The sequence below is a fragment of the SAR324 cluster bacterium genome, from assembly GCA_015232315.1.
Lineage (GTDB): Bacteria > SAR324 > SAR324 > SAR324 > NAC60-12 > JADFZZ01.
In genome coordinates, this window is the sequence record JADFZZ010000002.1 from 1 (window position 1) to 361865 (window position 361865).

Annotated in this window: 293 protein-coding genes, 2 tRNA genes, 1 other RNA gene and 2 pseudogenes; 139 read left to right on the plus strand and 159 right to left on the minus strand. The window is 45.3% G+C overall.

What is annotated here, in order from left to right; genetic code table 11:
• Nucleotides 1-120: 120 nt before the first annotated feature.
• The 4 genes and pseudogenes from HQM11_01550 (at nt 121) to HQM11_01565 (ending at nt 3691) form a co-directional block, all read left to right on the plus strand.
• Nucleotides 121-342 (plus strand): annotated as a pseudogene (locus HQM11_01550) (hypothetical protein).
• A complete protein-coding gene (locus tag HQM11_01555; GenBank protein ID MBF0349683.1) occupies nt 314-682 on the plus strand; it encodes a transposase in 369 nt (122 codons plus the stop codon). Before HQM11_01550 ends, HQM11_01555 begins: the two are co-directional and overlap by 29 nt.
• A gap of 328 nt (nt 683-1010) precedes the next feature.
• Complete coding sequence (locus tag HQM11_01560; protein MBF0349684.1) at nt 1011-2675, plus strand: restriction endonuclease subunit S; 1665 nt, start codon at nt 1011-1013, stop codon at nt 2673-2675.
• Complete coding sequence (locus HQM11_01565; protein ID MBF0349685.1) at nt 2663-3691, plus strand: AAA family ATPase; 1029 nt, start codon at nt 2663-2665, stop codon at nt 3689-3691. The genes HQM11_01560 and HQM11_01565 overlap by 13 nt, the downstream gene beginning before the upstream one ends.
• Nucleotides 3692-3783: 92 nt before the next feature.
• Here the strand turns inward: HQM11_01565 and HQM11_01570 are convergent, their stop codons facing one another.
• A complete protein-coding gene (locus HQM11_01570) occupies nt 3784-5640 on the minus strand; it encodes an ABC transporter ATP-binding protein (protein ID MBF0349686.1) in 1857 nt (618 codons plus the stop codon).
• A 112-nt stretch (nt 5641-5752) separates the two neighbouring features.
• A complete protein-coding gene (locus tag HQM11_01575; GenBank protein ID MBF0349687.1) occupies nt 5753-6565 on the minus strand; it encodes a 1,4-dihydroxy-6-naphthoate synthase in 813 nt (270 codons plus the stop codon).
• 307 nt (nt 6566-6872) lie between these two features.
• Here HQM11_01575 and HQM11_01580 point away from each other — a divergent pair, with 307 nt between their 5' ends.
• Nucleotides 6873-7304 carry an ankyrin repeat domain-containing protein gene (locus tag HQM11_01580; protein MBF0349688.1) on the plus strand — a complete coding sequence of 144 codons (432 nt, stop codon included), beginning with the start codon at nt 6873-6875 and terminating at the stop codon, nt 7302-7304.
• On the opposite strand, the gene HQM11_01585 is transcribed toward HQM11_01580, so the two are convergent.
• From HQM11_01585 to HQM11_01595, 3 genes are all read right to left on the minus strand, one after another.
• Entirely contained in the window at nt 7301-8407 is a 1107-nt protein-coding gene (locus HQM11_01585) for an alpha/beta fold hydrolase (protein MBF0349689.1), read from the minus strand. The genes HQM11_01580 and HQM11_01585 overlap by 4 nt on opposite strands.
• A 368-nt stretch (nt 8408-8775) precedes the next feature.
• A complete protein-coding gene (locus HQM11_01590) occupies nt 8776-9102 on the minus strand; it encodes a PspC domain-containing protein (protein MBF0349690.1) in 327 nt (108 codons plus the stop codon).
• Entirely contained in the window at nt 9099-9287 is a 189-nt protein-coding gene (locus tag HQM11_01595; GenBank protein MBF0349691.1) for a hypothetical protein, read from the minus strand. The genes HQM11_01590 and HQM11_01595 overlap by 4 nt, the downstream gene beginning before the upstream one ends.
• 157 nt (nt 9288-9444) lie before the next feature.
• Between HQM11_01595 and HQM11_01600 the strand changes: the two genes are divergently transcribed.
• Both HQM11_01600 and HQM11_01605 read left to right on the plus strand, forming a co-directional pair.
• On the plus strand, nt 9445-11244 hold the full coding sequence (locus HQM11_01600; GenBank protein ID MBF0349692.1) for a GAF domain-containing protein: 1800 nt from the start codon (nt 9445-9447) through the stop codon (nt 11242-11244).
• A gap of 128 nt (nt 11245-11372) precedes the next feature.
• Nucleotides 11373-11915 (plus strand): YtfJ family protein, encoded by a 543-nt coding sequence (locus HQM11_01605; protein MBF0349693.1) that lies wholly within the window; start codon nt 11373-11375, stop codon nt 11913-11915.
• A 54-nt stretch (nt 11916-11969) separates the two neighbouring features.
• Here the strand turns inward: HQM11_01605 and HQM11_01610 are convergent, their stop codons facing one another.
• Nucleotides 11970-12977, minus strand: a complete 1008-nt coding sequence (locus tag HQM11_01610) for an aspartate-semialdehyde dehydrogenase (protein ID MBF0349694.1) — start codon at nt 12975-12977, stop codon at nt 11970-11972.
• A 95-nt stretch (nt 12978-13072) separates the two neighbouring features.
• Between HQM11_01610 and rlmB the strand changes: the two genes are divergently transcribed.
• Nucleotides 13073-13885 (plus strand): 23S rRNA (guanosine(2251)-2'-O)-methyltransferase RlmB, encoded by an 813-nt coding sequence (gene rlmB, locus HQM11_01615; protein MBF0349695.1) that lies wholly within the window; start codon nt 13073-13075, stop codon nt 13883-13885.
• On the opposite strand, the gene HQM11_01620 is transcribed toward rlmB, so the two are convergent.
• Together HQM11_01620 and HQM11_01625 are read right to left on the minus strand one after the other, a co-directional pair.
• Nucleotides 13842-15131, minus strand: coding sequence for a hypothetical protein (locus HQM11_01620; protein MBF0349696.1), 1290 nt, complete (start codon nt 15129-15131; stop codon nt 13842-13844). The two genes, rlmB and HQM11_01620, sit on opposite strands and share 44 nt — an antisense overlap.
• A gap of 80 nt (nt 15132-15211) precedes the next feature.
• Nucleotides 15212-16024: a glycosyltransferase family 2 protein gene (locus HQM11_01625; protein MBF0349697.1), complete on the minus strand. Its 813-nt coding sequence runs from the start codon at nt 16022-16024 to the stop codon at nt 15212-15214.
• A gap of 223 nt (nt 16025-16247) precedes the next feature.
• Between HQM11_01625 and proB the strand changes: the two genes are divergently transcribed.
• Both proB and HQM11_01635 read left to right on the plus strand, forming a co-directional pair.
• A complete protein-coding gene (gene proB / locus HQM11_01630) occupies nt 16248-17333 on the plus strand; it encodes a glutamate 5-kinase (protein MBF0349698.1) in 1086 nt (361 codons plus the stop codon).
• A 255-nt stretch (nt 17334-17588) separates the two neighbouring features.
• Nucleotides 17589-18107, plus strand: a complete 519-nt coding sequence (locus HQM11_01635) for a HEAT repeat domain-containing protein (GenBank protein ID MBF0349699.1) — start codon at nt 17589-17591, stop codon at nt 18105-18107.
• 77 nt (nt 18108-18184) lie between these two features.
• Here HQM11_01635 and HQM11_01640 read toward each other — a convergent pair whose 3' ends face one another.
• Complete coding sequence (locus HQM11_01640; protein MBF0349700.1) at nt 18185-20350, minus strand: Hpt domain-containing protein; 2166 nt, start codon at nt 20348-20350, stop codon at nt 18185-18187.
• Nucleotides 20351-20654: 304 nt separating this feature from the next.
• Between HQM11_01640 and HQM11_01645 the strand changes: the two genes are divergently transcribed.
• Together HQM11_01645 and HQM11_01650 are read left to right on the plus strand one after the other, a co-directional pair.
• Complete coding sequence (locus HQM11_01645; GenBank protein MBF0349701.1) at nt 20655-22544, plus strand: pyruvate kinase; 1890 nt, start codon at nt 20655-20657, stop codon at nt 22542-22544.
• A 358-nt stretch (nt 22545-22902) separates the two neighbouring features.
• Nucleotides 22903-24501, plus strand: a complete 1599-nt coding sequence (locus tag HQM11_01650) for a bifunctional GNAT family N-acetyltransferase/carbon-nitrogen hydrolase family protein (protein ID MBF0349702.1) — start codon at nt 22903-22905, stop codon at nt 24499-24501.
• 30 nt (nt 24502-24531) lie between these two features.
• Here the strand turns inward: HQM11_01650 and HQM11_01655 are convergent, their stop codons facing one another.
• From HQM11_01655 to HQM11_01680, 6 genes are all read right to left on the minus strand, one after another.
• A complete protein-coding gene (locus HQM11_01655) occupies nt 24532-25617 on the minus strand; it encodes a hypothetical protein (protein MBF0349703.1) in 1086 nt (361 codons plus the stop codon).
• A 116-nt stretch (nt 25618-25733) separates the two neighbouring features.
• A complete protein-coding gene (locus tag HQM11_01660; GenBank protein ID MBF0349704.1) occupies nt 25734-27611 on the minus strand; it encodes a lysophospholipid acyltransferase family protein in 1878 nt (625 codons plus the stop codon).
• A gap of 158 nt (nt 27612-27769) precedes the next feature.
• A complete protein-coding gene (locus HQM11_01665) occupies nt 27770-29266 on the minus strand; it encodes a hypothetical protein (protein MBF0349705.1) in 1497 nt (498 codons plus the stop codon).
• A gap of 41 nt (nt 29267-29307) precedes the next feature.
• On the minus strand, nt 29308-30168 hold the full coding sequence (locus tag HQM11_01670; protein ID MBF0349706.1) for an outer membrane lipoprotein-sorting protein: 861 nt from the start codon (nt 30166-30168) through the stop codon (nt 29308-29310).
• Between the two features lie 90 nt (nt 30169-30258).
• Nucleotides 30259-33852, minus strand: a complete 3594-nt coding sequence (locus HQM11_01675; protein ID MBF0349707.1) for an MMPL family transporter — start codon at nt 33850-33852, stop codon at nt 30259-30261.
• Nucleotides 33853-33943: 91 nt separating this feature from the next.
• On the minus strand, nt 33944-34507 hold the full coding sequence (locus tag HQM11_01680; protein ID MBF0349708.1) for a TetR/AcrR family transcriptional regulator: 564 nt from the start codon (nt 34505-34507) through the stop codon (nt 33944-33946).
• Between the two features lie 358 nt (nt 34508-34865).
• Between HQM11_01680 and HQM11_01685 the strand changes: the two genes are divergently transcribed.
• Together HQM11_01685 and HQM11_01690 are read left to right on the plus strand one after the other, a co-directional pair.
• A complete protein-coding gene (locus HQM11_01685; protein MBF0349709.1) occupies nt 34866-35900 on the plus strand; it encodes a zinc carboxypeptidase in 1035 nt (344 codons plus the stop codon).
• A gap of 283 nt (nt 35901-36183) precedes the next feature.
• Nucleotides 36184-36606 (plus strand): response regulator, encoded by a 423-nt coding sequence (locus HQM11_01690; GenBank protein MBF0349710.1) that lies wholly within the window; start codon nt 36184-36186, stop codon nt 36604-36606.
• 40 nt (nt 36607-36646) lie between these two features.
• Here the strand turns inward: HQM11_01690 and HQM11_01695 are convergent, their stop codons facing one another.
• The 3 genes from HQM11_01695 to HQM11_01705 all read right to left on the minus strand — a co-directional run bounded on the left by HQM11_01695 (nt 36647) and on the right by HQM11_01705 (nt 40248).
• Nucleotides 36647-37957, minus strand: a complete 1311-nt coding sequence (locus tag HQM11_01695) for a SpoIIE family protein phosphatase (GenBank protein MBF0349711.1) — start codon at nt 37955-37957, stop codon at nt 36647-36649.
• Nucleotides 37958-38121: 164 nt separating this feature from the next.
• Complete coding sequence (locus HQM11_01700; protein MBF0349712.1) at nt 38122-39822, minus strand: SpoIIE family protein phosphatase; 1701 nt, start codon at nt 39820-39822, stop codon at nt 38122-38124.
• Between the two features lie 102 nt (nt 39823-39924).
• On the minus strand, nt 39925-40248 hold the full coding sequence (locus tag HQM11_01705; protein MBF0349713.1) for an STAS domain-containing protein: 324 nt from the start codon (nt 40246-40248) through the stop codon (nt 39925-39927).
• Between the two features lie 518 nt (nt 40249-40766).
• On the opposite strand from HQM11_01705, the gene HQM11_01710 reads away from it, so the two are divergent.
• The 3 genes from HQM11_01710 to HQM11_01720 are packed head-to-tail and all read left to right on the plus strand — an operon-like array spanning nt 40767 to nt 46617.
• Complete coding sequence (locus tag HQM11_01710) at nt 40767-41699, plus strand: glycosyltransferase family 2 protein (GenBank protein ID MBF0349714.1); 933 nt, start codon at nt 40767-40769, stop codon at nt 41697-41699.
• A 15-nt stretch (nt 41700-41714) separates the two neighbouring features.
• Nucleotides 41715-42959, plus strand: a complete 1245-nt coding sequence (locus HQM11_01715; GenBank protein MBF0349715.1) for an exonuclease SbcCD subunit D C-terminal domain-containing protein — start codon at nt 41715-41717, stop codon at nt 42957-42959.
• Nucleotides 42934-46617 (plus strand): AAA family ATPase, encoded by a 3684-nt coding sequence (locus HQM11_01720; GenBank protein MBF0349716.1) that lies wholly within the window; start codon nt 42934-42936, stop codon nt 46615-46617. Before HQM11_01715 ends, HQM11_01720 begins: the two co-directional genes overlap by 26 nt.
• Nucleotides 46618-46662: 45 nt before the next feature.
• On the opposite strand, the gene HQM11_01725 is transcribed toward HQM11_01720, so the two are convergent.
• From HQM11_01725 to HQM11_01735, 3 genes are all read right to left on the minus strand, one after another.
• Nucleotides 46663-47082, minus strand: a complete 420-nt coding sequence (locus HQM11_01725; GenBank protein MBF0349717.1) for a hypothetical protein — start codon at nt 47080-47082, stop codon at nt 46663-46665.
• 130 nt (nt 47083-47212) lie between these two features.
• Complete coding sequence (locus tag HQM11_01730; GenBank protein MBF0349718.1) at nt 47213-47809, minus strand: hypothetical protein; 597 nt, start codon at nt 47807-47809, stop codon at nt 47213-47215.
• A 160-nt stretch (nt 47810-47969) separates the two neighbouring features.
• Complete coding sequence (locus tag HQM11_01735; GenBank protein ID MBF0349719.1) at nt 47970-48767, minus strand: crotonase/enoyl-CoA hydratase family protein; 798 nt, start codon at nt 48765-48767, stop codon at nt 47970-47972.
• A gap of 529 nt (nt 48768-49296) precedes the next feature.
• Between HQM11_01735 and HQM11_01740 the strand changes: the two genes are divergently transcribed.
• On the plus strand, nt 49297-49527 hold the full coding sequence (locus tag HQM11_01740; GenBank protein ID MBF0349720.1) for a hypothetical protein: 231 nt from the start codon (nt 49297-49299) through the stop codon (nt 49525-49527).
• A 186-nt stretch (nt 49528-49713) separates the two neighbouring features.
• Here HQM11_01740 and HQM11_01745 read toward each other — a convergent pair whose 3' ends face one another.
• The 6 genes from HQM11_01745 to ylqF form a co-directional block, all read right to left on the minus strand.
• Complete coding sequence (locus HQM11_01745; GenBank protein MBF0349721.1) at nt 49714-49941, minus strand: hypothetical protein; 228 nt, start codon at nt 49939-49941, stop codon at nt 49714-49716.
• A 224-nt stretch (nt 49942-50165) separates the two neighbouring features.
• Nucleotides 50166-50348 carry a hypothetical protein gene (locus HQM11_01750; protein MBF0349722.1) on the minus strand — a complete coding sequence of 61 codons (183 nt, stop codon included), beginning with the start codon at nt 50346-50348 and terminating at the stop codon, nt 50166-50168.
• 29 nt (nt 50349-50377) lie between these two features.
• Nucleotides 50378-51205 carry a response regulator gene (locus HQM11_01755; GenBank protein ID MBF0349723.1) on the minus strand — a complete coding sequence of 276 codons (828 nt, stop codon included), beginning with the start codon at nt 51203-51205 and terminating at the stop codon, nt 50378-50380.
• Complete coding sequence (locus tag HQM11_01760) at nt 51202-52362, minus strand: cyclic nucleotide-binding domain-containing protein (protein ID MBF0349724.1); 1161 nt, start codon at nt 52360-52362, stop codon at nt 51202-51204. The genes HQM11_01755 and HQM11_01760 overlap by 4 nt, the downstream gene beginning before the upstream one ends.
• A 13-nt stretch (nt 52363-52375) precedes the next feature.
• Nucleotides 52376-53395 (minus strand): NAD(P)-dependent glycerol-3-phosphate dehydrogenase, encoded by a 1020-nt coding sequence (locus HQM11_01765; GenBank protein ID MBF0349725.1) that lies wholly within the window; start codon nt 53393-53395, stop codon nt 52376-52378.
• A gap of 382 nt (nt 53396-53777) precedes the next feature.
• The gene (gene ylqF / locus HQM11_01770; GenBank protein MBF0349726.1) at nt 53778-54656 is read right to left on the minus strand and encodes a ribosome biogenesis GTPase YlqF; all 879 of its coding nucleotides are present in this window, start codon (nt 54654-54656) and stop codon (nt 53778-53780) included.
• Nucleotides 54657-54786: 130 nt separating this feature from the next.
• Here ylqF and HQM11_01775 point away from each other — a divergent pair, with 130 nt between their 5' ends.
• From HQM11_01775 to HQM11_01800, 6 genes are all read left to right on the plus strand, one after another.
• Entirely contained in the window at nt 54787-55410 is a 624-nt protein-coding gene (locus HQM11_01775) for a 3'-5' exonuclease domain-containing protein 2 (protein MBF0349727.1), read from the plus strand.
• A gap of 226 nt (nt 55411-55636) precedes the next feature.
• Complete coding sequence (gene trkA / locus HQM11_01780) at nt 55637-56977, plus strand: Trk system potassium transporter TrkA (protein MBF0349728.1); 1341 nt, start codon at nt 55637-55639, stop codon at nt 56975-56977.
• Nucleotides 56974-58413 carry a TrkH family potassium uptake protein gene (locus tag HQM11_01785; protein MBF0349729.1) on the plus strand — a complete coding sequence of 480 codons (1440 nt, stop codon included), beginning with the start codon at nt 56974-56976 and terminating at the stop codon, nt 58411-58413. Before trkA ends, HQM11_01785 begins: the two co-directional genes overlap by 4 nt.
• A 23-nt stretch (nt 58414-58436) precedes the next feature.
• Complete coding sequence (locus HQM11_01790) at nt 58437-59237, plus strand: response regulator (GenBank protein MBF0349730.1); 801 nt, start codon at nt 58437-58439, stop codon at nt 59235-59237.
• A 35-nt stretch (nt 59238-59272) separates the two neighbouring features.
• A complete protein-coding gene (locus HQM11_01795) occupies nt 59273-62449 on the plus strand; it encodes a hypothetical protein (GenBank protein MBF0349731.1) in 3177 nt (1058 codons plus the stop codon).
• Between the two features lie 32 nt (nt 62450-62481).
• On the plus strand, nt 62482-64635 hold the full coding sequence (locus HQM11_01800) for a mechanosensitive ion channel (GenBank protein ID MBF0349732.1): 2154 nt from the start codon (nt 62482-62484) through the stop codon (nt 64633-64635).
• Between the two features lie 22 nt (nt 64636-64657).
• Here HQM11_01800 and ssrS read toward each other — a convergent pair.
• Nucleotides 64658-64836: non-coding RNA, 6S RNA (ssrS, locus tag HQM11_01805), on the minus strand.
• 12 nt (nt 64837-64848) lie between these two features.
• Nucleotides 64849-65154: a cell division protein ZapA gene (locus HQM11_01810; protein ID MBF0349733.1), complete on the minus strand. Its 306-nt coding sequence runs from the start codon at nt 65152-65154 to the stop codon at nt 64849-64851.
• Between the two features lie 204 nt (nt 65155-65358).
• Between HQM11_01810 and HQM11_01815 the strand changes: the two genes are divergently transcribed.
• From HQM11_01815 to HQM11_01850, 8 genes are all read left to right on the plus strand, one after another.
• Nucleotides 65359-66135 (plus strand): hypothetical protein, encoded by a 777-nt coding sequence (locus tag HQM11_01815; GenBank protein MBF0349734.1) that lies wholly within the window; start codon nt 65359-65361, stop codon nt 66133-66135.
• A gap of 39 nt (nt 66136-66174) precedes the next feature.
• Entirely contained in the window at nt 66175-66411 is a 237-nt protein-coding gene (locus HQM11_01820; protein MBF0349735.1) for a PqqD family protein, read from the plus strand.
• A 2-nt stretch (nt 66412-66413) separates the two neighbouring features.
• Nucleotides 66414-67460, plus strand: a complete 1047-nt coding sequence (locus HQM11_01825) for an ATP-grasp domain-containing protein (protein ID MBF0349736.1) — start codon at nt 66414-66416, stop codon at nt 67458-67460.
• A 26-nt stretch (nt 67461-67486) separates the two neighbouring features.
• Complete coding sequence (locus HQM11_01830) at nt 67487-68839, plus strand: alanine racemase (protein MBF0349737.1); 1353 nt, start codon at nt 67487-67489, stop codon at nt 68837-68839.
• A gap of 39 nt (nt 68840-68878) precedes the next feature.
• Nucleotides 68879-70990 (plus strand): urea transporter, encoded by a 2112-nt coding sequence (locus tag HQM11_01835; protein ID MBF0349738.1) that lies wholly within the window; start codon nt 68879-68881, stop codon nt 70988-70990.
• 79 nt (nt 70991-71069) lie between these two features.
• The gene (locus HQM11_01840; GenBank protein MBF0349739.1) at nt 71070-71690 is read left to right on the plus strand and encodes a hypothetical protein; all 621 of its coding nucleotides are present in this window, start codon (nt 71070-71072) and stop codon (nt 71688-71690) included.
• 117 nt (nt 71691-71807) lie between these two features.
• Nucleotides 71808-72431 (plus strand): hemolysin III family protein, encoded by a 624-nt coding sequence (locus HQM11_01845; protein MBF0349740.1) that lies wholly within the window; start codon nt 71808-71810, stop codon nt 72429-72431.
• Between the two features lie 113 nt (nt 72432-72544).
• On the plus strand, nt 72545-73156 hold the full coding sequence (locus HQM11_01850; protein MBF0349741.1) for a superoxide dismutase: 612 nt from the start codon (nt 72545-72547) through the stop codon (nt 73154-73156).
• Nucleotides 73157-73215: 59 nt separating this feature from the next.
• On the opposite strand, the gene HQM11_01855 is transcribed toward HQM11_01850, so the two are convergent.
• Nucleotides 73216-73908 carry a hypothetical protein gene (locus HQM11_01855; protein MBF0349742.1) on the minus strand — a complete coding sequence of 231 codons (693 nt, stop codon included), beginning with the start codon at nt 73906-73908 and terminating at the stop codon, nt 73216-73218.
• 1144 nt (nt 73909-75052) lie between these two features.
• Between HQM11_01855 and HQM11_01860 the strand changes: the two genes are divergently transcribed.
• Nucleotides 75053-75433: a hypothetical protein gene (locus tag HQM11_01860; protein MBF0349743.1), complete on the plus strand. Its 381-nt coding sequence runs from the start codon at nt 75053-75055 to the stop codon at nt 75431-75433.
• A gap of 247 nt (nt 75434-75680) precedes the next feature.
• Here the strand turns inward: HQM11_01860 and HQM11_01865 are convergent, their stop codons facing one another.
• The 11 genes from HQM11_01865 to HQM11_01915 all read right to left on the minus strand — a co-directional run bounded on the left by HQM11_01865 (nt 75681) and on the right by HQM11_01915 (nt 85193).
• Entirely contained in the window at nt 75681-76547 is an 867-nt protein-coding gene (locus HQM11_01865; GenBank protein MBF0349744.1) for a hypothetical protein, read from the minus strand.
• Nucleotides 76548-76850: 303 nt separating this feature from the next.
• Nucleotides 76851-77858 (minus strand): hydrogenase expression/formation protein HypE, encoded by a 1008-nt coding sequence (hypE, locus tag HQM11_01870; GenBank protein MBF0349745.1) that lies wholly within the window; start codon nt 77856-77858, stop codon nt 76851-76853.
• A gap of 46 nt (nt 77859-77904) precedes the next feature.
• Nucleotides 77905-78756, minus strand: a complete 852-nt coding sequence (locus tag HQM11_01875; protein ID MBF0349746.1) for an enoyl-CoA hydratase/isomerase family protein — start codon at nt 78754-78756, stop codon at nt 77905-77907.
• Nucleotides 78710-78958, minus strand: a complete 249-nt coding sequence (locus tag HQM11_01880; protein ID MBF0349747.1) for a HypC/HybG/HupF family hydrogenase formation chaperone — start codon at nt 78956-78958, stop codon at nt 78710-78712. The genes HQM11_01875 and HQM11_01880 overlap by 47 nt, the downstream gene beginning before the upstream one ends.
• A complete protein-coding gene (gene hypB, locus HQM11_01885) occupies nt 78927-79727 on the minus strand; it encodes a hydrogenase nickel incorporation protein HypB (GenBank protein ID MBF0349748.1) in 801 nt (266 codons plus the stop codon). Before hypB ends, HQM11_01880 begins: the two co-directional genes overlap by 32 nt.
• Before the next feature lie 312 nt (nt 79728-80039).
• Nucleotides 80040-80909 (minus strand): 3-keto-5-aminohexanoate cleavage protein, encoded by an 870-nt coding sequence (locus HQM11_01890; protein ID MBF0349749.1) that lies wholly within the window; start codon nt 80907-80909, stop codon nt 80040-80042.
• A gap of 563 nt (nt 80910-81472) precedes the next feature.
• A tRNA-Met gene (locus HQM11_01895) sits at nt 81473-81549 on the minus strand.
• 29 nt (nt 81550-81578) lie between these two features.
• Nucleotides 81579-81655, minus strand: a tRNA-Gly gene (locus HQM11_01900).
• Between the two features lie 294 nt (nt 81656-81949).
• A complete protein-coding gene (locus tag HQM11_01905) occupies nt 81950-82498 on the minus strand; it encodes a DUF3334 family protein (GenBank protein MBF0349750.1) in 549 nt (182 codons plus the stop codon).
• Nucleotides 82499-82661: 163 nt separating this feature from the next.
• Nucleotides 82662-84260, minus strand: a complete 1599-nt coding sequence (locus HQM11_01910; protein ID MBF0349751.1) for a hypothetical protein — start codon at nt 84258-84260, stop codon at nt 82662-82664.
• 87 nt (nt 84261-84347) lie between these two features.
• The gene (locus HQM11_01915) at nt 84348-85193 is read right to left on the minus strand and encodes a hypothetical protein (GenBank protein ID MBF0349752.1); all 846 of its coding nucleotides are present in this window, start codon (nt 85191-85193) and stop codon (nt 84348-84350) included.
• A 406-nt stretch (nt 85194-85599) separates the two neighbouring features.
• On the opposite strand from HQM11_01915, the gene HQM11_01920 reads away from it, so the two are divergent.
• Both HQM11_01920 and HQM11_01925 read left to right on the plus strand, forming a co-directional pair.
• Complete coding sequence (locus HQM11_01920) at nt 85600-91431, plus strand: VWA domain-containing protein (GenBank protein MBF0349753.1); 5832 nt, start codon at nt 85600-85602, stop codon at nt 91429-91431.
• A 392-nt stretch (nt 91432-91823) separates the two neighbouring features.
• A complete protein-coding gene (locus HQM11_01925; protein MBF0349754.1) occupies nt 91824-92021 on the plus strand; it encodes a hypothetical protein in 198 nt (65 codons plus the stop codon).
• A 136-nt stretch (nt 92022-92157) separates the two neighbouring features.
• On the opposite strand, the gene HQM11_01930 is transcribed toward HQM11_01925, so the two are convergent.
• Nucleotides 92158-93594 carry an ATP-binding protein gene (locus tag HQM11_01930; protein ID MBF0349755.1) on the minus strand — a complete coding sequence of 479 codons (1437 nt, stop codon included), beginning with the start codon at nt 93592-93594 and terminating at the stop codon, nt 92158-92160.
• Between the two features lie 227 nt (nt 93595-93821).
• Between HQM11_01930 and HQM11_01935 the strand changes: the two genes are divergently transcribed.
• The 5 genes from HQM11_01935 (at nt 93822) to HQM11_01955 (ending at nt 101385) form a co-directional block, all read left to right on the plus strand.
• Nucleotides 93822-95537 (plus strand): hypothetical protein, encoded by a 1716-nt coding sequence (locus HQM11_01935; protein ID MBF0349756.1) that lies wholly within the window; start codon nt 93822-93824, stop codon nt 95535-95537.
• Between the two features lie 686 nt (nt 95538-96223).
• Nucleotides 96224-97441, plus strand: coding sequence for an ammonium transporter (gene amt, locus HQM11_01940; protein ID MBF0349757.1), 1218 nt, complete (start codon nt 96224-96226; stop codon nt 97439-97441).
• A 236-nt stretch (nt 97442-97677) separates the two neighbouring features.
• Nucleotides 97678-99720 carry a UvrD-helicase domain-containing protein gene (locus HQM11_01945; GenBank protein MBF0349758.1) on the plus strand — a complete coding sequence of 681 codons (2043 nt, stop codon included), beginning with the start codon at nt 97678-97680 and terminating at the stop codon, nt 99718-99720.
• On the plus strand, nt 99720-100343 hold the full coding sequence (locus tag HQM11_01950) for an arylesterase (GenBank protein MBF0349759.1): 624 nt from the start codon (nt 99720-99722) through the stop codon (nt 100341-100343). The genes HQM11_01945 and HQM11_01950 overlap by 1 nt, the downstream gene beginning before the upstream one ends.
• A 175-nt stretch (nt 100344-100518) precedes the next feature.
• Entirely contained in the window at nt 100519-101385 is an 867-nt protein-coding gene (locus tag HQM11_01955; GenBank protein ID MBF0349760.1) for a lytic murein transglycosylase, read from the plus strand.
• Here the strand turns inward: HQM11_01955 and HQM11_01960 are convergent.
• From HQM11_01960 to HQM11_01995, 8 genes are all read right to left on the minus strand, one after another.
• A complete protein-coding gene (locus HQM11_01960) occupies nt 101380-102090 on the minus strand; it encodes a TetR/AcrR family transcriptional regulator (GenBank protein ID MBF0349761.1) in 711 nt (236 codons plus the stop codon). The two genes, HQM11_01955 and HQM11_01960, sit on opposite strands and share 6 nt — an antisense overlap.
• Nucleotides 102087-103838 (minus strand): PQQ-dependent sugar dehydrogenase, encoded by a 1752-nt coding sequence (locus HQM11_01965; protein ID MBF0349762.1) that lies wholly within the window; start codon nt 103836-103838, stop codon nt 102087-102089. Before HQM11_01965 ends, HQM11_01960 begins: the two co-directional genes overlap by 4 nt.
• Nucleotides 103839-104130: 292 nt before the next feature.
• Nucleotides 104131-105378: a DUF445 family protein gene (locus tag HQM11_01970; protein ID MBF0349763.1), complete on the minus strand. Its 1248-nt coding sequence runs from the start codon at nt 105376-105378 to the stop codon at nt 104131-104133.
• A gap of 118 nt (nt 105379-105496) precedes the next feature.
• The gene (locus HQM11_01975; protein MBF0349764.1) at nt 105497-106168 is read right to left on the minus strand and encodes a cyclase family protein; all 672 of its coding nucleotides are present in this window, start codon (nt 106166-106168) and stop codon (nt 105497-105499) included.
• Nucleotides 106169-106281: 113 nt separating this feature from the next.
• A complete protein-coding gene (locus HQM11_01980; protein ID MBF0349765.1) occupies nt 106282-106629 on the minus strand; it encodes a hypothetical protein in 348 nt (115 codons plus the stop codon).
• A 243-nt stretch (nt 106630-106872) separates the two neighbouring features.
• Nucleotides 106873-107175: a hypothetical protein gene (locus HQM11_01985; protein MBF0349766.1), complete on the minus strand. Its 303-nt coding sequence runs from the start codon at nt 107173-107175 to the stop codon at nt 106873-106875.
• Nucleotides 107165-107422, minus strand: a complete 258-nt coding sequence (locus HQM11_01990; protein MBF0349767.1) for a hypothetical protein — start codon at nt 107420-107422, stop codon at nt 107165-107167. Before HQM11_01990 ends, HQM11_01985 begins: the two co-directional genes overlap by 11 nt.
• Nucleotides 107423-107526: 104 nt before the next feature.
• The gene (locus HQM11_01995) at nt 107527-110784 is read right to left on the minus strand and encodes a PDZ domain-containing protein (protein MBF0349768.1); all 3258 of its coding nucleotides are present in this window, start codon (nt 110782-110784) and stop codon (nt 107527-107529) included.
• Between the two features lie 25 nt (nt 110785-110809).
• On the opposite strand from HQM11_01995, the gene murJ reads away from it, so the two are divergent.
• Nucleotides 110810-112402, plus strand: a complete 1593-nt coding sequence (murJ, locus tag HQM11_02000; protein MBF0349769.1) for a murein biosynthesis integral membrane protein MurJ — start codon at nt 110810-110812, stop codon at nt 112400-112402.
• Between the two features lie 35 nt (nt 112403-112437).
• Here the strand turns inward: murJ and HQM11_02005 are convergent, their stop codons facing one another.
• The 4 genes from HQM11_02005 to HQM11_02020 form a co-directional block, all read right to left on the minus strand.
• A complete protein-coding gene (locus HQM11_02005; GenBank protein MBF0349770.1) occupies nt 112438-112818 on the minus strand; it encodes a response regulator in 381 nt (126 codons plus the stop codon).
• 90 nt (nt 112819-112908) lie between these two features.
• Nucleotides 112909-113502: a uridine kinase gene (locus HQM11_02010; GenBank protein ID MBF0349771.1), complete on the minus strand. Its 594-nt coding sequence runs from the start codon at nt 113500-113502 to the stop codon at nt 112909-112911.
• Nucleotides 113503-113515: 13 nt separating this feature from the next.
• Nucleotides 113516-114223 (minus strand): dethiobiotin synthase, encoded by a 708-nt coding sequence (gene bioD / locus HQM11_02015; protein MBF0349772.1) that lies wholly within the window; start codon nt 114221-114223, stop codon nt 113516-113518.
• Nucleotides 114220-114624, minus strand: coding sequence for a hypothetical protein (locus tag HQM11_02020; GenBank protein ID MBF0349773.1), 405 nt, complete (start codon nt 114622-114624; stop codon nt 114220-114222). Before HQM11_02020 ends, bioD begins: the two co-directional genes overlap by 4 nt.
• A 133-nt stretch (nt 114625-114757) precedes the next feature.
• On the opposite strand from HQM11_02020, the gene HQM11_02025 reads away from it, so the two are divergent.
• The 7 genes from HQM11_02025 (at nt 114758) to pelF (ending at nt 121274) form a co-directional block, all read left to right on the plus strand.
• Complete coding sequence (locus tag HQM11_02025; protein ID MBF0349774.1) at nt 114758-115363, plus strand: tetratricopeptide repeat protein; 606 nt, start codon at nt 114758-114760, stop codon at nt 115361-115363.
• A 105-nt stretch (nt 115364-115468) separates the two neighbouring features.
• Nucleotides 115469-116668: a phosphoribosylaminoimidazolecarboxamide formyltransferase gene (locus HQM11_02030; GenBank protein MBF0349775.1), complete on the plus strand. Its 1200-nt coding sequence runs from the start codon at nt 115469-115471 to the stop codon at nt 116666-116668.
• A gap of 235 nt (nt 116669-116903) precedes the next feature.
• Nucleotides 116904-117953: a hypothetical protein gene (locus HQM11_02035; protein ID MBF0349776.1), complete on the plus strand. Its 1050-nt coding sequence runs from the start codon at nt 116904-116906 to the stop codon at nt 117951-117953.
• Between the two features lie 17 nt (nt 117954-117970).
• The gene (locus HQM11_02040) at nt 117971-118195 is read left to right on the plus strand and encodes a hypothetical protein (GenBank protein MBF0349777.1); all 225 of its coding nucleotides are present in this window, start codon (nt 117971-117973) and stop codon (nt 118193-118195) included.
• Nucleotides 118196-118200: 5 nt separating this feature from the next.
• Nucleotides 118201-118611, plus strand: coding sequence for a putative toxin-antitoxin system toxin component, PIN family (locus HQM11_02045; protein MBF0349778.1), 411 nt, complete (start codon nt 118201-118203; stop codon nt 118609-118611).
• Nucleotides 118612-118696: 85 nt separating this feature from the next.
• Entirely contained in the window at nt 118697-119806 is a 1110-nt protein-coding gene (locus HQM11_02050) for a hypothetical protein (GenBank protein ID MBF0349779.1), read from the plus strand.
• Nucleotides 119769-121274 carry a GT4 family glycosyltransferase PelF gene (gene pelF / locus HQM11_02055; protein MBF0349780.1) on the plus strand — a complete coding sequence of 502 codons (1506 nt, stop codon included), beginning with the start codon at nt 119769-119771 and terminating at the stop codon, nt 121272-121274. Before HQM11_02050 ends, pelF begins: the two co-directional genes overlap by 38 nt.
• A gap of 33 nt (nt 121275-121307) precedes the next feature.
• Here the strand turns inward: pelF and HQM11_02060 are convergent, their stop codons facing one another.
• Nucleotides 121308-122786: a hypothetical protein gene (locus HQM11_02060; GenBank protein ID MBF0349781.1), complete on the minus strand. Its 1479-nt coding sequence runs from the start codon at nt 122784-122786 to the stop codon at nt 121308-121310.
• Nucleotides 122787-122920: 134 nt separating this feature from the next.
• Here HQM11_02060 and HQM11_02065 point away from each other — a divergent pair, with 134 nt between their 5' ends.
• Together HQM11_02065 and HQM11_02070 are read left to right on the plus strand one after the other, a co-directional pair.
• Nucleotides 122921-123451 (plus strand): DUF4956 domain-containing protein, encoded by a 531-nt coding sequence (locus HQM11_02065; GenBank protein MBF0349782.1) that lies wholly within the window; start codon nt 122921-122923, stop codon nt 123449-123451.
• On the plus strand, nt 123451-125109 hold the full coding sequence (locus tag HQM11_02070) for a CotH kinase family protein (GenBank protein MBF0349783.1): 1659 nt from the start codon (nt 123451-123453) through the stop codon (nt 125107-125109). The genes HQM11_02065 and HQM11_02070 overlap by 1 nt, the downstream gene beginning before the upstream one ends.
• Here HQM11_02070 and HQM11_02075 read toward each other — a convergent pair.
• Nucleotides 125098-126054 carry a hypothetical protein gene (locus tag HQM11_02075; protein ID MBF0349784.1) on the minus strand — a complete coding sequence of 319 codons (957 nt, stop codon included), beginning with the start codon at nt 126052-126054 and terminating at the stop codon, nt 125098-125100. The two genes, HQM11_02070 and HQM11_02075, sit on opposite strands and share 12 nt — an antisense overlap.
• A gap of 416 nt (nt 126055-126470) precedes the next feature.
• Here HQM11_02075 and HQM11_02080 point away from each other — a divergent pair, with 416 nt between their 5' ends.
• Entirely contained in the window at nt 126471-127625 is a 1155-nt protein-coding gene (locus HQM11_02080) for an alpha/beta hydrolase (GenBank protein ID MBF0349785.1), read from the plus strand.
• Between the two features lie 3 nt (nt 127626-127628).
• Here HQM11_02080 and HQM11_02085 read toward each other — a convergent pair whose 3' ends face one another.
• The 4 genes from HQM11_02085 to HQM11_02100 are packed head-to-tail and all read right to left on the minus strand — an operon-like array spanning nt 127629 to nt 137279.
• Nucleotides 127629-129119, minus strand: a complete 1491-nt coding sequence (locus HQM11_02085; protein ID MBF0349786.1) for a hypothetical protein — start codon at nt 129117-129119, stop codon at nt 127629-127631.
• Entirely contained in the window at nt 129116-133999 is a 4884-nt protein-coding gene (locus HQM11_02090) for a tetratricopeptide repeat protein (GenBank protein MBF0349787.1), read from the minus strand. The genes HQM11_02085 and HQM11_02090 overlap by 4 nt, the downstream gene beginning before the upstream one ends.
• Nucleotides 134000-134041: 42 nt before the next feature.
• On the minus strand, nt 134042-136390 hold the full coding sequence (locus HQM11_02095) for a hypothetical protein (protein ID MBF0349788.1): 2349 nt from the start codon (nt 136388-136390) through the stop codon (nt 134042-134044).
• A 49-nt stretch (nt 136391-136439) separates the two neighbouring features.
• Complete coding sequence (locus HQM11_02100) at nt 136440-137279, minus strand: endo alpha-1,4 polygalactosaminidase (protein ID MBF0349789.1); 840 nt, start codon at nt 137277-137279, stop codon at nt 136440-136442.
• A gap of 141 nt (nt 137280-137420) precedes the next feature.
• On the opposite strand from HQM11_02100, the gene pelG reads away from it, so the two are divergent.
• From pelG to HQM11_02115, 3 genes are all read left to right on the plus strand, one after another.
• Complete coding sequence (pelG, locus tag HQM11_02105) at nt 137421-138797, plus strand: exopolysaccharide Pel transporter PelG (GenBank protein ID MBF0349790.1); 1377 nt, start codon at nt 137421-137423, stop codon at nt 138795-138797.
• 6 nt (nt 138798-138803) lie between these two features.
• On the plus strand, nt 138804-139184 hold the full coding sequence (locus tag HQM11_02110) for a PilZ domain-containing protein (GenBank protein MBF0349791.1): 381 nt from the start codon (nt 138804-138806) through the stop codon (nt 139182-139184).
• 139 nt (nt 139185-139323) lie between these two features.
• On the plus strand, nt 139324-140487 hold the full coding sequence (locus HQM11_02115; GenBank protein ID MBF0349792.1) for a hypothetical protein: 1164 nt from the start codon (nt 139324-139326) through the stop codon (nt 140485-140487).
• A gap of 3 nt (nt 140488-140490) precedes the next feature.
• On the opposite strand, the gene HQM11_02120 is transcribed toward HQM11_02115, so the two are convergent.
• Nucleotides 140491-141144, minus strand: coding sequence for a hypothetical protein (locus HQM11_02120; GenBank protein MBF0349793.1), 654 nt, complete (start codon nt 141142-141144; stop codon nt 140491-140493).
• Nucleotides 141145-141377: 233 nt separating this feature from the next.
• Here HQM11_02120 and HQM11_02125 point away from each other — a divergent pair, with 233 nt between their 5' ends.
• The 7 genes from HQM11_02125 (at nt 141378) to HQM11_02155 (ending at nt 148651) form a co-directional block, all read left to right on the plus strand.
• On the plus strand, nt 141378-143717 hold the full coding sequence (locus HQM11_02125; protein ID MBF0349794.1) for an AAA family ATPase: 2340 nt from the start codon (nt 141378-141380) through the stop codon (nt 143715-143717).
• A 10-nt stretch (nt 143718-143727) separates the two neighbouring features.
• Complete coding sequence (locus HQM11_02130) at nt 143728-144027, plus strand: GTP cyclohydrolase (GenBank protein ID MBF0349795.1); 300 nt, start codon at nt 143728-143730, stop codon at nt 144025-144027.
• Nucleotides 144028-144057: 30 nt separating this feature from the next.
• Entirely contained in the window at nt 144058-145407 is a 1350-nt protein-coding gene (locus HQM11_02135) for a tetratricopeptide repeat protein (GenBank protein MBF0349796.1), read from the plus strand.
• Nucleotides 145408-145490: 83 nt separating this feature from the next.
• Nucleotides 145491-145904, plus strand: a complete 414-nt coding sequence (locus HQM11_02140) for a PilZ domain-containing protein (GenBank protein ID MBF0349797.1) — start codon at nt 145491-145493, stop codon at nt 145902-145904.
• 101 nt (nt 145905-146005) lie between these two features.
• Entirely contained in the window at nt 146006-146857 is an 852-nt protein-coding gene (locus HQM11_02145; GenBank protein MBF0349798.1) for an aspartate/glutamate racemase family protein, read from the plus strand.
• 51 nt (nt 146858-146908) lie between these two features.
• Nucleotides 146909-147715, plus strand: a complete 807-nt coding sequence (locus tag HQM11_02150; GenBank protein MBF0349799.1) for a hypothetical protein — start codon at nt 146909-146911, stop codon at nt 147713-147715.
• 6 nt (nt 147716-147721) lie between these two features.
• A complete protein-coding gene (locus HQM11_02155) occupies nt 147722-148651 on the plus strand; it encodes a peptidylprolyl isomerase (protein MBF0349800.1) in 930 nt (309 codons plus the stop codon).
• A 31-nt stretch (nt 148652-148682) separates the two neighbouring features.
• Here HQM11_02155 and tsaD read toward each other — a convergent pair whose 3' ends face one another.
• Both tsaD and HQM11_02165 read right to left on the minus strand, forming a co-directional pair.
• Nucleotides 148683-149675: a tRNA (adenosine(37)-N6)-threonylcarbamoyltransferase complex transferase subunit TsaD gene (gene tsaD, locus HQM11_02160; protein ID MBF0349801.1), complete on the minus strand. Its 993-nt coding sequence runs from the start codon at nt 149673-149675 to the stop codon at nt 148683-148685.
• Between the two features lie 48 nt (nt 149676-149723).
• Nucleotides 149724-150173: a hypothetical protein gene (locus tag HQM11_02165; GenBank protein MBF0349802.1), complete on the minus strand. Its 450-nt coding sequence runs from the start codon at nt 150171-150173 to the stop codon at nt 149724-149726.
• On the opposite strand from HQM11_02165, the gene HQM11_02170 reads away from it, so the two are divergent.
• Genes HQM11_02170 through HQM11_02180 form a run of 3 tightly spaced genes read left to right on the plus strand, consistent with a single transcriptional unit; the run spans nt 150142 to nt 152349 of the window.
• Entirely contained in the window at nt 150142-150690 is a 549-nt protein-coding gene (locus HQM11_02170) for a hypothetical protein (GenBank protein MBF0349803.1), read from the plus strand. The two genes, HQM11_02165 and HQM11_02170, sit on opposite strands and share 32 nt — an antisense overlap.
• A 56-nt stretch (nt 150691-150746) precedes the next feature.
• The gene (mnmA, locus tag HQM11_02175) at nt 150747-151838 is read left to right on the plus strand and encodes a tRNA 2-thiouridine(34) synthase MnmA (protein ID MBF0349804.1); all 1092 of its coding nucleotides are present in this window, start codon (nt 150747-150749) and stop codon (nt 151836-151838) included.
• 16 nt (nt 151839-151854) lie between these two features.
• Complete coding sequence (locus tag HQM11_02180) at nt 151855-152349, plus strand: shikimate kinase (GenBank protein ID MBF0349805.1); 495 nt, start codon at nt 151855-151857, stop codon at nt 152347-152349.
• A gap of 51 nt (nt 152350-152400) precedes the next feature.
• Here the strand turns inward: HQM11_02180 and HQM11_02185 are convergent, their stop codons facing one another.
• The 5 genes from HQM11_02185 to HQM11_02205 all read right to left on the minus strand — a co-directional run bounded on the left by HQM11_02185 (nt 152401) and on the right by HQM11_02205 (nt 158843).
• Nucleotides 152401-153159, minus strand: a complete 759-nt coding sequence (locus HQM11_02185; GenBank protein MBF0349806.1) for a hypothetical protein — start codon at nt 153157-153159, stop codon at nt 152401-152403.
• A gap of 94 nt (nt 153160-153253) precedes the next feature.
• A complete protein-coding gene (locus tag HQM11_02190; protein MBF0349807.1) occupies nt 153254-154714 on the minus strand; it encodes a TerB family tellurite resistance protein in 1461 nt (486 codons plus the stop codon).
• Nucleotides 154715-154727: 13 nt separating this feature from the next.
• The gene (locus HQM11_02195; protein ID MBF0349808.1) at nt 154728-157760 is read right to left on the minus strand and encodes an ATP-binding cassette domain-containing protein; all 3033 of its coding nucleotides are present in this window, start codon (nt 157758-157760) and stop codon (nt 154728-154730) included.
• A gap of 180 nt (nt 157761-157940) precedes the next feature.
• Nucleotides 157941-158078: a hypothetical protein gene (locus HQM11_02200; protein ID MBF0349809.1), complete on the minus strand. Its 138-nt coding sequence runs from the start codon at nt 158076-158078 to the stop codon at nt 157941-157943.
• Nucleotides 158079-158219: 141 nt separating this feature from the next.
• Nucleotides 158220-158843, minus strand: coding sequence for a hypothetical protein (locus tag HQM11_02205; GenBank protein MBF0349810.1), 624 nt, complete (start codon nt 158841-158843; stop codon nt 158220-158222).
• A 254-nt stretch (nt 158844-159097) separates the two neighbouring features.
• On the opposite strand from HQM11_02205, the gene HQM11_02210 reads away from it, so the two are divergent.
• Together HQM11_02210 and HQM11_02215 are read left to right on the plus strand one after the other, a co-directional pair.
• Nucleotides 159098-159718: a nitrile hydratase subunit alpha gene (locus tag HQM11_02210; protein ID MBF0349811.1), complete on the plus strand. Its 621-nt coding sequence runs from the start codon at nt 159098-159100 to the stop codon at nt 159716-159718.
• A 266-nt stretch (nt 159719-159984) separates the two neighbouring features.
• Complete coding sequence (locus tag HQM11_02215) at nt 159985-161805, plus strand: pentapeptide repeat-containing protein (GenBank protein MBF0349812.1); 1821 nt, start codon at nt 159985-159987, stop codon at nt 161803-161805.
• Here HQM11_02215 and rsmA read toward each other — a convergent pair.
• Both rsmA and mutY read right to left on the minus strand, forming a co-directional pair.
• The gene (gene rsmA, locus HQM11_02220; GenBank protein ID MBF0349813.1) at nt 161802-162578 is read right to left on the minus strand and encodes a ribosomal RNA small subunit methyltransferase A; all 777 of its coding nucleotides are present in this window, start codon (nt 162576-162578) and stop codon (nt 161802-161804) included. The two genes, HQM11_02215 and rsmA, sit on opposite strands and share 4 nt — an antisense overlap.
• The gene (gene mutY / locus HQM11_02225; protein MBF0349814.1) at nt 162575-163663 is read right to left on the minus strand and encodes an A/G-specific adenine glycosylase; all 1089 of its coding nucleotides are present in this window, start codon (nt 163661-163663) and stop codon (nt 162575-162577) included. Before mutY ends, rsmA begins: the two co-directional genes overlap by 4 nt.
• A 210-nt stretch (nt 163664-163873) precedes the next feature.
• Here mutY and HQM11_02230 point away from each other — a divergent pair, with 210 nt between their 5' ends.
• From HQM11_02230 to HQM11_02295, 14 genes are all read left to right on the plus strand, one after another.
• The gene (locus tag HQM11_02230) at nt 163874-165643 is read left to right on the plus strand and encodes a flagellin (protein MBF0349815.1); all 1770 of its coding nucleotides are present in this window, start codon (nt 163874-163876) and stop codon (nt 165641-165643) included.
• A 151-nt stretch (nt 165644-165794) separates the two neighbouring features.
• Nucleotides 165795-169013, plus strand: coding sequence for a flagellar filament capping protein FliD (gene fliD / locus HQM11_02235; protein MBF0349816.1), 3219 nt, complete (start codon nt 165795-165797; stop codon nt 169011-169013).
• Nucleotides 169014-169097: 84 nt separating this feature from the next.
• Nucleotides 169098-169547 (plus strand): flagellar export chaperone FliS, encoded by a 450-nt coding sequence (gene fliS, locus HQM11_02240; GenBank protein ID MBF0349817.1) that lies wholly within the window; start codon nt 169098-169100, stop codon nt 169545-169547.
• A gap of 31 nt (nt 169548-169578) precedes the next feature.
• Complete coding sequence (gene fliS, locus HQM11_02245; protein MBF0349818.1) at nt 169579-170007, plus strand: flagellar export chaperone FliS; 429 nt, start codon at nt 169579-169581, stop codon at nt 170005-170007.
• Nucleotides 170008-170432: 425 nt separating this feature from the next.
• Entirely contained in the window at nt 170433-171746 is a 1314-nt protein-coding gene (locus HQM11_02250) for a hypothetical protein (GenBank protein MBF0349819.1), read from the plus strand.
• 1116 nt (nt 171747-172862) lie between these two features.
• Nucleotides 172863-174308, plus strand: a complete 1446-nt coding sequence (locus tag HQM11_02255) for a flagellin (protein MBF0349820.1) — start codon at nt 172863-172865, stop codon at nt 174306-174308.
• A gap of 2628 nt (nt 174309-176936) precedes the next feature.
• Entirely contained in the window at nt 176937-178379 is a 1443-nt protein-coding gene (locus HQM11_02260) for a flagellin (GenBank protein MBF0349821.1), read from the plus strand.
• A 951-nt stretch (nt 178380-179330) separates the two neighbouring features.
• Complete coding sequence (locus tag HQM11_02265; GenBank protein ID MBF0349822.1) at nt 179331-179732, plus strand: DUF1232 domain-containing protein; 402 nt, start codon at nt 179331-179333, stop codon at nt 179730-179732.
• A gap of 1250 nt (nt 179733-180982) precedes the next feature.
• A complete protein-coding gene (locus HQM11_02270) occupies nt 180983-182440 on the plus strand; it encodes a flagellin (GenBank protein ID MBF0349823.1) in 1458 nt (485 codons plus the stop codon).
• Between the two features lie 118 nt (nt 182441-182558).
• Nucleotides 182559-183989: a flagellin gene (locus HQM11_02275; protein ID MBF0349824.1), complete on the plus strand. Its 1431-nt coding sequence runs from the start codon at nt 182559-182561 to the stop codon at nt 183987-183989.
• 181 nt (nt 183990-184170) lie between these two features.
• Nucleotides 184171-185550 carry a tRNA uridine-5-carboxymethylaminomethyl(34) synthesis GTPase MnmE gene (gene mnmE / locus HQM11_02280; GenBank protein ID MBF0349825.1) on the plus strand — a complete coding sequence of 460 codons (1380 nt, stop codon included), beginning with the start codon at nt 184171-184173 and terminating at the stop codon, nt 185548-185550.
• Nucleotides 185540-185944 (plus strand): hypothetical protein, encoded by a 405-nt coding sequence (locus HQM11_02285; protein ID MBF0349826.1) that lies wholly within the window; start codon nt 185540-185542, stop codon nt 185942-185944. Before mnmE ends, HQM11_02285 begins: the two co-directional genes overlap by 11 nt.
• A 25-nt stretch (nt 185945-185969) precedes the next feature.
• Nucleotides 185970-186347: a flagellar protein FlaG gene (locus tag HQM11_02290; GenBank protein MBF0349827.1), complete on the plus strand. Its 378-nt coding sequence runs from the start codon at nt 185970-185972 to the stop codon at nt 186345-186347.
• Between the two features lie 4 nt (nt 186348-186351).
• On the plus strand, nt 186352-187215 hold the full coding sequence (locus HQM11_02295; GenBank protein MBF0349828.1) for a hypothetical protein: 864 nt from the start codon (nt 186352-186354) through the stop codon (nt 187213-187215).
• A 324-nt stretch (nt 187216-187539) separates the two neighbouring features.
• Here HQM11_02295 and fliE read toward each other — a convergent pair whose 3' ends face one another.
• The 4 genes from fliE to flgB are packed head-to-tail and all read right to left on the minus strand — an operon-like array spanning nt 187540 to nt 189052.
• Complete coding sequence (fliE, locus tag HQM11_02300; protein MBF0349829.1) at nt 187540-187830, minus strand: flagellar hook-basal body complex protein FliE; 291 nt, start codon at nt 187828-187830, stop codon at nt 187540-187542.
• Between the two features lie 38 nt (nt 187831-187868).
• Nucleotides 187869-188177 (minus strand): hypothetical protein, encoded by a 309-nt coding sequence (locus HQM11_02305; protein MBF0349830.1) that lies wholly within the window; start codon nt 188175-188177, stop codon nt 187869-187871.
• 10 nt (nt 188178-188187) lie between these two features.
• Nucleotides 188188-188634, minus strand: coding sequence for a flagellar basal body rod protein FlgC (gene flgC, locus HQM11_02310; GenBank protein MBF0349831.1), 447 nt, complete (start codon nt 188632-188634; stop codon nt 188188-188190).
• Between the two features lies 1 nt (nt 188635).
• Nucleotides 188636-189052 (minus strand): flagellar basal body rod protein FlgB, encoded by a 417-nt coding sequence (gene flgB / locus HQM11_02315; GenBank protein ID MBF0349832.1) that lies wholly within the window; start codon nt 189050-189052, stop codon nt 188636-188638.
• Nucleotides 189053-189247: 195 nt separating this feature from the next.
• Between flgB and argH the strand changes: the two genes are divergently transcribed.
• Complete coding sequence (argH, locus tag HQM11_02320; GenBank protein MBF0349833.1) at nt 189248-190741, plus strand: argininosuccinate lyase; 1494 nt, start codon at nt 189248-189250, stop codon at nt 190739-190741.
• A 27-nt stretch (nt 190742-190768) separates the two neighbouring features.
• On the opposite strand, the gene HQM11_02325 is transcribed toward argH, so the two are convergent.
• The 4 genes from HQM11_02325 to HQM11_02340 all read right to left on the minus strand — a co-directional run bounded on the left by HQM11_02325 (nt 190769) and on the right by HQM11_02340 (nt 195536).
• Nucleotides 190769-191575, minus strand: coding sequence for a sulfite exporter TauE/SafE family protein (locus tag HQM11_02325; GenBank protein ID MBF0349834.1), 807 nt, complete (start codon nt 191573-191575; stop codon nt 190769-190771).
• Nucleotides 191576-191687: 112 nt separating this feature from the next.
• Entirely contained in the window at nt 191688-191972 is a 285-nt protein-coding gene (locus HQM11_02330; GenBank protein ID MBF0349835.1) for a hypothetical protein, read from the minus strand.
• A 335-nt stretch (nt 191973-192307) separates the two neighbouring features.
• Complete coding sequence (locus HQM11_02335; GenBank protein ID MBF0349836.1) at nt 192308-194071, minus strand: ABC transporter ATP-binding protein; 1764 nt, start codon at nt 194069-194071, stop codon at nt 192308-192310.
• A gap of 7 nt (nt 194072-194078) precedes the next feature.
• Nucleotides 194079-195536 carry a cysteine--tRNA ligase gene (locus HQM11_02340; protein MBF0349837.1) on the minus strand — a complete coding sequence of 486 codons (1458 nt, stop codon included), beginning with the start codon at nt 195534-195536 and terminating at the stop codon, nt 194079-194081.
• Between the two features lie 167 nt (nt 195537-195703).
• On the opposite strand from HQM11_02340, the gene HQM11_02345 reads away from it, so the two are divergent.
• Nucleotides 195704-196477, plus strand: a complete 774-nt coding sequence (locus HQM11_02345; GenBank protein ID MBF0349838.1) for a ParA family protein — start codon at nt 195704-195706, stop codon at nt 196475-196477.
• Here HQM11_02345 and HQM11_02350 read toward each other — a convergent pair.
• From HQM11_02350 to HQM11_02370, 5 genes are all read right to left on the minus strand, one after another.
• Nucleotides 196474-196938: an RNA pyrophosphohydrolase gene (locus HQM11_02350; protein MBF0349839.1), complete on the minus strand. Its 465-nt coding sequence runs from the start codon at nt 196936-196938 to the stop codon at nt 196474-196476. The two genes, HQM11_02345 and HQM11_02350, sit on opposite strands and share 4 nt — an antisense overlap.
• 445 nt (nt 196939-197383) lie before the next feature.
• Complete coding sequence (locus tag HQM11_02355) at nt 197384-200818, minus strand: PAS domain S-box protein (protein ID MBF0349840.1); 3435 nt, start codon at nt 200816-200818, stop codon at nt 197384-197386.
• A gap of 417 nt (nt 200819-201235) precedes the next feature.
• The gene (locus HQM11_02360) at nt 201236-202066 is read right to left on the minus strand and encodes a TerB family tellurite resistance protein (protein ID MBF0349841.1); all 831 of its coding nucleotides are present in this window, start codon (nt 202064-202066) and stop codon (nt 201236-201238) included.
• A 55-nt stretch (nt 202067-202121) separates the two neighbouring features.
• Nucleotides 202122-203510 (minus strand): NAD-dependent malic enzyme, encoded by a 1389-nt coding sequence (locus HQM11_02365; protein MBF0349842.1) that lies wholly within the window; start codon nt 203508-203510, stop codon nt 202122-202124.
• A gap of 169 nt (nt 203511-203679) precedes the next feature.
• Nucleotides 203680-205266, minus strand: coding sequence for a hypothetical protein (locus HQM11_02370; GenBank protein ID MBF0349843.1), 1587 nt, complete (start codon nt 205264-205266; stop codon nt 203680-203682).
• Between the two features lie 103 nt (nt 205267-205369).
• On the opposite strand from HQM11_02370, the gene HQM11_02375 reads away from it, so the two are divergent.
• Both HQM11_02375 and HQM11_02380 read left to right on the plus strand, forming a co-directional pair.
• Nucleotides 205370-206401, plus strand: a complete 1032-nt coding sequence (locus tag HQM11_02375) for an Mrp/NBP35 family ATP-binding protein (GenBank protein MBF0349844.1) — start codon at nt 205370-205372, stop codon at nt 206399-206401.
• A 64-nt stretch (nt 206402-206465) separates the two neighbouring features.
• Nucleotides 206466-207389: a response regulator gene (locus HQM11_02380; protein ID MBF0349845.1), complete on the plus strand. Its 924-nt coding sequence runs from the start codon at nt 206466-206468 to the stop codon at nt 207387-207389.
• 53 nt (nt 207390-207442) lie between these two features.
• On the opposite strand, the gene HQM11_02385 is transcribed toward HQM11_02380, so the two are convergent.
• A complete protein-coding gene (locus HQM11_02385) occupies nt 207443-207937 on the minus strand; it encodes a LytTR family transcriptional regulator (protein MBF0349846.1) in 495 nt (164 codons plus the stop codon).
• Between the two features lie 117 nt (nt 207938-208054).
• Here HQM11_02385 and recD point away from each other — a divergent pair, with 117 nt between their 5' ends.
• The 6 genes from recD (at nt 208055) to HQM11_02415 (ending at nt 214851) form a co-directional block, all read left to right on the plus strand.
• On the plus strand, nt 208055-210271 hold the full coding sequence (gene recD, locus HQM11_02390; protein ID MBF0349847.1) for an exodeoxyribonuclease V subunit alpha: 2217 nt from the start codon (nt 208055-208057) through the stop codon (nt 210269-210271).
• Nucleotides 210272-210290: 19 nt separating this feature from the next.
• The gene (locus HQM11_02395) at nt 210291-211034 is read left to right on the plus strand and encodes an ankyrin repeat domain-containing protein (GenBank protein ID MBF0349848.1); all 744 of its coding nucleotides are present in this window, start codon (nt 210291-210293) and stop codon (nt 211032-211034) included.
• A 149-nt stretch (nt 211035-211183) separates the two neighbouring features.
• Nucleotides 211184-212425, plus strand: coding sequence for a tryptophan synthase subunit beta (gene trpB / locus HQM11_02400; GenBank protein MBF0349849.1), 1242 nt, complete (start codon nt 211184-211186; stop codon nt 212423-212425).
• Complete coding sequence (locus HQM11_02405; GenBank protein ID MBF0349850.1) at nt 212416-213192, plus strand: tryptophan synthase subunit alpha; 777 nt, start codon at nt 212416-212418, stop codon at nt 213190-213192. The genes trpB and HQM11_02405 overlap by 10 nt, the downstream gene beginning before the upstream one ends.
• 125 nt (nt 213193-213317) lie before the next feature.
• The gene (locus HQM11_02410) at nt 213318-213740 is read left to right on the plus strand and encodes a hypothetical protein (GenBank protein MBF0349851.1); all 423 of its coding nucleotides are present in this window, start codon (nt 213318-213320) and stop codon (nt 213738-213740) included.
• A 97-nt stretch (nt 213741-213837) separates the two neighbouring features.
• Nucleotides 213838-214851, plus strand: a complete 1014-nt coding sequence (locus HQM11_02415; GenBank protein MBF0349852.1) for a DUF368 domain-containing protein — start codon at nt 213838-213840, stop codon at nt 214849-214851.
• Here the strand turns inward: HQM11_02415 and HQM11_02420 are convergent.
• The 3 genes from HQM11_02420 to HQM11_02430 all read right to left on the minus strand — a co-directional run bounded on the left by HQM11_02420 (nt 214846) and on the right by HQM11_02430 (nt 217461).
• A complete protein-coding gene (locus HQM11_02420; GenBank protein ID MBF0349853.1) occupies nt 214846-215616 on the minus strand; it encodes a hypothetical protein in 771 nt (256 codons plus the stop codon). The genes HQM11_02415 and HQM11_02420 overlap by 6 nt on opposite strands.
• A complete protein-coding gene (locus HQM11_02425; GenBank protein MBF0349854.1) occupies nt 215600-216394 on the minus strand; it encodes a ParA family protein in 795 nt (264 codons plus the stop codon). The genes HQM11_02420 and HQM11_02425 overlap by 17 nt, the downstream gene beginning before the upstream one ends.
• 137 nt (nt 216395-216531) lie before the next feature.
• Nucleotides 216532-217461: a tyrosine-type recombinase/integrase gene (locus tag HQM11_02430; protein MBF0349855.1), complete on the minus strand. Its 930-nt coding sequence runs from the start codon at nt 217459-217461 to the stop codon at nt 216532-216534.
• 366 nt (nt 217462-217827) lie between these two features.
• Here HQM11_02430 and HQM11_02435 point away from each other — a divergent pair, with 366 nt between their 5' ends.
• Nucleotides 217828-219618, plus strand: a complete 1791-nt coding sequence (locus tag HQM11_02435) for a penicillin-binding protein 2 (GenBank protein MBF0349856.1) — start codon at nt 217828-217830, stop codon at nt 219616-219618.
• On the opposite strand, the gene pdxA is transcribed toward HQM11_02435, so the two are convergent.
• The gene (gene pdxA / locus HQM11_02440; protein ID MBF0349857.1) at nt 219569-220567 is read right to left on the minus strand and encodes a 4-hydroxythreonine-4-phosphate dehydrogenase PdxA; all 999 of its coding nucleotides are present in this window, start codon (nt 220565-220567) and stop codon (nt 219569-219571) included. The two genes, HQM11_02435 and pdxA, sit on opposite strands and share 50 nt — an antisense overlap.
• A gap of 71 nt (nt 220568-220638) precedes the next feature.
• Here pdxA and HQM11_02445 point away from each other — a divergent pair, with 71 nt between their 5' ends.
• Complete coding sequence (locus HQM11_02445) at nt 220639-221367, plus strand: SDR family NAD(P)-dependent oxidoreductase (GenBank protein MBF0349858.1); 729 nt, start codon at nt 220639-220641, stop codon at nt 221365-221367.
• Between the two features lie 174 nt (nt 221368-221541).
• Here HQM11_02445 and HQM11_02450 read toward each other — a convergent pair whose 3' ends face one another.
• The 20 genes and pseudogenes from HQM11_02450 to HQM11_02545 all read right to left on the minus strand — a co-directional run bounded on the left by HQM11_02450 (nt 221542) and on the right by HQM11_02545 (nt 244600).
• The gene (locus HQM11_02450; GenBank protein MBF0349859.1) at nt 221542-223653 is read right to left on the minus strand and encodes an elongation factor G; all 2112 of its coding nucleotides are present in this window, start codon (nt 223651-223653) and stop codon (nt 221542-221544) included.
• Between the two features lie 142 nt (nt 223654-223795).
• Complete coding sequence (locus HQM11_02455; protein ID MBF0349860.1) at nt 223796-225403, minus strand: fumarate hydratase; 1608 nt, start codon at nt 225401-225403, stop codon at nt 223796-223798.
• Nucleotides 225404-225473: 70 nt separating this feature from the next.
• Complete coding sequence (locus HQM11_02460) at nt 225474-227552, minus strand: glycine--tRNA ligase subunit beta (GenBank protein ID MBF0349861.1); 2079 nt, start codon at nt 227550-227552, stop codon at nt 225474-225476.
• Nucleotides 227549-228478, minus strand: a complete 930-nt coding sequence (gene glyQ / locus HQM11_02465) for a glycine--tRNA ligase subunit alpha (GenBank protein ID MBF0349862.1) — start codon at nt 228476-228478, stop codon at nt 227549-227551. Before glyQ ends, HQM11_02460 begins: the two co-directional genes overlap by 4 nt.
• 158 nt (nt 228479-228636) lie before the next feature.
• On the minus strand, nt 228637-229284 hold the full coding sequence (locus HQM11_02470) for an MBL fold metallo-hydrolase (protein ID MBF0349863.1): 648 nt from the start codon (nt 229282-229284) through the stop codon (nt 228637-228639).
• A 27-nt stretch (nt 229285-229311) separates the two neighbouring features.
• The gene (locus HQM11_02475; protein ID MBF0349864.1) at nt 229312-229518 is read right to left on the minus strand and encodes a type II toxin-antitoxin system HicA family toxin; all 207 of its coding nucleotides are present in this window, start codon (nt 229516-229518) and stop codon (nt 229312-229314) included.
• Nucleotides 229515-229718: a type II toxin-antitoxin system HicB family antitoxin gene (locus tag HQM11_02480; protein MBF0349865.1), complete on the minus strand. Its 204-nt coding sequence runs from the start codon at nt 229716-229718 to the stop codon at nt 229515-229517. The genes HQM11_02475 and HQM11_02480 overlap by 4 nt, the downstream gene beginning before the upstream one ends.
• Nucleotides 229719-229752: 34 nt before the next feature.
• A complete protein-coding gene (gene lgt, locus HQM11_02485) occupies nt 229753-230631 on the minus strand; it encodes a prolipoprotein diacylglyceryl transferase (GenBank protein ID MBF0349866.1) in 879 nt (292 codons plus the stop codon).
• Between the two features lie 3 nt (nt 230632-230634).
• Entirely contained in the window at nt 230635-231399 is a 765-nt protein-coding gene (rph, locus tag HQM11_02490) for a ribonuclease PH (GenBank protein ID MBF0349867.1), read from the minus strand.
• Between the two features lie 109 nt (nt 231400-231508).
• Nucleotides 231509-233719, minus strand: coding sequence for a cation:proton antiporter (locus tag HQM11_02495; GenBank protein MBF0349868.1), 2211 nt, complete (start codon nt 233717-233719; stop codon nt 231509-231511).
• 20 nt (nt 233720-233739) lie between these two features.
• Nucleotides 233740-234399 (minus strand): outer membrane lipoprotein chaperone LolA, encoded by a 660-nt coding sequence (gene lolA / locus HQM11_02500; protein MBF0349869.1) that lies wholly within the window; start codon nt 234397-234399, stop codon nt 233740-233742.
• Between the two features lie 5 nt (nt 234400-234404).
• Nucleotides 234405-235508 (minus strand): LptF/LptG family permease, encoded by a 1104-nt coding sequence (locus HQM11_02505; GenBank protein ID MBF0349870.1) that lies wholly within the window; start codon nt 235506-235508, stop codon nt 234405-234407.
• Between the two features lie 15 nt (nt 235509-235523).
• Nucleotides 235524-236441 (minus strand): annotated as a pseudogene (locus HQM11_02510) (Gfo/Idh/MocA family oxidoreductase).
• Nucleotides 236442-236460: 19 nt separating this feature from the next.
• Complete coding sequence (gene acs / locus HQM11_02515; GenBank protein ID MBF0349871.1) at nt 236461-238407, minus strand: acetate--CoA ligase; 1947 nt, start codon at nt 238405-238407, stop codon at nt 236461-236463.
• A 74-nt stretch (nt 238408-238481) separates the two neighbouring features.
• Complete coding sequence (locus tag HQM11_02520) at nt 238482-238859, minus strand: type II toxin-antitoxin system VapC family toxin (GenBank protein ID MBF0349872.1); 378 nt, start codon at nt 238857-238859, stop codon at nt 238482-238484.
• Nucleotides 238856-239089 carry a hypothetical protein gene (locus HQM11_02525; protein ID MBF0349873.1) on the minus strand — a complete coding sequence of 78 codons (234 nt, stop codon included), beginning with the start codon at nt 239087-239089 and terminating at the stop codon, nt 238856-238858. The genes HQM11_02520 and HQM11_02525 overlap by 4 nt, the downstream gene beginning before the upstream one ends.
• A 68-nt stretch (nt 239090-239157) precedes the next feature.
• Nucleotides 239158-241833, minus strand: a complete 2676-nt coding sequence (locus tag HQM11_02530; protein ID MBF0349874.1) for a valine--tRNA ligase — start codon at nt 241831-241833, stop codon at nt 239158-239160.
• Nucleotides 241834-241910: 77 nt separating this feature from the next.
• A complete protein-coding gene (locus HQM11_02535; protein ID MBF0349875.1) occupies nt 241911-242639 on the minus strand; it encodes a 4-hydroxy-tetrahydrodipicolinate reductase in 729 nt (242 codons plus the stop codon).
• Nucleotides 242640-242734: 95 nt separating this feature from the next.
• Entirely contained in the window at nt 242735-243148 is a 414-nt protein-coding gene (locus HQM11_02540) for a YjbQ family protein (protein MBF0349876.1), read from the minus strand.
• 36 nt (nt 243149-243184) lie between these two features.
• Nucleotides 243185-244600 carry a DUF814 domain-containing protein gene (locus tag HQM11_02545; protein ID MBF0349877.1) on the minus strand — a complete coding sequence of 472 codons (1416 nt, stop codon included), beginning with the start codon at nt 244598-244600 and terminating at the stop codon, nt 243185-243187.
• A gap of 27 nt (nt 244601-244627) precedes the next feature.
• On the opposite strand from HQM11_02545, the gene HQM11_02550 reads away from it, so the two are divergent.
• Nucleotides 244628-245662: a leucine-rich repeat domain-containing protein gene (locus HQM11_02550; protein ID MBF0349878.1), complete on the plus strand. Its 1035-nt coding sequence runs from the start codon at nt 244628-244630 to the stop codon at nt 245660-245662.
• Between the two features lie 6 nt (nt 245663-245668).
• The gene (locus HQM11_02555) at nt 245669-246886 is read left to right on the plus strand and encodes a hypothetical protein (protein MBF0349879.1); all 1218 of its coding nucleotides are present in this window, start codon (nt 245669-245671) and stop codon (nt 246884-246886) included.
• A gap of 31 nt (nt 246887-246917) precedes the next feature.
• Here the strand turns inward: HQM11_02555 and HQM11_02560 are convergent, their stop codons facing one another.
• The 3 genes from HQM11_02560 to HQM11_02570 all read right to left on the minus strand — a co-directional run bounded on the left by HQM11_02560 (nt 246918) and on the right by HQM11_02570 (nt 249752).
• On the minus strand, nt 246918-247550 hold the full coding sequence (locus HQM11_02560; protein MBF0349880.1) for an NHLP leader peptide family RiPP precursor: 633 nt from the start codon (nt 247548-247550) through the stop codon (nt 246918-246920).
• A 25-nt stretch (nt 247551-247575) separates the two neighbouring features.
• On the minus strand, nt 247576-248175 hold the full coding sequence (locus tag HQM11_02565; protein MBF0349881.1) for an NHLP leader peptide family RiPP precursor: 600 nt from the start codon (nt 248173-248175) through the stop codon (nt 247576-247578).
• Between the two features lie 353 nt (nt 248176-248528).
• A complete protein-coding gene (locus HQM11_02570) occupies nt 248529-249752 on the minus strand; it encodes a hypothetical protein (GenBank protein MBF0349882.1) in 1224 nt (407 codons plus the stop codon).
• A 32-nt stretch (nt 249753-249784) separates the two neighbouring features.
• On the opposite strand from HQM11_02570, the gene HQM11_02575 reads away from it, so the two are divergent.
• Complete coding sequence (locus HQM11_02575) at nt 249785-250663, plus strand: 50S ribosomal protein L11 methyltransferase (GenBank protein ID MBF0349883.1); 879 nt, start codon at nt 249785-249787, stop codon at nt 250661-250663.
• A 5-nt stretch (nt 250664-250668) separates the two neighbouring features.
• On the opposite strand, the gene HQM11_02580 is transcribed toward HQM11_02575, so the two are convergent.
• Entirely contained in the window at nt 250669-251577 is a 909-nt protein-coding gene (locus HQM11_02580; GenBank protein ID MBF0349884.1) for a TonB family protein, read from the minus strand.
• Between the two features lie 238 nt (nt 251578-251815).
• Between HQM11_02580 and HQM11_02585 the strand changes: the two genes are divergently transcribed.
• Together HQM11_02585 and HQM11_02590 are read left to right on the plus strand one after the other, a co-directional pair.
• Nucleotides 251816-252991, plus strand: coding sequence for a hypothetical protein (locus tag HQM11_02585; GenBank protein MBF0349885.1), 1176 nt, complete (start codon nt 251816-251818; stop codon nt 252989-252991).
• A 7-nt stretch (nt 252992-252998) separates the two neighbouring features.
• Nucleotides 252999-254354 (plus strand): hypothetical protein, encoded by a 1356-nt coding sequence (locus tag HQM11_02590; protein MBF0349886.1) that lies wholly within the window; start codon nt 252999-253001, stop codon nt 254352-254354.
• Nucleotides 254355-254360: 6 nt separating this feature from the next.
• Here HQM11_02590 and carA read toward each other — a convergent pair whose 3' ends face one another.
• Genes carA through hisA form a run of 5 tightly spaced genes read right to left on the minus strand, consistent with a single transcriptional unit; the run spans nt 254361 to nt 259275 of the window.
• Nucleotides 254361-255446 carry a glutamine-hydrolyzing carbamoyl-phosphate synthase small subunit gene (gene carA, locus HQM11_02595; protein MBF0349887.1) on the minus strand — a complete coding sequence of 362 codons (1086 nt, stop codon included), beginning with the start codon at nt 255444-255446 and terminating at the stop codon, nt 254361-254363.
• Nucleotides 255447-255478: 32 nt separating this feature from the next.
• A complete protein-coding gene (locus HQM11_02600; GenBank protein ID MBF0349888.1) occupies nt 255479-255856 on the minus strand; it encodes a hypothetical protein in 378 nt (125 codons plus the stop codon).
• Between the two features lie 12 nt (nt 255857-255868).
• Nucleotides 255869-257770: a hypothetical protein gene (locus HQM11_02605; protein MBF0349889.1), complete on the minus strand. Its 1902-nt coding sequence runs from the start codon at nt 257768-257770 to the stop codon at nt 255869-255871.
• A 21-nt stretch (nt 257771-257791) separates the two neighbouring features.
• Complete coding sequence (gene hisF / locus HQM11_02610; protein MBF0349890.1) at nt 257792-258562, minus strand: imidazole glycerol phosphate synthase subunit HisF; 771 nt, start codon at nt 258560-258562, stop codon at nt 257792-257794.
• Entirely contained in the window at nt 258556-259275 is a 720-nt protein-coding gene (gene hisA, locus HQM11_02615; GenBank protein ID MBF0349891.1) for a 1-(5-phosphoribosyl)-5-[(5-phosphoribosylamino)methylideneamino]imidazole-4-carboxamide isomerase, read from the minus strand. Before hisA ends, hisF begins: the two co-directional genes overlap by 7 nt.
• Before the next feature lie 161 nt (nt 259276-259436).
• On the opposite strand from hisA, the gene HQM11_02620 reads away from it, so the two are divergent.
• Both HQM11_02620 and HQM11_02625 read left to right on the plus strand, forming a co-directional pair.
• Nucleotides 259437-261986: a PAS domain S-box protein gene (locus HQM11_02620; GenBank protein ID MBF0349892.1), complete on the plus strand. Its 2550-nt coding sequence runs from the start codon at nt 259437-259439 to the stop codon at nt 261984-261986.
• A 323-nt stretch (nt 261987-262309) separates the two neighbouring features.
• Nucleotides 262310-262807, plus strand: a complete 498-nt coding sequence (locus tag HQM11_02625; GenBank protein ID MBF0349893.1) for a hypothetical protein — start codon at nt 262310-262312, stop codon at nt 262805-262807.
• A gap of 62 nt (nt 262808-262869) precedes the next feature.
• Here HQM11_02625 and HQM11_02630 read toward each other — a convergent pair whose 3' ends face one another.
• Both HQM11_02630 and greA read right to left on the minus strand, forming a co-directional pair.
• A complete protein-coding gene (locus HQM11_02630; GenBank protein ID MBF0349894.1) occupies nt 262870-263988 on the minus strand; it encodes a hypothetical protein in 1119 nt (372 codons plus the stop codon).
• Between the two features lie 13 nt (nt 263989-264001).
• Nucleotides 264002-264478 carry a transcription elongation factor GreA gene (gene greA, locus HQM11_02635; GenBank protein ID MBF0349895.1) on the minus strand — a complete coding sequence of 159 codons (477 nt, stop codon included), beginning with the start codon at nt 264476-264478 and terminating at the stop codon, nt 264002-264004.
• Between the two features lie 238 nt (nt 264479-264716).
• Between greA and leuB the strand changes: the two genes are divergently transcribed.
• Both leuB and HQM11_02645 read left to right on the plus strand, forming a co-directional pair.
• On the plus strand, nt 264717-265814 hold the full coding sequence (leuB, locus tag HQM11_02640) for a 3-isopropylmalate dehydrogenase (GenBank protein ID MBF0349896.1): 1098 nt from the start codon (nt 264717-264719) through the stop codon (nt 265812-265814).
• Complete coding sequence (locus HQM11_02645; protein MBF0349897.1) at nt 265815-266483, plus strand: STAS domain-containing protein; 669 nt, start codon at nt 265815-265817, stop codon at nt 266481-266483.
• A gap of 20 nt (nt 266484-266503) precedes the next feature.
• Here HQM11_02645 and HQM11_02650 read toward each other — a convergent pair whose 3' ends face one another.
• From HQM11_02650 to gltB, 3 genes are all read right to left on the minus strand, one after another.
• A complete protein-coding gene (locus HQM11_02650) occupies nt 266504-266656 on the minus strand; it encodes a hypothetical protein (GenBank protein MBF0349898.1) in 153 nt (50 codons plus the stop codon).
• Between the two features lie 73 nt (nt 266657-266729).
• The gene (locus HQM11_02655) at nt 266730-267203 is read right to left on the minus strand and encodes a hypothetical protein (protein ID MBF0349899.1); all 474 of its coding nucleotides are present in this window, start codon (nt 267201-267203) and stop codon (nt 266730-266732) included.
• Nucleotides 267204-267212: 9 nt separating this feature from the next.
• Nucleotides 267213-271718 (minus strand): glutamate synthase large subunit, encoded by a 4506-nt coding sequence (gene gltB / locus HQM11_02660; GenBank protein ID MBF0349900.1) that lies wholly within the window; start codon nt 271716-271718, stop codon nt 267213-267215.
• Nucleotides 271719-272296: 578 nt separating this feature from the next.
• On the opposite strand from gltB, the gene HQM11_02665 reads away from it, so the two are divergent.
• Together HQM11_02665 and HQM11_02670 are read left to right on the plus strand one after the other, a co-directional pair.
• Nucleotides 272297-273811 (plus strand): glutamate synthase subunit beta, encoded by a 1515-nt coding sequence (locus HQM11_02665; GenBank protein MBF0349901.1) that lies wholly within the window; start codon nt 272297-272299, stop codon nt 273809-273811.
• A 30-nt stretch (nt 273812-273841) separates the two neighbouring features.
• Nucleotides 273842-274477: a Uma2 family endonuclease gene (locus HQM11_02670; GenBank protein ID MBF0349902.1), complete on the plus strand. Its 636-nt coding sequence runs from the start codon at nt 273842-273844 to the stop codon at nt 274475-274477.
• A gap of 38 nt (nt 274478-274515) precedes the next feature.
• Here the strand turns inward: HQM11_02670 and HQM11_02675 are convergent, their stop codons facing one another.
• The 5 genes from HQM11_02675 to HQM11_02695 form a co-directional block, all read right to left on the minus strand.
• Complete coding sequence (locus HQM11_02675) at nt 274516-274959, minus strand: hypothetical protein (GenBank protein ID MBF0349903.1); 444 nt, start codon at nt 274957-274959, stop codon at nt 274516-274518.
• A 308-nt stretch (nt 274960-275267) separates the two neighbouring features.
• Nucleotides 275268-275666 carry a YeeE/YedE family protein gene (locus tag HQM11_02680; protein MBF0349904.1) on the minus strand — a complete coding sequence of 133 codons (399 nt, stop codon included), beginning with the start codon at nt 275664-275666 and terminating at the stop codon, nt 275268-275270.
• Complete coding sequence (locus HQM11_02685) at nt 275663-276157, minus strand: YeeE/YedE family protein (protein MBF0349905.1); 495 nt, start codon at nt 276155-276157, stop codon at nt 275663-275665. Before HQM11_02685 ends, HQM11_02680 begins: the two co-directional genes overlap by 4 nt.
• A gap of 142 nt (nt 276158-276299) precedes the next feature.
• Nucleotides 276300-277412: a tRNA guanosine(34) transglycosylase Tgt gene (tgt, locus tag HQM11_02690; protein MBF0349906.1), complete on the minus strand. Its 1113-nt coding sequence runs from the start codon at nt 277410-277412 to the stop codon at nt 276300-276302.
• Nucleotides 277413-277592: 180 nt separating this feature from the next.
• Nucleotides 277593-279653, minus strand: a complete 2061-nt coding sequence (locus tag HQM11_02695; GenBank protein ID MBF0349907.1) for a YgiQ family radical SAM protein — start codon at nt 279651-279653, stop codon at nt 277593-277595.
• A gap of 238 nt (nt 279654-279891) precedes the next feature.
• Here HQM11_02695 and HQM11_02700 point away from each other — a divergent pair, with 238 nt between their 5' ends.
• The 6 genes from HQM11_02700 to HQM11_02725 all read left to right on the plus strand — a co-directional run bounded on the left by HQM11_02700 (nt 279892) and on the right by HQM11_02725 (nt 285303).
• Complete coding sequence (locus HQM11_02700) at nt 279892-281004, plus strand: alanine--glyoxylate aminotransferase family protein (protein ID MBF0349908.1); 1113 nt, start codon at nt 279892-279894, stop codon at nt 281002-281004.
• A gap of 42 nt (nt 281005-281046) precedes the next feature.
• Nucleotides 281047-281331 carry a hypothetical protein gene (locus HQM11_02705; protein ID MBF0349909.1) on the plus strand — a complete coding sequence of 95 codons (285 nt, stop codon included), beginning with the start codon at nt 281047-281049 and terminating at the stop codon, nt 281329-281331.
• 20 nt (nt 281332-281351) lie between these two features.
• Nucleotides 281352-282683 (plus strand): hypothetical protein, encoded by a 1332-nt coding sequence (locus tag HQM11_02710; protein ID MBF0349910.1) that lies wholly within the window; start codon nt 281352-281354, stop codon nt 282681-282683.
• 121 nt (nt 282684-282804) lie between these two features.
• On the plus strand, nt 282805-283062 hold the full coding sequence (locus tag HQM11_02715) for an AbrB/MazE/SpoVT family DNA-binding domain-containing protein (protein MBF0349911.1): 258 nt from the start codon (nt 282805-282807) through the stop codon (nt 283060-283062).
• Nucleotides 283056-283379, plus strand: a complete 324-nt coding sequence (locus HQM11_02720) for a type II toxin-antitoxin system PemK/MazF family toxin (protein ID MBF0349912.1) — start codon at nt 283056-283058, stop codon at nt 283377-283379. The genes HQM11_02715 and HQM11_02720 overlap by 7 nt, the downstream gene beginning before the upstream one ends.
• 76 nt (nt 283380-283455) lie before the next feature.
• Nucleotides 283456-285303, plus strand: coding sequence for a hypothetical protein (locus tag HQM11_02725; GenBank protein ID MBF0349913.1), 1848 nt, complete (start codon nt 283456-283458; stop codon nt 285301-285303).
• Nucleotides 285304-285306: 3 nt separating this feature from the next.
• Here the strand turns inward: HQM11_02725 and uvrB are convergent, their stop codons facing one another.
• From uvrB to HQM11_02765, 8 genes are all read right to left on the minus strand, one after another.
• On the minus strand, nt 285307-287283 hold the full coding sequence (gene uvrB / locus HQM11_02730) for an excinuclease ABC subunit UvrB (protein ID MBF0349914.1): 1977 nt from the start codon (nt 287281-287283) through the stop codon (nt 285307-285309).
• A 348-nt stretch (nt 287284-287631) separates the two neighbouring features.
• The gene (locus HQM11_02735) at nt 287632-288702 is read right to left on the minus strand and encodes a hypothetical protein (GenBank protein ID MBF0349915.1); all 1071 of its coding nucleotides are present in this window, start codon (nt 288700-288702) and stop codon (nt 287632-287634) included.
• 14 nt (nt 288703-288716) lie between these two features.
• Entirely contained in the window at nt 288717-290864 is a 2148-nt protein-coding gene (locus HQM11_02740) for a hypothetical protein (GenBank protein MBF0349916.1), read from the minus strand.
• Nucleotides 290865-290911: 47 nt separating this feature from the next.
• Entirely contained in the window at nt 290912-291706 is a 795-nt protein-coding gene (gene truA / locus HQM11_02745) for a tRNA pseudouridine(38-40) synthase TruA (protein ID MBF0349917.1), read from the minus strand.
• Between the two features lie 24 nt (nt 291707-291730).
• On the minus strand, nt 291731-292057 hold the full coding sequence (gene trxA, locus HQM11_02750) for a thioredoxin (GenBank protein ID MBF0349918.1): 327 nt from the start codon (nt 292055-292057) through the stop codon (nt 291731-291733).
• Between the two features lie 224 nt (nt 292058-292281).
• Entirely contained in the window at nt 292282-293124 is an 843-nt protein-coding gene (locus HQM11_02755) for a mechanosensitive ion channel (GenBank protein MBF0349919.1), read from the minus strand.
• A 14-nt stretch (nt 293125-293138) separates the two neighbouring features.
• Nucleotides 293139-295040, minus strand: coding sequence for a tetratricopeptide repeat protein (locus HQM11_02760; GenBank protein MBF0349920.1), 1902 nt, complete (start codon nt 295038-295040; stop codon nt 293139-293141).
• A gap of 33 nt (nt 295041-295073) precedes the next feature.
• The gene (locus HQM11_02765) at nt 295074-296147 is read right to left on the minus strand and encodes a hypothetical protein (GenBank protein ID MBF0349921.1); all 1074 of its coding nucleotides are present in this window, start codon (nt 296145-296147) and stop codon (nt 295074-295076) included.
• A 288-nt stretch (nt 296148-296435) separates the two neighbouring features.
• On the opposite strand from HQM11_02765, the gene HQM11_02770 reads away from it, so the two are divergent.
• Together HQM11_02770 and HQM11_02775 are read left to right on the plus strand one after the other, a co-directional pair.
• Nucleotides 296436-301232 carry an NAD-glutamate dehydrogenase gene (locus tag HQM11_02770; protein MBF0349922.1) on the plus strand — a complete coding sequence of 1599 codons (4797 nt, stop codon included), beginning with the start codon at nt 296436-296438 and terminating at the stop codon, nt 301230-301232.
• Nucleotides 301233-301242: 10 nt separating this feature from the next.
• Nucleotides 301243-302652: a mannose-1-phosphate guanylyltransferase/mannose-6-phosphate isomerase gene (locus HQM11_02775; GenBank protein ID MBF0349923.1), complete on the plus strand. Its 1410-nt coding sequence runs from the start codon at nt 301243-301245 to the stop codon at nt 302650-302652.
• 2 nt (nt 302653-302654) lie between these two features.
• Here the strand turns inward: HQM11_02775 and HQM11_02780 are convergent, their stop codons facing one another.
• Together HQM11_02780 and HQM11_02785 are read right to left on the minus strand one after the other, a co-directional pair.
• Complete coding sequence (locus tag HQM11_02780) at nt 302655-303410, minus strand: transporter substrate-binding domain-containing protein (GenBank protein ID MBF0349924.1); 756 nt, start codon at nt 303408-303410, stop codon at nt 302655-302657.
• Nucleotides 303411-303546: 136 nt separating this feature from the next.
• Nucleotides 303547-304956 carry a wax ester/triacylglycerol synthase family O-acyltransferase gene (locus HQM11_02785; protein ID MBF0349925.1) on the minus strand — a complete coding sequence of 470 codons (1410 nt, stop codon included), beginning with the start codon at nt 304954-304956 and terminating at the stop codon, nt 303547-303549.
• A 504-nt stretch (nt 304957-305460) separates the two neighbouring features.
• On the opposite strand from HQM11_02785, the gene HQM11_02790 reads away from it, so the two are divergent.
• From HQM11_02790 to HQM11_02800, 3 genes are all read left to right on the plus strand, one after another.
• The gene (locus HQM11_02790) at nt 305461-305718 is read left to right on the plus strand and encodes a hypothetical protein (GenBank protein MBF0349926.1); all 258 of its coding nucleotides are present in this window, start codon (nt 305461-305463) and stop codon (nt 305716-305718) included.
• Nucleotides 305719-305801: 83 nt separating this feature from the next.
• Nucleotides 305802-306785: a hypothetical protein gene (locus HQM11_02795; protein ID MBF0349927.1), complete on the plus strand. Its 984-nt coding sequence runs from the start codon at nt 305802-305804 to the stop codon at nt 306783-306785.
• Nucleotides 306786-306854: 69 nt separating this feature from the next.
• Nucleotides 306855-307973, plus strand: coding sequence for an alanine dehydrogenase (locus HQM11_02800; GenBank protein MBF0349928.1), 1119 nt, complete (start codon nt 306855-306857; stop codon nt 307971-307973).
• A gap of 3 nt (nt 307974-307976) precedes the next feature.
• On the opposite strand, the gene HQM11_02805 is transcribed toward HQM11_02800, so the two are convergent.
• Complete coding sequence (locus tag HQM11_02805) at nt 307977-309212, minus strand: hypothetical protein (protein MBF0349929.1); 1236 nt, start codon at nt 309210-309212, stop codon at nt 307977-307979.
• A gap of 152 nt (nt 309213-309364) precedes the next feature.
• Complete coding sequence (locus HQM11_02810) at nt 309365-310240, minus strand: WYL domain-containing protein (GenBank protein MBF0349930.1); 876 nt, start codon at nt 310238-310240, stop codon at nt 309365-309367.
• 191 nt (nt 310241-310431) lie between these two features.
• Here HQM11_02810 and HQM11_02815 point away from each other — a divergent pair, with 191 nt between their 5' ends.
• Nucleotides 310432-311409, plus strand: a complete 978-nt coding sequence (locus HQM11_02815) for an NAD(P)-dependent oxidoreductase (protein ID MBF0349931.1) — start codon at nt 310432-310434, stop codon at nt 311407-311409.
• A gap of 1 nt (nt 311410) precedes the next feature.
• Here the strand turns inward: HQM11_02815 and HQM11_02820 are convergent, their stop codons facing one another.
• The 3 genes from HQM11_02820 to HQM11_02830 form a co-directional block, all read right to left on the minus strand.
• Nucleotides 311411-312217 (minus strand): MBL fold metallo-hydrolase, encoded by an 807-nt coding sequence (locus tag HQM11_02820; GenBank protein MBF0349932.1) that lies wholly within the window; start codon nt 312215-312217, stop codon nt 311411-311413.
• A complete protein-coding gene (locus HQM11_02825; protein MBF0349933.1) occupies nt 312214-312990 on the minus strand; it encodes a hypothetical protein in 777 nt (258 codons plus the stop codon). Before HQM11_02825 ends, HQM11_02820 begins: the two co-directional genes overlap by 4 nt.
• 150 nt (nt 312991-313140) lie before the next feature.
• A complete protein-coding gene (locus HQM11_02830; GenBank protein ID MBF0349934.1) occupies nt 313141-313683 on the minus strand; it encodes a hypothetical protein in 543 nt (180 codons plus the stop codon).
• 216 nt (nt 313684-313899) lie between these two features.
• Between HQM11_02830 and HQM11_02835 the strand changes: the two genes are divergently transcribed.
• The gene (locus HQM11_02835; protein MBF0349935.1) at nt 313900-314169 is read left to right on the plus strand and encodes a hypothetical protein; all 270 of its coding nucleotides are present in this window, start codon (nt 313900-313902) and stop codon (nt 314167-314169) included.
• A gap of 5 nt (nt 314170-314174) precedes the next feature.
• Nucleotides 314175-315464: a hypothetical protein gene (locus tag HQM11_02840; protein MBF0349936.1), complete on the plus strand. Its 1290-nt coding sequence runs from the start codon at nt 314175-314177 to the stop codon at nt 315462-315464.
• 31 nt (nt 315465-315495) lie between these two features.
• On the opposite strand, the gene HQM11_02845 is transcribed toward HQM11_02840, so the two are convergent.
• A complete protein-coding gene (locus tag HQM11_02845; GenBank protein MBF0349937.1) occupies nt 315496-317277 on the minus strand; it encodes a phosphoenolpyruvate carboxykinase (GTP) in 1782 nt (593 codons plus the stop codon).
• Between the two features lie 299 nt (nt 317278-317576).
• On the opposite strand from HQM11_02845, the gene HQM11_02850 reads away from it, so the two are divergent.
• Both HQM11_02850 and HQM11_02855 read left to right on the plus strand, forming a co-directional pair.
• A complete protein-coding gene (locus tag HQM11_02850; GenBank protein ID MBF0349938.1) occupies nt 317577-320162 on the plus strand; it encodes a response regulator in 2586 nt (861 codons plus the stop codon).
• Nucleotides 320163-320205: 43 nt separating this feature from the next.
• Nucleotides 320206-320607 carry a response regulator gene (locus HQM11_02855; GenBank protein ID MBF0349939.1) on the plus strand — a complete coding sequence of 134 codons (402 nt, stop codon included), beginning with the start codon at nt 320206-320208 and terminating at the stop codon, nt 320605-320607.
• On the opposite strand, the gene HQM11_02860 is transcribed toward HQM11_02855, so the two are convergent.
• Nucleotides 320604-321248, minus strand: coding sequence for a hypothetical protein (locus HQM11_02860; GenBank protein MBF0349940.1), 645 nt, complete (start codon nt 321246-321248; stop codon nt 320604-320606). The genes HQM11_02855 and HQM11_02860 overlap by 4 nt on opposite strands.
• Entirely contained in the window at nt 321242-322348 is a 1107-nt protein-coding gene (locus HQM11_02865) for a DUF3187 family protein (protein ID MBF0349941.1), read from the minus strand. Before HQM11_02865 ends, HQM11_02860 begins: the two co-directional genes overlap by 7 nt.
• Before the next feature lie 228 nt (nt 322349-322576).
• On the opposite strand from HQM11_02865, the gene HQM11_02870 reads away from it, so the two are divergent.
• Nucleotides 322577-323557, plus strand: coding sequence for a hypothetical protein (locus HQM11_02870; protein ID MBF0349942.1), 981 nt, complete (start codon nt 322577-322579; stop codon nt 323555-323557).
• 108 nt (nt 323558-323665) lie between these two features.
• Here the strand turns inward: HQM11_02870 and HQM11_02875 are convergent, their stop codons facing one another.
• Nucleotides 323666-324286, minus strand: coding sequence for a hypothetical protein (locus HQM11_02875; GenBank protein ID MBF0349943.1), 621 nt, complete (start codon nt 324284-324286; stop codon nt 323666-323668).
• A 304-nt stretch (nt 324287-324590) separates the two neighbouring features.
• Here HQM11_02875 and HQM11_02880 point away from each other — a divergent pair, with 304 nt between their 5' ends.
• Nucleotides 324591-325196: a cob(I)yrinic acid a,c-diamide adenosyltransferase gene (locus HQM11_02880; GenBank protein ID MBF0349944.1), complete on the plus strand. Its 606-nt coding sequence runs from the start codon at nt 324591-324593 to the stop codon at nt 325194-325196.
• 10 nt (nt 325197-325206) lie between these two features.
• On the opposite strand, the gene HQM11_02885 is transcribed toward HQM11_02880, so the two are convergent.
• Entirely contained in the window at nt 325207-328149 is a 2943-nt protein-coding gene (locus tag HQM11_02885) for a hypothetical protein (protein ID MBF0349945.1), read from the minus strand.
• 111 nt (nt 328150-328260) lie between these two features.
• Between HQM11_02885 and tatC the strand changes: the two genes are divergently transcribed.
• Nucleotides 328261-329001, plus strand: a complete 741-nt coding sequence (gene tatC / locus HQM11_02890; GenBank protein ID MBF0349946.1) for a twin-arginine translocase subunit TatC — start codon at nt 328261-328263, stop codon at nt 328999-329001.
• An 11-nt stretch (nt 329002-329012) separates the two neighbouring features.
• Here the strand turns inward: tatC and HQM11_02895 are convergent, their stop codons facing one another.
• From HQM11_02895 to HQM11_02915, 5 genes are all read right to left on the minus strand, one after another.
• Nucleotides 329013-330146: a phosphatase PAP2 family protein gene (locus HQM11_02895; GenBank protein MBF0349947.1), complete on the minus strand. Its 1134-nt coding sequence runs from the start codon at nt 330144-330146 to the stop codon at nt 329013-329015.
• A 4-nt stretch (nt 330147-330150) separates the two neighbouring features.
• A complete protein-coding gene (locus HQM11_02900) occupies nt 330151-330546 on the minus strand; it encodes a hypothetical protein (GenBank protein ID MBF0349948.1) in 396 nt (131 codons plus the stop codon).
• Between the two features lie 19 nt (nt 330547-330565).
• Entirely contained in the window at nt 330566-331858 is a 1293-nt protein-coding gene (locus HQM11_02905) for a hypothetical protein (protein ID MBF0349949.1), read from the minus strand.
• 21 nt (nt 331859-331879) lie between these two features.
• Entirely contained in the window at nt 331880-332350 is a 471-nt protein-coding gene (locus HQM11_02910; protein ID MBF0349950.1) for a 23S rRNA (pseudouridine(1915)-N(3))-methyltransferase RlmH, read from the minus strand.
• Nucleotides 332351-332458: 108 nt separating this feature from the next.
• The gene (locus HQM11_02915; GenBank protein ID MBF0349951.1) at nt 332459-333094 is read right to left on the minus strand and encodes an ankyrin repeat domain-containing protein; all 636 of its coding nucleotides are present in this window, start codon (nt 333092-333094) and stop codon (nt 332459-332461) included.
• A gap of 107 nt (nt 333095-333201) precedes the next feature.
• Here HQM11_02915 and HQM11_02920 point away from each other — a divergent pair, with 107 nt between their 5' ends.
• The 3 genes from HQM11_02920 to HQM11_02930 are packed head-to-tail and all read left to right on the plus strand — an operon-like array spanning nt 333202 to nt 335947.
• Complete coding sequence (locus HQM11_02920) at nt 333202-333810, plus strand: NUDIX hydrolase (GenBank protein MBF0349952.1); 609 nt, start codon at nt 333202-333204, stop codon at nt 333808-333810.
• The gene (locus HQM11_02925) at nt 333807-334016 is read left to right on the plus strand and encodes a heavy-metal-associated domain-containing protein (GenBank protein MBF0349953.1); all 210 of its coding nucleotides are present in this window, start codon (nt 333807-333809) and stop codon (nt 334014-334016) included. The genes HQM11_02920 and HQM11_02925 overlap by 4 nt, the downstream gene beginning before the upstream one ends.
• Nucleotides 334016-335947 (plus strand): bifunctional (p)ppGpp synthetase/guanosine-3',5'-bis(diphosphate) 3'-pyrophosphohydrolase, encoded by a 1932-nt coding sequence (locus HQM11_02930; protein MBF0349954.1) that lies wholly within the window; start codon nt 334016-334018, stop codon nt 335945-335947. The genes HQM11_02925 and HQM11_02930 overlap by 1 nt, the downstream gene beginning before the upstream one ends.
• Here the strand turns inward: HQM11_02930 and HQM11_02935 are convergent.
• Complete coding sequence (locus HQM11_02935; protein MBF0349955.1) at nt 335892-337652, minus strand: M48 family metalloprotease; 1761 nt, start codon at nt 337650-337652, stop codon at nt 335892-335894. The genes HQM11_02930 and HQM11_02935 overlap by 56 nt on opposite strands.
• Nucleotides 337653-337683: 31 nt before the next feature.
• Here HQM11_02935 and HQM11_02940 point away from each other — a divergent pair, with 31 nt between their 5' ends.
• From HQM11_02940 to HQM11_02970, 7 genes are all read left to right on the plus strand, one after another.
• Nucleotides 337684-338847 (plus strand): TraB/GumN family protein, encoded by a 1164-nt coding sequence (locus HQM11_02940; GenBank protein ID MBF0349956.1) that lies wholly within the window; start codon nt 337684-337686, stop codon nt 338845-338847.
• Between the two features lie 991 nt (nt 338848-339838).
• Nucleotides 339839-340432, plus strand: coding sequence for an LPP20 family lipoprotein (locus HQM11_02945; protein MBF0349957.1), 594 nt, complete (start codon nt 339839-339841; stop codon nt 340430-340432).
• 11 nt (nt 340433-340443) lie between these two features.
• Entirely contained in the window at nt 340444-341016 is a 573-nt protein-coding gene (locus HQM11_02950; protein MBF0349958.1) for a TlpA family protein disulfide reductase, read from the plus strand.
• Nucleotides 341013-342638 carry a hypothetical protein gene (locus tag HQM11_02955; protein ID MBF0349959.1) on the plus strand — a complete coding sequence of 542 codons (1626 nt, stop codon included), beginning with the start codon at nt 341013-341015 and terminating at the stop codon, nt 342636-342638. Before HQM11_02950 ends, HQM11_02955 begins: the two co-directional genes overlap by 4 nt.
• The gene (locus HQM11_02960; protein ID MBF0349960.1) at nt 342635-344236 is read left to right on the plus strand and encodes a PEGA domain-containing protein; all 1602 of its coding nucleotides are present in this window, start codon (nt 342635-342637) and stop codon (nt 344234-344236) included. Before HQM11_02955 ends, HQM11_02960 begins: the two co-directional genes overlap by 4 nt.
• Before the next feature lie 21 nt (nt 344237-344257).
• Entirely contained in the window at nt 344258-346303 is a 2046-nt protein-coding gene (locus HQM11_02965; GenBank protein MBF0349961.1) for a DUF1566 domain-containing protein, read from the plus strand.
• Between the two features lie 242 nt (nt 346304-346545).
• A complete protein-coding gene (locus tag HQM11_02970; GenBank protein ID MBF0349962.1) occupies nt 346546-346773 on the plus strand; it encodes a hypothetical protein in 228 nt (75 codons plus the stop codon).
• A 437-nt stretch (nt 346774-347210) separates the two neighbouring features.
• Here the strand turns inward: HQM11_02970 and HQM11_02975 are convergent, their stop codons facing one another.
• From HQM11_02975 to HQM11_02990, 4 genes are all read right to left on the minus strand, one after another.
• Nucleotides 347211-348161, minus strand: coding sequence for a phosphatase PAP2 family protein (locus HQM11_02975; GenBank protein MBF0349963.1), 951 nt, complete (start codon nt 348159-348161; stop codon nt 347211-347213).
• 344 nt (nt 348162-348505) lie between these two features.
• On the minus strand, nt 348506-349297 hold the full coding sequence (locus HQM11_02980) for a histidinol-phosphatase (protein ID MBF0349964.1): 792 nt from the start codon (nt 349295-349297) through the stop codon (nt 348506-348508).
• A 7-nt stretch (nt 349298-349304) separates the two neighbouring features.
• The gene (locus tag HQM11_02985; GenBank protein ID MBF0349965.1) at nt 349305-349676 is read right to left on the minus strand and encodes a response regulator; all 372 of its coding nucleotides are present in this window, start codon (nt 349674-349676) and stop codon (nt 349305-349307) included.
• A gap of 82 nt (nt 349677-349758) precedes the next feature.
• A complete protein-coding gene (locus HQM11_02990) occupies nt 349759-350568 on the minus strand; it encodes an alpha/beta fold hydrolase (protein MBF0349966.1) in 810 nt (269 codons plus the stop codon).
• Nucleotides 350569-350704: 136 nt separating this feature from the next.
• On the opposite strand from HQM11_02990, the gene HQM11_02995 reads away from it, so the two are divergent.
• From HQM11_02995 to HQM11_03010, 4 genes are all read left to right on the plus strand, one after another.
• A complete protein-coding gene (locus HQM11_02995; GenBank protein MBF0349967.1) occupies nt 350705-352915 on the plus strand; it encodes a hypothetical protein in 2211 nt (736 codons plus the stop codon).
• 20 nt (nt 352916-352935) lie between these two features.
• Nucleotides 352936-354765, plus strand: coding sequence for a UbiD family decarboxylase (locus HQM11_03000; GenBank protein MBF0349968.1), 1830 nt, complete (start codon nt 352936-352938; stop codon nt 354763-354765).
• 98 nt (nt 354766-354863) lie between these two features.
• Entirely contained in the window at nt 354864-355172 is a 309-nt protein-coding gene (locus HQM11_03005; GenBank protein MBF0349969.1) for a hypothetical protein, read from the plus strand.
• A 123-nt stretch (nt 355173-355295) separates the two neighbouring features.
• Nucleotides 355296-356747 (plus strand): phosphoenolpyruvate kinase, encoded by a 1452-nt coding sequence (locus HQM11_03010; protein ID MBF0349970.1) that lies wholly within the window; start codon nt 355296-355298, stop codon nt 356745-356747.
• A gap of 37 nt (nt 356748-356784) precedes the next feature.
• On the opposite strand, the gene HQM11_03015 is transcribed toward HQM11_03010, so the two are convergent.
• Together HQM11_03015 and HQM11_03020 are read right to left on the minus strand one after the other, a co-directional pair.
• Complete coding sequence (locus HQM11_03015) at nt 356785-357213, minus strand: hypothetical protein (protein ID MBF0349971.1); 429 nt, start codon at nt 357211-357213, stop codon at nt 356785-356787.
• Nucleotides 357214-357232: 19 nt separating this feature from the next.
• The gene (locus HQM11_03020; protein MBF0349972.1) at nt 357233-357985 is read right to left on the minus strand and encodes a glutathione S-transferase; all 753 of its coding nucleotides are present in this window, start codon (nt 357983-357985) and stop codon (nt 357233-357235) included.
• A gap of 805 nt (nt 357986-358790) precedes the next feature.
• Here HQM11_03020 and HQM11_03025 point away from each other — a divergent pair.
• From HQM11_03025 to HQM11_03035, 3 genes are all read left to right on the plus strand, one after another.
• Complete coding sequence (locus HQM11_03025; protein ID MBF0349973.1) at nt 358791-360014, plus strand: ankyrin repeat domain-containing protein; 1224 nt, start codon at nt 358791-358793, stop codon at nt 360012-360014.
• 145 nt (nt 360015-360159) lie between these two features.
• Complete coding sequence (locus HQM11_03030; GenBank protein MBF0349974.1) at nt 360160-360588, plus strand: hypothetical protein; 429 nt, start codon at nt 360160-360162, stop codon at nt 360586-360588.
• 191 nt (nt 360589-360779) lie between these two features.
• Nucleotides 360780-361817 (plus strand): hypothetical protein, encoded by a 1038-nt coding sequence (locus HQM11_03035; protein MBF0349975.1) that lies wholly within the window; start codon nt 360780-360782, stop codon nt 361815-361817.
• Nucleotides 361818-361865 lie beyond the last annotated feature (48 nt).

Sequence of the window (361865 nt, forward strand, 5' to 3'; positions counted from 1 at the left end):
TTCTGTCCTTGGAAAATAGATAAAAAACCAATGCTTTTCACCGAAATTTTCCCACCTGTGCAGGTGTATTTTACGCAACCAGTTTAAACTCAAGGACATGATGCTTAAACCAGGTTGGATATTCCTGCCTATGAGATACGAAAACAGTTGGGACTACGGAATTCGAGTAATCGGGGAGAAAAGGCCAATGATCTGCTGGTTGCTGATCGACAAAAAAACAATGGCATGAGCTGGTCTAAGGCAGGGAGTGTGGCCTTGGCTTCGGTGACGGCCTTAAAAAAGAATCAGGAATATCCAACCTGGTTTAAGCATCATGTCCTTGAGTTTAAACTGGTTGCGTAAAATACACCTGCACAGGTGGAAACTTTTGTCTATCGGGGGAACGGCCAATCATCTTCATCTGCTACTCTCAATGTCATCGAGTCTCTCTGTTGCCAAGGCACTGCAACTGATCAAAGGGGGTTCATCCAAATGGATTCACGATACCTTTCCAGAACATCAATCGTTCGCGTGGCAGGAAGGGTATGCGGCCTTCAGTGTTGGCATCTCCCAAATGCCGGATACGCTTGCCTATATTCAGAGGCAAGAAGAGCATCATCATAAAAAGACTTTTGAGGAGGAGTTTGTTGCCTTTCTCAAGAAACACAATATGGAATATGATGAACGGTATCTATGGGGATGAATATTTTTCATTCGTCCCTACGGGACTAATCTTATTTGCGAAAATCCGAAATCCCCATGCTAAAGCACGGGGCTACTATCGCTTGTCCCTCACGGGACACATTCAAACCCGTTCCAATATTGATCCCGTGAGGGATTAACGAGAATAGCCCAGCGATTGATCGCTGGGGCACTCAACCACACCCGTTCCAAGTCCCGTAGGGACCGTCGATATTGATCCCGTGAGGGATTAACGAGAATAGCCCAGCGATTGATCGCTGGGGCACTCAACCACACCCGTTCCAAGTCCCGTAAGGACGGATGAAACATATTTTTGAAAAAAAACGCTTATGAGTATTGAACGATTACTGGAAAACTTTGATGGATTGCTAGACAGCCCCCAAAACGTGGAGGAACTCAAAAAACTCATTCTGGAGTTGGCGGTGCGGGGCAAACTCGTCCCGCAAGATCCCCACGATGAACCGGCCTCCGAACTCCTGAAACGCATTCAGGCTGAAAAACAGAAGCTGATTGCTGAAAAGAAACTTCCAAAAAGCAACCCCTTGCCTCCGATTACGGATGAGGAAATGCCTTATGAGTTGCCGAAGGGGTGGGAGTTGGTGAGATTGGGACAAATCATACATATTTCCTCAGGCAATGCATTGCCATCTCATAAAATGAATGAAGGCAATATTCCTGTTTATGGTGGTAATGGAATTACAGGTTATCATAATTCGACTAACGTAAATGAGGAAACAGTAGTAATTGGAAGAGTTGGTTTTTATTGTGGGAGTATTCACTTAACACCAAATCAAGCATGGGTAACGGACAATGCATTTATTACCATGTTTTCAAAATCGAATATTTATAAGGATTTTCTAGTATGGCTCTTAAAGGGAACTGATTTGCGTCAAGATGATAGTGGTACAGCACAACCTGTTATTTCTGGAAGAAAGCTATATCCAATTGTTGTATGTCTCCCCCCCCTCGCAGAACAAAAACGCATCGTAGCGAAAGTGGATGAGTTGATGAAGCAGTGTGAGGCACTGAAGCAGGATTTGGAGCAGCAGGAACAGAAACGGTTGGTGCTGAACAAAGCTACCCTGGCGAAGATCGAAGAGACTTCCACGCCCGAAGAATTCCACAAACGCTGGAACTTCCTCTTTCAGCAGTTTGACGCACTCTATACCGTCCCTGAAAACGTCAAAGCCCTCAAACAAATGATCCTCCAGATGGCGGTTCAAGGCAAACTCGTCCCCCAGGATCCAAACGATGAACCGGCCTCCGAACTCCTCCAACGCATCCATGCTGAAAAACAGAAGCTGATTGCTGAAAAGAAAATCAAAAAGACTGATCCCTTGCCTCCTATCACTGAAGCGGAAATGCCTTATGAGCTTCCTAAAAATTGGTGTTGGACTCAACTGAATGAAGCTGGAATTATCAATCCACGTAATGATGTGGACGATGAGTTAGAGACTTCATTTGTGCCAATGACATTGATTCAGGCTGAATACGGTCTAAAAATTAATTCTGAGAAACGCTCTTGGAAAGAGATTAAAGCTGGGTTTACACATTTTGCAGAAAATGATGTTACTCTAGCCAAGATAACGCCTTGCTTTCAAAATGGAAAATCTGCTGTAATGCGTAACCTCTTTAATGGAGTTGGGGCAGGAACAACAGAATTACATGTTTTTCGACCTATTTCAGGATTGGTGCTGTCTGACTATGTTTTAATCTATCTGAAATCTCCAAAGTTTATTAACGAAGGCATTCCAAAGATGACGGGAACTGCTGGTCAAAAACGTATTCCTAAAGATTATTTTGCTGGTAATGCTTTTCCCCTCCCCCCCCTCGCAGAGCAAAAACGCATCGTAGCGAAAGTCGATCAACTGCTGGCCTTGTGTGACGAACTGGCATCCCGACTGGCGCAATCCCGAATACAGAATGAGACCTTGATGCGGTCGGTGTTGCATCAGGTGTTTAATGGAAAAGAAGGTGAACCATGTCTGATTTAATTTTAAACTCATTAGTTATTGAGAACTTCAGAATCCTCAAGAAATTGGAGATCAACCCACTGAAACGGATCAACCTGCTGGTCGGGGAAAATAATTCAGGAAAAACCACCGTCCTGGAAGCCTTGAGATTTTATGCAACCCGAGCCGAGTTTATCTCGACGTGGCTGATGCTGAACTCCAGAGATGAAACCAGTGATGACAATTTTCTCCAGCAACAGTCCGCAACTCCGATCCGGAATATTCAATATTTATTTCATCGGGATCTCATCGAACATGGTGCCCCTCAAAAACACCTCTCCATTGGGAGCATTGACGGTCACAAACTGCAAATGACCCTGTCACAAAATATACTTGAATTTAAGTTTGATGGAATTGCCCATTCATTCAATCTCTATGATTTTTTTCTCACCGGAATCAACCAGCGCTATCAGTGGAACATTGAACAGATTCCTGTTCAGTTTATTCCGGCTCAAGGACTGTTTCGTCAAAATACAGAAACCCTGTGGGATAACATCGCCAGTACAGAGGGAGAGGATGACATCCTGAATTGCCTGAAAATTCTGCATCCTGACATCAAGCGGATCAATTTTGGAAAAGACGCGGAATACAACACCACTTCCCGTATCCCCATTGTGTTGCTGGAAGGGGAGTTGAAGCGTCGTCCGTTACGTAGCCTGGGAGAAGGATTAACCCGTTTGTTTGGCTTGGCCTTATCCATGGTGAACGCCAAAAACGGCTGGTTGCTGGTGGATGAAATTGAAAGCGGACTGCATTATTCCATGCAACCGTTGTTGTGGGAATATCTGCTCACCTTGTCCAGTCGGCTGAATGTCCAGATCTTTGCGACCACCCATAGTTGGGATGCAATCCAGGGGTTACAACAGGCAATCGAAAAACAACACCAGCCCGATGCCCAACTGATCCGCCTGCGCCGGATTCAAGGAGAAATTTGTGCGGAAACCTTCACCACCGAAGAACTCCGGATCATGACCCGTGATCATCTGGAGGTACGATAATGCGGCCCAATATCAAATTCATAGTGGAAGGCCTGGAATCAGATCCTTCGCTAACGCTCAGGATGACAGGTGTTGTAAGTTGCAAATGGGATTTATCGATACCCTTCAGCCTGTAGGAAAAAGAGGTGGGCGTAATGTCCATTTTGGGCCATCAGGGATTGATGGTCACCGGATTCCATGATTTTTCCGGCTTGGATGACCATGATGTGATCCGCCATGCGGACTGTGGAAAAGCGGTGAGAAATCAGGATGGCCATTTTATTGTGTGTCAAACTGCGGAAATGTTCAAAAATGGTGGCTTCCGCGCCGGCATCCATCGCCGCGGTCGGTTCATCCAGCACCAGAATATCCGCTTTGGTCCGCATGAAGGATCGGGAAAGGGCAATTTTCTGCCATTGTCCGCCTGAAAGTTCTCTGCCGTTTTTGAACCAGCGTCCAAGCTGGGTGTGATAGCCTTCAGGCAAATCCTTGATGAAGGGTGAAGCCAGCCCTTTTTCTGAAGCGGCCAGCCATTGTTCCTCATCCTGATAACGCTCAATGTCGCCCACTCCGATATTTTCCCCAACCAGAAACTGGTATCGTGAAAAATCCTGAAATATCACTCCGATTCTGGTCCGCAATGTTTCAGGGTTCCAATGACGTAAATCCAGTCCATCCAGAAGGATTCGGCCTTCGGTGGGGTCATACAAGCGGGTGAGCAATTTGATCAATGTCGTTTTTCCTGAGCCGTTTTCTCCCACCAGTGCGAGACTGGCCCCGGGTTTCAGATGAAATGAAATGTTCTGCAATGCTGGCGCTGATGAGCCGGGATAAGTGAAACTGACATTTTCAAAATGAACTCCGTCTCCGGGGTTAGGCCCCGCGGTTTCATGGCCTTCCTGCTCAGGAACTTCCTGCTCCAGATATTCATACAGATTGGAAAGGTAGAGATTGTCTTCATACATGCCGCCAATGGCAGACAGACTGGCTGAAACTGCCGCTTGTCCCTGTTTGAAAATCAGCAGATACATGGTCATTTGTCCCAAGGTGATGGTGCCGGTGATGGTGGCGTAAACAATCCAGGCGTAGGCACCATAAAAGGAGGCAGTGCCCAGAACACCAAGCCCCAGTCCCCAGATTCCACGTTTCAGGGTCAGATTACGGTCTTCCACATACAATTTGTCAAAAATATCCCGATAACGCCCCAACAGCATGGGGCCAAGTTGATACAGTTTGACTTCCTTGGCGGAATCTTCACGGGCAATGACCGTTTCGAGATACATCTGCATGCGTGTTTCAGGGGAACGCCAACGGAACAAACGAAAGGCATCTCCTGAAAATTTGGTTTCCGCGATGAATTCCGGAAGTCCGCCAACGATCAGGATCAGAACCGCCCACGGGGAAAACTGAATCAGCAACAGACAATAGCTGAGGAGTGAGATGGCGTTTTGAGTCAAGCCAAAGGTCCGGTTGACCAGACTCAAGGGACGACTGGAGGCTTCTCTGCGGGCGCGGGTCAGTTTGTCATAAAATTCGGAGTCCTCAAAATGCGCGATCTGGAGGGTCAAGGCCTTTTCCAGAATCATCACATTGACACGTTGCCCGAGCAAGGCCCGAAATAGCGACTGTATGATGGAAATTCCGCGTTGCGCGCCTGACAGGGAAATCACCACCAATGCTTCCAATGCCACAAAAAACAGGACATCCTGAATTTGGATTTCTTCCTGAAGTTCCGCCACTTTCATGGCATGAACGACTCCATCGACAATCAATTGTCCGACATAGGCCACACCAGCGGGAAGAATACCAGCGGTCAAAGTCAGCAGTGCGAGGGCAACCGTGAATTGCCGGTGTGTGGTCCACACCAGTTCAAGCGCTCTCTGGCTGTAACGGAAGACACCAAAAAACCGGGTGAATACACTGACATTTTCAGCGGCAGAGGGCGTGGTGATGTTTGCATGGGGGGTCATGGTGGCCTTTTTAGAAGCAATACAGAAAAATGCGAATCCTGAGAAACACTCAAAAAATAATGTAAGCGTTCAGCTTTTAGTATTCAGCGTTATAGGGTGCTGATTTGATGCTCTACGATGTCAGCCCTCCCGATTCATGGGCTTTTTTTTCCAGCAGGGACATGGCTTTCAAGCCTGTATCTCCAAGGTCATCGGTGTATTGATTCACATAAAGTTCAATGTGCTGTAACGCAATTTGCGGGTCTTTTTCATCAGCATGTTCCAGAATGTAATGGAGCACTTCATCGGTATGGTTTCTTGCATAATCAATACTCTGCCGGACGAGGTCCGACAATTGACGGGCCTCGGTAGCTGAAAACCGCTGGCGATTGAGGCAGATGCACCCCAGTGGCAGTGGCATTCCGGTTTGCTCCTGCCACCAGGCCCCCAGATCAACGTGCAGTCGAATCCCCTGATTTTCGTAGGTGAAGCGACTTTCATGAATGATCACTCCCGCATCCAGTTTGCCTGTTTTGAGCTGGGTCAGAATTTCACGGAAGGGTAAAAAAACGATTTCTGAAGGTTGGGAATTCCAGAGAGAAAACAACAGATGCGCTGTGGTGTGTTTTCCCGGCAGTCCCACTTTTTGAAATGGAGGTTTTCGGATCGCACCTGGCGGTGTAAGCACCACCGGACCATAACCCATTCCCAGTGCGGCACCTGATGTCAGCAAATGGTAATCTGCCTGGATTTGGAAATATTTCATGACTGAGACCTTGAGCATGTCTGTTTGCTGATTCACCACGAGATCGTTCAGGGTATGGATATCGCAATGTCTGACATCAAACAGGAAGGGGGAGGTGTCTATGTGGCCATGGGTCATGGCGTAAAAAATGAAAGTGTCGTTGGGGCACGGAGAATAGGCTAAAGAGATCGACCTGGACATGGTTCCTGCGTAAAAAATTATGAAATGACGTCAATGTGGGGACGTTTTAGCATGCCCGTTTTCATAAGACAAATACCAAAATACCGGATGTCGGGTATTTGGTGGTTACGAATCATGGGCTGGCGGGTCGCCCTTACGAATCTTTGGCTGTACGGACGAGCGGCGGGTCGCCCCTACGAATCTTGGCTGGCGGGTCGTCCTTACGAATCATGGGGAATTAACCTATTGCGTTTATCATACAGGAATGTTTATAACCCCAATTAGATGTTCCATATTTTTTGAAATCATTTCAATTCATGATTGCCTTATGCCCTTATTCAAATGGATAGTTGCGGGAATGGTATTTCTGGTGACCGGATGTCTGGGATATTCTCCAGATGCGGCGTTGCATAGTGCCGCGAATACAGGAAATCTTGGAACGGTGATCCAGACAATTTCGGAAGGTGCCAAAATCGATTCGGTCAACGAAAAGAGCCAGAGTGCGTTGATGCTGGCCGCACAGGGGGGATATACCGGTGTGGTGAAATATCTGGTGTCACGTGGAGCCAATATCAAACAGAAGGATGCTACCGGAAATACAGCATTGGATTTGGCGACTCAGGCAAGAAAGCGAGAAGTGGTTGATTTTCTGAGGAGCCACCTGGGCTTGCCGCCGTTGGATGATAAAGACTGGATGAATGAGATTGCCAAACCGGCTTCAGAAGACGAATCCTCCAAAGTTCGGCGCTTTTCTTATTAATTGGAGCGTCTTGCCAGCCATTCAGCACTGGCTCCCCACACATAATCCACCGCTTTTCTTCCAGCAAAGACTCCGGCATGTCCGCCAGGTACTACACGGAATTCTTTATCTTCCGCAGTGATCACATCCATGATTTTACGTGAACTTTTCAAGGAAACAATTTTGTCATCATTGCCGGCAAATGAAAGCAGACTGGCATGGATCTGCTTCAGATTCGCTTCTTTTTCGCCAACAGTCATTTTTCCTTGTGCCAACTGGTTTTCGATCCACATGTGAACCACAATGCTTTTCATGGTGGCCCCCGGGTAATCGACCATGTTATTAAACCAGTGACCCATGGAATCATGGGAAATCAGATAATCACGATCCCAGAGATGCAGGATAAAATCCCAGAAACTGGTAAAATTACCAATGGGGTTGGTGAGCCAGAAACCAATGGTTCCAAGTTTGCCGGAAATATGGAGATATTTGGGGTTCACATTGATGAGTTTGAAATTGAAAGCTCTCGCCAGTCGATGGGCTGGTTGATAGGTCATGGTAAAAACCTTGCCGGCCGCACCCATCTGATGCATGTCAATGGGACTGGCAACTGTCACAATATTACGGATTGCGGCATCTTCATGAACAGCGGTGTAAATGAGAGAAAACAATCCCCCCATGCAATAGCCAAACAGGGACAGTTCCTGTTTTCCAGAATATTCACGGATGTGCTGGATTGCTTTGGGCATCCAGTCAAGTAAATAGGTTTCAAAAGAGAGATGTGAATGATCCCGGTCAGGGTTTCCCCAGTTGATCAGGTAAACATCAAAACCCTGTGCCAGATAATAACTGACCAGACTTCGCTGGGGGTATAGATCAAAAATAAAAGCTCCCACGGCCAGTGGGGGAATCAAGACCAGCGGAACACGATGCACCTTGTTCAGCACAGGAATGGTCTGATTGGCGATGGTCACACTTTCTCTCGTGAGTGCCGGATAATGACGCACAGACAACAGGTCTTCTTCATGGATGATGTCAAAAGGGGTTTTGTCCACCCGTTTCATGGAGCCTGAGTCCAGCGAGCGTTCAATCAGATTCACCATGGAAAGCCATGCTTTTTCCATGACAACGTTTTTGTTCAGGACTGTGGCGGATGATGCCATTGGATCTCCATCAAGAGAAAATTAAATATTGTATATCATTGGCGATGGTTCTATCCATGTTACTAACAAAGACTTTTCAACAGGTCAATCACAGGATTGTTTCAATTAATTGGTGGTCTCTGCAAACTGGTGGAGGTACTAAAAATCTAGCTTGGAACGGGCATAAGCATGATTTCTTTCCAGGTTAATCGTTGTTGGGTCAGTCCCATTTTCATGGCCGGTGTTTTTAGTTGGTACCGTTTTTTAAATCGTTGGGAACGGGGTCTTCCCGGCAAGGCGCTTCTTAAGGATTTGTGAAAGCGACAGTAATTGTAGTCCACCAAGCCGAATTAATAATAAACGCTTTTCATTTTGGTCACTTCAGGAGGCGGGCGTGCAGCAACCGGCGGGGGTGGTGGACGGCGTTTCATGGCCCAGTAATACAGCAGATAAAACAGCAGACCCAGAATCAGCGGCGCATACAGCAAGGCATAGAGTCTGACAAGCCATAGCGGAATACCTACCCAGGCTGAAAAATCAGCGCATACTCCCAAAATCCATTTTCGGGAAACACGTCTGTGTTTTCTTCTGGAAAACAACAGACCAAACAGGGTCCACACGCCAAAAATGAGGGATAACGCTCCTAAAATTAAAAACAGGGCATTCACTGAAATCATACAATTCCTTCAACCAGTTGACGATAAGCTTTACTAAAACCTTGATGAAGTAACTTTCGGGGTGCTATGTGATATTGAAGTGCCAGTTGTTCAAGCAGATGGTTAAAATCACAACCATTATAGGAATGGGCATGGATTTGCATGAGTTGCCCCAAATCGGAGACTAATTTTTCATGGTTTTTCATGGAATCTGAAAAATTATGTGAGTCAGGTATTGTCAAAATCATTTCCACAGTTTATGAATAATAATATTCCCGTATATGCCTTGTTTCTGTTTGAGATACAAGCACAGACTCTGTCAAGAACCGTACATCATATTGTTTCTCATTGCCGGATCATACAATGAAACAAACATTTGAGACAATTGGAATTGCTCAAAACATCAATGAATTTATCCAGAAACTGCCGTTGCCGGTAGCTGTCATCAATCTTCAAAAGGAGATTGTCGCCTACAACCGTGCCTTTTTTCTGATGGCAGGCAGAGATGTTCGGCAGGGCACACATTATTGTCATGAGTTTTTGAATTTTCCCTTCTGCGAAGGTGCGTGTCTGGCCGATATGGCCATCAAAATGAATCGCACCATCAACTGGGATGAATCGCATGGCCGTCGTAAAAGCGGCGAAGAACTGATAGTCCGCCCCATGGTCACACCGCTCTATACGGAAGCGGGGGAACACGACGGATTTGTGCTGTTGTTTCAGGACACAACCGATGAAGTTCAGCTTTATCGCAATTTCAGAGCCAATCTGGATCACCTGGAGCGCAAAGTCGCTTTTCTGCAAACGCTCAATGATGCGGCTGAAGAATTCCGGAAAATCACCAGCATTGATCTGCTCATGCAAAAGATCACTGATTTTATCGTGGAACATCTTTCCATGGAGTTCTGCCAGGTCATCCAGCTCAAGGAAGAAAAATATGAATCTGTCAGTGCCTCACTTTCCAGCGATCCGGAAATCACGGAAGAGCAGAAGGTCAAATTGACAGAACTCGCGATCAGCGGCATTCCGCAGATCAATGATGAAAATATGCCTTATTGTGTGGTGCATATTGAAAAAGACACGGTGGACAGCATTGACGAGGGAGAAATTGTTTTGCTACCGATCCGCAGTGGAACCAAAAGCTATGGTTTTCTGGCAAACTATCAATTGTCTCAGGCTGGTATCCCACAGGAAAGTCTGGAATATCTGGATCTGTTCGCCAAATCCGCAGGCCCCTACATTGAAAACAGCCACATCATCACCAACTTGGAAGCGATTGTCAAGGAACGGACTCAGGCCTTGAACGCGGCACAGGCTCAACTGGTAGAAAGCACCAAACTCGCGTCTGTCGGTGAAATGGCCGGAATGGTCGCACATGAAGTCCTCAATCCGATGACTGCGGTTCTGGCAAGAATCAGAAAACTCTATGGAGAAGAAGGCGCGCTGGAAATGATCAAAGTTGTGGCTGAAGGCTGGGAAGGTGACTACAAGGAAGGTGGTTTTGAGGCTTTGCTGGAAACCCTCAAGGATACTCCTGAAGAAGGTGGAACCCCATTGATTGAAGAAGATCTGACGAACTTGAAAGAAAGTGTTTCTGGTGTCACCACAGATTTGAAATTCATGGAAGAACAACTCAACCGGATTGTGAGTATTGTGGATAGCCTGCGAGGCTTGTCACGTGGTCAGAAAACGACCGAACTCATTGATCTGGCAACGGTTCTGGATAAAGCCAATGACCTTCTGTCTGATGGTCTGGCCAAACGCCATATCAAACTTGAAACAAAGATTGGCCACAAATCGCAGGTCCTGTGTGATGCCAATGAAATGCTACAGGTGTTTCATAATATATTTAAAAATTCCATGCAGGCGATTGAAAAAGACGGTTTCATCCGGGTGGTTACCACTCAGAATGAGGATCGTGTGGAAATCCGCATTACCGACTCCGGTCCTGGTATTCCCCCTGAAATTGCCCCTAAAATTTTTGAAATGCGCTTCACCACCAAATCTGAAAAAGAAGGCACAGGCATTGGCCTGAATCTGAGCCGGCGGTTGATGCGGCAGGCCTTGGGCGATGTCGATCTGGAAAGCGGTGGCGGCAATGGCATTGGTGCCACTTTCATTTGCTGGATTCCTCTGCCTGAAAAACGAAAAGACGCAGAATGATGTTCATCAACAATAATTTTAATTGACAAACCTGATTCAAATTTTTTATTACCATTACAGCAGGGATGAACCCTGAAGCAAAGTCATATTAAAAAACTACAATCAATGGAGGAGAAATGTTAAAAAAAATATGGGGAGTCTTGCTTGTCATTACTTTGGTTCCAGCATGGTGTTTTGCCGCGAAAATTACGGTAGGAGAGCCTTTGCCGAAAGTTTCAGTCAGTGATGCCGGCAAACTGGTTTTGACAGGTGATAATATTGATTACGCCAAATGGTCCAGCGCGGAACTCTCAGGAAAAGTACGCACGGTGTATCACCTTGCGGGAAGCATGGGTGCGTCCAAAATCAATGAAGCCTATATTGAGGCTGTCAAGACTGCGGATTTATCACATGAAATTTATCAGACTGTGACCGTCTTGAATCTGGATGACGCTCTTTGGGGCACAACAGGAATTGTCAAAGGTAAAATCAATGACAAGAAAAAAGAGTTTCCTACCTCTGAATTTGTGCTCGATGCGGATGCCACGGTTCGCAAGGCCTGGGGACTGGAAAAAGACAGTTCTGCGGTGATTGTGCTCGACAAGGAAGGAAAAGTCCTGAAATTCAAGGACGGAAAACTTTCTGATGCGGAAATCAAGGACTTTGTGCAAACGATCAAAGACAACCTGTGATTCTACTCATCTGATTTGATGCGAAAAGAGGACTCTGACGAGTCCTCTTTTTTTTTATTTGCTTTTCTGATTCAACAATTCCGCGATCTGAATCGCATTGAGTGCGGCCCCTTTGTAGAGTTGATCCGCAACCACCCACAGTGCCAATCCGTTTGGAACAGAAATATCCTCCCGAATCCTGCCAACCCAGGTGTCGTAGCTTTCAGTCACTTCCCACGGTGTCGGGTACCCTCCCGGTCCCTGAATATCTTTGACCACGATTCCCGGTGATTTCTCCAGCAATTTACGTGCGTCTTCCGCGCTTAATTTTGTTTCTGTTTCGATATTGATGCTTTCAGAATGCGCTCTCAACACTGGCACACGGACACAAGTCGCTGAAATTCGCATGTTGGGCGCAGACATGATTTTTTGTGTTTCCAGCACCATTTTCATCTCTTCTTTGGTGTAGCCATTGTCCTGAAACACATCAATGTGAGGAAAAAGGTTAAAGGCGATCTGTACCGGAAATTTATTCACCTCCATGGGCTGACCATTGGCAAAGGCCTTGATTTGATCAATCAGTTCCTGCATGGTAGCGGCACCGCCCCCGGAAACAGCCTGATAGGTAGAAACCACTACCCGTTTGATGCCCACGGCCTTGTGAATGGGATTGAGCGCGACCACCATCTGAATGGTCGAACAATTAGGATTGGCGATGATTCCGTTGTGCTGAAATGCCGCCTCCGGATTCACTTCCGGAACCACCAGCGGAATTTCAGGCATCATCCTGAACGCACTGCTGTTATCAATCACAATCGCCCCGGCTTTGGCCGCATGAGGAGCGAATTCAAGACTTCGGGATGCGCCTGCGGAAAAGAATGCGACATCGACATCCTTGAAAGAATCGGTTTTCAATTCCTCAACGGGAAGTGCTTCGCCCTTAAACATAAGGGTCTTGCCAGCGGAACGGGATGAGGCCAGCAATTTTAAGTTTTTAATCGGATAATTCCGCGCCTCCAGTAACTTTAAAAATTCAGTACCAACCGCGCCTGTTGCTCCGGCGATCGCAACGTTTTGGCTCATAACTCCTCTGAAAAAGATGTGATTGAATTTTATAAAATGAAAAAATTGTTAGAATTTTTCGCAAAAAAACCATTTCATGTCCAGCTAATAAAACTATGAAAAAACATCACAATCCCAGACAATCCCGTCCTTCAAAGCCGTCCTTTTCTCAGGGTTCAACACCCCGTAATGGACTGGAAATGCTTTATGGAGTGATTCCGGTTTGTCAGGCGCTGAAAATAAAAAGACGAAAAATAGTACGTTTGATTGTCAAAACAGAGCAATCGCCTTCGCCCAGAATTCTGGAAATCATCCACTTGGCCAAAGAGCACTCTGTTCCTGTGGAATTTCTGGAAAAATCAGGCATCGACAGCTTGTGCCCTGAGGGGGTGCATCAAGGTATTTTACTGGAATGTGGCCCCTTGCCTTATGTTCCCTATGAAGCGCTCGCACCGGAAGACGGCTTGCCTAATCCGGTCATTGTCGCCCTGGATCAGGTCGAAGACCCGCACAATCTGGGTGCCATTATCCGCAGTTGCGGTTTTTTCAATGTCCTGTGTGTGGTTGTTCCTGCCTCTCATTCCTCAGGGATCACCGCTGTGGTTTCCAAAACATCGGCAGGCGTCGCGGAATCATTCCCCATCGTGCAGGTGCCGAATCTCAACCGCTTTCTGGAGATGCAAAAAACAAAAAATTTCTGGATCGCGGGACTCGATGGTGCTGCCGAACAGGATATCTCAACTCTGCCGGGCGATGTACCGCTGGTGCTTGTTCTGGGAAATGAAGGGCAGGGACTTCGTCAACTGGTGAAAAGCAAATGTGACTGGCTCGTTAAAATTCCGGGAAACCCGGATATTGCGGCCCTGAATGTGAGCAACGCGGCGGCTATCGCGCTGTATCAGTTGCGGCAGTTGAAGAAGAGATCGTGAAACTGCGTACATCAGAAAAGGATTGGCGGCCATCCGTTTTTCTGCCAATCACCCGCCAGTATAATGTGGATTTGTTGAACGTTTTGCTCAGACCCAAAGCCATTTGGGGCAATTCGCCTGAAAGCGGAACCATTTCCTTATCAGCGATCCAGCGGTCGCCCTGAGGCAAATCAAAAAATGTTCCGGGATCTTCAAACTTCTCATCAATTCCCACCTGGAGCTTGAATTCGCTGAAAACCAGGCTATCCCACTGAAACAAAAACAATCCTTTTTCCTCAAAGGTGAATTTGTCTGGAGGTAGCAGTTGCTTGATGTCACTCAGCCTGATCATGTCTGAAATAGCCTGATTGTTGTCTTCTTTCGCTTCGTTGATTTTATTGTTCGGATCAACCAACGCCACTAACTGATATTCTCCCAGCAATTGATCATCCGGCAGTGTGTATTCCAGTTCAAACGTAATGGTTTCCCCGGGAGCCATGATTTCAGCCTTGGGAACGGCAATAGCTGTTTTACGCAATGGTAACCGGACATTGTAATACTCAACCTGCGTTTCCACATTCCGGACAATGTCTCCGCCGACATTGACCAGATCAAGGCGTACTTTGAATTTTTCTCCTCTCAACACATGTTTGGGAACCACATACACAGTTTCCCAGCGGAGATCCGGCAAATCAAATTCCAGTTTTTTGGGATTATTGATGGCCTCTATTTTCTGCTGGGATTTTTCCATTTCTTCCTTGATGCGTTTGATTTCGACCGTACCCGGAACAAAGAAAAACCGTTCAACACCGGAATCAGCACGAGATAAAACTTTTTTATAAGAACTGTCCCAGACGACAGCACTCACCAGATATTTCCCACCATCTTCAGGAATGGTATAACTGTGCAATACACGGGTTTCGTCAAGAGGAGCGATCGTCCGTGCTTCTTTGGGAAAAGCGTTTTCAACCACTTCTCCATTTTTTTTCAGCACGACCTCCACCCCGACTTTCTGTTGATATTTGGAAAAATTAGCGATTGTCACCTGAATCAGTTGCGTATTTCCAGGATGTGGACATTCAGGATTTTCCAAAGATTGCAGGAGGGTTTCAGGACTGCTTGTGTCAGAACAATTTTTTGAAATCACAATTGCTGAAACCGTTATATCAGCAGCCTGGAGAGAAACTCCATTCAGGAGTCCGCCAAACAAGGCCGCAACCAGCAGAAGTTGTGTTCTTCCAATACGAAAAAGCCCGAAACAATTCATAGTTGTGTTCAATACGAAAAAAGATTGCTTGCAAAATGAGATGACAGAACAGACCTGTATGCATGATGCGTACAAAATATTCAGCGAAGTTTTTTATATTGTGCTGACAGGTTGCTGGGCTTCTTCAGGTCAAGCTTGCTCAGTTCAAACAACTTGGCTTCCTTGAGGAATGTGGAGTACGAAGAACTGACCGCAATGACAAATCCCTGAAAACCATCAAGAAAGCCGCGTTTAATCAGAAATATTTCCAGAAACTTGCTCACAGGCTTGAACAGGAGCTTGAAATAGGACGGCGATTTCCCTTTGTTGTACCTTGCCAGGGCGGCAATGCTGGAAAAATTATTGATGGTTTTCACCTGATCAGACAAATCCTTGAAACTCAAATGAATCAAATCTCCCCGCAGTTTCATCCCATTCCCGCGCAATTCAAGGGTGTCATGCGGATTTTCACCGGCCCATGTTCCCATGCCTTTGCGGATCAACCGATAGCGATAGTGAGGATACCATCCGCCATGTCGAATATCACGATTCATGTGGCGGGTAAGTCGTGGAACTTTGGCGCCAACGATTCCTTCAGGAGGGTTCTGTAACAGATCCAGGATCGATTCTTTCAGCAGGGGACTGACCCGTTCATCAGCATCTATGGATAAAATCCATTCCCCGGAACACATCGCCATTGCCCGGTTTTTTTGCTGGACATGCCCGTCAAACGGATGCTGGGAAAATTGAACTTTGGGGAATTTTGTACAAATCTGCGCGGTTCGATCAGAACTGAATGAATCCAGCACAATGATTTCATCAGCCCAATCCTTGACCGAATTAAGGCAATCTTGAATATTTTCTTCTTCATTGTATGTAATGATGGCCACTGATAACGTGGGGTGTGAAGTCATAGGGCTACGCTCCAGTAATTTTGTGTTACAACTCAGGCCAGAGGATGAAGATGCTATTCTGAGTTGTTATATTGTAACTCTCAAAAATTTCCTGCATCTTTTGATTCAATCCGGATTACCGCATTATCTGTCAGGCACGACATAGTTGTCAAAATGCCGCAAAACTACCAGAGAAAAGCGTGTCAACCGCATTGCTGAATTAACCTGTTTCCCGAATCATTCCATGAAACCGCAACGAATTGTGATAAAAGTAGGAACAAATGTACTTCAACGAGCAAACGGCAAATTGGACTATAACATCATCAATGATCTGGGAGAGCAGATTGCGGCCATTCATAAAATGGGCGTTGAAGTCCTGTTTGTCACATCCGGAGCCGTTGGCGCAGGCCGGGAGATTTGCGAATTTGAAGATCAAAAGCGAACCCTGATTCGCAAGCAGATTCTGGCATCTGTCGGACAGGTCCGGCTGATGCAGATATATTCCGATTTTTTTCTGGAACACCAGATCATTATCGCGCAAATTCTGCTGACCCGTTCGCATTTTGGCGATCGCTCCTCTTATCTGAACATACGCAACACTCTGGATGGACTGCTGGATGCGGGAATATTGCCCGTCATCAATGAAAATGATGTTGTCGCCACTGAAGAACTTGCACTTAATTTTGGTGACAATGATCAACTGGCCGTCTATGTGGCGGCACTGGCCGGGGCAGACCATCTGTTTTTTCTGACCACGGCTCCCGGATTATTGAAATTCAACGATGCGGGAGAAGGCGAACTGGTCCCTGAAGTTCAGGAATATTCTGACGCACTGCTCAAGTTATGCAAGCCCACTAAATCTTCTGGTGGAACCGGTGGCATGGACAGTAAAATCAAATCTGCGGGGTTAGGTGCCTCATTCGGTATTGAAACCCACATTGTTGATGGGAAAGCACCCAACGTGGTGTTGAAAATTCTGAAGGGGGAAAAACAGGGGACAAGATTTATTCCCAACGGCAAAAAAATCAAAAGCTATCAAAAATGGCTGGCGGCCGGAGCTATGAGCAAAGGCAAACTGGTCATTGATGCTGGTGCGGAACAGGCCTTACGCAATAATAAAAGTTTGCTGATTCGTGGTATCAGACAGATTGAGGGAAGTTTTGAACTCAAGGATCTGGTCACGATTTATAATCTTGACGGGAAAAAAATCGGAGTGGGACAAGCAAAAATGTCACACAAGGAACTGAAGGACTATTTGAACACAACCACAGCAGACAACACTTCAGCCGGTAAAATTGCCATTCACTGTGACCAACTGTTCCTGGAATAAAATTAAGGAACGTTCAAAAAATAAAATAGATAACTTTTCAAAGATACATTTCCTGCTGGGCACCGTAGAGACGCACTATAGCACGTCTCTACAGACTAGAGAAGGTGCGACTGGATGGGAAAATGTTTACAACTTATTATTTATCAATTCCTAAAATTTCGATGACAGGAAGATAGTTATTGAAAATACACGGTTGTATGGAGTAAAGATGATACAGAAACACACAAATGGATTAAAAACTATAGGGAGAAATTTATGAAAAACATCATACTGACGTTGAGTTGTCTCTTGCTGTGCGGAACCGTCCTTTGGGCCGCGCCAAATCGGGAGGATGTAAAAAAACTGCTTGAAGGTTATGAATGGCAAATTGATCCCGTTCAATTTGGGGAATTAGGCGCGGATACAGACCTGGTTCTGATGGAAATCATCACAGATCCTGCGCCGATGCTGAATTATTACCGTTTTCGGGCGCTTGAAGCACTGCGTTTGTTTCCCAATGACCGGGTCGCAACCTTTCTGGAAAAATATCTGGGGAATGAATCTGATACTTCACGTGTATACCGGGCCTTTGATTCATACACACGGAATTTTAGTAAATCACGACCTCAGGCAGTCCAAAAAATCGCTGAAAAACTACTGGTAAATTCCAAACCGGATTTACGCATCGCGGCAGTCGAGGCTCTCAAAAAAATCAAATCATCAGACGCGCTAAAACTGGTGGAGAAACAGCTCGAAAAAGAATCTGAAGAATGGATCCGGTCACGGATGCGTTAGATTAAATGTTGGGGCACGGCATGTGTCCCAACGAATAAAGCAGAAGGGCTTTCTTCGGAAGCCCTTCAAAGTTATATTCACACTGAAACCAACCGAACCGCATTGACACGTGGCAATATCAGAATCAGTTCAAAGGGAACAAATTCCGAATGTTCCACAGGTTCCAGCAACCGGATGGTCACATCGCCTTTTTCGCGCTGAAACAGATTTTTTACAGCGTCCATGCCAACGCCTCGTCCTGAGACTTCTGTCACTTGACTGGCGGTCGAAAGTCCTGAATGAAAAATAAGTTGGGCAATCTGCGTTGTTGAATACGTTTCGTTTTCCTGAAGAATGTTGGCCGCCAACGCTTTTTGATGGATTCTTTCCAGATTGAGCCCCCGGCCATCATCTCTGTAGGAAAACTCAAGATTGCTCTCATCCAGTTTAACATCGATCGATATATGCCCTTCTGGTGATTTTCCCTTCATGACACGTTCTTCTGGCGTTTCAATTCCGTGATCCATGGAGTTTCGCAAGACATGCCCGAAAGCGTTTCGAACCAGCCCCGCCACCTGATTTTTGATCAGGATTCCATGATCCCGGATGTGCACTTCAGGTTGTCGTTTATTCAGGTCACGAGACAGGGATTCCAGAGCTTCCATGTTTCCCTCCAATATTTCGGCAATGGAGGTACTGCCAATGGGTTTTATCAGGTTTTGGAGCTGGATGATGTCTCTGGTGGTTTGTTCAAGCGCGTTCAATAACGGTTCATGTTCCGGGTTGCTGGATTGAAGATAGGTGAAATATAGACCTAAATTTGCCGCGCATTTTTGCTCAAGCAACTGAAGCTGATGGGCAAGATCGTTGATTTTTTCTTTTTCAACCATAAAAAACCGATCCACATTTCCACGGCGTCCCGGACCTTTACGCATGAGTTTTTGTTCACTGATGTCCGCGTATTCCCTGATAATCTTCCAGGTCGCGTCAAGCTGACTCCTCAGTAAGGGCATATCCCATTCCAGGGACGCGGCCTTACGCATTCCGTCATAAGTATTCTCGGCTTCATGCACCTGATTGGTGATATACTGCAAACCATAGGTGCGGGCATTGCCCTTGATGGTATGCATGTTGCGGAAGAGGGTGTTGAGCACCTCCAGATCATGCGTCATGCCCTGCTCAAGAATGTCACGGTTCGCCTTGATCAGTTGCTCGGCGTTTTGCACAAATTCATAAAAATTTTCCTGGGAGGTTTTCAGGATTTGACCAATGATTTCGAGTTCCCGTTTCTGCTGACTGGATTCGGACTGCAACTCCCGTAATCGGGTGACATCCCGGACCACAACCAGAATTTTTTCTACTTCATCCAGATCATTCAGGATCGGATTCCAATCCAGTTCAATCACTTTTTGGGTATAATTCAGATTCAGACAGAACTCAGATAGCAGAACATGTCGGTTGCAGTCAAAAAACATTTGGTCCTGCCCTAAAATACAGCCCAATGCCACCTCAACCTGATTGAGTTGGTCACACCCCAGGTTGCTTTGCGCAAACAACACAGCCATCACAGATTGATCCGCGATGTCTGACATTTCCAGGATCTGCTCCAGATGTCGTGAATATTCCGGATGAATGATATTTCCTTCCAGAATCGTGAAGATTCCCTGCTGCATGTTCTGCAACATTGACTGAATGTCCCGATTTTTCTGGTCCAGTAATTTGTTTTTCCAGGCCAATACCTGATTGTGTTCTTCAACCAGTTTCATCTGATATTCATGAAACAGATCCAGCAGGGAATTAGCGGTCAAAAACCCGACATACTTGCCATATTGGGTAATCACGATGCCTTCGTCACAATTCCGGATGTATTCATCTTTAAGGATATCTCCGGTCGCGATGCCAATATCCGCGTTCATGCATGGTGACACAAACCGTTCCACATGTTTTTTCCGAATCGGGTTTTCCAGTACATTTCGGCCAAACTGGGAATAAACATATTCTTTCAGATGATATTCTCTCACCAGACCGACCGGTTCCTCACTGTCATTCACAATGGGAAAAAACGTATTGTCCTGGTTTTCATAAAACATATCCATAATCTGAAGCATGTCCACCGAGTCAGAAATCGCGGGAATATACACAATTTTCCGGGCGATATCCGGGTTCGAATGTGAATCCTGAACGATAGCCGACATGACGCCCGTTTGTATTTTGGGAAACTCGGAAATTTTACTCAGTACAAATTCAGAATTCAGATTTTCCATGCAGACCTCCTGGAATGTTGTGTTGACAAGCCGCATAATTATTGCGATTGCAGCAAGCCTACCCGAGGTTCATTAGGCGGGTATTACGAGATTGTTAAATATGGGGAGAGTATTTCAACATGACGGCTATCAGGAAATATTCATTATCATCCAAATAGGCCTTGAGCCATCTTGAAGACCCGTGATTGTTAGATTTTGGTTAGGCCAATTGCCTTCCATCAAAAAGGAGTGTAATTGGGAAGATAGCATCTTATTTTCAGTATTATTCTCATTAAAAGAGAAGATTCTTCAGCAGGAGGTATTTGTGTCTGATAATGTAGTACAGTCTCATTTTTTTCAAGAGCATGAACTTCAGGAATTACAGCAGTTGTATGACAAACTGACTGCAACATGGCAGCGTATGGAGGCTCTCGAAACGCGGTTTGAAACAGAAATTCAGGCAGTCAGCAAAAATTATGAAAAAAGCATCCGCAATCTTCTGCATTACATGGCGTTGAGACAGGAAGACATCCGCGAGTTTCAGAATCAATTGAGTTCCTATGGCTTGTCATCGCTCGGCAGAGTTGAATCTCATGTTCAACATTCCATGATCAAGGTCATGAATATGATTGACTATATTCTCGGAAGAATTCCGGAATTTGCCCGCAAAACGCCCCCGGTCGATTACAAGGGCGGAAAAGATTACCTGGAACTGCACACCCGAAATTTACTTGGAAAATCAGAGCATCGTCCCGTCTCAATCATGGTGACCATGCCCAGTCAAGCCGCTGATCATTATCAACTGGTGCGGGAACTGGTCGCCTCAGGCATGGATGTCATGCGGATTAACTGTGCCCATGATGATCCGGCTGTCTGGGAGAAAATGATTGAGAACCTGCGAAAAGCTGAACGGGAATTGAGCCGATCCTGCAAAGTATTTATGGATCTGGGTGGTCCCAAGATCCGCACTGGCGCCATCGGACCCGGACCGCAGGTGGTTAAAATCAGACCTGTCCGCGATGAAAAAGGAAAAACAATAACTCCCGCAACCGTATATCTGGTCGCTGATAAAACAGAAAATTTCATCACGGATATTTCAATTCCTCAACTTCCAGTCTCCAAAAAATTTTTGAAGAAACTCTCCACAGACGTTGTGTTGGAATGCAAGGATCTGCGTGGTAAAAAAAGAAAACTGAAAGTGGTCAAAGTGGAATACAATCATTGTTTGCTTGAAACCAGCCAGACCTGCTACGTTGGTCCGGGAACTGAACTGTTTTCCATTTCAAAAAAACATTCACAGCTTTCCGTTGATTCAGCAAAAATCAGAAATCTACCTGCCAAAGAACAGAGTTTGATGTTGAAAGACGGAGATACCTTGTTCCTGCTGGCTGAACCTGTTCCGGGCAAAAACGCGGAATATGATGACGCGGGAAAACTGATTGAGCCTGCTCAAATTTCCTGTACCATGCCAGAGGTGTTTCAGAACTTGAAAAAAGAGGAACGTGTGTATTTCGATGATGGAAAAATCGCCGGAGTTATTCAATCCATCAGCAAAAAACAGATCAAGGTAGAAATCACATCCGCAGAGGTGTCCAAGCTTTCAGCGGACAAAGGCATCAACTTTCCTGACAGCGAACTGAACATGCATTCTCTGACGGAAAAGGATCTTCAGGATCTGGACTTTGTGACTAAAAATGCCGATGTCATTGGCTATTCATTTGTTCAGCGGCCGGAAGATATTCTGAAATTGCATGAGGAATTGGCCAAACGCAACGCGGACAAAGTCGGCATCGTCCTTAAAATTGAAACACGGAAAGCCTTTGAAAATCTGCCCAGACTTCTGCTCACAGGAATGCGGCGTGCGCCGTTGGGTGTCATGATTGCCCGTGGAGATTTAGCCATTGAATGCGGCTTTGAACGAATGGCTGAAGTTCAGGAAGAAATCCTGTGGATTTGTGAAGCGGCTCATGTTCCGGTCATCTGGGCCACACAGGTGCTGGAAAATCTCGCGAAAACCGGAAAACCCTCCCGTGCTGAAATCACGGACGCGTCCATGAGCGTGCGTGCGGAATGTGTCATGCTCAATAAAGGGCCATACATTGTCAATGCTCTGGAAGCACTGGATAATATCCTGCGCAGGATGAGCGGTCATCAGAGCAAGAAGAAAAGCATGTTGCGCAAATTGCGGCTGTCACTCATGGAAGAAAGCAGATAGTTCCCCCTGATCCCAATGTCATCAACTTCAGCATTATGAATGGTGCTGAGTATTAATTCCCCCTTGGTTCAAGGGGGTTAGGGGGATGTAATTCTGAGCATTAAATTCCCCATGTACCCGACCATAATCTTTCTGGTTCCCTACCTCTGGTGGGGAACCCTCCTTATCCCACCTCCGGTGGCGTGCCAAGGAGCCGTGGAAGGGCACCAGAGGTGCCTTTTTGCCCTTCAATGTCATACCTGCCTGCGCGGGAACGACTATAATTTCTAAAATGCTCAACGCCAACTGATGGTCAAAAACCGATAACTTACAGATGTCTGGTAAAAGGAAGAAAGCTATGCCTAAAAAAACAAAACAAATGAAAAAATCCGCCAATAAAAAAATTAGTTCCAAAAAAGAACAAGTACCTGGCCATAAAAGCCACAAGCACCAAACTCGCCATAAACTCCTGTTGCGGAACATCCAGCATGGTGACTACAACGATCTTCGCGAAATCATGGAACGTGTTTATAGCCACATCACCACGCCATGGGAAAAAGAGCAGTATGAGGCACAACTGGCCAAATTTCCGGAAGGGCAGATCTGTATTGAAGACAACGGGAAAGTGGTTGCCGCGGCCTTGAGCCTGATTGTGGATTATGAACAGTTTGGTGACAAACATACCTATGTCCAGATCACCGGCAATGGCTACTTGACAACCCACAACCCCAAAGGTGATACCCTGTATGGAATGGACATCATGGTCCATCCCGGTTATCAGGGCTTGAGACTGGGACGACGCCTGTATGACGCCCGCAAGGAACTGTGTGAAAAACTCAATTTGCGTCGGATCATTGCCGGAGGCCGGATTCCGGGATACAAACGCCATGCGGAGGAAATGTCGCCTCAAACCTATATCCGTCAGGTGAAAAACAAGGAAATTTATGATCCTGTTTTGAGTTTTCAGTTATCCAACGAGTTTCATGTGCGCAAGTTGATGCAGAATTACTGGTTTGAAGATACAGATTCACACACCTATGCCACCTTGCTGGAATGGATCAATATCTATTATGAAAGTACCGCGCCATTATTTGGCGGACAAAAAACGGTGGTGCGTGTGGGAATTGTTCAGTGGCAGATGCGCACCGTCAACAGCGTGGAGGAACTGGTAAAGCAGATTGAGTTTTTTGTGGACACGCTCTCGGATTACCAGTGTGATTTTATCCTGTTTCCTGAATATATCAGCGCGCCCTTGATGTCACAGTTTGAATCAACTTCCGCGTCAGACGCCTTGCGTGCGCTGTCACAGTTCACGGACCGGATGAAGCTGGTATTCAGCGAATTCGCGGTTTCCTACAACGTCAATATTATCGCTGGAAGTATGCCGGAATATGATCAGCAGAAATTGCGAAATGTGGCGTTTCTGTTCAAACGGGATGGCAGTTCAGGATTTCAGCATAAAATCCATGTGACTCCGGATGAAGCCATGGATCTGGGAATGCGTGGCGGAGACGCACTGCATATTTTTGACACAGATGTCGGCAAAATTGGAATTCTGGTTTGTTACGATGTCGAATTTCCTGAATTGTCGCGGTTTCTGGCGGAACAGGGAATGAATATTTTGTTTGTGCCCACCTGGACCGACACTAAAAACGCCTATTTGCGTGTTCGTCGCTGTGCTCAGGCACGGGCAATTGAAAATGAATGTTACGTCGCGCTTGCTGGAAGTGTGGGGAATCTTCCCAATCTGGCCAATATGGATATCCAGTATTCCCAATCCGCTGTGTTCTGTCCGTCAGATTTTGCGTTTCCGCATGACGCGATTGTCGCGGAAGCCACGCCCAACACGGAGATGACCCTGATTGCCGATCTGGATCTGGAATTGCTCAAAGAGCTTCGTCTCAAAGGATCAGTGCAGAATTTTAAAGATCGAAGACTTGATCTCTATCGTTTGCAATGGATCAAAGCGCAGGAATGATTGCCCCGAAGTTCATGAGGCTCGCAAAAACTATGAAGCTTTCTGTTGGGACTCGAAAGGCAGGGAAACAAAGATGCCAGAATGATAGGCTTGTTTGATTTCATTCAAATACAAGAGCAACGGCGCATGGTTCCGTGCCAGGAAATATCCCAGAGACAACATCCGGTAAAGATGCTGGGGTTTTCGAGTCAAAGAACGGAGTTTGGTGGATTTTAACGGGGCAATGACAATCGCTTTTTCCGCCTGAACTTCATGACGAATCAAGGCCATGTTGCGGAAATACAACTGATTGTACTCTTCAAACAGGCGATGGTATCCCGGCGGAAACAAACCGGCTTCGTCAATACCGCGCCATTCTTTGGGAATCCATTGCATGGTTTTCGCGATTTTTTTATCAATGTTCGCAAATAACGGATACGTTTTGCTGGGCATACGATCCAGTGACTCCGTCAGTAGATAGATTTTCCGCACAGATTCTTCTGGTTCATGTCCTCTTTTCAAGCGAAGATCCAACGCTTCTGCGGACAAAGCAAACGGAGAGCCGAATTGTCCATCCGCAAACCGCTCCTTATCCGCCTCCAGTTTGAGTTTTACAGGGTTGGACAAAATGGGCGGAGACATGGCCGCCTGCATCGATTTCCACGGAAACTTCGCCGACTGGAACATATACGTTTCAGTCCGTTCATGCTCCTGATTGCTGATGATGTGCGTGTCGCCTGTCTGCGTGTTCACCACCGGATAATAAAACTCCGGTGTCCCGGTTTTCAGAGTATCCAGATCATGGCACAGAATCTTGTGCATCATTTTCACAATAGCCTTTGTGTTCAGATAGCCTTTGTGAGGACGATTCCTTTTCAGCTTGAGCACATGGGGATCTGTCAGAATATCAAATATGGTATGTGTCTGATCCATGTGATCAAACAGAAAGAACAATCCGACAGGAATTCCCGCTGAAGAAGCTCTGATCCGGCTCACAAACTCACGTGCCGGTAAATTACCCAGGTATTCACGGATAAACATCAACGCCCCGACCGAAAAGGCGACCTGATACGCGCCACCTTCCAAAACCAACTCTATTTTTGGCAGGGACTCCCTGCCTGAACTATATTTTTTCATAAGCACTTTCTGATCCCCATTCTCAGGTCTGTAGAGACGTGCGAATCATGCGTCTCTACGCGTGCCTGACAAAGAAGGTTTTTAAAAAATTTTACAGGTTATTCTTTTCACTTTCATTATCCGGCTTTTTCGTTGGAATCAGGATACATTCCATGTTGTGCGGCATAGTGATAGTAGCCCTCCGCACCCATGAATTTTCTGAGCAGAGCAAGATCCGCATTCAGCAGATCCACAACAATCAACCCATCAATGACATTCGAAAAATCCTTATCCACATTGAAACTGACAAAGCGGGCGTTGAATTTGAGATAGTGCCTGATCAACACCGGAATCCCCTTGCCGTCATTTTCCATTTCAGACACCAGCACAGACATGTCTTCCAGATCATTGGCGATATGTTTCATCACGGGCTTGTCCTTCATTCTGGCCAGTCCACCCATCCGGTAAGGATTGCGTGGTTTGACCCCCGAAGACAGACTGGAGTCCTTGAGATTTTTCTGGAAAAACCGCACCATCAAACGCTTGGAAATGGCATGGTAATTCTGACTGATGCTGACAGGCCCAAACAATTGGGTGTATTGCGGATGTCGGACAATGAATTCGCCAATCCCTTTCCAGAGCAGGGCCAGACTGTTGGGTTTGCGTTGATATTCTGAACGGATGAACGAACGGCCCAATTCGATGGAATTCTTCAATTGGCCAACAAACTGCGGTTTGAATCGGAACAGGGTGTTGGTGTACAATCCACGTATGCCGTATTGACGACAAATCGCGTCTGTCAAGCCAAGACGGTAGGCACCCACCAGCTCAGAAGTTTTATGATTCCACATGAACAGATGCATGTAATAGGCATCAAATTCATCCAGATCCAGTTTCCGGCCTGTGCCTTCACCCACTTCCCGAAACGTCACTTCCCGCAACCGGCCAATTTCTGTCAGGATGTCTTTGATCTGATAGGCCCAGGCATAATAAACCGTGAATTCTCCATGTTGCAGCAGTTTTTGTGTCACTGGCAGATGTTCCAGTTCCAACACCATCTTGTGGGTTTCAACCGCGGAAATTACAGATTCAGGCGTCAGCTCTTTTGCTTTGGGCATGGTAAAAAACGCTTTTTTTGCTGAAGGCTCCTGAATTCGGTTTTTCAGGAAGTAGGTTTTGGCTCGTAGATAAAGCGTCATTTCAGCATCATCCTTGTCCACCAGTTTTTTCCATGGAATAGGATGTCCGGCAAAAACAGGCAGGGTTTTTCCAGCTTTGTTCAGAAGTTCCCGGGGCAACAGCATGGTTCTCAGCCAGGGATGAATTTTTCCCAGAACTTGAAACAACAAACTGTTTTTTCCTGAAAAAAACACGGGCAGCACGGTTGCTTCCGAACGTCGAACCAGGGAGGCAATGTGTTGATGCCACTCCGCATCTTCCAGTTTGCCGGTATTCCATTGAAAATGAGATACTTCCCCGGCCGGGAACGTGATCAACGCACCACCCTGACGAAGCCATTTGATCGAATCTTTGAGACCCGCGATATTTTTAAAGGAGGTATTTTTTCCGCCAAAGGGGTTCACTGGAATAACTTGTGCGGAAAGTTCCGGAATGCCCTGAAGAATGGAATTGGCCAATATCTTCACATCGGGGCGGACCATCTGAAGAATTCTTCCCAGAATAATGCCATCCACTCCGCCAAACGGATGATTGGCCACAATCACCAGGGGACCACTGGCCGGAATTTTCTGCAGATCTTCTTTGGAAAAGGAATAATCAATCATGAGACGATCCAGGCAAACCTGAAAAAAGTTTTCCTGATTGATATGATGAAACACTTCCTGATAGGCTTGATTGACTCTGTCCAGTGACAACCATTTTTCCAGGCGTCCACTGAGCCAGGTCAGCCATGAGTTTTTTTGAAAAACAGGTTGCATCTCACCGAGATCAATCAATTTCGCAATTGATTTTTCCTGGTCAAGAACCTGGGTTAATTCGTATGCGGGGTAACTCATACACTCTCCAGATAAGGGGATCAAGCATCATGACAAACCGATGTATGTCCTGATCATAGGGTGAGAGTGTCATAGTTCTATGATGAGACTGTTAAACTTCTGTCAGAAAGAGAGGAGAGAAACGCGGGCAACCTGCCACAAGCCATGGCAGGTTGAAATCAAAAGGAAACTTTGAGTTCCATTTTTCCTGAAACAAACGTGGTTTCTTTCAGGGCAACATAGGTGGGACTGACGACCGATTCCAGGCCATCCGCGATTTTCCATTTGAGGACTGGCGCGAAAATTTGCCGGAGGGTTTCTCCGTCACTGTTCTGATAGGAGGCAAACAGGATGGTTGTCCCCAGAGCATCGCCGGGGAAAAAGGACGCGCTCACATGCCCGGACACAAAATTGGTCACTTCCTCAGACTGCCCCATCAACGCATTGGTTTGAAGAAAAAGAGGGGTTGAATCATTCCAGTCGCTCACCAGCAATTGGCCGACATACAGATTAACAATCGCGGAGGAAATATAAAATTCAGCGCCGGTCACAACCTTCTGCCAGTTGTTTTTGATGAACGGATCATCCCCGTTTTCGTCTTCTGTCTGATTGTTCACATACGCCAGTTTGAGCAACGCGCTGCCGCTATTGTACTGCACGTCCAATCCCGGACTTTTCAGAGAGTGCCAGGTTCGTTGACTGGCCTCATTGTCATCCACCATCACATCCGCAACAGGATCAAGCCCTTGAACATAGCTCAAGGCCATGTCCAGATTTCCCTGTGTGAATGAATAACGCAGGGCAACCTGCTGTCGATCGGAGTGAGCTTCGGGCAATTGATCGGGTAACAGATAGTAATAGTCCGCATAAGCCGGATCAATATTGACTTTGGCCATCGGAATGTAGAGGACGTCCAGAAAGCTGAAATCACCAACATACTGTTTTAGTAAAATACCGGTGCTCGCCATTTTGCTATCTTCAAATTCAGTGCTACTGAATGCCATGTTCCTGGAATTGATGCGGTCGGTGGGCACTTCAAGTCCTTCCATGAAGCCCCAGGTGATCAGTTGATTTCCGATTTTCCAGGTCCGACTGCCGTCAAACACTTCTATGAAGGCCTCAACCATCCGGATTGCTGTCCGGGATGCGTCATCATCGGTGACATCATTGTATTCCACATTGACTGCCGTAAACAAACGGGCGGTATCGCCCAGAAAACCTTCCAGCTTAAGCTGCATGCGGGCACCAACATCGGTGAACTGATTCTCATCCTGATGAGCCGGAGCATTCAGTCCCTGAACTTTCATGGCCTGAAACCTGGCCCAAAGATCATCCGCATAATGGGTGCTGTTCCAATACATCAAGGGTTTCAGATAGCCATTGACCATGAGAGAATGGTTATCCTCTTCCAGGGAGGCACCTGTCTCAGTGGCGGCCTCCGAACTCAGGGAATCACTTTGAGGCGCGGAACTGTCAGACAGGTCTTCCAGTCCTCCATTTTCTGGACTGTCGGCAAGCCCTGACAAATCGTCCAGTATCCCGGCCTCTGTTGTCGCGGATTGCACTGCGTCGTCACTGTTTTCTGCCAGACCGGATAACTCCTCAAGATCCGCGGCCAGTGGATGATAAATCCACACCACGAACAGGAATGCCACCATCATAATTTTGCGAATCATCGTTCCTCATGAATTGAGAGTGGGAAAGGAATCAGTGAAACTTACCACCATTTTCGGGTCAGATACTGAAGATTGAAAATGGACGGATCAACCTTGTCCGCTTCCTGTTCCACATCAAAGCGGTCAATTTCCATAACGGTTTTGGTGCCCTTGATCACGTTTTTCATTTCAAAGCCGCCCGGTACAAAAATTTTCTGGTCATCGCGGTTTTTCTTGACCAGGAATGACAGCAACTGCATCTGCTTGTATAATTGTCCTTGCAGATTATAGATTTCGCCCTTGAACACCAGTCCGGAGCGAGGATCCATCCAGATGATGGTTTTGCTGTAGCCGTAATCGTCCTTGTTCTGCTGACTTTTGAATTCGCTCTGGATTTTTTCAACTTGCAGGGATTTGCCTTTGAAATTCACAGTGTCGGTTCCAAGCCATGTATAGTTGTAATCATTGATATCCCGTGCGGCCATATCTCCATTGGAAAAATCAGAACCCATGAAGGAGGAGCTTTTGTCAGAACCAATGACCCGTTTGGGTTTGCGGAGTCCTTTGAGATAGATCCACTGATCATCGTCAGCACCTTCCTGTTCAATCATGAGTGCGCTGTTGCCCTGATCATCAGCCGGAAAATAGAAGTAACTGATAGCACGACTCAAGCGTTTTTGCGGGTCCTTATAATTTTCATGGAAATTGGCGGATCGGGCTTTTTTGGTGAAAATCAACTGTTCCTGGGAATCATAGATCTTGAACACATTTTCACTGAGTGTTTTTTCAAAAGCCGGAAGTTTGTCCACGGCTTCCATAATGGCCCGGCCTTTTTCTTCTGGTGTTTCTGCCCTCACAGGGTTCAGGCTGGTTCCCAAAAACAGAATACAGGCAATGCTTCCCAACAATAATTTTTGTTTCATGGTGTGCTCCTTGGATGATTGGTTGTTCCCGATTTGAATCACAGAAATGACGGTCAGGTATCGGGCCCGGTCCTGACCGGTCATGCCTCTTTAATGCTTTGTTTTGTTGTCAATCTGATTTTTTTCCATTTCAAAAAACCTGGGTTTTAACACCAGAATCAACGCTGGCAACAGCGTCATCGCCCCCAGAGAACTGTAAATCATGGTTCCAGCCATCAGGGCTCCCATGGCGATATTGGCCACAAACGCTGAAGCGATCAACACCAGAAACCCCACAGCCACAGACACCGCATTGATCAGAATCGCCTTGCCCGAAGAGTGAATGGTGTTGAAATAGGCGTGTTCCAGATCATCCCCCTGACGCAACTGGGTCTTGAATCGTTCCAGAAAATGGATGGTGTAATCCACACCAATCCCAATGGAGATGGAAGCCACCATCATGGTTCCCGTATTGATTTTCCAGCCCAGCAAATAAATCATGCCGAAATTCGCCAGAACTGTAAAAAAGAGGGGAATGATGGCAAATAGCCCACCGACCAGCGACCGGAAAATAAAAAATGTGACCGCGAAAACAAACACAAAAGACCATGCGATACTTTTTGCCTGGGAAGTGCTGATCACGTTGGTGACTTCGGTAATGGTTGGCGCATAGCCGGCCACACGGACATCGGCAATATAAGGATCATTGGCTGGAAACAGTTTTTTAAGACCTTCCCGGATCTGTGTTTCATAATCCATGATAAACGCGCTGCTGCCATCCCGTGTGAGAATCGACATCTGGAATTCTTTCAGATCCGGTGTGACCATGCCTTCAAACGTATCCCGATTGGCATTCAAGGCCTGATTCAGCAACACACCGGTAATTCCCCGATCGGTCAAGGTTGGATCCGCGATGTTGTCTGTTTCCACATTGGGCAGACGTTCATAAGTGGGGTCATCGTCATGGTAAAACACCCGATAGAATTTTCTGACCAGATCCACCGGACTCACCACAAAACCTGTGGGTTGCATGACGTGTCCCTCGATTGTGATGGAAGGAGAGGTCATGGCTTCAGCAAATTCCTGCATTTTCTGAATCTTATGCAGCACCTGAGTCTGGGTCAGATCCGCTACAAAAAAATCATGCAACTGATTGAACGCCCGTTGTAATTTGAGGGCTGATTCTTCCTGTTTGTGTTGTCGAAGCTGAATCACAGCGGAGGCGGTGCTTTCCCATGTTTCCTGAGTCAGCCCCAACTGTTGATGAATCTCCTTCAATCCGGCAAGCTGTTCCGACGAAAGATCTTCATAAGGTCCTTTTTCCACCGTTGCGCTTGTTTCAGTGGAATCAGCCAACCCCATCAGATCGTCCAGACCGCCGCCGCTGTTTGTAGCCGTATTTTCCTCAGAAGAAACGCCCATCAGTTCATCCAGTGCATTGGCTTCTTCCGAGGTCAGCTCCTTCTGCTGTTTTTCCTTGGTGGTTCCAGTTTCTTCAGGAGTGACCGCAACAGCATATTCTTCGTTAAGCACATGTCCGGTGACTTCCATAATCTGTTTGATCCCGGCCTGGTTTTTTACGGGGTCCTTCACCAGTTCAGTCAGCGAATGTATCTGGTCATTCAGCGGGGAATAATTGCTTTCAGGAGTTGCCTTCACAAAGGCGTCCCATGCGGAATTCAACCGCTGAACCGCGACCGTGAGTGACTCGATCGCCTCAGGATGATCAATGAGAACTTCCGGACGAAACCGGAACAGAAGATTGACCAGTCCGGTTCCACTCAATTTACGATTGATGAAGACATCACTTTGCTTGATGGGGTTGTCGTCCTTGAAATTGGACATCTGTCCGCCTTCATATTTCAGTTGGGGCATCACAAGTGCGGAGGCGATCATGAGCACTACGAAACCCGCAATGAACGCTTTGGGATGTTTGACGACCAGTGCCGCCCAGGCATGCATCAGCTTGTCAATGGCGTGGCCTTCCGCATGAACGTTGTCCCGTTTCAAGGCTTTTGTTTTCTGTGGGATTTTCCACCATGTCAAAATGGCGGGACTGAATGTGAGCGACAGGAATAGCGCACCCGCAACGCCCACCGCCGCAAAAATCCCGAACTGTTGAATAAGGGTCAGATCGGACGAAACAAGAGAGAGAAATCCGGCAACAGTGGTGGCTCCTGCCATAAGGATCGCAACACCCACATGCTCAACGGTGATCTGCAGAACTTTTTTACGGTCTTTGGAATAGTGAATATCTTCATAATAGCGGTTGAGCAGGTGAATCCCATAGGCGGTGCCCGTCGCCAGCAGCACAATGGGCAACATCGAAGATATGGCGGTGACTGGCACATGAGCCATCGCCATACAGCCCAAGGCCCAGATCATGGAAATGATCACCGTTATCATGGGAATGAATACCCCGACCGCTGTCCGGAAACTCAGCAGAAGAATGAAAAAGATGAGCACAATGGCCACGGGCATCAACATTCCCATATCCTTGCCGATCATGTGGGCAAAAATCGCGGTCACGACGGGTGCTCCGGCTATATGAAATTTTAGGCCCGGAACCGCATGTTTCCTGATAATTTCCTGTGTCTGTTCATAAATCAGATTCAGATCATAAATATCCTTGACGTTGTATAACTTGAACTCCAGATTTTCACGACTCAACGCGTCAATGTTTTCCAGTGAAAATTCATACAGATTGGTGGTGAAATTCTCCCAGGTATACATCTCAGGATGCAGGAAGAAATTCCGGCTTTCCACATAACTCATGAGGTCATCAAATTTTTCCAGAGTGAGTTCGCCGGATAACAGTTCCTGAAGACGTGGATGTTCCTCGAACGTGCTGGATAAATAGCCGGTCAGGTGCTTTTTCAGAATACGCCGCATGGTTTGTGTATGCTCTGAGATAAAAGCATCATCATAGGTGGTCAGGCCATATTTTTTACCATACACGTCAAAGGGAAACACACTGTCCCGGCCCATGTAGCGGTTTTTCAGTTTTTCCGCGTCAATGGCGGTTTCCAGTTCCAGCAGGGCAAAACGCCGTTTGTAATCCCACTTGCGCAGCATCTGGACCTGAATGGACGTGGCGGTCAGGTCTTCGGAAATCAAACTTCCCCGGGTGGTGCGGTCATTCAGCAAATGGGCCTGCAACCCGGGAATGATTTTTTTCAGATCCTCCTCCGACTCAGGCAACAGTTCTTCCGTTTGATCCGTAAAGGGAATGCCCAGTTCTTTTTTCAGTTTTGTGATCACACTGCCTGAAATGACAGAACCGGTTTCCTTGTCCAGAATGGCATCTTCAAGATTGGCGATGCTCCGGATATTTTCCTGATCAATTCCCATCGGCAGGGTGAGGGTTTCAGTTTTTCCGGTGAGCAGGCTCTGAATGGTTTTGGTGCCCTTGAGCCCCTTGATATCCTCAATAATTGCTTCCATCGCCCGTAGCACGTCAGGTTGCATGACGGTTCCACCAGGCATTTCAAGACCAATCATCAGGGCTTCCTGATAATTGAAATTCTTTTTGTAATAATCATTGGCTTTGGTCGTGGGCATGCTCTTGGGCAGGAATTTGGTCATATCCGCTTCCATATACAACCGGGTTTTGATCTGATACATCATGAACGCGGTGATGCCAATCACGACCACCACCACCAGGCCCGGAAACCTGGTACTGAAACGACCTAAATATTTCATCATAAGCTGTCCTTCCTTAAAACATGAATGACTGTCTGACTACTTTTGAATATGAGTCAGAGGTGGATAAAAAAAATCATGAATAGTTCATGATTTACTGGCGCAGCCCGCCGAAAATCAGTTCAAACAAATCCCTCACTTCCTGTTCAATTTCCGCAGAATCCATTTCCAGCCAGCGCAAAATAAACTGAAACTGAATTTTTTCAATCATCACAGCGTTTTTATGGTGATCTGCCTTACGAAAAAGCCCTTCAGTTTCCCCCTCCTCCAGCAGTTGTTGAATGTCATGGATCGCTTCCTGTTTTTTGTTTGAAAGTTTGACGTGGGTGTCAATCATTTCCTCAAAGACGACCCGGGACATGGAGTATTGCAGGATCAACCCCTTGATGTGTCCAAGTTTACAGAGCAAAAGCCGAATCAATTTCTGTTCAGCGTTTTTCTCAGCTTTCAGAACTTTTTTCAATTGTTCACGAATGCTTTGATAATCCTGTTCCGCACAGCGGATAAACAGAGCTTCCTTGTTATCAAAATAATTATAGACGGTGCCTTTACCAACGCCTGCGTCATGAGCGATTTCCTCAACATTGGCTTTTTTAAAACCATATCTGAAAAAATGCTCCCGCGCCGCATTCAGTATCTGTGTTTCTTTCGGTAACACCAGAAAAACTCCTTCAAAAACATGCACCAAAAACTGACTGAACTCCAGATACAGTCAGCTATACGTAATTGTCAACACCGAAAAACTGTTGCTGGAATTTATTTCTATTTTTGAATCTCAAGAACTTCGTCCCGGACCTGCGCAATCAAGGGCATTTCACAGGAGAGCACCTTACTGGTAAGTATTTGTGAGGAGGCAAACCGGACATGTCGGGAAAGATAAGCGTTCATCCCATTGCGTTTTTTTTCAGGAGGCCTTATCAAACTTTAACCATTCCGCATCATCTTCACCCGGACGCACCATGAACCGCGCATAATGATTCCGGGGTCAAACCGCATAAAGGCGTTGTATGCACACAATGAAAGCTAGATATTTTCAGTCCCTTCAAATTCCTGAATTGATTGAACTGGAAGACCTCATCCGCAATAACAGTGATTATCTGGAGGCGGATATTGTCACCAGAATCCGTATCTCCGAACAGATCATATTGCCTGTTTATTGTCTCCGGCTGGGATCAACCGCGGAGGATTGCCCGAAGATTGGATTTTTCGGGGGATTTCATGGCTTGGAACGCATCGGAATCCAGATTTTGCTGGTACTGATCAGCAGTCTGTTGGAACGAATGCGCTGGGATGTTTCGTTGAATGACCGGTTATCCCGCATACAACTGATTTTTATGCCGCTGGTCAATCCGGGAGGCCTATGGAATCACACTCGCAGCAATCCCAATGGCATTGATCTGATGCGGAATTCACCCGTCATCGCCCATGATAATGTGCCCTGGCTGGCTGGAGGACACCAGGTCAGTCGAAGGTTGCCCTGGTTTCGGGGAGAATCGTCCATGATGGAACCTGAAGCGCAGGCGGTTTGTGATGTGGTTGAAAAATATCTGTTTGCGGCGCCATTCAGTTTTTCCCTCGATTGCCATTCCGGTTTCGGTTTCCGGGATCGGGTATGGTTTCCCTATGCAAAAACCAAAGAACCATTTTATCATCTTCCCGAAATGCTGGCACTCAAGCAATTGTTCAACCGATCCTATCCCTACCATAAAAACTACCTGATGGAACCCCAATCCCGAAGTTACACCACGCATGGAGATATATGGGATCACCTGTATGACCAATCCCTCAAACAAGGAAACAGAACTTTTTTACCCCTCACCCTGGAAATGGGATCATGGGCCTGGATACGCAGCAATCCGTTGCAGTTATTCCGGTTGTCCGGACTGTTCAATCCCCTGCTAAACCACAGAAAAAACGCTACCTTGCGTCAACACCTCATTCTGATGGAATTCCTGATCAACGCTGCTTGTTCCTGGACCTACTGGATGCCGCACAGTGATGCCCGAGAAGCACTGGAGCGTGACGCTCTCAAATTGTGGTATTATCGTTAAACACTTGCCAAACCATAAACAGAACAACATATTTTTCTCACTAATTCTTAACAAAACTGTTCTAGGTTCTTTTTGAATCCATTGATTCAGATTGATGGCGTTGCTCATAAATTGGGTCCTGTATCAAAACCGGGGCGTTGATTTGTTTCCCGATTTTTGTTTTGTCCTGTAGGGTCAGCCCCTTGGGTCTGACTGTGAACCGGGCGAACACACGGGTTCGTCCCTACGGTTTGTGGCCGAAACTATGATCATGTCCAGATGTATTAACTTTAAAGGAGGCGTTATGAAATTGATGATTGTTGATGATGAGCCATCAATACAGGAGTTGTTTGCGGTTGTTCTGGGAGACGAACACAAACTGGTTTTTGCGGATGATGGCGAAAAGGCCTGGGAAATTTTTTTGGAGTCACCCTTCAGTTTTGACGGGATTATCACCGATGTGAATATGCCCAATATGGATGGATGCCAACTGGTCGAATGCATCAGGAAACATCGCTATGACATTCCAGTCGTGGCCATGAGTTCTGGCACAACACTGATCCAGCAGACCTTTCTTTCAGGCTGGGATGTTTTGAAGTTGTTGCCCAAACCGTTTCATTATGGAGATCTGGAGATTGCCCTGTCGCTGATTGCGGAAAAATCCAGCAGAGATTTGTGGAGAACCTGGGGCGTGATCGAAGGGGAATATGAGTATGAACAATCCTGAAACATCCCTGAACAAGGAAATTTGTGGTAAGGCTCAGGCCTCATCCACAAATTTCAACCCCGACCAGACACACATCATCATCGAACACACCTGATGAAAAAAAACTGATCTGCTCCATCAATGTTTTGAACAATTGTGGAATAGGCAAGGTTCCATGTTTTTCCAGTAAATTGATCAGACGATTCTTTCCAAATTGCTGTTCTTCATGATTGAAGACTTCAATCAGACCATCGGTAAACGCAATCAGCACATCCCCTTCAAACACAGGAAAACTCAGGTTTTCATACGCCGCGTCTTTGACAATCCCCACGGGTGGACCGGCTACTTGGCCAAAACGCAAGGTTTCTACCTTACAAGTGTGACGATTCATCATGACAGGCGGATGATGCCCGGCACAGGCGGCCCTGAGCTGATGCGATTCCACATCCACAATCATATACGCCGCAGTGGCAAACATCTGCTGTTTACTGCCCAACATGGCCAGCAAACGTTCATTGATATCTGTCAACAAATCAGAGGGTTCATGTTTTACTGTCCTGTAACGCTCAATCAGCGCACGGATCATGGAAGTCACCAGCGCGGCGCTCACACCATGCCCCATGACATCACAAATGAAGACACCAGCCTCGTGATCTGATAACTGGGAAACGTGAAAAAAATCACCACCCAGCAAATCCGCGCTCTGATAAAAATGACTGAATTTGAGCAGACTGTTTTCTGCCTGAACATCAGGAGGAAAACAGGGATAACTCTGTGGCATAATGGCCTGTTGCAGTTGATTGGCCAGACGGAGATTTTCTTCCATCTGCTTGTTCTTTTGATCAATTTCAGATCGTTGTTGTTCCAGTTGCGCAATATTTTTTATAAAAAAATGATTTTGTAATTGCACCAGTGTTTTCATATGAATCATACCCAGATAATTTCCCATGGGATCGACCAGGATCACGTCGTCATAAAAGCGTTCTTCAATACGGCTGGAAGCCCATCTCAACACTTCAGGCAGAGGATCAGAAGTTCGTACCGCAAGATGGGGCGTGACCATATAATCCCTGACCTGACGTTTGGAAAACAGTGATCGTCCATACAGGGAGCCTAATAACATGGCAATGCCGCTCCGGGAGCACATACCTATCAGTTTTCCCTCATCAATAACCGCGATAAACTCTACATTGTAGTCTTCTGAAAAATGCTGATACACATCACCCAGGATGCACGAGGCTTCTGTCCAGTGACTGTGCGCGATCAAATCATGCAGATAAAATTTGGAGACTTCCGTTTGTTCGGAAGAACCGTTCCAGGTGGGTTTCATAAAAACCTTGTTCTGGAGATAGTGCGTGGAAACAACAGTCATATCCCTCGCTATCTGGAAAGACGTTACAATCCACATCAGCCCCTTCGGACTATGAATGTGTGTTTGCGGATCAAAAGATGAGATGCTTCAACCATAGATCCAAAGTGTTAGGCAAATATTACGGAAATGTTATGAATGGTCCGTCCCTCACAGAGGTTCCATGCTCACTGGTTTTCTGTGATTGTGCCTAACAACTCAAACCCCATCAGTGTGAGATCATCCTGGTATCCCCGTTGTGCTGAATATTGCAGTCCATACTCATACAACTCCTGGATCAATTTCTCCATCGGAAGGTGATGATGCAATTCCAGTTGCGTCAGTATTCCATTCATTCCGGGCATATTGTTTTGAGGATCCTGCACTTCCACAATGGCATCCGTGTAGAACAATATTTTATCACCTGCCGTCAGTTCAATCGTTTCCTCCATATAATGCGCTTCACGAAAAATTCCAATAGGCAGTCCAAACTGGGTTAACTGCTGAATGGAGCCAGTTGATCCCTGAATTCGAATCACAGGATAATGTCCCCCATTGCTGTAAGTGAAGGTGTGATGAACGGCATCGTAAATGGCGTACACAACGGTTACAAATTTTCCTTCCTCCAGTTTATTCACGAGAAAATCATTCATCGTTTTCAGAACATGGCGGGTGTTGCCTGCCTCAACAGCATTGCGAAACACTGTTGAAACCATAAAGGCGATCAATGCGGCAGAGATGCCATGTCCGGTCACATCCGCGATGACGAATCCATATTTTCCTGATCCCAGATCGAGGATATTGTAATAATCACCGCCAATCTTGGAAAAGGGTACAAATCGACAGGCAACATTGACCTCTGGAATTTCAGGGAGTGTGGCTGGAAAAATACTTTTTTGAGTTTGCCGGGCTTGCTCCAGTTCCTCTGCAAAACGTTGTTCTTCAAGCTTACGGGCGGTGATATCCTCCACAGTGCCCTCATAATACAAAACCTGCCCCTGCAAATCATGGATCACGCGGGCGTTTTCCTTGATCCAAATGATGGAACCGTCCTTACGATAAATCCGGGATTCAAAATCTGTCAGTACATTATTTTTTTCCATTGCCTGGACAAACTGAGTACGACGCTGTGGCTCAACATACAGTTGCATTGAAATATCATTGAGAGAGGCCATCAATTCATGCTTGTCCTCATACCCATACATGGTGACCAGGGACTGATTGACATTCAGATATTTGCCTCCGGGACTGGTCTGGAAAATGCCTTCGATCGCATTATCAAAAATGCTTTTATACCGAATCTGGTGCCATTGCAGATCCTCTTCCAGATTTTTACATTTATGCACGTTGTCCATGAGCACATTGTTCAGATTTTCAATCTGCAAGGTGTTGATCATCATTTGAGCTTCAAGCCTGATTTTTTCTTCCACCACGGCAGACAAGGTCTCATCCTGCTCATTGAGTTTCTGCGCCAGAAACATAGTCCGCTTTGTGAGATTCTGCTGAAACTCATACTGATAACAGGCGGTTTCGATTTTGCTGAGCAACACATCCCAGGGAACAGGTTGTACCAGAACCTCATTGGCTCCGGCCTGATATTTTTGAAAAATACTGTCTGCCGGTGTCCCTTCCCGAAGCAACAGGAAAATGAAGAAATGTTGAGTTCTGTTGAGTTTACGTAATTCCGCAATCACTGAAAGCAGATCGTCATCACCATCACTTCCCTGCAACAGCAACAAAGCCAGGTTTGCTTCACAGGCGGTAATCTCAAGGAGATCGCGTGGAGACTTTGCTTCAAGCAATTCATGAGAACTGCTTTTGAGCGAAGAGCTCAGGAATTCGCGAAAACCTGATGATTTGGAATATAAAAGAATGGAACCTGTAGTCATAGAGATATCCGTTGTTTGATGTTTCAAGATCCAGAACCTGACTGAACACATTAACCGTTCAAAGTCTACAACACCAAACTGTCACTCGATCAGCGTCTATGCCTAACAGGCATGATCGAGTGAAGACAAAGTGGGAACACTCTTATCCATATCGAGCAAGGATATCAGCCAATTGAAGGCTGGATTCAAGTGATAAAAATAGAGTGCTTTTTCAGCATGATCACACTGATTGCATAATTGCGCCAACACCATTAAATCCGAGGATGAGATCTCAGGAATTTGTTCCATATTCAAGATCATGGAATTGATTTCAGGATGTTGGATCAACTCAGACCATTTTTTTTTATAAATGATAGGAGTGTGTGAATTGAGGTCAGCCAATTGAACAATGGCAACATTTTTTTGGATATAGTAAGAGAACCGCATAGACACTCCTTCTGAAAACTCCACGATTTCTCGTCTTTGATTTGAAATGACACACTTTGAGATTTGATCTAATGGCCCTCGTTATGATCAACCCCAAAGATACAACCGGAAGGTGTAATTTGTCACCCTCTGAGTCAGATCAGTGACCCCTCAGATGTTGGTCTCCCCCGCACCGTATATTTCACGGAACGTGCCTTCATTAAAATACTTTATATTTCAGCATGTTGATCAAACCAAAGTTCAATCTCGATAAAATAAATGAAACATTTTTATGCAGATTCTGAGAAGACTGGTGAATTTTTATGCAGGATTGTTGAGATTTTTTCAAAAGACTTTGTGATAAATTCGACTCAAATTAACGGCTAAATCAATATTGGAATATTCAAGAAAGTCCTTCACTCAACGTGTCTTTCATCTTGCGAAATCCCCTGTTCCTGAATAGGTTCTGGCCTTTATCAATCCATGTATGCCTGTTTTTACAGGCGGAATTTTTCAAAACAACCCTTTTCTGTGATCTCATGAAACTGGCTGTCATTATTCCCTGTTACCGGGTGAAAGCGCATATTCTGCAAGTTCTTCAATCTATTCCAGAGAATGTGGATCATATTTTTGTGGTGGATGACGCCTGCCCTGAACAATCGGGAAAACTGGCTGAAACCTACAATGATCCACGGGTAGAGGTCATTTTTCACTCGCAGAACCAGGGAGTGGGAGGTGCCATGATTACCGGCTATCGTCGCATGCTGGAAACAGAGTGTGACGTCGCGGTTAAAATGGATGGGGACGGTCAAATGGATGCCCGGTTTATTCCGCAACTCATTGACCCGATTGTGAAAGGACAGGCGGATTACACCAAAGGCAACCGGTTTTTCCATTTCCGGGAACTGCGGCAAATGCCCAGAATCAGGTTGTTTGGCAACAGTGCCCTGTCGTTTGTGCTCAAACTGGTTTCGGGCTACTGGAACATGATGGACCCCACCAACGGCTTCACCGCAATCCATAGGGAAACAATCCGTCAATTGGAACTGGACAAATTGGATCAGCGCTATTTTTTTGAATCAGACATGCTGGTTCAGTTGAACATCACCAATGCGGTGGTGCAGGATGTTCCCATGCCGGCCAAGTATGAGGATGAGAAAAGTTCCATGCAGATTTCCCGTATCCTTCTGCAATTTCCCGCCAAACTGCTCAGACGGTTTTGCAAGAGAATCTTTTTGAAATACTTTATTTATGATTTCAATATGGCCTCGGTCTATCTGCTGCTCGGAATACCATTGTTTGTATGGGGTACCGGATTTGGACTGATGGAATGGATGAGTTCCCATCTGGAAAACACACCCCGTTCTGCAGGAACTATCATGCTGTCGGCACTGCCGTTGATTGTTTCCTCGCAAATGTTGTTGCAGGCCATTCAGATTGACATCAATAACGTTCCCAAAAAGAAACCCTGAGCCTGGTGAATGCCCATGAAGATCCTGCACACTTCCGACTGGCATATTGGCCGAACCCTCTACGGCAGAAAACGTTATGAGGAGTTTGAAGCGTTTCTTTCATGGTTGACGGACACGATCAGCAACGAAGGCGTGGATGTGTTGCTGGTGGCAGGCGATGTGTTTGACAACACCACTCCGGGAACCCGTGCTCAGGAACTGTATTATCGTTTTTTGTGCGGTGTCGCGTCTTCATCGTGTCGGCATGTGGTGTTGATTGCCGGAAATCACGATTCGCCCGCCTTCCTCAACGCACCCCGTGAGTTGCTCCGATTTCTCAATGTTTATGTCGTTGGTTCTGCCACAGATTCTCCCACCGATGAAGTTCTGGTTCTGAAAAATCCGGAAGGTCTCGAAGAATTGATTGTTTGCGCTGTTCCCCATCTCAGGGATCGTGATATCCGTCAGGTGGAAGCCGGTGAAAGTCTGGAAGACAAGGAACGCAAACTGGTAGAAGGCATTCGTTCCCATTATGTGCAAGTGTGTGAGCTGGCCCGAAATCAACAGCAAAAATCAGGTCGTGCCATTCCGATTGTGGTCATGGGACATCTGTTCACAGCCGGTGGTCAGACGGTAGAAGGCGATGGTGTCAGAGAACTGTATGTCGGCTCACTGGCACATGTGACGTCAGGGATTTTTCCGGAATGGATTGATTATCTGGCCCTGGGGCATCTCCATGTGCCGCAGAAAGTCAATGGCAGTGAAATCATGCGCTACAGCGGTTCGCCGTTGCCCATGGGATTTGGTGAGGCAAAACAGGAAAAAAGTGTTTGTCTGGTTGAATTTTCAGAAGCTGTTCCGCAGGTAAAACTCCACAAAGTTCCAGTGTTTCAGGCTCTGGAACGCCTCAAGGGAACATGGGAGGAAATTACCGCAACAATCCAGATCCTGTCTGAAGCAAACAGTTCCGTATGGCTCGAAATTGTGTATGACGGCTCAGACATCATCGGTGATTTGAGGGAACGGCTTGATGCCGCAATTGAAGGAACCCGCATGGAAATTCTCAGGGTCCGCAACAACCGGGTCATGGCCAGAGCACTGAACCGCCAGCACACAGACGAAACCCTGGACCACCTGAATCCTGGTGATGTTTTTGAACGCTGTTTGCGGGCACACGAAGTCACGGAAGAGCAATGCCGGGAATTGCGGATTGCCTATGAGGAAACCCTTCTTTCACTTGAATCGGAAGACCACCATGAAGATTCTGCAAGTCCGCTTTAAAAATCTGAATTCCCTGCTGGGGGAATGGGAAATTGATCTCTCGCATCCAGCTTTTGTTTCAGAAGGAATTTTTGCGATTACCGGGCCGACCGGTGCAGGAAAAACCACGATCCTGGATGCCATCTGCCTGGCGTTGTACGGCAAAACTCCCCGCCTCAACAAAGTGACCCAGAATAGCAACGAAATCATGTCCCGTCGTGCCGGTGAATGTTTTGCGGAAGTGACTTTTGAAACAAAGCTGGGCCGGTTCCGCTGTCACTGGAGCCAGCATCGTTCCAGAAAAAAAGCGGGTGGATCGTTGCAAACACCCAAACATGAGATTGCAGACGCGGTTACAGGAAAAGTCGTTGAAGCAAAAATCAGGGGTGTCGCAGAACAGATCGAAAATACAACAGGAATGGATTTTGATCAATTTTCCCGATCCATGTTGCTGGCTCAGGGAAGTTTTGCCGCGTTTCTTCAGGCCTCCGCGGATGAACGATCCCCCATCCTGGAACAAATCACCGGCACTGAAATTTATAGCAAAATCTCGATCAGGGTTCATGAAAAACGCACCGAAGAACGCAAAAAACTGGAAGTGCTGATGGCAGAATTTTCCGGCATTCAGTTACTCGGCGATGAAGCCATGCTTGAACTGAAACAGACACTGGCTCAAAAAAATCTTCAGGAAACAGATCTGGAAAAACAAATTGTGCAATTGCAACAAACCATCAACTGGCTGGATGGACTGATACTGCTGGAAAAGGATCTGGCGCAGTTGGAAGAACAAAAACAAGACCTTGCAAAACGAAAAGAAGCCTTTGTTCCTGAACGCCAAAAACTGGAAAAGGCGGTGAAAGCGCTGGAATTGTCAGGAGAACATGCCCGGTTGGTTTCCATGAGAGAAGAACAGGAAACCGAACAAAAGACTCTTCGGGAGTCTCAACAAAAACTGCCAGCCCTTGAAACCAATATCAAACAGACAGATGAGGCTTTAAAACTCGCGGCAGATGCTCTGGCTATAAAAAAATCGGAACAAAAAAATCTGGTTGAATTGACCCGCAAAGTTCGGGAACTTGATTTTCAACTCAAGGAAAAAGACCAGACGATGAAGGCTGAAAGCAAGATCATTTCCACCTTGAAAACGGAAATGGCATCCCTTCGTGAGAAATATTCCAATGACCGCAATGTCCTGAAAAAGAATCGCGAACAACTGGAAGCTACCAATATGTTTCTCCATGAAAACCATACAGACGCGGCTTTGGCTGAACATCTTGCAGGGCTTCGTGAACGGTTTGCCTCTCTGCGAGAACTCGACGCGAGTAAGCAAGGTTTGACCACGCAACAAAAATCACAACAAAGCCAATTTGATCTTGCTGACCAGTTGCACAGCAGACAACTGGCACTTCAGGAAACAATCAATCAAAAAATATCCGACCAGAAAGCAGTTCTTTTAAAACAACAGCAGACACTAGAAAACACCTTGTCAGGACAGGAGATTGCTGTCTGGCGAAATGCGATTCTGCAACTCAAAGACCGGAAAAATCTGCTGGAACAAATGGTAGAAAACTCTTTGCGGGCGATTGACACTCAAAAGGGTATGGGTGAGTTGCAACTCAAAGAAACCAGCCTCTCCACAGAAAAAGACCTGCTGAACCGGAACCTTCCTGAACAGCAGGAAAAACAAGCGGGACTGGAACGGGAAGTCCTGTTGCTGGAAACCCAACTGTTGCTCCTTAAAAAAATTCAGGATTTTGACGAGGCCCGGCATCAGTTGCAGGATGGACAGCCATGCCCCCTGTGCGGTGCACTGGAACATCCCTTTGCGCAAGGCAATATTCCAAGGCCTGATGAAACCAGAGAAACATTGAACAGAGTGCGGGGAGACCTGAAAAAATCGGAGAAATTGATTTCCGGTCTAAAAATCAGGGAAGCCGCGATTCTCAAAGATCTGGAGATGATTGCGGTCCAGCGCAAAAAACTGTCAGAGCAACAGGACACTGACAATACCAGACTGGAAGAAGGTTGTTCCATACTGAAAATCACCCGGTCAGAAACAGACCCGCAGGTTTTAAGGCAATTGATAGCCGACACTGATAATTCATTACAAAAAACAGTGGTCGTTGTTGAAACCGTTGATCAGCTTGAAAAAGACATGCTCAAATCACGGAAAGCTCTGGAAAAATTCCAAGAGGAACTTTCACAATCCGAAAAGAAGTTACAGACCGTGGTTCTTGAAAAAGCCGCCGCCGGGCAGGACTTAAAACGGATCAGCCATCAACTTGTGACGCTTGAAGAACAGTTTAAAAAAGCGCAGGAAGAAACATTGCAGGAATTGACCTCCTATGGCATCGACCAACTGACTGTGGAAAAACTGGATCAAATCTTTAAAACGCTCACAAAACGCCGTGATCGGTGGCAGGAACAACAAATTCAGAAAAACGATCTTGAGAAAAAAATCGGGACGCTTGAACTGCAAAGCCAGCATCAGCAAGAACAAATTTCCAAACTGGAATCAGAACTGGCTGGCAAGCAGGAAACGTTGAACGCACTCGCCCAACAGCAGAATAATTTGCTAAGTGAACGTAAGCAATTGTTTGGTGATAAAAACCCTGACAGTGAAGAAGCCCGAGTGTCAGCAGAAGTGGATAATGCGGAGAATCTATTGGAACGCCGGCGTGAAGAACTCAACAGGTTCACTCAGGAACACAGCCAACTCAAAGCCAGAATTGAATCCGTTGAGAAGTCCTTTCTCACCCGGAATGATCTGCTGAAAACATCAACGGAGTCCTTTGCCTCAAATCTTGTCCGTCATGGTTTTCAGGATGAGCTGGATTACCAAAATGCCTGTCTGCCTGAAGAAAATCGAAAAAATATGCAAGAAATGGTGGAACGCCTCAACACCGAACAAACCATGCTGGAGGCACGGCAACGGGATAAAACCGGACAACTGGATGCTGAACGAAAAAAACAGATCACCGCAAAACCTCGGGAACAGATCCTTCAGGAAACAGGCGCACTTCAGGAAACACTCAAAACGTTACGGCAGGAAATCGGCGGGATTCAGCAAAAACTGAAAGATAATGAAGATTTGCGGATGAAACAGCAGGAGCGCATCACCATCATCAATGCTCAGCAACGGGAATGCGCTCGCTGGGACTTGCTACATGAACTGATTGGTTCCGCGGATGGCAAGAAATATCGTAACTTTGCCCAGGGACTGACGTTTGAGATGATGATTGGTCATGCAAACCAGCAACTACAAAAAATGACAGACCGCTACCTGTTGCTCAGAGATGACAAGCAACCGCTGGAATTGAATGTGATTGACAACTATCAGGCTGGCGAAATCCGTTCCACAAAAAATTTGTCTGGTGGAGAGAGTTTCATTGTCAGTTTGTCGCTGGCGTTGGGCCTGTCCCAAATGGCCAGCAGAAATGTCCGGGTGGATTCGCTGTTTCTGGATGAGGGGTTTGGAACACTGGATGAGGAAGCACTGGACACCGCCCTGGAAACGCTTGCGGGCTTACGGGCTGATGGCAAATTGATCGGCGTGATTTCACATGTTCCCGCCCTCAAGGAACGAATCAACACTCAAATCCAGGTGATTCCACAAACAGGAGGGCGAAGCATGATCATGGGGCCGGGGTGTGAAAAGATTCAAAACTCCAGCCTCTGACAGAAAAAGGATTTCCTGATTCTGCCAAGTTCAATGAAATAACGGTTACATCCCCTTGGAGTCACTTCCATGATCCATAGCACCCATCATTTCTGTTTTACAGACTGCTGGCAATCCCATGGTGTTGCTGACCCAGGTCAGGCTTTGTGGACCATTATATTCCCATGATTCCAACAGAGTGCCATCCGCCTGCTGAGTGAAGGAAAAACTCATCATATCCAGCGTGAACGCACCATTTTCCAGCGCATAGCTTTTGGAACTACAGGTGTCGCCATACAGGGAATAAATGCTCACCATCCCGGCGGAGGCTTCCAGAAAGACACCACTGCCTTCAATGTTGGTACTTCCGGCCCAACTGCCATTGATGTTTTTCCCTGCCATATCCATGGTGGGCTTGGTCTGTGAACATCCAGCAAAAATCAGCATGCTGGCAACTACCAAAATAAGAGAATTCAATCGGTTCATTGTGACTCCTTACAAAATTAAAAATAATGCGAACAGGTTCATGCATTCCGAACATATCCACAGGGGATTACGTAGAATGCGTGTTTTAACATACATGAACCGAATGTCCAGAATTTATTCGGAATGGGGACTAAAGGAGGGAAAAAGTTTTCATAATCTCAGCCAGTTTTGGGTCTGTTTTGGACAAAGATCGTAGCGTTTCAAGAAATTGATGCAGTTGTTGTCCATTGGCCGCAATATCCTGCTCCATCCTGGGAATTCTTTCCAATTGTTTTTCCATGGCGGCCACTTTGGTTTCAAAAGGTCGAATCATGGTGCGACGATCCCAAAGCGCAAAACTGATGGTGGCAATCATCATCGCGCTAAACGTCGCCAAAAGGCCGATGGTCAGATTGATGAGCTGATCAAACCGTTGGTCCACTGTTTCAAACCGCCGGTTCATGTCTTCAAACCGTTTATCCTGATTTTCAAACCGTTGGTCGACGGCTTCAAACCGCTGGTCAACGGCTTCAAACCGTTGGTCGACAGCTTTAAACCGCTGATCCATTTCACGGAGAATGAATTCCTGATGTTCCCGGAGTCCCTTCAATTCAGCTTTGATATCCGTCAACGCTTCAATGATTTCCCTGTCACTGATCCGGGGTGCCGTTTCCACAGCCATGACGGGTCCCCCCTGAAGCAGGCTCCAGAAGAGGGTCAGTCCAATGATTTGAGTTGTCACACGCATGTTTTCTCCTGAAAAAAATCATCATTTTAAAAAAAATATAGACGATCTCGCCACCACTGACAAGTCTCTGCCGTGTTTTTTTGCAGTAACCCTGTTTGTTTCTGTTTGGGATATGTTCTCCCTGAAAAGAGACAGGGAGACTCAGATAATGACGTTTTTTTCAGCGTTTGCGTTTCATGAAATTGAGTGGTTTTTCAGAAACATTCTTGCTGACAGCGGCCATTTGATTCCAGCGTCCCAGCAACTGTTTCTGCAGTTTTGTTTCCCAATCCAGTGCGGTTTTATCATCAGCGGTCCAGGTGTTCTGAAACAGTTTTTTGGCATTGGCCACCGAATCCGGAGAGCGCGTCGCGATTTCCCGGGCCAGTTTCATGGCATCCTCAAAGGGCGTTTCTGTGACATAGGACACCAGACCATATTCCTTGGCTTTGACCCCATCAAACACTCGTCCGGTCATGGTCAATTCCTTGGCCAGATCCATCGGAATCAATTCCCGGAGTGTGATGCTGCCGCTCATATCGGGGATCAATCCCCATTTGGCTTCCATGATGGAAAACTCGCAGTCCGGAGTGCTGAACCGGAAATCAGCGCCCAGGGCAATCTGAAATCCTCCGCCATAACAGCGGCCATGCACAACAGCCAGCACCGGTACTGAAAGTTGTCGCCACGCATAGCCCACATCCTGGGCAATGTTGGAAATCTTGGTTCCGGGTTTGATCAGTAATTTGCCAATGGCCAGTGGATTTTTAATGATTCGCATCACATCCAGTCCTGAGCTGAATACCTTTCCTTCGCCTTGGATGATGACGGCCCGGAGATCACGATTCTTGCCTATTTTTTTAGCGGTAGCAACCAACGCCTCAAACATGGGCATGTCCAAAGCATTGTATTTATCAGGGCGGTTCAGCGTGACAATGGCAATGTTATCTTCAATCCGCATTAAAACACGTTCTTCCATGTTCAACCTTCAATGAGAGTTAGAGAGACAGTGAGCATTATTTTTTAGTTACAGCGATGTTCCTTGTGATCCGCAAAAGGAGAAGCTCACCCAATTGGAACTGATGATGGGGAAATTTTCTGGTCAACGCAAGCCAGAGCTTGGCCGAAGAGGTTTTTTTCAGTAAAAATGTGTTTAAATTTCACAAATCGGATGTGATGCTCGCTGTTTGTCATTCCGTGTTTGACACGGAATCCAGGGGCACCGGGCGTTTGGTGGAATCTGGATACCGGATCAGGTCAAGTATGACACGGTGCCGAAAAAGAAAAGTGTACCATTTATTTCTTGGCGGACCCTAAGGGCTTCGGAAAAAATGAGGAACACTAAAGCGATCGCCGGAAATCAACATACCAGCATTGTCGCTGAAAAATATTATTCCGAAGATGGTAGCATCGGGTTACGTCCCGATGTAATTCCACGGTTTGTCGCCCTCCCCGAGACGTAACCCGGGGCTACCATTCTTTTTTCTTTCGTGTTTCTGATGTTTTTCGTGGTTAAAAAAGTACCTGCACAGGTAGAAAAGTTTGAATACCCCTTGTCTGTCACTCTGACTGGCATCCTGGAAGACATTGCTCAAACAGGAACTTCCACCCGTCTGGCGGATATCTCCAAAACGATCAGGGACCAACTGGATCAGCGCATCTCCAAACCTCTGGGACTGCGCAAATTGATCAGGGAGGAAGAAAAACAATACCGGATTGTTATCCCGCGACACGGATAGCTTTTCTCGTTCCACCGTTTCACGGTGGAACGCCGGATGAAACGCTTTGCGCCAAGGATAAAGGAAGGTCTTACGGGATTCAGGATTTGTGGGGAGGCGTTCCTGATTTATGGGTGGCCGCATCATAGGCGCAATAGAGTAAAGTCCCTAAAAACGCGACAATAGTGATGTAAGCGATTATTTCCATCAGAGCCTCCGGAGTTCATCAATTTTTTGTTCAATTTTGGAGTGAAGCAGAATGATCGAAACCAGCACCCCAAACAGGAAAATCACAGCTAAAATAAATTTAAAATCATTGACGTGATCAAGATGATTCACAATCCAGGTAATGTCTGCCATTCCAGAGGCAGCCAGGATGCCCATCCAAAATTTAGCGTATCCAATTTGTTCTTTTAACTGATCTGTTTCAGGCATAAACCTTTCTTGTCTGTTATTCATGTTTTTTATAGTGTTTTAAATATCAGTGGCTAGGGGAAAGGTCAACCCCGTTTGTCGTTGCCGATCTTCTCTTAACAGTGAGCATTATTTTTTAGTTACAGCGACGTTCCTTGTGATCCGCAAAAGGAGAAGCTCACCCACTTGGAACTGATGATGGGGAATTTTTCTGGTCAACGCAAGCTATAGAATATTCAGCCAAATCAAGATTTGATCAAATGTTTCAAAGCCCGATGCACCCGGATGCGGTCCCACAGTGGAAATTCCATATATTCTGGTTTTTCCACATGACATCCGAGGAACCCGCTACCCATCCAGATCTGCAAGCCCCCCTTGTGTTTGGCCCAGAAACGGTCTACGGCCCAGGCGTCTGGATTTCTTTGAATATCATGAATAAGGACATCAGTGCTTTTCTTCATACAGGCGCAAACCAATGCGGATTTTTTTCTCTCAGAGCCGCTAAAAAATTTCTTCCCACAGGAAGTATTTGCGGTGGATCCGTATGTTCCCTAAGCCATAATTCTGAATCACGGATATTTTTCTTTTTGATATACAGCCCTCGAGCGGGATGAATCACATAAGACCGATGAATCTGCAACAACACCTGTGGAACATACAATTGCTTGATCCACTGAAAACTGACCGTTTGTTCAACCACTGGATTCTGGGAGCGGTCCCAGTGGATTTCAATATGAGGCCCATTGGCCTTCACATACAGAAGGCGTTCCAGATCACTGGCGATGAGTTCAGCCGTCTGTTCCAATTGTTGTTTGAGGGCACCTGCGCCAAAGAGTTCAATTTTTTGAGACACCTGCGCCATCACATCCTCAACTATATCCGGTGGTTCACTGGTGGATGGTAGGACTTCGAGCTTTTGTGCCTTGAACAGTGAAATCTCAATCATGGTGTACACATCTTTTTCCTTGAAGGGCTTGACCAGATAGCCATAAGGTTCAGTCAACTTGGCTCGCTCCAGTGTTTTTTTATCGGTGTAGGCTGTCAGATAAATGACTGGAATCTGGTAATGCGTATTCAGATAGTGCGCCAGATCAATGCCATCCAGTTCTCCCTGAATCATGATATCCATCAGCACCAGATCCGGTCGATTCCGGCCAATGGATTGAATCGCTTTTTCTCCGGAAGCGGCAGTATCCGCAGAATAACCAGACATGGTCAGGATCATCTGGAGTTCTTTGGCGACTACAAATTCATCTTCAACAATCAGGATTCTGGGTTGAGTCATCGTGTTCCTGGTGATTCCGGAATAGTGATTAAAAACCGCGTGCCATGCTCACGCTGAAGTTCGATGGTTCCATTCAGTTGTTCTTCGACAATCCCTGTGACCAATTGAAGTCCCAGCGAAGAGGTCTTTCTAAAATCCAGATGCTCCGGAAAACCTGCGCCATCGTCCTGAATGATCAACAATCGACGCGGATGCTCCTCATTGAATTCAATTTGAATTGTTCCGCTCTTTTTACCGGGAAAAGCATGTTTGATGGCGTTGGACACCAGTTCATTGAGAATCAGACCAATCGGAATGGATTCGTCCAGATGCAGAGTGACATCATGGATTTTTATTTCAAACACAATTTTATTCGGATCCAGTTGGTAACCGGAGGACAAGCCATGGATCAGTTTTTGTACATAAGATTCCAGATCAATGGTGGAAAGGGATTCGGAACTGTAAAGCCGTTCATGAACCAGCGCCATGGCACTGATTCGGTCCTGACTGGCCTGAAGCACCTTGACGTAGTCCGGATCTTTCAGGGACATGGCTTGCAAACGAATGAGACTGGAAACCACCTGAAGATTGTTTTTCACACGATGATGCACTTCCTGCAACAACACTTCTTTTTCGCGCAGAGACACTGTCAATTGATGATTGATCTGTTCCAGTTCTGTTTTGGTGTGTTCCAACGTGCGGTTGGTTTCTTCGTATTGTTTGGCCTTGTCAGTGGTAAGGGTCAGTTTTTCTGTCAAAATCACAGAAAAGAGCCGATAAAAAAGCTGCTCCATGCTTTCTGTGTGTGATAACTGCAAATGGAGATCTTTGGCCGAGAGACTCAAAACCTCCACGGGTGTTTCGGTGACAACCGCCGCTGAGGTTGGATTGGAACTGATAACACTCATTTCGCCAAAGATATCCCCGGTGCGATGCAATTCCAGAATCCGTTCGCCATGGGTGTAAACACCGACTTTCCCATGAATAAGCAGAAATACACGGTCATTGAACTGACCTTCCTGCAGGATGGTTTCATCCTGATTGTATTCATGGACCGTTGTCAGTTGAAGCAATTGTTCCAGCGAAGAATCCGGCAGTGTTTTGAAAAACGGAGAAGCTTTCAAATATTGAATGATCTGCCGGTTTTCTTCAAAAATAGGTTGATTTCGGGTTGTCATGAGCAAGGGTCTGTCACGAATTTATCTGTTCAAATTCACGTGAAGGCAATTCACGTTCCAGCAGTCGTTGGAGCGCATGCCGGGGAGTGAGGCCTTCATACAAAATATCATACACGGCTGACGATATGGGCATATCCACCTGATATTTTTCAGCAAGCCCCTTGATGGATTTGGCATTCACCACCCCTTCGGCCACCGACCTTTTTTTTGACATATATTCTTCCAGCGATTGTCCACTGCCAAGAGCGTGGCCCAGCGAATAATTTCTGGAAAGGGTTCCGGTAGCGGTTAGCACCAGATCTCCCAGTCCGGACATGCCCGCAAAGGTTTCCAGCTTTCCACCAAGCACAAGTCCCAGACGATTCATTTCAGCCAAGCCACGACAGATCATGGCAGAACGGGCACTCAATCCGAGTCCCATGCCATCTGAAATTCCAGTAGCAATGGCAATCACGTTTTTAACGGTTCCGCCAATTTGAACGCCAGCCAGATCGTCGCTCAGATACACCCGGAAATGAGGTACTTTGAGGATCTGCTGGAGACTTTTGGCGATTTCCTCATTTTTACAGGCCAGCACCGCACCAGTCGGCATCCCCCTGGCGACATCCTCCGCAAAAGTCGGGCCTGACAACACTGAAACCGTGGGAATATGTTCCAACTCCTGAGCATACACATCACTCATCAACGACAGCGTTGAAAGTTCCACGCCTTTGCTGACAATGATGATGACATGATCCTTCCTGATTTGAGGACGCAACTGCCGGGCAATGGTCCGTGCCACATGGGAAGGTGGCGATGAAATAAGGAATTGATGATTTTTAACCACATGAGCCATGTCATTGGAGGCTTTGAGCGATTCCGGTAAAGGAATTCCCGGTAAAAAAACAGTATTTTCATGTTTCTGGTTGATGGCATCAACGGTTTCTTTTTCATAGGCCCACAAGGTGACATCATACCCTTTGTTTGCCATGAGAGAGGCCAGTGCGGTTCCCCATGCGCCACCGCCAATCACGCCTATTTTTTCAATATCCATATATTTCTCCTGTTTGAGATTCCGGAAACTTGTACTGTTTCATCACCTATACTCAAGAGTGATAAGTTTTCAGTTATCAGCCGTCAGCTTTTAGTAAGTCATTGAAATTAAAAGTTTCCTGAATATCAAATTTTCAAAGAAACTTTTAGGCTTATACAAAAATTATAATAATTTCAATCGGTTCAAAAAAAACTGAAAACTGAAAGCTGAGAACTTACCACTGTCGAGACCTATAGAGCATATTTCATGAATGATTTTCAAAAACAAGAGAGCATGACCGTTATAAGAGATTTCTTATTGAGTTAGAGCGACTCAGGAAGACGAATCATTTAATTTAGAAGTGGTGTCATCTCGACCAAATGGAGAAATATAGACAAATATTTCATGAAGGAAGATCAAAAGTAACACGTCCCAGGCGGCCTTCACGGAAATCTCTCAACAGTAATTGGCAGATCCTTTGGGTGTCCACGCCCCCTCCGGCAGTGAGGCATCCGCGTTTTTGCGCGATCATCAGCAAGGACTGTTCGAACGAGGTGCCTTTGAGTTTTTCGGGAAGTTCATAGGAGGTTTCCAGTCGTTCAGGCAGGTGCTCCAGATAATAATTGAGCAGATACCGGGTTATTTTCTCAATCCCCACCACGTCATCCTTGATGGAACCTGTGACTGCCAGCCTGAAGCCTTCTTCTTCCGTATCAAATTTGGGCCAGAGGATTCCGGGTGTATCAAGCAACTCAATGTTTTCATCGATTTTTACCCATTGCTGCTGTCTTGTCACACCGGGCATGGGGCCGGTGCCTGCCGCTTTTTTTCTGACCAGTTTATTGATCAGGCTCGATTTTCCTACATTTGGAATGCCAATCACCATCAACCGCATCATCGGCGGACGAATGCCCTTGCTCCGGTAACGATCCCATTTGGCCTTGACCAGTTGACGAGCGAGAGGAATTATTTTTTTGACATTGAGATTGTCTTTGACATCAATAAACAGGTGGAATACCTGTTCACTGTCAAATATCTGTTTCCATTGTTCTGTGACTTCAGGATCAGCCAGTCCGGTTTTATTAAACAGCACAATCCTGTTTTTCTGATGAAGGGCCTGGGCAAATTCGGGATTGACAGAGCATCTGGGAATTCTGGCATCGCGCACTTCCAGAACCACATCCACCAGTCGGATTTTTGCCATGAATTCTTTTTTGGCTTTGACCATGTGGCCTGGATACCATTGAATGTCATGCGATTGCTCAGGGGACGATGTTTGCATATTGTTCTCAAAATGAAGGTTCCGGGAATTCTTCCGAAAATGCGTATCCGCGTCATTTTCGGGAGCATTCCCTATAATCAGTCTGGATTAAAACCTCAAACCTCTTTTGAATCACTATCCGAGACAAGGAATGCCTGAAACCTATATTTCACGAATCCGCAAGGAAGATATTGAACAGTTTCCGTTAGCCGAGTATCAGGGCAACATTGAGTTGGTAGACTCGTATGAAAAACTTGAGGCAGCCCTTGAGGATTGCTTCAAAACACCAGTGCTGGGCTTTGACACTGAAACACGACCGGCCTTTCAGAAAGGGGTGCAATATCCTGTATCGCTCATCCAGTTGGCCACCGAAAACACGGTCTATTTGATCCGCCTCAATATGATTGAAATCACAGAAGCACTGAGTCAACTCCTGTCGGATGAAAATATTGTGAAAGCCGGCGTCGCTTTGCACCAGGACCTTCAGGGATTGAATGCCCTGAAACCGTTTCGCCCCGGAGGCTTCGCGGATCTAAGTCACATGGCTCGTGAGCGCCAGATTGAAACGTTGGGCTTGCGCAGTCTGGCGGCAATTGTATTGGGGGTCCGTATTTCCAAACGAGCCAAGCTTTCAAATTGGGCCAAACCGGAACTTACAGAGGAACAAATTGTTTATGCGGCGACCGATGCCTGGATCAGTCGTGAAATATATCTTGGTTTTATCGGAAATCCGGAGGATCCGGTTTCAGTCGCCAAAGAAACGTTGAAATCCTGAGTGAGCCTTAAATAACTCAGGAATTTTGCGGAAATTTTTTGTTTTCCTTCATATCTCGATGATTTATTCCATTTGTAATTATAGTCACTTGGGTTTCTTTCATCCCCGATTTCTCACAACGCGTCACGCTTGCGTTAAAATGATATTTGAAAAACACAGAGTCCATGTGTTATGGAACTAGCAGAATGATGTTTGATCCACTTGAATTTTTATCAGGAGAACTGTTGTGAACGTAATTTTGTGTGGGTGCGGCGCTGTCGGCATGTATCTTCTGTCCGAGTTGACCAAGATCAATGCGCAGATTCTGGTGATTGAATCCGATCCGGCTGTTGGTGAAGAGGTCCGGGACAATTTTGATGTCATGGTGATCAATGAATCCGCACTATCCTGTCATGCCTATGAAATGGCCAGCACCATTGCCAATGACCTGTTTATCGCGGTGCTCGGTAACGACGCGGAAAATCTGGTAGCCTGCATGATGGCAAAAAAATATGGCATCAAGCGGACCATTGCCCGGATCGGATCCAACAAATTTTTCAAAACCCAGGAAGGCTCCTACGATAATTTTCTGGGAGTCGATATGGTGATTTCTCCCGAAAGTCTCACCGCTCAGGAAATCAACCGGCTCATCCGCAGTTACGGTGCCCTTTCGGTCTATCAGTTTGCCGGTGGAAAAGTGGAAGCCGCACGCATGAAACTGTCGGCCGGGTCTTCATGGATCGGTTATGCCATTCAGGATATCAAACTGCCGAAAGACATCATGATCGGCGCCGTCATCGAAAAAGGCGCTTTTCAAATGGCACGGGGTGGAACCATGATCCGCCAGGACAGTGAGCTCATGCTGATTGGTTTGTCTGAAAGCATCCACAAGCATGTGATGGAACACGGTCATCTGGTCAAGGAACATCGGGACAAAATCTTTTTTGGCGGACTGAGCCCCAGTAGTCGGATGACCTTGGGACTCATGGAGAACCTGCATTCAAAAATTCAGATCATCGAGCAGTCACGATCTGTCTGTGAAAGCCTGGCTGAGGAATTCCCCCAGATTTCTGTCATCCAGGGAGACAGCACCAATTCCAGAAAACTTCAGGAGGAAAACATTGATCTATGCCGCACTTTTCTGGCGTGCAGTCCCGATGATTCGCTCAACCTGACCATGTCGCTGGTCGCCAAACAACAGCATATAGACCATATCATCGCGTTGGTGCGTGATGTGAACCGACTCTCAATTTTTGAACAACTGGAAATCAATCGTCTGATTTGTCCCAACAAGTTGACTGGTGATGAAATCATGCGTTTTGTTCAGGGAGAACTTTATAAGGGCTTACGGATTCTGGAGAATGGCGCCGCGGAATTATTTGAGGTCGTTTTGCCTGAAAACGCGCCTATTACCCAATCGCCTCTACGTGAAATCATCATGCCGGTAGGGGCCTTGATTGGCGGCGTGAAACGCGATGATCAGGTGTTCATGCCTCATGGTGACAATCAGTTACGCGCAGGCGATCATGTCGTGGTCATGGTCACGACCCGTGTTAAAAAAGCAATGCAACGATTATTGGGATTATGACATTTAAAGTATTTTTTAGTATTTGTGGCACATTACACTTGTTGCTGGCCCTTCTGTTATTACCGCCATTGATCTGGTGCTGGGATCAACAACTGGGCAAACACTTTATCTTTACCTCCATCGCAACAGCCTTGATTGGCATAGTTTTCCGCAGAATTGGCAAAGGCGCTCCCAAAATTCTGATGCCCCGAGACGCCCTGGCGATTGTCGCTTATTCGTGGTTTGCTCTTTCCATGGTTGGCGCCCTCCCTTATTGGGAAAGCCATGCCATCCCCAGTTTTGCTGATGCATGGTTCGAATCCGTGTCAGGCTTCACGACCACCGGTTCCACTATTTTGTCTGACATCGAAGGTCTACCGCAAGGATTGCATTTCTGGCGAACCTTGACTCACTGGATTGGCGGGTTGGGTGTTGTTGTGTTGTTCGTGAGCGTTTTTCCTGCCTTGGGCGTTGGTGGAAAAAACCTGTTCAAAATGGAAGTTCCGGGGCCAATCACTGAATCTGTAACCCCCAAAATCAAGGATACCTCACGTAATTTGTGGTACACGTATCTTTTGTTGACCGCTGTGGAAGCCCTTCTGTTGTGGTTCAGCGGCATGTCCTGGTTTGATGCGCTCACCCATAGTTTTGCGACCATGGCGACTGGAGGATTTTCCACAAAAAATGCCAGTATCGCCTATTTCAACTCTCCCACCATTGAATGGATTATTATTGTGTTCATGTTTCTGGCTGGAGCCAATTTCGGTTTATACTACATGCTCACAAAAAAGCAGTGGCGTAGTGTGTTGAAAGACGCTGAGCTTAGGTTTTACGCGATTCTGACACTGCTGTCCGCCGGGTTCATCGCGTTGATGCTGTTTCTGGAAAAAGGCTATGATGCCCATCGAGCCATTCGATCAGCTCTTTTTCAGGTCATCGCACTGATCACAACCACTGGGTTTGCCTCCGATGATTATGAGTTATACCCGATCGCGACTCATCTGGTGCTGTTTTTTCTGTTATTCACTGGAGGGTGTGCCGGTTCAACAGCAGGCGGCATCAAACTGTTCCGTATCGTTCTGATTGGAAAAACTCTGTTTCATGAACTGGAACTCAGTTTCCGCCCATCCCTGGTGAGCAAAATACGCGTGGGTAACACCATTATTTCCAATGACCTGATTCGTACTGTTCTGGCGTTTGTCGGTGTTTATTTCGCGTTTATCACGTTCGGAGCCTTATGCCTCGGGCTGGAAGGACACGACATGCTGACATCCATGACAGCCGCCATGACCGCAGTCGGTAATGTCGGGCCGGGATTTGGAACCATTGGTCCGACAGAAAATTTTGCCCATTTCAGTTCACCTGCCAAAATTTTACTTGCGTTTCTTATGCTACTGGGACGTCTTGAATTTTTTACTCTTCTGGGATTGCTCCACTGGAAGTTTTGGAAACGTTAATTCTTAAGCCTCAGTGAGGAATCATGGCCCTGAGTGCCGCCAATTTAATCAATAGCATTTATAACGACCGTGTGCTTCTGCTCGAAGGCAATGAAGTCATGCGACGTTTTTATGAAGAACATCTTGAATTTTCAGGCTTTGAGGTTCACTGCGCGACCACGCAAGAGGAGGCTTATAATATTCTGGAGTATGTGCCAGTCAACCTGATTGTATGCAACGAATATCTGGAATCACGCAATAACATTCCATTTATTGTCCGATTGAGAAAAAAACATAATTCCAGCAATATTCTGATTTTAACCAGCAATGAAGACCGTGTCTGGGAACTCCTTCCTGAGGACCCCTATATCCAGACGTTTCCTGTTCCGGAAAATATTGATGAATTTCTTAAAGGCGATATCAACCAGTTCGTGTCGCTGGTCGCCATGTCACTGGTGGAACGAACAGGTATTCTGCTGGTAAACGACAATAGCAATGAACGAATGGAAATAGAAAACATTCTGATCAGTAATAATTACAGGATTTGTAGTGTGAACAGTGGCCAGGAAGGCTTATCCATGATTCAGCGGGCTTTGCGGACGCGATATCAGATTCATCTGACGATTCTGGACATTTTTAATCGGTATTATCCCGGATTGAGGTTTCTGGAAGACCTTTCACGGGATTATCCTGAGTTGCCTATTATCCTGCTGACTTCTGTCGAAGTTTCACAAGAAAAACTGGACCGGATTCATCAGCATAACAATGTCAAAGTTCTTCTGAAAAAAGACATTTCAGCAATGTTGCTTCCGCATATCCGAACACTGCTGTCCGGGTCCGTATGACCCATAGATACCATTTCACAAGGGGAGAATAATCCATGAGTCCGGAATCATCCAATTCAGGATTCGATCCACAAGCTGATTTGATGCGAGAACTGCTGAGGGAAACCTCCGCTACGGACCAGGATCAGACACAATCTGATCTGATAAGCGATTTGCTGGCTGAAATGTCACCGGTCACAAATGAGGGCCTTCTCTCAGAGATCATGCAATCCGCAGGAAATGTTCCAGCTATGGCTTCAGCCGCGTCTGGACAAGCCCCCTCGAAACCGGTTCCCATCTATGTCCGTCCTGCTGAATTTGTAATGGCAGACTGGAACATGGACCGCATGTACCGTTCTTTTGAAACCGTTTTCAAAACGATACTGGAGGCCTCGCAACAGGCGGATCAGTGGATTGACCATACAAAAAAAGAATTATTGCGAATTATTGAGGAACTTCCGGATGTTTGGCCTCAACAGGACAGTCACAACATCACATCACGGTTACTGGGACATTTTTATGCCATCACCCAGCAAAATCCTGTAGCACAATACCTTGAATGTTTTGCGCCTATCCAGCAGTTACCCGGTTCGTTTCCTGTTCTGTTCGATTTAAAATCGCCTGAAGAAATCATCCGCCGTCATTTTGATCAGGCGCCCCGATTTGCCCATTTATGGATGTTCTGGAAAGGTGGTATGCCGGAACAATATCTGAAAAACCGGTTGGGGACTGGTTCATGGTGGCAAAAACGAATCTGGCAATGGTATCGGCACAATCAGGAGTTGCTCAGGAAAAATATCCGTCAATTGCGTAAAAATGTGAGATTCAGAGCCATTGGCATCTACTGGCTCCGCTATGAAAACGCCTTGCAAATGCAGGGAACACTTCGAGATGCCGGTGACTTCTATTTCATTTTTCTCAAATCCTTTCAGCGCCTTTTCAGTGTCCAACCGGGGGAGGATCTGACCTACATCCGTGAGGAAATGACTGGTGATGTCCAGGAACTTGCGGACCATTTGAAATCAGTGCACCGCGGGCATCTGCTGTATATTTATTCAGGGTTTGAGCAAGAGCTTCAAAAAGCGGTTTTGCCATGGACTTCTTCTCGAAGCATTAGAACCGTCAAACTTCTTAGGGGACTGGACAAACTCCTGAATGAAAATCAGGAAAGCCTGGAACAATATTCCAGAGCTCTTGAATACGCTCTCGAGGATTTTTATATCCGGTTACAATTTGTTCAGATTCAACGTGATGCCTATAAACTGATTGAAGACGATCTGGTTCTGGTTCAACGGCAATATGAACGCCTGATCAAACAACTGGATGATTCGAGCCTGAAAGTACAGAAATGCATTCCTGATCGTGAAACAGAATGGGAAAAGATGAACAAGCATATGTTCTCTTATTCCATGAACAAGGTTCAGACCACCTGTTATGCCTCAGTGGAACGTCTGCGCAATGTTTTTTCCCAGATAGACGCCAACACACGAACCAATAATCTGGTCGATCTGGTGCTGGGAAAATATGCCAAGATCTCACAGAAACTGCCGGAACACGCCAACATTGTCCATCTGGACAAACTTTGGTCCTGGACCAATAAAAAAATTGAAATTGATGAAGGTTTTCCGCTCCGATACACCGTTGAAAATTATCTTTACACCAATCTGTATGACTCGCTGAATCAGTTTCATCAGCGCTGGTTGGGATATATCAAGGCCTGGTCCAATCAGGCCGACCAGCAGGAACAATTCATTCAGTTCAGTTTTTATTCCTTGAGACATGAGCATTCTGATCCTGTTACAGACTGGCAAGAGTCAAACAGGAACAAACTGTATAAAGAATTGACGGATGTCATCACGCCAACCCTGGAACATTTTCAAAATATTCATCAGGAACTGGAAAAAGAATTTCCATTATTTCAAAAAAACACGCTTCGCTGTGTGCAGGAAAGCCTGATCAATCTGGAAAACGTCATTTTTGATCCTGGATTACGCGAAAAACTGACACGTATCGCCAACGAAGGCGAAGGCTTTCTGGCCAATGCTCTTAGAACCCTGATCAAACTGAAACAAGTCAACTTTTTATTGAAACTTCCGAGGATCCGACAATTTTCAAGTGTCCTGGAACAGGCAAAAACACATCTGGATGAGATATTCTTTTATTTCCGGAAAAAGGAAAAACCGCTGGAATCCGCCGCGCCAGTTTACTATTCACGCGTGTTTATGATTGAGCCTCTGGAAGTGCCCAGTTTGTTCATAGAGCGTGAGGAACTGCATCAACTCATGCGAATATGGCATGGTCAGAATAAAGCGGAACGCACTGTGACTGCGGTGGTAGGCCAACCGGGCTTTGGACGGCGCAGCATGATCCAGTACTTTCTCTATGAAAAAACAAACCGGTCTCACATCAGGGTACAACTCACCCTCACGGATGAAGGCATCATGGCCATGATGAACAACCAGTCTTTTTCCCTGGATAAAATGTTGCACAAAGTCCAGATTGACCGCTTTGAAATTGTTGTTCTGGAAGGTATTGAATCGTGTTACATCGAAAGCGCGGGTGGTGCGGAACATCTTAAACGGTTTTTTTCATGGCTTCAGCAGGTCACCGGAAAAATATTCTGGCTAGTTTCCATCAATGAACTCACATGGAAGACCATTTCTTTACTGGAACAGATCAGTGGCGCATTCACGCATGTGATCCGGCTCACGCCGATGGATCAGAAAAATATCCATGATATGCTGCAACGGCGTCATAATGTGGTAGGATTGCAACTCAAATACAAACCTCCGGAAACGATCCCCTATTATTGGTTCAATCGTCTGCGGCCCGTAGATTGTCAAAAATGGCTGATGTGGCGTTTTATCAATGAACTTGAACACCGATCAGGTGGAAATCCCGCATTGGCAATTCAGTTATGGATGCAACAGATTCGCATGGTTGATTCAGGAACCATGTTGCTCCTGCCATTTCAAAAACAGCTTGTGCTGCCCGAACTTGAAGAAGATGAACTGTTGATTTTAAGAATTATTTTAACCCAGGGACCTGTCGGAGCTTATCATCTGCGGCCTGCCGTAGTTTCATCCAAATATCTCAGAATATGTCTGGATAAACTTAAAATGATGGGTTTGATCATTATTCGTAAATACAATCATGTCACTGTGTTCAGCGCGAACCCCAATGCGTACCAGATGATTTATCAACTATTGCATGAGGCCATGCTGTTGACATGAATGAGCTTTCGTTTTCAACCAATGAACCATTTATGAATCAATTATCCGGAATTTTTGAAGAATTGTTTGACACAGCATGGTTCGACAATTTATTGCAAATGCTACTCATCTGTGGTGGCGTCGCGATTTTGGTGATTGTGGTCCGGTGGTGGCATCGACGACTGACCCTGTTTTTGCCGGGATATGCCCGCTGGTATCCTGATTATAGCCGTTTTCTGGAACGCAGTGGCATTCTTCTGGTGATTCTGACAGTCATCCTGGGCTTTCTTGAAACGCACTGGATCATGGTTTTTGTGTTTGGCGGAGCACTGCTGATCAGCCTTGGTCTCGCTTTTCATGAGATCCTGGTCAATATACTGTCCTATCCTTCGGTCCAGCGTTCCATGAAAGTAGAACTGGGAGATGATGTGGATGTTCTGGGGCAACAGGGCACCATCATAAAAAAAGGAATGACCCATCTGGTACTGCGCGGAATTCATGGTGAAAAAATTGTGATTCCCAACCGGAAAATATTCTCTGATGTGTTCGCGCATCATGAAAAAGACCATACACTGTATCACTTCATGATTGATTTTCCGGTTTTGACCAAACTCAATCTGGGTGCATTGCTGGATTACTGTCAGGAAATCGCACTGCTTTCCGCCTATCGCTCTCTTGAACACCCCCCCAAAGTCAGTGCTGATTTGAAAGAGGGGAAGGTTTGGATACGCTGTGATTGCTACACAACACGAAAACAGTATGTTGCCCCCTATCGCACCTTTATTCTCAAGGAATTATCAGAAAAAACCAGCCTCCTCAGCACGATCTCTCAACAACAAACAGAAGATCAGAACATTAGCTGGAAGCCCATAAAACTCAATCCATCGTGGGGACCTGACCAAGGTGGATTTTCAGAAAAAGCCCCGTCATTCCAGACCTCCGAAGGATACGATGAAGCAGAAATGACTCAACAAGAAGATCAGGAAGCCTCCACAATTGAGTTTTTTAACGATGACGAAGATCCCCCTGAAACCATAATGCTTAAACTACCAACACAGGAAGAAGTTGACGCGATGGATCTGGATCAACTCAACGAACTCTCCATGTCGGGAAATGAAACGATCATCAACCTGGTGATGGTCGCCTTGGAAAAAAGAAAGAACATGGTTAGTCCGCAGGCCTCTGACCGCCCACCTTCAACAAAAGAATCCCTGCCCACAGGAAAATTATCGCAGGAATTGATAGATGAGATGAATATTGACCAGTTGAATGAGTTGATCATGTCCGGTGATGAGCAGGTGCTTTCCATGGCAATGCTTGCTCTGGAAAAATTACAGACAAAAATGCTCAACCAGCCAAATGAAATACTTCCCTCAACAGAAACCACACTGGTTCCACACCAACCAGCTATGGATTCAGCAAAGAACGCGGACGATTTTTCCGTTCCTGAAGACTCATCATCCCGGGAACCCATCCCCGCCTCCCGGGAACAGCCCCATGAAGCAACGGATATTCAAGATCTCAGTGATGTTTTGTCAGACCCGGTTGATTCTACCGCACAGTTTGAGACATCCCGTATTCCCGTAGAGACTTATGACCAGCCCTTCGAATCTTTAGACACTCGAGAACAGCAACCTGAATCAGAGGACCTGAGTGAATTTCTGGAGGAGTCCGTTGCTGACGCAGAACAGCCACCAGAAGACATTCAAGAACAACAAACTGCGTTGGAAGATGCGCGACAACCTGAGTCTGAGAACGAGATTCTGGAGGAGAATGATGTTGATGAGAAAGAAAGTGGGCATTTGATTGATCAAGAGGCGAATCAGGAGGATGAGCTTCAAAACGATGAGAAGATTGCAAGAGATGCTCTTGAAGAAATGTCCCCGGTAGTAACAAATATCGACTCAATTTCTCCTGACAATGGTTCGTCCACAGAAAAATTGCTTCTTGATCCGGATGAGGATGACGATGAACTATGGTTTGGTGCCGCTAAAAAAACGGATACGGAGGACAACAATGCGGTGCTGGTTCGTAAACTGAAATATGCGCTGGCAAGGTTGGATCAAATGACAGATCGCCCATCGCCTGACTCTCAGGAAATTCTGGACCTCGCTCTTCTGGTTGAAGAAGCATCTTCCATCCTGGCGCCTAATGACGCTGTTCTGCTTGAGGCAACCGGCTTATTGTTTGAAAAGATTTATCATTAGAGGAGCTTTGGGAAAGGAGTAGGATATCCCCATAAAGCCGTGTGTATTGTTACTTTTGTACCTGGTTAAACCAGGTGGGGTAACGTGTAAAGACATTAGGCTTCCTTTTACGAGAAAGGCCTGCACACCGTCCTCAGGGACAAACCCCGAAGTAATAAAAAAGGTGCAAAAGTCAGTACCTCACGAGAATTACAGGGATAAACTGTTTGAAGCTTAGCGACTCAAAAGAGCTTTGTCAAGCCGCTCGCAAAGAGTTTGAACAGTTTCTAACCATTCGCCCTTAACATGATTTTTTTCGTTCTTCAGGGACAGCAATTCATCCGCCAAATTGAGTGAGACCAACAGCGCTAACGTGGTTGGCCCATAGGTTTCAGACTGGGAATTGATGTCTAACATTCTTTTGTTCAAAAAGGATTCTACAGAACGAATATGTTCCTCACCATAGGAACTGTTCACGGAAAAACGGTGCCCATTGATGTTGAGTGTGTATTGTTTAAGTCCAGAAGTTTCAGATGACATGAGATTATATATGGCTATTAGTAATACAGGCGGGATGTTGCCTCAAATCAACATCTGGGATTTTTAAATTTATTTTTTTTCAAATTGTAGATAACGTGCCGAAAATTATCAGCCTTTATTATACAAATCAATTTGTTTTACCAACACCTGATTCACGATAAGGAAAAAATGACGCAGACAAACAGATCTCCCCTGAATGATTCAATGAAACAACAGTTTGGAAGCTTGATTCTTCTGGACCGGATAATCAATGAAAAGGAAACGTTTCATCTTTCCCTGATGGAAAAAGATGACAAGATCCTTGAACCCTTTCTACAAACGATGGAAAAGGAAGGTTTGATCGAAATAGGCGCCAATGGAAATTATGTGGTAACCGAAAAAGGCAAAGAGACTTATCAGAGACTCATTCAACAACAACTGTCATACACTACCCATTTTGATATTTATTCTCATGTGGATCTGGGTGAAGGTTGTTTTGCGGATAAAGAAACCGATTTTCTTGATGACAATCGCTGGACGGATCTGCGTGTCGCAGTTGCGGAATTCAAAGGAATTGATCCTTATCGGATGGTATTTCTGGCCATGCTGAGCGATGAATCGTTTTTTGAAAATCCGGAATGGAAATTTGATCTGGCAATGGGGACTCTTTTTGAGGAAATGGAATCGATTGTGCATAATCAGGTCAGTCTTGAAGAACTGGGCTATGAAGATGATGATGGTTCTGTTTCAGGAAACGAGGTTCTGACAGATATCATTGAACAGGGTGCGGCCCTCAATCAGCAACGTCAGGAAGAACAACGACAACAGGAACAGGAGGCCGAAAGACTCAATCAGACGTCTCCCGATGACGAAATTATAACAACCACAACTTATTATCAGGGGGGATACGGTTATCCCATGTACGATCCCTGGGCCACCATGGGGGCCTATGCGGCCAGTGCCCTGTTTGTTGAAGCTCTCTGGTATGATCCATACTGGTGACATTTTCAGGTTTCTCACATTTTTCAGATGATCCCAATTATGCCCAAACTCAACCAACTTGCCATCAACGATGAAGGTTTTGTCTTTGATCCGATCACCGGCGAAAGCTATACCGTAAATTCATCAGGCCTCGTGATTTTGAATGGTCTCAAAGCCAGTTATCCACAGGAACAAATCATTGATCTGCTAATCAATGATTTTGAAGTGACCCATGAACACGCAGAAAGAGATATTCTTGATTTTATGGATCACTTGAAATCTTTTAAATTGGTTTGACCATGACAACAAAAAAAAAGTTGGTAGTGGGCATTTCCGGAATGAATGCTGTGGACAATCCTGGTCCAGGCGTTGGCGTGGCCCGCAGTCTCAAAGAAGATCCTGCTCTTGATGTCCGTGTCGTGGGGCTATGCTACGATGCCATGGAACCCGGAATTTATATGGACTGGTTGGTTGATCGCTCCTTCATGGTTCCCTATCCTTCCAATAATCCGGAGGCCCTGTTTGACCGTTTGGCCTATATCAAACATGCTTATGGACTGGATTTTTTACTGCCAACCCTGGATGTGGAACTTCCGGTTTACATCAAATATCAGGAACAGCTTGAAAAAATGGGCATTCACGTCTTTTTACCGTCTATGGATCAATTCAAGTTACGTGGCAAAGATCTGCTCCCTGAACTGGCCAAAAACATCGGCATCCATTGTCCCCGTACCGCAAGTGTCAATTCACTGGACGCCCTTGTTGAAGCTCTCGACACCATCCAGTTGCCTGTGATGATCAAGGGGGTCTATTACAAAGCCTATTATGCCTATACCACACAGGAAGCCATCGGTCACTATCATCATGTTGTCGCTGAATGGGGATATCCCGTCATCGTACAGGAGATCATTCAGGGGGATGAACTGAATCTGGTTGGCGTCGGCGATGGCGAAGGAAACTCGCTGGGATGCGTTCAGATTAAAAAAATGTGGATCACCGCCCTGGGAAAAATCTGGACCGGTGTTTCGATCAAAAATCAGGCGATGCAAGATGCTGCTGAAAATTTTTTAAAGCATTACAAATGGAAATCAGCCTTTGAACTCGAATGCATCGTTCGTGACAATGAATTATATTTGATTGAGATCAACCCCAGATTTCCCGCATGGTCTTACTTTGCCACAGGACTTGGCGTCAATTTACCCTCCAATCTTATCCATTCGGCCATGAACTGGCCTGTTCCACAAAACATGGCTTATGACGCGGGTAAATTATTTATCAGGTACACCTACGAACTTATTACAGACATGCTTCCCTTTCAAAAAATCACCACCACGGGTGAAGTCTGAACAGAAACGCTCAACAGAGATAACTTGTGAAAAAAACTTACGAAAAACCGTCTATTGTCAAACTCCAGAGCGGGTTGATGAACAAATTTGGCAGCAGTCCCGCCTATGCCAGAAAAATCAGAACCCACATTGACAATGTCTCCATAGAAGCATTGATTGCGACTCATGGTAGCCCGCTCTTTGTGTTCTCTGAAAAAAAACTCCGGGAACAATATAAATCCATCTATCAGGCTTTTTCCACACGCTATCCCAAGGTGACTCTGGGCTGGTCTTATAAAACCAATTATCTTCAGGCCATTTGTGCTGCCTTGCACCAGGAAGGTGCCATTGCGGAGGTGGTGTCAGCGTTTGAATATGAAAAAGCCAGAAAGCTTGGCGTCAAGGGAGATAAAATCATCTTCAATGGTCCGCATAAATCTTTCAAGGCTCTGCAAAAAGCAGTGGATGAACGCGCCATGATCCATATTGATCATCTGGATGAAATCTATGACCTGGAAAAAATTGCCCAGAGCACAGGACGTACCGTTCCAGTGGCGATCCGGTTGAATATGAACACCGGAATTTATCCGCAATGGTCCCGCTTTGGTTTCAATGTTGAGTCAGGACAAGCACTGGATGCCGTAAAAAGAATTGTTTCCGGAAAAAAACTCATCATCAATGGACTGCATTGTCATATCGGAACATTCATCATGGACCCCGAAGCCTATGCCAGGCAGATTCAAAAAATGGTAGAATTTGGCTATAAGCTTCAGGATGAATTTGGAATCCGGATCGAATATTTTGATATTGGCGGGGGGTTTCCTTCCAAAAACAGACTGAAAGGCACCTATCTTCCGCCAGAAGTATCGCTCTCCGCGGTTGATGTGTATGCGGAAAAAATCACCACAGCTCTGTATCATGCGCTGAAACCGGGAGACATGCCCCATTTATACCTTGAAACAGGACGGGCCATTGTGGATGAGGCCGGTTATCTGATCACCACCATCACTGCCGGAAAGCGTTTGCCCGATGGTAGAAAAGCCTATATCGCGGATGCGGGAGTGAATCTGCTGTTCACGGCGTTCTGGTATAAATTCAATATTGAAATTGACCGGGAAGTTCAGGGAATGAACGAAGCCGCTGTCATTTATGGCCCGCTCTGCATGAACATTGACGCCATTGATGAAGGAACGATGATTCCACCGCTTAACCGTGGAACCAGACTGATTATTTCACCGGTTGGCGCCTACAACCAGACACAATCCATGCAATTTATTGAATACCGTCCAGCGTCAGTCATGATCAGCGAATCCGGAGAAATGGAACTGATCCGTGAAGCAGAAGATCTGAGCGACATTGAACGCAGAGAAAAATTACCGGATCGTCTCAAAATTGTATAATTCACAACGAGCTGGAACACTGTTTCAAAGGGTTCATGAATGCCTTTTCAAAAAGTAATTTATCCTTTCATTCAAAAAACCCATATCAGGACTATTTTAAACAGTTATTCTGAAATTCTGTTTCTGAATAATCCCCGCGTCGGATTGTTGCTGTTTGCCGCGACAATCATTAGCCCCAACACGGCTGTTTCCGGATTGATTGCCGTATTATCCGCCTACTTGTTTGCCCGATTTATCGGCATTCACAATGTGTTTTTGAGTTCCGGTTTTTATACCTACAATGCCCTGCTGGTCGGACTTTCAATCGGTGCCCTGTTCAGGCTGGGACCACTCACTGTTTTTTTGTTGCTAAGTCTTGGTATTTTAACCTTCATTGTCACCAATGTGCTTTCCAACATTTTTTCGTATTACTTCAAACTTCCCATTTTGAGCCTGCCGTTTGTGATTGTGAGTTCCATCGCCTATCTTGCGGTCAGGCAGTATGCGGAACTGTTTGTAATCAGTTTGTACCCTCATGATTTCTCGTCATTCTCCATTCCTGTACCGTACTGGATCGAAGGGTATCTTCAGTCAATGGCAACCATTCTGTTTATGTCCTCCTCTCTGGCCGGACTCCTGTTCGCCGGATTGATTTTATTCACTTCGAGGATTCTGTTTTTTCTTTCGCTACTGGGATATTACGTTGGCACCGTCATCAAAGGACTCATGACAGGTTCCATGATTCTGGCATTTGCCAACCACAATCATTTTAACTTTATTTTAATCGCAATGGCACTGGGAGGCGTTTTTCTGATTCCATCCATGAAAAGTTATGTGCTGTGTATCATTGCTGTTGGAATTTCTACCATTTTTCTGGATGCGATGCAGATTTTCTGGGCCAATTTCGGAATTCCCGCATTCACCCTGCCATTCAATATCATCTCTCTTGGATTGATCTATGTTCTGGGCGTTCTCAACTTCCCGCTCATCAGTAGACAAATCAAGGCCACGCCTGAAGAAACCCTGGACCATTATCTTTCGCGCCAGTTAAGATTTCAAGGATACGGTTACACCTTGTCTCTGCCTTTTTCCGGAGAATGGACCGTCTGGCAGACGTTCAACACCAACTGGACTCATCAGGGGGCATGGCAGTATGCTTATGATTTTGTGATCACAGATGACAAAAATAATACACACAGCAAGGAAGGACAGGCTCTGGAAGACTATTTCGCCTACAAAAAACCTGTATTGTCTCCAGTCCGTGGCACCGTCACCCGGGTGGTAAACCATCTGCAGGACAACGCACCCGGGCAGACGGACTCCACCAACAACTGGGGCAATCTGGTTGTGATTCAGGACTACCGTGGATTTTTTGTAGAAATTTCACATTTTGCGTTCAACTCCATTCAGGTCAAACCGGGTTCATGGGTTGAATGTGGATCGTATATCGGACTCTGCGGCAATTCAGGATATTCACCTCAACCGCATATCCATGTTCAGGTTCAGGCGACTGAAGAAGTAGGCAGCACCACCCTTCCCTTCAGTTTTGTGAACTATATTCAGGACCATCAATATCATGCCAATCATCTCCCCTCAGAAAAAGCCCGCATAGCACCGCTACACAAAGATATGTCGCTTGAGACAAAAACCAGTTTTATCCTGGATCAGGAATATCAATATGAAGTATGGAAAGCCGACAAAAAAATTGATCACTTTTCATTGATTGTAAAAATGGCTCTGGATGGATCTTTTTATTTCCAGTCTGATAAAGCAAAGTTGTATTTCGGACAATATGAAGGCACATTCTACCTGTATCACATTGACGGCGATGATCCATATTTGAAGCTTCTCTTCATGGCTATACCCAGAATGCCGCTGAATTTTCAGGAAAAACTGGCATGGGAGGATTATATGAATGTCCGCACCATGTTCGGGAAAACAGCAACAGCCATGATTCTGCTGTTGAGTTCGTTTTCACACCGCTTGAGCCAGATTCATGCAACCTACCGATTTCTGGATAAAATAACCATTGAAGGCCTGGTGAAATCGACAATCTGGCGCAAACAATACCGAACACGTCTTGAATTGGATGAGGTCCGGGGATTCCATTATATTTGCGTCAATGACATTGAATTAAAAAAAATCAATCCTTCACTTGCAAAACAAAGCTAACTCGCACATATATTGCTAAAGAACCCAAGGCTGGAGTGTTACAAAACTAATTTTAACTTTTTTTGATGAGAGATACCTCATGAAACGATGTATATTTTCACTGTTGATCTGGATGATTGCATTGACTTCACTGGCGCAAGCTGAAAGCTGGATTCAGGAAGCCTATTATCGCTCCTACAGTTATGAAAAAATTCAGGATTATGACAATGCCCTTAAAACATTGATGCCGGTGTATCAGAAGTATCCTGAGGGATACAACGTGAATTTGAGATTTGGATGGATTTATTACTTGAAGGGCGCTTATGCCAACGCTCTCGAGCATTATCAGAAGTCGATAGCCGCCGCGCCTTATTCTGTGACCGCGAAACTCGGACACACACTGCCGTTGATGGCACAACAGAAATGGGAGCAGGTCACCCAGGAATTGTATGAGGTAATCAATACCGACTACTATAATTATTATGGAAATCTGCGGTTGATCTATGGACTCAGAATGCAGAAAAAATTTGATCTGGCAGAAAAAGTGATTTACAAAATGCTCCTCATATATCCGACTGATATCTCTCTGCTCACAGAACTCCTGCTGATCAGACTCACGAATGAGCAACAGAGTGAAGCAGAAAAAATCGCCACTGATCTTTTGATTCTTGACCCCGAAAATATCATCGCCAAGGGCTTTTTCCAGACTAACCCCAACTAATGATCCGCAGTCCGGAAGAACCCGTTCCGACCCTTCAAAATCCAAATCTCTTTGAGATTCATGATGCTCCATCCAATGTTTGAACTCAAAACCTGCCCAGTATCCGGGCAGTCTTTCATGGAAGAAATTATCAATGCTATCACCCATGGTTTAGGCCTGTTTTTGAGTATTGCCGGAATGGTGGTGCTGGTGACACTGGCCAGTCTGTATGGCGATGTGCGTCATATTGTAAGTTGCAGTATCTATGGCACTACCCTGATTTTATTATACATGGCCTCCACACTCTATCATTCAGCACGTCCCGCATCCCGAAAAAAAACTATATTCAAAATTTTGGACCATTCCTGTATTTTCTTGCTGATTGCCGGCACCTACACACCATTCACCATGGTTTCACTGCCAGTAGGATGGGGGTGGAGCATTTTCGGTGTTGTCTGGGGACTCGCCGTGCTTGGCATTTCTTATAAAATGTTTTTTATCAATCATGCGGAATGGTTTTCAACAACAGTTTACCTGGCGATGGGTTGGCTGATTATGATCGCTTATCAACCCTTGAAAGAAAATGTTCCAACAGGAGCGCTTGTTCTGTTGATCGCAGGGGGACTAGCTTACAGCGGCGGCGTTATTCCCTTTCTAATCAAAAAACTCCCCTTCAATCATGGAGTCTGGCATGTGTTTGTGCTGACCGGTAGCATCCTGCATTTTCTGGCTGTGACCTTGTATATAATTCCACTGTCCTGAAGTTTATTTCTTGATTTTTTTTTCTCCCGCTTTAACCTGTCCATTAGTAATGGTACTAATTCAGTACGATTTTAATCAAAATGATTTAATCAAATCCTGATACAAGGAGATTTATGGCATTTACATTACCCGCATTGCCTTATGCATACGATGGCTTGGAGCCTTATTATGACAAGCAGACAGTTGAAATCCATCACAGCAAACATCATCAAACTTACACCACCAAACTGAATGACGCAGTAAAAGCGGCAGGTGTTGAGGACAAAGCAATAGAAGAGATTTTGAAAAATCTTGATTCGATTGCTGAAGACAAGCGCGGTCCTGTGAGAAATCATGGGGGTGGTTACTGGAACCATACTTTTTTCTGGGAATCCATGTCACCTAACCCCAAAGGGGAAGCTCGACGGCCTACAGGAAAACTGGCAGAAGCGATTGATAAAAAATTTGGTTCTTTTGATAAATTCAAGGAAGCGTTTACGGCCAAGTCAGCCAATCATTTTGGATCCGGTTGGGCATGGCTGGTAGTAAACAAGAGTGGCGAACTGGAAATTACCGACACCCATGATCAGGTATGTCCGTTGAGTTTGGGACACAAGCCGTTACTGACCATTGATGTCTGGGAACACGCCTATTATCTGAAATTTAAAAATGTTCGACCAGACTGGATTACCGCGTGGTGGAATGTAGTAAACTGGGCCAAAGCGGCTGAACGGTTTGCGGCCTGATCATTTCTGTAAATCATGATTCTTCCGGGATGATTGTCACTCCCGGAAGATTCCCTTCGTCATTCCTCTTCACACAATCCCCGTTTCCGCAGATCGTTCAGCAATGACAGATGATTGCTTAAAAACGGAAGATTATCACGCACTGGCACATCCTCATTTTCGTCAATCACGGGGGCTGTTTCTTTTCGACAAAGCCGCTGTATCCTTTCCAGATATTGGTAGAATTGCCTGATTTTATCCGGTGTTCCCCAATACCCATATCCTGGAACAATCGCTTGCAATTCCATTTGTTGTAACTTCTCAAGAACGCCCAGCCACTCGTCAAGATTTCCTGAATCCTGTTGAAAAAAAGGGTGTTCTCCGGTCAGTACCAATGCGCCTGTATACAATAACTGATATTCTGAAAGATAAATCACACTATTTCCCTGAGACTGTGCGACAGGAAAAGGCTCGAAGGTGATCGTGTAACGCTCAAACACAAACTCAATTTTCTCGGCCACAGGATGAAACCGGTGATGTTCAATCGCTGGCCATAACTCAGTAAACTTCAATTGTTCCAGAGCGTCAGAGGCCAGAAAGACATCCAGGGATTCTTCAAAATCGCTGAGTCCACTGACACGTTCATAACTGGAGCTACTCAGAAAAACATGGGACACAGGCTGTGTGATCCCATATTTCCAGAGCGTTCTTTTCAGGACTCTGGAATAGAGTGGATCAATGATCAGCAACGATTGACTGCCTTTGAGAATCATGCCGTTGCCCCCCGGAGTGAGAAGGACATCAAGGTGGTCATTCCAGGAATGAATGACAGGTGCTGGCCCAAGCCAGTTGATATAAAAATTTCGGTTGACTGTTGAGGATTGACAGCCAGAAAGGCCATACAGGAATGAAAAAATCAGAAAGGGAGATAAGAAAAACAGGAATGACGTTCTGTTGAACATGGGTGAAGTATTGGATGTAAGGATTTATGTTTGAGTGGACCTTGGACGGAGGGTGGACGGATGCATTTTCTTATCCTGCCAACCGAAGTTTTTGTCTACGTTTTTGTTCCTCATATTTTTAACAGGGTACATGTGTCTCTCCCCTTCAAATCTCAGGGTAGCATCCACTTTCAAAAAGTCTAGGCGCATCTTTAGCGATTCAGCAGCAACACAATCGAGAGCAATAGTGTAATTCTGATAAAATAGGACAATCTTATTTTGCCTGTAAAAGACGCGATTGGAGAGAGGATTTGTAGTTCGGCCTTTAGGCGGCAAATCACCCTGAAAAAAGGCCTAAGTCGGAACAACAAACACAAAGAACTGCTACTGGAACTCCTCAAAAAAGCGGGCATTGATCCCAGTCTATCAATTCCCAAAAGCTGAGGAATTGCGATGATGATCGGCCTCTTTTGATCTCAACTTTCAAGCTCATTTCCTGGTTGCAACATCGCTTGCCGGGATTTCACAACTGGGCGAACTCACAGGTTCGCCCCTACGGATTGGCAAGGGTTGCAGTGATGGCTCTGGGCTGGAAATGGGCGGGCACTTTGAAGTCAAACAGGTCATCGTGAATCAGCGCCAGATACACGCCTTCCTGCGCGGCTCTTTTTTTGACATCCCGGGAAACATCGGCAGTGGTTCCGTTTGATGTAAAGTGTTTTTGTCTGGCCTTTTTCCAATTAATAAATCAGTAAGTTGCCTTTTTTCAGAGGAAGTTTATGCAATTTACTGAGCAGCAATGTCCCTATTGTGGGAGTCATGAAATCACCTTTAATCGAAATTATCAGACACAATTGGAAAAAACACGCTCCCCGCTGAATCTCTAGGTTGGACGTTGGTCCTGATGGAACGATCTTCGCGCTTTTTGTAGGCCCTGGAATGTGGCCGCAAAGATCGGAAACTATTCAAGAAAGCGATGAAAAAACTCAAACAAGTGATCCGAAAAACAGGAGATTTGTCCCTGTTAACGGACGGAGAGCGACGTTATGGCAATTTACTGTTTGAAATCTGTCGACAGCAACTTCATACCAGAAAACCGGGACGTCCGAAACAAACCTTACCTCCAGGTGTCAAGGTCCGTGTAAAAAACAAAGGATCCCAGTCCCATAAAAAAGGCAGAAAGCGCCCTAAATATCAGGCTCCACAACCAGAGCATCCTCAGACCCAACAGAACCTGGATTCTCAGCAAATTCATGCCAATCATGTCGAAGCGTTCAATGCTTCCCTCCGAAGACGCTGTGCCGGATATCGTCGACAAACAAACACCTATGCTAAAAAGACGTCCAGACTTCAATAACGATTGGATGTTTACTGGATTGTTCATAATTTTATGAGAAAACACTTCACCACGCGGCAAGTTCCTGCTGTTTCCTTGGGAATTCTGGACTATCCGCTGGATTATAAAATGCTTTTCTCCATCAAATATGCCTAATTCAATGATTTATATGACTTTACATCAAACGGAACCACTACCACCGAATAGCACTATCACAAGGATGAGCCTGGTTGGCGCATGGTGGTTCTGAAACCTGCGCCGGAGCGCCTCATTGAGCATTCTGACGCGGGACGGATTGCTTATGACTGATTTCAGGAAAAACTTCTCCCAATAGAGACGCAGACCGGATTTTGACTCCGCCGGGCAATGCCATGCGGGCAATCCAGACGCTGCCATCTCCGGTTGCGATACAAATTTCACCCCAGCGTTCCTCCAGAATGTTTCCGGGAGTTCCTGTCAACTCGCCTCTTCGGGCACCAAACAAATGGAACAATGTTTGATCAATCATGCCCAATGTTCCAGGTTGGCTGTCTCCGGCTCTTATGGCTCTCAATATGCGGTGGGTGTCTTCCTCCCAGGAAAATCGCAAATCGTCATGTCTGATCCGGCGTTTATAATTCATGGCTGGTTTCGGCAACGGGGTTGCGCCAGAATAAAATCGTTCAATGGCTTGCGGAATCAACTCCAGTGCCAGATCAGAAACCTGATTCCGATAAATGAAGGACACTGATTCTTCAGGCAGTTCCAATGATTTCGAGGCCCAGACCGAACCAGCGTCCCACTCCGCGTTGGCCTGCAAAATGGTCACACCCCAGGTGCTTCTACCTTCCAGCACGGCCCAGTTCAAGGAACTTGGTCCGCCATCATCCATTGGACCGGGATGGACGACCAGACAGGGATATTGCTGCCAGACAGCATCAGGGATGTATTCTTTCAGGAATGGACACAGGATCAGATCAGGATGATAGTGATGGATGGTTTGGGGATGAATCCCAAGCATCAATTGGGTTTCTTTGAAGGTATGTCTTAACGAACACCACAATTTCTGGGTCAATCCGTTAAAACTGGAGGCCAAAAACAGGACCTTCAATGGAAAGACTGTAAGTCTGGAGGACTCATTGAATTTATTGAGCATAGTATTCGTCCTCATCCCATTTCAAAGGATTATTCATGATATATTCTGATATTTCCCTGTAAGAATCCTCATCACGAATGATATGTTCATAAAAACGGGTCTGCCAGGCGAAACGAGGATTGAGTTTTCGTGATTGAATTGTGCAAATTCGTTTATATTGATTAATGATAACCCCCAAGTTCCCCGTTTTCCATGATTTCCATGGTACCTTGTCCTGTGTAGAGACGCCCCAATTGGTCGTCTCTACAACCATGTGTGTTTCATATGCCAAGACGCCCAAATTGGTCGTCTCTACAACATTTCTTAACAAATTCTGGGGATTTGCTGGTGCTGAGGCATATCGACTTTCCGGAAAGAACCATACAGGGTTTCAAAATACACCCGGCCTTTGTTTTTTTCGGTAATTTTTCCGATCACACTGGCCTGCTGGCCTACTTCATAAGAACGCATCCGCTCCACGATGGCGGCACTGTCTTCGGGGGGACAAACCAGAATCACTTTGCCTTCATTGGCCACATACAACGGATCAATTCCCAACAGGTCACACTGTTGACGGATTGCCGGATGAACCGGGATAAACTCTTCCTGAATCACGGCCCCAAACGCCATGCCCTCCACCAGTTCATTCAGCACTGCGGCCACGCCCCCGCGGGTGGGGTCACGCAGGAACGCGATGGACGGAAATTCTTTCAACAATGCGGGAATCATGGGAGTCAGCGGAGCACAATCGGACGCAAGGGAATCCAGCCCACCCAGATTTTCTCTGGCGGTGAGAATGGTGATGCCATGATCCGCAATGGTCCCGTTGATCAGAATATGATCGCCGGGGCGAACCTTGTTGCGCCCGAGTTGAACCGATTTTTCCACCACCCCGATTCCAGCGGTATTGATGACGAGTCCATCCATCTGATTTCTGGGCAACACTTTGGTATCGCCAGTTACAATTTGAACTCCGGCCTGTTTGGCAGAAGTCGCCATGAGTTCCACCAGTTCCTGCAACAACGTCAGGGAAAAGCCCTCTTCAATCACAAACGCGGCAGACAGATATTGCGGAATTCCACCCACCATGCAGAGGTCATTGACGGTTCCGTTGACGGCCAGCGACGCGATACTGCCTCCGGGGAATTTCAAGGGTATAACGGTGTAGGAATCAGTAGCGAACGCCAGGCGCTGTTCTCCAAAAGGAATCACCGCTCCATCCGCGTATTCCATGAGGTAGGGATTGGAGAAAGATTTGAGGAATACGTCTTGAATGAGTTGCTGGGAGGCACGCCCGCCCCCTCCATGCGCCAGAGAAATCACGTCTTTCATAAATGGATTCTATTCGAAGGACAGGGTGAGCAAAAAAAGACGACACTCAGTCGTCACATTCCATGGCCATTATCGGCAATGAAGAGGACCCGGTTTTCATCACGAAACCAGATCGGGATTGTTCAAATTCAGCATGATTGCAGCACTGTTTCATGGCTTCGAGTTCCAGGCGAACCTGTTCTTTCATGGCACTGAGTAAGGGGGCGTTGAGTACGGATTTCGCACAGAGACGCGCTTCAATATTTCCCCGGGCCAGATGTTCCGCACGTCGGGTCACTTCCTGACAAAATGCCGCGGGGTCCCGGTTCAAAGCCTCATGAATCAGTCCCCAGTCCACAGCCTGACGGCATGAAATCGGCGTGGCTTCATAGATCAATTGCTGGGTTCGGCCATAGCCCACCATGGAAGGCAACAGAATCGACCAGTATTCTGAACCGGACAACCCCATATTGACATAGGAGGGATTCAGAACGATTCCATCTCTGGCATAGCGTAAATCCGCCGCCAGGGCCAGCATGACACCACCAGCCGCGGCAGGTCCCTGTAATGCCGCCAGCACCAGTTTGTTACTGGTTTCCAGAATGGCCTGTACCACACGATTCATGGCTTTAAGATTTTTATAGGCTTGAATGGCAGGATTATAGCCATGATGTATGGAATTCAGATCAATGCCGTTGGAAAAAAAATCAGCGCCACCCCACAGGATCACGACTCTGGTTTCAGGATCCTTGACCGCGTTTTCATAAGCCGCTAACAACCGTTGGCAATGCAACAGATCCATGGATCCGTTGTAGACAGGAAAGCTGAGATGCCCGACCAGGTTTTTTGCGTCATATTGGATTTCAGAATTTTCAGGCAATTGTCGCATCCATTGCTGAAGCGTTCCGCACGTGGTCAATCAATTCCAAAACAGATTGGGCCTCTTCTTCCACCAGTTTTTCAATGGCAACCCCCGCATGTACAATCACATATTCCCCGACGGCCAGTTCCTCAATCAATCCTTTGAAACAGGACCGTTTGGTGCCATTGATGTCCACCCAGCACAAATCAGGGTCTGTTGCGTCCATTTCAATCACTTTCATGGGTATGCCCAGACACATGCGTCCTCCTCAACCAGTTGTAAAAATCATTGAATCCTTCGCCTGTTTTGGCAGAAACAGGAAAAATCATCATATCCGGATTCACTTTCCGGGAAAAAGAAATACAGGCTTGCAAATCAAAATCCAGATAGGGGAGCAAGTCAATTTTATTGATCAATAACACCTTGGCGGTCAGCAAAAGATCGGGGTATTTGACAGGTTTGTCTTCCCCTTCCGGACAACTGATCACCGCGATCTTCATGGCTTCACCCAAATCATAGGCGGTGGGACACACCATATTGCCCACGTTTTCAATCATCAACCACCTGATTGAAGGCTGTTGCAATTGATGCCATGCCTGATGAATCATTTCAGCATCCAGATGGCAGGCGGCCCCGGTATTGATTTGTACCACCGGAGCACCGGCATTACTGATCCGTTGCGCGTCGCGATCCGTTTGCTGATCGCCTTCAATCACGGCCATTGGAAACTCTGAGTTCAAATCCCGGATCATCTTTTCCAGAATGGAAGTTTTTCCAGATCCCGGCGCACTGATCCAGTTCAGACAAAAGACGCGTTGTGCAATAAAGTGTTCCCGATTGTGTGCGGCAATGTGGTTATTTTTCTGCAAAACCTCTTGTTTGATACTTATTTTTTTAGTGGTGTTCCCCTGGTCCGGTCTCAAATGTTCCTGATGAGTATGAACCATCGTTTTCTGAGAAATCACTCGAAATGGGGATTGCCCCACGGTGACATGTTCTGTTTCCAGACAACCGCAATCCTGGCACATTGTTGACTCCTGCATGAACTGAAATTTTTGTGATGTAGTCCTGCTACGACAGCGGCGTTGTAATGGACAACGGATTCTCTTGTCAAGGAAGTTTTAGGCGGAAACGGGAAAAGAATTCACCAGCACATGGATGCCGGATCAAGGTAAGCGTTCAGCCGTCAGCTATCAGTTTTCAGAAATTCTCAAAGACTGGAAGCATAACGATATTTTCTGATATTGAGTCATAATGCTTCTGAGGCGCATAAACACTGAAAGCTGAACGCTTACACCCATTCAAAGTATAACCAGAAAAACCGAATTACGAGACAGTGACTATTTAAGTCCGTAAATTTGCCGGGCTTCCTGAGTTGTCGCTATTTCTCGTCCTGTTTCATGAATGATTTTCACCAGTGCCTCAATCAATTGTCCGTTTGAGGATGTCTTCTGTCCATCTGGTAAATAAAAAGTATCTTCCACGCCTGTCCTGGCATTTCCGCCAAGTTCTACCGCACGACGTAACACAGGCCATACTTCAGTTCGACCAATCGCGATCACCTGCCAGGTGGTTCCCGGGTTGAGCTCGTCGACAAGCAATGGTATCCACTCAGGTTTTGCGGGCATTCCACTCGCCACGCCCATTACCAGAGAAACATCGACCGGCGATTTCAACAGTCCATTGGCTTCAAGCATCGGAATACTGCGGACAATCCCCGTATCAAAACATTCACATTCCGGAACAATGTTATTGTCATACATGACTTTTAAAAACTTCTCGATTTTTGAAACCGGATTATCAAAAATAAGTGGAGGCCAGGCCCATGTTCCATCTTTTTTGATCTTGAGATAATTCAGAGTACCCGCATTCATAGCAGCCATTTCAGGTTTAACCCGTTGCAGACAGGCAACCGGTTCGGAAATATCATCCCCCATAACGCCTGTGGACATGTTGATAATCATGTCAGGAACCCTGTCACGAATGGCACCGCATATTTCCGCGACAACATCGGGATCCCATGTGGGAAAACGCCCCATTCCGGGTCCCTGCTGACGAAAATGACAATGGACAATGCTCGCACCGGCATTATAAGCCTGCTCAGCGGCATCCGCCATTTCCCGGGGGGTTACAGGAACTGGATGCATATTGGGGTCTGTCAATACACCTGTCAGGGCACAGGTCACAATCACTTTGTCACTGGATTTCATAACCATCTCTCCACAAAATTCAACATGAACTGTTGATTTGATTAATCATAATAAATAAACCAAGCACTTGGTTGGTTGACTGTAACAGGCTCTAAATAGAGGTGCAAGTTCTGGTTTTAAAAATATTGTGAGAGACTACGACTTCCAGGCATGAGCCAACTGTTGTCATTGAGAGCGTTTCGGAGTCTACTGGATGTCACCTTACCAAAGCGGATTTCCATTGTTTTTCTGAAACAATATATCATGAAAGCGAGTGGGCATAAGACCTGAGTATGTTCCAGCGATACAATCTGGTTGATGAAAAAGACATTGCGGACATGAAATGGAAAAATGCTTCGTCTGTTAATTCTGAAGACATGAAAAAGAAATTGATTCAGGCAGGATTTGATCCGGAAGAAATGCTTTAAGCGTTGCTCCAAACATCATCTCTCCATAAAAAGCATTTTTGAAATTTTCGTGAGCGATGTCGGTTGGCTGGTGATTCGAATCCGCTACTGGACACCTATATGGACACCACTGAATCTTTTTAATGGGGACTTATTGATGTAAGTAAGTGATTTTATTGGTGGCGGGGGCCGGATTTGAACCGACGGCCTTCGGGTTATGAGCCCGACGAGCTACCAGACTGCTCCACCCCGCGATCCATAGGAGAGAATTAAACTATCAAAATGGAGCGGGAAACCGGGCTCGAACCGGCGACCCTCAGCTTGGAAGGCTGATGCTCTAGCCAACTGAGCTACTCCCGCTTCATTTGAAGAGGCCTAAGCTATTAGGTCTGTAAGGAATGTCAAGAGAGAAATCAAAAAAATCATGAGGCTATCAATACAGGCGCCATTGACTGGGGCTTGCTCATAATTTTCGGCTACAAAACGTAGGGGCGAACCTGTGTGTTCGTTCAGTTCAGGGCTGACACACAGGTTTGCCCCTACAGTACAAAACCCAAGGAGGGAAACACATCAAATCTCCGGTTTTGATATATGGCCGAAAATTTGATCGACCCCCAGCAAGCATATATATTCCCCTGAATCAAAGAATTTTTTTCAATTGCCTGAAAGGGTTGTGAACAATGTAGGTTCAGTGGTCAATTCCATATGAAAACGATGGTTTTGAGGTGTTCGGATGGACAGACGGACACAGGGATGTCCATCGGATGACGTTGTTGTTTTAAAATACAAACCGATTGGTGTGGTAATTGGTACCACTGCGGGGATTGTGGCATGCGCCACCAGTTCGAATTTATTTTGAATGTCAGTGCGAGCTTTTCCAATGATGTGATTTACCAGTTCTCCCAGTGCTCCACGGACATCATCTGACATATAGTGTGTCGGAATCTCATCTTCTGGCATTCCCATGTTACGCAGAGCTGCAGTGACCAGTTCCAGGGCAGCATCTCCTGAAAAATTTAATACCATCAAGCCCTTATAGTTTCCCCAGAAATTTACAAAGGCGCCAATGTCTTCTGAAAGCTGAATTCCAGGAATAAACTGGGCTGTTTTGGACACTGAAACTTTAAGCTGGCATGAACGTTCAATCACTTCTTTCAAAGCATCTTTGAAAATACTGGCAATCGTCAAAATAGATGTATTCATAAAATCCTTTCAGGTAATAAAAACTTAAAATGCTATAATTTCTGAAAAAAATTGACTTCCGTCTGATTATATCATCTCAACGAACTTTCATAGAATTCATAAAAAATAAAAAATCATAAGAAGACTTCAACGGAATTGATCTGCTGTGTGTAATGTGTACCCTTTAAAACTCATAAGCATAAGCAATCGATGCCTGGTTGGCCCCCATGGTTTCGCCAGTCATCAATTGTTCTTCCACCATCACCGCAGTCGCATTGAAGGTCCAGGTCGAAGGACCTTTGTCCGGATTCCAGATCCAGGCATTGCTACCGCCCATTTGAGCCACAGGTTGCGCGGCAAAGCCTACCAGAACAGTTTTGAGGGTTTCACCAAATTCGTACATCACCACCAGATTTTCCTGGATCTTATCCAGATCACGCCAGTACCCGAAAGGTGTTGCCTCGTTTTCGTAAAACAACAGATGCGTGTTTTCAGGCACATGACTCAGATAACGGTATGAAACCACCGGCATGATAAACAGATTGCCAAACTTGCCTTCCAGTCCCCAGGAAGTTGCCATGTGTGTCACTGGAACCGACATCATTTCTGTGGCGGTTCCATCGGTGTAGAGATGGTTGAAATTCTTTTCATCAAAATAAATTATTTCACCCTTCAGGACAAAACTCCCCATGGCCGCATCCAGTTCCATGAATCCGAAATTGGTTTCCCTGGTAATTTCCGTAAAATTATCCACGAGGGATCCTGACGAAAAAGTAGAACTGACATTAGCTTGAGGATCTGTCGAAAAACTGAAACGGGCGTCATTCTGGGGATCGGCCCAGTGAAAAAAACCAAATGCGATATCAAAGGAATCCAGTGAAAGGCCATAGCGAAGCCCCCCTTGGGCTTGCAAAAATGTCTGGTCTTCACCTTTGCCGTTTTCTTCTTCAGCCGTGTACTGATCCCGGTAACGGGTAAATGCGGTGCCCACACTTTCCAGCTTGAACGGTGCGAGATAAAGGGTCACGGACTGGACATCCCCCTGCCATTGCCAGGTGAATGCCGGAACAGGTTGTTTTTCTGATGAGGAGTTGAATAAATCGCCAGTTCCCCCTTCCGTTTTGTTCAGCACATCCAGCACTCCGTTAAAATTGACTTTGCCCAGTTTTATCACCTGAAAACCTCCACGGATGGTATTGCGTCCGTTCCGATAATTCACATACGCTTCATGGACATTGAAGCCATACGCCTCGGAATATTTGTCAGCATCCTGTGTCTGGGAAAAATAGATAGAATAGCGGTAATAATGATTCCAGTTAGCGGAAGTGTTGAGCTTGAGTTCACCAGTATAACGGTTGATGAGTTTGTAATCCTGTGAATCCTCAACCACGCCGGGCAGATTATAACCGCCCATTTTCGTGTATTGGGTAGACGGGGTGATGGACCAGGTTTGCTTGAAGCGGAAGGTAGGAGTGTAAACCGGATCTGAAGCAGGCATAGCGGCAGGTGTTTCTGTCATCGAAGGATAAGCGTCCAGCATGGTTGGTGCGGCCTCCAGCATCGCAGGAGAACCGCCGGCATCCAGCCCGGGTTCAGTCAGTGAGGGTTCGGTGATTCCCGGATCAGGCTGTGCGAATTCTGCATCCAGGGCAGGTTCTTCAATGGTTGCGGGTGTTGATCCTACATCTGCGGGTTCCTGCCCCATGGACACTGGAACCATCAGTCCTGCCATCCCTGCCATAATAAAAAATCTCAACAAATTTTTATATAAAGGACGCATCATCTCTCTCCTGAAAAATACTGATTTGCGGGAAAATCAAAACTCTCCCATGAACATGCATAGGGGCACGATCAATAAACATGATTCGGATCAATCCGTCAGAAACAACACACTGGATCCTGCCGTTTGAAGAACAGGATCCTGTTTCATATCCAGATAAACCTGATATTTCCCGGATGCGTCTTTAGTGATATCTATCTGGGTTTCAAAAACATAGTTTTCTTCATTACCCTGAGTGCTACGGACCCGCACCACCGTGGCCATCCATTCGCCTGAGATCTGATAGTAGAACTGTGGAAAAAACCGATACACTTTCCGCATCACATTGCTGATGTAGTAACTGATCAGGACCGGAACTTTTTTCTGTTTGTGATAATAGGCAATCACCAGCTCATACTGGGAATCTCCTGCTTTTTTACGGGTGGTGATCTTGACATATTCAGGCGCTTTTTCCTGTTCCTCGCACACCGATTCATAATTGGGATCATCCAGTAACTTGAAATCATCCGTGTCAATATTGGTTCCACGAATTGTGCTGGAACTTTGATTGGCTTGAAAACTGGTGCATTCCGTATTGGCCGCGATTTCACATTCCGCGCATAAGAAACTGCGTTCTCCCCGACTCACTACACATTGTGGTGCGGTTTTGCCCTGAACAAAATTCACTCTTTTATACCCACCGTCCTGAACAATATGGGCTCGCTCAATTTTGGAGGTACGGATAGCAAGATTGGCCGCCGCGCATTCCTGTCCTTCACAGGGACTCATCCGTAGATGAGCGCTCAATTTTTCACGCAGAAGAGGATTGGATTCTTTGGACTGTTTGACAAACGCCTGAATTTTTTCCTGAGTATCCAGATCCTTGCAACCAATCGCCCACACTGAAAATGGAATCAGGGATATCAGTAAGGTCAGAATCATTTTTTGAAACTTCATATCAACTCCATGATTGATTTGAAAAATAGGCTTTAATGTTAAGGGTTCTCCTGAAACCCTCTTACTACAAAAAAGGAATTTCTGACAAGGATTTATCGAATAAAATAAAAACGGAGACAACATTTTTAATATAATTCTGATCCTTCATATACAAAGATGATATCCTGGACAAGAGTTTACTGCTCAAAAATCACTTTGTTTATTAAAATCCATCTGATAAACGAGAAAAGCCGGAGGTGATAATTTTTATAGAAAATTATCGCATACTTAACCAATGATCCATGTCAAGATCGCTCGGACAGAATCTTAAAGATCTCTCCCATTGGTCGAGATGACACACGAATTCGGTGTCACTTTTTTGTCAGGGGACATTATTTTTTAATGAACAATTTAAACAGGAGGCACTATGCAACCCTTCAAATCGGGTATGAAATGGTTAATGACAGGATTATTCGTGATCATGCTGAGCATGGTTTCAGGAAGTTCTGTTTTCGCGCAAAGTGCTGAGATGGAGTGGGATGACATTCCATTATCTACCGGGGATGCAAAACTATATCTAAACAGTTCAGAGAACACTGCCGACAGAGTAAACATATTCTATATCGGACCTGAAGACATCAGCATTTCACAGTACCGGATGTTTCAGAAAGCCTATGACTACAATGGCAATCTGCAGGATTTTTCTGTCAGTCCACCCCAGGCCACCAGCCGTTTTTATTTCAAACTGGGCAATGCGGCAAAATATCAGGTTGCCATTGGCGCCTTTGACAGCGTTGGCAATCTGCTTCACATGAGTGTGGCACGACAGCTTGATTCCAGTCTGTTGAACCGTGATATGGCCACGAAGCAACAGGCGGAACAACTGCGGGTTTCCAGCCAAATCGTGGTGATCAACGGACACCCCATGGCGGTGGTTCTTGATCCGCAGGAAGGCAGTTTTCCCTCCATGACCCTGAAGGCCTCCATTGTTGGTACTCCTGAAACACTGAGCGGATGGAGCATCGAACACGCAAGCATTGAAGAGTCTGGTCAGGCACAACAGATCAAACAGGTGACACAGTACAACAATGCCAGTGTCTGCGATCAGCCATTGGATATCGCCGTGCTGGTGGATGATTCCGTCAGTATGAAATCATCCACCACCTGGCTGTTTCCCAATCTGGAAGAGTTGTTTGTCAGTTTGCGGAATTCCTGCATGAACTGGCGGGTGAGCCTCAACGCGGTCACTCCTCAACGCGGAGTTCCGGCTGATTTTCAGGACAAATCGAGTGTTCTGCTGAAACAACTGGCGCAGGATTTCCGGTTTGATTCCGTACAGACGCCCTCTGCCGCCGAACTTCAAAATCTGCTGGAGTCCATGAACTGGAGAGAGAATTCCCGCAAGGTGGTTCTGCTGTTTGTGGATGACACCCTCGCGGGCAACGCGGACGATTACAACCAGTTGAGCCAATTATTGAAAGCCCGACAGATTCAACTGCATGGTTTCATGCCGCAACCCGATGTGATGATCCAGAAACTTGCGGGAAATTCTCAGGGAAGCATCCTTGAGCTGTATGACTCACCCACAACACTGCTGACCCAGTGGGGCGCACCCCGAAGAGAAACTGGCATCGTCTGGGACGCCTCCAATCTGGATACCGGCAAACCGCATCAGGGAACCCTGATTCTGACTGTCAAATCCGAGACCGGAACATCAGACCTCAGGCTTCCGTTTCAATACACAGCACCGGCTCCGCTCAAACTGCAATTGCTTCCACGAACCCGTCTGGTGAATCAGTCTTCCTGGGAACGTGAAACCGATCTGCCGCTCACCGTCAAAGTCAGTCAGCGTGATCCGGATATGACGCCCCCAAGAATGACCCTGCATTATCGGGATTCCCGGCAGGAAAACTGGCAATCGGTGCCCATGAACGGAATTGGCAATGAAGAGTACACTGGCGTTATTCCGGCTTATGACATGAACGTGTATGGCATTCATTATTACATTTCCGCTGAACTGGAGGGCGCAATCTGGACCCTGCCTTCTCAGGAACCTGAGCGTCAGCCGTTCAGTGTCGCAGTGACCCCCAATATGCCGCCACAGTTCAGCCATAAACCACCCACCGCATTGACGGAAGGACTGGATTATACCGTGCATGTGGAGGCCAGTGACGAAACCACCTTCATTTCCGCCATCCGGTTGTATTACCGTGTTGCGGGAACAGAACAATATACCCTGAATGAGCAGATTTTTGGCCGTCCCATGGTTTCCTACGAGGGCGTGATTCCAGGAAGTGCGGTCACTGCGGATGGACTGGAATATTATGTGGTGATTGAAGACAACAAACGGACCTATGCCACGATTGGTTCCCAGGATCAACCTGTTCAGGTGTTTTCTGTTTCTTCCAAACTGGATAAAGTCGCGTTTGAGCCAAAACAGAATGAAAGAATAGTCAACATTCCTATATCATCATCGAACGCATTAATGGGAAACGGTTTTTTCGTTACCGCGGATTCCATAACGCCAGTGGCAGGAGGTCAGGAAGCCTCAGGGAATGTATATATCGGAACCTCAGGAACCCCGCAATTATTGAGTTTCAGCGGCAAGATTAAAGTCGATTCCAATTTACAGACCTGGCGTAGTGTCACCAGCGGAACGCTGATCGCCAAAAATATCAAACGTAACAGAAACAAAGGCCCGGAGGATTTCAGATTGTTCATGGGAGCGCTGACAGGTGACAAATCGGTGATAACACCGGCTACCAATGGAAAGTATTATAACATGGAACCGGCGATTCCCAGCAACATGTTTCAAACCATCACCATGAACGGCACAACCGTCACATTGCCGCTGACCATTCAGGTCACACTGCTTGATGATACCTACGATATCCCGCTGAGCACCTTTCAACTGGATCAGGCGGGGGTGAAGTCCGGAGGCAAAGTGACCATTCCCCTGCCGGAGATTCCCCTGAAAAAAGATCCTAACAATAAAGACCCGAAAACCAACAAACCCAAAGCGAAGGTCGCGATCTCCAACGCCAAGGTCACCATTGATCTGATCGCTCTGTTTTTTGATATTTCCGGCACGGTAGGGTTTACCGATGAATACAAGGCGGCGGCCCAGACTGTTGAAGCCGCGGATCTGGCTGTCGGGGTCAGTTGGGACCCCTGGTACCTGAAATCCGTGGGGGTGGTGCTGTATCCCAAGGCCGGAGTCATGCGGTTTCCTTCGGGTCCGGTCGGCATGGAGCCTTCCGAGTTTGGCGTGAATTTTACCAACAATAGAACCAGTCAGGAAATTGAATTATCAACCAAAGCGGTATTACGGGATACAACGGGCTATATGGAGCAAATATCTGACAGCCTTGGTAAGGAGTTGTTGCAATATAATGCCGCTGGAATCATCTATATTCCTCCCCAAAATAACGTGCTCATGAAATTCACCGGGAATGGAAGATTTCTGGATTGGTCAATGTCCAATGCGGAAGCCTACCTCAAGAATAACGGCGTAGACTTTAAAATGAAGACCAACATTTGGGGAGTATTCGAGAGCACATTCAATGGCGGGGTCGGATCAGGCACATCATCTAAAAGGTGGAAATTATTTGGTCAATGGATAACAGAAGAATCCATCAAAACCTCAGCGAATTTCAGTGGGAACATGAAAGTCAAAATTCCTCGAAGTATTCCCCTTGTCGGTGGTAAAACGATAGGAAGTATTGGCGGAAGTGGTTCTGTGGACAAAGGAAAAAGGCGCAATTATATGTTTGACAAATGGTGGGATTGGAAATCCATCAATGAAGGGGAAATCAGAATTGAGACCGATTTCGGGGTGGCACGACTCTGGATTGAAACCCGATTTCTTCCGTCCTTGAAGCTGGATGGCGGAGCAAAATGCGGTTCGTGGATTTCCTGGCTGGGATGCCGGGTGATGGCGGGTGATCAGGCAGTCATGATCATGAGCCTTGGAAAACCTGGACCCTCCCGGAGTCTGTCGCCTGAAAAATCAAAATATCTGTTCACCAATGGCCGACGCCTGAGCGAGGAATATGTGACGATCACCCGTAAGGCTCCTGATGCCCTGATTGTGGTGCAGGGAACCAACGCGGTCATCCCTGAATTTGACGTGACCATGCCCGATGGCACAACAGTGTACCTGATGAAAAATCATCTGTTACGCACGGAGTTGACTCATCGGCAAACTGGCACAGACAGTACGGTTCCAGACCAACTGTTCAAATCCAGCGCGGAACGTAATGAAACCGTCTTCGCGTTCAAAACGCCCGCACTCGGCGATTACAAGGTCAGCATCAACAATGCGGATGCTCTCGGGGGGTATGAACTTCAGGTGGTTATGGGAAATAACGTCCCCACCTTCCAGATGAAAACCCTGAATCTGGTCTCCTCAGACGCTGACAAGTACAGTTTTGACATCACCTACGATCTGGATGACGCGGACGAGGAAGACACTATGGAGGTGAATTTTTATCTCACACGGGATCTGGATTTAGGCTCAGACAAAATTCCTTTGGTGGCTGGATACAAGGACAATCTGACTGAGATAAATTTTAATGAAAATCTGGACTCTCTCGGCACTGAGATGGCAACCCCCGAGGAAGCGGAACAACAGACAGAGGCACTGGAAGACGCAGGGCTGAACAAGCGTGGAACCAATCTGGGAGTGCTTGCCGCGGTAGACCGCCAGATGCTGGATTCAGCATATTACGATGTGATCGCGGAAGTGCTGGATGGCAACTCGCAGACATTTTACAGTTGGAGAAAATCTCAGGGAGGCAGTTCCGGGAAACTGTCACGGCACTCCGCACTCCGACAACTGGACAGCGGCCAGATTGAGGTTCCTGAGCCTTCCCGTGTGACCGGTCAGCAGGACAGTAACGTGTTTGCGCTACAGCAGGCCAGTCCGCCGGCAAAAGTGACCGGTGTTTCCGCCACCGCGCAGGATACATCGGCCCTGATCCGCTGGACAGCACCCACAGAAACCAACCTGAGCAGTTTAACCATCACGGTGGAAGATCTGACCGATACCACGCTCCCCCAACTGCATTACGTGGCAAATCCCTCTGCCGCCTCTTATGAAGTGACGGGTCTGGTCAATGGACATAACTATGGAGTGACCACAATCGTGACCAATAGTGACGGCACCGGCAGTCTGCCCAGTGATTTTGTGCGGGTCACGCCCGGCGGTGCTGGCGAAAACGGAACACCGGATCTGGTCATGAATCTGAACGAATCCAGGCTGGTTGTCGCGTCCAACTTCAAAAGCGCGAAAATCACCATGAAAGTGACCAATATCGGAAACAGGACGGCAACCAGCGCGGGAATGCGGGTTTATTTTGTGGGTTTGACCAATGAGCATGTGGTCATGGAATCTGACACGGCCATCAACTCGTTGGAACCAGGCGCGTCTCAAACCATAGAAATGGAGGTCACACCGGGAATTCTCGCCAACTTCCTGTTGAAGAACAATCCCTTCAATCTGCCCAACCAGCCGGTTCAGTTCAAAATTTATAACACCGCGCCGCTGGAGATACGCACCGATAACAATGTCGGAATATTGACCCAAGCCCAGTTTGAGAATGAAGAGTCCATTCAGGTCAACCTCAGCGCTGGCTGGAACCTGATCGCTCCACCGGTCGCGACTTCCATCACCGCGACGGCCAATCCGTTGTTTCCGGCCAATAATTTTGATTCCCTGTTTGGTACGGAGGCTGAAATCTGGACCTTCCGCAACAAGGAATGGTATTCCTATAACAGCAATCTGGCATCGGGTTCGCTCCAGCAGATCATGCCGGGAGAATCGTTCTGGGTCTATGTGCCAACAAGTAAGACCGTGAGCTACACCGGCGTGCCGTATCCGTTCAATCCTGACTCAGTCGCGGCCAAAATCGCGTTCAAACTGCTGGCCACCGATTATGACAAACTGACCGATAAAGGGTTGACTCCGGAACAGATCAGTAAAATTGACGGATTGTTTGACAAGGATTATGGCTCCATTGAGGAATTCCTGATTGCGATAAAAGGAATGCTGGATGCTGATGAAGCTGAAACTTTTGGTCCCGCGATTGGAGAAGTCGCTCAAAAAGACAATTCCTGGCAGATGATTGGTGTGGGTCAACACATTGACAATCCGCATCAGGTGTATAATGGCACGGTTTGGGTGGCCCGCAATGGCCAATGGGTGAAAAACCCTGATTCTGTAGAACCCGGCGAAGGCCTGTGGTTGCACCTGAATTAAACGTTGAAAACAGGGTGGTTGGGGCATGTAGGGGCGACCCGCCGGTCGCCCTGTGCCAACAAAATGAACGAACCTGAAATTTGTTTTGGGTGGAATATCTGGGCGATCCGCCGACCCCCACCCTGACATGTGGGCATTGCGGTAGGGGCGACCCGCCGGTCGCCCTTTGGGAAATGCATTAACAACCCTGATTTGTTTTTTGGGGAGGATGAATAACAGGGCGACCGGCCGGTCGCCCCTACCGCAACGTATTTAACAATCCTGAAATTTGTTTTGGGTGGAATAACAGGGCGACCGGCCGGTCGCCCCTACCATGACATTGGCAATATTTGGGCGACCGGCGGGTCGCCCCTACGGCAACGCAATGAACGAACCTGAAATTTGGAGGAATTATGAAAAAATTGGTTTTGTATCTGAATGTTTTGTTGGTCCTGTTGATAACCTCAGGTTGTGGAGATTTATTCAGCAAAAAGAAAGGAAACACTGACAACGAACTGCCCCCCTGCATCCCCGGCATTGACACGGGCCTGCCGTGCAGTGGCGACGACACCCCTGCAACAGATGAAACCCCGACGGCCCGCAAGAAATAAGATCCCCACTTCCCACTCCAGACTCCGGTGAAGGCCGGAGTCTGCCGCTCACAATTCCAGATGTTTGAGTGACATTTTTTTATCCCGCGTCACGATAGCGATTCCCGTGATCTTTTCCGTTAATAACATAAGCATGTCACATTCCCCAAACCTGAATGGTCTTGCCTTCAAAGAATTCTGTTCTGTGCCAGATTTTGTCGTCCCATGATTTTTCGGGGTCTTTGTCAAACAGCACCAGATGACCGTCTTCGGTACCGGAGATGTCCATGTAGTTCCAGGTTTGCCGGAGTCCGTCAGCCAGCACTTTCTCCAGCGCTTGCCGATGTGGGACTTTCAGTTCGATCACGGTCTTCTGTGTGCCTCCGCTGAATGGCCAGATCACCAGCAGGTCGGTGCGTTTCAAGCCGAGTCCGTATTCCCGTTCAAGGCGTCCGCCACCATTGATAATACGCTGGAGAAATGCCTGCATCAGCAATTGCGGACCGGCTTCCTTGTATTGAAACCGTTCCAGCCACGACTGGGAATGCTCCCGAAAAAATTCCTGGAACGCGCCCAGCAGTTTGCCGGTGTCCAGGCGACCATCAGGCAAGACATACCAGGCGGTTTGCTGAACCATGGTCTCCTGGGTGGTCTGCGTCAGCGTTCTTGGAATGATTTCCTTGTAGATGGCATTAGCAATTCTCAATTGTGGTTTCCTCACAATCAATCCCAGGTCGGTCACGTACTGGATATCATCTTCAGGCAGGGATTGGGGATCAGCGCCGGTCAATATCAGGTTCATGATGTTCCTGACCCTGGGTTCCAGCAGTTTGTCCGCCAGTTGATCCAGATGGGTTTCCCGTCGCAGAATCAGGTTTTCCTTGGCCTGTAGAATATGTTCCCGGGTAAGGGCAATTGTGCGATCACGGTTTTCTTCAATTTCAAAGGTCACTTCATAGGCCAGGGCGTTGACCAGCCAGGGCTGGCCTTCAGTCAGATCCCATGCGGACTGAATCGCCTCAGGCGTGAAAACCTGTCCGGATTCATGAGAGTGTTCCATATATAAACGATGAATTTCCTCCTGAGAAAAATTACCCAGTGTCAGGGATTTTGCCTTGATATTGAAGGCACTTCCGCCGGTGATCACTGTTTTGCCCTCATCGGTGTGCATCCGGTAATCCCGCACGTCTCGCACTCCGCATAAAACAACTGTTTGGGGAAACGATTCCGGACGGTCGGTGTATCCTGCTCTCAATTGCCTCAACACAGAAATAAGGGTATCGCCCACCAGTGAATCGATTTCATCCAGCAACAGAACTGTTGGTTTCGGGGAACGTCGGCTCCATTGAGTGAGCAGTTCTTTCAAGGCTTCCTGGGGTTGCCATTGTTCCTGAATGGATTTGCGGATTTCAAGCAGTGATTCATCTTCCAGCCTGTTCCTTGCGGCGGAGGCGACCGCGTCCATGATGGAAAAAACACCGGCCCTGACATCTTCCCTGGCGGCCTGAGCGCCTTCCACATTGAGTGAAATATATCGTGGAATTTCCAGAATGCAAAAAGATCGCTCACATTTGGCAACTTTTATGCCGCCCATTCCTTCAAAGAGGTGATAATCTTCACTGTTATTTATCGTCGCTGTCCCAAAAGAGACATGTTACCGTCTTGACAACGGCTTCCTGTCTTTGTCAAGAATCCTCTGTGACCGGGGCAGAGATGTTTCATGTCATGTTCTAACAAAATCCGGATTCTGTGGAACCCAATGAAGGGCTGTGGCTGCACCTGAAGTAAATAATGATCTGGTGAATATGAAAGGAGAACATTATGAAAAATGTCATGTTAAAATCAATAGTTCTTGTGGTTGCATGGGCCTTCATCATGCCGGGATGTCAACCGGAAGAAGAGGAAAAAACAACCACTACCAGCACACAACAGAAACAGGTTCAGGAAACGTTCACGCAGAATACAAGCATTGTTTTGACTAATTCAATCATTGATCTTCCGGACAGTCTGACCGCCTCCTCATCTTCAAGTCGGGTTATCTTCGCAGAACGGCGCGAAGATGGCGGCATTGCGGGAATTTACTCTGGGATCACGCATTACGTGAGCATGGCGGAACAAATCAAAGACTTTGTCAAAGAGATCATGACCGGCATTGTGGCCCACGATGTTCTACAAAATGTGGCGCCCGGTGAATTGGTGGATGTCCCAAAGGATTCAAGTGATCCTGACGCGCCTACGCAGATCATGGTGGAGCAATTGACAGGAGAAACCTATGAATGGAAAGTCTCTTTGTATTTTAATGATGTGACCACTCAACCGGGAATGATTGCCCGTTTTACGATTATTGGCGAAAGCGCCAAAGGTCGTATTTTATGGACCAATACGGAAGAAAGCGAAGAACTGGTCAGTGCGGGAATCACTGGAGTTTCAATCACTCGAAGCATTGATGTGACGTTTGACGCGACAGCCGCCACAAAAACAATGGAAGTCAAACTGGTGCAGGATCTGACTCAGTTGAGAACCTATGCGGAAACGAACTGGGCATCCCTCAGTTCAACCCAGAAATCAGCAATGGATCTGGGGCAACCTGATAAAGTTTTCGTGATGGTGACCTATGACGGTACAGAGTTCGTCATCAATGGAACTTCCTGGCATCCCGGATGGGCAATAGAAGCATCTCTGAATAACGAAAACTCATTTTGGGGAGAAGGTCGAAGCATGTATGTGTTTAAGGCCAAGGCTATTGAAGCCACAACCGAAGGAGCCAAGCTGTATCTTGCGTTGCCCGTGGAAACCACCACCGATGTGAGCAATATATTCACAACCGATTCCGTGAGCGCTGTGTTTGGCAACCTGATGTTAAGTCAGGTGAATACTCAGATCGCAAAACGTCTGGATGAGGTGGATGATGCGGATATCAAGGGGACTGCCGCGGCAGAAAAACAGGAAGGTTTTTATATGTATTACTGGATGCTGGGAAGCGGATTGCCTGTGGATGCTCTGGCTGTGCATGGAAACACCTTCACTCAGGCTGAAGTCACAGCGGCGGCGGCATTCTGGAGTGGAAGTACCGGCATATCCGCCCTGTATTCAACGGATTACAATCGTGATGGTACGGTCGATTATCATGATTTCAACACTGTATTTGGTACTCTGGGAACTATCTTGAAAACCACCTATTATTATATGACCATGGCACCTGTGGCTGTCCGGAAATTCAATGCGGGAACCCAATTGACCCTTGCTGATCTCGAATCATTTATCAAGGCGGACGCGTCAGATGACAACAGCAAACAGAGTTTTCAGTCAGCGTACAATTCCATCAAATACATGATCAATCCTGCTTATTACAGGGATGGAACAGGATTTTTGGGTACCTATGACGAAACAAACAGCATTTTTTACAAGTATGTCAATAATACCTTATCTGCCAGTTCGGATGAATCCAGCATCAGTGATCTCAAATCTCTGGATTTAAGCTCCATCATCCCCTATGTTCCGGCGGATGTTGTCAGGGCGGCTATCAAAATAGAATAATACGCTTTATCACACCTGACGTAAGTTCTGGGCAATGATTTAATACTCAGGAGTAAAGTGTCCTTCCATTTAAGAAATTCTTCTCTAAAAAAATCCCCCTTTACAAAAAGGGGGGCATGGGATTTAACGCATAGAGTTACATCCCCCTAACCGATGATATCGAAAACCGCCAGACCAGAGCCTGTTTGGTTCAGACAGTTTTTTCCCCGGAGATTAGTCCCCTATTTTGCATATCCAGTCCTGAACATGAAATATCGAATGCCGAATGAGAAAAACAGTCATTTTCAGCACACCTCATGATTCGAAATTCCTTATCAATCACCTCAGACTCTGGTACATGCCAGAGTCTTCCGACATGATTCCACGTCAAAGCAAATATTTCTGCTGAGAATGCCTTAATTTTAGGCATGATCGAGAATGGTTGATTATTTTTTATCAACCTCACGCCAACGTCAACTCGCCTAAAAATGTTTTTAAATCAAATTATTCCAGTGTCTTACATTTTGTTAAAAAGAATGGCACACCTTCTGCTCAAAGGAATACAAGTTCATTTTAGAACTCTTAACAACTGATTCCCTGATCTGCCTCGAGCAACGGGTGAGGTAACACAAAGATTCAGGCTATTCATTAAGTAACGGGATCGGGGAATTGGTTTTTAATAACCTATTATTCAATTAAGGAGTCAGATGGAATTTTCAGCAGAAATGAAATATGTCCTGGATACAATCTGGTTGTTGATCAGCGGAAGTCTTGTCATGTGGATGGCCGCAGGTTTTGCCATGCTTGAGGCCGGATTGGTAAGAACCAAAAACGTCACAGCGATTTTGACAAAAAATGTGACCTTGTACGCGCTTGCGTGTATTGCGTATTATATCATCGGCTACAACCTGATGTATGGTTCAGGCAATGCCGTTTTGGGGATGGGTTTGTTCATGTCAGACATCACCAATGATAAACATAGTGTGATTGCGGACTTTTTCTTTCAGGTCGTGTTTGTGGCAACCGCCGCATCGGTTGTTTCAGGAGCTGTTGCTGAACGGATCAAATTCTGGCCATTCATGATTTTTACCCTGATTCTGACTTCAATCATTTATCCCATTCAGGGGCATTGGTCATGGGGTGGTAGCGCCTTGGGCGGATTGATGGATGGATTCAAGGATTTCGCAGGTTCAACCATCGTTCACTCTGTTGGTGGATGGGCGGCTCTGGCAGGTGTGTTACTGCTCGGACCTCGCAAAGGAAAATATGACGCACAGGGACGTGTCCATCCGATTCCAGGTTCCAATTTGGGAATGGCAACTCTCGGAGCCTTGATTCTGTGGCTTGGATGGTTTGGTTTCAATGGCGGATCACAATTGGCCATGGGATCAAAAGCAGATGTGGATGCAATTGCCAATGTGATTGCCAATACAAATATCGCGGCTTGTGCAGGAGCCGTAGTGGCAATGATTCTGACCCAGATTCTGTATAAAAAAGTGGATCTTACCATGGTGTTGAACGGTGCCTTGGCTGGATTGGTTGCAATCACTGCCGGCCCCGACTATCCAAACATGGGAATTTCCATTCTGATTGCTTCTATCGGTGCGGTTCTGGTGGTGTTTGCAGTTCCTTTCTTTGATAAAATGAAAATTGATGATCCAGTCGGAGCATTGTCTGTTCACCTCGTCAATGGAATCTGGGGAACTCTGGCGGTTGGAATCTTCAACCCTGACGCCTCTCTGTTCGCGCAAATCAAAGGGATTGTGATTGTCGGAATATTCACTTTTTCATGCAGCCTGGCAATCTGGTCATTGATCAAAATGACAGTCGGCATTCGGGTTCCTGAAGAAGAAGAATACGAAGGTTCAGATATCGCTGAATTCGGATTGGAAGCATATCCTGAATTTGTGGCTGGTAAAAACTGATTTCACACATTCTTCTTAAATCCTCCTCAGCGGGAGAGGCGTGGTCCTCTCCCGTTTTCATTTGCAGGAAACCAACTTTATCCTTTTCATTTCATTCCCTTCCGCTATCGCACTCCCAATAATCCACATTGATTGAGCATCTTCAAAATCCTGTACCTTGAATTTTCCCTTGTTTCCTCTTAGAGTCCGCCTTCGTTCATTTTTTAAATCCACTCGGATCATCAAAAGCAGGAGACATGCTAAATCTCAATTTATTAAATCCCCAACAACGCGAAGCTGTGGTGACCAGCAACGGCCCCATCCTGTTGCTGGCAGGTGCCGGAAGCGGAAAGACCCGGGTGATCACCAACCGCATTGCGTATCTTGTGCAAAACAAACAGATTCCACCGTCAAAAATTCTGGCAGTGACCTTCACCAACAAGGCGGCCAATGAGATGAAAGAACGGGTTAAGACACTGATTGGTCCTGATACCCGTTCCCCTTACATCAGCACCTTTCATTCCCTGTGTGTCGATATTTTACGCAAATCCATTGAACATCTCGGATTCCGCTCCAACTTCATCATTTATGACGAACACGATCAGCAGAAAGTAATCAAAGGCATACTCGAGGACTATGATCTGGAAGGATCTGATCTGAATGATGTCAAAATTGCGCATTGGGAAATTGGCCAAGCCAAAACACACGGCAAAACACCTCAGCATTTTCTGGAAATGCAGGGCTCACCCCGGGCCTTGATGCTGGGGCGGATTTTTCAGGAATACCAGCGGATTCTCAAAGGATGCAACGCCATTGACTTTGATGACATCCTGAACCTTGCACTCACTTTGTTTGAAGAACATTCCGGCGAAATGGAACCCATCCGGCAACGTTACCAGTATATCATGGTGGATGAATATCAGGACACCAACCGGATGCAATATCGCCTGTTGCTTCATTTATGCCGACATTCTCGGAATCTTTGTGTGGTGGGCGATGATGACCAGTCCATCTATGGCTGGCGCGGTGCGGATATCCGCAATATTCTGGATTTTAAAAAAGATTTTCCTGAAGTAAAAATCATCAAACTCGAACAAAATTACCGCTCAACCCAGATCATTCTGGATGCCGCGAATCAGGTGATTTCCAACAACACCGAACGCATGTCGAAAAAACTCTGGGCTCAGAGCGCCTCTGGAGCAAAACTGGAATGGATTGAGGCCACCGATGAATCGGATGAAATGCAGAAAGTGATTGATCGCATCAAAATCCAGCGGCTCAAACACCAGCGTAAATATATGGATTACGCGATTCTTTACCGCTCCAATTTCCAGTCCCGTGTCATTGAGGAAGCAATGCGCGAAAACAATATTCCATACCTGGTGGTTGGAGCCACCAGTTTTTATGACAGGAAGGAAGTCAAGGACGCACTCGCCTATTTACGGCTGATTTATAATCCACGGGATGAGGTCAGTCTGCACAGGGTGATCAATTACCCCAAACGCGGTATCGGGCAGTCATCGCTGATTCATGCCAACGAATGTTGCCGGGAATCGGGGAGGCCCCTGTTTGAGATCATGAGAAACGCAAGCAGACATGCGTCCATAGCCAAAGAAGCAGCGCATTCCATGGAGAATTTTGTCAGAATCATTGACGATTTCCGCCGTCAGTTTGAGGAACAGCCATTGAATGTTGTGTTTCGCAGAATTACCGACCAACTGGGCCTGGTTCGGGAACTGGAAAAACAATCCGGCGATGCCAAGGCCAGAGAACGAAAAATCGCCTGTCTGCATGAATTGTTACGGTCTATTGATTTATACACCAGCCAATATCCTGACCGCAAACTCAAGGACTATCTGGAGCGGATCATGCTTTTTTCCCGTGATGACGACAACAATGACAGTGAAAAAGACGCTGTGACACTCATGACTCTGCACAGTGCCAAAGGGTTGGAGTTTCCCAATGTTTTCATGGTCGGCATGGCTGAAGGCGTGTTTCCCAACAAACGAACCATTGATGAAGGCGGCGAACATGAAGAACGCCGGTTGTGTTATGTGGGAATTACCCGGGCTCGCAAGGAACTTACATTTTCCATGGCTCGTGAACGAAAACGCTATGGAGAGGTTATCCGCCAGGAACCATCCCGATTTTTGAAAGAAATTGACCCTGAACTGTTTCTGATTCCAATCGGCACAAAAATAAGCGGGGCTCAGAAAGAAGAAAAACGGATACAGGCACGTTCCGATTTCTTTGCGGCCATTCAATCCTTAAAATCACAACCAGGAACAGGAGGAAAATGATGAAACCATTGCATCTGATGATCATGATGACTCTGTGGGGCAGTCTGACAACCGGCTCACTCATGGCTGAAACCAAAGTATTGATCCTTGGGGATTCCCTGACGGAAGGCTTTGGCGTGGGAAAGGAAGAAGCGTTTCCGGCCCGTTTGCAAACTTCCTTGCAGGATCTGGGTCGAAAAGATGTGCTGATCGTCAATGCCGGCATCAGCGGTTCCACGAGTGCCAGTGCGTTATCCCGCTTGCGGTGGTACATGAAAAATAAACCGGATATCCTGTTGCTGGCTCTTGGCGGCAATGATGGTTTGCGAGGACTCGATGTGGAACAAATGCGAAAACATCTGGCCGGCACCATTGAATACGCCATGAAAAACAAGGTGAGGGTCCTTCTTGCGGGAATGAAAATGCCCTTCAATTACGGCGAGGCTTATACCCTGGCGTTCGAACAGGTATTTTTTGATCTGGGAAAACAATATGAGATTCCCCTGATTCCCTTTTTACTGGAAGGTGTGGGCGGACAACCTGAAATGAACTTGCCTGACGGCATCCATCCAACACCACAGGGACATGAAATCATTGCCGGAACCGTCATGAAATACCTGCTCCCCCTGCTGGATCAACCCTAGGAGTTTGTCTGACTTAAAAACTCGATTTGTGCAGGTACTTTTTTAACCACGAAAAACACGAAGGAAAAAAGGGCATATTTACAAGAAAACTTGAAAAATAGGGGTTCACTGAGGAATTCATTTGATAATGAAAAACAAGACAGAATAGTTTTCAATGATTTTCAGGAGAAGCGCAATGACAGTAAGAAGGATGATACTCTGCATGGTGCTGATCATAGCAATACCGCTATGGGCAGAAGCCGGGTTTTCAAGAACAGAAATTGAATTGATCGCGAACAAACTTGAAGGAGCCGATATACCCTCGGAATTTGTTTACAGAACTCTTGCAGACGAGCGTCTGGAAAAACTGGACATCGTGGTGTCCCGTAATGTTTTTAATCAGGAATCGCAACGGGACTATGAAAGTTTCACCAATGGATATTCCCTGCATGTTGCCCGACGATTTTACAAAAAATGGCATTCGAAATTAACACAGGCCAGTCAACGCTTTCAGGTGGATCCGCATGTGATTGTGGCCATTCTGCTGGTTGAAACCGCGTTTGGTCAATTTCCCGGCCAGTTTCCTGTCATCTCCGTGTATGCGTCCATGGTTCTGGCTTATGAGGAGTTGCGACTGGAACAACAGGAAATAGGGATTCCACCAGCCCTTTCAGAGCAGGATGCGTATTTTGAAAAACGTCTGAAAACCAAGGCAACCTGGGCATTGGAAGAACTCAGATCCATTCTCTTGATGGGTTCTCTCAAGAATATTGATATTCTCAATTTAAGAGGGAGTTACGCGGGAGCGTTCGGAGTGCCCCAGTTTATTCCGTCAAGCTATCTGAGTTGGGGTTATGATGGAAACCATGATGGTCATGTCGATCTGTTTCAGATTCCAGATGCTATTTATTCGGTCGCGAATTATCTGAGCGAACATGGTTGGAAAGGGACTGAGCTGACTCGTGCTGAAAATTATGAGGCTGTTTTGGGCTATAATTACAGCAGGATTTATGCGGATACGGTCATTCAGGTCGCAGGGAAGTTGAAGAAAAAAACATTATGAAACCGGTGGCCTGCCATCAGGCAGAATAACAGCCTGGATCCAGGCAATGAGTTCCACGTAATAATCATCGACACCAATGCCACGGCGTTTGTGTTTCCAGTGTTTCAGATACCAATCCTGTAACATGGCGATCAGAAAACTGACCGTGATGGAGGGATTCTGGATTTTGAAAATTTCCTGTGTCATGCCTTCCTTCAGGCATGTTAAAAAAATGTTCTCAATAAAAAATTCCCCGTCAATCAGTCGTTCCCGTCGAGCCTTGCTGAAATGCTGGCTTTCCATGTGAGTCACATAAAACCAGGGTTGAAGCAACTCTGTCAGATAGAGGTGCATGCGAATGTTCCATTGTAGTTTTTCCCAGGCGTTGACGTGAGATTCCCCGGAGTTCATAAAAATCTGTTCGACCATGGCCCTTCCCTGCTCCTGAATCATTTCCAGCAATTCTTCCTTGCTCTGAAAATAGGAATACAGCGATCCCAGACTCATGCCGGTGGCTTCACTGATATTGCGCATGGTCATGGCATGAAATCCCTTACGGATGCTTAACTTCAGCACTTCATCAAAAATGTGGATCAGATTTTTGATAGCAATGTCTTCATTCCGGATTTTGATTTTATCCCGGTTTTTCAGATACACTTCCCGGGCCAGTGTCTTTTTGAGCAACTCGGGACGTGAGGCAAACGCGTCATAGGTGAGCGGATTCATGCGGAATTCCGTTTGTTTTTGCGTCGACGCAGGCTGGCAACGATGCCCATCAAAAGAAGGGTTCCAAACACTCCAAGCAGAAAAGTAACTGTGGGCCGGGCATTATAATCCGTGTTCCACCACATGATGAATTTAAACAAGTATTCCTCCAGGGTGCTCTTCACAATGCTGTGTGTGGAAACCAGTGTCATCAGATAATCGGAGATCATACTGATTTCATGTGGAGGCAAATTGGGATGAGACGGGGGCGGTTTCGTTGTTTGAAATTGCGGATCGGTCAAATAAGTTTGAATCCAGAGTTTGACCGAAGCTTCAGCAGGTTGAGTCAGCAACTGCTGGCGTAAGGCCATGTATTTGGAATAAGGTTCCTGTTGAAGGCTTTGCATCTCTTCGAGTTGCTTGCGGTATGAGGTGGACTCAAGTCTTGTCTGGATGATGGAAACAAGTCCATCCAGCGCAAGGCCTTTGTTGTCACCAATACCATTCACACTGTGGCATTTGTAGCATTTGCGCGCCTGAAACAATTGAGAGCCGGCGAGTTTGCTTTCATCAGAAGGTTTTCCTTCCTGACGGACCAGTTTGAAAATCGTGGTTTCACCCGAAGGGTCAGGGAACATTCCTGCGAAATAGATCCCATCAGGCCCCTCTGCCGCGGGAACCAGTAATTGACGGTAATTCCCATGAAACCAGACCAGATGTTCCGGTTTTCCCTGCATGCCATAACCCTGTTTGACCGGATAGCTGGTCAGCATAACCTTACCGGCGTGAGATGGACCCATTTCAGAAGGGGTTCCTCCTTGTGTCACCACCAGGCGATTCTGCCAGTAAGGGAACCGGGTGTTTTTTCCCAGATACATCATGCCGGCCGGGCCGACGGAGCCGTACCAGATCCAGAAGCCATCGCCTTTCATGCTTTCATTGGTTCCATCCCACAGATAATTTTTTCCGGGCAAGGTCTCAATCAGCCGGTCACGGTTGGGGCCGTTGTCGGTGATGTAAAGGGTGTTGTTGTCATCCAGTGCCGGACCAAACGGATTGCGGAATCCATAAGCATAAATGTAGTTGGCGATAGAGTGCGGGTCCAACGGATTGTAAAACGGATTATCCTGAGGTGCTGAAAAATCCAGGTTCATTCGCAGCATCTTCCCATTGGGATTATCCAGTCCCTGCGCTTTGTGTGACGCATGCCCATCACCGACACCGACATAAAGCTTGCCATCGGTGCTGATCACACACTTGCCGATCTGATGCGAGATTCCAGATTCATCCTGATCGAAAATTCGGGTGAATTCTGTGAATTTTTTGGGTTTCAGACCAAACGCACGGGTTTCATGTTCAAAGCGCACAATTTTGTTATAGATCAGTCCGTTTCTGAAATAAATAGTGGTGGCAAAGATATAACCGGTTCCGGGATCAAGGCAGAGTCCGGCAAGGCCCAGTTCAGCGTTCATGTGAGGCAGTTCAGAGGGGGGGCGGTAAGCATTGACGTGTTCCTGATAGACATAAATGCTACGGTCATTGGTCACGACCTTGATGGTTCCCCGCAGTTCCGTGACATAATACAGCGGATCTTTGGGGTCCGGGCCCGGATTGGGCACAAACATGATTTCTACAGGAAAGGCCCAGCCTTGTGTATCAGCGACAATGGCATGATCCTTGACGGTGCCCCAGTCTTCCACGCCGTTACCCGTGCCTGCACACGGAAAAATAAACAGCAGGATTAAAACGAGTAGCCCTTGTTTCAACATAGGATTCATATAAAAAAAATTAAAAAATTTCATGAGAGCCACTCAAGATTTTTGAAAGGGTGTCGATAAGAAGTGTAATGAGAGCGATTACTTTCAGCATCAACCCGAAACCCTAACTCCAAGAGGCATTATGAAACGACTGAACAATTTCCCTGTAGAACGTCTTTGTATCCGAACACGTTGCGCGCATCGATTGAATGCGGAAGAAATGCTGATCCGCCGCGGAATGTGATTTGACCATATTTTTTACAAGCATCAAGCCAACGGATGACCTTCGCTGGCTTGAGGTGTTTTAAATCACTTCGCCAAACAGCGCAAACAGTTGAAACAACCCTGCGCAAGCCCCCAGAACAGCACCGACCGCAATCAAAATCCATTCATCCTGCTCAAATACCGGATGCAGAATCCGTTCAAATTCAAGAGGTGTCAAACTTTTCATGCGTTCACACAGCACCTGACTGACATTCATGGATTCCTCCATGTAGGGATGGAAGGCTCTGACCGTATCAGGAAGCGTCTGGACCACTTTATCACACGCCATGTTTTTCAAATCAATATATCCTTTGGTGGTTAAAACCAGTTGGAACAGAGGCTTGACCAGTCCAGCATAGTTATCGACCATGTGTTTGACATTGTGATGCACAATCTGCAGTACTTTGGCGGAATGGGTTCCATGAAGAATGGCATCCAGAATACGTTGCGGAGTCAACACCTTGCTCGATACCATCTTCCCATATTCCTCGGCCACTTCAGGTTGTCGTTTCAGAAACACGCCCTGAAAGGTAAAAGGTCCAACTTTTTTGGGTTCAATCGGTTTGAACACCATTTTTAAGGCGAGCCAGTTGGTGGCATATCCCACAAAGGCACCTGCCAGAGGTAGAATCCACCAGGCTTTGATAAAAAACCAGATACCCATCTGGAGCAGACCAAACAGAAATCCAAAATGAAATCCGGAATGTTCAATGAATTTGAATTCCCTGGATCCAACACGGAGAAACATTTCATTGCCCAACGCTTTGTCATCCATCAGGGTCCGGATGACCATCTGCTTGACATCAAACAAATCTTCAATGTTATTTTTCATTTCAGTCAGAACCTGCATGAACACCTCAGGCAGATCCCGTTGAATCCTGCGGAATACTTCATCCTTGACCATTTGCGGCACAGATTCCCAGAACGTGGGAGCGCTGTTTTCCATGATATCTTCAATCAGATATTCCGGCATGGTCTCCAGTTTATGGGCCATATGCTGTACTGCCAGGGAAGGATCAAAGTTTTCAAATAATTCCTTCACACTGATCAAGCGTGGAACCATGATGTCCACGGATAACGCCGCCATTTTTTCTGATTTTGCCGGAATGATCCCCTGCCAGCCGAGATATGGCGGATAACCGAAAAAATCGATAGGATAAAACATCATTTTAATGGCAACCACGTTGGTTCCCCAGCCCACAATAGCACTAATGAAGGGCATGCTGGCATACAGCCAGAAGTCTTGGGTTTGCAGAAGTTCAGTGAACTGCTGAAATAAAGTGATCATGAGTCAGTCCGGCAACAAGTCAGGATCATTGATAAGTACCCGAGCAAAAGTTTTTTAACAATAATAGGGAACCAGAAAAAAATGGTTAAAGATTTCTGGTCGGGTACTTAACCCGGTTTTATCCAAGATTTGCCCAGATGGTGCAGGGGGCACCATCCAGCTTGTCAATGAACAAGGGAGAAACCAGCATGTTATTGAGAATGGTCTCCTGTCCCACAGGTTCCAGATTCATGTCTTCCAGAACCATTACAGGAAATGAATGATTCAAAAAAGCTCGATGTGCGGCCCGTCCAATATCGCGATGAGCAAAACTGGAAAGAGAAATCACATCAAAGCCCAGAAATCTGATCTTTGGAAACTGATTACGCAGCCAGTCCGACATTTCCGGATGAAATCCGGGAGGACTTTTCCAATAGTTTTCTTCATGGCGTCGTGCATGCCATCCGGTTACGATCAGGACCGCTTTGGCATTGGGTTCCACAATTTCAGCAACGTTCAGCGCGAATTCGAGATGTTCCGGGGTGCAGACTTCAGCGTCTTTCAGGGGAATCCGTAAAACCTGAACAGGCGAACAGAACCAGAAATCATGAGCGTAATCTGTCAGCGTTTCACCATCCTGCCTGAAATGCGAGGGACAATCCACATGAGTGCCAAGATGGTTGGAAAAGGATAGTGTCGCGGTATTGCAACTGTCCCCATTACACATTTGTTTGTCGGGTGTGATCACGGCACCTGTCCCATTGCCATAAGCGGGCGTCCGGGCACCGAGGGGATAACTTAAACAGAGCATGCATACCTCACGATAGAGATTGAAAAGAAATTGTCTGTGTTTCAATTGAGTGGCACAGACAGCAGGTTATCGCAAGGCGGGATTCAGGGGAAGAAAAATGAGGACGGATACCATCAGAAATTTCTATTGCGTGGGGGGCGTCTCCGGCGTTTTCTGGAAGCGGAAATATTTCGAGGTGGAACATGATGAATGATGGTATCCTCTTCATCATCGTCCTCGTCCTCGTCCTCCTCCTCTTCTCGAATAACGTACTTGGAACTGGGCGAATGCTCGGTTGCCATGCCGCTAGTAAACAGTAAGAGGGGAAGGCCTACCGCAAATATGGCACCTGCGACAATACCCGTTCCAATTTCCATCCCCGGGATAAGAGCGTATAACAAATAACCAATTCCCACTCCAAATAAAATTAGAAGACTACTGACTATTGCTACAAAGACCAGAATCGGTATGATATATTGCATTTTAACCTCACAAACATTCAGGTTTTCAAAAAAGTAACGAATGACATTTTTCGGGATGTTCAATGAACTGATTTTACGAATCGTTCAAGCAAAATATTCTTAATAACCGCTTGCGTTTCGCCTATTCTCAAAACTTTCAGGGTCTTGTAGACGGCCCTTGGTTCTCCGTTTGGGATAAGGATCACCGGACGATGCATGTCATTCATCTGATTCAACAAATCGGAGACTTTTGCGTTGAATGTTTTAAAAGGGATTTTCTTGCTCAAGGGCAAGGATCGTTACCAGGATATCCGTTAAAGTGAACAAGACAAAATAACCTTCATTGGGTTCAAGTCCTGTTAATTCCATTCCGGATATCCTGACCGTGTATACAGGTGGATCCTGATGAATGGTTTGGACATCCGCCTGAGATTCCGCATCCACTTGTAATGCCAGGCATCGTGCCCGGATACGCTCAAGGTGTGAGGTTTTCCCCTGTTGTTTTAAATGAATCAAGGTTGCGATGGCCTGCTGATCATAAACCAGCCTTCTGATGTTATGACTCATACTGATTTAACAGTGCGTCGAGTTCTTCATCAGAAACAAGTCCATCCGTATTTCCCGCATGAATGACTTTAGCTCTGACAATCGCCTTTCGGTACTGTAAATCCTTCCATGCTCGATACATTTCCTGAAATAATTCATAAGGAACCAAACTTGAAATGGTTTTTCCATTTTTTGTCAGAAAAATCAGCTCATCAGTTGCCACAATTGCATTCAAATTTGCTTTTGCTTCTGAAACAGTTTTAAACATGATCACCTCATCAAGAAACAAGATTGTAACAGTTTTAATAAAGACTAAAATTTTGACTATTTTTTGTCAAGTTGGCGATGCTATGAACAAAATAAACAAAAAAATCATACAGGTTTTTTCTGGAGGCGGTTGTTGTGGACCGGTTTTTCCTTGAGCATCCTCAGCATTTCCGCAATGGAGCGTTCCAGTTGCGGATCTTTGCCTTTGGCGTAATCCTGAGGGAAGCATTCCACCTCAATGTCGGGTTCAACTCCCACATTTTCAATGCCCCAACCTGAGTTGTGAAACCACATGGAAAACTGGGGTTGGGTGGTCAGGGAACCATCCACCAGATGATACTGGTTATCAATGCCGACAACGCCGCCCCAGGTGCGTTTGCCAATCAGCGGACCTAATTGCAACGTTTTGAAACTGTAACAGAACATATCGCCGTCAGAACCGGAAAATTCATTGGCCAGTGCGATCAGATGCCCTTTCATGGTGTGATAGGGATAGGTTTCAGAGGCACCCCAACGTGGCACATCATAGCCCAGATGCCGGTGCGTCAGTTTTTCCAGAATCAATGGAGAAACAAATCCGCCTGAATTGTAGCGCACATCAATGATGAGTCCTTCCCGGTCTGTTTGCGCAAGATACGCCCGATGAAATTCAGCGATGCCTTCACTCTGCATGTCGGGCAGATGGATATAGCCGACTCGTCCCTCCGTCGCTTCCATGACTTTGCGATAGTTGTTTGTGACCCATTCCCGATAACGTGCCCGCTGATCCCGTCGCAGGGTTTGAACAAAAACATGCCGGACTTCCGCCTTTTTATCCGGACTTTTAATGGTGAGCATTACATTTTGTCCAGCCTGATTGACCAGTAATTCTTCAGGCGAAGTTTGACTGTTGATCGGCGTGCCTCCGATTGCCAGTAGCAAATCGCCTTCCTTGATTCTCAAGCCGGGTTCACAGAGCGGAGAATGTTCATTTTTTCGCCACACATCGCCCCGGTAGATCTGTCGAATGACATACGCCTTATGTTTTTTGCTATATTCCAGATCTGCCCCCAAAGATCCGATAGGATAAATCGGAGGTACATGGTAATCACCGCCATATTCATAGGCATGGGAAGTTCCCAGTTCTCCCTGCATTTCCCAGATGATATCCGAAAGTTCTGACCGACTGCCCACCCGTTCCAGCAACGGAAAATATCGTTGATAAACCTGATTCCAATCCACGCCGCCGAGGGTTTCGGTCCAGAAGAATTCTTTCTGAAGCCGCCATGATTCCTGAAACATCTGCCGCCATTCCGCGGGATAATTGATGGAAATCCGGATACGGTCCAGATCGATCCATCCGGTTTTTCTGCAAGGATATTCAGGGCCATCTTCGGAAACAACCACACCGGCTTCGACCACCCTTACTTCATGGGACGATAAATACAGCAGGGTGTTTGCGGCAGGTCTCAATTCAATATCCCCAACGTCTCTGGCCAGGATTTCCGCTTCCTGCTTTTCCAGGTCGTACCCCCACAGAATCCCATCTTCCAGGTCTGTTTCAAAGGCGGGGTCTTCGAGATCACCGGTCATTGGAAATTCGGTAAAGAGAATTTTTCCGGGCAAACCGACCACCTGCCCATAAATGCTTTCTGCCATGGGAAATTCAATGATTCTGTGTTCAATGCCTTCCAGATCGATCTTGATTTTGGTGATCGATTTTTCCTCAGGTTCTGCTTTTCCTCGTTTTTTCTTTGTTGATTTTGGTGATTTTTCATTTTGTGCCGCATCTTCCTCCTGTCCACGTTCCTTGCCGGGGGCGTAGGGTTGTGGATTGAAGGGACTGGTGATGTCATCTCTCAAGGTGATCAGATAGGGTTTGATGGAGCGGGTGAATACCGCCGCATATTGTACTGTGTCCCAGATGGGATTGTAACTTCTGGCGGAAAGGAAATAGAGCCAGCGTCCTTCCGGATCAAAGGACGGAGCAAAGTCATACCGGACAGGATGCGTGATCTGATGGCTTTTGCCGGTTTCCAGATTGAGTAGAAAAATCGCTGTCAATTCCAGACTCAGCGGTTTGCAATAGGCAATCCAGTTGCTGTCTGGAGAAAACACCACATCCGTGATTTCCTTGATGGGGGACTCATCCACTTTTTTACATTTCTGATTTTCCAGATTCAACAGATACAGATCCATGCGGCTGGTGGTGAACGCAAGCAGATTGGCTGAAGGTGCGCACACAATGGTTTGAACCCTTCCCGGCGGCAAGGGAATCAGCATTTCCGGTTCCACTGCCGGGATTTCTGAAAAAACAGCCAGGCATTCCTGATCTCCCTGCTGATCAGAGACTGTGACCAGTTTTCCATCAGGCATCCAGGCGATCAGGCGGTGTCGCACACCGTCGCGGTGTCCATACTGAACGGCCGCGTCTTCCCAGAGCGGCATGGAAAACAGTTTGCCTCTGGAGGTGACCGCAATTTTGTGTCCTTGAGGATGCAGGTGCACTTCTTCCAGATAATCCACGCCATACACAAATTTTCGTTGCAGGCGTGTTTTGGGTGAATGCCACTGAATGGGGATCTGCCAGTGTTCATCGTGTTCCAGATTCATGGCCCACAAGTCGCCTCCTGCCTGATAGACCAGATGCTGTCGGTCGGTCTGGACTCCTCTGACATAATAATTTTCCTGATGGGTCATTGCGGTGATTTCAGTTCCGTCAAGACCGCATCGGTAAAGATTCCCCATTTGTTCATGGTCTGAAACAAAATAGATATGGTCACCGATCCAGAACGGCCGGACCGGATTGCCTGGAAGCGCCAGTTTTTCAAATTTATTTTTACCGTTACGGTCAAGCCACACTTCACCCACGGTTCCGCCACGATAACGTTTCCAGCGAAAATTGCTGATGGCGTTGCGTCCCAGCACACAGCCCTTGCCATTGCCAGACTGATGCATGAACGTTGCCGGGCCAAAGGGCAGTGGTTCCACAGGGCCGCCTTCCAGAGAAACCTGATACAACTGGGCATCATCGGCACGATGTACCGCCTGATGGGCGCTTTGAAAAATGACCGATTGACTGTCGGGGGTCCAGCCCACCACATAACGGGTTTTACCAAGATACGTCAGCCTGAACAGGGGACTGCCTTCAGCGGAAAGGACATAGACATCGGTTCCACCTTCTTCGGAGGCACAACAGGCGATCCAGCGTCCATCAGGAGAAAACACAGGCGAAATGATTTCACCGCGTCCGCTGGTGAGTCTGTGGGCTTTCCCACCCCGAAGTTCCACTGTCCACAAGTCGTCTTCTCCCAGGAAAACCACTTGATCTTGAGAAACGGTTGGACTACGAAAATATCCCTGTTGCAGCACATCTTTTTTCAATAGCACTCCTTTCGATAAATTCACCTTGAATTCCACTGACACGCAAACCACCAGAAGGCAAATCCTCCGCCGGGCTGGTGTCATCACACTGTTTACCTTGATTTCCAGAATTTTGGGAGCTGTTCGCGATCTGGTGATCGCTCATGTATTTGGGGCGGGTTTGGCAACCGACGCATTTGTGCAGGCGTTTACGATTCCCAATGTTTTTCGCCGCTTGACCGCGGAAGGGTCCATGACCCTGGCCTTCATACCACTTTACACCGAAATACGGGAAACCCAGGGGAGGGACAAGGCAAAAATCTTTGCCCAAAAAGTTATGGGACTGGTGTTCTGGAGCACGTTGGGCATCAGTCTGGCGTGTATTGTCTTCAGTCCGCAACTGGTCTATCTGTTTGCCGCTGGCTTTGCGGATACACCGGAACAGTTTGATCTGACGGTGTGGATGACCCGGCTGATGTTTCCATACCTCATCATGATTTCTCTGGTTGCCTGGGCCATGGGGGTGCTGAATGCTGAAAAAATCTTTGCCGCGCCAGCCGCCGCGCCGATTCTGCTCAATGTTGCCATCATCGGTTTTGCGCTGGGAGTCGCCCCTTTGCTGGAGGTGCCCATCATTGCTGTCGCCTGGGGTGTTCTGGTGGGGGGGATCGCACAGGTGATACTACAGATTCCATCGCTGAGGAGTATCAAACAATCTATTCGTCCGATTGTGTTCTGGAACGATCCTGAGGTGTCGAGGCTGCTCCGGTTGTTGGGACCGTCTATTTTCGGCATTGCGGTGTATCAGATCAACATCATCATTTTACGCAACATTGCCAGTTTCCTGCCTTCAGGACAAGTGACCTATTATTACAATGCAAACCGTCTGACCGAATTGGTGCTGGGCGTGTTTGCGGTGGCGTTCGCGACCGCGACGTTTCCAGAACTCAGTGAACATACGGCTCAGACGGATTGGGTCAAGATCCGCTCAACCGTCAAATGGACCATCAAATCCATCCTGTTTATTATTTTACCGGCCACTGCGGGTTTAACCGCCGCGGCTCAGCCGATTGTTGCCATGCTCTATTTACATGGTGCCTATTCTGTGTCTGATGTCACTCAGACTGCAACGACTCTGCAGGCGTTTGCGGTGGGAATTCCGGCGATCGCGGTCATTCGTGTGCAGATTTCACTGTGCTATGCGCTGAAAGATACCCGAACGCCAGTGATCATCTCATTGTTCACCATGATCATCACCGCCTTGCTTGGCTGGTGGTGGAGCAAAACCCATGAAGTGGTTGGACTGGCCCTGGGACTATCAGTCGGAACCTGGTTTCAAAGCCTGTCCTTGTGGGCAACCTTGCGGAGAGAACCGGAACTTCGAGAGGGCTGGTTGCCGATGACCGCCATTTTCAAGTACACGCTGGCATCCTGTGGAATAGGGGCCTTGGCATGGTATGCGAGTTCCTTCGGTGATTGGGATCGCGGACCTTTTTCACTGGAAAACTGGGCACGATTCAGTGGCATTCTGGTTGGTGCGGTTGTGTTATATCCTGCCTTGCTGATTGCATTGCGCGATACCACCACACAGGAATGGCTGAAGTGGTTCAAGAAAAAACTGCGGAAAAGTTCAGTGTAGCGCTGTAAAAACAGGACCAACTGTTCAACATCCGGTTATTTAAAAATGGAATTAATTTTTTCGTCAAGGGTTTGCTGGGTATAAGGTTTTACCACATAATTGTTCACTCCTGCACGAATCGCCGCAATGACATTTTCAGGGAGTGCTTCCGCAGTGACCATGAGAAAGGGGAGGTCTTTGAATCGTTCATCTTTTCGAACTTCCTTGAGTAATTCCAGTCCAGACATTTTCGGCATATTCCAGTCTGCGATCACAAAATCAACTCGTTCATGTTGGAGTTTGATCAGGGCGGCTTCGCCATTATCGGCTTCTATCACATTGTCATATCCCAGTTTTCTCAGGGTAGATCTCATGATGGCTCTCATTTTTGTGAAATCATCTACAATGAGAATTTTCATGTCTTTGCTGGTAGGCATATCCTTACAATTAATAAAAATTAATAAATATTCTGTGATGGTCTCATGTTTGTGAGGCGATGACTTGTTATGTCAGTGCGACTGAATACTTCAGAAAGTATACTTACTGAAAAAATCGTCCAGAAACAAATCCAACCGGCTTTTAATATCATTTTCTATGACCATATTGGCATATTGTTTGGTGGGAAGAATATGGGTGTAATATGCGGGACGAACAAAAGTAAAGTATTGATTCAAGGTATATTCAACATCAGCGGTTCTTTCCTGATGATCTCTCAGGATTCGACGTCCAAGAGCAACATCCGGCGGACTCTCCAGATAAAATGAATAGGTGAGAGATCCACGCAGACTGGGAGACATCAGCACATACAACCCCTCAATGATCAGAAACTCTCCGGGGATCAGTTTGGTGGTAGTTCGCTTACGTTTCCCTGTTCCATATTCATACATGGGAATATGTGCGGGCACGCCTTCAGACAGGTCCTCCAGCGCTTGATGAAAAAGTTTGAAATCAAAAGCGGAAGGGATATCAAAGTTATATTTTTCCATAGGAATGTGATCAGGACGTTCCTGGTAAAAATTATCAAGAGCAATGATATTCGATTTGGGTAGACGTTCCTGCAGATAGTGCGCGAACAAACTTTTTCCACATCCGGAACCTCCTGCTACCGCAATAATTTTCATGGCTGTATATCCTCTATTTGATCAAAGTGTTCAGAATACCTTTTTCCAGGTAGGATTGAATCCAGTTGGCAATGTTCTCATCCTGAGCTGGTTCTGTCATGCGTGGAATCATGCCCCAAACCCGTAGGGATGTCTGTTGTTCCAGGGTGAGCCATTGATAATGAAGCAAATCCGCATGGTCGCAATTGTTCCAGTTGTTCAGAATAATTCCTTTGACAGGCAGTTCTTCATGTTTCATGATTTTGAGTTGCGCAAGTGTTTCTGCCAGCGATGATTCGCCAATATCGGTGATCCACAATATGGAAGTTGCCCACTGTCGTATCACATCAAGTTCGGTATGTGTTTTGGTGATGGGGAGACACAAGCCACTCAATCCTTCAGTGATCAGGATCGGGTAACGCTCCTGAAGCATTTTCCGGTAGTTTTCCAGAACATCCATCTTGATTTCCACACCATCCCGTTGCGCGGCAAGAACAGGGGGGTAATTTTCATTCAGCATATAGGGATTGACCAAATTCTGATGTTCAGTCATCCGGGAGGCGTGATAGAGTAGTTCCGCGTCTGTGGAAACATCGTTGGCGTTATAAATGATGTGCCCTGTATCGACTGGTTTCCAGGCGCCAACAATGGTTTTGTCCCGTAATGCGGTAATGATCCCTCGTGCGATAAATGTTTTTCCGACAGTCCGATGAGAACCACCAATGTAGATTAGTTGTGTCATTCCTGTTTTTCTCCACTGAGAATCAGATTGTTTCTTAGGTCGGTGATTTCCTTGTATTCTTTTTCAATCAATTCTTTTGTCACATCCTGAACGGTGATGTAGGATCGGGAAGGCATGTCCGTCTTGTCGGAGGCCTGTTGCTGTTTTTTCATTTCTTCCTGCTTGAGATATTCCACGACATTCACTGTTTCACCGTCAACTTCAATGGTGATATCCTTCAGTTCCTCTGCGGTAAATCCTGCATCTTGTGCCACTCGGACTAATTCTTTCATATCCCGGATTAATTTTTGCCGTTTTTTCTCTTCTTTTGTTGCGGCATTTTCCGTGATATTGATTTCGTTGGACTGGGCATGAACCGGTTTTACAGGCAGAAAACCATTAAAAAAAATTAAACTTATCAAACAGATAATAATTCTCATCATTTTTATCAACCTGAATATGTATGGAAAATGCATTTCTTCAATCAGTTAAGCCTACGGTTCTGTTCATGCAAATGATACGCAAATTCTGGTAGAAAATTATTTTAGAGGTCTCATGACTGTCAAGTTCCTCCAACAAGGATTGTATCGCGGTCTGTTTGTTGTATTTTCCCTCATGGTGATACAAGGTTGTGCTGATAAGGCTCTGATCCGTCAATCTGCGCTCCAGTATTTCAAGGAAGGCAACGCCGCGTTTGATGTACGTGATTATAACGCCGCAATATGGCATTATGTTCGGGCCATCAATCTTGATTCCACCACTCCTGAATTTTATTATAACCTCGGATTGGTTTATTATGAAATCGGAAATTATAAGGAATCTCTGGACGCGTTTGAAAATGTGTTGCTCATGATTCCGGAGCTTCCAGACACTCATTACAACATGGCTCTTGCATATAATAAATTATACAACAGTGACAAGGCGAACGAACATTACAATCAATATCAGGCGATGTTGAGTGTGCGAATGGCTCAGGAAGCCGCGGCAAGACAGAAAGAATCCCAGACTCAGGATGCTCAGAACCCAAATCAGGATTCCGGCAGTCAGGTTTCAGCGGCATCTTCTGGAACAACTGGAGAATCAAAGCCTTCAGAGAAAAAATCCCCTAAAAAACCACGAAATCTGGATAACAAAACGACACCTCCCAAGAAAAAAGTTTAAGGAAATTGTGATCCGTTAAAAATCTGGCAAGTGTTGCGGTATCCCTGTAAAAACACCCTCGTCTTTTTCAAACCCGCAATTTTCACTTCTTGTCCCGATTTATATATGACCACAATAACCCGCAACTATGTCCATCAGTTTGATTTGAAATACGGCTGTAATCCGCATCAATCGCCGTCCGCGATCTTCAGTTTAGCCGATAGCAATCTTCCCTTTCAAATATTAAATGGCAAACCAGGGTATATCAATTTGTTGGATGCGTTGAACGCATGGCAATTGGTTAGAGAACTGGACAAGCTTCTTGATGCGCCAGCCGCGACATCGTTCAAGCATGTCAGTCCGGCCGGCGCGGCTGTAGCTGTGCCGCTGTCTCCTGTTCTTCAGCAGGTATATGAATGCGCAGGGCAGGAATTGTCACCGTTGGCAACAGCCTATATTCGGGCCAGAGGGGCTGATCCCATGTCTTCTTTCGGCGATTTTATCGCCTTGAGCAGGGTTGTGGATGAAGCCACCGCTCAGGTGATTAAAAGCCAGGTTTCAGATGGTGTGATTGCACCCGGATATGAGCCCAAAGCGTTGGAAATTTTAAAATCAAAAAAGAATGGCGGGTATGTTGTGCTCCAGGCCAATCTTGAGGCCACTGCTCCAGAACAGGAATATCGAGAGGTGTTTGGTGTAGTGTTTTCCCAGCGTACCAACCACATAGAGCTGAATTCTAAAAATCTGCTTGAAAATGTGGTCACAAAGGCAACCTCCATTTCGGAGACTGCGCGTCGAGATTTGATTCTGGCCGCGGTAACCATCAAATACACCCAATCCAATTCTGTCGGCTATGCGCTGGATGGACAGATGATTGGCATTGGCGCTGGACAGCAAAGCCGGATTGACTGCACAAAACTGGCCGGTAAAAAAGCCGAAATGTGGTTCTTGCGCCAGCATCCCAAAGTTTTGGAGTTACCGTTCAAAGCGGATGTCAAGAAAGTGGATCGGGTCAATGCCCGGGTGCTGTTTATTGAAAATGAAATGACAGATCGTGAGCAGGCAACCTGGCAGGAAAATTTTGTGAGTTTGCCAAATTTCCTGACCTCTGAGGAACGGCTTGCATGGATCAGCTCCATGAACGGTGTCAGTCTGGCTTCCGATGCGTTTTTCCCGTTCAGAGACAATATCGACCAAGCCTCCAGACGTGGTGTAAGTTATATTGTTCAGGCTGGTGGCAGCGTGAGAGATGACGATGTGATACAGGCCGCCAATGAATATGGCATGACCATGGCGTTCTCCAAAATCCGTTTGTTTCATCATTAATTCGTCGCTGTCTCTAAATTCAAAAATGTGTCATCTCGACCAACAGGAGAGATTTTGAACTTTGTAAAATCAGTATCTTAAAAAAATTTTAAGATACCTCACATACATTCGGGATGACACAAAAACACATTTTTGCGACAGTAACGAATTTTTTATAAAAATTTGAGCCACAGGTATTATGTTTAGGCGATTGATATTAATTTTGATTTTGTGCTGTCTCGTTGTGGGAACGGCGTTGGCACAAGAAACCATCAGTATCAATGATGAATTATTTGACCGCTTTTATCGGGCATCTGTGACTGAAACCACAACGACTCCGGGACATTTAGCGCTCAATCTTTTTTCCAGCAGTGATGTGTTTTCTTCAGGGGTGCTCGCGGAATATCCTGTGTTTGGCACAAACTGGATTTTGGCACCGAGCGTAGCTGTGTTGTCATACAAATACCATGTCCCTGGTTTGGGCGATGTTCCCGGATTGAACCAGGCACTGGGTTTGAATTTTTATATGCGTCCTGTCAGATTGAATATCTACACGGGGTATAATGTGCGTGAAGGAAAGAATGTGCCGATGGGAGACCTTCCTTCTGGTGTGACCCTTGAGGATTTCAAGGATGAATCCAAGGGGGCGCCGTATTTGTATTTTCGTTGGAGGCTTGGGAGATGGGATACACTGCTGGATCTTAATTTTGCCTCAGGCTCGCAGGAGGTCGCAAAAACCTACCTGTTGTCTTTGCTGGAGTTTTACTCAGGCTGGAAAGCTGGTTTTGTGTTTGACAGAGTTTATTCCACCATGGAATATGCTACGGCCAGTGATCCAATGGAAATTGCACTGGAATATTATCAGATTGCTGGTGTTTTAAGGAAGGATTTCGCACTGTCTTCCGGGGTGGCAAAAAAAGAGACAGGGCCAGAAACAGAAAGTCCCTTTGGAGGTTATTATTATTTTAAATTTGGTGAATACTTTGGTGTGAATCCAAAGAATGAGGAAAGTTTTGAAAAAAAACTGGGTTCCGGGACCAATTTTTTAATCATGGAAATGTCATACTGGTACACCATGGGAATCTGTTTTAATGAAGATCATGGAACGGGGTACCGGTTTGGGGTGAATTACGCGATTGGTGGAAACACAACTCAAACGTCAGGGACATCTGGTGATAATTCGGGGTTCTATGACAATAAAAAATTCTGGGTCACCTTTACGTATCAAAACAACTATATCATGGAAAATGTCTTTGGAACCCGTATCGAAGCCGCATCATGGCTGTTGGGTCTGAGTTATAATTGACTATAAGGAACAACAATATGGAACTAATTGTTACTGTCCCCGATACTTTTTATTCCATGTCTTTAATAGAGCAAGAACGTACTATTCTGAAGGTTTTGGAAAAACAAAAAACAACGAGACAAACCTTGATTAAGGTACTTCAGACCCTTCCGGAAACACACACGGATTTAACGGAAGAACAACAACTGGCATTGGTGGATTCCGTCAGGGAAGAAATCTACCAGAAAAAGCATGAATCATGAGAGTTGTGATTGATAATAATATTCTCATTAGTGCTTTTGTTTTTGGAGGTTCCATCCGAAACAATTTTCAAAAAATCGTTGCCCGGGAAGGTATCTATTTTTTAACTTCAATTCCTGTGAAAGAAGAGATTCAGACAGTGCTCTTCCGGGAAAAGTTTTTAACTTTCAGAAACAAAGCTGATTTAGAAGTTGATTTATCTGCCTATCTCAATGATGCCGTCACAATCAGAATCACCCAAACCTTTACAGATTGTCGAGATCCCAAGGACAATAAATTTCTTGATCTCGCCGTCAGCGGTCAAGCTCATTTCTTGATTACCGGAGACAAAGATTTGCTGGTATTGAATCCATTTCATGGGGTCCAAATCATGACAATGATGGATTTCATGGAGGTCTCATCGAATTTTAACGCCTGATTCGTATAAGTTTTTTTGACAAAGGAGCCTTATTTTTTTTCGAAAAAGCCCCAAAACCAAAGCTGTTAATGAAAAGGCCTATGGTGTGGTTGATTTCCTGCTACTGGCATCGATTACCGCCCTGACATATCATATCATTGTCACGATTTATGAGGGTCAGTTGACAATGAGGCTGTTTCTTGCCCTGCATTTGATTTCCATATTTATTGCCGGCTTCTGGACATGGTTTCGCCATAATCAGAAAAGAGATCTCAAATATCCTGTTATATTTCTGATATTGACCTTTTTTTTGAGTTCTTTTGGTATTTTCATCGGCATGACTGTGATTATTGTTCAGCTCATGACTTACCGATACAAGCATTCTTTTGAGGATTGGTGGGCATCCATATTTCCTGAGGAAGAGCATGATGCTGCTGAAGATCTGCAACGCAGGCTCATTTCGGGATGGGAAGATCTGGAAGTAAAGCATAAGATGCTGAGTTTTATGGATGTCATGATCTTGGGAACCATGAATCAGAAACGGGATGTTCTGGCCAAGATTTCCCGATATTATCGGCATGAATTTGCTCCGGTGCTGAAACGGGCCATCAATGATCCAGTGAACGCCATTAGGGTCATGGCCGCGACAGTGATTGCCAAAATTCAGAATCAGTATGTGCATGAATACATGCATCTGCTCAAACAATATGAGGCAGATCCCGGGAGTGATGTGCTTTTGCTGAAACTGGCACGCAGTATTGATAAATATGTTTACAGTGGCATTATGGACAGTGATTCGGAAAGGGAATTCCGGAATAAAGCTATTGTATATTATGAAAAATATCTGGAAAACCATCCTGAAAAAACTCAGGTTCAATTTGCGTTAGGGCGCCTTTATTTGTATAACAGAGACTATCAAAAGGCGTATCCATTGCTGGAGTCTTGTGTAAAAGCTGATAATTATAACTCGCCCAATATTGGTGTGCGATACATGGAAAGCCTCTATGCGCAGGGCCGCATGGAGGAGCTTAAAGAGATCGCCCACAAATACCTTGATAAAGTTGACCCAAATGATCCCGCGCTTATGGAAATTATTGAAATCCTTCGTTTCTGGACGGAAGGTATTCCGGAAAGTCGACTCGTTGTCTCAGAACCTCGAGGATCCGAACACTCAGACAATGCCCTCACACCCTCACACCAAATCAGCCAGGGCTAATGTCTGTCTGATTCTGGAAGGCACCTATCCTTATGTGGCAGGAGGTGTATCATCCTGGGTTCATGAACTCATCAGAGAACAAAGTCATCTCACATTTTCACTGGTAACCCTGGTTCCTCCAAATTCCAAGCTCAAGAGACAGTATGAAATTCCTAAAAATGTTGTGGGGATTCATACCTTGTTTATTCAGGATATGCCCAAGGGAAAATCATGGCGCTTTAAGAAAAAACTGAAACAGGATCTCTATACCAGGCTGGCTCCATTGATTGAAAATCTGATTGTGGCTCCAGAGATGAAAGATCTGGAAGAAATGCTGGCGATATTAAAAGATTATCGGGAAGAGCTGGGAACCAGGATTCTGTTGAATTCCGAAGAGGCCTGGGAGGCTCTATGCAATATGTATCTGAAATTACTCGCTGGAACCAAATTTATTGATTTTTTCTGGTCCTGGCGTCAATTGGCGTCCGCGTTATATTCCATTCTGATATACCCGATGCCGGATGCGGATTGTTATCACTCTCTGTGTACCGGGTATGGAGGATTGTTTTTGGCTCGGGCTCATCTGGATACAGGCAAACCCTGTTTATTGACCGAGCATGGTATTTATACCAATGAACGCCGGATCGAGATCAGTTCGGCATCCTGGTTGGACGACCAGAGAGCATTGAGCCTGAATGTGGATGACGTGCGTCTGGATAAGACACTCAAGGATCTGTGGCTCGACAGTTTCATGGGTTATTCCCGGTTATGCTATGAGTCGTGTGCGCTCATCATCACCTTGTTTGAAGGGAACCATCTTCTGCAAATTGAAGACGGCGCCAACCCTGAAAAATTGAGAGTCATTCCCAATGGAGTGGATTATGAAAAATTTTCGTCCGTCAAACGTGATAAATCGCATCCTCCCACGGTTGCGTTGATTGGAAGGGTGGTTCCCATTAAAGATGTAAAAACATTCATCAGGGCTGGAATTATTTTGAAAAGCAGAGTTCCCGATTTGCGGGTATGGATTATCGGACCGACTGATGAGGACCCTGATTATTTTTCAGAGTGTGCGGAAATGATTCAAAACGCAGGTGTTCAGGAAGTCATTACCTTTACCGGAAAAGTGCGGGTGGATGAATATCTCGGAAAAATTGATGTGATTGCCCTGACCAGTCTGAGTGAATCTCAACCGTTGGTGATTCTTGAAGCCGGCTCCGCAGGTGTGCCGTCTGTCGCAACCAATGTGGGATCATGCCAGGAATTGATTTATGGGCGCAATGATGAAGATCCGCCTTTGGGGGATGGCGGCATTGTGTGCAGCTTGTCATCACCCATCGAGGTGGCGACGGCCATGGAAAAATTGCTGACGGATCCGGATTTTTATGATCAGTGTGCCAGAACCATGCGTGAGCGGGTTGAACGATATTATAATAAAATTCAACAGCATCAATCCTATCGGGAATTGTATGCGTCTTATCTTCCATAAAGTTCTGAAGTGCAACAAAATGGATGTGATAGACTATGCGGCCTGATGGAGAGAATAAAGCTGTCGTTGCTCAAAACCTACGGTTGCGTTATTCAACGGAACGGTATCACATGTCGCCAGCGCGTAAACCAGTTGACCGTATATTTGTTGCAGTTGCTGAGGATTGGTTGAAGGAACAACCAAAGAGAACATGGTATGTTTGCGACCGCCAAACATAAGAACTTGTTCTGGAAGCGTATTTTTAACCAATCCGCCTAATTGTTGAGCAACCAGTTTTTTTTCATCAGAAGAAAAATCTTTTGGATTATCCAGAAAAAGAAATATTTGTATTCCTTCTGTTCCTTGCTGTTCGGTGAGGGAACGAAATGTTTGTTCAAAAATTTTCAACTGATAATAAGTAAACAATCCCGTGTCAGGAGTGTACATTTGATTGGCTTTGGCAACCTGTAACTGTTTTGCCTGGGCAAAAGCATAGCCGACCCACTGGCAAAAACCCTTGAAGTTTTCAATCGTGTTCAAGTTCAAATCCATGAAATCCAGTTCCTCAATTTTCACCATTCCAAAAACCTCGTTGGTGACAGGATCAATGAGCGGACCCGCGATAAGGCCTTCTTTATTTAAAATACGGGCATCTTCCTGGTTGATCTTACACAGAATTCGTTGACGTGAAACCAGTTCCTGAAAAATTGGGGATGTCACTGGAATTTTTCTGGCATATTTTTCTTCAGGTTCCCATCCAGTTGCGGAAATCAACTCAAAATCAGTTCCTTGAAAAATATAGACTGAATGTTTGAGCGGTTCCAGAACCACGCTGAGGATCTCTCCTAAAGACAAAAGAAAGCGAACCGGGTTTAAGCCTTCCACATTTTTGAAGATTTCGAACATGGTAATAGAACTTTGTAATTCGGAGGCCAGTCTTGTTTCGAGTTTTTCCTTATTTTCTTTCATCAACTGATATGCCAGCGTGATCGTCTGGTCGCGGGCCAAGGCTTCCTTGAGATTTTTTTGCAACAGATTTCTTTCTTCCACCTGACGTAATCTCATTTCGCCAAATCCCACAGAAGCACCAAACCACAAGAGCGGACGGTAAGCTATTTTGAGCAGATAATCATAAATATCTTCCGCGAGCCGTTGTTCGGGAACATTTCCCGCATACAGAAAAAAAATGGAAATCAGGGTAGTGATCACAGCTTCATTGGTCCCATATTTATAAGCATGCAACAAAATGATGAGCCAGTAAGGATGAGGGGAGACATCGATAAAACGTTGTTCGTTGCCGGACATGAAGGCAATAAAGTTGACGAAACTGATATAGCCCAGTGCTTCCACAATGGCCACAGGACGTGTATTGAGAATTCTATCGGGAATATATTTGAGAATGGGATCCAGAATCTGATGAAAGACTAATTTGATTTTTTCAATATAGGGATCAAATATAGCATGAATTTTTTTTGAAAAATGGCTAAAAAACCCACTGTTTTGAGATTCTTCTTGTTCTTGCGGCTTGAGCATATCGTCATTACGGGAAAAATCTAAGTTGATATAGATGGAAAAAAGTGAAGCAAGGAAGGTACCAGAGTACTTTGTTGATACTCTTGTTTTTCAGAAATGTGGTATCTATATAAATTTTTTCGTGAAAAGGAGCTATGTCTGATTTTGTATTCAAGGAACTATTTTATTTTGAAGTTCCTCAAATCTCAGCCGGGATGTTTCAAAGTGTTAGTATTGCTTTGGTTCTGGGGATAATGCTGTCGATTCTGATCAGGCTTGTTGAACAAAAAAGAAATCAAATAAAAACACTTAAAAAAAGAGAATATGAGGCAATGATCAACATCCAGCAGACACACATCATTTTATGTGTTTCTGGTGCGTTTATCATGATTCTGATCAACAAGAGTCTGGCAAATGCGTTGGGGTTGGTTGGAGCTCTGAGTATCATCAGATTCAGAACAGAGTTGATTTCTCCCATTGAAGGCTCTCAGATTATTGTGATGCTGACCATTGGCATGGCCTGTGGGCTACAATTATATTCACTGGCATTCTTCATGGCCGTGACCATCGGGTTGTTGCTGGTGATTATGATGACTTTCAGCGTTAAAGCTATCAATGAATTCAATAAGCAAAAGGATTTGGTGAAACAGGAAGGTTTGATGAAAGAACCAGTTGAAGAGATGTGATGAAAAGTATCAGCGGTAAAATATTAAAACTGTTACGCTCTGTAATCGGCATGACATTACTTATTGCCGGGTGCGGTGACGTCAGGCAGTCTCCATTTGAAGAAAAATCGTATGCTCCTGAGCTAGTGGAAAATAGAAGTATTTATCAGAATGAGCCACAAAGTGTTTTGGCTGTACACATTACGACGTTACCGGAACCCGGCGGTTTTACGTTAGACGATGTCAACAATGACAATGATCCATTTGATACTTTCGAGCCTGAAGTAAAGGTCCTCTTCAAGGAAGGAAAATTTGGACAAAATCTGACTGTTGCCAATGCGGCCTTGCGCCAACGTGGACATTCGACACGTGAAGCTCTACAAAAATCATATCGTGTTAAATTATTCAGTTCGACAGAACTCTGGCGGAATAACCGGTCGATTCACTTGATGAAGCATCCCTATGATTTGACCCGTGTTCGAAATAAATTGAGTTATGATTTATTTAAAACGATTCCAGATTTTGTCGGTGCTCAAGTTCTGTTTGTGCATTTATACATTGATGAAACAGATTACGGTCTTTACACGACGATAGATAATTTTGATAAATATTATCTACAGCAACGGGGCTTTACAAAGGGACAGTTATATAAGGCTGAGAATTTTACATTCAACTTGTCAAAGTTTTTAAAGTTAAAGGAAGATCCAGCGTATAATATTGAAGATTTTGAAACGGTTTTGGGAATTGATGGAAATGATGATCACTCAAAGCTGATTCACATGTTGAAAGATATCAATAATTATTCCATCCCCATAAATACCGTAATAGATCGATACTTTAATAAATCAAATTATTTGACATGGTTAGCCATTAATATTCTGACAGGGAATTTTGATACATTCGCACAGAATTTTTATCTGTACAGTCCTAAAAATTCTCAATACTGGTATTTTTTCCCGTGGGATTATGATGGGGCCTGGGGCTTTAATTTTCAACCTAACGAGAATGGAAAAAATGTAAAACGATGGAATCTCGGAATTTCAAATTGGTGGAACAGCATATTGCATCAGCGGTTTTTAATGGTTCCGGAAAATATGGGTCTGTTGAATAAAAAAATAGATGAAATTAAAACAAAATATTTGAATCCATCAAAGATTCAAAACCTGTTGGAGCAATATAAAATAATGGTTCGACCAGTTGTCACAGTAAAACCGGATTTATTTTTACTGCCCACAAAAAACGATAATGATCAGATCGGGGAATATGATCAGGAATTTTCCAAATTGGCAGAACAAATTGAAATCCATTATCAACTGTATAAAAATGCGGAAGAACGGCCCATGCCGATTTTTCTAGGCAAACCTGAGTTACTCAATGGAGAATGGTTTTTTCAATGGGAGGCGTCCTATGATCTTCAGGGGGATGCGATAACCTATGATTTTCAGATCAGTACCAATCCATTGTTCAGTGCTCCGGACATCGTGTTTGCGGCACTGTCTCTGCCTGAGAATGTCTTGTCTTATTCTGTCGCATTGAATCCGGGAACGTATTACTGGAGAATTATTATTCGGGATACCAAAAATCCTCAGGAAAACTGGCAGATTCCCTATGATTCATATGTCGTAAACAGGGTTAGATATGATGGAATTTTGAAACTGGTTGTGCCTTCAGTTCCTTAAGGTCAGACCCAGATTGAATTGATTCGTGGTTTTTCGGGTTAGAAATGTTTTGTTTTCCTCAAACGTGTTGACAAAGTGAATCCGGAACAGTCCGCTTTTCTTTTCAGGAAACCACTCAACGCCCCATGAGGTTCCACTATTGTTCTGTTTTACTTTAATGTCCTGTTCATAATATTCATCCACCGAATAGCGAAAGAATAAATCAATTTTAGACGTAATGATCCGCATTCCCGGAATCATCGTCAATATTTGTTGACGAGGATATTGCTTTCTTATTTTGACAGTGCTGAGACCTGTGACATCCAGAATCTCATCATCATAGTAGGAATCCCTAGCCCAGCGGTCAATTTCAAATTCTCCCTGTAATTTCTGTTTTCCAAAAGTGGTCACTGTTCCGGAGATACCGGCACTGGTGTGATAGTCATTGTAGCCCTGGCGATCCAGCATGAAAACAATCCCGCTTTTTTCTTTTTCTTTTATGCGCCGGGATCCTGTAAAAACGCCAGTAGTGACTAATGTGGTCAACTTTTTTTTAAAAAACTGACCTCTCCATAAACCATTCATGCTTAGTTCGGCCTGTCTGTTGTGCTGAAAGGGGCTGTTGGTGATCTGAAAAGAAAATTCCTGTTTTTCCCATTCAGTATTGGCTTGAATTCCCATTTCATAAAAACTCAAGTACTCTTTAATTTGGGATTTCTGGTACAGATCAATACCGCTGTATTCCAGATTTTCAAGCGAACCCGCAAGAATTCGAAGTTTGCCAACCTGAAGATTCCAGTCATTCCATTTTCTTTGAAGGAACCAGTGCTGTACGGCCTGACCAGTATCATCAATCCTGTCTTGATCACTTAAATCCTCATCCATTCGTAGCCTCAGTCGATAATTCGTATGTTCGTCCAGTTTTCCGCGAAAGTTGATTCTGGTTCTGGCAGAATCGAATTTCATATTGGATTTTTCCTGAATGTGACCTAATGCTGTTTTTTCAGAGGTGAATCTACTGACAAGATCTGTTCGAAATTCAATGTCTATGTTGGTTTTTCCATATTTGGGGGACTTACTTTTGGGGAGATTGTTTACAGATAAAACAGATGGTTTATTTATTTCTTGTATTTGTGGGGGGAGATCTTCTTTTATGGGATCCTTCTCGGGTTCTATCTCTGAATCCTTGTCTTCTGTATTGAACCACTCATTGATCACTTGCTCCATTTCATCTAATTGGGCATATATCGGGTGTGAATTAAAAACTAATAAAATAATGATGAAACACCTTGTAATTATGGTGAACATACCGTTATCCGTAGTTAATTTTTGTATGAAACACAGGAAAATATTTGAATAACGATTATCAAACAGAGGAAGTTATGCGCAAATTAATATTTGTTTTAGGTCTGTCTTTATTGGCACTCATTGTTTCAGGATGTAACCTTTTCAAAAAAGAACAGAAAGCACCAAAAGAACCATTATTGAGACAGACAGGACAAAATGCTGTCGAATCTTTTTCCTCTGAGGAGCATGTTGATGCCGATGTCTGGGTCGTCACCACTCGTAACGCTGAAAAAAACTCAGACTCAACCTTTTCGTTCAGTACAAAGGTTTCACCTGAATTAACAATGCTGGCTGTAAATTCACAAACCAGTCAAAATTCTATTTGGTCAGAGCGCGATGACAATGCCTATCAACGTTTAGCTCAATATATGGCAGCAAAAAGAAATGTCCAGAACTGTATCATGTATATTCATGGTTACGGGGCCGACATCACAAAGTTGATTGACCAAAGCAGAAAGATCGGGTTGTTATATCAGTCACGGGTGATCGCATTGGATTGGCCAACATATCAGCAGTGGTTTGAAAATGAAACGGATTCCACCTATGCGCGTTATTGGGAATCAAGAAAAAACGCAATTGATTCCTCAATGGTGTTCGGACGGTTTCTTAAGGCTTTTTTTCAACAGTATCCTGAAACAGGTTGTGCTTCCATTACCCTGCTTGCGCAGGGACAAGGTAATATCCTGGTTCAATCCCTGGTAGAAAAAGAGTTGTTTGATTCGGACATGGTCTATTTTGACAGTATTGTGCTCAATGCCGCGGATGTTAAGCGTTATCAACACCGCAAATGGGTGTCCCGGTTGCTGATCAAGAACATGGAAAAATCCCGGATTTTTGTTGTGTTCAATGAAAAAGATAAAGTCTTGAACCGGGCAGAGGATGTATTGAGATCAAATGATGATTATGAATCAGAAGATATCAATCGATTAGGTAATATTTTTAAAAAGCATGGTCTGGCGTTAAACGCGTTTTATCTGGATGTGAGCAATATGAAACCGATTCATGAAGGTTTTCTGGAACCCGGACAATCAGCAGATGGCGGTTTGTCCTGTCTGGGGAAGATGTATTTATCCATATTTCATGCTCAGATTCCTGAATATTCCAAAGAAACAATGAAATTGATAAAAAAAGAAAAGACCGCTTCTGAAGTGTGGGGATATGAACTCAGAAAAAATTGTAAGGACGCATAAAACTCAGAAAAAATGCTGAATCCCCAGCATCACATCATGAGTAATCACAAACCAATATTCGTGGGTATAGTTATAGGCCGCATAGAAATCGGTTGATTTGGTTGAATGGAACGTGATTCGATCTCCTGCTGTCCAACTGTTGGGGCCAATGAGATTAAGCGTATAGCTATAAAAACACAGATTATCCCATGAGCCGGAAAATTTTTTATTGAGAGCCCAGGTGACTTTGTGCGTGTGAACACGCATCGGCCCTGTCAGCGGTGTTTCCTGATCATAGTCATAATCAAATGTAAACAAATGATTGGCACCAAACAGAAAACTTAGCAGATGATATTCTGGAAACTGATAATGAAGATTTCCATGGGTTGCGTAAGTTCTGGAATATTCATAATCACCATTCAATTGATATTTGCGTAAACTGGCATCCAGTGTGATGGTAAAAAAGGGTGTGAATCGATAGTACCTTTCGATTTTAAGTTGATCTCTGGTGCCATCACCCAGAATGAATGAAAGAGAATCCCAGTAGGGTTTTCTATATTGTAGATGAACGCCCAGAAATCCCTTGAAGTCCCACCAGTAATAACTCGCACCGATTCCAGGCGTCCGTTGATTCATGAAAATGGAGGCAATTGCCTTGTTACCAGAATCATAATCATGTCTTAAATAAAAGTGCCCATAGTATTTGGGGCCTTGCCAGGTGGATAATCCCGCATCCAGACCTTGTTGGACAGTGCCGTCATAAACCAGTTCTTCCGCCAGTTCCATACCCAGGGTATTGTCCTGTTCAAGGCCATATTCGGTTTGCAAGTAATAAATATTTTCCGCTAGGTAAGTGCTGGTTTCCTTGAAGCGGATCTCAGCAAGAATCCATGGGCGGGCAGTTAATGATTCCTGAAATTCTTTAATACTCTGATTCCAGGGTGAGATGGATAATGCCTGATCCGCAAGAGCCTTGCTTTTCATAATCCTGCCAATGTTGTATTCGGCCTGGGCATAGCGCATGATGATATCAATATTATCAGATTTTTTTTTGTAAAGGTTCTCTATAAAATCAATATATTCTTCTTCATATCCTTCCTGCAGACGCAATTCGGATTCCAGTAGTTGGGCCAGTAATGTAAGTTCCTGATCAGGTTCATGCACTTGCCGAATCAAAATCAGGATAAAGCTGTTCTTTTCAACATGCTTCCAGTTGATCTGCTCAGGAAAACGAAGCAGGATGGAATCATAGCCCAACGAAAAATCTTCGATCCAGCCACTACTTTGCTGATAATAACTTTCAGGAATAGTCATGTGAACAGGTTCACGGAAACGTATCAATATTTCTTTGGTGGTAACATCCGCCTGGTAAGAAGCAACAGATTGCCAGGAAAACGCGATGATTCCCTTTGATGCCTGAAAATCAGATGTCATCTGAATTTCAACAGCAAACAGCATCCTTGAATTCAGGATAATTAACAGCAACAGAACGGTTCTTAATGGCTGGGAAGTCATTGTTTTTTGTTGGCTTCAATTTTTAAAAGAAGAGCTTGAGCTTCTTTATAACGACGGACACTGAGCAGCAAATTGGCTAAATCAGCCCGGAGTTGTCGATTATCTGGATTTTTTTCAGCCAGCTCTCTGTAAATATCGATGGCTTTATCTGTTTGTTTGTTTTTATGGTAAATTTGTGCGGCCATAATTTGCTGATCCATGGGTTTGGCTTTATTTTCGGACAGTTGCTGAAGAATCCTGTCAAAAAATTTGTTGGCTTCCCGATATTTACCTTTTTGCCACAGGAGATCCCCATAGGTATAAACAGCGTTCAGATCTTCGGCTTCAGGGGTAACACTGGCGGCCAGATATGTTTCAGCAAGGTCGTATTGACCTCGGGAATAATATATTTTGCCTAATTCAGTTTTTGCTGTTTGATGCTCAGGATTCATGGCGACAATTTTGGAAAACGCCGTTTCAGCAATGGCAGGATAATTGTGTTCCTGAGCCATTTTTGAAAGTTGTTCCAAGCGAACAGGGTTAATTTCATTGGATATTTCAAACGCAAGCATCTGTTTAAATTTTGATTTATTGCGTTGGTCTTTTAAGAGAGAAAGATAGTAATCTCTGAGGACTACAGAGTTCGGAGTGGATTTTTTTTCAATATATTTAAAAACAAGTTTGGTTTGTCCAATGTTTTGCAGGATTCTGAACCATTGAATCTTTTCCGCTTCGGGAGCTGATTCTGTGCGGTGCCGCAACCATGCGATTTGTTCAGCATCAGGTCTGGGACCCCACAAATATAACAATTGCTGCACATCCTGACTATCCGGTTTCTGATTTTGGCTCAACCGTAACAAAACTTTTTGTGCTGGACTCTTGCGGCCTTTGTCCAGAAGGAAATAGGCGATGTTCCGTTGATCTTCTTCGGGAAGTTCTGTTCTGGAGGTTAATTCACTCCACACATCAAGGGCTGCGGTTTTCTGGTCCATTTTTTCGAGAAAATCAATCAGTGAAAAACTCCATTCAACCGGGTGTGCGGCTGTTTGTTTGACGAGATACGGAGTGATAGCCTTGGGACTTTTTTGCAAATCTCTGGAAAAATAAATTAAAAACTCCTTAATGACTCCCCACTGAATCATTTGTTCAATCCACACGGCTCTTTCGCCCATGGAGGCACGATCTATCTGACTGATCAGCCAGTTCAGGGCATAAGGTTCAGGGTGGTTTCCCCAGAAATAGATCAATTGTTCCAGATCAGGTGATTTCGGACCTTTGCCTGCTGCCAGTTTCATCCAGATAATTTCAGCGTCTTTGGGATAGCCTGTTTTCTGAGCGAGATAGGCTAATGAGCGCTGATCCTCAACAGAAAGCTGTTTCTTTGTCATGAGTTGGCGTTGAATCAATATGGATTCTTCAGGCATTCCCATTTCTTGCAGAAGCTGAACATAATTGCTGTTCCACGCCACAGTTTTGACAAACGCAACCGTTCGTAACAGTGGTTTTATAGGCTCATTCTGAACCAGATAATCTTTAAATTCAGCGATGAAATGCTTACTAAGACCCGTTTGAATCAGGGTTTCGTACCACAGTAATTTTTGCTGTGGAGATGACGTGTTGATTCGCTGATGAATCCAGGCCTTCATGGTGTCGGGGGGTGTTTCAGCCCATAGATAAAAAAGTTGTTCCACATCAGGATGTTGAGCCTGCTGTTGTTGCGCCAGTTCCAGAAAAATCTGCTCAGCGGCTTTTTTATCGCCGATGTTGATCAAAAGAAAAGCAATATTTCGTTTTTCATCGTCCGTTAACTGTGGTCGTTGAACCTGATAATTCCATAATACACCCATTTCCTCCTGATATTTCAACTGCGATAAAAAGTCTGAATAACTATAAACCCAGTCCAACCGCTGATAACGGGATTGATGTCGCAACAACAGCAGTATGTCCGGACGCTCTGCGATCGTGGTTTCAAACAACCGGGGATGTTTACCAATTGTTCCCGTGCGTATCATGAGTTCAAGCCATAAAATCTTATATTCGAGGGAGGCCGATTCCAATTGATCCTTCAGCCATGTCACCGCATGTTCCGGGATGGTATCGCCCCATAGATACAGCAGATCTCGAGGGTATGGGGTTTCTGGTGATTGATGGGAACTTAAACGCATGAGTAAGATTTCCACATCCTGTTTGGCCCCAAGTTCAGAAAGCGCGTATATAATACCTGCCTGATCAGTGTCTGAAATATCCTGGCGGAGTGCCTGAATCTGCCATAATTTTCGGAGTTCATTTTTATCCGTTATTTGTGTCAGCAGTTCCGCATAGGAGAACACCCAATACAGAGGTTTTGTGGTGGAATGAAGCCGTAGGGAATTCCGCAGTTCGGGAGAATGATAGGCCAGATCTTCAAATAAAACTGTGAATTGAGAAACATGGTTGTTTTGTATGAGTTGATCAATCCATAAAGTTTGATCCTTGATTTTTGAGTTCCGAATGCGTTCCTCAATCCATTTTTTGCCCTGCGCTGATTGAGAAGATCCCCATAAATAAAGAAATTGAACCGTATCCGCATGTTTGGGACTTTTGTTTTGTGCCAGTGTCATAAACATGGTTTCAGCGGTGACGGGCTGTTTGTATTGAATCAGAAGGAATGCGACATTTCGTTGATCATTTTCATTGAGGTCTGTCCGGGTTGCCTGATCTTTCCAAAGTGCGACAATTTCGTCAGGATGTCCTGTCTGTTCCAATAGTTTGTAATAGCTATAGACCCAACCACTTGATTCTTTATGAGCTTTTTTACGTAGCAGTGTGAGGACTTGGGGATCTTGAGCAACCATTTCATTAAAAACATGGGTATATTGATTGATTAAACCTCCAGCAATCAGTTTTTCAATCCATTCGACTTTTTGGTTATTATCAGCCTGTTCAATCTGTTCTTTGATCCACTGTTGCTGTTCCGGCGTATGAGCAGGGCCCCAGATATACAACACCTGGTCAAGATCCCTGTTTTGCGGTCCACCGTTATATGCCAGTAAAATAAATATGGCTTCAGCGTCCTGAATCTGATTGTATTTCATGAACACAAAGGCAATTTCCCTACGGTCGTTTTTACTCAGATTGGGTGTTTGAAGCCGTTTTCGCCAGAAAGTAAGCAGTTCATCAGTATAATTTAGTTTTTCCAGAACATCGGTGTAAGAATAAGTCCACTTTTTAGGATTATTCGCCACCAGTTCTCTCAAGTGAGGCAGAACCTCTTCATACATTTTGTTTGCCAGCAGTGCGTCTACGAGATAATTACGTGTTTCCTGGCCGGGAAATTTTTCATATAAACGCCTGGAGATCTCAAGAGCCACCAAATAACGTTTATGCTCTATAGCCGCGAAATAAACATCGGTGAGCAGTGTTTGTGAGCGTTCACGAGGTTCGTTTAACCATATATGAATCTGTGAAGTTTGTCCCATGGCCAGAGAAAGAGTAGCCCATGCCTGATCCAGTTCATCACCTTGTGAGGAATTGCTTTCGCCTCGTTTGGCTCTCATGTCTTGCAGAAGTTTCAAACCAACCTTGCCCAGTCCAAGTCTTCTAAAAATTTCAGCGACATCTGTCAGACTGATCAACACCAGATGATCAAAGGATGTAATTTCGGAGGCCAGTTTCTGTGCCACCTGCGAATGTCCGGCGGATTGATAAAATTTGGCAAGGGTCAGACGTTGGCGGTCAGAAATGTCATTGTTATTATAAAGCCTGTCTGTTTTTTCCTGAGCATTCGGCGCTTGGGCTACTGTTGACAAAACGGCATCTACCACCAAACGCTCCTCTAAATATTCCTGATTCAGTTTGCCCAGAAATATTTTAGCAACACCAAGGGATTTGGTTTCTGCTAAAAAAGTCGCCATATCCAGCATGGTTTCAGATTCAATTTGATCCAGCATGGAAGAACGTTCCACAATTTGTTTCAATAAACCCGCGTCTTTGCGTTCAAGCACAATTTTAATCAATTCTTCCAGCAAATCGGGATCCTTAAGTTTATCCGCATTGAACAATCGGGTTAATCTGGCCAGCGCTTTATCCACTTGTCCCAGAGAAAGCTGGAGCGATACCAATTGGACGAGAAGGTGTAAATGATCATCGGCAACAGATTCAAAAGGCTCAATGAGCTTAAGCGCGTTAGGCGCCTCGCCTTTCGCCTGAAGTCTTTTTGAAAGACGGACAGCCTCATCCAGGTGGTCAGGCATCACAAATTTCCAGGCATAATCAAAGGCTTCCTGACGTTTGTCAGCGTCAATCAGCACACTGACAAGAAATTCCATTTCTTTGGCGTCAAGTTTTGAGGTGTGGAGGGTAAGAAGAATCTCAATGGGACCCAGGGCTTCCCTGAATTTATGTTGTACCGCATACAGGTACACCAGTTTCATGGTGTCATCCTTGGCTGGCGGAGGATACCTGGTGATCAATTCATGGAGCAGAATGGCTTGTTTGGGGTACCAACCCTGAAAATTGTAAATATCGGCCAGTTCGCGAATCACATTGGCGGTAGGCGCAAGCTTATAGATAATTTCCAGATTGCGGCGGTAATCATCGGGTCGTTGAGTGTATTGGTAAAAAGTGCCTATGCGGTATCGGGCATCAACATTCTGGGGATTTTTTTCAATGAATTTTTCCAAAACACGAATGGCTTTTTCGAGCTCACCATACTGAAGGTAAAGATCCGTTAGAGGCTTGACCACATCTTGCGACCAGTCTCCTTCCGCTAATTTTTTTTCATAAACTTCCAGCGCATTGGCGAAATTTTTGTCCTTTAACATCACTAACGCCAGTTCGGAATCCGCAGGCAGAATAAGCCAACTGACGAACACACCTGAAATAAACAACAAAATAACAGTGATGTAATATGCGCGGAGCATTAAAAACAGCCAACTGATTTATAGGGGAATAAGATCGAAACATCAGGGTGACTTTATTTGGATGGAAACAGAATCAATCGCGTCTAATGTGATTGAAAGATTTAAAATACCGTTATGATCCGAACGAGCCTCCTCTATTTCAGGAGGTGTTTTTTCTTCTTTAGTGATGGTCACTGTAAAGAGTGTATCCGGCGATACTTTCCAGGTCATGTCTCCCGTTCCAAATCCCTGAGCTGTAAATGAAAAATTCTGCATTATTCCTTGCAACCCCCATACCTGCCAGCGGCTTTGAATCAGATAAGGCACAGAGGCATCGGGTTCCCTGAAATAATCAGCATGGTATTTTACACCTATCACCGGATGTTCTATCTGACTGTCGAGAGCGACATACAGGCTTCCTTGATGATGCCGTTGTCCAATCACACCTCTGGATCTGGAAAAATCGACGGATTTGAAAGTGGCATGATCAAAGCGAATGGTTTGGAGTTGATGCCGATTTGCAATGCGCCAGCGATCGGTTCCATCCGGTATCAAACGCGTCGAATAAAAGCTTTGTGCTATTTCCGCGAACTGGTGGGTTGTCACGGGAACAACCTCACTGGATCGCGCAGTTTCCAGATTTTCAGTCAGAGCCAGAAGACTGGCCAGTTTTTCCCCTGAATACATATGATAATAAACATTAAATGGTTTTAACCGGAAAGGAGATTCGGTGTTGGCCAAAGTGTGTTTAAGGTAACGGTATCCATGAAAGCGACCACTCCATAAGTCGGTATAGGTATTTTCATTGCTGTTGGATGAATAGATTTGTCGTTCATTCCCAACAGGTCTGCCAATGGGGGCGACCCACGCATAAGAAGGATATTCACGATCCAGTCGGGTATCACCGCCATTGATATTGGAAAGGCCGGCCAAACGTGCGGCTCTGATGACTTCTTCGTAAGGTGTTGTGTTTCCTGACCATTGCATGATTTTTGTTTTTTTCCCCGGGGGCGCCAGTTCATTAAAATAATTTATGGCGCCTTTAATTTCCTGATCCAGATCGAATTTGCGCGATGCATAGGCCCTGGGAATTTTATAGGGGTCAATGGCAACAGCGGCTTCCCGGTCTTTATTGGTGAGGATATAATAAAATTGTCTTAAATAATTTTTGTCCCAACCTCGATCAGGATATCTCCGTAATAACGGTTGCTCCTTTTCATCAGGATTGTGTTCAAAAAAATCCCATTTAAGCATGTGACTGTAAGTATGGTTGCCTATTTCAATATGTTTCAGCAAAAATATTGCCTGCGCGATTTTTTCGCTTTCTTGAGATCCAGACCAGTTTGCGTCCAGTTCGGCTCCGATGGGGGCAACAGTGGTCGGAAGGTCTGAGTAAGGCAGGAGTATTTTTTCCAGAATCACCTGGGATGAAAGAATTTTTTTTTCTTTATATTCCTCTATTTCCGTCACGTTATTCCATCCATCGCCATCAATGTGACTGTAATAAATTCGTCTGCCTGACAACGTGTTGGTATCGGGTTTGGGCAAATCATCTGTAGCAAACGCTCGTCTGAAAAACTCAAAAGGGTTGAGATACCATTGGCGGATATCTACGTTGTCATCAAACAGGGTGTAAACCCCATAACCCCATGAGACATATCCGCCATTGGGATGGGTGGTCACCAGATGTGCTTCAGACTCGGGATTATTGTATTTTCGAATGATTAAATGGGATTGAGTCAATGGGGAGAAGGGAACCATCTGACTGTATTCTGGTTTTATTCCACCAGCCAGTGTGCGTTCAAAGTCATAAGTGTGTTTATTTTTATATATTATTTCAACGTTGTAGGTGAGATCTTCCCATTCTCCGGAATAACGTAGTCCTATTCGGTTCATTAACAGATTGATGGAACTGAGAGAAAGGGCTTGTCCCTTTTTCGTTTCAAAAAAGCCGGGATCTCCCAGAATTACCAGTTTTTTCCCGGCATCAATGGCACGAGAGGCCCAGGTAATGAACGCTTCAGGATCATCCATACGATCCCCCGCCCGTAACCATGAAAGAATCCCTCTAATGTTCGGATTGTTTTGGATGTCAGGTAATTTTTTCTCCTGAATGTCATGATACTCAACCATCAATCCCAGATGATTCAGCGGCATTTCAGCATAAACATGTGTGAACGAATGACGGAGAGCCTCATCGGATTCACTGTTGTAAAGCGCAATGATAATACGTGGAATTTCCCCGGATTGTTCTGCCGGCACTTTCATGGAAATTCCGCTTGGTTCAGTTGTTCCTGTCGATTGATAGTTCTGGCCATAGACGATCCCGTTATCCCAGACACTCCCTGACAGGAGACATGTCAGAAACATGAGTGAGCAGACTGTGATTTGAAATGATTTAAGGAGGTTCATCGTTGACTTATATGGAGTTGATTGTGGTTCAGTGTTTTTCAAAAACTTTCTATGGAGTTGTCTGTATTTTCACATGATCCAGTTGAAAATTACCCACATAAGGGATTACTCCTGATTTTTTTTCTTCCTCAACAATTTTCTCAATCATACTCAGATCATCAGGATTCCAATAATCCAGAGAATAAAGGCCAATATGTGGATTTGTTTTTTGTATTTCCCGCATTTTTTGAATTCGTATTTTGTACGACTGGTTGGGCTGAAGTTGGTAAGTTTTAGTTTTGGGATCATAAAATGAAAACAGGGATTCACCCACAATCATATCAGCATAGGGCGCAATGTCATGGATGAGATCGCAGGCACAATTAATCATGAGCATGGTGGAATAATGCATGCGAATTGCCTGGATCAGATGAACCGCACTCAGCGACAACCCCTTGTATTTGGGATTGTTCTGTTCAAATCCCATGATTTGCTCTAAAGAATCGAGCATTAAACCCGTGAAACGATCGTGTAGAATTTCTGGAATAATTTGTTCCAATATCAATTTGGGCCAAAAATCCTGCCTGATATCGACAAACCAGAATCCCGGCTTGTCAGAACTTGGGGCAATCAGAATGTTTGCGTCTTTGACTTGTTGAAAATCAGGATCTGATTCATGAATTTGTCCAAGACTGACCCGGGCGAGGATGGTTTTATCCCAGGCCAGCAATGCACGAAGCGCAATGTGATTTTTTCCATCCATGACCATCATGTCATAGTCACGAAAGGCTTCTGGAAGGATGTCAGCACCGTTATAAATGATCCAGGAATTGGGTTGCTCCGCATGAATGGAAAAAGCGGGCAGTATGATCAGAAAAATAAAAATAGAATGACGGATTGGCAAAAGCATACAATCTCAAAAAAATAATACAATAATTCAGAAAATCCGCTGATAAAGTCTTGGGAAATTATCACAGTAAGAATATACAGGTTTCAATTCACATGAAAAGATACATTCTATTGTAATCTACCAACATCACTGAAAGATCTCATGGCTGGAATTGGATTTGCTCTGCGAAAACTCACCCGACAGGATAATCTGATGGGGTCCGTACAGGCCTATCTGTATTCAGCGTTAATCACAACGGGTCCCTGGTTATTCACAATCATCGCGTTGACCAGTATTTTGTATGTTGCGGGGAAGTTTGTCACTATTGATGTGATCAATGATTTCCGGCGTATTCTTATCTATAACTTTGCTTTTTCTCTCATCACAACCGGGCCTTTGTATATGGTTGTGACCCGCTTTATGGCAGATTCACTTTATCGACGGGATGTGTCAGGCACACCGGGTCTCATGCTGGGTGCTCTGATCGTTTTGTATTTGTTTGAATTGCCATTGTCATGCGCGTTTTATCTGGGTTATGCCAACCTCGAATTTGGCACGGCACTGACCGGAATTTTGAATTATATGCTGATTAGTACCGTCTGGATGGTGATTGTGTTCATCTCGGCGTTGCATAATTATGTGCTGGTGACCGCGGCGTTCGGGGTGGGTATGTTTTCCGGGATTGTTGCCTCATTTTTTTTGGCACAGCGGTTTGGCTCTGCTGGAATTTTGAATAGTTTCAGTTTTGGACTGGCAGTCATTGTGGCGATTCTGATCAGCCGTATATTTGCTGAATATCCTTATCCTTTCATGAAACCCTTCGAATTTCTGAAATATTTCAAACCTTATTATCAACTGGCCTTAAACGGATTGTTTTATAATCTGGCGGCATGGATTGACAAAATTCTAATGTGGTTTGCACCTGAAGCAGATCGTCCTGGCAGTCTTCTGAATCTTTATCCAAATTATGACACGGCCATGTTTCTGGCATATATTTCAATTATTCCTGCCATGGCCATGTTTACTGTGACGGTAGAAACCAGTTTTTTTGAAAAATACATTCATTTTTTTCATGGAATTACAGATTATTCCACGCTGGCGCAGATAAGGGATAATCACAAGAACCTGTTGAATAATGTTCTGCGGAGTTCCAGAAATTTTCTGGTGTTGCAATTGAGTATCTGTGTGTTGGGTATTTTGACCGCACCCCGGATCTTCAGTGCGTTTAACATCAACTTCATGCAAATTGGTATTTTCAGATTCGGTATCATGGGCGCTTTTTTTCAAATCATGATTATGTTTCTCAGTGTGTTGGTACAATATTTTGATCAGAGAGCCATTGCACTGCGCATTCAGGTCACCTTTTTTTTAACCAATACCGTGTTTACATTGATCACTTTGAAACTGGGGTTCAAATACTATGGGGCCGGTTATTTTTATGCGACACTGTTCACGTTTATCATCACCAGTATCCATGTGATGGCATATACAGAAAAATTGATTTTTCATACTTTCGTCACCAACAATATTAAAGATTGATCATGTATGGAAGGGGAACGACATTCTCACCGGGTTCAACAGAAACTGCCATGTCTGATTGTCAATCGTCAAAATCTGCGTTATTGCGAAGGCAAAATAATTGATCTGTCCTCTACGGGCATGCTGCTGTCTGGAATGGACTCGCAATTTGCCGTGGTAGGGCATCCTTTGCAGGTAACATTCCTGTTTTTGAGTCTGGATGATGAGGAAGAAGAACTGTTTATCAATGCGAATGTGGTGCGGGTGATACCACAGAATGATGATGAGGCCCAACTTGGTGTTCAATTCAAGGATAATACGGAGCGTATGCGGAAAATGCTGGAAGTATGGTTGACCCTCAAATTTGAACAGGATTGGCGCAAGGAAATACATTACATGTTCAAGTAACAAACAAAAGCATCTTGTGCCCAGTGCCTGTTATTTGCTATAAATCAAAAAAATGGACGTCTTTAAGACAACCATCTGTCGTTCAACACCGGAAACCGGCATTTTTTCCCTTTCACTGATATCAATCCAAAGGAAGACCATGAGTGGCGATCAAGCAACAAAACTGTCCAGTGTGCTATTGGACCAGATGAAACACAGCCTGGACCTGTCGATGGAGGTTTCTCAGACAGAATTACAGGAAATTGAAGAGGCTACTGATATTATTCAGCGCCACCAGAAAGAATGGGCGGCATTGCGTGAAGATATTGGCACTCGTCGTCAGGAATTGAAAAAAGATATCCAGATTATGGAAAATCTGCTTCAGGTGAAACGTGAAGAATTGAATCAGCTCAGGATTGAATATGAAAAACGCCGGACTCGTCTCGAAGAAAAGCAGATTGAAGAATTGAAACATATGGAAGACCGGCAGCAAGCAAAACGTAATGAGGAAGATGCCCAGATGTCGAATACCCTGAGCAAGATGCTGGACGATATTGAAAAAAAGCGGGATGAGCGCAGTGTTCAAAAAGAAATTAAGAATAAACGTGAAGAAATGGAGCGCAAACTTCAGGAAGAAATGGAACGGTTGCGTCAGGAAAAACTGGCACAACTGGAACAGCAGTTACGCCAGGAAGAAAACCGTTTGACCGAAGAAGCGCATAGAGAAATCAAAACGGAATCCCTGCTGAGTGTTCCAACGTCTGTTCCTGAAGGGTTGGCTGAGGCCGAGGAGGAAGTGCCCGAAGCGCCTGCCAAAGTTGTCATACCTCCGGCACCTGTCACAGAAAAAATTGAGACCGTTGCAGAGCCTGTTCCAGTAGTTCCTGTGGTACCAAAAGAAGCTGTGCCTCCGGTCGTTTCTGCGGAAGCAGTGGACGAAGAAGGTGAAGAAGGTGAACTGAATTGTAGCCTGGACGATGATATTTTCACACTATACATTGATGAAGGAACTCTGGATGCGGGATCTTACAGTGTGGTCGGAACACTCCGGGATTTTTTCCAGGAAAATCCGGTGAAGGAATTTCATATTGATCTGGAATCTATAGAATCGTTAACCAGTCGGGTGATTGAACTGGTATTAAAGTTGGTGAGCACATTCAGGCATTCTAATTCAATTTCCATCAAAAATGCGTTGGAGCATTTTCTGTCAACGTTTCAGATGTTGGGATTGGATAAAAATGTAACAATCCACACCATTCCATCGTCTGCTTCAGAAAAGACGACAAAGTCTGAAGAGCAGGATGAAAACGACTGGGATGTTTGATGATCAAAAACCCTTGAATATATTTTTCAGTTCTTCCTGAATGGATTCAAGGGTTTGTTCAGGCTCTTCCGTTGTTTCACGAACCGGCTGGCTTTGTTGTTTAGGCGGGGGAGGCGGTGTCGGTATGGAGATTGGTTTCTGAGGTTTGGGTGGTTCGGCTTTAACTTCCTGTTTGATTTCCGGTTTTACAGGTGGAACCGGTGCTTCAACTTTAGCTGGAGCTACAGGTTCTGGCTGCTCAGCTTTGATATTGATTTTAGGAACAAACGATCCCCCCTGACCAGAAAGATGTTTCAGTCCCTCTTCGACACCCGGAAACTGGCGGCATAATTTGCTGATTCCCACCATGGTAATTACCTTGCCCAGCATGTCATTCACACCTGTGATCACAAAAGGACTTTCCGGTTTTCCAAATTCCCGCATGAGTAGAAAAATAAAACCAATGGTCATGCTGGGAAGAAAATTAATTTTTTCCATGTCCAGGATGTAGCCACGGATCGGGTAGTTCGCAAACAATTCTTTCAGTTTATCAATAAAGACACCAGTATCCACGGAAACTTTATCTTCCATGAAGTGAAAAACACATATTTCCTGTTCTATTTCACAACTGATTTCATTGAGCATAGCTTTGGCTTCGGAAAAAGATTTTGTTGACACGTTGCAAATTTATCCTGAGAAAAATAATAAAATTTTATTCCAAAATAATGAAATATCTTTATGCAGGTTCATATCTGTGCAGGATCCAAACTACAAGAAAATAAAATAAAATGCTCAATCATCTTGAACTCTGATTATGAATCTATACATTAGCCCACCCTCTCAATGAGCGGTTCTATTTTGTTCAGATAAAGATCCAACCTTTTTTCTATCCTTTTTCCCATAAAAAGTCTGTGAATATTCAAAAATTATCCAATCAAGCCCAACAAATTGTTGAAGAAGAAATTAAATTGCTGGCATTGGTTCGGCAGGGACTTCTGGCTCAATCTGTGCCAGAACAGACCTCCGGCGTTTATAATGATATCATAGAATTAAGGAATTCGATCAATGAAGCCCGCACGGAAGACATGCCAACCATTATCGCGGATATGGAGCGCTTGATCCTGCTAACCCAGCAACAGGAAAAATTAAACACAGTTCAACTGATTAACTCTCAATCTCCGTATTTCGGACATATCAAAATCCGGGAAAAATCAAGAATCCGCAATTTGCTGATCGGGGAACAAAACTGCTTTTCATCCCATTTGCCCTGTCCGGTTGTGGATTGGAAGAGTGCGCCAATCAGCATTTTGTATTATCGTTATCGGGAAGAGGATGACTATTATGAAGAAATCGGGGATCGCCTCATGGAAGGTGTCATGCTGGCGCGACGGACTCTGTTGTTTCGTAATGGTGAGTTGAGACGTATCACTTCAAAAGATTATGATCTCATTTGTGATGATGCCGGCGAATGGAACGAAATCCAGGAGCAACACGCAGTTTTGCATGGCGGTAGCGGAACGGCCATTAGAGCAGTCTCTGCTGTTAAAAAATCCCAAAAAATCAGTGTTGATCGTCATTTGCACCAGATCACCGCATTGCTCGACCCGCATCAATATGACATCATCACTCAACCCAAAGACGGTGTGATTCTGATTCAGGGAGGTGCCGGTTCAGGAAAAACTACAGTCGCATTGCATCGGTTGGCATATCTGTTGGCACAATACCCCCAGTCGTTTTTTCCGGAACATGTGATGTGCATGGTGTTCAATACCGCAATTGCCAATTATATTTCGACATTTTTTCCAGCCCTTGGAATTCAGGGGATTAAAACCTGGACATACCAGCACTGGGCCTCTTCGTTCAGAAAACGATTTTTTCAGGAATTGCCCCATGTCTATTCTCAAAATACACCAGTGAATGTGATTGTCTTCAAGAAGCATCCGTTTTTAATTCATTGGTTCAAGGAACTGATTCAACGCAGAGAATCAGGCTTTTTAGAGGATGTGCGTGAGAATCTTTCCAAATTCCAGGAAACGGAACAGGCCTTTCAATTGTGGGCACGGGTTGATAAAGAACCCTTGATTGATAAAGTGTTGTATCTCAAAGCCTGGCTGGAGAAGAAATCCAGATTTTCAGACATTCCGCCATGCGAAAATTATGTATTTCAAAAGCGGATGCTGTCAATGTTGGACAATTGGTTTCCCGGAACAGAATCACCCGTTCAGTTGGTCGTTCAACTTTGGGAAGATGCCTTTATCCATAAAGATACTTTGCAGGAAGCCTGTCAACGCTGGATTCCCGGAGTTTTTTCAGATCAGCAGTTGACTGAAATTGTGATGTGGGCGGTGAGAAACTATCAGAAACGACAGGCCTCGAAAGGCGATGTCAATCTGGATCCGGATGCGGTGGATTTAAGGTTGTTTGTGGATGACGAGCCGGCATGTCTGGATGATGAAGACGACACTTTGCTCCTGTTTCTGTACTTGCTCATTATGGGACCTTTTCGGGGTAAACAACAGAAAAGAATCATGTTTCACCATTTACTGGTGGATGAAGTTCAGGACTTTAGCCCGATGGAATTGCAGGTTCTGGTGTCAATGACTCCGGATCAGCAAAAAAGTATCACCTTTGCGGGAGACATGGATCAACAGGTCGCAACCGGTTCTGCCTGGAGTAACTGGGATGAACTGTTCAAATATGTGGATTTGCAGGTGAAGCAGTTGACACCGCTGAAAATTGGTTATCGTTCGACCCATGAAATCATGAATGTGGCAAGAGAGGTGATTGGACCTTACAGTGTCAATGAGGAATGGCAGGCTTATCGGCATGGGGAACCAGTATCGCTGTTTTCATTTCAAACCACAGGGCATCTGATCGGCTGGCTTTGTGAAACATTGTTTGATCTCATGATACGGGAACCTGGAGCCAGTGTTGCGGTGCTGACACGGAATCCTGATTATGCGGACAAGATCTTCATGGGATTGCAAATGGCCGATATTCCTCATTTACGACGCATTGTAGATCAGGAATTTACGTTCACACCCGGAATTGAAGTGACGGATATCAAACAGGTGAAAGGACTGGAGTTTGATTATGTGTTGCTGGTGGATGCTGACTCAGGTACTTACGGAATTGACGTGAAATCAAGAAATTTTATGTATGTTGGCGCGACACGGGCCGCACACCAGTTATGGTTGGCCCATATTGGCAAACCAGCCCCCCTTCTTCCCCTGAAGATTCTTTCCCAATAACAGGAGTTTTATGAATGTCTATGTTGTGATACTGACTTACAAGGTCCCTGTGGATAAAATCATGCCTCATGTGCCTGCGCATCGGGAACACCTGGATGCTTGGTTTGATACCAACAGCATTCTGTTTTCAGGCATGCAGCTTTCGAAAACAGGTGGCGCGATTATCGTGCGTGCGGAATCAGAAGAGGCCATCCAGCCCTTGATTGAACAAGACCCTTTCTATCTTCATGATGTGGCGGATTATCAGATCATAGGGGTGGATGTCCGTCGTCAGCAACCGGTGATTGACGACTGGATCCAGGGACGGTGATCCTGCTTTCACTACCAGGTTGATTCTTCAATGTCACAAGCAAAAACTCATTGGGATCAGGCGCAGCATCTTCTTTCTCAAAACCTGTTCAATCATGCGATACTCAGCTTGCGTGAAGCCATTGCTCTGGAGGGATCCTACCTTGAGCGGGCAATGGGATTGATGGCGTCATTCACTCAAAGCAATCAGCCCGAAAAAGCGATTGCTACAGGTCTGGCTGTTTTGGGGAAAACTCCGGAAAATACGGAGCTGATGAATCAGGTTGGTAATCAGTATCGGCAGTTGGGAATGTATTCAAAGGCTGTCAAAATGTATAGAAATGTTCTCAAGCTCAACCCCAGACATCAATATGCACGGTACAATCTGGCGGCATGTACCTTCAACATCAAAGCCGCTGACGAAAACCTGCTGGCACAGACGACACCGCTGTTGAAACTGCGGTGTTTTCGTAAAATCGGATATCAGCAGGCCTATGATGAACTGGTTCCCGCGTTTTATGAGGAACCTGTTCTGGAAACCGATGCCGATCTCAAAAAAAATGAGGGACATCCTGAGGATGCCCAGGATATTGAATTATGGTTGAATGATTTTGAGCAAAGAGCAAAAGCGGAACCGGAAAACTGGAAAAATCAGTTTGATCTGGCTGTGTTGTATGATGTGGGAAGATTTGGGAAACTGGCAATCAAATATTACAAAAATGCTCTGTTGTTAAAACCTGATTTGCCGGAAATTTCAAATAATCTGGCTGTTGCCATGGCGTCCTATACAGAAAATCTGGCTGAGGCTAAAGCCCTGTTATTAACATTGTTGAAAAATCATCGAACCTACCGGCCAGCCGTGCTGAATCTGGCTATTGTGTATCGTCGCCTGAAGCAACCCTTCGCATCGTTGAAGTATCTGGTCTATCTGGGAGACTTGTTACAGAAATCCAGAGGGCAATTTGATTTCAACCATGTCAGAAAAAATGCGGACGATCTGTATCAAACGGCACAGTATGTGATGGCATTGCCCTTGTATCAGGTGTTGATCGAAGAAGAAAACAAGCCTGAATGGCATTATCGCCTGGGGTTGATTTATTATAAACAGAAACAAACTGAAAAAGGGATCAGATGCTGGCTGAAAACGCTGGAACTTCAACCTGATCATCCTCATGCCCGAAATCAGTTGGAACAACATGTCTATCGACTGGAGCAAGAGGCACAAATTTTGATGGATGATCATTTCATGCAGGATGCCGTGCTTCTTCTGAAAAAAGCGACTGACTGTTATCCGCTTGCCAGCACCTGGGAACTTTTGGCAGAAGCCTACGAGGCTTTGGGTGAGGAACAAAACGCGGATGAATGTGCCAGAATATTTCAGAAAATGACAGAAATCTCATAACAGCTATTGCATTTTTCCTGCTGAAAATGAAATATATTATAAAATGTTCAATGCTTGCTCCGCTATCATATTTCTGAGTGTTTATGATCAACTCTGATAAAACCCGCGATCAACGAAAAGAGCCTCGCCATATTTATCGACATCGTTTGTCAATCACGATGCATCGACATTTTACGCGTGGTGAAGTGGTCGATTGGTCAAGGCATGGATTGCAAGCCTTTATAATTATCTCGACAGACATCAATCTGCACAATGCACGTATCCGATTTCATGTAGAAAAATATAAAGGATTGCAGGGAACTCCGGAATTATGGAGTCGTGAGGGAACGGTGAGGTGGTCTGAATCACAGGATGACGGCTGGAATATTGGCATTCAACTGGATCAACCCATTGATGATCTGCCGATGGATGATATTGAAAATTTTATCACTGAAGAAGATTTCTGCTATTTGTTTTTTCTCTCTGAAACAGATGATACAGGGTATTTTATCTTCTGAGATTTAGCTCTTTCCTTTATTTTTTTCCTTTCATGAAAATCGTTATTGCGGATTCAGGTTTTGGAGGGTTATCTGTTTGCGCGCCTGTAGTTGAAGAATTGGTGCGCCAAAACAGCCTGGCCGATGTGATATACATCAACATGGCTCCTCCTGCAACAGGTGGCTTTAACACAATCAGTGATCATGAGCGGAAGGTGGTTTTTTTCAACAATGCCTTATGCTGGATGCATAAACGCTATGATCCGGATTATGTCTTTATTGCTTGTAATACCCTGTCGGTTCTTTTACCAGAGACTCCCTGGGCAAAAAAGTATGCCACTAAAATAGAGGGCATTGTCTCTGTAGGGAGTGATTTCTTAATTCAGGCACTGACCGGAGATCCTGATCGGGAAGTCATTCTGCTGGCAACTCCCACCACAGTTTCTGCTCAGATTTACCCTTCACGAATCAGGAATGCCGGCTTTCAGCAGAAAATTCACAGCCAGCCCTGTCCTGAGCTTGCGACAACCATTTCCAATGACTCTGAAGGCAAGAAGATCTCTGCGATGATTCATCAGTTTGCGCAAGAAGTGCTTGGAAATATGGACAAATCTACACGGTTGATCATCTTTTTGGGATGCACTCATTATGGCTATCGTGAAGGTCTGTTTGAACAGGTATTTCACGAGTTGGGCTATCCGCATGTTTCCATCATGAATCCCAACCCTGTGGCGGTGCAGTCGATACTTTCCAGAGTATCCAGACTTGCTTCCTGTTCAGGAAGTGTGACTGTGGCTTTTGTCACAGGTTATGCTCCGCCTGAGAATGAAATCCGGACGATTTCAGGATATTTAGCCGGGGTTTCCGGGAAAACCGTGGAAGCTCTGAAAAATTATCAGTTGAATGGTGATATTTTTCATGATCAGGAGGAGTGTGATTCAGGGGTACCAAAACTTGACTCTGAGTCAGCTTAGTCATAGAGCATGAACTTTCTGGTAGGAACAATAGACGTTGGAATGTTGAATATGACTCGATGGATCCTTTTACTCATCTTGGTGACACTGTCTAATCCGGGTTATGCTTACAGCCCCACCTGGCAGGATATGGTGTCATGGTTGAAAGTGGAAAATCAGATTACACGGGCTGTTATGAAGACAACCGTGCAGGTGTTTGATCCCTTTGGAAAGGCGGTTGATGAGAAAGGACAACATCTTGATGTTGAAATGGAATCTCGTGGCTTCAAGCAAACAATTTACTGGAAAATGGACACACATCTGGCCGTTGAAACGTATAGCAAGGACGATGTCTTACTTCATTTCTATTATGAAGAAGAAGGCAATTCCATTGACATTCCTCTAAGTCAGGATCGTATTTTTACAAAAGAAGATGTTTTTCCGCATTATTTACGTTTTTTAAGCAACAGTCCATTTGTCTGGGGGTACGGACTGAGTGAGATGAACATCACTTCTCGGGATATTCAGATGTATCGCTCGCAGGATAATGATGTTTTTTATCGTATCGGTGATCCGGATCTCGAATATTTTGTATTGATTGACAAGGACCACTGGCGTCTCCATTCTATTAATAGCAGCATCAGGTCATTCAGAAAAACTTCGGATAAACTTCGCATTGAGTTTAAATCATTCACACAGAGTCGTAGTTTTACTTATCCCGGTGTTACAGAATATTTTGTGAATGACCGGCTTTTCAAAAGAGTCACATTGGTTGATTTTGAAAAAACATATAAATTGCCCCTTGCACAGTTTTATCAAAAAATTTCAAATGCCCCCCTTCTCTCTGGCAATCCTGTTAACATTGATTACTCCCGCTAATTTTATATGAAATTTCTATTATACCCTCTGGTTTGGCTGTTTTGGATAGCTGTCGCCTACAGTGAGACACAGGTGATTGATTATGTTCGTATTATCGTGAACAGTCAGATCCTGACCAATAGCGAGGTTGAAGACAGCCTGAAACCTTTGAGAGAGCAGGTTCAACAGGCAATTCCGGAAGGTCCAGAACGTGACCGTCAAATGCTGGAAATGGAAAAAACTGTTGTTGAGAATCTGGTCAACAAACTTTTATTGCTGGATAGAGCCAGAGAATTGAAACTGGATGTTGCTGAAAAAGATATTGAAGAACAGATGGACCGATTGCTTGAACGCAATCCCCAATTGTTGTCACAGTATAATGAATATGAACTGAAGGAACAGATCTCCAGAGATATTAAGCAACAAAGGGTCATCGGCCATGAAGTTGAATCAAAAATTCATGTGGATGACAGTGAAATTGCATTGATGTGCAAATCAAAAAACAAAGAGTCCAAGGAGTTGGGAATTGCTCAGATTTTATTAAGAAAATCAATGGAAGAAGCAAAATTGATTGAACAGAAGGTACAGGCCGCGCTGATGGAAGGTGTTCCGTTTGACACCTTGGTGAGTCAGTATTCTGATGACCCTGGCGCTAAAAAAAATGGTGGGAAACTGGGAGTGTTCAAGAAAGGTCAATTATTGAAAGAAATTGATGATGCCGCATTCATTCTGCATAAGGGCGAGCTGGGCGCATTGGTTCAATCCTCTTTCGGGTTTCACTTGATTTATATTTATGACGAAATTGTGAAAGACGGTCCGTCCTGTGACGATCTGAGCGAAGATGTGAGGCAACGGTATACGAATATGTTGTTCAATGAAAAACGAGACCAGATTTTACAACAGTATTTGGGACAGCTTCGTTCCAAGGCGAGAGTTGTTATAAAAGATAAACGATGAACCACGACTTTCGGTGTGATCACAATCCTGTTCATGTGATATTGGGATAAGCTTCCAGTCCCATGTCATTCCACTGATTGGCTTCAAAACGATATGCTCCCAGACATGCGACCATTGCCGCATTGTCAGTACAAAGCGATGGTGGGGGATAGTGAAGTGTAATATTTTCCTGCTGTGCACGCTGTTCAAAACATGTTCTTAATTTTTTACTCGCCGCCAATCCTCCCGATACAGACAAACTCTTAACCTGATAGTCCTTGACAGCCTTGAACGTTTTATGCAGGAGAACATCAGTCACACTTTGAAAAAAGGAAGATAAAACATGTTCTTTATGCTGGATTGCGTCCGGGTGATCTTTTAGGAAATACAACATGGCTGTTTTTAAGCCGCTGAAAGAAAAATTATAATCTGGCTTATGGATCAGCGGACGGGGAAAGTCATAATCCGCAGACGTAAAATTCATGGCACAGGCATCTACAAAAGGTCCTCCCGGCATCGGTTGTCCAAACATTTTAGCAACTTTGTCCACGCATTCACCCGCGGCGTCATCCTGGCTTCGTCCAATGATTTCATAGTCAAAATGATTCCGGGCATACATCAACAGGGTGTGTCCTCCAGCGACAACCAGGTGAATGATCGGAAATTCAGGCGTGTTTTCTGACAAGAAATTGGCATAGGGATGAGCTTCCACATGATTGACTCCAATGAGTGGAATCCTGAGTGAATACGCCATGGCTTTGGCCGCAATCACACCAATCAACAGGGATCCAAGCAGTCCTGGCAAATTTGACACAGTGATATAATTCAGATCCTTGAATTCAAGTTTGGCCTGTACCATGGCATCTTCAATCAGAGGATGAATGACTTCGAGATGTTTTCGGGATGCTCGTTCGGGAACAACGCCTCCAAAGCGTTCATGTTCTTTGTATTGAGACAAGGTTACATTTGCCAGTATCTGCCGCTTGTCTTTCAAAATGGCAATCGACGTGTCATCAAAGGTGGTATCAATTCCTAAACCGATCATGTGTATTTACCTGAAAAATTGAATGTGACTGGGGAAGTTCTTTCCGCGTTATGGTGCGAACACTGGCGGTTCTGTGATACGACCGTAGGTGACTTTGTATTTTCGGCCCTGCCTGGAAAGATTTCTTTTGCGCGATGTTTCCAGAATCCGTTGACGTTCATCTTCTGCCTGCTGTATTTTAGCTAACCGTTGTTGTTCCTTGAGGAGTAATTGTTCTTCTTTTTCGGCCTGTATTTCTTTTTGCTTGGCAACATATTCTTCATAACGTTTAATGTTCTTATCTTGCATATCGATAAAGCATTGATAGCCTTCGGAAAGATTCCGGGGTTCTTTGCAGTTGACAACAATTGGGCCTGCCGCACCTTGGGCATTTGCCGGAGGGACAGGCTGGTTTTGTGCTAAAATGGGGTTTATGTTGGAACCAATCAAGTTAAGAAACAGCCATCCTGCCGCTAGATACTTCCTGATGTCATGGTATCTCTTCAGTGTATGTCTCATCAGATTTCCTTGCGATATTTACGGAGCAGAGGCATCTTCTCCAGATTCAAAACCTCAGGCTTCCACAAAAGATGCGGTAACTACGGATAATCAATCAACGGATAATCCGCCTCAGGTTCTTTCAGAAGAAGAACAAGCACAACAACTTATTGAAGCTCAGAAACGCCAGCAACAGCTTGATATCAGCAGGCGTGTTTTTGAAATGGCCAAAAAACTGTCAGATCAACGGGTTCCTCCGCCGACTGCACAGGAAATGAAAATTGCAAATGACATTATAAAATTAGCAAAAGAAGACGCTTCCAAACAGACCTATGAGAAAATGCAGCAACGTGTTGTTGACGCTCTTGCAAAAAATAAGGCTGAACGTGAACGTTTGCAGGCTCAGGAAACCGCAAAACTACAAATAAAATATTATGAATTTCTAAAAAACACCCGGAAAAACTCAGTGCAACAGGGGAAAGCCCCTGATTATTCAAATTACAATCAACAGTTTAAACCAATTGTGCGCAAAAAATAATTCTTTTTTCTCATGAATTCTATGCCATGCAAAAAACATAACATTTCCGGGACAAGATGAAAGGTCGTGTCGCAATGGCCATGAGTGGCGGTGTTGATTCCTCTGTAGCAGCCACTCTCTTGAAAGAGCAGGGATATGAAATCATCGGTCTGCACATGAAACTTTATCATGGACCTGACAGTCAGCGTCAGAAAAGCTGCTGTTCGCTGGATGAAGCCATGGATGCACGAGCTGTTTGCCATCGTCTTGATATTCCGTTTTATGTGATTGATTTTCAGGAAGAATTCCAGACTCATGTGATCGACTATTTTATTAATGAATATACCAATGGCCGGACACCGAATCCTTGTGTTAAATGCAATCAGAATATCAAAAGCCGATATTTGCTGCAAAAAGCTGATGAACTGGAATGTGACTATCTGGCAACCGGTCATTATGCCAAAATTGTGAAAAATCCGGAAAGTGGGCGATTACAATTAGTAAAACCGGCAGATTTGTTGAAAGATCAAACCTATTTTTTATATGGAATTCAGTCGAGTGAACTCCATCGTTTGCTATTTCCTCTTCAGGATTACGTCAAAACAGATGTACGAGGGATTGCGGATCAGTGGAAGCTGGCATCCGCATTCAAGCCTGACAGTCAGGAAATTTGCTTTGTTTCTGACGATTACAGACAATTTCTTCAGAAACATTGGACGACACAGCCTGAACCGGGCAATTTTGTCAACACCGAAGGAAAAGTTCTGGGCATCCATAAGGGACTACCTTTTTATACTATCGGGCAACGCCGAGGGCTGGGCGTGAGTGCTGAAAAACCTTACTATGTGATCCGCCTGGATCAAAAAAACAATCAGGTTGTTTTAGGCCAGGAAAACCAGTTGTATGCGCAGACCGTTCATGTTCAACAGGTCAATTGGGTTTCTATTGATCCCATACAGGCTCCTGTATGCGCCAATGTCAAATTGAGATATTCTCATCAGGGATCGGAAGCGACGCTGATTCCATTGTCAGAGGATACCCTCAGAATTGAGTTACATGCTCCTGCTAAATCTGTGACTCCGGGCCAGGCGGCAGTGTTTTATCAAAATGATGTGCTATTGGGGGGAGGATGGATCGAACGATCAGAAATGAAGACGGACACAGTTTGAACCTGAAAGGATATGGATGAATATATTTCTGATTGGATTCATGGGAGCTGGAAAAACAACTGTGGGCAAGCAACTGGCCCGTCGATTGGGATATCATTTTCTGGATATGGATGAGTTTATTGAGTCAGAGCAGGGATGCAGTATTTCTGATATTTTTAAATATATGGGGGAAGAATATTTTAGAAACCAGGAAACACAGTTACTCCAGCGACTGAGTAATGTCCAAAATACCGTTGTGTCCACTGGTGGGGGGATTGTTACCCGGGACGAAAATCTACGATTAATGAAATCCGCAGGGAAAGTGATTTATTTGCAAACACCACTAACCGAATTATCGAATCGACTGAAATTTGATAATAAAAGACCGCTACTCCAGGCCGATGATGCGGAAGTCCGCATGAAAAACCTGCTGGAAACCAGACAGCCTTTATATGAACAGGCAGACTATATTATTAAAACCGAGGGCTTGTCTTCTTATGCGGTGGCATCGCTGATTCTTAAATCAATCTGACCATCCCCAGTGAGTTTGGTGTATCAAATTGTGTGACCTGGACAAATCGAACTATTGTTTTTCTGCCAGGAAAAAACCGATTTTTCGGAATACATCAGGACTGAACAGCAGGGCAATCTGGCTGATCTCAAAGTCTGCAAACCCTTCTGTGGATAAATGTGGCAAAAGATCTGAGAATCGGTTGCGGTCGAGAGGGGTGCAAATAGTGAATGCAGGCTTGGTCGGGGTTATTTTCATATTTTTTTGAAGTTCATCCATAATGGAAGCTGAATTGCGATAAACTTTAGGCAAATATCGTTGTGACTTCTCCGTTGCGTTGCGTTGCGGGGTTTTAGGAATTCCGAGATAAATGACTTGTTGTACATAATCAGGATAATGAATCACAATATCTCTGGCAAAAATACCACCTTTGCCATGCGCGATAAGGGTAACAGGCCCCTCCATTGCGGCAATTTCCTGGACCCGTTGAATCAGGTTTTCACGCAATTGTTCAGTAGAAGCCCATGAGCGTAATTTCAGCAGATGAACACCATACCCCAATCTTTTGAGAAATGCGAACAGCAGATGCCCCGAAATATCCCCCCATGGAAATGACGGAAAGAAAACAACGGGTGAGCCGTTACCAGCCGGAATTCCTTCAAACAAATCTTCTCGTTGAAATAACTCTTTCAGTTCCCGCAAGGACCGTTTCACCATAGCAGGCGACAGGCGAAGTTTGTTACCAAGAGACGGGTCCGGATTGGTTACCTGTGTGAATGGAATGGAATGTTCAAGACTGTTTACTGAAGGTGACAGCGATAATGAGTTCATATTCATTCCTTTTTCACAAGCAGGTTAGCTCCAAATTTTAAGGCTCGCAAAACTATTACAGACTGTGAAAAAAATCAATGATTTCTTATGGAAGCTATTTTATGCTCAATTCGGTAGGAACCCATGCCATGATACTGTCTAATGTGAAGCGAACCAGATTGTAGTGAAACAGCATTGCCGTTTTCAAGAGCAAAAATCTGTGAACTTCCCAACTTTCGATCAAGTCGCTGCCCTCTGCCACTGAAAACAGTGGGACATGAGGCAACAATATTTTCAGACAATGGGATTTACAGACGTTTTTACTGGTCGAATCCTTCCTTTTCAGAGCATCTTCAATGAGGTTATCGGTGACATAGGCCAGTTGCAGTAGCTGTTTATCAAGAGCCGCGCCTTCCTGCAAAATATGCTTTTTGAATTGTTCTTCAAAAACCAGGAGATCTCCTGGTCTCGATAAGAAAATCTGTCGCAATCCTTTCATCTGTTTTTGAAGAACTTTGTCATACTGGTCAAGCAACTGATCTCGAATCCTTTCCGGGGAGAACCATCCAATAATTTCTTGAAAGGAGGTGGAAGCTTCGCATTCAAAATATTGAGACAGTTTAATCAACAGGGGTTGAATATATTGGAAACTGAACACATAAACATAGTGTCTCAAATGAGATCCAAATATTGCGATGTCATCTTCATTTCTAAAATTATTCCATTTCAGAACCTGATCCAAAGGGTTGTCAGGATGTAAAAAATGTGATCGGAGATACTTCTGTGAACATCGTTCTTCAAGAGCGATTCCCAAGGCATGTTCCAGTTTGTGTATGAGATCAAGATCACTCAACCGTAAGCGCTGGTCAACAACCATAACGCGGAGGCAATGCTGATAAATTGTGATTCGAAAATCGTAATCTTCATGTTGTCCCAATCTATTGATCAGTTCCTGTGGATTTTGTGGATTGGCCAGATAAAGTCTGCATACGCGTTTGTTTTTGTTTTCCTGTAGCAGGGCATCAATGGTCCACTGAATTAATTGTTCTTCTTCATAACTTAAAATATCATCAGCATAGGCGGCAAGAATCATCATTTTGATGAGATAAACCTTTTGTGCTTCCTGCCACGTATATATTTTTTGATGATTGATCAGTGAAACGGCGTTATGTTCAATGCGTATTTCAAACTCATAACTTTTAACCATTTCCGCAAAATACTGAAATATTGAAGGCTTCTGCTGTAGTTTGCTGAGGAGATGCTTGAATACAGAACAATTTCTGGGATGAAACGATAAATAATTTTCCAGAACCTCGATCAGAATATTGATGCATTCCGCAACAGTCTGGGCGTTCTCAACGCGTTGCTTGTTTGACCCGAATACAAGTAGATTCCACAGTCGTTTGAACCACAATTCTGTTCTGATATCCGAAACATCAAAAGAATCACAGTTTAATAATTTCAGACAATCGTCCACAATAATTTGTGACAGATCGTTGTCTTCCAGCAGATGGAAATTAAATTCCATGGAATTGATGGAATGGCGTAATTCCAGATTTTTGATTTGTACAACCATGGTGTTTCTCAAATTACATTTTCAGTAAATTCGCGGGATTCTCTTTCAATGCTTTTTTTACCAGTCTGAACGTTGGCAGATACATGGAAATCATACCTAAAATAACAGGTAACAGATAATGTGGTGTCCAATAGGTGAAGCTCAAGTCCAGATGTGTTTGTTGAATCATTAATGAAATCAATGCGCTTAAAATTAATGTACTCGCCAAACTTCCTATAAAGGCTACGAAAAACAAAATGGATGTTTCAATAAGAAATATATTCAGAATGGATTGATTGGAGCCACCAAAAGAAATCAGCAACCCAATGTCTGAATATTTGCGTTCAATATGTATTTTGCATGAAATCCAGAAATTGAACGATGCCAACAAGACCAGTGAGCCAATGATGATCGCCGTTACCAACGCAAACAGATTGGTCATTTTCTGCAGATTGGTGATATCAGAAATCACATCTCCAGCCACGTTAAAGTCCAGATCCGGCCTTTTTAATAACTGAACGACAGGGATCACATCATCAAGCTTGTCCACATAAACCACTAATTGCTGATATTCTCCCGCACTGTAGGGTTGCGGCTCCAGATCCAGTTCTTCGGGGTATTCCCAGGCGATCCAGAGGGGGTCCAGTTTTCCAGTAAGTGTCTCTATCATCTGAAGAATATCCTGCCAGTATTCTTTCTGAATTAACGGAATATCTTCACTGATCCGGCCAATCGTGAGCAGGATTTCATCCTGATTTTCCAAATAATCCATCAGCATGATCTGTGAATTATTGGTTTCCATGGAGCAATCTGGATGAAGATAACTGTCACATCTGAATTTATGAACAAGATTCCGCAGAATATCTTCATTCCACTTGTCTGACGGAATGGTCAGGGTAATCTGCCCAAATCGTTGAGGTTTTATGAGAATTTGCCTGTTGTAATCCAGAAAAAACTCTTCAAGAACAATGAAATCCTTATTATCTGGCAGTTCTTCAATCCGGTCCAGAATAGCCACATAATAGGAATAGCGCTGTATTCGCAATTCGAGTTGTTTAGGGTTTTGGACAACATGAGTGTTCAGAATGTTTTGGAAATTTTGTGATTCAATAAAAGCCAGGCCTTTCACATAGTCAGTACTATCAGACAGGATTTTAGATAAATTGGTCACAAACTGATACTGGGCATATTGATCAATAAAACGATATTCAGGTTCCTGCGTCAGCAATATATTGAGTTCGGGTGTCTTGTTTGAAACTTCCAGTACCCGTCGAACAATTTTGACGATTTCCTGCTCAAAGCGGTCTGTGGGTTGTTTATGTTGTTTGAATTTTTTAAATGTACTCAACAAGTCCGGGAACGTTTCAGGCAGGATGTATCCTAACCGTGAAGTCAAAAATGAGTTTGTGACAATCATCTGGTGTGGGTCAACCGGTCGTGGTTTTGCGAACCATTGAGTCAAATGCTGCTGGCGCATCAAGATCCCCTGGATGGGATCTTCGATAGAAACAGTTTGTCCAACACCCCGGAGTGTTCTCTGATCAGAAGTTAAAAATTGAAGATGAATTTCGTTTTGGCCCTTGACGTTCACCGCCCCTGAATTTTGATTCTGCTGAGGATTATTTTGAGAAACTGTGGGCAGTACAAATTCATTTCCACGACGTTGCATCGAATTCAATTGGGTCATTGTTCCTTGTGTGAAGGTCGGATATTTTTCGCTGGGAGAGACTCTTAACCGTAAAAAACTGGATTTTTCCAGTTCCTCAATCTGGGCTTGTTCAGATCCTTTCAGAAAACCGATCAACAGGAATGAAATTGTAAAAAACAGCATAAAAGAGATGGTTTGGACCAATGCCTGGTTGGGCAATTTCAATTCCCGATTAGGGAAAATGTCATTTTTCGCATATTGATAACAGAAAGATACAGGTGGTTCCTTGATTTTCTGTTCATGGGGATCCTGGTACACCAACTGCTTTTGGTGTTCTTCTGAAAGTCCAATGCTTGCTTGCTGGCGTTTGGAAAGAGAAATGGCGTGTTGAATCCATTCTTTGAGATTGGGATGGCCATCACTTTTTCTTAAAAACGATAAATGCCGTCCTTGCAGACGAGATTCCCCTGTGGAGTTTGATTTAGGCCATTCAACAGGAGAGAGCAACCAGAAATTATCTCCATATTTGTAGGCCAGATCAACATCATGACAAATCAGGATGACACACCGCTCTTCAGGCAATGCCTGACACCAGTCGCGTAGTCGCTGTAAAATGATATTGGCACTGTAGGTATCCAATGCCGCAGTGGGTTCATCGGCAAACATGATGGGGGCATTTGCGAGAATAGCGCGTCCTAGTGAGAATCGCTGTCGCTGTCCCCCTGAAATCTGTGTGGGATATTTCTGGAGATACCCTTCTTCCAGCCGGACAAATTGTTCGAGAACAAAATCAGAATCAATTCCCTGGCCTTTTTCAATGTGGTGGCCTTTGAGCAGGTTAGATAATTCGAAATTATTTTTATTATTGAAAGTCCGAATCAGATAATCATCCTGAAACATGAAACTGAAGGCGTTTTGCCTTAAAAAAATCTGTTCTTCCTGATTGAGTTTTTCATCATATTCATATTTTTTCCCGCCATATTCCAGATTCAGCGAAGTTTTTTCATGATCATATTGATCCATCATGGCCAGAATGTTCATAAGGGTTGATTTGCCACAACCGTTTCCTCCCATCAGCACTGTGACTTCACCAGTGGGAATGATGATGTCTTCCGTTATGTTGCGCTCAACCCATGTAATGATATGATCCAGACTCATGGGTTCTTGTGAGGGAACTTCAAAGGCTTCTGCCATTTCTTTCAGAATTTGTGGAGAATGGCCTGATGCCTGATGAAACTGTTCAAACAATTGAGGAATATCTAATTCCAGATATTCAACTTTTGACAGATATTCTTCAGAAATATCCCGGAGTTTATTAACACAGGTCTCCATTTTGGGATAAACATTCAGCAGAAACTCATTATTTCCTGACTGAAAATGTCTGACAACCTTTTGTATCTGAAATAAATTTTTCGGCATATTTCAACAGAGGCAATGATTCGCAATAAATTTCGAAGGATATAAAAATTGGTATTCCCTGTATCAGGTTCTTAACAAGGACAATTCGATATGGAAAGGATTAATTTATTGAGGTGTGAAACTCCGGGGTAAAAACGACCGGAGTTTGAGGAATGGGCATGGTATTTGAGGGGTTGAGAGTTAAATTGGTTTACGTGACATGCGGTCCAAATGGCGTTTCCACGCAATAATGACATCAATGCCAACGGATAAATCTTCATAATACTGATGAATACTGCTGATCCATTCATTGGAAAATTTCATTTTATTATATTCCATAGCGTTCCTTTCCTTTTTTGATCATTAGGGGTTATGTTTTGATTGAAGAAAATATACCCGAAACAGAGTCCTCAGCATAAAATTTCAATAGCTCCCTGCACATTGAAATTTTAGTTTTTGAGAAATGCATACAATCTGCCATTAAAGATCGGTTTGTTCTTCAATGGTGTATAAAAGTTGATAAATGGAATCTACTTTGTCGCATCCATAATTTCTTAAATCCGTAAAACCTGTCTGTCGTTTATACCCTCCGTCCATTTTTGAAACAGAAAGAATAAACCGAATGTCTGTTCCTGTATCCGTGTTATCAATGAGATTATTGTCAGGACGATTTGCATTGCTCACGTATTTTGTGCCAGAGACGGTTTTGGTCAGATCGCATCCGGCTGGCGTCCATTGATAATATACTTCTTTGGTGTGTTGCAATGTGGACCCCTGATTTTTATAAACATTCCTTGTGATGGTAAGCTGGCAGTCAGGATTTGCTAACGTAATGACTTCAACATCATCCTCTAGCGTCAGAGTGCTTGTGATCAAATCATCAAAGTCCAGAACAGATTCTGATGCTTTTTGTGAACCATCTGTTGCATTGGCATAATCGGGACTCTGGTCGGTTGAATCGCATTTGGGCTTACTGAGTTCATAAACACCATCTGGGATAGCAATGGCCTGGGAGAAGATATCCGTATTTTTTTCACGCTCTTCACAGCCGGAAATGATGATTAAAAAACATATTATTAATGGGCCAGACGATAATTTTTTCATGTTTCCTTTTTAAGTAATTGCGGTTAGCAAACTTGAAGCATTATATTTTTATACTTTGGATTAATTTATAATTAATTGTATTTAATGGATATTTAAAAAAAATTTTAAATACAATAATGCAATTTGCAATTTATTGTGTAGCTATTCTCAACAGGGATGATGCAATCATTGTTAGAAAATTCTAGGATTCACACAGATCAAATGATCTAGCACCCGCACCTGATTCAATGTAACTTAAAACAAAGGAGAACACTATGCAACAATATGAATCCATCATTCAAAAAGCCTGGACTGACGCATCTTTCAAATCACGTTTGATGACATCACCTAAAGCAGCGTTTGCTGAAATGGGATATGATTTTGGCAACATGGACGTCAAGGTTTTTGATGATGCAGGGGACAATGCTCATTTTGTATTATTGACAAAAGAACAAGCCGCCAGTGTAGATCTGGAAAATGATCAGGTTTTGGGACGTGTGACAAAAAAAGCTCTTGAAGACAGCAACTATAAAACACGTCTGATCAGCGATACAACCGCAGCCGTTCGTGAAGTTCTGGGAGTTGAACCTCCGCTGAACATCCTGGTTCATGAAAATACCGACAAGGTAATCAACCTGGTGATTCCAGCCAATCCTGAAACAGCAGGTGAATTGAGTGATACTGATTTGTCCATGGTTGCTGGAGGAAAAGGCCTTGTAATCAACTGTGAAACGATTGCTGGTGCGCTTACAGGTGCGGGCAATCTGACGGCCAAAGTTGGAAGCTATCTGCCAGGAAATTTTGGCGGATTGTTCAGCTCATTAGGACCTATCATGACTGGTGGTGGTAGCATGGTTGGAAAAACATCAAACTTCCTGGGTTTTATGGGTGCCTGATTGAGTAACCCCCCGGGTAATTAAATTTCAAGAGGTGACTTCCCTGCCTGCCTCCTCATTTCACATTGGGAAGTCACCTCTTTTTTTATTGTGATGATGTCACATTTTTACGCAGTCCGTCAATATCTCTTCCATAGAATCCATTCTGAAAACATTAAAAAACATAAATCTTCCTTGAGGAAACAGAAATACCTCGCTACATTGATAAATCAATATCGTCCAAATATTTTGTATTGGAAATCCCTTCATTTTTCAGGATTTCAGGAATGAACGCAAAAATTGATTTATTACCTTCGTTCAAACGCCTTTTGTTATTCGTGACAGTAATTCAGGTGCCTTTTTTTTGCTTGGCGTTTGATTTGCGTGATATGGATAAATTTCGCCAAACGAAAAGCTGTATCAAATGCGATTTGAGAGAAGCGGGCTTACAAAAACATCAGCTTCCAGGTGTGTTTTTATCCAAATCAGATTTGACTGGAGCCAATTTCAGTGGTGCCAATCTCTATCAGGCCAATTTTTCAGGAAGTAAACTTTCTCAGGCTGATTTAAGCGATACCATATTGACCAAGGCATATATGGTTAATATTGATCTCAGCATGACTAAACTTCAGGACTCACAACTTCAGGGAGCTAATCTGAAAGGAAGTCTGCTGAAAAAAGCAAATCTGAAAAAGGCAAATCTGTCTGGTGCAAATTTAAGGGATGCGGATTTCTCTGAAGCCGAAATGTCTGAGGCAAACCTGAATTCAAGCCTGATGCAGGGAACAATAGTGGAACGGAGTAATCTGCGAGGCACATTGCTGAATTACGCACGCCTGGATCAGGCTGTTTTTAAAGACTCAAATCTGGCCAATGCTGATTTATCAAATAGTATCATCAATGGTTCAGATTTTTCCGGAACGCGGATGGAGCGATCCAAATGGTATGGCGCAAAAATTCAGGGTTCTAATTTTCAATCCGCAGTGTTGAATAATGCGGATATGCAGAGAACTGATCTCAAAGAAATAAACTTTTCAGAGGCGCAAATGATTGAAGTCAATTTATCTGAATCACAACTTGAAGCGGTGGTTCTGAAAAACACCAATCTGTCAAATGCTGATCTTAAAAATACGATATTTATTAAGGTGGTATTCATTTCAGTTCAGTTATCAGGCGCAAATCTGTCTCAGGCTGAAATGAACGAAGTTATGATGAAAGATACAAATTTATCTGAAGCCAGGCTGGAGGAAGTTCAACTTGAGCGGGCAACTTTGTCAGGCTCCAATTTGATGCATGCCCGGTTACACAATGCCAATTTGTCAGGTGCGGATTTGACCGGCGTCGATTTGACCGGAGCAGATCTGGATGGTGCCAATTTGACAGGGGCAAATTTGAGCCAAGCGATTTTAAAAGGCGTTCATTGGGGACATGCCAATCTTGAAAATGCTGTATTAGGTAATGCTCAGGTGGTTAATGCTGATTTTTCAAATGTGAATCTTGCGGGCAGTCAATGGCAAAATGCCAGTTTTACAGGAATTACATGGCCGGATACATTGCAGGACATCAATTTTTCATCAGCCCAAATCATTGGCGGGCATTTTGAGGGGAAAAGAATTCAACGGGTTCAATGGCAGAATGCCGAGTTGTCATATTCAAACTTTTCAAATGCAAAGCTGGAACAAACAGATTTTTCAAAAGCCATTCTGACAGGATGTTTGTTTAATCAAACAAAACTGAATCAGGTGTTGTTCAATCAGTCTTCCATGCCTGGCGTCAGTTTTACGTCATCCCGTATACTTCATACCGATTTTTCCAAGGCCTATTTACTGAAAAGTATTTTTAAAAAATCTGTTTTGGAGAATGTACTCTTTGTGCAGGCGGATCTTTCCTTTGCTTTGTTCCAGGAATCTCAATTACCTTCCGCATCTCTAAATCAATCCATACTTCAGGATACTCAGTTTCCGGGGTCGATTCTGGATCAGGCCAATTTTTCTGGTGCGAGAATGCTACGGAATAACTTTATGAGATCCTCTTTGAAAAATGCTGTCTGGCATAATGGCAAGATTTGTTCTCCAAATTTTCCAGGTCGATGTGTGACCACTCCTTAATTTTGAGTCAACAGCAAAAACAGGATTTTCCACTCTTGTGTGGAAAGCTGTTCAGGCCTTCTGTTCCCTATCCAAACTTTTTGTTCTTCTTCCAGTCTAAGCGTTTCTTGCGGATAAGCCCGAAATAAACTGTTCATGAGTGTTTTTCTCCGTTGTTGAAACAAGGGTTTTATCCATTCCAGAAATTGTGCGTCTTTGTCCCATTCTGATTTTTGGGGAATCAACTGGATGACGGCTGAATCTACTTTGGGAGGTGGCGAAAATGCTTCCGGAGGAACATCAAACAGTTTTTTACGGGAACAATGCAAATCCATAGCGATTGAAAGGTATCCATATTTTTTTTTATCTTCTGGCGTCGCACAAATTCTTTCTGCGACTTCTTTTTGCAGCATGACTGTGACAGAGCTTATCTGATGCTTGATCTCCATCAGTTTCATCATGATTGGAGTGCCAACATTATACGGCAGGTTTGCCACTACTTTAAAAGGAGTGGCATAGAACTGTTCAAGCTGATCCGGGGGAATCGACAGAATATCCTGATTCAATAGATGAAATGATGGGGTTTCGAACTTTTGTAATAAATGCTGGTACAGGTTCGGATCAATTTCAATGGCAGTGACTTTGGCACCATGTTCCAGTAAATGCCGGGTCAGAACCCCCCTTCCCGGTCCAATTTCCAACACGCAGTCCCCTTCCTGAATTTGAGCTTCTTTAATCATCCGATGCACATAGCGTTCACGAACTAAAAAATGCTGCCCCCATTTCTGTTTCATGATGAACCTTTTAAGTTTGTCAAATGTTGAAGAATTTTTTTGTGTGCTGCTGGAAATGATAGTTCTGCTAATTTTTCAAACGGCATCCATACATGGGATTCATTTTGAGGTACAGTTCCTTGTCCTGTGCAAGAAATTATAAAACTGTGCAGTCTGACCTTGAAGGAAGTGTAGGTGTGTTTAAATGATATCAACGGATCGATTTTTGTCGTTTGTATTCCATATTGTTGTTCCAGATGATTGCTGATCTGCTCAGGCATTCTTTCTGGTTGATTGATTCCAACTTCCAGACTGGTAAATTCCCACAAGCCTCCCATCAAGCCTGTATCCGGACGTTTTCTGACTAAAAATAATTTCTGAAATTCAACGACGCCAGTCAGGACTGTTAATGAAGTGAGTGTTTTCCGCGCCTTTTTTACAGGAAGTTTATGCGGTTCTCCATGTTTAAATGAATCACAGAACATTTGTACGGGACAAATCAGGCACAATGGCGTTTGTGGTTGGCAAATCATGGCGCCAAGTTCCATCATTGCCTGGTTAAAATGACGGGCGTTGTGTTCAGGAATCCACGATTGCGCGGTTTCCCATAATAAATGTTGAATGGCTGCTTGGGACGATTCTTCTGTAATGTTCATAATTCTGCAAATCACTCTGGTCACATTCCCATCAACCACCGGAACCTGCTGATTGAAAGCGATACTGGCAATGGCTCCAGCGGTATATCTGCCAATACCGGGCAATTGCATCAGGTGATGATAATCTGAAGGAAAGATTCCACCAAAGTTTTCAAGAATTTTTTTTGCGCTTTTATGAATATTTCTTGCCCTTGAGTAATATCCCAGGCCTTCCCACAGTTTAAGGATTTGATCTTCTCCGGCAAGGGCTACGGATTCCACTGAGGGCAAGGACGCCATCCATCTTTTGAAATAGGGAAGCACCGTCTGAACCTGGGTTTGCTGCAACATCATTTCAGAGATCCAGATTTCATAAGGATCATATTTGATCCTCCATGGAAGCAGTCGTTGTTCTGTTTCAAACCATTTTAGTAAATTTTTTTGAAATATTTTTAATTCGTCATCGTTCATAGTATTTTGAAATTAAATGATTTTATTCATGGGCGATAGGTTTTTTCCGGTTACGACTAAAGATTTTCACTCAAGGACCGATATAAAGCTAGGTTCATCTTACAAACACAAAATTTAAAAAAATATTAAAGAAAAAAATGAATGTACCGATAAGGTACTTAACGTCACTAATCACTTTACTGAAACATCTGTGGGAGAATTACCATGGGAATGCGTGTTAATACAAATGTCGCAGCATTGAACGCGTTGCGAAATTTGAATCGGACTGAAAGGGATACCAGAAATACTCTGGAACGCCTGTCTTCAGGCCGAAAAATTAATCGCGCCGCTGATGGTCCCGCAGCTCTGGTAATTTCTGAGCAAATGGGCGCTCAGTTGACTTCAATTCAACAGGCAATGACCAACTCTGAAACATCAATTTCCATGATTCAAACCACAGAAGGTGCCTTGAACGAAGTCAGCAGTATTCTGATTAATCTGCGACAATTGGCAGTACACGCCGCGAACGAAGGCGCAAATGACATCAAGATGCTTCAGGCAGACCAAAGTGAGGTTGACAATTTATTAGGAACTTTGAAACGGATTGCTGATAACACTCAGTTTGGAACATTGTCCTTGTTGGATGGTAGCAATTCAGTGAATGGTGTGGCTGTTGGTGATGGTTTGGAATTCATCAGTGCCACTGAAAAAACAAAAGCTTCCTCTTCAGAAGGATACAAAGTCAACATCACACAGGTCGCCACTCGGCCTCTGGTTGTTGCGACCCGAAAACTGGAATTGGAAGATGCTTATGCCAGTTTTGTGATCAATGAAGGCGGTAAGACCGTTGCACTGGATCCGAAAAAAAATAGAACATTGAATGGTCAAATTGAAAAGTTATTGAATACGGCATCTGTCACACAAAATTCAGAGCAAAAAGAAAACGCCAGAAACATGATACAGCATCTGGTTGCCACTGAATTACAAAGACAGGCTGATGAAGCAGGGATGAATATTGAAGTGTTTGTCTACAAACCCGCTGACAGTTTTGGCGAGCTGGTTTCCAACTGGGATCCTGAAAATGAAAGTTTGAAAGCGATTGATCAGTATCCCTCACTTTTGAAAGATCTGGATTCAGATGAAGTATTGGTCATTCGTCATAAAAACTATGGTAGCGAACCCACATTCACCGTAACAACATCGATTGAGGATTTCTTTGGGGAAGATGCCCCTTCCAATCAGGCAATCGCAGCATTGCCCGGTCGAGATGTTGAGGGAACAATAGGTGGTTTTCCTGAAGTTGGTGCAGGTGAATCCGCTCTTGGAAACGGCCAGATTTTGACTGGCGCTCCCGGAACAGAAGCGGAGGGGTTAACACTCAGATATTCCAATAATACAGATGATGTTGTGCATCATGTGTTTGATCGGGTGAATCGTTATTATGCGGGGTTTTTCCTTGAAGAAAAAAACAACGCGTTTCTGGTAGGCGATGAAAAACCATCAATGGGACTTTTCAGCCCGGTGATTGCTGAAATTGATGGCTATGTTCATTTAACCCAGAATGCTCTTGCTTTCCAGGTTGGTCCAAATGAAGGACAACAGGTTCGTCTTTCGATTGACAGTGTTAACCCTGAAAACCTGGCCGTAAATATTGAAAATGAAAGCAATTTCAGAAGTTTGGTGGACATTGATTTGATGACAGGACAAGGTGCTCAGGATGCCATCAAAATCATAGATGCCGGGGTGGATCAGGTTTCATCAATGCGGGCGAAACTTGGAGCATTCCAGAAAAACGCTCTTGAAACAAATTTGAATAATCTGAGAGTCAGTCATGAAAATTTGTCATCCGCTCAGTCTGAACTGGTGGATACCGATATGGCGGCTGAAATGAGTACTTTTGTTAAAAACCAGATTTTGATGGAGTCTGGCACAGCGATGTTGGCACAGGCAAATCAGGTTCCCAAGGCTGTCCTGCAGTTGTTGCAGTCAAACGCCGGATAGGTTGGAACATTTCTTGAACACCTTTGAGAAAGGTGTGTAATAATCAGTCTGTTTTTGGAAAACTCAACAATTTCAATATACTGATTATTTCACAGTGGGTAGAAACTGCCCACTGACCCAGGAAATATGTTTAACCATCAAAGGAGCAGGATTGTCTGAAATCAACCCCAATGCGGTGACAGGCCTTGCCACGAATCTGAATACAAAGGATATTATCGGTCGTTTTATTGAAATTGAAAAACGACAGGTGGCACCCATTGAGCAACGGAAACAAACAAAAGTTGTCGAGCTGGAATCATGGGATGCCATCAAGACGGAGCTGGAAAAGCTCCAGGAAATTTCCTTGAATCTGACTCAAGCAGAAGTGTGGGAGGCAAAAAAAGTTGAATCCAGTGATCCGAATGTGATTTCAGCCAAAGCCAAACGCCTGGCGCGTCCCGGAAAGACAACCATTGCGGTTGATTCAGTGGCGCTGGCACATCAGATCACTTCGCAGGGTTTTGCCGAACCTACAGACAATGTGGGAACTGGTACCATTCGCATTCAGGTCGGCGATGAGGAAGACCGGACTCCGGTGACTATCCGGATCAACGATGGGAACAACACACTGGAAGGAATCCGGCAGGCGATTAATGATTCAGGCGCTTCGGTAGAAGCCTTTGTGATTAAAACCGGAAGTGCGGAAAAACCTTATCAGCTCATGTTGACCAGTAAGGAAATCGGTGAACAGGGACGTATCTACATAGAAGTGAAACTGGAAGGTGGCGCGGTAGATCCGCCTACGTACAAAAGTACCTTTGATACGATTGCGGACTGGGGTGGAACCGATGCGATCGTTCCTGAAACGGTGTTTAGAGGGATTGGGTCATCCACACCAATTATGGGGGTAGATGGAACCTATACTGGCGAAAATGATGTTAAATTCACGTTCACAGTCGCACAGTCAGGGACAGTCAACTCAGAAAGAGGGTTGGAACTGTTATGGACTGATACGGAAGGGCGACAGGGAACACTCAAACTGAACAAATTTAATTATGTCCCGGGAACACCGGTGGATGTGATTGATGGCATTGAGTTATTGATCAGTGATGGAGAGGTTGTCGGTGGTGACAGCTTTACGGTCAACGCTCATGCTGAAAAATCTGAGTTGTTGTGGTGGTTGGGACCGGAAGAACGTGTTTCTCGTATTGATCCTCCCAGTTCATGGGGAAGCAAGGCAACGGAAGGTGGAATCCAGATTTCAGGAAAATACACGGGGGAAGAAGACCAGTCGGTGGTTTTCCGGGTTGAAGGAAGTGGTCAGGTCGGTGGTCCAAAATCATTGATTTTACATTATGAATTTACCGAAACCGGCGAACGTGGCCAATTGAATATTGGTTATCCCTATTTGTCAGAAAACAATCCGGGTGCCTTGAAAGACGCAACGGCGTTTGACGCTCTGGATAATGAAGAATTGTTTCGACTGGATTTCAGTGTCCAGGGATCATTGCCCAAAAGACTGTCTATCGGGAATGGATTATTTATTGAGATCCCACCGGTAATTCTGAACGATGGTGATACGGCTGAACTGGATGTGAATGCTCCTGTGCCGGATTCGTTCTGGTGGAAACCGGAAAAAATCAGGGGCTATGATGGAAAAGTAGATACACAAGTCGCCTGGAATGCGTATGTGGATGAAGATGGGAATGTTAGCAGACCTGATGTGCAGGATGGAATTCTGGGTGCGGGTAGACAGAAAAGTACTGCTCCCATTGAGATAACAGGCTCTTATCTGGAAGATCTGCCTAAAACTTACACATTTGTTGTGAAGAAGGCAGGAACGGTTGGAATCACTCGTGGGGTGATGCTGGAATGGAATGATGGTGAAGGCCGGACAGGAAGAATTGATGTGGGTGAAGGTTATCAATTGGGAAGACCCGTTCCCTTTGATTCGGGCCTGGAAGTTGCTCTTGGCAAGGGGCGACTGGTGGAAGAAGATGAGTTTCTTGTCAACACAAGAACCTCGACAGTGCAACGACCTCAAGATGCGATTCTGAGACTTGGTGCATCGGATCTCGGGGGTGGAATTGAAATTCGGCGCCCTAGCAATACGATTGATGACATCATTCAGGGCGTAGATCTGGAAATACTTTCAACCAGTGAAAAACCAGTCACAATTACTGTTGCAGGAGATACGGAACGTGCAAAAGAACTGGTTCGGGATTTTGTAGAAGCCTATAACACATTCAATAGTACGGTTCTCGAATTTACAAAGTTTGACAAGCAGACAAACACGGCAGGACCCCTGTTGAGTGATCGGAACATCCGGAATCTGTATAATGATCTTGCCATGGTTGTGACATCTTCAGTGCCTGGATTGCCCCAGTCGACCAATATGCTGTTTTCTCTAGGCATCAGGATCAATGATAAGGGTGTTATGAAACTTGATGAATCGAAGCTTGAAGAAAAATTTAATGATGATTACGGGGCTGTAGCGAATGTGTTTCGTAGCAATGGCGTTTCGGACAACACAAGCGTTGATTTTGTGGGGCTGACGCAAAAAACAAAAATCAACCCTAATGGCTATATTATTGATATCACTCAAGCCGCGGCTCAGGGATCTTATATCGGAAGTCCGTTGATGAGCAATGTGATTGAAATCAATGATACCAACAATCAGTTGTATATCCTTGCGGATGGCAGAAAATCTGATGCGATTGAATTGAGGAATGACGTTTATTCACCTGCCAGCCTGGCAAGGGAACTTCAATCAAAACTGACAAACGATAAAAAAATCGGAAAACGCCGGGTTCGGGTTGAGGAAGACAATGGCAGATTGAAAATTATTTCCGGTTCCTATGGTAAAAGCAGTGCCATCTCTGTGGAACCCGGAAAAGACAAAAATCTGATGAGTTTGGGCCTTCACAATGGGGTTACAACAGAAGGTAAAGATGTGATGGGAACAATAGGCGGGGTTGCGGCGATTGGTCGTGGACAACTACTTGTCGGACCTGATGGCCAGGATTCAGAAGGTCTGAGAGCCTTTGTCTCACTCAATCAGGATCAGCTTCAAGATGGCCCGGAAGCGAGAATTGTGGTTACACGGGGAATTGCTTCCATTCTTGAGGATAAATTGAAGAAAATCAATGATGCGGCTGGCGGCGATGTCCGACGGGTGACCGATGATATCGGAACTCAGATGAAAAATTTTGATGAACAGATTCGTCGCATTAACAAGCGGATTGATTCCAAACGGGAAGCCTTACAGCTAAAATTTACAAAACTGGAAACAACGATGGGTCGCTTGAAATCACAGCAGAGTTATTTGGGACAGCAACTTTCAGCACTCGGCGGTGGCGGTGGCGGCGGAGGCAATAAACAGGGTGGGTAATTGTGACAGGTTTCATTAACAATACAGGAAGCGAAGTGAATCTTTCCTGAAAGCCTGATTTTAACTTAATACTAAGGGTGTACCATGAATACCTATGGACAGTATCATCGAGCCTATCAAAAAGCTTCGGTCAACACGATGGATCAGCAAAAACTGATCGTCATGCTTTATGATGGCGCGATCAAATATATCAGTATTGCGGTAGAACGGTTGCAACATCGTGAGCTTGAAAAAGCCCATACCAATCTGATCAAGGCCAAAAGTATTGTTTCGGAATTGATGGCCTCGCTCAACCTCGAACAAGGCGGGGACATCGCCAAAAATTTGCAGTCGTTGTACAATTATATGTTCGGTCTGTTGATTGATGCCAATGTGCAGAAAAATCCTGAGCCCGCACTGATTGTTCTCAAGCTTATGAAAGAACTCCGTGAAGCCTGGGCCGTTATAGGAAATGCGGGTAAACAGCAACCAACACCGGCTCAAGTGGGAGCCGGATCAAATCGAACAGCTAAAACGATCAGTCTCAAAGGCTGACCGGGATGAAGTTTAAACCATGGAGCGCGCTATGAATCGACCATCCACGTATCAGGCTTATTATAAAACCAATGTACAGACATCGGATCAGCTCAATCTGATCATTATGCTGTATGACGGACTCATTCGCTTTCTCAAAAAAGCGGAGGTCAAGATCGAAAACAGGGAGTATGAAGAGTCCCATAACTATCTGACTCGTAGCAAGAATATTGTGCAGGAACTCCTGTCCACATTGAAAATGGATCAGGGCGGCGACATTGCCAAAAATTTGCAGGAATTGTATCTTTACTGTTTTCGGCGCATTGTGGAGGCAAACTTGAAAAAAGATCCGCAGATGGTGGAAGAAGTGATCCGGATCGTGGACAATTTGCGTCAGGGATGGATTCAGGTCCGTGCTCAGCGCAAACAAACCACGGAGCTGACGCAACAACGCGATAAAAAATTAAGAGTTCAGGGTTGATAACTGTTCATTATTGTCAATGTAGGGGGTCATAAAGAAATAACCAGTACATAAGGAGGATGTATCGCTCGCTGTTTGTCATTCCATGCGAAGACCCGGAATCCAGGGGTACTGGGCGTTTGGTGGGTGCTGGATGCTGGATCAGGTCTGGTATGACACGGTGCCGAAAAAGAAAAGTGTACCACTGATTTTTTGGCGGATCCTAAGGAGGAGCGAAAGCTCCAGTAATGCAACTTAGGCGTTGAATATGTTTTAAGGGACTTTCCTGAGCAGGATGTCCCTTTTTTTATGCCCAATGAAAAACAGGTATTGTTGAAGGGACTGTCTTGAACAAGACATAGTCCCTTTTTTTATGCCCAAATTCCTGAATGAGGGGCTGGGATTCATAAATCCCTGGTTGTTTCAGGAAAAATAAGGAGGTGATTGTGAGACAGGTATATTCTGAACTCAAAGGAAATACAACATTGCAGAACAGGATCAATCATGGCAGGTCTTATTCAGATCAATGGATGACCCAGTTAATGACAGTTCCTGAGTTGTCTTATGGCGTCATAGATATCACCCAATTGCTTCAAAACTATGAAATCGGTGTCTCCTTGCTTCAGATTGCGGTTGAAAATCTGGGGCGTATTGAAAACATTCTGGAATCGATGAGTATCGCTCTGGATAAACAATGGGAACAGTCTCAGGATGACAAACCACCTGAGCGGGGAGTCCATGCGTTGCTGGAATTTCAAAAGATGTGTATCAGGGAGATCGCCAGCAATTCCTCCTTTAAAGGGAAATCACTGCTTGATGGGAATATCGGACTTCAAAGTCGTAATAGTAGGGGCTTTAAGGCTTTAGCTGGTGCTCAAGGTGAAAAATATACCCGGAATGAGAATCTGGATATAGTGATGACCCGTAAAGCTACTCATAGTGAAGTGATAGGGGTTGTTCCGCTCACGCCTGATTTGATCAGACAGGAAAGTATGATTCTTATCCGGGAAGGTGATGTCGAAATCAGGTATGAAATTGCAGTGGATGAAACAGAACAGACTCTGGTGCGACATATCCAGGATGCCTGTTTGAAACAGGATATGGATCTGACCATATTTCTTTCTGAGGATCATCGCCTGGGCATACGTCATAATCAGTGGGGAAGCATGCATCGCTTTACGGCCATGAGTCAAAATACGGCTATTGTTTCGATTCCTTTTCACTGGGCTCATGTTCATCTTGGGCATGATTGCGCGGGGTTGATCAACGGCCAGCCTGTGGATGGAAATGGACGTGTACTGATTTATGAACCATCAGACAATCAGTATCTGATTTTATGGGAAGGCGAGCATGATCAGGGAACTGTGGAAATCATGTATATGCCTGTATTTATTCAGACGGGATTGGATATTCATGATGTGATTCCTGTGTATATCCGCTCTTGTTTGCCTCAGGATCTTGGCTGTGGTGTGGAAAATCATAATCAATTTTCCTCGTTGGATTCTGTCAGGATTGATTCCTGGCAATCCGTTTATGATGCGCGGCTATTGGTGGCATACAGCCAGGTTGAAGTGCGGAATCAGATGCGGATACTGCAAAAGCAAAAGCATACTTTCCAGGAATTGGCCATGATGGTGCTGGATGGCGTCAAACTGGAGCAATTGCTTCATACGAATCCATTTCCAGTGAGTCATTATTTTGAAATTCATCAAGCAGATGCGATGAACCAGATTCTGAATAACGTTTTTCATCAAAAGTAGCTTTGACAGGAAATGCTAGACTGTAGGGGCAGACCTGTCTGTCTGCACGGGTGCTGAATGAACACAGGTTCCCCTCTAGGAACGGCAAAAGATAAGTTGTAAAAGTTTGCTCTTGCCCTACGTCCCGTGGGGCACGTTATCCATCAATGGCGTCAACTTCAGGGGTTCTTCGCCGGGGAATCCCCCTTTTCAAAGGGGGCATGGGGGATTTAACGCTCAGAATTACATCCCCCTAACCCCCTTGAATCAAGGGGGAATTGAAACACAGCACCATTCAGAATGCTTAAGTTGATGACATTGCGTTATTCATCATTATTTTTTGAACGTTCCCTATGTTTTGTGGACGACAATATGACCAACCACGGGAAGTGGTATCACCTCGACCATCGGGAGAGATCTTGAATATTGTAAAATCAGTATCTTAAAAAGTTAAAGATCCCTCACATGTGTTCGGGATGACACAAAAACAAAATTTCGCGAGAGCGACTAATCGGTCTAAACCAGGCCCTTTTAATATGGAGGTGATTTATGCCAGGTGCGTTTATTGTCACTGTAATATTGGTTTATCCATTATTGGCATACCTTTTTTAATACTCGACAGTGGTAAGTTCTCAGCTTTCAGTTCTCAGTTTTTTTGAACTGATTGAAGTTATTATAATTTTTATATAAGCCCAAAAGTTTCTTTGAAAGTTTGATATTTAGAAAAATTTTAATTTCAATGACTTTCAAAAAGCTGAAGGCTGATAACTGAAAACTTATAACTCTTGAGTTTTAATAATACGAATCATGTGTTGAAATACCGGGTCATTCCGGGCGTGCTCCGGAATCCAGTGGCATGAGGCGATTTTCTGGTTGTCGGATCACGTCCGGCATGAGAAAGCTTCTCGTTTTCAACGGACCTAATGTGTATATTTTTGTATTAAAAATAATATTTTTAATATGCACGGGGTGTCTCATTACGCCTCGCTATCAGGGATTAACAGGATGAAATTCCAGTGTTTTAATAAAGCACGGATAAACTCTGTTATGGGTAGAAACTGTCATGAAGATGGTTTCTGTTTTTTATTATAGGTAATCAAGGAATGATTACCTTCACTTGGCAAAACGGAGGTTGCTATGTCTATGCGAATTAATCACAATATCAGTTCATTGAATACCCAACGACAGTTGGAGAGTGTAAATCGTGCGAGTTCCCAGACTTTGGAGCATTTGTCTTCAGGAATGAAAATTAACAAGGGATCTGATGGTCCCGCTCAGTTGGTTATTTCAGAAAACATGCGGGCTCAGGTAGCAGGCTTGAATCAGGCTGCCGAGAACTCTGAAACCGGCATTTCCATGGTTCAAACCGCAGAGGGCGCTTTGAATGAGGTGAACAGACTGCTGACGGATGTCCGTCAATTAGCGATTCACGCATCCAACGAAGGTGTTAATGATGAAAAAATGTTGCAGGCTGATCAGGCTGAAATCAAAAACGCTCTGGAAACTATTGACCGGATCGCGAATGTAACTCAATTTGGCACCAAACGTCTTCTCGATGGGAGCCGGGGTGCCAATGGAGTGGCCAATGGGGATGGACTTCAGTTTGTTGATGCTGAACCCACCACCGGAACATCTCCAGTCAGTGGTTATGAAGTCAGGATTTCTCAGGTTGCGACTAAAAGTAAATTTGAAGGAAAAGCAGCTCTAACCCAGGAAATTGTGGATGCCGGTGAAACCCTGACATTGCGTGAGGGTGGAAAAACGGTCACTTTTACTACTAAAAAAGGTGAAAGTGTTGAAACCACCATGAACGAATTTGCCCGTACCATTGAACAGGCTGGTCTCAAAGCCCGAATGGTTAGAGGCAATGACAACATCATTCGTCTGGAGCATACGGAATTCGGAAGTGAGCATAATTTTTCTGTATCCAGTTCCACCGCGGGTGTCTTGTCCTCTGTGGCTAATGTGACTGAAGACTCTGAAGCCGGGCAGGATGTGAAAGGCACCATCAATGGTGAGGAAGGTTCTGGACGTGGTCAGATTTTGACTGGAAAACGTGCCAATCCGACCACTGCGGGTCTGTCAGTTCGCTTTTCAGGAGAAACGTTGTCTGAACCGGGTGCTGTGGTTGGAACCGTTTCTGTTGCCCAGAATTCACTGGTGTTTCAGATTGGTGCCAATGAAAAGCAGACAGTGGCTGTTTCGCTTAAAAACATGGGGTCAAGAGCACTGGCTGTTGGAGTGGATAATGACAGTGGGTTCAAAGCCTTGGAAGATATCAATGTCACGAATTTCAAAGGTGCTCAGGATGCTATCCAGTTGATTGACAAAGCCATTGAAGAAACCAGTCAGACCAGAGCAAAACTTGGGGCTTTCCAGAAAAACACCCTGCAAAGTAACTTGAATAACTTGAGAGTCGCGTCTGAAAACTTGACTGCTGCGGAATCAACCATTCGTGATGCGGATATGGCGTCTGAAATGGCAAATTTCACACGCAATCAGATCATGACGCAGTCTGCTACTGCCATGTTGGCACAGGCTAATCAACAACCTCAGTCAGTTTTAAGACTGCTGGGTCAGTAATAGTAGTGATTATCAGGCACAGATTTACCAGGAGGAATCTGTGCCGTGCTTATGAGATTGTTGAAAAACAAGTGTTCGAAAAATATAATTTTTATGAAATACAGGGGCGTTAGAAGGCCCCTGTATTTGATGAAACTTAATGATATTTTTAATGTTAGTTAGTAGCTGTCGTATTCTTCAAAAGAAGTGTCATCTCGACAAACAGGAGAGATCTTGAGTATGATCAAATCAGCAACTTAAGGTTAAGATCCCTGACCCACCGGAGGTGGGTGCGAAGCTCTGCTTCGCCTAAGGAATGTCATGTCCCACGGGACGTAGGGCACGAGCAAACTTTTACAACATATTCTTTTGCCGTCCCTGAGGGATCGGGCCTGTTTCAGAACAGGGTAGTGGTGTCCTCTCGACCGAAGGGAGAGATATTCACTTGAATCCAGGATCGGGATGACAGGGATACTTGAATAGCTGAAATAGGGAACCATGTCAGGGATCGTCAATGAAGGTGGGAATCCATTCAAATATCAAATGGATGTTGGTTGCAAAGGCAAGACATACGCCAGATTTGTACATGTGCTGAATCGATTGGAAACAAGTCATCATAACATTGGCACCTTTTAGAATTGTGACAAGTAGTGACTGTTTGAATGTGTCATTCAGGGAGACGAAGGATCTTACAGCGTGGTGTAAAAGATCTCTCCTTTGTCGAGATGACAAACTGTAACTTTGAAAATGAAAGGTGCCGGATTACCTGTGATAAAATCCCTCTTAAATGAAGGGAGGGTGGGGCACAGTAACTCATTCAGATTAAGCACTCTGTATGATGGTGTGTTTCAATTCCCCCTTGGTTCAAGGGGGAGCGGGGGATGTAATTCCGAGCGTTAAATCCCCCATGCCCCCCCTTTTGAAAAAGGGGGGGCATGGCAAAGAACGCCTTAAGTTGATGACATTGGGATCAGGGTGAATACACAGGTTCACCCCTACAATTTGTGGCTGAAAATATGATCAACCCCGGGGTCGGCAGGATAAGTGGATGAAATGATAATTCATCTCATGATCAACCCTGGAAAATCACAGGATACTTCTGTGAATCCGGGGTTGGGGTTCTGTGTCATTTCGGCTCCGAATCAAGTTCGGGAGTGACATTACTTGCTCCGGAATACAGTGGTTTGCGAAGATTTTATGGATGCCGGATCGTGTCAGGTATGACAGATTTTTTCAATTTAAACATTGATTTTATAATATAAAAATATCGTGAGGACAGTGAACGGTAGCTTGGGATACGTACCCGAGAATGAACCGGAACGTAATCCGGCTCTACCAATCATCCCGGGATAGTATCTTTTGGGGGGGGCATTCCTGAAAGTTGGTATGTTGTTTATTTTGATGTCCCCTAAGGGGCCATAAAGAAATAACCGGTACATAGTCGGGTGTGATGTTCGCTGTTTGTCATTCTGGGCGAATACCCGGAATTCGGGGTCACTGGGTGCTTGGTGGAATTTGGATACCGGATCAGGTCCGGTATGACATTGTGCCGAAAAAGAAAAGTGGGCACCTTTCAAAAACAGTCAAAAGTACTTTACTGTTTGCCTGTGTCATCCCGACAGAGCGAGGTACGAGCAACGAGGGATCTTAAAGCGTGGCGAACCGGATCTCTCCTTCGTCGAGAGGACAAACTGTCAACCGGGATTTAAAAGGTGCAGAAAAGTGTACCATTTATTTCTTGGCGGACCCTAACTCAAGTTATGAGCTACCTGGAGTCGCTAATTTTAAAAGATTTTTAGGCACCTTTCAAAAAAGCTGAATTTTAGTTTACAGTTTGTCCTTCAAGGTCATACCTGCGTAGGCTTGTATCCAGTCTGTTGTCCAAGAGTTGAACTGGATTCCCGTCTGTGGGAACGACAGCAATGTGTCAACTGCTTTTGAAAGGTGCCGATTTTTACCTGGATTCTGTGTCATCCCGAAAGAAACGAGGGATCTTTAACACCTTTTGCGCCAAGATTTCTCGATTTTGTCGAAAGGACACAAACTCAACTCAGGATTCACATGATACAGATGTGTGCGGGAGTTCACCGGGGCTGTTTAATTTTCCAAAAAAGGATGCGTAGGAGGGGGTGAGCGTTAGCGAAACCCATCGAGTTTTGTTGGGTTTCATTTGTTCTACCCAACCTACTCACCATGCCAAACTGAAAATTCAACAGTGCGGGAGTCCCTCCGTAAAAGGATTATATGTTTAGGCTACCAGGGAAAGGTTCGATCAGTCGATCTGTGCTGGGAGACCAGCCATAAAAGGATTGTGTTGGGCTATCTGGAAAAATGCCATCAGTTTTTTTTAGTAAAATTTCAGGATCATGACGATGCTGAAGACAATCAATGTAACCATGTTCTGTTCGGTCAGGATGATGATGAATCATACAAAACAGGAGGTTAATTTCATGAGAACATAAAATTTAATTCAGTTTTCGGGTCTTGTAAAAGAGGCCTTTTGCTGAACCCTTAGCATGATCTGGCAGAATGGATTTCTGTGTTGTTTCGGGAATCTTGTGATTTTGATTCCCCCAGAAGGTCGTGAGATTGGTTCATTTTCGTTGAGTAATAATCAAGGATGATTGCCACAATAATAAGGAGGTTACCATGTCTATGCGAATTAATCATAACATTAGTTCAATCAATACCCAACGACAGTTGGAAAGCGTAAATCGTGCGAGTGCACAAACTTTGGAGCATTTATCTTCAGGAATGAAAATCAACAAGGGGGCTGATGGTCCCGCACAGTTGGTTATTTCAGAAAATATGCGTGCCCAGATCGGTGGCTTGAATCAGGCGGTCGAGAACTCTGAAAATGGTATTTCCATGATTCAGACTGCGGAAGGCGCCTTGAATGAGGTGAACCGTCTGCTCACAGATGTTCGTCAATTGGCGATTCATGCTTCCAACGAAGGGGTCAATGACGAAAAAATGCTGCAAGCGGATCAGGCAGAGATTAAAAACGCACTGGAAACCATTGACCGGATTTCAGCCATGACACAGTTTGGCAGCAAACGTCTGCTGGATGGAAGTCGTGGTGCCAATGGTGTTGCCAATGGGGATGGACTTCAGTTTGTAGGTGCAGAACCCACAACAGGAACTTCTCCTGTCAGTGGCTATGAAGTCCGGATTTCACAGGTTGCGACCAAAAGCAATTTTGCGGGAAGTGCCGCCTTGACCCAGGAAGTTGTGGATGCCGGTGAGACTTTGACGGTTCGTGAGGGTGGAAAAACCGTCACTTTCACCACAAGAAAAGGTGAAAGTGTTGAGACCACCATGAACGAATTCGCCCGAACCATTGAACAAGCTGGCCTCAAAGTTCGTATGAACCGGGGAGATGATAACATCATTCGTCTGGAACATACTGAATATGGAAGTGAACACAGTTTTTCCGTATCCAGCTCGACTGCCGGCGTTTTGTCATCTGTTGCGAATGTGACAGAAGACTCTGTGGCAGGGCAGGATGTGAAAGGGACGATCAATGGTGAAGAAGGCACAGGTCGAGGTCAGATTTTGACTGGCAAAAGAGCCAATCCTACTACGGCGGGTTTATCCGTTCGTTTTACCGGTTCCACTCTTGCGGAACCGGGGGCTGTGGTTGGAACGGTTTCTGTTGCCCAGAATTCACTGGTCTTTCAGATTGGTGCCAATGAAAACCAGACTGTCGCTGTTTCACTCAAGAACATGGCCTCACGCGCACTGGCGGTTGGTGTGGATAATGACAGCGGTTTCAAGGCATTGGAGGATGTGGATGTGACAACTTTCAAGGGGGCTCAAAATGCGTTGCGACTGGTGGACAAAGCCATTGAAGAAACCAGTCAGACACGGGCCAAACTCGGAGCTTTCCAGAAAAACACCCTGCAAAGCAACTTGAATAACTTGAGGGTTACGTCTGAAAACTTGACGTCGGCGGAATCAACCATTCGTGATTCAGATATGGCCTCTGAAATGGCAAATTTCACACGAAACCAGATCATGATGCAGTCTGCGACTGCCATGCTGGCTCAAGCAAATCAGCAACCCCAGTCTGTGTTAAGACTGCTTCAGTAGGTCCTCATGACATCACAGGTTTATGTGGAACAGTGATCTTCAGTTTGTTCTCTCAGTTCCGGTTATTCTTTTTTCGGATAATCATCTACCTGTTGTTTTGAGTCAAAGATGTGTCCCCTCAAAAATGGGGGGACCTGGGAGCATCACAATCAATGAATGTCATTCATTCTAAGTTGTTACCCTGACATTTTGGGGGTTGATCATATTTTCGTATACAAATTGTAGGGGGGAATCTGTGTGTTCACCCTGATCTTTAATCTGGTTCCTGACGTCTCGTCGGGAACCGTTCCATAAGGCACCAGAGGTGCCCTTCCAAGGCTCTTTGGCAAGCGCCGGAGGTGGGAATGGTTCACAATGTCATCAACTTAAGTCTTCGCTGAAAAATTCCCCTATACAAAGGGGGCATGGGGGATTTAACGCTCAGAATTACATCACCCCTAACCCCCTTGAACCAAGGGGGAATTGGTGCCGGTACCTTCAGCGGGCTTAAGTTGATGATATTGGGATGGTTCCCCGGCAGAGGTAGGGAACCAGAAAAATGGTTAAAATTTAGCGTCGGATGCTTATACGCCCGATCAAAAGTTTTCCTGCTGTAAATAATTTGGTGATGAAATCCTGTGGCTCGCCACGATGTCATCCCCGTGAAAACGGGGATCCAGGAGCGCGCCGACCGTGCGAGGGCTTGAAGCGGTTGCCGTCACTGGAAAATTCACAGCAAAAAAGTTTTTTAACATAAATAGAGGTGACTCTGGAGTTGGGTTTCAGTGTCATTCCGGGCTTGCCCACGAATCCAGTGGCTTGCAAAGTTTTCTGGTTGCCGGATCGAGGTCAGCATGACCAAGTCATTGAAATAACAGTTCATCATAGGATGAAATCAAGAAAATTACAGGATACTGCCTGGATCATTCAATATGCGGTCACATGGATTATTTCAGTGTGACTACATATTAAATGCCTGAGGTGAGACCAATGGACATCAAAAAATGGACAGAATGGGTGAGTGCCCTGAAATCTCAAATATACGCGTTAACTCTTGCGGCGAAAGACCCGGAAACGCCATTGCTGTCAAAAATATTGATCATGAGTGTGGTGGCATATGCCCTGAGTCCAATTGATCTTATCCCGGATTTTATTCCGATTCTGGGTTATCTGGATGATTTAATTTTATTGCCGTTGGGAATTGTGCTGGCCATAAAACTCATTCCAGATGAAGTATGGAAAAGATGTTGTGATCAGGCAAAATTTAAAACAGAAACGTTAAAACACAGTCGGATTGCAGGATTTTTAATCGTATGTGTCTGGATTATCGGCGTCGTATGGAGTGTCCGGTTTGTGTTGGATCGGATGTTGTGACTTTGTGTTGATCCGCTGCGCAAAAATTTTTTTAGGCGAATCAGGAGTTGAAATAGCGTGCCATTCCGGGGTTGTCCCGGAATCCAGAGGCATGCCGGGATTTACTGGATGACGAACTAAGGGTCCATAAAGAAATAACCGGTACATAGTCGGGTGTGATGTTCGCGGTTTGTCATTCCGGGCAAAGACCCGGAATCCAGTGGCATCGACGCTTTGTGGTTTCTGGATACCGGATCAAGTCCGGTATGACACGGTGCAGAAAAAGAAAAGTGTACCATTTATTTCTTGGCGGCCCCTAAGGAACGGCAAAAGAATAAGTTGTAAAAGTTTGCTCGTGCCCTACCCGTGGGGCACGTTATCCATCAGGCGAAGCAGAGCTTCGCACCCACCGGAGGTGGGTCATGGAACGGTTACGAACGTCCCGTTCGTAACAAGAAAGTTTTCCATGTTATTTTTTGAATGTTCCTAAAAATTTATGCTCGGGTACATCCTGTGGTTTTCTTCTTTGTCATTCCGGGCAAAGAGCCGAAATCCAGAGGCACGCAACGGTTGGTGGAATCTGGATGCAGGCTCAAGTTGTGTGTTACAAGTGGCTGAAATAACAAGTCATCGCCTCACAAACATGAGAAAAATAGATGACAAAAAATATAGGATTCACCCGTGGAAAGTAGATCGACGGACAAGAGTTTTGTAGTCTGGAAAATAATTTGTCGGGGTGCTCACAATTCTCGATTCATGGAGAATTGTATGAGGCAATCCGGTGGAAGGTTTTCCATAGCGCGGAAAGACCGTGTTCAGGTGTGATGTAATCCTCCATTCATAACAGGGGGATACTGAATCAGAGACGGGATTTCCTTATCTTGGCAGGTCCGGCGTTGAGCCGGAGGTGTCAGGAATTTACCCGCAACTCAGGATGAACGGGGTATAGTTTCATGAAAATAACCTTTTTATCGTGAATTGGGGCATCAGTTTCTGGAAAGTTATCAGGACGGGATCTTTATTCCAGGAGTGGAATGTCATTCCGATAATCCTGTTTTCCAGAATATTCTGATAGTTCGTAATTCCTGATTGGAGAACGGATCAATGCTGATTGTTTACAGCAGGGACGCGGTATCCGGCAGGGAGTGAAGTTGTTACAAGGAAAATGCGCTTTTTATGGTGAAATGCGCAGTAACATTTGTCTGGCTCACTATGGAAGTGTGCTAAGAATTCCAAGAGGTATGAGCCATATTTAACACAGGGAGGTAGCCATGGGGTTACGAATCAACACTAATATTGATGCGTTGAAATCGCATCGGTTTTTAACGAATAATGATACAAAACTCAGTAAATCACTGGAACAGTTGTCATCTGGACTGAAAATCAATTCAGCGGCGGATGGTCCTGCGTCATTGGTGATTTCGGAAAATATGCGTGCCCAGATCAGTGGTCTGGATCAGGCCATCAGCAATAACGAGTCGGCGGTGTCGCTGGTGCAGACGGCTGAAGGCGCTCTCACAGAAGTGAGCCGCTTGTTGATTGATGTCCGTCAGCGTGCTGTTCACGCGGCGAACGAAGGCATCAATGACAATGCCATGCTCGATGCGGATCAGTCTGAAATTGAACAGGCCCTGGCCGCTGTCGACCGGATTGCTCAAACGACCCAGTTCGGACAGAAAAAACTGTTGGATGGCAGCAAATCCGCACGGGGAAACGCGACTGGAACCGGTCTGGAATTTGTGTCAGCCAATACGGCGACACAGGATTCTGGTGATGATGGTTTTGAGGTGAAAGTGTCACAACTTGCCTCACAAGCCACATTCACCAGCGGTATTCTGAATAATGATCTGATTCAGTCCGGTGAAACTCTGACGGTTCGGGAAGGTGGGAAAGTGGCAACTTATACCACCAACAAAACTGACACCGTTCAGGGGGCTATCGGGGCGTTTGCCGCCGCGGCCAAAAGATCAGGATTGGATGTGAAGATTGAAGCCAATGATGATGGCAGCATGAGCATCACCCACCTGAATTATGGAAGTGAAAATAACTTTCAGGTTCAGAGTTCTTCTGCGGGAGTCCTCAGTCAGGCCGCAAATCAGGAACTCAATGTGGATAATGGTCTGGATATCAAAGGCACGATCAATGGTGAAAGTGCGGAAGGACGGGGGCAGATTCTGATGGGACGGCGTGGAAATTCAATCACGGATGGTCTGTCTGTCAGGTATGTGGGCAACCCTGAACTTCCGGTTGATGCCAATGAAGGAACGGTGGTTGGAAAAGTCAATGTGAAGCAAAACGCGTTGAAATTTCAGGTTGGTGCCAATCGGGGGCAGTTGGTTTCGGTAAACTTGCTGGATACCAGTTCCACGCAGATGGCTCGAGGGGTACGTAATGAAAGCGGGTTCAATGCCTTGGCTGATATTGATGTGAGATCCTCCCAGGGAGCTCAGGATGCGATTCTTCTGGTGGATAAATCCATTGAGGAACTGGCCTCGAATCGTGGCGCACTTGGAGCGTTCCAGCGTAATACTCTGGAAAGTAACCTGTCCAGCTTGCGTGTGGCCTCTGAGAACCTGGCTGCTGCTGAATCAAGTATCAGGGATGTGGATATGGCAGAGGAATTGACCGCCTTTACCAAAAACCAGATCCTGACTCAGTCTGCGACAGCTCAATTAGCTCAGGCCAATGCAATACCGCAGAATGTTCTCCGGTTGATTGAGAGATCATAAGCCGAATATTTCAGGAATTTTTTCAGGAAGATATTCAATGATTCTATCCGAATATTGTTTTCTGAGAGTTTCCTGATACGGGATTTCGGTAATAATTTTAGACAGAGAAGGGGGTGTTATGACACTTAGTATCAAATCAAGCCCGGCCTCTGTCAACTCTTTACGCCACCTATCCAAAGCACAGTTCGCTTTGAGCAAATCGCTGGAACGGTTGTCGTCCGGAGAACGGATCAATCGTGGTGCGGATGATCCGGCAGGATTGATTATTTCAGAAAATTTAAGGTCTCAGATAGCGGGCCTGGAACAGGCGATTGAAAACTCGGAGTTTTCGGTTTCAATGGTTCAAACCGCGGAAGGAGCCCTGACTGAAGTGAACAACCTGCTGATTGAAGCCCGTCAGCTTTCGGTGGCTGCAGCCAATGAAGGGGCAAATGATCTGAACTCATTATTGGCAATACAATCACAGTTGGACAATGCGTTAAAGAGTATTGACAGAGTGTCTTCATATACTCAGTTTGGAAATAAAAAATTGCTGGACGGGAGCCATGGAATCTCAGGGGTGTCGAATAATGAAAACCTGCATTTCATTTCTGCGACCGCCAATACACGCAGTTCTCCTGTTCAGGGGTACAGTGTGAAGGTGACACAGGCTCCAACCAGAGCCATGTTTGCCGGTGAATTGAATGATGATATGATCAAGGATCTCAATTTGTCGGTCAGTGAAGGAAAAAACGCAATTACGGTTCGTGCCACCGCTAATGAAAAGGCTTCCACGTTAGCTTCCAGGTTGCAGGAAGAGGTGAAACAGGCTGGACTTAATCTGGACGTTTCTTATGATGCGGAAACAAAACAATTGCGTATCGAACACAACGACTATGGTTCCAATGCGTCATTCAAGATCAACACTTCCAAAGGTGGGGTTCTCGGGATTGGTGCTGCTGGAGAAATGGAGGTCAACAACGGAAAGGATATTCAAGGCTCAATCGGTGGTGAAAACGCCGTGGGGCATGGAAATATTCTTTCCGGTACTCTTGGAAACAGGAATACGGATGGGTTGGCTGTTCAGGTTACCAATCCTGTAGTGGGTGAGGTTGGAAGTGTCAGTGTGGTGCAAAACGCGCTGGTGTTTCAGATTGGTGGAAACGCCGGTCAGAGGGTCAGTGTGACTTTGGAGAATACCAACACGTCAGCGTTGGCTAAAAATGTGGAAAATGAAAGCGGATTCAAAAATTTATCCGAACTCAATGTTACCACAGCCCAGGGAGCACAGGATGCTATCCATATGCTGGATAAGGCGATCAACCAGATTTCCGCAACTCGTGGGAAATTGGGATCGTTCCAGAAGAACACCCTGGAGAGCAACATTGCGACTCTCCAGGTCACCGCAGAAAACCTGATTGCGGCGGAATCGAGTATCCGTGATACCGATGTTGCGTATGAACTGGCAGAATTTACCAAAAATAAAATTCTGACAGAAACGTCATCAGCGTCTCTGGCTCAGGCTGGAGATCTTCATCGGAACTCTATTCTGAAGCTGATTCGGGAATAAGTCATCGAAAACCTGGTTCTGCGGAGCCGGGTTTTTTTCTGTTTGAACAGGAAATTCCTGCCTTGAACATGCTTTGTTCAAGGCTGTTGAACACTAGAATTTCAGAATAACCATGAAACATGGAGTTCGTAGAGACGCACGATCGCGCGTCATGCCATGAATCAAACATTTGAAACACGCCATGCGACTTGATGATACCATTGCTACCATTTCTACTGCGCTTGCGCCTTCGGGCATCGGTGTTGTCCGTGTTAGTGGCATGCAGGCGGTGGCTTGCGTCAGGCCCTTGTTTCAGCCGGATAAAAAGAGCTTCAACTGGGATCATGCAGAGTCTCACAAATTGTATCATGGCTGGCTGTTTGATGGTGAGATTCCTTTGGATGAAGTGCTGGTTGTGTTGATGCGGGCTCCTCATTCTTACACGACAGAGGACCTGATTGAAATACAGTGCCATGGCAGTATTGTTGTTCTTGAAACCTTGTTGAAATTACTGATGCGCCATGGCGCACGTCTGGCTCAACCGGGGGAGTTCACCCAGCGTGCGTTTATCCACGGACGACTTGATTTGACACGGGTTGAGGCCATTTCAGATTTGATTCATGCCAGATCCAGTGTTTCCATGCAGATTGCGGTCAATCAGTTGCGTGGAAAATTGTTTCAGAAAATTGAGGCTTTGCGGGAAATCGTGGCGGCATTGACCGCATTGGTCAATGCCCGGATTGATTTTTCAGAGGAAGAAGAGGAATTCACAGATCGGGAACACTGTCTCATTCAGGTTGCGCACATTCAGGATTCCTTGAAAGAAATGCTCCGAACCGCAGAGCAGGGAAAATTGCTGCGTTCCGGGATTGGGGTGGCACTGATTGGCCGACCGAATGTGGGAAAATCAAGTTTACTCAATTGTCTGTTGAAAGAAGAACGGGCGATTGTCACCGATATTCCCGGTACAACACGGGATGTCATTGAGGAAGCCGTCCAGATTCAGGGAGTGCTGGTTCGTTTGATTGACACCGCCGGGATCCGGCAGACAGATAATGAAGTGGAACGTGAAGGAATCCGTCGAAGTCATGACGCGCGTTCTCTGGCTGATGTGGTGTTGCTGTTGCTCGATGCCGCATCCCCCTTGACCGTGGAGGATCGTGGATTGCTGGAAATCGCTTCCCCTGAAAACACACTGGTTCTACTCAACAAAGGAGATCTGGTTCAATATAAAAAACCGGACTGGCTCCATGAAATATCACAATTTCCTCATTTGATGATGTCAACTCGATCGAAAGAGGATATTCAGAAACTTGAAAATTTTCTGATAACCTCTGTGTTGAGAGGTGTCAGTGACCATCAGGAACAGGTGATGATCACCAATCTGCGTCAGCAACAGGCGGCACAGAAAGCTCTTGAGGCAATAAGGTGGGCTGAAAAAGACCTGTTGGAACAGGCGGGTGAAGAATGTGTCGCAGTGGATCTTGACCGTTGCTTGAAAGCGTTGGGTGAAATTGTGGGTGAAACCACGGTGGATGATTTGCTGGACCGGATTTTTTCGGAGTTTTGTATTGGGAAATAACAAGTTGTCAGAAGATGATCTGATTCTGATTCTTAAAAAAAAGTTGTCGATTCTCCATGAGTGGCTCCAGCTTTCACAGCGACAGTTGGTCACAATCGAAGATATGGATGCGTTGTTGTTGCAGAAAGATCAGTGCCTGGAGGCGCTGATACGTGTCGATGGTCTGACAGAAACCTGGCAGAAACAAAATCCGCGTACCTGGAATGAAAAGGAAGTTCAGCTTCAGGATCAGATACGCCAGAAACTTCAGGAAATTCTTGATTCAGAACAGGCGACTGAGGAAAAACTGATGCTGGAACGAGGCCAGTTGAGTCTGGAATTGAAGCAACTGAGAGAGCAGTCATCATTAAAAAATTACCTCAATTCCGCCAAAAAAGTGCCTCGCAGAAAATAATGTTTTTTTGATTTGAAGAGGAATAATGAAAATTGAACGTCCTTTATATCCCCGGAAAATAACGCCACCCAAGTTTGGCTATCATTCGCTGAAACCCCATGTCGTCAATAATCCGGCCTTGGATGCCGCTTTGGATAAGGTATCACCCTATGGTCCGAAAAAAGCGTTTATGCGAACAAAACAAGATATGGATTCACGACTGGAAATGATGAATCGGCGTTTGGCTCAGAGTGTCAAAAATAATCGGCTTGAATTTGAAAAACATGAAATAACCGGACGAATGATTATCCGTCTGGTGGATAGAGATACAGGCAATGTCATTCGTGAATACCCTGATGAACAGTCACTGGCGAATATTGAAACGCTCCAGTCTGCAGGATCTGTAAAAAGTGTGATAGGCTAAAATTATGATTTCCGGATATCAGCTTGAATCGTTGCTCAATGCCTATCGTAGAGTTTCCGGCGTTTCTGTTCAGGAAACTCCGGGGGATCCATTGAACATTTCTGAAGAAGCCCGGGAACAGTTGTTGAATCGTATCCGTCAGGATAAAGTTCCTCAATTGACAGAATGGGTGACACCCAAAAATATTCTTGCTTTCATACAGGATAATACGGTTGCCGCGGCTGAAGTGGAATATGAGCTTCAACGTCGTGCCGGATTGTTTCTGAATCCCCCTTTTATTCCTCCCAATCCACTTCTCGCCATTAAACTGGTAAAAGCTCCGGGAACAAAAGGAAATACGGCGGAAGAAATTTCAGCATCTCATACATTGCCCGCTTCAGCACAGATTTCAGTTGAACCGGAACAGCCCAAGGTTGTGCAACCCCTCTTTACACAGACTCTGGTTGAGCCTGAACAGATGGAGGATGAACTGCAACAGATTGTTGAAGAACCTGAAGAAGAATTGTTTGAAACGGATCGCGGCACAATGAGCGACGATGATACCAGCGTGGTTTACGGGACCGGGCCAATTGCCGATAAAGCGATTATAGATTTTATTGAACAGTATCCAGACAGTGCCCTGAAATTTGTCTTCCGCAAAGATCTTGATGAAAAAACTGTCAAGGCTGAGATGCTCAAAATGTATGAGTCATGGCAAAAACGTGGAATGACCAAAGGCAAGGTCATTGCTGGTATTAAAATGTTAATGGAATGGGACGAAATTCCGGCACAACCCATTGCAGATCTGTATTCCAGTATGCAAAGCCGGATTTATGACATCAAGCATGGATTAGTTCATGAGATGAATGAAGTTGAAGAAGAAGGTTGAATGGAGGGAAACGAGGCTTCCAACCCCCATAACGGGTTATTTGGCTGTTTTTCGAGCGTGTTCCCAAGCAATCGCAATTGCCTGGTTTCTTGTTTTTCCTGATGAAATCAAATCACGGATATTTTCGTGAATTATTTTAATATCTGCGCCTTTTTTCAATGGCATGAAAAACTCCTTTGTATTAAGTAATGGAATGTTTATTATATAGATAAAGTGACCTTATTCATGAAATACACCACATGCAAGTAGTTTTTTGTTAGATTTGAATTTGGGAAATTTGCATTATGGCTGGATTCACAAATAAACAGGTCTGCATGAATCGAATCAGATTTGCATTCGCATGACTTCTTCATAGGCGGAAACTACCTTGTTGCGAACCTGCATCATCAATCGTAGTGACAAATCCGCTTTTTCCATCGCGATGATTGTTCCATGAAGGTCTTTTTTCTGGGATGTCATGAATTCCGTCTGTTTTTTCTCTGCTTCCATCTGCGTCTGATTGACTTCTGTCAACATATCCTCAAACGTTTTGCCCAGTCCGTTGCTTTCAGTGGAAACGCTCTCCGTCATTTTTCTGTTGGCAAGATTACCGGTAATCTTACTGGTTAAGTTCATTGACGGTGATGTCATCGGTAATTTCATGATTCCTCGTGTCAGGACTTTGTCTCAATTTTTATTTTTTTATACAATGCGGTCAGGCTATGCTGTACCTCCATCATACGTTTATGAATCAATGTGGCCTGATGAATTTCTGCATCCAGTGCCTGTGTATTCGAAGTGTTCAACGCTTTGAGGGCATTGTCCGCTTCATTGGATATTTCATGCATATTTTCGATGGTTTGCTTGAGCGTGTTGCCAAACGAGGCTATTTCTGCAGGGTTTTTCCGGGCCTGGCTCTCTTTCCTTTGGCTGGCTTTTGTATAAAGCGCGTTAATTTGATGTTCGAGATTAATCTGCTTCATGATTCCTCAACTAGCCTTTACTGATTTCAAGAGCGGATAAGAACATCCGTTTGGATGCGTTGAAGGCCGTAATGTTCGCTTCATAAGATCTGGATGCTGTTGCCAGATTTACCATTTCTTCCATCACATTAATGTTGGGCATTTCAACATAGCCTTCTTCATTTGCGTCGGGATGTCCCGGGTCATATTTGAGAACAGGGGCACGCTCATCCTGGGAAACTCCAACAACCTTAACTTCTGTAGAGGTATCAACAGAGCGGTCCTGAGCCAGCAATTCCTGCTCAAACGTCCGGTCGTTGGCAACCGCGGCCAGGACAACTTCCTTGCGACGATAGGGACCGCCCTGCGGAGTACGGGTTGTCTGGGCATTGGCGATGTTTTCTGTGATGGTGTTCACCCGGTAACGTTGGGCTGTCATTCCGGATACACTCACATTCAATGATGACAGGATAGACATATTATCTTCCTTCCATAATAGAAGTTCTCATTTGGCGAATCTGAAACGCGATCATTCGGGATGTTGCGTTATACATTAACTGGTTTTCGGCTAATTTGGCCATTTCCTTATCCAGATCCACCGTATTTCCATTAAAACCGACTGTGGATGAGGCGCTGTTGATTCGGGTGCCTTCTACTGTTTCAATGGGGGGTGTGTTGTTGCCGTCAAAATGACGAGGGTCCAGAGTGTTCAATGGTCCTGGCATGTCGGCTTTCAGAGCTGTTTTCAGGTTTCGTTCAAAAACCATGTCCTGAGCCTGATAGCCTTCAGTATCTTTGTTGGCAATGTTGGAAACCAGCAAATCATGCCGCTGTGTCCGAAAATGCATGGATTTTTCCAGCAATGTCATTGTCTTTGTATGAAAAATGCCAGCCATGATGTTTTCCTGTAGATGATGGCGTATTGAGTTTTTTTCCATATTTGTGCTGATGAGACGAAATGCAAAACAAGGACCAGTTGGCTGGATTCACGCCTGATTTAGGTTTTGACATTTTTTTCAAGCAACACAATGTTTGCGGTATTCAATACAAATCCTGTGCCTTCGACCAACCAATCTGCCAATCAGGAACTTATGAAAAAAGATCAAGTATGGGGAAATCATCTGTCACGTCAGCCTGCGGAACAAAATGTATTGTTTTGCGCAGGCAGGGATGTGCAAGCTTTGCCGATGGCGGATGAAATTCTTCTGCCGTTTGATATCTGGACCAACCGTGCGCATTCTATCATGCTGTTCAAGCAGAGAATTATTTCAGCGGATGTCCTGAAAAAAATTCTGTCAGGCCTTGCTGATCTGGAGCACCTGGTCAACACCGGGCAATTTCAACTGGACCCGCTCAAGGAAGATGTTCATTTCAATGTGGAATCCTTTGTCACGACTAAATATGGGGCAGAAGCTGGCGGTTCCATGCATACAGGCAGAAGCCGCAACGATCAGGCGGCTTGTGACACACGACTGTATCTGCGAAATGCGGGAATGATTCTGGCAGAAAATATATTGATTTTGATTGAATCCTTGCTGAAACAGGCGGAACAGTATCAAAATACGGTCATGCCGGGGTTCACGCATTATCAACCTGCCATGATCACCACCTGGGGACATTGGCTGTGTTCTTATGCGCAGGCACTGCAACGGGATGTGGAACGTGTGTTGTTTGGATTGAAACTGGTCAATCGCAATCCGTTGGGGGCCGCCGCCTCGTTTGGCACTTCCTGGCCCATTGACCGGGCTGAAACGACACGCCTATTGGGATTTGATTCAACGGATCTCAACACACTCGATTGTATTGTGGCACGCTGGGAAAATGAAGCTCAACTGGCTCAGACTTATGGATTTTTCATGAATCATTGCAGCATCATTGCTCAGGATCTGATCTTTCTCAGTTTGCCCTACATTAAAATGATCCGTATAGATGACGCGTTTGTGACCGGTTCGTCCATCATGCCTCAGAAAAAAAATCCTGATTTTGCAGAAGTTCTAAAATCAAAGGCTTCACTGGTTCAAGGTGCGCTGAATAGCCTGATGGGGATTCAGAAAGGAGGCTTGAGCGGCTACAACCGCGATACTCAATTGACAAAATACCTGATCATGGATGTCGTGAGGGAATGTGAGGCGGCACCGGTAATTCTGAAAGGTGTGTTTGAAACACTGCACATCCATGCCGGGCAAATGAAACAACATTGTCAAACAGGTTTCATGAATGCGGTGGATCTGGCTGATTATCTGGCCACACGGCATCATTTGCCATTCAGATCCTGCTATAACATTGCGGCACTGGCTGTTAAATATTCTGAATCTGCCGGCATTCTGACCTATGAGGCACTTCAGCAGGCACTGAAAGAAACAGGAACACCAGTTTCATTGACCCAGGAAGATATTCAGATGTTGAATAATCCTCAGGAAATTCTGAAACTCCGCCAGCATCAAGGGGCTCCTTCTCCTGAATCTGTGAAAGTACAGATTGATCAGATGCTTCTAAAAAACAAAGAATTTCTGAATGAAGTGCAATCCCTTCGTCAACGCATCCAGAATGCATCTGAAAGCTGTATTGGCTTTAAGGTGGGTTGACTTGGGTAACAGGACATTGCTGATGCCTTAGGGCATCAACAGAATCCCCAATTCCTTGAAAATAACGAAACTTCCCATGAGGAGCACAAACCATCCAAAAACAGGTTTGAGTTGTTCTCCTGAAATATATCTGGTGGCATAAACACCAGATATACTACCTGTCATGCTGATTGCGCTGAAAAGAAGGATAAATCCCCAGTCAATGGATTGAGTATGGCTCAAGTCACCGATAAATCCCAGCAATGATTTTACTGTGATTATCATCAATGATGTGCCTACAGCCTGCTTCATTGTTAATTTTACCAGTTTAACCAGTACAGGAATGATGAGAAATCCTCCTCCTGCACCAACAAAACCGGTAACACTTCCGATAACAAACCCTTCCAGTGCTACTAATGTGGTTGCTATGCCTGATGAATCCTTGGGATCCAACACCAAGGTGCTTTTCTTGATCATCGAAAAAGATGCCAGAATCATGACTACTGCAAAAACAAACATGATCAGCAGGTTCTTACCAAAGATCAATGATCCAAAACTGATAATTATTTCAGGAATATTAGGGAGGACATATTGTCGTGTTACAAACACCCCCAGAATTGATGGAACCGCAAAAATAAGTCCGGTTTTGAAATTGATGAGTCCCTGTTGCAGATATCCTATGGAACTTACCAGACTGGTAAATCCCACAATAAATAGTGAATAGGTCGTAGCGAGAGCAGGGGGGATCTGGAAGAGATAAACCAGGATGGGAATAATCAAAATGGAACCGCCACCACCGATCAATCCCAGAATAATTCCCATGATCAGTGAACTAACGTATCCTGCGATAAGCATTTTCGGGTTCGTGATGTAGTTAAAAATATCTTCTATGGAGCAAAATGATCGTGTCTTTCCATAGCGCCTGCGTGACATCCTCATCAGATGATTTAGGATACTCCCATCAATCTTAAAGGCGTTTTCTTAAGGAAAGTCCCTGTTTGATCCATGCCAGAAGGGTTTCAGGGCGGTGAAAGGAAAAGACGAGTCTGGAACATGGTTTGGGATACCGACAGTCGGTGAAGCGGGTAAGTTGGCCAGTGCTTTCATTCACAAAGGGCAACGGATCATTCTGAAGGTACGTCAGTTTGCTCCGGGCGTAATTTTGGCTTTGCTTTTCACAAACACTCAGAAGCCGTCCCTCTTCTTCCTGTTTGGCTTCAATCACCCCCACGGGTTTCTGATTCACAAACAAAAGATATAGTGTTCCAGATAATTATTTCCTGGGAGCGCGGGCGTCCCGCCCGCATTTGGAGGGCAAGATGCCCTCCCTCCGACCAAATTATTTTTCTGGAATACTACAGTTTGCTGGGACTGCTTCGGTTTGATATTCACGAATAACCACTCCGAGGCTGGCATTGAGGTCAATGTTTTTTTTATCCTGAATGCCCCCATCTGAGGCAACCTGAAGCCGATCAATATGATCAATGGCAAGTTGTTCCGGGTTTTGATTGTTCCTGAACGATACCTGAGAGAGCGTGGTCGGGTTGTAAAATCAGCAATTTAAGCAGATCAAATCCAAGTGAAGAATCATCCCCGGAACTGCATTTCATACAATTGCTGATAACGTCCTCCCGAAGCCATCAGTTCTTCATGGGTTCCATGTTCTATCATTTTGCCTCTTTCCAGAACACAAATCGATTTCACATTCTGAATTGTGGAAAAACGATGAGCGATCACAATGGTTGTCCGGTTTTTCATGAGATGTTCAATGGCCTGTTGCACTTCAATTTCTGATTCTGAATCCAGCGCTGAAGTGGCTTCATCCAGAATAAGGATCGGGGAATCCTTGAGCAAGGCGCGGGCAATGGCAACACGCTGTCGTTGACCTCCAGACAATTTCACGCCATGCTCACCAACCTGGGTATTGTAACCATTCTCAAGCTGCATGATAAAATTGTGGGCATTGGCCGCTTTGGCGGCAGCAATCATTTTTTCTTCAGGACATTCCGGGTGACCATAAGTAATATTGTTGACAATGGTGTCATTGAACAGAAAGGTTTCCTGGGTCACAATGGAGATCAGGTTGCGCAGGTGGGACGTGCTCAATTCACGAAGATCATAGCCATCAATTTTAATACTGCCTTCGGTCACATCATAAAACCGGGGAATCAGGTTAATCAGCGTTGTTTTTCCAGCGCCACTGCTTCCCACAAGTGCCACGGCTTCACCTTTGTTTAGTTCCAGAAACAGGCCGGTCAGTGTAGGTTCCTGATATCCCTGATAAGTGAACTGCTTGATGTCAATGGTGATTTTATCCTTAAAGGTTGTCAGTGCGACAGGTTGGGGGCAATCCCGAATATCAGGTTCGGTATCCAGAATGGAAAACACTCTTTTGAGAGCGGCCAATCCTTCCTGTAGTTTAAGATTGAATCCATTCAGTTTTTTAAGAGGGTCATTGAGCAAAAAGAAGCTGAGGCAAAAAGAAGCAAAATCTCCGGCGGTGATAACTTTTTCGATAATCAGATATCCGCCATAAGCCACAATCGTCGCTCCGGCCGCGGCACCAATCACTTCTACCACGGGTGTGGAATAAGAAGAAATTTTGATGGATTCCATGTTGCGTGCATAAAGAGTGCGGTTGGCTTGCCTGAATCTTTCCTGTTCGTAGTTTTCCATTCCAAACGCTTTGACCACACGGATTCCAGAAACTGTTTCAACCAGCAAGCTGGCCATATCGCCAAAACTGGCCTGTCTGCCCGAAACCGCGTGTTTGTTGCTTTTTCCGAAACGCTCAATAAAAAACAGGGCAACCGGCATGATCACCAGCGTCAGCAAGGCCATCTGCCAGCAACGATAAATCATGATTCCCAATACCAGAAATATCTGGGGAATGTCCCGGAATGGGCCTGATACGGCAACATCCATTGTCATCCGCAGAACCTGAATATCGTTGGTAAAACGAGCGGTAAGATCGCCAGTCTGGTTACGGGCATAAAATGACAGCGGAAGTTCCAGCATGTGGTCATACAGTTTCTGACGTAATTTGGCGACCAGTTTCTGAACAATGACACCCATGTAGAAATTTTGTCCGAAAAAAGACAATCCTTTCAGGGCAAACACGATGATCAGTCCCAGTCCAACCAAAAAATATCGTTCGAGCTTCGGTGCCTCTCCATAGGCCAGCGCGTCCACGATATCTTTGGCATAAAACGCGGGTGCCGCGGTAAAAATATTGTAAAAACCCATACAGACAACGCTTACAAAAATGAGGCATTTGTAGGGAAGAATCAGGTCAATCAGACGTCGAAGGGCTTTACTTCGTCTGCTGATTTGCTTTTGAGAATCGGCCATAATGCTTTCAGGTTGGTTTTGAATCTTTGGAATGTTCCCAGGTGGTTGATTGATCTTTATGATCTTTAATCTGAATTCCTATCTCGCCCAGACGATCACGTAAATAATCAGCCTTCTGATAGTTTTTTTCTTCCCTGAACTGTTTTCTCAGGCCAATGACAACCTGCATCACATCATCCAGAATAGATTGATCGGAAGCATCCTGTCGCAAGGTTGCGGGAATAATCCCCAGAATTTCACCACCCAGCGTTGAAAATAAATGTTCTGCGTCAATCAAGGCGTCAAGATCAGGTGCTGTAGCGTTCAGCAAGGCGTTGACTTCCCGGCTCAGGTCAAACAGGACGGCCAGGGCCTGTGGTGTTGAAAAATCATCGTCCATTGCCTGACAGAATTTCTGCCGAAACTCCTGGAAATGTTTTTGTGCCGGCTTTGTGTTTTCCGGAATTTTTTCTCGTAATCGACGGGTCACCTGCCACAAACGGCTTAAGGCATTTTCCGCGGCCGACAATGCATTTGCACTGTAATCCACCACGGAACGATAATGTCCGCTGATCATGAAATAACGAATCACCATCGGATCATGTCCGGATATGGCATCTTGCAGTGTGATGAAATTTCCCAGGGATTTGCTCATTTTCTGACCGTCAATGGTCAGCATGTTGGTGTGCATCCAGTATTTTGCAAAAGATTTCCCCAAAGCTCGGGCCTGAGCGAGTTCACATTCATGATGTGGAAATTTCAGATCCATTCCGCCACCATGAATATCAAAGGAATTTCCCAGATAACGGGTACTCATCACCACACACTCGGTGTGCCAACCGGGAAATCCTTTGCCAGACCAGGGATCAGTCCATTGCATCAAATGCGAAGGGTCTGCGTATTTCCACAGTGCAAAATCATGGGGATTGCGTTTATCCGAACGAATTTCTTCACGAGTGCCACTCACAAGATCGTCGAGGTTTCGACGTGAAAGGATTCCATAACGGGCATCGGCTGAAACATTGAAATAAACGGAACCATTGGATTCATAGGCGAGTCCCTGATCAATCATGGACTGAATGGCTTCAAGCTGTTCAGGAATGTGACCTGTGGCTCTTGGCGAAATATCAGGCCGCACGACACCAAGCTGATCCATGACATCAAAATAGCGTCGAGTGTAAGATTCCACTAGGGCCATGGGTTCCTGACGGGTTTCACGGGATTTTTTCAGGATCTTGTCCTCGCCATCATCCTGATCTCCCAGCAAATGTCCTACATCCGTGATGTTCTGAACATAAAACGTCTGCAAGCCGCAAAACCGGAGGTAACGCAAGATCACATCAAAACTGATATAGGTTTTGGCATGACCGAGATGCGCGTCACTGTAAACGGTAGGACCACAGACATACACCGACGCACGATTTTCGACAACCGGAACAAATGCTTCTTTTTCTCCAGACAGAGAGTTGTAAATTTTTAGAGACATGCAGGCTCAGAAAAAAAAATATCTTCACAAATAATTTTTAAATCCACAAAATGTTGCGATCATAGAGGAATCGTTTTAATTTGCAACTCCTTGTTGACATAGGCATAGGACATAACGTAATTAACTTTTAGACAGTTTGGACTGACTTACCACAAAAAAAGGGAATTATGGCTACTATCATTTCATTCGCCAGTCAGAAGGGCGGCGTCGGAAAAACCACATCTGCTGTTCATTTGGCCTCGGCTCTGGCAATCGGAGGATATCGTGTGCTTCTGGTGGATCTTGATCCGCAGGGGTCTGTGAAATCGTTGCTGGGGGTTCGTGCCAAAATTGATCGGGGTACTCTGGATCTGTATTGCAAGGCAGATGTTGCCTTGAAAGATCTGCTCATCCCCAGCGGTTATGAAAATCTTGATCTGATTTTGTCCAACATGGATCACCTGGTCTATGAACAGGAAGTCACGAAAGCGGCAGGAGATTATCATTATCTGAATCAATGGCTGGATGAGAACGCAAGAAGCAACTATGATTTCATCATTCTGGATGCGCCGGCATCCACCGGCCCCATAAGCATCAATGCTCTTGTCGCGTCAGACCTGATCATTGTCCCGTTGCAATGCGAGGCACTGGCGATCAAGTCTCTCAAACGATTTTTGACAGCCTTCAATGATCTGCAGAAAAACATTGCGCCCAATTTAAGAATCGCCGGTATTCTGCTCACGATGTATGACCGGAACATTCCGGTGCATCGTCTGGTCTGCAAACAGGTTTACACGGCACTGGATGATTCTGTGTTTCAAACAATCATTCCCAAATGCACTCACATTCTCGAAGCGTCCACCGTTGGAAAGGATGTGATCAACCGAACCTTGAGCTCCATTGGCGCGACAGGTTACATTCGTCTGGCCCATGAACTGCTGGACCGGTTTAATTTGCGTTAAAGAATGTCCAGTGAGTGCAAGCCGCGTTGATAGGCTTTCCGTTTGAAGGGTACAATTTTTTCCAGGACTTTGTCCGGAGTGACCCATGTGCAGGCATCGAACTCCGCGGGTTCATGATCAAACCTGATTGATTTAAGTCCCCGATTGAGTTGTACCAGAAACCATCGTTGTTTCTGGCCCTTGAAATTACTTTTATCGATGCCTTTTTCCGCCATTTTTTCAAGGACCCACTCCGGGAACTCATATTTGATCCTTTTTTGAGACACCTTGATCAGTTTGACATCATTGGTGCCGATTTCTTCTTTAAGTTCCCGGCAAAACGCTTCAATTTCTGATTCTCCATCGTCCACGCCCCCCTGAGGAAACTGCCAGCAATAATCGGTTGCGCCGATTCTACGAAACATCAGGACTTTTGTTCGGGCTTTGTTGATGATCACAATACACACATTCGAGCGATACATAAGCGTTCAATCCTACTAACTTTTGGCCATTTTGAAAAAATGTAGCGCATCTGACAACACCAGATCGCGACAGTATTTACTACCATGTGATGGTCGATTTGTTGGATTGGACATCATGCGCATTTACCCGCCGAAAATCAATGCCAAACTCTCTCATGTTTCCAGTCTGCGTTGAAAGAAAATGAGGCTGTAAATCTCACATTGATCCTTTTTGAAGAGCGAACCGCAGAACAGGGAATACTGAATTACGAAATTATTCCACCTGTGCAGGTGGTTTGAAAATGAGCCACCAAGAACGCCAAGAACACGAAAAAAAGGTTTTTTATATAAATGAAGTCCTCCGTGAAACCCTGATTTTCAAGTTTTCTGGTACATATTCCCTTTTTTACTTTGTGTTCTTCGTGTACTTCGTGGCTAAAAAAGTACCTGCACAGCTCGAAATTATTCAAACAGTGGCTGTATCAGGTGATGAATCAGGTTCCGGACAAGGAAACGTCAGCTCAAACATGGTACCTTTGCCCTCTTCGCTGAAAACGCTGATAGTTCCATGATGTTCTTTTATGATTCCATAACTGATAGACAAGCCAAGCCCGGTACCCTTTCCCACTTCTTTGGTGGTATAAAATGGATCAAAAATCCGATTTTGAAAGGCCTGAGGAATACCACAACCATTATCTCTAAAACGTATGATGACCCGCCCTCCGCCCTCAGACTGAGGCAAAAACTCGGTCTGGATGGTCACTTCGCCCTGATGATTTTCCTCCAGCGCATCCCGTGCATTGCTCAACAAATTGACAAAGACCTGCTCTATTTTGGAAGCATTGCCTAAAATTTCGGGCAACGACTCCGCCAGTTCCAGTTTTACCTCAATATTGCGTTGTCGGAATTGTTCATTCAACAGGGTAAAACTACTTTTCAGCACCGTATGCAGTTTCAAGGGTTCCATAATTTCAGTGCTGTTGCGGGAAAAATCTCTCAGGTGATTGATGATTTTTCGCATATGATCGGTTTGTTCCACAAATTCAGCAAACGTTTCATAAGCCTGTTCTGGCGAGAGCGACTCGAGGCCCATCTGAATGCGCAATTGCGACATGTTACGCAAATAAGCCAAAGGCTGATTCAGTTCATGAGCGACACCGGTGGCCAATTCTCCAATCGAAGCTAATTTTGCGGACTGAATCAATTGGAGTTGCGTCTGTGCAAGTTCGGTTTCCGCTTTTTTTCGTGTGGTAATATCTCTGACGATGCACACAATTTCATCATCGCCACTCCTGACAATCCGTGCCTCATAAAAACAAAAACTATCTCCAATGGGCAACTCATATTCATAAGACTGTAATTCTAATGTTTCAAAGGCGCGCAATACAGTAGCCCATAACTTTTCTTTCATCTGAGGGGGAAACGGCATATCCACATAGCGAGTGCCGATGATCTGTTCGGGTGGGATGAAGGTTTCTCCACTGGTGTCATGAAAATCCAGAAATATACCATCTCGATTGATACGAAACATCATATCCGGCATCGCATTGAGCAAAGCCAGCAGACGTTCTTCACTTTGGCGTAGAGCCACCAGCAATTCATCTTTGAGTTTATCGAACTGGAGCTGTTTTTGATAAAGAGCATCGGTCTGTTCTTTTTCTGCGCGTAAACGTTTCTGTTCAGCATCAGCTTTTTTGAGACTTCGTTTATTTAGCCAGTAAAAACTTCCCCCCAACAACAGGATTATCAACGCGCCTTCAAGGGTGAGAAACCACCATTTCATCCAGAAGGGTTTTAAAATCCTGAAGGTAACACGTTGTTCCGCGCTTTCCTTGCGATCTTCAGCAAGTGCCTTCACATGAAAAGTATAAGTACCGGGAGCCAGATTGGTATAAACAGCCTGACTGACAGGCGTTATTTCATTCCAGCCTGAATCCAGGCCTTCAAGGTAGGATTGAAAGGATACAGCCTGTGGCAGATGGGTATAAACAGCATTGAAGGAAAAAATCAGATTTTTTTTATCATAACTCAAAGGCCGGGCCAACGAGGTGAGTGGCTGGACTTGATGATTGATCTCCAGATTCGTGATTTCGAGGATTGGAGAAACAATGGCCGGAGATGACATGTTCCAGTTGATCCGGGAAAGTCCACCATAAGTGCCGATGTAAAGAGAGTCACCCTCAATCCATTTGCTGTGAATAAACACTTCATTTCCAGCAAGTCCACGAGATTTGTCAAAATACAATTCGATGTCATTATTGGTATTGACCCGATAAACCCCGTTGGCAGTTCCCACCCATAATTTATCATCAGGCGTGACAATAACACTGTTAGCCACTTCATTCTGTAAGACAGGCAATGCCTCAAATTTTCCATCTTTCCAGCGACTGATCCCTTTTCCCGTCCCGATCAGTAAACCCCATGCCGAATGTTCTACGATATCCCACACATTATCATGGGTTAAACCGTCTTTTGATGAAAAATGAGTCCATGTTCCCTGTGAATAAACAGAAACGCCTTTTTCATGTCCGGCCCAGATATGTCCATCGGAATCCTCATGCATCACCCAAATATTATTATTCTGCAATCCTGTATTCGTATCAATTTCTAAGGTTCGTGTTCCCTCCTGAATGGAATAGATTCCTTTATTGAAAACACTGTCCCATTTTTTTCCCTGCCGATCCTGCAAGAAAAACAACGACTGATCTTCGATGTTCATGATTGGTGTTCCAGTCTGATCATAGACACCAATATCTTTCTCTGTAGAAATCCAGATTTTATTTTGGAGCACTTTCATGTAATTGACGTAGCCTAATGGCAGAAAAGACGGGATTTCTCCATGGGGTGTTATTTGGGAAACTCCCTGATCTCCACCGATTAGCAACGAGTCGTCAGCCAGTTTTATAATCGAGCTGACAATCCTTCCAGAGGGAAGTCCCCGATAATTGATAATTTCGGATGTCTGCAACATGGAAGTTCCACCATTTTGGGCCAACCAAAGGTGTTCCTCCCGATCTTCAAAGACATGAACAATAGATGGATTATGCAGGTGAGAAGCTGTCAGATGTTTTAGCGATTGGGAACTCCACAACCACACACTTTGAGTGGAATAAACCCAGATTTTGTCACCTATGCCGTGAATAACCCCGTTTAACTCCTCATTAGTGGAAAAGTCAGCCAGGAGTTCCAGTTGGTTCTGGTGGAAGCGATATAATTTTTTGGAGTCAATAACAAACAAGGTTTGATCGGACGCCCTATAGGACATAGAAACAGGCGTAAAATCAAAATTACCTTTTTTATCAAAATTTTGTTGTGTCTCATTCCATTCATAAAATCCATGAGGTGCCCGCAAAATAATTTTCCCTCTGGAGTCTCCGGTTACATTCCAGTAAGTATTGCTTGTCGTTATGCCTTCGAGCGGAAATCCTTTTTGAAAAACGCCATCTTTCAGATAGTTGACGCCCATCTCGGTTACGACCCATAAGCCATCCTGCGGGCCATTCCACAGGGCAATGATGTCGTGACCTACCCATTGTTCATTTTTGGGGTAACTGACAAATTGTTTGCCTTCCAAACGTGCCACCCCTTCTTCATAAGCCACCCAAATCTGTTTGCTGGAATCTTCCAGCACATAGCGGATAATCGAACCACCAATACCATCGTTTTCCGTAAAATTTCTGAAATGTTTTCCGTCAAATCGACTGACACCGCCATAAGTCGCCATCCACAAGTATCCCTGAGAATCCTGACAAATGTGGTACAAATCGTTTTGAGCAAGGCCGTCATCGCTCGTATATAGCCGCATGGGATAAGTTTGCGCGACGATCAGTTTCGGCAACAACCAAAAAATGATCATGCCGCACAGAAAGATTCTTTTTGCAAATAGTTTCTGTATTGGCATACATCATTGCTCCCAAGAATTTGACTGGAATCTGTTTGTGAAATCTGAACAGTCCGCACAGGTTGCAGCCATCCAGAACATCAATAGAATTTGACTGGAATCTGTTTGTGAAATCTGAACAGTCCGCACAGGTTGCAGCCATCCAGAACATCAATGTGGCACGGCAGGATTATCGAGAAGGATCCGTTTCAGTGGCCCTGGTCCCAATGTCATCAACTTAAGCATTCTGAATGGTGCTGAGTATTAATTCCCCCTTGGTTTAAGGGGGATAGGGGGATGTAATTCTGAGTGTTAAATCCCCCATGCCCCCTTTGTAAAGGGGGATTATCCAGCGAAGAATTTCTAAGTTGACGACATTGGCCCTGGTCCAAGGAGTTGCATACTATCCCTGATAAATAAAAATCCAAAGAGGACATTCTATAAAGCCATTGATTTTTGCCAGATTCCCAGCATTTTATGGACCATGTCTTCGGGGGCATTCAACCTGTTTGCCGCAGCACTGACCAGTTTCAGTTCAGGTTCATCCACATGTCCGTCAGCACCCGCGATGGCCATCAGGTATTCCAGAATTTTAAAAACATGATCCTGTTCAAAAGTGACTTCAGGCAACAGCGACCAGAAGTCCTGTTCGGTCGATTCACTATCTCTGATAGAGGCGATCATATGTACCGGATTCTCTACCATTTTGTAAATATCCTGAAGATATACGATTTCATTGTTATCAATCCGTTCATCCGCACCAATCAGTTTAAGGGTGACACCGGCGATCCAGTATCGCTGATCAACAGTAAAATGTGGAATGAGCTTATCCAGATTCTGGGGTTTGACACTGGCCACAGCCAATTTGATCAAATGGTGTGATGCGTCTTCATCCATTTCCAGAATCTGACAAACGGATTTGACAAACTCAATTTCTGTTTTGTGAAAATCCTTGTCGCATACACAAATTTCCAGCAGACAACTGACCAGATCCTGCTGGATTTCCGGATCAAAACGGCACGGTGGCGCTGGAAGCTCCAGAATTCCTTTTATGGCATCATTCATGGCTTTGCCCAGAATATCCTGGGGAGACATTGTGATTCCGGTGATTGCAGGATCAAACAGTGCCTGAAGATATTTCTTTTCACGGTTGGCGATGATTTTGTCAGCCGTGATCACCCGGCTGATGATTTGAGCCACCCATTCTTTTCCCTGTGGCCCATAATCATGAAGTTTCGCAAAAAGATTTTTAATGTTTTCTACAGGCATATAATTCCATCCCAATATTTCTGATATTTCATAAGCATCTCATGTCATACAATGATCAGAGCAGATCCATTTTTCTGGCAACACCTGTTTCTATTGCGGCCTGAATGACTGCTTTGGCAACTCGTGGAACAACAGTCTCATCAAATGTACTGGGAATAATATATTCTGGTATCAACTGTGATGCCTGAACACCTTCCGCAATCGCCATGGCCGCGGCCATTTTCATTTCCTCATTGATGGTGGTGGCCAGACAATCCAGAGCGCCTCTGAAAATTCCGGGAAAGCACAGTACATTATTGATCTGATTTGGATAATCACTTCGTCCTGTTGCCATCACGGCTACCAGTCCATAAGTTTTTTCCGGCATGATTTCAGGGGTGGGGTTGGCCATCGCAAATACAATGGGATCTTTATTCATCGCCTTCAGATCGTTTTCGTCAAGCAAACCGGGGGAGGAAAGCCCCAGAAACAGGTCTGCGCCAGACATCATTTCTTTCAGGGTTCCTTTTTTCCTGTCAGGATTGGTGTTTTCCGCAAACCATTCTTTGGCGGCATTCATACCGCTTCGTCCCGGATACAAAGCGCCCTGACGATCACAGCCGATAATGTTTCGGACGCCCAACTGCATCAGCATTTTGGAGCAGGCCGTTCCCGCGGCACCAACACCAGACACAACTACTTTCATATCCTGAGGTTTCTTGTTCACCAGTTTGATCGCATTGATGAAGGCCGCGGTAGTCACAACCGCGGTTCCGTGCTGGTCGTCATGAAACACAGGAATATCCAGTTCTGCCTGAAGCCGTCGCTCAATTTCAAAGCAACGGGGTGCGGAGATATCCTCGAGATTGATTCCGCCAAATCCCGGAGCCAGTGCTTTCACGATACGAATAATTTCTTCCGTGTCTTTGGTATTAAGGCAAATAGGCCAGGCATTGACACCAGCGAATTTTTTAAAGAGCATCGCCTTGCCTTCCATCACAGGCAGTGCGGCTTCAGGGCCAATATCGCCCAGTCCCAGAACGGCAGTACCATCTGTCACGACAGCCACACAATTTTTCTTAATGGTTAAATCCCAGGCTTTCTTCACATCATGATGAATTGCCATGCAAACCTCGGCGACTCCCGGAGTGTAGGCCCGTGACAAATCATCGGTCGTGTTCAGCGGGATCCGGTTTTGAACCTCAATTTTACCACCTTGATGAATCAGAAATGTTCGGCCGAAGGAATCGATATATTTTACTTCGGTCACTTCTTTGACAGCATCTATCACCGTTTTGGCATGTTCTGGACTGACCACTCGCACTGAAATATCCCGAATGCTTCCATTTTTTAAACTTTCAACGATGTTCACGGTTGTGATTTCACCACCGACCTGAGCGATCGAGTTGGCCACAGCCGCCATTGCCGCAAAATTTGTATTATCGAATTTGAGTCTTAAAATCATAATTCCCCCGGATTGTTAAAATGAAAATAATGGTTCTTAAAAACGCACCTTACTCACTACGGCTTTTTCACTGCGTGGAAACCGGAAGGGAATAACATGGGTTAAAAAGATCAGTAAGAGTTTACATAGCAATAACCATCAGAGAAACACAAGGGGTACAAAACAAAAATCATTGTCCGGACTGTTGAATGATATCTACCAGTTGACGTGCGTCCTGGATCCGATAATGAGCATTTTTCCATTCCAGATCCATTTCTCCCTGATTCAGGGAAATGCGTCCTGTTTCATTGTTTTGAGGATCCTGAAACACCAGTGAATAGCCAGGCACACCATTGACAAAATCTGCCACAAGAGCAACTTTATAGCCTGTGATATAGCTGCCGATTTCACGGGTCAATGTCATGAGTCTGTCGAAATCTTCCGTTACATTTTCAAGCATGGCCTTCAGTTGCTGTTTGCTCAATTTAAGAAATTTATTTTTCCAGAATACGACAGCTTCGGCCTCCTGGGAAAAGGCAAAAGGAATACTCCCGAACTGGGCCTGAAGTTTACGCACCATATCCTCAGACACTTCAGCCGATTGTTGTGCAAGTTCCTGGAGTTCACTGTTCCAGGGGATAACCTTGATATTGGACTGGTGACTGAGAATGATTTTTCCAAGTTCCTCGGCTTCTTGTTTCTGTTTGTCACTGACCATGACTTTGGTTGGAAAACTCAGGGTATCGTTTTCAGGTTTCAACGCCAGATCAGTGCCCTTTCCGCGCAAAATTTTCTCTTCAGTGTCAGGACGCAGTAGAAATGTGAAAAACAGCAGAAGTATCAATAAAAACAACATGGACAAGATGCCAAGGATCCATTTTTTTACGTCAACTGGTTTTGACGGTTTGGGTTTTCCGGGAGTGGCTATTTTTTGCGGTTTTGGAGAATGAACGGTTTTTTTCTGAATGATAGGTTCCAGCGTGTAAAACTGCTGAAGCTGTTGAACCAACTGCATGTTTCTGCGCTGTATGATTTTAACTTTGTTCAACAACTCAAACCCTTCAGTGGCAAAATAAAGATGCCGAACACCTTCTACCAACAACGGCATGATGGCTTGCGCTTGATCGACAGGGGCTCCTGTTTGTCTTTCCAGGTGCGCATTCAGGATGACACGGGCATAACCTGCCGCATACCATTGATTACGGTTGAATACAGGGGGTTGGGGTTCAAGGAGTTCAATATCACTATTGCCGGTTTCATTAGGATCTAGCGAAGATCCACGCGTCTTTGCCTGTCTGTAGAGCTGATATTGCTGTTCATAGCTGGCCCAATCGGTTTGAAACCGTTCCCACAGGGTTTTTTGTGTGTTCATCAACCACATTTGGGCATTCAGGCAGGCGTCCAACGATTCAGTCTGTAAAGGGACATTTTTTTTTAAGAGAGACACGAGTTGTTTCAGATTTGCGATGTCACCCTTCATCTGTTGGCAACATGTTTCAAATTCAGTTCGTTCTTCTTTGATCAAGGGTTTGTTTCGATCTTCAACAATCGGGTGTACCAGAATTTGAAGGAGCAGAATATCACGAAAAATGGCGTTCAGATCCAATATATCTTTTTTAAGGGAAAACAAATGGATCTGCTGTTCCACTTTTTGCCAGGCTTCATGCGTTTCAGCCGGAGGCGTACCCTGACCTGCCAAAGTTAAAATATCCTGTAATCCGTTTGAATCCACAGGAATAATGGTAGTGGCCTCAACAGGAGGATGAGATTCTGTCATTCATTAACCTTCTTCAAAAAAAACTTGTAGAACATGAGCAACATCCTTAAAAACAAGCAAAACTGTCATCCCTCATATTTTTTAGCAACCATTGAAAAAACTTATGTCTGAAGGCTTGGAACAAAAAATAATTGCGGCATTAACTACATTGATTGAGCCAAAACTCAAATGGAATATCGTCTCGCTCAATCTGGTCCGGAAATGCTATATTCAGGACAATGAACTGTTTCTTGAAATCCATCTTGTTTCCGATGATACGGACGCAATCATGCAATTTCGTGAAGATTGCCTGAAGGTCATGAAGCCACTGGGATTTCAGAAAATCCACCTGGATGTGCGTCACATTTATGTCACCGTTGAAGGCATTTCAGCCGTAAAACAAACCATCCTGGTTGGCAGTGGCAAAGGTGGTGTCGGAAAATCAACAGTAGCGGTGAATCTGGCCGCGGCCTTGAGCCATCAGGGATTCAAGGTTGGTTTGATTGACGCGGATATCTATGGTCCGAGTCTTCCTGCCATGCTGGGTATTACCAGCAAACCCGAAGTGCTGCCTGAAGAATATCTGCTTCCTGTAGAAGCTCACAACCTGAAAGTCATGTCCATCGGCATGCTGGTTCCTCCGGCTAAAGCCATGGCCTGGAGAGGTTCCATGGCCAGCGGGACCCTGATTCAGTTTATTCAAAAAACGTTGTGGGGTAATCTGGATTATCTCATCATTGATCTGCCGCCGGGAACAGGGGATATTCAGTTGACCATTGCCCATAAAATCAAGACGCGGGGAATCGTGATGGTATCCACTCCGCAAGAGGTGGTCCTGGGAGATGTTCGCCGGGCGATAGATCTTTATCAGGAACATAAAACCCCGATCCTGGCGATCATGGAAAACATGAGTGGGATGATTTGTGAGCATTGTGGTATGGAAAACCATCCGTTTATTGCGTCCAAAGAAAACCTGAGGACAGAAGTCCCATGCTATCTGAAAATTCCATTGCATAAAATTGTCAGTCAAACCAGTGATGAGGGAATCCCCCTGGTCTTGCATGACGCAAGTCATCCGATCAGTGAGATTTTTTTTCAACTTGCTCGTCATATTGCGGAAGTCGCACCTGTTTCACGGGAAATTCTAGCCTCTTAGTCCAGTTTGTCCTGTTTCAAAAACCTGCGTATGAGTGTTCTCATATTTTACGAATGTATCGGCCATGCATATTCTTGTTGTTGATGATCAGCCTCTTATTTGTAACATTCACTCCGAACTTCTCATTGAGGGGCGCCATACAGTGGAAACCGCTGAAAACGGACAGCGTGCCCTGGAACTCTTTCAACAGGCCCTGAACTCGGACAAACCGTTTGATCTGGTCATGACAGACCAGGAAATGCCGGTTATGACAGGATTGGAACTGGCTTCTCAATTACACAAGGACTATCCGGGATTTCCTGTGATGATGGTCTCCAGTGTGGAAAACGTGGAGTTGATGATCAGTCTGATGAAACTGGGAATCAGTTTTTTTCGAAAACCTTTGAAAAAAGATGAACTGTACGCCTATCTGAAAACTGTGCAGAGTCAGATAAAACTCCAACGGGAACTGGAAACCCAGCGTGTTGAATTCGAACATGTACAGTCCCTGATGGAAGCAGAAAGTTTTACGCTGATACTGGATAATGATCCTGATGTCATTCCTCAGGTGATCAAATACATTCTGGGACGTTGTGAAAAACATCTTATCAGCGAACAAATCACATTCCGGGTTCACTTTGGCATGGAAGAAACACTGATCAACGCGATCGCTCATGGCAATCTGGAAATGGGTAGCGCTGAATTTAAAAAAGATGGTCAATTCCTGTTATGGCAACAGGAAATTCAACGGAGGCGGCATATCTCGCCCTATAATGAACGACAAATCAAAGTCCATGTCCACATACAGCGGGCACAGGATGTCAAAATCTCTGTTCAGGATGAAGGGACCGGATTTGATCATGAATCTGTGCTGTCCAAGATCACATCGGATGATATTTATCAGGCTTATGGCAGAGGATTGATCATGCTCAAGGGAATGGCCGACAGGTTGGAATATAATCGCAAGGGGAACTGTGTCTATATGACGTTTTTACCTCAGGAAGAATAGACCATGGCACCGTAACGTGCCATTTTTCTGATACGTGAGGTTCTACAGTGCAATCAACTGGTGAACCATTTGGGGTAGCGTTTCTGAACATCGGGCATGTAGGACCGACCCAGGGGGATTTGCGCGGTGTTTTTTGGACCATTTTTCAGCCACACTTCATAATCTCTTGGATTCTTCTTATCCACACACAGAACTTTTTTGGGATTGATGACATACGAGCGATGGATACGCAATAATTCTTCCGGACGAAAATTTTCTACCAGTGCGTGAATCGGGAGCCTGAGGTCCATTTCAAAATCATTCTGGGATTCAAAAAAAATCCTGCAATAGGGTGATTCCGCATAGATATATAAAATCCGGTCGATCAATAGCTCAATTTTATTCAAGGCCATCATTTGCCGCATCATCAGTCCTGAATCCACTTTTGCTTTTTCTTCAGCTTCACTCAGTGGACCGTGGTTTGCCGTATCCACATTGAATATCATGTCAATGCCCTCAATAATTTTTCTTAGAATTCGTGCATCGTCGATCGGTACCTTATTTGTCATAACAACCCCTGAATATGCGTTGGATAAATCATTTCCCAGTGCCTGGAAATCCGGACATGCGTTATCCTTTGTAAGACTTATTATTTCAAAAAACACAAGAGCAGTTTGTAAAATTATATGAAATCACCATGGACTCAAAATGCTGAAACAAGCCACCATTCCCTGGAAAAATGGAGTGATTCCGGTTCGGCCAGACTACGTTTTCAGCAATTGTATGCTGATCTTGAGTTTCCCGGGGATCTGCGTCTGGAGGCTTCGCCATGGATAACGGCTTTACAGGAACTATTTTTACGAAAACGTGTAGAGTCTGTTCATTTTTTCCAGGTGTGCCAACTGATACGCTCGACCGTGCAGGAATTTGAGACGCCTTCGGCTATGGCGTTATTGACCATGACACTGCTTTGTCGGTTGGAAATCATGAAGGGCAGCACCTGCATTCTGACCGAGGATCTGCTTGAAAAAGCTGGTGATATTTTAAGTCAGATAAAGCCGGGCGATGTTGACTACAACCCTGAATTTCTGTTGCAGATTCTATCTCCTCAATACACGCCGCTGGTTGGAATGTTTGAAGATTTCGCGCCTCTCATTCTGAGTGAGGACCAGCGTCTGGTCTATTTGCATCAGTATTACATCCATGAAAGCCACTTTCAGCGTCTTCTCAAAAAACGTCTGGACATGGAATTACAGATTCCGGACGTAGCACGAATCAAACAGGCATTGCAGGCTGTGTTTGTCGAGCATCCGGTCATGATCGGCAATCATCCGCTCAAATTATCGCCCCGGCAATTGTGTGGGGTGCTGCTGGTTCTGCAATCACCACTCACGATCATCTCAGGTGGGCCGGGAACAGGGAAAACGTCTGTGATTCTCAGTCTCTTACGGGTGCTGCATCAGTTGGGAATGGCACAGCGCATTGGTTTGGGTGCACCAACCGGCAGAGCCGCCAAACGCATGGCGGAATCGCTTCGATCCGGACTGCAAAATATCTCGTCCATGTCCGAACAAGATCATGCATTGCTGGATTTAATTCCGCAATCCCGCACCTTGCATCGTTTGCTTGGTTACCGTCCGCACTCAGGCACCTATACTTTTCATGAATACAATCCTCTGGAATATGATGTGGTGATTGTGGATGAGTCCTCAATGATTGATCTGTTTCTGATGACTCATCTCATGAAGGCCCTTCATTCCAACTTGCCTTATCAGGCTCATGTTCCCCGTTTGGTGCTCATTGGTGATAGTCAGCAACTACCTTCGGTGGGAGCAGGCGCTGTTTTGAAGGATCTAATTCCGGAAACACTGTCCATGCCGGAACTCTGTCAGCGGTTCATTAAAAACATAGCACCCGAATTGACTGAATTTCTCAGCGACAATGTCAGTAGCGTTCCTCACGCCATGAGTGGCAGAGCCATGCGTCTCACCGAAAGTTACCGTCAAAAGAGTTCTGATCCCGGAGGCCGTCATATTCTTGAAATTTCACGCAGGATTCATCCCCTCAAGACAATGGAAGACGCCCTGAGTTTGATTGAGGATACGCATCCTGAGACAGGACTTCACCTGATCAAAAACATGGACAATGAGGATCCGGTTCAGCCGGGTATTTCTTATCTGGAGCAAGCCAATACACCTGAAAAACTGCACCTGTTTGTCAGAAACTGGTTTGACCGTTTTTTTAAAGGGACTTTCATTCAGCAAACGATTCAAACCGTTTATAATCTTGACGAACTGCAACAATACGCTCTCGAATTTGAAAAAGTGTTTGAATTTTTCCAGACGTTTAAAATTTTGGCCTTCACACGTATCTCCCCCACAGGCGTAGAGTTTCTCAATCAGTCTATGAAACGGTATTTTTTCCAGTTTTTTCAACTGGGATCTCCTGATCCTCTGGCGTATTTCGCGGGCGCCCCGGTCATGGTCATGGAAAATGATTATGCGAATTCGTTGTTCAATGGAGATCAGGGGATCTTTTTGAAGTTTCACAATCCTGTGTCAGGCCAGACAGAATTGAAGGCACTTTTTCAGATTGAAGGAAAATTTCATACATTTTATGACTACCAATTAAAACAGATTCAGCTATCATACGCCATCACTGTCCATAAAAGTCAGGGGTCAGAATACAACCATGTCGCGATTGTATTACCTGTCATGGACACCGATGGAGCCTTGCAGGTGGAAGATTTGTTGAGCAAGGAACTGATTTATACGGCGATCACCAGAGCCAAACAATCTGTGCTGATTCTGGGATCACGGTCTGTTTTGGGCAAAACCTTGACACAAACCACCATCCGTTATTCCGGACTGAGCCAGGCGCTGGCATTATCGGTCATCCCCTGAATTTATTGTGTGCTGAATTATGAACCGCCAAATACGCTCCCATAAGTTATATCTCCCCCAAATATCGCTGAATTTCCTGCCTGTAGTCGGAATCCTGCTCGTTCTCTGGAGTTCCCCCTGTAGGGCACAGTTGACACCGCTCATGGTGGCCATTCAGGGAGGCGATGTGGCGAAAGCTGGTCAAATGATCACCAAAGAAACCGATATCAATCAGCAGAATGCCGATGGCGCGTCATTGTTAATGCTGGCGATTCCAACGGGAAAACTGGAACTCATCCAGTTGATTTTGGATCACAAGGCAAACATTGAAATAACAGACAACCAGGGCTTGACACCGCTCATGTGGGCTATCCGGTATGGGGATGTTGACATTGTGGATATTCTGCTGGCCAACGGTGCGAATGTGAATTCCAAAGGCAACCGGGACGAAACAGCGTTGAGCATTGCGGCGCTGGAAGGAAATTTGCCCATCATCCGCCGACTGCTCAGAAATAAGGCGAATATTGACGCGACCAACCGCAATGGCGAAACGGCGCTGATTACAGCCTGTTTTGAAGGAAACAAAGCCATCATACAAACCTTGCTGGACGCGGGAGCAAACATCAATGCTCAGAGCAAGGAAGGTTTTACTCCGCTGGCCGCCGCCGCAATGAATGGGTTTTCCAATGTGGTCGCTTTGCTGATCAAGAGTGGCGCGAAAATTGAGACCGACCAAAGTGACTTTATTCCACTGGATACTGACAGCGTTATTGAAGAACCCTGATTGTTTGCGTTAAGAAATTATAAAGCAATGTCTAAAACCGCTGGTTCCCCTACGCCAGCGTGTGGAAACTCCTGAAATCTTTTTTCCGCTTCACGAATATCACCAATGCTTCAAATCCTTTTTTGATTCACCTTTTTAATGATTACCTCATGAAAGATATCTTTGATTTTGAGAAACCCGGTTATTACGGAGAATATGGTGGAATGTTTGTTCCTGAAATTCTCAGAACCACGTTTGATGAATTAATCCTGGAGTTTGAAAAAGCCAGGAATGATCCGCAATTCTGGCCGCAATATCTGCATGTGATGCAAACCTATTCCTGTCGTCCCACACCCATTACCCCGCTTGAAAATCTTTCCCGACATCTGGGAGGAGCACAGATTTTCTGTAAACGTGAAGATCTGAATCACACCGGAGCTCATAAAGCCAATAATGTGATGGGACAAGGATTGCTGGTCCAACGCATGGGAAAACGCAGAGTCATCGCTGAAACCGGTGCCGGGCAGCATGGTGTCGCAACCGCTACCATGGCCGCACGACTGGGATTGCAGTGTACGATTTATATGGGTGCCGTGGATGTTGAACGACAGCGTCCCAATGTATTCTGGATGGAACAGCTTGGCGCGGAAGTCATTGCGGTGACAGATGGAACCGCAACCCTGAAAGATGCTATCAATGCCTGTCTGAGAGACTGGGCCGCCTCCATGGATACAACCCATTATGTCATGGGAACGGTTTGTGGCCCCCATCCCTTTCCACAAATGGTGGCCTGGTTTCAGTCCGTGATTGGTCAGGAAAGCAGAAAACAGATGCAGGTTTTGGCAGGTCGACTGCCTGACCGGATTTATGCCTGCGTCGGTGGAGGTTCCAATGCAAGTGGTATGTTTTTGCCGTTTTTACAGGATCAACACGTAGAACTGGTGGGGGTTGAAGCCGGAGGACTGGGGATTGAAACAGGACACCATGCGGCCAGACTGGCATCAGGAACTGTGGGGGTTGCACAAGGCTACAAAACCTATTTTCTCCAGAATCAGGATGGTCAGATGCAACACACCCATTCGATTGCGGCAGGTCTCGATTATATCGGGATCAGCCCCATACTCAGTTATCTGGCCGACCAGGGACGCGTCCGGTTTGAGTCTGCGACCGATAAGGAAGTAGTCGATGCGGCCCGGTTGCTGATTCGCAAGGAAGGCATCATTCCAGCGCTGGAAAGCAGTCATGGGTTGGCTGGTCTTCTCCGGGAATCACCTGGAATGAAAAAAGATGAGATCGTTCTGCTCAATCTTTCCGGAAGAGGCGATAAGGATATTTTTAACATGGCAGAAGCGTTGGGTGATGAAAACTGGAACACATTTCTTAAACAAAAGGTTGAAAAATTATGCAATTGACACCTTATATTCACGAACGACTCAAACACAAAAAAATTCTGCTGATGACCCATGCGGTGGTCGGTTATCCTTCGCTGGAAGCAAACTGGTCCATGCTCGCAAAAATGCAGGCGGCTGATGTGGATCTGGTGGAACTGCAAATGCCCTTCAGTGAACCAATGGCCGATGGCCCCCTGTTTGTCAAAGCCAATCAGGAAGCCTTGGCACAGGGTATCACGGTTGATGCCTACTTTTCATTCATGCGGGAAGTGACCCGAAAATTCAGTTTTCCTGTGCTGATGATGGGCTATTACAACACGGTTTTTGCGCTGGGACACCAGCAGTTTTGTCAACGTCTCGAAGAAAACGGAGCAAAGGGCTATATCATCGCGGATCTTCCACTTGAAGAATATGGAGATTTGTTGGATCACAGCCGGGCCTGCTCCCAAAATCCTGTTTTGTTGACGACCCCAACCAACACCGAATCCCGGTTGCATGAAATCTTCAGTCAGGGACAGGGGTTTGTCTATTGTGTCGCCCGCAAAGGTGTCACAGGCACCAGCACCCGTCTGGACCAGGATGTTCAAAATTTTATTAACCGCTGTAGAAAACATTCTGATCTGCCCCTGGCTCTGGGATTTGGACTGTCTGAACCGGAAGATATTGTCATGCTTCAGGGAAAAGTGGAAATCGGCATTGTAGGAACAGCCCTGCTTAAAACCTGGGAGCAGGAAGGAGAAGCCGGCTATGAAAAACACTTGCGCCGCCTTGCTCAAGCCCGTTTGTAATCCCTTCCCGGAAAAAGAAAAATTCAACGGAAAATGTTTGGTCTGTGCCTTTGTCACACTCTTTGCATTTCATCGTTCCATTGTCTAATTTCTTTTTTTTTAAGAACTGATTGTCCGGGGTGGTTATGTATAAAGAGACTTTTATCAACAAAATGAACGATATTGCGGAAGAAGGCTTTGTTTACCGTTCTTTTTACGAAAATCTGGAAGCACGATTGGACCAGGAGGAGATCACATCGGTCAATGTCCTGGGAAAAGATTTTTTCAACATGGTCGATCGTTTCACCATTCAATTGTTCATTCAACGTGCGGGTGATTCGTTGTTGTTGGAACTTTCTCGTGAAGAATTTCTTTGGGAACTCCAGATTTTTGTCAATCAGTACATTCGCGGTTGTTGTAGTTCTCCTTTGAAATTACGGGCGTTTTGTGCCAGCCTGGCACAAAAATTACGTGAAGAATCGTTTTATAAGGAGTTCATGGCTGATATAGAACTTTCTTATGAAAAACATTTTTATATGGAAGATTGTGCCACAGGTTATCTGATCTGATCCACTGTGCTCACTTAAAAAATGCCTTCCCTGATGATCCCTATTCAGCTCCGGAATCAACTTTTTTTCCGGAGCTTACAATTTTTCTCCGAGATTTATGACATCGCAGCCTTCAAACAGCACAACCTCAACCTCTGTTTCTTCAATCAATACCTGGAAAGATGTCTGGATGTCTGGACCCGGACCAGAAACCCCCGGGCAGACGATGCTACTGATGATTAAAGGAATCTGCATGGGAACCGCGGATATCATTCCCGGCGTTTCTGGCGGAACAATTGCCTTCATCACCGGCATTTATCACCAACTCCTTCAAGCCATTGATTCCATCAATCTGGAGGTGTTGAAAAAATTATTGAAGTTCGAACTCAAGGAATCGCTGGCTCTGATTCACTTCAGGTTTTTGATTCCACTGTTTGTTGGAATTCTTGGTGCGGTGATCAGCACCGCCCGACTCATGCACTATCTGCTTCAATATCACCCGATCCCCACCTGGTCCTTGTTTTTTGGACTGATCAGTGCCTCCATTTTTATTGTTGGCCGGGAAATTTCTGAATGGAATGCTCCGAATATCCTCAATATTTTTATGGGGACTCTTGCGGCTTATTTGATCGTCGGCATGATTCCCGTTCAAACACCGGAAACCTGGTGGTTTCTGTTCCTGAGCGGAATGATCGCGATTTGTGCCATGATTCTGCCCGGTATCAGCGGGTCATTCATTTTACTCATTCTTGGAAAATATGAATTTGTAACCAGCGCGGTCAAAAATCCACTGATTCCGGAAAACCTGACAATCATGGTGATTTTCGCCGGGGGTTGTGTTGTCGGACTTCTAGGTTTTTCCAGGGTTCTGGATTATGCGCTCAAACGCTATTATACGATCACAATGGCCGTGTTGACAGGATTCATGATTGGCGCCATGCGAAAAGTCTGGCCCTGGAAAGAAGTTCTGGAAACACAGATCATTCGGGGGAAGGAATATGTGATTCGGGAGGAAAATGTGTTACCAGCGTTAGATTCACAACTCATGCTGGCCATTGGTATCATGCTGGCAGGCCTGGTTCTTGTTCTGGCACTGGAACGATGGTCTCGCCAGAAACCAGCACAATCATAAGGTTTCAGATATTTTTTCAAGTAGATCCTGTGTGGCTTTCACCAGTGCCTGCCTCATTTCAATTTGCTCTTCAGGATCCGCACACTGCACCAGATCTTCCGCATAACCTGTCAACCGGATATAGGCTTCATGAATCTGGGCTTCATTCATACGGTATGCCACTGGAAGATCTTCAAGTTCCTCTTCATCCTCTTCATTTTCTGTTTCAACCACAGGCAGACGGTCCCGTTTCTTTTTAAGAGCTTCCCGAATGTCACGAACCGTCGCAGAGGGTTTGTCGCCTTTGGCTTCAGACCAGACAGCTTCACGTTCTTCCGGAGTTTTCAGACTACTCAGCAGGTAGGCCCCTGAGGCGGTATAGCGATTGATCAAATCAGGATTCGTGCCATAAACTTCAGCAACTTTTTTACACTGCATCGCTGAAGAATAAGGCATGTTGATATTTTCCGCATACCACGATTTGATTTGATCAATAGTCAGTCCTGAATTTTTGAGAGCCCGATGCAACGCAATCAGATGAAGTCCCAATAACAGAAAATCATCCGCAATGTTTTCAATATATTGATTGATTTTGTCGACTACTTCCTGGACCTTGGCATTTTCCCGGGCTGTCGTGATGCCCTCTTCCATGTCTTCAAGGAGTGGCACATAAAAATCAATTTTTCTCCCTCCCACGGCCAATGCTTTTGATGCATCAACATCCAGTTTTCCTTCCTTGGGAATCTGGGATTGCGATAGTAAATTGAATTTAAGAGACCGGGCCATTATCGCTCCTTTCCAGTTGTTTTTCGCTGATGCGTTTCAGGATCTCCCGGCAAAGGGCATCATACATCAACGCACCTTTGGTTTTTCCTTCCTTGTAATCAAAGATACTTTGATGAAATGCTGGAGCCTCCTGTATCGACACTGATTCTTCAATGACGTTTTGAAACAGTAAATCCGACCAGTGTTCCTGCAAACCCTGCACAATGGTTCTGGATATGTTTGTTCTGGAATTATAGCGAGTGATGGCAATCCCCAACACATCGACATGGCACTGTCCCCGGGATTCCCGTTTGAGTTCCTCTATGTAGGTCATCACCTGGTCACAACCGCTGTATCCCAGATAATCCGTCACAACAGGAATGATCACATAGTCCACATACATCAGGATATTTTCATTGACTTCACTCCAGCTTGGGGCGCAATCAATGATGATGATATTCTGGTTCAGCGGTTCCAGACTATTCCTGACAATCGTTTCGCGAAATCTGGAATTGCTGATGTACCTTCCTGCTTCCACCATGAGTTTTCCTCCGGAAGGCAGAAATGAAAAATAGGGACCTAATTCCAGAAAATCAAATTTTTTGACACGTCCCAGAACAACATTGGCCAGATTGCAAACATGATCCCGTTGAAACACGGTGGTCACATTGGCCTGGACATCAGAATCAATCAGCAGGACTTCTCGTTTGGCCTTGGCAATTCGGGCCGCCAGATTGATCGCGAGTCCTGTTTTTGCCTGGCCGCCTTTCATCGACATGATAGCAATTCTTACAGTCACTTGGTGTCTCTTTCAATATAGGGGGAGGGAATAATGCGGATTCATTGCAATGGATTGAATATGCAGATTATTTTTTGTAAAAAGCAATAATAAATTTTTCGCAATATAAACAGTTTACCAGATAATACAAGTCTCTTTCATTCCACAGATTCCGGATCATTTTGATCGTTTCGGGATCGACCTCTGGGATGAGCCTTCAAATAGACCTCAAAATAATCCGGTCGATTGATATGCGCATAACGCAGCATGGCATCCATGTCGACATAACCCATCAAGGTCATGACATGATCGAGGTCCATTCCATTCTGGATGAGATGCGCCGCAAAGGAATGACGGATCACCCTTGCGTTGATGGGCCTGGTGATACCAATCCGCCGGGCGTGTTTGGTGATCATTGCCCAATAGCCCATCCGGCTCATCCGGGTTCCGTTGCGTCCGGGAAACAGACAGGGATCTTCCTTGTTGAGCAATCGGTTTTCCCTAGCCTGTGCGAGATACTCATGGAGCATCTCAATCGCCTTTCGGGTGATAGGCACCATTCGATGTCGCTTACCTCTGATTTTGACAAATTCCAGATCCAGAAACAGATCTTCCACATTCAGATTGAGCAGTTCGTTGACCTTCAATCCACTCGAATATGCCAATTCCAACATGGATCGATCCCGAAGTCCCAGATAATGACTTTGTGGGGGGGACTCGAGAAGTGCTTCCACTTCCTGAAATGAAAGTAATTCGGGAAGTTCCATCTGATAATCCGGAAATTCAATCAGATATGTTGGTGCATGCTCAATATGTCCCTGACTCTCCAGAAAATCAAAAAACAATTTCAGTGTTGAAATGTGGCGGGCAATCGTTCGGGGTTTCATGGTTTCAGACATTTCAGTCAGATACTCTTCAATGTTGGTTTTTTTGAGGACCTGAAGGTCAAACAGGGTGATTTCTTTGGTATCTGATCCTCCCAGCCATTTTTCAAACCGTTTGAGATCTCGCTGGTGATTGCTGAGGCTGTTTGCTGAATATTTTTGCTGCTTCAGTTGGTCAATGAATTGGTGGATTAATTGCTTCATAGGGTTCTTTGGGGAATAATACTTTGGGCTTCAAACGAATCCATCTTGAAAAACGAGGTTGAATGATTAAATATTCCAGAGGAATTGAATCCTGTTGTTTGAGTCTGCGTTACTCAAGGGTGGTGAATGTCTACAGTTATTCATACAGAAAATTTCTCGCCAATCCTTCAACATGGTATTTTTATCAAAAACACACACAAGTTTTACTCTTGAAAATATCTGGATCGAGCAAGCACTCTAAGCATTTATCCGTAAAAGAGTCAGGCGTCTGCACCAGGCATGTGCGCCTTATGGCATTGTTGCGAAAACAGCTCTGCAAGTTGCTTCTGGAAATCCGTCCATCTAAAGTGCCCATCTGAAGGCGTTATGAGTCGACTCACCACATTCACCCTGCTTACATTTCAATCCAGACTGCTTTCTGTCATGGGAATCATCGGACTTGGCTTCGTAGTCATCATCGGTCGTTTATTTTATGTGCAGATTTATCAGCATACTGCTTATGAAGAACGCGCGCGCAGACAATATGAACGGACGATCGCGATCGAAGCACAACGTGGAACCATTTATGACCGGCGTGGCAACATGCTGGCGGTTTCTGTCCCGGTCAATTCATTGTTTGCCAATCCCCGCAACATTGATTCGCCGAGGGCTGTCGCAAAATCATTGGCTCCGTTGCTTTCCATGACAAATCATGAATTGATGCAGAAACTGGATTCGGACCGATCGTTTGTATGGATCCAGCGTCAGATGCATCCGGGGATTGCGGAAAAAATTGAAGACATGAACATCAAGGGACTGGGAATGATGCAGGAATTCAGGCGTTATTATCCTGCCCAGGAACTGGCTGCGTCACTGATTGGTATTACTGGTGTTGACTCACAGGGATTGGGAGGAATTGAATATGAATACAACAAAATCCTGCACGGAAAAAAAGTGGTGTATGTGGTGGAAAAAGATGGTACCAGGCGAACCATTCCCTCCTCAGAGCCTGAAGATTCAGGATTGCCCAATCAGTATTCACTGCATTTGACCCTTGACCGTTCCATTCAATTTTTTGCCGACACAGCACTCAAGCAGGGAGTCCTAGAAGCCAAAGCGCAACGTGGTATTGCCATCGTAATGCATTCTGCGACTGGCGCCATTCTCGCTATGTCGACCTATCCCGGCTTTGACCCTAATAATTATCAGGAATACCATAGCTCATTTTACCTGAATCTCGCCGTCAGTGCTGGTTATGAACCGGGTTCAACCATCAAGCCTGTCACCTTGGCCGCAGCTCTTGAAGAAGGAATTATCCAGCCTGATCAGCAATTTTATTGTGAAAAAGGCATGTTCCGCATTGCCAATGTTGTCATCCACGATACCTCGTCTCACGCGAAAATGAATTTACGGGAGATCATGCAGAAATCCTCAAATATCTGTGCCGCAAAAATCGGGTTGATGATTCCCCGTGAAAAATTTCATCAATATCTGCAACGGTTCAATTTCGGTATGAAAACCAATATTGGTGTTTCTGGTGAAGCCACTGGCAAATTGCTGGCTCCAAAAAAATGGACTGAGGTCGATCAAGCCTCGATCTCTTTCGGGCATGGTATTCTGGTATCGCCTCTGCAACTGCTCAGTGCGTTGAATGTATTTGCGACGGGAGGAATCTGGATTCCGCCTTATGTGGCGGATTATGTGAAAAACAGGGATGACGAAGTTCTGAAAGAAATCAGGGACAAGGACAACCGGACATTGTATCAGTTTGGTGCCCGGGAACCACATCGTGTGATCAGTCAGAGAACAGCCGAGATGGTAAAAGATTTCATGGTCGCTGTGACAGAAAAAGGGGGAACAGCCCCCAAAGCCGCCATCAATGGATATCAGGTTGCGGGAAAAACAGGAACCAGTCAGGTCTTTGATGAAAAAACCGGCCGCTATTCCAGAGAAAAACATATCGCGCTCTTTGGTGGATTTGTTCCGGCGTCTTCTCCGGTGTTGAGCATTCTTGTGGTTCTGGAACATCCCCGGACATCGCCCTATGGCGGCATTGTCGCGGCTCCTGTTTTTCACCAGATCGCAAAAAAAAGTCTGGTTCTGATGGATGTGCTACCGACAGGTATGACTACACAGAATCAGCCCCTGTCAACTGGAGAGCCAACTCGATCGCGCTGATCATGGAACCACAATCAGCCTGAAACAACGGGGCTTTATCAAAGGCGGTTCCATGATCTACCGAGGTCCTGATCACAGGCAATCCCAGCGTCACATTCACGCCACGATCCATACCCCATAACTTCAATGGAATATGCGCCTGGTCATGGTATAATGCGATCACCGCGTCGAACTCGCCATCACGGTGTCGGAGAAAAATAGTGTCAGGAGAAATCGGTCCCACACAGTGCATCCCCAATTTTCGTGCCTGTTCTATGGCAGGAATAATGATTTTCTGTTCCTCGGTTCCAAACAAACCGTTTTCTCCGGCATGAGGATTGAGTCCGGGAATTCCAAATCGGGGGTATGTGATTCCCATTCGCACCAGCGCGTCATGACCAATCCGGATTGTTTCCACAATGAGATCTGGCGTGAGCGATGCGATGGCATCCTTGAGAGGGGCATGTGTCGTCACATGAATCGCACGAAATTGATCAACCGCCAGCATCATAATGGGGGTTGCCTTATTTGTATAATAAGATAGCATTTCAGTGTGTCCGGGGAAATGATGACCTGCCGCATGGAGTGCTTCTTTGCAAAGAGGTGCAGTGACAATGGCATCAATTTTCCGGTCCTGGCACCACTGGATCGCATGCTTCAAAAACCGGTATGAAGATTCTCCCCCCCAGGCACACATCAATCCAGGTTGCCATTGACGGTTTTCAGCAACAGAGAGATCCACCACAGGAATTCTTTGATCTTCCGGTTGATGCTCCTGATGATCGACAAAATTCAGGGACAGGTTGAGTTTTTGGCAAACCCGTGCCAACACATCCCTGTCGCCAAAAATGACAGGACTCCAATGTTTCAAGGGCCACAATGCTGACAGGGCCTTGAGCATGATTTCAGGGCCAATACCGTTGGGATCGCCCATGGTGAGACCCAGTGTTCTGAATGAAGAATGTTTCATGATTGAATATCCTCGGAAAATTCGATCTTCGGGGAATGATGTTTCTCACGGTCCCTTACAGAAAGTTGAGCATGGATTTGAACAATAAAATCGCGCTGGTTACAGGCGCAGGAACCCGGTTGGGGCAAAGCATTGCCATTTATCTGGCAGAACAGGGCATGCACGTGGCCGTACACTACCACCGCTCGGAAACGGGTGCAAAACAAACCTTGTCTCAGATGAAAGATCCGCAAAACCATCGCATGTTTCAGGCCGACCTATGTCAGGTGAGTGCCATTGAACACATGATGGAACAAATCAGTAACGAGATGGGCGTTGTCTCGGTATTGATCAACAATGCCGCGGATTTTTTCCCGACACCGCTATTTTCTGTCACCGAAGAACAATGGGATCAACTGTTTTCCCTGAACCTCAAAGCACCGTTTTTTGTATCGCAATTAGCGGCTTCAGCCATGAAAAAGCAAGGGTTTGGGAAAATCATCAATATGGTTGATGTTTCAGCAGAGCGTCCCTGGCCTTCCTATCTGCCGTACTGCACCACCAAATCGGGTCTTCATGGCCTGACGAAAGGCCTGGCCAAAGCTCTGGCCCCTGAAATTCAGGTGAATGGTATCGCGCCTGGCACGGTACTGCCCCCGCCTGCGGATTCCGCCATTGATACCCGAATGTCCATTGAACAAAGCCTGCTAAAACGCATCGGCAGTGATCTTGACATCGTTCAGGCCGTGGATTATCTGCTCCATGCGGATTTTGTAACTGGTACCATCATGCCCGTGGATGGAGGACGGCTGGTGTCTTGACAAGGACCAGACAAAAATACTTTACATCAAACGGAACCACAGCCGTTTACTGGGATAGAAATGGAAATTCCTATAGAGTATTGAATTAAGATCTGATGTGTGAGCAGTGGGAACTTGTAGGGAAACTGGAATGAGGAAGTGGAGGCCTTCAAATTAAAAAGGCCTCCGGAAGAATCACTCGTCTTCTTTCAATTTTTCAAGACGGGCTTTAATGATTTTTTCCTGGATAAATGAAGGTGTGATCGCATACTTTTCAAATTCCATGGAATAATTGGATTTTCCAGCACTCATTGAGCGAAGCTGGGTCGCATAACCAAACATCTCTGCCAATGGAACACCTGCCGTGATCACGGTGTCATCATCTTTAATATCGGTTCCATAAATAACACCACGACGTGAACTGAGGTCACCAATAATGTTCCCCTGATATTCAGAGGGTGTTTCGACTTCAACTTTCATGATGGGTTCAAGCAGAACAGCGCCAGCTTTTGCGATCGCTTGTTTCATACCGCCCCTTGACGCTAATTGATATGCCAGATCACTGGAATCTACATCATGGTATTTACCATCTTTCAGAGTCACCTTGATACCAACCACTGGAAATGCCGCTAAGGGACCTTTGTCCATGACATCACGGAATCCTTTTTCGCAGGCACCAATATGCTCTCCCGGAATGGATCCACCGAAAATCGCGTTAACAAACTCAAATCCGGTTTCATGGTCTAACGGCAAAGGTTCAATGGAGCCAGATACTCCAGCGAACTGACCTGAACCACCGCTCTGTTTTTTATGCAGATAGTCGAAATCGGCTGGCCGCGTGATAGCTTCACGATAGTTCACCTGTGGAGCACCGACAATCACATCCACGCCATATTCGCGTTTCATTCGCTCAATGTAGATTTCCAGATGGAGTTCGCCCATTCCATAAATGTGAGTCTCACTGGATTCTTCATCAAATTTGACACGGAATGTTGGATCTTCACGCATAAACCGTCCAAGAGCCTTGCTCATTTTCAGGTGAGCGTCGTTGTCTTTACCCTTAACAGCAAGAGAAATCACAGCGTCAGGAACATGAATGGATTCACAGGAAACACGGATTTCATCACCGCAGAAAGTGTCTCCAGACGCACACTCAACACCCACCATGGCTACAATATCACCAGCTTTGGCTTCATCAATATTTTCCCGATCATTGGCATGCATTCGGACCATGCGTCCAACCCGCAGTTTTTTGCCGGTTCGGGCATTGGTGATCTGTTCGCCTTTTTTCAAGGTGCCCTGATAAACACGGGTGTAGGTCAATTGTCCAAATTGTTCTTCAGTCAGTTTGAAGGCCATGACAACCAATGGTTGGTCCGGATCGCACTGAAGAGCGACAACGCCGCCATCTTTCAGATTGGTAGCTTTGTTAGGTTCAGCTTCAATGGGGCTTGGAAGATATTTGACTACAGCATCCAGCAAGGTTTGAACACCTTTATTTTTGAAGGCGCTACCCATCATCACAGGACACAGTTTAAGGGATTGAACGCCTTTTTTGATGGCGGCATGAATACTGGCTTCGGCAATTTCTTTTTCTTCCAGCAGATCTTCCATCATTTGATCATCAAACATGGAGATGGCTTCCAGCATTTCCGCACGTGCGATCTGAGCGTCATCCAGCAAATCTTCCGGAATGGTTGCAACACGGACTGTTTCGCCTTTTTCACCATCAAAATATATGGCTTTCATGGTGATTAAGTCGACAACTCCGGCATGATCATCTTCCAGACCAATAGGAATTTGAATGGGTACCGCATTTAAACCAAGAATTTCGCGAAGTCCTTTGATTCCTCGTTTGGGATTGGCGCCCATACGGTCCAGTTTGTTGACAAACGCGATCCTGGGAACCCGGTACCGTTTCATTTGACGGTCAACGGTGATGGATTGGGACTGAATTCCGGCAACACCGCATAAAACCAGAATGGCACCATCCAGAACCCGGAGTGAGCGTTCTACTTCAATGGTAAAATCAACGTGTCCGGGAGTGTCAATAATATTGATTTTGGTGTTGTTCCAGGCAACTTGTGTTGCGGCTGAGGTGATGGTGATTCCTTTTTCTTTTTCGAGCTCCATGTGGTCCATTTTTGCACCAGCTCCACCACCACGCACTTCTTCGATTTTGTGGATTTTTCCAGCATAGTACAAAATACGTTCTGTCAGTGTTGTTTTACCACTGTCGATATGTGCTGATATGCCGATATTGCGAAAACGACTGATTTCTTTTCTTGCCTCTTCTCTCATGGTCATCCGGTAAGGAAAATATATTAAGTAGTTAATAAGAACACAGCGGTGGTTTGCAACAATTCAAATGACGCTGCCTCAATGAATTGCCCTAAGGGCGGGAACAAAAAATTTAAGAGGCAAGAGATAATATGCTGTTGTTTAAACCTCAAGCGGAAAAAAAGTCATTTCCCTTGTCATCGGTGATGATAAACGCAGGGAAGTCTTTCACCGTGATCTGGAATATCGCTTCCATACCAAGTTCTTCGAATTCCAGGATCTTGATATCCGTGATACAGTTTTTGCCTAAAACTGCGGCTGGACCACCAATAGAACCCAAATAAAAGCCTCCATATTGTTTACATGCTTCACGAACTACGGCAGTTCGGTTGCCTTTTGCCAGCATGACCAAAGACGCGCCTTCTTTCTGGAAAATAGGCACGTAGGGGTCCATTCGTTGTGCGGTGGTAGGGCCGAACGAACCGGAAGCATAGCCTTCGGGCGTTTTGGCGGGACCTGCGTAGTAAATGATGTGCTGTTTCAGATACTCAGGGAGTCCTTTGCCCTGATCCAAAAGTTCCTTCAGTTTGGCATGGGCAATGTCTCGTGCGACCACGATTTTGCCATTCAGCATGACTCTTGTTTTGATTGGATGCTGGCTCAGAATTTTGCGGACAGCGTCCATGCCTTCATCCAGATTGATGGTGACTACTTTCTGTTCGGCTCTGGTTTTGGAGGCAACAGGGAGAAACTGTGCGGGATTCGTTTCCAGTTTTTCAATGAACAAGCCCTCCCGTGTGATTTTTGCTTTGATATTACGATCAGCGCTACAACTCACTCCCATTGCGACGGGACATGAAGCTCCATGGCGTGGCAGTCGTATAACCCTTACGTCATGACAGAAATATTTTCCGCCGAATTGCGCGCCAATTCCCATTTTCTGGGTAATTTTAAAAATCTTTTCTTCCCACTCCAGATCCCGGAAAGCACGACCATGTTCATTGCCCGTAGTTGGCAGTTTGTCCAGATATCCTGTTGTGGCGAGTTTCAGGGTTTTAAGGGTAGTTTCAGCGGAAGTTCCTCCAATCACAAATGCCAGATGATAGGGGGGGCAAGCGGCGGTTCCCAACGTTTTGAGTTTTTCCATCACAAATTTTTCCAGTGATGCTGGATTTAGCAATGCCTTGGTTTCCTGATACAGATAGGTTTTATTGGCGGAACCCCCACCCTTGGCCATGAACAGAAAATGATATTCCATACCTTGGGTCGCATACAGGTCAATTTGGGCAGGAAGATTGGTTCCTGTATTTTTTTCATCAAACATGTTTTGTGGAGCGACTTGGGAAAAACGCAGATTATCTTCTTGATAAGTCTTATAGATACCATGACTGAGCGCATCGGCATCGTTACCGCCTGTCCAGACCTGTTCACCTTTTTTCCCCATGACAATTGCCGTTCCGGTATCCTGGCAACTTGGAAATACCATTTCCGCGGCAATGATGGCATTTTCGAGCAGGGAAGTTGCCACAAATACATCATTATCCGATGCTTCAGGATCGTTGATGATTGTTTCAAGTTTCTTCAGGTGGGCAGAACGCAGCAGATGAGAAACATCATACATTGCTTTTTCCGCCAGCAGGCTCAAGCCTTCAGGCTGGATCTGCAAAACTATACGGTTTCCTGCCTGAATGATGGAAACATGATCGGTACTGATCTGCTTGTATTCGGTAGCGTCTTTTTCCATTGGTAATGGTTCCTGATAATAAAACGGGCGCATAACTTTCCTTTGATGAAGGTCCTGGGAAATGAGTGATAACAGGTTTCATTTACAAATATGAGACAGATATTCAAGAGGGATCAGAAAATACTATTTCCTTCAAATCTGTGAAATATCTTATTTTTGATGCAATGGACTGGCATAGAAAAAGTCGATTCTGCTGACAAACAGGGTCTTTGTCCATAACCATTACATTCTCAAAAAAAGTGGTGATCAAGGGTTCCAGTCCAAATAATTCCGTCATGAATGTTTCTGTCGTCAATGGGGTGGACTCCCATTTCAGAATGGCTGTCCACAAGGCTTTTTCTTCTGGCAGAAGAAGGTGCGATTCATCAATTTTTGCTGGAATCAACGCTTGTTGCTGGCGACTGATGTTATCTGTCCGCACTACGGCCTCTACTGTTCGTTTGAACGCTTCTTGACTGGAGGCCTGCATCAGCTTGTCCGCAATGATTTTCTGTTCAAGCACAGATTCCGTTTCACCTTTCAGTACAGCTTCAATCACATCATATCTGATTCCGGATTCCTGCATGACAAACTTCATGCGCAACCGCATGAATTGTTGGAGATCGTTCAGGATTTTTGGTAGATCCAGAGTGAGATTCTGTTGTGACTGGAGAAAAGTGAGATGGGCTTCAAACAATTCACGCAGATTGAGACGGAGATTTTTTCCAAGCAAAATCTGAGCGATACCCTGCGCCATTCTACGGAGAGCATAGGGATCAGCAGAACCTGATGGAATCATCCCCAGAGAAAAGGCGGTTCCAAGCATGTCCAGTTTGTCAGCCAGCGCAACAGGCACTGTCTCAGCGTCTTGAGGCAACAAATCTGTGAAATTTCTTGGATAATAATGCTCTTCCAGACCTCGACTGACCACCTCTGTTTCCTGTTTGAGCCGGGCATAGCGATGTCCCATCACCCCCTGAAGGTCAGGAAATTCATACACCAGTTGTGTTTGTAGATCAAACTTGCACAGTTCCGCGATCTTCCGGGTTGATTGTTGTTGAGACTCATTCAATCCCATTTTTTGAGCGATCAGCAAACTGAGTTGGGCAATGCGTTCTGTACGTTGGGCCAGGGTACCTCGTCCCTTGAGGAAAACGACTTTTCGCGATTTTTCCAGAAAATGTTCAAAGGTGTGTTTCTGGTCTTCCAGATAAAAAAAGCGGGCATCACTCAAACGCGCACGCAACACTTTCTCGTTTCCTTTTCTGATCACATCCAGGGCGTGAGCATCACCATTTCGGACGGTGATAAATTTTGAAAGCAAGTCACCCTTTGGGGAAAAAACCGGAAAATAGCGTTGATGGGTTGCCATCGTGGTGACCAGAACTTCAGCCGGAATTTCCAGAAAAGCCGGCTCAAAATGTCCTTCAAGCACTGTGGGCCATTCCACCAGATTGGTCACTTCCTCCACCAGACGTGGATTCAACTTTACAGAAAAGCCCTGCGATTTTTCCAGTTGAGCGATCTGGTCAAGAATGGATTGTCGGCGTTCGTCATAGACTGCTATCACATGATGCTGTCTCAGGACATCCACATAGTTGGACGCATGATTCAGTTTCACAGCTTCAGTGTGTAAAAAACGGTGTCCGCGAGTGAGATTGGCAGCCTGAACCATTTCAATGCCAAATGGAAGAATCTCATCGTTCCATAGCGAGACAAGCCAGCGGACGGGTCTCACATAACGCATTTTGTAGTGTCCCCATCTCATGTTTTTGGGAAAGGAAATACCTGTGACCCATTGTGATGCGGCTTCCTGAATGATGGATTTCACAGTTTTTCCGACAATCTCACGGCGAGCAAACAGATAATCTTTGCCTTGAACCTCACAGATTGAGATCGCATCGGGGGCAACTTCGTTTTTCTGGGCAAATCCCAGTGCTGCTTTGCTCCATGCGCCATCAGGGGTTTTGGAAATATTGGCTGGAGGTCCTTTGACTTCCAGCACCTGGTCTTCCTGTTTTTCTGGCAGACCATCAATCAGTACGGCCAGCCTGCGAGGGGAGGAATAGGTATTAAGCGATGTGAATGTCAGTTTGTTCTGGGTGCAGGTTTGTTCAACCAGCTTTTTCAGTGCGTCAACTGCATCAAGAATCACTCCGGCAGGCATGTCTTCCAGACCGATTTCAATCAGATATGTGTTCATGCGGCCTCCTGTACTTCCAGCGCTTTGATCCATTGTTCAGCGGCGTTTCGGTCCTTCATGAGAGGAAATCCCAATTTTCGACGTTCTTCAAGAAATAGACGGGCAACCTGATGGGCCATGACCCGGACCCGATTGATGTAGGAGGCTCTTTCGGATACGCTGATGGCTCCCATGGCATCCAGTTGATTGAAGGTGTGAGAGCATTTGAGAATATAATCATAGGCGGGAAACACCAGTTGTTGCTGGATCACTCTCAACGCTTCGCCTTCATATTGATCAAACAAAGTGAACAACAGACGCATGTCCGCTATTTCGAAAGTATATTTGGAATGTTCATATTCAGGTTGTTTGAAAATGGCGGCATAGCTCACGCCCTTTGTGTATTCCAGATCAAACACGTTTTCTTTTTCCTGAAGATAAGACGCGAGTCGTTCGAGACCATAAGTCAATTCCACTGATACGGGATTGCATTCCAATCCGCCGACTTGCTGAAAATAAGTATATTGTGTGACTTCCATGCCATCCAGCCATACTTCCCAACCCAGTCCCCAGGCCCCAAGTGTGGGTGATTCCCAGTTGTCTTCCACAAAACGGATGTCATGTTCCAACGGATTGATGCCCAGCGCTACCAGCGATTCCAGATACAATTCCTGGGCATTGTCAGGCATGGGTTTCATGATGACCTGATACTGATGGTGCTGATATAAACGATTGGGGTTTTCACCATAACGGCCGTCTGCCGGTCTTCGAGAAGGTTCCACATAGGCCACATTCCATTCTTCCGGGCCGATAGTGCGCAAAAATGTGGCAGGATTCATGGTACCGGCCCCGGTTTCTACGTCATAGGGATTCATTAACAGACAGCCCCGGTCTGACCAGAACTGATGCAGGGTCATGATGATTTCTTGAAGTGTTCTTTTTTTCATAGCTGTTTCAGACTGAAATGATAGCAAAATTCATGAATAGTTTTTTCCGGGGAAATCCGGCACAGAGCATGTTCCCTATCTGTAAACCACTCATAAATCCAGTCATTATTCAGCTATTTGCGGGAACGGAGGGGTGTTTTTTGCGGTTTAGGAATAAATCATCCCTTGACGAAAGGATTATAACGGACTTCAAAGCCTATCGTGGTTGAAGAGCCATGTCCTGTGACCACATGTGTTTCTTCATCCAGCACATACAATTGATCCTTGATGGAGCGTGCGATTTTTTTAAAATCCCCACCCCATAAATCGGTTCGGCCAATAGATCCCTGAAAAAGAGTGTCACCGGCAATCAACAATTTTAGTCCTTCAAATGAAAAACACATGGAACCGGGAGTATGTCCGGGAGTGTGAAGGCATTTGCCCTGAAACGAAGGAATGTGCAGTTCTTCATCATGTTCCAGCCATTGATCCGGAGCTGGAACCGGTTCATAGGGAATACCAAACAACCGGCATTGCATTTCCAGTTGATCCCACAGGAAAGCGTCTTCTTTATGCAGTGCCAGACTGGAACCTGTGGCTTCTTTCATTTTGCCGGAAGCCAGAAAATGATCCAGATGGGCATGTGTATGCAGAATTCGGATGACGGTCAGATCCAATTCCTTCAGATACGACAAAATCCGGTTTGCGTCGCCACCTGGATCGATAACCATCGCCTGTTTTGACGTTTTATCGCCGATAATGGTGCAATTGCATCCCAACGGGCCTACGGGAAAGCATTTTAATACAATGTTTTGCGGTAATTCCATAATTCCTGCCAATCGTTTCAGCTATTTTTATAGTTCTGATTCTTCAATATCGGCTATCTTCATCAGATGTTTCAGTAATCCTGTTTTCAATGGTGTATTGCTATGAACGGGAACAGATATACGTGCAGCGTTACCAATTTTGGCGTAAATATGGTGGCTTCCATTGATGCGTTTCAGTTCCCATCCTTTTGACTCCAAAAGACGACAAAACAATTTGCCACTAACAGTTTTCAAACCGCAATCTCCATGATCTTATCTTTCTTTGACATGACAATATCTTGAACATCGACAGACAAACATCCTTCAACCGCCTCATAAATATTGTGCAACAACTCATCAAAGGTCTCACCTTGTGTGCTACATCCGGGAATAGACGGCACTTCCGCCCAATATCCGCCTTCTTCTGCTTCATGTATCACTACTTTTAATTTCATAAGCATCCTCCGGGATTGACTACATATCAAACGGTTATGATTTTTTTCGTTTATGGGACTTTTTTTTCTTAGGAACATTCGCCGACTGGATTGGAGCAACCTGTGGAGGTTCATCCGGTAACCATAGTTTTTTACTGAAGATAAGCCATCCTGATCCGATAGTGAGCACAACGCTGATCGCATACGCGGCCAGAATCGTTGTATCAAACAATTCAAAATACTGATTGTCTGTTCTCAGAGAAGTCAGTGATGAACGCAACAGGGAATATGAAACCAAATAAATTGCGGCCAGCATGCCCGGTCTGAAATTTTTGAGTCGTAACCGCCATAACAGGAAAAAAATTACAAAATTCCCCAGGGATTCATACAGCATGGTTGGATGAACGGCCTGCCCCTGGGCATAACGGCCAATCACTGAATTAGGTGGAAAAACAATTCCTGTCCAGAAATCAGTCACGGGACCACCGGCTTCGCCATTGGTGAAATTTCCCCAGCGTCCAATCGCCTGACCAAGAATGATACACAACGCGCCGATATCCAGCATTTCCATAAATCGTAGACGCTTGATCTGGCAATACCAATACAACGAAAGTATTCCGCCCAGAATGCCGCCATGAATGGCCAGACCACCATGCCAGATCGCAAAAACCTCCCACCAGGGAAGATAGGCGTAATGATTGCTCCACTCAAAAATCACCTCATATATCCGTCCGCCAAAAAGGCCACCCAGAAAAATCAGCAAGGTGCAATTCATAACCTCATCTTCATCCAGCGGCAAATGCCTGCGGAGGGCTTCGGACAGAACAATTTTATACCCAATCAGGATAGAGATCGCATAAAACAGTCCATAAAAACGGGGCTGGAGTGTGAAATTCAGCCAGGGGATTTCCAGAGTGAAAATATAGGGATGCATGAGTTATTTACTTTCCTGAGAGGACTCATTTCTGGGAGTGAATAATTGACCGCCCAAGGCGGATTTTTGTGCTGAAAAATGGGCTTTCAGGCCATCCATCGCATAATTAAGCATGATGTTGAATTGTTCAGGTGTGAAGGGTGCCCGCTCTGCTGTTCCCTGAACTTCAATCAGTTTTCCATTTTTCAGCATGACCACGTTCATATCCACATCAGCTTGACTGTCCTCATCATATTTGAGGTCCAGCATGGGACGTCCTCCGACGATACCAACACTGATTGCCGCAAGGAATTGATTGACGGGGAACCGTCGGATTTTGCCTGCTTCATAGAGCTTTCTCAAGGCGAGGATCATGGCGACAAACCCGCCTGTAATCGATGCGGTACGGGTTCCACCATCGGCTTGAATGACATCGCAGTCAATCCAGATGGTCCGATCCCCCAGAAGTGGGAGATCCACCACGGAACGCAGGGAACGACCGATCAGACGCTGGATTTCCTGGCTTCTGCCATCCAGTTTTCCCTGTGAGATATCACGGTTTTTTCTTGGTGAGGTTGAACCGGGGAGCATGCCATATTCGCAGGTCAACCATCCTGAATGAGTGCCTTTCATGAATCGGGGAACCGAATCTTCAACCGACGCGGTACAAATGACTTTGGTGTTGCCTGTCTCCACCAGAACCGAGCCAGCCGCATGCATGGTGAAGTCCGTCGTGATTTTGATAGGCCTTGGTTCATGATCCTTCCTGTTATCGGTACGAACGGTCATGTCGGCCATGATTTTTTTTAAATCCTCATTATCCGCTAAACTTGTTTTCAATGTTCCCATAATTCCTTTTATGGATGAATAATTATTTTTTATGATCGCCAACGGTGCTTCACCGTTCCAGATCAATAAAATATTGAATGACCTTTTCTGATGGCTCAATCGCAAGTAAATCAGTGACAATTTCGGCAGAAGAGGCCAGTTTGGCTATTTCTGCCAGTAAGGTCAAATGAATTTCCGGATTACTGAACGGGCTGAGCAGGAGAAAAACCAGATGACATGGACTGTCCGATTCGCCAGGCCACAAAACACCTGCCGGAATCTGTGCAATCATACAGATTGGTTCAATCAATCCCCGGCACATCACATGCGGAACCGCAACACCATTGCTGAGGATCGTTGGAAAGGTCTGTTCACGATCCAGAATCTCTTTGAGAATAGCTTGTGCTGAAAGTATTGTTTCTCCAGATGAAAGAGTGGCAAGCATCCGGGTTAGAATGAATTCAGCCGAGCCTTCATGGAACCGTAAAATATGTTCCGGATGCAGAAAGAAGGGCAAATGATGCGCCCATTGCTTGAACAACAGAACATCACTTGAAGCTTCCAGATCCGGTCGGGAAGGTTCCAGGATGATCTCTGTGTCTCGCCTTACCAACAAGGGAATGGCTTCGTTGCGGATGTTTTTCAAAGCTCCGGGCAAGGTGCTATGCACAATGACGGCTTCACGATTTTTGAGGGCGTATCCCAGTTGTGAGGGTTTAGGCAGATTGCCCCATACGATCTTCCCCACACTTTCATTTTTTCCACTATCCGGTTCTTCATACAGTGATGTCCAGCGGAAAACATGATCTTTGCCGACCATTTCTGCCCAACGTTGACAAATCAATTGATTGAGATGACGATTGTCTGTCAGGGCCATCACGTTTCCAATGGTTGGAATCCACTCCGCTGGAATAGATTCGATGGACAGAGCATTGGCACTGTATGCCAGGAAACCTTCACGCTGTGCTTCAAGAATCGCATCCTGATTCAAATCAACCAGCAAACAGACATTTTGGGTGGTCTTGGTGATGAAATTGGCAATATTTCGGGCAAATGGATGAGCTCCAACAATGATCCAACCGTTTTTGGTCAAAGCTTTCACTTTGAGAAACCGGGCAACCGCGCCTGCGGTCAAGCCCTGGATAATCACACTGACACCAATAATACTAAACGTGAAGGATTGCAAAAAGGAGGCATGTTCCAGTCCCGTTTCTTTTAGCCGTAACGCAAACAACGAGGCCATGGAGCCAGCGACAATGCCTCTGGGGGACAACCAGGACAGAAACAAACGATCTCTGATGGAAAGGCTGGTGTTGAAGGTGCAGAAAACAATGCTGAGTGGACGGATTACCAAAAGCACTACCGCAATCAAAATCAATCCTCGCCATCCCAGCGCGGTAAAATCCTCAAGATGCAGTGTTGCCGAGAGTAAAATAAACAGCAGGGCAATGAACAATTCTGTCAATTCCGATTTGAACTGCTGGATATTTTTCAGGTGAGGCGGTTTATCCCATCCGAGGATAAATCCTGTGACAACCACGGTTAAAATTCCGGCTTCATGCACCATCAGATCGGACATGCCAAACAAAAACAACGCCATCGATAACACAAAGATGTTGGCATATTCACGCGGAATCCAGTCTTTTTTGAGAACAGTTATCAGCACTCCGCCCCCCAGTAAACCAATGCCGATACCAACCAGCAATCTTAAGCCAAACTGCTGAAACGGTAGCATTTCCGCATTGGAGGTACGATTGAACCACTCAAAACATAAAATGGCGATAAATACCCCAATCGGATCAATCAACACTCCTTCCCAATGTAGAATGTGGTGAAGTTTTTCCTTAATGCCAATCCGGTTGAGTAACGGGACAATCACGGTGGGGCCTGTCACAATGATCAAACTGCCAGCCAGCATGGAAAATGACATGGAATAACCGAACAGATAATACACGGTCATTGCCGTTCCAAACCAGGTGATCAGCACTCCGATGCTCAACAAACGCCAGATCACCGTCGAAGCTTTACGGATTCCATCAAGACTGAGAGACAAGCCACCTTCAAACAGAATGATTGCCACCCCGAGAGACACGATCATCTTCAAACCTGATTCCAAGGCTTCAGGATCAATGAGTCCAGCACCTTCAGGTCCCAGCAGAATGCCACCAATCAGCAATGGTACAATCGACGGTATCCGCAGATGTTTTGCGATAATCATCAGCGACACACCTGTGACCATTGAAATCACCAGTGTCGAGATGCGAAGATAGGACAAATCCATGGGAAAAGGCTCTTGTGAGATTATGGAGTGTTGATTACTTCCATTTCCGGTGTGACCTCAAAATGAAACATTCGGGGATCAATGGGTTGATTATAGGCCATTTCCAGAAATTCGATAATCCGGTAGTTTCCCTGATTATCCAGCAAAGCGACCGCTTTGATATCATAACTGGAAGAGTCGACCAGCAGTTGAAGAAGTTCCAGATTGGCTTCTGCCTGTTTGGGTTTCAATTCGACAATCAATCCCTTTGATTCAGCAGAAAACAGTTTTTTTGAAATGTTTTGTGCGGAAAAATCGTGTTGTAAATGGCCCTTTCCCAGCAAAAAAGCCAAGGCTGTTCCCTGAGTGACCTGGTCAAGTTGACGGATTGTGACATTTTCCAGTAAGGGATCAAATAACCACACGGTTGTTCCGTCCGTGACCAGCAACTGTTCATTGGGTTTGGCATAGTTCCACCGCATTTTGCCTACCCGTTGATAGGCTACAGTTCCCTCTGCCTTTTTGGGAGATGTTTCTGAACTGGAAAAGTAGTTGGTCTGGGTGAATTTTCCATGAAAGCTTTCGAGGCTTTGGTAACGCTGCTGAATGGCCTCAATGAGTCCTTCCTTCATCGGTGTTCCGGCATATACGGCAATCGGCCACAACAAACAAATGACTACCCGGAAAATTTGTGATTTCATGACAATTACCCTCGCTTGACTAAATGACGGAGAACTTTAACAAAACTATCCAAATGATTGTCCAGTTTATACAGGCTGTAAAGCCCGAAACAGAAAATGGCAGATGGAGGAATCCAGAGAATCTGGGGTGTGATTTTCTGACCACGGGTGATTTCTTTGGCTCCCATCCACAGGATATAATATACCAGCACCAGAATCAAAGCCCGCAGGTAGGCTCCGGAGCGTCCTCGTCTTGGATCCGCAACGCCAAGGGAAATGGCCCCCATCGCAAACGCCAGACAGGCCCAGGGGGTAGTGAGTCTGAGCATGAGTTCAATTTTTGATATTCGTGAAGGCATTTCCATGAGGTCCCTTGTTGACACACCCCAGATATGGCCACCTTTTTCGGCGGAAACGATGGTTGGAAGTTTAAAGGCATAATCCAGAGACTGAAACGCAATGGTTCGATAATCTCCTGTTTCCGGGTCACTGGAATAAACCATTCCATCAAACAGTCTCAGCACAATATCCTGCTGTTCTTCCCTGAAATCAATCACCCCACGGTCTGCCATCACCACCATGGATTCCGGTTTCAGTTCCTGATCAGTGATAAAAACCCCTTTCAATTCCCCTTTTTCATCTTTTCCCTGAACATACAGTACCTGATTATTGAAATCATAATTCAGCACTTTAGGCACAATGTTCTTGGATGTATGTGATTTCAGAACCTTGATCTTTTCCTCTTCAAACGCGGCAAACCCCGCTGGTTGCAACCAGATGGTCATGACATAGTTGCCAGCGGTAGCGAAGAAACCAAACACAACAATGGCGGACCCAATTTTCCAGAAACTCATTCCAGCGGCCCGCATGGCCGTGATTTCAAGCTCGGTGGAGAGGCGAACCATCAGAATGAATGCGGAAATGATCATTGCCAGTGGAAAAGTCACCGCCAGGAATTGGGGCATGCGGTAGATCAGCATCAGCAGTACACTGAAAACATTAACCCCTTTGGTGACAATGAGGTTGATCAGACGATATACCGTGTCCATGGACAGCACAAAAGTCAGCACCAGCAGACTCATGACATACGGCGCAAACAACTGGGCAAACAGGGAACGGAATACTATCATTGGCCACTACAATCGAATACGGTTTCGGATATCCCAGGCAACTTTCATGGCCTGTAAACCGTCAAGGGCAGATACTTTGGGAGGAACTTTATGCCTGAGCGCATACAGAAAACTCTGAATTTCTGTCATGAGCGCATCCCCTTTTTCCAGTTGGAAAGTTTCCGGTTTCAGATCTTCCGGTTTCAGATTTTCAGAAGGCGTGACTTGAAGTTTCCTGGCTTGTCCTGTTCCATAATCCAGCGACAGATATAAACCTTTCTGAAAAATCCGCATCTTTCTTTCGGCTTTGTCAGAAACACGGCTGGCTGTCAACACCGCCAGACATCCGCCCGGAAATTTCAAACGGGCATTTGCCAGATCGACACTGTTGGTCAAAATTGAAACTCCCGTGGCTTCCACATCACAGGGATATTCGCCAACCATTGCCAGCACGAGATCAATATCATGGATCATCACATCCAGAATGACATCCACATCCGTACTCCGTTTGGGAAAGGGGGAGATGCGGATGTTTTCAATGAATTGAGGATGTTGGACGTGCTGTTGAAATTCGGTAAACACGACATTGAAACGCTCCAGATGCCCGATCTGGAGACACAATTTGCTGGTGTTCGCCAGATCGTACAGGGCGTGAGCTTCATCCAGTGTCGCTGTGAACGGTTTTTCCAGTAATACATGAATCCCTCGTTCCAGAAAATCTTTGGCCACGGAATAATGTGCGACCGTAGGAACTACAATGCTCACCGCATCCACCTGATCCAGCAGCATTTTGTAATCTGAAAACCAGGGAACTGACAGTTCCTCACCAATTTCTTTGGCCCGGTCAGGATTTGCATCCACGACACCCACCAGTTCACAATCAGGAAGTTGCTTATATTTCTGGGCATGAAATCGTCCAAGGTATCCCACCCCCACAACACCCACTTTTAAAATTTTATCCATAGTCCTACCATTACTTATGAATTTCCTCATGCCCTTCAATGATTTTCTGAACCACAGAGGGATCGGCCAAGGTTGAAATATCGCCAAGACTTTCAGATTCGCCCGCTGCGATTTTTCTGAGAATCCGGCGCATGATTTTTCCACTGCGTGTTTTAGGCAGACCTGGAACAAACTGAATGACATCGACTGTTGCAATGGGGCCGATTTCATGGCGAACCAGAGCCACCAGTTCCTTCTCCAGTTCCTGTGATGGATGATGTCCGGTATTGAGGATCACAAACGCGTAAATTCCCTGACCTTTCAGCTCATGAGGAATTCCCACCACAGCCGCTTCTGCCACGTATTCATGAAGCACCAGGGCCGATTCAATCTCCGCTGTTCCGAGACGGTGTCCGGAAACATTGATGACATCATCCACCCTGCCAGTGATCCAGTAATAACCGTCTTCATCCCTGCGGCATCCATCTCCTGTAAAATAATATCCCGGATATTGGACAAAATAGGTGTTGTAAAAACGTTCTGAATCGCCATAAACTCCCCGCATTTGACCGGGCCAGGAGGCTTTGATACACAAATTTCCAGTTCCGGCACCTTCGATTTCCTTGCCGTTGTCATCCACCAGCACAGGCTGAATCCCAAAAAAAGGCAGGGTTGCTGAACCAGGTTTGGTTGTGGTGGCACCCGGCAACGGAGTGATGAGAATTCCACCTGTTTCTGTCTGCCACCAGGTATCCACAATCGGACATTTCTGTTTTCCAACCACGTTGTGGTACCACATCCAGGCTTCAGGATTGATGGGTTCCCCCACAGTTCCCAGCAATTTGAGCGAACTCAGATTCCGCTTCTCGACGTGACGGTTTCCTTCTTTGGCAATTGCCCGGATGGCAGTCGGAGCTGTATAAAAAATATTGACCTGGTGTTTATCAATAATGTCCCAGAAACGGCCCCAGTCCGGAAAATTCGGAATGCCTTCATACATGAGTGTGGTGGCACCATTCAGCAACGGCCCATATAAAATGTAGCTGTGTCCGGTGATCCAGCCAATGTCAGCCGTGCACCAGTAAGTATCGCCGTCATGATAGTCAAACACATATTGATGCGTGAGCGATGCATAGACCAGATAGCCGCCGGTGGTGTGCATCACCCCTTTGGGTTTACCCGTAGAACCGGAGGTATAGAGAATGAACAGTGGGTCTTCAGCATCCATTTCTTCTGGAGGACAAATGTATTTGATGTCTTTCGATGACATTTCTGTATGCCACCAACGATCTCTTGGCGTAGTGATGCTGACATGGGTTCCTGAATGTTTCACAATAATGCAGTGTTGCACATCGGTGTTTTCCAGAGCATCATCGCAAAACTGTTTGAGGGGAACCACATTCCCACCACGAAGTCCACCATCAGCGGTAATGACCATTTTGGGCTGACAATCCAGAATTCTGTTATGCAATGATTCCGCACTGAAGCCTCCAAAAACCACAGAATGAATCGCGCCAATACGGGCACAGGCCAGAACCGCGATTGCCAGTTCGGGAATCATTGGCATATACAGCACTACTCGATCGCCTTTTTTGATTCCAAACTTTTTCATCACATTGGCAAACTGGCAAACTTCACGGTGCAATTGCAGATAGGTGTAGGTGCGGGATACATGCGGGTCATCGCCTTCCCAGATCAGGGCCGCCTGGTTTTTTCTGGGGGTGGTCAAATGTCGGTCAAGGCAGTTCCACGAAGCATTGAGTTTTCCCTCAAGAAACCATTTCACTTCGGCTTTATGATAATCACATGCAGATACCTTTTTCCAGGGTTGGAACCAGTCAATTCGTTTGGATTGTTCAGCCCAGAATTTATCCGGTTCAGTCAAAGATTGTTGATACCATTGCTTGTAGGTTTCCTCATTGATCAGGGCGTTTTCTCGAAATTTTTCACCCGGTTCAAATACTTCGGACTGACTCATGGTTTCCTCTAAATTGAATTATTAACTCATTGGTGATCACGCCAAGTGGTATCACTTTATAAACAGGTTTTTGTTTATGGTAAAAAAGGAATGACCTGATTACCCAGGATCATACTGTAATGTTTGCTATTCCCTGTAATCAATTTCAATCCGTAATGTTTAGCGGTTGATGCGATCAGTGCGTCAGCCATTTCCATTGAAGGGCTCAAACAGAATTGTTCCACCCATATGCATGCCTGTTGTGAAATAGACTCTGTGATATGGATGACTTCTACTTCCCACTGGTTTAAAGCTTTTTTAAACCAGTGTAATTCCTGTTTGTTTCTCATACCACGCATTAGTTCCATCCATGTAACAGCAGATATTTGAAAACCTGGGCTCTCATGAATCAATCTCACAGCATTCGGATTTCCTTTGGATACCCAAATCAATACATCACTGTCCACTATCATGCAAATCGGCCTTTTCGTAGTTGTCGAATGTAAGCAGTTGGATCTTCCATATCCTTACGATCGTTCCACATGCCGATAAATCCGTTATCCTCATTTCCAACAACTTCTGAAAATAGCGGTGTCATTTTGATTTGTTTTCCTTGGAGTTCTAAAATCACCTCATCTCCACGATCTAAAGCATCAAGAATGCTTTGTGGTCGGGTTTGCAAATCATTGGCTGTCGCATGCATAGGGACTCCTTACATCAAATTTACATCCAGATGAAAACATATACTGTTCTTCTGAGATAGACAAAGGTTCAGTTGGATAAACCTTCAAGCTCCTGAATCTGTTGTTTGAGTGCGTCAATGGTTCTTTGAGAAGTTTCTACCTTTTCCCTGAGTTCTTCAACAACCTGTGCCGGAGCTTTTTGTAAAAAGCCCTCATTTTCGAGTTTTTTCTGATTTTTGCTCACAAAATCTTCTTCCTTTTTCAGATTTCGTTGCAACGATTCAATTTCCTGACGCCAGTCAATCGCTGACGCGTCAATGTGCGCCACGCTTTCTTCAAAGTAGGAGCTCAGCGTGTCTTTGGCGGTTTCAGGCTGTTGACGAACCAGTTCCAGTTGTTCAAGCCGTGCCAGACGCTTGATCAATTCCCGGTGTTCCTCAAAAACAATAAAATGTTTTTCAGACTCAATTCGAGCGTTGATTTTCTGATTCAGTCCGATTTTTGCCTTGTCTCGTAACGCTCTGATCTGGGTGATGGCTTCCTTGACCACAGATATTTTAGCGTCACTTTCAGGATAATGATGCTCAGGACGGATTCCCGGCCAGTAACTGGTGATCAGCATGGATTCAGGCTGAAAATGCTCCCATAGAACCTCTGTCACAAACGGCATGTAAGGATGAATCAGTTTCAGCATCGTGGTGAAGGCATATGCCAGAACCTGATCATCTTCAGGAGTTCGTTCAGGTTTTTTATCCATTTCCAGATACCAGTCACAAAAATCACCCCAGAAAAAATTCCGGATTGTTTCGCCGACATCAGAAATACGAAAGCTTTCCATACTGCTTTGAACAGACGCGATCAGACCATTCAGACGATGCAACAGCCATTGTGCCATCAGATTATTGACCTGTGCGGGCGGAGTCATGGGCGTGTTGTCACCAATGGTCATCAAAATATAACGTCCCGCATTCCAGATTTTATTCACAAATCTGCGGCAGCTTTCGAGTTTTTCAGGATAAAGACGCAAATCCATTCCGGGGCCAGTGCCCATGATCAGTGAAAAACGCAGGGCATCGGTGCCATAGTCGCGGATACTTTCCAAGGGATCAATACAGGTTTCAGGCCGGGATTTGGACATTTTTTTCCCATCCCTGGTTCTGACCATTCCATGCAGATAAACCGTTTCAAAGGGAATTTGCCCGGTCATGTAGGTTGTCATCAGAATCATGCGTGCGACCCAGAAAAACAGGATATCATAACCTGTTTCCATCACCTGTGTGGAATGAAATTTTTGAAAATCCGGACTGCGCTTCAGCAACTCTTCAAACGAAATTGAAAAATCACCCGCCAGTTCAGGATCAATCAGGGTGCTCCAGGTCCACAACGCCGATGAAAACCACGTATCCAACGTATCAGGATCCTGTGTCCATCCATCTTCCGCGGGAGGTTGGAGACCAACATACAAGTCCTTGCCGCGATACCAGACAGGTACTCGATGGCCCCACCAGATTTGACGGGAAATGCACCAGTCTCTCAAATTTTCAACCCAATGAAAATAAGTCGCGTTGAATCGATCCGGCACAATTTTAACATCATTGGAACGGACAACATCAATCAGCACTTCTTTCAAACTGAGTTGCTTACCTTTCCAGGAAACAACCGGCTTGTTCACATCAATAAACCACTGTTCTTTGGGCAACGGTTCAATGGGTTGTTTGGTCCTGTAGCAAATGGAAAGAGCCTGTTGATAGGATTCTTTCTTTACCATCAAACCACTTTCTTCCAGATCCTGAACAAAAGCGTCACGACAAGCCCGAACCGTCATGCCTTGATAGCAACCAACCACAGGGAGCATCTTTCCATCTTCTCCAATGATCTGTAGCACTTCCAGACCATGCCGCTGAGACATTTCATAATCCACCTGACTATGGGCCGGTGTTACACCGATCACACCAGAACCAAATGTGGGGTCCACCTGAGGATCCGCAAAAACCTTGACGTTAATTTTTTGTCCTTTGGGCCATGTCACTTCTACCATTTTACCCACATAATCCCGATAACGCTCATCGTCAGGATGAACCGCTATCCCGGTATCACCAAGTTTGGTTTCCGGGCGGCTTGTTGCTACTTCAAACGGACCGTATTTCATGTAATACAAGGTGGACTGCACTTCCTGATGCTCGATTTCATCATCAGAAATGGTAGTCTGTAGAATGGAATCCCAATTGACAATCCGATATCCCCGATAAATCAAGCCATTGTCATACATTTTTTTGAAAGTGTCATTCACACACCGATTGAGCTGAGGGTCCATGGTGTAACGCTCTCGAGACCAGTCACAACTGGCTCCCATGGCACGAATCTGGTTGCGAATCGTTCCCCGTGAGTTTTCCACATATTTCATGATTCGGTTCAGGACTTCTTCTCGTCCTAAAGTTTTTCTAGGATCAGCGATATGCTCTTCATCCTTGATTTTTTGGAGGACTACGTTTTCTGTTGCGATTGCGGCATGGTCGGTGCCAGGCAGCCAAAGCGCTTCATCGCCCAGCATTCTGTGCCAGCGTGTTAAAATATCTTCGAGAGCCAGCATGACAGCATGGCCGACATGGAGTTGCCCGGTTGCGTTGGGAGGAGGCATTGAAATTACAAACGGTTTCTTGTCGGAATTGGCGTTGGCCTGAAAAGTCCCGTTGTTTTCCCATTTTTCATAAATGTTTTTTTCAAAAGACTGAGGATCATAAGCTTTATCAATCGGATTTTTCATGATGTGACAGTGGTAAAAATTGGGAGAGATGGATGGTAAATCCTGTTTTCAAAAGGAAAAGTGCAATCCTGGAGATCCTAGAGCAGATGTTCCAGTCCATAGACCAGTTCTTTGAGGACCTGAACTTTTTTACAGGCCAGACACACACCTTGCATGAAAGAACTGCGGTGCAGAGAATCGTGGCGGATGGTCAGAATTTCATTGTTTCCACCAAAAATCACTTCCTGATGCGCCACAAGTCCCGGTAGTCGGACGGAGTGAATTGGAACCCCCTGGGCGTTGGCACCACGTGCGCCAGCAAGGAGTTCTTTTTCTTCCAGTTTTTGAGGCATTCGGCTGCGGTTTTCCGCAATCATGGCGGCGGTTTTGACTGCTGTTCCAGAAGGTGCATCCGCTTTTCGGTTATGATGCAATTCAATGATTTCAGCTTCAGGAAAATAGCGTGATGCTTCTTTGGCAAATTTCATCATCAACACCGCACCAATCGCGAAATTAGGTGCAATGAGGCCGCCCAACTTTTTTTGCTCTGCTAAATGTTGCAGTTCCTGAACCTGCTCCGGCAAAAGTCCACTGGTTCCAATCACAGGGCACGCACCGGATTCAATGATTTTCCTGGTGTTATGGAAGGCGACTGATGCTGTGGTGAAATCAACCACAACCTGTGCCCTGGAACTGGCAATTACCGCGGAAAGATCATCACCCAGATCTGTTTGCCCAACCAATTCAAGGTCAGGATCCTGCTGAATTGCCTGAACAGCTTCCTGCCCCATTTTTCCTTTTGCCCCATTGACCAACACACGAATCATAACGGCCTCTCAAGATCTGATCAAAAATAAAGACGATAAAAAATTTGTTCGAAGAAGTAAATGCAAGCCTGTCAAAAGACAAGTACAAACATGGTTCATCCCAAGATGTGAACTACCACTTCTCTTGTACTTCCATGGTCACGGTGTTCCCAAAGATAGATCCCTTGCCAGATTCCCATATTCAACCGTCCTTGTGTGACCGGAATCTGTTCTGAGGTATGTGTTAATGCGGACCTGATATGAGCAGGCATATCGTCTTGTCCTTCGGTTGTATGTCTGAATCCCTGTTCATGCGGTTTGATCATACGCGACATGAAAAACTCCAGATCTCTAAGCACATCCGGGTCAGCATTTTCCTGAATCAGCAAACTTGCGGAGGTGTGCTTGATAAAGAGACAGCAGAGCCCTGTACCAATGCCGGATTCCTTAACAAGGTTCTGAATTTCATGTGTAATATTGATAAACTGTTTGCCCTTTGTCAAAAATTTCAAGGTCTTCTGATATGGCATAACATGATCCTGATTCATGGTGAAAAAATTGAAATGTTATGTGTCATTGTCTGTTTGATCAAGAAGCTTGTGAACCAGATCCAGATTCAGGGAAACATACATGGTTGATGTTTGGGAACAACTGACCGTTCCAGGTTGGGATCCTTTAATTTTTCGTACATATTTTCGCTGAGTATAAACAACTTCAATTTTTTCATTTTGACGGATTTTTGAATAATATGCGGCAAGATGTACTGCGTCTTCCAATGTTTTGGGCGGAAGTGGTGATTTGGGATATTTGACCACGACATGCGCTCCTGGTGATTGCTGGGCATGAAACCACCAGTCATTGCCGTTTGCCATATGAAAAGTGACCTGCTCATTTTGTCTGGCATTACGACCGATGATGATCATCAAACCATCTCGACTGATACGCTGTACCGGCCCCTGCTGTACAAATTGCTGATTACTCTGTTTCATTGACTTTTTAGCGGTAGTCGAGATAAACGCGGGCAATTGTGTTTTCCAAAGCTCCATCTGGTCAAATGTTCTCACAGTCTCCATTTGTTGTTCAGCAAGATCCAACTCCTCCAGTTCGGTCATGGATTGAATCATTCGTTCTTCAACCATGGGAATTGCCTTTTTGAGTTTGGCGGCTTTTTTAAACAACCGATCCATGTTTTCCCGTGGAGAAATTTTCTCATCCAACGGGATTGAAACAGGCGTAAGATGTTCATCAAAATAATCCACGACCCTCACAGAAGACTGTCCCCGAATAATCGTATTCATGGAACTTTTGAGCAATTCACCCCATTTTTGAAAAAGGGCATGCTGCTGGCACTGCTTCAGGTCCATTTCCTGTTTGGATAACCTGCGACCAATTTTTTTTTTGAGATGTTTGAAATGCTGATGATAGAAGGCTTGATCAAGCTGGCAAGAATGTGCTTGTTCAAGATTTAAAAAATACTGATCATTTTTCAGGTCATCCATATTTTTGGGATTGAGCAAAAACGGAGAAAACCACTTTTCTGGCAGAATATAAGACATGCCCTGTGAAAGTTTTCTTCCTGCCTGGTTGGGATTGTTCATGGCCATCAGCAATGTGTTGTTTTCATCCAATAACAACAGGTTGCTGGCAGATCCGTTATCTTCCCAAATTAAAAAATATGATGGCCCTTGAGGGTGATTCAGACAAAACTGGATCACCTGGGGATGAATCAACACCATATTCTCAAAGGAATACCCATTAATTCTGTGTCTCAGCCATAAACAAAAAAGTGGTGGATTAGGCGGATTGCGGAAATGACGTTCTGTTTGATATATTCTGGGAATATGAGAATTAATAGAAAATATCCAGGACTGACGAGCATGATGAAACACCTCAACGACCACCGTATCGGCAAATGGCTGGTTTATTTTTTGGATATGTGTGCCAATCAAGGGCATCATCCAGACAGGAATTGTACTCGACATACTTTTATAAACCTCATTTCAATAATTGTGATGCATACCGGTTATCAGTGGCTGATTATTATCGTATCAAGCCTGGTTTTAAGTCAACTGGCTTCTTGTGGTCGTTTTGCAGAACCAGAGCATGAAACAGACCCTGGTTTTTTATTCAAGGATTCAGGTTTGATAGAGTGTTTCAAATTGTTGGAATCTGATAATATTTACCGGATCACCGAGATGACCTGTTCCGATCAACAAATTGGAGATCTCACTGGTATTGATGGATTGATTAATCTGCGGAAGCTGGATCTTTCACAAAATGCCATCACCGATATTACTCCCCTGCAAAATTTGAAAAATCTGGACAACATCAACCTTTCCGGAAATCAAATACAGGATATTACGCCCCTGTCTCAATTGACATTATTAACCAAATTGAACCTGTCTCAAAATCAAATTAATTCCGGTGAGGCTTTGGCCGCTTTGACTGCGCTGGAAGAACTCCTTTTGTCTCAAAACAACCTATCCAGCATAATCCATCTTAAAACTCTGACCAAGCTCACAAAAATCGCGCTTGCTGATAATCAAATCACAAATATTCAAGACCTGACCTCGTTGATTCATCTTCAGGAAATTGACCTGTCAGGCAATACGTTACAGGATACTTCACTATTATCCAGTTTGCCGGACCTGAAAGTGCTATATTTGAGCAATGCCAATATTCATGATTTAACGACGTTAGTCGAACTCACGCAACTTCAATCTCTGGTTCTCGCCAACAATAATATTGAAGATATTTCTGCCATTCAGCAGTTTTCCGCATTAACCGGGTTGGACCTTTCAGGGAACAAAATAAATATGATCAGCCCGTTGAAAACTTTGTCGAACTTAAAAATTCTGTCTTTATCCAGTAATCTTCTGACGGACCCTGAACCTTTAAAAACCATGATTAATCTGACATTTCTTTTTCTGGATGAGAATCCATCATTATCATGTGCCGGATTAACCACTCTCCTGAATACGATGAAAAACACACTCATCAGCCCAGATTCGCCAATTCCCAGTGAAAACTGCATTAATCCCTGACACAATATGGCTGTTTACCGTTTCTTAGCAATATTCTATTTTATATTTATTTCAGAAATTCCTGGTTTTGCGGCTGATTTTTCAAGCCCTATCATTATCCCTCACTACCATATTATCGAAAAAATCCGGACAGGCATGTATGGGCTTCAATTCGAGGAGCATAAACAAGAAATTCAATATTTGATTGATCAGGTTGAAGAACCCGTCAAAACAACGTATCAAGCCATATTCAATTACATGGAACTTACGGCCCATTTTCCCAATAACTATGAATCATACCTTGTCCGGTTTGAACAGAGTTCAGACCAAGCCCTGAAATTGCTCATGTCAGATGACAAAAAACAACAGAAACCATTCTGGTCTGTGTTTCAGGGAATTGTGTTTGCCATGAAAGCCGGGGTCGCTTTGGGAATACGAAAATCATACTGGGATGCCTACCAATATGGTGTGGAAGGCGTCGATCTTTTTGACCAACTCAGGGAAGATTATCCAGAATTTTATGATGCCGCACTGAGTTCCGGGATCTTGAAAGTCCTGGTATCCCAAGCCCCCTGGATTGTTCAAAAATTAGCAACATGGTTTGTCCCGACAGGCACGTTGGAGGACGGTTTGTCTGATTTGAATTTGGTCATTCAGCAGGGAAACTATGCCCGTGAAGAATCACGGTTATTTCATGGTTATCTGATGTGGGCCAGAATGCCTGTCTCTGTAAGAAGAAAACTGATTCCACAACTTATCCCACTGTTAAAGCAATACCCTGACAATATTCAACTCTATTTCCTCATCGCTCTTGGATATGAAAAAACAGGGCAATACCGACAGTCCATGAATTATGCAACACAGGGACTTGAAAGAATGAAAATAACTCAGAGTGTTTTCGTCAACCATTATCGGGATGCGTTAAACGGGATGTTGTTATTCGTTTTTTTTAGAAACCAGGTTCGTTTAATCAATCATCCAGGTCAGTGGCAAACTCTGGAAGAACAAACCCAAGCCATGAATGATGCTTCAGGTGTTTCAGCGGCATTTCATATTTACTCGATCATGAAACAGAATCGCTGTGTGGATTGTCAGAAAATGGCGGTGGATTTGATGGATAAAATTAAAGATGAATCATTGAGTGTGCCTTTTTTTATTGCACCGTTACGGTTGTCTTTGGCACAGCAACTCAAACAGGTGATAGAAGATATGATTGATGAGATGAAAAAAGGCGGGATGAAATAAGTGCGTGTTTGTTGCACGCACTTAGACAGAATTACGGCTTGGTATAACTCATAGAAGAGGCGGCATCAGCAAACGCATGCCCACCAGTCAACAGAGGCCCAAGTGCAACAGACAGTGCACCAATGAATCCGCCAGCACCGTAGGTTCCTACGCCAAAGGTAACTTCCAATCCGCTGAAAAACGCATCCATTGTTCCACAGGTCAGGGCATTACGGGTTGAACCGCCTTTTCCTCCTGAGACAACAGCAAGATCCGCGTCACTCAAATCACCTGTAATATTCGGATTAGCCGGCAACACCAGATGAATGTGGTTTTCTGTATTGGCATGGACACAGATATTCCCTTGAGGTTCAACCCCCAAAATTTCGCGAATGGTAGCTTTGGGTTCGGCAATCAGTTTTTTCTTGAAGGCTTCATCTTCAAGAGCTCGCTTGGTGATCTTGCCAAGAATCGGATCCGCCTCCAGATTAACACTTCGTGCCTGCGTTTTATCAAGCAACACAAAGTGCATAATGTCTGTTGAGTTATCATGCACTTCTAACGTAACATCTTCAGTCAATGGTTGTCCCATCTCTGCCAGGACAGCTTTGGGATTTTCCATAAATCGGGATTTGAATGAAGAATCTTCCCATGTTTTGTGAATTATTTTTTCATATTGTTCCATAGACCCCTCTTGTCTCAATCAATAATTATGTAGAAGAAGCTTCTCTAGCGAAAACAACACCACCAGTCATCAGTGGATTGGCCAAAGCACCCAAGGACCCCAGGTAACCACCTGTTTTACCTGTGAAAAACTTTTGACCAGCTTGAAACAGTTTGCTAGCGCCATTACAAAAAAGTTCATTCATGTTTTTACCACCAGCAACCATTGCCAGATCCGCATCGCTCAAATCACCTGTAACATTGGGATTGACTGGAAGCACCATATGAATTTCTGTCTCAGTGTTGGCATGAACACAAATCTTACCTTGAGGCTCAACACCCAAAACTTCTTTTATCGCATTTTTAGGATCTCCAAGTAAACGCGCTTTGTAATCACTATCAGCCAACGCTCGTTTAGTAACTCTTCCAATAACCGGATCAGATTCCAGACTAGCCTCATCAACCTGATTGGAATTCAACAAGACAAAATGCATGCTATTCAGTGTGTTTTCATGAACTTTGACGTTAATATTTTCGCTCAAATCCTGTCCCAGTTCTTTCAGGATTTCTTTTGGAAAGCTCATCAGCCGTTGCTTATAGGCGTCATCGTTCCATGCTTTTTGTATGATTTCTTCGTACTTTTGCATATTTCCCCTCTTAAAAAGGTTGGTGAGGAATCTTCTTCCCAAAAATCTGTTCAGTCAATTAATCAGCTCAACAGACAAAGCTCCTTAATAAACTTTCTCCTAACAAATACTATTTTTATTAAATCGCCAACCCAGTTGTCAATGATAAATCATCCACAAGTTGCCAGAGGTCACGTTTTGTTTTAAATGCACAATTAATTTATATAGTTAAATATTTATTAATTAAAAATAAAAGTGCTAACGGGAATATGTAATATTTTGAATGGTACAAAATGACTCGTCAACGTAATTTCTCTGGAGCGAGTTCTGAGAAATCCTTGATCTTTTTATCGCCCCCCACCAATGATGCGCTATCAATTCCATTCCCTTAATTTCGCATTAGAACTGATAGTTTTTTGCAGAATGTCCATTTTTTGACGGATCATGCTAAGTTCCTGATTCAGAAAAACCTCCAGACGCTGAATATGTGACTGAATATCCTGAATCATCTCGGATGAAGGGGATGAGGATGGCTGAGAAATCATTGTTTCATTAAACAATTCACCACAATTCGCTGGCATTTCAGAAAGGCGGACGCTCAGTCCAAAAGGCTTGGGGCGATTTTCGTCATAAATCTCACCCGTAAATTTTGCTTGAGGAAATTTTTCACCATGAAACATAAATGGTGTATCCCTGCCAGTATAAACAAACGGCTGTGGCACAACAGGAGAAGCTTGTGTGAGCTGAACTTGTTGGGAAACAAAAAGTTCTCCTCGCCCAGTTAAATCAATCTGTTCGTTCACGGCCCGTTGAAAAACAGCGGGCATATTTTCAGAAAAAATCTCACTTTGGTTCATGACAGAACGACTCACTCCTGAGCGGGCAGAAAAAGGACTATCTGTAGGCGTTTCCACAGGGGCATTCAGTAGCGTTGCGGGCGTTTCAAAAATCTGCCAGTGCCCAGAATTCTTCTGCTCCGTATAGGAAGCGCGTTGAAAGGCCCCTGGCATTTCAGTGTTTCCAAAAATTTCCCACTGGCTACTTTGAGGAATCAATAAATAATCACGCCGTTCAAAAGCACGATCCTCTGGTATTTCAGTTGATTGTGGTTGAACCTGAGCTTCAGCTTGCGCGAAGGTCTCTGAAATCAAATCACCGGAAACAACCGGGAATAGCGATAGTTGATTGGTTGGCTCATTCTGTAGATCAGAAGCAATGGAGAAAGATCTGGTGGTTTGAGCAAAGGCAACCGAAGCTTCTATGGAGGGAGTGATCAACGCCTGCTCTTCCTGCTTTTTCAACTCTGCGGAATATTGTTGGAAATGGTCGGGTTCATGAAAATACGCTAAGTCCAGAGAAGAATTCCAATTTTCAGAACCGGACAATGTTTCTGATTCCTTGAGTTGAACATCGGCCACGGAATAGTTGTTTTCCTCGTCAGTCTCCTCTGTCAGGGGTACACGTCCGTAGAACTCCTGATTGAAAAGCATGGAGGGATCCAACGTTCCCAAGGGTGCGGGCAAAGGGGTTTCTATCGTGTCTGATGACTGGTCAAACAGTCCCCATGAATCAATTTTTATGTTTTTTTCAGCAGTCATAATCATAAATTTTATCAATTATCAGGAATACTATGATGACCTCCGACACATATATTGAACTTTGGGTGAGCGTTCCCTGTTCTCTTGAAGATCTTTGGAGCAGTTTCTGTTTTGAGCATGGCGCGTCAGGCATTGAAACGCTCGAAGAAACACAGGATGCCATCCGTATGAAAGTTTTTTTTGAAAATATGGATTCTTCCCGAATTGAGCCATTGACTCAGATTTTTCATAAGCAATATCCTCACCTTTCTTTAGTAACACAAATAAAACTGGAAAAGAAAGAGTATGAAAACTGGAAAGATTCATGGCATGAGCATTTTAAACCGATTGAAATTGGCAAAACCCTGCTGGTATGCCCTCCGTGGGATATTCCGGTTAAGACTTCCCGACATCTTGTGGTGATTGATCCCGGGCAGGGCTTTGGCACAGGCTATCATCCCTCTACCATGCTGGCCCTCATGGTTCTGGAATATTTGCTGGAACACGAACCGGGACCACTGAAAACCCTGGCAGATGTTGGTGTTGGCTCAGGAATTTTGTCCATTGCGGCCTGCCGTTTGGGAATATTACAGGCGGATGGGGTCGATATTGATCCGGTAGCCATTCCTGATGTCTACAAAAATGCGGAACTCAATGGGCTTACGTCACGCATACAGGCTTTTGCCGGGTCCTGTGAAAAACTTCAAAAGTCCTATGATGTTGTGATCAGCAACATGCTGATGCATGAGTTGGTCTCTGTCAAAGCGGAAATGGCACGGCTCACTGATCGACAAGGATATCTGATTTGTAGCGGACTTTTGACCTCACAGGCTGAAACATTTTGCCAGTTGATGACAACGTATGGGATGAAATTGCATTATTCTCAGATTCAGGGTGAATGGACGGCTCAGGTGTTTGTCAAAACAGCATGAAGTGCTTATTTCTGAAGCATGAAATGCACAGGAAGCCTGATCTGAAATGACGAGCGATAGACACTCAGTTCCCCGCCAAAATTCCGGATGATTTGAGCCATTGCGTCAGCATGATCATGAAGCAATTCGAGGGCGGCCTCATTCAATGAGCCATGAGCTTCATGGGCAATCTGGACATCATTCACCCGTCCTGTCACATCAAAAACAATAGCCAGTTCAACATGACCTTCTATGCCTCGTCGAAGTGCTGTTCGAGGATAATAGCGATTGATGTCTATGTTCCTCAGATACGCATTCAATGAACGGGAAATTTTCTGAATTCCTGACTCAACATGTTTTTCATCCATTTTATTCGGACTCTGTTGAATTCCCATTGATGCCGTGAGTGGTGATGGCGAAGTTTCCATGGCAGTTTCAAAAGTTGCTGGAATAGTGTCGGGGATTTCTGAAGCCAACAGTTCCCGTGATTTATCTGAATCGGGTGTCTGTATTTCCGCTGTTGAAATTTCCTTTTCACGGGGGTTTGATATATGGTCTGAGCTTGTGAGAGGAACCTCCGGTAAGGTTGATATGGCTTCATGCCTGGCAGGTGCCATTGCTACTGACGTTAGAGTCTCTTTCTTTTTATGGTTTTTATTTTTTTTCAGTACACGTTTTACCTGATTATTTTTTTCAGGCACGGCTGTTTTTTCAGCAATCTGCTGGTTGGTCTGTTCAGACACTACCGGAGATTGTGCCTTGATTGCTGTTTTTGAAACCATATTGGCTGGTGATGAAAGAAACCTGATGGCGATGGATGCTGAAGTCGGAGTCGGTAACGAAATTGTTGGAAGCCATGGCATGTTCCATAGAATGCCATGAATCACCGACGATGCCATCAATAACGACCAGAAACGTCTTTGACTGGATAACATTTGATTCTTCCGTCAGTGTTTTGTTACAAAGGATTTTTTAGCAACGCATGATCGTGCACTTCTTCCGGGTGACCATCATTAAAATTGACCCACGAGTATCTTATTGAACCATTCTCATGCCTGAGTGGTTCCATCCTGACATGAGATGATGAACAATAAAAGACAGATGATGCATCTTGTTTGCACAAACAGTGCATTTCTTTTAGTCTCGATTCAACTGGATAACAAGGACTAAACAATGAAAACCTGCGTTGTTTTTATAATTATCGCGTTAAACCTGAGCCAACTGGCTTCTGTGCAAGCCGGTGAATTCCGCCGACCTGGTCAGGGAATCCGCAACCTGGGTATGGGAAATACCGGCGTTGCTCTGAGTTCTGATGAAAATGCTCTGCAATATAATCCCGCAGGACTTGCCGGGATTGATGAGATGTGGATCACGACGCCTGTGACTCTTGAAATTTCACAGGACAGTGTCGATCTGGTGACTGACGCTCAGAATATCGGCGATGCCCAAGTGAGTGACCTGATTGGCATTGGTCTCAACAAGCAACTCCATTTACGGTTTTACCCTGGAATCGCTTTGGTGGTCCCCTTTGACGGCATCGCTTTTGGAGCTAGCACAGGAATGGAACTTCAGTTTGATTTTATTGCTAAAAATCCGGTTTTGATAGAAATCGAACTTGGTTTGAGAATTGATATGCTCCAAAGCTACGGACTTGGTTTTGAGCTGGATGATGGCCATTGGCTGGTTGGAGTCGCAGCACATACCATTGAACGTTGCGATCTGCAATTATCACTCAGTCTGGGAAGTGTGGTAACTACCGGCACGGATGTCAATGCTTACGATTCACTGGGATGTAGCGACCTTGGATTCAATGCCGACACAGGTTCCATTCAAGGGCTGGCAAAAGCTCAAACCTACGATATCGGTTTTCAGAGAAGGATGGAATCCGCCAGTTCATTGCGAATGATATTTGGTATGGTGGCCAAACAGGTCACCGGAATGAATTTTTCCCGAAAATCCGATCAAACCACACCTCTCGATGAACCCATGGAAATTGATGCGGGATTGTCATTCCAACCCCAAACAGATTGGATAAGGATGCTTGCCGCAATTGATCTCAAAGATCTGACCATGAGCCGTATTGAGGACGATCCGGTTTGTCAATGCCTGGAAAAACGTCTGCATCTTGGCATGGAAATCGGCTTCAATCCTCTGGATACCGGTAGCAGTTCACTGGCATTGCGAGCTGGATTTAATCAGGGATATTTTACTTATGGCATTGAATTCAACCCGTTTATTTTTTTCCGGTTCATTACCATTCAGGCGGCCTCCTATACAGTTGAACGCGGTACATCGCCGGGAGACAATCCGGAAAACCGGAAAGTGGTTCAAATTTCTTTCAACCTGTAAAGGTACTATGGCATCACTTAAACATTTCAGAATCTGTCTGACACTATTTCTATTCCTGATCATCCCGGGAGGTTGTGCGGATATCGTGCAACCCTCAAATGCGTCTGTGTGCGAAGACGCGTTCAATGCTCGCGACTATGATACCGCCATTGAAAAGTGCACAGATCGCAAATCATTGGCAGGTGCCTATCTGGGGAAAGCAGGATTTGATATTGTCAGTTTGCTCAAATCCTCGGAAAGTCCGGTGGAAACCCTTGAAGATCCTACCTCCGGCGCACAACTGGGTTCAGATGTCAGCGCCGGCGCTTCAGTGATGAATATCCTTCAGATTGGGACATCTCAGATTTCTTCTGAGACAGATCGTCTGACAGCCATGGAAACAGCCCGAACATATTTGGCTAAAGTGAGCGAACTCCTTAAAGATGAAACTGCAAGTACCCTCTCTGGAGATGAAATTTTTCTGGAAATATTCGCCACCTTGTTTGACACCATTCTGGTTTATGTGGAAACTCTGGATAAAGGTACAACTGACGACGACGGGGTCCCTGAGCCTATTTTGACCGACACGAATGGAAAACAATACCTGACCGACGAGAGTGGCGTTCCATCCCCCTATCTCGGTGACGCCGACGGCAAAGCCTACAAGGTGAACGATGGTAGCACCACTCCCGCTCCATACTTCAGCGATGCCACAGGCAAAGCTTACAAAACCAACGCTGACGGAAGTGTCGCCCAAACAGTTACAGTAAACGGCGTGGTACTTACCTATACGGATAACACCACCGTCACGTTCACCAGCCAGGAATCAGTGTTAAGTGCCGTCAAGGTTTCGCTGGAATATACCGATGGCACTGCGGCTACTTTTGATAGCGCTACAGAGGCGGCGGATTCCGTGAAAGTCGCATTGGCTTACACCGATGGTTCCGCTGCGGTTTTCACTGATCTGAATCCGAATCAGGAAATTCTGCCTCAATTGATGGAAGAGGTGGAACTGGATGTTCAATGCGTGACGATCTCTGATGCGGATTCTGCTCTGATCAAAGCCGACGGACACATTTGGGACGCTGAACAATATGGCGCATTTTGCTCTATTTTTAGAGAAAAAATCATAGAGACTGGAACACTGGATCAGATCAAGGAGGACATGAAAGCGGGAAATGGAATCATATTTGATATCACGGAAGTCCAAGCCGAGGTTTGTGCGGAGTTGGTTCCCATGATTGAAAGTTTTTCACAGTTTTCCACGGCGCTGAACAAATTGATCGAAAAAGCGGGATCCAACACAGCCTCAGACAATGACACTATTTCCGGATCATCCGCCGCCATTGACGAACTACTGGCTGAACTGGGATGTTCTCGATGATGTCGTCTATTGACTCATCATCGTCAGAAACCGGTCAAATAAATAGCTTGCGTCTCTGGGGCCTGGAGCCGCTTCAGGGTGGTATTGCACCGAATACGCGGGATATTCCGTCGACTCAATTCCTTCCACAGTGTGATCATTCAAATTCCGGTGCGTTACCCGCACTTTTTCAGGTAGGCTGTTTTCTTCGACCGCAAAACCATGGTTGTGGCTGGTGATCTCAATTTTATTGGTCGCATAGTCCATCACCGGATGATTCCCGCCATGATGTCCGCATTTCAATTTGTAGGTTTTACATCCCAGGGCCAGTGAAAGCAGTTGATGCCCAAGGCAGATTCCAAATACAGGAACTTTGCCCAGTAGATTCTGAATGTTATCAATGGCAGAGTCTACCGCGGCCGGATCACCCGGGCCATTGGAGAGAAAGATGCCATCGGGTTTTGACGCAACCAGGGTTTGCCATGGGGTGTTATAGGGATAGATCGTTGTTTCGATGCCAAGTGTTGCCATGATTTTCAGAATATTGTGTTTAATCCCATAGTCATAGGCCGCAACCTTGTAGCGCACTGGAACCGCGGCTTTCCAGACATAAGGTTTTCCTGTAGAAACACGAGGAGCCAAGTTTTGTCCATCCATGGATGGAATAGCCAACGCTTTGTTGCGGACAGTTTCAAGATCGAAGCCCTCGGTAATCGGCATCAACAAACCGCCACAGGCACCATCATCCCGAATACTTTTAACGAGTGAGCGGGTATCAATGCCTTCCAGGATAGGCACATTGTTTTCAGTCAACCATTGATCCAGACCATTTTTTGCCCGCCAGTTGCTTGTAATCCAGCTCAATTCCTTGACAATCAAAGCCGATGCGTGAATTTTGACAGATTCCATGTCTTCAGGATTGATCCCATAGTTTCCAATCTGTGGGTAGGTCATGGTTACAATCTGACCTGTATAGGATGGATCCGTAAGAATTTCCTGATATCCTGTCATGGCTGTATTAAAAATGACTTCACCTTCCACGGAAACAGGTGCTCCTCTTAAAATTCCGCGAAAACATTTTCCATTGCTTAAAATCAATATTCCTTCTTTCATGAAGCCTTTCCTTCTGAATCCAAGCTGATTGTTTATTGGGTTGGGGTCTGAATCATCCATGATTCACGACTGATGGATGAATCATCGCTGGAACTCTTTTCCAGACTTTGACAATGATAGATCATGGCATGTATGGTGGTGGTTTGTTCATCCGCCACAGAGCGGAGGAGTTTGACATGGGTCGCCTCCATTGAAGCGGCTTTGTTTCGGAGTTTGTTGAGTGCCTGTTGATAACTGTTGGGCGCACTCAAAAGCACCATGGTTTGAATGGATTCCTGAAATTTGCATTGGGGCAACTCTTCCGGATTCTCCAGAAAGCCTACTTTCTGGCCTGATTCAGTCAGAGTGATTTCACCGGTGGAACATGCCAACAGCAGAAATATTATACTTATTCCAAGAAATCGGATCATCCCAATCATCGTCTATAATTCAATTGTCACCTGCTCACCGTCTGTGACAGAAGCCAGTTCTTTCAACCAATTCCGGTTGATGCCAATATAATGTTGCTCAAGCCATTCATCAACCACTACAAACGGCTCTGAATAATCCCGCATTGTACTGCAATGGCAAGATATTTTCACTTCATAAACTCCTTCAGAAAGATGGGGCAACAGGACATTCAAGGGCGAATTCCAGTCCTGCGATTTTTCCCATAAAATATGGTTCAACCCCTGGTCATAAAGACTTACAGCCAGGGTTGAAATAGTCCTTGATGGTTTGGAAAATTGGATCTGGATCGGTTCCTGATGGAAAAACGGTCCGGGTTCAAAGAGTGGCACCACAGGATTGCCAACCTGATTGAGCAATGAACCCCAAAAAGAGGGAAACATTCCATTCTGCCCTGTGGAAGCAGACAGATCGTGAAGTAACCATTTCCATGAAGCCGTCTCCCAAATCCAGGTTACTTTTCCCAGATCATAGGACGAGCGCGCGGTAAGAGCTGTGTCAGCATTTTGAGCCGTCCATTGAAAAAATGGTTGTTTTTCCGGATTCCACTCAGGGGGAATATGAGCAGTCACCCCCTTTGCCTGATGTTGCCATCCATCAAAAACAACGGCATCTTCATTGGCCGTGAACAGAGCCTGATAGGCGGTAATATCTGGTAGCAGATCGCCGCCGATCACGATGATCTGTTTACCATTTTTTAAATAATTCTGAAAACTTTGCTGGTACGCCTGATTGTTCAAATATTTCTGAATCGGAAAATTATGAAAGATCACTGCGTCAAACTTGGGCAACTCTGTCTGAAACAGCACACTCACAGGAAATTGAATCAGGGAAAGTTCTGATTCCGGAACACCCTGAAAGTCTTCATAGGGATCACGTAAAATATAAAATGAGACCAGATCCACACCAGGGATATGCGTGAGCAAGGTTCGCATTCTGCTGACATCCCATCCGGGACGTCCGGCAATATGCAGAATTTTTTGTTTCAGTGGTCTGATGCTCACGGGTAAATACGCCGTGTTGTTGTATAGATTGGGGTCCTTGGACAAGGGCAGTAACCTGAGTTGCAATACGACATTTCCAGTTCGTGGAGGAATCCACGAAATTGACGCATCCATCTGATTTTTCCCGGGTTCCAGAATGATTCTCTGCCGGGAGAGAACCGCGTTGCCATCTGTCAGTACAAGGAAGGTTTCCTGATCCTGAAGCGCATGATAGGAGATCTGAAGCTGAATAGAGACCTGTGTTTTTTCAAACGCGACCTGAGGAGCCACCACTGAATGAATTCCAGAGTCACCCGGTTTCATGGCAAATGACTGGAAATCGGGAACATCCACAGTAATTCCGGATTGCCGCAATTGCGTCAGCACGTCAGGCATGATTTGTTCCCGACCGGTATCATAACCGTCCGAAATCAACAACATTCTGCTTCCTGAAGGCAGGGACGTTTCCTGAATCCATTCCATCAATCTCGATGACAATGGTGATGTTTTGACCACAGGAGTCTGCGATGAATTGGCTGGAGGAAACAACGGAATGAGTTTCAGAGCATAGCCATCGTAATGCTGTGTCAGTTCATCCATGATTGACGGGGGCAGCAACGATTCCGGGTTTTGCAATGTAGTCGTTGACAGATTTTGTCGCAACACTCCCTGTAGCAGACTGACGCTATTGTCAATCACCACTGGCAGAACAGGTTTGAAAGGCGCATTGCGGGAATTCAGGAAGGGAAGCAACGACAGCAGTATCAGAATTCCTGCCATCCGGATCAGGAGGGACCACTTCCGGAATGGAATATGATATCTGAACAAACTGAATTCATAAAGGAGTGTCCCCAGAAGGATCAATCCGCACAGACCATAAAACAAAAGCATCATGGATGATTTCCTGGAAAATTTTTATGCTGCGGAGTCTTTCAACCGCACCGGAATATGATGCTCTTTCAAATAAGTTTTGACCTGGGATACCGTGTATTTCCCATAATGAAATACCGAGGCTGCCAGAACAGCATCAGCCTTGCCTGTGGTCAGTGCCTCCGCAAAATGTTCCAGCGTGCCTCCACCTCCGGAAGCAATGACGGGGATGCTGAGGGATTCACTGATTTTAGCGGTGATTTCGAGATCAAATCCGGCTTGATGCCCGTCTGCATCCATACTGGTCAACAGGATTTCTCCCGCTCCCCGCTCCTGGACTTCGTGTGCCCATTGAAACGCGTCCAGTCCGGTGGGACGGCTTCCGCCATGACTGAAAACTTCCCAGTGGTCTCCTGAACGTTTGACATCCATGGCAACCACAATGCACTGCGAACCGAATTGTCGCGCTCCGCTTGTGATCAATCCGGGATTTTTGATAGCGGAAGAATTGATGGATATTTTGTCGGCACCGGCTGTGACCAGCTCATGAATGTCCTGCAACGTCGAAATACCGCCTCCAATCGTAAAAGGAATAAATAATTTCCGGGCCAACCGGGATGCGAGATCAATGGTCGTCTTCCGATTTTCTTTGGAGGCGGTGATATCCAGAAAGACCAGTTCGTCCGCGGATTGTTCATTGTATCGTTGTGCCAGTTCCAGAGGATCCCCGGCATCTCGTAAGCCTACAAAACTGGTCCCTTTGACAACACGTCCTTCTTTAATATCGAGACACGGAATAATACGTTTGGCTAACATGTGGCAATCTCAGTCAACTGGATTTTTCCTTCATAAATGGCTTTTCCGACAATCACATGATCCACCCCGCTGGCTTCCAGTGTTTTCAGTTGGCTAATGTCCGCCATCGAAGACACGCCGCCTGACGCTGTCACACGCAATCCTGTCTGAGACGCAAAATGCTGAAGTGCTGAAAGATTCGGTCCGGTCATCATCCCATCTCTGGCAATATCCGTATAAACCACACGCTGAATTCCCCGTTGTTTCCAGTGCAAGCCGAAGTCAACATCGTCCAGTTCTGTTTTTTCGACCCAGCCTTCAATCGCGACTTTTCTGTTACTGGCATCAATTCCGAGAATGATTCGTTCTCCCGGAAATTTTTGCAACAGCGATTCCAGAACCTGCGGTTTTTTTACAGCCATTGTTCCAACAATCACAGAGGTGATTCCAGAGCCAAGGACCCGGTCTACGTCTTCAAAATCTCGCAATCCGCCACCAAACTCCACCGGGATGTTTATTTTCCCAAGAATTTTTGTGATCACTTCCCAATTGCGTGTCTGTCCTTTGAAGGCCCCATCCAGATCTACAATATGAATTCGTTTTGCGCCTGCGTCTTCAAACGATTTTGCCATGACAACCGGATCCTTGGAATAAACGGTTTCGTGTTCAGCACGGCCCTGAAGCAACCGGACACAGCGGCCATTTATCAGATCAATTGCTGGAATAATGATCATGAATCTTCTCCTTGAGATGAAAATAAACATTACACCCCGTGTCAATTTCAAAAAAACTGATATTGACTCTTCTTTCTTTCGGGACAATTTGCTACACAGAACTTTGTTGATCATTTTAATGAGCTATCCATATCAACATAACACAAATTTTCATGGACTATATGGCCCAGGCAAATCAATCTCAATACAATCCTGAGCAAATGCCTCAACGAAAAAGCGCGCTCAATAATCTGAAAAGCCGGCTAATCCTGATTATCGTGATGCTACTCTTAATCATGGGTGTGACACTATACACCCTGGCTCAGGATTCACTCAGAACACTCAGATTGGAACACATCAAGGAAAGTTTTAAACTAATTTCTTCCACCATCCATAGTTTCAGTGATCAATATCTGGATGCCATTCAGACCCCGGATGGTTTTTTTGAACAGAAAAAACAGCAGGCCAAAGCTCTGGACGTCATTAAAAACTTTGTTGAAGCCAATCAATCCAGCATTGTGATTTATGAGGGCGATTCCGGAGTGGTTCTGATGGATAACTTTGGCATTGGCGTCTCCTATGTCATGACGCAGGATCAGGAAACTTCCTCACTTCAGATGCTGACCCAAAACGGCATACAGTATTATTTTTATCATTTTTTTCTGCCATCCTCCAACTGGCATGTGATTCTTCTGAAAACCAGTCCGATCAAAACCGGTTTTCAGGAGCGATTCCGGCAAGCCAGCATGCAAACCATTGGATTTCTGATCCTGGCGACGTTCCTGTTGCTATATTATTTGAGGCAACTGGTCAATAATCCCGTGGACAAATTGATCCATGCCGTCAAAACAAACCAGATTCCAAGGTATCAGGGAATTTACGAATTTGAATTTCTGAGCCAGAAGATCGCAGAGTTTATGAACACCCTGCAAACCATGAAGAATCAACTCTCAGAAAATACGGAAGCACATGAAATAACCCGCAGAGAGTTATTCAACAACAATCAGACACTCGAGTTTTTTTTCAAGAACTTCCCCTTCTCGATTGTATTTTTTACGCCTGAAATGAAAATTCTGCGCTGTAACAAGGCCTCCATCAATATGTTTGGTTACAAAATGGATGACTTGCTGGGGACTAGTCCAAGCAGACTCTATGAATCGGAAACAGACCTCCAGAAACATCTGGAACTGTGGCAGGTCGCACAAACCATTGGCCCCATGGAAACTGTTTATACCCGAAATGATAAAACGACTTTTATTGGAGAAACAACGGGTATCACCATTCTTGATAGAAACCAGCACCAACAAGGTTTCCTGCTGGTGATACGGGATGTGACACTGGCCAAAAAGCAGGAGGAAGAACGACTTTTGTATGAAGAAAAACTGGAAAAACAGGTTTCTGAACGCACTCACGAACTGGAAAAGGTCAATGCGCAATTGAAACATCAGCAAAAAAGTCTGGAAGAGCATCTTTATACCCAGCAGGAAATTTCAGACAACCTTCTGCACACCGCTTCTCAACTTAAAACAGCACAGGAACAGCAGGAACAGCAAAATGCCATGCTGATTGCCAACAACCGGAAACTGGAAGAATTGAATGAGAACAAGGAACATCTGCTCTCAAAATTAAGTTACATTTACGCCTCTCATCTGACACCCCTGCTGAATCAACTGGATACCATCCGCGAAGAAAAATCTTTTCAGCAAAATGAGTCCTTGCGTCAGGCAATGAGGGAAGTTTCAGCCATTGAAGAATTGCTCAGACCGATTCATCAGCTCTATTCCTCAGAAAAAGCCATTAAAAGCAAACAGGTGCTGGTTGCCGAAACCAACAAAAAGCAACAGTTGATCACAAAACAGGCACTCGGAGGAACAGGTGTCGAGTTGACACTGGTCAGCAACATGGACGAAGGGATTGAGCTATTGCGGCAACGTGGTTTTGACATCATCTGTACCAATACTGAACTGATCGAACTGGCATCCATCGCACAGGATAGATACCCTCATATCAAAACGGTATTCATGACCTCAGACGATGTGCCCACTTATTTGCCGATTCTGAATAAATACCCGTTTATATCCAATATTGTTTCCCGCAATGACGAGGACCGCACTTTCACCATCAAAAATATTCTTACCACGGTCAGCAAACTGATCGGGAATGACTTGTTTGGTCTGGAAAAATATATGAATTGGGGCGTTGAAGTGCATCAGCAACCCATCATTCGCAGTGATCAACGTACTGAACTTCTGGATAAAATGGAGCAGACGCTGGTGGCGCTTGGTATTCGTAAAACTACGTTGAACCGATGTATCATGGTGGCTGAAGAACTGCTGATGAACGCCATTTATGACGCTCCGGTGGATAGCTCAGGAAAATTTTTGTACAATCACCTGTCCCGCACGGATGCGGTCGAGTTAAAACATGGAGAACAGGGTATCTTCCGATTCGCCTTTGATGGCATCCTGCTGGCTGTTTCCGCTCAGGATCCGTTTGGTTCCTTTGACAGGCAAACCATCCTGGACTACCTGGCGCGATGCTATGCGGGTGTCAAGGACACCAGTCGTAAAGGCAAGGGAGGGGCTGGCAAAGGCTTGTTCCAGATCCTCGAATCATCCGATTTGCTGGTGATCAATGTGAAACCTGGAATTAAAACAGAAGTGATCGCGTTGTTTAATGTAAACAGCGATCTTACCCACAAAATTCCCTCCTTTCATTATTTCTATAGTTAATTCCGTAATCCATGAATCGAGTTATTTCGAGCTGTGCAGGTACTTTTTTAGCCACGAAGTACACGAAGAACCCAAAGTAAAAAAGGAATATGCACCAGAAAACTTGAAAATCAGGGTTTCACGGAGGACTTCATTTATATAAAAAACCTTTTTTTCGTGTTCTTGGCGTTCTTGGTAGCTCATTTTCAAATCACCTGCACAAGTGGAGTTATTTCATGCTTGCTTGATTGGTATTACAGGATATTGTTTCCCGAACACGAGCCAACGATCCCTACGTTTCCGGTAATTCAGGCTAACACATTCCCAAACCTGTTTGAGGCAATATGATTCGAGACATTTTAAAGCAAGAACTGAAACCCAATGAAAAAAAATGGCTGGCGCTGTCGATTGCCAGAGTGATTGTGGCCGATAAAAAGGTGCTGAAAGACGAAATCAAATATCTGAAGGACGCGGTCACGTTTCTGGAAACCAAGGAAGAACTGGAACAGGTGCTGGACTTTGTAAAAAAACTGACGGTACCGGAACTCAAACCGCTCAGCATCAATCTGAAACTTGGAACGATGATGTTGATTTATGTGATCCGGGCCATGGTGCGTAACACCAAAATACTGGAAGTTGAATTCAGAGAACTCATTTCGATGGGAAAAAAATTGAGTATTCCGGACCCCATGATCAAGGCCATCCTCAAATGGGCTCTGGAATTATCCGAACTGAACCAGCAGGAATACGCATTTTACGAATGGGCGGAACATCCTGATAAAAAACCCCTAACGGAGGAACGACCAGGCGTATTTAACGATCTGCTCGCGTTCAACGAGTAAGCTTGTTAACTGAAGGTCGAATTGGTTTCGAGGATGCTGTATATCCACAAGGAGCATGAGCGCTACACCGTTAAAAATTGGACGTATCGGCGCTGGGATTGTTCCGCGTTTGAAATGGTTTCTATGAGTTTTTCGTAATTCTCTCCTTCTGCCTGCAAATTATTCGCTACCGTATTAATTTTTTGTGAAAGATCACTGATTATCTGAAATTTACTCACATTATCCGTTTCAATCTGACGGACTTGTCCTTCGACAGAAGTTAAAAAATGGATGGAGTCCATCATGTTGTCCAACAGTGATTTCATTTCACGGGCAATGACCAGAAATCGTTTTTCAGCAATTCCGGAATGGGAGGCCTGCAAATTGGCGTTGAAAGCCAGAAACCGGAGTTCTTCAATCAGATCCAACAGTGAATTTTCCAGAGTTTTTACACCGCCAATCAAGGTTCCAACCTGATTTTTAACCAACCCCGCATCTGCCGTGAATTTTTGAATCTCCTGTGCAATGTCCTGCATTTGATGGGTGTGTGTGAAAATTTTTTCCGCGGCGTTCCTGGTTTGTGCCACACTGTCAGAAATCATATTCTGCTGTTCAATATAAGGTGTGATGTCATGCGTGAAGGATACAATTCCAATCAATTCACGGTTCTGTCCTGATATTGGAAAAGCTTTGACAATTAAATCCAGACCATAATTTTTTCGCTCAAGAAATGTAATGTAGGGGACTTTGTCTTTGAATATTTTATCAAAAATAGGACTGCCCGGATCTCGAAGGATTCCGGTCAAAGTAGGGCGGTCCGGTTCTGCTAACGGGATCCCCTGGGCATCTTTTTTCCGTTTGTACACATCCAACAGATGCGAATCGAGCGAACAATAATAGGCGATAAAACGCCCAAACCAGTTTTCGCCCTGTTTCAGACTGAGTTTTTGTTTTTCAGGAGCGGTAAGATTTTCATTCTTGGTATTGATGGCGTAATCAAAAGGATTGAAAGGAAGGTCTTTCAGGCAACAGAACACCGCAATAGCCAGTTTACCCGGATGTTCAGAGGCAATATAACGTATATTGGCCACATAGTATGCCAGTTTTGAGATGGGACCACGGCGCCATAGCAGTTCTGATTCAAGTGTTTGAAGTTGCTGACGCAGTGCATCTTCCTGCGAGATCACCCGGGGTGTTTCCATACATCTTTCAATTTCAGATAAATTCCACGCTCAGGATTTCGACTTCAATTTTGCCTTTGGGGATAGGAATCACCACCGTGTCACCTGCGTGTTTTCCAATCAGAGCTCGAGCCACAGGAGAAATGATAGAAATTTTGCCTTCTTTTAAATCAGCTTCATCTTCACCAACGATCTGGTAGCGTGTTTCCTCATCCGTTTCTGTATTAACAAATGTAACTGTCGCTCCAAACACAATTTTGTTTCCGGAAAGCTTTTGTGTGTCAATGACGGTGCAACTCGCCAGTTTACCATTCAGTTCCTGGATTCGTCCTTCTATGAACGATTGTTGTTCTTTGGCCGCATGGTATTCCGCGTTTTCTTTTAAATCGCCATGAGCTCTGGCTTCTGAAATCGCGTTGATTACCTGAGGCCGATCCACGGTCATCAGTTTTTTCAATTCTTCTTTGAGGCGTCGATGTCCTTCAACAGTCATTGGAAATGATTCACTCATATCACCTGTTTGTGATGGAATGGGTTAACAAAATTCAAACATAAAAATCTGGCGGATTGTTACCTATCAGACGCAAGAGGTCAAGCCTCTGATCAAACTCTTTATGTCTTGAAATACAAAAGACTTTCCAGCTAGGATGCCTTCCGGTAAAAATTCAGAAATTTCACATACTTTCTTCTGAATTTTTCAGAAGTAACAGACGTTTCAGACGCAACCCCTCATCTTCAAAAAGGATTCAATGAACCACAAACGTATAACCATCACACCCGGTGATGGAATTGGCCCGGAAGTCACTAAACAGGCAGTTCTTGTGCTTAAAGAAGTCGCCGCTCATTTTGACATGACACTTGATCTACAGGAAGTTCCCGTTGGAGGAACCGCTTATGATCTGACAGGGACTCCGCTTCCGGATGAAACCCTGAAGGCCTGTAAAACAGCGGATGCTGTGCTACTTGGAGCTGTGGGCGGCCCCAAATGGGAACCGCTGGATTATTCAGTCCGTCCTGAGAGAGCCTTGTTGGGGTTGCGCGCTGAACTTGGACTGTATGCAAATTTGCGGCCCGCACGAATTCTGAAAGATCTGGTGAGTGCCTCAACCCTGAAGCCCGAAGTTGTTGAAGGGGCTGATATCATGGTGATACGTGAATTGACTGGAGGCATTTATTTTGGCAAACCCCGTGGTGTTGAAGTCCGCAATGGACAGCGGGTAGGCATCAATACCCTGGTTTATTCAGAATCTGAAATCACACGCATTCTCAAAGTTGGTTTTGAGACAGCCAGAAAACGAAATAAAAAATTGACTTCGGTGGATAAGGCCAATGTGCTGGAAGCCACTGAACTTTGGCGGAATATCGCGATTGAGATGTCTAAAGATTATCCCGATGTGAAACTGAGTCATATGTATGTTGACAATGCCGCCATGCAACTGGTTCGTGCGCCAAAACAATTTGACACTATCGTTACGACCAATCTGTTTGGAGACATTCTGAGCGATGAAGCCGCCATGGTTACAGGCTCTATCGGCATGTTACCCTCTGCCAGCCTGGGAGGCGCCAATGGCATGTATGAACCAATTCATGGATCCGCGCCGGATATTGCCGGACGTGATCTTGCCAATCCATTGGCAACAATTTTATCTGTAGGAATGATGTTCCGCTATTCCTTCAACATGCCTGACGCGGATGATCTGATTCAGAATGCGGTGGAACAGACAATCCAGACTTGGCGTACCGGGGATATCATGGCTGAAGGTAAACAGAAGGTGGGATGCCAGGAAATGGGACAACATGTGCTGGAAAACATCCGGAAATTGTCTTCACAGTTGCGGACGGCCTAAGTGGAAATCAATATCATCACAGGTGAAGAACTGGCTACAGTTTATCTGGATGGTGATTTTGTTCAGACCACAATTGCCAACTTTGAAAATACTGTGCGAACATTATTCAGTAAGCTGGTGATTGAGACTGACGACACCCCTTTGCCTGTGTTGTTTGAATTGTCCAATGTCCATTTTATCAGTTCCGCGGGGATTGCCGCACTGGTGGGAATTCACATGGACAGCCGACATCGGTTGATTGAAATTGGCTTTTGTGCCTTACGCCGACGTGTCCTGGAAGCCATTCAACGAACCAAAATTGATCAGATGCTGACAATTTTTAAAGATGAAGAAACGGGGCGGGAATACTTGATTGAGCGTCGGCGAATGACTCAGCGTTACAGCTATGAGAGTTCCGCCATCCTGAAAACGGAAAACCATCAGCATCTGGTTCGATGTATGAACATCTCTTCAGGGGGATGCAGTCTGTATTCGGAAACCCCGTTCACTGTCACGTCCCGCTTGTCCCATCTTCAACTCACAGAACTCAAAATTGAAGCCATGATCATCATTCGCCGGTGCACACCACTTCCAGAGGGGGGCTATGAAATTGCCACAGCCTTTTGTGAATATGATGTGGACAGGGATAACATCATATCTGACCTGATCCGGAATCTTAACGAGCTATAATCAACTGGTGACTGATTTCATTAAAGCGCTTTCCGAGGCAGAACGTTCAGAATCTCTTTGAAATACGCCATTCCGGCAGATAGATTTTCGAGGATTTCAGTGGTCAGCACCTCGGGATCAGGCAGATTATCGAGATCCATCAGGGGATTGATCCATGCTCGAAGGGCATTCAAGATCTTCGTATTCATTCGGGAAAACGAATAATATGACAGCAACTGCTTACAGGGGGAAAACATTAAACATATTTTAATGCTTCAGAGGCCATGCTGAATATACATGATCAAGAAGGTAGGCGTAGCGTTCAGTGCCTAATGGCAGTGGCGCGGTGATGGGACCAGCCACTTCACCATGGGACGGGATCTCTACCTGTCCATCTTTGTCGACGATGACCAGCAATTGATAGTTTTTTTCAGGGATTAATGGCTGGAAGGCATTCTGTTCTCCAATGTAAAAAGTCGTTGGAGGAACAAAGGTATCAACCACAGTGGATGCGACAATGTCACGTGTTTCCGGATCAATCAGAAAAATATGGGCATTGTCTGTTTTTACGAGTTCCGAGGCGATAAAGGGATCAACGGAGATCACTCCGCTGATTCCTGATTGCAGATCATTTTCATTGCGATCTACTTCTTTCATTAAGGCGAAGATCGTTAATGTGGTCATGCCTACCAAAAAAAATATCAGCAATAATTTGTTCATGATTTTTCCGGGAACTCGCATATTGTCTCCTCAAGCCGTTTTTCGAAGTTTTTCCGCGGCTTCTTTTTCAAGAACCAGTCGGTATTCTGTTGGCATGATTCTAACAAAATGTGACAGGGTCTGTTCCCATTCATCAAGCAATGTTTTGGCCTTAACGCTTCGGGTGTATTGGTAATGCCGTTCCAGCATGGAATGTACCCATTGTTGTTCTTCCGGATTGGCAATCGGGCCGAGTTCAACCATTTGGGTATTGCATTTTGCTTGAAATGTCCCTTTTCGATCAAGCACGTAAGCGATACCACCACTCATTCCGGCTGCAAAGTTTCGACCTGTCTCACCGAGAACAAGCACTCGTCCACCTGTCATGTATTCACAGCCATGATCCCCCACGCCTTCAACAACAGCAGTGGCACCACTGTTCCGGACAGCAAAGCGTTCACCGGCAACACCGGCAAAAAACGCCTCACCAGCGATTGCGCCATACAGGACGGTATTTCCAATGATGATATTTTCATCAGCCTTGAAGGTCGAAATTTTTTGGGGGGAGACAATAATTCTTCCGCCACTCAATCCTTTGCCCACATAGTCATTGGCGTCACCTTCCAGGGTGAGGGTCACTCCGTGTGCCAGAAACGCCCCAAAACTTTGACCTGCTGAGCCGGTAAAGTGGCATTGTAACGTATTGTCAGGCAATCCTTCCATGCCATGTTTTCTGGCAATTTTGCTACTGAGCATGGTGCCAACCGTTCTGTTGGTATTCCTGATCGGCATTGCTATGGCAACGGGTTTTTTCTGCTCAATAGCGTCTGTGGACATCTCAATCAGACGATTATCCAGTTGATCCTGCAAACCGTGATTCTGTTTGGTGGTGCAATAACGAGCCTTGTCCACAGTCAAGGGCGGTTGATAAAGAATAGCTGACAGATCCAGATATTTGGCTTTCCAGTGGTTCATTTCTGGTACTTGCTGGAGCATATCGGTGCGGCCAATCATATCATCAAATTTGCGGAATCCGAGTGAGGCCATGATTTTCCGGACTTCTTCAGCGACAAAAAAGAAGAAATTGATCACATTTTCCGGTTGCCCGGTAAATTTTTTCCGCAATACAGGATCCTGTGTGGCTACACCCACGGGGCAGGTATTCAAGTGGCATTTTCGCATCATGATACAGCCAATGGTGATCAAGGGGGTCGTTGCGAAGCCAAATTCTTCCGCACCCAATAAGGCCGCGATGGCGACATCCCGACCAGATTTCAACTGACCATCGGTTTGTATCCTGACACGACTCCGAAGTCCATTGAGTACCAGGGTTTGGTGGGTCTCAGACAAGCCTAGTTCCCATGGAGCACCGGCATGTTTAATGGAGGTCAGTGGAGATGCGCCTGTGCCACCATCATGTCCGGCAATCACAATCATGTCCGCATGGGCTTTGGCAACACCGGCCGCAATGGTTCCGACACCTGCTTCAGAAACAAGTTTGACGGTAATCCGTGCTTCAGGATTGGCATTTTTCAAATCGAAAATAAGTTGCGCCAGATCCTCAATCGAATAAATGTCATGATGCGGAGGCGGTGAAATCAGGGTGACTCCAGGTGTCGAATAACGAACCTTGGCAATATCCTGACTGACTTTGTTACCGGGAAGCTGACCACCTTCACCGGGTTTTGCGCCTTGGGCGATCTTGATCTGAATTTCATTGCAGTTGACCAGATAATGAATGGTCACACCGAAACGACCGGACGCGACCTGCTTGATCGCGCTCACAGCCAGACCACCATCAGGACGTGTAATAAACCGGTCAGGGTTTTCACCGCCTTCACCACTGTTGCTTTTTCCGCCAATCTTGTTCATGGCCAGGGCCAGGGTTTCGTGGGCCTCAATGCTGATTGAACCAAAAGACATCGCGCCTGTCGCAAATCGTTTTACAATTTCTTTTGCAGGCTCAACTTCATCAAGCGGCACAGGTGTGCCTGTCTTGAATTTGAGAAGGCTCCTGATGGTTGCCATGTTATGTTCTTGTTCATTCACCAGGCGGGTGTATTTCTGATAATCTTCAAACGTATTCTGCCTGACCGCCTTTTGCAGAGTCTGTATTGTTTCAGGGTTGATCTGATGATATTCTCCACGTCGTCTCCAGGCATAAGCACCCCCCGGATCTACAACAGCTTCACCTTCCAAAACAGATTCCTCGAAACTCATTTGATGTCTGGCCAGTGATTCCTGCGCGATCACATCAATCGGAATTCCCTGTATCCGTGAGGCAGTGCCCCTGAAATATTTTTTAATCACATCTTCTGCCAGTCCGATGGCTTCAAAAATCTGAGCGCCCCGATAGCTTTGAATGGTTGAGATTCCCATTTTAGAGAAGATTTTAAACAAGCCTTTCTGAATGGCTTTTTTATAGTTGGCGATGGCTTTTTCCAGATAAATACTTTCTGGAAGCAGTTTGTCCTGAATCATTTGATCCAGCGTTTCCCATGCAAGATAGGGATTGATCGCTCCGGCGCCATAGCCGATAAGCAGTGCGAAATGTGCCACTTCACGAGGTTCACCGGACTCAAGAATTATACTCGCGCTGGTTCGAAGTCCTTTCTGGATCAGATAATGATGAACAGCGGCGACAGCCAGAAGCGCCGGAATCGGGACCATGTCCTCATTGGCAGTTCTATCACTGAGTATCAGAAACGTATTTCCTTCGTTGATGGACGCTAGTGCTTTCTCACACAAGGCATCCAATGTTTTTTCCAATCCTGACGGCCCCTCGTTTTTGTTAAAGACCATAGGCAATGTGCAACTGCGGAAATCCTGTTGGTCCAGGTCCCGAATCTTTTCAAGTTCCTGGTTGGTCAGGACAGGATGCTCCAGTTGCAGTAACCGCGCATGTGCGGCTGTCTGCTCCAGAATGTTTCTCTCTTTGCCAAGGTGACTGATCAATGACATAACCAATCCTTCACGGATAGAATCAATTGGTGGATTGGTAACCTGCGCGAAGAGTTGCTTGAAATAGTTATACAACGGTTGTGGACGTTTGGAGAGCACAGCCAGCGGAACATCATTTCCCATGGAACCGATGGCTTCTTCACCTTTTTCTGCCATCGGCTTCATCAATAGCTGAATGTCTTCCTGGGTATAGCCAAACATCTGCTGACGTTGAATCAGCGTTTTCGTGTTTGTTTTTTGATAATTTTCAGGTTCTGGCAACCCGGAGAGATGGAGCATGTTTTGATCCAGCCATTCCTGATAAGGATTCAGGTGGCACATTTGCGCTTTCAATTCGGAATCATCAATGATTCTGCCTTGGCTGGTATCAACCAGAAACATTTTTCCCGGTTGCAAACGGCCCTTGCGTTCAATGCGTTGCGGTTCAATCTGGATGGCGCCAACTTCCGAGGCCATCACCACAAAATGATCTTTGGTGACAACATATCGTGCGGGTCGCAGACCATTGCGGTCCAGGGTTGCTCCAATCTGGATCCCATTGGAAAATGTCAGTGACGCGGGTCCATCCCAGGGTTCCATGAATTGTTCATGGTATTCATAAAAGGCTCGTTTTTCAGCAGAAACATTGGGATCACTCTGCCATGCTTCCGGCACTAGCATCATCACCGCATGGGGCAATGAATATCCCGAAAGCACCAGAAATTCCAGGGCGTTGTCCACAGCGGCGGAATCACTTCCATGAGGCATGATCAATGGAAACAATTTTGAAATATCATCATACAAGGGGGATTTGAGCGCTTCCTTGCGGGCATTCATCCAGTTGATGTTGCCTCTCAGCGTGTTGATCTCGCCGTTATGTGCCAGATAGCGGAAGGGGTGCGCCAACGGCCATGTAGGAAATGTATTCGTGCTGAACCGTGAATGCACAATGGCAAGCGCACTGGCAAATTTGGGATCTGACAGGTCCGGATAAAAAGGTTTGAGCTGGGTTGCGTGCAGCATTCCCTTATAAATCATGGTTCTGGATGACAGGGATGGGATATACAGGTCATTGCCCTGTGTCGTATTCTGAATCAGTTTTCTGACGACATACAGTTTTCGTTCGAAGATTTCAGGTTCCAATCCGGGAGTGTTTTCTACAAAAATCTGTCTGATCACAGGCTGTACTTTTGCGGCGTTCTTGCCAACATAATGCGGGTCTGTCGGCACATCTCTCCAGCCCAGAATAGCCAGGCCTTCTTCTGCCAGAACATTTTCAATGATCAAACCACACCGTTGACGTTTTTTTTCATCCTGTGGCATAAATACCATGCCCGCACCGTATTTTCCCGGGTCTGGCAACGTTATTTCCAGTGCTTGCGCCTGTTCCACCAGAAAATCATGAGGAATCTGTATCATGATTCCGGCACCATCTCCTGTTTCCGGGTCTGCGCCAAGGGCTCCTCGATGTTTCAGGTTGGTCAGCAGTTCTAATGCCTGCGTGATGATTCCGTGTGATTTTTCACCCTTCATGTGAACAATAAATCCAACTCCGCAACTGTCGTGTTCGAACTGAGGATCATACAGACCTTGTTTTTCAGGATAATAGGTGTTCATCGTTGTACCCCTATGCAAAACAGACGGCTCTTGAGGTTGTCGTCTGAGTGTTTACAATTGCGGTTTTTATGCACTCTAAAAACCTTTATATTTAATGGAAGAAACAGGACGAAGTGAGCAGCTCAGACAGTCTTGTCTGAGTGTAGGATAACAGAAACAGTTTCAGGCGGAAGGCAGAACTGGCAAGTTCCAGAGTGGCTTTGTGAGATTCATTCAAGCAACGCCTTCCCACGAAAACAATTAACAGGTACACATTGATAAAGAGTTATTCCATTCCCTTTGAACCAGTCACCGTTTGATTCAGGATGATGGTCCCTGTATCTTTCCTGACACTTCAATATGCAAAAATCAGATTCCCTTGGATTGAGGGCAGGTCAAGGTAAGAAAAAACCAATAAAAACACAACAAGAAAAATTTTTGTCCCTCAAGATTTTTGTATTGAATATGATTGTTATATTGCAGTTGTCTTTCTGTTATGGCTATATTGCCCCCCAAAATTGGCTGTTCCTGCCCAGTATATTGTGCATCGCTTGCCTCTCAACGTCCTGATTTCCCTTATTCTGTTACAAGGAGCCAAAGTGAATAAAGATCGCGGTTTTTTAGAGATTGAAAAAGAAGATGTTCCCAAAAGACCTATTGAAGAACGTCTAAAAGATTACAAAGATTACAACAGGCACTATTCAGAACCGGCTATCCGGAGCCAGGCTAACCGCTGTATGGACTGTGGGATTCCTTTTTGTCATACGGGATGTCCTCTGGGAAATCTGATTCCTGACTGGAATAATCTGGCTGCGCGGGGCCAATGGCATCAGGCATTGGATTCTTTGCACAGCACCAATAATTTCCCGGAATTCACAGGAAATGTCTGCCCTGCTCCTTGCGAAGATTCCTGTGTACTGAATGAATACTACACCCTTGATCCCGAAGAAAAAAAGGATCATAAATATGCGGTCACTATTGAGCAGATTGAACGACATACCGCAGAATTCGGCTGGAAAGAGGGGTGGATCAAACCTCAACCCGCAACAGAAAAAACTGGTAAAAAAGTCGCTATTATTGGCTCTGGTCCTGCGGGATTGGCAGCGGCTCAGCAATTAGCCCGTGTCGGACATACTGTTACCGTGTTCGAGAAAGAAGATCGTCCCGGCGGGTTGCTGCGCTATGGAATTCCTGATTTCAAGCTTGAAAAAATCAATGTGGATCGCCGTATTGAGCAAATGAAAGCTGAAGGGGTTGAATTCCGAACCGGAGTTCATGTTGGTGTTGATTTCCCCGTCAGGGAATTGAAAGAATCTTTTGACGCCATCCTGATTTCCACTGGAGCCGGGCAGGCGCGAAAACTGCGCATTCCCGGAAATGAACTCCAGGGTATTCATTATGCCCTGGATTTTCTGCCTCAGCAGAATCGTGTGAATGCCGGTGATCAGATCGCTCCTGAAAATCGAATTTCCGCTGAAGGAAAACAGGTGGTGGTGATCGGTGGCGGCTTCACAGGTGCTGACTGCGTTGGAACTTCGAACCGTCAAGGGGCGACAGGTAAAAAATATCAGTTTGAACTGGTAGACATGACACCTCGTCCAACACCCGTTCATAAAGAAGCCGAATGGGATTGCCGTGGAAGCATCATGACTGAGGAAATTGTGGGAGAAAACGGCAAAGTCAAGGCACTCAAGGCTGTGAAGCTCCAATGGAAAAAAGAAAATGGCCGAATGACCATGGAAAAAATTCCAGGGTCCGAGTTTACCGTCCCTGTCGATATGGTTTTTCTGGCAATGGGATTTCTCGGTCCCAAAGTGGAAGGTCTGGTGGAAGGCTTAGGCGTGGAACTGAGTGTTCGTGGACGTCAGGGAAATGTCAAACCAGCGGAATTGATTCCACAGCTTGTTTCTCAGGATCCGATGTACAATATTCATGCGGACCAGAATTTCATGACCAGTGAGCCCGGTGTGTTTGCTGCGGGTGATGCCAGACGTGGTGCGTCTCTGGTGGTCTGGGCCATTTGGGAAGGCCGTGAAGCCGCACGCTGCATTGACAAGTATCTCATGGGTAAAACCACATTGCCCACCTCTCCTCAAACCGACAAGGTGGTCTGATTGATTGAAGCTTAAAAATGGAGTGGATATATGCTGGCTCGTCAAGCAAACCCGTTATTAACGGAAGCTGAGTATCTGGAACAGGAAGAACACTCGGAGATCCGTCATGAATACCATCAGGGGGAACTCTATATGATGGCAGGCGGTAGTGCCAATCATGCACGGATTGCGGCTAATTTTTTGATGGAATTCCTGATTTTTTTAAAAGATCGTCCTTGTGGCGCACTTGGCTCAGACATGCGGGTCAAGATTGAAATTCCTCCCAAACGCCCCTTGAAATCAGCATCCGCACATTATGTGTATCCTGATTTTTCAGTCACCTGTGATCCCGCGGATTTGGGAAATGCCAATGCTTTGACCGGGCCAAAAGTGATTGGCGAGGTGCTGTCCCCTTCCACTGCGGCTTATGACCAGACTCATAAATTTGAATTGTACAAACAGTTGCCTTCCCTGGAGGACTATCTGCTGGTCAGCCAAACTCAAAAACTGGTGCAGGTGTTCCACCGTCTTCCTTCAAAAATCAACACATGGGAAGTCACGTACTTTTATGAACAGGATGTCCTGCGGATTCCTTCGCTTGATTTCACCTGTCCTGTAGAGCGGATTTATCATAAAGTCGTTTTTGAGCAGGGCATTGAAATGGTTGGATTTCCATCTGAATCATAAAAAATTAGGGATCTTTGGTGTATTCCGTTTTCGATGCTTCAAAACGGAAAAAAGGTTTTGATTATCAGGGCTGTGACACCACCGAGCATGATACCGGTCATCCATTTGAGGAGATGGATTTCAGCAGAGAGCCTCAGTTCCAGTTCCTTGAGGTCATGTTGGAGTTCGATCTTGGTGGTTTCGATCTTGGCGTCGAGTTCCTTTTTGGTGGTTTCGATCTTGGCGTCGAGTTCCTTTTTGGTGGTTTCGATCTTGGCATCAAGTTCCTTGATGTCCCGTTGGAGTTCTATTTTGGTGGTTTCAATCTTGGCATCAAGTTCCTTTTTGGTGGTTTCGATCTTGGCGTCGAGTTCCCTGATGTCACGTTGGAGTTCTGTTTTGGCAAGATCCAGATCCGGTTTGGTGACCGCGTCATGCATCAGGATTGTTTTGAGGGTATCAGCCTGGACTTCGGCCTGTTCTTGGGAAACGCCGACTGCCATGAGGCTCTTGATATAATGGTGAGTGTCGAATGCCAGCATATTGTGATTTGAAGTTGGAGTTGTGAATTCATGGACGATATGCGTATCTGTAACGGTTTTACCGCGAAACGACAAGGCTTTGTTTCATTCTCCGGGAGTTAAAAATGAATTGAAAGGTGCCTTATTTTGCCGGATTTCATTTAACCATTTCTGAAAGCTATTTTGAAAAACAGGGTCATTGGTATAGTCTCCCATTAATTCGGGTAGTGTCCCAATTTGACTTACTCCGCTTATTGAAATGGTTGGATTTTCATCCGAATCATGAAAAGTTATTGACGCAAACCATAGAGGAAAGTTCCAAGAAACATTCCAATGACAGTAAACAGGCCCGCAAGTGTCCCGAAACCGATCTGAGCGATAGCCGGACCGGGGCATGCACCAGTCAACGCCCAACCCAACCCCGCGATTAAGCCACCAATCAAATGATTTTTATTATAGGAGGGAACGGAATAATCAATGGGTTGTTGTTCAATGATTGATTTTGTGCCCAGACGCTTCAACGTCTGAGTCAAAAAGAAAGATGTTCCCACCGCAACCATCAGCAAACCATACATATGGAAACTTCGGAAAAGAAACATTTCCCGAACGACATTGTAGTTCGCAACCCCGGCATTCACCAAAACAAAACCAAATAATATACCAAATCCCAAAAAAAGATAACGGATCATAAGGCTCCTGCGAGATAATTGATAAGGAACGTGGCGGGTATGCCTGATGCCATAAACGCAATCGAGACGATCACACTGGCAAACGCGCCTTTTGAGATTCCGGCAATTGAATTTCCGGAAGTGCATCCATCGGCCAGTCTTGCTCCATAACCCCAGAAGGCACCGCCAATAATGAGTACCACAGCTTTAATCAATAGACTGTTTCCATAAATCTGGTCAAACATTCCATAGTCAAATGAAGGATTCCATCCATCACTTGTGATCGCGGCCAAAAAACCACCAATCACAATCCCGAATATAAAAAAGGTTCTGAAGCCGAAAACACCATCGAGATCTTTCTGATGAAACACCGGTTTTTTACTGATAAGCCCGCACAGGCTCACAAAGCCCTTGGTGATCGCTAAAAATTTACCAGTAAGGATGGTTATCAGGAACGCAACTGACGCAATTCCCAGACCTCCAACCCAAAATTCCCAATGTTGTTCAATCATACGCCCTCCAAGAGTTAAAGATGATTTACAGGTTTATTGAAGTGATGTTTATGGTCTGTACCAAATAAACTTTTTGAAAACAAGGGAACCCTCCAAAATTCCTGAAAAATTCCACAATGATTAATTTCTGAAAAACAAGGTTCTAAACCGTTGAATCCGCTTGTCGGTACTTCCTTAAAAAACCGTCCTTGAACACCCGGTATTCTCCTTTGAGAATCGCTTCTCGCGCATGCTTGACCAGCGACAGATAAAAATACAGATTGTGGTAGGTGTTTAGCCGCATCGAGAGGATTTCGCCGGAAAGATAAAGATGCCGCAAATAAGCCCGGGAATAATTCCGGCAGGTGTAACACCCGCATTCCGGGTCAAGGGGCGCTGGATCTTCACGGTATTGAGCCTGTTTGATGCTGATTTGTCCGTGGGATGTGAACATGGATCCATTGCGGGCATTGCGGGTGGGCATGACGCAATCAAACATATCAATGCCGGAATCAATGGCTTCCAGCAAATCCTCAGGTTCTCCCACTCCCATCAGATAGCGTGGATGGTCTGACGGCAGAAGTGGTGCCACTTCCCGGACCACATGATAAAGTTCTTCTTTACTTTCGCCAACACTCAAACCGCCCAGTGCATAGCCGTCAAAACCGATGTCCGTCAGGGCATCTATGCTTCTGCGTCGTAATTCCAGCGACAGTCCGCCCTGAACGATACCGAACAGGGCATTGTCTGAAGTTCTCGCCGCTTTACAGCGTTTTGCCCAGCGGGTGGTCAGGTCAATGGATTCCTCAATTTTTTTAAGCGGAGCGGGCAGGCTGAGGCATTCATCCAGGCACATCATGATGTCCGAACCCAGATTTTCCTGAATCTGAATGGAAACTTCCGGACTCAAAAAAATCGTGTTGCCGTCAATATGGCTTTGAAACGTGACACCGGCTTCTTCCATTTTTTTAAGTTTTGCCAGCGAAAAAACCTGAAATCCGCCACTGTCTGTCAAAATGGGAGAGGACCAGTTCATGAACTGGTGCAGTCTGCCCAATTGATGAATCAGTGCGTCGCCGGGTCGCAGATGCAGATGGTAGGTATTACCCAGAATGATTTCAGCACCAATGTCCCTGAGTTCTTCCGGGGTCATGGCTTTGACGGTTCCCAAGGTGCCTACCGGCATGAAAATGGGAGTATGGATGATTCCTCTGGAAGTCTTGATGGTTCCGGCTCTGGCGTTGCCATTCTGTGTCTGGAGTGTGAATTCGATCATGATTGTTAATCCATGCTGAGTGTCATCAGTTTTAGGAACATTCGAAAAATAAAACAGATAAATTCTCCGAACAATATTTCCTGTCGGGCACACGTAGAGACGCGCTATAGCACGTCTCTACAGACCAGAACAGGAGAGACTGGATTGGAAAATGTTTACAACTTATTTTTTTGCCGTTCCTTAGCGAGTGTGTTGGGTTCTGAATGATTTTTTGGAAGAATGGCGTTTGCCTTCGCTTTTGTGTCCGGTGCCTTTGGGTTGATACAGCGGGACCAGATGCTTTTTGCTGTTGCCGATCAAATCTTCACGGTCCATTTCCTTCAACGCTTCACGCAGAAGGGGCCAGTTGTTGGCATCATGATAACGCAGAAAGGCCTTGTGCAGACGGCGCTGGCGCAAACCTTGGGGAATGTAAACATCTTCGCTGTCACGTTTGACTCCCTTGAGTGGATTTTTGCCGCTGTGATACATGGCGGTGGCCAGTGACATGGGCGAAGGCAGGAACGCCTGAACCTGATCTGCCCGAAAGCCATGTTCCTTCAGCCAAAGGGACAGACGCAGCATGTCTTCATCGGTGGTGCCGGGATGCGCTGCGATGAAATACGGAATCAAATATTGTTCTTTGCCCGCCAGTTGTGAATATTTATCAAACAGTTCCTTAAACCGGTCAAACGTCCCAATGCCGGGTTTCATCATTTTGCTCAACGGTCCTGATTCGGTGTGTTCCGGCGCGATCTTGAGATAGCCGCCTACATGATGCGTGACCAGTTCCTTGATATATTCAGGCGATTCCACCGCCAGATCATAGCGCACCCCTGACCCGATGGTGATTTTTTTAATGCCTTCCACCTGTCGTGCCTTGCGGTACAGATCAATCAGCGGAGCATGGTTCGTGTTGAGGTTGGAACAAATTTGGGGATACACACAGGAAAGCCGGCGGCAGGAGGCTTCGATTTCCTTACTTTTGCAATGGAGACGATACATGTTGGCTGTCGGACCGCCCAGATCAGAAATCATTCCGGTAAATCCCGGCACATTGTCCCGGATGTTTTCCAGTTCTCTCAACACCGATTCCTGGGAACGATTTTGAATAACCCGGCCTTCATGCTCGGTGATGGAACAGAAAGAACATCCGCCAAAACACCCACGGGTGATGATCACGGAAAACCGGATCATTTCATAGGCTGGAATTTTTTGATCCAGATACACGGGATGGGGTTGACGGGTGTAGGGCAGTTCAAATACCCGGTCCATCTCTGGTGTGGTCAATGGAATTGGCGGAGGATTGATCCAGATTTCCCTGTTTCCATGTTGTTGCACCAGGACTCTGGCATTTCCCGGATTTGATTCCAGATGCAACTGACGGGAAGTGTGGGCATAAAGCACCTTGTCCTGCACCACCTGTTCATATGACGGCAACCGTACAAAAGTTTTTTCACGTGCAATCCCTCTCACAATCTGCCTGGCCGACCATGTCGGATCAATCGGTAAGGACCTTCCTGATGAATTATTTACGGTTTTTGGTTCAGCGGGTTCTATCCGGCTCACGTCCACTTCGGCCCAGTCTTCTGGAATTTCAGCCAGATTCAGTGCTGTTCCCCGGATATCCCTGATGTTTTGTAAGGGTTCGCCCGCCGCCAGTCGGTGTGCAATTGCGGTGATGGCACGTTCGGCGTTGCCAAAAAGCAAAATATCGGCTTTGGAATCCATCAGAATGGAACGGCGGATTTTTTGTGACCAGTAATCAAAATGGGCAATCCGGCGCAAGCTGGCTTCGATCCCGCCAATCACAATGGGTACTTCCGGGTAGGCCTCCCGGCATCGCTGGGAATAAACAATCACGGCACGGTCCGGACGTTTTCCACCAAGACCTCCCGGCGTGTAAGCGTCATCGGAACGGATTTTCCTGTCTGAGGTGTAGCGATTCACCATGGAATCCATGTTACCGGCTGTTACACCAAAAAACAGATTGGGTGGTCCCAGTTTCAAAAAATCATCGGTATTCTGCCAATCCGGTTGAGAAATAATACCGACACGAAAGCCCTGCGCTTCCAGCAGTCTGCCGATGATCGCCATGCCGAAACTAGGATGGTCCACATAGGCATCTCCTGTGACCAGAATGATGTCGCAACAATCCCAGCCCAGAACGTCCATTTCATCACGGGACATGGGAAGCACAGGTGCAATGCCAAAACGGGAGGCCCAGAAAGGCCGGTAAGAAAAAATTGAAGGGGTTTCCATAAAATCCATAGACAGGTTTATCGGCTTTCCGACCAGGAAAGGGAGGCCATATTATTTTAATAAGGCCTCAAAGATTCCCTAATTTCCCCCAATCCACAAGATTGAATCATGAGGTCAGAGGCGATAATTCCATAAACTGTTTCACTGGGATTTTATCTTTCAAAAATTTGTGACATGAATCATCTTGAGGGGCGTTGAAACCGATAACCTTTGAATAATCCAACAAGTGATGCGTGCTATGAATGAATTGAATCCTTCTGCCAGAATATTGCTCGGGCCTGGTCCCAGCAATATTCATCCTCGTGTGTATCGTGCGTTATCCACCCCGGTTGTGGGCCATCTGGACCCTGATTTTCTGAAAATAATGGATGAAATTCAGGAAATGCTCAGGATGGTTTTTCAGACAAAAAACCGATTCACCATTGCGGTTTCAGGTACCGGCAGTGCGGGGATGGAAGCCTCCATTGTCAATGTGGTCGAACCGGGAGATCAGGTGATTGTCGGTTTGAACGGTGTGTTTGGCAATCGTCTGGCTGATGTGGTTTCACGTTGCGGCGGCGAAGTGATTCCGTTGACAGCCGATTGGGGACAGCCGATTGAACCTCATCGGGTCGAGGACGCGTTGAAAAAACATAACGGGGTTAAGGCTGTGGTACTGGTTCATGCAGAAACTTCCACAGGAATTCTTCAGCCACTGGAAGAGATTGGCGTCATGTGCCGCAACCATTCCGCACTGTTCATTGTGGATACAGTCACTTCTCTGGGCGGTGTTCCGGTAAAGGTGGATGAATGGGGAATTGATGTGTGTTACAGCGGAACCCAGAAATGTTTGAGCTGTCCTCCGGGATTGTCCCCGATGACCTTCAGTGACAAGGCGATGCATGTGATCAAATCCAGAAAAAATAAGGTTCAAAGCTGGTATCTGGACATGAACCTCATTGAAAGTTACTGGTCAGAAAGCAACCGGGTTTATCATCACACGGCTCCGGTGAGCATGAACTACGCCTTGAGAGAAGCACTGCGAATTATTCTGGAAGAAGGTCTGGATCAACGATTTCAACGCCACCTGGAAAACAGCCATTACCTGATTGATCATTTGAGAGAATCAGGATTGATGCCAGCCGTCGATGCGGCTTATCGACTGCCGCCTTTGAATGCCATCCGTGTTCCTGAAAATGTGGATGAAATGGCCATCCGAAAAAAACTCCTGCTACAATATGGCATCGAAATTGGAGCGGGGTTGGGGGAGTTGAAAGGAAAAATCTGGAGAATCGGTTTGATGGGAGAATCCTCCAATAAAGCCAATATTGTTTATCTGCTCCATGCTTTGCGGGAAATCCTTAAACATTGACAGGCAATATTGCGATATATCATCCTTTTTTTAAGCTTATTCATGGCACAGGGTTCTACCAGCGAGGCTTTTGAGTCTCATCGTCTGCTCCTGTTCGAGAGCCAGGTTTTTTCAGAACAGAGCGGGTGGCCTGTCGCTCGAATGCGGGGTGCTCCGGAAGACGATTTTTCCGCATCCGGAACAGATTCCCGGATTGCGGAAAACTCATCTGAAGAACTTTCAGGACCACTTTTGTGGTTTGTGGTTTGCGCGTTAGTGACTCCGTGGATTGTGGCGGTGTACTCATTGCGAAAGTTCTGGAAACTTTGGAAGTCCCATAAAAAATAGAAAAAAGTTGAGTGTGAATTATGGAAGAACAATATCCCTGGATGACAGCACAACCCAGAAGTTTCTGGAGAAACAAGGAACATTGTCGCCAGTACCTTTCATGGTTGGGGGAACAGCTTGGATTTGTCAGTAGCGAGGAATTTTATCATTTGAGCCGCGACGTGGTGAACAGCAATTTTGGCGAAGAATTGTTGCCTCAATTTCAGGATTCTGTAGCAAAGCTGGTCATGGATATTTTTAATGATCAACCATGGATGCCCTGGAAATTTGATGAGCAACCTGTTCATTTGTGGCACCAATCCCGTTATTGCAGAGACTATCTGGAATGGCTGGGAAAAGAATTGGGATATACCGACTATGAAGACTGGTACAACATTCAGCCTGAAGATTTTTTGGACAATCATGGGCAAGAATTATGGGCTCAAAACAAGGAAAATCCTTATAAAATTTTGAAGGAGGCTTTTCCGCACTTTGACTGGAATCCCTGGCTGTTTGAGCATTTGCCGTTGGCTTTTCTGGATTCGGAACAACAACTGAGATCATGGCTGAAATGGATGATCGATGGCCTGTGTCCTGAGGGCTCCGATGATTTATATGCGGTGACTCCAGACGATTTAGCCAAAGCTGACACAAGACACTGGCTGATTTCAAAACCAGAAATCACGCTGGAAGCCATTGCCAAATTGCTTTTCCCGGAACATAACTGGCTTTCCTGGAAGTTTCAGGATTGCCCTGAGGCGTTCTGGGCTGATCATGAAAATTGTCAGCGATATCTGGAATGGCTGGCTTCCGTTTATCAGATCCATGCTGCGGAGGAATGGTATCAAATCGGAAGGGTTGAGATCACTGAGCATGACGGCACAGGATTGCTACGGCGTTATCACAATTCTGCACCCTTGGCGATCATGAGTGTGCTGGCTTCATTCCCCTGGGAACCCTCTCGATTCAAGGATCATTGCCACCGTCACCAGCGATTACGTGAAACACTGACAGAATTATTTGGCAATGAACATTGTCAGGAACACTATCAGCCTGAAAAGGGAATTTCAGCTATACAATATTTTTTACCCAGCCTTGGAATTGCCCTTGAGTTGTTGACGGAAGACTACGTTTATCCTGTTTTAGCCTTAGGCGGAAAACCAACATTAGCCGCCAGAAAACAGGAGCAAAAGCAGAAAAAATCATTTTTGAAACAAACTGGAAAAATCTTTGTTGAGATTCCACCAGATGTGATTCCTGATGCGGTCACACTCAAACAACGGCTGTCATCTTTTCACAAACAGATTGTTTTTCGTGAGCATCAATCCATTGCGCAATATCAGCTTCCATTTAATATCTCAGAACCTTCCTGATTTTTCGACCTGCACAGGTGGAAAAATGAGTGCTTGTCATTCCGGTTTATATGACGTAGTTAGTGTTCAAACATCTGTTATTGAAACAAAAAATATAATTGATTCTTGATTGGTAATCATTATGACTGCTATTAAAACACAAATCGTTCGTATTGGTAATTCACAGGGAATCCGACTTTCAAAAGCAATTATGAAACAATGTCACTTATCCAGAGAAGTTCTACTGGAACCACACGATGACGCCTTAGTGATCAAACCTGTAAAAACGACAAGAAAAGACTGGAATAAACAATTTCAGGAAATGGCATTAAATCATGAAGATACCATGCTTGAACCATCAGTCTCCACCCAATGGGATCAGGAGGAGTGGGTATGGTAATTAAACGTTTTGATGTGTTTCTGGTTCAGCTTGATCCCACTCAAGGTACAGAAATTCAAAAAACTCGTCCATGTCTGGTTATCTCTCCTGACGAAATGAATCCGCATATCGCGACTGTTATCATTGCCCCCATGACAACCAAAGGTCGTCCATATCCATCGCGGGTTCCAGTTTCTTTTCAGGATAAGCAAGGGCAAATTGTACTTGATCAAATACGAACTGTAGATAAGACACGTCTTCTTAAAAAACTGGGGCACATTGATAAAATCTCAGCTCAACAGGTTTTGAGCATATTACACGAGATGTTTGCCCCCTGATTCTTATTGAAGTTCCAGTTACTGCCCAGGATATTGAAATTTGATTCCACTCAAGCATTTTATGAAGGAGCAATACATGCGTTTTATAAGGAATATCAGAAATCTGTGTTTTTGGTTGATGGTGTCTGTCCTCAGCCTGATGTCCTGTTCAACAACCATACGTCCCAAAGGACCAGAAGAAATCGCTCTGAAAGTTTATACGCGGATTCCTGATACACCAGTTTATGCCTCCTTGAAAAATCCCAGGATCAAGATGGGACTTCCTGCCAGAAAAGAACTGTTAATCTGTGCGACTTGTCTTGGGGATAATCCTGCGGGTAATCGGGTGAAAGCTTTCTGGTTTGATGAAAAAGAACAGAATCCCGCCGATAAACATAAGTTTCTGGGATGGGTTGAACAGGAAAATTTAACAACAACACCGGAAAAAAACTATACGCACAATGCGTTTGCCTTGCGTGGAAATATGCCGGTTTATGCCAACTTTGAAGGTCCGGCGATCAAACAGAGTCTTCCCTTCATGTATCCGTTGTGGACCTGTCAGGCCTGTGCCAGTGCTCAATATGACAAACCGAGAGTGGTGGTTTTCCGTTATGATGGCAATGAAACAGAGCCTGTCAAACAGTTTATTCCGGTGGGGTGGGCAGAACGTAAGGATTTGCTGTTGCGCCGTTCGGTTATCAAAAATGAAGCACATAAGGATTTGACGGTCGTTCTGAGTAATAATCCTGTGCATTACGATCCCAATGAAAAACTGGACAGGGTTCCGGTGCGATTTTCGCCGGAAGTAGACGCCCGTGTGGAAGATGAATTGAAAATATTTGATTTCTACATGGTATTTGCTCAAACAAAGGATTTTTATCTGATTGGACGACACCGGGGCATCGCCCAGCCTTTGTTTGCCCGGGATAACATCATCGGCTGGATTCCCAAACGACGGGCCATTGTCTGGGAAACCCGGGAGGCGGTGCAGTTCATTGAGGACAATAGGAAGGAACGTGAACCTGCCAAAATCTACATGACCAGTCAGGGCCTGCTGGAGCAAAACCCGTGGGATGTGGTGGCCTATGAAGACGTGACGGTGCCTGTGGAGCATGACAGTCTGCGCTGGTTGGTGATTGATAAGAACGAAGTGGATGGCTATTATGAAATCTATTACCTGTCAGGCGGACAAATCAAGGATACCTACTTGTTTGAAGATTGGCTACGTCTGCTGATTCGTGACAATCTGGAAGCACAGGGACTTAATGATCCGATTGAGTTGGCGCAAATGGTCAGTGATCGCCTGTTGCCCATGCTGGATCATCGCTTTGAACTTTTCCGGCGAGGATTTGTTGCGGCAAAACAGAACAATATTCCACAAGTCGAAGAAGTCGTTCTGGTCGAACGGGAGCAGATTGTGAACATGATTTCCAACTACGAAAAAATCATGAATGTTTTCAGCAAAGCATCCAAAAACCGGGTTACAGAGTGTGAGGATACGTTGAAGAGCATTTTGAGAGAAACGTTGCCGGATGCAGATGATGAAGCGGTTGAGGCTCTTATGGCAGAGGGTCTGGATGTGGAATCCATCAATCGTGAAATGACAGGGATCAATTTCAGAGGTGCCAATGGCTTGCTGGTGTTATCATGCGACCAATGGCCCTTGATGGATCCGGTTGATCTTGAATCGGACAACAACCGGATTCGGTTGAGCCAGGATAAGCTGGTGAAAATATTGACCAATCAGGAAAGTCTTCGCTCAGGCGAAATGCGACCGCATCCGCAATATCCCCAACGGGAGTTGTTTCAAATCGTGGAAAATACAATGGAACTCGAAGATCCCATCACTGGTGATTACGTAGAAGTCGATTATCACCCCAGACAATTCTGGTGGAAACGGGACAATGTCTCCTATGGCTGGATCCCGTTTCATGTGTTTCCCTGAAAATCAGGTTCGCATCAACCAGTCTTTTTTCAATGCGGCAATCCGGTCACGCAATTGGGCGGCAAACTCAAATTCGAGAGCCGCCGCGGCTTTCTGCATTTCCTGCTCCATGTTTTTGATGTCTTTTTCTATCTCTTTCCGGTTCCGGTAACCGCCTTCAGATTCCGCCACCATTTCTTCAGGTTCCACAGGTGCCAGCGAAGGCCCGATCTGTTTGTAAATGGTTTTGGGGGTGATCTGGTGCTGGAGATTGAACGCCATTTGCCTTTCCCGTCGTTTCTGGGTGACTTCGATGGCGATTTTCATGGAATCCGTCATTTTGTCCGCATACATGAGTACCATGCCATTCACATTTCTTGAGGCACGTCCGCAGGTCTGAATCAAGGATCGGGATGATCGCAAAAATCCTTCCTTGTCCGCGTCAAAAATTCCCACCAGAGAAACTTCCGGTAAATCAAGCCCTTCACGCAAGAGATTGATGCCAATCAGCACATCAAAATCACCTTTACGCAAGTCATGCAGGATTTGTGATCGTTCCACCACGTCAATGTCTGAGTGCATGTAGCGAACCCGCACACCAAGTTCTTCATAATATTCGGTCAGGTCTTCCGCCATTTTTTTGGTCAGTGTAGTGATCAGCACCCGCTCCTTGCGTTCTACCCGCAGTCGAATTTCATGCAGCATGTCATCCACCTGTCCCATGACAGGGCGTACCTCAATCACAGGGTCCAGCAGACCTGTGGGGCGAATAACCTGTTCCACTACATAGCCTTTGGATTTGCGGACTTCATCATCGCCGGGCGTCGCTGAAACATAAATCATCCGGTGTTTGATTTTTTCAAATTCCTCAAATTTGAGAGGCCGGTTATCCAGGGCGGAAGGCAGGCGAAAACCATAATCCACCAAGGCGGATTTTCTGGAGTAATCTCCTGCGGCCATCCCTCGAACCTGAGGGAGCGTGACATGACTTTCATCAACAAATATGAGGGAGTCTTCAGGCAAATAATCAATCAGGGTGATGGGGCAACTTCCGGGTGCTCTGCGTTGCATGATGCGGCTGTAGTTTTCAATGCCATTGCAAAATCCTGTTTCTTCAATCATCTCAAGATCATATTCGGTCCGTTGTTTGAGCCGATGGTATTCAATCAGTTTGCCCTGCTGTTGGAATAGCGCCAGTTGTTCTGCCAGTTCCTGCCGGATCATTTCCATGGTTTGCGGCAGATAATCGGCAGGCATCACATAATGCGAGGACGGAAAAATCGAAACTTTCGCCAGGTTTTCAAGTTTTTTTCCTGTCAACGGTTCGACTTTGCTGAGTGCTTCAATTTCATCACCAAACAATTCAATACGAATCGCGAATTCCGCTTCGGCCAGAAACACTTCAACCACATCGCCCCGAACCCTGACGGTGCCCCGGTGGAAATCAAAATCATTGCGCTCATACTGCATGGCGATCAACTGTTCGAGGATGCGTGTCCGACTGAGAGATTTTCCAGCTTCCAGCGTCAGGCTCATACTGCTGTAATCTTCAGGCGATCCAAGGCCATAGATGCAGGACACACTGCTGACAATGACCACATCCTGCCGTTCAAACAGGGATCTGGTGGCAGACAGGCGCAAACGGTCCAGTTCATCGTTTACGGCAGTGTCTTTTTCGATGTAAAGATCTCTTGCCGCGACATAGGCTTCAGGCTGGTAGTAATCGTAGTAACTCACAAAATATTCCACAGCGTTTTCCGGAAAAAACGCCTTGAACTCATTGTAGAGCTGGGCGGCCAGGGTTTTGTTGTGTGCCATGACCAGTGCCGGACGATTCCATTTCTGAATCAGATTGGCCATGGTGAAGGTTTTCCCTGACCCGGTGATCCCCAGCAAAACCTGATGTTTCTTATTATCCCGAATGCCTTGATACAGTTTCTCAATGGCTTCCGGCTGATCTCCCTGTGGAGTAAATTCAGCCTGAATTTTGAAGTTTCCCATGGTGTTACCTGATATTGTGTGATGTTTGTCATATTTTCGGCCACAAATTGTCGGGGCGAACCTGTGTGTTCGCTCTGATCCAATGTCATCAACTTAAGCATTATGAATGGTGCTGAGTATTAATTCCCCCTTGGTTCAAGGGGGTTAGGGGGATGTAATTCTGAGCGTTAAATCCCCCATGCCCCCTTTGAAAAGGGGGATTTCCCGGCGAAGAACGCCTTAAGTTGATGACATTGGCCCTGATGCCGGGCAGACACACTGCCCCTACGGGATAAAACACAAATCAGGTGAAACATCAAAGATCAATTTTTGACACATAGCCGAAAATGTGACCAACCCCTTCATTGCTCAAGCTGTGGCTGGTTGTTCCTGCTGACGGACATAAAGTTTCAGTTTAGGCAGAATCTTGAACAGAAACTTTTGCAGGGCAGGTTCTCTATAGGAATACTGGAGAAACGTCATGCCTTTGGCCTGACGATTGCCACTGGTAGGACCATATAACTGGCAAGGTTCATAAATTGCGATGGAAAAATAGCATTCCAGTTCATATTCATCAAGTGCCTGTGACGCTGAATATGACAGGGATTTGGCTTTTTTATGCGCATAGCCGCCAAGGGTGAGTAGCAGATGTCTCATTTTGGGCGAAGTCCCTTGTGTTACCAGAAACGAACGGGCCCATTCCCGGACGGGATAGGCGTGTTTGGCGATAAATTCACTTTCAACGCCGAGAACCATTCTGCCGGTTTCCTGGAGTTGTCCGTAACTATCCTTCATTTTAAAAGTCAGATGCTTGAGTACGCCTTTGAGCGCGTCTTCAGAGTTTTCAGCGGAATCCAGCATATAAGGATTTGAGAGTTCCTCCGGTTTGAGGTCCTGAAATTGAAATTCAAAGGGTAATTCCTCATCGGGTTTGGCTGAAGATGGCGGCATTTTATTGCCAGCGGAGACTTCCGCGCCCGGTTGAACAAACGTTGGTTCAGCGGACTTGGCGGCTTGCCCGAGTCCTGCCAGTTTGAATTCGGTGGACGCGGTTTTATACATTTGAGGGGGATTGAGCAAGTCACCCTCAATAAAAAGGGCCTGCTTCATATCTTCAATGGCTTGCTGGGCATTCTGAAAGGGTTGAATGTAAGGACTCATTCCTGAGATTTCAAATTGAAGGAGCACTTTCGGATTGTCACAGACGAAGCGCAAAATATCATTGCCCATGATGGCTTCAGCGCCCAATGTAGCAAGAAACGCAATGGCATTTTCGCTGATGAAAGGGGTGGCTGAAAAATCAAAAATGAAGCCCATTGCTCCTTTTTCCTTCAGAATGAAGATATCTTTTGCCAGTTCATCCACACTTGATCCGTTCATGACCGATTTCTGGGTAATCAGTACCATGAGCGATTCCTTGTCCAAAACCGCAATGTCCATTTGATGTCTCCCGGTTAATACAGTTTGACAGCCTTGACCTGACACAAACGCATCAGGTCGGGTGTGATTTTATATTCCAGCAGTTGTCCGAGTTTCGGCATGAGATATTCAAACAGAAAGGTTGAATGGAATTGGGTTTTCAGCATTTTTTCCATGCGTTTGAACAAATCCACCTGATTGGTTTCCAGGTATGTGGCCAACTTGTCAGGGCGAAGCCTGTCATAGCCGGAATGACAGTTGTCCCTGTCAATTTTTCTGGCAGTTTCCAGCAAGGCCGCATCCAGAAAATTCCAATACACCACTGGTTGTTGAAAATAGGGAAATTCCAGAATCATATTTTCTGACACCAGATTGTAGGTTTCAAAAAAGACACGATGATTGATCTGGGTGCCTGAGACAAATTTCTGCCGGTTCATGGTCAGTTTTCCGAGATCACCCAACGCCTCTTTGCTCAGTAGGACAGGAAGCAATTGCATGAGAAGATCAACTTCTTCAGTGGTCAACTGTCCGGAGGATTCCAGCATCGGAAACAGAATTTTTGCGTCATCAGGGCTCATTTGCATGCTGATCAGATGTGCCAGATGCACAAATTTAAGGTGCCGTTCTTTATTCTGGGTGAAAAACTCAAAGTAGAAAGGCACTCTGGCCAAGGCCAGCATCTCCGCAAATTTGAGTGTGCCGAGAACCTTGAAGTTTGAGAGAAGATAAAACAGCGTGTCTTCCGGTTGAACGATTGAAATGGACGTAAAATTCCAGCCTTTGAGTGTGTTGATCTGTTCAGGCACCAGCGGGAAGGCTGTGACTTGCGACTGGCTGTAATTTCTTTGTCTGGGGCTGTCCTGAAAAACCTGAATAGCAACCGCTGGCGGTGCCACAGCAACAACGACAGGCGCAGGAGTTGAAACAAGACTTAGCGGTTTGGTATCAGGTTCGGATTGCTGTTTTTTGGGCGCTTCTTTGAGCACCTGCTGTTTCAATTGTGTCAGTTTTTCCTGAGCTGACAAACGTTTGGTTTGCGCGACTGCCGATGGTGAAACTGGCGGCACATCCTGTTTGGTCAGGATCTGACGGCTGATTTCACGCCGTAACATCATTTTTAGAGTTTCCGGGATGGAGGGATCTGTCAGCAAATGGGATTTTTTGATGATCCGGTTCATGGTTTCAGTATTTTCCATGAATTTTTGTTTCATGCCCTGGGACTGGGGGGATTCCAGCAAAATCAGCAATTGCTGGTATAATTCAACAAAACGCTCAATGTTGGCCCGTTTCAGGTTGGCCATGAAATGAAAACGTTCCGGTTCATAATAAAAGCCCAACGCCACAATCATCAGCGTGTCTTTGGGAACATTGATTTCTTCTGCCAGAATGGCATGAGTGAACTCTGAAAGAATGGCCCTGAATGTTTCCGGAACATTCTGGGCCTTGATGTGCAAATAAAGCACTTTTTTAAAGATCAGAAACAACCGGACCATGTTGTAGCGCTGTATCTGTGCGGAAGGACCATCCCAGTTCTCTTTTTGATGAAGAAACCGGATGACCTGTAAAATGACCGGATACTGTTCATGTTTCCCCAGAAAACAAAGATTCAGCATGCTGTCCTGTCCTTTCTCCGACAGGGAGTGCAGAAAATCTGTGAATTTATAGAGCCAGCGTTCGATATAATTCAGCAGGTACATGCGTCGTTCATCATCATCAATCAGAAGAATCATTTCCCTGATAGAATTCAAAAACGGAAAAATCTCATACGGGGCATATAAAAAAATAACCGCATCCACAACACGGGGAATCCAGCGGATTTCCTCCTCATTGGATAGCGGTCTCAAGGCTTCTGAACGGGGGTGCGTCGGTTCAATAAACAGGTCGTAAATCTGAGTGGAGCCATTTTCCGCGATGCGCAGTAATTCCGAATTGAGCAGATTGATATCAGGGGCGTAAGGTTTGATGAGGGAAAACGCAGCTTTTTCCTGTTGCGAATCAGCCAGTAGTTTCTGCTGGATCGCAAACAGTTTTCTTTCACTGGTCCGAATGATTTTCAAACACTGATTGATCGTCTGTGCCTTTTTTTTATTTGCCTCTGAAAGTCTGGTGGTATCAATCTGATCTTTCTGGATATCCACGATCATTTCAGCAGCTTCCACGATCAATCTGCCAGCGTCCATCATAAAACCTTTAAGGATAAGCAAAAGTGTTGACCAGTGAGTTCTGAGGCTTATGGATCCAGAACACCTGGCGGCCAGAGAACTTCTTCGGGATCATAGTGAACCTTTAACACATACAGCCCGTGAGCAGGTGCGGTTTTACCACTTTTTGTACGGTCTTTTGCCTCTAAAAGTAAAGGAATCTCTTCAGGATCCCGTTTTTCCATGCCAACGTCCACCAGGGTTCCTGTGAGGATTCGTACCATGTGCTGTAAAAATGAACTGGCCTCAATCTCCAGACACAGGTTTCCCAAGGGACTGGTCACAGGATGAATGAGAATTTCTCTCATGTCTTTGATGGGGGAAGGCGAGGAACATCCTGAAGCCCGGAAGGACGAAAAGTCATGTGTCCCCAGCAGAAAAGACGCCGCTGTCCTCATTTTTTCAAGATTCAGTGGATTGCGAATCCACCAGCTATGTGACCGGGCAAACGGACTTTGCCATGAACCATTCGTGAGCAGATAACGGTAGCGTTTGCCACGGGCGTTGTAGCGGGCATGGAAGGCTGGATCGACAGGAAGAACATGCTTTACCACAATGTCTTTGGGCAGAACGCTGTTCAGCGCTTTGAACCATTTTTCAGCAGTGAAGGAACTATTCGATTGAAAACTGGCTGTCTGGTTGAGCGCATGAACTCCCGCATCGGTGCGACCTGCACCCAGAACTTTTACGTGTTCTCTGGTGATCTCAAAAATTGCTGATTCCAGCTCTCCTTCGATGGTGCGCTGGGTGGGTTGGACCTGCCATCCATGATAGGCAGTTCCCTCATAGGAAAGTAGCAGAAGCCAGTTTTGATGGGACACAATGACGGCTCCTGCTAAAAAGGAAGGTTAGTTGCTGACAGCTTGCGCTACCATGGATTTGATCCGTTGAGGATCATTTCCGGTAAAGATGTTGACCTGCTTGCCATCCTTGTAAAGAATGATCGTAGGAATTCCACGAATTCCGTATCTGGACGCGACTTCCTGGTTATTGTCCACATCGACTTTGCAGATTTTAACTTTTCCATCATAGGTTTCCGCCAGTTCATCAATGGTGGGGGCCAGTGCCCGGCAGGGACCACACCATTCCGCCCAGAAATCCACCAGTGAATAGCCTGAACTGATTTCTCCGTCAAACGATGCATCGGTTAAATGCACTACTTTCTGACTTGCCATAAGAAGACTCCAACAAAGTTAACTTCAAAACCCTGCTACCCTTATGGCAACAGGCTCCGTTTGAATTGAACGCTATACATAACTTGAGGTAATCCAAAAATCAAGGCCCTGCTCCAAGTTCTCAAATACCCCTGACTTCTCAAAGAAATCCAACCGTAGGGGCGGTTCGCGAACCGCCCCTACAATGCGTAAAAATGAATAACCCCAATCAATGTGGTTTGGTGTCATGTTTCGGATGGATGGGTGAACAGATGAACATCTCTCTGGGGAAACGGAATCGAGATGCCTTCTTCATCAAAGCGGTTTTTTACTTTTTCCATGATGTCAAAATAGACTTCCCAGTAATCGGGCGTTTTGATCCAGGGGCGGACTGCTATGTTCAGGCTGCTGTCGGCCATTTCCAGCAAGCCGATGACAGGGATGGGATCTTTAAGAACTTTATCATGCTGTTCAAGAATATCTTTTAAAATGTTTTTGACTTTTTTCAGATCAGAATTGTAGGCGACGCCAAACACGAAATCAATTCTTCTCGTGGGCTTGCTCACATAATTGATGATTTTATCAGCCATCATGGTGGAATTGGGAACTACCACCACCTTGTTGTCCGGAGTACGCATTTGTGTTGTCAGGATATGGATTTCTTCAGCGGTTCCCAAAATTCCAGCGCCTTCGATCAGGTCGCCCACACGGAATGGTCTGAAAATAATGATCAACACCCCGGCCGCGAAATTGGAGAGAGAGCCCTGAAGTGCCAGGCCGATGGCAAGTCCAGCCGCACCAATCACCGCAATCAATGACGCCGTCTGGATTCCAATCTGGTTCAAGGCCGCCAGAATCACAAACAGCATGCTTCCAAAATAAACAATATGTGACGTGAACAGGGTCAGTGTTTCATCCACTTTGGCCCGGTGCAAGGCTTTGACCGTCACATCTCTCAGAATACGGGATGCCAGTCGCCCCAAAAACAGGATCAGTAACGCGCCCAGAAGATGGAGTCCGTATTCTGTAAAAAGAGTCTGAAGGTAGGGAATCATGTTTTTTATATCAATGGGAATATCAGCACTCATGGTATCTCAATAACTTAGTTGGATTCAGGCAAATAGGTATGGGACAGCGATTCATACTGGAGAATCGGGGAAGAGACAGAAAACAGCAGTCTGCTTTCCATATTGGGGCCTTGTGCCCGCAAAACCGGATCGTTTTTTTCATTGAAACGCCGGCGATAGAGCAGGGCGTTGGCATTGTCGCCCAGTTGTTGAAAAGTCAGCACAAGCCGGTCAAGGAACAGGGAGGTCAGGTAGGTATCACGATCGGTCTGATTCAGCAGCAATTCCTTGACCTGTGGCCATTTCTGCAAGCTCATGTAAACATTGCTGAGCGCATCCACCAGCTCCAGATTGCCCGGGAAATATTCCATGCCGGTTTTATAGATTTTCAGCGCTTCAGTTTCATTTTCCTGACTGCGGAAGAGATCGCCGGCAAGTCGGTGAATGAAGCCATCTCCCTGATTATTTTTAAGAAAAGGCAGACACACTTTCAAGGATTCATCAAACTGGCCCAGGCGGTTGAGTGTCGCGGCATACAGATAGGCGGTTTCCCAGTCTTGCGGGTGTTTTTCCACCAAGGGTTGAAGCACCGGAATCACCTGTCGGAAGAGTCCCCGCAAATAGAGCACCCTTGCCAGTGAGAACTGAATGAGATCGCTATTGTCGATGACTACAATTTTGTGGAGCAACGCTTCAGCTTCAAGATAGTCACCGCGGATGATGTACATATCAGCCTGAAGCCTCAGCACTTCGCTCTCCAGGGGATACTTCTGGATAATGCCGCTCAGTTGACGTTCCACATTTTTCAGTTCGCCTTTCAATAGTTTTCTTCTGAGAGACAGTAACTGCGCATGAAGGCTTTCCGGATCAATATCCAGGGCACGGGTGAGAGCCAGGTCGCCTTCGAGGCTTCGTCCCCGGGCAAAATACAGGGATGCCTGAAAAAAATAGGCTTTTGCCAGTCGTTTATTGATTTCCAGTGCTCGAGCCAGCCAGATCCCTGCTTTATCAAGTTCACCGGTTCTGATATACAGCATGGCAAGTTCCATCATCGCATCCAGATTTCCGGGAGATTCACTGAGAATATTTTCAAGAATACGTTTGGCTTGTTCAATCTGTTCCTGACTGATGAGAATATGCGCATGGATCAAGCGGTCTTCCAGTTGAAGCTGACCATTTTGTTGCAGTTGTTTTATGATCTCCAGCGCAGGCGCATATTGCTGACGGGCAAAATAAATGCGCATCAGTTCATAATTGGCTCTTGTGGCTTCAGGATGTGCCTTGAGCAGATCGTCTGCCAGGGTTTGCGCATAGTAATACCGGGCTTGTGACGCATAAATCCTGATTTGCAGCAACCGGGCTTCCACATTGGAGGGTTCCAGCGTCAAAACGGTTTTGATAGACTGTTGGGCATTGTCATATTCACGACGTTGCAGGCTGATTCTGGCCAGATGATACAGCGCTTCAACATAGCGCCGGTCTTTTTGGATGGCTTCTTCCAGTGTTGCCACGGCTCGTTCGGGGTCGTCCACTTTTTCATAGGTCAATGCCAGTTTCAGGAGTCCTGAGAGGAGTTCCGGGTTAAGGCGTACCGCGGTCGTGTAAGCATTGATGGCATCAGAATAACGTTCCTTGCGAAAGGCAATATCGCCAATCAATTCAAAATATTGATATTTGAGAGGATCCAACTGGCTGGCTTTTCGAACGAATTGTTCGGCTTCTTCATACCATTGTTTGAAAAAATAGGCCTGAGCCAATTTGTAATACAGGATGGGGTCATTCTCAGCCTGTTTCAGTTTGGCGTTCTGTTCCTCAATCACCCGGTCCACATTATTACTGTTTAGAATAACAGCGGGTTCATAAGGCATAGATCGGGAACAGGCCTGTGACAGAAACATCATCAAACCAATTAAAATGAAATAAAATCCATGTTTCATAGCATTCAGTGGAAAAAAGTTGGGAAAAAACTGTTATTCTGCGGCTTGGTTTCTGGTTTCAAAAAAACGTTCCTGCATGAATTTCAATTCTTCTGTTTCCGGCAACGCAGGTTCCTGATGTCTGTATAGGTAAACCGGCGGGGAAGGCAAGCTTTCGTTGCCGTGTGAATCGACCAGTCGGATCTGGAACAGATATTTATCAAAACGCCGACTGAAATAGTCCAGAAAGGCTTCCCGTTGAGGAAGTTCCGGTTTGCTGATGGAGGTGGAAGAACCGGGTTGAGGCTGATACATGAGCAAAAAACTGTTGCTGATGGTCGCAATCGGTGTTTCCGGCCAGTTGTAGCCCTCAATCGCACGATAAATGTTGGCACGAAAATACACGGGTTTAGTCAGAATTTCTCCGGTATTGTCAAACAACACTTCCATTTGTTCCAACAAGGGTTCCCATGAAATCTGAAACACATGGGGGGTCATGTCGGACACTGGAATCGCAACCAGTTGTCGTAAGCCTTCTGCCTGTTCAAACGACATCAATTTCAGCTTGGGCACGGTCAATTCCGGAAATTCTGTAAATCCATTCAGTTTGGTTTGCCGGGGTGTTGCCAGATCCCGACCATTCCTGGTCTTAAAAAAAAGTTTGAAGGAATGCACATAAGGATCTTTGGGGGCCTCTGGAAGATAGAACATGAGGTGACCATTTTCTGCTTTCAGGTGTCTGGAGGGATACGGGATCAGATAGTTTCTGGATAAAAGAGGAAGGCATTCCAGACACTGGGGGTTCAAGACAGTTTCTTCGATCATGAATTGTTGGGAAACGCCCACTGTTGTGCGGATGTGAAACACTTCATTGCGAAAATCCTGTTCCAGAAAGACAAGCACCAGATCATCTCTGAGATAAAAAGTGCGAATCGGTGTTTGTGATTCAAAGTCAATGGTTTCTGGCAATTTCCATGACAAGCGAATCTGATTACCACGTTGGATAGCCGTAAATTCAGTGATATCAGGTAGTTTTTCCTTGTAGGGTTTAGGGACTGTCCGCATGCCACAGCCTGTTAGACTCCCTGTGAGGATAATAAAAATGAACAGCACTTTAATAATTTTCATAAGCCTCTGATGGGGGGTGATGCAACGTCTTTGTTTTGTAACAGGTTACTCCGGAAGTTCAATTCGTTTTTCCTGACAGGAACAAGCTTTTTGCTGTGTTTTTTATCGTCATGACTGTTGAAAATTCGGCAATGAAGGTTTCAGATGCTTGACAATCTGTGCGCGAACCTTTTATGGTAGTTGCTAAGAACTCGTGTGTTTCCATTTCAGAATTATCTGTTTGATTCATGTTTCAACGGAAGATGATTTCTGGAAAGCCCTGTCCACTTTCCCCGAATGCAGGCCACTATGTCCAATCAACAACGCAACTCTGATCTGTCCTCGCTCGTAGACACTATTCTCGAAAATCTTACCAGTGAGTCGCTAAAGCAATATGGAAAATTATTTCTCGCGAATATGTCCAGAAAATCCATTGACGGAACCGTGTTTTCAGAAATGCTCAGGTTTCTTGAAAATCGGTTCGAGTTTTTTGAACAGGCTGTGAATGAACCCTTCCAGATCAGAATCACCCCCCAGGTTGTTTCCGCGCATCAAGAAAAAATGATTGTGATGGATGTGGTGTATCCGGATGTCCCTTACGCGCTTATGACGATTGATAGCCTGCTGAGGGACATGGAATTAAGGATTATCAGAAAAATCCATATGATTGCGGCTATTGAAGCGGGTCCTGACAAGCATATCCTTCATTCACCTCATGACGCACGCTATCCCCAATTTTGTCATGTGTATATCGAACTTGAATACTTTGAAAACGCGGAACTTCTGGACCGCTTGCGCTTGCGTATTGAAGCTCATTTACAAGCGGCTCAGCAGATCAATCGGGACAAAAACGCCATGTTGAAGTTGCAGGATGAGATTCGTCGTAAAGTGGATCACTATGAGGAAGATCTTCCAGAACCCCAGGAAGAATGGTTGAACCTGCTGGAATGGATGGGGAACCAGAATTTCACGCTTATGGGCTATATCTGCTATAACCAGACTGGAAAAACCGGGAAACTGTCGGCAGAGCCTGAGCGCTGTCTGGGGATTCTGTCACAGGAATACCAGCGGAAATATCCTTCCAGGCTCCAGGATATTCTCACCGCGCATATCTGGAAAAACCAGCAGATGCCTTCACCATTTCATATTGATACACTCAAAGCGGCGAGTCCTGTGCTGTCTTTAATTCCACTGATGTGTATGGGGTTCCGCTTCAAGGAACCGGATGGTTCCGTCTCGACGCATGTGTTGGTGGGGTTGATCCGTCGAAGTTCGTTGCATGTCAAGAATATTGAAATGCCGCTGATTCACCTCAAAATGAAATATATTTTTGAACAGAAACACCTGGTGCCAGACAGCTATGAGTATAATGCAGTGATACGGGCTTTCAGCGCGATTCCCAAACATGAGCTGTTTCGTTCATCGGCCGCAAATCTGCTACAACGTTTTGATGATCTTCAATCCATCAACGCGCCTGACCGGATTCATTGTTTTCAATACCGCCATCCCTCGAAGAATCAGGTGCATTTCATGGTTGTAATTCCCTCGCAGATTTTCACAGAAAACAATCTGGAAAAAATTATCGAATGCCTGGAACAACAGGTGCCGCATGAGGATATGGAAGTGATTCAGGTTCAGGGGGAGGAAAAAAACTGGATTGATATGTATTTTGATCTGCATGGAGACGCTTCGTGGACATTGGATATCACTCAGCTTGAAGAAACGCTTTCCGCTCTGGTTCAACCCTGGAACGAACGCCTTCGTCATGTGCTTCGCGAAGACTATGCTGACAATATCGCTCAGGAACTGTTTGACCGTTATGTGGCATTGATGCCTGAACATTACAGGGTCCGAACTTCTCCACAGGACGCGGTCAGGGATATCCGCTATTTTGAAAAAGCAATTCACGAGCGGGAACTGCAATATAATCTGGTGCCCTTCACCATCCCCACCGATCTGGCGTATAAGGTTTCACTATTTTATGTTTACAGTCTGGAAAAAATTGATCTCAATCACATCATGCCGGTTTTACAAAACATGGGGTTGTACGTGATTGATCAACTGACAGTGCGTATTGGCGATTATCAGCACACCCTGGGTTTTTTGCAGACTTTCAGGGTGCAGTCTCTTGACGAAAAACGGATTGATGAAGAGAAATTTCATCATTTGCTGGGAACCCTGCTGGTGAAGGTGTTGAACCAGGCCACCGAAAATGATCCGTTGAATGCCCTGGCATTGAATGTCGGACTCAATTGGCGTTCCATCAACGTTCTCATGGCATATCGGAATTTATATCTTCAACTTGGTGCTTCGGTAAGTCGGCAGAAAATTCATAATGCGCTGTTGTCACATCCCCGGAGTACAAGAATGTTGTTTGAATTGTTTGAAACACGGTTTTCACCAGACGATGGCTATGGTTCCAGGGAGTACCGGCAGGAAATTCTGGTTCCCGAATTAAAACAACATTTTCTGGATAGTCTGGCGGATGTGGAGGATGTTGAAGAAGATCTGGTTTTCAGAAGATTGTTCAATCTCATCGAATATACCTTGCGCACCAGTTTTTATACCGGGCGAGTGAGTGATTCCAGTCTGGTCGCGTTCAAACTCGATTCAGCCAAAGTGGACCACATGCCTGTTCCCGCGCCGTTTCGTGAAATCTATGTTCATGATGTCGGTTTCGAAGGCACACATTTAAGGTTTGGCCGTGTGGCGCGTGGAGGAATTCGCTGGTCAGACCGTCCTGATGATTTCAGAAAGGAAATATTGGGGCTGGTCAAAACCCAACAGAAAAAAAATGTGGTCATTGTGCCGGTAGGATCCAAAGGCGGGTTTGTGATCAAAAAACAGCCGGCCTCCAGAGATCTATGGCTTCAGGAAGGGCAACACCAGTATGAAAAATTCATCAGTGCCCTGTTGGATCTGACAGATAATGTGGATGCTCGCGGGCATGTCACCCATCCTGCCCAGGTGATGGTGTATGATGAACAGGATGCTTATCTGGTTGTGGCGGCAGATAAGGGAACGGCCAGTTTTTCAGATTTTGCCAATGCCATATCCGGGCGCTATCAATTCTGGTTGGGTGATGCGTTCGCTTCTGGCGGAAGCGTTGGTTATGACCACAAAAAAGAAGGCATCACCGCACGAGGCGCATGGGAATGTGTCAAACTGCATTTTCACGAAATGGGACATGATATTCAAACACAAATCACCTCTGTCACCGGGGTGGGGGATATGTCGGGTGATGTGTTTGGAAACGGAATGCTACTGAGTCGTGTTCTGAAATTGCGGGCCGCGTTCAATCATGCGCATATTTTTCTGGATCCTGATCCTGATCCTGAAACAAGTTGGACGGAACGTAAAAGAATGTTTGAGCTCCCACGTTCTACCTGGAAAGATTATAATCCCCAACTGATCAGCGCCGGGGGCGGGGTCTATGACCGAAAGGCCAAAAGCATTAAATTGTCCAATGAAGTGCGGCAGATGCTTGGAATTTCTTCGGAATATCTCACTGGCGACGAAATGGTCAGGGCCCTTCTGAAAATGGAAACGGACCTTCTCTGGCTTGGCGGCATTGGCACCTATATCAAGGCGAGCCAGGAGTCCCATGCTCAGGTTGGCGATCAGGCCAATGACGCGGTGCGGATTGATGCTACTGAATGTCGGGCAAAGGTGATCGGTGAGGGAGCCAACCTTGGCTTGACCCAACTGGGGAGAATTGAATTCAATCGTGCCGGCGGCAAACTGAATACGGATGCCATTGATAATTCCGCCGGGGTCAATATGTCTGACTATGAGGTGAATCTGAAGATTTTGCTACAGCAAATGCTGAGATCCGGAGAGTTTAAAAATATAGAGGAACGAAACCAGACGTTAAGGGTGGCGACGGATCAGGTTTCCAGACTGGTTCTGGAAAATAATATTGGCCAACATCAGTCCATCTCGATGGATTCGCTACGTTCCAACAGACAGTTGAGAATATTTTCCCGACTGATCGCGTCCCTTGAAACGCAAGGTATGAGCCGTCGTAGCGAATTCATCCCGATTCCCAGCGAACTGGCTAAACTGGAACATGAAAAAGCCCCACTGCCCCGTCCTGTTCTGGCTGTCGTTCTGGCTTATGCCAAAATGGGGATCTATGAGGCGTTGTTGAAGTCAACCCTGTGTGAGGATCCATTTCTTCGAGAACTTTATGAAGGCTATTTTCCGGAAACAATTTTAGCTCGATGCCGGGCGTTCATTGATCAACATCAATTGAAGCGACAAATTATCGCGACCGTTTTGACCAATTCTATCTTGAATGAAGCAGGTTCCGCCTTCTTCTTTCAGGTTGGACAATCCTGTCAACAGACGGTCGAAGTCATTGCCCGGGCATATCTGCTGGTCTATCACGGCATGAACGGGGTCTCGCTGATGAATGCTGTCCGGCAAAGTCAGGGGGTGAGTCAGCAACAAAAATATGACGCGGTATTATTGTTTCAGGAGCGGATAAAATCTTTAACGGAATATTTATTGAGCGTTTCCCGCGAGGGCATTGATCTGGCGGATCTTGCCGGGTTCAAAAACACACTGGATCAATTGTTTCAGTTGTATCGTGAGGTCAATAAAGAAAAACTGAGCAGAGACTCCTCTGTATGGGAACAATCCGGATTTTCAAAGGAAATTTCTCAAACTCTTGGTCTGCTTCAATTACTGGGCAACATTCCGGAGGTTCTCTATCTCCATCGTCAGGAAAAACAGGAATTGAACACAGCTCTGCGTGTGACCCTGTTGCTGGATGACTTGCTCGGCTTTGGCTGGATCAGGGAACGCCTGAACACGCTGACTTTGCAAAATGAATGGGAACAGACACATCAGGAGATGTTGATCCAATCTCTGGAAACCAGTAAACGGAAGATATTCCATGGTGTGATCCAGTCGCATGCGGAGGGAACGTTGCAGGCGTTGACCAGCGAACGTTTATTGGGAACGTTCAAACATCACCAGCCTCAGGCTGTGGATGGTTATTTTCAAACTCTGGAGCAGTTGAGATATGGTGCGCCGGTTAATCTTTCGACATTGGCGGTTTGTCTTCATCGTCTCGGTTTTCTGGCTCCGGTAAATTTATAAGGATTTCATCATGATTGGATTTATTTTATCAGGTGGCAGTGGAACTCGTCTTTGGCCCTATAGCCGGTCCATGAGTCCCAAACAGTTTTTGAATATGGGGGCAACCCATGAATCGTTGCTTCAGGATACCTATCGGCGGTTATTTCAGGTCACAGGCAAGGAACATATTTATGTGATTGGTTCCAAAGCCCATGAATTTGAACTGATGTACCAGTTGCAGGAAGTGGATGAAGCTTTCACTTCGAACCAGTTGTTGCTGGAGCCTTTCGGACGCAACACGGCTCCCGCGATTTTATGGGGGATTCTATGCATTCCGGAAAATTTGAGAGATGTTCCACTGGCGATTCTGCCTGCCGACCATCTGATCAAGGCTGAAGCGGAATTTGTCAAGGCGTTGAGAACAGCGGAAACCCTGGCGTCTAAGGGAATGATTGTGACTTTCGGTATTCGGCCGGACCGTCCTGAAACAGGATATGGCTATATCAAAGCGGGAAAACCCATGGGCGAGGGGTTCATTGTCGAACAGTTTGTGGAAAAACCTGATCTGGCGACCGCAAAAACATATCTGGAATCACAGCAATTTACCTGGAATTCCGGGATTTTCATGGCGACACCCAACACATTGCTGCGTGAATTCAAACAACACGCACCGAAAATGTTCCAGATTTTTTCAGAATACATCAATGTGGAAAACGCGTTCCGTAATCCTGCTGTGGTTGAAAAAATTTATTCCAGGGTAGAGTCCAAATCGGTGGATTATGCCATTCTGGAAAAATCCGGATCTGTCGCGGTGTTGCCGGTTGACATGCAGTGGAGCGATCTGGGAAGTTGGGACAGTATCCATCAGGAATCTGAAAAGGACAGCAACGGGAATGTGACTCGGGGCAATGTGATTTCGCAGGATACCCGGAATTGTCTGATCTTCAGTTCCAAAAAACTCGTCACCAGTATTGGCGTGGAAAACCTCGTGATTGTGGAAACCGATGACGCCTTGCTGGTTTGTGATTTGACTCGTACTCAGGATGTCAAACAACTGGTCGAGACACTCAAAAAAGAAGATCGGTATGAATATAAATTTCATACGACCGTTTTACGTCCGTGGGGGAGTTTTACCGTGCTTCATGATTCTGAAAACTATAAGATCAAAATACTGGAAATCCTGCCGGGAAAACGGATGTCTCTGCAACGGCATCGTCACCGTAGTGAACACTGGGTGGTGGTTCATGGAACCGCGGATATTGTTCGTGGGCAGGAAAATCTTCTGTTGACAGAAAGTCAGTCCGTTCATATTCCACAGACAGTCAAGCATCGGATTGGTAATTCCGGGAAAATCCCCCTGCAGATCATTGAAGTTCAGCAGGGAGTGTATTTAGGCGAGGATGATATTGAACGGTTTGATGATGATTATGGCCGGGTCTGAGCTCAATATTTGTTCAGGAACTGTTCCATGACCTCATCGTTATCCCGGATTTTGGCGATCTGCTCCCAGATTCGGGACTTGTCAGCATCGGACAAGGCTGATTTTTTGGAAATAGTGAAATAATAGGATTTACTCTGGATCGGTTGTTCATGTGTTTTAAACTGATCCTTGTATTTCTTATTAAATATTTTTGCGACTTCAGGAATGGTCACGACCACTCCTTTTTTGTCACGTAGCATCTTTTTAAAATTATTTTCGTCCCCTTGCGCGGCATCCACTTCCACACCTTCTTTTTTCAGGTCATCAATGACTGAATAGCCATTGGGCGCCCTGACCGGTTGTGGCAAGGTTTTAACATCTCCCGCAAATATGTAGGGGTCATTGTTCATGGTGACAACCACATATTCCACTACAGAAATACTCCACCTGGATTTTTTCACGGTTTTGGCGTCTTCAGGATACGTCATGAATTCTGCCCGCTCATCTTTGTAGGACGCTGAAACCACGCCATCCACTTTCCCCAGTTCAACCTGCTTGAGGCATTGTTTCCATGGCATGGGTTCAAATTTGACTTCATAACCCAGATCCTGCAAGGCTCGGGTCACGATATCCACATGCAAGCCGGAGGACTGTCCATCCTTTACAAAAGTGAAAGGATACCAGATGTTGGTATCCGTACAGATACTCACAGTGGCGGCAAATATCAAACTGGTGCTTGCCATAAAAATGATAGCGGCACTGGCAATTTTTTTTATCATAACTCCCCTTGATTCAATGGTTTATTCATCAGTTATTGCATGATTCTACTTTTCTTCTATGTAAGAAAAATTTGGGAAATGCAAGAGCGTGTTTTATGAATTTTTTAAATAATAACCAACATGATCTGGCAATCGATCAACCATTGCTGTGGATGGTTTTTTCCAGTTCTTCCAGGGCTTCACCGGTATAAACGGCCAACCGTTGCAAGTGCGGTAACGTGTCTCGACACCCGATAAAACCAAAATTGAGAGTTCCATTGTAACTCTGGCAGGTAATATTCAGTGCCATGCCATGTACAGGAATGGAAACCGGATAGGTGGCATCCAGATGTGCTCCTCTAAAAAAAAGTGAGGAATCAGGGCCGGGAACGTTGGAAATACAGACGTTGAAGGTCAGCGGAATTTTTCCGCTGATACCGGCAATGGCCTTGATGGATTGGAATCCGAAGGGCGCCATCAGCAGAGCACTGTAGGCCAAAATGGCGTTTTGAGACATGCCATGCATCTGTTCCTTGGCTTTTCGGGTTGAATCAATAATAGCTTCTATCCGTTTTGCGGGATCTTTAATGTCGGTAGCCATGGAGGCCAGCATGACCCCCACAGCATTGCCACCTCCCGGGTCATCCTTGGGTCTCACATTCACAGGCATGAATGCGATCAGTGGTTTTTCAGGCAGTTCCCCAAGTTCCAGCAAAAATTTTCTCAAGCCTCCCGCACAGATCGCAATCACCACATCATTCAGGGTTCCACCCACAGACCGGCCCAAGGCTTTGAGACGTTCAATGGTGTATTGCTGAGTGGCGAAGCGACGGTTTCTGCCGATTTTTCCATTGAGAATACAATTGGGAGCCTGAATGGACGATACGAGATTTTTGAATTCATTTTTCCCTGCGTTCCGCAGATCAATCAAGGCGCGTCCGACATGCTGGACAGACCCCATATATTCCCAGAAATGTTCCAGCATACTGGTGAATGTCGGTGGTTCTTCATCCGACGGTTGTTTGTTCCGTTTGATGGGTGGAATAGAAAAAAACATGGGTTGTTCATGATCGTGGCGATCGCTGGACAGACTTCGTGAAAGGATTCTCATGCTGGTGTAACCGTCGATGAGTGCATGATGCACTTTGACATACAGGGCAAATTTCCCGTTTTCCATGCCTTCGATGAGGTGCAGTTCCCAGGGCGGACGAGTGAAATCAAGCTGATTGCTGTGCAGATAGGAAACCAGAATTCCCAATTCACGCTCATCACCAGGCGATGGCAAGGCGGATCGTCGGATGTGATAATCCAGGTCAAAGGCTTCATCTTCGATCCATTTATTGACGGGATTGTATAAAAATTGAGGCGTTTTTAATTTCATATTCCATGGAGGATGAATCTCCGCCGAGTCCTTGAGTTCTTTGACCAGATCCCTGAGAAAATTGGAGGATGCGTTTTCAGGAAAGCTAAAATGCAACAAACCTGCGACATGCATCATGGTCTCACGGGTTTCTCCATAGAGAAACATGGCATCCAGTTGGCTCATTTTTTTTGATTTCATGGGAATCCTTCAGAAAAAGGGAAATGACAGGCCTACATTCCAGAACAGTTGGTTCTTTTGGGAAAGCTCCGGAATTTTGAAATAGGCTCTTTGATGGCTCATAACGTTCAGGCAATAGAATGACAAGAGTCAAAATGCGTGAAAATCTGAGAATCTGTTGAGTGATTGTCGGCATCACTGTTTGGAACAGTGAGATTCCTGTTTTGATCTACAGGTGAAACTACGGGGTTTTTTAAGATTTATGGGTTAAAAAGTTCTTTGAGGGACAATAAAACAGGTAGTTTTACGAGCTGTTTTTGAAGACTGATTTATGTATTATTTATATCGTCGTGACTGAATTAATAACTGATGTGTGTCAGCATAACAGATGGAGAAGTTTTTGCAGTGATTTTTTATTAGATTTTTTAATTTAAATTGGTTAAGGTTGGCACAGATTTGAAAGTTACTCAGATACAAGGGGAAAAATATCTGAAATGATCCGAATCAGGGATGAATGACACATAGGGGGATATGTTAAGAAAAGCTGAACGTGAAAAGCGTGATATTCAAGAATCATTGACCAATACGGTTTATATTCTGGAGTTTGCGAGCGAATCTCTTGCAGAGGGGCAATTGAGTGCTGACGCGACTCAGGGATTATATTTTGTGCTGGCTGGCGTCAAAGACAGCATCAGAAAAATTATTGAGGATATTGACGGTTTGAATGTTATTGAAGAAAAAGCTTCTGCTCCTCAAATTTCCACAGCCATCCCCATTAAAAAAAGATAATCCTCCGTTGATCAGGAAAAATCACTTTCTGGTTGAACTGACTTTCTGCTGTAGCTTATGAACTCAAGCTTTTTGAGTCCCCAATGACGGGCCATATTGCCGCAATCGACCTGGGAAGCAACGCCATTCGCATGGTCGTTGCCAAGCCAGACAAGAACGGTTTGTTGAAGGCTCTCTGCCGTTATCGGATTTTTTTGAATCTTGGGCAGGATGTGTTTGTCAGACAATCTATTTCACCCGATACGGAAAAATCTCTTGTGCGGATTTTTTTGTATTTCCTCAGCAAACTCTCCGAATTTTCAGATATTCAAATAAAAGCTGTTGCGACCAGTGCGTTCAGGGATGCTTCTAATCATGAGGATGTTCTGAATAAAATCAGGGTGCAGACGGGAATTCCCCTTGAAATCATATCAGGCCAGATGGAAGCTCACTTTTTATATTCGGCCATCCATGCGTTAACCCCTGATTTGTCCAACCGGGTCTGTATGGCCGATTTGGGCGGCGGCAGTCTGGAAATTTCACTGATTCAACAGTCCAGCCTGATTCATCAGCAAAGCCTGAATTACGGAACTGTCAGAGAAATTTCCCGGGAAAGGATTGAAGCAGACCTGCACTTCGAGCTGCAAAAGTTATGTTCCTGTCATGCGTGGAATGATTCAACCCTGCTGTGGACAGGCGGCGCTTCCAAAACATTGCTCAAGATTCTGGGCCTGTCACCCACCAGTTTTTGTCGTACCTCTTCCTCGGGAATTCTGATTCCTGTTTTTCAACTTGAAGAAAAAAGTGCTGAAATTTCTCAATTATCCATTCCGGAACGGGTTTCCCTCTGGCAACTCAGAGAACACCAGGCCATTCATTTGAATCAGGCTCTTGCGATTATTCATGTCCTGATACGACACTATGGACCTCGTGATGTTCTGTTGACATCACTTGGGCTTAAAGAATCCTTATTGTTGTGGATGGCTCATGAAAAAATGCCGGAGGTATCATGGACACTGGACATGAGCCTGATTAAGACAATGAATATGGAACACCCCTCAGACTGGCTTACCCCCCAAACATCTTGACATCAGGGGAATCAACTTATAGGTCAATACCAGACACAACATCCTCCAACACTCTTTTTTTGTGTGCGTATGATTATTGGAATTCCCAAAGAATTGAAGAAATTTGAATACCGTGTTGCCATGACTCCTGAGGGTGCCAGGCAAATGAAACAGAATGGGCACCAGGTATTGATTCAAGCGGATGCCGGAAGTGGCAGTGATTATTCCAATGCGGCCTATCAGGAAGCCGATTGCGAGATTGTTGAAACGGCCCGTGAAATTTTTTTACGGGCGGACATGATCATCAAGGTGACGGAGCCTATCGGGCGTGAATATCCGATGATCAGGGAAAATCAGATCATCATGGCTTTTTTTCATTTTGTGGCCAATCAACAACTCACTCGCACCCTGTTGCGTTCAAAAAGTATCGCGATAGCGTTTGATACGATTGAAGTCTCACCGGGAAATTTTCCGGTTTATATGCCAATGTGTGCGATTTCCGGGAAGATGGCCATTCATACAGGCGGCAAATATCTGGAAAAACAAAATGGTGGAAATGGTGCGTTTTTGGGCAATATTCCGGGCGGTGTTGCTGGAACTGTGGGAATTCTCGGGGGAAGTATCGCGGCGATTTATGCGGCCAGAGAAGTCGCGGCAATGGGGGGAAATGTGTTCATTTTGGAAAATCAGACGTCCAATCTATTTCAACTGAGTCAGCAGGTGCCGGCAAGTGTGAATATTTTGCTATATAATGACTTCAATCTTTTGAAAGTTCTGAAACAGATAGACCTGTTGATTGGGGCTATTCAGGTTCCCGGTCAGAAGACACCTCATTGGATCAATCATGAGATGCTTCAGGTTATGAAACCACGGTCAGTGGTGGTTGATCTTGCGATTGATCATGGTGGCAGTCTGGCCAGTTCCAGACCGACCTCACATGAAGAACCTACCTATGTTGTGGAAAATATTTTACATTATTGTGTTCCCAATATGCCCGCCATTGTTCCAAAAATTGCGACTCCGGTGTTTGCTGATGCGGTGTTGCCGTATGCTCTGCAAGTTGCGAATGAGGGAATTCCGACAGCGTTACGCAATAATCCCGCATTGGCCAGGGGCGTCAATATGTTCCGCGGTTATGTGACGCATCAAGGCATCGCCGAAACCTTCGGTTTGGATTATACTCCGCTGGAACAACGTTTGGGTCGATAACAGCTATTGCATGATTGGCGCACGCTTGAGGACAGCCTGCTGGTCGCTGGTCAGTGTTTTCTGTTCAATATTAACATCGGCGGTCCAAAACATCAGGTTGGTTCCATCTTTATCCTGGCATGTACTGGCTGTTGGACTGCTCAGTGGACACTCGGGAGTATCCGCAAGGGGGTCAAAATCGCTCCCGGTGCTTTCTGTGGTGTGATAAAGTCCCAGCCAATGCCCCATTTCATGGGCCATCGTTTCTCCCAGAATTCTGGCATGTAAATCGGGCGCTTGTCCGGATGATGCCTGATCATGGGCCGCCAAACCGATAAGAACACCATTGTGTCTGTCTTCAATTCCATGGGGACCTGGAATGCCGCTGGAAATTCCCAGCAGAGTCCCACCCAGAGTCCCTGGAATTGTCAAATCTTCCGCCAATATAAGGTTTACCTGCGTTGTGCCGCCTGAACAAACAACTTTGGCGGTGTTCGTTGCTGTAAAATCACCTGATATGGTCGCATATTCATCGCCTGTAACGGTAGTGATATCTTTCAATTCCAGAGTGATACCTGCCAGTTTATAAATTTCGACCATATGTTCCAGCGATGCTGTCAAATTGCTACTGGTGTAACGCGTTCCTGTCAGATAAGGTTTGACAACCAGTATCGGCGATTCAGTGTAGGTTCCGCTTCGAATAGCGACATACGCACTGGCCGATTGAACTGAACTCAACACGACAGCGGTCCATGTTCCCGGAATGAGGGTGGTTGTTGGCAGAGAAGGTTCCCATGTTATGCCAAAATCTCCCAGCACACATTCGGATACATAATCTTTGCTGTTCGGATCAAACAGGTAACATATTCCCAAAGAAGGCGGTGATGTTGTGGGGGAACTTTCAAATGCGGAAACATGAAAAGAAATGGCATCATTCGGGACTGCGAACGATTGTTGGCTGTAATACAAACCGTTACCACCCTGAAATTCCTTGAAGGCCGGAAGGCTGAGTTTGCTTACGGAAAGTTTGGAGTTGGCACGCGCCGCAACGACGTGATCCACCGAGTCTTTATAGAATGTTCGTGCCGACCCTGCACAGTCAGAGGAGGTTGTGGGCGTGATTACTACCGGATCTTCAGTGGTGTCTTCGGTGCTTTTTGAACTGCTGGAGCTATCTTTGGTACGGTCTGCGCAGCCTGTAATAATGATCAGGAAGCTGGTGAAGAACAGGATTGTTTTCATGAAAAATGAAGCATGCATAGCGCCCTTAATTATTAATTGTCCGATAAAGTCGTTTAGGAGGTTAAACCTGTTTGCTCACATTTTTTGCCAAATCACAAGATTGAGCTACGATTTAAGTGTTTTCTTCCAGTAATATTCATGAAAAAACCAAACGACGGGTTCTCAAAAACTCAGGCAGGCATCATTTCCGCTAATTCTTCCCGGTTTAAAAGAATGATTTGTTGTTCTTCAGGATTTCTCCATTTTTCAATTTGTTCATCATCCACACGAAGCAATACCAGCAGGTAGAGTAACATGGAACGCCTGACAGGAATCACAAGCTTTCCCTGGTCCATGCCATAATCTCTGGAAATGATAGTCTGTTGATCGGCAGTCAGTCCCGGGTGTGGTCCAATCATAACATTGACCCAGGTATGCCACCATTCATCCTCAGAAAAATTGACTTCTTCAGGTTGAGGCAGGCGTACATCCAGGATTCGCCCGAGCACAAAATCCCTGAAACTGTTGGTACGAAAACAGTAGGCACGGATATGCCAACGAAAGCCGTCTGTGCCAAACGCATGAGGGGCAATGCGTCTCCATTTGGGAGTGATACGGGTTAAGGATTGATACTGGATTTCCACAGATTGATGATTCTGGATGCAATTGAGTAAAACGCGCAGATATTCCACACTGATTTGTCGTCGGGGAAATGTCAGGGTTGCCACTTCAGGAGTGCTACCTAAAAAATGAAAATCAGAGGTTTCCTGGTTGAGATAGCGCAATTCATTGAGTAGATTTTCCGCACTTGGCTCATAGATGATGGTCTGAAAGGTGTCAGTCGCATAAAATATTTTGGCGCTACTGTCGTATACCATGTTTTTAGGCGCCAGGGTTTGATATTGTTTAAGATCGGCAGTCGCTTGAGGCAATGAAATCCTGAACCTTGCCGACAAGTCACCACGATTCAGACTTCCCCGCCAGAATAATAAAAAATCAATAAATTCCAGTCTTTTGACAACATCCCATTTCTTGTTGCGCATCTGCGCTTTGATATCTACGGCCATCGGTCTCCTGCATCAAATCAACGGTTGTGATGATTTCACCATGATTAGTTGAACTAATCAGTCAGTTATTTAACTAAATAAATAGTCTGATAGGTATCTTTGATCGGTTTTGCAAGTTGTTTCTTGATTATCCTCAACGACTCAGGCTACACCTGTAACCAGGAAATATAACCGCAAAATGGGGAGGATTCATGAAATTAAAAGGAAAAAGAATTTTTATCACCGGGATTGGTGGATTTATTGGAAAACGGTTTGCGGAAATCGCCCTTGAACAGGGTATGACCGTGACGGGTATTGATATCTCGGATTCAGCGCTAGTTGATATTCGGCGGATGGGGATTGACGCGACCCTGGGAGATATCACGGATTATCAGCAAATGAGACAACTCATCACGGATGTTGATATTGTCTTCCACACAGCGGCCATTGTGAAAGAAGGTGGAACAATGCAAAGCTTCCGGAAAATCAATGTTGAAGGCAGTTATAATGTGGCAAAAGCCGCAAAAATGAATGGTTGTCCCACATTTGTTCACTTGTCCAGTGTGATGGTCTATGGGTTCAATTTTCCTGCGCAAATTACAGAAGAGGGCCCTTTTCGGGGAGAAAACAATCCTTACTGTCAAACAAAAATTGAAAGTGAACGTGTTGTCATGGCGCTCAATGAACCGGGGTTCGGTGTTATTGTGATACGTCCCGGAGATGTTTATGGTCCGGGTTCAATACCGTGGGTGGTTCGCCCTATTGAGTTGATGAGGAAAAGATTGTTGCCACTGGTGAAAGGTGGGAACGGGATTATCAATCATGTGTTTGTTGACAATCTGATTGATGGAATTTTATTGGCGATCAAACAGCAGCGTTATGGCGAAGCCTTCAATATTTCAGATGGCGGTGAAACAACCTGGAGAGATTATTTTACCCAACTGGCAAAAGTCGCAAAGGTTCCAATCCCGGTTTCATTGCCGATGATGGTGCTTATTCCTGTCACGGAATTGATGGGGAAACTCTATGATTTGGGAATTATTGAAACAGAAATCAGGAGAGATGGCTTGAATTATGTCGCGCGTCCAAGCAGTTATTCGATTGATAAAGCACGGAAAGTCCTGGGCTATGAACCCAGGATTTCATTAGAAGACGGGATGGCCAGAATTGGTCAATGGCTGAAGCGATAACTTAAAAGTGCTCGGTTTTCCAACGCATCCAGATACAATTGTTGAGATCAGATTGAGCATCATCGTGTTTCCATTGGGCAACTGTGAGTGAGTCCAGCCAATCCAGCAATTTGCCCACATTCTCACCTTCAAAAATAGCTCCATGCTGAGGACAAATCATCTGCGGATTGATATGCCTGACGCGCCGGGTCCATGCTTTCAGGGCGGGAATGGAAGGCATCCAGCGTAAATGAAATCCTTCCATGTATTGAATGTGTTTATTGAAATCTTTGACATACAGATCTGATTCCGCGCTTGGAAGAAGAGCGCCACCGATATCTCCCGAAAAGAGAATATTGGCAATCGGATCATAGAAGGAAAAATTACCTGATGAATGGCAGTAGTGAGCGGGAACGGCATACACATTGGCTTTGGATGAGCCTATGGGAATCTCCATTCCGTGATCTGGAATCGGTGTCAGGTTGATGCGTGTGCCCATGCCGAAATGCGATATAAAATCCGTCCAGATTGCGGAACAATAGATTTTGATGTCACTGCACAAATCTAACCACATGGCTAATGACGAGGCAATGTCTGGATCCTGATGAGAAGCGACGATGGACTTGATAGAATCAATTTCAATGTGTCTGGAAAGCTCTGACAACACCTGTGGGAAAATCTCGATTCCACCCGGGTCCATCAGCATGGATTCACCATCATGCAAAATGATGTATTCGTTTGTGTCAATCACATTGGTCGTTCGATCTGCGTCCCGGCCAAGCATGATCCATCGATGAGTTCCTTTTTCAAAAATAACTTTGCTTTTCATATCAAACTTTTTCGATGAGCGAGTTTATGAAGTAATCGTTCTCCATGCTCCACATGTTCCTGAAGCACAAGTAACCTGTTATCCAGATTTTTAACCACCTGACCGATGTTTTCTATCAAACTGTTGAATTCCTGCAAATCACTTTGCAGATGTGCCGCGTTGACAGAGATGCATATCGCCATATATTGGGTTGTCTGTTGGATTTTTTTGATGCGGTCAATCTGTATGAGTGAGGCCGAAACGATATCCAGAGCATCAAACAGCAGTGCGGATGTTTCTTTCAGATTATCTTCGCTTTTATAAATGAGATATTGGAAATTATTATAATCAATCGGGGTAATCTCATCATGAGACAATGTTGAAATAAAATTTTTGACATAGGTTGGTTTATGCAGATTTTGAATCAACGACTGTACTTGATCATGTCTGTTTTGGGTGGCTTTAAATCGAATCAGTGATTGCGTGTATTGATAATAACGTCTTGCCGCGACCGAGCATAACGCGATCTTACGAGATAGCAGCACGCATTTGGATTCCAGTTCGGTGATTTCAGGCTGAATCTGTTGTGGCAGTTTGGATAATTCTCCTGCCAGCGAAATGAGGGGTTTTCCTTCATTTCCTCGAATCCGGGTTGCTTTGATGATGCCATTTTTGGCCAGCAACTCCATTTCAAAGGCCAGTTTATCAAAAGATCGGGAAATGTTAAGAATCTGAACACAGACGCCAAACACTTTATTGATGCCTGTTTTATAGCTGAATAATAGATCTTCCATAATCTTTATAAAGGGGAGAACAAGGAAGTAAACAAAAACGACAATAGTCATGAATGTTTAGCTATTAACAAACCCGGAACAGATAATCAACATAAAGGATCGTATTTTTATAAAGTCATGCCAGGAGTAGAATCTAGCATGACGGAGAGATCAGTCGGCAGAACTTGTTTTGTTTATTCCTGCAAGAGATGCCAGTTCAAGAGCAAAATACAGAACAAAATGATATTCTTCCCGTAGGCGGACATTGGCTGTGCCAAGAAACAGGCCGTCTTTAAGTTTCTTCAAATCATCCCGGATGGGTCGGATATACCAGGGGTTGTGCGGATGGTCATAATTAAGGGAGAAAACAGGTTTGTCTCCGACCAGCGCAGGAATGATAGTTGTGGTGAACTCAAATTTGTCACGTTTTACCGGACCCACTTTCAAACGGTTGACCCCTTTTCCTGCTTCATCATTTATTGGAAAAAAAGTCTTTCCCTGCCATGGGAGCCATGACCGATTGACCAACGTGCGCACGACATCGCTTTCCAGAACAGTGATCCCTGACAGGACTCTTCCATTGGTAATGCCGTTGATTTCCCCGATAGTTGGTGTCTCACCGGCTAAAAACCACTGATCCAATGTTGATTTATCCTGACTGATCAGATCATCCAGTTGCAGTTTTGAAAATTTATCAGACATTTTTTTATCCATGACAACTCCAGGTTAGGTTTAGAGGATTCATCGTCTTTTCCAGGAATATGGCCAAGACACCGCTGTGATAATCCAAGTTTGGATTGCTTTGTATGTATAATTGGATAATCCAATTTGCAAGAGTAAATATATTCAATGAAAGACATTTCAATTTTTGATTGGATCAATTAATATAAAACGACTGCATTTGATGATAATTTTGATTAGGGGTGATGTATGAATTGGAAGGATAAAATTCCTGAGTGTTTTGGCGAAGAAGATAAAAAATTTGGAAGTTCTTTGGAATGTCTGAAAAACGCTTCATCCATCTTGCCTGAATTGATGGAAAAACGTGTCAGTTCTGCAGAACTGGAAAAAGTAATCCGTGATTATTTATCAGGAGAATTGCGGAATCGGGTTAATTCTAATACGGTGAAGCGTCACATTGATGAGCAAATACAAATGGTTCGCCAATGTTTTGATGGTTGGCTCTCCTATTTTACCTGAGGAACATGCATCTCAATATCAATCCTGTTTTTGAGGCGTTAAGAAATCAAGGACGCCACGTTCTTGCGGCGGTTCTTGAACAAAAAAGCCTGATGCCGATTCAGGAATATTCCCATGAATTATATGAATATCCGGCCTCTGTGGAAGTTGAATCATTTTTAAAAGAAGCCTTCACAGACGAATTGCGGGAAATGGCTTGGACACACGCGCAGGTCGATGAAATTGTTGAATCATTCATTCGTTTGCGTGTCTTGCAAACAGCGACACATGTGACAGCGACAGAAGGTCCGACCTTCTGGGCGATTCATCATCTGTCGACACTGGGTTTTCCTGAAGGTGAATATTATGGAATTGGAGCTTTTTCCGGTGTTCCGTTTTCAGGCTCAGCATGGTCGGGGTGTCTGAATTACAGCAAGCGACACCAGTTAGAGGACATTATTCAAAAACCCTCGTCAATTTATAGAGAACTGGAAAAATCTCAAAAAAACAGGATGCAGGATACTGCTGATGCCAGAATCTCATTGATTCCCGGAAAAATGCGAGATGTCTCTGTGTTTCATGCCTTAATTCCTGAGCGGACATCACATATTCTGGCTTGCGCAAACCCCGTTCTCCAAAAATTGGCACCTGTTCCTGAAACTGGAACTTTATTTTCTAGGTGGTCCCTGGATTTTTGTCAGCAACAAATGAACCTTCTGATGCCTGACAAACCAATGGTTTTTTTTGATATCAATCAGGTGATACGACGTTATTTGCTGAAAATTCTGGTCCTTGAAAATCATCCTGTGACGCGGATATTTACGGATCAGGCATTACGCAAAAATCTCCTGAACGCGTTTGCTCAGGACATTCCAATGTTTTCAGCACCATCAGGCAATTGTTCCAAACAGATTTTCTGGAAACTGGGAGAATCGTGTCTCTATAGTCCGGAAGGCACTGAACCACTGGATTTGTCGATGATTTATGAAAATCTGGAAAAGGAAAACTGGTGTCCCGCAATATTTCCTACATTTATTGTGCTCGCATTTCTGAATGGCTGGAAGTGTCTGGGGAGTTTTGAACAGATTGAGTATCTGACTCGTTTTAAAAACCGGTTACAAACGCTGAACTGGCTGAATCAGGAGCAAATAAAAAATGTGGAAACTCAGGGATTGACAACTGGACGTTGTGTGGATGCACAGGGAATTCCGGTTTATCCTCTGGATGTGTTGTTGGGAACAAGCTGGGAGTTTAATAAGAAGCAGACTCTGTTTTCATTGATCGAGCCGTTAATGCCGAGGCTGTTGAAGGAATGAAAGAAAGGCCCGAAGGCCTTTCCCTTATGATTTAGCCAAGACGTTTGTCAAGGTCTTTCAACTGTTGATTCATACGCGCTGGAGATCGACTGCCAAATGAAGAAAAGTGTTTTTCAACATCGGCGAGTTCTGCTTTCCATGCGGCTGTATCCACTCTGAGCAATTCTTTCATGTTTGCTTCAGAAACCTTGAGTCCGGAAACATCGAGTTCACCATCTTTGGGCAAGATACCAATGGGTGTTTCCATGCCACTGACTTTCCCTTCGAGTCGCTCACACATCCATTTCAGCACACGACTGTTGTCGCCAAAACCCGGCCACAGGAATTTGCCTTCAGGACTTTTGCGGAACCAGTTCACATAGAAAATTTTTGGAGCCTTGTTCCCAAGTTTATCACCCATGTTCAACCAATGTTGCATGTAATCGCCCATGTTATAACCACAGAAGGGTTTCATCGCAAATGGATCCCGGCGCAGGTTTCCAACTGAACCGATGTTGGCGGCGGTTGTCTCTGAACCTGCGGTTGCTCCCATATAAACACCATGATCCCAGCTAAACGCTTCGGCCACCAATGGGACCATTGAAGCGCGTCTGCCACCAAACACAATCATGTCGATAGGCACGCCTTCAGGTTTTTCCCAATCAGCGCAAAGGACAGGGCATTGTGTTGCTGGCGCTGTGAATCTCGCATTCGGATGGGCACCTGGTTCTTTGCTTGCGGGAGTCCAGTCGCGACCTTTCCAGTCGATTCCGTGTGCAGGTGGTTCGCCGTCCATTCCTTCCCACCAGATATCGCCATCATCAGTCAATACACAGTTGGTGTAAATGACGTTTTCCTTGATGCTGTCCATGGCCATTGGATTGGAATCGTAAGACGTTCCGGGGGCCACACCAAAGAATCCGCTTTCAGGATTGATGGCATGTAAACGGCCATCTTTGCCGATTTTCATCCAGGCAATGTCATCACCGATACACTCAGCTTTCCATCCGGGGATTGTGGGTTGAAGCATGGCAAGATTGGTTTTTCCACAAGCTGAAGGGAACGCTGCCGCTACATGATATTGCTTTCCGTCAGGGTTGGTCAGTCGTAAAATGAGCATGTGTTCCGCCATCCAGCCTTCTCTGCGGGCAATGTTGGACGCGATTCTCAAGGCGAGACATTTTTTCCCGAGCAACGCGTTGCCACCATAACCGGAACCATAGGACCAGATCAGATTTTCTTCAGGGAAATGACTGATATATTTTTTCTCAATAGGCGCACAAGGCCATGGAACATCTTTTTGTCCGGGAGCAAGAGGTGCGCCAATGGAATGCAGACAAGGAATGAATTCGCCGTCTGTGCCCAGAACATCCATGACTCTTGAGCCAACACGGGTCATGATGTGCATGTTGCAAACAACATAAGGACTATCACTGATTTCCACACCGATTTTGGCCATAGGCGAACCGACAGGTCCCATTGAAAATGGAATCACATACATGGTTCGACCCTTCATACAGCCATCATAAAGAGCTTTCATGGTGGTTTTCAATTCATCAGGTGCCATCCAGATATTGGTTGGGCCTGCATCATCCTTGTTGACAGAACTGATGTAGGTTCGATCTTCTACACGGGCAACATCGCTTGGATCAGATCGAAACAAAAAACTGTTTGGCCGTTTTTTCAAAGGAGTAGCACTTCCTGCGTCAATCAATGTTTGCATCATGGTGTCATATTCTTTTTTGGAACCATCACACCAGTAAACCTTATCCGGTTTACACATCTTTGATACTTCGTCTACCCATTGCTGTAATTTTGCGTGTTTTGTACTCATGATTTTCCTCCTTTAGTGAATTAACAATGAGGATCCGGCATAATGTCAGTTCCGCCTCCTCGGCTATCAATGCGCGAATAATAGCAATTTTGCCATTTAATCTGCGCAAAGAAACAATCTATTCCAGATTTCCATATTGTTTCTATACCCGCTCAAGGGGCGATGTCAAAAAAAAATCAAAAAAAATTGAATAAATCCACTCGGCATTCCTGTTAAAACAATAAAAAAATTAAAAATCTGTTTGTCATCAGATATCTGCAATGATATTCACCATGATAGGTTAAGAGAAAGGAGGTCTTATGGAAAATACAGAAGATTTTATAGTCAGTGATAATCAGGAAATTGTCAATTATCTGAAAACCTCAAGGATGTTCACTCATCTTCCTGACGGTTTACTCAAGGAACTCATACCGTTGGCTCATATTCTTGAGTTTGAGGCGCACACCGTGCTTCTCAAAGAAGGACAGCATAACTCAAAAATATTTTTTTTGATTGAAGGGACTGTCGGGGTGTATGCCGGAGGAGAATCAATCCTGAAACTTGAGCGCAAAGGGGATATTTTTGGTGAAATGAGTGTGATTGGAAACACGCTTTGTTCAGCGTCTGTGATTTCTGAATCTCCTGTCAAGGTGTTGACGATTGATGCGGATGATATCCACAGGTATTCTGACACAACCACTGAATCCATGTACCACACGGTGTATCGTGTGTTTTCGCTGATTCTCACGGAAAAACTGGTTATTACAACGAAAAAAGCCCAGCAGTTCGAAACAACCAACCGTTATCTGAATCAGGCAAAAGATGAATTGCAGGAGAGCAATAAACGGTTGGAACTGGAAATTCAGGAACGAAAGCTGGTTGAGGAGGCACTGAACAAAACAAAGGGATCACTGGAAGTGATGGTGGATCAACGAACACAGGAACTTCGAGCCGCTATTCATGAAGCTGAAATCGCCAATCAAAGTAAATCGCAATTTCTGGCCAACATGAGTCATGAAATCAGGACACCGCTGAATGGTATCATGGGGCTCAGTGAATTAATTGCCGAAACGCCCTTGAATGAAGAACAGAAAAATTTTGTTGATACGATTCAAAAAGAAGCCAATTCTCTTTTAATGATCATCAATGATATTCTGGATTTTTCTAAAATTGAGGCAGGGAAACTGGAATTGGAAATTATTCCCTTCAATCTCAGGGAAACCTTGGATGATTTGTCTCATTCGCTGGCTCATGAAGCCCATAAAAAAAGGATTGAACTGATTACCTATATGCCTCCCGATTGTCCATCCATGATTCAGGGAGATCCCCTGCGAATCCGCCAGATTCTTATCAATCTGGTCAACAATGCGATCAAGTTTACTCATGAAGGCGAAGTTGTGCTTGAGGTTCTGCCTCTGTCACAAACTAACAATCAAATACAATTTCGGTTTAGTGTGAAGGATTCAGGCATTGGGATACCGCTCGGAAAACAGAAGAATATTTTTGATAGTTTTACTCAAGTCGATGGGTCTACTACCAGAAAGTATGGCGGCACAGGTCTTGGGGTTTCGATTTCTCAGCAATTGGCGCAATTGATGGGCAGTACTCTGGAACTTGAGAGCCGGGAAGGCGCAGGAAGTCATTTCTGGCTGGATCTGACGTTACTCAAAACAGAAGATCAATACAGAATTCAACGAATGACTCCGGAAAAATTCAATAAAATTAATATTCTGGTTGTTTCCGCTGTCCCGATGCAGTTATTTGTGACAGCGAGTTATTTGAAATATTCAGGTGCCTCTGTGTCTGACGTTGTCAATCTGGATGATGCGTGGAAGCAGGTTCAGGCGACGGATAAGCCGTGGCATCTGATTGTTCTGGACGCGCATTTGTTTTATGTGCGTGATTCCATTTCAGCGGCGTTCAATCAATATATTCAGAAACATAAAATTCCTGTTCTGGTTCTGGTTCCATTTGGTGACATCAGTCATCTGGGAAATCTCAATATACCCCAACTGTTTCATTTCCATAAACCTGTACAGTTGGGTGAATTGTATCACTCAATTCAGAAAATTATGGGTTGGAGCAAAGAGGCTTCTACAAATAAACAATTGTTCCCCAAAACAAATGCGGGCAGAGAAATAGATAGGGGACATTATCACATTTTATTGGTTGAAGACTATCCTACAAACCAGAAAGTGGCTGTGAGATTTATTGAAAGTTCAGGATATCATGTTGATCTGGCCATTGATGGTGAAAAAGCCGTCACAGCTTTCCAGAATAAAAATTATAATTTGATTCTTATGGATATCCAGATGCCGGGAATGGATGGTTATCAGGCTACAAAGAAAATTCGTCAGATGGAGCAGACAAGTGGTGCCGTCCGAACTCCAATAGTCGCGATGACCGCTCATGCCATTAAAGGCTATAGGGAACAATGCATAACTGCGGGAATGGATGATTATCTAACCAAACCGCTCAATAGAAACGCGTTAATCCAGATGATGGACAAATGGATTCTGAGCATCAGGGAGGAAGCAAACTCTTCTTCACACACAGAAGCACTCAACAACCTTCCGCCTTTGGACCTCCAGCAATCGCTGGAAGAATTTGGCGATGATAAAGTTTTTTTGTTAGAGGTCCTTCATGAATATTTTGAACATGTTCAGTCCCAGATGTTAAACATAAAGAACTGTCTGGATAGCAAAGATTATAAAACGATTGAAAGAGAAGCTCATTCTATCAAGGGCGGAGCACGAAATTTAAGGGCAATGCCCCTGGGTGATATTGCCTTTGAATTGGAACTGTCTGGCAAGTCTGGTAATCACACACAAATCGAGTTGATTCTGCCACAAATGGCACAGGCGTTAATAGAATTAAAAACTTACGTCAAACAGCATCTTGAATAATAAATAGCAATGATTGAAGGAGAATGAGATGAAAATTCTTGTTGTGGATGATGAAATTGTCAGCCGTAAGAAAATGCAGAAAATTATGGAAGAATTTGGGGAATGTATCGCGGTTGACAGTGGTAAAGCCGCGATTATGGTTTATGATGAATCTCTCAAAGAGGGTGCTCCATTCAATTTAATCACCCTGGATATTGTGATGCCGGGAATGGATGGAACTGAAGTTTTAACGATTGTTCGAAAATTAGAAAATTCAAAAAAAATTAATAAAATGCTACGTGCAAAAATTTTAATGGTTACATCGCATTCTGAAAAAGAAGTGGTTGTACAATGTATCAAAGAAGGTTGTGATGATTACATCGTAAAACCATTCAATCGTGATATGGTGATCAAAAAATTGAATCAAATGGGTTTTCAGTTAGACAGGAATCAGGGGATTATTTAAAAACCATAATAAACACCAAATAATGCGGCGTTACCACCCAGTTCCAAGGTGGTATTGTTTTCTGTTTTCATCGTCAATTTGGCCGCAATATAATCCCATGACGCCATAATTCCCCAAGCGCCCAATGGAATTCTGATTCCAGCTTTATAGTGAAATGTATGCGCGGCCGCATCGGTAAAATTTGCGGTTGTCGCCTCCGAATCACTGGTAGCATTTAAGGATTCCTGAATTTTTGCGGTATAGTTACCTGCTCCAAAGCCAACATAAGGAAACCAGAAACCTCCCCGATAATAGATTGAGAATGCGAAGAGCGTGGCCACTGTCCCAAGTTCTACGGAAGATTTATCCTGTAATTGGTAGGTGTGATTGTATCGGTGCAGATCTATTCCAAAGCCACTTCCCCAGTTGCCAGATGTTCGATAAAAATCAAAGGAAAGCACAACAGGAACCACATTGCGGGCCTGCTTCAGAGAGCCATGAGTTTCAGACAATTTTTCAAGATACGTGTCGCCTGTGGTGGACGTGTCCTGCGCTCCGGTCTGCAGGGATAAAAAATAAAATGTCTGATCCGCAGCTTTGACGGCGGTATTCCAGAAAATCAGCCCAACAAATATGAATCGAATGTAGCGGAAATTTACCATTTTATCCCCAATTCAGTATAGAAGACAATATCGGTTTCCTGTCCTCCCTGGTTGTAATCTTCGATCATTCCGGTTTCAAACATAAAACTGCCAAACCATGCTTTGTATCCCAGGACTAAAACATCCGTAGAGCTTGACAGGGAAAAACTGCTACCATCCTGAAATGATCCTCTGGGATTTGCTGAGACTGATCTGGGGAAAATACTGCTCTGGCTCATGGTTTGGATTAAGAAAGATGATTCCGGATCAATTCGGTATTCCATTGCCATGAATCGGTGGAAGAGATTTTGGGCAAATACTCCATTATCGCCAATGATGCTGACACCTTCGCCAAGATAGACAACCCACTCATTGAATCCTTTGGACAACAGTAAATAGGTTCCCCAATTGGGTGTCTCCGAACTGACAAGCTCCTGACCGTCCTGGGTTGCGGGTGTTCCAAATTTATAGGAAAATTTTAACGAAGCCGCAGGTATAACACCACCGCCTTCCCATAATCGCCATTTGAAACCTGTGACAACATCACCTTGTACATTAGAAAATGGTTGTGTGTTGTTAATGACAAACTGTCCATCTTTAACCACATAGTAATCGTATCGGTTTCGAGGAGATGCTGTGCGATAGCCACCAGAAGACGCACTGTTATCAATTCCGACCAATTCATGAAAGTTCTCAATAGTTTCATCAAAACTACCTCCGTCGAATGAAATATAAGGGACCTCCACGCTCCATTCAAGGTCTTCTGTAAGACCATATTTAAACCTGATCAGTTGCCGCTGGCTTTCCACATCAATATAGAGTCGGAATCCTTTTGTAACACGATCGGCTGTACTTCCTTCAATATCAGGATCATAGAAATCACTTTCAATCAATCCCTGTTGCACTTGAGTGGCGGTGATAGCAGGCTCACCTGTGATGTAACTGCGAAATCCCTGTGTGTTGATAAAGGTATTTCCGATCGTCAGGCTATAGGACATATAAATCTTATGCTCACCAATGGTGGCGGTATTTTCAGGATAAAGGGCGAGGACAGGTAGCGTCACAGGATATTGTGTGCGTACCTCTAAAGGTCCCAAACCGGAATTTTCTGTCTTGGCCATTGCAAAATATTCCGCATGGGTGCAGACAATTAACGCCATGCAAAGGAATAAAAAATGCTTGCCAAGCCTGTATTTAATGACCATTGGTAGACAACCACAAAATGTTCTCTTTCATTCGGGCAAAGTATTCACTTTCAGCAAATCAAGAAGTGTACCCTGGAACCAAAACCATGGTATTTCATATGTTTCTGTTCATTGATTAATAAAACGCTAGGCGAGTAAATCATTATGGCAAAATTGAATGACATGGTTAGAGAATTTCGTGAATCCATCAAGCAAAGTGTGGAAGGTTTGGCCTTGCTACTCCAAATCACACCTGACGAATACCGTGCACTGGAAAAGGACTGGATTCCTTCAGATGAGTTTTTACACCAGTTATGTGCATTATTTGAGTGGAATTATAATGATATCAAACGGATTGCACAAAATTCTGCAGGACGTCCCAATCAGAAAACAGCTCCAGTTTTATCAGGAACTGGAAATGCTGGAAAAAAGGATTTCCATCAAATGTTAGTGAATGCGAGAAACAAGGTTGGCCAACCACCCATTGCTATTGCCACCTTACTCAATATTTCTGAAGATTATTATCTGAGTTTTGAAAACAACGTCATTCCTCCTGAAGACCTGCTTAAAAGAATATGTTCTTTATTTAGCTGGAATTATATTCAGGTGAAAAGAATGTTGTATCAGCAGACATCTCCAAGAATGGTTTCGGTTCAACCGCCGTTGTCTCTAAAAACATTTCAATCAAAAATGCCTCAACAGGCAGTAATTTCAGGTCCAGCTCAGCAACCTGTATCGCCAGAAACTTTTGCGAACCGTCTTTATCAGGGGCGAATTGATTCAGGACAGCCAGCTCATGCTATTGCGCTCTTGCTGAATATTGACCTGGAGCATTACCAAAACATTGAACATGGAGCGTCTTTTCCTGACAAGGAATTACTTAGAAAAATAGCGGCTTTGTTTCGTTGGAATTTCAGAGAGTTGGAGTTGCTGCTGCATAATGAAAATATTCAGGCGTTTCAACCCAGTGTGGTGAAGCGATATTCCAATGAGTCTGATGGAAAACTTCAGCGACTTCATCAATTGCAGGCACAAATAGAAGATAACTGGACGACGTTGTCTTTAGAGCAACAAGAGATGATATTGATTCAACTGGAAACATTGAAAACCACCATTCTTCAATTAGCAACTCTTCAGAATGGATAGGGAATTAACAGGTACGGCAGGCAAAAAAAGAGGTGACTTCCCGGTGATAGTGAGGAGGAGGCAAATGGGAAGTCACCTCTTTAAGCGGTTATCTGAAAATGGATCTGATTATGCTCCCATAAATCCAAGGAAGTTGGATGTTTTTCCGACAGCGTTTCCGCCACCGAGCATGATCGGTCCAAGTGAACTGAACAATCCACCAAAGTTTCCGGGCAGATAGCTTCCAACTTTTGCGGTCAGGTTTCCAGCTCCAGTCAACACGCCACTAATGGTTTCACAATTGATCGTAAGCCCTTTTCCTCCAGCAACCATGGATAAATCAGTATCACTAAGCTCTCCGCTGGTATCTGGATTAGCTGGAATTACTAAATTGAGAATTTTATTGGTGTTTTCATGAATCACAATATTTTGAGGAGGTTCCATTCCAAGAACTTCTCGTACTGCGGTTGATGTATCGCTCAACAATCGTGCTTTATAGTTGCTGTCTTCCAAGGCTTTTTTGGTGATTTTACCAAGAACCTGATCATTTTCCAGGTCAACACACGCAGCTTGTTCTTTGGTCAATAACACGAAATGAGCTTTATCGGCGGCATCATCATGAACCCGAACTTCTACATCTCCCAAGTCATAACCCATATTGGCAAAGGTCTCTTTAGGGGCACTCATCAGGCGTGATTTGAAAGAAGCGTCGTTCCAGGCTTTTTGAATGATGAATTCATACTGTTGCATATTGTTCTCCAATAATTGATTACGTTTAATTCAGGGTGCGGGTGCAAGATCATTTGATCTGGGAATGAGTCTGAACGTTTCTCTCAAAGATTGCACCAGCTTTGTTGAGAACCGCTATACGGAAATCAGCGAATGGCCATTGATTCAGATGCAATCGCCTTGAATTACAATATTTTATGGGTGGTTGTTGATTTAGCATATTATTCGGCAACAGGATCATTGGAATAAATTTGCATTGTGAGTATACCGTTTAGAGCCTATTAAACCGGGGTGATTGATGCTTGAAAATATTCTGGAGGAAACAATGGTGAAAATTACAAAAGTTTATACAAGGACAGGAGATGGCGGAGAAACGGGATTGGTTGGGGGGAAACGCATTCCTAAAGACCATCTGCGGATTGAAGCTTATGGGACATTGGATGAATTGAACAGTATCATGGGTATCGTTCGCTATCACAATGAACAAAAAGAAACGTCTGATCGTCAACAAAAATTTGATCTCATTCTTGGTGCCATTCAGCAGAAATTGTTTGATATGGGGTCGGAACTGGCTACGCTTCCGGGCGATGAATATCAGGGACAAATTAAAGTTACCGAACAGGATGCCTCATGGCTTGAATTGGTGATTGATGCCATGAATGAAGAATTAAAACCCTTAACCAGTTTTATTCTTCCAGGCGGCAGTGCGGTCAATGCTTTTTTACATCAGGCGAGAACTGTTTGCAGACGAGCTGAACGAGAAGTTATTCGGCTAAACAGATTGGATCCGGTCAACAAGCCCATTATTATGTATCTGAATCGGTTGTCGGATGCGCTGTTTGTTTTTGGACGATGGGTCACCTCAACGTTGGGAGAAAAAGAAATCCTTTGGGAACCTGGAAAATCCATTCCCGATTGGAAATGGAAGTAGTGTGTTGTACTCAACGAGTACTGTCTATTGTGATCTCAGCTTTGCCATTGGGCTTTAAAATAAAAGCCCGCCGGATCTGTTCCCCAATGCGCAAATAATATTGTCCTGCTGGCAGAAGCATTTCGCTGATCTTGTCTTTATCCGTTTTATACGTCTGCCATTCGCCACTGCTTTCTCTTACCTGAAAAATCACATTTTCTGAATTGCCCCACAATTGAAGGCGAGCCAGATTCAAGGTAAAACTACCTGTCAATAGCATGGGCGAAGTGGTTGTGGGTGGGGTGGGCTGTCGTCCTGACGGATAAGGCTGATTTGTGCTAAGTGAGCGTTTGATTTCCATTGCCAGACGACGCAAAAATTCATCATCGGGTAACACGTTAAAATCTCGATGATCCAGAAAACGGGGAATTTCCAGGGTTTTTCGCAGAAATTCTTCAGGTATTCCGATTCGGCTCAGAATCAAGGGAATTTCCAGGTTTTTATTCTGTTTTTGGCAGTTCGTTATGCTTAAAATGAGTTTATCACCTTGCCTGGCAAGTGAAGAATCAAAAATGTTGTTGAGCCAATAATCAATAAAAGCGGTGACTTCGATTTGTTTGGCATAGGTATAACGATTACTGCGGAAGGTGCCTAAACTACCAAGTTTTGCCATTAAAAAAACCATTTTCAGGTCTTCCCGCAAAATAGCTGTTTTGATTAACGCATGATAGGCCGCCTGGTCATCAGGAACATACTTCAGGATTTTAAAGGCTATCTCTTCTATCTCATTGAAGTTGAGACATAGTTTTTCCTGACGCATCAACCGGTTGAGTAATTGTTGCAACCGCTCGCCTTCATTAATCTCTTCCTGGCGGTCATCACTCATGACGGCATAAACATTCAGTGATGATCTGCCAGAGGGGCGTTCCTCATCATCGGCATCCATCAAATCAGAAGAATCAACCACACTTTTTTCTGCGGCAGGACGTTGCTGCGGCATGGCGACCTTTAATGCAGGCTCATTTGCAGGGGTTGAACTCAATTGTTGAGGTTCAGTTTTATGTTCGTCAAACTCAACAATATTCAATGGATACGTGAGCAGGATGATTTCATTTGCCAGTGAACTGACAGCAATCAGTTTTCCATCAGGCGAAATAGCTCCGGATGTTAGCGGCGTGTCTTCACCACTCAGGATTCTGATTAACTCCCCTGAGTTAATATCCCACAACCGTGTTGTTTTATCTCGGGATATTGAAATCAGGGAGCGATCATCTTTAGCAAAAAAAATTTGAGTTACAATAAACTGATGACCTTCCAGAGTGGCTTTGAGTTGAGGTTGCGATGGTTTGGAAATATCCCAGATGGTGATGGTTGTATCCTGAGACGCTGAAGCCAGCAATTGATCATCATGGCTGAATGCCAGATCCGTGATGGTCTGTTGGTGCGATTTCATGATCTTGATGGGTTCACCCTCAGGAAATGTCCATAACTTGACCGTTCGATCGGCACTTCCTGTGGCAAACATCGTACCTTTGGAAGAAAACATAACACTGGTTATCTGGTCAGTATGGGCAATTTTTGTTTTTATGGGGATTTTGCGTTTTAATTCCCACAAGATCCATTGCTTGTCTGAACTGCCGGAAAGCAGAACTTCGCCCTCAGGATGGTAGCTGATAGCATTCACTTTTCCCTGATGTTTCCTTAATAAAGTGAGTTGATTTCCTGATTGTGAATCCCACAGACCAATGGTGGAGTCCGCGCCCGCAGTGGCGAAGGATAGATTATCAGGTGCAAAGCGAGCTTGTTGCACCGTGTGATTTTGTGTACCATAACTTCTGGAAAGCTGTTTGTTTTCCATACTCCAGATATTGACTGTTTTATCAATGGAAGAGGACAGAAGATATTTCCCGTTGCTGGAAAAATCCAGCGATGTGATGGGGCGCGTATGTCCTTTAAGCGATGCAAGGAAGGATGATTTGTCGAGTCTCCATGTTTTTGCCACATCTTTTTCAAATGCCGCGACAATACTTTTACCACTGGCATCAAAGTGAACACTGACAACCGGTTCTTCCACAGATTTTAATGAAGCGACAAGCTCCCCCTGAGGCAAAGAACGGATCATAATGGTTGCGTCTTCACTGGCAGTCACCACATATTGACCATTGTGATGGAAATCAAACCCGGTCATCGCTTTTTTATGATCGCCAATTTGATTCAAAAACAGGCCGTCTTTCCAGTTCCATAAAATAAGGGTGCTATCACTGGAGCTGCTTCCCAGAATATTTCCTTCAGGATGGAATCGGAGTTCAGTGATGTCCTGCAATTGTTTATTGAGTTTGTGCAACGGGACTCTCTGAGGCAAACTCCATATAACGATCGTTTTATCTTTGCCACCGCTGGCAAAGACCTTATCGTTAGGATGAATGGCGATGCTGTTGATGACGCCCGTATGGCTTTTACCCATATTTTTTTGCAATGTTTTGGATTGCAGATCCCATATCAGAATATTTCCGTTTTTATCTCCTGAAATGAGCAAATCGCCTTTCTGACTGATCGCCAAGGCACTGACCTGGCTTAAATGTCCCCGCAAAACGGATTGTGATTGGGCTGTGTTGATATCCCAAATTTGGATGGTGTTATCCATGCCTCCTGTGATAAGAACATCTGTTCGTGGATGAAATTTCATGGTTATGGCTTTATGGCGTCCTGTGGGAATCACTTTCAGCCTTTTTCCAGTTTTGGCAGACCAGAACTCAATAGTATGAGCGTTATTTAGAGTGGCTATTGTGCGGCTATCCGGACTGTAAATGGCCTCATACACCTTTCCTTTTCCAGTTTGCAACGTATGCAAAATGATGTATTCATCTTTGGCGCAAACAACACTTTCCTGAAAAATCCATATTCCTGAAACGAGTACCATCCAGAAACAGAAACCGGATATTGCCTGAATGAAACGATGTATCAGGTTAGGCATATTCCTCCTTTGTTGATCATTCTTCCAAACTAACTGGAAAAATTTATGGATAACCAGCAACAGAAATCACGAACCATTGATGACCTTGATAGTGCACCAGGCGATACGCCCATGCCGCTATCAGAACATCTGGCAGAACTAAGAAAACGATTGATTATTGCCAGCAGTTTTGTGTTTGTTGGGTTTATGATTGCTTCCTACATTGAAGTCGATCAGAACCAACCCATACTGACGATTTTCAGAGCTCCTCTGGCAGCCAGAAATGTTCCGCTGGTATTTGATGAGTTGACAGAACCTTTTTTTACTTATCTTCGTATTGGTTTATACACTTCTTTATTTTTATCCTTTCCGTTCATTCTCTGGCAAGGTTGGTTGTTTATCAAACCGGCGCTTTATCCACAGGAGCAAAAACTGTTCTGGCCTTTTTTATTTGTCTCATACCCTTTGTTTATTGGCGGTGGGCTCTTTGGCTACTTTGTAGTGATTCCGTTCGGTTATGATTTTTTTCTGGGATTTCAAAACGCTTTCACGCTCCCGTCTTTGAGAATGGGAGATTATTTATCCCTCACCATTCAACTCCTGTTTGCGTTCGGAATGGTATTTGAACTTCCTGTGATCACTTTTTTTCTGGCAAGAATGGGGTTGGTTGATTCAAAAGGGTTGAAAGAACACCGTCAAATCGCAATTGTCGTCATTTTTATTGTCGCAGCGATACTGACGCCACCAGATGTTTTTACGCAGATTCTCATGGCCGGACCGCTCCTTGTTCTGTATGAAATCAGCATTGTTGTTGCTTATTTCAGTGAACGTACTGTTTCCGGTGAAGACACTACGGAGAAGTCTGATAAATAACTTCTGCGTGTTTATTCAATCTCAGAAATATTCCTGAACTGGATGGTTGTTTTGCGATGCAGTGACTCAGGAATTTTAAAATTCATGCTTATATTTTTTTCTGAAAAATATCCATTTTCTGCCAAAAAATAATGTATTATCAAAGAATGGTCTGTGGTTATTGTTTGCTTAAAATTTAGTTTCCAATCGGCATTGGGCCAACCGAATCCCTGAACTTTTGAAATGATTTTTGCGCTTTCATGAGATGTGCTGGTCAGTTCAATATCTTCAACGGCAATATTAGTGACAATGACAATGGATTCAATGGCGGACAAATCGTTGAGAGAGGAAGTAAATTCTTCGTAAACAGGTCTGCGTGTCAGAAAAAAAGCCAGCATCACACCACAAATGGCAGAGATTAGCAGATAAATCCAGGGTGTCGAAATTTTTAATTTTTTGTTTGTGGGAACATCCAGATCGTGCAACGGAATTTTTAAAATATAGAAATACAAAATAGTTGCCGTCATAAAAATAATGCCCAATGACCAGAGCGCATCTGTCAAAAAATGAGCCCCCTGTCCAATTCTGGCAATACTCATCAATAGTCCATAGACCATTCCAAACGCAGTGCCAGCGGTTCCGATGATTCTGGATTTTTGGTACCAGAAACCGAGCGATATGAACGAGAATCCCATTGAACAATGCCCGCAGGGAAAAGATTTGCCTTTGCCGGCAACGCCGGGTTCAAAAGTGTTTTTATATTCCCACTTGCCTCCGAAGTCTTCAATTTGTCGTGGCCGTGGTCGTCCCCAATGATCTTTCAGGACAGCATTGACCAGAATTCCTCCTCCCAGAATGGAAGTGAGAATGGTTAGTAATAAATAACGTCTCCATCCTCCAAGTTTTCCATTAATCAGAGACATGCCAAGTGTGACAATGCATCCTAATAACAGGAATAGGCCCGGATAGGTGCCATACGCATACAGCCATTTCCATGGCTGTTGATCGATGTAGGCCCATTCTCCCCGACCTCCAAGAAAAAATTTTGAGGCAATTTGTCGGTCGGCATCCAGATAGATCAGTATCCATGTCAGGCTGATCATAATCAGGAATGTCGAAGATAAAATGGCCAGTCCTCTTAAATTAAGGCGGTGTGTGGTATGCATGAAATTACGGTGTGTCTTTAAGATGGTCGGGTATATTGGAAGGCTTGTGAAGGTTTTTTCTGTAATATGTTTTTGAAGCGTTTCTGGCTGCGTCCTGAAGGGTTTGAATGATGGCCGTCTGATATTTCTTTTGGGTTTGTACCCGATTTTCCTGTTTGGCACGAGCCACGTTGGTGTAACTCCTGATTTGTTGAGCGCGGTTTGTCGCCAAAACAGTTTCTTCCTGCTGTTTCCGCTCGTGATAACGCAAAGCTTTTTCAGCAGTCATTTTGTTAAGATCTTTGGGATCATAACGTGAATAACGGCGGTATAACTCCTGAACTCTGTGTTCATTGTAGGGATCAGCCCAAAGTGTTGAGGCGCTGATGATAAACAAAAAAAGCCAACATAAACTTTTCATGGAGACCCCCCTCTGGATTTCAATGACGTATTGCAAGTTGAATGGTGTTGATCTGCTCACAACCCGGGCAAACAGGTGACCAGTGGCCTGTATGGTGACACTGGGTGCATTCATATTGCGGTTTGATAAGTTCATCTTCTTTGAGTAAGTCAGAGCATATTGATAGTTCACTTTGACGTTTCACCGCACACAAATATTTCAGTGCATGGAACGCCTGAAATTTACCGGCATCTGATTCAATCGTGTTGAGTTGTCTAACGGCATCTTCAATTTTGTTTTCTTTATACCAAACACGACACAATACCAGATCAACATAGGCGGATTTATTGGGAGATTGCGTTATTGATTGAAGCAAGCTTCCAATTTTATCCTGTTTTCCAGACAGAAAATACAAAGACTCCAGTTCATCGATCAGCACTGGCGACCCTGAAGAATCATAGCATTTTTTGATAAGATTAGCCGCTTTCAGATACTGCCCATCTTGTACAAGTAAATGACTTTCGCCAAGGGAAAGAAAAATAAAGTGAGTGCCCCTGAATTGCTGGGCATTGGGGAGATAATCCAGTTTCAGGTCTTTCAGACGGGATGGTTGTTGCTCCAGGTAGCGCAGCAGATGTTTTTCATGGTCCGCAAGAATCTGTTCAGCAAAATAACTCCCTTTGAATCGTTGAAGGAGCTGTTGCTCGTAGTGCAGGCATTGTTCCAGGTCATTTCTTGATTCAGCGCATAATCGGAAACCATTCAAACTATCCGGATGAAATCGGACCACATCACTGATTTCATGGCTCAGACGTTCAACCAAGGCCCATTCCTTGAGGGAAATGGCTAATTTCTGGTAGGGTATCAACACCTGTAGATTGCCTGGGAATTTTTGGCGCAAATCGTAATAGGCATTCATCAACTGCTGGTTGTTCATTTCAAAAATCTTGGATTCAAGATGATGAATTCTCAATCTCAATGGGTGGTATTGCATGCTTTTGAGCGAACCATAGTGCTGACGGACTTTTTCAATATCACGCCGCATGAACGCGTCATAATATTCATCAAGCAATTGATCTTGCCGACTGCTCTTAAAGGTTTGATAGCGTTGCTTGAATCTTTGAACCACCCGGTCTGGATGAAACAGAATCAGGCGAATTTCAGCAAGAAAGATACCTGCGGCAAACGCTGAGAAAATCACAACCCATAGAGAGAGATGAATGCTGTAATTGCCAAACAATCCAATCGCGACATTACGGTCATTCAGAAATATAAAATAACCGACAAGGCTGAACAATAGAAGAATGAGACTGATCCTTAACAGAAATAACATAGCCCGATATTGAATAGAAATTTAGTGATGGTAAGGCTCACCATTCAGAATGGTGAATGCCCGATAGATTTGTTCCAGTAAAATAATACGCACCATTTGGTGATTGAATGTCATTGGCGATAAACTAAGCTTGAGTGCTCCCTGTGGGATCAATTCCTGAGCCCATCCGTAGGCACCGCCAATCAGGAAGTTAATTCGGGAAAACTGAACCCGTTTCTGCTGTTCAAACCATTGAGACAGTTGAACAGAACTCCAGACAGATCCATTCTCATCCAGAAAAACAGAAGTCTCTCCAGGTTCAAGCAGAGTGATAACCTTGCGTGTTTCATCCTGTCGGTTTTGTTGTAACATTCCGGTGGAATAAGGCGCCGCTTTTAATTCCTGCAACTCAGTTTTTACATAGGGAGTCAGTTTTTTTGTATAAAGATTTATTCCGTCCCTGACATAGGTTTCCTGGGATTTTCCCAACCAGATCACACGAATCTTGTACAAAACACTCCTTTTACCAGTCGAATCAATGCCTTTCCCTGTTTGTTCTGAGTCTATCAGAAAAGATATAGAACAGGGTCGGGAATCTCAAGCATAATGTCTGAGGGACTATTATCGATAATCATTTTGGCAGTCGATATCTCCTTGTGGACCAATTTCTGAGGTACGGCATAGCCACTCTGTCGCTCCATATTTTTTCAGGAGTTCCTCCAGATACACATCATTCCTGCTTTTGGCGAGTGCCCACGGAGTCCATTGAAAACGGTCCTGTCGATTGGGTGAGGCTCCTGCTTCAAGCAACAGTTGAACCACTTCATGGTTGCCATGGTTGACTGCAATCATGAGCGCATCCCACCCCATATGATAATCTTTGAAATCAAGACGAGCCTTCATTTTAAGCAAGGGATCCACCATATCCGCGTGTCCCAGTTTAGCGGCCCACATCAATGCTGAATAACCGTTGTTATCAATATCATCTACCAATTTAAGATTTAACAGCAAAAGTTTGAATACATGCGGTTGATATGCTACGACTGACCATATCAGGGGTGTCATTCCCTCGGGGGTTTTGAGATTGACATTGATACCGCTTTCAATAAAACGGTTGACTTGCTCAAACTCACCTTTTCTGACGGAAATAATAAAGGCTTGTTCCAGAAAATCCAAAGAATCTTTTGCTGAAGCCGTACAGGGACTGAAGAGACAACTCAGACCCACAAGAATGATCACATAACATTTGAGGCGCATAGACACTTTGAACGAAAATCAGAACTCTGGTTTCAAAACCTTATTGTCAGTTAATTTTCGAAATCTCATTTCACGTTCCAATAAAAAGCACAAGGAAGTTGAAAGATATGTCTGAACTCCTCAAAAAAATGCCTGCACGAATTATTGATGAAAGCTCGCTTCATGAAGGGAAATGGATAGATCTGGTGCAGACAACTTATCAGGATGAAGCCGGAGTCGAACGACATTGGGAATGTGTTCATCGTAAAAATATGACTGAAGCTTCGGTTGCCGTAGCAAAAATGGTCCCCAGTAACCGATACATTCTGATCCGTCAGTTTCGACCACCAGCCGGTCATTACACCCTCGAATTTCCTGCGGGGTTGAGAGATACCTCGGAGACACCGGAACAAACAGCGATCCGTGAATTGCGGGAAGAAACAGGCTATATCGGAAACGCTCTTGAAGTGACGCCATCGCTGTATCTGTCTCCTGGAATCATTTCCGAACGTTGTCATTTTGTGTTTCTGGAAGTTGATGAAACGCTTCCTGAAAATCAACATCCTGTTCCTGACACAGAACCCAATGAATTCATTGAAGTGTTTGTCGTGAACCCTAACGAAATATCCGCGTTTTTTAACGAAGAACTATCCAGAGGGAGCGTCATTGACGCAAAATTGTATCTGTTTTTTCATGCGTGGTTGATGAATAATTTTTCATTCAGAAAGGTCTTATGAAGCAAACATTGAACATCAAAGGAATGACCTGTCATAATTGTGTTCGGCATGTCAGAGAAGCCTTGGAAGAATTACCCGGGTTGCAGGTGGTTGATATTGATCTGAAAACAGGCCAGGCTGTGATTGAGGCAGAGCAGCAGGTATCCACTGAATTGCTGTCTGAAGCGATTGAAGAGGCTGGTTATACTCTGGTAAAAGCCGGGTGATGATGAACGTAGTCAGCACGTTCCAGCAAAACAGTCGCCAGGAAATTTCTCCTCTTGAACGGCTTAAAGTTTTGATTAAACCACTGGATTTTCCCGAAGATCCTGAATGGCTGTGGAATCTTCTGGAAAAATATCAGACACGGCTCCTGGCAAAATTTCATGGTGCTCCGCTACTGATCGACCGGTTGACCCACCTGAATCCTGATGCGGCATACTTTCTGGCAGGAATTCTTTATTTCTTTTTTGAAGCCTCACCGGCCATCATTTCCCAGCATCAGCAAGAGCTTAATCCTGAAGTTCATGCGTTGTATCAGCGTCTGTCCCACGTCCTTTCCATAAGACCAAGTCTGAAAAATGATCAGCAATCGGAGATGGCCAGAAAAATGTTGGTTGCTCTCACCGCGGATGTGCAGTTGCTTTCAGTGGTATTGGTGATTAAACTTCAGCAAATGCAGGATCTTGATCAAATGGAGGAAGAATTTCGTCAGTTGTTGATCAATGAACTGATGAAATTATACGTTCCCCTGGCAAATCGTTTGGGAATCTTCTGGGTCAAAGCAGAAATTGAAGACAATTCTCTGCGTTATATCAATCCCGAGATTTATTATGAACTTAAAGAGAAGGTTTCCAAAAAAAGATATGAACGGGCGCAAATGGTGGATATCTTCACACGTGAGATCAACCAAATGCTTGAAGATGCCCAGGTTCCGCATGAAGTGTATGGACGTTACAAACGGTTTTATTCCATTTTCAAGAAAATGCCCAAAGTCAACTATCAGTTTGATCGAATCCATGATCTCATCGCATTTCGTGTGCTGACGGAATCTGTTCAAAACTGCTATGAAGTGTTGAGTTATATTCACGAAAAATGGCAACCGTTTGAAGGGCGGTTCAAGGATTATATCGCAACACCTAAACCAAATGGCTATCAGTCACTCCACACCACCGTTGATACGGAACAGTACGGAAAAGTTGAAATACAGATACGCACCTATGAAATGCATCAGGTCGCGGAATACGGGGTGGCGGCCCATTGGGCCTACAAGGAAGGACACCATCCTCACGCGAAGGATGCGAGCCTGTATAATCGTGTCAGGGAGTTGCATCAGGATGATGATCTGGATACGGCAGTACCCAGCATTGACTTGCTGACAGACAGGATTTATGTTTTCACTCCCACTCGTGACATCATCGAATTACCACAACAGGCCACCGCCATTGATTTTGCGTATGCGATTCACTCTCAGGTTGGTAATCAGATCACCGGAGCACGTCGCAATGGTCAGATCATTAAGCTGGATGAGCCGTTGCAAAATGGAGATTTACTGGAAATTATCACCTCCACTAAACAGACTCCCCGAAAAGAATGGCTGAAAACTGTCAAGACCTCCAAGGCAAAAAACAAGATCCGTTATGCGATTCGTGAACATGAGCGTGACGAATTTCGTCAGCGTGGGTGGGAACTGTTGGATAAGGAGTTTAAAAACCACCACCTGAATCTGAACAGAATTTTCAAGGAAGGAAAACTGGAACAACTGGCCCGGCAATATAAAAACCATTCTTTTGAACACATGCTTATATCTCTGGGGGAAGGTCGTCAGCGGATCGATGAAATTCTGAAATGGTTTGTTGAGATTGATGAATTACCAGCCAAAATTCCTGCACCTAGAAAACATGAGGGAATAACAGCCGTTCTGAAACAGAGAAGTGGGCCTATTCTGATTGACGGAATGAGCAATGTCCTGGTCAGGATGGCAAAATGCTGTAATCCTGAGCCCGGTGACGCAATCTGTGGCTACATCACTCGTGGAAATGGAATCTCCATTCATCGTCAGGAGTGTTCAGCCTTGATCAGTTCAGATAATTCCCGATTGATCACAGCATACTGGAACGAGTTTTATTCTTATCCTGTGCCTCCGCACTCTTCCTGAATTTTTCCAGTCGCTCTTTGTAATAATCCTGTGAAGGATTGACAGAGGTCTGTTCCTGTGCCTGATTCCAGGCATTCGTTGCCGCATTGAAGGCCAAATCCAGATTATTTGACGCATAATATGCTTCCGCCAGCGTGTCCCAGATATAAGCGGAATGGTCATATTCCAGTGCCTTGAGAGTCAATTGAATACTTTCCTTCCTCACTTCCGGATCATCTGAATGTTCCTGGAGAAGCAACCAGGCCAGATTATTCAGTGCTGATGCCTGATCCGGGAAAATCTCGACAATGCGACGGTAGGTCTTGATGGCTTCGGGAATGTCTTGCCGGCTGAAGGACGCGCCAGCCCATTCATACATGAGTGCCAGGTCTTGCGGACGGGGTGATTCCCGGACTTGGTCGAGTTTATATTTTAGCAGATGATATTGAGAATAATCGGACATTAGTCCCAGATTCAGGCTGAAAACCAGGAGAAATCCGCCAACGCACAAGAGCTTGATTTTAGTCACTCGTTGATGGTGTCGCAGAATTTTATCTGGTTGCGCGGCACACTCCGCAATAAAATCCACACGCTCTTTGATGCCGTAGTGATGCCAGTTGGGTTCTTCAGGACGGATTCCGTTCAATCGGCCTACATTCAACAGCGCCTGATATATTCCGGAAAACAATCCTTGTTCCACAGCGCAGCAATCAGCCTGACGTTCGAAATTTCGACTTAGATATCCCAATCCAAACCTGAAAAACACCAAAATTCCTAACAATGGCAACAGCCCTTGCAGGACAGGCGAAATTTTCCATTCAAATAGCCATTCCGCACTGCTGAGCAACAGCATCAAAACGGTCATGACTTCAATGACAAAGGAAAAGGCCAGAATGAAATAAAACAGATGTCGATGCCTCAAATGTCCAGCTTCATGAGCCACGACAGCCCGCAGTTCTTCCAGGCTGAGGGTATGAATCAATACCTCGCTGATCAACAAATAGCGGCATCCGGGAACAATTCCGATAACTCCGGCCGTGATACTGTTGATGATGCCGGCAGGCCATATCATGACATTTGCCACACTGACATGATTTTTCTGGATCTCATGCTGTATGAATTCATGAAATGGCTGAATCCTGAGCGGACGAGCGCCCCAGCAGACGATGGTGATGAATGGCGAAGTCACAATCAGCATCATAATGGCTGACAGGCCCTGCAGGATATAATTCGAGAGAGACGCGGTGTCTCCTGTGATCATTTCCATGATGGTAAACCAGCCGCTTTGAAGCAGTGAGATCACCAGAATAGGCATCTGTAAACGAAGATGTCGGATAAACGTGTTCTGGATGGATTGTCTGGATCGTCCCGGAAAAGAAAAGGCCACCAGAATTCCGTCTGCCAGCCAGTATTCAAAAATCAGAAATATCATGGCAACAGGAGATCCCATGGTGTAATTATCCATGAAGTTTGCCAGTTGAAATCCGGTGTCACTCAGATAATTCAGACCAAACCATCCGCTCCATAGAATAAATCTTGAAAGAGTAGGGTAAAGCGGGAAAGATGTGCCAAATTTTCTGACAGTGAGAATCAGCAAAGCTGTCAGCAGGATAAACAGTTCTCCAGCCTCCACAGGTGGAAGATGGCCGATGGATACATCTGCTGGAGCGATGAGTAGCACAGAACTTCCCAAGGCCATGATTAACGGCAGAAACGGAAAAAACATTTGACTCCTAAAAAACACATTCATGAGAACTATGGAATACTCAGCCAATGTACACACAATTCAGCACGATGGAAAAACAATTTTTCTTATAGGCACCGCTCATATTTCACAAAACAGTGTGAATGAGGTCAACCAGGTGATTCAGGCCGAAAACCCGGATGTCGTTTGCGTGGAATTGTGTGCTTCCCGGTTTGAAGCGTTGTCTCAGGAGGAACAGTGGCAAAACATGGATATTTTCAAAGTGGTTAAGGAGAAAAAAACCTTTTTGCTGATGGCCACACTGATCCTGTCTTCTTTTCAGAAAAAACTGGGTGATCAGATCGGTGTCAAGCCTGGCGCTGAAATGCTGGAAGCGGCTGAGACCGCCAAGAGTGTCGGTGCTCGTGTGGAATTGATTGACCGTGATGTGCGACTGACATTGCAACGTATCTGGGGCAATTTATCATTCTGGGAAAAAACCAAACTGCTCAACCAATTGATCATGGGGATTGTTATTCACGAAGAAATCACCGAGGATGAAATTGAAAAACTGAAAGAAGTGGACATGATGACACAGGCCATGCAACAACTGGCGGATCACTTTCCTCAAATCAAACAAACACTGATTGATGAACGGGATCAGTATATGGCAGAAAAACTGAGGCAGATTGAGGGAAATAAAATTGTGGCTGTTGTCGGTGCTGGTCATGTGCCGGGAATGCTCCGCGAAATGGGACAGGAACATGATTTCAACGAGCTTGAAAGCAAGCCGCCTCCCGGTAAATGGGGCCGCCTCCTGAAATGGGGAATCCCCGGTGTGATCATTGGTATCATTACCTATGGTTTTTTGAGACTGGATTCTCAGGTGAGTACAGAAATGATTTTTCGCTGGTTCTGGATCAATGGATCGCTCTCCGCCCTGGGAACCATGATCGCGATGGGGCATCCTGTCACATGGCTTACCGCCTTTGTCGCGGCACCTTTCACATCACTCAACCCGACTATTGCGGCAGGCTGGGTCGCGGGAATGGTGGAGTTAATGATACGAAAACCCCAGGTCAAGGATTTTGAATTTCTGGGGGAAGACATTCAACATTTCAAAGGATTCTGGACCAACCGGATCACACGGACTCTGATGGTTGTCATTCTGGCCAATGTTGGCAGTAGCATTGGAACTATTCTGGGTGGAATGGCTGTTGTGTCCCTGTTGAAATAAAAAAATCCGCAATGGATTTCAGGTGGTTTCCTTGTGGTTCTACGGCTACCAACTTAACCCGATACAGATGGTCTTAAAATTGTAGACAAAATTGTACGTCCTGCCTGACCTTGCATGGGTTCTCTAATTCATTGAATTTACAAAGTGGATCGGCTTACGTTGATAGCCGTGAAATGGAGTTTCAACTCACATCATAAAATAAAAATACCTGCACAGTCGAAATGTTTTACAACTCCCTACGATTACATTCCTCTCTGGCCTATCAAAACCCTGTGGAAGCTGAAAAAAGGGCTTCTGCCAGTTGATCTCCCCCAAAGAGATCTTTGCCTCCGGCGGCCAAAGCTCTCACTGTTCTGGATTCTGGATCCGATTGAAATGATCGGGAAGAACCTGATTCCATTTTGACTTACCACCACAGCCACCTAAAAAAATGTGCTGAATTTGAACTTGGAGATTTCTTGACAATCTGATAGAGTTTGCTGGCTTGGCTCAAAACAGGGTAATACTTTTCATGGAATGAAAGAACTATATCACATCATATCAAAAGTTTATCGTTCTATTGAAGCTTGAAAGTTTTACCTTCCGACTTGTGAAATTGAACCATGCCAGTTTGCCGCGTTTCTTACTAAGAATATTATCTTATCTGGATAAAGCATTCAGATTTCAAAAACTCACCCTTTTTATGGGGTATAAAATAATGAATTTTAATTTGACTTTCACTCCGATCTATTTGGTTCCACCGCAAGCAAGCAAGCAAGCAAGCAAGCAAGCAAGCAAGCAAGCAAGCAAGCAAGCAAGCAAGCAAGCAAGCAGTTTATATACGGAATAACTAAAAAAATTTCATTTCCTGAAGCCTCTCTTTTTTCCCGGAGTCTCTCCCTTTTCAATTTTCTCCAACCGCCCATCTTCAATTCTTCCTGAGAAAGAACAACGCCTTTTGACTATTCAAATGTTGTTTTTTGTTTCCCCAATCTCTCAGAAAGGATTTCCTATGAAAAAATCTATAATACGCCTTCTTCCATTTTTGATGTTGCTCCTGGTGAGCGCATGCTCTTCTGCTTTAACGACTCCCGTGGTTCAGGAAGGAACCAAAACCGAAAGCCAACCCGAGTGGGTCCGCACACTGGGGCGGTATGCCACAGGTATTGGAGCAATCGGTAGCGCTCCGCAATCTCCATTGGGAACACAAACCCAGCGGAATCAGGCCATCATGACCGCCCGGAATCAGTTAGCGGCTCAACTCCAGACGATTTTGCAGAACGCCGCCACCGAAACGGAAAAGCAACTTCAGGAAGCATCCCCTTCCAGAGCCAGTGTCATTGCTTCTGTGTTTACTGAAAATACGACTCGTCAGATTGCCAATGAGGTGCTGGTGGGATCGACCCCGATTGAACAGTGGAAAGATCCTCAAAGCAACGAACTTTATGTGTGGGTGGTGATTGAAGAAAAAAACGCGATTCCCCAGATTCGGGCATCCATGAGCAAAAAACTCTCAGCGGCAGGAGCCGAGCATCAGGAATCTCTCACCCTCATGGATCAGAATATTGATAAAGGTTATGAACAACTGGGTAAAAAACGTCCCTGAGTCAGGAGTTTATGAAAACGTACTTTCACATCCAATCTCCATGTTTCGGGAGGATTCTTCTACTGGGACTGTGTCTGTTTCTGTCAGGCTTTTGGACACCGATTCAGGCCCAGCCGATTCAGGCTCCCAGGTTCCGGTTGTCCAATCTGGAGGGAACCCCGTTTTATTCCACCAAAGCCAAAGGGCAGGTGATCGTGGTCTCATTTTTTTTTACACGCTGTCCCCCTTGTATCAAGGAAATGCCGGAACTCTATCAGTTCATGCAACGGAAAGGACTCTTGCGGAACCTGCTGTTTGTGGATTCTTACGTGGAAGGACTGGGAATTCAGGACGCTCCTGACACTGAAAAAGACATCCGTCTCTTTGTTCAAACGTTGGGGATTCCTGAAGCTAATACCTATCATGACAGGATGGGAGCCATGACTAAAAATTTTGCCAATCTGGAGCTGTTTCCACAGGCCAAAAAATCGGAAACGCTACTGGTCTTTCCCACGATTGTCATCATAGACAGGCAGGGGCAGGTGGCTTATGTTCAGGAAGGTTCTGATACCAAAATCTTTGAGATCCTGGAGAGGCTGTTATGAACGGAGACTTCTGGAAACGTACCCTCTGGTCTTGCGTCATCATCGGGGGACTATTCCTGCTTTTGATCGGGTGCCGGTCTTCGGAACCCTCGACTCAGGAAATCCTGAATCAGGCATCGGCTCGTCAGCAACAAGACATGGTGCAGGCGGGAATGCTTTCTCCTTCGCAGAATCCGGTAGCTTCGCCACTCCCCTCAACCGGGAATGCCGATCAACAACAACTTCAACTGGCAGAACATGCTCATCAGCAAAGTCTGGAGCGTGCAGGAATGCGGCCCCAGCCCCCTGATTTCAATCCGGGAGTGGGGGCGGTGACCAATCAGATCACGGAAGGCGATCAATCCCCGGCGTGGGTCAACCGGCTTCCGGCAGATGACGAATATTTCTATGGACTTTCCTTTCTGAGTTGCCCGGAAAAGCCCAACCAGTGTCGGGAAAAAGCGGAAACGCAGGCACGGGCGAATCTGAGCCAACAGTTTTCGGTGCGGATTCAATCGGAAACCCGCCTGATTGAAAAATCCCTACGTTCCAAGCAAACCACTGCCTTTGAAAAGGATTATCAAAATCAGATTCAGGAAAAAAGCGAGACGCTGAAACTGGAGGAGGTGAGCTTTGAACACTTCTATCTGAAACCGTCCCAGGAACTTCAGACGTTAGCGAAAATGCCCAAAAAAGACCGCTGGGAACGTGAACTGCTGGCGCTGCTTCAGAAAGTCTTGCCCAAGCTTCCAGAAAAACTTCAGGTGGGGTACTTTGACGTTCTGGGCGAGCCTCAGGAAAGTATGCTTTCGTTTCACACCGGTGAGTTTTGGGTTCAGGAGTTGATCCACCTGAATCGTGCTGAAACAGTGTTTCAGCCCAAAAAATGGGGAGAAACGCCCAATCTGTACTGGGAACGACTCCAGAAATCCGAAAATCCGGCTCCTGTGCTACATGGCCGGTATTGGGTGGGAGAGGATGGTGTGGAACTGACCGTGTTTCTGAAAGAAAACGCTCAGGAACCACGGTTTCTGGACAAAATCCGCTTCCGCACCAGCTCCAGGTTCAAGGAATTCTCCAGCACCCGGCGTTTGGGCGTTCAGGTCTGTGAGGCCTGTCAGTCTTATCCCAAACTGTTTTTGACGGGGAGTTTCCCCAAGCCGGAATCGCTCCCGGGGCAAGGAGAGATTCTGCAAGTGAGTCTGCGGGAACTGGCTCGCAGACTTCAGGAAACCGGGTTTTCCCTCTGGAACCCTGAAGCACCTGCCGGTGGGGCGGAACTTCAGGATAAAAAAGGAAACCTTCGGCGGCAACAGCCCCTTCCCAAAGATGCGGACGGACTCCTCCTAACGGTCTCTCTTTCCGGCAAATCCCAGTCCCAGTCAGGGTTTGTCTATCAGGGCTTAACGCTGGTATCCCTGACCTATTCGGTATATCAGCCGGAGGGAACGCTCCGCTGGAGTCACACTTTTGAGGCACGCCGGTTTCTGGTGGAAGAACCGACAACGCTCTCTCCTGAAGCCTTGAAAGAAGCGTTTCTGAAAACGGCCCAAAAAGGGCTTCAGGAATCCTGGGACATTCTTGTACAGGAACTTCTGAAACTGAACGCGCCCTCAGGCACTCCAGCCCGGAGGATGCCATGACTCCCATGAGGCAGGTGTTCAAAAGTTTGGTGTGGATTTATTGGTTGGGATTCGCCGGGTCGTCCTGGCTCTATGCCCAGATGCCCAGCGCTGTGGTGTATCCCATCAAATTTCTGGCGTTGCCCGATCAAAAACTGCAAATCAGCCTGAATAACCATGTCAAAACCCAACTGGGATATTACTTTACGCTCAAATCCGAAGCGGAACTCAAAAAAGCCACTCTTGATGTCCAGAATGAACTGGAATCCAGTCAATGCACTGAAGATCAGTGTATCAAAAAGATCGGGGAAAACTTGCAGGCGGAATATTCCTTTCAGGTGGGAATCACCCGAATCGAACCGGATTGGGACATTTCGATCCAGAAAGTGGATTTGATGGAAGATACCACCGCTTCTGCCAATGAACTATGCTCTGCGTGTACATTGGAAAAAGCCAGAAGCCTGCTCCGGGGCATGATCCTGTCCTTACGAACCGGAACCCTGCAAATCGGCAAGGCGTCTCTTTCGATGACCAGTGATCCGGTTGCGAAAGTGTTTCTGAATGGCATTGATCAGGGAACCACTCCGATAGAAATCAGCCTCAACACAGACCGGGAGTCCGATATTTTTCTGGTGGTGGATGGCTATGAAAATTTCACGAAAAGTTATGCGCTGAAGCCCGGAGAAAAAGTCAAGGAGCATGTCAAACTGGCACGTCAAAGAGGCGAACTGAAACTGAATTCAAATCCTGAAAGCGCCAGCATCTGGCTCAATGGAGAGGAACAAAAGGATGCGTCCGGTCAACCTCTCAAGACGCTCAGCACCTTGAGACTGGTCTATGGGCCACACACCCTTCAGCTTAAAATGCCTCTGTATCAGGATTATTCATTGAGTCTGGATGTTCAAAACCATGAACTTCCCCCGCAAAATATCACTTTGCGCCCCCTTCCCGGAAAACTCGTGATTCGGGTTCCTTACCAGAGAAACGGGGCAGACCTTTATTTGGATGAAGTGCATGTCGGGTCAATGGAGGGGAAAACCTCTCGCATTCTGGAAGTCGAATCCAATGTGTTGCATACCTTGAGACTCGAAGATGGAAAGACATATTCCGCCAGGATTCCCAACATTCAGGTGGAACCTACCCGTAGCAAACTCATCGAAATACAATTTGTAAGAAAAGAAGTTCCGTATCCCAAACACTTCACGGCGCCTTCCGAATTCTCACTTTCTCAAGCTGAGCAGATGCTCCACCTGGGGCTTTGGGGAGGCGCTCTTCTGGCTCAGTGGTATGCTCAAACCCGTGCGGAAACTTATAACCGCATTGGAAAACGCAATGATGAGTTGGCCAAAGAGTACAACCTGGCCCAAACAGATGAAGAGCGGCAACAGCTCAAAAGTAGGTACATCCAAAACCAGAACGCCATGAACAGTTACAGAGTTCAGATCGAGAACATGAATGGGTTGACCGTCGGCCTGCTCGGAATAGATGGCTGGCTCTGGTTTAGCCTTCACTTCAATAACAAGGTCGTTCAAACCCCTGACTTTTTCGGGGGGCTTCAAGTGGCAATCGTGCCGAACCTCCAGAGTCCAACACAGATTTCCCTGCGCTGGCATTTTTAACCTCATTCACAAGGAGTCTTTATGAAAAGAAACCGGATTGAACTGAAACGGGAAAAGTGGATCGTAGGGGTCTGTCTCATAGGCCTTTTGATGGTCGGAGCTTGTGCTGATATTGACCAAAGTAAACGCAAGAAAAGTATTGAACAGGCCGCGATTGAACAGGCCGCGGCGGAAAGTGAGTCCAGCACTGCTCCTGAGGCTCAATTTTTGGATTCCGCACCGGTTGGTGATTCCTTGAGAGTCAATGGTGAGGTGACCACCACCACGACCCGTTCGGTGACCATCGCCTTGTCTGCAACTGATAATGTGGGCGTTACCGGATATTTTCTGTCTGAAAGCGCCGCCACTCCCGCCGCCAGTGACAGTGGTTGGGTCAGTGTCCCTTCCACAACCAGTTATTCAGCCAGTGTTCCGTTTACCTTGAGTAGCGGGAACGGCAACAAAACCGTGTATGGCTGGTTCCGGGATATTTCAGGCAATCTCTCCACTCCTGTGTCGGGTACCATTACCTTGCAGGAAACGGTGGTGGCGGTCGATACCACACCGCCTGCCTCCTCAGGGGACGGCAACATCACGATTACCCCTACCGGAGATTCCACAGCGCCTTCCAGCCCATCGGTCAGTATCAATAGTGGGAATTCGTCCACCACCACCACTCTTGTGGTGCTGACCCTGTCCGCCAGGGATAACGTGGGGGTCACCGGCTATTATGCCTCCGAAAGCTCCACCCGGCCTACCGGCGATACGGGCTGGGTGAGCGTCAGCTCGGCCAACAGCTTCACGGGAACAGTAAATTTTACCTTCAGCACGGTTACAACGATGGGGAGTCATACCAAAACGGTTTATGTCTGGTTCCGGGATGCGTCAGGCAACGTCTCCGCTTCGGCCAGTGATTCCATCACGCTCTCGGTTACGGATACCACGGTGCCTTCCAACCCGGCCGTAACGATCAATTGGAATGGCTCCCTGACTTATTACCGGAGCGTCACCCTGAATGTCTCGGCGACCGATAATGTGGGCGTGACAGGCTATTATGCCTCCGAAAGCGCTACCAGGCCTCCTGCCAGCGATAACGGCTGGGTGAGTGTCAGCTCTGCCGGCAATTTTTATGATGATGTCTCCTTTTCTCTCACTCGTGGGGGAGGAACCCGAACTGTGTATGTGTGGTTCAAGGATTCCGCCGGCAATATTTCCGCCTCCGCCAATGATTCCATCACCTTTTCCAATGGCTACGACAGCCTGGTCTGGCCGGATACCGGGCAAACTACCAGCTACACCGCCACGTTTGGAGAAGATCATGACTATTCCCTCCGCACGCCTTCCTATACGGACAATTCCAATGACACGATCACGGACAATGTCACCAGCCTGGTCTGGCAAAAAACCGATGGCGGTCAAAAAGCCACCCGAGCCGCCGCCATCAGCTATTGTGACGATCTGGTGCTGGCAGGTTCCTCCGACTGGCGACTGCCTCATATCAAGGAACTGGCCACACTGATTCATGCGGGCAATTACAACCCGTCCATCAACACCACCTATTTCCCGACAACCTCCTCCGCAAACTATTGGTCATCGACATATTATTCTTCATATTATCCAGACTGGTACGTCTCTTTTAGCTATGGAACGGTTACTCCCAGCAACATCAGCAATGCCTATGCTCGATGTGTGAGAGGCGGGGCGGTGACTTCGTCTCCGCATTTCACGGACAATGGCAATGGAACCGTTTCGGATTCAATCACGGGGCTGATGTGGCAACAAGCGGATGGCGGCTCGAAATCCTGGACCAATGCCCTGACCTATTGCGAGTCCATCACTTTGGCGGGGCACTCCGATTGGCGCGTGCCTAACCGGAACGACTGGCTCTCCGTCGTTGATTATTCTTATTCCAGTCCCGCTCTTGATTCCACCTATTTTCCAAGCACATATTCCTCGTACTATTGGTCTTCGTCGTCGAACGCCCACGATTCGGGCTACGCGTGGTACGTGGACTTCCTCAACGGCTACGTGGACGGCTACAGTAAGTCCTATACCAACTATGTCCGGTGCGTTCGTGGAGGGTCGTGAGTCGGTAATTTGGAGATTTGATTATTTTTTTATAAGTATCAGGTGTGTTCCCGGGGGGCCGTGAAATAGAAGGTTGTTTTAATGGAGAAAATTGTCAGACTTTATCTAAAATTATTAACTTTTTAAGAGAGGAGTTCTTGACGCTATGACATAGGAAGTATTTCAATAATCAGGACGTTATCAGTTATTCAACTGCTTAGTAAGCAAACTGATAAATTTGTAATTATTTCAAGGATTAATATATGGAAAAGATTGTAAGTGTAACGGTTACATTAGATCAGAACGTTCCAGAAGCTATGGCTGGGATAATTCGTTGTGGTTCAGTTATTTCTGAGGATAAAAATGGAAATACGGTAAAGGATCATCACGAGTTGATCGATAATAAGGAATATCACTCAAAAGAAGAACTCATTTCCGATATAGCCAAACGCCTCAAAGTTAGCACATCTATAATTCATATCGAAGCATAGAGAATCTATACTCTGTGCATAGAGCGATATTGCTTTATCTGGTTCCAAAGTTCCGGCCTTGGAACCTTTTCCTTATGGCTCCTGCCACCTTGATTTTTTATTCTGAACAACCCGGACATCCTGAAGATCACATCTTCACACAAAAAGAGTCGAGAAGAATTCACATGCAAAGGGAATGATTACCTCTGGTGGGGAACCCTCCTTATCCCACCTCCGGTGGCTTGCCAACGAACCGTGGAATGGCACCAGAGGTGCGTTATGGAACGGTTCCCGACGAGACGTCAGGAACCAGATTAATGTTAAAAAACTTTTGATCGGGTACTTAACTGTATCGGCTTAAATTGGTAGCCGAAAAGATTTCTCACCTACGGTTTGAAATGACACACAGTTCATTGGCCGAAAATGTGACCAACTCCAAATATTCAAAGTCCAGTCAATCAGTGAGTCAGCGCATTTCGAAAGAGGCGATACAGATCAGTCAGTTTTCGATAATAAACATAAATCAGCACTGTTCCAGGCAAGGTCAGGAGAAACAGCCAGGGCCAATCTTGGAGAAACAGAGACCTTAAACCCCAGTTCATCATAATGGTGCCCAAGGCCACACAAAACAGAAACCATGCCAGACGCAGTTCCCAGAATGAAGGTAGTGGTGTGTGTTTAAGGTGAGTTTCATAATAATAAATTTGCTGAGGTACCTTTAGAATATGGAAGTACAACACATGCATCAGCACCCATCCCATCATGATGATCCCCAGTCCGTCACTCAGCCAGTGATGTGCGGACATACTGCGTCCGATAGTCATGGCGATACTGTAGATCAGGGTCAGAATTCCCATGAAAATAGCGGCTGTTCGCCATTTTTTTTCGGCACTGTTGAAGCCGACATAACTGAGGGTCATCAGACTGAACACAGCGGCTGTATGTCCGCTGGGAAAGCTTCCGAAAAATATTCCGTCTGTGATAAAGTGCGGCCCGGATTCATACCAGTTGCTGAAGGGGAACAGACCTTTATAAACCAGATGGGGCCTTGCTCTGCCAACAATCCATTTCAGGCTGTGTACCAGTTCCAGCAGACACAATCCGGCAGTGACAATGAAGCCCAGATAAGGCCGGATTTTATACAGTTTTGAAGGAGCTACCGTTTTTTTCCAGGCCAGCAGATAGGTCGCAAGGGCTCCCAGTTGGAAGATAATCCCCGGATCAGAACCACCGAAACCGCTACCTTCAAACAAGGTTCTGCGCATGAATTCCATGTATTCAGGCCATTGATGTTCATACAGGAACCGGGTCCATGAATAATCCAGTGGAATGATGGCCAGCATCACAAACACTGAGGTGAGTAGCAGTAGCAACAAACCCGAACGGGAAGAGAATTGTTTTCGATTCATGGCCTGTTTTTTATAAGTGGTTAGAAATTCGACAGTGGTAAGTTCTCAGCTTTCAGTTCTCAGTTTTGTTGAAGTGTTTGATGTTTATTAAATTTTTAATTTCAATGACTTAGGCGAATGCCAGAAAAGACTATACCGTGAACGGTAGCCCCGGGTTACGTCCCGGGGCAGGCGATAAACCGTGGAATCGCAGTGGGACGTAACCCACTGCTACCGTCTTGAAATAATATTTTACCGCGACAATTCTGGTATGTTTATTTCCGGTGATCGCCTTACAAAGGGCTGAAGGCTGATAACTGAAAACTTACAACTCTTGAGTTAGAAACAACGATTCTGGTGATTTTTTAATGCGGATACTTAAGGTTGTCCAACATGCGCAAACCACAGGCTTTTGCCAGTGCCCGCCCATCTTCAATATTGCTCAGAACATCAGATGGCTCATGGGCATCAGAGTTACAGATGGTGGTGATGTCATATTCCGCGGCCAGTTCCCAGAACGTGCGCCAGGGATAAGCGGCTCTTGGCGTGCCATCCACATCCGGAACTTCAGGTCTCCGGAATCCGTTTCCATTGATTTCGAGCGGGATTTTGGTGCGTTGGGCTGTTTCAAGAATATCCCTGGCACAGGCGTCAATATCAGCATTCCAGTGTTGATTGCAGGTGCCGAACAGGTCTGGATGCGCGATGAAGGCAAAGAGTCCGGATTCCATCATGGTGCATAAATATCGGGCATAAAATAGAAGCGCGGCTGGCGTATTGAGATATGAAAAAGAACTCAGCCATTCACCCTTCACATGCACGTAATGGCCTGCGCCCACCAGATAATCAAACTTTCGCTGTCCCAGAAGTTCATCTTCATAAAACGTGTGGTATTCCAGCAGATACTCACACTCCATGCCTTTCAGAATGGTGATTTCAGGCAATTCCTCTTTGGCGGTAACAAACGCCTGGTCATAGTGATCCAGTTCGCTGAAAGTCATGCGGACATCTTTCCAGCGGTTATCCGGCAAAGCGGTGTGGTCAGAAATGCCGATGATCCGGGAACCCGCATGCATTGCCTGACGGGCATAGTCAATCACGTCACCAGTCGCATGTTGGCAACGATACGTATGGGTGTGATAATTATTCCATGTCATAGCAGTCTCAACGGGATTCCCATTTTTTTACTTTTTCCAGCAATTCCTGACGATTGACTGGTTTCGTGACAAAATCATCACATCCTGCCTTCAGTGCTTTTTCTTCATCGCCTTTCATGGCATGGGCTGTGACCGCGATGACAGGAATATTGGACGTTGCGGCGTTATTTTTCAACCGGGAAGCCAGATCCCAACCGGAAATATCAGGGAGACGCATATCCAGTAGAATCAGATCAGCGGCATCTGTATTCAGAAAACTCAGTAAACCCTGTCCAGTGCTGAAAAACCGCAAGGCGTATTCTTTCCTGTGTTTCCGGAACATGTCTTCAATGACTAACTGATTATTCTCATTATCTTCCACGACCAAAATCGTTTTCATAGCGCTCAAATCCTGAAAATCAATAACAGACACTTTTTTAAAGTTCTGCCATTCTCATTCAAATACAACAAGATAGAAATGGTCATTCTCCAGATAGAAGGTGATGTCGGAGAAAGGTTTTCACTGTCTGGAGAAACGCTTCGGGTTGCTCAACATGCAACCAGTGCCCGCACTGTTTCAAGATCACCATCCGGTAAGCCGGAAAAAGGCGTTTGATTTCAGGGTAACTGCTTTTGGGGATATAATCCGATTGCTCACCACCAATAAACAGAGTTTTTCCCGGATAGGGGGTCTGGCATTCAGGAATGCCTCTCAACCCGGGGAGAGCCTGTGCCAGAATATTCAGCGGAATTTTCCATTCCAGGCCCTGTGAACCATGTTTCAGATTGGTCAATAAAAAAGTGCGAAGGATGCTGGAGGGAATGTCATGCGTCAACAGGGCATCGGCATCCTCTCTCCGGTGAATTATCTGGAGATTGAGTTTGAGCAGACTCTGAATCAATTGCTGATGGGCTGACATGGCATAGGCTATCGGCGCAATATCAGCCACAATCAATGCCTGGATCCGTTCAGGATGCTGGCAGGCCAACCGCATCCCGACTTTCCCTCCCATGCTGTGACCCAGCAAAGTCACACGATCCAGTTTTTGGGAATCCATCCATGCTAACACATCTTCAGCCATCACGGTCCATGACATGTGTTCCTCATGAAAAGATTTTCCATGATTCCTTAAATCAGGAACCCAGACCTGAAACTGCTCAGAAAGAATTTGGGCGATCTTTCTCCAGTTGGTGCCTGAACCAAACAATCCATGCAGAATCACTACGGACGGAGCATCATCCGTTCCCAATTGATAAAAATGCAGGTTTTTTGTGTCTGCTGTCGGGGGCATCGTTCACTGTTAATTCGGGGTTAAATGCTTCTGTGCGTTCACACAGGGAAACTCTTGGCTTGAAAGAACATAAAGGCTGCTTGTATATGTCAACCATAACTCAGACACAAGGATCAATATTTTTGCGAGAGATGTCATGCGCCGAACCCAGGTTCTCCACCTGCTTTTTCGATTTTCATTTTTTCTGCATCAATACCGTATTTACACGGTAGGAATTCTGATGTTTCTCCTTTTGTCTATCGGGGACTCATTGTTCTCCCATTATGGTTTTAGCTTTTATTCCAGCTTGAATCATCAGCTCCTGGGGCAAGTCGCAATCAAATTCAACCAGTTGCAGATCATACCCCAGGTATGGTTGGCTTTGATGGGAATGATTCTGGGAACGCTGATCATCGTCATTTCCTTTGCGTCACAAAAAATTCCCAAGTTGATTGATCTTTATATGCAGGATCTCCCGAGCCTGTATTATGTGTGGTTTCTGGTGGCTTCGGGTACACATACCTTCATGGTGATCGCACTCACGGATACTGGCGCGAATCTTCCGTCAAACCATGTGTTCAACATGATCATTCTGTTTCCGCTCGCATTGATGTTATCGCTGACCTATGTTTTTTATATTCTGCGCTATACAAAGCCGTCCAACATCATCATGAAAGTTTACGAAGATCATATCAATCGTATCCATGAACTGACCTATGGCCGTGTCCGCAATCTCATTGAACTGGAGGTGATACGTCAGTGGTATCAAACCGCGTTGTTTGATTCATTCAATCAACTGGATGATCTGCTGGAGTTTGTTTCATTCAAGGAACCCAAAGCGGATATTATCCACGACATGTGCAATGTAACTCGTGAATATATCAGGAATAAACAGAAGTTTAACCCGGTATTTTTCAAAATAAGCCAGGCCGTTCGACAGGACATTTCGTTCAAAACAATGCTCGGTATGTTTGATGAAATGGAACGGAGCCGTACTTTTTATGAACAGAAATGTTTTCGGTTGCTGGGAAACGCCTACACCAAATTTCTGGATAATGGCGATTTTGACCTTGCGTCACTGTGTGCTTCTGAAATGGCGGAAATCGGGCTAACGGCCATTGAGCAGAACGATGAAGAACTCATGGAAGTGATCATCGTCCGTTTCAATACGGTTCTCCGGTTTGCGATCAAGCATGGGATACGTAACAATGAAGGCCGCAATCTGTATAACGCGGCCTTTCATTATGGGAACTACATCCGGTCACTGGTGAAACATCAAAAAGACGCGCAGGCCAAAAAATGCTTCATGTATCTCAGGGTTTACGGACTGGAAATTTTCAAGCATGGCCGACTGAGTCCTGCCATGTATTTCATTGTGGATGTTTTTGCTTCAGAAATGAAAAAACTTCTGATTCTGCTCTATGCAGAAGGGTGGGATCCACAGCTTCAAAATGCCTTGTTGACAGAAATCCTTCAGGTGGACAATCCTCCAGCCACAGAACGCACTCTTTTGAGCAAGGGGATTCTGATCAACAATGGTGTCCGTATACTTCAGGCAGGACTGGCCCTGTTCGCCATGAGGGAAAACATGCAGGAATTTGTTTCCAGAATTGTCAAGGATATCACTGAGGATTTGGAATTGCTGGATGAAAAAGCCTTTTATCAGGCCATTGACATGACCTGTGTCCGGCTAAGATTCTCAGGTCCAACGTTCTGGGAAGATACTGACCGCGGAAACGTCAATATTTATTACACAAAAGACACAGAGTATATTGACACCTTCCGTGAATTGGTGTTGCAGGAAACAAAACATTATCTGATCACAAAAGTCACTCAACAATATTATCTGGATGATGCCGAAGCCGGATTGCTGTGGGATATTTCGCACACGCCGCCCCATCAGGAATTGATGCCGGTCCTGAAAGACGCCTCCATGTTTGAGTCGGCGATCCAGAACTGGAAAAAAAGTTATACCAGCGCGGATCAACCTCTGCTGGAATCCTTGCGCAATAAAACGGGTTTTACATCGGAAAATCATACGCTGATGCTTTCCTCGCCACAGCAACTGGCACCACAGTCAGAACTCACCCTGTTTTTTTCAGATGCCAGCAAACGTCAATCCTTGAAAAAAGTGGTTCATATTCTGGTCAATACACCGGAATGGATTGAAGTGCGGATGACCGACCAGAAACATTTATTGGCACTTTCCTCAGCGCAAACCATACGATGTCTCTATGCTTCGATGCATCAGCGATATGTTTATGAATTCAAAGGCCGTTGGGTTTATTCAGAAACACAGGATACAGGGCGCATTTATCCGGAGAAACACATGAATGTCACTCAGGAGAACAGCCAAAAACTTGCTTGAAATTTTCTATCGGAGTCTGAATGCGTTATCAAAGTTTGCGTCAATGTGTGGACGATCTGGAGCAACATGGTCATCTCCTACGGATTGCCGTGGAAGTGGATCCCTACCTGGAAATGGCTGAAATCCAGCGAAGAGTGTATCAAAATCAAGGACCAGCCCTGCTGTTTGAACGGGTCAAGGGCAGTCCGTTTCCTGCGGTTTCCAACCTTTTCGGAACAATGGATCGGGCACGGTTCATGTTTCGTTCCACCCTCACGGGTGTTCGGCGAATGATTGAACTGAAAGCCGACCCGTCTCAGCTTTGGCGAGCACCCTGGAAATATGCCGGAGTCAGTCTGGCCGCGTTTTCTTCCTTGCCTCGAAAAGTAAGCTCCGGTCCAGTGTTCGGGGGACAAACCCTCATTTCAAAACTACCCCGGATTCAAAGCTGGCCGGATGATGGCGGCCCCTTTATTCTGCTACCCCAGGTTTTTTCGGAAGATGTGTGCCAACCCGGTATTTTCCACTCCAACCTTGGAATGTACAGGATTCAGCTTGGTGGAAACCAGTATCAGACTGATCATGAAATCGGACTGCATTATCAGCTTCGACGAGATATCGGAATTCACCATACCCATGCGGTGGAAACAGGTTCTCCATTCCGTATCAGTATATTTGTCGGCGGCCCTCCGGCTCATACGCTGGCGGCCGTCATGCCTCTACCCGAAGGTTTGCCGGAAGTCATGTTTGCCGGGGCTTTGGCCGGACGGAGGTTCCGTTATACCCGAATGGCCGGACATGTGATTTCTACCGATGCGGATTTCTGCATCACGGGCACAATCATTCCTGACAAATTGCTGCCGGAAGGTCCGTTTGGCGACCATCTGGGATATTACAGTCTACAGCATCATTATCCTGTGCTGAAAGTGGAGTCTGTCTTTCATCGGACGGATGCGATCTGGCCGTTTACCGTGGTGGGACGTCCGCCTCAGGAAGACACGGTGTTTGGCGAATTGATCCACGAAATCACGGGTCCAATGGTTCCGGTTTCCTTGCCTGGAGTCAGAGCGATCCATGCGGTGGATGCTGCCGGGGTTCATCCGCTCATGTTGGCCATCGGCAGTGAACGCTATCGGCCTGATGTGGAGCGCCAACCCAGAGAGCTGCTGACGCTCGCCAATGCGATTCTGGGCTTTGGGCATTGCTCTCTCACCAAATACCTTTGGATTGTTGCAGGGGAAGACAATCTTCAGTTGAAAGTGGACAACATTCAGGAGTTTTTCATCCATGCCCTGGAGAGGGTTGACTGGAACAGAGATCTGCATTTTCAGACTCGAACAACCATGGATTCGCTCGATTATTCAGGTTCCGGACTCAATTCCGGTTCCAAGGTTGTGATTGCGGCGGCTGGCCCCAAAAAACGGAATCTGGCCATAACAATTCCCTCATCCCTGAAATTGCCGGAGGGCTTCGGGCAGCCCTATCTGGCATTGCCCGGCGTACTGGTCATTCAGGCGCCATCCTATCATCACGAATCAGGCGCAATGGCTGATATTGAGCGTTTGACCAGCCTGATCAACGGCGAAGCTTTGCGAGAATGTCCTTTGCTGATCCTGGCCGATGACAGTGAATTCACGGGCCGAAATCTCAATAACTGGCTCTGGACCACATTCACCCGCTCCAATCCCTCCCATGACATCCATGGTTTTGACAGCTTTACCGATCACAAACACTGGGGTTGCCGCGGCAGTCTCATCATTGATGCCCGGCTTAAACCCCATCATGCGCCGCCACTGATCGAAGATCCTGAAATCACAAAACGCGTTGATCAACTCGGTGCCCCCGGCAAAAGCCTGCATGGACTGATTTGATGCCTGGTATTTTCTGACAGTTGCGCCTCACAATTCCACGGTGTATGATCAGACATCACAAGGAATTTTTCAGAACCCTACAACCACAGGGAGACACCATGCATTTCATCAATCCCAAAACAGACTTTGAAATCGCCAATGAATCCAATCTGTCCAGAGAGAAACTCGATGAACTGGAAAAACGCGAAATGTTCATTCATGACCAGAGAAACGCCATCCGAAAAGCCCTCCGCCAGGGAAAGGAAGAAGGACTCAGGGAAGGTGAAGAAAAAGGAATCCTAAATTCAGTCTTTTTGAAAGGTGCCGGAATCTCGACAATTACAGGGATTCCCAAGGTTTTTTCTTTATATAAAGAGTTGTTTGTCTACGATGATTTCCTTATTGAGAATTGCGGCAATGGACGATAGCCGAGGAAAAGCTTGATTTTAAGCCGGAACATCCATATTTTCCTTAAGTTTTTTTGTTAAAAACGGCCTCACCAAAAGCGCTCAGGTGGTGGTCAATCCAGAATATTATCAACAGGGAAATGTATGAAATTATCTCTCACTACAGAAAATACCCGAGATATTTTTAATGATCTTGCTCAGGCAAATCATAATTACCGTCAGGATTACCCCTCCGATTCAGCAGCACGACAACCCGTTCATACCGTTTATGGCGGAGCAAACCTGTTCAAGGCTGGTGCACCAGGAAAGCTGGGTTCACTGGCACTGAACGCACTGGAAACCTACGCTCCCAATTTTGTGAGTTTCGCAAAAGTTCTGGGTCTTCCCGGATCGGAACGGTTTCCCTCCACCGGTGAAGGATACAAGGATCTGCAGTCCTCGTTGCATGATGATCCTATCGCTGTTAAAAAAGCCTATCTGGACGCCTGGCTGGCGTTTACGATTTATGAACGAGTGGTAAATAAGCTCAAAGCAGAACCCGTGGAAGACAACCGGATTGATTTTGAAGATGGTTATGGAAATCGACCTGATGAAGAGGAAGATGGGCATGCCATTCAGGCGGCTGAAGAAGTGGCCAAAGGCATGGCGGAAAAATCCCTGCCTCCATTTATCGGAATTCGCATCAAGTCCTTCACTGAAGAATGCCATGCTCGTTCTGCCAGAACTCTGGATTTGTTTCTGACCCACTTGGCTTCAAAAACAGGTGGCAAACTTCCTGATAATTTTGTGATCACACTGCCCAAAGTGACCATTCCCCAACAGGTGTCCGCATTGGTCAGACTTTTGGAAACCATTGAAGACAATACCGAGTTTGCCAAGGGTTCACTGAAAATTGAACTCATGATTGAGACCACGCAGTCAATCATCAATAATAAAGGAGAAAACACGGTCCATCTCCTGGTTGCCGCCGCCAAAGGACGTTGCCGCTCGGCGATTTTTGGAACCTATGATTATACAGCAACATGTAATATTACGGCTGTTTATCAGTCGCATACTCACCCCGCGGCAGATTTTGCCAGACATGTGCTTCAGGTTTCCATGGCTGGAACTGGAATCAACATTGTCGATGGCGCAACCACCATCATGCCGATTGGACCTCACAAAATCCCCAAGGAAGGCCCGGGCCTCACACCTTTGCAGATTGATGAAAATCAGGCAGTGGTGCATTCTGCCTGGAAATTACATTTTGATAATATCATGCATTCCTTGAAACATGCCTATTATCAGGGCTGGGATCTGAATCCGGGACAATTGCCCATTCGCTATGCTGCCGTGTATTATTTTTTCCTGAGTAGCATTGATGACGCATCCATGCGGCTAAACGCCTTTTTAAGGCGAGCGGCTCAGGCAACATTGGTGGGAAATACATTTGATGACGCGGCGACAGGGCAGGGGTTGTTGAATTTCTTCCTGCGTGGGATGGCTTGTGGTGCGATCACAGAAGAAGAAGTGCTGTCTACAGGAATCACACTACAGGAATTGCGGTCACGGTCTTTCGTACAGATTGTTCAAAATCGTGCAAAGGCTTCAAAATAATACACAAAACAAAAGGGCTTCGGCCCTTTTGTTGTTCCTATTGTTCAGCGTCTTTACGCTTGAGGTGTAACACAAGTTCATCATCAATCCAGTATTCAATATATGCCGCGGATGTTCGAATCCGGTAGGTGTATCCCTGACGATCTCCCCCCCTGTAAGTTCTAATCGGAAATTCCGTTTGTCCATTGTTCAACCAATACCGATACTGGGCCAGTGGCGCGTCTGATATTTTGACAAGCACGTCTTTTTCCCGATAGGGTTCCCTGATTTTGATCATGAGATCATTGTCCTTGATGTTGATATCTTCCACTACTTCCTGTTTGAGCAGAATAGGCACGAATTCACCATACTGAGGTCCTTCACCCTGGTCATCATTCTGCGGTGGATTTTCAGCGGACTGTGCCCATGCAACCACCCCCAGTAAACAAATTCCAACAATCGAAAACAGGAATCTCCTCAATGTCATAAAGCCTCTTAGAACACAATTATAGATTTTTAACAGGACGATGACGTCGATACAGTTCATCGCGCCAGTGAATAAGATCAGAAAACTCCTGGGACAATACAGAATTGGTCCAGCATTCCTGAGTTTCAGGGCCAAGCGTGATATAACGCGTATTGACCGGAGAAACCATCTGTAGCACAACCGCCATGGCGATGTCGGCATAAGAAAAATAATCCAGTAAATACATTTCAGTTTGCTTCAGGGCCTCACGCAGTGCCCGAAGTACATTACGGATCTCTTCTTCATAATGCGGAAGAGACCTGGAATTCAGTCCATATTTTTTAACGATAAACGAGGCTCCCATCAGCGCGACGGGTTCCATCAACGGGTGAATCACTTTGGGAATAGAACGTGGCAAGCTTTCACGAAGCGCTTTGGTGTTGTTGAGCATGGCATGAGTGACCAGTGCTCTTCCGGCCGCCAGTGCTGTTTCACTTTTCTGGTTCCAGTTCAACATGGCCTGTTCTCCACCTTGTGGAAACAGCGAGGTTCCAGAACCATACCATTCGCTGTGTTTTGCGATATCAAAAGAGTCCGTCAGCACTTTCCCGTTCGTGATCAACACGGGAACTGTCGCTTTTCCTGTTAAATTCTTTCTGATGGTGCGCAGCATGACTTCGCCCAGCATGGGAACGTATTCCCTTTCCTTGTAACGAATGTTGTGATGATCCAGTGCCCATCGTGCTTTTTCGGACCAGGGCGAATATGAAATGGCAATCAATGTATTTGACATCTTGGTGAAGCCTTCTCTTGTATCTAAAAAATAGAATTTGTTACGAAATATGGATTTTGAATGATCCCGAAGGAACAGACACTGTTCTCCAAACCAAACACTCTATTATTTCAAAAACGGAAAGCAATCAAATGAGCAAGTGTATTCTTTGGTATAATCCACGTTGCGGTAAATCATGATAGGATCTTTACCGGGAGTGGTCACTTTTTGAGCCACAAAACGTAGATGTGATTCTGTGTGTTTGCCCTGATCCCCGGCAAATACACAGGACGTCCAATATTGATCCGACTGTTCCTATTCAAAATTGAACGGTGAACATTAATACATTTTCCCATAATGCTACATTAGTGGGTTTGAGAATCTATGAAATACCCTGTGTAAAGGGGAAATTTAATTCAACAATTTCAGTAAAAATTTTACATGCTCAAAAAAAAATGTAATTCCTCTTGACATCCGGAACCTATTTTTGCCATAAGCCAATTTGCAGGAACGATTCCTATTCTCTCATGAAAGATGAATCGTGCAATGCGTGTATTGTTCCAAGCATTCATCTTTTTAAGGTATTTGTGAAAAACCTGTTATTCAGCTTTTTAACTGGACTTGTGAAAGCACGCATCCTCAATTTTTCATTCATTCATTCATTCATTCATTCATTCATTCATTCATTCATTCATTCATTCATTCATTCATTCATTCATTCATTCATTCATTCATTCACCTGAGAATTCCTTCGTTTCTCTGGGTTCCAGCCTGTAAAAAATACCATTCACAATCTCTTCTGATTTTTTTCAGCGTATTAGTTTTTTTGTTGCTGGAAAATGCCTGCGTTTATGGCAAGGGTCCTGGCGATCAAACCATTGATAAAACCGGCACCACCCGTTTGATGGCCGCGGCTTACGGTAACAACCCCACGTTAGTGAATCAATACATCAAGGCGGGAGCCAAACTGGATCTACAGGATAAAGACGGTTGGACTGCGCTCATGTATGCCGCTCAGGAAGGCCATGCGGAGATGGTCAAGCTTCTGCTGGACAAAGGCGCGGACGCCAAAATCAAAACCAAACAGGGTTTCACCGCCCTGGATATTGCCAGGAACCGTCAGCATCAGTCCATTATTGATTTGTTGTCGCCTCCACCAGTAGTGGCAGCCCCATCCACACCCGTGAGTCCTCAGACATCATTGGCGCAACCGATGGAATTCCCCCAGACCACGGAAGCACCTTGCATTCCCGAGGAGATTGAACGGCTACGACAATCTGGCATGAAAATCACGCAAATTGCCCGTCATTGCGGATTCACCCCGGATTCATCCCGTTCTGCGGCGGATGCGGTCCGTGGAACTCCCGTGGCATCCACCGAGACGTTTTCCACCCCGGTTACGAATCCATCGAAAACGGCATCCACCGAAACGTTTTCCACCCCGGTCACGAGTCCATTGGAAAATGAAGCCGTGCCTGATGAGCCGAGACCGTCAAGCCGTGTTACCTCCACGTATAGCCGCCATCGGCTCAGTGTTGGTCTGGGGCTTGTCAAGGGGGGATATGAGGATGCCAATATTTCTTCACCTGGATGGTTCGACGCCTCCGGGACCGGCTGGGCCATGGAATTGCTGAACTACGAATATTTTTTTAATCCACATTGGAATGTTGGAATACAATGGGCTAAGTCGTTCACCGTTTTTCAATCCTTTGGCAGTTACTCGATTGAATTTTCGGAATCCATCCGGGCTGTGAGCCTTGGATATGGCTGGTATCAGGGACGTATGCTGATCAATCCTCGCTTTGTTTTTGGATTAGGAACCAGTTCCCTACGAATCAAAAACAGTGGCGGAAGCACACTGGCGAAATATGAGGGAGACGCCGCGCTTAACGGTATTGAGCTTCCTGTCTATTTTGAGGGGAACTCGGTTTTACACACTGGACTAGAGATAGGTCTTTATGAAAGTGGAACGAATTTCGAATCGGGCAATACAACTGGAAAAGCACGGGTTAGGCTGGCGGTATTGTTTCTTATTGGCGCTCATTTTTAGTTTTTGGGGCTGTGCTGTCCCGGAAAAGAAGGTCGGTTGGATGTTAAGATTGTGATTTTAGATACCTGGTGAGTACGTGAACGCTCCGGCGTCTCATCAGTTCCTTCAACGAAACTGGAGCATAACCTCTTAAAAAAGAGGACACATGAATCACATAATAAAACCCTTAGCGGCATTACTGGCCGGTTCAATGATGCTTTCGAGTTGTTCCACTATGTTCAATAGTGGTTCCCAAACGATAATCGCTCGCAGTACCGATGGCAGTGAAGGAATAAAAGTAGAGGTGAGTTCATCTACGGGTTCCTATCCGACCAAATTACCGGCGACATTGGCGGCGGAACCCTCCCACTCAGGCGTGAGTATTCGAGTCGTGGATCAATGTTATGATAGTACCATTGTGACCGTTAATCAGAGTATCACCCCCTCGTTTTGGGCGAATTTTTTATGGATCAGTGGTTTTTGGTTGGGGATGGGGGTTGATGCTGTTACCGGAAAACTATGGAAATACGACAACAACGTAGCGGTTCCCGTCAACAAAAAGGCAGAGTGTGAAAATAACACTAAAGCAAGTTGAGGATGTATAAACCAAACCAGGTTAGAAATGCGTATTTTTTCTCAATATTTTTCGCCTTCGGCTCGAAATGACAGTCAACCCTGTGTCATCTCGAGGGATCTTCTATACATTCTCACCTTTGTAAGGTGCGAATGTATAGATCACACAAACAGGATCAGTGTATTAACATTTCACAAAGGGAGGCGGGTCATATGAAAGAGAAACAAATTTTAGCCAGAGCCAGAATACAGGAAAAACTTGGATCAATTTTGCAGTGCTGTTTGTTATGGGCGTTCATTTTTAGTGTTTGGGGTTGCGCCATTCCGGAAAATGATGTGTCCAACCAAACCGGCGGTAGCGAAGTGCTCTCTTCATCCGGTTCAAGCGGGAAAGCCGGACAATTGGCAGCCGGAGATTTTCATACTTGCGCCATTGTGAATGGCGGCGCCGTGAAATGTTGGGGACAAAATCTCATGGGACAACTTGGCAATGGAAAGACGGCTTATTCCGCGTCAATTCCAGTTAGCACGGGTAATATATCCACAGCCACGGCAATTGACGCGGCATATGCCCAAACATGTGCCGTCCTTGCCGATGGCAGTGTTCAATGTTGGGGCGATAACTCCAGTGGACAACTCGGAGACGGCACAACCACGAATTCCGCCACCCCTGTCAGTGTAACCGGGATCTACACTGCCACCGCCATTGCCATGGGAAGTTCTTTCGCTTGTGTGATTTTGTCCGGTGGAACCGTGCGGTGTTGGGGATGGGGGAATACGACTCCTGTCAGTGTAACCGGGATTTCCACCGCCACCGCCATTGCTGCGGGCCAGTCTTACGCCTGTGTGATTTTGTCCGGTGGAACCGTGCAATGTTGGACCTCATCCTCATCCAATACACCGACAAGCATAAGCGGTATTGCCACCGCCATCGCCATCGCCGCTGGATATTCTCATATCTGTGTGATGCTTTCCGCCGGCAGTGTTCAATGTTGGGGCGATAACTCCAGTGGACAACTCGGAGACGGCACAACCACGAATTCCGCCACTCCTGTCAGTGTAACCGGGATCTCCACCGCCACCACCATTGCCACGGGAAATTTTCACACCTGTGCAATTTTGTCCGGTGGAAACGTTCAGTGCTGGGGAAGTGATCTTTGGGGAGAATCAGGCAGTGAGGCGTATGGAGAATCAGGCAATATGTTGTGGTACAGTCACTTTAGAGTATGCATGTTCCCGATCCTCTGCTAAAATGAAGAAAAAGGAGGTGGATTATGAAACAAGCATCACGACACTATA

Excerpts from the sequence above, each read along its gene's own strand:
- HQM11_02535 (MBF0349875.1), bottom strand. The coding sequence starts at position 242,639 with ATGATTCGTGTGTTGGTCAATGGGGCAAAAGGAAAAATGGGGCAGGAA.
- HQM11_01730 (MBF0349718.1), bottom strand. The coding sequence starts at position 47,809 with ATGCGTGTGACAACTCAAATCATTGGACTGACCCTCTTCTGGAGCCTG.
- HQM11_02185 (MBF0349806.1), bottom strand. The coding sequence starts at position 153,159 with ATGAACTCATTATCGCTGTCACCTTCAGTAAACAGTCTTGAACATTCC.
- HQM11_01765 (MBF0349725.1), bottom strand. The coding sequence starts at position 53,395 with ATGGATATTGAAAAAATAGGCGTGATTGGCGGTGGCGCATGGGGAACC.
- HQM11_02755 (MBF0349919.1), bottom strand. The coding sequence starts at position 293,124 with ATGAGTGCTGATATTCCCATTGATATAAAAAACATGATTCCCTACCTT.
- HQM11_02430 (MBF0349855.1), bottom strand. The coding sequence starts at position 217,461 with ATGAAGCAATTAATCCACCAATTCATTGACCAACTGAAGCAGCAAAAA.
- HQM11_02070 (MBF0349783.1), top strand. The coding sequence starts at position 123,451 with ATGAAAAGTATCAGCGGTAAAATATTAAAACTGTTACGCTCTGTAATC.
- HQM11_01985 (MBF0349766.1), bottom strand. The coding sequence starts at position 107,175 with ATGAGTCATAACATCAGAAGGCTGGTTTATGATCAGCAGGCCATCGCA.
- HQM11_02340 (MBF0349837.1), bottom strand. The coding sequence starts at position 195,536 with ATGTCTCTAAAAATTTACAACTCTCTGTCTGGAGAAAAAGAAGCATTT.
- HQM11_01755 (MBF0349723.1), bottom strand. The coding sequence starts at position 51,205 with ATGACTCAACCCAGAATCCTGATTGTTGAAGATGAATTTGTAGTCGCC.
- HQM11_02540 (MBF0349876.1), bottom strand. The coding sequence starts at position 243,148 with ATGCCATATCAGAAGACCTTGAAATTTTTGACAAAGGGCAAACAGTTT.
- HQM11_02525 (MBF0349873.1), bottom strand. The coding sequence starts at position 239,089 with ATGCATGCGACAGCCAATGATTTGCAAACCCGACCACAAAGCATTCTT.
- HQM11_01710 (MBF0349714.1), top strand. The coding sequence starts at position 40,767 with ATGAAACTGGCTGTCATTATTCCCTGTTACCGGGTGAAAGCGCATATT.
- HQM11_02375 (MBF0349844.1), top strand. The coding sequence starts at position 205,370 with ATGTCTGAAGGCTTGGAACAAAAAATAATTGCGGCATTAACTACATTG.
- ylqF (MBF0349726.1), bottom strand. The coding sequence starts at position 54,656 with ATGCAAACATCGTCCCCTGAGCAATCGCATGACATTCAATGGTATCCA.
- trpB (MBF0349849.1), top strand. The coding sequence starts at position 211,184 with ATGAAAGATATCTTTGATTTTGAGAAACCCGGTTATTACGGAGAATAT.
- HQM11_01580 (MBF0349688.1), top strand. The coding sequence starts at position 6,873 with ATGCCCTTATTCAAATGGATAGTTGCGGGAATGGTATTTCTGGTGACC.
- HQM11_02775 (MBF0349923.1), top strand. The coding sequence starts at position 301,243 with ATGATTGGATTTATTTTATCAGGTGGCAGTGGAACTCGTCTTTGGCCC.
- HQM11_01890 (MBF0349749.1), bottom strand. The coding sequence starts at position 80,909 with ATGAAATCCAGTGACAAAGTGATTGTGACCTGTGCCCTGACAGGTGTA.
- HQM11_01745 (MBF0349721.1), bottom strand. The coding sequence starts at position 49,941 with ATGCCTGAAACAGATCAGTTAAAAGAACAAATTGGATACGCTAAATTT.
- HQM11_02965 (MBF0349961.1), top strand. The coding sequence starts at position 344,258 with ATGAAAAGAAACCGGATTGAACTGAAACGGGAAAAGTGGATCGTAGGG.
- HQM11_01960 (MBF0349761.1), bottom strand. The coding sequence starts at position 102,090 with ATGAATCCGCTCACCTATGACGCGTTTGCCTCACGTCCCGAGTTGCTC.
- hisF (MBF0349890.1), bottom strand. The coding sequence starts at position 258,562 with ATGTTAGCCAAACGTATTATTCCGTGTCTCGATATTAAAGAAGGACGT.
- HQM11_02975 (MBF0349963.1), bottom strand. The coding sequence starts at position 348,161 with ATGAATCGAAAACAATTCTCTTCCCGTTCGGGTTTGTTGCTACTGCTA.
- HQM11_01880 (MBF0349747.1), bottom strand. The coding sequence starts at position 78,958 with ATGTGTCTGGGCATACCCATGAAAGTGATTGAAATGGACGCAACAGAC.
- HQM11_01785 (MBF0349729.1), top strand. The coding sequence starts at position 56,974 with ATGACATTTAAAGTATTTTTTAGTATTTGTGGCACATTACACTTGTTG.
- HQM11_02940 (MBF0349956.1), top strand. The coding sequence starts at position 337,684 with ATGGAATACTCAGCCAATGTACACACAATTCAGCACGATGGAAAAACA.
- HQM11_02790 (MBF0349926.1), top strand. The coding sequence starts at position 305,461 with ATGTTAAGAAAAGCTGAACGTGAAAAGCGTGATATTCAAGAATCATTG.
- HQM11_03000 (MBF0349968.1), top strand. The coding sequence starts at position 352,936 with ATGCGTTATCAAAGTTTGCGTCAATGTGTGGACGATCTGGAGCAACAT.
- mutY (MBF0349814.1), bottom strand. The coding sequence starts at position 163,663 with ATGAACGATGACGAATTAAAAATATTTCAAAAAAATTTACTAAAATGG.
- HQM11_01555 (MBF0349683.1), top strand. The coding sequence starts at position 314 with ATGTCCTTGAGTTTAAACTGGTTGCGTAAAATACACCTGCACAGGTGG.
- fliE (MBF0349829.1), bottom strand. The coding sequence starts at position 187,830 with ATGAACTTAACCAGTAAGATTACCGGTAATCTTGCCAACAGAAAAATG.
- HQM11_02395 (MBF0349848.1), top strand. The coding sequence starts at position 210,291 with ATGAACCGCCAAATACGCTCCCATAAGTTATATCTCCCCCAAATATCG.
- HQM11_02095 (MBF0349788.1), bottom strand. The coding sequence starts at position 136,390 with ATGAACCTCCTTAAATCATTTCAAATCACAGTCTGCTCACTCATGTTT.
- HQM11_02470 (MBF0349863.1), bottom strand. The coding sequence starts at position 229,284 with ATGGAATTACCGCAAAACATTGTATTAAAATGCTTTCCCGTAGGCCCG.
- HQM11_02800 (MBF0349928.1), top strand. The coding sequence starts at position 306,855 with ATGATTATTGGAATTCCCAAAGAATTGAAGAAATTTGAATACCGTGTT.
- HQM11_01685 (MBF0349709.1), top strand. The coding sequence starts at position 34,866 with ATGAAAGCTAGATATTTTCAGTCCCTTCAAATTCCTGAATTGATTGAA.
- leuB (MBF0349896.1), top strand. The coding sequence starts at position 264,717 with ATGAACCACAAACGTATAACCATCACACCCGGTGATGGAATTGGCCCG.
- mnmE (MBF0349825.1), top strand. The coding sequence starts at position 184,171 with ATGCGACTTGATGATACCATTGCTACCATTTCTACTGCGCTTGCGCCT.
- HQM11_02705 (MBF0349909.1), top strand. The coding sequence starts at position 281,047 with ATGGCACAGGGTTCTACCAGCGAGGCTTTTGAGTCTCATCGTCTGCTC.
- HQM11_02575 (MBF0349883.1), top strand. The coding sequence starts at position 249,785 with ATGATGACCTCCGACACATATATTGAACTTTGGGTGAGCGTTCCCTGT.
- HQM11_03005 (MBF0349969.1), top strand. The coding sequence starts at position 354,864 with ATGCATTTCATCAATCCCAAAACAGACTTTGAAATCGCCAATGAATCC.
- rph (MBF0349867.1), bottom strand. The coding sequence starts at position 231,399 with ATGACCGTTCGTACCGATAACAGGAAGGATCATGAACCAAGGCCTATC.
- HQM11_02195 (MBF0349808.1), bottom strand. The coding sequence starts at position 157,760 with ATGCCGAAAAATTTATTTCAGATACAAAAGGTTGTCAGACATTTTCAG.
- HQM11_01590 (MBF0349690.1), bottom strand. The coding sequence starts at position 9,102 with ATGATTTCAGTGAATGCCCTGTTTTTAATTTTAGGAGCGTTATCCCTC.
- HQM11_01860 (MBF0349743.1), top strand. The coding sequence starts at position 75,053 with ATGAAAAAACTCAAACAAGTGATCCGAAAAACAGGAGATTTGTCCCTG.
- HQM11_02010 (MBF0349771.1), bottom strand. The coding sequence starts at position 113,502 with ATGAAAATTATTGCGGTAGCAGGAGGTTCCGGATGTGGAAAAAGTTTG.
- HQM11_01570 (MBF0349686.1), bottom strand. The coding sequence starts at position 5,640 with ATGACCCCCCATGCAAACATCACCACGCCCTCTGCCGCTGAAAATGTC.
- HQM11_02870 (MBF0349942.1), top strand. The coding sequence starts at position 322,577 with ATGGCAAAATTGAATGACATGGTTAGAGAATTTCGTGAATCCATCAAG.
- HQM11_02780 (MBF0349924.1), bottom strand. The coding sequence starts at position 303,410 with ATGATAAAAAAAATTGCCAGTGCCGCTATCATTTTTATGGCAAGCACC.
- HQM11_02555 (MBF0349879.1), top strand. The coding sequence starts at position 245,669 with ATGGCTGTTTACCGTTTCTTAGCAATATTCTATTTTATATTTATTTCA.
- HQM11_02040 (MBF0349777.1), top strand. The coding sequence starts at position 117,971 with ATGGAACTAATTGTTACTGTCCCCGATACTTTTTATTCCATGTCTTTA.
- HQM11_02460 (MBF0349861.1), bottom strand. The coding sequence starts at position 227,552 with ATGAACACATATCTGATTGAAATCGGTCTGGAAGACATGCCTGCCGGA.
- HQM11_02810 (MBF0349930.1), bottom strand. The coding sequence starts at position 310,240 with ATGGCCGTAGATATCAAAGCGCAGATGCGCAACAAGAAATGGGATGTT.
- HQM11_01920 (MBF0349753.1), top strand. The coding sequence starts at position 85,600 with ATGCAACCCTTCAAATCGGGTATGAAATGGTTAATGACAGGATTATTC.
- tsaD (MBF0349801.1), bottom strand. The coding sequence starts at position 149,675 with ATGATCGGTTTAGGAATTGATACCACCTTTGATGACACGTCGATTGCC.
- HQM11_02060 (MBF0349781.1), bottom strand. The coding sequence starts at position 122,786 with ATGCTCAAGCCGCAAGAACAAGAAGAATCTCAAAACAGTGGGTTTTTT.
- HQM11_02230 (MBF0349815.1), top strand. The coding sequence starts at position 163,874 with ATGCGTGTTAATACAAATGTCGCAGCATTGAACGCGTTGCGAAATTTG.
- HQM11_02865 (MBF0349941.1), bottom strand. The coding sequence starts at position 322,348 with ATGGCCAAGACAGAAAATTCCGGTTTGGGACCTTTAGAGGTACGCACA.
- HQM11_02585 (MBF0349885.1), top strand. The coding sequence starts at position 251,816 with ATGAAAACCTGCGTTGTTTTTATAATTATCGCGTTAAACCTGAGCCAA.
- HQM11_02580 (MBF0349884.1), bottom strand. The coding sequence starts at position 251,577 with ATGTTATCCAGTCAAAGACGTTTCTGGTCGTTATTGATGGCATCGTCG.
- HQM11_02625 (MBF0349893.1), top strand. The coding sequence starts at position 262,310 with ATGATTCGAGACATTTTAAAGCAAGAACTGAAACCCAATGAAAAAAAA.
- fliS (MBF0349817.1), top strand. The coding sequence starts at position 169,098 with ATGAATACCTATGGACAGTATCATCGAGCCTATCAAAAAGCTTCGGTC.
- HQM11_01595 (MBF0349691.1), bottom strand. The coding sequence starts at position 9,287 with ATGAAAAACCATGAAAAATTAGTCTCCGATTTGGGGCAACTCATGCAA.
- glyQ (MBF0349862.1), bottom strand. The coding sequence starts at position 228,478 with ATGAAAAAAAGAACACTTCAAGAAATCATCATGACCCTGCATCAGTTC.
- HQM11_01790 (MBF0349730.1), top strand. The coding sequence starts at position 58,437 with ATGGCCCTGAGTGCCGCCAATTTAATCAATAGCATTTATAACGACCGT.
- HQM11_02895 (MBF0349947.1), bottom strand. The coding sequence starts at position 330,146 with ATGCATACCACACACCGCCTTAATTTAAGAGGACTGGCCATTTTATCT.
- HQM11_02345 (MBF0349838.1), top strand. The coding sequence starts at position 195,704 with ATGGCTACTATCATTTCATTCGCCAGTCAGAAGGGCGGCGTCGGAAAA.
- greA (MBF0349895.1), bottom strand. The coding sequence starts at position 264,478 with ATGAGTGAATCATTTCCAATGACTGTTGAAGGACATCGACGCCTCAAA.
- HQM11_02480 (MBF0349865.1), bottom strand. The coding sequence starts at position 229,718 with ATGAAATTAAAAGTAGTGATACATGAAGCAGAAGAAGGCGGATATTGG.
- HQM11_02130 (MBF0349795.1), top strand. The coding sequence starts at position 143,728 with ATGAATGTCTATGTTGTGATACTGACTTACAAGGTCCCTGTGGATAAA.
- HQM11_02935 (MBF0349955.1), bottom strand. The coding sequence starts at position 337,652 with ATGTTTTTTCCGTTTCTGCCGTTAATCATGGCCTTGGGAAGTTCTGTG.
- HQM11_01800 (MBF0349732.1), top strand. The coding sequence starts at position 62,482 with ATGAATCAATTATCCGGAATTTTTGAAGAATTGTTTGACACAGCATGG.
- HQM11_02290 (MBF0349827.1), top strand. The coding sequence starts at position 185,970 with ATGAAAATTGAACGTCCTTTATATCCCCGGAAAATAACGCCACCCAAG.
- HQM11_02135 (MBF0349796.1), top strand. The coding sequence starts at position 144,058 with ATGTCACAAGCAAAAACTCATTGGGATCAGGCGCAGCATCTTCTTTCT.
- HQM11_02740 (MBF0349916.1), bottom strand. The coding sequence starts at position 290,864 with ATGATGGACGCTGGCAGATTGATCGTGGAAGCTGCTGAAATGATCGTG.
- HQM11_01820 (MBF0349735.1), top strand. The coding sequence starts at position 66,175 with ATGCCCAAACTCAACCAACTTGCCATCAACGATGAAGGTTTTGTCTTT.
- HQM11_02825 (MBF0349933.1), bottom strand. The coding sequence starts at position 312,990 with ATGGAAGATCTATTATTCAGCTATAAAACAGGCATCAATAAAGTGTTT.
- HQM11_02325 (MBF0349834.1), bottom strand. The coding sequence starts at position 191,575 with ATGCTTATCGCAGGATACGTTAGTTCACTGATCATGGGAATTATTCTG.
- HQM11_02170 (MBF0349803.1), top strand. The coding sequence starts at position 150,142 with ATGTCATGGTATCTCTTCAGTGTATGTCTCATCAGATTTCCTTGCGAT.
- HQM11_02830 (MBF0349934.1), bottom strand. The coding sequence starts at position 313,683 with ATGGATAAAAAAATGTCTGATAAATTTTCAAAACTGCAACTGGATGAT.
- HQM11_03015 (MBF0349971.1), bottom strand. The coding sequence starts at position 357,213 with ATGACATTGAGGAGATTCCTGTTTTCGATTGTTGGAATTTGTTTACTG.
- rsmA (MBF0349813.1), bottom strand. The coding sequence starts at position 162,578 with ATGAAACAGAAATGGGGGCAGCATTTTTTAGTTCGTGAACGCTATGTG.
- HQM11_01840 (MBF0349739.1), top strand. The coding sequence starts at position 71,070 with ATGAAACGATGTATATTTTCACTGTTGATCTGGATGATTGCATTGACT.
- HQM11_02165 (MBF0349802.1), bottom strand. The coding sequence starts at position 150,173 with ATGAGACATACACTGAAGAGATACCATGACATCAGGAAGTATCTAGCG.
- HQM11_03035 (MBF0349975.1), top strand. The coding sequence starts at position 360,780 with ATGAAAGAGAAACAAATTTTAGCCAGAGCCAGAATACAGGAAAAACTT.
- HQM11_02530 (MBF0349874.1), bottom strand. The coding sequence starts at position 241,833 with ATGAAAAATCCGATTGATAAAGCTTATGATCCTCAGTCTTTTGAAAAA.
- HQM11_02115 (MBF0349792.1), top strand. The coding sequence starts at position 139,324 with ATGAGTGGCGATCAAGCAACAAAACTGTCCAGTGTGCTATTGGACCAG.
- HQM11_02370 (MBF0349843.1), bottom strand. The coding sequence starts at position 205,266 with ATGACAGAATCTCATCCTCCTGTTGAGGCCACTACCATTATTCCTGTG.
- HQM11_02950 (MBF0349958.1), top strand. The coding sequence starts at position 340,444 with ATGAAAACGTACTTTCACATCCAATCTCCATGTTTCGGGAGGATTCTT.
- hypB (MBF0349748.1), bottom strand. The coding sequence starts at position 79,727 with ATGTGCCAGGATTGCGGTTGTCTGGAAACAGAACATGTCACCGTGGGG.
- HQM11_02630 (MBF0349894.1), bottom strand. The coding sequence starts at position 263,988 with ATGGAAACACCCCGGGTGATCTCGCAGGAAGATGCACTGCGTCAGCAA.
- HQM11_02355 (MBF0349840.1), bottom strand. The coding sequence starts at position 200,818 with ATGCCAATACAGAAACTATTTGCAAAAAGAATCTTTCTGTGCGGCATG.
- pelG (MBF0349790.1), top strand. The coding sequence starts at position 137,421 with ATGGCTGGAATTGGATTTGCTCTGCGAAAACTCACCCGACAGGATAAT.
- HQM11_02620 (MBF0349892.1), top strand. The coding sequence starts at position 259,437 with ATGGCCCAGGCAAATCAATCTCAATACAATCCTGAGCAAATGCCTCAA.
- trxA (MBF0349918.1), bottom strand. The coding sequence starts at position 292,057 with ATGGCAAGTCAGAAAGTAGTGCATTTAACCGATGCATCGTTTGACGGA.
- uvrB (MBF0349914.1), bottom strand. The coding sequence starts at position 287,283 with ATGGGAAACTTCAAAATTCAGGCTGAATTTACTCCACAGGGAGATCAG.
- HQM11_02275 (MBF0349824.1), top strand. The coding sequence starts at position 182,559 with ATGACACTTAGTATCAAATCAAGCCCGGCCTCTGTCAACTCTTTACGC.
- HQM11_02150 (MBF0349799.1), top strand. The coding sequence starts at position 146,909 with ATGACTCGATGGATCCTTTTACTCATCTTGGTGACACTGTCTAATCCG.
- HQM11_01970 (MBF0349763.1), bottom strand. The coding sequence starts at position 105,378 with ATGATCACTTTATTTCAGCAGTTCACTGAACTTCTGCAAACCCAAGAC.
- HQM11_03010 (MBF0349970.1), top strand. The coding sequence starts at position 355,296 with ATGAAATTATCTCTCACTACAGAAAATACCCGAGATATTTTTAATGAT.
- lolA (MBF0349869.1), bottom strand. The coding sequence starts at position 234,399 with ATGAAATCACAAATTTTCCGGGTAGTCATTTGTTTGTTGTGGCCGATT.
- HQM11_01935 (MBF0349756.1), top strand. The coding sequence starts at position 93,822 with ATGAAAAATGTCATGTTAAAATCAATAGTTCTTGTGGTTGCATGGGCC.
- HQM11_02985 (MBF0349965.1), bottom strand. The coding sequence starts at position 349,676 with ATGAAAACGATTTTGGTCGTGGAAGATAATGAGAATAATCAGTTAGTC.
- HQM11_01845 (MBF0349740.1), top strand. The coding sequence starts at position 71,808 with ATGGAAGAAATTATCAATGCTATCACCCATGGTTTAGGCCTGTTTTTG.
- HQM11_01670 (MBF0349706.1), bottom strand. The coding sequence starts at position 30,168 with ATGAAACAAAAATTATTGTTGGGAAGCATTGCCTGTATTCTGTTTTTG.
- HQM11_02685 (MBF0349905.1), bottom strand. The coding sequence starts at position 276,157 with ATGATTGAACAACATTGGGAATTTTGGGTTGGAGGTCTGGGAATTGCG.
- HQM11_02260 (MBF0349821.1), top strand. The coding sequence starts at position 176,937 with ATGTCTATGCGAATTAATCATAACATTAGTTCAATCAATACCCAACGA.
- HQM11_01635 (MBF0349699.1), top strand. The coding sequence starts at position 17,589 with ATGAAAAACATCATACTGACGTTGAGTTGTCTCTTGCTGTGCGGAACC.
- HQM11_02005 (MBF0349770.1), bottom strand. The coding sequence starts at position 112,818 with ATGCCTACCAGCAAAGACATGAAAATTCTCATTGTAGATGATTTCACA.
- HQM11_01915 (MBF0349752.1), bottom strand. The coding sequence starts at position 85,193 with ATGAAGTTTCAAAAAATGATTCTGACCTTACTGATATCCCTGATTCCA.
- HQM11_01990 (MBF0349767.1), bottom strand. The coding sequence starts at position 107,422 with ATGTTTAAAACTGTTTCAGAAGCAAAAGCAAATTTGAATGCAATTGTG.
- hypE (MBF0349745.1), bottom strand. The coding sequence starts at position 77,858 with ATGAAAGACGTGATTTCTCTGGCGCATGGAGGGGGCGGGCGTGCCTCC.
- HQM11_02560 (MBF0349880.1), bottom strand. The coding sequence starts at position 247,550 with ATGGAACAATATGAAAAAATAATTCACAAAACATGGGAAGATTCTTCA.
- HQM11_02920 (MBF0349952.1), top strand. The coding sequence starts at position 333,202 with ATGTCTGAACTCCTCAAAAAAATGCCTGCACGAATTATTGATGAAAGC.
- HQM11_01695 (MBF0349711.1), bottom strand. The coding sequence starts at position 37,957 with ATGACTGTTGTTTCCACGCACTATCTCCAGAACAAGGTTTTTATGAAA.
- HQM11_01850 (MBF0349741.1), top strand. The coding sequence starts at position 72,545 with ATGGCATTTACATTACCCGCATTGCCTTATGCATACGATGGCTTGGAG.
- HQM11_02415 (MBF0349852.1), top strand. The coding sequence starts at position 213,838 with ATGACATCGCAGCCTTCAAACAGCACAACCTCAACCTCTGTTTCTTCA.
- HQM11_01565 (MBF0349685.1), top strand. The coding sequence starts at position 2,663 with ATGTCTGATTTAATTTTAAACTCATTAGTTATTGAGAACTTCAGAATC.
- lgt (MBF0349866.1), bottom strand. The coding sequence starts at position 230,631 with ATGCATCCCTATATTTTCACTCTGGAAATCCCCTGGCTGAATTTCACA.
- HQM11_02420 (MBF0349853.1), bottom strand. The coding sequence starts at position 215,616 with ATGGCCCGGTCTCTTAAATTCAATTTACTATCGCAATCCCAGATTCCC.
- HQM11_01665 (MBF0349705.1), bottom strand. The coding sequence starts at position 29,266 with ATGATTCGCAAAATTATGATGGTGGCATTCCTGTTCGTGGTGTGGATT.
- HQM11_02565 (MBF0349881.1), bottom strand. The coding sequence starts at position 248,175 with ATGCAAAAGTACGAAGAAATCATACAAAAAGCATGGAACGATGACGCC.
- HQM11_02210 (MBF0349811.1), top strand. The coding sequence starts at position 159,098 with ATGCAACAATATGAATCCATCATTCAAAAAGCCTGGACTGACGCATCT.
- HQM11_01865 (MBF0349744.1), bottom strand. The coding sequence starts at position 76,547 with ATGCTCAATAAATTCAATGAGTCCTCCAGACTTACAGTCTTTCCATTG.
- HQM11_02930 (MBF0349954.1), top strand. The coding sequence starts at position 334,016 with ATGATGAACGTAGTCAGCACGTTCCAGCAAAACAGTCGCCAGGAAATT.
- HQM11_01910 (MBF0349751.1), bottom strand. The coding sequence starts at position 84,260 with ATGATGCGTCCTTTATATAAAAATTTGTTGAGATTTTTTATTATGGCA.
- HQM11_02410 (MBF0349851.1), top strand. The coding sequence starts at position 213,318 with ATGTATAAAGAGACTTTTATCAACAAAATGAACGATATTGCGGAAGAA.
- HQM11_02385 (MBF0349846.1), bottom strand. The coding sequence starts at position 207,937 with ATGACAAATAAGGTACCGATCGACGATGCACGAATTCTAAGAAAAATT.
- fliS (MBF0349818.1), top strand. The coding sequence starts at position 169,579 with ATGAATCGACCATCCACGTATCAGGCTTATTATAAAACCAATGTACAG.
- HQM11_02770 (MBF0349922.1), top strand. The coding sequence starts at position 296,436 with ATGTCCAATCAACAACGCAACTCTGATCTGTCCTCGCTCGTAGACACT.
- HQM11_02820 (MBF0349932.1), bottom strand. The coding sequence starts at position 312,217 with ATGAAAAGCAAAGTTATTTTTGAAAAAGGAACTCATCGATGGATCATG.
- HQM11_03030 (MBF0349974.1), top strand. The coding sequence starts at position 360,160 with ATGAATCACATAATAAAACCCTTAGCGGCATTACTGGCCGGTTCAATG.
- HQM11_01980 (MBF0349765.1), bottom strand. The coding sequence starts at position 106,629 with ATGCAATATATCATACCGATTCTGGTCTTTGTAGCAATAGTCAGTAGT.
- HQM11_01975 (MBF0349764.1), bottom strand. The coding sequence starts at position 106,168 with ATGCTCTGTTTAAGTTATCCCCTCGGTGCCCGGACGCCCGCTTATGGC.
- HQM11_02305 (MBF0349830.1), bottom strand. The coding sequence starts at position 188,177 with ATGAAGCAGATTAATCTCGAACATCAAATTAACGCGCTTTATACAAAA.
- HQM11_02505 (MBF0349870.1), bottom strand. The coding sequence starts at position 235,508 with ATGATAGTATTCCGTTCCCTGTTTGCCCAGTTGTTTGCGCCGTATGTC.
- flgB (MBF0349832.1), bottom strand. The coding sequence starts at position 189,052 with ATGGCTGGCATTTTTCATACAAAGACAATGACATTGCTGGAAAAATCC.
- HQM11_02265 (MBF0349822.1), top strand. The coding sequence starts at position 179,331 with ATGCCTGAGGTGAGACCAATGGACATCAAAAAATGGACAGAATGGGTG.
- HQM11_01640 (MBF0349700.1), bottom strand. The coding sequence starts at position 20,350 with ATGGAAAATCTGAATTCTGAATTTGTACTGAGTAAAATTTCCGAGTTT.
- HQM11_01675 (MBF0349707.1), bottom strand. The coding sequence starts at position 33,852 with ATGATGAAATATTTAGGTCGTTTCAGTACCAGGTTTCCGGGCCTGGTG.
- argH (MBF0349833.1), top strand. The coding sequence starts at position 189,248 with ATGAAAAAAGATCAAGTATGGGGAAATCATCTGTCACGTCAGCCTGCG.
- HQM11_02670 (MBF0349902.1), top strand. The coding sequence starts at position 273,842 with ATGCTGGCTCGTCAAGCAAACCCGTTATTAACGGAAGCTGAGTATCTG.
- HQM11_01715 (MBF0349715.1), top strand. The coding sequence starts at position 41,715 with ATGAAGATCCTGCACACTTCCGACTGGCATATTGGCCGAACCCTCTAC.
- HQM11_01945 (MBF0349758.1), top strand. The coding sequence starts at position 97,678 with ATGCTAAATCTCAATTTATTAAATCCCCAACAACGCGAAGCTGTGGTG.
- HQM11_02835 (MBF0349935.1), top strand. The coding sequence starts at position 313,900 with ATGAATTGGAAGGATAAAATTCCTGAGTGTTTTGGCGAAGAAGATAAA.
- HQM11_02405 (MBF0349850.1), top strand. The coding sequence starts at position 212,416 with ATGCAATTGACACCTTATATTCACGAACGACTCAAACACAAAAAAATT.
- HQM11_02715 (MBF0349911.1), top strand. The coding sequence starts at position 282,805 with ATGACTGCTATTAAAACACAAATCGTTCGTATTGGTAATTCACAGGGA.
- recD (MBF0349847.1), top strand. The coding sequence starts at position 208,055 with ATGAAATCACCATGGACTCAAAATGCTGAAACAAGCCACCATTCCCTG.
- HQM11_01795 (MBF0349731.1), top strand. The coding sequence starts at position 59,273 with ATGAGTCCGGAATCATCCAATTCAGGATTCGATCCACAAGCTGATTTG.
- HQM11_02970 (MBF0349962.1), top strand. The coding sequence starts at position 346,546 with ATGGAAAAGATTGTAAGTGTAACGGTTACATTAGATCAGAACGTTCCA.
- HQM11_01965 (MBF0349762.1), bottom strand. The coding sequence starts at position 103,838 with ATGTTGAAACAAGGGCTACTCGTTTTAATCCTGCTGTTTATTTTTCCG.
- HQM11_01725 (MBF0349717.1), bottom strand. The coding sequence starts at position 47,082 with ATGAACCGATTGAATTCTCTTATTTTGGTAGTTGCCAGCATGCTGATT.
- HQM11_02365 (MBF0349842.1), bottom strand. The coding sequence starts at position 203,510 with ATGATTTTAAGACTCAAATTCGATAATACAAATTTTGCGGCAATGGCG.
- HQM11_02200 (MBF0349809.1), bottom strand. The coding sequence starts at position 158,078 with ATGGAATATAATAAAATGAAATTTTCCAATGAATGGATCAGCAGTATT.
- HQM11_02295 (MBF0349828.1), top strand. The coding sequence starts at position 186,352 with ATGATTTCCGGATATCAGCTTGAATCGTTGCTCAATGCCTATCGTAGA.
- HQM11_02140 (MBF0349797.1), top strand. The coding sequence starts at position 145,491 with ATGATCAACTCTGATAAAACCCGCGATCAACGAAAAGAGCCTCGCCAT.
- HQM11_02205 (MBF0349810.1), bottom strand. The coding sequence starts at position 158,843 with ATGAAAAAATTATCGTCTGGCCCATTAATAATATGTTTTTTAATCATC.
- HQM11_02155 (MBF0349800.1), top strand. The coding sequence starts at position 147,722 with ATGAAATTTCTATTATACCCTCTGGTTTGGCTGTTTTGGATAGCTGTC.
- pelF (MBF0349780.1), top strand. The coding sequence starts at position 119,769 with ATGCCCTCACACCCTCACACCAAATCAGCCAGGGCTAATGTCTGTCTG.
- HQM11_01585 (MBF0349689.1), bottom strand. The coding sequence starts at position 8,407 with ATGGAAAAAGCATGGCTTTCCATGGTGAATCTGATTGAACGCTCGCTG.
- HQM11_02845 (MBF0349937.1), bottom strand. The coding sequence starts at position 317,277 with ATGAGTACAAAACACGCAAAATTACAGCAATGGGTAGACGAAGTATCA.
- HQM11_02880 (MBF0349944.1), top strand. The coding sequence starts at position 324,591 with ATGGTGAAAATTACAAAAGTTTATACAAGGACAGGAGATGGCGGAGAA.
- HQM11_02885 (MBF0349945.1), bottom strand. The coding sequence starts at position 328,149 with ATGCCTAACCTGATACATCGTTTCATTCAGGCAATATCCGGTTTCTGT.
- HQM11_01560 (MBF0349684.1), top strand. The coding sequence starts at position 1,011 with ATGAGTATTGAACGATTACTGGAAAACTTTGATGGATTGCTAGACAGC.
- pdxA (MBF0349857.1), bottom strand. The coding sequence starts at position 220,567 with ATGAAACATTCTTCATTCAGAACACTGGGTCTCACCATGGGCGATCCC.
- HQM11_01610 (MBF0349694.1), bottom strand. The coding sequence starts at position 12,977 with ATGAGCCAAAACGTTGCGATCGCCGGAGCAACAGGCGCGGTTGGTACT.
- HQM11_01620 (MBF0349696.1), bottom strand. The coding sequence starts at position 15,131 with ATGAATTGTTTCGGGCTTTTTCGTATTGGAAGAACACAACTTCTGCTG.
- HQM11_02495 (MBF0349868.1), bottom strand. The coding sequence starts at position 233,719 with ATGGATTTGTCCTATCTTCGCATCTCGACACTGGTGATTTCAATGGTC.
- HQM11_01955 (MBF0349760.1), top strand. The coding sequence starts at position 100,519 with ATGACAGTAAGAAGGATGATACTCTGCATGGTGCTGATCATAGCAATA.
- HQM11_01815 (MBF0349734.1), top strand. The coding sequence starts at position 65,359 with ATGAAACAACAGTTTGGAAGCTTGATTCTTCTGGACCGGATAATCAAT.
- HQM11_01650 (MBF0349702.1), top strand. The coding sequence starts at position 22,903 with ATGAAAAAATCCGCCAATAAAAAAATTAGTTCCAAAAAAGAACAAGTA.
- HQM11_02850 (MBF0349938.1), top strand. The coding sequence starts at position 317,577 with ATGGAAAATACAGAAGATTTTATAGTCAGTGATAATCAGGAAATTGTC.
- HQM11_02655 (MBF0349899.1), bottom strand. The coding sequence starts at position 267,203 with ATGCGAGTTCCCGGAAAAATCATGAACAAATTATTGCTGATATTTTTT.
- carA (MBF0349887.1), bottom strand. The coding sequence starts at position 255,446 with ATGAAAGAAGGAATATTGATTTTAAGCAATGGAAAATGTTTTCGCGGA.
- HQM11_02600 (MBF0349888.1), bottom strand. The coding sequence starts at position 255,856 with ATGATCCGATTTCTTGGAATAAGTATAATATTTCTGCTGTTGGCATGT.
- HQM11_02760 (MBF0349920.1), bottom strand. The coding sequence starts at position 295,040 with ATGAAACATGGATTTTATTTCATTTTAATTGGTTTGATGATGTTTCTG.
- HQM11_02570 (MBF0349882.1), bottom strand. The coding sequence starts at position 249,752 with ATGACTGCTGAAAAAAACATAAAAATTGATTCATGGGGACTGTTTGAC.
- HQM11_02900 (MBF0349948.1), bottom strand. The coding sequence starts at position 330,546 with ATGAAAAGTTTATGTTGGCTTTTTTTGTTTATCATCAGCGCCTCAACA.
- HQM11_01700 (MBF0349712.1), bottom strand. The coding sequence starts at position 39,822 with ATGACTACAGGTTCCATTCTTTTATATTCCAAATCATCAGGTTTTCGC.
- HQM11_01690 (MBF0349710.1), top strand. The coding sequence starts at position 36,184 with ATGAAATTGATGATTGTTGATGATGAGCCATCAATACAGGAGTTGTTT.
- HQM11_02090 (MBF0349787.1), bottom strand. The coding sequence starts at position 133,999 with ATGCTCCGCGCATATTACATCACTGTTATTTTGTTGTTTATTTCAGGT.
- bioD (MBF0349772.1), bottom strand. The coding sequence starts at position 114,223 with ATGACACAACTAATCTACATTGGTGGTTCTCATCGGACTGTCGGAAAA.
- HQM11_01660 (MBF0349704.1), bottom strand. The coding sequence starts at position 27,611 with ATGAGTTACCCCGCATACGAATTAACCCAGGTTCTTGACCAGGAAAAA.
- HQM11_03020 (MBF0349972.1), bottom strand. The coding sequence starts at position 357,985 with ATGTCAAATACATTGATTGCCATTTCATATTCGCCCTGGTCCGAAAAA.
- proB (MBF0349698.1), top strand. The coding sequence starts at position 16,248 with ATGAAACCGCAACGAATTGTGATAAAAGTAGGAACAAATGTACTTCAA.
- HQM11_02085 (MBF0349786.1), bottom strand. The coding sequence starts at position 129,119 with ATGACTTCCCAGCCATTAAGAACCGTTCTGTTGCTGTTAATTATCCTG.
- HQM11_02350 (MBF0349839.1), bottom strand. The coding sequence starts at position 196,938 with ATGTATCGCTCGAATGTGTGTATTGTGATCATCAACAAAGCCCGAACA.
- amt (MBF0349757.1), top strand. The coding sequence starts at position 96,224 with ATGGAATTTTCAGCAGAAATGAAATATGTCCTGGATACAATCTGGTTG.
- HQM11_02445 (MBF0349858.1), top strand. The coding sequence starts at position 220,639 with ATGGATTTGAACAATAAAATCGCGCTGGTTACAGGCGCAGGAACCCGG.
- HQM11_01855 (MBF0349742.1), bottom strand. The coding sequence starts at position 73,908 with ATGATTCTCAAAGGCAGTCAATCGTTGCTGATCATTGATCCACTCTAT.
- HQM11_01705 (MBF0349713.1), bottom strand. The coding sequence starts at position 40,248 with ATGCGGTTCTCTTACTATATCCAAAAAAATGTTGCCATTGTTCAATTG.
- HQM11_02700 (MBF0349908.1), top strand. The coding sequence starts at position 279,892 with ATGAATGAATTGAATCCTTCTGCCAGAATATTGCTCGGGCCTGGTCCC.
- HQM11_01760 (MBF0349724.1), bottom strand. The coding sequence starts at position 52,362 with ATGACAACCCGAAATCAACCTATTTTTGAAGAAAACCGGCAGATCATT.
- HQM11_02605 (MBF0349889.1), bottom strand. The coding sequence starts at position 257,770 with ATGATGCTTTTGTTTTATGGTCTGTGCGGATTGATCCTTCTGGGGACA.
- HQM11_01950 (MBF0349759.1), top strand. The coding sequence starts at position 99,720 with ATGAAACCATTGCATCTGATGATCATGATGACTCTGTGGGGCAGTCTG.
- HQM11_02710 (MBF0349910.1), top strand. The coding sequence starts at position 281,352 with ATGGAAGAACAATATCCCTGGATGACAGCACAACCCAGAAGTTTCTGG.
- HQM11_02840 (MBF0349936.1), top strand. The coding sequence starts at position 314,175 with ATGCATCTCAATATCAATCCTGTTTTTGAGGCGTTAAGAAATCAAGGA.
- HQM11_01930 (MBF0349755.1), bottom strand. The coding sequence starts at position 93,594 with ATGGGCGGCATAAAAGTTGCCAAATGTGAGCGATCTTTTTGCATTCTG.
- HQM11_01835 (MBF0349738.1), top strand. The coding sequence starts at position 68,879 with ATGCCTTTTCAAAAAGTAATTTATCCTTTCATTCAAAAAACCCATATC.
- HQM11_02960 (MBF0349960.1), top strand. The coding sequence starts at position 342,635 with ATGACTCCCATGAGGCAGGTGTTCAAAAGTTTGGTGTGGATTTATTGG.
- HQM11_02520 (MBF0349872.1), bottom strand. The coding sequence starts at position 238,859 with ATGATAGTGGACAGTGATGTATTGATTTGGGTATCCAAAGGAAATCCG.
- HQM11_02450 (MBF0349859.1), bottom strand. The coding sequence starts at position 223,653 with ATGACCATGAGAGAAGAGGCAAGAAAAGAAATCAGTCGTTTTCGCAAT.
- HQM11_02180 (MBF0349805.1), top strand. The coding sequence starts at position 151,855 with ATGAATATATTTCTGATTGGATTCATGGGAGCTGGAAAAACAACTGTG.
- HQM11_02765 (MBF0349921.1), bottom strand. The coding sequence starts at position 296,147 with ATGAAAATTATTAAAGTGCTGTTCATTTTTATTATCCTCACAGGGAGT.
- HQM11_02720 (MBF0349912.1), top strand. The coding sequence starts at position 283,056 with ATGGTAATTAAACGTTTTGATGTGTTTCTGGTTCAGCTTGATCCCACT.
- HQM11_01625 (MBF0349697.1), bottom strand. The coding sequence starts at position 16,024 with ATGACTTCACACCCCACGTTATCAGTGGCCATCATTACATACAATGAA.
- HQM11_01825 (MBF0349736.1), top strand. The coding sequence starts at position 66,414 with ATGACAACAAAAAAAAAGTTGGTAGTGGGCATTTCCGGAATGAATGCT.
- flgC (MBF0349831.1), bottom strand. The coding sequence starts at position 188,634 with ATGTCTATCCTGTCATCATTGAATGTGAGTGTATCCGGAATGACAGCC.
- HQM11_02030 (MBF0349775.1), top strand. The coding sequence starts at position 115,469 with ATGACCACAATAACCCGCAACTATGTCCATCAGTTTGATTTGAAATAC.
- HQM11_02875 (MBF0349943.1), bottom strand. The coding sequence starts at position 324,286 with ATGCAACAGTATGAATTCATCATTCAAAAAGCCTGGAACGACGCTTCT.
- HQM11_02695 (MBF0349907.1), bottom strand. The coding sequence starts at position 279,653 with ATGGAAACCCCTTCAATTTTTTCTTACCGGCCTTTCTGGGCCTCCCGT.
- HQM11_01575 (MBF0349687.1), bottom strand. The coding sequence starts at position 6,565 with ATGTCCAGGTCGATCTCTTTAGCCTATTCTCCGTGCCCCAACGACACT.
- HQM11_02725 (MBF0349913.1), top strand. The coding sequence starts at position 283,456 with ATGCGTTTTATAAGGAATATCAGAAATCTGTGTTTTTGGTTGATGGTG.
- HQM11_02955 (MBF0349959.1), top strand. The coding sequence starts at position 341,013 with ATGAACGGAGACTTCTGGAAACGTACCCTCTGGTCTTGCGTCATCATC.
- HQM11_02815 (MBF0349931.1), top strand. The coding sequence starts at position 310,432 with ATGAAATTAAAAGGAAAAAGAATTTTTATCACCGGGATTGGTGGATTT.
- HQM11_02335 (MBF0349836.1), bottom strand. The coding sequence starts at position 194,071 with ATGGCCGATTCTCAAAAGCAAATCAGCAGACGAAGTAAAGCCCTTCGA.
- HQM11_02025 (MBF0349774.1), top strand. The coding sequence starts at position 114,758 with ATGACTGTCAAGTTCCTCCAACAAGGATTGTATCGCGGTCTGTTTGTT.
- HQM11_02190 (MBF0349807.1), bottom strand. The coding sequence starts at position 154,714 with ATGGTTGTACAAATCAAAAATCTGGAATTACGCCATTCCATCAATTCC.
- HQM11_01905 (MBF0349750.1), bottom strand. The coding sequence starts at position 82,498 with ATGAATACATCTATTTTGACGATTGCCAGTATTTTCAAAGATGCTTTG.
- HQM11_02065 (MBF0349782.1), top strand. The coding sequence starts at position 122,921 with ATGTCTGATTTTGTATTCAAGGAACTATTTTATTTTGAAGTTCCTCAA.
- acs (MBF0349871.1), bottom strand. The coding sequence starts at position 238,407 with ATGAGTCAGTCCGAAGTATTTGAACCGGGTGAAAAATTTCGAGAAAAC.
- HQM11_02675 (MBF0349903.1), bottom strand. The coding sequence starts at position 274,959 with ATGGCAGTCGGCGTTTCCCAAGAACAGGCCGAAGTCCAGGCTGATACC.
- HQM11_02215 (MBF0349812.1), top strand. The coding sequence starts at position 159,985 with ATGAACGCAAAAATTGATTTATTACCTTCGTTCAAACGCCTTTTGTTA.
- HQM11_02915 (MBF0349951.1), bottom strand. The coding sequence starts at position 333,094 with ATGCGCCTCAAATGTTATGTGATCATTCTTGTGGGTCTGAGTTGTCTC.
- HQM11_02735 (MBF0349915.1), bottom strand. The coding sequence starts at position 288,702 with ATGGACATTGCGGTTTTGGACAAGGAATCGCTCATGGTACTGATTACC.
- hisA (MBF0349891.1), bottom strand. The coding sequence starts at position 259,275 with ATGATCATTATTCCAGCAATTGATCTGATAAATGGCCGCTGTGTCCGG.
- tgt (MBF0349906.1), bottom strand. The coding sequence starts at position 277,412 with ATGATCGAATTCACACTCCAGACACAGAATGGCAACGCCAGAGCCGGA.
- HQM11_01655 (MBF0349703.1), bottom strand. The coding sequence starts at position 25,617 with ATGAAAAAATATAGTTCAGGCAGGGAGTCCCTGCCAAAAATAGAGTTG.
- HQM11_02905 (MBF0349949.1), bottom strand. The coding sequence starts at position 331,858 with ATGTTATTTCTGTTAAGGATCAGTCTCATTCTTCTATTGTTCAGCCTT.
- HQM11_02110 (MBF0349791.1), top strand. The coding sequence starts at position 138,804 with ATGGAAGGGGAACGACATTCTCACCGGGTTCAACAGAAACTGCCATGT.
- HQM11_02270 (MBF0349823.1), top strand. The coding sequence starts at position 180,983 with ATGGGGTTACGAATCAACACTAATATTGATGCGTTGAAATCGCATCGG.
- HQM11_02925 (MBF0349953.1), top strand. The coding sequence starts at position 333,807 with ATGAAGCAAACATTGAACATCAAAGGAATGACCTGTCATAATTGTGTT.
- HQM11_02100 (MBF0349789.1), bottom strand. The coding sequence starts at position 137,279 with ATGCTTTTGCCAATCCGTCATTCTATTTTTATTTTTCTGATCATACTG.
- HQM11_02805 (MBF0349929.1), bottom strand. The coding sequence starts at position 309,212 with ATGCATGCTTCATTTTTCATGAAAACAATCCTGTTCTTCACCAGCTTC.
- HQM11_02680 (MBF0349904.1), bottom strand. The coding sequence starts at position 275,666 with ATGATCCGTTATCTTTTTTTGGGATTTGGTATATTATTTGGTTTTGTT.
- tatC (MBF0349946.1), top strand. The coding sequence starts at position 328,261 with ATGCCGCTATCAGAACATCTGGCAGAACTAAGAAAACGATTGATTATT.
- HQM11_02455 (MBF0349860.1), bottom strand. The coding sequence starts at position 225,403 with ATGCGCCCGTTTTATTATCAGGAACCATTACCAATGGAAAAAGACGCT.
- HQM11_02980 (MBF0349964.1), bottom strand. The coding sequence starts at position 349,297 with ATGACATGGAATAATTATCACACCCATACGTATCGTTGCCAACATGCG.
- HQM11_01735 (MBF0349719.1), bottom strand. The coding sequence starts at position 48,767 with ATGGAAGAACGTGTTTTAATGCGGATTGAAGATAACATTGCCATTGTC.
- HQM11_02860 (MBF0349940.1), bottom strand. The coding sequence starts at position 321,248 with ATGGTAAATTTCCGCTACATTCGATTCATATTTGTTGGGCTGATTTTC.
- HQM11_02080 (MBF0349785.1), top strand. The coding sequence starts at position 126,471 with ATGCGCAAATTAATATTTGTTTTAGGTCTGTCTTTATTGGCACTCATT.
- HQM11_02995 (MBF0349967.1), top strand. The coding sequence starts at position 350,705 with ATGCGCCGAACCCAGGTTCTCCACCTGCTTTTTCGATTTTCATTTTTT.
- HQM11_02590 (MBF0349886.1), top strand. The coding sequence starts at position 252,999 with ATGGCATCACTTAAACATTTCAGAATCTGTCTGACACTATTTCTATTC.
- gltB (MBF0349900.1), bottom strand. The coding sequence starts at position 271,718 with ATGAACACCTATTATCCTGAAAAACAAGGTCTGTATGATCCTCAGTTC.
- HQM11_02990 (MBF0349966.1), bottom strand. The coding sequence starts at position 350,568 with ATGCCCCCGACAGCAGACACAAAAAACCTGCATTTTTATCAATTGGGA.
- HQM11_02255 (MBF0349820.1), top strand. The coding sequence starts at position 172,863 with ATGTCTATGCGAATTAATCACAATATCAGTTCATTGAATACCCAACGA.
- HQM11_02435 (MBF0349856.1), top strand. The coding sequence starts at position 217,828 with ATGAGTCGACTCACCACATTCACCCTGCTTACATTTCAATCCAGACTG.
- HQM11_02075 (MBF0349784.1), bottom strand. The coding sequence starts at position 126,054 with ATGAAATTCGATTCTGCCAGAACCAGAATCAACTTTCGCGGAAAACTG.
- HQM11_02380 (MBF0349845.1), top strand. The coding sequence starts at position 206,466 with ATGCATATTCTTGTTGTTGATGATCAGCCTCTTATTTGTAACATTCAC.
- HQM11_02795 (MBF0349927.1), top strand. The coding sequence starts at position 305,802 with ATGACGGGCCATATTGCCGCAATCGACCTGGGAAGCAACGCCATTCGC.
- HQM11_02945 (MBF0349957.1), top strand. The coding sequence starts at position 339,839 with ATGAAAAAATCTATAATACGCCTTCTTCCATTTTTGATGTTGCTCCTG.
- rlmB (MBF0349695.1), top strand. The coding sequence starts at position 13,073 with ATGAAAAAACATCACAATCCCAGACAATCCCGTCCTTCAAAGCCGTCC.
- HQM11_01810 (MBF0349733.1), bottom strand. The coding sequence starts at position 65,154 with ATGTCATCTGAAACTTCTGGACTTAAACAATACACACTCAACATCAAT.
- HQM11_01600 (MBF0349692.1), top strand. The coding sequence starts at position 9,445 with ATGAAACAAACATTTGAGACAATTGGAATTGCTCAAAACATCAATGAA.
- HQM11_02545 (MBF0349877.1), bottom strand. The coding sequence starts at position 244,600 with ATGTCGAGTACAATTCCTGTCTGGATGATGCCCTTGATTGGCACACAT.
- HQM11_01775 (MBF0349727.1), top strand. The coding sequence starts at position 54,787 with ATGCCTGAAACCTATATTTCACGAATCCGCAAGGAAGATATTGAACAG.
- HQM11_01720 (MBF0349716.1), top strand. The coding sequence starts at position 42,934 with ATGAAGATTCTGCAAGTCCGCTTTAAAAATCTGAATTCCCTGCTGGGG.
- mnmA (MBF0349804.1), top strand. The coding sequence starts at position 150,747 with ATGAAAGGTCGTGTCGCAATGGCCATGAGTGGCGGTGTTGATTCCTCT.
- HQM11_01925 (MBF0349754.1), top strand. The coding sequence starts at position 91,824 with ATGAAAAAATTGGTTTTGTATCTGAATGTTTTGTTGGTCCTGTTGATA.
- HQM11_02360 (MBF0349841.1), bottom strand. The coding sequence starts at position 202,066 with ATGCCTGTAGAAAACATTAAAAATCTTTTTGCGAAACTTCATGATTAT.